We start from the raw sequence: 461,373 nt of genomic DNA, 5'->3' as shown, positions 1-461,373 counted from the left end.
GCGGCAGTCTAGTCACCGCTGCGGCCGGTGTCGGGATCGGTCGCGCCCTGTTCCACCCGTCAGGAGCGGTTGGCCAGCCGCGCCACGACGAGGTCCCACACGGTGTCGGCCACCGCCTCCTTGGACTGCTCCGGCAGATGGCTCACCGAGCCGTCCGCGCCGATGACCGTCACCGTGTTGGTGTCGGCGCCGAAGACCCGGTCCGGACCTACCTCGTTGATGACGATGAGGTCGGCCCGCTTCCGGGCCAGCTTCGCCCGGCCGTTGGCCTCCGCGTCGCCGGTCTCGGCGGCGAACACCACCAGCACCTGCTCCGGTCGCTTGCGCTGGCCGAGCTCCGCCGCGATGTCCGGATTCGTGACGAGCTCGATGGTGGGAGCGACACCGTCGTCCGACTTCTTGATTTTGCCAGGCGCGTACGCCGCCGGTCGGAAATCGGCCGGAGCCGCCGCCATCACGACCGCGTCGGCGTCGGCGGCGGCCTTCAGAGTCGCCTCGCGCAGCTCGGCGGTCGTGCCGACCCGGACCAGGTCGACCCCGGCGGGGTCGGCGAGCGCGACGTTGGCCGCGATCAGCGTGACCCGGGCGCCCCGGGCGACCGCCGAACGGGCGAAGGCGTAACCCTGCTTGCCCGAGGAGCGGTTACCGAGGAAGCGGACCGGGTCCAGCGGCTCGCGGGTGCCCCCGGCCGTGACCACCAGCCGGCGACCGGTCAGGTCCGCCGGGGCGGAGGCGCCCCGGGCGAGGACCTGGCGGGCGACCGCGAAGATCTCCGCCGGGTCGGGCAGCCGACCCTTGCCGGTGTCGGCCCCGGTGAGCCGTCCGACGGCGGGCTCGATGACCCGGACGCCCCGAGAACGCAGCGTGGCGACGTTGGCGACGGTGGCCGGGTGTTCCCACATCTCGGTGTGCATGGCCGGGGCCAGGACCACCGGGCAGCGAGCGGTCAGCAACGTGTTGGTCAGCAGGTCGTCGGCGAGCCCCTGGGCGGCCTTGGCGAGCAGGTCGGTCGTGGTCGGCGCGACCACCACCAGGTCGGCCTGCTTGCCGAGGCGGACGTGCGGCACCTCGTGCACGTCGGACCAGACGTCGTCGGCGACCGGCTGGCCGGAGAGCGCCGCCCAGGTCGGCGCGCCGACGAATCTCAGCGCCGACGCGGTCGGCACGACACGGACCCGGTGGCCCGACTCGGTGAAGAGTCGCAGCAGCTCACACGCCTTGTAGGCGGCGATGCCGCCGCCGACCCCCAGAACGATCGAGGCGGACATCGACGGTGACGGGCCTACGGCTGGTCGGTCGGCTCGGCGGTGAGCAGGCCGCCGTTGATCTCGCGCATGGCGATGGAGAGGGGCTTCTCCTGCGGGGTGGTCTCGACGAGCGGGCCGACGTACTCCAGCAGGCCCTCACCGAGCTGGCTGTAGTAGGCGTTGACCTGGCGCGCACGCTTGGCGGCGAAGATGACCAGCGCGTACTTCGACGTCGTCTTCTCGAGGAGCTCGTCGATCGGCGGGTTGGTGATGCCTTCGGGGTTGGCGATGGATCCCACGAATTAACCTCTGCGTCTTTCGAACCGCGCGGACGCGGTGCTGAGTCCCGACGGCGGCCGGCTGTCAGCCGCGCGGGCGCGACCAGGCCGGATCCGGATAAGTTGAACCGAGTAAGCCTACCAGCTCGTCGACCACCCGATCGGTGAGGTCGTGCGTGAGGGTGTCCGCGAAGGCGGCCGCCACGTCGGCGTCGAGGCGACGTCCGGGCGGGAGCAACAGCACGAGACGCGCGTCGGGCAGTCGTGCCCGCACCAGCCGGGCCCCGGTCACGTCGAGCGGAAGCAGGACCTGCTGCCCGGCGTCGAGCCGGGCGCGCAGCGGCGGGTGCAGGGTCCCCCGTAGGTACGCGCCGATCCGGGACCACTCCAGCAGCTCCCCGGCGGCAAGCCGGCGTTCGAACTCGGCCGGGGCGAGAAAGACCCGGCGGTCTCCGTCCTCCTCCGGCTCCCGGCGCGGCCTGGTCGTTGCCGGCACCGGGATCCACACGGACGGGAAACGCGCCCGGACGAGCTCGACGACACTCTCCCTGCCGGAACCCGAAGGTCCAGCCAGGACAGTGAGCCGAGCCGCCGGGCGCGCCTCGTCATCCGTGCTCACTGCTTGTTTCTACACGCTGCCAGGTTCAGTTGGCGGCGAACTCTCCAAGCAGTGCCTTGCGCTGCTGCTCGCCGAGGCCGCGCAGACGACGGCTGTCGGCGATCTTGAGCTTCTCCATGATCTGGGTAGCCCGGATCTTGCCGATGCCCGGCATCGCCTGCAGGACGGCCGAAACCTTGAGCTTGCCGACGACGTCGTCGCTCTCGGCGCGCTCGAGGACGGCACCAAGGGTGGTCTTGCCCTGCTTGAGCTGCTCCTTCAGCTCGGCACGGGCCTTGCGGATCTCCGCAGCCTTCTCGAGCGCGGCAGCGCGCTGTTCGGGGGTCAGTGACGGGAGCGGCACCAGTTCTCCTCAGGTCCCTATCGCGGCGGGCGGGGCGCACCGCCGCATCTGTGAAACGTGGTGTCGCTGTGAACCAAGGGGTCCATGGTTCCCAGCGCGGGGAAAACTAGCGGTCAACGGAGCTTTCGGCAACGTGGGCGCGCGAAGATCATCGCAAAGTGACCGAGCCGTCAGTCAGTCATCGGGCAGCCAGAACAGCCCGGCACTCGTCCCGCACCCGGTCCGCGGCGGCCCGCAGGGCCGCGGCGTCCGGTCCTGCCGACAGGACCTCGCGGGAGTACGACGGGAGCACCGCGGCGAGGCTGGAGCCGAAGACGGTACGCAGATCGGCGGCACCCGCACCCTGCGCGCCGAGCCCCGGAGCGAGCAGCGGACCCCCCACGGTGGAGAGGTCATGACCGGTGTCACCGATGGTGGCGCCGACCACCAGACCGAAGCTGCCGAGAGGGTCCGCACCCCTGTTGAGCTGGGAAATCTCGTCGATCACGGTCTGCGCCACGGTGCGTCCGTCGGACGTACGGGCCCGCTGCACGGCCGCGCCCTCGGGGTTCGAGGTGAGGGCCAGCACGAAGACCCCGCCGCCGTGTTGCGCGGCCAACTCGAACATCGGGGCCAGCGAACCTACTCCCAGGTAGGGACTGGCCGTGAGCGCGTCGACATACAGCGGGCTGGATGGATCCAGGTACGCGGAGGCGTACGCGCTGACCGTTGAGCCGATGTCGCCGCGCTTGACGTCGAGCAGAACGAGCGATCCGGCTTCCCGTAACTGTCGGATAGTTGACTCAAGAATCGCCACACCGCGGGATCCGAACCGCTCGAAAAAGGCCGACTGAGGCTTGACAACCGCAACCCGGTCACCGAGCGCATCCACCACGGTTCGGGCGAACCGGTCCAGACCGTCGAGGTCGTCCGCGAGGCCCCACCGGGCCAGCAGGCCGGGATGCGGGTCGATGCCCACGCAGAGCGGTCCGCGCTCGGTGACGGCCCGGTGCAGCCGGGTGCCGAAGCTCTCCATCGGCGTACTTCCCCTCTTCTCCTCCGGGTGGCGACCGCCGCCCGGGATGCTTGTCGGTTCCCGCTCAGCCCGCCGCCACGGCAGCCGCCACCCCGGCCGCGATCCGGGCCAGGTCGGCGTCGTCGGTGACGTACGGCGGCATCGTGTAGATCAGGTCGCGGAAGGGCCGCAGCCAGACGCCACGGTCGGCGGCGGCCGTCGTTGCCGCGCCGAGGTCGACGTCGTGGTCGAGTTGGACCACGCCGATCGCTCCGAGCACCCGCACGTCGGCCACGCCCGGCGCGGCCCGCAGCGGCTCCAGGCCGGCGCGTAGGCCCGCGCCGATCCGGGACACCTGCGCCGCCCAGTCGCCGGCCCGCAGCAGCCCGATGGAGGCGTTGGCGACCGCGCAGGCCAGCGGATTGCCCATGAACGTCGGACCGTGCGCCAAGACGCCGTCGGCGGAGATCCCGCGCGCGATCTCCGCGGTGCACAGCGCGGCGGCCAGGGTCAGGTAGCCGCCGGTGAGCGCCTTGCCCACGCACATCACGTCCGGGGACACCCCGGCGTGCTCGGCGGCGAACATCGTGCCGGTGCGGCCGAAGCCGGTCGCGATCTCGTCGAAGATCAGCAGCACCCCGTGCGCGCGGGTCACCTCGCGCAGCACCCGCAGGTAACCGGGATGGTGGAAGCGCATCCCACCCGCGCCCTGCACCACCGGTTCCACGATGACCGCGGCGAGTTCGTGGGCGTGCCGCTCGACGGCGTCCACCAACGCCGCCACGTACGCCTCGTCGGGCGGATCGCCGAACCCGCCCGGCGGCACCGGGGCGAAGACCTGCCGGGGCAGCACGTCGCCCCAGAGGTGGTGCATCCCGCCCTCGGGGTCGCAGACGCTCATCGGATGGAACGTGTCGCCGTGGTACCCGCCCCGCCAGGTGGCCAGCCGACGCCGTTCCGGCCGGCCGACCGCCCGCTGGTACTGCAGGCACATCTTCACGGCCACCTCGACGCTGACCGACCCGGAGTCGGCCAGGAACACGTGCTCCAGCCCCTCCGGCGCCAGCTCGACCAGGGTGCGCGCCAGCCGTACGGCGGGCTCGTGGGTGAGTCCGCCGAACATCACGTGGCTCATCCGCCCGAGCTGGTCGGTCACGGCCGCGTCCAGCACCGGGTGCCGGTAGCCGTGCACCGCCGCCCACCAGGACGACATCCCGTCCACCAACTCCCGGCCGTCGGCCAGGCTCAGCCGTACCCCCTCGGCGCTACGGACCACGAACGGCGCGTTCGCCGGCGGCAGCGCGGCGTACGGATGCCAGACGTGCGCCCGGTCGACGGCCAGGATCTCCTCGGGTGTCACGCGTACTCCTCATGTGCCTGAAGCCCGCCGGGCGACGGACGTCGCGCGGCCGGGTGAAACGGCTCCGCCGGCCCCGGCCCGACCCCGCACGGGAGGGCGGGCACCGGGCCGGGGGCGGTCACCGGCCGGCGACCGGATCCGGTGTCACCGCCGTGCCGCTCGCGCGGGCCGCGGCCCGGACCAGGGCCGGACCCCGGTAGATGAAGCCCGAGTAGAGCTGCACCAGGGCGGCGCCGGCGTCGAACATCCGGGTGGCGTCGTCCGGGTCGAGCACACCGCCGACCCCGATGACGGGCAGCCGACCGCCGGTCTCGCGGTGCACGAAGGCCACCACGTCGCGGGCGCGGCCGGTCAGCGGCCGGCCGGACAGACCACCGGCCTCGGCGCCACGCTCGGTGTCCACCGGGGCCAGCCCGTCCCGGGACAGGGTGGTGTTGGTGGCGATCACCCCGGCGGCGCCCCGGGCCAGGCAGACCTCCAACAGTTCGGCGATCGCCGCCTCGGTCAGATCTGGCGCGATCTTGACCAGCACCGGCTTCTCCCCCACCAGCGCGCCGAGCAGCGCATCCAGGTGGGCCCGGTCCTGCAACGACCGCAGACCCGGTGTGTTCGGCGACGACACGTTCACCGCGAAGTAGTCGCCGTGCCCGCGCAGCGCCCGGTACGAGGCGAGGTAGTCCTCGACCGCCTCGTCGAGCGGGGTCACCTTGGACTTGCCCAGCGAGATGCCCAACGGCACCCCGAGCGGACGGGGCAACGTCGCCAGCCGGCCGGCCAACGCGTCGGCGCCGGCGTTGTTGAAGCCCATCCGGTTGACCACCGCCTCGCTGGCCGGCAGCCGGAACAACCGGGGCCGTGGATTGCCCGGCTGGGCGTGCGCGGTGACCGTGCCGACCTCCACGAACCCGAAGCCGAGCGCCGGCCAGGCCGGCAGCGCCGCGCCGTCCTTGTCCATGCCGGCGGCCAGCCCGACCGGGTTGGGAAACCGCACACCGAAGACCGTGCGCGGCGCGTCGACGGCGTACCGGGCCCGCAGCGCGGCCAGGACGGCGGGACGCCGCGACAGGGCGGCCAACCGCCGCAGCGTCCACTCGTGCGCCGTCTCGGCGTCCCCGCCCCCGAGCCGGAACAACCCGGGCCGTACGACCCGCTCGAACAGGGTCACTGGGCCGCCCGCAGGGTGGCGTGCAGATCCTGTAGCGGGCGCACCCGCATGTCGCCCCGGATACGTGCCTCGATCCCCATCACGGCCGCGGCGGCGCCGGGAACCGTGGTGATGCAGGGGATGTCGGCGGTGACGGCGGCGCTGCGGATCTCGTAACCGTCGGAGCGGGCGCTCGCGCCCGAGCCCTGCGGCGTGTTGATCACCAGCGCGACGTCGCCGCCGAGGATCAGCGACACGGCGTCGTCGCCCTCACCGGCCTGGTAGTGCTTGCGGATCTGCTCGCAGGCGATGCCGTGCCGGCGCAGCACCTCGGCGGTACCGGCGGTCGCCACGATCTCGAAGCCCAGGTCGGCCAGCCGCTTGATCGGGAAGATCATGCCGCGCTTGTCCCGGTTCGCCACCGACACGAAGATCTTCCCGGCGGTCGGCAACGACCCGTACGCGGCCGACTGGCTCTTGGCGAAGGCGTGCCCGAAGTTGGTGTCGATGCCCATCACCTCGCCCGTCGACTTCATCTCCGGGCCCAGCAGCGAGTCGATCCCCTTGCCCGCCCGGGTACGGAAGCGCTTGAACGGCAGCACCGCCTCCTTGACCGCGATCGGCGCGTCGGCGGGCATCGTCCCACCGTCCCCCGTCGTCGGGAGCAGACCCTCGGCGCGCAGTTCGGCGATGGTCGCGCCCAACGCGATCCGGGCCGCCGCCTTGGCCAGCGGCACCGCCGTCGCCTTCGAGACGAACGGGACCGTCCGCGACGCGCGCGGGTTGGCCTCCAGCACGTAGAGCACGTCGTCCTTGAGCGCGTACTGCACATTGAGCAGGCCGCGGACGCCGACACCCCGGGCGATGGCCTCGGTGTAGCGGCGAACCTCGGCCAGGTGCGGGCCCGCGAGGGTGATCGGCGGCAACGCGCAGGACGAGTCTCCGGAGTGGATCCCGGCCTCTTCGATGTGCTCCATCACGCCGCCGATGTAGACCTCGCCGTCGGCGTCGCACAGGGCGTCCACGTCGATCTCGATGGCGTCGTCGAGGAACCGGTCCACCAGCACGGGGTGGTCGCCGGAGATGTCGGTGGCCCGGCCGATGTAGTCGCGCAGCGTCGGGTCGTCGTACACGATCTCCATGCCGCGCCCACCGAGCACGTAGGACGGACGGACCAGCACGGGGTAGCCGATCTCGTCGGCGATCGTCTTGGCCTCCTCGAACGAGGTGGCCATGCCGTGCGCCGGCGCGCGCAGTCCGGCGCGGGCCAGGACGGCGCCGAACGCGCCCCGCTCCTCGGCCAGGTGGATCGACTCCGGCGACGTGCCGACCACCGGCACGCCCGCGTCCTTGAGCCGCTGCGCCAGGCCCAGCGGGGTCTGCCCGCCGAGCTGCACGACCACGCCGACCACACCCGGACCGCCGGCCGCCCGGCCCGAGGAGTCCTCCGCGTGCCAGGCCTCCAGGACGTCCTCGAAGGTCAGCGGCTCGAAGTAGAGCCGGTCGGCCGTGTCGTAGTCGGTCGAGACCGTCTCCGGGTTGCAGTTGACCATCACGGTCTCGTAACCGGCCGCCCGCAACGCCTGCACCGCGTGCACGCACGAGTAGTCGAACTCGATGCCCTGCCCGATCCGGTTCGGGCCGGAGCCCAGGATCAGCACCTTCGGCCGGTCCGACGGCACGACCTCGGTCTCGAAGTCGTACGACGAGTAGTGGTACGGCGTGCTGGCCTCGAACTCGGCCGCGCACGTGTCGACGGTCTTGTAGACCGGGCGGATGTCCAGGCGGTGCCGCAGGGCGCGTACGCCGTCCTCGGCCGCCAGCTCCGGACGCAGCGCCGCGAGCTGCCGGTCGGACAGGCCGGCCCGCTTGGCGCGGCGCAGCAGCTCGGCGTCGAGCACCGGCGCGTCGACGATCTCGGTCCGCAGCTCGATCAACGCGGCGATCTGGTCCAGGAACCAGGGGTCGATGCCGCCGGACGCCTCGCTCACCTCGCTGATCGACGCGCCGAGACGCAGCGCCCGCTCCACCGTGTAGAGCCGGCCGTCGTGTGGGATCCGCAGCGCGGCGAGGGTGTCCGCCAGGGTGACGTCCGCCGGGTCGGGGGTGGTCCAGAACCCGACCGCCTTCGTTTCCATCGAGCGCATCGCCTTGTTCAGCGCCTCGGTGAAGTTGCGCCCGAGACTCATCGCCTCGCCCACCGACTTCATGGTGGTGGTCAGCTCCGGGTCCGCGCCGGGGAACTTCTCGAACGCGAACCGGGGGATCTTCACCACCACGTAGTCCAGGGTCGGCTCGAAAGCCGCAGGGGTCTTCAACGTGATGTCGTTGGGGATCTCGTCGAGCGTGTAACCGATGGCCAGCTTCGCGGCGATCTTCGCGATCGGGAAGCCGGTCGCCTTCGAGGCCAGCGCCGAGGAACGCGACACCCGGGGGTTCATCTCGATCACGACGATCCGGCCGTCGACCGGGTTGACCGCGAACTGGATGTTGCAGCCGCCGGTGTCCACGCCGACCTCGCGCAGCACGGCGATGCCCAGGTCACGAAGGTGCTGGTACTCCCGGTCGGTGAGCGTCATGGCCGGGGCCACGGTGACGCTGTCGCCGGTGTGCACGCCCATCGGATCGAGGTTCTCGATGGAGCAGACCACCACGACGTTGTCGTGCCGGTCGCGCATCAGCTCGAGCTCGTACTCCTTCCAGCCGAGCACGCTCTCCTCGATGAGCACCTCGTGCACCGGGCTGGCCGCCAGGCCGTCGCCCGCGATGCGGGCCAGGTCCTCCGGCGTGTGCGCCATGCCCGAGCCCAGGCCGCCCATGGTGAACGACGGGCGGATCACCACCGGCAGGCCCAGCTCGGCGACGGTCGCCTCGACCTCGTCCATCGAGTGGCACACCCGGGAGCGGGGCACCAGCCCGGCCGGGTCCTCGACGCCGAGGCGTACGCCGGCCTTCGCGACGATCTCCTTGAAGAGCTGGCGGTCCTCACCCCGGTTGATGGCGTCGATGTTCGCGCCGATCAGCTCGACGCCGTACTTCTCCAGGACACCGTTGGAGTGCAGGGCGACGGCGGTGTTCAGCGCGGTCTGCCCGCCGAGGGTCGGCAGGATCGCGTCCGGGCGCTCCTTGGCGATGACCAGCTCGACGAACTCCGGGGTGATCGGCTCGACGTAGGTCGCGTCGGCGAACTCGGGGTCCGTCATGATCGTCGCCGGGTTGGAGTTGACCAGGCTGACCCGGATCCCCTCGCTGCGCAGCACCCGGCACGCCTGGGTACCGGAGTAGTCGAACTCGCAGGCCTGCCCGATGACGATCGGCCCGGAGCCGATGACGAGGATGTGCTTGAGATCGGTCCGCTTAGGCATTCTTACCGCCCTCGATGAGCTCGGCGAAACGGTCGAAGAGGTAGTCGGCGTCGTGCGGGCCGGCTGCCGCCTCCGGGTGGTACTGGACGGTGAAGGCGGGCACATCCACGGCCCGCAGCCCCTCGACCACGTTGTCGTTGAGGCAGACGTGCGAGACGCGTACGCCACCGAAGGCGGTGTCGATCACCTGGTCCGGGACCACGGCGCCGGCGCCCGGCACCTCGACGGCGAAGCCATGGTTGTGGCTGGTCACCTCGACCTTGCCGGTGGCCCGGTCGAGCACCGGCTGGTTGATCCCCCGGTGGCCGTAGCCCAGCTTGTACGTGCCGAAGCCGAGCGCCCGACCGAGGATCTGGCTGCCGAAGCAGATGCCGAACAGCGGCACCTGCCGCCGCAGCGCCTCCCGGGCCACCGCCACCGGACCGTCGGCCGTGGCCGGGTCGCCCGGACCGGGCGACAGGAAGATCGCGTCGGCGCCGGTGGCGAGCAGGTCCTCGATGCTCGACGAGGCCGGCAGCACGTGGGTGGTCACCCCGCGCGCGGCGAGCCGGCGCGGCACGTTGCGCTTGATGCCCAGGTCGAGCGCGGCCACCGTAAACCGGTGCTCGCCGACCGCGTCGACGACGTACGGCTCGGAGGTGGTCACCTCGGCGGACAGGTCCGCGCCGACCATCTGCGGCGACTGGCGGACCCGGGCCAGCAAGCTCTGCGGGTCCTTCTCGACGCTGGAGATGCCCACCCGCATGGCGCCCCGCTCGCGCAGGTGCCGGGTCAGCGCCCGGGTGTCCACCCCGCTGATGCCCACCACGCCCTCGGTGGCGAGGCGGTCCTCGAGACCGCCGGTGGCCCGCCAGTTCGAGCCGATCCGGGCCGGGTCGCGGACCACGTACCCGGCCACCCAGATCCGGCCGGACTCGTCGTCCTCGCCGTTGACGCCGGTGTTGCCGATGTGCGGGGCGGTCTGCACGACCACCTGACGGTGGTAGGACGGGTCGGTCAGCGTCTCCTGGTAACCGGTCATGCCGGTGGTGAAGACCGCCTCGCCGAAGGTCTCCCCGACGCTGCCGTACGCCTCGCCGGGGAACGTGCGCCCATCCTCGAGCACGAGGATCGCGGGCCTGCGCTTACTCATTTGATGGCCTTTCCGTCCAGGACCGTCGGCTCGCCGCGCAGGAAGGTCGCCACGATGCGACCCGGCAGCGTCATGCGGGCGTACGGGGTGTTGCGACTGCGGCTGGCCAGCTCCGCCGGCTCGATGGTGCGGCGGGCGGCCGGGTCGACCAGGGTCAGGGTGGCCGGGGCGCCCGGGGCGGGGTCGACGCCGTGCCCGGTCAGCCCCGCGATCCGGGCGGGGACGCGGGACATCCGTTCGGCGATCAGGTCCCACTCGGGACCGAGCACGTCCAGCGCGATGGACAGCGCCGTCTCCAGGCCGAGCATGCCCGGCCGGGCGTACGCCCACTCGCACTCCTTGTCCTCCACGGCGTGCGGGGCGTGGTCGGTGGCGATGATGTCGATCACGCCGTCGGCGAGTGCGGCGCGCAGCGCGGCGACGTCGGTGGCGGTGCGCAGCGGCGGGTTCACCTTGAAGACCGGGTCGTACACTCCGGCGGGGCTCCAGTTGTTCGCGAGTGCGGGGCTCGCAAGCTCACTCCTCCCGCTCACGACCTCGTCGGTGAGCAGCAGGTGGTGCGGGGTGACCTCGGCGGTGACGCGTACCCCGCGGGCCTTGGCCTGGCGCAGCACCTCGACGCTGCCGGCGGTGGAGACGTGGCAGACGTGCAGTCGGCTGCCCACGTGCTCGGCGAGCAGCACGTCCCGGGCGATGATCGCCTCCTCGGCGACCGCCGGCCAGCCGATCAGCCCGAGCCGGGTGGAGACCTCACCCTCGTGCATCTGGGCGCCCTCGGTGAGGCGGGGCTCCTCGGCGTGCTGGGCGATGATCCCGTCGAACGCCTTGACGTACTCCAGGGCCCGACGCATCAGCAGCGGGTCGGCGACGCAGTGCCCGTCGTCGGAGAAGATCCGGACCCGGGCCGCGGAGTCCGCCATCGCCCCCAGCTCGGCGAGGCGCTCGCCGGCCAGCCCGACGGTGACCGCCCCGATCGGCTGCACGTCGACCATCCCGGCCTCCCGGCCGAGCCGCCACACCTGCTCGACCACGCCGGCGGTGTCCGCGACCGGCGACGTGTTGGCCATCGCGCAGACCGCCGTGTAGCCGCCCAGCGCCGCCGCCCGCGACCCGGACTCGACCGTCTCGGCGTCCTCCCGGCCCGGCTCGCGCAGGTGGGTGTGCAGGTCGACCAGGCCGGGCAGGGCCACGAGGCCGGTTCCGTCGATGACGGTGGCGTCCGGCGCGGACAGCCCCGGACCCACCTCGGCGACGACGCCGTCGCGGATCAGCAGGTCGGTCGGCGCGGCCCCGACGATGCTCACGCTGGTGATGAGGTACGCGGTCACCGGTTGTTCCCTCCGAGCAGCAGGTACAGGACGGCCATCCGGACGGAGACCCCGTTGGTGACCTGTTCGACGATGGTGGAGCGGGGTGAGTCGGCGACCTCGGGGGTGATCTCCATCCCCCGGTTCATCGGGCCGGGGTGCATGACGATCGCGTGCTCGGGCAGGCGGCGCATCCGGGGACCGTCCAGCCCGTAGCGGCGGGCGTACTCGCGGGCGGAGGGGAAGTAGGAGTCCCGCATCCGTTCCCGCTGCACGCGCAGCATCATCACCACGTCCACGTTCGGCAGCACCGAGTCGAGGTCGTACGACACATCGGTACCGGGGGCGAGCGCCGCGGCGATGTCGACGGGGATGAGCGTCGGCGGGCCGACCAGGGTGACCTTCGCGCCGAGGGTCGACAGCAGCAGCACGTTCGAGCGGGCCACCCGGGAGTGCAGCACGTCCCCGACCACCGCGACCGACAGGCCGGCGAGCCGGCCCAGCCGGGCCCGCATCGTGTACGCGTCGAGCAGCGCCTGGGTCGGGTGCTCGTGGGTGCCGTCGCCCGCGTTCACGACCGACCCGTCCACCCAGTTGGCCAGCCGGTGCGGGGCGCCGGAGGCGGGATGCCGTACGACGACCGCGTCGGCGCCCATGGCCTGCAGGGTCAGCGCCGTGTCCTTCAGGCTCTCGCCCTTGGCGACGCTGGACCCCTTGGCGGAAAAGTTGATCACATCGGCGCTGAGTCGCTTCGCCGCCGCCTCGAACGAGATCCGGGTCCGGGTGGAGTCCTCGTAGAAGAGGTTCACCACCGTCCGTCCGCGCAACGCGGGCAGCTTCTTGATCTCCCGGCCGGCGACGGTGGCCATCTCGGCGGCGGTGTCCAGGATCTCGGTGGCGGTGTCGGCGTCCAGGTCCGCGCCGGAGAGCAGGTGCCTGATCATGAGTGAGCGCCCCCGTAGAGCTTGACCTCGTCGGTTCCGTCGGTCTCGGCGAGCGTCACCCGGACGCTCTCGGCGAACGCGGTGGGGATGTTCTTGCCGACGTAGTCGGCGCGGATCGGCAACTCACGGTGGCCGCGGTCGACGAGCACGGCGAGTTGCACGGATGCCGGGCGGCCGACGTCGTTGAGCGCGTCGAGCGCGGCCCGCACGGTGCGGCCGGAGAAGAGCACGTCGTCGACGAGGATCACCCTCTTGCCGTCGATGCCGCCGCTGGGCACCTGGGTGGGGCCGATCGCGCGGGTGGCGTGGCGGCGCAGGTCGTCGCGGTAGAGAGTGATGTCGAGCACACCGACCGGGACGACGACGTCCTCGAAGGTGCTGATCCGGGCGGCGAGCCGCCGCGCGAGGGGGGCGCCCCGGGTGGGAATCCCGAGCAGCACGGTGTCGGCCGCGCCCTGGGTCTTCTCCAGGATCTGGTGGGCGATGCGGTCGACCACCCGCTGCACGTCGGCGCTGGCGAGGATCACCTTCACCGAGGGTTGTCGCGGTGGTGACGGACGGGCAGCCGGTGGGGACGCCACGGCGGACCTCCTTCCCCGCCTCACGGGACGGGTCGTTAAAGGATGTCGGGCACCTCCGGCCGGGCAGCGCGAGCCGCCCCGGCCGGGGCTTCACGCCACGTTACCAGTGGTCACCGCACCGACCGACGGCGGCCGCTGACCACCGGATCAGATCCACGAAAGACCGCTGACCCCCTCGACGCTCCCCAACGGTAAGGTCACGACCACTTGACCAGGTGTCCCATTCCCCGTACCGTCACGCTCCGTAGCGATCGACGGGAGAACCCCGAGCAGCACTGGGAGTGTCCGAATGCCCTCTGAATACGCCAAATCTCTGGGCGCCCGCCTGCGCTCCATCCGCCAGCAGCAGGGCCTCTCCCTGCAGGGTGTGGAGGAGAAGTCGAACGGGCGGTGGAAGGCCGTGGTGGTCGGCTCGTACGAGCGTGGCGACCGGGCCGTGACGGTGTCCCGTCTGGCCGAGCTGGCCGAGTTCTACCGTGTCCCCGTCTCGGAGCTGCTGCCTGACGGCAGCGGTGTCCGGCACGAGCCCACCAGCAAGATCGTCCTGGACCTCGAGCGCCTGTACGACGAGGCATCCGAGGACCTGGCCTACGTCGCCCGCTACGCCCGCGCGATCCAACAGCAGCGCGGTGACTACAACGGCCGGGTGCTCTCCATCCGCGCCGACGACCTCCGGGCGCTCGCGATCGTCTACGACGCCTCACCGTCGGGTCTGATCGAGCGGCTCACCGAGCACGGCGTGCTGGTGGCCGACCCCCGGGCGTTCTTCGCCTCCTGAGCTGTCGCTTCACCTGATCTACCGTTCGACGAGAAGGGCCCGTGCCGTCCGGCACGGGCCCTTCTCGTTCGGTGCGCGCGTCGGCTCAGCGGGTGGCGTACTCGGCGATGCGGCCGAGCACACCGTTGAGGAACCGCGGCGAATCGTCGGTCGACATCTGTCGGGCCAGCTCGACCGCCTCACTGATCGCCACCGCGTCGTCGATCTCGTCGACGTAGAGCAGTTCGTACACGGCGATCCGGGACAGGTTGCGGTCGACCACCGGCATCCGGTCGAGGGTCCAGCCCTCGGCGTAGCTGGCGATCAGCTCGTCGATCCGGTCCAGGTGCTCGGCGACCCCCTCGACCAGCCCCACGGTGTAGCCCAGGTGCTCCGGGCGGGGCTGTTCGATGCGCTGGAGGTAACCGGCCAGGACCTCGACGGGCGGCCGATCCCGCAGATCGGCCTCGTACAGGACGTCCAGCGCCCGCTTACGCGCCTTGCGGCGCGCCGGCATCTGCTGCTTGGGACCCTCAGCCATCAGGCGCGGCCGAGGTAACGGCCGTCGCGGGTGTCGACCTTGATCTTCTCACCGGTGGTGATGAACAACGGAACCGGCACGGTGGCCCCGGTCTCGACGGTCGCCGGCTTGGTGCCACCGGTCGAACGGTCACCCTGCAGACCCGGCTCGGTGTAGGTGACCTCGAGCACGACGCTGGTGGGCAGCTCGATGTAGAGCGGCACGTCCTCGTGGGTGGCGACGGTCGCCTCCGCCTCGGGCAGCAGGTAGTTGGCTGCCTCCCCGACGGTGCCGCCGGGCACGGTGATCTGGTCGAAGGTCTCCAGATCCATGAAGACGTAGTCCTCGCCGTCGGCGTACAGGTACTGCATCGTGCGCTTGTCCACGGTCGCGGTCTCGACCTTGGTGCCCGCGTTGAAGGTCTTGTCGACCACCTTCCCGGACAGCACGTTCTTCAGCGTGGTGCGGACGAACGCACCACCCTTACCGGGCTTGACGTGCTGGAACTCGACGACGGACCAGAGCTCGCCGTCCAGGTTGAGTACCAGGCCGTTTTTGAGGTCGTTGGTGGAGGCCATTTCCTGCCTTGATCATCAATTGGCGGACAGACTTCACGAGTCTACTAGCTGCGTCGAATCGCCCGCCCGCCGCTTCCGGCGGCGCTTCAGCGGACCGCCAAATGGTGCAGCGCGAGACGATAGCCGTCGATGCCGAGACCGCAGATCACCCCGGTCGCCACCGCGGAGATCACCGAATGGTGCCGGAATTCCTCACGGCTATGGATGTTGGAGATGTGCACCTCCACCAGCGGTCCGCGCAACATCGCGCAGGCGTCGCGCACCGCGTAGGAGTAATGCGACCAGGCGGCCGGGTTGAGCACCACGGCGGCCTCCTCGTCGGCGGCGTCGTGCAGCCAGCCGAGCAGCTCGTGCTCGGCGTCGGTCTGCCGGACCGTGACGTCGAGCCCCAACTCCCGACCCGTGGTCTCGCACAGCGCCACCAGGTCGGCGTAGGTGGTCGCGCCGTACACGTCGGGCTCCCGGGTGCCCAGCCGACCCAGGTTCGGCCCGTTCAGCACGTACACCCTCATGCGGCGCTTGCTTTCGTTCGCGACTGCGGGGCTCGCAAAACCGGCTCACTCCTCACGCTCACGGGGCCAGCTCACGGTAGGCGGCCTCGAGCAGGGCGTCGTCCGGGCCCTCCAGCATCGCCGGGCGGGCCAGGCCGTCCAGCACCACGAACCGCAACCGGGCCCCCCGGGCCTTCTTGTCGACACGCATCGTGGCCAGCAGCCGCGGCCAGGCCTCGGCGGCGTAGCTCACCGGCAGGCCGAGCGCCGTCAGCGTGCTCCGGTGCCGGTCGGCGGTCGGGGCGTCCAGCCGGCCGGCGAGCCGGGCCAGCGTGGCGGCGTACACCAGGCCGACCGCGACGGCGTGGCCGTGCCGCCAGCGGTAGCCCTCGTTCTGCTCGATGGCGTGCGCCAGCGTGTGGCCGTAGTTGAGCACCTCCCGGACGCCCGACTCGCGCAGGTCGCCGGCGACCACGTCGGCCTTGACCCGGATGGCCCGCTCGATCAGCTCCCGGGTCACCGGCCCGCGCGGGTCGGTGGCCGCCGCCGGGTCACGCTCGACGAGATCCAGGATCACCGGGTCGGCGATGAACCCGCACTTGACCACCTCGGCCAACCCGGCCGCGAGGTCGACGGCGGGCAGGCTGTCGAGGGTGGCCAGATCGGCGAGCACACCGACCGGCGGGTGGAACGCGCCCACCAGGTTCTTGCCGGCGGCGGTGTTGATCCCGGTCTTGCCGCCGACGGCCGCGTCCACCATGCCCAGCAGGGAGGTGGCGACCGGCACCCAGCGCACCCCGCGCAGCCAGCAGGCCGCGACGAAGCCGGCCAGGTCGGTCACCGCGCCGCCGCCGACACCGACCACCGCGTCGGTACGGGTGAAACCGGCCGCGCCGAGGCGGTCCCAGCAGGCGGCCGCCACGTCGATCTGCTTGCCCGACTCCGCGTCGGGCACCTCGATCGGCAGCGGGTCGACGCCCGCCGCGCGCAGCCGCTCACCGATCGCGTCGGCCAGGGCCTTGAGCGGGGGCGTGTGCAGCACCGCCGCCCGGGTCGCGCCGGGCAGCAGCCCCGGCAGCGCGCCCAGCAGGTCGCGTCCGACCAGCACGTCGTACGGTCGTTCGCCGCCGACCGGAATCCGGGTCACCTCGTCCATCGCCGGCAGCCTAGTCGAGCGGACGGCGTGGCGCGGGCGGCTGTCCACCTGCTGGCCGCGCCGCCCAGTCGGCGAGCAGACGGGCGTGCTCGGCCACGGCGGCGCGCAGCGCGTCCGGGTGTCGCACGGTGAACGGGCAGCCCAGGCCGGCGAGCAGCGCGGCCATGCCGGGCAGGCTCTCGGCGCGCGCCCGCAGCAGCACGCCGTCGGCGGTGGCGGTCAGCTCCGCCACGCTGGGCGGGACGCGGCGGCGGGCGGTGACCAGATCGGTCTCCACCACAACCTCGACCTCGTGGGTGTACGGCACACCGGCCAGCGACCGGGTGACCCGGGCCACCGGGTCGAAGCCGTCCGGCACCGTGAACGTCGCCGCGCCGGGGGTGACGGCGCCGACCCGGTCCAGCCGGAAGGTGCGGACCTCGCCGCGCCGGTGGTCGTGGCCTGTGACGTACCAGCGGCCGGCGTGGAAGACCAGGCCGTACGGGTCGAGTTCCCGGTGCGACCGCTCGCCGCGCCAGGAGCGGTAGTCCAGGGCGACCCGTCGCCGATGCCGGGCGGCCTCGGCCAGGGCGAGCAGGGTGCCCGACGCGGGTCGTGGCTCCGGTTCTCCTCGGCGCAGGGTGAAGCCGAGGTGCTCCTGTACGGCGGTCAGCCGGTCGGCGAGCGCCAGCGGCAGCACCCGGCGGATCTTCGCCAGCGCGGTGGCCGTGGCCGGCTGCTCGGTGGCGAGACCGACCCGTTCGGCGACGACCAGACCGAGCAGCACGGCGACCGCCTCGTCGTCGGTGAGCATCAGCGGTGGCAGCTTGAAGCCGGGGTGCAGGCGGTAGCCGCCGTGACGGCCCCGGTCGGCGGTCACCGGGATGCCCAGCTCGACCAGGGTGGCCGCGTACCGGCGCACGGTCCGCTCGTCCACACCGAGCCGGGCGGCGAGGTCGCCGGCCGTGGCCCGGTGCCGGGCCTGGAGCAGTTCGAGCAGGGCGAGCACCCGGCCGGCGGGATGCGACACGGGCCACTCCTTCAAACCGGGCGGATTGTGTCCGGATTCGATCGTACGGTCGGTCGGTAACCGAGAGAAGGAGCGATCAATGGCGACGTTTGTCCTGGTACCGGGATTCTGGTTGGGCGCATGGGCGTGGCGGGACGTGACCGCGACCCTGCGTGCCCAGGGCCACGAGGTGTACCCGATGACGCTCACCGGCGTGGCCGAGCGTGCCCACCTGGCCGGGCCGCAGGTGAGCCTGGAGACGCACACCACCGACATCGTCCGGCTGATCGAGGTCGAAGACCTGCACGACGTCCTGCTGGTGGGGCACTCCGGCGGCGGCATGCCGGTGGCCCAGGCGGCGGACCGGATCCCGGACCGGATCGCCCGGGTGATCTACGTGGAGAGCGGACCGTTGCCGGACGGCACCGCACAGTTCGACACCGTGCCGACGGAGGAACAGCAACGGCTGCGCGCTGTGATCGGCGACGGTGACCTGCTGCCGCCGCCGGCCTGGGATCCGGCGGCCGACCCGACGAACCTGGCCGGCCTGGACGAGCCGACGCTGGCGCTGCTGCGCGCCCGCACCACCGGGCAGCCGCTGCGCACGGCCACCGACCCGGTACGGCGTACCGGCGGCCGGTCGGTGCCCACCGCCCTGGTAGCCAGCACCTTCCCGCTGAGCGTGGTGGAGCAGATGATCGCCCAGCGGCACCCGTTCTTCACCGGCCTGGCCGACGGCCCGTTGTACGAGCTACCCACCGGGCACTGGCCGATGCTCAGCGAGCCGAAGGCGCTGGCCGACGTCCTCGACCTGGTCGCCCGAGCCTGACACCGCGCCGATCTTGCGGTTGTGGTTGTCGAGATACCGGGAATGCCCCGGTACGTCGGCGCAGCAACTGCAAGATCGCGCGGAGGGTGGGGGGTCAGCCTGGGAGGAGGGCGGCTACCTCGGCGACTACCTGTGCCGGGGTGCGGCCGTCGGTGACCACCGTGTCGGTCGCCACCTCGGCGTACAGCGGCTTGCGCTGGTCCATGAGGTGCTTGAGGGTGGCTCGCGGGTTGATCGCCAGCAGCGGCCGGCCCGCGCCGAGCCCCACGCGCTTCACCGCGTCGGGCAGTTCCACCGACAGGTGGACGACCCGGTGTCCCACCAGGGCGGCCCGGGTCTCCTCGGCCAACACGGCGCCGCCGCCGAGGGCGAGCACGCCGGTGCCGGCGGCGAGGGCCGCCGCCACGGCGGCCCGTTCCAGGGCCCGGAAGTGCTCCTCACCCTCGTCGATGAAGATCTCCGGAATGGTCTTGCCGGCCATCTGTTCGATGTCGGCGTCGGTGTCCCGGAACTCCACGCCGAGGGAGTTCGCGAGCGCCTGCCCCACGGTGGTCTTGCCGCATCCGGGCACCCCGACCAGGACGACGACCGGCGCCATCAGCGGATGACCAGCGCGTCGAGGTAGCCGGTCACGTTGCGGCGGATCTCGGCGACCGAGTCGCCGCCGAACTTCTCGGTGGCCGCCTCGGCCAGCACGAGCGCCACCATCGCCTCGGCGACGACCGCGGCGGCGGGCACCGCGCACACGTCGGAGCGCTGGTTGATGGCGGTCGCCGGCTCACCGGTGACGACGTCCACGGTGGCCAGCGCCCGGTTGAGCGACGAGATCGGCTTCATGGCGGCACGGACCCGTAGCGGCTCGCCGGTGGTGATGCCGCCCTCCAGCCCTCCGGCCCGGTCGGTGACGCGCCGGACCCCGGTGGCCGACGGGATGATCTCGTCGTGCGCCTCCGAGCCGCGGGAGCGGGCCTGCTGCCACCCGTCACCGATCTCCACACCCTTGATCGCCTGGATGGACATCAGCGCGGTAGCCAGTCGGGCGTCGAGCTTGCGATCCCACTGCACGTGACTGCCCAGGCCCGGCGGCACCCCGTACGCCAGCACCTCCACCACGCCGCCCAGGGTGTCGGCGGCCTTCTTCGCGGCATCGACCTCGGCGACCATCAGGGCGCTGGCCTCCGGATCGAGGCAGCGCAGCGGGTCGGCGTCGATGCGGTCGGCGTCCTGCGGCGTCGGACGCAGCCCGGGCTTCGCGGCCACCGGACCCAACTCGACCACGTGCGAGACGATCTCGATGCCGAGGGCCTGCCGGATCAGCGCCTTGGCGACCGTGCCGACGGCCACCCGGGCGGCGGTCTCCCGGGCACTGGCGCGTTCCAGGATCGGCCGCGCATCGTGGTGGCCGTACTTCTGCATGCCGGCCAGGTCGGCGTGGCCCGGTCGGGGGCGGGTCAGCGGGGCGTTGCGGGCCTGCCGGGCCAGCTCGTCGGGGTCGACGGGGTCGGCGGCCATCACCGTGCGCCACTTGGGCCACTCGGAGTTGCCGACCCGGATCGCCACCGGGCTGCCCAGCGTCACGCCGTGCCGCAGCCCGCCGATCACCTCGACCTCGTCCTGCTCGAACGACATCCGGGCGCCGCGGCCGTAGCCCAGCCGGCGGCGCGCCAACTCGCCCGCGATCTCGGTGGTGCTCACCTCGATGCCGGCCGGCACCCCCTCCAGCAACGCGACGAGGGCGGGACCGTGCGATTCACCTGCAGTCAACCAGCGCAACACAGCGGTCAGTCTGTCACGGGGCGCGACGGGCGCGTCGCGCTGCCCGCCGCGTCCCGCCCTACGGACAGGCCATCGGTGACCCGGATAGCACCGCTCAGATGCCCCGACCGCGCTTGTGCAGGGTGCGCAGCACCGAGTCGGCCCGGACGACCCGACCGGCCACCGCGAGCGCGAGGTAGGCGCGCGGCTCGCGAGGATTGCGGCGCAGGGTGTGCCGGGCCCAGCGCAGCGCGCCCCGCCGGTCGCCGGAGGCGGCCCGCGCGAACGCGATCTGCCCGGTGACGCGGGCCTCGCCGGCGGGTTGCCCGGCGAACTCCGGGTAGCGGCGCAGCAGCCACTGCAACGCCTCGGAGATGGTGTCCCAGCGCTGCGCGAAGTACGACCGCTTGTGCCAGCGCACCAGCACCGACGGCGTCCGCAGGTTGATCAGCGGCGCGCTGCGGGCGGCGCGCAGCAGGAACTCGTAGTCCTCCGCGTAGCTGCCCGGGATCTCCTCGTCGACCAGGCCGAAGCCGTCGCGCAGCGCGGTCGCCCGGATCAGGAAGGTGGAGGGGTGCAGCTCCGTCAGCCGGTCCCGCAGGAGGTCGTCCAGGGTGATCCGGTCCTTGTCGAGCACCCGGTCGACGGTGTGCCCGTCGTAACTGACCCGGATGCCGCAGCAGACGAACTCGGCCCCCGGGTCGGCGGCCAACGCCTCGACCTGGGCGGCCAGCTTGCCGGGCAACCATTCGTCGTCGTCGTCGCAGAACGCGATCAGGTCACCCTCGGCGGCGAGGGTGCCGCTGTTGCGCGCGCCGGCCAGCCCGGGCGCGCGCCCGTTGGCGATCACCCGGACCGTCCGGTCCGGCCCGCCCAGGGCGGTCAGCGACCCGTCCGGCGTGGACTGGTCGAACACGACGACGGCCTCGATCGTGCCCGGGTACTCCTGGGCGAGGATCGCGGCGAGGGCGGCGCGCAGCAGCTCGGGGCGGTCCCGGGTGGGCACCACGACGCTGACGCTCGGCTGCCGGGTCATCGGGTCTCCTTCGTCGGCTGGCCGGTGCGCGGCCAGGTCCGCCAGCGGGGTCGGCGCCGGTTCGAACGGGCCACCAGGTCGTCCACGATCTGCCCGACCCGGGCGACGGCCGCGCGGCGGGCCTCGTGGGCGGCCGGGTCGGCCTGGACCGCGTACCGGGACGGGTCGGCCTGCCCGGCGGCGAGCGCGTCGTGCAGTTCCTCGCGGGTCTCGCAGAGCACGACCAGCCCGGCCGCGCCGAGGCGACGAGCGAAGAGCTGCTGGTGGTCGTCGACGTGCTCGCCGCGCGACGGGTCCCGGGGCACCACGATGGGCAGGTGACCGTGCCGGCGGGCCTCCAGGATCGTCGCCGGGCCACCGTGGCACACCACCAGGTCGGCGTCGGCCATCGCCTGTTGCAGGGCCTCGTGCCCGAGGAAGGGCACCGCGCCGGGCAGGGCGGGCGCGGCGGTGTGCCCGTGCTGCACGGTCAGCCCGACCGGGCCGGCCTGCGCGTGCCACTGCGCCAGCCAGTCCACGAGCCGGTCGAAGGGATGCTTGTCGGTGCCGACCGCGACGAGCAACCAGGGCCGCTCCACGGATGTCGTGTCGCGCTGACGCGGCAGCCGGGACGCCTCGGCGGCGACGTCGGGCCGGGGCGACTGGGCACGACGGGCGGTGCCCGTCTCCCCGCTCACAGGAGCGTCCCGACGACGGTGGCCTCCGGGTACTGCCGGCGCTGCTCGTCCCACTGCACGAGCATCGCGGACAGGAACGGGCGGCAGAGCCGGGCCGTCAACGTCGCGGTGTCGATCCGGTCGTACACCTCGATGTAGACCGTCGGGATGCGACGCAGGCGGGCCAGCACCACGAACGGCACGGCCACACCGGCGCCGGTGGTGACCACGGCGGCGACCCGCCGACCGCGCAGGACCCGCCAGGCCAGCCGCGCGTTGCGCAGCAGGTTCGGCACGTTCCGGGTGGTCGGGTGGTGCGCCGGCACCAGGTCCTCACCGGTCAGCAGCGACACCGCCTCCGGGGTGTCGAAGGTGACCCAGCAGCGCCGCCACCGTTCGTACCAGGGCCGCAGGGCGAGAAGTTGGGCCAGGTGACCGCCGCTGGATCCCACCAGCAGCAGCACCGGCGATTCGTCGTCGTTGTTCGTGTCCACGCGACTCCCCACAAGTCCGCTTGGAATTCCGATTCACGCAAGGCAGCAGCAGATCACAGGTTTTCCGGTCGTTGAATAGCGCGACCGGACGAGGCGACGATCTCCCCCCGGCGTGCTCAGGCTCACTGTCGAGCCCTCAGCCCATCGACCACCGTCACGACCTGCCATTATTCGGTAACTCTGCGACGCCTCCCCGGCGTCGGGAATTCTCCTGTTCACTCGCTATGTCGTTTCTCGATGACGTCCAACAGTGCGGGATGCAGCGCCGGGTTCCACCCGGCCCCGGCGTCCGCGAGCCGCCACGTCCGCAGCCACATCTCCAACAGGTACGCGTCGGCCACCAGAGCGCACCGCGCCGCGTCGAGGCCGAGCCGCCCACCGTGTCGCCCCAGGCACGCGTCGACGGCGGCGGCGGCCGCCTGGGCCGGCTCGCCGCGCAGCACCAGCGACCGCTGGAACGCGTCGTGGGCCAGGTCGAAGCCGACCGGCACGTCCGGGCCACTGTGCTCCCAGTCCCAGGCGACCAGGCGGCCGTCGTGCGTGCCCAGATTCCACGGCACCCAGTCGCCGTGCCAGTGACCGAACTCGACGGTCGTGTCGCCGTGCCGGCGCACCAGCGCGGCGACCGCCGTCACCGCCCGCGCACCGGCCGGGCCGGTGGCGGTGGCGCGCTCCGCCTGGGCGGACAGTCGTGCCAGGAACGTCGACGAGGCCAGCGCCCGGGGCGCCCCGGGCGCGCCGCCCCGGCGGGCGACCGCGAGCAACGCCGCGATCCGCGGCGGGTCGTCGACCGGCACTCCGCGTACGTCCGGCGGCAGCGGTTCGATCACCGCGACGGCCTGGCCGGCCCACGCCGTCTCGGTGAGCAGCCCGGGCGGCGTCGGATGCTCGGGCACACCGGTCACCGCGCGCAACGCCCGCAGCGCGGCCGCCTCGGCGGTGACCAGGGCACGGGTGGCGTCGTTCCAGCCGATCTTCGCGTAGCCGCGGGGACGACCGTCGACGGTGAACAGTTGCAGCGTGGGCTTGACGTTCGGGTCCGGCGGACGGACGCCGCACGCGGCCAGCAGCGGCGTGCCGCCCAGCGCGGCGGCGAGCCGCTCGGTCAGCACCAGGTCGGCCACGGGCGCCCCCGCCGGCACCGACACGGTCAGCGTCGGAAACGGCGCCAGACCCGCCCCGCCGAACCGGGCCAGCCCGCCGAGCACCGCCCTGAGCGCCCGCACCTTCGGCGGCCGCAGCGCGTTGTAGGCCAGCAGCGATGCCGCGCCGGCCCGGGGCGCGCCCAGCGGCACGAGGAACCGCGCCCGCGCCACCGACGGCACCACGGCGTACCGGGCCACCGCCCGCTGCCCGGCCGGTACCGCGCCGCCCAGCGTCAGGTGGACCCGCTCGTCCGGGAAGACCGCGCGACTCACCCAGCCCAGGCCGTCCACCCGTGAGCGGGGGTCGGTGGCAGGGGTGACCCCCGTCGTCACGCCGCCCGGTCCGCCCAGTCGAGGTCCAACCCGAGCCGCTCACGCAGCGCGTCGTTGTACGGGCGGTAGTACTCGGTCAGCTCCGCGCGGACCGCCGGCTCCAGCGGCGCCGAGCGCCGGTCGTTGTAGACCTTGAAGTTCGGCAGGTCGTACGGGGGCAGCCCGAGAAAGTCGAGGGTGCGACGGTAGGTGGCGCGGGAGTCGCGGTACAGGTCCTCGCTGGGCAGGAAGAGGATCTGGGCGCGGTCGAAGCGGTCCAGCCACGGCTCGAGGTGCTCCAGGTAACGCCCGCGCGCCCGGTACGTGTACCAGTCGTACGCCTCGCTGAACGCCTCCGGCTCGGCGATGAGCCGCTCGCGCTCCCCCGCCGTACGCTCCGGCTCGGCGGCCAGCGCGTCCGCGAAGTCCAGCGGCTCGATGCCGTGCGTACGACGCTCCTTCCAGTGCGAGTACGCCCGCTCGACCGGGTCGCGCAGCAGCACGATCAGCTTCACGGTCGGCATGAGCGCGGCGACCCGCTGCGCGGCGAGCGGATGGAACATGTACAGCGGCGCGGCCTCACCGACGCGGACCGGCCCGCCGTGCCGCTTCGCCAGCGCCTCGCGCTGCCGTTCGGTCGGGAAGTGCGAGCGGTACCACGCCTCGCCGCGGCCCCAGTGCTCCTCGAAGTAGTGGGCCGACTTGGTGTTCCAGGCGGGAAAGAGCCGCGGTACCAGCGGATGCTGGATGAGGTAGTTCCACAGCGAGGTGGTGCCGCCCCGTTTGGTGCCGATGATCAGGAAGTCCGGCAGGGGCCGCCGATCACTGGTGCGCACCCCGTAGTCGACCAGGGACTCCTTCACCCGGGTGGTCACCTGGGTCGGCACCAACTGCTTGACCCGGTCACGGATGGACGCCACGACGGCCCTCACCTACCTTTCGTCGATGCCGGGGCCGGCCCGGCGGCCGCGGCCGCCTCGTCGGACCCACGGATCTGCCTCATGGTCACCCGGATGCCGGCGCGCACCCGGGGCAACGTCAACAAGCCGACGCAGCCGGCCACCAGCACGGCGAGCGCCACCGTCAGGCCGGGTAGGCCGCGCCCCGCGGCCAGCACCCCGACCGCCGCCGCGACGCCCACCCCGCCGACGGTGGTCGCCGCCGCGCGCAGCGTCGCGGTGTCGACGAGCGGTTCGCCGACCACCGACCGGGCGAAGCCGGCGGCGGTGAGGTTCTCGGTGGCGATGCCGGCGGCCCACGCCAGCGCGGCGCCCGTCGCGCCGTGACCGGGGATCAGCCAGAGTCCGAGCGAGACGGTCACGGTGAGCCCGGCCAGGGTGGAGAGCAGGTGCAGGCCGCTGCGTCCGCCCATCAGCAGCAGGCTCTGCACGTTGCCCACGCCGGTGTTGACCAGCATCGCCAGCGCGAGCACCGTCATCGCCGGCACGCCGGCGGTGAACTCCCGGCCGAACAACTGGAGGAACGCGAGCGCGAACACCGCCAGCAGCAGGTACACCGGCCAGGACAGCACCAGCCCCCAGATGGTCAACTGCCGGTGCACGGCCGCCGCGGCGGCCCGTTCACCACGCCCGAGCAGACGGGACAACTGCGGCGACACCGCTACCCGCAGGCCCTGCATGGCGAGCTGACCGGCCAGCACGTAGCGGCCGACCGCGCCGAACACGCCCGCGTCGGCCGGGCCGGCCAGCACCGACGTCAGCAGCACGCCCACCCACATGCTGCCCGCGTCGATGGCCGCCGACGCGGCCCGGGGCAACGCGAAGCGCCAGAACGTCGACCAGTCGGACCGGGCCGGTCGCAGCGCCGCGCCGCGACCCAACCCGAGCGGTCCGGCCACCAGCACCAGGCAGACCAGCAGCGCCAGCGCCGCCGGCACCAGCCAGCCGGTCATGCCGGCGAGCAGCCCACCGCTCGCCAACGCGGCGGCGCCGACCAGCGCCGGGCGGGCCACCGGCAGCAGGAGGAACTGGACGCCGACGTACGCGCGGATCGGTCGTACGCAGCGCAACGCGGCGAGCAGCAGGGTCATCGCCACCACCACCGGCACGGCGGCGAACGTCAACGTCAACAACCCGTGGCCGTCGTCGCCCGAGCCGCGCAGCAGACGGGGGGCGAGGGCGTCGGCGCTCAGCGCTCCCACGCCGGCGACGACGAGCCCGGCCAGCAGCGGTGGGATCAACGCCACCGGGAGCACCCGGGCCGCGTCCCCCCGGACGCCGAGACGTCGCCGGGGCACCGCCCACATGAGGCCGGTCTCCGCGCCGAGCGTGCAGACCGCGGTGGCCACGGTGACCACGCCGATCGCGGCGAAGAACGCGCCCGCGCCGGCCGTTCCGTACCCTCGGGTGATCACCACGGCGAGCACGAACCCGAACAGGCCGCTGACGGCCGCGCCGAGCAGACCGGCCACCCCGCTGCGGGCGCTACGGCGCGTCTCGACCGCGTCGGTGTCCGGGGCCGCGCGCTGCGGGCCGTCCCGGCCGGCGTCGGCCGGCGGTCGGGTGGCGGCGGTCATGCCGGCACCGCCGTGGTGGAGGCGAGCGGCGGATGCCACCGGTACGGGCGGGGCGCGCGTTCGGCTTCGGTGAGTGCCATGGCGAAGCCGACCGCGAAGAACGCGACCGCCAGGTTCTGGTTGGCCATGCCGTAGAACGGGACCTGCACGAGGCACACCACCGGCACCACCGCCAGCCACTGACCGGCCGCCGACGTCGCCCGCGCGCAGACCACCGCGGCGGCCACGAACCACCCCAGGAAGCAGATCAGCGCCGGTACGCCGTGACTGAACAGCACCATCCACAGTTGCCCCTGCGTGCCGATCGGCGCGTCCGCGGAGACCGTGTCCACGTTCACCGGAGCGCCGTACCCCAGCCACGGGGAGTCCTGCACGCGGCGGATCACCTCCGTGTAGAGCGACAACCGGTCGGTGTTGGTGTCGCTGGAGTCGACCCGATTGTTGATCAACTCGGTGATCGGGATGAAGAGCGTGGCCACGCCCCCGGTCACGACCACGCCGACGATGGACGCGGCGACGCGGACGTTGCCCCGCAGGCTGGCTCGCACCCCGAGCACCGCGAGCCCCGCGCCGAGACTCAGGAACATCGCACGGTTCAGGGTGAGGAACGCGGGGGCCAGCGACAGCGGCAACGACGCCAGCAGCGCCCACCGCAGCAGCCCGCGACGGCGCAACATGGTGTACGCCACCACGCAGGGCAGGGTCATCGCGTACGCGCTGCCGTAGTTGTTGGTGTACGCGAACGGCGCCGCGGGCCGGTAGATCGGGTTGAGCGAGCGGGGGCTGTACTCCGCGGTGGTCAGGTGCACCATGTCCTGGATGAACGGGGTCCGGGCGACGCCGGCGGGCAGCAGCACCTCCATCGGGGTGGCCAGCGCGAACCGGGGCACGAGCACCCCGAGCCAGCCCAGCACCACCAACGCGAACCAGAACGCGCAGAGCGGGGTGAGCACCGCCACCAGGTCGGCGCGTTCCCGGGCGGCGGCGTAGACGTAGACGCCGACCACCAGCGCGGTCAGGTAGAAGGCCAGGCGCAGGGCGAACGTCAGCAGCGAGGCCGGTGAGGACAGTTGGGTGGCGCTGACGACCACGATCGCCAGGAACAACAGCCAGATGCCGGCCAGCGGGGGCAGCGGCACCCGACCCCGGGTGAGCAGCACCGCCAGCAGCAGCGCGCCCAGCAACGACCAGCCCAGGTAGAACGCGCCGAGCGCCCACCAGAGCGGCACGAAGCCGAACATCAACGCCAGCGGCCAGAGCGGCAGCCGGGCGGGCGGCGGTGTCGGCGGCGGAGGCGCGATGGCGGCCGGTGTGTGGCCGGGTGGCGGCTCGGTCGCCGGTGCGCGGGTGACCGACACCGGTCAGGCCCGGCCGTTGCGGGTGAGGACGAAGCCCAGCGGGGTGACCCCGGCGGCGCGCAGCCGCTCCACGAGCCGACGCAGGTCGCTCTGGCGGGTGCGGTCCCGTTCGATGACCACCACCGCGCTGCCCTGCCGGGCGACCGCGACGCCGCGCTCGTCGGACTCGGCCGGTGGCGCGTTGAACAGCACCAGGCCGTGGTCGGCGCCCTGCCGCCAGGTGCCGAAGCGGACGCTGCCCACCCCGACGGTCACCTCGTCCGCCGACGCCGGCCGGCCGTTGTCGGTCCGGGCGGACGACACCCGGGGCAGGGTGAGCGTGGCGTCCGGGTCGGTGGACGGGCGGCTGCCGGGCGGGTGCGGCGAGGGTCGTCGAGCCACCGGCGCCTCGGTGGGAGCACCGCCCGCCGCAGGCGTGCCGGCTGGACGCGGCTTGGGCACCAGCGGTCGGGACGGGTCGACGGGTAGCCGCCCACGGTCGGCCAGGACGGCGGCACGCAGGCGCTCGACACGGCCACTGTCGTCGGCGACGAAGACCTCCCGGCCGTCGGCGGCCAGCGCCACGGCCAGCCCGGCGGTGAGTGCCGTGGCGTCCTCGCGGGAGGTGACCAGCGCGACCCGGGCCGGTTGGAGGACCCGCTCGGCGACCGCCATCGCCACGTAGCGGATGTCCGCGTCGACCGCCCGTGGACTACCCCTGAACGGCGGCCGGCGCACCGTGCCGAGCAGCGGCAGGCCGGTGGCTTCCCGGCCGTCGGTGACCGAGCGGACGCGCCGGTCCGCCGACTCCCACGCGTACGCCAGCACCACGCCGATCAGCGCGCCGCCGAGCAGGCCGGCGACCAGGTAGAGCGGCCGGTGCCCGGCGGAGGACACCAGCGCCCGCTCGGCGGTCTGGGTGACCCAGCCCGGGTTGACGTCGACCGCGGCGATCTCGGTACGGGCCGCGTTGAGCTGGGTGAGCTGGTTGTTGATGCCGGACAGCTCGGCCAACGCGGCGTCACCGGCGGCGGTGCCCTTGGCGCTGCTCGCGCGCTTCTGCACCGCTGCCTGCTGGGCGACGACCTTGGCGATGCTCGCGTCGTAGGAGCGCAACATCTCGGCGCGCTGCTGCTCGTACATCGTGCGTCGCACATCGAGGTAGGCCCGCGCGGCGAGGTTGGCGCCCTGCACCGCCCGCTGCGCGTCGTGCGTCTGGTACGTGAAGCGCAGGATCTGCCCGCCGGTGGGCACCTCGACCTCGAGGGCGTTGCGGATGTCGCGCGGTTCGCCACCGACGGCGTCGGCGAGCCGCTGGACCACCTCCGTGCCGGTGGCGAGGCCGCTCTCCACGTTCATGTTGACGGCGCGGTCGGCGCCCGCGCCGCTGGGTGTGAAGGCGTCGGTGACCACGGGTCGGACCGCCACGACCGCGTGGGCGGTCACCGCCGCCGGAACCAGCAACACGTAGCCGAGGGCGGCGAGCAGACCGGCCAGGGCGACCGCGACCACCAGCCGCAGCCGGTGCATCGGCACCCGCAGCAGGTCGGGGAGCGTCACCACGCGGGCGGCGCTCGACGAGTCGGGTGGCCAGGGGGCGGGCGTCGGATCAGTCATGGAACTTCTTCACCGTCTGTTGAGGATTGCCCACGACGACGACGCCCGGTGGCACGTCGGCGCGCACCACCGAGGCCGCGCCCACGACGCTGTCCCGACCGATACGGACCCCCTTGAGCACCAGTGCGTGCGCGCCGACCCAGACGTTCTCCTCGAGGACGATCGGCGCGCGGGTGGCCGGGCCCGGTGGCGCGTGCCGTTGGTCGGGCGGCAGGTTGTGGAAGTCGTTGTCGAGCAGCTCGCAGTCGGACAACAGGCACCTGTCCCCGATCGTCACCGACGTCCAGGTGCCGACCCAGGTGGCGTTGAGCAGACAGTCGGCGCCGACGCGTACCTCGCCGGGACCGGCGAAGCGGACCAGCTTGTTGATGCGGGTGCGGTCGCCGATGGTGACCCGTACGCCCCGACGCAGCCGGATCCGGCCGCGGATCTGCACGCCCCGTCCGAGGGTCAGCCGCCGGTACCGCAATCCGTACCAGGCGCGTTTGAGCGCGAAGACCAGGTGGACCACGCGTTTCGCGCGGAATCCAGCGCCGCCGACCAACGACCCCTCCCCACATCGCGGGGCCGGCGGCGGTGGTACCGCCGCCGACCCGACGTGAACAATCTACCGATCCTCCGTTACGTTTGGTTGACCGTCACTGTACGGAGAAGAACATCGAGGGGATAGACCACGACAACTCGGGCGTCGCCGCAGCGATGAGCGTTGTCGCGGTGCCGTTGACCACCGCGGTCGGCGCGGCCGTCGGATCGAACGGGACACTGCGCAACCCGCCGTCCGTCGCACCGTAGACGATCCGACCGTCCACCCAGGCCATGCCACGCACGCTCGACCAGGTGACACCGCTCGTCGGCAGCGCGAACTCGGTCGCGCCGAGGTAGTTGCCGTCGATCTCGAAGTAGCGGTAGTAGAGGCTGTTGGCGCCGGTACGGGTGTAGTAGAGCCGACCGTCGAGGTAGAAGGCGCCGGTGAGGTTCGCCGGGTTGAACCAGTCGTTGTAGCCGGACGCCTCCCACGACGAGCCGATCGCACCGCCGTTGAACAGCGAGACGTCGATCCGGCTGCCGGTGGGCGTACCCGCCACCGTGTGCGACCAGTAGATCCGGTCGTCCACCCGCCAGGTCGCGCCGGACGCGGTGTAGGCCGGCTGGCTGACGGTGGTGGGCGTACCCAGCGTCACGCCGTCGAACGGCACCTTCGACACCTCACCCGCGCCGGTGCCCAGGTAGAGGTTGCCGCTGCTGCCACTCGGCGGGTTCTTCGCCGTGAAGGTGCGACCGCCGGCGAGCGGGAACATGCCCAGCCGCCCGTGGTACTCCTCGCCCATGCCGTCCGAGTTGTGGCCGAAGTAGAGACCGTCGGAGCCGCGCCAGAGCACCGGCACCGCCGAACCCCAGGCGGTGGTGCCGGACGGCATCGAGGCGCTGCCGCTGCGCCGTGGGTTCCAGTTCACCGGCAGACCCGTGGCCGGGGTGACCGCGCCGATACCGAGCCGGTCGATCGCGCCCGGGCCGGCGTTGTCGCTGGCGTTCGGGTTGTTCAGCCAGCGGAAGTGCCCGCCCAGGTAGATGACGTTGTCGGCCACCTCGACCGAGGTGATGGTGTCGTTGCCGGTGAAGTCGACCCAGGTGCCCAGCTGGCCGGTCCCCCGGGCTGCGGTCTCGAACCGGACCAACGCGTCGCAGTACGCGCTCGGCCAGCCGGCGCCGCCGTTGCTGCCGACCACGAACCAGGTGCCGTCCTCGCCGAACTTGATGTCCTGCACGTAGTGCACGAAGGTCGTCGGGGCGGCGCACGGCGCGACGTACTTCTCGCTGCTCCAGTCCAGGAGGGCCGGAGTGCCGGACACGTCGACGAGCGCGATCTGGTTGCGCGGCAGGTCGTTGAGGAGCGTGAAATTGCCGCCGACGGCCAGGGTGTTGCCGTCCGGAGCGACGTCGATGGTCCACACGTACGAGGTGGTGCTGTGCCGTCCGACGGTGGCGTCGATGGAGAAGGTCGGGTCGATCGCCCCGGTGGTCGCGTTCAGCCGGCCGAGACCCGAGTGCGCGGTGCCGTTGAGCCAGTTGAACGCGCCGGCCACGTAGAGCCAGTTGCCCGACAGCGCCAGATCCCGGACGGTGCCGCCGTCGGAGCGGCCCACCCAGCTGTCGACGATCGCGCCGGTGCTCGGGTTCAACGCGACGAGGTTCTTACGGGAGACCCCGTTGACGTTCTTGAAGGCGCCGCCGACGATCAGCGTGCCGCCCGGCCCCGCCAGCAGCGTGTTGACCGCGCCGTCGAGCACCGGCAGGAAGCTGGTGGACATCACGCCCGTGGTGCGGTCGTACGCGAAGAGGTAGCGCTGCGTGACCCACGCGGACGTCGCGGTCTGCCGGAGCTGGGTGAAGCTGCCACCGACGAAGACGGTGTTGCCGACCTGCGCGAAGGCGCGGGTCTCACCGTCGCGGGCGTGCGGGGTGATGTCGGCGGGATTCGCCGACACCAGGGTCGCGGTTCCGGGGACCGGCACCACCGCCGCCGAGGAGGTCGTGGGTGCGCTGAGCACCGCGGCGAAGACCGCCAGCGCGATCACCCCCGCCCGGGTACGACGTCGTCCTGACAAACGCCATGAGTGCGAGAGTGTGGGCACGCTACGCCTCCAAGATGGATGAGAACCCGAGGTAGCGTGCCTCGCCCAGCCTGGTAGGCGCATCCGCCGATTGGGCGGTGCGTGAATCTGCTAGCCGACAGAACGCCGGAAGATCAGCTGGTAGATCTCCGATGAACGGCGGCTGTGTTCACAGTGTCGTCACACGTGTCAGCGGCTCCCTCCGGTGGGCTGCCGCAGGTACGCGTCCTTGCCGGCCTGGCTGAACCCGGTCACGGCGGAGGCGTCGTGGTTCATCGTCATGTCACAGGTCGCCGTACGGGTCGTCATGCCCGGCGAATTGAAGTAGATCGCGGCCTTGATCTTCGGGTGCGCCTTCAGGGCCGCCGGGAACTCCTGGAACCAGCGCTGCTTCGCGCCCGGGTCCTTCGCGTCGAAGTTCGTGCCGAACTCGGCGAGCATCCGTGGTTTGCCCGCGCCGATGCCGTTCTCGTCGAGCCAGTCGTAGAAGCCGCCGATCGTCGTGCTCGGGCTCTTCCACACGGTGCTGCCGTTGCAGACGTGGAAGTTGTACGGGTCGTAGGCGACCCAGTCGACGTACCGGTCGCCGGGGTAGAGACCGGCGTACCGCGAGTAGTGCCCGGACCAGCCCATCATCGTCCACACCCAGACGGCGTTGTCCGCTCCCGCCTTGGCGAACCGCTCGTACACGTACTTCCAGGCCCGGACGAAGTCGGCGTCGCTGCCCTTGCCCGGCTCGTCCTCGGGCTCGTGGTCGAAGCCCATGAACACCGGCACCTTCGCGGCCCGGATGCGACCGGCGACCGCGTCGATGGTGGCGTCCTGCCGGCCGCTGTACACGTCGGACCACTTCAGCGTCGTACCGGCGGAGAAGTCGCGCGACTCCCAGGCGAAGAACATCAGCCGGCCCTGGCGCATCTGCTCCTGCTCGTACGCGTCGGGGAACGCCCCGTTGCTGCCGGCGTTGGAGAAGTCGTGGTAGCGGTGCACGATGTCGAACTTGCGCCCGACCTGGGCCTCCACGTCAGTGATCGCCTTGCCGTGGTCCCAGCCGCTGCCGGCGTTGGCGGGTGAGTACATCCCCCACCAGGCGCCGCAGGAGGGCACGAGCGTGTCGGACACCTGGCCGCACTTGCCGGACGGGAGGGTCGGGCTCTGGGTCGGGGTCGGGGTACGGGTCGGCGCGACCGTCGGCGTCGGCCGGGGCGCGGTCGTGGTCGGCGCGATCGTGGGCGTCGGCGCCGGTCGGGTGGTCGGCGGCGATGTCGGTCCGCTACCCAGGTCGTATTTGATCACCAGGCTGGGCCGCAGATCCGTGTTGCGGTTCTCGATCGACGCCCAGTAGACGCGTGTCTCCAAGCCGGTCTGGGCCAGCGACACCGTCCAGGTGCCGTTTCCGGTGACCAGCTTGGAGACGTCCCACTCGTTGACGCCCTTGGCCACACCGGCCACGGTGTCCAACACCGTGCCCACCTTCGCCGGGGTCGGTCGCGCCTCGCGGGCGCTCACCGACGAGGCGTGCGCGGTCACCGTCGCGCCCAACTGCTGCCACGCGTGCATGCGCAGCGTCGCCCGGACGTTGACGGCGGCGGCGGGAAGGGTGGTCACCGCGAACTCGACAACCGCCTCCCGGCCGCCGCGCGGGTTGCCGTCGCAGCGCGCCGCGCAGGTCGCCAGGGTCCCCTTGGTGGAGTTGTCGCCGTCCTGCGAGACCATCGTCGCGGTGGTGTCCGCCACCGCGCGGATCGACAGGTCGTCGCTGGCCAACAGGGGCATCATGGTTGCCACGATGCCGGCCACCACCGATCCGCCGACGACGCCGACGGCGATCGCCTTGCGCCGGGGGCCGTTGCGGAACCGGGTGATGCGGTGTAGTCCGTGCCTGGTCAAGGAGAACTCCCTGTGTCTGGTGCGATAACCGTGAGCAGCGTATCGATGACCAGGGCACGTCGTCGGTAGGACAGTTTTCCGTAAGCGCGTCTTAACCGTCAGCTAAGGATCCACGCGAGACGAGGTCTCCGCCGCGCCTCTTCAGCGAATCAGCCCAGGTCACGCCGGGGGTTCGATCATCTCCCGGCCCCGCCCGGCGAGGAGCGCTCCGACGCCCGCGCCGACCGCGATCAGCACGCCTGTCGCGTACGACTGGTCGGTCAGCAGAACGAGGCCGATCGGTAACACCAGCACCAGGATGATGACGATGACGAGCAGCAGGACCCTTCGCGAGATCATCCCGCTCATCTCGCTCAGAGCCGGCCGCGCCGGATGCCGAGCGGGATTCCGATCGCGGCGACGGCGGCGCAGATGGCACCGATGACGATCATCCGAACCCCGTTCCTGCCTCCCGTGGCGGCCTCGAGGATGCCCCACCCGAGGAGAAGCAAGCTGAGCACGGCGGTCGACGCAGCGAGTGCGCGCATCGTTCCCTTGCTGTAGGGACCCTCGCTCTGCCGCATCTCGTGGCGTCTCCTCTGGACTTTGCACGGCGCCTGGCCCGGCGGAGCCTCGGCCAGCCAGTCCTCGTGATCGTAGTTGACCCCGTGTCCACTCGCTCGCCTGCCGTTTCGGCGAACAGCGCGCGAACCCTCCACCCGGGACGTCAGCCGCGGCGTTGCAGGAGGCCGGCGGCCAGGAGACTCACGCACGGGACGAGGAGCAGCGCCAGTGCGTACCGTGGCACCGACAGGTCGAAGGTGCGGTACAGGACCACTCCCACCAGCCACAGCGCGGTGACCAAGCCGCCGAGCAGCAGATGTTGTCTGCCGCCGTCATGCGGCAGCGCCACACCGGAGCGGCCCTTCCTCCACACCTGAACGACCACGACAGCGGCCGACACCGCCATGACGGCCACAAAGGGCCAGCCGAGTGAGCCGTACCCGAGCGCGGCGACCAGCGCCAGGACGCTGAGGGCACCGATGGCGAGAAGCACCAGGACCGACATCAAGACCTCCGGCGGAAGGGAGTCACGAAGAGATTGCCAGCGGAAGCCCCGCGGAACAACCAAAGCCGTCAATCGGGCGCTCGGGCGGCTACGCCTCGTCCGTAAAGGTGCTTCGGCATCCGTGCAGTGCAGCCATGGCGCAGGTTGTCAAACCGCAGCCCGTCAAAGAGCAGCCTGCACCTTGACAAGTGGTAAGCGAATGGTGACGCTCGCTGGGCCCTTTGCGTGCGTAATCAGCTGCGGGCCGCTACCAGCGCGTCCCGCATCGCCGCGATCGGCGCGACGGTCCCGGTGAACTGCTCGAACTGCCCTACCGCCTGCGCGAGCAACAGGTCCAGACCAGACACGACCCGCAGCCCGGCTGCGCCGGCCGAGTCGGCCAGCGGCGTCGGCCACGGGTCGTAGAGCGCGTCGAAGAACACCGCGCCCGCTCGCCAGGTCGCGGCGGCGGCGAACGGGTCGGCGACGCCCTTCGGCACCGTGGAGACGACCACGTCGGCGTCGGCGAGGTGCCGGGGCGCGTCGGCCCAGGCGCCGGCGGTCAGCGCGACGCCCAGCGCCCCCGCCACCGGGCGCAGCTCGTCGACCGCCTCGGCCCGTCGGGCCACCACCGTCACCGTGGCACAGGCGAGCTGCGCGGCGGCGGCGAGCGCGGCACGGGCCGTTCCGCCCGCGCCGAGCACCGTCATCGTCGCGCCGGGCACCACCCCGGCCTCGGTGAGCACGTGGACCATGCCGCCGACGTCGGTGTTGTCCGCGTACCAGGAGCCGTCGTCACGTCGTACCAACGTGTTGGCCGCGCCGACGGCGACGGCGACCGGCGACGCGGCGTCCGCCACGGCGAGCGCCGCCTCCTTGCCCGGCATCGTCACCGACAGCCCGGCCCACTCCGGGCCCAGGCCGGCGACCAGGTCCGGCAGCTCCGCGGCCGCGCACTCGATCCGGGTGTACGACCACCCGGTCAGCCCGGCGGCGACGTAGCCGGCGTTGTGGATCACCGGGGAGAGCGAGTGCGCGATGGGTTTGCCCAGCACCGCGGCCCGACGGGCCGCCCCGGTCCGCGTCATGTCCGCCCCTTCGTACACGTCGTCCCGACCCTACCGACCGCGCCGACCGCCGCACCAGTCGTCACCGGTGGCGGCGATGGTATTCGCTTGACGTTCCATCGACATCGGTGGAAGCATTTTGGAGTAGGACGATCGATCATAAACAGGGGGGAACCATGAACAAACGGATTCTGCGCGTCCTCATCGCGTTCGCCGCGTCCCTCAGCATCACCCTGCTGGCCGGGTCCCCCGCACGGGCGGACAGCGCGGCCGGTAGCTGGTCCGACAACCACCAGCTCTGCAACTCCAGCTCGTGCGTACGGACCGGCAACATCGTGCGACTCTGGCAGGCCATCATCTGGGCCGACGACCTGAGCGGCACCGTCGGCACCAGCTTCATCGACGGGGAGTTCGGCTCCAACACCGCCGCCAAGACCAGAACCTGGCAGGACGTGATGAACATCGGCGTCGACGGGTCGGTCGGGCCGCAGACCTGGGGCAAGGCGTACGGCGCGGTCAACCGGAACACCGGCTACGACACGAGCACCCAGACCGGGTACTTCTACTACGGCTACAACCGCACCTTCGCCCTGCGCAAGCAGAACAGCAACGGCGTGTGGACCTTCCTGAACCCGCGCACCGGTTCCTGGACCGGCACCAGCCACTGACGACGGCACCACCCGCACCGAAAAGGCTCCCTCTCCGCGATCCCGGTCGCGGCAGAGGGAGCCTTTCGTCGACGTGGAGCGCTCAGATGATGCCGGCCTCCCGGGCCCGGGCCTCGTTGCGCTGGTGCTGCTCGTACGTCTCGGCGAAGGCGGAGTGGCCCTGCTTGTCGATCGCCACGAAGTACAGCCACTTGCCCACCGGCGTGTCCATCGCCCCTTCCAGGGCCTGCTTACCGGGGTTGTTGATCGGAGTGGGGATCATGCCCTGCAGCTTGCGGTTGTACGGGTTCTTCGGGTCGTCCAGCTCGGCCGCCGTCATCTGCTTGGACGACTTGGTCGGCTTGCCGATCGACTCCAGGTAGTAGTTGACCGTGACGTCCATCTCCAGGCAGTTGCACGGGAACTCGCCGTACGCCCGGTTGTAGGCCACCCGGGCGACCTTGCCGAGGTCGTCCTTGTTCCCGGCCTCGGCCTGGGCCAGCGACGCCACGATCAGCGCCTCGTACGGGCTGACCTTGCGCTCCTTCTGCACCCGGTCGGCGAACTTCATCTCCCCGGTCACCGAGAGGAAGTTGTCGACCATCAGCTTGAGGATGCTCTCGGCGGTGGCCTTCGGCGGGATCTCGTACGTGTCGGGGTAGAGGAAGCCCTCGACGGACTTGACGATCTTCTTGCCGTCGTCGCGCTTGAACCACCAGTCCGGGACGCCGAGCGCCTCCGGGTCCTTGGCGGCGGCCTCGAACTCCTTGACCGGGATCTTGGTCTTGTCGGAGAGCAGCTTGTAGATGTTCTTGCTGGTGCGACCCTCGGGAATGGTGATCCCGTTGACGATCTTGTTCTTCAGGTCGAGCATGGCCGTCACGGCGCTCGCGCCGCTCATCTGCTTGCGGAGCTTGTACGTGCCCGGCTGGATGTTCTTGCTGCGCGAGTTGGCCTCGGCCGCCTCGATGAACGCCTTCTGACTCTTGACCACATCGGCCGCGACCAGGGCGTCGGCCATGTCGGCCAGCAGAGCGCCATTCTTGATCTCGACGGTGATCTCACCGGACCCGGCGCCGTCGTAGTCGGGCGTGACGAAGTAGTTCTGGATCCGGTCGAACCCGTAGTACGCGCCGCCGCCGATGCCGCCCAGCAGGACCAGGGCCATCAGCAGCGCAAAGAACGTCTTGCCCCGGCCACCGCCCGAGCCCTTCTTGCCCTTGCGGAAGCTGCGCCGGTGCCGCCCCTTCTCACCTCGCTCCGGCTCGTCGAACCCAAGGTCCAGATCGTCGATCATTACGTCCGCCTCCGCTGTGCGTCCAGCCAGCTCTGCAGGATCTCCACCGCGGCCGCCTGGTCGACAACCGCACGTTGACGCTTGCCACGAACGCCACGTTCGGCAAGCCTACGAGAAGCGACCACGGTCGACATCCTCTCGTCAGTGAGCGTTACCGGAACCGGCGCTATCACATTGACCAACCGGTCAACGTACGCCTTCACGCTGACCGCCGCCGGACCATGCTTACCGGCAAGGTTGACCGGCAGTCCGACGACCACCTCGACGGCCTCGTGCTCGGCCACCAACGCCGCGAGCTGGGCAATGTCGCTCGGCACCGCCTCCGGCGCGGCCGTGAGATCGCGGGCGAGGGTCACCAGCGGCGTGGCCAGCACCCCGTGCGGATCCGAGCGGGACACCCCGACGCGCACCTGACCGACGTCCACACCGAGGCGAACTCCCCGTGTGAACCCGGTCACCGTGGGTCACCCGTGGGCTGTCGACGAACCAGGGCGGACCATTCGGTCCGCCCTGGTCGACACTGTCCGTCCATCACGCCTCGGTGATCGCCTTCTCGACGGTGAGCAGCAGGTTCGGTGCCTCGGTCGCGGGCAGGCCGCCACCCTGGGCCAGGTCGGGGCTACCCCCACCCCGCCCGGAGAACGCCGCCTTCACCAGGTCCGAGGCCGCCAGGCCCCGACTGCGGGCCGCCGCGTTGACCGCCACCACCAGCGACACCTTGCCGTTCGACCGGGCCGCCACGGCGACCACCGCCGGCCGCGCCGGGTCGATCTTGCCGCGGATCTCCTGGGCGAGGGTCCGTACGTCGTTGCCGGCCGCGCCCTCCGGCGCCTCCGTCCCGACGTACGCCACCCCGCGCACGTCCTTGGCCTGCGCGGCGAGCGCGCCCGCCCCGCCCAGCACCAGCTGGGCGCGCAGCTTCTCCAGCTCCTTCTCCGCGTCCCGCAGCTGGGTGACCGTCTGCTCGACCCGGTCGGCGACCTGGTCGTTGGGCACCCGGTACAGCTCGGCCAGCCGGGACACCAGCAGGTGCTCACGGGCCAGGAAGCCGAAGGCGTCCATGCCGACCAGCGCCTCGACCCGGCGTACGCCGGAACCGATCGACGACTCGGAGAGGATCTTCACGAGGCCGAGCTGCGCCGAGCGGGCCACATGCGTGCCGCCGCACAGCTCCCGGGCGTAGTCGCCCACCTCGACGACCCGCACCTCCTCGCCGTACTTCTCGCCGAAGAGCGCCATCGCGCCGATCCGCCGCGCCTCGTCCAGCGAGGTGATGAAGGCGTGCACCTCCAGGTCGGCCAGCAACACCTCGTTGACCTGCTGCTCCACGTCCCGCAGAACGGTCGGCGACACACCCGTCGGGGTGTTGAAGTCGAACCGCAGCCGGCCCGGCGCATTCAACGAACCCGCCTGGGTGGCCGACTCACCGAGGAAGTTACGCATGGTCTGGTGCACCAGGTGGGTGGCCGTGTGCGACCGGGAGATCGCCCGCCGCCGGGTCGTGTCGATCTCGGCGTAGCCGGTGTCGCCCGGGTGCACCTCGCCCCGGATGACGCGGGCCCGGTGCACGATCAGGCCCGGCACCGGCTGCTGCACGTCGAGCACCTCAACCTGACCGTCGCCGACGGTGATGATCCCGTGGTCGGGCTGCTGACCGCCGCCCTCGGCGTAGAACGGCGTCGTGTCGAGCACCAACTCGACGGTCTCACCCTCGGTCGCCGCCGCGCGCGGACCGTCCGAGCCCAACAGCGCCCGCACCCGCGACTCGCGCGCCACCTCGCTGTAGCCGGTGAACGTCACCGGACCACCCTCGTCGAGCACCGACCGGTACGCCGACACGTCGGTGTGCCCGGTCTTGCGCGCCTGCGCGTCCGCCTTCGCCCGGGTCCGCTGGTCGGCCATCAACCGGCGGAAACCCTCGTCGTCGACCTTCAGACCCTGCTCGGCCGCGATCTCCAGGGTCAGGTCGATCGGGAAGCCGTACGTGTCGTGCAGCTGGAACGCCTTCGCCCCGGACAGCGACGTGCCACCCGAGGAGCGGGTCTCGGCGATCGCCGTGTCCAGGATCGTCGTCCCGGCACGCAACGTCGACAGGAACGCCTCCTCCTCCGCGTACGCGTACTGCGCGATGCGGTCGAAGTCGGTCGCCAGATCCGGGTACGAGGGCGCCATGCAGTCCCGCGCGACGGGCAGCAGCTCGGGCAGCGCCCGGTCCTGCCAGCCCAGCAGCCGGATCGACCGGATCGCCCGCCGCATGATCCGCCGCAGCACGTACCCACGGCCCTCGTTGCTCGGCGTCACGCCGTCGCCGATCAGCATCAGCGCGGTCCGCACGTGATCCGCGACCACCCGCAGCCGCACGTCGTCCGGGTGCGACTCGCTCGCCACGTGCCCGGAGTGCGCGCCGTAGCGCTTGCCGGTCAACTCGGCCGCCCGCGCCAGGATGGGCCGTACCTCGTCGATCTCGTACAGGTTGTCGACGCCCTGCAGGATCGAGGCCATCCGCTCCAGGCCCATGCCGGTGTCGATGTTCTTCGCCGGCAGCTCACCCAGGATCGGGTAGTCCTCCTTGTTGGTGCCAGGACCCCGCTCGAACTGCATGAACACGAGGTTCCAGTACTCCATGTACCGGTCCTCGTCGACCGCCGGACCGCCCTCGGCGCCGTACTCCGGACCCCGGTCGTAGAACAGCTCCGACGACGGACCGCACGGCCCGGGGATGCCCATGGACCAGAAGTTGTCCGCCTTGCCCCGACGCACGATCCGCTCGGCCGGCACGCCCACCGACCGCCAGATCTCGAACGCCTCGTCGTCGTCGAGGTAGATCGTCGGCCAGATCCGCTCCGGGTCCAGCCCGTAACCGCCCTCGGCGACCGGCTTCGTGGACAGCTCCCAGGCCAGCGGAATCGCGCCGGCCTTGAAGTAGTCGCCGAAGGAGAAGTTGCCGTTCATCTGGAAGAACGTGCCGTGCCGGCTGGTCTTGCCGACCTCGTCGATGTCCGGGGTGCGGATGCACTTCTGCACGCTGACGGCCCGCTGGTAGGGCGGGGTCTGCTGGCCCAGGAAGTAGGGCACGAACTGCACCATGCCGGCGTTGACGAACAGCAGGTTCGGGTCGCTGATGGCGGGCAGCGGAGCGGACGGCACCACGGCATGGCCGTTCGCCTCGAAGTGCGCGAGGTACCGCCGCTTGATCTCCGCCGTCTTCATCGCTGGTGTTCCTCCGGAAAAATCTCTCGATCGCCGATCCGCGGGGACTCCCGCAGCTCGGCGAACTGGTCGTCGAACGCCTCGCCCTGGACGAACGCCTGGTGGATCTCCTGCTCGCGCTCGGCCATCCCGACCCGCACGTCCTCCACGAAGCTACGCACCGACTCCACCAGGCTGCCAGCGGATTCCGACAACGAGCTGGCGATGCCGGCCGGGGTGTACGCCTGGGCGGTCCGGGTCGCCCTGCGGACCACCACCACGCCCACGGCCACGCCGATGCCGAGCCAGAACAGACGCCTCATGTCGTGCTACCTCCTGTGGCGGGGACGGTCAGCGGTTGCCGCGCCGGGCGGCCCGCCGCTGCTGCTTGATGGTGTCGCGCACCTCGCGCTCGGTCTCGGCGTGCCGGCGGCTCGCGGCGGCCCTGCGCACGCTGTAGCCGAAGGCGGCCACCTTGACGAGCGGGTTCGCGGCCGCCGCGGAGACCACCGTCGCCAGGTTCGCGATGTTGGCGGTGACGTTCTGGGCGTGGCTGGTCATCGTGTCGACCTTCGCCAGCTGGAGGTTCACACCGTCGAGCGAGGTCTGCACCTGCTCCAGCGCCACATTGACGTTCTTCACCGTGGTGTTGACGTCGCCGAGCAGCGGTGCCGTCCGGTCGTTGAGGTCGTTGATCATCCGGGTGGTGGCGTCCACCGTGTGCCGCAGCCGCAGGATCGGCAGCGTCAGGATGAGCACCAGCACCGCGAACGCGCTCGCCGCGATCAGCGCCGCGACCGCCAGAATGTCGCCCACGCGTGTCCTCCTCAAGCAGATTTCCGCCGGACCCGACGTCCCCGGAACGCACAACCGTGGCGCCCACCGAACCACCGGGCCGTCGCCGGCCGGCGGGCGCGGTCGGGCCCGCCAGCCCCAGACCCTACCGTCCGTGATGGAGAGCGGCTCAGGACGGTGAGGGTGTCACGTCGCCCAGCGGATCCCCGCTGACCGTCGGGAACGGATCCTCGCCGGTCAGTGACGGATCGGTGCTGGGCTGCGGCCTGGTTCGCTCGTCGTCGATCGCGTTGCGCACCTTCACCGACACCAACGAGCCGGCGCACTCCCCCGCTGCGGCCGACGGCTCGGGGGACGGCACGATCGCCGGCTCCCCGTCGACCGGCGGCGGTACGCAGGCCGGCGCGCGCACCCACAGATCGAGGGTCAACTCGTCCTGACGCCAGCAGGTGTAGCTGCCCTTCGTCTCCTGCTCGGGGCAGCGGCTCACCTTCCACGGCCGCCAACCGTCGTTGCGCAGCGCCTCCTCGTAGACCTTCGCCGTCTCCTCCGGCGACTTCTCGGAGGTGACGGTGCGCTCGCGCAGCCGGCAGTCGAGCAGGCACCAGCGGCTGCCGCTGACGTCGTCGACCGTCTTCGTCGCGGCCCACCCGGGCACGTCGAGCTGGTCCAGGTTGTCGAAGACCGGGTCCCTGCTGAGCGTGCGGAGGCCGAAGAAGAGTGGCACCGCGCCGAGCAGCACGATGCTGACCAGTGCCAGGACGGCGACCCGCAGCCGGCGTCGCTCGCGCGACTGCCGGTGTTGCTCGGAGCGGGCGCCCGGGGCGGCGTCCTCGTCGTCGGGGACATCCTGGCCGGCCGCGCGCAGCGGCGGCTCCTCCATCGGTTCGGCGGGCGGCCGGTCCGCCGGACCCGCCCCGCCCGGTGGCGCGACGGCGGCACGGGCCACCGGTTCGCCGGTACGACCGGGCGGCGGCACGGGGGCGACACCGCTCGGCTCGGGACGGCCGCCCTCGCGGGGCGGCGGCAGCGCCCGACCCGCGGCGCGGTCCGCCGGACGCGGGGCGGCGGCACGCGCGGCCACGGGCGCGGCGGGGCCGACCTGCTCGGCGCCCGTCCGGACGTCGCCGCCGGGTGGCTGGGCGACGCCCGGTGGGCGGACGGCGGCGCGCGCCGGACCGTCCGGACGGGGCGGACCGTCCGGGCCGACGCCCGGTGGGACCGCCGCACGGGCCGGACCGTCCGGGCGGGGCCGGGCCGTACCAGGTCGGGTCGGAGCGTCCGGACCGACGCCAGGTCGTACCACCGCACGAGCCGCAGCCTGCGGATCGACGCCGGGTGGGGCAGCGGCGCGGGCCGTGGCGTCCGGACCGACGCCCGGCGGCGTCGCCGCGCGAGCGGGACCGTCGGCGCCCGGCGGTACCGCCGCCCGGCCCGGACCCTCGGGGCGGGACCGGGGCGGGCCGTCCAGGCGTGTTCCGGGTGGACCGTCGGGGCCGGCGACCGGTGGCACCGCCGCGCGGGCCGGACCGTCGGGGCGGGCGACCCCGGATCGGGGTGGACCGTCGGGCCCACGGCGGCCGGCGCCGGAGACCGGCGCGTCGCCGGGCGCGAGCCGGGCCCGGCCACCGGCCGCGCCAGAGCGGGCGCCCCGCACGGGCGCGCCGGGCGCGGGTCGTCCCCCGCCGGGCGGACCGGCGTACGGGTCGTCACCGCGCTCGCCCCCCGGGCCGGGCCGCCCCTCGGCAGCCGGCTCGGCCGACGGGCGGCGTCGACGGTTGATCGGATCCGGGGCGGTACCCGGAGCACTCCGACGGCCTACCCGGCGCTCCCCCGGAAGCGGCGACTGCGGCACGGAACCGCTCGGGTGCTCGCCGGTGGTCTCCGGGGCATGGGCGGCCCGGCGGCCGGTGGGAGCCTCCGCGCCGGGGTCGGCGGGCGGCCCGGCGGCCCGCCGACCGGTGGGGCGCTCCGCGGCCGGATCGGGTACGGCGAGTGGACCACCGGAGCGATCGTTCAGGTCACCTGCGGGCGGCGGGCCGACACGGCGGGCGGCGGACCGCTCCGCGGGCTGCCCGTCGGGTCCTCGACGGTTGACCACCGGCAGGCCCGGGTCGGTGTGCGGCAGCCGACCGGCCTGACGCAGCCAGTCCGCCGGCCGCTCCGGGCGGTCCCGGCGTTCCGGCTGCGGCTCACCGCCGGTCGCCATGCGTCGGTCCTGCTCGTCGGGGACCGCCCGACGGCGACCGGTGCCGTCGGTGGCCGTCCCGCCGGTGGGGACAGCGCCGCTGGGCGACGCGTCGGGCAGCGGCGGGGCGTTGCCCGAGCGGGGCACCGCCGGCTCGTCCGCTTCGGCGGCACGACGCCGGCCCCCGGCGGGGCGGGGTGGCTCCGGAGCTCCCGGGTCGACCGGCCCGGGACGACGCCGGGCCGTACGCGGGTCCTCGGCGATCGCGGGATCGGGTCGCAGGCCCTCGGCGACCTGCGCGGCGGCACCGGGCACGGGTCCGTCGAAACGCGCGGCGCCACCGGCGGCGGGTCGCGTCGGGTCGGGCGTACGCCGTCCGGGCGGCGGGCCGTCGCCGCTGGGCGGCCGTCCGGCGGCGCCCGGCTCGGACGCGGGTCGCCGGCCCGGCGGCACGGCGTCGGGCCGGCGCAGCGGCGGAGTGGCCTCCGCCCGGCCGGCCGGCGCGGGAGCCTCGAGACGGGGACCGGTCGGAGCGCCCACGGCCGGTGCAGCCGGGGGCGGGCCGGACGGCCCCACTGTCGGACGTGCTCGCGCGGGGCCGGTGGGAACGCCGCCCCGCGGTCGGGGGCCGGCGGGGTCGGCCGGGTCGACGCCGCCCGGACGGACAACCGGCGGCGTGCGGGGTCCTGCGGCGGCGCGCGGGTCGACGCCGGGAACCGGCTGGGTGCCGCGCGGCGGCGGCTGGCCGGGAACGCCGGCCGGCCCGGGCTCACGCGGGCGCTCGACAGGCGCCCGGTCAGCGGGCGGGCGGGCGTCCGGACGACGACCGGGCGGGGGCGCCTCGCCGGGCCAGGGTCCGTCGACACCCCGACGCGCCCCGGCGGCCTCGGTGTCCGGCCGGCGCGGGCCGGGTGGCGCGTCCGGGGGCGTCGGCATGCCGGCACGCGGGGGCACCGGCTCGACCGGAGCCCCGTCCGGGCCCAGCTCGCCCCGTTGCTGCTTGGCCGAGCGCAGGTCGTCGATCCAGCCGAACTCCTCGCCGGCTACCGGCTCCTCCGGCTCGGCCTCGGCTCGGCCTCGACCCCACCGGCGGCCCTTGGCGCGGGGATCACGCCGCTCGTCCGGGCCCTCGTCGGAGCGGTCCGCACCACGCGATCTCACTGTTGACCCTCTCCTGCGGCGTTCGTGCCGCCGTCCTGCGTCGTGCCGGCACCGTCCACACCCGCGACCGCCCGGCCGTTCCGACCAGCAAGCGCCGTCGCGGGCTGCGGCGTTACCGGTTCCCCGACGGCCGACGCGGCTGCCGCGGGCGGTCCGGCGGTCACGGTCGCCGGGGCGGCCGGCGTTTCCGGGCGGACCGGTGGGACCGGCAGCCCGCGTACGATCCGGCGCAGCAGCGGCAGCCGCGTCGCCACGGACCGTTCCGCCCCGTGCGGGCCGGGCTGGTAGTAGTCGACACCGACCAGGTCGTCGGGGACGTACTGCTGGGTGACCACGCCGCGCTGGTCGTCGTGCGGGTAGCGGTACCCGGTGCCGTGGCCCAGCCCGCGGGCGCCGGCATAGTGCGCGTCGCGCAGACCGCGGGGCACCGGCCCACCCCGCCCGGCCCGCACGTCGGCGATGGCGGCCCCGATCGCGGTGGTGGCCGAGTTCGACTTCGGCGCGGTGGCCAGGTGGATCACGGCCTGGGCCAGGTTGAGCTGCGCCTCGGGCAGGCCGACGTACTCCACCGCGTGCGCGGCGGCGGTGGCCACGCTCAGTGCGGTCGGGTCGGCCATGCCGACGTCCTCGCTGGCGAAGATGACCAGCCGACGGGCGATGAACCGGGCGTCCTCCCCGGCGACCAGCATCCGTGCCAGCCAGTGCACCGCGGCGTCGACATCCGAGCCGCGCATGCTCTTGATGAAGGCGCTGACCACGTCGTAGTGGGCGTCGCCGTCGCGGTCGTACCGCACCGCGGCCACGTCGACGGCCTGCTCGGCGGTGGACAGGTCGATGCGCCCGGTGCCGAGGGCCGTGGCGGAGGCGGCCGCCGCCTCCAACGCGGTCAGCGCCTTGCGGACGTCACCGGCGGCGAGCCGGACGAGGTGGTCCTCGGCGTCGCTGGCCAGGGTGAGCGCGCCGCCCAGACCACGCTCGTCGGCTACCGCCCGACGCAGCAGGCCGCGTACGGCGTCGTCGTCGAGCGGTTGCAGGGTGAGCAGCACGCACCGCGAGAGTAGGGGCGAGATGACCGAGAAGTACGGGTTCTCGGTCGTCGCCGCGAGCAACGTGACCGTACGGTCCTCGACGGCGGCGAGCAGCGAATCCTGCTGCGTCTTGCTGAACCGGTGCACCTCGTCGATGAACAGCACCGTCTGCGGGCCGCCCGAACGGCGCTGCCGACGGGCCGTCTCGATCACCGCGCGGACGTCCTTGACGCCGGCGGACAGCGCTGACATGGCGACGAAACGACGGTCGGTCGCGCCGGCCACCAGGTGCGCGATGGTCGTCTTGCCGCTGCCGGGCGGCCCCCAGAGAATGACGGACATCGGGGCGCCGCCGGAGACCAGTTGCCGCAGCGGCGCGCCGGGGGCGAGCAGGTGGTCCTGCCCGATCAGCTCGTCCAGGCTCGCGGGTCGCATGCGGACAGGCAGGGGCGAATCGTCCGCTACCGGAGTGAAGCCGTCTACACCGGCGGGGCCCTCGGGCGCGGCACGCGGCCCGGTGGTGGCACCGAGGGAGAAGAGAGCGTCGGACTCCATCACGAAGACAGTACCGGGCCCGACCCGAGACGCCGGAATCGCGCTACGGGCCGGGCCACCGCTGATCGGTCTCGGTCAGCCACGACCGGGGCGACGACCCCGGTACCAGCGACCGCCGCCGCTGCCACGCGGCCCGCTGCCGACGCCGCCCAGGTAGAGCGCGAGCAGGAAGAGGCCGATGAGCACAAGGGTGTTCCAGTTGAACAGGTCGGGCGCGCCGAAGTTGGTGTCGAACAGGTCGATCAGCAGGGCGAAGCCAAAGACGATGGCCGCGAGAATGGCGAGCATGTCGGTCCTCCGGTGGGGGTTCCCAGTAGGTCGGCGCGTGATGTACCCAATCGGTCGACCCGCCAATCTCCACCGTGGATCGGCTGCGTAGTAAGCCGCCCGCCGGCGGCACAACCCCGGCGGGACCACCCTGCAAGATCGCGCACGATCCTGGATGTAGTGGTGTCGACACGTCGACGAGACCACTACATCCAGGATCGTGCGCGATCTTGCAGGGGCGGAGAGCCCTCGCCCCGGCCGCTGGCCGCCAAGATCCGCGCAACGTCGGCGATATTGCTGTCTCCGGTGCGGATGAAGCAGCAACATCCCCGACGTTGTGACGATCTTGGGCGTGCCGCGGGGCGGCGTGGGGTGTGGGGCGGCGTGGGGTGTGGGGTGTGGGGTGTGGGGCGCATCGCTGGGCCGGCGCGGTCGGCCTCACGTCGGCTCCTAGGCTGGTCCCATGATCATCGAGGACCAGGCGCTGCACGACCGGGCCACGATCCTGGCCGCCGCCGGCGGGCACCCGTTCGTCCGGCACTCGCTCTCGCCGGGCATCCCGGCGCGTGGCTGGCAACACGGCGGTGCCGTGCTGTGGTTGCTGCCGCCCGAGCGCGGCTTCGGCGCCGACGCCGTGGGCCCTGTCGGCCCGGTACTGGACCTCTGCGCCGCCCTGGTCGCCGAGGGACTGCTACGGCCGGAGAACCGGCTGCACCTGCCCCGGTTCGACCCCGCCCTGGCGGTCGGCCGGGTGGCGGTGGCGCAGCACGTCGACTGGGACTTCCACTGGACCACCGCGGCTCCCCCGCCGCAGCCGGACGAGGAGCGGGTCGTCCGGCTGACCGACGCCGACCGCCCGGCGCTGGACGCGCTCGTCGACGAGGCGTTTCCGACCACCACCACCCGGCCGGGCGACCCGACGGTCGTCGACTGGTACGGCATCCGGTCCGGCGACCGGGTGGTGGCCTGCGGCGCGGACCGCAGCCGCGGGGACGTCGGCTTCCTGGCTGGCCTGACCGTCGCCCCCGACCAGCGGGGTCGGGGGCTGGGTGCGGCGCTGACCGCCGGGATGACCCGGGCGCTGCTGTCCCGGCACGACACCGTCGCGCTCGGTGTCTACCCGGACAACGTCGGGGCGGTGCGGCTCTACCGTCGCCTCGGCTTCACCAGCACCCTGTCCCGCACCGGGATCCGCCTCGGTACCGAGCGCTAACGCCGCTCGACCGGCTCGGCGACCGTGGTCGGATCCGCGCCACGGCCCGTCGGGTCCGCACCACGGCCCGTCGGGTCCGCACCACGGCCCGTCGGGTCCGCGCCACGGCCCGTCGGGTCCGCGCCACGGCCCGTCGGGTCCGCACCGGCGCCGGCGGGGCCGTCGAGGCCAGCGGGGCCGTCGGGGTCCGCGCTCCTACCGCGCTGCCGGGGCCGGTCCACGATGGCCCCGGATTCGGCCGGGCCTGCCGCCGCCGCACCGGCCGGATCCCCCGCCACCACCGCACCAGCCGGCCCCGCCACCGCGGCCCGTCGGTCGGCCCGCCAGGCTGGCAGGTACAGCGGGGCGGCGACGGCCAGCACGACCGCACCGACCACCATCGCCGTACCCACACTGGTGGCGGCCGCGAGGGCGGTCAGCACCACCCCGCCGAGCGCGGCGGACGGCTGCCCCATCATCGAGTTCAGCGAGAGCACGCTGGTCCGGTACGGGCCGTCGACCTGGCGGTGCAGCAGTCCGCTGTGCAGCGGGTTCGACGCGCCGTGCACGGCGTAGCAGGCCAGGTACGCGACGAGCACCCCGACCGGGCCGGCGAGCAGCCCCATCCCGACGACGGTCGCCCCTTGCAGGATGCGCAGCAGGGCCGCACCCGGCGCCGCCCCGGGCCAGCGCAGCAGCAGCGGGGTCAGTGCCGCGCCGGCCGCGTTGGCGATCCAGGCGGCGGAGCTGGCCGGTCCGAGCAGCGCGGCGGCGCGTTCCGGGTCGCCGACCACCTCGGCGAGCCGGACCGGCAGCAGCGACTCGAAGGTGATCATGCCGAAGCCCCAGAACAGCTCCACCGCCACCAGGGCGAGCAGCACCCGGGATCGGCGCAGCAGGCCGACCGCCTGGCCGATCATGTGGGGCGCCTGCGTCACCGACGCGCGCACCGCCGCCAGACCGGTGGCCGGGCGCTCCTCGACCAGCAGGACCAGCAACGCGCCGAGCGCCACCGCCTGCGCGACGAGCGCGGCCAGCACGGGCACGGTGAGCGCGCTGACCGGCCCGAGCGGACCGAGCGCGACGAGGCCACCGCTGAGCAGGGCCCCGCCGCCGATGGCGACGCCGACGACGGTGCCGGCGTACCCGAGGCCCTTCTCGTACTCGGCCTGCGGGTCGACGGCCAGCGTGGCGTCGACGTACCAGGACTCCAGGGGGCCGCTGTCCAGGGCCCGGTAGATCCCTTGTAGGGCCCAGACCAGGAAGAACATCCAGAACGAGTCGGCCACCGCAAACAGGGACAGGGAGAGGAGGTTGAGCACGCCGGCGGCGAGCAGGACGGGTCGGCGACCGAGGGCGTCGGCGAACCCACCGGTGGGCAGCTCCAGCGCGAGCACCAGCAGCCCCTGCGCGGTGCCGACCAGGCCGATCTGCGGCAGCGACAGGCCGCGTTCCTGCATCAGGAGGATCATCACCGGGATCATCAGGCCCGTGGGCAGCCAGCGCAGGCCGTACAGCGTGAGGTAGCGACGCCGGACCTGGCGTACGGTCAGCGCGCTCACGACGCCATTTCCATTCGCGACCGCGGGGCTCGCAAACCCGGCTCACTCCTCGCGCTCACGACGCCACCTCACTTCGCGACTGCGGGGCTCGCAAACCCGGCTCACTCCTCGCGCTCATCGGGGACCGTCCAGCAGCGGATAAGCGGCCAGAAAGACCTGCACCGGGCGGGCCTGCGGGTCGGCGGGCTCGGCTGGGTCGACCGACTCGGCCTCCCGGTGGTACCGCTCCAGCACCTGCCACACCTCCGCCTTGAGCGCCTCCAGCCGCTCGGGCGGGACGGTCATGAAGATGTCGCCCATGCCGAAGGCGTCCCGCCAGGCGGCGGACCACTCGTGCTGGGTGGCGAACCAGCGGTCGGCGTGTTCGACGAGAAGACGCACCTGGTCGCCCTGGATCCACTCGATCGCGGCGCGGGCGTCGGGGTCGTCGTCGAAGTCGCTCGGGTCCCAGCTCGTGACGTCGTGCGCGGCCTGCCACCAGCGCTGCCGTCCGCTGCCCCGGTCGGGATCCTCGGTGACCAGCCCGACCTCGGCGAGTTGGCGCAGGTGGTAGCTGGTCGCGCCGGTGTTGGTGCCGAGCAGCTCGGCGAGGGTGGTGGCGGTGGCGGGCCCGTTCACCCGCAGGGCACCGATCAGTCGCATCCGCAGCGGGTGCGCGAGCACGCGGACCTGCCGCTTGTCGATCCGCACCTCCCGCGGCGTCGGCTGCGCTGTCCCTTCGTCATTCACCATGACTGCACACTATCTCTGCACACTTCCTGTGCACAAGTATTGTGCACAGGAAGTGTGCAGGCGTCAGCCCAGGAGTTCCCGCACCCCGCGCAGCCTCGTCCGCAGGAGGCCGGCCGCTTGGGTGGAGTCCAGGCGTACGTCGCCGGGGCGCACCACGCCGACGGCGGCTGCCGTGGTGGTCTTCAGCCCCGTCGCGTCCAGCCCGAACCGCTCGGCGACCAGCAGACCCAGCTCGGCCCGGCTGACGGCGTCCGTGCCGGCCACGTTGAGCAGCCCGGCGTACGACGAGCGGGTCAGCTCCAGCACGGCGTCGGCCAGATCGGTGACGTCGACCGGGCAGCGGACCTCGTCGGTGAACAGGACGGCCCGGCCGGCGAGGGCGTCGCGGCAGAGCTGGATCTGCTTGCTGCCCTCCCCGAGGATCAGCGACGTACGCACCAGCGCCGCGCCCGGGTCGATCGCGCGTACGGCGGTCTCGGCCGCCGCCTTCGCGGCCCCGTACGCGTTCACCGGGCTGGGCGGGTCGTCGTCGGCGTACGGCTGGGGCCGGCCGCCGTGCAGCGCGTCGCTGGACAGGTGCACCAGCCGGGCGCCCACCTCGGCGGCGGCGAGGGCCACGTGGGCGGCGCCGTCGGCGGTGACGGTCCAGTCGTCGTACCGATAGGGGGTGGCGACCACGGCGTCCGGCCGCACCTCGGTGACCAGCGCGCGCACGGCGGCCCGGTCGGTCACGTCCAACCGCCGCCCGGCAACCCCCGGAACACCGACGTCACCGCGGTAAAACGTGCCGACGACCGAAAGCCCCGCGCGTACCCCCCGGCGACAGACCTCCCGCCCGAGAAATCCACTACCCCCGACGACAAGTACCCGCATCCCCATCCACTCCCCCGTTGATCAAGAGGTTCGCGTCATCTCGCGGGGCGATGATGACGCGAACCTCTTGATCAATCAAAGAAGGGGGGTGGGTCAGACCGGGTCGGCTACCGGGGCGGCCGGGCCGGCCGTGCCGGTGTGGGCGGTGGCCGCCGGCTTGGGCTTGGCGTCGATGCCGGCCTCGGCGCGCTGCTGGCCGGTGATCGGCGTCGGCGCCCCGGTCAGCGGATCGAAGCCGCCCCGGGTCTTCGGGAACGCGATGACCTCGCGGATGGAGTCCGCGCCGGCCAGCAGCATGCAGACCCGGTCCCAGCCGAACGCGATACCGCCGTGCGGCGGAGCGCCGTACTTGAACGCCTCCAGCAGGAAGCCGAACTTGTCCTGCGCCTCCTCGGGGGTGATGCCCAGCAGGTCGAAGACCCGCTGCTGCACGTCGCCCCGGTGGATACGGATCGAGCCGCCGCCGATCTCGTTGCCGTTGCAGACGATGTCGTACGCGTACGCCAGGGCGCGGTCCGGCGCCTCCTCGAACCGGTCCACCCACTCGGAGTTCGGGGAGGTGAACGGGTGGTGCACGGCCGTCCAGCCACCCTCGTCGGTCTTCTCGAACATCGGCGCGTCGACCACCCAGCAGAACGCCCAGGCGCTCTCGTCGATCAGGCCGGAGCGCTTGGCGATCTCGATACGCGCCGCGCCGAGCAGCTCCTGCGCCTCGCGGGTGTTGGTGCTCGCCGCGAAGAAGACCGCGTCGCCCGGCTTCGCGCCGACCGCGTCGGCGAGCCCACCGAGGTGCTCGGCGGAGAGGTTCTTCGCCACCGGGCCGCGCGCCTCGCCGGTCTCGGCGTCCAGCACCACGTACGCCAGGCCCCGCGCGCCGCGCGCCTTGGCCCAGTCCTGCCAGCCGTCCAGCTCCTTGCGGGTCTGGGCAGCGCCACCGGGCATCACCACCGCGCCGACGTAGCCACCCGCGTCGATCGCGCCGGCGAACACCCGGAACTCGGTGCCGCGCAGGTAGTCGGTCAGCTCGGTCAGCTCGACGCCGTAGCGCAGGTCCGGCTTGTCCGAGCCGTACCGGGCCATGGCGTCGTGCCAGGTGATCCGCGGGATCGGTCGGGTGATCTCGTGCCCGGCCAGGTCCTTCCACAGCGCCGACACGATCGCCTCACCGAGGTCGATCACGTCGTCCTCGGTGACGAAGGACATCTCGATGTCGAGCTGCGTGAACTCGGGCTGCCGGTCGGCGCGGAAGTCCTCGTCCCGGTAGCAGCGGGCGATCTGGTAGTACCGCTCCATGCCGCCGACCATCAGCAGCTGCTTGAACAGCTGCGGCGACTGCGGCAGCGCGTACCAGCTGCCGGGCTGCAACCGCACCGGCACCAGGAAGTCGCGGGCGCCCTCCGGGGTCGACCGGGTCAGCGTCGGCGTCTCGATCTCCAGGAAGTCCCGCTCGTGCAGCACACCCCGGGCGAGCTGACTGGCGCGCGAGCGCAGCCGCAGCGCGTTCGCCGGGCCACTGCGGCGCAGGTCCAGGTAGCGGTACTTGAGCCGGATGTCGTCACCGGCCTCGACCTGGTCGTCCACCGGGAGCGGCAGCGGCGCGGCCTCGGAGAGCACCTCCAGCGCGGCGGCGGTCACCTCGACCTCGCCGGTCGGCAGGTCGGGGTTCTCGTTGCCCTCGGGGCGGCGGGTCACCTCGCCGGTGACCTTCACGCAGAACTCGTTGCGCAGCGCGTGCGCGTCCTCCTCGCGGAACACCACCTGCACGACGCCGGAGCCGTCGCGCAGGTCGACGAAGATGACACCGCCGTGGTCGCGCCGGCGGGCCACCCACCCGGCGAGCGTCACCGTCGAACCGGCGTCCGCGGCGCGCAGGCTTCCGGCATTGTGGGTACGGATCACGGCTGGCAACTCCTCATCGTGGAACAGTCCTTCACCCGCATTCTGTCAGGGCTGACCCGCTGCGCTCCGGGGCACCCGTCAGGCCGGCACGATTCGCTGGTGGGCGAGCCGGCGAACCCGGCTCTTCGGGCCCCGCACGCCGGTTACCGTGGCCAGATGCGCGCCGTACCGAACTGGGGCGTCGCCACGGCGGTCGCCGCGCCGGTGCTGCTGGTGGGCGGCTGGACGGTCGCCGGCGCCCGGCAACCCGCCGGGTACGACCCGGTTCGGGACACCATCAGCGAACTGGCCGGGCACGACGCCACCGACGCCTGGATCATGATCACTGCCCTGGTGCTGCTCGGCTGCTGTTACCTGGCGATCGCCGCCGTGCTGCACGCCGCTGGGCTGCCCAGCCGCTTCCTGCTCGCCGTCGGCGGCGTGGCGACCATCGCGCTCGTCGCCTTTCCCCGGCCGACGGTCGGCGGCTCACTCAGCCACGGCATCGCGGCGACCGTCGCCGTCCTGGCGCTGGCGCTCTGGCCGGCCGGGACGGCGCTTCGGCTACCGCGCGGCCCGGACACCGCGCACCCACGGGCGTCGCAACCGCCCTGGGCGTTCCGGCGCGGCGTGGCGTTGAGCGCGACGCTCGTGCTGCTCGCCCTGTTCGGCTGGTTCGCGTTCGAGGTGACCAGCGGATCCCGCACCGGCCTGGCCGAACGGGTGACGGCGGTGGGCGTGTCGCTCTGGCCGCTGCTGGCGGTGCTGTCGGCCCGCCGGGCGCACCTCGAGTGGGCCGCCGCCGGGGCCACACCGCTCGGACCGGCCCTGCCGGCGACCGGTGTCGTACCCCCGGATCCCCTGCTGCCGACCGACGGGCCCGACCGGCTCGCGTGAGCGGACCCGTACGCGCGACGCGGGCCGCCGGAGTGCCCCGGCGACCCGCGTGCGGTACGTCGATCAGAAGACGCTGACGCCGTAACGGCTCAGGGCCTCGGTGACCGGCTGGAAGTAGGTCGTCCCGCCGCTGCTGCAGTTGCCGCTGCCGCCGGAGGTGAGGCCGAGCGCGGTGCCGCCGGAGAAGAGCGAGCCGCCACTGTCGCCACCCTCGGCGCAGACGTTGGTGCGGATCAGGCCGGAGACGGAGCCCTCGGCGTAGTTCACCGTGGCGTTGGTCGCGGACACCGTGCCGCTGCGCAGACCGGTGGTGCTGCCGGAGCGCTGCACCGACTGGCCGACAGACGCGTTGCCGGAGCCGGTGATGTCCCGGTAGCTGCCGTTGTAGAGGTAGACGTTACCGGCGGCGTTCGCGGAGTTGCTGTGCCGCACGATGCCGTAGTCGTTGCCCGGGAAGCTGGTGCCGGTACGGGTCCCCAGCAGGGTCGTCTGGCTGGAGTTCGAGTACCAGTTGGTGCCGAGGTTGGTGCAGTGCCCGGCGGTCAGGAAGTAGTAGGTGCTGCCGCTGCGCACGTTGAAGCCGAGCGAGCAGCGGTAGCCGCCGGTGTAGATGGCCTGGCCACCGGAGATCCGGGTGCTGAGCACGCCGGCCTCGGCCTCGACGCGTACCGCGCCGTTGGCGCGCGCGGCGGCGGCCTTGACCCGCTCCAGCTTGGCGCCGGTGACGGTGCTGTCGACGGAGACGACCACCTGGTTGGTGATCGGGTCACTCCACCAGGCGGTGCCCGGGATCTTCGCCGAGCGCTCCAGCTCGGCGGTCGCCCGGTTGAGCTCGGCGGCGCCGCGGGTGACGTACTTGACGCTCGCTCCGGCCTTGCTGACGGCGCTCGCGGCGGCGGCGTCGGTCACCGTGACGACGGTTTTGCCGCTGGCGTCGATGTACGAGCCGGCGGAGCGGTCACCGAGCTGGGCGGCGAGGGCCGCGCCGGCGTCGGGCGAGGCGGCGGGGGCGGCCTGGGCGGGTGCGCCGATGAGCGAGCCGACGACCAGGGTTCCGCTCACGGCAACGGTCGCCGCAACGCGGAAGGAGGACCTCGTGGGTCGCATGTAACAAACCTCCTGGGCGGGGGAGATGGGTCTGGCCGGGGGTGGCTGACCCGAGGGCAACCCGGCCGATCTGCGAAAACCGGCCGAGTGAACTGAAGTATTCACATACTTAAGATCATTAACAAGATCTGGTTTCGCCCGAATTCGTCGACCGCCATCGATGACATCGCCGCAACACCACCGACACAGTCGCGGACATCTGCCGTCACACCCCGACGGCCGCCGGATCTCTTTCGGACAGCGTCGGGCAACGGAGGCGGTTGACGCCACAACGCACGGACGGGTGCGCGCCGGACCACCACGAGCGCTGGGCACCACAGGCGCCGGCAGTTACGAGCGCCGGCCACCACGAGCGGCGGACGCCCGTGGGCGGACGGGCGGAAGGCGGCGTCAGGGGATGCGGCGGCGCGCGCCGGGCCCCGGGCGGGGCAGCACGTCACGCGGGTCCCGCACGGCGTGCCCGTCGGCGCAGCGCAGCTCGGCGCGCACCTCGGCGCCGCAGTCACGGTGCTCCACGCGCAACGGCGCGCCCTCGGCGTCGGCCAGGTACCTGTCGCCCCAGCCGAGCACGGCGACCAGCACCGGCCAGAGGGCGAGGCCCATCTCCGTCAGCCGGTACTCGTGGCGCAGCCGACTGCCGGGCTCCCGGTACGGCTCACGACGCAGGACACCCCTGGAGACCAGCAGGGCCAGCCGGTTGGTGAGAACCTGCCTCGGGATGCCGGTGCGGACCCGCATGTCGTCGAAACGTCGTACGCCGCTGAACACCTCGCGCAGCACCACCATGGTCCACCGCTCGCCGAGGATCTCCATGGCGCGCGCGATGGTGCAGTTCTCCACCGACCAGTCCAGTGCCGCGGGCGTCATCCGACCAGGCTAGGTCTCGTTGACAGACTCAGCAACATCCTGCCACGCTGCGTCCATGACACAGACTCAGGAGCCGGCGCGCAGCCGTACCTTCACCTGGTCGGACCCGGCCGCCAACGCCGCGCAGGTCGGTCAGCGCAGCGGCCTCGACATGCTCCGCGCGATGATCGCGGGGGAACTGGCCGCGCCCCCGGTGATGCACCTGCTCGACATGGCCCGCATGGAGGCCGACGAGGGTCGTGTCGTCGTCGAGCTGACCCCGCAGGAGTTCCACTACAACCCGCTGGGCACCGTGCACGGCGGCGTTCTCTCGACACTGCTGGACACCGCCGCCGCGTGCGCCGTACACACCACGCTGCCCGCCGGGGTCGGCTACACCTCGCTGGACCTGAACGTGAAGTTCCTCCGGCCGGTCACCGTCGCGAGCGGCACGCTGAGCTGCGTGGGCACGGTCCTGCAACGCGGACGCCGCACCGCCCTGGCCGAAGCCCGCCTCACGGACGCGGCAGGTCGCCTGGTAGCCCACGCCACCAGCACCTGCCTCCTCCTCCCCCTTCCCTAACCCCACCCGTCACCGCGTCGATCATGAAGTTATTGCCCGCCGGAGCGGCGTGTTGAAGCAATAACTTCATGATCAACGGGGCCGGCGGGTGGGGTGGGTTTTAGCGGAGGGCTAGGCGGGAGGCTCGGGCTTCGCGCTTCTCCTCGAAGCGGGAGGCCGCACGTTCCAGGTCGTCCAGCTGGATGGCGAGTTGTTCGCGGGCGGCCTCGCCGTCGGCGTTCAGGCCGGTCACGTTGAAGACGTCCCACTGGCGCAGGACCGGCTGCAACACCTCGTCGCGGTGCTGGCGCAGGTCGTAGATGCCGGCGAGGGCGATCGCCACCGACTTGCGGGCGAAGCCCTCGATGCCGTTGCCGGGCATCTGGAAGTCGGCGACCACGTCGGCGACGGCCCGCATGGCCTGGCTCGGGGCCAGCTCGAACGCGGCGGCGAGCAGGTTCCGGTAGAAGACCATGTGCAGGTTCTCGTCGGCGGCGACCCGAGCCAGCAGCGCCTCGCAGACCGGGTCACCGGTGGCCTTGCCGGTGTTGCGGTGCGAGATCCGGGTGGCCAGCTCCTGGAACGAGACGTACGCCAGCGAGTGCAGCACCTCGTCGCCGTGGGCGTTGGCGTAGCCCTCCGACATGTGCGTCATCCGGGCCCGCTCCAACGCCACCGGGTCGACGGCCCGGCTCACGGTCAGGTAGTCGCGAATCGCGACACCGTGCCGGCCCTCCTCGGCGGTCCACCGGTGCACCCAGGTGCCCCAGGCGCCGTCACGGCCGAACAGGGTGGCGATCTCGTGGTGGTACGAGGGCAGGTTGTCCTCGGTCAGCAGGTTCACGATCAGCGCGGTGCGCGCCACATCCGGAATCGTCGAGTCGGTGGGCGACCACGCCTCACCACCGAGCGGCCCGTCGAACGTACGACCCTCGCTCCATGGCACGTACTCGTGCGGGAACCACTCCTTCGCCAGCGAGAGATGGCGGTCCAGGTTGCGCGCGACTACCGGCTCCAACTCGATGAGCAGGGCGGTCTGGCTGAGTGTGGTGCTCACGGTCACGAAGAACTCCCTACGGTGGCGTAACTTACGCTACCGTAGGTCCCCGCGACCGTTCGCGCCAGTGGAAGCCCTCAGTTCACCGCCGGCCGGAGGTCGCCCGCAGGCGGCGTCCATGCCTGCGCGTCGGCCATGACCTGCTCGCCGGACCGGATGTCCTTCACCTCGTCCGCCGCGCCGTCGGCCCCCGGGAACCAGACGTACGGGATGCCCCGCCGCTCGGCGTAACGGATCTGCTTGCCGAACTTGGCCGCGCTCGGCGACACCTCGGTGGCGATCCCCCGCCGACGCAGCGCCGCCGCGATCCCGTCGCTCACCGCGCGGTGCTCCTCGTCGGCGAGCGCCACCAGGACACAGGTGGGCACCGAACGGGAGACGGACAGCTCCCCCGCGCCGAAGAGCAGCCCCAGCAGCCGGGTCACCCCGATCGAGATGCCCACCCCCGGGTACGAGGTGGCGCCCGCGGTGGCCAGGTTGTCGTACCGGCCGCCGGAGCAGATCGACCCGAACCGCTCGTAGCCGCGCAGCTGGGTCTCGTAGACCGTGCCCGTGTAGTAGTCCAGGCCACGCGCGATGCGCAGGTCGGCCACGCAGAGGCCGGGCGAGTGGTCGGCGGCGGTCTGGACCACCCGGACCAGCTCGTCGACGCCCTCGTCCAACAGTGGGTCGGTGACCCCGAGCGCGCGTACCGCGTCGGCGAACGAGGCGTCCGGCGCGGAGATCTCGGCCAACGCGAGGCACGCCTTGGCCTGCGCCTCGCTCGCCCCGGCGGTCTCGGCGAGCAGCTCGGCGACCTTCGCCGGGCCGATCTTGTCGAGCTTGTCGACGGTCCGCAGCGCCGCCTCCGGGTCGGTCACCCCGATGCCCCGGAAGAAGCCCTCCCAGATCTTGCGGTTGTTGACCTGGATGGTCACCGGCGGGATGGGCAGGGCGCGCAGCGCGTCCCCGATGACCAGCGGCATCTCCGCCTCGTGGTGCGGGGCCAGGGTGTCCCGGTCGACGATGTCGATGTCGGCCTGGACGAACTCCCGGTAGCGGCCCTCCTGCGGTCGCTCCCCCCGCCACACCTTCTGGATCTGGTAGCGGCGGAACGGGAAGGCGAGCTTGCCGGCGTTCTCCAGCACGTACCGGGCGAACGGCACGGTCAGGTCGAAGTGCAGGCCGAGCTGGTCGTCACCGCCGGCGCTCTCGGCGTCGGCGTGCAGCCGCCGGATCACGTAGACCTCCTTGGAGGTCTCCCCCTTGCGCAGGAGCTGGTCCAGCGGCTCCACGGCGCGGGTCTCCAGCGGGGCGAACCCGTACAGCTCGAAGGTGCCGCGGATCTTGTCGAGCACGAACTGCTCGATCATCCGCTGGCCGGGGGTCCACTCCGGGAACCCGGAGATGGGCGTGGGCTTGCTCATCGCGTACTCCTTGCGGTTCCGCGCCCGCGGCGCGGTGGTGTCGTGGGTCCGCGCGCGGCGCGGACGGGGAGAGCTAGAGGCCCCGGGTGGGCGCGGCCGGCGACGTGCCGGCAACCTCGACGAGGTACGGGTTGCTGGCGCGCTCGCGGCCGATGGTGGTGCTCGGGCCGTGGCCGGGCAGCACGACGGTGTCGTCGGCCAGCGGAAGGATCTTGTCGCGCAGGCTGGTGAGCATGGCCGGCATGCTGCCGCCCGGCAGGTCGGTACGGCCGATCGAGCCGGCGAACAGGACGTCGCCGGAGAGGCAGATCTCGTCCGCCTCCCAGCTCGACCCGGCGCCGGGCAGCCGGAACAGCACCGACCCGCCGGTATGGCCCGGGGCGTGGTCGACGGCGATCTCCAGGCCGGCGAGCGTGAGGGTGGCGCCGTCGGTCAGCTCGGCCACGTCCTCCGGCTCGCTGTAGCTCAGCCGGCCGCCGAAGAGCGACGTCAGGTCGGCCGAGAGGCCCTTGGCCGGGTCGGCGAGCATCTCCCGGTCGCCGGGGTGCACGTACGCGGTGATCCCGCGAGCGTCGCAGACCGGCGCCACCGAGAACGTGTGGTCCAGGTGGCCGTGGGTGAGCAGCACCGCGGCCGGATGCAGGCGGTGCTCGGCGAGCAGCGCGTCGAGCTGGTCGAGCACCCCGATGCCGGGGTCCACCACCACGCACTGCTCCCCCGGCGCGGTGGCGACCACGTAGCAGTTGGTGCCGAAGGCGTCCGCGGGAAAGCCGACCACGAGCACGGTCGCTGTCCTCTCCGTCGAGCTGTCGTCCTGCCCAGCAGCCTATCGGGCGGGCCGAGCGAGTTTGCCGCGTCGGTCCCACGCGCCCCGGGCGGCACAGTGACAACCCCCGATAAGCGCTGCTCGGAACGGGGTGGACCTCGTACACCACATTCCCAGTCACTAGCCGTACACTCTGGCGGGCGTGTGGCGCGGCACACGCGACGCCCGGACGGGCCGGGAGAGCCGGCCGCCGGTGACGATCAGGCGAAGAAAGGGGAGCACCTGTGGCTTCCAGCAGGGACCGGCAGCGCAAACTGGCGCGGGCCAAGCTCGACCGGCAGATGGCACGCCGGGCGGCCGCCACACGGCGTCGTCGGCAGATCCAGGCCGGTGTCGGCGCCTTCCTGGTCCTCGCGGTGATCGTGGCCGGCTCGGCGTGGGCGCTCGGGGCGTTCGACTCCGACCCGAAGCAGAACACGGCGGCCGAGGACACCTGCCTCTGGACGCCGCAGGACGCCACGGCGAACACCAACCTCAAGGACGTCGGTACGCCGGAGACCAAGGGCCTGCCCACCGAGGGCACCCGACCGATGACCGTCACCACCAACCAGGGCGCGCCGATCACCGCCGAGCTGAACCTGACCAGCTCGCCGTGCGCCGCCGCGAGCATCGCCCACCTGGCGAGTCGGTCGTTCTACGACAACACCAAGTGCCACGAGATCACCGCCGACGGCGCGCTGCGCTGCGGTGACCCCAGCGGCACCGGCCTGGGCGGCCCCACCTACTCGTTCTACGACGAGGACGTGCCGACCGCCCCGTCGCCCTCGGCCAGCCCCGCGCCCGGCACGCCGCCGACGTACCCCAAGGGCACCGTCGCGATGATCTCCAACCCGCCGGGCACCAACGGCAGCCAGTTCCTGATCTTCTTCAAGGACTTCACCACCGCCGACCCGAAGTACCCGGTGATCGGCAAGGTCACCGGCGGGCTGGACGTGGTGGAGAAGATCGGCGCCCAGCCGACCGTGGACAATGGGACCGGGGCGAAGGTCAAGCCCAAGACCGACGTGGTGATCCAGAGCCTCACGGTCGGCGAGCCGGTCACCGGCGCGGCACCGCCGCCGTCCGGCGCCCCGGCCAGCAGCCCGAGCGCCGGCTGACCGGTCGCCCCACCCACCTTAAGCGGCACCCCGCAGCAGACAGCCAGGAGGATCCAGGCGTGACGTCCACCAGAGAGCGGCAGCGCGCGGCGGCACGCGCCCGACTCGAGAAGGAGATGGCCGAGCGCTCGGCCAAGGCCCGCAAGCGCCGCCAGACGCAGGCGATCGTCGGCGCCGCCGCCGCGCTGGTGCTCGTGGTCGCCGGCACCGTCTGGCTGGCCACGACCCTCGGCGGCGACGACGACAAGGACAAGAACGCCGCGTCGGCGCCCGGGGCGTCCGAGTGCGTCTACAACGCCATTCCGGCCGACCAGCGGTCCCCGCAGACCAAGGACGTCGGGGTGCCGAGCAACCAGCAGTCCGCCAACGGTGTGCAGACCATGACGATCGACACCAACCTGGGCCCGATCACGGCCAACGTCGACCGGTCGAAGGTGCCGTGCACCGCGGGCGCGTTCAGCCTCCTCGCCGAGAAGAAGTTCTTCGACAACACCAAGTGCCACCGCCTGGTGACCGAGGGCATCAAGGTGCTCCAGTGCGGTGACCCGAGCGCCACCGGCAAGGGCTGGCGGGACACCGACGGCACGGGTGGCCCGAGCTTCCGGCTGCCCGAGGAGAACCTGCCCACCGACAAGCGCCCGCCGTACCCGGAGGGTGTCATCGCGATGGCCAACTCCGGTCAGCCCGGCAGCACCGGCAGCCAGTTCTTCATCGTGTACGGCGACTCGCCGCTCGACCCGGCGTACACCGTGCTGGGCACCGTCACCGGCGGCATGGACATCGTCAAGGACGTGGCCAAGGCCGGCGACGACGGGGCGTTCGCCCAGCAGGCCGGCGGCGGCCACCCGAAGAAGGAGGTCGTCATCAAGACCCTCACGATGAGCCCGCCCCAGGGCTGACGCCCGCAAGGACGACGAAGCGCCCGCCGGCTGAGCCGGCGGGCGCTCTCGTTTCCGGGGTACGACGCGTCAGGCGCCGGAGGTGACCCGGTACGCGTCGAACACGCCGTCGACCTTGCGGACGGTGGCCAGCAGGTGGCCCAGGTGCTTCGGGTCGGCCATCTCGAAGCTGAACCGGCTCACGGCCACCCGGTCGCGGGTGGTGGTGACGGTCGCGGACAGGATGTTGACCCGCTCGTCGGAGAGCACCCGGGTGACGTCGGCGAGCAGCTTGTGCCGGTCCAACGCCTCGACCTGGATCGCCACCAGGAACGTGGACGCGGACGTCAGCTTCCAGCTCACCTCGACCACGCGCTCGGCCTGCGCCCGCAGGTCCTCCGCGTTGGCGCAGTCGTCCCGGTGCACGCTCACCCCGCCGGAGCGGGTGACGAAGCCGAACACCGAGTCCGGTGGGACCGGGGTGCAGCAGCGCGCCAGCTTGATCCAGACGTCGCTGACGCCCCGGACCACGACACCCGGGTCGGCGCTGCTCTGCCTGCTGCGCGGCGGCCGGGTGGCGACGGCGGTCTCGGCGATGTCCTCCGCCGCGCCCTCCTCGCCGCCGTACGCGGCCATCAGCTTCTGCACCACCGACTGCGCGGAGACCTGGCTGTCGCCGACCGCCGCGTAGAGCGAGGCGACGTCGGCGAGGTGCAGGTCCCGGGCGATCGACATCAGCGCGTCCGAGGTGAGCATCCGCTGCAACGGCATGCCCTGCTTGCGCATCGCCTTGACGATCGCGTCCTTGCCGGCCTCGATCGCCTCCTCGCGCCGCTCCTTGTTGAAGTACTGGCGGATCTTGGTGCGGGCGCGCGGGCTCTTGACGAAACCCAGCCAGTCCTGCGTGGGGCCGGCCGTCTCGGACTTCGACGTGAAGATCTCGATCACGTCGCCGTTGGACAGCGTCGACTCCAGCGGCACCAGCTTGCCGTTGACCCGCGCGCCGATGCACTTGTGCCCGACCTCGGTGTGCACCGCGTACGCGAAGTCCACCGGCGTCGACCCGGTCGGCAGCGGGATGACGTCACCCTTGGGGGTGAAGACGTACACCTCCTGGCTGGACAGGTCGAAGCGCAGCGCGTCCAGGAACTCGCTCGGGTCGGCCGCCTCACGCTGCCAGTCCAGCAGTTGCCGCAGCCAGGTCATCTCGTCGATGTGCGCCGGCGGGCCGACAACCTGGGTGCCCTTGTGCTCCTTGTACTTCCAGTGCGCGGCGATGCCGAACTCGGCGGTGCGGTGCATCGCGTACGTGCGGATCTGCATCTCCACCGGCTTGCCGGTGGGCCCGATGACCGTCGTGTGCAACGACTGGTACATGTTGAACTTGGGCATCGCGATGTAGTCCTTGAACCGCCCCGGCACCGGCTGCCAGTTGGCGTGGATGACCCCCAGCGCCGCGTAGCAGTCCCGCACCGTGTCGACCAGGATCCGCACACCCACCAGGTCGTAGATGTCGTTGAAGTCGCGGCCCCGCACGATCATCTTCTGGTAGATCGAGTAGAGGTGCTTCGGCCGGCCGGTCGTCTCCGCCTTGATCTTGGCGGCCTTCAGGTCGGTGCCGACCTTCTGGGTGACCTGCCGCAGCAGCGACTCACGCTGCGGCTGGTGCTCACCGATGAGCCGGTTGATCTCCTCGAACCGCTTCGGGAACAGGGTGCCGAAGGCCAGGTCCTCGAGCTCCCACTTGATCGTGTTCATACCGAGGCGGTGAGCCAACGGCGCGAGGATCTCCAGGGTCTCCTTGGCCTTCTGCTCGCGCTTGGGCGCCGGCAGGAAGGAGAGCGTACGCATGTTGTGCAGCCGGTCGGCCAGCTTGATCACCAGCACCCGCGGGTCCTTGGCCATCGCCACGACCATCTTGCGGATCGTCTCGGCCTTGGCCGCGTCGCCCAGCTTGACCTTGTCCAGCTTGGTGACGCCGTCGACCAGCAGGGCGACCTCGCCGCCGAAGTCGGCGCGCATCGCGTCGAGGGTGTACTCGGTGTCCTCGATCGTGTCGTGCAGCAGCGCGGCGACCAGCGTGGTGGTGTCCATCCCCAGGTTGCCCAGGATGGTCGCGACGGCGAGGGGGTGCGTGATGTAGGGGTCGCCGGACTTGCGGTACTGCCCGGAGTGCCACCGCGCGGCCGTGTCGAAGGCACGCTGGAGCAGCCGCGCGTCGGCCTTCGGATGGTTCTCCCGGTGGCTGGCGATGAGCGGCTCCAGCACCTCGCTGACCTGCGAGGTCTGCCAGGGCGCGTTGAAGCGGGCCAGGCGGGCGCGCACCCGCCGGCCGGTGGGGGCGCTGGAGAGCCCGAAGCCACCACTCGGCGACGGGTCGACACCGGCGTCGGTGGGGAACGGAACCACGACCCCGTCCGCGCCGGGCGACGCCTCGACGGCGCTCGCCGTGACACCGGTCGGAGCCGTCACACCGTCGGCAGGAGCCCTGCCGGAGCCGTTGTCGGTGCCCGTCACCCGGGCCGGCGCGTCGCCGTTCCGGTCGGTCACCGAGCCGTCAGCGTCGCCTGTGGGGTGCACCGTGCCCTCCGCCGGAGGGACGACATCGTGGGACACCGGCCTCCTCACCGCTCGCCGGAAACACGCCGGCCGTGTGTCGGCCGGCCTGGTCTCGCGTCGCCGGAGGGAGTACCGCCGGCGTCAGCAATGGGCAATGCTACCCGCACGGACGGTCCCCTGCCGCTCCGCCGGACGGTCGACGCCCGGGCGGCCGGCTCGAGGCGGGCCGCGGTCCGGCCCGCCGCCGCGCCCGGCCATCCCGGAACGCGCGCACGCCCCGACGCAGGACGTCACGACCCCGGCGAAAAAGGAATCAAACGGTCAGCAGGGCATGGACCGGACGAGGCGCCAGTCGCTCCCGCGCGCCCAGAAAACCAAGCTCCAACAGTACGGTGAAGCCCGTCACCGTACCGCCGGCACGCTCGACCAGGTCCAACGTCGCCTCGGCCGTACCCCCGGTGGCCAACACGTCGTCGACGACGAGCACCCGGTGGCCGGCGGTGAAGGCGTCCTCGTGCACCTCGAGGGTGGCCTCGCCGTACTCGAGGGCGTACGAGACCGAGTGCGCCGGGCGGGGCAGCTTGCCGGCCTTGCGCACCGGCACGACACCCACCCCGGCCGCGTACGCGACGGCCGCCGCGACGACGAACCCCCGCGCCTCGATGCCGACCACGACGTCGAACGCGTCCCGCCCGTGGTACGCGACGATCCCGTCGACGACCTCACGGAACGCCTTCCCGTCGGCGAACAGCGGCATCAGGTCCTTGAACAGGACACCGGGCTTGGGGAAGTCCGGCACGTCCAGCACCCGGCTGGCAACCAGTCGGGCGGCCTCCGGGCCGCTGTCCCCGCGCGGGGCGATGCTGTGGGTCTCCGTCACGGCTGTTGCGTTCCCTTCCAACGACGACGGCGTCCGGCGTGCTGCTCGCACAGCATGCCGGACGCCGTCCGGGCGTTTCCTCCCGGGTCAGCCCCGGGGCTGGTCAGCGACGCTTGGCTCTCAGCCTCGGGCCCGGTGGACGCCGGGCCGGTCAGCGACCCTTGGCGCTCAGCCTCGGGCCCGGTGAGCGCCGGGCCGGTCAGCGACGCTTGGCGCTCAGCCTCGAGCCCAGTGAGCGCCGGGGCCGGTCAGCGACGCTTGGCGCCACCGGGCCGGTTACCGCCACCGCCGGGCCGACCGCCCCGCGCGCCGGTCGGCCGCTTGCCCGCCGGTCGCGAACCCACCTTGGGGGCCGCGCCGGCAAGCGCCGCGGAGTCCGGGTCGATCACGTCGGCCGCGTCGCCGTCGACCGGGGTCGGGGCGACCTTGCCGGTGGTCTCACCACGGCCCGACGCGCCCCTGCGGGCCTGCACCCGCTTGTTGTGCGCCTGGATGCGCGGGTCGTAGTTCTTCAGCAGCGCCAGCAGCGGCGTCGCCACCAGGATGGAGGTCAGGAACGCCACCGCCATACCGACGAACAGCACCAGGCCGAGGTCCTTCAGGGTGCCAGCGCCGAGCAGGCCGGCGCCGATGAAGAGCAGACCACCGACGGGCAGCAGCGCCACCACGGAGGTGTTCAGCGACCGCATGAGGCTCTGGTTGACGGCCAGGTTGGCCGCCTCGCCGTACGTCATGTTGTTGTTGGCGGTGATGCCCCGCGTGTTCTCCTGCACCTTGTCGAAGACCACCACCACGTCGTAGAGCGCGAAGCCCAGGATCGTGAGGAAGCCGATGATCGTCGACGGGGTGACCTCGAAGCCGACAAGCGAGTAGATGCCGGCGGTCAGGATCAGGTTCATGAACAGCGACGAGACGGCGGCGACCGCCATCCGCCACTCGAAGCGCAGGATCAGGTAGACCATCACCAGCGCGATGAAGATGACCAGGCCGAGCACCGCGCGCTCGGTCACCTGGCTGCCCCACGCCTCGCTGACCTGGTTGCTGCTGATCTCGTTGGCGTTGATGTTGAGGTCTTCGGCGATCTGGGCCTTGACCGCGTTGGCCTGCTCGACGGTGAGCTGCGGCGTCCGCAGCTCGTACGAGTCGCCGCCCGGGCCGCCGACCTTCTGGGTGGTGGCCACCTCGACGCCGGTGTTCTCGGTCGCGAGGGCCGAGTTGACCTCGCGCTCGGCGTCGTCCAGGGTGCCGACACTGGCCGGCACCTGGAACGAGTTACCGCCGGCGAACTCGATGCCGAGGCTGAAACCGCGGAGCGCGAAACTGAGGATCGCGACCAGGATCAGGACACCGGCGACGCCGAACCACAGCTTGCGGCGACCGACGATGTTGAGACCGGCCTCGCCGTTGTAGAGGCGGCTCGCCAAACCGTTTTGAGCCATCTCAGGCCTCCTTGGCGCGCGGGTTGCGGGGCTGAGTCTGCTGGCTGCGGGCCGGAAGCGCCCGGCCCAGGCCGCTGACCCGCGGGGACAGGAACGCCCGGGTCCGGGCGAACATCGTCATGATCGGGTGCCGGAAGAGGAAGACCACGACCAGGTCCAGCACCGTGGCCAGACCGAGCGCGAACGCGAAGCCCTTGACCGTGCCGACCGAGACCACGTAGAGCACCACCGCGGAGAGCAACGTGATCGCGTTGGCCGAGATGATGGTTCGACGGGCCCGGATCCAGGCGCGGGGCACCGCGCTGCGAGGGCTACGGCCCTCCCTGATCTCGTCCTTGAGTCGTTCGAAGTAGATGACGAACGAGTCCGCCGCCACACCGAGCGAGACGATCATGCCGGCGATGCCGGCGAGGGTGAGCGTGAACCCGATCTGCCGGCCGAGCACCACCAGCGCGCCGAAGACCAGCAGCGCGGAGAGGATGAGGCTCAGGAAGATGACCGAGCCGAGCAGCCGGTAGTAGAAGAACGCGTAGATGATGACCAGCAGCATGCCGATGCCGGCCGCGAGCAGACCGGCCCGCAGGTGGCTGGCGCCCAGGGTGGCGGTGACGTTCTGCGCCTCCTGCTGCTCGAAGGTCACCGGCAGCGCGCCGTACCGGAGCTGGCCGGCGAGGGTGCTGGCGTCCTTCTGGGTGAACTGACCGGTGATCTGCGAGTTGCCGGTCAGCACGCCCTGGATCTCCGGCGAGGACACGATCTCGTTGTCCAGCACCACGGCGACCCGGCACTTGCCGTCCTGGCCCAGCGCGGTGGCGTCACAGGCCTGACCCTCGTTGCCGAACGCCTCGCGGGTGAGCGCCGTCCACTTGCCCTGGCCGTCGCCGGTGAAGTCGAGGCTGACCACCCAGGCGTTGGTCTGGTCGAGCACCGCGTCGGCGTCGTCCACGTCGGTGCCCAGCACCTTCGCCTGGTCGAGCAGGTACTTCGACGCGCCGTCCTCGCAGGAGACAACCTGCTGCTTCGGGTCGGAGATCGACGCCGGCGGGCGCTTGTCGAGCTGCGCGCAACCGATCGTCGGCACGTTGAACTGCATCTGCGCCGGCAGCACGGCCACCTCTTGCGGGCTCAGCGTGCTGAACGGCTTGAGCTTGTCGCCGAGCGACGGGTCGGCGCTCAGGTCGGCGGGGGCCTGGAGCCCGCTCGCGGCCTGCCAGGCGGCGGCCCCGACCTTCTGCTCGACGGCCTTGCGCTGCTCCTCGATGCTCGCCGGCACCGGCTCTGCGCTGGCGCTCGCCGACGGCGCGGCACTCGCCGAGGCCGACGGGGTCGGCGTGGCGCTGGCGGTCGGCGCGGGCGCCATCCCGCCCTGCCCACCGCTGGCCGACGGGCTCACCTTCGCTTCGCCGCTCGCCGACGGGGTCACCTTCGGCGCGGCGCTGCCCGAGGGGGCGCCGGACGGCGTCGCGGTGCCCGGGGCCGGAGTGGCGGCCGGCGGCGCGGCGGCCGTCCCGCTGCCGTCAGCGGCCTTGAGCACCTTACGGAAGCGCAGCTCGGCGGCGCTGCCCACGTCGGTGAGGTCCCGGTTCTCGCCGGGCAGGGAGATGACGATGTTCCGGTTGCCCTCGGTGACCACCTCGGCCTCGGCCACGCCGAACGCGTTGACCCGGCTCTCGATGATCTGGCGGGCCTCCTCGAGGTTCTCCGCCGTCGGGGGCTTGCCGTCGACGGAGTTGGTCGCCTCCAGCGTGACCCGGGTGCCGCCGATCAGGTCCAGGCCGAGCCGTGGCTCCAGCCGGTCCTTGAAGCTGCCGCTGGCACCGCCCGCGAAGAACACCAGAAGGTAGAGGACGACGAAGATGAGCCCGAGCACGGCGAGTTGCCGGCCGGGGCGCATCTGTCCCTGAGGTGGTGCCACGGTTGTCCTGTCTCCCTGTACGGTCGCGCCGCTGCGCGCGGCGGCGGCGAGTGTCGGGCCGGGGGTCCCGGCCAACGGTTTGACCTGTGCCGACGGGGTGCCGACACAGTGGCCGGACACGCCGGCACGGGGACGCCGACGGCCACGGGAACGTGCCGACGCCCGGCGTCGACCCAACTATCCAGTTTTCACGTCACGTCCGCTGCCCCGTCGGGCGCGGCGTCCCGGGGAGCCGGCCGGCCGGTCGTACCGCCGGAACCGTCGATCCCCTGCGGGACGGTCACTCCTTGACGGTGTCCGCGTCTTCGGTGACCGGCTCGCTCGGCAGCTCCGCGCGGGTCACCACGCGGGCGATGGCCGGCCGGGCGTAGCGGGTCTGGACGCCCGGGGCGATCTCGAGCAGGACGGCGTCGTCCTCGACGCCGGTGACCGTGCCGTAGAGCCCGCCGATGGTGACGACCTCGTCGCCCGGGCCGAGCGCGGACTGCATGGCCTCGGCATCGCGGCGACGCTTCTGCTGGGGACGGATCATCATGAAGTACATGACGCCGAAGAGCAGGACGATCATCAGGATCGGCGTGAAGCCACCGGCTCCACCACCCGCTGCAAGGTATTGCACGGTTACTGCCTTCCCATTGGCCTCCTGGCGGCACGGGGAGTGCCGGAGCGGAGGCGGATTCTCACATCCTGTACAGACCGCGGCGAAGTCTAATCCCTGCACCTGAGAACACCGAATGCGGCACAGATCACGTTCACATTACGGCTGATCGGTATCCACGGAGAACAGATCGGGTGCTGGCGGGACATCCGCCCCAAATGTACCATTCGGTGGAGTACGCCCCAGATGCAGCCAGGCGGCCTCGGTGGCCACCCGCCCCCGGGGCGTACGCGCCAGCAGGCCGGCACGCACCAGGAACGGCTCACAGACCTCCTCGACCGTGTCCGGCTGCTCCCCCACCGCGACGGCGAGGGTGGACAGCCCGACCGGACCACCCCGGAACGAGTCCACCAGGGCGGTCAGCACCGCGCGGTCCAGCCGGTCCAGGCCCAGCGCGTCGACGTCGTACACCGTCAAAGCCTTGCGGGCGGTGCCGAGGGTGACCACACCGTCGGCGCGGACCTCCGCGTAGTCGCGGACCCGGCGCAACAGCCGGTTGGCGATCCGGGGCGTGCCCCGGGAGCGGCCGGCGATCTCGGCCGCGCCGTCCGCGGTGATCGGCACCCCGAGGATGCGCGCCGACCGGTGCAGCAGCGTCTCCAGGTCCGCCGGGGCGTAGAAGTCGAGGTGCGCGACGAAGCCGAACCGGTCCCGCATGGGCCCGGTCAGCAGACCCGAGCGGGTGGTCGCGCCGACCAGGGTGAACGGCTCGACGTCCAGCGGGATCGCGGTCGCACCCGGCCCCTTGCCGACCACCACGTCGACCCGGAAGTCCTCCATCGCGCTGTAGAGCAGTTCCTCGGCCGGCCGGGCGATCCGGTGGATCTCGTCGATGAAGAGGACGTCGCCCTCGGCGAGGCTGGTCAGGATCGCCGCCAGGTCACCCGAGCGTTCGATCGCCGGGCCGCTGGTCACCCGGATGCCCGCGCCCAGCTCGGCGGCGACGATGTTGGCGAGGCTCGTCTTGCCCAGCCCGGGTGGCCCGGAGAGCAGGATGTGGTCCGGCGGCGACCCCCGCCGCATCGCGCCCTGCAACAGCAGGTCGAGCTGGTCGCGCACCCGGTCCTGGGCGATGAACTCCGCCAGCCGTCGGGGCCGTACGGTCGCCTCCGCGTCCCGCTCGGCATCGGTGACGTACGCCGAGACGAGCCCGTCGGTCTCGCTCATCGGGTCCGGCCCAGCAGCCGGATGGCCTGCTTGAGCAGGACCGGCACGGGCGGAGTGGGCCCGTCGATGGTCTCCGCCACCGCGGCCACCGCCTGGTCCGCCTGCCCGGCCGTCCAGCCCAGACCGACAAGCGCCTGCCGGACCTGGTCGGGCCACGCGCCACCGGTCACGCCACCGGCGCCGTCGGCGCCGATCGACACCGGCCCGATACGGTCGCGCAGCTCCAACACCAGGCGCTCGGCGCCCTTCTTGCCGATCCCGGGCACCCGGGTCAACGCGGCGGTGTCGGCGTTGGCGATGGCCTTGCGCACCGCGTCCGGCGTGTGCACGGCCAGCACGGCCTGGGCCAGCCGCGGGCCGACGCCGCTGGCGGTCTGCAACAACTCGAACAGCGCCCTGGCGTCATCGTCGGCGAACCCGTACAGCGTCAGCGAGTCCTCCCGGACCACCAGGCTGGTCGCCAGCCGCGCCGGTTGCCCCACCCGCAGCTCGGCGAGCGTCCCGGGAGCGCAGTGCACGGCAAGGCCGACGCCGCCGACCTCGATCACGGCCAGATCCGGACCCGTCGCGGTCACCGTGCCGCGCACGCTGGCGATCATCGTGCTCCTCCTCGTCGTGCCCGGTCGGCCGCGGCGGCCAGCTTGGAGCGGGTGCCCCCGCGCCACACGTGGCAGATGGCCAGGGCGAGCGCGTCGGCGGCGTCCGCCGGTTTCGGCGGCTCGGCCAACCGCAACAGCCGGGTCACCATGGCGGTCATCTGCGCCTTGTCAGCCTGACCGGAACCGGTCACCGCCGCCTTCACCTCGCTCGGCGTGTACGTCTGCACCGGCAACCCGGCCCGCGCCCCGGCCAGCACCGCGATGCCGCTGGCCTGGGCGGTGCCCATCACCGTACGGACGTTGTGCTGACTGAACACCCGCTCGACGGCGACACTCTCCGGCTCGTGTTTGGCCACCAACTCGGTCAGCGACCGGTCCAGGTGCAACAGCCGCAACGCGAGGTCGTCGGCCGGATCGGTGTAAACCACGTAGTAGGCGACCAGCGTGCACGGCCGGCCGGGCACGCCCTCGACGACGCCCACCCCACAGCGCGTCAACCCCGGGTCGACCCCCAGCACCCGCACGCGGCCCCCTCCCCCAGTACGTGTGTTCGACACCCTAACCCCCGCCCTTCCCACCACCCCCACGGGACACGCCTTACACCGCACACCCCAGGCCCCCAGGCCCCCAGGCCCCCACGCGCCACGCGCCACGCCCCACGCCCCACGCCCCACGCCCCACGCCCCACGCCCCACGCCCCACGCCCCACGCCCCACGCCCCACGCCCCACGCCCCACGCCCCACGCCCCACGCCCCACGCCCCACGCCCCACGCCCCACGCCCCGGCGATCTTGCACTTTCGGACGGCGAAATGTGCGGCTCGAGATAGTAAGTCCCCACAGAAAGTGCAAGATCGACGCAACCCGGTGGGGGCTCTGCTCAAGATCCTCACAACTTCGGGGATGTTGCTGCCTCCAGCGGGCGGCAAGCAGCACCATCGGTGAAGTTGTGACGATCTTGGACGCGAGACGCCAGACGCGAGACGCCAGACGCGAGACGCGAGACGCCAGACGGCAGAGGCGAGACGCGAGACGCCGACCCGGGCGATGGGCGGAGGCGGGACGCGAGGTGGGCGGGAAGGCGCTGCGGGACGGGGCCGGAGACGCGGTGGGGCGGGACGCGGGCGCTGGACGCCTCGCGCAACTCAAGATCACGCTCGATCCTGGATGTTGTGGCCTCCCCGATGGGCGAGACCACTACATCCAGGAAGTAGCACGATCTTGCAGGCTTATGGGGGGAGGGGCAGCGACGCCACGTGAGCAGCAAGCAGCCGAGTGACGAAGTGGCGCGGGATGGCCGGCGGCTGCCGGCGGGCACGGCAGCCAGAGCGGGCACGGCAGCCAGAGCGGACACGGCAGCCAGAGCGGACACGGCAGCCAGAGCGGGCAGCGTGGGCAGGATGGGCGGCGTGGGCACACAGCTTTGGCCGGGAGTATGTGGCTCCGGCCCATGTGCCGGGGGAGACACAGCTCGTAACTTCATGCGCCATGACGGCAGAACCCGTGGCGGTCCCCCACGTCGTACAGGTCGACCTCGCCGGTCGGACCGCCCTGGTCACGGGCGGCGGCAGCGGCATCGGGCGGGCGTGCGCCCTGCGCCTCGGCGCGGCCGGCGCGAAGGTGCTCGTGGTGGACCGCAACCTGGAGGCGGCCAAGGCCGTGGCCGCCCAGGCCGGCGGACGCGCCGAGGGCGTGGACCTGGCCGACTCGGCGGCCGTGGACTCGCTCGACGTGGATGTCGACATCGTGGTCAACAACGCGGGTCTCCAGCATGTGGCGCCGGTGCAGGACTTCCCCGTCGAGCGTTTCGAGTACATCCAGCGGGTGATGGTGGAGGCGCCGTTCCTGCTGATCCGCCGGGCGCTGCCGCACATGTACGCCCGGGGATGGGGTCGGATCGTCAACATCTCGTCGGTGCACGGCCTGCGCGCCTCGCCGTACAAGGCGGCGTACGTCTCGGCGAAGCACGCCCTTGAGGGGCTCTCGAAGGTGGTGGCGCTGGAGGGCGCCGCGCACGGGGTGACAGCCAACTGCATCAACCCCGCGTACGTGCGGACCGCCCTGGTGGAGAGCCAGATCGCCGACCAGGCGGCCAGTCACGGCATCGAGGAGACCGAGGTCGTCGAGAAGATCATGCTGGCGCGGGCGGCCGTCAAACGGCTGATCGAACCGGAGGAGGTGGCCGAGTTGCTGGCGTACCTCTGCTCGCCGCCGGCGGCCTTCATCACGGGCGCGTCGATCGCGCTCGACGGGGGCTGGACGGCCAACTAGTGGGTCCGCGCACAATGTCGACCATGTCGTCGCCGGTGGAGTTCCTCGAACTGCTCGCCCGCGAGGCCGCCGCGGTGGAGTTCGAGGGCCCGCTGGTGGCCGCGCGCGCCGCGGGTGTGCCGCCGGAGCGCCTGGCCGAGTTGGAGCAGGCCAAGACGGTGGCGTTGCGGGTCCGCGCGCTGCTGGAGCGCCGTCGTCGCCGGGAGACCGAGCTGTCCGGCCTGTACGACACGGTCAGCGACCTGGCCGGGCTGCGTGACCTCGACGACGTGCTGCGCGCGATCGTGCACCGGGCGCGCAACCTGCTCGGCGCCGACGTGGCGTACATGACGCTCAACGACGACGAGCGTGGCGACACGTACATGCGGGTGACCGACGGGTCGGTCTCGGCCCGCTTCCAGCGGTTGCGGCTGCCGATGGGGGCCGGCCTCGGTGGTCTGGTGGCCCAGTCCGGCGCGCCGTACGTCACCGCGAACTACGGCGAGGACGCGCGCTTCCACCACACCGGTGAGATCGACGCCGGCGTGGGCGAGGAGGGTCTGGTGGCGATCCTCGGGGTGCCGCTGCGGCTCGGCTCCACCTCGATCGGCGTGCTCTACGCCGCCAACCGCTCGGCCCGGCCGTTCGCCCGGGAGGAGGTGGCGTTGCTGGTCTCCCTGGCGGCGCACGCCGCGGTGGCGATCGACACGGCCCGGCTGCTGGCCGAGACCCGTTCCGCGCTGGCCGAGTTGTCGGCGGCGAACACCACCATCCGGGCGCACAGCAGCTCGGTGGAGCGGGCGGCGGCGGCGCACGACCGGATGACGGCGCTGGTGCTGCGCGGCGGTGGCGTCGAGGACGTGGCGGCGGCGGTGACCGACGTGCTGGGCGGGGCACTGCTGGCGTTGGACGCCGAGGGTCGCCTGCTCGCCCGGGTCGGCGAGATCGACGAGCCGGAGCGGTCGGACATCGTCGAGGCGGTGGCCGCGTCCCGGACCGAGGGGCGCAGCGTCCGTCGAGGTCCACTGTGGTACGCGGCGGTGGTCGCCGGCGCGGAGAACCTGGGCGCCCTGGTGCTGCGTCCCAACGACGAGTTGGTCGACGCGGACCAGCGCATTCTGGAGCGGGCGGCGCTGGTGACAGCCCTGCTGCTGCTGTTCCGCCGGACGGTGGCCGAGGCGGAGGGTCGTGTCCGGGGCGAGTTGCTGGACGACCTGATCGCCCGGCCGCTGCGCGACACGGACGCGCTGCGCAGCCGGGCCCGTCGCCTCGGGGTGGACCTGGACGCGCCGCACGTGCTGGTGGCGGTGGGCGACGACGCGATAGCGGCGACCGGCTCGGCGCGGCAGCGGGTGCTCTCCTGGGCCACCACGTACGCATCGGCCCGGGGCGGCCTGGCGGCGGCGCGCGACGGTCGGGTGGTTCTGATGCTGCCGGGCCAGGACGCCGGCGGCAGCGCACGCGCGGTGGCGCGGGACCTGTCGCGGGTGACCGGCCGGCCGGTGACCGCCGGGGCGAGCGGTCCGTCGACCGGGCCGTCGGCGTTGGCGGGGACGTTCCACGAGGCGGACCGCTGCCTCACCGCCCTCGGCGCGCTGGGCCGTGCCGGTCAGGGGGCGAGCACCGCCGAGCTGGGCTTCGTCGGGCTGCTGCTGGGCACGGTGGGCGACCGGGGCGACAAGGACGTGGCGGGGTTCCTGACCGCCACGGTCGGTCCGGTCGTCGACTACGACGCCCGGCGCGGGACGGCGCTGGTGAAGACGCTGGAGGCGTACTTCGGGGTGGGTGGCAGCCTGGCCCGGGCCGCCGAGCAACTGCACGTGCACGTCAACACGGTGACGCAGCGGCTGGAGCGGGTCGGGCAGTTGCTCGGCGCGGACTGGCAGCGCCCCGAGCGGGCGCTGGAGGTGCAGTTGGCGCTGCGCCTGCACCGGCTGCGCGCCCCGGCGGGCTGACCCGACGATCGGTCGGCTCGGTCCACCGGGGCACGGTCGGCTCAGCGGGCGCGGATGCCCTCCAGAACGGCGTCGACGACCTGCGCGGGCAGCTCGCGGTCATCCAGCTCCGGATTCCACTGGAGTACGCGTTGGATCAGCATCGGCCCGGTGAGCAGCGCCATGGTGACCTCGACGTCGATGTCGGGCCGAAGCAGCCCCTCGTCGATGCCGCGCCGCAGCACCTCGCGCATGAGCTGCCGCCGGGGCTCGATGATGTTCTGGTAGAGCTGGAACTGGTCCGGACTGCGGTTCACCGCCGGCACCAGGCACGGCATGATCTTCGCCGCCCGGGCGTCGACGTTCTGCCCGACCGCGCCGACCAGCACGAGCAGGTCGTCGCGGACGGAGTGGCCGGCCGGCTGCGGCATGATGCCCTTGAGCCGGCGCAGCGCGTCGATCAGCAGCGCGTCCTTGCCGGCCCAGCGGCGGTAGATGGTGGCCTTGCCGACGCCGGCGCGGGTGGCGATCGCCTCGATCGAGAGCGCTTCGATGGTGCTGCCCTCGGCGAGCAGGTCGAGGGTGGCCTCGACGATCGCCTCGTCGGCGCGGAGGCTCCGCGGTCGCCCGGGCGACCGCGGGGCATCGGCGGTGGAGGTCATGTCGGACATTGTCCTCGAACCTAAGCCGTCCCGGCCAACTCGGGCTCGGTGGCGGGCGCCGCCGACGCCGGCGGCAGGGCGTCGCGGCCCGGCATCCACCGCAGCACCACCACCATGCCGAGCGCCGCGACGATCGCGGACAGCGCCGCCGCCCAGTGCATGGCGGTGACGAAGGCGTCGTTGGCGGCCGAGATCAGCGTCGGGGCCGCCGGGCCGAGTCGCCCGGCCGCGGCGTACGCACCGGAGATGGACTCGTTGGCCGCGTCCTGGGCCTGCGCGGGCAGGCCGGTCAGCGCGTCGCCCACATCGCTGCGGTAGACCGCGCTGAGCACCGAACCGAGGACCGCCACGCCGAGCGCGCCGGCCACCTGGCGGACGGTGTTGCTGACCGCGGAGCCCACGCCGGCCTTCTCGCGGGGCAGTGCCGACATGATGGACTCGGTGGCCGGCGGCATGATGTTGGCCATCCCGACGCCCTGGATGAAGAACACGACGAGCACGATCCAGATCGGGGTGGACGCGCCGATGAAGGCGAACGCGGCGAGCGCCACCACGGTCAGTCCCAGCCCGACGGCGGCGACCGCCCGGCCGCCGTAGCGGCGGACCATCGCTGCGCTGCGCGGCGCGAAGATCAGCTGGGCGCCGGCGAAGGGCAGGAAGAGCAGGCCGGTCTGCAGCGGGCTGTAGTCGCGGACCAGCTGCAGGTAGAACGAGCTGAAGAACATCACGCCCATCGCGGCGAAGAACACCAGGCCGACGATGGCCACCGGCGCCGCGAAGCGCGGCACCTTGAACAGCCGGACGTCGAGCGACGGGTGGTCGGAGCGGAGTTCGTGCCGCACGAACCAGGCCAGCACGGCCAGGCCCACCACGATCGAGCCCCAGGCGACCGGACGGTCGAAGCCGTGCTCGCCACCGTCGATGATGCCGTACGAGAGGGCGACCAGGCCGACCACGGAGAGCAGGACGCCGAGCAGGTCGACGCGGCCGGGGCGGGGGTCACGCGACTCGGGGACGAGCAGCGCCACCAGGATCACGCCGGCGGCGACCACCGGGACGTTGATCAGGAAGACCGAACCCCACCAGAAGTGCTCCAGCAGCGTGCCGCCGAGGATCGGGCCGATCGCCACGGCGAGGCCGACCGCGCCGGCCCAGACGCCGATGGCCCGGCCGCGCTCGCGCGGGTCGAAGACGTTCGAGATGATCGAGAGCGTCACCGGCATGATGGCCGCGCCGCCGACCCCCATCAGGGCGCGGGCCGCGATGAGCTGCGCGGGGCTGTCCGCGTACGCGGAGAGCAGCGACGCCAGGCCGAACAGCGCCAGCCCGATCATGAGGAAGCGCTTGCGGCCGGCGCGGTCGCCGAGCACCCCGAAGGTGAACAGCAGGCCGGCGAAGACCAGCGTGTAGGAGTTGATGGCCCATTCCAGCTCGCCCTGGCTGGCGCCGAGGCCGTGCACCGGGTCGGCCAGGGTGCGTAGGGCGACGTTGAGGATCGTGTTGTCGAGGACGACGACGAGGAGGCTGATCACCAGCACCCCCAGGATCGCCCACCTCCTCGGGTGTCCTGTGTTGTCGTGCAGCTCCATGCCCGGTTCTCCCCCCGGTTGCACCCGTTCCGCAATACGATACGGGCCAGACTCGTAACGGCGACCAGACTACGGGCCGCCATTAACGATACGGAACTGTTTCGTATCGCAAGTGGTGCGCGTCACGTCTCGCAGCGCCGCCACTCCCCCGGCTCCGGCGCGGCCAGACAGGTGGCCACGGCGGCCGGCAGCGCGCCCAGGTGGAGCGCGGGCGCGGCGAGCGGCTCGATCCACCCCGGTCCGGCGCCGTAGACCCGCAGGCGGGGAAATTCGCGGGCGAAACGCACCAGACGGTACGCGCGGCCGGTGACCGGCGTCTGCGACCAGACCACGACGGTGTACGGACGCGCGCGGTACACGGCGCTGGTCAGCGCGGACCACGGCAGCGCGGGCCCCAGGTGCAGGCAGCCCTGCCCCCGCTCCCGCAGGGCCGCGGCGAGGGCGTGCAGGCCGAGCGAGTGCGTCTCCTGCTCGGCGCCGGCCAGCAACACCCCGCCGGTGGGCAGGGACCGCCCGGGTTCCCGGCGGTACACGTCCAGCCCCACACGTACGCCCTCGGACAGGGCGTGTTCCACGGCGATCTCGGCGGCGTCGCGCCCCGAGAGGCCGGCCAGCAGCGGCTGGCAGACCTGCTCCCAGAGCGCCGGGACGCCCCACTCGGCCGCCAGCTCCAGCATCAGCGCGGCGACACGGTTACCGTCCAGGTCCTCGGCTGCCAGCGAGACCCGCTTGAGCGCGGTCTGGACGGCGTCGGCCGGCATCGGATCGGTCAGCACAGACGTACCCCCGGGTAGGTGTTCTCTACCCAGGGTTCGCCGCGACCGGGCGCGGCGGATGCGCCCGGCGCGAATTTACCGGCGAGGATCCGCAGCCGGCCCACGCTGACCGACTTGACCGGACCTCCTAGGTTGAAGATCCACACAGCTCAGCGGAAGGCTCCCACCCCATGCCCGTCGGCTTCACCATGGCGATCGTCCTCGCCGTCGCCCTGGTCGTCAGCGCCGTCGCCGCGCTCGTCGCCCCCGCCCGCTCGCTGAAGCGGGTTGCCGCCCTCGCCGCGGTCGGGTTCCTCACCCTCAGCGCGGTGGTCGGCCTCGCCTCCAGCGCCCACTCGGTGCCGATCCGCTCGGTCGGCATCGTCACCAGCTTCGGCAAGCCCACCGGCGAGGTGACCGGCTCGGGCCTGAAGTGGGTGGCCCCCTGGCAGAAGGTCGGCGAGTGGGACGCGGGCCGGCAGAAGTACGACCACATCGGCGGAAACAACTGCGTCCGCGTCCGCACCGGCACGCTCGCCGACGCCTGCGTCGAGGTGCTCGTCGAGTGGCAGGTCAAACCGGAGAACGCCCCCAAGCAGTTCATGGACTACAAGGGGGACTTCGACAGCTTCCGGGGGCAGCGGGTCGGCGTGCAGCTCGACAGCGCCGTCAACGACGCGTTCGCCGCCTACAACCCGCTGGAGAAGATCGACGCGCGGACCGGCGACCTGAACGTCGACCTCAAGCCGTTCGCGGCGAACATCAAGACCAGCGCGGAGAGCCGCCTCGCCACGGACGTCGACATCCTGTCGGTGACCATCACCCGGGTCAACCACGACGACAAGACCGAGGGCAACATCAAGGCGTTCCAGGACAAGCTGGCGCAGACCCGCAACCTGGAGCAGGACCGCAAGAACGCCGAGATCTCGAAGCAGATCACCGAGACCAACGCGAAGGTCGACAAGGTGACCCGGTGCCTGGAGATCGCCGAGAAGAACGGCGCCAACCCGGGCCTGTGCATCAACCCCGGCATCGTCACCGGCAAGTGACCCCGTCGCCGGCCCACACCGAGGCGGGTGGGCCGGCGACCGCGTCTAGGGCGTGTGTCAAAGCCCCTGGCCGGCCTGCGGCGGGCCCAGCCGACGGCCGGCGGCGTTGGAGATGGGTCCGGATACAACACCGGTATCCGAACCCATCTCCGCCTTGCCGGACCGCCGCCTGGACTCCGCCTCGGCTCGACCGAGGACTTCGACACACGCCCTAGGTGTTCTGTCCACGGACGTTGGTGACACGTCTGGGATCTTGAAAAGGTGAGGACCTCCCGAGTAGGTGTGGAGCTACCAGACAGCCGCACCCATTCAGGGAGGTCCTCGTGCCCCACCGTAATGCCCCGCTCTCGGAGACCGGCAGGCTGCGTCTGGCTCGCTGTGTCGTGGACGACGGATGGCCGCTGCGTCGTGCCGCCGACCGGTTCCAGGTCAGTCCGAACACAGCGAAGCGGTGGGCCGATCGCTACCGGTGTGAAGGGCCCGCGGGAATGGCCGACCGGTCCAGTCGCCCGCACCGCTCACCGCGACGCACGCCGGCGCCGATCGAACGCAAAGTGCTGCACCTGCGGGCGACACGGCGGTGGGGTCCCGCGCGGATCGCCGGCCGGCTCGGATTGGCGGCCTCGACGTGCCACGCCGTGCTGCGCCGGGCCGCAGTGGCCCGGCTGGCGCACCTGGACCGGTCCACCGGCCGGCCGATCCGCCGCTACGAGCACGCCGCGCCCGGGGACCTGGTCCACGTCGATGTGAAAAAGCTCGGCAACATCCCCGACGGCGGTGGCTGGCGCACCCGAGGACGCCAGCAGGGCAAACGCAACCGCGCCGCCACCGCCGGCATCACCCGCAACCACCGGTGGGCACCCGTCATCGGCTATAGCTACCTCCACACCGCCATCGACGACCACTCCCGACTGGCCTACACCGAGATCCTTACCGACGAAACCCGCGAGACCGCAGTCGCGTTCTGGCACCGCGCCCACGCCTGGTTCTCCAGCTGCGGCATCACCGTCCGACGCGTGCTCACCGACAACGGCTCCGCCTACAAATCCCACCTCTGGCGCGACACCCTCACCACCGCAGGCATCACGGTCAAAAAGACCCGCCCCTACCGGCCACAGACCAACGGCAAGGTCGAACGCTTCCACCGCACCCTGACCGAGGAATGGGCCTACGCCAAGCCCTACTCCTCAGAAGCCGCGCGACGCGCCGCCTTGCCCAGCTGGCTACACGCCTACAACAATCACCGCAGCCACACCGCACTCGGCGGCCATCCACCCGCCAGCCGCGTCCCCAACCTCTCCGGACAGAACACCTAGGCGTAGCTGAACAGCGGCGGGAAGACGAGGACCACGATCCACGCCCAGGCCGCGTACACGGGCAGGTACCCGGTCTGCCAGCGTTCGAGGGCCGCGAATGGCGTACGCCGGCGGACGAAGCTCAGCAGGAGCCAGGCCGACCACGCGAGGTTGACCAGCAGGACCACGTTCTCGCCGAGCGCCGCCGCCCGGTTGGGCGTACCGCCGTAGTCGTCGGTGATGCGACCGGTGATCTCGAACAGCACCAGCACGTCGATGGCCAGCGCGCTGAGCACGAGCGCGAGCTGGAGCTTGTCGAACGCGCCGGGCGGCGCCAGCGGGTCGCGGGCCGACAGCGAGTAGAGCAGCAGCCCGAGCACCACGACCAGCAGCAGGTCGAACAGGATCAGCGCCTCGCGCTCGACGTCGATGCCGTGGCTGGTCCAGACGACGGCCACCAGGAAAGCGAGCAGCGCGGCCGTGAACAGCGGGGTGAACAGTCGCGTGAGGACCGGCGCGATGTTCTCGACGACACTCTGCTTGGCCTCGACCAGCCAGCCGGCCACCACCACCGCAGCCGCGGCGCCACAGGGCAGGAGCCACTGCGAGACGAACGCCTCCGGCACGATCCCGATGGCCTGGAAGGTGTTGAACAGGAACGCGGCGAGCACCCCGCCACCGAGAGCCATCAGCACGAGGTAGATGAACCACTCGCCGGTGAACCGGATGAAGTCCATCCGTCGACGGGTGGCTCGCCAGTCGTCGGCGACGTAGGCCAGACCGACCACGAGCCAGAGCGCGATCGGCAGGTGGACGCTGCTGACGACGAGGGACTGCGAGTCGCCGGCCAGAGGGTAGACGTTGGCGGCCACCGCGCCCAGCGCGAACAACGCGACCAGCGCCACGACCACCGCCGGTCGGGCTCTGCGCCGCCAGGCGAGGAACGCCGCCAGCCAGGGCAGCGCGAACAGGGTGAAGTTGCGGGTGTAGAACGAGCCGTCGTCGTCGAAGGTCAACCCGAACAGCGCCGGCGCCTTGACCGACGCCACCGCGCCGGCCGCCGCGCCGAGCATCACCCACAGCTCCCGCCGGGACCGCGCGCCGGCGGCCGACGCGCCGGAGTCGCCGGTCAGCACGAGCTGCTTCCAGAGCCGTTCCGAGTGCTCCCGGGCGAACTCCCGGGACAGCTCGTCGAGGCTCCCCATCCGTTTGACCGCGACCAGGAACGCCTCGTCCGGGCTCAGGCCCGCCGCGCCGAGCGCGTCGACGGAGCCGCGTAGGTGGTCCTCCAGCTCGTCGGCGTCGGCCGGGCTCAGCGTCCCGCGGCGCAGCACGTACTGACGCCACTGCGTGACCTGCGCCTCCAACTCCTGTGGGCCTTCGTGCGCCGTCACGCGAGACCCTCCAGCGGACGTGACGTCAGCGGCGCCCGATCGTGCCAGACCGCCTTGAGCGCGCCCACGACCGTGTCCCACTGCCGGCGTTGCTCGGCAAGCTCGGCCCGGCCCCGGTCGGTGATGCGGTAGTACTTGCGTCGGCGCTCGCCAGCGACCGCCTGCCAGCTCGACTCCACGAAGGCGAGACGTTCGAGGCGGTGCAGCAACGGATAGAGCAGCCCTTCGGTCCAGTCCAGCTCACCGCCGGACAACTCGTTGATCCGCCGCAGGATGGCGTAGCCGTAGCTCTCGCCCTCGGCCAGGATGCCGAGCACCATCGGCGTCGCCGACGCGGCGACCAGGTCCTTGGCGACCTTCACGGGACCTCCCGTCCAACCCTAGAAGTACGATGCATAGTACTGCTAGGTATACCGCCCGACGCAACGGCCGGAACGAAAAAACCTGTCGAGCGTCGGCGGTGATCACGCGACAATGGCCGGCGTGCACGAGGTGGAGGTCGTCGTCGCCCACTCCGAGCGCGCGACCGTACGCGCCGGGAACGTGTTCCTCAAGATTGACTCCGATCAGGAGCGTGCCGACGTCGAGGTCGAAGCGATGGCGCTGACGCCCCTCCCGACCCCACGGATCCTCTGGCGCAACCCGCCCGTGCTCGCGCTCGCCGCCCTGCCCGGGCGGGCACTCGGCCGCCTCGGCGCGCCGTCGACCGCGTCGCCGAGGGCATGGGCAGCGGCCGGCGCTGCCGTACGGACGCTGCACGACGCGCCGCTGCCGCCCTGGCCCGGTCGGAGCCTCGACGAGCTGGCCACCCGGCTCGACCGCGAGTGCGCGTGGCTCGTCGCGAACGGCGCTCTCCCCACCGACCTGGTCACCCACAACCGTCGCGTCGCCGAGGCGGCGCTCCGGCCGTGGACGCCTGTGTTCACGCACGGCGACCTACAGGTGGACCACGTGTTCGTCGACGGTGACGCGGTCACCGGCGTGCTCGACTGGTCCGAGGCGAGCCGGGGCGACGCCCTGTTCGACCTCGCCATCCTGACTCTCGGGCACGAGGAGCATCTCGGTGACGTCGTCGCCGGCTACGGCGCCGACGTCGACCTCGACGTGATCCGCGCCTGGTGGTCGTGGCGCAGCCTGGTGGTCATCCGTTGGCTGACCGAGCACGGCTTCGACCCCTCGGCGCCCGGCTGCGAGGTCGACGTGCTGCGGGCGCGGATGTGACGAGCGTCAGGGGATGAGTCGGTCCAGCAACTCGAACCGCTCGTACGGCTGGTCGTAGTCGCCGAAATGCCCGTCGTCACGCACGATCTGGGTGCCGCCGAGCCGCTCGAACATCGCGCGCCCCTGCCGGTCGTCGCAGCCGTACGGATCCTCGCGGGAGTTGACGAAGTAGATGTCCCGCACGTGCGACCGGATCGCGGCCCAGTCGTAGCGCTCCCGCAGGACCGGTTCCTCGCTCGTGTTCGGCCGCGTGCAGTAGCCGGCGACCAGGATCGCCTGGGCGACCGTGACGTCGACGTGTTCGAGGAGCGCCAGGAGCAGGGCCGCGCCGCCGGAGTGGCCCACCAGGACCGTGTCCTCGTCGAAGCGGTGCCCGGCGAGCACCGTCGGCAGGAACGTCGCGATCGGCTCGACGTTGATGCCCGGCAGGTGCGGCACCTCCACGGCGTACCCCCGTGTCTCCAACCGCCGCGCCAACCAGCGGTACCAGACGACGTCCGGGTTACCACCGGTGCCGTGGAAGATGATCGCGCTCCGTCCCACCGTGCCCCTCCTTGGCCTCGAGATCGTCAGCACACCACGACTCAGTCCAGCGTGACGACCCAGCGGGCGCCCTCTCCCCGCGCCAACTTCTCGAACGCGACCGGCGCCTCGTCCAGCGACATCGTGCCGCTCACCAGGACCCCCAGGTCGAGGGTGCCGTCGGCCAGTTCGGCGGCCAGCACCGGCACCTCGCGGTCCGGGTCGGACGAGCCGTACACCGAGGAGCGCAGCGTACGGGCGGAGTGGAAGATGTCGAGCGCGCCGAGGCTGACCATGTCGTCCTTCGCCCCCATCCCGACCACGGTGACCGCGCCACCGCGCCGGGTCAGCCGCCAGGCAGCACGGATGGTGGCGGCACGGCCCACGCACTCGAAGGCGTGGTCGACGCCCCGACCCTCGGTGCGGGCCCGTACCTCCTTGGAGAGCCGGTCGTCGGAGAGCAGGAAGTCGGTGGCCCCGGCGGCCAGGGCCAGGTCACGCTTCGCCTCGGCCACGTCCACGGCGAGGATCGTCGTGGCACCGGCCCGGCGGGCCGCGCTGAGCACGGCGAGCCCGACCCCGCCCAGCCCGACGACGGCGACCGACTCGCCGGACGCGACCCGGGCGGTGTTCCGGACCGCCCCGAGGCCGGTGAGCACCGCGCAGCCGAGCAGCGCGGCCTGCTCGACCGGCAGGCCGGTGGGGATCGGTACGACGGCGCTCTCCGGCACCACCACCGCCTCGGCGAGCGCGCCGAGGCCGAGCGTCAGGTGCAGCGGTATCCCGTCCTCGGTCTCGCCTCGCGGCACGGTCGGGGCCGTCGTGTCGGCGCAGAGCCACGGCTCGTCGCGTCGGCACCACCAGCAGGACCGGCAGGCGGGTGCCCAGTTGAGCACCACCGGGGTGCCGGCCGTCAGCCCGCTGCCCGGCCCGACCTCGGCCACCACCCCGGTCGCCTCGTGCCCGAGGACCAGCGGAAACCGTGCGGCGATGGTGCCGTTGACCATGGACAGGTCGGAGTGGCAGACGCCGGCCGCCCGGATCGTCACCCGCACCTCGCCGGGGCCGGGCGCGGGCAGTCGTACCCGCTCGACCCGCAGCTCGGCCCCCCGACCGCGCGCGACCAGCGCGCGGACCACGACCGGCGCGGACGCCGGCTCGGCGGCGCCGCCCGGCGGGGCCGCAGACAGCTCGGCGTCGGTCATCGCTGGATCGCCTTTACCTCGCAGAACTCGGCGAGCCCGTGCGTGCCCAGCTCCCGGCCGACGCCGGACTGCTTGTAGCCGCCGAAGGGAGCGAGGGGGTTGAACGGCGCGCCGTTGATGTCGACGGCCCCGGTGCGCAGCCGCCGCGCCACCGCGAGCGCCGCCTCGGTGTCGGCGGACCAGACCGCGCCGGCCAGCCCGTAGCGGGAGTTGTTGGCGATGGCGACGGCCTCGTCGGTGTCGTCGAAGGGGATGACCGCGAGGACGGGGCCGAAGACCTCCTCCTGGGCGAGCGCGCTGTCCGGGTGCACGTCGGCGAAGACGGTCGGGGCGACGAAGTGCCCGCGGGCCGGGATCGGGGCGTCCGGGCCGCCGACGACCAGCCGCGCGCCGTCGGCGAGCGCCCGGTCGACGTGGCCGCGTACCCGCTGCGCCTGCGCGGCCGAGACCAGCGGGCCGAGCCGGGTGGCCGGGTCGAACGGGTCGCCGAGGCGGTAGCCGGCCACCGCCGTCGCGACCAGGTCGAGAGCCTCGTCGTACCGGTCGCGGTGCACCAGCATCCTGGTCCACGCCGTGCAGGTCTGCCCGGAGTTGAGCAGGGCGTTGCCCACGCCCACCTTGACCGCGGTCGCCAGGTCGGCGTCGCCCAAGATCACGTTGGCGGACTTGCCGCCGAGTTCCAGCGCGACGCGGGCGATCCGGTCGGCGGCGAGGCGCATGATCCGGGCGCCGGTGGCGGTGCTGCCGGTGAACGACACCAGGTCGACGTCGGGGTGCCCGGCGAGCGCCTCGCCCACCACCGCGCCGGTGCCGGGGACCAGGTTGAGCACACCGGCCGGCAGGCCGGCCTCGGTGACCGCGTCGAAGAGCAGGTACGCGGTGAGCGGGGTCAGTTCGCTCGGCTTGAGCACGACCGTGCAGCCGGCGGCGAGCGCGGACGCCACCTTGGCCATCACCTGGTGCAGGGGGTAGTTCCACGGGGTGATGGCGCCGACCACGCCGATCGGCTCGCGGACGACGAGGGAGTTGCCGATGCTCTCCTCGACGGGTGGACGGGCGGCGAGCGCGACGTGGTCGCGCAGCACCGTCAGCGGGAGTCCGACCTGCACGCGGCTGGCGAGCTTGAGCGGCGAGCCCTGCTCCACGGCGATGGTGCGGGCGAGGTCGTCGGCGCGGGCGGCGAGCGCGGCGTGCAGCCGGTCGAGGTGCGCGGAGCGTTCGGCGGGCGCGGTGGCCGCCCAGCCTCCGAAGGCGGCGCGGGCGGCGGCGACGGCGGCGTCCACATCGGCGGGCGTGCCGGCGGGCACCTGGCCGATGGCGTCGCCGGTGCTCGGGTTCTCCACGTCGATCACGTCGGTGCCGGCGGGAGGCGTCCACTCGCCGCCGATGTGCAGGTGACGCCGGCGGCGCAGGATGTCGGGAATGGGCGACGGCGGTGCGGCGAGATCCATGGCGTCCCTTCGGGGGTGGGCGACGGGCGGCTCGGCGGCGGACGGACGATGAAACTAGCGCTGGGAGTTTGGACGCTACCCGCTGGACCGGCCGGACTCCACCGCGCCGAGGGGGCGGACGGCGTGGTCGTACTCGGCGGCCAGGCCGTGCAGCAGCGCGTCCAGGCCGAGGGCGAAGGCGCCCTCGTCGACGCTCTGCTGGTGTTCGGCGAGCCGGTGCGCCTGGCGCAGGTGCGGGTAGTGGGCGGCGTACAGCTCGGGGTCCTCGACGAAACCGCGGGCGAACGAGCCGAGCGCCGACCCGGCGACGAAGTAGCGCAGCGCCGCGCCGATGTGGGTGGCGCGGGCCGGCGGCCAGCCGGCGCGGACGAGTCCGCCGTAGACGGCGTCCGCCATCGCGAGGGCCGCCGGACGTCGCCCGGGGCCCTGCGCCAGGTACGGCACGATGTTCGGGTGCGCGGTGAGCGCCCGCCGGTACGACCAGGCCCACTCGCGCAGGGCGGTCGTCCAGTCCCGGCTGGCGAATCCGCTGGTGTCCACGGCGCCGGTGACCCCGTCGGCGACCGCGTCGAGAATCTCGTCCTTGGTGGCGAAGTGGTTGTAGAGCGAGGGCCCCTGGACGCCCAACGCGGCGGCGAGCCGGCGGGTGGAGAAGGCGGGCAGGCCCTCGGCGTCGATCAGCGCGGTGGCTGTCTCGACGATCAGCTGCCGGGTGAGCCGGGGCTGGCGGGGTCGGGGCACTGCGCTCCTCGTTCGCTCTGGGTGGTGGGGTCTGGACGCAACAAAACTTACACCGCTAGTTTAGTGGTGACCGGCCGCGCCGACGCCAGGAGGACCATCGTGGACTTTTCGCTCACCGACGAGGAGCGGGCGGTGCGGGACACCGCCCGGTCGTTCATCCAACGCGAGGTGATGCCGCTGGAGGCGGAGGTGCTTCGCCGGGAGCGGGCGCACCAGCCGAGTCTGGACCACTCCGAGGTCCGCGAGCTGCAACTCAAGGCGCGCAAGTTCGGCTTCTGGGGCCTCGCGACCCCCGAGGAGTACGGCGGGATGAACCTGCCGGCCGTACTCCAGTCACTAATCTGGACCGAGCTGGGGCACACGTTCGTGCCGTTCCGCTTCGGCGGCGAGGCCGACAACATCCTGTTCCACGCCACCGAGGAGCAGAAGCGGGAGTTCCTCATCCCGACGATCGAGGGCGAACGCCGGTCCTGCTTCGCGATCACCGAACCGGGCGCCGGCTCGGACGCCGCCAACATCCGGCTCTCCGCCCGCCGCGACGGCGACGACTGGATCCTCGACGGCGAGAAGACCTTCATCACCGGCGGTCACGACGCCGACTTCGCCATCGTCGTCGCCGTGACCGACCGGGAGAAGGGCGCCCGCAACGGCGGAGCGACCGCCTTCCTGGTGGACCGGGCCATGGGCTGGCGCTCGGAGTTCATCCAGACCATGGGCGAGGGCGGGCCCGCGTCACTGATCTTCGACGGCGTACGCGTGCCGCACCGCAACATCCTCGGCGAGATCGGGCAGGGCTTCGCCCTCGGCATGGAGTGGATCGGCAAGGGCCGCTACACCATCCCGTCGCACGCCGTCGGCATCGCCGAACGGGTCCTGCAGATGGCCATCGAGTACGCCAACACCCGGGAGACGTTCGGGGCGAAGATCGGCACCAACCAGGCCATCCAGTGGATGATCGCCGACTCGGAGACCGAACTGGAGGCGGCCCGCTGGCTGATCCTGCGCTCGGCGTGGACCGTGGATCAGGGCCTCGATCCCCGACACGCCTCATCCATGGGCAAGCTCTACGGCGCGCAGATGGTCAACCGGGTCGTCGACCGGGTGCTCCAGATCCACGGCGGCATGGGCTACACCCGGGAGCTGCCCATCGAGCGCTGGTACCGGCAGGTACGGCTCTACCGCATCTTCGAGGGCACCGACGAGATGCAGCGGCTCATCATCTCCCGGGACCTGCTGCGCGGGTACACGAAGATCGGCGGTCACCTGGCCTGAGCCGCGTCACCCCGCCAGCGCCTCCAGCGCGGCGTCCACGTCCGCCTCGGTCGAGTAGAGGTGGAACGATGCGCGGACCCGGCCGGCCCGGACCGCCGCGCGGATGCCGGCCGCCGCGAGGCGCTGCTGGGCGTCCGGCACGTCGACGGCGACGATGGCGCTGTCCCCCGGCTGCCGGCCCAGGCCGGTGAGGAACCGGTTGGCCAGCGCCACGTCGTGCGCCTGGATCGCCGGCACGCCGATCTCGGCGACCAGTTCCATGGCGGGGGCCGCGCCCACCCAGCTGAACCAGGCCGGCGAGATGTCGAACCGGCGGGCGTCGTCGGCCAGCCGCAACGGCAGGCCGTAGTAGGAGGCGTGCGGGTCCTGGCCGGCGAACCAGCCGGCCGCGTCCGGACGCAGCCGCTCCCGCAGCGCGGGGGCCAGATAGGCGTACGCGGTGCCGCGCGGGTTCATCAGCCACTTGTAGCCGCCCACGGCCACCACGTCGGCCCGGCTGCCGTCGAACGGCAGCCACCCGCACGCCTGGGTCGCGTCCACCACCACCAGCGCGCCGTGCGCGCGGGCGGCGGCCACGATCTCGTCGTACGCGGCGACGGCGCCGTCGGACGACTGCACCAGGCTGAACGCGACCACGTCCGTGTCGGCGTCGACCGCGTCGGCCAGCCGGTCCGCCGGCACGGTGCGGACGGTCACGCCCCTCTCCTCCTGCACCAGCCAGGGGAACAGGTTCGAGGTGAACTCGATCTCCGGAACGACCACGGTGGCGCCGGCCGGCAGGGACGCCGCCACCGGCGCGAGCATCTGGGAGACCGTCGCCCCGACGGCCACGTCGGTGTCGGGCACCCCGATCAGGCCGGCGAACGCGGTACGGGCCCGCTGCACCGACTCGCCCCAACCCTCCCAGGAGGTGCTGCCGACACGCCACTGGGCCAGGGAGTCCTGCAAGGCCGTCCAGGCCGGCTCGGGAGGCAGCCCGTAGGAGGCCGTGTTCAACCAGCCGTGCTCGGGCTTCCACAACTGCTGCGCCTGCTCGATCTCCATGCCACCGACGCTATGCCTGGTCACCGGCGGCGAGCCACGACCAATCGGCGATCGGCGGCCTGTAGGCAGGCGGCTGCTGACTGCTGACCCGAGCTGGGGCCACGGACGCGGCTGCCGGGGCGGGTGCGGAGCGGAGCGGCACGCCGGCAGATGGGCTTGGTCGCGGGGTTCACGGACGCCGTGCGTCGCCGGGGTGGATCCGGGTGAGGCTGTCGGCGAGCCCGGCGAGCCACCTGTCGACCTCCACCAGGTGGCGCACCGCCGCGGCGTCGACGTCGCCGAGCAGCGGACGAAGCCGGTTCAGCTCGTCGACGCAGTCGGTCGGTACGGGCATCGGTCCGGCCGTCCGACCGTGCGTCACCTCGCCGGCCAGGTCGTCGTACGCCGACCGCAGGTGCCCGGCCGTGTCCCGCAGGAGGGTCGTCGCCGCCGGCCAGCCGGCCAGGCAGCCGGGCGGATTGCGGCGCAGTAGCGACTCCCCGCCGGGCACCACGTGGTGTCCGGCGCTCAGGGCGGCGTCCCAGTTCACCTGTCCGGGCCGCCGGTCGTGGCGCTCGACGTGGTACTGACAGTAGGACGAGTCGACCAGGACCATCCTCCGGCGGACCTCGTCGAAGTCCTCCTCAGGGGGCGGCGTGTCGCCGAGCACCGCCTCGACGGTCCGCTCGACCGCCATCCCGCTGACAGTCAGGTAGCGGGCGGCGTTGTGCCGCAGGTCGTGGCCGGCGCCGCGCGGCCACATGGCCACCCCGGCGAGGACCCCGATCACCGCGCCGAGCCCGACGTCGACCAGCCGCGCCTCGGCGAGCCGCCAACCCTCCGGGCTGAGCTGACTGAAGACGACGGTCAGCAGCAGGGTGAACAGGGCCTGCTGCCAGACCGGGCCGAGCAGACGACCGACACCGAACGCCAGGATCAGCGTGACCGGCAGGGCGACGGCATACACGACCGGTTCCTCGACGAGGAGCACCAGCAGGCCGCTGGCGACGACGCCGGCGACGGTGCCCAGCACGGCGGGTCGCAGCGCGGTGCGGGTGTCGGCGGCCGAGGTACGCAGGACGGTGAGTGTCGCCAGGAGCACCCAGAAACCGTGGTTGAGGTGCAGCAGCCCGGCTGCCACCCGGGCGACGGCCAGCGCCACGGCCAGGCGCAGCGCGCTGTGCAGGTGCGCGGAGCGGGGTGCCAGGTGGGCGCGGAACTGTCGCCAGTACAGCGTCCACGCGCCGTGTCGCGCGTACTCGAAGAGCCGGGGGTATGCCTCGACGCCGACGGGCGGCGCCCCGGCGGCGATGCGGACGCCGACGATGAAGATCCGCACCTGGTCCGCGATGGCCAGCGCGGTCGCGTCCCGGCACATCCGGGGTACGTCAGGCGGACCCGATCCCACCGCGGCCTCGGCCGTGCCGATGGCGGCGTCCAGGTTCCGCGGATCCACGTCCGGGCCGCCGGAGACCAGGGTGCGACCGGCCGCCCGGGTCGCGTCGGCGCACGGGCGCAGCAGCCGCGCCGCCGCCAGGTCCGGGATCGGCGACGACGGGACGTCCGCCGCGAGCCGGTCCGCCGTGGCGAGCGCCTCCCGCAGCGCCGCAGCGGAGATCCGCAACGCCCGGTCCCGCGCCCCGGCCGCCGTGGGTGACGACTCCGGCGGGTTGCGGCCCAACCCGAGTACGGCCACCAGGTCGTACGCCCGCTCGCGCCGCCCGTCCGGAGCCTCGTGGCCGGGGGCGGTCAGCGCGTCGGCGGTGGCGTCGAGGAACGCCGCGACGCCGTCCGCCGCCCGGGCGAGCAGGTGCCGGTAGGGGACGGGTACCGGATCGGGCCAGAGCACCACCTCGGCCGCGGCGAGCAGTGTGATCGCGAGGGTGACTCCGCCGAGGCGCTGCGGGAGGCTGTCCGGCTGGTACGGCGGGAAGGACGCCAGGATGTAGAAGAGTTGGAACGCGCTGGCCAGACCCACCAGGCGCGGATTGCCGACCCCGGCGAACGCCACGACGAACCCGATGACCAGCATCCCGCCGGCCGCCGCCCACGTGCTCCAGGCCAGCAGCGTGCCGGCGGCGATCAGCGCCCAGACCGCCGGCAGAGCGGTGACGAGGATCCGCGCCCGCTGTGGGGCCGGGCCGGGTAGTTGCGCGAACGCCCCGGCGGCGATCGTGCCGAACAGCGCGTATGTGGCGAGCACGGGGCTGCCCGCGCCGTAACGGCACGCGTAGAACAGGACGGACGCGACGAGGGTCAGCCGGGCCGCGCGCCGCAGCACGGCGCCGTTCGGGTCACGGTGGCGCAGTCGGCCCAGGAGGCTGGATCCGCGCACGCCTGCTCCCCCGGGATCGTCGCGGCGCCCCTCCCCGGTATCCCATTCTCCACGCCGCCTCCGCGCCGCGGCGAGTTTCGCGCCGAAGTGATCGACACGAGTGCGGCGATGTGGGGGTATCGATCACGATGGACACCCCCACATCGCCGATCCAGGGTGGATCAAGGTCAGGCGGGTACCCTGGCCGGCTCGTCGGGGCGCTCGGCCGCCTCGTCGTCGTGCTCGTCGAGCATGGTCGCCTCGTCGAACGGGTCGTCGCCGCGCAGGACCCCGGCCGCCCGCTCCCGGTCGAACTCGCCGGTCCAGGTGCCCACCAGCACCGTCGCCACCGCGTTGCCGGCGAAGTTGGTCAGCGCCCGCGCCTCGGACATGAACCGGTCGATGCCGACGATCAGGCCGACCCCGTCGACCAGGTCCGGCCGGTGCGACTGGAGTCCACCGGCCAGCGTGGCCAGCCCGGCGCCGGTGACGCCGGCCGCGCCCTTGGACGCGATGATCATGAACAGCAGCAGCGAGATCTGCTCGCCGATCGACAGCGGCTTGCCCAGCGCGTCGGCGATGAACAGCGACGCCATGGTCAGGTAGATGGCGGTGCCGTCGAGGTTGAACGAGTACCCGGTCGGCACGGTGATGCCGACGACCGGCTTGCTGACGCCGAAGTGCTCCATCTTCGCGATCAGCCGGGGCAGCGCCGACTCCGACGACGACGTCGACAGGATCAGCAGGAACTCCCGGCCCAGGTAGCGCAGCAGCGAGAAGATCGAGATCCGGGCGATGAACCAGAGCAGCGCGCCCAGGACCACCAGCACGAAGATCAGACAGGTGGCGTAGAAGCCCAGCATGATCTGGGCGAGGCTCTTGAGGGCGTCCACGCCGGTCGCGCCGACCACGGCGGCCATCGCGCCGAACGCGCCGACCGGCGCCAGCCACATGATCATGGCGAGGACCTTGAAGACCACCCGTTGGATGACGGCGATCGCGCCGAGCACGGGCTCACCCCGGCGGCCCAGCGCCTGCACGGCGAAGCCGACGAGCAGCGCGACCAGCAGTGTCTGGAGCACCTCACCCTCGGTCAGCGCGGAGAACAGGGTCGTCGGGATGATCCCGAGGAGGAAATCCGTCGTACCGCCGGTCTCGTCTCCGGCGGCGGCCTTGCCGGCGCCCGCGAGGTCCTGACCCAGGTCCAGCCCGGAGCCGGGGTGGATGAGGTTGCCGACGACCAGGCCGATGGCGAGCGCCACGGTCGACATGGTCAGGAAGTAGCCGAGAGCCAGGCCGCCGACCTTGCCGACCTTCGCGGCCTGCCGGACCGAGCCGACGCCGAGCACGATCGTGCAGAAGATGACCGGGCTGATCATCATCTTGATGAGGTTGACGAAGCCCGTGCCGATGGGCTTGAGTTCCTTGCCGAAATCGGGGGCGACCAGGCCGACCACGATGCCGGCGAGCACGGCCACGATGACGGCCAGGTACAGGTAACGGGTACGGTCCCGGCGGGCCGACGGTTCCGCCGTGGTGGTGGTTGCGGTGGTGTCCATGTCGACAATGTGAAGCGCGTCTCACCGGTTGACAGCCTTGCGGTCATTCTGGTCACCGCTCACCGCGAGAAATCCGAGGAGGTGCCGGAGGTGACCCGACGGCAGTGGAGCATCGCGGGACAGCTCTTCGCCCTCCAGGCGGTGGTGGTGACGCTGCTCGTGCTGGCCGGCGCGGCGGGCGCCGTCTGGCTGGCCCGCGCCGACTCCCGCCAGGCCGCCGAGGAGGAGGTGCTCGCGGTGGCGCAGACCGTGGCCAACTCCCCCGACGTCCGCGCGGCCCTCACGACCGCCGACCCCGCCCGCACCCTCCAGCCGTACGCCGAGTCGACGCGCAAGGCCACGGGCACGGACTTCGTGGTCGTGATGGCCCCCGACCGCACCCGCTTCTCCCACCCCACATCGGAGCTGATCGGCGAGCCGTTCGTCGGCGAGATCGGGCCCGCCCTGGCGGGCCGCGCGTTCACCACCACCAACGTCGGGACGCTCGGCGAGTCGGTGCGCGCGGTCGTCCCGGTGTACGACCGGCAGCACCGCATCGTCGGCCTGGTCTCGGTGGGCATCACCACCCGGGAGATCAACCGCAAGCTGCTGCGCCAGTTCCCCGTGCTGCTCGGCGTGGCGGCGCCGGCGCTCGCGCTCGCCGCGACCGGTTCGTGGCTGCTCAGCCGCCGGTTGCGGCGCCAGACCCACGGCCTGGGACCGGCGCAGATGACCCGGATGTACGAGTACTACGACGCCGTCCTGCACTCGGTGCGCGAGGGTCTCGTCGTGCTGACCACCGACCGGCGGCTGGCGTTGATCAACGACGAGGGCCGGCGACTGCTGGACATCGACTCCGACAAGCCGGTCATCGACCAGCCGGTGGCCCACGTCGACCTGCCACCGGCGGTGGCCGAACTGCTCGCCGACGGCCGCGACGCCCTCGACGAGCCCCTGTTGGCCGGTGACCGCGTGTTGGTGGCCAACCAGCGGACCGCCCGCTTCGAGGGGGCGGCGCTCGGCACCGTGCTGACCCTGCGCGACCAGACCGAGCTACGGACCCTGGCCAGCGAGCTGGACTCGGTCCGCGCGCTCACCCAGGCGTTGCAGGCGCAGACGCACGAGTCGGCCAACCGGCTGCACACCGTCCTCACCCTTGTGGAGCTGGGCCGCGCCGACGAGGCCGTCCGACTCGGCACCCGGGACCTGGCCCTCGCCCAGCAGCTGACCGACCGGGTGGTCGACGCGGTCACCGAGCCGGCCCTGGCCGCGCTGCTGCTGGGCAAGTCCGCACAGGCCGGCGAGCGCGGCGTGGACCTGGTGATCGAGCCGGACTGCCGCCTCGACGACAGCCCGCTGCCGACCAGCGACCTGCTCACCGTCGTCGGCAACCTCGTCGACAACGCCCTGGAGGCGGTCGCCGGTACGCCCCCGCCGCGCTCCGTGCGGGTCTTCGTCGGCACCGTCGACGACGAACTGGTGGTCCGGGTCGCCGACAGCGGACCCGGGCTGGCGAAGGAGCGGGTGGCGGACGCCTTCCGGCGCGGCTGGTCCACCAAGAGCACCGGAAGGGGTCTCGGGTTGGCGCTGATCGGGCAGGTGGTCCGCCGCCACGGCGGGAGCGCCGAGGTGACCCGCTCGGACGCGGGCGGCAGCCTGTTCACCGTCCGACTACCGGAGATCCGGTCATGAACGACATCCGGGTGCTCGTGGTCGAGGACGAACCGCTGCTGGCCGAGGCGCACGCCGCGTACACCGAGCGGGTGCCCGGGTTCACGACGGTCGGGGTGGCGCACACGGCACGGGCGGCGATGGCGGCCCTGCGCGCCAACGACGGCGGCGACGTGGACCTCGTACTCCTGGATTTTCGGCTGCCCGACCTGCACGGCCTGGACGTCTGCCGGGCGCTGCGCGCGGCCGGCAGCAGCGTCGACGTGCTCGCGGTGACGTCGGCGCGGGACCTCGCGGTGGTGCGCACGGCCGTGTCCCTCGGGGTGACCCACTACCTGCTCAAGCCGTTCACGTTCGCGGCGTTCCGCGACAAGCTGGAACGCTACGCCGACTACCGCGCCCAGGCGCTCGCCGACGGCGAGGTGGCCGCCCAGCACGACGTGGACCGGATGTTCGCCACGCTGCGCGGCGCGACGGGGCACAGCCTGCCCAAGGGGCTCGACGCGCAGACCCTCACCCGGGTACGCGCCGCGCTGGCCGACGGGTCCGGTCCGGGGGTGGGGCTGTCGGCGACCGAGGTGAGCGCGGCGACCGGGATCTCCCGGGTGACCGCCCGCCGCTACCTGGAGTACCTGGTGACGATCGACCGGGCTGTCCGCACCCCCCGTTACGGCACCCCCGGCCGCCCCGAGGTCGAGTACCGCCCCCGCTGAGCGGGCCGGGGTCCACCGGTGGATGTCCGTGTGCCCCCCGCCGACGTGTCGGCGGGGGGCACAACGGTTCAGTTGCCGAGCGTGACGTGCAGGATGCGTTCGTTGCTGTTGTTCGGAATGCTGTCCTTGTCGCCGGTGGTCGTGGTGGTCAGCCACAACCCGCCGTCCGGGGCGGGCTCCACCGTGCGGAGCCGACCGTAGGTGCCGCTGAAGTACGTCTGCACGTTGGTCAGGCTGCTGCCGCTGATCACACCCCGGTACATTCGCGTACCACGGGCGCAGGCGACGTAGAGGGCGTCACGCACGATCGCGATACCCGAGCAGGAACCCTCGGCCGTCGGGTACGTGCGCACCGGCGCGATGTAACCCGCCGTGCCACACGTGCCACTGGTGCCCTCACACGCCGGCCAGCCGTAGTTCCCGCCCTTGGTGATCAGGTTCGTCTCATCCATGACCGAGTTGCCGAACTCCTGCTCCCACAGCCGACCCTGCGAGTCGAACGCCAACCCCTGCGGATTGCGGTGACCGTAACTCCACACGTAGTTGCCGAACGGGTTGTCCGACGGCACCGTCCCATCCGGGTTCAACCGCAGGACCTTGCCCTCCAGAGCGGCACGATCCTGCGCGTACGCCCCGTTCTGCGCATCCCCCGTGCTGGCGTACAACTTGCCGTCCGGACCGAACCGCAACCGGCCACCGTTGTGGTACTTGTTCCGCCGGATCCCACTGACCAGGACCTGCTCACCGGACGTGGTCAACCGACCGTTCTCCAGCTTGATCCGCACGATCCGGTTGTCACTCGGCGACGTGTGCATGATGTACAGCCACCGGTCACTGGCGAAGCTCGACGAGATCGCCAGGCCCAGCAGGCCACCCTCACCGTCGGTGCTCTGCACGTTCGGCACCGTGCCCACCGACGTCTTCACGCCGGTCGTGGGGTTGAGCTGCACGATGTCCTGCGCGTCACGGCGGCTGTAGAGCACGCTGCCGTCGGGCAACGTCACCAACCCCCAGGGGATGTCGGTGTCGGTGGTCACCTGTCGTACACCGCAGACCGGGTTGGCGCACGCGGCGCCGGTGGTCACCGTCGTCGTGCCGCTGCGCGACGAGATGTTGCCCTGCGCGTCCCGAGCCACCACGTAGTACTGGTAGGCCGTGCTCGCCGCCAGGCCGCTGTCGATGAAGGTGGTCACCGGCGGGGTGCCCGTGACCGTCCCGACCAGCACGCCACCGCGGTAGACGTCGTAGGCCCGAACACCGACGTTGTCCGTGGACGCGACCCAGCTCAGTGTCACCGTCGTACCCGAGGCGGTGCCGGTGAGCTGCTGCGGCGCGGTCGGCGCCTGGGTGTCCGCCTGACAGGGCGGCGGGGTGATCGAGACGGTGGAACTGGCCTGCGACACGTTTCCGGCGGCGTCGCGGGCGTTGACGTACAGGCCCCACGTCGCCCCGCCGACCACCGCCAGGCTGGTCGACAACGTCGAGCCGCTCACCGAGGTGATCAGCTGACCGTCGTGGTAGACGTCGTAGAAGGCCACCGCGACGTTGTCGGTCGAGGCGTTCCAGGCGAACGTCACCGCGCTACAGGTCAGACCGCTCACCCGCGGACTGCCCGGCGTGCTGGGCGGCTGGGTGTCCGTGCTGCCCAGCGCCGTCGTCCACCGCTGGTTGGCCTGCCCGGTGCAGGTCAACAGGCTCACGGTGGAGCTGTTGGCCGTACCGGCGGCATCCAGGCACAGACCGGACTGGGTACCGACGATGGTCCCATCGGCGTTGATCCGCCACCGCTGGTTCGCGCCACCGGTGCAGCCGTAGATCTGCACCGCCGCCGGTGATGACGTGTCCTGGGCGACGACGTCCAGGCACATCGTCGCGTTGTAGACCCGCAACTCACCGGTGGAGGTGAGCGTCCACGCCTGGTTCGCCGAGCCCTTGCAGTCGTAGATGTTGATGCCGGTGCCGGCGGTTTGGAGGTTGCCGACCACGTCCAGACAGCGGCCACTTGCCACACCGACCACTGTCGACGGGCCGGCCGCCGCTGCCGGTACGGCGACAGCCACGGCGAGCAGCGCCGCCGTGACCATGGCCGCCCCCAGGCGACGCGGGTTGATCCGAGTGCGCATTCGTATCCGTTCTTCTGTCGAGAGGCATCGACCGGTGTGGTCCGATGCCGCCGTGCCGCCCGCGGCCGACTCGACCACGGGCAGCACGACGAGAGTGGCGATCAGGCGAAGATGGAGAAGGAGACCGCCGGGTTGTTGGGGAAGACCTTCTTGACCGCCGAGTCCGTGAGGCCGAAGACGCCCTGGGCGACCTTGCCGTAGAGGCCGAACATGTTGTTCGTCGCCGGCACATCGCCGTTGTCGAGTTCGGTCAGCCCCTTCCACCCGCCAATGACCTTGCCGGCGAGCTTGCGACCGGAGACCACGATCGCGACGCCTCCGTGCCCGTGGTCGGTCCCGTCGTTGTTCTGCGCGACCCGGCGACCGAACTCGGTCGTGACGATGACGGTGGTGTTCTGTGCCTTCGTGCCCAGGTCGGTGAAGAAGGCGGCCAGCCCCTTGGCGAGGTCGGAGAGCAGGTTGTACAGGTGACCGCCGGAGTTGACTCCCTCGGCGGCGTGGGTGTCGTATCCGCCGAAGGCCATGTTGATCACCTCCACCGGGACGTCACCACGCAGCAACTGGGCGACGGACTGCAGGCCCGTACCGACCGTGCCGCCGTACACCGCTCCGTTGGCGGGCTTGTACGCGGTCGAGGTCAGCTTCTCGGCGGTCCGAATGGCCTGCATTCCGTTGGCGATCACGTCACCGGCCGGGTGGGCGAGCCCGTGGAAGAGCCCTTCGATGGCCTTCAACGTCCGCTCGTGGTAGCGGGCGTCACCGCGTACTCCGAGGGCCTTGAGACTGGCGATGGAGAGGGGGACGTGGTTGCCGACGAGCGTCCGGGACGTCTGCGCCCCGATGTTGACGGCCTGGAACGTGGTGGTCGGTCCGAGGTTGTCCAGCAGCCGATCCAGCCAACCGGTGCCCTTCGTCTCCGAGGGCAGCCCACCCAGACTGCAGATGTCGATGCTCTGGAAGTGGCTGCGCGGCAGCTTGTTGTCCGACACGGCCGGGACGAAGGCCACCCGACCGGCGTCGATCAGCGGCTTCAGCGGGCTGAACGCGCTGTTGAGCACGAACCCCCGTTCGAGGGGGATGGCGGTGCGGTCCAGCAGCAGGTTGGGTCGGACGGACTTGAGGATCGGGTCGTCGCCTGGCGCGAGGAGCCCCAACCCGTCGCACGCTCCGACGAGGAAGATGTTGATCAGGGTCTTGCCTGATCCGGTCGGTGCTGCGGCGTACGCCGCCTTCGTGACCGCGAACTCGGCGGTCGCCAGGGCAGCTGCCGCCCCGACGGCACCGCCGACCACCGCGCGTCGGGTCACGCCACGCCCGTCCTGCTGGGCCTCCTCCACATCCGACAGGCGGAGGAAGTCGTCGCGGATCGCGGCATTGTTCGAGGCGGTGACCTCGTACGCGGCACGCAGCGCCGCCTCTGCGGGGTCGGGCAGCTTCGCCTGCCCACGGCCGTTGGAGTACACGTTGCTTCCCGTCATCGAAGGAGACTCTGCGGCGAGGCGAGCAGGGCTTTGGCGATATCGACGAGCGCGCCCTGGAAGACCGTGGCGCTGGCCGGACTGTCGGCACTGACGTCCGGGATGGACAACAGGAGGGCGCGCTGGGCGCTCGTCGGCTTCTGGGCGACCAGTCGTTGCGCCAGGGCGTCGACGCAGGCGCCCGCGGTGGTGGGTTGCGGGCTCGGCAACAGGTTTGCCGCAGTGGGGAAACGCAGTGCCGGGCGGCCTCCGCGCAACACGAAGTCGATCTCGGTCCACGCCGTGGACATCCAGGAGATGCCGAGGTAGGCGGTGGCGACATCGGACCAGCCGTCCGGTGTGCCGCGGTGCACGGGCACCTGACCCATGTTGTTCAGCACGGTGCCCATCCCCCGCAGCCCGTCGGCGAACGGCGTCCGCGCGGGGGCGCTCGGCGGCTTGTAGCCGGGCGCCGTCTGCGGCTGCACCCCCAGCTTCCGGTAGATCGAGACGAGATACTCGCTCGGTCGGTGCATCTTCGCGAACGGTGAGGCCCAGAACTCCACCGAGCTGAACATCGCCCGGACGACGGGGACGATCGCGGTGTCGTTGTCCAGGTAAACCTTGGCCAGCTTGTCGACGAGGGCGTCCGACGGCTTGTCCGAGACGAACTTCGTGGCAAGCTCACGGGCGAAGCTCTTGGCGGCGGCCGGCAGGCGCACGACGTGGTTCACGTAGGCCTTGATCACCTCCAGGCCCTTGTCGGCCGACGCGTTCGGGTGGCTGAAGCCCATGATCTTGATGGGCCCGGTGTAGTGGTTGTTGGGGCGGAAGGCGAAGGTGTAGTGCCCGGCGTCCGTGACCACCTTTCCACCGATGACGCCCAGGCCGGTCTGCAACAGAGCTGCCTGGCGGACGTCCTCCTCCGTGTAGCCACCGCCGGCCCCCACGGTGTGCAGTTCGAGGAGTTCCCGAGCCAGGTTCTCGTTGGGTCGGGCCTTCTGCGACTGGGACTGGTTGAGGTAGATGACCAGGCCGGCGTGCTGCACCGCGGCGACGAGCATGTCGGCGTACTTGCCGAACGCGTGCTTGCGGATGACGTCCCGTCCGAAGTACGGCGCGCTCACCGACCCGAAGTCGAAGTGCATGGGGACGTTGATCCGGTCCGTGCAGAAGTCGACGACCCGCTCGAACAACTGCCGGTCGGACCAGATCATGCGCGCCGTCGTCGCCCACAGGTACTCGTCGGCGAGGCTGTCCATCACTTTGTTCGTGTGGATCGTGGCGGCGGCCTGGGCCAGGGTGAGATGGATCCCGGGCAGTTCCTTGATCTTCACCTCGGCCGTCGTGTACGGGATCGAGTCCGGCTTCAACTGCTGGTCGATCCAGGCGTCGATGCCCATGGACCTGATCCGGGCGAGTAAGGCGGGCGTCGCGCCGAACGTGGCCCGGTTCGCCAGGTGCAGGATCGGATCGTTGGGGAAGCCCTCGGGCACCGACGCCTTCGCCTGTGCGGCGGCGGCGGAGGGCCGGGACAGGATGATGTCCGAGGCGCTCGCCTCCGCGGCCTTGCGCAGCTCGGTCGCCGACTCGGCGTCCATGTAGCTCTGCTCGACGGACGTGTTGGCGGAGGTGTTCAGGCTCACCGCCTCGGTCCGTGGCCCCGCGTCGCTGGGCGGTGGACCGTCCGCACCGAAGAACGGTAGTCGGTCCGAGTTGGATGCGATCACGGCCCCGCCCGCCGCGACCGAGGCGAGGCCGATGAGGGAGGCGAAGGAACGACGACCGAGACGCGATGTCGTGGACCGGTGAACGGGTCGATGATGGGGGGTCATGGAACCTTCCGAAGCTGCTCAAACCCTGGGGGAAAGGTTGCTGGAAACGTGCCTTCTCCGGAGAGGCGGCAATGACGTGGATTGTCATGTCTCACCTGCGGCGAGCACTGTGACAACGGCCAATGGATCGCCACTGGACACCGTCTTGATTTCGCACGGGTCGCCGGTGCGCGCAGGCTGACCCCACCCGCCTCTGACGCCCGAGAACGGTCCGGGCGTCGAGGAGGCGAACCGCCCGCAGACGCAGGCCACCGTCGGTGCGCCGCCACGCCCGGGGCGCCACTGAGGCGGCACACCGAAGGCCACCGACACGCGGCGCGCGGCTGACAAACTTAACGCTCTCCTCAACTTCGGCGGCCGTTCCGGACGGCTCAGCGCGGGTCCGTCACCGACGCCGAGAGCCGGGCTTGGTCCGGGACAGCGGGGACAGCGGGGACAGTGCGGGGGCCACCCGGGAAGCCGGTGGCGGGCCGAAGATTCGTTGTTAGACTCGGTCCGTTGGGTCAGCGGTACGACCAGGGAGACCAGACATGGCGGGTGACGACGACATCTCCGGGTGAGACCGGACGTGTTCGGCCATCGGTTCGGCGCGCGTGTGCGCGACCCGTAGATGGCCATGTCGTCGTTCCACCGGTCCCGTTCGTCGTCGGGCGGCTTACGCACGCCCAGCCCACCCTCTGAGGTCACTCGTCATGTCTGACGCTTTCATCGTCTGCTCGAACCTGTCCTTCTCCTGGCCGGACGACACCCCGGTCTTCTCGGATCTGTCCTTCAGCGTCCCCGGCGGTCGCACCGGGCTGGTCGCGCCCAACGGCGCCGGCAAGAGCACCCTGCTGCGGCTGATCGCCGGGGAGCTGCGGCCCAGCGGCGGAAGCGTCACCGTCGACGGTCTGCTCGGGTACCTGCCGCAGACCCTGCCGCTGGCCGGTGACCTGGTCGTGTCCCAGGTGCTCGGCGTCGCCGAACGGATCGCGGCGCTGCACGCCATCGAGGCCGGCGACGCCAGCGAGGCGCACTTCGCCACCATCGGCGACGACTGGGACATCGAGGAGCGCACCCGCTCCGAGCTGGACCGGCTGGGCCTCGGCGAGCTGTCGCTCGACCGGCCGCTGCACACGCTCAGCGGCGGCCAGGTGGTCTCCCTCGGTCTGGCCGCCCAGCTCCTGCGCCGCCCGGACGTGCTCCTGCTCGACGAGCCGACCAACAACCTGGACCTGGCGGCCCGGCACAAGCTGTACGACGTGCTCACCGACTTCACCGGGTGCCTGCTGCTGGTCAGCCACGACCGGGAGCTGCTGGACCGGATGGACCGCATCGCCGAGTTGGAACGCGGCGAGATCCGCTGGTACGGGGGCAACTTCACCGCCTACACCGAGGCGGTGCGGGCGGCGCGCGAGGTGGCCGAGAGCAACCTGCGCAACGCCGAGCAGGAGGTCAAGCGCGAGAAGCGGGAGATGCAGCAGGCCCGCGAGCGGGCCGACCGGCGGGCCAGCAACGCCTCCAGGAACCTGAAGAACGCCGGCCTGGCCCGGATCGTCGCCGGTGGGCTCAAGCGCAGCGCGCAGGAGTCGGCGGGCAAGGCCCAGGAGACGCACTCCGCACGCCTCGGTCAGGCCAAGGCCCGGCTCGACGAGGCCGGCCGGGCCGTCCGCGAGGAGGACCGGATCGTCGTGGACCTGCCGGACACGACCGTCCCGGCCGGACGCACCGTCTTCACGGGTACGGGGATGCGGGCCCGCTTCGACGACCGGGACCTGTTCGGCGGCGACGGCGCGGACCTGGTGATCCGGGGACCGGAGCGGATCGCGCTCACCGGGGCGAACGGCGTCGGCAAGTCCACCCTGCTGCGCCTCGTCAACGGTGACCTCGAACCGGCCGGCGGCGACATCAAGCGGGCCGACGGGCGGATCGCGTACCTGTCGCAGCGGCTCGACCTGCTGGACCTCGACCGTACGGTGGCGGAGAACTTCGCCGCGTACGCGCCGAACCTGCCGGACGCACGGCGGATGAATCTGCTGGCCCGGTTCCTGTTCCGGGGTAACCGGGTCAACCTGCCCGTCGGGGTGCTCTCCGGCGGTGAGCGGCTGCGCGCCACCCTGGCGTGTGTGCTGTGCGCGGAACCGGCGCCGCAACTGCTGCTGCTCGACGAGCCGACCAACAACCTGGACCTGGTCAGCGTCGGCCAACTGGAGAGCGCGCTGTCCGCGTACCAGGGCGCTTTTGTGGTGGTGAGCCACGACGAGCGGTTCCTGGCCGAGATCGGCGTGCAGCGGTGGCTGCGGCTGGCCGACGGCCAGCTTCGCGAGATCGCGGCCCCCGACCAGGGCTGACCCTGATCGCCCCCGACCGGGGCTGAGCCCGACGGTCCGGCCGGCGCGTGCCGGCCGGACCGGGGCCCCGCTCAGCTCACGTTGGCCGGACCGAGGACGCTCTTGAGGTCACCCATCAGCGCGGTCGTCGCCGCCACCCGGAACGGGCCGAGCCGCAGGGTGGTGGTGCGCCCGCCGTTGAGCAGCTTGACGTGCACCTCCGTGTCGCCGGGGTGCAGCACCAGGGTCTCCTTGAGCCGTTCCACGAGCGGCGGCGTGCACCGGTGCACCGGGATGGTGAGGGTGACCGGCTTGTTGGTGGCGCTGGTGCTGACGTCCGGCATGGACATGTCCATCGCCATGATCCGCGGGGTGTCGTCGCGGCGGTCCACCCGGCCCTTGACCACCACGATGGCGTCCTCGGCGATGTACTGGCCGATCACCTCGTAGGTGTTCGGGAAGAACAGCGTCTCCACACCACCGGCCAGGTCCTCCAGGGTGGCCGAGGCCCAGGCCCGGCCCTGCTTGGTGACCCGCCGCTGCACGCCGGAGAGGATGCCGGCGAGGGTGACGACCGCCCCGTCGGGCACCGCGCCGTCCTCGGCCAGGGAGGCGATGGTGGTGTCGGCCGCCGCGCCCAGGATGTGTTCCAGGCCGAACAGCGGGTGGTCGGAGACGTACAGGCCGAGCATCTCCCGCTCGAAGGCCAGCTTGTCGCGCTTCTCCCACTCGCTGTCGCCGATGACCGGCATGACCGTCGTGCTGCCGGTGTCGGCGTCGCCGAAGCCGGCGCCGAACAGGTCGTACTGGCCGACGGCCTCCTTGCGCTTGACGTCGGCGTACGCGTCGATGGCGTCGGCGTGCACCGCGAGCAGGCCCTTGCGGGGATGGTCCAGGGAGTCGAACGCGCCCGCCTTGATCAGCGATTCGATGGTCTTCTTGTTGCAGACCACCGCGTCCACCTTGGACAGGAAGTCGTAGAAGTCGGCGTACTCGCCCTTCTCCTCGCGGCACCGCATGATCGAGGCGACCACGTTCGCGCCGACGTTGCGGACCGCCGCCAGGCCGAAGCGGATGTCCTTGCCGACCGGGGTGAACGGGCCCGCCGAGGTGTTCACGTCCGGCGGCAGCACCTGGATGCGCATCCGGCGGCACTCGGACAGGTACAGCGCCATCTTGTCCTTGTCGTCGCCGACGGACGTGAGCAGCCCGGCCATGTACTCGGCCGGGTAGTGCGCCTTGAGGTACGCCGTCCAGTAGGAGACCAGGCCGTACGCGGCGGAGTGCGCCTTGTTGAAGGCGTATCCGGCGAACGGCACCAGGACGTCCCACACGGCCTGGATCGCCTCGTCGGAGTAGCCGCGCTCGCGGCAGCCGTCCCGGAACGGGATGAACTCCTTGTCGAGGATCTCCTTCTTCTTCTTACCCATCGCCCGGCGCAGCAGGTCCGCCTGGCCGAGGGTGTAGCCGGCGAGGATCTGCGCGGCGCGCTGCACCTGCTCCTGGTAGACGATCAGGCCGTGCGTGGGCGCGAGGATCTCCCGCAGCGGCTCCTCCAGCTCCGGGTGGATCGGCGTGATCTCCTGGAGGCCGTTCTTGCGCAGCGCGTAGTTGGTGTGCGAGTCGACGCCCATCGGACCCGGCCGGTACAGGGCCAGGACGGCGGAGATGTCCTCGAAGTTGTCCGGCTTCATCAGCCGCAGCAGCGACCGCATCGGCCCGCCGTCGAGCTGGAACACGCCCAGGGTGTCACCGCGGGCCAGCAGCTCGTACGCGGCCTTGTCGTCCAGCGGAAGGCCCAGCAGGTCGAGCTTGAGGCCGTGGTTCAGCTCGATGTTCTTGACCGCGTCGTCGATGATCGTCAGGTTGCGCAGGCCGAGGAAGTCCATCTTCAGCAGCCCGAGCGACTCGCAGGTCGGGTAGTCGAACTGCGTGATGATCGCGCCGTCGGCGTCGCGGCGCATCAACGGGATGTGCTCGATGATCGGCTCGGCGGACATGATGACGCCGGCGGCGTGCACACCGGTCTGGCGGATCAGCCCCTCGATGCCCTTGGCCGTGTCGATCACCTTGCGCACGTCCGGGTCGGAGTCGTACAGGCCGCGGATCTCGCCCGCCTCGGCGTAGCGGGGGTGCTTCGGATCGAAGATGCCGGTGAGCGGGATGTCCTTGCCCATCACGGCCGGCGGCATGGCCTTGGTGATGCGGTCACCGACCGCGTACGGGAAGCCGAGGACCCGCGCGGAGTCCTTGATCGCCGCCTTCGCCTTGATCGTGCCGAAGGTGGCGATCTGGGCGACCTTGTCCTCACCCCACTTGTCGGTGACGTACTTGATCACCTCGCCGCGCCGGCGCTCGTCGAAGTCGATGTCGACATCCGGCATCGAGACACGCTCGGGGTTGAGGAACCGCTCGAAGATCAGGCCGTGCGGGATCGGGTCCAGGTCGGTGATGCCCAGCGCGTACGCGACGAGCGAGCCGGCGGCCGAACCACGGCCCGGGCCCACCGCGATGCCCTGGTTCTTCGCCCACTGGATGAAGTCGGCGACCACGAGGAAGTACGACGGGAAGCCCATCTGGTTGATGACGCCCAGCTCGTACTCGGCCTGGACGACGTGCCCCTCCGGGATGCCGTTCGGGTAACGGCGGGCCAACCCGGCGAAGGTCTCCTTACGGAACCAGGACTCCTCGGTCTCCCCCTCGGGCACCGGGAATCGTGGCATCAGGTTGTGGAACTCGAACATGCCCTTCGGGTCGACCTTCTCGGCGACCAGCAGGGTGTTGCGGCAGCCCTGCTGCCACAACTCGGACGAGTCGACCGCGCGCATCTGGTCGGCGCTCTTGACGAAGTAGCCGCCGCCTTCGAACCGGAACCGGTTGGGGTCGTCGATGTTGCTGCCGGTCTGTACGCACAGCAGCACGTCGTGAGCGGTGGCCTGCGCCTCGTGCGTGTAGTGCGAGTCGTTGGTGACCACCGGCGGGATGTCCAGCTTGCGGGCGATCTCGGTGAGGCCGTCACGGACCCGGCTCTCGATGGAGAGGCCGTGATCCATGATCTCCAGGAAGTAGTTCTCCTTGCCGAAGATGTCCTGGTAGCTCGCGGCGACCTTGAGCGCCTCGTCGAACTGCCCCAGCCGCAGCCGGGTCTGCACCGCGCCCGACGGGCAGCCCGTCGTGGCCATGATCCCCTCGGCGTGCTCGGCGATCAGCTCCATGTCCATCCGGGGCCACTTGACGTAGTGCCCCTCCATGGACGCCCTCGAGTTGAGGGTGAACAGGTTCTTCAGGCCCTGCGCGTTCTTCGCCCACATGGTCTTGTGGGTGATCGCGCCGTTACCCGAGACGTCGTCGCTCTTCTGCTCCGGCCGACCCCACTTGACCCGTGCCTTGTGATAGCGCGACTCCGGCGCCACGTACGCCTCGACGCCCAGGATCGGGGTGATCCCGGCGGCCATCGCCTGGTTGTAGAAGTCGTTCGCGCCGTGCATGTTGCCGTGGTCGGTGATCGCCACCGCCGGCATGCCCAGCCGGTTGGCCTCGGCGAACAGGTCCTTCAACCGGGCCGCTCCGTCGAGCATCGAGTACTCGGTGTGCACGTGCAGATGCGCGAACGAATCAGCCATGCGTGGCGCCCCCCGGCGGTGTGGATCTAGGTGGTCGGAGCCGACCGGCACCTACCCTACCGAGGTGATCTCGGTGGCTCCACCGTCCGCGCCGAGGGTCGTGGCCCGCGTCTCCTGTTCGCACCGGACAGGCCTAGGCTCGGCAGATGGCCCGGTACTACGACGTACACCCGGAGAATCCGCAGCCGCGCGTGATCCGGCAGGTTGCCGACCTGGTCCGGGGTGGCGGCCTGGTCGCCTACCCGACGGACTCCTGCTACGCGCTCGGCATCCAGCTCGGTAACCAGGACGGGTTGGACCGGATCCGGCAGATCCGGCACCTCGACGACCGGCACCACTTCACCCTGGTCTGCCGGGACTTCGCGCAGCTCGGCCAGTTCGTCCAGATCAGCAACGCGGTGTTCCGGCTGGTGAAGGCGTCCACGCCGGGCAGCTACACGTTCATCCTGCCGGCCACCAGGGAGGTGCCCCGCCGGATGCTGCACCCGAAGAAGCGGACGGTCGGCGTGCGGGTGCCCCGGCACACGGTGACCCAGGCGTTGCTCGCCGAGCTGGGCGAGCCACTGGTGTCCAGCACCCTGACGCTGCCCGGCGAGGACGAGCCGATGACGCAGGGGTGGGAGATCAAGGAACGGCTCGACCACCAGCTCGACGCGGTGCTGGACGCCGGCGAGTGCGGCATGGAGCCGACGACGGTGATCGACCTGTCCGGCCCGGAGCCGGAGATCCTGCGCCGGGGCGCCGGCGACGTCTCCCGCTTCGAGTAGCCCGGGTCGGGCGCCGGACCGGACGAGGACGGACCGTCCCGGTTGCACCTGGCCCGGCGGCAGGTCCGGCAACGGCTGGGCGCCGGATGATCCCGGCGTCGGTCCGCCGGCTCGCCGTCGTCCTCGCGGCCACCGTGGGGGTCGCCGCCTGCGGCGCCGACGCCGTCTCGCCGCTGCCCGTCCAGCCGCCCGGCCCGACCCGTTCGACGCCGACACCCCTCGGCGATCTCCGCGATCTCCGCGACGCCGTCCACCGCCGCCGACCAGCGGGCGCCCGCCCGCACCTCGCACGACAAGGGGTACGCCCCGGACGACTCCCCCGCCGAGCGCCGCGACGCCGGCCGGTCAGGGCGAGCGCCGCGACGCCGGCCGGTCAGGGCGCGGTCCGCCACGACCTGCCGCTCGCCGAGACCGAGATCGAGCTACTGCGATCGCTGTGCTTCGCGACCGGCGCGGTGCTGCGGATCCAGGGCATCGGGCCAGGACCGCGCCGGGCTGCGGCACGGTGGTCAACGCCGGCGTGACCGGCTCCTGGGCCGGTGTCCTCCTGCTGGCCTTCCGCGACGGACGACTGGTGGAGGTCGGTACGGCCACCGCGCCGCCGCAGTCGCCCGCCGGGGCCAGGGTCGGCATGCCCTTCGCCGAGTTGGAGGCGATCCACGGCCCGCGCGGGTCGCTGATCCGTCACGACGCGGGGATGCCGAGGCGTACCTGGTTCACATCGGGTCTCGGGGGGAGCTGTTCACCGGGCACCCGATCCGGCCGGGCGTCCGGTGTCGTCGGGCGTCCCGCCCGTCTGCGCGGCCGGGGCGGGGTTTGGCGGACACGATGATGTCGCGCTAGACAACACCGTGTGGCACACAGTATGGTGTGACACATGGTTAGCGAGGACGTTCTACGGACGCATCTACAGGAGTTGCGTCGAGGCACCGTCGTGGTGGCCAGCCTGGTCGCGCTCCGGCGACCGGACTACGGCTACGCACTGCTGCAACGGCTCACCGACCACGGCTTCCCGGTGGACGCCAACACGCTCTACCCGCTGCTGCGCCGCCTGGAGGACCAGGGCCTGCTGACCAGCGAGTGGAACACCGAGGAGAGCCGGCCGCGCAAGTTCTACCGGACCAGCGACGAGGGCGAGTCGATGCTGAGCCGGCTCCTGGACGACCTCGCCGCCGTACAGACCTCCATCACCGGGCTCATCCAAGGAGTGGACCGATGAACACCCTGACCGATCGCTACCTCGCCGCCACGCTGCGCTCGGTGCCCGCGCCGCGCCGGGACGAGATCGCCTCCGAGTTGCGCGCCTCCATCGAGGACATGATCGAGGACCGGACCGGGAGCGGCGCGGACGCGGCGGTCGCCGAGCGGGAGGTGCTCACCGAGCTGGGCAACCCCGACAGGTTGGCAGCCCGCTACGCCGACCGCCGGCTCCAGCTCCTCGGTCCCACCTACTACCTGGTCTGGCTGCGGCTGTTGAAGCTGCTGCTCAGCTTCATCCCGGCGCTCGCCGGCACGGTCGTCGCAGTCGTCGCGGTCGTCGAGGGCAAGGGCTTCGGCGCCATCGGTCCGGGTCTCGTCGTCGCCCTGCACGTGGCGGTGCACATCTGCTTCTGGCTCACCCTGACCTTCGTCCTCATCGAGCGGTCCCAACCCACCGTCGACCTGCCCGTCTGGACCGTCGACGAGCTGCCCGACGTCCCCACGCACCGCGACGTCTCACTCGTCGACACCGTCGCATCGGTGGTGATGCTGGTGCTGTTCATCGCCTACCTGCCGTTCCAGCACTTCCAGTCCTGGGTACGCGACACCGACGGCGACAACATCCCGATCCTCGATCCGGCCCTCTGGTCGTTCTGGCTGCCGGCGCTGATCGGCGTGCTGGTCCTCGACGTGGTGTTCGAGGTCGTCAAGTACCGGATCGGGCGCTGGAGCTGGCGGCTGTTCGCGACCAAGGCGCTGCTCAACCTGGCGTTCACGGTGCCGGTGGTGTGGCTGGCGCTCTCCGACCGGCTGCTCAACCCGGCCCTCGGCGAACGGCTCGACTGGCTGGCGGTCGCGGACAACCGGGAGATCCTCGCGGTCATCATCGCGCTGAGCGCCGCCGGGGTCGCGGTGTGGGAACTGATCGACACCGCCCTGAAGACCCGTCGCACGCGCTGAGCGCAGGAGACGGCGGCCCGGCGCGGATCTCACCGCGCCGGGCCGCCGCGTGTACGGCACCGGACCGAACGCCCGTTCGGTGGCTCTGAACAGGGCGAACACTCCTACGGTGAGCCGATCCTCGCGGCAACGACCTGGTCGTCGCCCGTCCCGAACCGGAAAGGCTCTCCATGACCCCACCGATCGACCCGCGGCGCCACGGCCCCGCGCGACGGCTCCGACGACTGCTCAGCGTGGTGCTGGCGGTCGCCCTCGCCGGCACGCTCACCGCTGTCGTCCGGTCCGCGCCGGCCTCCGCCGCGGCGGGCAACCTGATCCTCAACGGCACGTTCGACAACGGCAGCATCGCGCCCTGGTGGACCCGGCTCGCCTCGACCAGCACCACGGTCAACGCGGGGCAGTTGCGCATCCGTACGAGCAACACCGTCGGCAAGCCGGTGTGGGAGGACCTGGTCGGACACTTCGAGTTCGGGGTGACGGCGGGCCAGCCGTACCGCGTGCAGTTCGACGCCTCCGCCGACGTCAGCCGTGACGTGCGGGTCTCGGTCTCCCGGGTGGACACGCCCTTCACCTCGGCGTTCGACCAGACTGTGGCGCTCACCTCCACGTCGCGGGGCTTCACCTTCGACTTCACGTCGCCGTTCGGCGACCCGAAGGCGGTGCTGCTGTTCCACTTCGGCGGCCACGCCGCCTCGACGATCCGGCTGGACAACATCTCGCTCACCCCGCTGGCCGTCGACCCGGCCACCGACCCGGTCCTGCACTGGAACGACACGCTGTTGAACGCCTTCAAGGGAATGGATCTGCCACCGACCGTCCTGTCCCGTCACGCGGCCATCCTGCACGCGGCGATGCACGACGCCGCCGTCTCCGTCACCGGCGTCGGCAACCCCTACCGGGTGCGGGTGCCGGTCACCTACCCCGGCACCATGGACGACGTCGTGGCGCCGTCGCTGCACGCGGCGATCGACCGGGCGGCGTTCGACGTGCTGGTCGCCCTGTACCCGTCCCGCCGCACGGCCTTCGACGCCGCCTACGTCGTCGCCGGCTCGCGGCGGCCCTCCGGCCTGAACGCCGCCGAGGTCACGCGCGGCGAGACCGTCGGGGCCGCGGCCGCCGCCGCGAACCTCCAGGCCCGCGCCAACGACGGCTCCACCAACACCGCTGGGTACGCCCCGGAGGGCGTCGACGGCTCGTGGCGGCCGACCGACGGAAAACCGGCGGTCAGCCCGAACTGGGGGCGCGTCACGCCGTTCGCCCTGAGCGCGGGCGACCAGTTCCGGCCCGGCCCACCGGCCGGCGCGGCCAGCTACGCCGACCTGCTCGGGCGGGACGAGTACCGCAGCAACGTCCAGGAGGTACGGGACTACGGAGGCAGGACGTCGTCGCTGCGCACCGCGGAGCAGACGCAGATCGCCTTCTTCTGGGCGAACGACCTGCCCGTGACCTACCGGCCGCCGGGCCAGCTCTTCGCACACACCCGGATCGTGTCTGAGCAGCGCAAGCTGGGCATCCTGGCCAACGCCCGTCTCTTCGGGCTCGTCGCCCTGGCGCTCGCCGACGCGGCCATCGCCGCCTGGGACGCCAAGTACCTGACCGCCATCGACCTGTGGCGGCCGGAGAGCGCCATCGGTAACGGCTGGCAGCCGCTGTCGCAGGACGAGGCCGGCGTCTCGTTCTCACCGCCCTTCCCGGCGTACATCTCCGGGCACGCCACCTTCGCCGGCGCCTGGGCGGCGGTGATGAAGGGCTTCTTCGGCACCAACGCCATCGCCTTCGACGCCACCACCGATGATCCGCACGCCCGGGGAGTCGTCCGACGCATGACCGGCTTCGACGAGGCCGCCCGGGAGAACGCGCTCAGTCGGATCTACCTGGGCGTGCACTACCGGTTCGACGCGGAGGCCGGCATCGCCACCGGCAACTCCGTCGGCGCGTACGTCGTGGCCAACCGGCTCCGGCCGTGAGTCGTACGCCTGCGTGAAGGGTCCTTCCCCGCCCGGTCCACGGACCGGGCGGGGATCGGCGCGCCAGTCGGCGACCAGGGAACGTCACGGTGCCGGTGGGCAGCCCCAGTGACGGAAGTCGCCGGTGCGCGACCAGATGTCGCGCGCCGCCCCGATGTTCCAACCCGGATCCAGGGCGGTCCGGCGGTCGACGCCGAGGCGTGACAGCTCCATGTCGCTGAACTGGAACAGGCCCCAGCGCCGTGACCCGTCGGCGGTCACCTCCACCCGCAGCGGGTCCAGTCCGGACAGACACCGGGCAACCCGCACCGCCTCGGACGGGTCCTCCGGAAACCGTGCCCGGAGGTACTTGCTGATCCGGTTCTCCGTCCACGCGACGGGCGACACCGGGTTGTCCTGGAGGGCGTCGAGCACCTGCCGATCCACCGTGCCGCTGACCTCCAGGCTGTGCAGCGCCTGGAAGGCGATCACCCGACTGGTCGTGTCGGGTCCGAACCACCCGTCGACGGGCACGCGCAGTCCGCCCGCCGCCAGTCGTTCCTGGAGATCCAGCACGCAGGGGCCGTACATGCCCTGGCGCAGGACGAGGGGACACGGGCCGTCCGACTCGACGCCGCTGGACCTGGGGGTCATTGCGTCGTTGGCGGGCAGCAGCGCGCCCACTGTCAACGCGCCCACCAGCGCCAGCGCCCCCAGTGGCAGCCGACGACGCAGCGACCGGCTCACCACTCGCGGTCGGCCGGTGGACCGGCGAGGACCGGTCGCCTCGACGGACACCGGAGCGGGGTACGTCGGCTCGCCCGCCGCCGGTGGGCCGGTGGGGCGCGTCGGCTCGCTGAGGTGGGCCTCGATGTCGCGCCGCAGGTCGAGCCACCGCTCGATCTCCGGCGCGGCCGTACCGCAGGCGGCGAGCAGCGCCACGACGGTCCGCTCCCGGGGCAGGGTGTTCCGCCCCAGCATGGTGGCGAGGGTGCTCGGCGGCAGCCAGTGCCCCGCCGCCGACGCCTGGCGGGAAATCTCCCGGTACGTCAGGCCGGAGCGTCTCCGCACGTCTCGAAGCGACGCCACGTACTCCCCCGCGGTGGCAGCCGGTGGCACCGGATCCCGGACAGCGTCAATCATCGGACCTCCCCCGTGTCGTTGATGTGGTCGGGTTCGGACGGTCCCCGGTCCGCACCCGGCGGCCCGCACGCTGCGAAGCGCCACGGCCATCGACGAAAACGCTAGATAGCCGGGTCGCCGTGGACAATGCCCTGGTCGGGGCGTTGCGGTGTCCGCGCAGCTCAGGGGTGCCTGTCCGGGTTTTGTCCGGCCACCTCGGACAGACGCCGCGACGACTTGCCCGAAGCCGTTGGCGGTCAGCAGAATCAGGCGGTGACCACGGGGGAGCTTCGACCGGATGAGGCGGCCGACCCGGCTGATTTCATCGACCTGCTGCGCCAACTCAAGGACCGATCCCGGTTGACGTTCCGGCAACTGGAACAGCGTGCCGCCGCGGCCGGCGACGTGCTGGCGCGCAGCACCGCCGCCGACGTCCTGCGCCGGTCCACCCTGCCGCGCCCCGAGGTGCTGGCGGCGTTCGTACGCGCCTGCGGCGCGGGTGAGCAGGTCGACGAGTGGCTACGCGCGCGGAACAGGCTGGCCGCCGGCGCGTACGACGTCGCTGGGCCGCCGGTGGACGCGTCATCCGACACGCCGACCGACCGCCCGGCCGAGGCACGACCGCGCTGGTCGGGTCGGCCCGCCCTGCTGGCGCTGCTCGTCGTGGGCACCCTGCTCGTCGGGATCGGCGCCTGGTTCTGGTGGCCGGACGACAACGAACGTCGGACCTCGGAGAAGACCGCCGCCGTCGGCCAGTCACCGACCGGCAGCGCCTCGGCCGGCGGGACGACGTCCGGCGCTGGCCAGCGGTCGCCGGCCAGCGGTCGGATCCAGATCCGTCCCGCCAGTTACCCGAGCCTCTGCATCAGCGAGGGCCACGACCGCAGCGCCCGGTACAAGGCCGAGGTGGCGGTCCAGCGCCCCTGCGTGGGCGCCACCCCGCCGGACACCTACCTGGTGCCGGTGGCCGACGACATGTACTTCGTCAAGTGGAAGCACCCCGTCAACGGGCTCGGCTGCCTCACGGTGCGGCGGGAGAATCCCGGGCAGAACCTCATCGAGCCGTGGGACCAGTGCAACACCGACTCGTGGTACCAGCTGTTCCGCTTCGAGCCGACCGGTTCGGCGCCGGACGCGTACCGGCTGCGACCGGCGGGCAGTGACCTGTGCGTGGGCATCCGCGACGACGCCGCCCAGGTCCCGGCCGAGGCCGCCGCCGAGCCGTGCACGGGCCAGCCCGACCAGGTGTTCCTGGTCGGCCCGGCGCCCGCGAAGTAACGCCAGCGCCGGGGCGTTCGCCGCCCGGCGCCCGGCGCTCGGCGCTCGGCGCTCGGCGCTCGGCGCTCGGCGCTCGGCGCTCGGCGCTTGATCGACTCCGGTTCACGGAAGTGGGGGTGCCCACGCGCATCGGACACCCCCACTTCCACGACCTCGAGTCGATCACGCGTTGGGCGCTACTCGGCAGCCTTGGTGTGCGTCACGAACGCGCCCCAAGCCACCGGGGAGAAGGTGAGGGCCGGCCCTTCGACGTCCTTGCTGTCCCGGACGGCCACGACACCGGGAAGGTTGTCCGCAACCTCCACGCAGTTGCCGGAGTCGCTGCTCCTCGCGCTCTTGCGCCACATCGCCCCAGTCAGGTCAGTCATGGTGCCTCTCCTTGATTTCTCGCATGAGCCTGCACGAATCATCGGCGCTCAACGCGCGGGCCGTGAGCATATTCCACACCTCGCCGTACGCTTTGACTTCCTCAAGTCGGTCGAGATACAACGCGCCCGACAATCCCTCCTTGTAGACAGTTGTCGGTTCGGCTGACCTGGCTCCGCTGGTCGGGAAGTCCAGCATCACGAAGCTGCCAGCGATCGCCGCTCGACTCAGGCCTTCGGCAAGCGGAAGGAGCCGGACGGACACCCCGGACGATTCTCCGGCAGCGATCAGCCGCTCAATCTGCTCGACCATGCCGTACACACGTTTGTGAAGCACCGACTCCTCGATGATTACTTCAAGAGCAGGCGCGGCGGGCCGCTTGCGTGTGAGCAAACGCTGTCGCTCGGTCCTGAGCCCCACAACCTTCGCGACCTCGTCATCGGAGACGCCCGGGCGACAGCGGATCACTTCGGCTGTGTAGGTCGGCGTCTGCAATAGGCCAGGCACCAGAGCGTGTTCGTAAGTCCGGATACGAGAGGCTGCCGACTCCAGTCCGACGTACAGCTCGAACCATCGAGGGATGATCTCGCCATAGGCGTGATACCAGCCCTTGCTCTTGGACTCCCTGGCAAGACTCACCAGGACCTCGGTCATGTCGTCGGAGGCACCGTAGAGCCGGCACATCTGCTCGACGTCCAGCGCTCGCATGGGGGTCTGACCGGACTCGATGCGATACATCTTCGCCCGTGACCATTCAAGATCGGAGGCTGCGGCTTCGAGTCCTATCCCAGCCTGCTCCCTTGTCTGCCGCAGCAGTCGACCAAGCTCCCGTCTCGGAACGGTCGATCCCACCTCGGTCATCAGCCCCGCCTCCTCGTCTCATATCGAGCCGTCATCCGACGTGTCGTGAGACGCCGCGCGCATCGCTGACACAAAGATGCGTCTCGGCATGAGCGTCTCGTTTGGAGTGTTGCACAGGGCTTCGACGATCCTGGATCGTGCCTGCTAGATGCCGTAATCGCAGTGATCTCGGGAGGCAGGCGATGTGCCGTTGGAAGTGGTTTCACCGTCCAGACGAGCCGATCGACGTGGTGGAGCGGAGCAGCTTCCCGGATCGCACAGGGGCCTACCGGCTCACCACGCCGCCCTCGTCGGAGGGGAAGGATGCCGCGTCGCCCCAGAGAGGTGGTCGCCATGATGGGTGAGGAGCCCCGGCCGGAACCGCCGTTTCTCGTGACGATGGCGAGCTACGTGATCGACTTCCACCACCGCAACGTCTGCACCAGGTGCACGCCGGACGGCTCGTGCCCCCGCCTGGTCGAGGCGAGTGATCATCTCAAGGCATGGCGCGATCGGAGGTCAGACGGCCGTGCGGGCGGGTGATCTGTTCCAGGTCACCCGCGCGGCGAGTATCCAGTTCAGCCGGCCGATCCTGTTTCGTGTCATCCGCGTTCTCGACTGGCCCACCTACGACGGGTGGGTCTGGCTCGACGGCTACGAGGTCGGGCCGAAACTGGATGCGGTCGCCCGACGGTCGATCTTCGTACGGCCCGCCGGGCTGCGGCCGGTCGTCAGGTCGCGGGCAAGGGAGCGCTGACACGTCAGGTCGCTCAAGCCCGGGCGGGCATTTGATCGATTCCGGTTCACGGAAAGCGGGGTGTCCGCCGCGTGCGGACACCCCGCTTTTCATGAAGTCGAGTCGATCACGTGCGGGGGTGGGCCTCAGGCGTCGACGGCGGCCATCACGTCGTCGCTGACGTCGGAAGATGCGGTTTCACAACCCACCTTCCGGGGTGCCACCCATACAAACGGCCCCGGCGCGGTCTGCCAACCACCCGGGGCCCTGGCCGGGAGGTAACCCCGACATGCACGACTCTACCCACGCGCCCGCCGGTGGCGCTGCCGCCGTGAAGGTGGCTCTACTGGCGTCCCGTGACCTCCGTCCGAATGAGCGCCTGGTCCTGGTGGCGATTGCCGCTCACACGAACCGCGACGGGGACGCCTGGCCGTCCGTGGCGACGATCGCTGAGTACGCGGGCGTATCCACCCGGACCGTTCAGCGGGTGCTGGCGAAGCTGGTTCAGTTGGGCCGCCTGGTCGTCCGGCAGGTCGCCAACGTCGCCACCCGGGTTTACCGCCTGGTGACGGGACAGCCGTCCGGGGGTGACAGTGAGCGCCAGGGGGTGACGAACCGGGGGCCCGGGGGTGACAGCCCTAGCGTGTCGCCCGAAGTTGGGGAAGATCAAACGAAGTTGAAGGGTCGCGCTGGCGCGCTCCGTCGATTCCTCCCCGGAGCCAAGAACAACAACCCGCAACAGCGGCAGCCGTACGGCTACCCGGAGCGGCGTGGTGCCGCTCTCCCCGTGGCCCGTAGTGAGTCCTGCCCGGTCCACCGGGGCAGCCCTCGGGGCAACTGTGGCCCGTGCCGCTCTGAGGCTTTGGCGGGTGGCCGATGAACGCCCGTCGCGTTGCCTCTCTGGCCGGAACCGTTGCGGTCACTGTGATTGCCGCTGTCGGCTCTTACGATCACATGCGGGAGCTAGCCCACCGGGCCGGACAGGGCCCGCTACTGGCAGCCCTGCTCCCGCTGTCCGTTGACGGCATGATCCTCGTTGCCACTCTGGCCCTCAATGACGGACGGCGTTCCCGTTGGTCCGCGTGGTTGGCGTTCCTAGTTGGGGTGGCCGCTTCCCTTGCGGCCAACGTCTTGGTAGCGGAACCTGACGCCGTGTCCCGGGTTGTGTCCGCGTGGCCGGCTGTTGCGCTGTTGCTCACCGTGGAAGTGCTCGCCCGGTCCGGTCGTGCCGCCGATGTTCCGGCGGACCTTCCCCAACCTGTTGTGACGCCTCAGAAAGCCCCGGAACCTGCCGCCCAACCTGAGGGGCCGGAGGTGACCCCGGAGGGCCCCAGCGACCCGCACAGCGGGCCGGACAACCCGGAACCTTCGACGCCCCGGCGGAAGCGTCGGCCGGTGGCGGAAACCCGCCGCCTAGCCGCCGCCATGTTGGCGGAACCTGATGCAACCCGTGAGAAGGTGGCTGCCGCCCTCGGCATCACCCCCCGTCGCCTCCGCTCTGTTCTGAACGCCGCTTAGGAGACACCCCTTGAAGATCACCGAAGAAACCCCGGGCCAGCTCGTCGCCATCCTTGAGATGCCGGTAACCCCGGCGGACCTCACGGAGCTAGCCGCCCAACTTCCGGCGGAAGCACACATGACCGACGTGGAGCAGGAGGGCGACAGCGTCTACATGACGTGGGAGCGGCACCAGGTCGTGCCAGTCGACTGACCGGAACAGCAGAGGGGCCCCGGATGACCGGGGCCCCTCACTCTGCCAACTCTGGGCGATGCTCTTTGATCCACTTGTCAACGTCGGTACGTCGCCAAATCTGGCCCATCTTGAGCACCTGATATGGGGCGGGGAAGTCTCGCCGGGATGCGATCACGGACGCCCTGGCGCGCGACACGCCACCCAGCATGTCCCGTATCTCACCGATCCCAACGAACTCCACGGGGTTGACGGTAGGTACTGCCGATAGCCCGACGATCGGGAACAGCGATCGGGGTTGACGATCGATAACAGCGGCAGCACGATCGGGGGATGACCGCGCCGAACGCCTCACCCATCCATGACCGCCAGCCGTTGAGCAACCTTCACCCGGTGCACCAACACCTGCCGCGCCGGCCGTCGTGGCTCTGCCGCGTGTGCGCCGCCCCCTGGCCGTGCCCATCTGCCCGGATGCTGCTGCGAGTGGAGTACCGGGCCAACCGGGTAAACCTGTCGGTCTACATGGCGGGGATGCTGTTTGATGCCACCGCGGATCTGATGAAGCTCAATCCCGAGCCAGGCCCGGACCCGGGGGAGTTGTTCGACAGGTTCTTGGCCTGGACATCGCGCGAGGATGCAAGCGAGCGGGGCCCGACTTCATCCGGGCCCCGCTCCGCCGCTACTTGAGAACGAGGGCCAACACGGTGCCTGTGGCGATCACCAGTGCGGCCAACCCTTGCAAGATCGGCGGCACCGCGTGCAAAAGCTCCAACCAGTGCTTTCGCGGGTGATCGCGGTCCGTTGTGTTGACGCTTTCCTCGTCTGGGGCTACGGTCACGTTGGCTCTCCCAAAAAACACGTTTTAGAAGTGAGTAGGACTTACTTGATCCGTGTGAGCCACCAGCAACGCCCGGGGCGCAATCCCGGGCGTTGCTTGCTTCCTGAAGCGGATGCATCAGGGGTCGCTCAGCACTGCGGTTCATTGCACAGGCAACCGGAGCCCGGGTCAAGTCGCGCGCACCCGCCCGGGACTTTCTCGCACCCGCCACCGGGCATTCACCAAGGCGGGCCTGCTCAGTCGCAGTCGGTCGTAGTCCGTCGTAGTCCGTCGTAGTCCGTTGTGGTCAGTGACCCGGTCGTAATACCCCACCCGAATCGCCTTCACCATCTGCACACTCTGGCGTAACGCCTCCCCTCTCCCGGACGGTGACTGTACGCCACCTCGCGGATAACATTAAGCATCTCAAGCGGACAGTTGCAAAGCGCACCTTAGCGCTGTGCCGAAACTACTCTCCGAATTGCTCAGGAATTCCTAAGGACTTTCAATAGGAATCCCTACAGGCTTGGGTAGAGAACCCTATAGAGTCACAGGCGCGGATGGCCGAAAGGATGAGCCGGCCTCCGCCGTTCTCTGTGCAGAGTCTGCACAACCCGACCTGCGTAGCGCTGTACCCCCCGGCGATCCGCTACGCACCGTTACTACTGGTCGTGAGGCTGCTCTTGGCCGTGGGGCAGCGGTTGACGATCTTCAAGGGCCCGCACCTCATCAACGGACAGGAAACCGGCCTCGATGGCCGTCCGGTAAGCCTGGTAACGCTCTGACGTCTTGACCCGCAGGCGGGCGTTAACGTTGAATTGGAGCGACTGCCCGTTAGGCAGCAAAGCCGAGAATGCCTGTTCTATGCGGATAAGCCACGGGGTCAGCGTTTGCTGAACAAACCAACTGTGCTGTTCCTCAACACCGGAACCCCACGAACTAGCGGTAGTCGGATCAAGCATGTACGCGGGCACCCGGAAGATGCCGGCAATAGCAAGCCGGTTGAAACGCTGCGTCTCCAAAAACTGCGCCTGCTCGGGCGTGACGCTAATCGACGTCCACTTGGCACCACCCGTAAGGACACCGATCGCGTGACTGTTCTTCGTGCCCGTGTGACTCTTCTTGAGCAATCGGCCCATCAGGGCCACCTCTGCGGGCTTGGGATTGCCGGGATGCTCAACGACCCCGGACAACGTGGTGCCCTGAGAGAAGAATCGCGCCCCGAATTCCTGCGTAGCCAGCCCGGCACCAATGGTCTGCCGGGCACACTCAAGCGGAGACAGACCGCGCAGGCTGTTTGCCTGAGCAAACCCCTTGACGTGCACAACATCCCGGTCGAACAGGGTTGCGTCACCCACCTTGTAAAGAACGCTGCTCTGATCCTCCGTAAGCTCAACCCGCACGGTGCGAGGGTCTAGCGGCATCAACGCAACCACCTTCCCCTGACTGCTGCGGATCACCCGGACAAAGCTGTTGCCGTCCATCAGCAGGCTTGTCATCACCTTTTGCCAGAAGTCGAACGGCGTATCGAACGGGTTAGGGCTGCTCAGCCAAGCCGGCCCGGTGGCCGTCTTCCGGGTTGCACCAGTAGTCCGCACAACGTCAACGGGAAGACTCGCAACAGCGTCAGCGATCAGGGAAACGCTGGTGTAAACGGCGCTCAGCGTCAGCGCCGAATCCTGAGTAACGCTGGTTCCGGCCCACGTCGGGCCCTGAGTTGCGAACGCCTCAGCGATCCCGCTAGTGGGTGCTGGTGCCGCCCGACGTTCCGTCATTCGATCCCAAAAGCCCATTAGGTCACCTCCATACGAAGAAAGGGCCCGACCCCAAAACGGGGTCGGGCCACTATCGGAATCAATCAGAGAATGCCAGCGATACGAACCACAGCGGCCGGGTTCGGAACCAGCAGATCAGCGCGCATCTTCGCGGTAACAAGCGTCTCGTCCGTCGCGCCGTACACGTACGGGTTGACGTCAAACACCGCATCCTCACGAACCACGGCGTACACCTCGGAAGGCACGTACACGTAAACAGAGGACGCGAGGTTAGAAGTGCCCTGAGTCTCAGTAATGCTCAGGTTGCCCGACAGGAAAACAGGGCGGCCAAAAAGCCGCTTGCTGACACCATCGGACGCGCTACCCGCGCTGTTCTGAATCAGCGACTTAGCGGAACCCGTGCCCTCCTTCAGCTTGAGAATCGCCCGCCAGGTACGGGGAGCCATGACAATTACCGCCGACTCGTCATCGGCGTTAGCCTCAGCCAGCGTGCCGAGAGCGTCCGCAATCGGGTCAAGGTTGGTAAGAGCCGCACCGTTAGCACCCATCGAAACAGCGCCGATACCGGCAACGTTCTTAAGGCCACGAACGTTCGGGGCGGTACCACTACCCTCGAACGCGGAAAGGTCGTACGCCAGACCAACCGAGGTGAGCAGAGACTTAGAAAGCTGCTCAAGCGCCGCCGGCTTGCTATCCGCCAGAACCTCATTCGGAACCCGGGTACCCTGAGCAAACTTCCGAGGAATCGCGGTAAGAGCCTCAGCGGACGGATCGCTCAGCGGAATCGCGCCAGCCTCAGCGATAGCACCCGCCGAACCATCCGCAGTCATGTGCGGAATGACGATGCTGTCACCCGTGGTGCGGATGACGTTAACGCCGGAGCGGAAGATAACCGACCGCTTGCGCAGGAAGTCCAGCGCGAACGTAGCGTTCTCAGCCGGGGTGAAAACAGCACCCATACCCGACGCGCCAGTCAGGGCCCGAACCTCAGCGGCGAGCAGGTCACCCGCGCGCACCTGGCGGTCACCACCGGGCACACCAACCGGGTTAGCGGCAATGGCGGAACGCTGCTCAGCCTGAACGGATGCGCGGGTCTCCACAGCGGCAGGCTCAACCTCGGTGCGCTGCTCGGCCTCAGCCGGGTTGAGAGTTTCGATCGCAGCGTTACGCGACTCAACCGAAAGGGTCGGGTTGTCGGCAATCTCAATCAGGTTGCTAACGAGCGCGGCACGCTTAGCGGTCAGCGCAACATTGTCAAGAGCGGACAAAATAGCTTCTCCTATCAACAAAAATAGCCGCCCCGGGAATCGGGACGGCTAAAGGTCTGCGTGCGTATTCAGTTGTTGTGAAGATGTCTATTCAGTTGTTCGCTCTGCTGCTGGTTGTCCAGCACACCCGCGTATCTCGCTTAAGGTCCTTAATCAGCCGCACCAACGGATGCGGCTTCTGCTCACTTCTCGGATCGGGCATCAATAGCCGCCACCGCGATAAGCCGGTAAACGTTCGCCCACCCGTCCTTACCGTCGACTAGGCAACGGTTCATGCGCCGATAAAACTCAACGGCCATGGCTTCAAGGTCGGGAGCGTCCAGCTCCCGGAATGCCGTAACGAACTGATCCACGCATGTCCTCCCTCCAAACAAAAGAGGGGCCCGGCCGGTTGCCCGGCCGAACCCCTCACCCAATCCGGTTTCTGACTCCACCTATTACGCTTTAAGCGGCGTTCGGGTAACCCTCGTAGTGGTAGCCGTCTGGGAACGCCTGTAGGAACGCCTCAACTTCAGGGGTGGCCCGGAGCACCCCCCGCGTCCGTAAGCCGTTTGTGGACCGTCTGGGACGGCTAGAGATGCCAGCGTGCCGCAGCTTGCGCAACTCGTTGTCTCGCATCTCTTGGCAGGCTGCCGAACACAGCTCTACCGGCCGTCCCCGCTTACGGGTGACCCCGGCATCAAACTTGCGACCGCAAGCAATACAATTCCGGTATCGCTGGCCCCGGTTCCGGGCCCGCTTCCATTCCTGCCGGCGCTGGTTGACTATGGCTTCACGGGTGCGCAAAGCTTCCAACCAATCCGGGCAGAAGTCAGCGTCTAGCGGGTGCCCGACTCGGCACCCGGAACACCATCGGTAATCCTTCATTCCCCTACCCCCGGCTTCTGCTCAGGCCACCGCTCAAACCCCTGCGCCAAGTACTCAGGGAAGAAATACGGACTAGGCGGAGGGGTAGGCCCCGGGGCCCATCCCTCACGCTCAACTAGAAACGTGTAAACGGCGTCAAGCCGGTAACCGTGGTTGCCGATGTGAGGGCCGAACGTCGCATGCCCAAACCCCGTCGATGGCCGGTCCGCCTCCGCTAGCATTTCCTCTAAACTCAGCCCGTCGTCCTGGTCGTCAACCTCAACGGACCCGCCAGGCTTGGAAGCCTTCCGCATCTTCCCGGCACGGCTACGCGCCTTCCGATCCGCAGCGGCCCGCCGCTGACATTCCGTCTTGTCACAGTAGAAACGGTTACCCTTGACAGGGCTGCCGCAACTACGGCACTTCTTAAAGTTGTGCAACCTCAAACCTCCTTACAAGCTGAAACGTGACATGCGGATGTCACGAAGTGTCACGGGGAAAGTCACGGCGGTTTTCGCGTCACCGCAGCTCACACCACGGATGCTGGCTATTCGTGACCTCGGCATGTCACGAAGTCACGCGCACAAAAATCCAGCTAAAGAATGGGTCCGTCGAGAGGGTGGCTGAAAAGTTTCGAGACCCCTACCAGTAGTGGCGGAACCCGTAGATCGTTACCAGTAGGAGGAACACTAAGAACACGGCATGAAATAGGGCGCGAGCGATCTTCTCGCGCGTTGAGGCGGGCTTGCCCTGTCTGTCTAGCGCGAGGCCAACCGTCAGCAGCTCGGCAGCAGTGGATACGGTGATGAGGGCAACGATCACAATGAATACGCGGCTAGCCGTGACGTAACCAGCGGCCACGGCTGCCAGGAACACCACGCCAGCGGCAAGCAAGTTGGCTAGCACATTGATCAGCACGTCACGGGCGAACGCGCGGGGCGTGTCGTTGGGTGTGTCGGTGCGGGCGGCACGCCGCTCCCTGATCTGACGCTGTAGGCGCGTGGTCACTGAGCCAGCGTGCGCCATGTACGCAACCGCTACGTCCGGTTGCCCCGGCCGTAGTTACAGGGCCCGCATGCGGGCCGGAGGTTGGCAAGATCGTTCGTGCCGCCCTTGCTAAGCGGCAGGATGTGATCCGCTGTGTTCGCTGGCCTACGTCGACACAGTGAGCAGACGGGCCCGGCCGCCAGGACTAGGGCCCGGTTCCGCTGATACTCAGCGGTGTAGCCACGCTGGTGCGCTGAGAGCGTGTGCCGCCGCTTTGGCTTGCAGCCGCCGCAGCGACTACCGCTGCCAAGCGGTATGAGCTTGCGGCACCTGGTGCAGGTATTTGAACTGATAACAACCCCTCCCTTCTACGGATCGGCTCTGACGGCCGATCCTTTGTTTCCTTGGTGGTCAATACTGCCGTTGCAGACAGCAACGGCTTAACAGCTATTGACTAGGGCAGGGTTTAGTCAAGGCCGTTCGCCCCCGTGCCTCGTTCCTCGCCACGGGTACTCACTGAGATAGAGAGGAAATCGGACATTGAGCGTGGATCGCTAACCGATCCTGCTGACAGGTTTCAACCAGCCAGGTTGACAAGCTGCACGCTGGCTAGGTCCGAACGATCCGATGCTCTCGGCAGAACCGCGTCCCACGGCCCGCCTGCTGATGATCCGCGTACGGCATCACCAGACATGAAGGCCCCGAAGACGGATCGAGCAAGCCCTTACCGATGGCCTGCGACACGGCACGACTCACGGCCGACACCGTGGCGCGGCAGTACCGATCCTCGTAGCCGAGGATGCCCGCTAGCTGTCCCTTGCTCATCTCCGCGTGCCCGATGCGGTTAGACCAGCCTTCCGCCGCGTACCGCACCCGCAGCCACAACGGGAACTGAGGATCACGCGCCCGTTGCTTGCTCTGCTCATGCGGGCTTGCCCACCAGGACGCGCCACCCCCGAAGTCAATCCGGTTCACCGATTCATGGTCGACAGCCCTGATGTAGGCCGCGTCATCCGGGGACAGCTCCCCGGGGATGTCGGCGCTATCAAAGTCCAGGAACGCGGGCAGCGTCATTCAACCTCCCCAAAGTTGGGCACGGCGGAGCTCCGCCGTTTAAACGGTTTGTGGTTCGTCAAGATTGGCGGGCCCTCAATGGGCCACGCGGTCATCCTATCGGCACCCAACAGGGCCACCAGGGCACGAAAAACCCCGACAGGCTGACGCCTGTCGGGGTTGTCAGCGGCTCTCAGGCCGTCACAAGGGGGCGCTGACGCATGCTCAGCGCAGCGTCAGGGTTGCCGCTCACCCTCGCCGCCAGGTCCGGCGGCAAGTAGAGGCCGAGTTGTACGCCGTCCTCCACAGTCACCGCAACGGCGGTGTAACCCGCCGGGCGATCGAACAGGCCAACGGACACCGGGCCGGCCGCCCTCATCGCTTCCGCCCGGATTCCCGACGCATGGAGCAAAGAACGCCGACCCTCGGTGTCCGACGATGCCCAGACCTGCCGGTATGTCTGCCCGGTGGGCACGTACTCCCACCTTTCCGGGCGGGACGGCTGAGCGGAGAGCTGTTCGCGCTGATTCTCAAGGGCGGAATACATCTCCCGGAAATCCGCCGTACCCTGCTCCCCCTTGTACAGACCGGCAACCCGGTCCGCCCGAAGCTCCCGCATCCGTTCCTCAACGTCCGCCAACTCAGCGGCCGTGTTGTCGCCCGGCACAAACACCTTCCGCAGGACGTCCAGGTCCCCAACCACGGACAGCAACACGTCGCCGGCTAGTCGCTCAAGCTGTTCCGCGCGGGGAGCGCCGGCCCGGCAGTCGTTGCCCTTCCGGGTCCGCCCTGAACAGCGGTAGTAACGATATTCTTGGTTGCGTTCAGCCTTGACTGCCCAATGAAAATGCAACACTTCGCCGCACAGCGGGCAGAAAACAGCGCCAGAGAGCATAGCGTCTGGGGCAGTGCGGGTTTTGGGTCGCTTGTTGCCGTTGATCGCGTCTTGCAGCGCGCCCCACTCCTCTTTAGAAATCAGCGGTTCACCCCGCAGGACAGGCTTACCCTGATCGTCCCTGACAACCCGCCGGTTCTCGTCGGTGAGATAGCCAAGCAATACCGGATTAGTCAGCATCCGCCGTAGAGTCGTATCGGTCCAGAGTTGCGGCGGCAACGGCTCTTTAGTCTCGCGGTCCTTCCGGGGCTGGCCCGTGTCACGCATAGCGGCGTGATCCCTCGGAGACAACACTCCCCGCTTATTGAGGTCCCTAGAAGCGCTGAGGATGCTTACCCCGTCGACAACACGGCGGATCACGTCCCGGATAATCGGCGCACTCACGGGATCATGTTCTAGTTCCACCTCGCCCCGCGCCGCCCGCTGATAGCCGTACGGCGTCAAACCGCCAGTCGAACGCTTTTCTCTGCGCATCCGCCGAACCCGGGCCTGACTGCGCGCCTTCATTCGCGCCAGCTCCGCGCGCGCCAACTCTGCCTTGATGACGAAGTTAAGCCGGAAGCCGTCACCGTCCGCAGAGTCAAGGCGATCGTCGTAACCGATCAGCCGGACCGGGGGACGGACTTCCTTCCCCGTCTCGGGGTCTTTGCCCTCGACAACGTCAAGGATGATGGCGGCGACGTTGAGCCCTTCACGGCTCAGCCGGTCTACGTGCCACGCCACCAGGACGTCAGCACGGCCCTCGACAGCATCCGCCAGCCACGCCCGGAACTCCGGGCGGTTGCGGATGGCACCCGACTTGCCGTCATCGACGTGGAGCGCTACCTCAGCAAAGCCCCGGGCAGCACAAAGCGCCCGAAGATCATCAATCATCCCCTGCTTGGAGAGGTTGCGATCGTCGGACGCTTTGCTCAGTCGCACGTACAGGCTGGCTCGCACGCCGCGCAGCAGGTCAGTCGGGGTCATGGCCCCGCAGCCTACGCGTCGATTTGTGCTAGCGTCTCGTCGGACACGTCGAAGTTCGCGTAGACGTTCTGCACGTCGTCGCAGTCCTCCAGGACGTCGATCAGCTTGAAGATCTTGCGAGCGCCCTCCTCGTCCAGCGGAACGTTCATGCTGGGGATCAGGGAGGACTCGGCCGACTCGTACTCGATGCCGGCGTCCTGCAACGCCGTCCGCACCGGGATCAGGTCGGTCGGCTCGGAGACCACCTCGAACGCCTCACCGAGGTCGTTGACCTCCTCGGCGCCGGCGTCGAGGACGGCCATCATCACGTCGTCCTCGCTGGTGCCCTCCTTGGGCACGATCACCACGCCCTTGCGGGAGAACATGTACGACACCGAGCCGGCGTCGGCCAGCGAGCCGCCGTTGCGGGTCAGCGCGGTGCGCACCTCGGTGGCCGCCCGGTTGCGGTTGTCGGTGAGGCACTCGATGAGCATGGCCACGCCGTTCGGGCCGTACCCCTCATACATGATCGTCTGCCAGTCGGCGCCGCCCGCTTCCAGGCCGGAGCCGCGCTTGACGGCGCGGTCGATGTTGTCGTTCGGCACCGAGCTCTTCTTCGCCTTCTGGATCGCGTCGAAGAGCGTCGGGTTACCGGAGGGGTCGCCACCGCCGGTGCGCGCGGCCACCTCGACGTTCTTGATCAGCTTGGCGAACATCTTGCCGCGCTTGGCGTCGATGACGGCCTTCTTGTGCTTGGTCGTCGCCCACTTTGAGTGGCCGGACATCTTCTACCTCCGTCTGTCATTGCACGCCTGCGTCGACTGCCGCACCGATTCCGCGCCGCATTCGGCGATCCGGCGGCCGGTCTGCCCCGCGGGAAGTGCCGCGCCGGGCGACGGCCCTGCCGAACCGCGGCAATCTTACCGAGGTCACACCCCGCCATGTCACACCCGGGACCCGCCCGGGGCGGCGGCGCGGCGTCGGGGCCCGCTCAGACCAACGGTCCGGAGGCCCGATCCATGCCCGCGCGGCGGCGTGGGTCGCTCAGACGGTACGCGCCAGCTCGACGAAGTACGCGTGCAGGCGCAGGTCGCCCGTCAGCTCGGGGTGGAAGGAGGTGGCCAGCAGGTTGCCCTGCCGGACCGCCACGATCCGCTCGGCGGCCGGCCCACCGGTCACCGTGCCGATCACCTCGACACCCGGGCCGACCCGCTCGACCCACGGCGCGCGGATGAACACCGCGTGGAAAGGGTCGCCCGCCACGCCGGTGATCTCCACGGGCGCCTCGAACGAGTCGACCTGCCGACCGAACGCGTTGCGCCGTACCGTCATGTCGATGCCGGCGAAACCCCGCTGGTCGGCACGGCCGTCCAGCACCTCGGTGGCCAGCATGATCATGCCGGCGCAGGAGCCGTAGACGGGCATGCCGCCGGCGATCCGCTTCTCGATCGGCTCGCGCATCTCGAAGATGTCGACGAGCTTGCTGATCGTGGTGGACTCGCCGCCGGGGAGCACCAGGGCCCCGACCGCGTCCAGCTCGCCCGGACGGCGGACCGGGCGGGCGTCCGCGCCCGCCGCGGTCAGCGCCGCCACATGCTCGCGGACGTCACCCTGCAACGCGAGGACGCCGATGGTGGGCCGACTCATCCGCACCGCCCGCTCACCAGCCGCGCTCGGCCAGGCGGTGCGGCTGGGGGATCTCGTCCACGTTGATGCCGACCATCGCCTCGCCCAGACCGCGGGAGACCTTCGCCAGCACGTCCGGGTCGTCGTGGAAGGTGGTGGCCTTGACGATCGCGGCGGCCCGCTGCGCCGGGTTGCCGGCCTTGAAGATGCCGGAGCCGACGAACACGCCCTCCGCGCCGAGCTGCATCATCATCGCGGCGTCGGCCGGGGTGGCGATCCCACCGGCGGTGAACAGCACGACCGGCAGCTTGCCGCTCTCGGCGACCTCCTTGACCAGCTCGTACGGGGCCTGCAGCTCCTTGGCCGCGACGTACAGCTCGTCGGTCGGCAGCGACGACAGCCGGCGGATCTCCTGCCGGATCTTCCGCATGTGGGTGGTGGCGTTGGAGACGTCGCCGGTGCCCGCCTCGCCCTTGGAGCGGATCATGGCCGCGCCCTCGGTGATCCGGCGCAGCGCCTCGCCCAGGTTGGTCGCGCCGCAGACGAAGGGCACGGTGAACGCCCACTTGTCGATGTGGTTCGCGTAGTCGGCCGGGGTCAGCACCTCGGACTCGTCGACGTAGTCCACGCCCAACGACTGCAGGATCTGCGCCTCGACGAAGTGCCCGATGCGGGCCTTGGCCATCACCGGGATCGAGACCGCCGAGATGATGCCGTCGATCATGTCGGGGTCGCTCATCCGGGAGACCCCGCCCTGCGCGCGGATGTCGGCGGGCACCCGCTCCAACGCCATCACGGCGACGGCGCCGGCGTCCTCGGCGATCTTGGCCTGCTCGGCGTTGACAACGTCCATGATCACGCCGCCCTTGAGCATCTCGGCCATGCCCCGCTTCACGCGGGCCGTGCCGACGACGGGGGCGGTGCCGGTGGTCAAGGCGGTGGTGTCGGACACGGGTCGGCGCTCCTTGGCGTGCGGTGGGAGGTGGCAGCGAAAATGCTACGCACGGCGCCACGCCGCTCCGACAGCCAATCGGAGGGCCGGTGGCCTGCTCTGTGGCCCGGCTCACGGTCCGTCCGGACCGCTTTCGACCTGGTCAGCCGGCCGGCACGTCCGCCGGCACGACGAGCGTCGGATCGTCGATGTCGAAGTAGCGCGGCCACTCGCGGCCCCGCCCCATCCGCAACAGGCGCACCAGCGGACGACTGCGCGCCGACCGGGCGTCACGGACCAGGTCGGTGTGCACCTGCCGGGACAGCGCGAGCCGCCGACTCGCCGCGATGACCGCCGTGCAGTCCGCGTCGGCCGGGTCCAACCGCACCGTGCGTAACTGCCGGGTCAGGTCGTTCTCCGCCGCTTCCCGCTCGTCCGGAGGGGCGTCGAGCGCGATCCGGGCCGCCGCGTACAGCTCGACGCCGAACCGCCGCTCCGCCAGCACCGCGGCGGCCGCCGCCCGGCGCAGCAGGTGGGCGTCGAGGGCCCGCGCCGCCAGCTCCGCGCGGGCCTGGAGCCGCTCGACCCGGCCGGCGGTCCAGATGAGGTACGCCGCAAGCACCCCCACGAGCACGCTCGCGGCCACCACCCACCACATGTGCGGCATCGTAGTGCTGCTCCGTTTCTCCTCCATTGCGCGCGCCGCCGCCGGTCACCAACGTCACCAGGCGCACCATCGGTCACTCCGGCTCAGCCCAGCCCCACCCACTCCTGGTCGATGACCCGTCCGTCGGTCGCCTCGATCGCCGCTGCGTATACCTCCAGAACACGGCGCGCAACCATGGGCCAGTCGAAATTCGCCACCACCTGATCACCGCAGGCGGTCAGGGTGGTCCGTGCCGCCGGATCGTCGAGCAGCTCGGACAGCGCGTCGCGCAGCCCCACCGCGTCACCGGTCGGGAACAACCGCCCCGCCCGCCCACCGTCGAGCACCCGGCGGAACGCGTCCAGGTCGCTCGCCACGACCGTGGTGCCGGCGGCCAGTGCCTCGGTCAGGATCATGCCGAACGACTCGCCGCCGGTGTTCGGCGCCACGTACAGGTGCACGCTGCGCAGCATCCGCGCCTTGTCCGCCTCGGAGACCAGACCGAGGAACGTCACCCGTTCCCGCAACTCGGCGGGGAACTGGTCGTACAGGTCGTCCGGATCACCCGGGCCGGCGACCAGCAGCCGCAGGCCAGGCCGGGTCGCCGCCAACGCCACGAAGGCGTCCCGCAGCACCGGGAAGCCCTTGCGCGCCTCCGTGAACCGGCCCAGGAAACCCAACGTGCCGCCGGTACCCGGCCCGCACTCCCCCGGCCAGTCCGGCAGCGGCTCGGCGTCGGCGAACTTCGCCACCGCCACCCCGTTGGGGATCTCCACCGCGCCGCCGTCCATGTGCTCGACCTGCACCTTGCGGGCCAGCGCGCTCACCGCGATCCGGGCGGTGATCCGCTCCAACACGATCTGCAGGACGCCCTGCGCGGCAGCGAGGACCCGCGAGCGGGTCATCGCCGTGTGGAAGGTGGCCACCACCGGTCCGCGCGCCGACAGCACCGCCAGCAGCGACAGGCTCAGCGTCAGCGGCTCGTGCACGTGCAGCACGTCGAAGTCACCGTTGGTGAGCCAACGCCGCACCCGGGCCGTGGAGACCGGGCCGAACGCGATCCGGGCCACCGACCCGTTGTACGGCAGCGGCACCGCCCGACCGGCGGACACCACGTACTCCGGCAGGTCGGCGTCCTCGTCGGCCGGGGCGAGCACACTGACCTCGTGGCCGAGGCCGATCAGCGTCTCCGCGAGGTCCACGACGTGGTTCTGCACGCCGCCGGGCACATCGAAGGAGTACGGGCAGACGATACCGATCCGCATGCGTCCACCCCCTTCAGGACCGACCCGAGGCCGGCGCCGACAGCTCCGTGCCGCCCGCGCCGCGCTGGTCCAGCCACATCCGCTGCAACATGTGCCAGTCTTGCGGATGCCGGGCGATGCCCGTCGCCAGACCGTCGGCGATCATCTGGGTCAGCGACCGGACCCGCGCGTCCAACGGCCCCGCCTCCGGGCCGGGCACCGGCAGCGGGCCGGAGAGCGAGGCGCACGCCGCGTCCTCCTCGTACCACATCGAGGCCACGTAGAGCGGCGCCCCGGTGTGGATCGCGAGCAGCGCGGGCCCGGCGGGCATGCGTGTCTTCGCGCCGAAGAAGTCCACCTCGACGCCGCGGGCCGACAAGTCCCGGTCGGCCAGCAGCGGCACGACCGCGCCCGAGCGCAGCCGGTCCAGCAGCACGTCGAACGCCGGACGCGGGCCGCCGTGGGTGGGCAGGATCTCCATGCCCAGCTTCCCGCGGAACGCCAGGAACCGCTTGTACACGCCCTCCGGCTTGAGCCGTTCCATGACCGTGCTGATCGGCCAGCCGGTGGCCGCCACCCAGGCGCCCGCCGCGTCCCAGTTGCCGGCGTGCGGGAGCGCCACCACCGCGCCCCGGCCCGCGGCGACGTCGGCGGCCAGCAGCTCCGCGCCGTCGAGCCGGAAGCCGGACAGGATCTGTTCCCGGCTCAACGACGGCAGGCGGAACGCCTCCATCCAGTACCGGGCGTACGAGCGCATGCCCCGCCGCACGAGATCGTCCAGCTCGGCCTCGGGCATTTCCGGGCCGACCACCCGGCGCAGGTTGGCGCGCAGTCGAGCCGTACCCCCGCCGCCGCGGCGGTGCGCGCGGTCCGCGCCCGCCGCGAACGCCGCCGCCGCCAGCGGCCGGGGAAGCGCGCGGACCAGCCGCCAGCCAGCGAGGTAGCCCAGCTCGGTGAGGTTCACGCGGCCCGGCCGCCGGTCGCGCTCACGCCTGGCCGTCCGGCTGGAGCTGCTGGGCCTGGCGGTATACGTGCGCCATGCGCTGCCCCACCGTGAAGATCGAGATGGCGGCCAGCAGCCAGAGCGCGATCTCCAACGCGGGCTTCACGCCCACGCCGGTGAGGATCCCGCCGACGCCGACGATCAGCAGCCGCTCGGTGCGCTCGGCGATGCCCACGTTGCAGGTCATGCCCAGCCCTTCGGCGCGCGCCTTCACGTACGAGACGAGCCCACCGGCGGCGAGGCACAGCAGCGCGGCGGCGACCCCGGAGTGATCATTCCGGGTGGCCAGCCAGTACGCCACCGCGCCGAACACGGCGCTGTCGGCGACCCGGTCCATGCTTGAGTCGAGGAACGCGCCGAACCGGGTGGAGCCGCCGCTCATCCGGGCCATCGTCCCGTCGAGCAGGTCGGTCAACGCGAACACGGTCACGATCAACGCGCCCGCGACCAGATGGCCGCGGGCACCGAAGCCGAGCGCGCCGACGAGCACACCTACGGTGCCCGCGACGGTGACGACATTGGGAGTGACGCCCGCGCGCAGCAGGGCGCGGGCAATCGGCTCGACGACGCGGGTCATCCCCGCGCGGGCCGACACTTGGAAGATCTTCGCCATGGCGGTCCCCACGATAACGGTCCGCGCAGCTCCGGCCATAACGCCGGTCCCGGCGACCCGCCCGGGGCAGGCTTGTGCGTGTCCGGCAACGGGTGTGAGATCGAGCCGGGAGGTGAGCCAGCTCACCCGTCCGCCCGTTGAGTTCCCACATCGCAGCAGACCACCGGAGGATATCGCCGCGCACTCGCCCCGGGCCGCTTTCTCCTCGCGCGGCGGTCGCCACCCACCACCGGCTGAGGGAGGTGCGCCCCATGGCGCAGAAACATCAGGACAAGGGGGCCGCCGGCGGCACGCCGGTGGTGACCGAACCCGCGCGGGTTCGCAACGTGGTACTCGTCGGGCACTCCGGCGCGGGCAAGACCACGCTCGTCGAGGCCCTGCTCGCCGCGACCGGCACGATCAGCCGGGCCGGCAGCGTCGTCGACGGCACGACCGTGGGCGACCACGACCCCGCGGCCGTACGCCAGCAGCGCTCGGTGAGCCTGTCGTGCGCGCCCCTGCTGCACGACGGCATCAAGGTCAACCTGCTGGACACGCCCGGGTACGCCGATTTCGTCGGCGAGCTGCGCGCCGGTCTGCGGGCCGCCGACGCCGCGCTGTTCGTGGTCTCCGCCGCCGGCGGCATGGACGCGGCCACGGTGGCCCTGTGGGAGGAGTGCGCGGCGGTCGACATGCCACGCGCCGTCGCGGTGACCCGCCTCGACGCGCCGCGCGCCGACTTCGACGAGACGGTCGCGCTCTGCCAGCGGGTCTTCGGCGACAACGTGATGCCCCTATACCTGCCGATGCTCGGCGACGACGGCGTCTCCACCGAGGGTCTGCTCGGGCTGATCACCTGCCGGGTGTTCGACTACACCGCCGGACTGCCCGCCGACGTGCGCGACCCGGACCCGGAGCACCAGCGGGCCATCGACGAGTCCCGCAACGAGCTGATCGAGGGGATCATCGCCGAGAGCGAGGACGAGACCCTCATGGACCGCTACCTCGACGGCGAGGAGATCGGCACCGACGTGCTCGTCGACGACCTGGAGAAGGCCGTCGCCCGGGGCCACTTCTATCCGGCGGTGCCGGTCTGCGCCGAGACCGGCGTCGGCCTGGACGCGCTGCTGGAGGTGCTGACCGCGGCGTTCCCGTCACCGCTGGAGCACGAGCTGCCGGCGGTCACCGGCGTGGACGGCTCGCCCCGCCCGCCGCTGAGCTGCGACCCGGACGGCCCGCTGGTGGCCGAGGTCGTCAAGACCACCGTCGACCGACACGTCGGCCGGGTCTCGCTGGTCCGGGTCTTCTCCGGCACGCTGCGTCCCGACGACACGGTGCACATCTGCGGGCACGGTATGGCCGAGCGCGGGCACCCCGACCACGACGCCGACGAGCGGGTGGGACACCTCTACACCCCGCTGGGCGCCACCCTGCGCGAGGTGCCGCACTGCGTCGCCGGCGACATCTGCGCGATCACCAAGTCGCCCAGCGCGGAGACCGGCGACACGGTGTCGGCCAAGGACGACCCGCTGCTGATCGCGCCGTGGGAGATGCCGGAGCCGCTGCTGCCGGTGGCGATCGTCGCCCGCAGTCGCGCCGACGAGGACGCCCTCGCCCGCAACCTCGCCCGGCTGGTCGCCGGCGACCCCACCCTGCGGCTGGACCGCAACCCGGAGACCCACCAACTGGTGCTCTGGTGCATGGGTGAGGCGCACGCCGACGTCCTGCTGGACCGGCTGCGCGCCGGGGGCGTCGAGCTGGACACCGAACCGGTGCGGGTGTCGCTGCGCGAGACGTTGACCGCCCCCGCGCGGGGGCACGGCCGGCACGTCAAGCAGTCCGGCGGCCACGGCCAGTACGCGGTCTGCGACATCGAGGTCGAGCCACTGCCCCGGGGCGCCGGCTTCGAGTTCGTCGACCGGGTCGTCGGCGGCGCCGTCCCGCACAACTACATCCCGTCGGTGGAGAAGGGCGTCCGCGCCCAGATGGAACGCGGACTGGTCGCCGGCCACCCGGTGGTCGACCTGCGGGTCACCCTGGTCGACGGCAAGGCGCACAGCGTCGACTCCTCCGACGCGGCCTTCCAGACCGCGGGAGCGCTGGCGCTGCGCGACGCGGCCGAGCGCGGCCAGCCGGCACTCCTGGAGCCCATCGACGAGGTGACCATCCGGGTGCCGGACGGCTCGGTGGGCGCCGTGCTGGGCGACCTGTCGGGGCGGCGTGGCCGGGTACTGGGCACCGAGCCGGACCCGGACGCCGACGGTCGCACCCTGGTCCGCGCCGAGGTGCCGGCCCTGGAACTGCTGCGCTACGCCGTCGAGCTGCGCTCGATGACCGCCGGCACCGGCACGTTCCGCCGCCACTTCGTCCGCCACGACCCCATGCCGACCCACCTGGCCGACCAAACCCGCAAAGAACAAACCCCCTAACCCCACACCCCTCCCCACCCACCCGCCCCGCCCCCGCCCCGCCCCGCCCGGCCCCGCCTCGTCGATCATGAAGTTGTGGTGGGTGGCAAACCCCTCCATATCCCCACGTTTCGGGCACCATCACTCCATGATCGACGGGCGGTGGGTGAGGGCGGGTTACGAGAAAGGCAGCCCCGGGTCGGGTTAGGGGTGGGTTTGGGGGTGGGTGGGTCGGGGCCAGTGGGGGCGGTCGGCGTCGCGCAGGGCCGCCGCGCGCAATGCGGCCAGTTGGCGTTCCACCTCGACGAACTGGTCCGCCGGCAGCGGGCCCAGGCGCAGCGCCGCCGCGTTCTCCTCGACCTGCGCGACGGTCCGGCAACCCGGGATCGGGATGGCACGTCCGCTGCGGGCCCAGATCCAGCCCAGCGCACCCTGGGCGAGGGTACGACCGTCGGCGGTCAGCGCGGCACGGACCGCGCCGACCCTGCGCAGCCACTCCGGCGCCGGGCGGCCACCCCGGAACCACTCCAGCCAGCCCGGCGCCAACCCGCGTACGTCGTCGCGGGGCAGCGTGGACGCGGCCGTGTACTTGCCGGTGAGCAGCCCCATCCCGAGGGGCCCCTGGTTGATGCTGGCCAGGTCGTACTTGTCGCAGACCGCGAGCACCTCGGGGGCGTCGCGCAGCACCGACAGGGCGTGCTGCACGGCGGCGGCGCCCGGGGCGGCCTGCCCGAGCGCGGCGGCCCGGTCGACGCGGTCGGTGCTCCACCCGTACGCCCGGATCAGGCCCTCGGCGACGAGATCCTCGCAGGCGGCGAACAACGCCTCCGCCCGGTGCACGGGCAGGTCGGCCAGGTGGAGCTGGTAGAGGTCGATCCGGTCGGTGCCCAGCCGGCGCAGCGAGGCGGTGACGGCCCGCCGCAGGTACGCCGGTGACGCGTCCTCGCCGGTGGCCTGCCGGGCCGCCTCGTCGAACGTGTAACCCCACTTGGTGGCGATCACGGCGTCGTCCCGGTGGCCGGCGAGCGCCCGGCCCAGCACCCGCTCGCCGTGCCCCGCGCCGTACGTGTCGGCGGTGTCGAAGAGGGTCACGCCCAGCTCGAACGCACGGCGTACGGCCCGCACCGACTCGTCGTCGTCGACCGCTCCCCAGCCCAGCGGCTGACTGCCCTCCGCCCAGGGACCGGCGATCGCCCAGCACCCCATGCCGAGGGCGCTGACCTCGATGCCGCTGCGCCCCAACATCCGTGTCGTGACTGCCATCGGCCGATCGTGCCACCTCCGGCGGGCCGGGGCGTGGCAACCACCCACGTGGAAACGCGGTACGCGCCGGCCGACGGTGTACGGCATGATCGTCGCCATGCGACGGCTGGGCGTGGACATCGGCGGTGTGCTCATCGAACCGGCCGACGACGACGCCGACACCTCCTTCTTCGGCGCGCACTACCTGCGTACGCCCATGGTCGACGGCGCGTTCGACGCGCTCGCGGCGATCGGGCCGGCGTTCGACGAGGTGCACCTGGTCTCCAAGTGCGGCGAGTCCACCGAGCGGCGGACCCGGGACTGGCTGGCCCACCACGACTTCACGACACGCACCGGGATCCCGGTGGAGCGGGTGCATTTCTGCCGGACCCGTCCGGCCAAGGCGCCGATCGCCCGGCGGCTCGGCCTGACCCACTTCGTGGACGACAAGCTGGAGGTGCTGGGTTACCTCGACTCGGTGCCGCACCGCTTCCTGTTCCGGCCCCGCCCGGCGCAGGTCGCCGCGTACGCCGCGCTGCTGCCGCTCGTACACCGGGTTCAGAGCTGGCCGGAGCTGATCCCGCTGCTGCGCGCCGACTAGCCGGGCCGGCGCGGACGTCGGGCGGGCCGCACGGTCACGACGGCCAGGCGCGGGCGAGCAGGTCGCGGGTGTCGTGCAGGAGCTGCGGCAGCACCTTGGTGCGGCCGATCACCGGCATGAAGTTCGCGTCGCCTCCCCAGCGCGGCACCACGTGCTGGTGCAGGTGGGCGGCGATGCCGGCGCCGGCGACGCCGCCCTGGTTCATGCCCAAGTTGAAGCCGTGCGCGTTGCTCACCTTGCGGATCACCCGCATCGCGGTCTGGGTGTGGGACGCCAGCTCGACGGTCTCCGCCTCGTCGAGGTCGGTGTAGTCGGCGACGTGCCGGTACGGGCAGACCAGCAGGTGCCCGGGGTTGTACGGGTAGAGGTTGAGCACGACGAAGACGTGCTCACCGCGGGCCACCACGAGGCTCTCCTCGGCGGGCAGTCCGGGAGCGAGACAGAACGGGCAGCCGGTCGGCTTCTCGTAGCCCTCGGCGGGGCGGTCCTCACCCGAGATGTAGGTCATCCGGTGCGGCGTCCAGAGCCGATCCAGGCCGTCCGCCATGCCGCCGCTGTCCGTGTGTCGCTCCGCCCCTGTCACGAGCCGATCCTACGGAGCCGGGCCGGCGGGCCGCGACACCCGTGACCGGAAACTCGATTCTGCAACTTCTTGACGGAGTCGAGACTCAGCCATGAAACTTCCATTCATTCATGTTATTAGATCAATGGATGGAGAACTTCATGATCCGTCAGCTCGGCAGGGTTCTGGCGGCGCTCGCGCTGGCCGCCGTCACCACGGTGACCGGGGTCACCCTCACCTCCAGCGCCGCGCACGCCGACGGCTGCTACACCTGGGGCCGCACCCTGTCCCAGGGGATGTCCGGCGAGGACGTCCGGCAACTTCAGATCCGCGTCGCCGGCTACCCCGGCTACGCCGCCGTGCTCACCATCGACGGCGCCTTCGGTCCGGCCACCCGGTCGGCGGTGATCCGCTTCCAGCAGGCGTACGGGCTGGGCGCGGACGGGATCGCCGGCCCGAACACCTTCAACCGGCTCTACGCGCTCCAGGACGACGACTGCACACCTGCCAACTTCAGCTACGCCGAGCTGAACAACTGCAACAGCACCTGGTCCGGCGGCGCGGTGTCGGCGAGCACCGCCCGCGCCAACGCGCTCGTCTCCATGTGGAAGCTCCAGGCGCTGCGGCACGCCCTCGGCGACGTGCCCATCGCGATCAGCAGCAGTTTCCGCAGCTACGCGTGCAACAGCGCGGTCGGCGGGGCGTCGAACAGCCGGCACCTGTACGGCGACGCGGTCGACCTGGTCGGCTCACCGTCGTTCTGCCGGCTCGCCCAGCAGGCCCGCTACCACGGCTTCGCCCAGATCCTCGGACCCGGCTACCCGGACCACAACGACCACACCCACGTGGCGGCGGTCGGCGGCTGGTCGGCGCCGAACTGCGGCATCTGACGACGGGCAGCCCGCCTCGCGACTGAAGATCGCGCTCGAACATGGATGTAGTGGCCTCCCGCGGCGGGGAGGCCACTACATCGTGGATCGAGCGCGATCAAGCGGCGGGCGACGGGCGGCGCGCGGGCGGCGCGCGGCCGTGGGCGGGCGGCGGGCGGGCGGCGACGCACCCGCGCGCAGGCGCTACTCCGCGGCGGCGGAGGGGCCGATGTTGGTGCGGGAGGTCACCACGTCCAGGACGTGGGTCACCGCCTCGGCGACCGGCACACCGTTGCGCTGCGAGCCGTCGCGGTAGCGGAACGAGACCGTGCCGGCGGCCACGTCGTCGTCGCCGGCGATCACCATGAACGGGATCTTCTGCTGCTGCGCCGTACGGATCTTCTTCTGCATCCGGTCGTCGCCCGCGTCCACCTGGGCGCGGATGCCCTCGGCGCGCAGCGCGGCCACGAAACCGTGCAGGTAGTCGGTGTGGTCCTCGCGGATCGGGATGCCGACCACCTGCACGGGCGCCAGCCAGGCCGGGAACGCGCCCGCGTAGTGCTCGGTGAGCACCCCGAAGAACCGCTCGATCGACCCGAACAGCGCCCGGTGGATCATCACGGGACGCTGACGGCTGCCGTCGGCGGCCTGGTACTCCAGCCCGAAGCGCTCCGGCTGGTTGAAGTCGACCTGGATGGTGGACATCTGCCAGGTCCGGCCGATCGCGTCGCGGGCCTGCACGGAGATCTTCGGCCCGTAGAACGCCGCGCCGCCCGGGTCGGGCACCAGCTCGAGGCCCGAGGTCGCGGCGGCGGTGCGCAGCGCCTCGGTGGCCTCCTCCCAGTCCTCGTCCGCGCCGATGAACTTGGGCGAGTCGTCGCGGGTCGACAGCTCCAGGTAGAAGTCGTCCAGGCCGTAGTCACGCAGCAGGTCGAGCACGAAGCTCAGCAGCGTGGACAGCTCACCGGCCATCTGCTCGCGGGTGCAGTAGATGTGCGAGTCGTCCTGGGTGAGGCCCCGGACCCGGGTCAGGCCGTGCACGACACCGGACTTCTCGTACCGGTAGACCGTGCCGAACTCGAACATCCGCAGCGGCAGCTCCCGGTACGACCGCCCGCGCGACCTGAAGATCAGGTTGTGCATCGGGCAGTTCATCGCCTTGAGGTAGTAGTCCGCGCCCTCCAGCTGCATGGGCGGGAACATGGTGTCCGCGTAGTACGGCAGGTGCCCCGAGGTGTGGAACAACTGCGCCTTGGTGATGTGCGGGGTGTTGACGAACTCGTACCCCGCCTCCTCGTGCCGCCGCCGCGAGTAGTGCTCCATCTCCCGGCGGATGATGCCGCCCTTGGGGTGGAAGACCGCGAGGCCCGAGCCGATCTCGTCGGGGAAGCTGAACAGGTCGAGGTCCGCGCCCAGCTTGCGGTGGTCGCGCCGGGCGGCCTCCTCCAAGAGCTTCAGGTACGCCTTCAGCTCGTCCCGGGTCGGCCACGCGGTGCCGTACACCCGCTGGAGCTGGGGGTTCTTCTCCGACCCGCGCCAGTAGGCGGCGGCCGAGCGCATCAGCTTGAACGCGCCGATCAGGCGGGTGGTCGGCAGGTGCGGGCCCCGGCACAGGTCCGACCAGCAGACCTTGTCCTCCTTGGCGTCGAGGTTGTCGTAGATGGTCAGCTCGCCGCCGCCGACCTCCATCACCTCGTCGGTGTCCAGGCCCTCGCCCTTGACCTCGATCAACTCCAGCTTGAACGGCTCGTCGGCCAGCTCGGCGCGCGCCTCGTCCAGGCTGCCGAAGCGGCGGCGACGGAACCGCTGCCCGGACTTGATGATCTCCTGCATGCGCTTCTCGAGCTTGGCGAGATCGTCCGGCTGGAACGGCTTGTCGACGTCGAAGTCGTAGTAGAAACCGTTCTCGATCGGCGGGCCGATGCCCAGCTTCGCCTCGGGGAAGACGTCCTGCACGGCCTGGGCGAGGACGTGCGCGGTGGAGTGCCGCAGCACGTTGAGCCCGTCCGGCGAGTCCAGGCTGACCGGCTCGACCACGGTCTCCTCGGCGGGCGACCAGTCCAGGTCACGGAGCTGACCCTGCGGGTCGCGGACCACGACGATCGCCTTGGGGCCGTTCGCGGGCAGTCCGGCCGCGGCCACCGCGTCGGCCGCCGTCGTCCCGGCGGCGACGACGACGGGGTCGGCCACGGCGGGGGTACGGGGTGCGGACACGGTGACTCCTCCAAGCGGTACGACATGGTGCCGACAGTCGGCCCCTGCCGATGCTATCGGTCGCGCCGTCGGCGCCTTCCGGACGGCTCACGTTGAACCTTTCGCGTCCCGAATCCGAACTAGGTGGTGTGGCCGGAAACCGGTGCCGGTCGCGCCGAGACGGATGGGGGCACGAAATGGCGAGCACGCACGGCGGTGGCCGTCCGCGGCGGATCGCGGCGGTGACCGCGTTGACCGCGGCCGGGCTGCTGCTCTGGCCCGCTGCGGCGGCGCAGGCCGCGGACGTGACGACCACCCCGACCGAGGCACGGCAGGGCGACGCCGTACGGCTGGAGTTCAGCGTGCCCGAGGAGCGGGCCGGCACGAAGACCAGGCAGATCGAGATCCGGTTGCCGGCCGACGCGCCGGTGGCCGAGGTCTACCCGATGTCGGTCGACGGCTGGGCGCCCCGGATCGACTCCAAGACCCTGGACAAGCCGGTGGCCGGCATCCACTCCTCGGGTGTGAGCACCGTGACCACGGCGGTGACGTGGGTCCGCGTCGGCGGGGGCGCGGGCGGCCCGGCCCGGCTGGCGCTGTCCATGGGTCCGCTGCCGCAGGCCGAGCGGCTCACGTTCGAGGTCGTCCAGACGTACGCCGACGGGACCGTCGTGCGGTGGGCGGACGCGAGCGGCGACCACCGCGCGCCGGTGCTGACGCTGCTGCCGGCTGCCCCGGGCGCCGCCGGACCGGCCGTGCACGGCGGCCATGGCGCGCCGGCGGCGGGCGCGGCGAACGGTGCCGCAGACGGCGCTTCCGGCGGCGGTGGCACGGCGGCGCGCGCGTCGGCCGGCTCCGGCGAGGAGTCCGGCAACGCGGACGCGATGCTCGCCGCCGGCCTGCTGGCCGGCCTCGGTGGCGGCGCGGCGATCGGCTGGCTGGTCAGCCGGTGGCGTCGACGCGACCCGGCCGAGGACTCGGCCCTGGCCGAGATCACGGGCGAGCCGGTCGATCCGGCGGCACCCACCGACACGACGACGGTCGACGTGGTCGCACGGGCCGACGAGACGCCGGCGGTCGACGTGGTCGTACGGGCCGACGAGACGGCGGCGGTCGGCGCGGCGGCACAGCCCGACACGACGGCGGAGGCGGTCCCGGTCGGCGCTCCGGCTCGCGCCAGCTGAGCGAACGCTGGCCGAACCCGACCTAGTCCCATGATCGACACGAGATCGCCGATATCGGCCTATCCTGCGCCCGGGTTAGCCCGATATCGGCGATGCGGAGTGGATCAAGCCGGTCTCGGCACGGCGCGCACGGCCGGGCACGGCACGGCGGGCACGGCCGGTCTCGGCACGGCGCGCACGGCCGGGCACGGCACGGCGCGCACGGCCGGGCATGGTCGGCGGTCCGGGCACGCCGGGTCGTCAGGGCAGCCAGGCGGGTAGCGGCTCGCGGGCGGCCAGCCACGCGTCGGGAACACCGCCCGGCGTGCCGACCCCGGTGTACGCCGCCACCACCGCCCCCGCGATGGCGGCCGTGGTGTCCACGTCACCGCCGGCGCGTACGCAGGTCCGGATCGCCGCCGGGTAGTCGTCGAGGTGGGTGGCGGCGACCCAGAGCGTGAACGCGACGGTGTCCTGGGCGGTCACTCGGGCGCCGTTGCCGAGCGCGGCCGCCACGCGGGGCAGCGGGCGGCCGAGCAGGCCGATGCCGCGGTGTACGCCTCGGTGCACCTCGGTGCCCGCGTCGACCGCGGCGGCGACCCCGGCGAGGAGCCGGGCCGGGACCGGTCGGTGGCCGTCCAGACGGGCCCGGGCGGCGAGCGCGGCGGCCACCGCCACGGCGACCGCGCCGGCGATCCCCTCGGGGTGCGCGTGGGTCACCTCGGCCGAGGCGCGGGCCTGCGCCGCCGCGCGGGCGGTGGAGTCGGCGAAGTACGCGCCCAGCGGGCCGACCCGCATGGCCGCCCCGTTGCCGCAGGAACCCTGGCCGTCGAAGGCCAACGCGGCGGCCACCGGCCACGGCGTGCCGGTGCGGATCAGCCGCAGGATCAGCATCGCGCCCGCGCCGTAGCCGCGCCGCGCGTCGCAACGCTCGGCGAACGCCAGCGCCAGCCGATCCCGGTCGATGGCGCCCGACGCGGCCAGCTCGGCGACGACCGAGCAGGCCATCTCGGTGTCGTCGGTCCAGGCCCAGGGCGCCGGTGGCAGGATGCCCGCCCCGGGATCGGTCGCGCCCGACGGGTCCGGCCACGCGCCGGGCACGTCATCGGGAACGACGGCCGTGGCCGCCGGGGCGTACCGCTCGCCGAGCGCGTCGCCGGTGGAGAGGCCGGCGAGGCTGTCCCGGGCGAGCGCCAGGCGAGCGTCGGCGAACAGGGTGAACGACATCGTCGTACCAGCTTGCCCGCTTCCCAGGTACGTCGCAACGCGATCAACTTGCCAGGCCAAGTACCGTCTTGTCGTGGCCTCCGTGCTCCTGGTCGAAGACGATCACGTCGTACGCGGCGCGATGCTGCGGTCCCTCGCTGACCGGGGGCACGCCGTGCACGCCGTGGGTACCGCCCTGGACGCGCTGCGACGGGTCGCCGCGGAGACACCCGACCTCGTGGTGTTGGATCTGGGCCTGCCCGATCTGGACGGCTCGGACGCGCTGCGGATGCTGCGCGGCATCACCGACATCCCGATCATCATCGCCACCGCGCGCGACGACGAGCAGTCGGTGGTCAAGCTGCTGCGCGCCGGCGCCGACGACTACATGGTCAAGCCGTTCACGGGCGCGCACCTGGACGCCCGCATCACCACGGTGCTGCGGCGCGCCGGACGGGCCAGCCGGACGGTGCAGCCGGCGGTGCACACTGTCGGCGGCCTGCGGGTGGACGTCGGTGAGCGCAGCGCCCATCTCGACGGGGAGCCGTTGGCGCTGACCCGCAAGGAATTCGACCTGCTGGCGTATCTCGCCGCACGACCTGGGCGGGTAGTGTCCCGCCGGGAACTCTTGGAGGAGGTATGGCGGCAGCCATCGGTCGGCGAGGATCAGACCATCGACGTACACCTGTACTGGCTCCGCCGAAAGATGGGCGAGTCCGCGGCGAAGCCGCGCTACCTGCGCACCGTGCGGGGGGTCGGGTTCCGGCTGGTGGCACCGGACTGAGGACGGCGCTGGCCCTGCTCACGGCCGGCATGTGCAGCCTCGTCGCGCTCGCCTTCCTGATCCCGCTCGGGTTGAGCCTGCGCGGGCAGACGCGGGAGGAGGCGATCGCCGACGCGGCCCGACGCAGCGCGCTGGTGACCGGCGCGTTGGCGGTGAGCACGGACAAGGCGGTCGTCGAACGGGCCGTCGTGGCGAGCGGCGACGACGCCGCCGTCCGGCCGGTGGTGTACGGGCTGGGGCTGGACGAGTCCACGGGCCGCGCCGGTGGCGCCGACCTGGATCGGGCCCGCGCGGACCGGCGTTCGCTGGTCACCGACGTCGACGGCGGGGTGGTCCGGCTCGATCCGGTGGTCCTCGGTGACCGGACGGCGGTGGTCGAGGTGTTCGTGCCGGACTCGACGTTGGGTGAGGGCGCCGGTGGCACCTGGTTGCTGCTGTTCGCGGTGGGCGCGGCGATGGTCGGCGCGGCGGTGCTGGTGGTCGACCGGGTGGCCGCCCGGGCGGTGGACGCCACCCAGGGGCTGGTCAAGGCGGCCCTGTCCGTCGGTGACGGCGAACTGAGCGTACGCGTGGAGCCGACCGGCCCCCGCGAGCTGGCGGAGGCCGGGTACGCCTTCAACCGGATGGCCGACCGGCTGGACGCGGCCCGCACCGACGAGCGGGAGCTGGTGGCCGACCTGTCGCACCGGCTGCGGACGCCGTTGACCGTGCTCCGGCTCGACGCGGAGGCGCTGGAGTCCGACGACACCAGCGTGGGCTCGTTCAGCCCGGCGGAGCTGGACCGGTTGCGCGGTATCCGGCGTATCCGGCAGGCGATCGTCACCCTTGAGGGCGAGATCGACGTACTGATCAAGACGACCCGCAAGGCGGTGGCGCACGAGGCCGGCCCGGCCATGTGCGACGTCAGCGAGGTGGTCCGGGACCGGATGGTGTTCTGGGCGGCGCTGGCCGGTGACCAGAACCGGCCCCACCGGGTGACCGGCGCACAACTGCGCATCCCCGCGCCGGTGCCGCGGGCCGAGCTGGCCGCCGCGCTGGACGCGGTGATCGGCAACGTCTTCCGCTATACCCCGCAGGGCACGGCGTTCGAGGTGGCCGTGTCGCGCCGCGACGGGTACGTGGCGATCCGGATCGACGACGCCGGCCCGGGGATCGCCAACCCGGACCGGGCGCTGCGACGGGGTGCGAGCGACCAGGGCTCGACGGGGCTCGGCCTGGACATCGCCAAGCGGGTGGCGTTGCAGGCGAACGGCTCGGTCAGTATCGACCGGGCCCGGTTGGGTGGCGCGAGCGTGGTGATGCTGCTCGCCGACCCGGACGCGACGCCCCGGCAGGTCAGCCGGTTCGGCCTGGTGGGCCGGATGGCGCGCGATGCCCGGGAGCAGAAGAGCAGCGGCCGTCGCTGGCCCCGCCAACGTCCCACCGACGACGACTGAGCACGGTCGACGGACGACCGAGCACTGTCGACCGACGGCCGAGGACCCTCGGGCCGATCGGATGCCGGGGGCGCTCCGATCGGCCGGGCGGGCCTGGGCTGTGCGGCGGCACAAGTCTTCCTTAGATCGGAATTAACGACGGCGGTCAGGCGCCCGCGGGCTGACAGGATCAGAGCACGAACCCACCAGTTCCACCGGCCAGCGCCCCGCGCGCCCACCGGCCGGTGGAGCCGTGCGCGCGGCGGGAGTCTCAGGTCCCCCCACACCCACGCTCCCGCCGCGCGCCCCGCTCACCTGGTGTCTCAGCCGGCGCTGGCGACGTACGCGTCGATCTCCTCGATGATCCGCTGCTTGCCGGCCGGGTCGAGGAAGGACGCGGTCACCGCGTTGCGGGCCAGCGCGGCCAGTTCCCCGGGGCCAGCCCCGAGCAGTCGGGCCGCCACCGCGTACTCGTCGTTGAGGGTGGTGCCGAACATCGGCGGATCATCGGAGTTGATGGTGACCAGCAGCCCGGCCTCGACCAGTCGGGGCAGCGGGTGCTCGTCGAGGCTCGCGACGGCCCGGGTCCGCACGTTCGACGTCGGGCAGATCTCCATCCCGATCTGCCGCTCGGCGAGGTAGGTGAGCAGCTCCGGGTCCTGCGCGGCCGAGATGCCGTGCCCGATCCGCTCGGCGCCCAGCTCGCGCAGGGCGTCCCAGACGGTCTGCGGGCCGGTGGTCTCGCCGGCGTGCGGCGCCGAGCGCAGCCCGGCGGCGCGGGCCTGGTCGAAGAAGGGCCGGAACTGCGGCCGGGGTACGCCGATCTCCGGACCGCCGAGACCGAAGCTGATGAGTCCGTCGGGGCGCTCGTCGAGGGCGATGCGCAGCGTCTCCTCGGCGGCCGGCAGGCCGGCCTCGCCCGGGATGTCGAAGCACCAGCGCAGGTCGAGGCCGAAGTCGGCGGCGGCGCGCTTACGGGCGTCCTCGATCGCCTCGCAGAACGCCGGCGCGGGAATTCCCCGTCGGACGTGCGAGTACGGGGTGATGGTCAGCTCCGCGTACCGGACCTGCTGGCGGGCCAGTTCCCGGGCCACCTCGTGGGTGAGGAGCCAGACGTCCTCCGGGTCCCGGATGAGGTCGACGACGCTCAGGTAGACCTCGATGAAGTGCGCGAAGTCGCGGAACTCGAAGTAGCTGGTGAGCGCGTCCGGGTCGCTCGGGACGGGGGTACGCCCCTCGTGGCGGGCGGCCAGCTCGGAGACGATCCGGGGCGAGGCGGAGCCGACGTGGTGCACGTGCAGCTCCACCTTGGGCAGACCGGCGATGAAGGTGGTCAGATCGGTCACGGGTTCTCCTGTGCGGGGGCGCCGCCGGTGCGGGCGACGACGAAGACGCGGCGGAACGGGAAGGACACCTGACCGTGCCGGACCGGGTAGGCGGCGTTGAGGCGTACCCCCAGCTCGGCCCGGAAGGCCGACCAGCCGGCGGCGTCCAGCGCGGCCCGGACTGGCCGCAGCGCGGTGCCCTCCATCCAGGCCAGCACCGGGTGGTCGGCGGCGGGATCGGCCGGCAGCAGGTGCACGTAGGTAGTGTCCCAGGCGTCCACCGCGCAGCCGGCGGCGGTCAGCAGTTCGGCGTAGTCGGCCGGATCGTCGACGGGGTCGGCACGCTGGAGCGGGGCCAGCTCGGCCCGCCAGGCCGGGTGACCGGCGACCTCGCGCAGCGCCCGGTGCGACGGGGCGTCGAAGTTGCCGGGGACCTGCACGGCGAGCCAGGCGCCGGCGGGCAGCTCGACGGCCCAGCGACGCAGCAGCTCCTGGTGGCCGGGCACCCACTGCAACGCCGCGCTGGTCACCACCACGTCCTCGTCGCCGGTCGGACGCCAGTCGCGCAGGTCGGCGACGGCGAACTCGACGGAGGTCGGCAGGGTCCGCGCACGGTCGATCATCTCGGGCGCGGAGTCGAGGCCGATGATCCGGGCGTCCGGCCAGCGTTCGGCCAGGGTGGCGGTGAGGTGGCCGGGACCGCAGCCGAGGTCGACAACCGTCCGCGGCCGGACGGCGGGGACCCGGTTGAGCAGGTCGTGGAAGGGTCGGGAGCGCTCGTCGGAATAGCGTAGGTACGTCGTCGGATCCCACATCGCCGCCTCCAAACCGTACGTCCGTCTTGTTGACGGTACGACTCGCGTGGCAGCCCGGCAACCCGATCACTAGGCTCGGGGCATGGAACAGCGCAGCTTCACGCGGCTCGGCCGCACCGTCGGAGTCGTCGGCCTCGGCGCCTGGCAGCTCGGCGCCGACTGGGGAACGGTCAGCGAGACCGACGCCATGGCGGTGCTCAGCGCGGCCGTGGACGCCGGGGTCACCTTCCTGGACACCGCCGACGTGTACGGCGACGGCCGCAGCGAGCAGCTGATCGGCCGCTTCCTGCGCTCCCGGCCGGACGCCGGCCTGACCGTCGCCACCAAGATGGGCCGGCGCGTCGAGCAGCGGCCGGAGGCGTACACCCTGGCCAACTTCCGGCAGTGGACCGACCGGTCCCGGGCCAACCTCGGGGTGGACACCCTGGACCTGGTCCAGCTGCACTGCCCGCCGAGCGCCGTCTTCGCCGACGACGCCGTCTTCGACGCCCTGGACACGCTCGTCGCCTCCAAGGCCATCGCCGGCTACGGCGTCAGCGTGGAGACCTGCGACCAGGCGCTGACCGCCATCGCGCGGCCCGGCGTGGCCAGCGTCCAGATCATCCTCAACGCCGTCCGGCACAAGCCGCTGGAGCAGGTGCTGCCGGCGGCCGCGCAGGCCGGCGTCGGCATCATCGCCCGGGTGCCGCTGGCCAGCGGGCTGCTGTCCGGCCGCTACGACGAACACACCGAGTTCCCCGCCGACGACCACCGCAACTACAACCGGCACGGCGAGGCGTTCGACGTGGGCGAGACGTTCTCCGGGGTCGACTACACGCAGGGGCTCGCCGCCGTACGCCGGCTCGCGCCCCTGGTCGACGCCGACCGCACCATGGCCCAGTTCGCGCTGCGGTGGGTGCTGGACCAGGCCGGCGTCACCGTCGTCATCCCCGGCGCCCGGGACGCCGAGCAGGCCCGGCGCAACGCCGCCGCGGCCGACCTGCCGCCGCTCACGGCCGCCCAACTGACCGGTGTACGCGAGGTCTACGACGAGCTGATCCGCCCGCAGGTTCACGACCGGTGGTGAGCCGCCGATCCCGGGTGTTCGCGTCGCGCCGTCGGACCGGCGATGCTGGACGCCCGGGGCGGCGTGCCGCCGGAGGAGGCGAGGAGGGCGCGCGATGAGGGGTTGGCTGACACTCAGCCTCGGCCTGCTGGCCGTGGTGATCGGTGCTGTGTGGACGGTCCAGGGCCTCGGTTACGTCAGCGGCAGCGTGATGACCGACGAGACGCTCTGGGTGGTGGTCGGTCCGATCGTGGCCGTCGCCGGGCTGGTGGTGCTCTGGCTGGGGCTGCGTTCGCGACGCCGGCTCTGAGGGCTGGACGCCGGCTCGAAGTGGTGGACGTGGAAAGCCCCGCATCCCGGGTGCGGGATACGGGGCTTCACGTCAACAAGCCCGGACCGGGCCGTCCCACTGACCGGCGGGGGCCGGTCAGATGCGTCAGAGGGGACGGACCTGCTCGGCCTGCGGGCCCTTCTGACCCTGAGCGATCTCGAACTCCACCCGCTGGTTCTCCTCCAGCGTGCGGTAGCCGCTGGTCTGGATGGCCGAGAAGTGGACGAACACGTCAGCACCCCCGCCGTCGACGGTGATGAAGCCGAAGCCCTTGTCAGCGTTGAACCACTTCACGGTTCCCTGCGCCATGTGTATCTCCTTCTAAAACTGGCGGCCGTGCACGCCGTGCGGCCGATTGGCCGTTTTCGAGCAGCGGCGTCTGAGGCGGCCCCCGCGAAGGAGACTTCTCTCAACCCACGCCATCTCGCAACAGCGTGGAACAGCAAATCACGTACGCAAAAAGTCTGCACGACCTGTCCGACGAATTTCTCCGACATGTGACCTGACGGATGCCCGAGATCGCTGGGCGGCGTGTCCGGTCGTGCGAAAGGCCCCCCTCCCGTCGATGGGGAAGGGGGCCTGACATCGATGTCCTGCTCAGTCCGGCCAGTGGCCCGTCATCCGACGGACGCCGACCGCCCCGCCCCGGTCCACGGCGGCACGGACCACCGCGAAGATGGCCCCCTGCAACGCCGCGGCGGCCAGGATCTCGCCCCAACCACGGTCCTCGTCGGTGGCGTTCGGCGCCTCGCCGTCGCCCGCCGTGACCTTCCAGACCTGTCGGAAGATCGCGCCGGCCACCGTGCCCGCGGCGATACCCAACAACACGCCGACCGGCCGGTACGCGACCTTGCCGATGCTCCTGCTCACCTACGCCTCCCCCGCACGATCATCAGCACCACCACGGTGGCCACCGCGCTGGCGGCGATCGCCGCCCACGGCACCGGGTTGCGTCGAACCAGCTCGCTCTTCTCGCGGACCAGGCCGCCCTTGTCGTACGCCTGGGCGCGTGCCATTCCGGCGCCGCGCGCGGCCTGCCCGCGGACCCGGGCCACGGTCTGCGCCGCCTGCTCGCGCATCCGCTCCTTCGCCTGCTCGGCGGACTCCTTCAGGCGGGCCTTGACGTCCGCCTTCGCGGCCAACGCCTCCATGGTCTCGCCCAGCTCCACCCGGGTACGGCGGATCTCCTCGCGCAGGGCCTCGGTGTCACCCGTCCCGTTGCCCGTCATGCCCGTCCCCTGTCCTTCACGGCAGCGGCCACGGTGTCCACGTCGGCCCGAAGGCTGCGGACCGTCGCCGCCGGCACCGGCGGAACCGCACGGCTGACCTGCTTCTTGCCCACCAGCGCGAGGATGCCGGCCACCAGGAAGAGCGCCACCGCCACGATCAACGCGGCGGCCCAGGCGGGCAGCACCAGATCCAGCAGCAGGATGGCCGTGACGACGAGCGCGCCCAGGCCGTAGAACGCCAGCGCCCCGCCGCCGCCGAACAGGCCGATCCCGATACCGGCGTGCTTGCCCTTCTGGGTCAACTCCGCCCGGGCCAGCGCCAGTTCGTCCCGCACCAGACGGGATACCTGTTCGGTGGCCCGCTGCACCAGCTCGGCGGTGGAGGGCTCGCTCCCATTACGGGATGTGCGGGCATTCGCCACGTCAGCCATGCTGTCCTCCTTTCCTCATCACCGCGCTGTATGCCCGGAGTCGTCGCCCGTCAATCCTAAAACTCGAGGTGCGGCGACCTGTCGCCGTTGTCCGGATGCCGCGCCGACAGGCTGGCGTGGATCAACCCCGATCACGGCAGAGACGTCCGGCAGCACATCCCCCGCGCAACCCCAACCAAACCTCCCAGACCCCACCCCCCACCCCTCCCATTTGCGTTGATCATGAAGTTGTCGCCACTCACTCCGGCGTGTCGTGGCAACAACTTCATGATCAACGGGGTGGTCCCCGGGTGGGGGTGGGTGAGGGGGTGGAACTGGGTCAGGCGCGGGACTCTTCGGGGCCTACGAAAGCCTCGCTGCGGGCGTCGCCGTCGTCGCTGCCACCGAAGACGCGGGCGTCGTCCGGCGCCTCCGTGTCGGAGGGGCGGCGCACCGGCCGCCTCGGCTGCACCCACTGCCAGGACAGGTTGCTGTTGGCGTCACCCAGCTCGGTGCGGACCCGGGGCATCGCCGTGGGCCGGTTGTCCCGGATCCAGCCGACCAGGTGCTCGCGGACGAGGGCGCGCAGGTCCCACAGGCTGCCCGCGTCGGCGGCGCTGACCAGCGCGCGCAGCCGCACCATCCCGCCGGTGGCATCGGTGACCTGGAGGACGCAGACCCGGCCGTCCCACAGCTCGGTGCCCTCGACCAGCCGGCGCAGCTCCTCCCGCATGATCTGCACCGGTACGGCCCAGTCGACGTCGAACTCGGCGGTTCCGAGCACGGCCGCCTCCGTGCGGGTCCAGTTCTGGAACGGCTTGCTGGTGAAGTACGAGGTGGGCAGGATCAGCCGCCGGTCGTCCCAGATCTGGACCACCACGTAGCTGAGGGTCAGCTCCTCGATCCGACCCCACTCCCCCTCGACGACCACCACGTCGTCGAGGCGGACCGCGTCGCTGAAGGCGAGTTGCAGCCCGGCGAAGACGTTGCCGAGCAGGCTCTGGGCGGCCAGCGCGGCCACCACGCCGACGACACCGGCGGAGGTCAGCACGCCGGCGCCGATGCCTCGCACGCTCGGGAACGTCATCAGCATCACGCCGACGGTCAGGATGACGATCACCGCGATGGTCAGCCGACGCAGCATCACCACCTGGGTACGCACCCGCCGGGCGTGCCGGTTGTTGGGCACGTCGACCCGGAACCGGGCGAGCGCGGTGTCCTCGACGACGATCAGCAGCGCCGCCACCAGCCAGGCCGTGCTGGCGATCACGCAGAGCACCAGCAGGTGCAGCAGGAGACGCCGCCAGCTCTCGCCGACGGCGTACCCGGTGGTGAAGCGGACGGCGAACTGCACCGCGAGGACCGTGGCGGCGACCTGGAACGGGCGGTGCGCGTGGTCGGTCAGCTCGGTCAACAACAGGGACCGGCGGCCGAACCGCCGGGTGAGCCGGTGGACGACCTCGACGAGGAAGAGGGCGACCGCCGCCGCGGCGAGCGCGGCGACGGTCGTTTCGAGATAACTCTGCACGAGTGGGGCGCTTCCCTTCGACCGAGCGGCGGGACTTCGGGCAAAAGCCCAATAGTGCCCGACGTCCTCGGTATCGACCAGTTCAGACCTTGCGGTACCGGGACTGGAGGAAGCAGTAGACGCCGAAGGCGGCGATGCCGAGGGCGACCAGGGTCAGCAGGAGCGAGCCGTACGACTGCTCGCGCAGCGTGTGCAGGGCGGCGTCCAGACCGCGGGCCTTCTCCGGGTCGTACTTCACCGCGGCGACGATGACCAGCAGGCCGGCGATGCCGTACGCGACACCCTTGGCGACATACCCGGCGATGCCGAGGCGGCGGGCCAACTGGCGGGTCTTCGGGCTCATCTCGCCGGTCTTGAGGTGCTTCTCGAACGTCTTGCGGATGCCGTAGATGACCAGGCCGATGCCGATCGCCGCGACCACCAGCCCGGCCAGGCCGACCAGCCAGCGGCCACCGGTGGAGGTCATCAGCTTGCCGCTCAGCGCCTCCTGGCTGTCGGCGCTGTTCGACCCGGCCTCGGAGAACACCTTGAAGGCGGTCCAGGCGAAGTAGAGGTAGACGACGGTCCGGCCGGCCGAGGCCAGCCGCTCCATGGTCCGCTCCTTGCCGCGCTCGGCGCGGTGCCCGCCCGCCGCTTCGAGGCCCTGCCAGATCGCCATGGCGAGCAGGCCGACCGCGACGGCGATGACGAGGAACTTGCCGAGGGGCTGTGCGGAGAGGGTACGCAGCGCGCCGGACTGGTCGCCGTCGTCGGACGACGTGCCGAACGCGATCTGCAACGCCAACCAGGCGAAGAGGAGGTGGACGATGCCGTAGCCGATGAAGCCGGCCCGGGCGAGAAGTTCCAGCCACCGGTTGTCCGCCGTACGGGAGGCGGTGGCTTCGGCGCTACGGGTGAGTGACATGGCGTCACAATCTCCGAAACGGAGGATTTCCAAACGTCGGCCACCGCCGCCCGGGGCAGGTCAGTTGCCCGGGTTCCGGGAAACGCGGATCTTGACCTGCTGGTCGGTGACGCTGTCGACGGTCACCGCGAAGCCACCCGCTTCGGTGGCCTGCTGACCGGTGGTGAGGGTGAGCTGCTCGCCGGCGACCTCGACGGTCACCTGGTCGCCCTCGGCGCCGACCAGCTTGGCCTCGACGCCCAGGATGGTGGCGCTCGCCTCGACACCCCGCTCGAAGGTGACCGTGCAGGCGTCCAGGCCGCAGTCGGTGGAGGCGCCCTGGGAGCTGCAGCCGGCGAGCACGGCGAGGCCGAGCGCCACGGCGGCGACCAGGCCGGCGGCACGGCGGACGGGGGGCAGTCCGATGGTGGTGCGTCGGTTCGTCACCCCGCCAAGGGTACGAGACGTCCGCGACGACCGGGCGGGGGCGAGCGTGGCAGGCGTCCCGGCTAGGGTCCGGGCATGGCCTTCGACATCGCCCGCACCCGGGCCGCCTATCCCGCCCTGACCGAGGGCTTCGTCCACTTCGACGGCGCCGGAGGCACGCAGACCGCGGCCGGTGTGATCGACGCGGTCACCGACGCCATGCGCGCGGCCGTCGGCAACCGCAGCGCCGCCTTCACGCCGGGTCGTCGCTCGCTGGAGATGGTGGCGCAGGCCCGCGCGGCGGTCGCCGACCTGCTCGGCGCCGAGCCGGACGGGGTGGTGCTCGGGCCGAGCGCGACCGCGCTCACGTACACCCTGGCCCGTACCCTCGGCGCGACCTGGCGGCCCGGCGACGAGGTGGTGGTGTCCCGGCTCGACCACGACGCCAACGTGCGCCCGTGGGTGCAGGCCGCCGAGGCGGCCGGCGCGACGGTGCGCTGGGCCGAGGTGGACCGGCACACCGGTGAGCTGCCCACCGGCCAGTACGCCGACCTGGTGGGCGAGCGCACCCGGCTGGTCGCGGTGACCGCCGGCAGCAACGCCATCGGCACCGTGCCGGACGTCCCGGCAATCGCCAAGATCGCACACGCGGTCGGGGCGCTGGTCTGCGTGGACGGCGTGCACTCGGTGCCGCACGGGCCGACCGACCTGGCGTCGCTCGGCGCGGACGTGCTGGTCACCAGCGCGTACAAGTGGTCCGGACCGCACCTGGCCGCGATGGTCGCCGATCCGAGCCGGTGGGCGGCGCTGCGCCCGGCGAAGCTGGTGCCGTCCTCCGACGCGGTGCCGGACCGTTTCGAGTACGGCACCCCGAGCTTTCCGCTGCTGGCCGGCGTGACGGCCGCCGTGGAGCACCTCGCCGCTCTGGACCCGGCCGCGACCGGTGACCGCCGGGCGGGGTTGCGGGCGGGGCTGGCCGCCGCGCAGGCCCACGAGGAGGCGCTGCTGGAGCGGCTGCTCGCCGGTCTCGCCGAGCGGCCCGCCGTCACCGTCTACGGCTCGCCGGCCCGGCGCTGCCCGACGGTCTCCTTCCGGGTCGCCGGGCTGACGCCGCTGGAGACCCAGCGGGCCCTGGGCGACGCCGGGTTCTGCCTCTCGTCCGGCGACTACTACGCCTACGAGTACTTCCGGACGATGGGTCTGCGCGACAGCGGTGGCGCGGTGCGGGCCAGCATCTACCACTACAACACGGTGGACGAGGTGGACCGTTTGCTCGCCGAACTCGACGTGGTGGCCGCCGGAGCGGGGACAATGGCCCCGTGAACACCCTCGTCGAGGACAATCCCGCCAAGAACCGGTTCGAGATCCTGGTCGACGACGCGTTGGCCGGCTTCACCGCGTACGTGCCGCGTGGCGAGGAGGTGCTGGTCTTCACGCACACCCAGGTGGACCCGAGCTTCCAGGGCAAGGGTGTCGGTGGCGCGTTGATCCGCGCCACCCTCGACCAGGTGCGCGCCCGGGGCGGCCGCGTGGTGCCGCAGTGCCCGTTCGTGGCGGCGTTCATCGACAAGCACCCCGAGTACGCCGACCTGGTGGCCGATCTGCCGTAGCGTCAGCCGGTCCGGCCGGTCAGCACCTCGGCGGCGGCCCGCCCGCTGGCCCGGGTGGCGCCGTGGGTGGCCAGGTGCACCGCGCCGACGACCAGCTCGGGCACGCCCAGTTCGACCACGACCGCGTCCGGCCGGGCGGCGAGCGTCCGCCGTACCGCCGCGCGCATCCAGTCGTGCCGGTGCAGGTCTCGGACAACCAGCACCAGCGGACGCTCACCGGCGTCGGCTCCCGGATCGGCGGGCACGTCGTGCTCGGCGTGGCGGACCGTCGTCGTGCCGGGCAGCAGCTCGTCCAGCGGGCCACCGATGCCCCACGGGGTCTCCGCCCCGATGGCGATGTTGCGCGGCGGCTCGAACTCGACCACGTGGGCGGCGCGGGTCAGGGGCAGTGCGACCGGCGCGTCCGGGCCGGTGGTGACCCGTACGGCCCGTCGGGCGGCGACCAGTCCGACGTCGGTGGCCCGGTGGGCGGCGCTGGGGCGGGCGGCGCGGGCGGCCACCGTCCAGGCGGCGAGCTGACCGACGCGCTTGGCGGCCTCGGCGAGGCGTTCCTCGGGCAGCTCGCCGGAGACGACGGCGGCCACGATGGCGTCACGCAGTTCCCGGGCGGCCTCCTCGTCGGCCCGCTCGCCGCCGACGCAGATGGCGTCGGCCCCGGCGGCGAGCGCCCGCACGGCGGCGCCGGCGAAGCCGTACCGGTCGGCGACCGCGCGCATCTCCACCGCGTCGGTCACGACCACGCCGGAGAAGCCCAGCTCGTCGCGGAGCAGGCCACCCAGGATGCGCTGGCTCAGCGTGGCCGGCAGGTCGGCGTCGAGCGCGGGCACCAGCAGGTGGCCGGTCATGACCGCCTGCGCGCCGGCCGCCACGGCGGCACGGAACGGGGCCAGCTCGCAGGCGTCGAGGCGGGCCCGGTCGGCGGTGATGCGCGGCAGGTCGTGGTGGGAGTCGACGCGGGTGTCGCCGTGCCCGGGGAAGTGTTTCGCGCAGGCGGCCACGCCACCGCCCTGGAGGCCGCGGATCCAGGCGGCGGTGTGCCGCGCGACGAGTTCCGGGTCGGCCCCGAACGAACGGACGCCGATCACCGGGTTGGCCGGGTTGGAGTTGACGTCGGCGTCGGGCGCGTAGTCGAGGGTCACACCGGCGGCCGCCAGCTCCACGCCGAGATCGCGGGCGACGGCCTCGGTCAGCTCCGGGTCGTCGACCGCGCCGAGGGCGTAGTTGCCCGGTCGGGAGCTGCCCCGGGCGGACTCGATCCGGGTGACGTCGCCGGCCTCCTCGTCGATCGCCACGATGACGTCCGGCCGCTCGGCGCGCAGCGTCGCGGTCAGCGCCGCCACCTGGGCGGTGTCGACGACGTTGCGGGCGAACAGCACCACCGAGCCGAGCCCTTCGCCGAGCCAGCGGCACACCCAGGGCGGCGGCGTGGTGCCGACGAATCCGGGTTGCAGGACGGCTGCGGCCAACGTCGGAAGGTGCCCGGCCGGCGCGGTCACGCCGTCGCCTCGGAACGGTCGACGTTCCTCGTCGGCGCGGTGACGCCGACCCGCTGGTTGCGCTCGCTCATGCGGCCCCGTACCCCATCTCTCGCGCGCCCTCGGCGCACCGCCCTGGGCAGGCGGTGCTGCCATGGTCACACCGAGCGATTCAATAGTCAATAAACCTTACAGTTGCCGGGCGGGACCGTTCCCGGGAAGAGTCAGGGCATGGACACCGCCCTGCTGGCCGACGCCACGAGCCCGGCCGACATCCCCGGCGTACGCCTGCTCGGCCTGGTGGTGGGCGCCCTGCTGCTGCTCGCCGCGATCCGGGCGATGTTCGGCCGACGCTGATCGATCGGTCACCGACCCACCGGTGTGGCCCGCCGCGACCGGGGTACGGCTCTGCCCGTCAGCAGGTCCGCGCGCCGAAGGGGAAGCCATGAAGATCGGGTACTTTCTGTCCAGTGAGGAGTACACGCCGGCCGAGCTGCTGGCGCAGGCTCGCGGCGCCGAGGCGGCCGGCTTCGAGGCACTGTGGATCTCCGACCACTACCACCCCTGGGTCGACGCGCAGGGGCAGAGTCCCTTCGTCTGGTCGATGATCGGCGCTCTCAGCCAGGTCTGCTCGCTGCCGGTGACCACGGCGGTGACCTGCCCGACCGTACGGATCCACCCGGCCGTGATCGCCCAGGCGGCGGCGACCAGCGCGGTGCTGCACGGTGGTCGGTTCGTGCTCGGCGTCGGCACCGGCGAGGCGCTCAACGAGCACATCTTCGGCGACGCCTGGCCGTCCGCCGACGTGCGGCTGGAGATGCTCGAGGAGGCCGTCGAGGTCATGCGCGAGCTGTGGCGGGGCGACTTCGTCAACCACCGGGGCACGCACTACACGGTGGAGAACGCCCGGGTCTACACGCTGCCGGACACCCCGCCGTCGGTCTACCTCTCCGGGTTCGGGCCGAAGGCCGTCGACCTGGCCGCCCGCATCGGCGACGGCTACGTGAGCACCATGCCCGACGGCGAGCTGGTCCGGCGCTTCCGGGAGAACGGCGGCGGCGACAAGCCGTGCCAGGCCGGGTTCAAGGCGGCGTTCGCGGCCAGCGAGACCGAGGGCGCGCGGATCGCGTACGAGCGCTGGCCCAACGCGGGCGTGCCGGGCGAGCTGTCGCAGGTGCTGCCTTCGCCCCGCCACTTCGAGCAGGCCTCCGAGCTGGTCACGCAGGACATGGTGCGGGAGGCGTTCGTCTGCGGCAACAGCGCCGACGCGCACCTGGAGATGATCGACAAGTACGCCAAGGCCGGTTTCGACGAGCTGTACGTGGCCAACACCGGCCCGCACTTCCAGGGGCTGTTCGACCTCTACCAGAGCGAGGTCCTGCCCCGCCTACGGTGAGACGGAACGCACCCCGAGCCCATGATTGTCCGAAGGTGTTTCGGTGGTCATGGGCTCGGGTACCTCCGGCCCTCGATGAAACTGTCCACGCACTCGATGACGTTGCGCCGCGCGGCGAAGAGCCTTTTCGGCTGGAAAGCGTTGCGGCCCAACCAGCTCGCCGCCATGCGCGCGGTGATGAAGCGACACGACGCCCTGGTGGTGTTGCCCACCGGCGCCGGCAAGTCGGCGATCTACCAGATCCCGGCCAGCCTGATCCCCGGCCCGACCGTGGTGATCTCCCCGCTGCTGGCGCTCCAGCAGGACCAGATCGCCGCGCTCAACGAGCGGCAACGTCCCGAGCTGCGAGCGGTACGGATCAGCTCGAACGAGTCGGCCACACAGCAGGCCGAGGCGATCGCCGAGATCCGGGCCGGGCGGGCGGAGTTCCTGTTCATCACGCCGGAGCAGTTGAGCAACCCCGACCGGATGGCCGAGGTCGCCGCGCTGAAGCCGGCGCTGGTGGCGATCGACGAGGCGCACTGCATCTCCGCCTGGGGGCACGACTTCCGTCCCGACTACCTGGCGCTGGGCCACCTCATCGAGGGCATCGGCCGACCGCCGGTGGTCGCGCTGACCGCCACCGCCTCCCCGCCCGTACGTGACGACATCATCGCCCGGCTGCGGCTGCGCGAACCGGAGGTGGTGGTCTCCGGGCTGGACCGGCCCAACCTCTTCCTGGAGGTGGCGCACTGCCCCGACGAGGACTACCGGTGGCGGCGGTTGATCGCCCTGCTGCGCGACGACGAGCGGCCCGGAATCATCTACGTGCCGACCCGCCGCTCGGCCGAGGAGTTGGCCGAGAAGTTGACCAAGGCGGGATTCCCGGCGCAGTTCTACCACGGTGGGATGCCGGCCGGCGCGCGCAACGACCTGCACGAGGCGTTCCTCGCCGACCAGGTGCCCATCATGGTGGCCACCTCGGCGTTCGGCATGGGCATCGACAAGCCGAACATCGCCTGGGTGGTGCACACGGCGTTGCCCGACTCGCCGGACAGCTACTTCCAGGAGATCGGCCGTGCCGGGCGGGACGGGCAACCGGCCCGGGTGCTGCTGCTCTGGCGGGCCGAGGACGTGGGCCTGCAACGGTTCTTCAGCGGCGGCCTGCCGGACGAGAACGAGTTGCGGGACCTGGCCGCGCTGCTGCGCCGCAAGCCGGCCACCAAGACCGAGCTGCGGGAGACCACCGGCCTGGGGCCACGCAAGCTGGGCCAGTACCTGTCGCTGCTGGAGCAGGTAGGGGCTGCCGAACCCCGCGCCCGTCAGCGCATCGGAGCCCCGCGCTACTCCCCCGCACCCGCCGACGCGGCGGCGGCGGCCCTGGCCGAGGCGGAACGGCAGCAGACGGTGACGCGTTCGCGTACCGACATGATGCGGGCGTTCGCCGAGACCACCGCCTGCCGCGGACAGACCCTGCTGGCCTACTTCGGCGAGCAGATGACCGAGGTCTGCGCGCACTGCGACAACTGCCACCGGGGCACCAGCGTCGCCGACGAGGGCGCGGTCGGGCCGTTCCCGGTGCACAGTCAGGTGCGTCACGGCGAGTGGGGACGTGGCCTGGTGCTCAGCTACGAGGACGACAAGATGACGGTCCTCTTCGACGAGGTCGGCTACAAGACGCTGTCGGTGCGCGTGGTGTCCGAGCAGGGCCTGCTGACCCTGGACTAGCCTGACCCGGGCACCGCACGGGCCCGGTGGATCGACAAAGCAGCACCGATTGACCACACAGAGCAGGGCGGAAGGGGCATTGCCGTGATCGAGCAGCCGGCGTACACCGGTTTCGGTTTCTCCGACGAGGAGTGGGGGCTGCTGGTCGGCCTGCCGCAGTCGGTGCTGACCGCGGCGAGCGCCGCCGAGTCCGACGGCACCCGCCGGACGATGGCGGAGAACGCGGCCGGTTTGGAATCCATCGGGGCGGGCCGGGAGTCGGCCAACCCGCTGGTCGCCGCCGTGGCCGGTGAGATCGTGACCCGGGTCGGCGACCCCGAGGCCGGCGAGGAACTGCCGGTCATCGCGCCCGCCGACCCGCAGGCGTACATCGACGACGTGCTGGTGCGGGCCCGTGAGGCGGCGGTGCTGCTGGCCGCCCGGGTCGACGAGGGCGAGGCCGGCGCGTACAAGCACTGGCTGGTGACCATCGCCGACCAGGTGGTGGGCGCCGCGTCCAGCGGCGGTCTGCTGGGCCTCGGCGGCGAGTCGGTCAGCGACTCCGAGCGGCGGTTCCGCGACCGACTCGCCCACGTGCTCAACGACTGACCGCAGCGGCGTGCGACGGCGACGGTTCGGTCGGCTCGGCGGCCAGCGCCGCGGGGTCGGCCGGCCGGACGCCGCGCAGCGTCAGCAGCGCGGTCACCGCGCCGAGCGCCATCGCCACCATGGCGGCGATGGCGGCGAGGTGCAGCCCGTCGGTGAAGGCGAACCGGGCCGCGTGCAGCACCGCGTCACCGACCTGGGCCGGTAGTCCCCGGGTCACGGCGAGCGCGCCGCCCAGGGTCTCGCCGGCCGCGTCCCGGGCACCCGTCGGCAGTCCGGCCGGCAGCTCGTCGAGGATCTCGCGGCGGTAGATCCCGGCCCCCACACTGCCCAGGATGGCCATTCCCAGCGCACCGCCCAGCTCGCTGCTGGACTCGGTCAGCGCGGAGGCGACACCGGCCTGCTCCGGGGGCGCCGCGCCCAGCACCAGCTCGGTGACGAGCGACATCACCATCACCAGGCCGCCCGCGTACACGCTCGCTCCGACGAGCAGCACCCAGAGTGACGTGTCGGGCGTGACCCGGGTCAGCACCGCGAAACCGACGACGGCGATCACGAAGCCGGTGCCGATCAGGCACGCCCGCTCGACACGCTGGGCGAGCGCGGCGGCGGCCGGGGCGACGCCGCCGACCGCGAGCGACGGCACCAGGCTCCACAGGGCCGCCCGCAGCGGACTCATCCCGAGCACCAACTGGAGGTGCTGGGTGGTGAAGATGGCGAACCCCACCAGGGCGAACATCGCGAGCAGGTTGACCGCCAGCGACCCCGCGAAGCCGTGGCGGCGGAACAGCGCCAGGTCGATCATCGGGTACGTCCGGGTCCGCTGCCGGTGCAGGAAGAGCGCCCCGACCAGCAGGCCGGCGACGACCGCCAGCACCCGCGCCGCGCTGACGCCGTCGCGGGCCATCTCCTTGATGCCGTAGATCACCGGCAGCAGCGTGCCGAGCGACAGCACCGCGCTGACCAGGTCGAACCGTCCGCGTACGGGGTTGCGGAACTCGGGCACCAGGACCGGGGCGAGCAGGAGCAGGAGCAGCATCGCCGGAATGTTGATCAGGAAGATGGAGCCCCACCAGAAGTGCTCCAGCAGGACGCCGCTGAGCACCGGTCCGATGGCGATGCCGCCGGTGAGCGTGGCGGTCCAGATGCCGATGGCGGCTCCCCGCTGCTTCGCGTCGTGGAACATGTTGCGCACCAGGGCGAGCGTGGACGGCATCAGGGTGGCCCCGCCGACGCCGAGCACGGCGCGCGCGGCGATCAGGGTGGCGGCGCTGTCGGCGTAAGCGGCCAGCAGGGACGCCGCCCCGAACGCGGTGGCGCCCAGCAGCAGGAGCCGACGTCGGCCGATCCGGTCGCCCAGTGCGCCCATGGTGATCAGCAGCCCGGCCAGCACGAAGCCGTAGATGTCGAAGATCCAGAGTTGTTGGGTGGCGCTGGGCCGCAGCTCCTCGCTGATGAACGGGACGGCGAAGTAGAGCACCGACACGTCCATCGAGACGAGGAGCAGCGGCAGCATCAGCACCGCGAATCCGATCCATTCCCGCCGGCCCGCTCGGGGCGCCGGTGCGGTCGTCGCTGTCATGGAGACTCCTTCTGCGTATGTCGTACGCTTTAATGCGTAGACCATACGCAGAACTAGGATGGCGGGGCAAGGAGGAAATGTGGCGGAGACGAAAGACGACAGCGGCCCGGCACTCCCGCCGGCCATCGAGAGCGCCTGGGGGCTGCGGGAGCGGCCACCGAAGGGCCCCCGGCCGGGCCTCACCGTGTCCGGCATCGTCGATGCGGCCGTCCGGGTCGCCGACGCAGACGGGCTGGCCGCCGTCTCGATGGGCCGGGTGGCCAAGGAGCTGGGCGCCGCCACCATGGCCCTCTACCGCCACGTGGGCTCGAAGGACGACCTGCTGACCCTCATGGTGGACGCCGGATACGGCCCCTCCCCCGGCCCGGGAGCGCCGGAGGACGACTGGCGCGCCAAGCTGACCCGCTGGGCCTGGGCCGAACACGACGCGCTGCGACGACGTCCCTGGCTACTGCACATCCCGATCGCCGGGCCGCCGATGACACCCCAGCAGCTCGACTGGATGGAGGACGGGCTGGCTTGCCTCGACGGCACCCCGCTGCCCGAGAGCGCGAAGATGTCCATCCTCCTACTGGTCACCGGCTACGTGCGCAACGAGGCGATGCTCACCAACCAGATCGCCGAGGGCAGCCGCGCCGCAGGCGTCGAGCCCGGCGAGCTGATGCCGGCGTACGGCGCGATGCTGGCGCGACTGATCGACCCGATCCGCTTCCCGGCCCTCACACGGGTGCTCGACGCCGGCGTCCTCGACCAGGACGATGAACCGGACGACGAGTTCACGTTCGGCCTGGACCGGATCCTCGACGGCGTCGAGGCCCTGATCGCCCGCCGGACGGGGTGAGGGGCGCGGATGCTGTTGCGGAACACCATCGACACCACCGTCCTGCCGCCCGCCGAGCGGTTCGGGATGTGGCTGGACCTGGTAGCGCGCACGTCCGTGCCGTTGCGGGTCGAGTCCCCGCACTCCGACGACTTCGCCGCCCGGGCCGAATTCACCGACCTCGGCGCGATCCAGCTGGCCCGATACCAGTACCCCTCACTCGACTGCACCCGCAAGCTGATCCGAGAGTCGGACCCGGAGCTGTACATCCTCGCCTTCACCACCAGCGGGGTCGGCACGTCCAGCCAGGACGGTCGACGCAGCGAGATCCTGGCCGGCGAGTTCACCTTCTACGACGCCTCGCGCCCGCACGACGTCTGCCACCACGCGAGCGAGCCGGGACGGACCCGGGCCACCTCGATCACCACGGTGATCCCGCACTCCGCGCTTCCACTGCCGCCGAAGCGGATGGCCGCCCTCTACGGCGGGCGGATGTCCGGCAGCGAGGGTCTCGGGGCGCTGCTGGCGCAGTTCCTGATCCAGGTGACCGGGCACCCCGAGCAGTACCACGCCGCCGACGCCGGCCGGCTCGGCACGGTGGGGCTCGACCTGGCCACCACCCTGCTCGGCCGGAACCTGGTCGCCGAGGACGCCGTGCCGACCGAGGTCCGCCGTCGGGCGCTGCTCACCCAGGTGCAGGCGTACGTCCACCGCCACCTGGGCGACGCCACGCTGGCCCCGCAGACCGTCGCGGACGCCCACCACATCTCGCTCCGCACGCTGCACCGCCTGTTCGAGGCCGAGAACACCAGCGTCGCGTCGTACATCCGCGACCTCCGGCTGGCCCGGTGCCGGCGTGACCTGTCCGACCCCACGCTGCGGAGCAGACCCGTACAGGTCATCGGAGCGCGCTGGGGGTTCGCGGACAAGGCCCACTTCAGCCGGGCCTTTCGGGCGGCGTACGGGATGAGCCCGCAGGCGTGCCGCGACGGCGGCGAACCGGTTACGGCACGGGACGTCAACGACCTGGCGTCCAGAGTCAACTCGGCGGAGGCAGACTGACTGTCGACGCGGTACAGGCGGCCCCGCGTAACCCGGGCCCGCGCTGACCGCGAACGGGGGCCGTGGCGAGGCGCCCGCCGTGGCGCGCGGCGGGCGGCCGCCCGGTGTCGCCCCCGGCCGAGGCTCCGGCCCCGTCGCTTCCCCCCAGGATCGTCGGCGGGGCCGGTCAGGCCTTCTCCAGCAACTCCAACACGACCCGCTCGACCTCCTCGCGCGGCGCGTTCGGGTCGACCGGCACCACCACCCCGTCGTGGTAGAGGTCGACGACCCTCGGGTCCACGTAGGACGTGCGCGCCACGGTCGGGGTGTTGCCCAGCAGTTCCGCCACCGCGCGCATCACCGCGGCCACCGCCCTGCGCCGGGCGGTGACCGAGCGGGCCGGATCGGCGGCGGCCAACTCGGCCGCCGCGCGCACCGTGGCGTGCCACGTGCGGAAGTCCTTGGCGGTCATCTCACCGCCACTGGCGTCGCGCAGGTAGCCGTTGACCTCGTCGCTGCGGACGTCCCGCCACTCGCGACCGTCCCAGTAGCCGAACAGTCGGTCCGCCCGGCGGCGACGCCGACGCAGGTTCACCAGCACCTCGCACAACTGTGGGTCGTCGATCCGGCGTACCTGCTCGATGCCGCCCTTGGCGGGGAACTCGAAGACCACGCAGTCGCCCCGGCGTCGCGCGTGCTCCGGCCGCAGCGTGGAGACCCCGAACGTCGGGTCGTCACCGGCCGCGTACTGGTCACTGCCGACGCGGAACATGCCCATGTCGAGCAGGCGGGCCACGGTGGCCAGCACCCGGTCCCGACCCAACCCCCGCCCGACGAGGTCCTGCCCGACCCGCTCGCGCAGCGTCGGCAGCCGTCGGGCCACCTCCAGCATGTGGTCGAACTTCGCCGCGTCCTGCTTCTCGCGCCACACCGGGTGGTAGAGGTACTGCCTGCGCCCCGCCGCGTCGATGCCGATCGCCTGGATGTGGCCGTTCTCGTGCGGCGCGATCCACACGTCCTGCCAGGCCGGAGGGATCACCAGCTCCCTCAGCCGCGCCAGGGTGGCCGGATCGCGCACGACACCACCGCTCGGATCGTGGAAGGTCCAGCCCTTGCCGCGCCGGCGTCGCCCGTAACCGGGCCGACCCGGATCGCTACGCCGCAACCGCACCAGACACCCGCACCGCCCTCTCCACCTCGTCCACGGCGGCGAGCACCTCGTCGAGAGGCAGAGCCGTCAATGTCGGGTGGCTTCCTACCCCGTCCCACCTGCGCCAATCCACCTCGCCGACCCAGAGTGCGCGGTGTCGGGGCCGGTCCGGCGGCGGTCCCCACGCCGCCGGGGGCACCGGACCGAAGAGCACCACCGACGGGGTCCCGTACGCGGTGGCCAGGTGTGCCACGCCGGTGTCACCGCTGACCACCAGCCGGGCATCGGCGACCAGCGCGGCGAGCGCGCCGAGGTCGGTCCGGCCCGCCAGCACGGCGGCCGGCGGCAGACCGCCGGCCCCGGCCACCCGCTCGGCCAGGGCGCGTTCGTCGGCGGAGCCGGTGACCAGCACCCGGTGCCCCCGCTCGCGCAACGCCCGGGCGAGCGCCGCGAACCGATCGGCCGGCCACCGCTTGGCGGGGACGTTGCTGCCCGGGTGCAGCAGGGTCGCGCCGACCGGCAGGCCGGCCACCTCGGGCCGGCGCAGGCCCAGGTCACCGCGGTCGGTCGGGATGTCGTACCAGGACAGCAGCCGGCACCAGCGGTCCACCTCGTGTTCGTCGTCGCGCCAGCGCGGGCCGTCGGCGAACCCGGCGTCGGCGTTGGCGAAGGCGACGAGCCGTTCGGGACGGGCCGCGGCCAGCAGGCGGTGTGACTGTGGCCCCCGCCCGTGCAGGTTCACCGCGACCTGCGGGGCGCGGCCCGGCCGCAGCGGCCCGTCCAGCCCGGTGGTGTCCACCAGCTCGTCGACGACGCCGACCAGGTCGACCAGCGGGGCCAGGCCGGCGGGCGCGGCGAGGGCCAGCTTCCGGTCCGGGTACGCGGCCCGCAGCGCCCGCAGCGCGGGCACCGCGGTGACCAGGTCGCCGACGCCGAGGGCGCGCAGCACGAGGATCACGGGTACGACGTCTCCTGCTCGGCGCACACCACCATCTCCCGCACCGCGCAGCCGGGCGGCTGTTGGAGCGCGAACATGATCGCGGCGGCCGTGTCGGCGGGGTCGTTGAGGATGGCGTCCGGGCCCGGCTTGTACTGCGGATCGCGTTCGTCGAAGAACGCGGTGCGCATGCCGCCGGGGATGAGCAGGGTGACCCCGACCTGGCCCGCCAGCTCGGCTGCCAGCGCACGGGTGAAGCCGACGACGCCGAACTTCGCCGCGCAGTAAGCGGTGGCGTCGCTGACCGCCTTGACGCCCAGCGTCGAGGCGACCGTGACGATGCGCCCGGCGGAGGTCTGCAGGAACGGCAGCGCGGCCCGGATCACCGCGGCCGTGGCCAGCAGGTCCACCGCGACGATCCGGTCCCACGTCTCCCCCGGCAGGTCGGCGAGTCGGCCGGGCACGTCCATCCCGGCGGCCGTGACCACGGCGTCCAGGCCACCGGCCTGCTCGGCGAGGTGCCGGGTGGCCGCCTCGGCGGCGCGGGTGTCGGCGAGGTCGCACTCGGTCCAGTCCACCCCGTCGGCCGGCGGCTGCCGGTCCAGCACGAGGGGACGGCCACCGGAGGCGGCCACCGCAGCGACCACCGCCGCGCCGAGGCCGCTGGAACCCCCGGTGACCAGGACGGCGGGTCCGGCGTCGGGCCGCGTGGCGGTCATCGGGTCCGCTCCCTTGTCGTCGTTACCGGCACGGCGACGCCGACCGGCTGTGGTGGCCCGCCGTCCGCGCCGAGGGCCGGCCCGGCGGCGGAACGCGCGATGAGGTCGCTGGTGGAGCGGCCGTCCAGGTACGGCACCACCACCGTGTTCCCGCCCCACCGGCGCAGCACCTCCGCCTCGGGCAGCGTGGTGGCGTCGCCGACGCCGCTCGCGTAGTCGCCGCCCTTGACCCAGACGTCCGGGCGTACCCAGGACAGCACCGCCTCGGGCGTCGGCTCGTCGAAGACGAGAACGGCGTCGACGCAGTTCAGGGCGGCCAGCAACCGGGCGCGGTCGCCCTCGGGCAGCACCGGCCGCTGCGGTCCCTTCAACCCGGCGACGCTGGCGTCGGAGTTCACGCAGACGATCAGACAGTCGCCGAGTTGCCGGGCGGCCTGCAGGGTCGCCAGGTGCCCGGCGTGCAACAGGTCGAAGCAGCCGCCGGTGGCCACCACCGTGCCACCGGCGTCCCGTACCTCGGCAAGGAGCGCGGCGACCGCCGCGACGCCCACCCGCTCGGCGCCGACGCCGGACTGGCGGGCACCGCGCACGCGCACCACGTCGGACGGGGGTGGCAGAGCCGTGGCAACTCCCCCACCCGCCACGTACGCGGAAGCCTCGGCGACGGCCGCCTGCACCGCCTCGGAGACGAGCGCGCCCCGGGCCAGCGCGAGGCTGGCGGCGGCGGCGAACCGGTCGCCCGCCCCGCAGGTGTCGCCCTCGGCGCTGCCCGACGTGGGGACCACCAGCGGCGTCGAACCGGCGTGGCAGAGCAACGCGCCGTCCCCGCCCAACGTCACCGCGACCGCGCCCGCCCGCCACCGGCGACGCAGCCCCTGCGCGCCCTGGGAGGCGGTGGCGATCCGGGACGCGCCGGGCAGCGTCGGGACCAGTTCGCGGACCTCCGACTCGTTCGGGGTGGCCAGGTGCACGCCGGGTACCGCCGCCGGCCCGCGCGGGTGCGGGTCCCAGACGACCGGCGCGCGGGTGGCGGCCAGCGCGGCGCGCAGCGCGGGCTGCCGGGCGACGCCCCGGCCGTAGTCGCTGACCAGCACCGCCGACGCGCCGGCGAGCACCCGCAGCACCTCGTCGGAGGGCTGGCCGGGTGCACCGGAGGGGCCGCCCCGGTCGTGGCGCAGCAGCACCCGCCCCCGGGCCCGCAGCCGGACCTTCTCCGGCGTCGCGCCGGCGAGGTCCAGCGGGTACACCTGCACGCCGGCGGCGGCGAGCAGCACGCTGAGCCGTGCGCCTCCGGCGTCGTCGGCGAGCGCGGTGACCAGCACGACGTCGGCGCCCTGCGCGGCGGCGAAGACGGCCGCGAGGCCGGCGCCGCCGGGCCGGTCGACGGCCGAGGTCTCGTCGAGCACCGGCACCGGCGAGTCCGGGCAGAGGCGGTTCACCACCCCTTCCACGTCCCGGTCGAGCAGGGTGTCCCCGACGACCACCACGGGTCCCCTCACGCTTGCCTCCTCATGCTCACGCGATCTGCGGTGCGGTCGGGCCGTCGAGCACCACCTCGACCCCCGTGCGCACCGGCTCGGACGCGGGTCGACCGGGCGACGCCGGCTCGGTGGCGGCCAGCGCCGTGGGCAGCTCCTTCTCGAGGTATTCGCAGATCAGGTGGCTGGTGACGAGATGCAGCTCCTGGACCACCTGGGTGTCGGCCGACGGCACGGCGAGCACCTCGTCGCAGGCGTCCGCGAGGGGGTTGGGCGCGGGGCCGGTGAGCGCCCAGGTGGTGAGCCCGGCGTCGCGCGCGGCGTGCGCGGCGGCGAGCAGGTTGCCGCTGACGCCGCTGGTGCTGAGCAGCAGCAGCACGTCGCCGGGTCGGCCGTGGGCGCGGACCTGGCGGGCGTAGACGTCGGCGTAGCCGTAGTCGTTGGCGATGGCGGTCACCGCGCTGGTCTCGGCGTGCAGGGCGATCGCCGACAGGGGCTGGCGGTCGTCGTGCAGCTTGCCGACCAGCTCGGCGGTGAGGTGCTGGGCCTCGGCGGCGCTGCCGCCGTTGCCCGCGACGAGCAGTCGTCCGCCGCCGGCCAGCCGGTGCGCCAGGTGCGCGCCCCAGCGCGCCAACTGCGGCTCACACCGGCGGTACGGGTCCAGCGCGGCGGCGAGGTTGGTCAGGTGCGTATCGAGCGGGCTGACCGCCGGCATCAGGCCACCACCCGGGTCGGCCGGCGTACGGCGGCGACCTCGTTGTACAGCTCGGCGAGGCGTTCGGCGGTGGCCTGCCACGAGTAGCGCGACCGGGCCCGCTCGCGGGCCGCCGTGGCGTACCGGAAGCGGCGGATCCGGTCGTCGAGCAGTCCCCGGATCGCGGCGGCGAGGGCGCTGGGGTCGCGGGCCGGCACGAGGTCACCCGTCGTGCCGTCGACGACGGTGTCGCGGATACCGCCCACGGCGGTGCCGACGACGGGCACGCCGCACGCCATCGCCTCCAACGGCGTCAGGCCGAACGGCTCGTACCAGGGGGCGGCGACCAGCAGGTCCGCCGACCGGTACCAGCGGCCCATCTCCTCGCGGGGCACCGCGCCGACCAGGTGCACCCGGTCGGCGACCCCGCACGACTCGGCGAGGGCCCGCAGCCGCCGGGCGTACGGGTCGGTCTCCAGCAGCCCCTCGGGCGGGCCGCCGACCACGACGCACTCCGCGTCGGGCACCAACGCCATCGCGCGGACGACCGTCTGGAAGCCCTTGCGCTCGACCAGCCGGCCCACGGTGAGGATGCGGGCGCGACCCGGCTCCCGGTCGGCGGCGGGCCCGAGCGGGGCGAACGAGGCGAGGTTGACGCCGGAGGGCACGACCGTCATCCGTGACCGGGGTACCCCCATCCGCACCAGCTCGCCGACCTCGTCGCGGCACTGGGCGACCACCCGGTCCACCGAGCGGCCCAACTCCCGCTCGTAGGCGATGCGCCGGGCCGGGCTGGTGTCCTGCACGCCCTGGTGGCGGCGCTTGACCGTGCCCAACGCGTGGTACGTCTGCACCACCGGCACGCCGGTCTGCCGTCCGGCGGTCAACGCGGCCAGGCCGCTCATCCAGAAGTGCGCGTGGATCACCTCGGGCGTCCAGTCCCCGCCCCGCCACCGCTCGACGAGCCACCTGCTGAACTCGCGCATGTGCGGCAGCAGCGCGTCCTTCGCGACCGGTTCGGCCGGACCGGCCGGCACGTGCACCACGTCGTACCCGTCCGGGGCGCGGACGGTCACCGGCAGGTCGAGGGCGTCGCGGCGGGTGTAGACCCGCACGTCGTGCCCGGCGGCGACGAGCGCGGCGGACAACTCGGCCACGTGCGTGTTCTGGCCGCCGGCGTCCTCCCCTCCGAGGATGGCGAGCGGGCTGGCGTGCTCCGAGATCATCGCGATCCGCATACTTCCTCCTCCAGCAGCCGGTCCCAGTCAGCGAGGAAACGGTCGAGGCCGTACCTGTCGCGCGCGGCGGCCTGAGCCGCCACGCCGGCCTGACGTGCGGCCGCCGGCTCGGCGATGAACCGGCGGGCGGCGTCAAGCAGGACGTCCATCCGGGTGGCGAGGGCCCCCGCCTCCGGCGGCACGGCGGTGACCGCCTCGGTGGTGGCCAGCGCGACGACCGGCATGCCGATCGCCATCGCCTCGATGAGGCTGAGCCCCAGGCTGGTCCAGCGGCACAGGTGCAGGTACGCCCGGCGGCGAGCCAGCTCGGCGTGCATCCGGTCCTGAGGGACGTCGTCGTGGCTGGTGAGCCGGTCGGCGGGGAGTCCGAGGTGGTCGGCGAGGCCCGCGACGCCCATGCCGAACACGTCCAGGGGCGCGATCTCGGCGAACTGCGGCAGCAGATCGGTGCCGGTGACCCGTCCCCGCCGCACCGGCTCGTTGATCACGACGGCGAGCCGGTCCAGTTCACCCGTGTACGACACGGCCGGCGCGACGATGCCGTGGTCGACGACGCTGGTGCGGGTCGCGCCGGTGTCCCAGAAGATCTGGTTGAACCCGGTGACATGGGCGACGAGCAGGTCGTCACGGTCGGCCATCGGGTGCCGCGTGTGGGGAACGTCGCCCTTGGGCGTGTTGTGCTCCACGTAGATGGCGGGCACGTCGCGACCCGGACGCCGGCCCAGCCACTGCTCGGCCAGGTCGATCTCCTCGGGGCGTTGCAGGACCACCACGTCGACGTCGGTGTCCGGCAGGTCGTCCGGGGCCACCTCGACGGCGCTGTCCGGCCACGGGTACGTGCGCGCCCGGCCGAGACCGTACGGACCACGGTCGGGCGTGGTGGGGACCAGGTAGCGGTGACTGCCGTGCACGAAGGACGTCGTCCAGGAGCCGTGCACGTGCCAGAGCAGGATGTTCATCGGACGCCACCACCGCTGGCGGTCAGCGTCCGCACCGCGTCGACCACCTCGGCCGGGTCGACGTCGCTCAGGCACGGGTGTCCGGGGACCGGACAGCTCGCCGCCCGGGTATCGCGGCAGGGCGCGCTCGCGTCGCCGAGCCGGACGGTGGGCACGCGGTAGGGACCCCACTGCCCGAAGGGGACGGTCGGCGCGAACAGGCTCACCACCGGTACGCCGGCCGCGGCGGCCAGATGCGCGGGCCCGGTGTTGCCCACCACCACGGCGGCGGCGTCACTGACGAGCGCGGCCAGCCCGGCCAGGTCGGTCGTACCGCCCAGGTCGGTGCCGCCCGCCGCCGCGACCCGGGCGGTGACCGTCCGCTCGTCGGGCCCGCCGGTGACCAGCACACGATGCCCGGCCGCGGTGAGCGCCCCGGCGATGCGGGCGGCCAGCTCGGTCGGGCAGGCCCGGCTCGACGCGGCCGAGCCGGGATGCAGCACCACGTAGCCGGGGTCACCGACAGCGGCCGGGCGGGCCGCCACGGCGTCGTCGCGGAGCCGGAGCACGGGTTCGTCGCCGTCCGGCAACCGGTGGCCGGCCGCAGCGGCGAGGGAGAGCGCCCGCTCGGGTTCGGGGACACCGACCGGCACCCGGTGGCGGATGTCCACCAACGCGCCCGGGTAGTCGTCGCTGATCGCGGCGATCCGGGTGATCCCGGCCATGCGCAGCAGCAACGCCAGCGGCAGGGCGGACTGGTGGAACGAGGTGAACACCACCGCCTCGTCCGCGCCGACGGCGGCGAGGCGGGCGGTCAGCCGTCGCATGTCGTCCGGGTCGACGGGTGTCGGCGCGGGATCGATCCACGGCAGCGGGTGCTCGATGACCTCGTCGACGCCCGGCAGCAGCTCGGCGGCGGCACGTCCACGAGGGCCGCAGAGCAGCACCACCCGTTGCGCGCCGGCCGCGACGGCCCGGATCGCCGGCCCGGTGACCAGCACGTCCCCGGCCGAGTCCGAGCGCACCACCAGCGCGGTGCCCACGGGCCCGGCGGTCCGCGCCGGCCGCACCGCCCGTTGTCGGCGCAGGATCTCGTCCACCGCCGACGGCAGGTCCGCCGCCACCCAGCCGGCGGCGGCGATCTCCTCCGGGCGGGTCACCGGCGTGGGCACCAGCACCCCGGCCGCGCCGGCGGCCAGCGCCGCGCCCACGTCACGGCCGATGTCGCCCACCAGCACACACCGCGACGCGCGCGTCCCCACCTCCCGGGCGGCCGCGTGCACCAGGCCGGGCGCCGGCTTGCGGCAGTCGCAGCCGTCGACGTCGTCGTGCGGGCAGACCAGCCAGGCGTCGAAGCCGCCCAACAGCTCCTCGACGCGGGCGTGCACCGCCCGCATCTGCTCCTCGTCGAAGTAACCCCGGGCCAGGCCGGACTGGTTGGTCACCACCGCGAGGCGCAGCCCGGCGGCACGCAGTCGGTCCAGCGCCGCGCGTACCCCCGGGAGCGGACGCACCTTCTCCGGGTCTCCGTTGTACGGAACGTCCTCGATCAGGGTGCCGTCGCGGTCGAGCAGGACCGCGTCGTACAGGACGCCCCCGCGGGGCCCGGCAGACCCGCGACCAACCCGGCCAGCACCGGCGTACACCCGGGCTGACCTGCGCTGATACGGATCCTCCTGGTCCTGTCGCACAGCCGGCGGGTTCCCGGCGCCCGTAGGAGTAAACGTCGTCGTCGGCGCCGTGGGCCAACGCCGCCGGCGGTGCCCCGGTCGGCCTTACCCGCCGCCCCGAAGAAGCTAACCCGCCGGACCGTTAGCCCCCGTCGCGGCGGGGGTATGGGAGTTCAGTGGCGATAGTGGAGAAAGTGATCGACGCTCCCCCGCAGCAGGTGTTCGACGTGCTGGCCGACGGGTGGACGTACAGCGACTGGGTGGTCGGGACGGCGCACGTGCGCGACGTGGACGACGCCTGGCCGCGGGTGGGCAGCCAACTGCACCACCGGGCCGGCCCGTGGCCGTTCTCGTTGCAGGACGCCTCGACGGTGCTGGTCTGCGAGCCGCCGCACCGGCTGGTGCTGCGCGCCGGCCTGTGGCCGGCCGGGGAGGCGATCGTGGCGTTCACCCTGGAGGCGGTCGACGGGGGCGCCACCCGCGTCCGGATCGGTGAGGACTTCGCGGCCGGTCCGCTGCGCTGGGTCCGGAACAAGGCCAACGACCTCGTGCTGCACCTGCGCAACCGGGAGACGCTGGCCCGCCTCTCCGACATCGCCACCCGACAGAAGGGCCCCCAGTGACGCAGACCGTGGTGGTGACCGGCGCGAGCGCCGGGGTGGGCCGCGCGGTGGCCTGCGCGTACGCGGCCCGGGGCGCCCGGCTGGCGCTGCTGGCGCGGGGCGCGGCGGGACTGGCCGCCGCCGAGCGGGAGTGCCGGTCGCTGGGCGCCGCCGACGTGCGGGTGTACCAGGTCGACGTGGCCGACGCGGGCGCGGTGCAGCAGGCCGCCGACGACGTCGTGCACCACTTCGACGGCATCGACGTCTGGATCAACAACGCCATGGTCTCGGTGTTCGCGCCGGCCTGGGAGATCCCGGCCGACGAGTTCCGTCGGGTCACCGAGGTGACGTACCTGGGCACGGTGCACGGCACCCTCGCGGCGCTGCGGCACATGCGGGCGCACGGCCGGGGCACGATCGTGCAGGTGGGCTCCGCGCTGGCCTACCGGGGGATTCCGTTGCAGTCGGCGTACTGCGCGAGCAAGCACGCCGTGCAGGGTTTCAACGACTCGCTGCGGGCCGAGCTGCTGCACGACTGTCCGGGCGTACGACTGTCGATGGTGCAGCTTCCCGCCGTGAACACGCCGCAGTTCTCCTGGGTGCGTACCCGGCTGCCGCGGCATCCGCAGCCGGTGCCACCGATCTTCGCGCCGGAGGTGGCGGCGCGGGCCATCGTCTGGGCCGCCGATCGTGGCACCCGGGAGCTGAACGTGGGCGGCCCGACGTGGCAGGCCCGGCTCGGCGACATCCTGATCCCCGGCCTGCTGGACCGCAAGCTGGCCCGCGACGGGTACGACAGCCAGCAGACCGGCGAAGAGATCGCCCCCTCCACCTGGCGGGACAACCTGGACCATCCCGGCGACGCGGACCGGGACCGGGGCGCGGCGGGCATCTTCGGCGACCAGGCGCGGCGGCACTCGGCGGCGCTGTGGGTGGGCACCCACAAGCCGGCGCTGTCCGGTCTCGCCCTCGCCGGTGTCGCGGTGGCCCTCACCGCGGTGGCCCGCCGCATGCGCTGAGCGCGCCCTCACCTGCGGGCGACCCGACCCGAGGGGAGCCTTTTCCATCCGGGTCGGGCAACTGGCTACCCTCTGGGGTAGCCGTGTCCGCAAACCGAGGATGTCCGACATGATCGAGCCCGTCCAGCTGCCGTCGCCGTGGCGAGACGTACACCTGACAGTCGTCGTGCCCACCTACAACGAGGCGGGCAACCTGCCGGCGCTTGTCGAGCGGCTGCTCGCGCTGCCGCTGCCGGGACTGCGCATCCTCGTCGCCGACGACAACTCCCCCGACGGCACCGGCGAGGTGGCCGACAAGCTGGCCATCGAGTACCCGGAGCGGATCGAGGTGATGCACCGGGCCGGCAAGGAGGGCCTGGGTCGGGCGTACGTCGACGGGATGACCCGGGCGATCGAGGGCGGGGCCGAGTTCGTGGCGCAGATGGACGCCGACCTGTCGCACCCGCCGGAGGCGCTGCCGGGGATGCTGGGCGCGCTGCTGTCCACCCAGGCGGGCGTCGTGATCGGTTCCCGGTACGTGCCGGGCGGCGAGCTGGACGAGAACTGGCCGCTGTACCGCCGGGCGCTCAGCGGCTGGGCGAACCTGTACGTGCACACGCTGCTGCGGGTGCGCATCCGTGACCTGACCGCCGGCTTCAAGATCTGGCGGGCCGACGCGCTCAAGGACATCGGCCTGCACCGGGTGCAGTCCAACGGCTACAGCTTCCAGGTGGAGATGCACTACCTGGCCACCAAGCTGGGGCACACGATCCTGGAGGTCCCGATCCGCTTCGAGGAGCGGCGTGACGGCGTCTCCAAGATGACCACCGCGACCAAGGTCGAGAGCGCGCTGATGCCGTTCCGCCTGCGCAGCAAGCACCGCAACATCACTTCCTGACCCCCCAACTGGTCGACCAGGAGGTTCGCGGCGCGAACCTCCTGGTCGACGGTTCAGTCCGGGGGGTAGATGGTCTTGTGGGCCGTGGCGATGGCCGCGGCGTAGGCGGCGCCGGTGAGGGCGCGGTCCCGGGCCAGGGCGGCGCGGGCCGCGTTCGCGCCCGGCGCGCCGTGCACCCCACCGCCCGGGTGCGCCGACGAACTCGCCAGGAAGAGCCGGTCCACCGGGGTGTCCGCGCGGCCCAGGCCGGGAATCGGGCGCAGGAACAACTGTTGGTACGCGGCGGCCGTGCCGCCGCCCAGCGCGCCTCCGACCAGGCTCGGGTCGCCCTTCTCCAGGTCGGCGGGCCCGGCCACGTGCCGGCCCACGATGAGCTGCCGGAAGCCCGGGGCTGCCGCTTCGAGCACGTCCTCCATGCGCCGCACGTGTTCGGCGATGTCCTCGGCCCGCCAGTTCCGCCGGAACGGCAGGTGGGTGTACGACCAGAGCGACTCGGTGCCCGGCGGCGAGTGGCTGGGATCGGCCACGGACATCTGCCCGACCAGCAGGAACGGGTCGCGGGGCAGCTCACCCCGGGCCAGCTCGCCGGCGTAGCGGGTCAGCCCGTCGAGGTCCGCGCCCAGGTGCACCGTGCCGGCTCCGGCGATCGCCCGGTTGGTCCACGGGACACCGGCGGAGAGCGCCCAGTCCACCTTCAGCGTCGAGCCGTCCCACCGGAAGTGCGCCAGGTCCTCGACCAGCCGTGGCGGCAGCACCGCCGCACCGACGAGGTCGAGGTAGAGCGCCGGCGCCGGCACGTCGGCGAGGACCGCGCGCCGGGCCCGCCACAGCGTGCCGCCCTCGGTGCGGACGCCCATCGCCCGACCTCGCGCGGTGAGCACGCGGTCGACGCGTGCGCCGTACAGGATGCGGCCACCGCGTTCGGCCAGGCGGTCCACCAGCGCGTCGGTGATCCGCCGCGCCCCGCCGTCGGGCACCGGCCAGCCGACCTGCTGGCCGAGCATGGCCAGCAGCCAGCCGTACACGCCGGAGCCGGCCTCCTCGGGCGACAGGTCGGTGTGCAGGGCGCATCCGGCGAGCAGGACCGGGCCACCCTCTCCGTCGAACAGCTCGTCCCCCAGCTTGCGGACCGGCACCACGAGCCGGCGGGCCAGCCGCAGCGCCCCCGCGACCCGCAGCCGGCGCAGCAGGCCCAGTCCGCCGCGCACGGGCGGGAACGGCGTGGTGATGGTGGTCAGCATCGGCTCGGCCACGTCGAGCCAGTCCGTGTACGCGTTCAGCCAACGCTTCCCGTCCCCGGGGGCGAACTGTTCCAACGAGGCGGCCGTGGCGTCCGGGTCCCGGTTGATCACCGCGGCCCGGCCGTCGGGCAGCAGGTGTGCCAGCACGTCCGGGGCGTGCCGCCAGGACAGTCCGTGGCGGCTCAGGTCGAGTCCGTCGAGCACCGGTGAGGCGTACCCGAGGGGGTAGAACGAGCTGTAGAGGTCGCTCAGGTAGCCGGGCGCGGTCACCTCGGCCGACTGGACGGCGCCGCCGGGCACGGCGGTCGCTTCCAGCACGACCACGTCCCACCCGGCGTCGGCCAACAGGTTCGCCGCGACCAGGCCGTTGTGTCCGGCGCCGATGACGACGGCGTCCGCGCTCTCCGCGCCGGTGGTAGTCACCCGATCCGCCTACCCGGCGCGCAACCGGGCGAAACGCGTTTGCCTCGCCCGGGCTCGGGCATCCAGCGCCGCATGTACACGGTTGCGCAGCTGGTGGGCGGTGTGTGGGGAGCGGGCGGGTCCGGCGGCGAGCTGGTCGTGTGTGATCCGGCGGACGGCGAGCGCGTCACCTCGGCGCCGGTCGCGACTGCCGACGAGGTCGGCAAGGCGGCCCAGGCGGCGCGCGAGGCGGCCGGTGAGTGGGCCGCGACCGCGCCGGCCGAGCGGGCGGCGGCGCTGCACCGGGCCGCGGACGCGGTCGCCGCGGTCACCGACGATTTGGCGGCGGCGGTCACCGCGGAGATGGGCAAACCACTCGCGGACGCCCGTGGCGGCGTCGAGGCGGGTATCGGCACGCTGCGACAGTACGCGGAGCTCGCGCCGCTGCGCGGCGGACGGACGCTGCACGGCGCGACCGACGCGGTGGACTTCATGACCCCGCAGCCGCGCGGTGTGGTCGCCGCGATCACCCCCTGGAACGACCCGGTGGCGGTGTCGTGCGGGCTGCTCGGCGCGGCCCTGGTCACCGGCAACGTGGTGCTCTACAAGCCGAGCGAGCGGACGCCCGCGACGGGCTGGCTGCTGGCCCGGGCCCTGGACGAGGCGCTGCCGGCCGGCGTGCTGTCGCTGCTCACCGGCGGCCCGGAGGTCGGGGCGGCGTTGGCCGCGCAGGACGTGGACGTGATCGCGCACGTCGGCTCCACCGCCACCGGGCGGAAGATCGCCGCCGCCGCTGCCGCCACCGGCGCGAAGGTGCTGCTGGAGAACGGTGGCAGCGACCCGCTCGTCGTCGACGCGGGTGTCGATCCCGAGTGGGCGGCGCACCAGGCCGCGCTCGGCGCGTTCGCCAACGCCGGGCAGATCTGCGTCGCGGTGGAGCGGATCTACGTGCACCGTGACCTCGCAGACGATTTCGTGGCGGCTCTGGTGCGCAGGGCCGAGGCGTTGCGGGTCGGGCCGGGGCGCGACCCGGACACCGAGTTGGGCCCCCTTGTGGACCGGCGGCACCGCGACCACGTGCACGGACAGGTGACGGCGGCCGTGGCGGCCGGCGCGCGGGTACGCACCGGCGGGGAACTGCCGGACGGGCCGGGCGCGTACTACCCGGCCACGGTGGTGGCCGACTGCCGGCACGACATGGCGCTGGTGCGCGAGGAGACGTTCGGGCCGGTCGCCCCGGTGGTGGTGGTGGACTCGTTCGACGAGGCGTTGACCTGCGCGGCGGACTCCCCGTACGGGCTGGCGGCCACGGTGTTGACCGGGTCGATGAGTCACGCGCAACGGGCCTGGCGGGAGTTGCCGGTGGGCACCGTGAAGGTCAACGCGGTGTTCGGCGGGGCGCCGGGCGGGGCCGCGCATCCGCGTCGGGCCAGCGGTCAGGGCTTCGGCTACGGTCCGGAGCTGCTGGACGAGTTCACGGCCACCAAGGCGGTCCACATCGAGGCGCCCGGCGGTGGCCAGTGGTGAGCGGGCCGATGGTGAGCGGCCCGGGGCGGACGCAGGGGTGGCACGTCCGCCCCGTGCCACGCTGCGTGTGGGTCAGTCTCCGCGAGCCTTGCGGGTCGCCCGGTCGTTGGCCTTCTCGATGGCCGTGACCAGCTCCGACTTGGTCATGCTCGACCGGCCCGGTACGTCCAGCTTGCGGGCCACCGACATCAGGTGGTCCTTGCTGGCGTTGGCGTCCACGCCACCGGCGGTGGGAGCTCGCCGCTCCGGACCGCCGCCGGCGGCCTGGCTGTCGCTCGGGCCCTTACGACCCTTGGGCTCCCAGTGGTCGCCCACCTTCTCGAACTGGTGCTTCACCGCGGCGAAGGCGGTGCGGTGCGACCGCTCGCCCTCGCCGTAGGTCTCCACCGCCGAGTCGTGTGTCTTCTCCCAGGTGCGCTGCGCCTTGTCCGAGGAGCGTCGCAGCGTGCTGGGCATGTCCTCGCGCGCGGGCATCTCGTCCTCCTGAAGCATCGACAGAGTCACTGTGTCCGTTCCCTGCGAGCGCGGCGGCAAACCCTGGTGGCGTCGGCGGGCCGCCGAGCGGGTTTGTCGATTTCCCGCCCTGGGTACCGGCCGGTCCAGGCCAGACCGGACGACCGGTCATCCGGCGGCCGGGGCACAGGGAGCGGGCATGACGACCACGGACCCCGGTACGACGTTCGCCGGAACGCGACTCCCCCGCCGGATGCGGCAGTTGAGCTGGCGTACGTGGCGCGGGGTGCTGGTTCGCAGCGTGCAGAACTTCGTGAACGACAACTGCTCGGACTGGGCCGCCGCGCTCACCTACTACGGGGTGCTGGCGCTTTTTCCGTCCGCCATCGTGGTGGTGGCGCTTGTCGGACTGGTCTCGTCGGGCGAGCGGACCCTCGACACGGTTGTCGACCTGGCCAGGCAGGTGGGCGCCGGGTCGGTGGTGGCCGACGACGACGGCGGCGTGGTCGGGGTGATCCGCTCGGTGGTGGTCGAGCAGAGCAATGCCAAGGTGCTGCTGAGCTTCGGTCTGCTCGGTGCGCTGTGGTCCGCGTCGGGCTTCATCGGCGCGTTCACCCGCGCCTCGAACGCCATCTACGGGGTGACCGAGGGCCGGCCGGTCTGGAAGCTGCGGCCGTTGCAGATCGGGCTGGCCGCGGTGACGCTGGTGCTGCTCGCGGTGGTCGCCCTCGCGCTGATCGTCAGCGGCCCGGTCACCGACGCGGTCGGCGACCTGATCAACGCTGGTGGTCTGGCGCGTACGGTGTGGAGCGTCGCGAAGTGGCCGGTGCTCGCCCTGGTGATGATGGTGCTGCTGTCCCTGCTGTTCTGGATCGCCCCGAACGTGCGCCAACCCCGCTTCCGCTGGCTCACCCCCGGTGGCGCGGTGGCCCTGGTCTCCTGGGCGGTGGTGTCCTTCGGCTTCGGCTTCTACGTCGCGAACTTCGCCACCTACAAGACGACGTACGGCAGCCTGGGCGCGGCCATCGCGTTCCTGGTCTGGCTCTACCTGTCCAACTCCGCCCTGATGCTCGGCGTGCAGATCAACGCCGAGGTGCAGCGCGGCCGGCAGTTGCAGGCGGGCGAGGAGGACCCGGGCGACCCGGTGCTCCCGCCGCGTCGGGCGGCCGAGGACTGAAACGGGCCGGATGTCCGGCCCGGGGGCCGGTTCGTGGCCCGGTGCCGGTTTACCTGGCGGGGTGCCGGGTAGCGCAGAAGACATGGAGCGTGGCAACAGCAAGCACGGACCGAGGATCGACGAGCAGATGAGCCAGGAGGTCAGCGGCCTCGTGCAGGGGCCCGGCACCGGCGGCTCACGGGTCGACGAGGCCCGGATTCCGGAGCCGGCCGGCGAGGACCAGCCGGAGACCACCACGGCCCCGGCGGGCGACCTGCGCACCGGCACCCCGCAGGGGATGAGTTCCACCGACGTGGAGCAGCGCAGCCGGCTCGGCCGGTTCATCTCGATGAGCGCGCTGCCCGGCGACCGGCTGGTGCTCATCGCCAGCGCGCGGGAGAACGAGGCGCCCGACGACATCGTGGCGGCGCTGGAACGGCTGCCCGAGGGCACCGAGTACCAGACGGTCTCCGAGGTGTGGGCCGCGCTCGGCCACAAGAACGAGACAACCCGCTGGTAGTGATCGTCCCCCGATCCGACAGACAGCGGCCGAAGGAGGATTGACCGATGAGTGGCGTTACCGAACACGTCGAGGTTTCCGTACCCGTGCGCACCGCGTACGACCAGTGGACGCAGTTCGAGGAGTTCCCCCAGTTCATGGAGGGCGTGCAGGAGGTCCGGCAGCTCTCCGAGACGATGACCCACTGGACCGTGGACATCGCGGGCGTGAAGCGTGAGTTCGACGCCGAGATCACCGAGCAGCTCCCCGACGAGCGGGTCGCGTGGCGTTCGACCGGCGGCACCCAGCAGGCCGGTGTGGTGACCTTCCACCGCCTGGACGAGAGCAAGACCCGGGTCACCCTCCAGCTCGAGTTCGAGCCGCACGGCGTGGTCGAGCAGGCCGGCGACAAGCTCGGCATCGTGGATAGGCGGGCCAAGGGCGACCTGGAGCGGTTCAAGACGTTCATCGAGCGGCGGGGTCAGGAGACCGGCGCCTGGCGTGGCTCGGTGGACCGCCCCCAGCCGTGATCGGGCGTACGCGTTCGTTGATGGCCGCCGGTTCGCCGGCGGCCATCGTCGTGTCCCGGGGGGTCCGGCACCCCGTTTGCGATCATCGGGCCCGGGTACCGCTGATGTCATGACGGACGACAGGGTGTGGCGTGACGAGGAGCGGCTGCCGCTGGAGGAGTTGGAGCGCGCCGTGGCGGGTTCCAGCATCGACGGGCAGGCCGACGACGTGACCGGTAACGACGCCGGCGAGGAGGCCGCCTTCGGGCACGGCCCGGCGGCGGCCGACCGTGGTGGTGAGGCCGGAGGGCGGGAGCCGACCGATCCCGAGCGCGCCTACCGCCCGTCGACGACCGGCCGTACCGGACCGGACAACGGCTGATCCACGCCGGGCGGCCCGGTCCGCCCGGCGTCCCCCGACGGCCGGCGGGCGCCCAGCTCGTAGAGCACGATCAGCGCCAGCGCGAGCACCACCAGGACCGGGCCGAGCACCTCCACCGAGACGTCGCTGATCAGCACGCCCAGGCCCGCCGGGACGAGCGCCGCGCCCAGACCGGCGGCGCCGATCTGCAATCCGATGGCCCGGTCCGCGTGCGCCGCGCCGACCCGTTCGGCCGTGGTGAGCGTGAGCAGCGGGAACACCGGCGCGGCGGCGAAACCGACCACGACCAGGCCGAGTACCGCCAGCAGGGCCGAGCCGGGGACGGCGATCAGCGCCGCGCCGGCGGCCATGCCGGCCAGGCTCACCCGCAACACCAACCGGGGCCCGAGCCGCTCCGCGACCACCCCCTGCACCACCCGGCCGACGAAGAGACTCCCCCAGTACGCCGAGACGCAGCCGCCCGCCACCGCGGCGCGCAGGCCGCGACCCTCGCTGAGCAGCAGGAACGCCCACAGCCCGGTGGAGACCTCGATGGCGACGTACAGCACGAAGGCCAGCGTCCCCGACCAGACCACCGGTAGCCGCAGCGTGGCGAGGATCGGCACCCGGACCGGCGACGCGGTGTCCTGCGTCCCCGCGCCCGGGGCGGAGTCGCGGCGTCGCCACGCGCGTACGGTGAGCGCGAACGCCGTGGCGAGGGCGAGTTGCGCGGCGGCCACGATGCCGTACCCCCACCGCCAGGCCAGTCCGGCGCTCAGCGCGGCCGTCATGATCAGTGGACCGATCGCCACGCCCAGGCCGAAGAAGGCGTGCAGCCAGTTCATGTGCCGCGGACCGAACGCGCCGGCGGCGTACGCGTTGAGCCCGGAGTCGACGGCGCCGGAGCCCAGTCCGAGCAGCAGCGCGCAGCCCACGATCGCGGCCAGCCCGGGGCTCAGGGCGTACCCGGTCAGCGCCAGGCTGGCCAGCAGGGTGCTTCCGGCGAGCAGCGCGCCCACGCCGACGCGGGCCAGCGTGAACCCGGCCAGCACGCTGGAGGTGAGGTAGCCGACGGTGCCCGCGGTGAGCAGCAACCCGACGGCCTCGGTCGGTACGCCGAAGTCCGCGCGGATCGACGGCCAGCCGACGCCGAGCAGGCCGTCCGGCAGGCCGAGGCTGACGAACGCGAGGTAGGCCAGCAGGAGCAGCGCGGCGCGGGGCGGCGGGGGCGAGGTGGACATGGGAGAGCATCCTGCCGCAGCGCACCCTACCGTCGTCGAATGCCGCTTGCCCGCCACGACAAGAAGTGATGTCCGGACGGTCGAGAAAGCGGACAGCTCAGTCAGAATCGGCCGATCGGGGGACGGCAAACGGGCTCGTTCGCGTAAGAATTTCGGGATGCATCAAGGCTCCGGAATCCTCTCCACGCGTCAGCGCCGCCTCGCCTGGCTCGGCTTCCTGCTCGCCGCGCTGCAGGCGCCCGTGTCGGCCCGGCTCGTCTCCGACGACTCGTGGCTGTTCAGCGTCTGCGTCGCGCTGATGGTGGCCACCGTGATCATCGCCGACGACGCCGCCCGTCGCCGGCCCGCCAACGCCACCGGCGAGTAACTAGCCCTCGCCGGCCGGTCGGGCCTCGTGCCCCGGCCGGCCCCGGGTGCGGCGGCGCTCCTTCATCTCGGCCTCGTAGAGGTGCCGCCGCCCGCCCACCAATTCGTCGCGGGCCTGTTTGTCCAGCTCCCGGAACAGCGCGTGGTAGCCGTCGTCGAAGTCCTCGACGATCTGGAACGTCCACCGGCCGGCGATCACGTTACGGCCCAGCAGCTCGGTGTCGATCCGCTCGGCGATCCGGTGGTGCCCGGCGACACGGAACTTCTCGATCGCGTCGTCGAGCATAAGGTCGGCGTGCCCGATGAGCTGGTGCAGCGAGTACAGGTGCCCGCGGGCCCGTTCGACGCACTCCAGCGCCTCGCCGAGCTTGCCCAGCGCGGCCACCGTCTCGTCGCTCACCCCGGCCGGCCGCCGGTGCTGCTCGTCCGGCCCGTCCGCCCGCTGTCCCATCGGTGCTCCCGTGCTCTGTGCCGTCCTGCGTGGTCGGGTACCTGGTGCCCCGTCTGTGCCGGATCAACCCTCGCGGCCAGCCAAGACTCGTCCGGTGGCACAACCCACAAGCGCCGAGCGGCCGAGGCCGGACGATCACCGGTCGGTTAGCCTCGGTCACCATGCGTGTGCCGTTCAACCGGGTCGCCTCTCCGACCGCCGTCGAGTCGGCGCGGTCCACCCTGGCCGCCCTCACCGTCTCCGTGGGCACCGCCGGTCTCGCCGCCGCCGCCGCGCGTCCCGGGCTCCTGGCGCTTGTCGACCAGCACGCTGCCGCCGTACGCGACAGCCTGGACGGGGACCGGCGGCCGTTGACCGCAGCGACGCTCGCCGGCTACGCCGAGGGGGTACGCGCCGCCGCGCTGGAGCACGGGTGGACCCCGCCGCGGGGGCCGGTGGACTGGAGCGCGCCGGAGTGGCCGCTGGCCCGGCTGGTCGCCGTCTGCGCGCTGGCCCGCTCGCTCGACCGTTCCTAGAGCGCGCGAAAGGGCGCCCACACGCTTTGCGTGGACGCCCTTTCCTGACGCGGTCCCGCCGCGTTACGGGCGGTACTGCTGGGTCTGGTCGGACGCACCGGACTGGTACGTGCCACGCCCACCGGACATCGTCGACTGTTCGTCGACCCGGGGCATGGCCTGGGTCCGGTCGCCGCCACGGTCGGCCATCTGCCGCTCCATGTCGCCCCGCCCGGCCGAGGTTGCCCGCCGGTGCTCCTGCACCGCCTGGGCTTCCCGGGCGGCCCGGTCCAGCCAGCCGTCCCAGCGGTTCTGCATCGGCTTGACCAGGCCACCGCCGACGCCGACGATCAGGATGCCGGCGACCGTGGCGAGGACGGCGATCAGCACCGGAGTGGTGACCGTGGTGGCGATGCCCACCTGGTTCAGCGCGGCGATCACGCCGAGCGCGATGATGAAGATCGCCGTCAGGTCCGCCAGGACCTTGCCGTACGAGAGTCCGCCCAGCGCCCCGGTGACCAGATCCCGGACGGCGTTGGCGATGGCGGCCGCGATCACCACGATGACGATCGCGATGAACGCGCGCGGCAGCCAGGACACCACGCCGCTGATCAGGTCACTGATCGCGTTGGGCCCCCAGACGCCGAAGGCGAACTGCAGGGTGAACAGCAGGACGGCGTAGTACGCCAACCTGGCCAGGATGTCGCTGGCGTCGTACTTCGTTCTCTCGAGTGCCCGTTTGATGCCTCCGCGTTCGACGGCCTCGTCGAAGCGCACCCGTTCCAGCACCGCATCCACGATCTTGAGGACCGCTCTGGCGATTAGCCAGCCGACCACGAGGATGACGATGAAGGCCACTGCCTTCGGGATGAAGAGCAGCACCGACCTCCAGGTGTCGGCGATGGCGTCGCCGATGTCGGCCTGCCGCACCGCGAGGGTTTTCAGCATGATGTCCCTCCTGTCGCGTGGACTGCGCCGGGCGCATACCCGGCCACCGGTGCGGCAGTCCGGGCGGCTCGCTGCCATTTTTCCGACAAGTCGACAAACAGGGGCCCTGACCTGCCCGAACGGCAACCACGCGAGGGCTGTCGGCGACCCGCGCACATGATCGGATGCGGCTGAGCCACGGCCGGCTAGGCTGCGAACATGCCAGGAACGGTCGGGCGAGTCCCCACGCCAGCAATTCCGGTACCCGGCGCATCCACCGGGCCCGGCGCGGCGGCCGTGCTCGCCCACGACTGGTCCGCCACCGCGCTCGGCCCGCGCGAGGGGTGGGACGCGGCGGTCCGGGCGGTGGTCGGGCTGATCCTCGCCTCGCCGATGCCGATGGCGCTGGCGTACGGCGACGACCTGGTCCTGCTCTACAACGACGGCTACGCCGAGTTGCTGGGCAGCAGGCACCCGGCCGCTCTTGGTCGACCGGCCGCCGAGGTCCACGCCGAGGTGTGGGAGGTGCCCGGCTTCGGTGACGCGATCGAGCGCGCCTACCGGCAGGGTGTGCCGTTCCTGGAGAAGGAGTCCACGCTTCCCCTGCTCGGGGAGAGTGGCGGTGTCGAGCAGGTGGTCTTCACCCGCAGTCACTCGCCCGTACGCGACAGCGCCGGTCAGATCGTCGGAATCCTGACCGTGGCCGCCGAAACCACTCACGTCACCGAGCAGTTGCAGAGTCTCAGCGAGGTGGCCGCCGCGCTCGCCGGCACCCTCACCCTGGACGACGTGGCCCGGGTCGCGCTGCGCCACACCATCGGAATGTTCGACGCCGACCGGGTGGCGTTCGTGGTCGACGAGGGTGGCGGCGGCTGGCGGATGGTGCGTCGGGTCCGCGGCGAGTTGATGGACGAGGCCGACGAGCGGCTGCCTCCGCTGTGGCGGCGGGCGCCGGCCGACTGGGAGGGCCCGGTCGCGCTGGCGGCCCGGTCGGGCCAGGCCCTGTTCGTCCGCGACGGTCAGCCGCTGCGCGACACCGCCGTGGACCGGCACGACCAGAAGATCCGCTCGATGGCCACGCTCCCGCTGGGCACGTCGGTGGTCCGCGGCGGGCTGACGGTCGGCTACCAGGGCGCGCACACCTGGTCGGCCGCCGAACGGGCGCTGCTGGCCGCCGCGGCGGAGCTGATCGGCCAGGCCGCCGAGCGGGCGCGGCGGTTCGAGACCCAGCACGGCACCGCCCAGTTGCTGCAACGCAGCATGCTGCCCGAGCATCTGCCCGACCTGCCCCGGCTGCGGATCGCGGCCCGCTACGACCCGGGAGTGGACGGCAACGCCGCCGGCGGCGACTTCTACGACGCGTTCCTGCTGCCCACCGGCGCGCTCGGCGTGGTCCTGGGCGACGTCGCCGGGCACGACGTCCAGGCCGCAGCGCGGATGGGGCAGGTGCGGGCGGCCCTGCGCGCCCTGGCCCTGGCCGATCCGGCCCCGGACGCGGTGCTGACCGGTCTGGACCGCTTGGTGACCAGCCTCGGCACGGAGGCCGGCAGTCACGAGCTGTTCGTCACCGTGGCGTTCGGCGTCATCGACGCCGAACGGCGGGAACTGACCCTGGCCAGCGCCGGTCATCCCGCTCCCCTGATCCGCCGGTGCGCACCCGACGGCCGCACCCACGCGGAGTACGTACCGGTGCCGGCCGCTCCCCCGCTCGGGCTGGGCGGGCGACCTGCCACCGTCACCGTCGCGTTCCCGCCCGGCGACACCCTCCTGCTGTTCAGCGACGGGGTGGTGGAGCGGCGCAGGCAGAGCCTGAGCATCGGAATGGACACCCTCGGCGACGCCGTGGCCAAGGCCGGGACCAGCGACCCCCGCGCCCTCTGTGCGGTGGCGACCGCGGCGGTGTCCGGGGGCACCGAGGACGACGTGGCGGTGCTGGCGGTCGAGCACGCCCTCAAGCCGAGCCGGTCGGCGGCGATGGAGGTGCCGGCGGAGCCGACCGCGCCGAGCCGGGTCCGGCACTGGATGACCGGTCAGCTCACCGAGTGGCAGGTGCCCGAGTCGGTGATCGGCGCGGCGGTGCTGTGCACCAGCGAGCTGACGACCAACGCGTTGCTGCACGCCGGTACGGCCGCCCGGGTGGAGATCGACCTCAGCCCGGAGCGCCTGCTGGTCTCGGTCGCCGATTCCGGCACCCGGGGCACCGTGACCCGGGCGCGTACCGACACGTTGAGCAGTCGCGGACGCGGACTGGGTCTCATCGAGGAGCTGAGCGACGCCTGGGGCACCGACCCTTCCGTCCGCGGCTCGACGGTCTGGTTCGAGATCCTCGTCCCACCGACCGAGCCACACTGAGTCGTACCCACCAGGCACCGGGGCGAGTCAGCCGATCGCCGAAGGGGTAGGAGTGCGGCCATGGCCAACGAACAACCCCAAGGGGTGCTCTTCGACGTCGACGGAACCCTTGTCGACACCACGTACCTGCACACGGTGAGCTGGTGGGAGGCGCTGCGCCAGGTCGACCGGCCGGTGCCGATGGCGACCGTGCACCGCTCGATCGGCATGGGCTCGGACAAGCTGCTGGATCACCTGCTCGGTCCAGAGCGGGACCGCGACGACGATCCGAAGCTGCGCGAGGCGCACGACACCCTCTACACCGAGTACTGGGAACGGCTGACGCCCCTGCCCCGGGCGGCGGACCTGCTGCGCGCCTGCGCCGAGCGGGGGCTGCGGGTGGTGCTCGCCACCTCCGCCGCCGAACACGAGGTCGGCGCGCTGCGCCGGGCGCTGAACGCGGACGACGTGGTGGACACCGTCACCTCGTCGGCCGACGCGAAGGAGAGCAAGCCCGCGCCGGACATTCTCGAAGCAGCGCTTGAGCAGTCGGGGCTGGCCGCCGAGCGGGTCGTCTTCGTCGGCGACTCGGTGTGGGATGTCGCGGCGGCCGGCAAGCTCGACATCCCGTGCGTCGGGTTGACCTGCGGCGGCACGAGCCGCGGCGAACTCGCCGGCGCCGGCGCGGTGGCGGTGTACGACGACCCGGCCGCGCTGCTGGCCGAGCTGGAGGACTCCCCCCTGACCCGCCCGAGGTGAAACCCACTCCGGTTCGTCCGGGTCGGCACGCATAGCCACCAGTCTCGCGGGGCATGGTCTGTGGCCACCTGCCCGCACCGTGCGGGTGCGGCGAGAGGGTGGTGTGTTCGTGGAGCCGGTAGACGTGGCGTTCGCGTTGGTGGGCGTGGGCGCACTGCTCGCGGGCATCCTGCCGAGGGTGTTGGAACGCCGCCCGCTGTCCATGCCGATCGCGTTCCTCGCTCTCGGCATGCTGGTCTTCGTCCTCCCGATCGGACTGCCCACACCGGACCCGCTGGCCCATCCCGAGCTGGCCACCCACCTGACCGAGATAGGGGTGATCGTCGCCCTGATGGGCGCCGGGTTGAAGATCGACCGGCCGCTGAGCTGGACCCGGTGGTCCTCCACCTGGCGACTGCTGGCCATCGCGATGCCGGTGTGCATCGCGGCGGTGGCGCTGCTCGGCTGGTGGTGGGCCGGCCTGGTGCCCGCCGCGGCGCTGCTGCTGGCCGCCGCGCTGGCCCCGACCGACCCGGTGCTCGCCGCCGACGTGCAGGTCGGCGAGCCGACCGATGTGGAGGACTCCGAGGACGAGGTCCGCTTCGCCCTGACCTCGGAGGCGGGCCTCAACGACGGGCTGGCGTTCCCGTTCGTCTACGCGGCCATCGCCATCGCCTCGACCAGCCTCGCGCCCCGCGCGTGGCTGGCCGAGTGGTTCACCGTCGACGTGCTGTGGAAGGTCGGCGTCGGGGTGGGCGGCGGTCTGCTCATCGGCTGGCTGCTCGGCAAGCTGTTCTTCCGGGCGCCCAGCGAGTTGCGGCTGGCCCGGCACGCCGAGGGTTTCCTGGCCCTCGCGGCCACGTTCCTGGCGTACGGGCTGGTGGAGGTGGCCGGCGGGTACGGCTTCCTCGCGGTGTTCGTGGCCGCGCGGGCCATCCGGGCCGCCGAGCGGACCCACGAGTTCCACTCGGTGCTGCACGACTTCGCCGAGCAGGTGGAACGGTTGCTCACCCTGGTGTTGTTGCTGCTGCTCGGGGGCGCGATCGTGGGCGGCCTGCTCGCGCCGCTGACCTGGCCGGCGGCGTCTGTCGGGCTGGCGCTGGTCTTCCTGATCCGGCCTGCGGTCGGCTGGTTGTCGCTGCGTGGCGCCCCCGGCCGTCCGGCGGAGCACTGGGTGATCTCGCTGTTCGGCATCCGCGGCGTGGGCTCGTTCTACTACCTGGCGTACGCCACCACGAAGGCGGACTTCCCACAGGCGGAGCTGCTGTGGGCCACGGTGGGGCTGGTGGTGCTCGTGTCCGTGGTGGTGCACGGCGTCGCGGCGACCCCGGTGATGCAGTTGCTGGACCGTGAGGGTGAGCGGACCGCGGACCCGTCCGAGCGGGAGGCCCAGCCGGTGGCCGCCGCCGGGCACTGAAAGGCGCGCCAGGATCCCTCAGCAGCCGAGTCGGGCGGCAAGCGCGCGACCGAGGTCCCGGCCGGAGCGCCAGGCGCTCTGCACGCGGGGTGTGCCGAACGCGTCGCCGGCCAGGCCGATCCCGTCCGCGTCGAGGTGGTGGGTGACGTCGGTGGGTTCGCCGGTCGGCTTGGCGTACGTCCAGCGGTGCACGTGCACGTCGGCGGCCTCGTCCGGCAGCCCGAGCAGGTCCCGTACGGCCTGCTCGATCGCCGGACCGGCGGCGGAGGGTTGGGCCAGGTGCCCGGCGGCGAACTCCGGCACGGTGTGCGCGACCAGCACCGGCGCGTCGTCGCCGCGCCGGTCGCCGTCGTCGCAGACCAGGCTGAGCACCGGATGGTCGTTGACGAACGCGCCCCGGAAGGTCGGCCAGCTCCGGGACGCGAAGCGCAGCACCGCCGAGAGGGTCGGCGACCAGGTCTGCGCCTGGACGACCCGGGTGGCGTCGACCAGCGCCGGATCGAGCAGCAGAGCCGCCTGCGGTCCCGGCATCGCCAGGGCGACAGCCTCGTACGCCTCGCCGTCGACCGTCGGCCCGGGTTCCACGGCGAGCACCAACCGGTCGACGGTCACCGGCACCGGCCGGGCGAGGTGTTCGACGAGCGACCGCAGCCCCCGTGGGGCGGCGTACCGCAGCGGCCCGGGGACCTCGTGCCGCCCGTTGGTGTCGTACGCCCAGAAGGTGTCGGTCCACTCGCGGACCAGACCGGCGGCACGCCACCCGTCGACGACGGCGGCGAAGTCCGGGTCGCTGGCGGTGAAGTACGCGGCGCCGATGTCGGCGGGCCGGCCGTCGAAGCGTTTGCTGGCCATCCGGCCGCCGCTGACGTGCCCCCGTTCGCGGACCTGCACGGGCACTCCGGCGCGGGTCAGCTCCACGGCGCACGCCACCCCGGCGATGCCCGCCCCGATCACCAGTACGCCCGAGGAGTTCACGCTCATCAGGTGATCGTAGGGGCATGAACCGGCGGCGATCGGGGTACTGGCACACCTGTTCGAAGAAAGGGTGATGAGGATGACGGACCGTAGCAACGACCAGGCCGACCCGCGCGGCGCGATCAAGGACCCGGACGAGTGGGTCACCGGCGACGAGCCACCCACGGCGGCCCAGGAGTCGTACCTGGCCACGCTCGCCCGGGAGGCGGACGCGACGCTCCCGGACGACCTGACCAAGGCCGAGGCCTCGAAGGCGATCGACGAGCTCCAGGCCGAGACGGGTCGCGGCCAGTAGGTCCGCGCTCAGCGCCTCGGCAGGGTGTGCAGGCGCACGGACGCGAGGTTACCCCGGGTCGTCTCGGCCTCCAGGTAGGTGGCGTACGGCTGGGATCGACGGTCGGTGGGCGACCCGGGGTTGAGCAGGCGCAGCCCGTTGGGGGCCACGGTGTCCCAGGGGATGTGCGAGTGCCCGAAGACCAGCAGGTCGACGTCGGGGAAGCGGGCCGCGCACCGCTGTTCGCGGCCGGTGCGCGGGCCCGTCTCGTGCACCACGGCGACCCGTAGCCCGTCGAGGTCGACGCGGGCCACCTCGGGTAGCCGGGCGCGCAGCTCCGGCCCGTCGTTGTTGCCGTACACGCCGACGAGCCGCCGCGCGCGGGCGGTCATCGCGTCGAGCAGCGACTCGTCGACCCAGTCGCCGGCGTGCAGCACGACGTCCGCCGCCTCGACAGCCGTCCACAACTGCTCCGGGAGGTCCCGGGCCCGCTTGGGGAGATGCGTGTCCGCCGTGAGCACCAGCCTCATGCCGGCATCATCCCCCGGGCGCGGGCGGCGTGCTCAGCGCGACGCCGGGGTGAAGAAGGCGGGCGGCATGCCGCGGTGACGCAGCGCCGGGTTCTCCTCGACGTCGGAGAGCACACCGACAGCGTTGATCAGGCCGATGTGCGAGAACGCCTGCGGAAAGTTGCCCAACTGCTCCCCGGTCAGCGGATCGATCTGCTCGGCGAACAGTCCCAGGTCGTTGAGCCGCGCGAGCAGCGTCTCGAACAACTCGTGCGCCCGGTCCCGTTCCCCGGCCAGCGCCAGGCAGCAGACCAGCCAGAACGAGCAGATGAGGAAGCCCGCCGGGTCGCCGTCCCAGCGTCGCAGCAGGCCGTCGTGGGACAGCTTGGCCTCGACGGCACGGATCGTCGAGCGCATCCGCTCGTCGTCGGCCGGCAGGAACCCCACCAGGGGCATCACCAGCACCGACGCGTCCAGCTGGTCGGATCCGTAACTACCGGTGTACGCGCCGACGCGCTCGTTCCAGCCCCGTTCCAGCACCTGGGCGCGCACCTCGTCGCGGGCGGCCGCCCAGCGGGCCACGTCCTGCGGTTCCCCCAGCCGGGCGCCGAAGCGGACCGCCCGGTCCAGCGCCGACCAGCAGTGCACCTTCGAGGAGACGTGGTGACGTTCGACTCCGCGTTCCTCCCACATCCCGGCGTCCGGCAGCGCCCAGTCCCGGGCCGCCTTGTCGGCGAGGGACCGCAGCAGGTGGTAGACGTCCGGCTCCAGCGGCTCCAGCCGGTCGCGCATCAGCCAGGCCGCGTCCAGCGCCTCACCGAAGATGTCGGTCTGGCGCTGCCGCCACGCGTCGTTACCGATCATCACGGGCGGGCTGTCGCGGTAGCCGGCGAGCTGGTCGAGGCGGTGTTCGGTGAGGTCCCGCTCCCCCAGCACCCCGTACATGATGGGCACCGGCTCCTCGTCGATCCGGCCCATGGCCCGCCCCATCCAGGTGAACTGCCGCTGCACCTCGTCGAAGCACGCCGTCCGCCACAGGGCCCGCAGGGTCAGGCTGAAGTCGCGCACCCAGACGTAGCGGTAGTCGTAGTTCCGGTCCCCGCCGAGTTGCTCCGGCAGCGACGTCGTCACGGCGGCGACCACCGCGCCGCTGGGCCGGTACGTCATGCCCTGCACGATCAGCGCGCTGCGCCGCACGTGCTCGGCGTAGATCCCGTGGTACTCGTGCTTGCGGACCCAGGAGCGCCACCCCTGGGCGGTGTCGGCGATGGTCCGGTCGGCGTCGGGCACCTGCGGGCGGGGCGAATCGTAGGTCGGGGCGTACCCGAGGGTGAAGTTGTTGGTCGTGCCGGCGCGGACGGTGAACGTCGCCGCGGCCTCGCCCTCACCGCAGGTCAGCGGCACGCTGCCGACGAGGGCGAGTCGGCTGGCCCCACCGACCGCCTCCAGGGCGCCGTCCCGCTCGACGAGGAACGGCGTGGTGCGGCCGTACTCGAATCGGGGTCGGTAGTGCACCCGCATCGGCACCTCGCCGGAGAGGCCCCGCACGCTGCGGACCAGCACCTGCGGCGAGCGGTAACCGATGTCGTGCTCGCGCGCGCCGGGCTCCAGGGCCAGCGCGTCGGTCAACTCCACCTCGCCCTGGGCGGTACGAAACACGGTCCGCAGCACCAGGGTGTCGTCGAGGTAGCGGCGTTCGACGGTGAAGTCGTCGGTCTCCGGCCGTATGGACCAGTGCCCGGCGTCCTCGCCGAGCAGCCGCGCGAATACCGACGGGGCGTCGAACCGACCCGGGCACCACCAGTTCACCGACCCCGTGTGGTCCACCAGAGCCGCGCTGCGGCCGTCCGCGAGGAAGCCGTGGTCGCTGATCTTTGCGGTCTGCACCCGGCTGCCTACCCGGGCCGTCCCCGCGCATGCCTCCCGAAGCCGCGGTACCCACCTGCCGGCCCGGCGTTACCGCTCGGCACTGGCGGGAAACCCGGTGGCTGACGAGGGAGGATACTCATGACCTCAGCCCCGGAGCCGACCGCCGCCTGGCGGCCCGGCGCATCCAGTGGTGACGTGCTTCCGGCCGGCCCGGCAGGCCGCCCGTCGACACCCGGCGCGGACGGGCACGGGCCGGAAGGTGGCCCGCCCACCGTGACGATCGGCTCGTATCCGGACTATCCGTCCGCGCAGAAGGTGGTCGACTATCTGGCGGACAACCGCTTCCCGGTGGAGCACAGCGCCATCGTCGGCACGAACCTGACGCTTGTCGAGACGGTGCTCGGACGGATGACGACGGGCCGCGCGGCCCTGCTCGGCGCCGGCACCGGCGCCTGGTTCGGGCTCTTCATCGGCCTGCTGTTCGGCATCTTCACCGTCGGCAACTGGCTGGCGGTGATCCTGGTCGGGCTGGTCATCGGCGCGATCTGGGGTGCCGTGTTCGGGGCGGTAGCGCACGCCATGACCGGCGGGCAGCGCGACTTCACCTCGGCCAGTTCGCTGCGCGCGGGCCAGTACGCTGTGACGGTCGACGCGCAGCTAGCCGACCAGGCGAGGCAGCTCCTGGGCCGCATGCAGATGCCCGGCTCCCGCCCGACGAACACCCGCTGAGCCCTCGGCACGAGCGGCCGCCCCGGCAGTTGGCCGGGGCGGCCGTCAGTCGTGGTACGCCAGCTCGCCGGCGCGTAACGGGACGTCGACGCGGTTCTCCGGCGGCGCGAGGGGGCAGGCCCAGCGGTCGTCGTACGCGCAGCTCGGGTTGTAGAGGTAGTTGGCGTCCAGCCGGACCCGGTCACCGGGGAGCAGTTCGACGCCCCGGCCGAAGGTGCCCTTCACCGTGTCGGTGAGGTAGCGGCCCCCGCCGTAGGTGTCCCGTCCGCAGGTGCCGTCGCGCAGCGGCACGAACAGTCCGCCCCCGTACGCCTCGATCCACCACAGCGTCAGCGGCCCCCATGACGTCTCGGCCACCGCCACCCGCCGGTAGTTGACCACTCCGTCCGGGCCGCCGGTGTCGGTGCTCAACTCACCGCTGGCCGGCCGTAGCGGCGCTTCGACCACCGCCTCCGGGTTGGGCGGAAAGTAGCGCACGCCCCGGAACGCGGGCCGTTCGTCGGGCGGGATGGGGCTCTGCGGATGGGTGGCGAAGAGGTCGTCGCGGCCGGCGCGGAAGCCGGCCAGGTCGACGTCGGACAGGTACAGCCGGGCCACCCGCTCCCGCCAGTCGGCCAACTCGAGGTCGGTCAGCATGCCGGGGACTCCTTGTCGAGGGACAGCTCGCCGGACTTCAGGGGCCGGCCGCACGCCTGGCAACGGACTTCGGCGACGAACACCTCGCCGCAGACGTCGTGGATGAAGTCGACCTGGGGCACGTCGGCATCGCTGTAGGTGTCGCCCCAGCGCTTGAGCACGAGGATGACCTGACCGAGGTCCCGGCCCTTCTGGGTGAGTTCGTACCCGGCGACCTTGCCGTCCTCGGAGGTACGGGCCCGCAGGATGCCGGTTTCGGCCAGTTTCCGCAGCCGGGCGGCGAGGACGTCCCGTGGTGCGCCGACCGCTCGCAGGATCTCGGTGTACCGCGACGCGCCGAAGGCGAGCGCCCGCACGATGTGCAGCGACCACCTGTCGTTGACCGCGTCGAGCGCCACCGCGAGAGTGTCCCGCGCTGGTTTGGAATTCAAACCAGGGGTGCTACGGTTCATCTGGTTGGACATTCAAACCACACTACCCGAGGAAGCACCCATGACGTCGCCAACCGATCCACCCACCGAGCAGGAAACGCCGGTCGCCACCCAGCGACGAGCCTGGCTGTCGCTGGTGATCACCGGCCTGATCATCGGTACGGCGTTCATCGCCGTCTACGTCGGGCTGCAACGTGATCCCGCGCCGAGCCGCCTGCCGATCGCGGTGGTCGGCGACCAACTCGCCACCGCCGCCCACGCCGGTTTCGGCGATGCCGTCGCCGTCACACCTGTCACCAGCGTCGACGCCGGTGCCGCCCTGGTCCACGACGGCGACGCCGTCGCGGTCCTCAGTGCGGCCTCCCCCGACAGCCTGCGGCTCGACTACGCCGGCGCGAGCGGCTTCAGCGAGAGCGGCGCCGCGCGGCAACTCGTCGCCGGTCTCGGCAGGCACGCGGGCATGACCGTCCAGGAGAACGACATCGTGCCGCTGGCCAGCTACGACAGCCGTGGACTCTCCGCCTTCTACGTGGTCTTCGGGGTCACCCTCTCGTCGTTCGTCCTCGCGCAGGGGCTCACCGCTGCCACCGCGAAGGTGCGCCTGCGCCACCGGCTCTACGCGATGGGCGGCTTCGCGGTCGTGATCGGCGTGGTCGCGGCCACCGTCGCCGGCCCGGTGTACGGCTCACTGACGGCGCCGTTCCCCCTGCTCGCCCTGTCGCTCATCCTGCTGTCGGCGGCCAGCGCCTTCACCACGAAGGCCCTCGGCGCCTGGCTCGGGCCGATCGGCATCGCGCTCGCCGTGCTCACCCTCACCACCATCGGCAACGCGACGAGCGGTGCGACGATCGGCATCGACCTGCTGCCGAGCTGGGCGCAGGCAATCTCGGCGAAGCTCCCGCCGGGCGCGGCCGTTCGCGCGGTGAACAACTTCGGCTACTTCGGCGGCTCGCACACGTTGGTGCCGCTCGCGGTGCTCGCCGCCTGGTTCCTGGCGGGGCTCGGGTTCGTCCTGCTCCGACAGCGGACCGCACAGCGACGGCCGCTCGCCGCCGAGGCCGGCCGATGACCTGACGTGGGCCGGAGCCGCGGTGATTGGCGGCCGGGTGAGCATGCAGCGCCATGCTCGCCCGGCCGTCACCGCTGCGGCCAGTTGCGCAGCAGAGCATCAAGAGCGTCGAGGGTACGGGCCCACGAGTCGTCCGTCGGGCGCGGCGTGTGGCGGAAGCTGCCGGTCCGCTCCAGGCTCACGAAGCCGTGGAACGTGCTGTGCATCATCCGGATGGCGTCGGTCTGGTCGGGCTCGGCGAGCCGGTAGCCGCGCAGGATGGCCCGGGTCATCTCCGAGTGCCGAATTCCGGCGCTCGCGGCGGCCGTCTCCGGGTCGAGGTCGATCTGCATGGCCGCGTACCGGCCCGGGTGCCGTGTCGCGTAGTTCCGGTAGGCGTTGGCGAAGGCGACCAACGCGTCCTTGCCGGCCCGGCCGGCCAGCGCGTCGGCGACCTGGTCGGCCAGCTCGGCGAGCGCCAGGAGGGCGATGCGGACACGCAGGTCGTGGGCGTTCTTGATGTGGAAGTAGAGGCTCGCGTCCTTCACGCCGAAGTGCCGCGCGAGGGCGGCGACGGTCACGTTCTCGATGCCCACCTCGTCGGCCAGGTCGGCCGCCACCCGGGTCAGTCGCTCGACCGTCACTCCGGCACGTGCCACCCGCCACACCCCTCAACCTAGCCTTGTTAATCGCTTGCCTAAGAGAGCTAGGCTACTACCTATGCTAGCCATCACCGAATCCGCCATCCGCGCCTCCTTCGTCAACGTCACGCAGGGCGAGGCGAAGCGGATGGCCGTACCGGGAGATCTGGACACGTACCCCTGGGACGACCTCGACTTCCTCGGCTGGCGGGATCCCGCCGCGCCGCAGCGGGCGTACCTGGTCGCCGAGACCGACGACGGTCCCGTCGGGGTCGCGCTGCGGGTGGCACCGCAGCAGACCGGACGGGTACGGCGCAGCATGTGCTCCCTCTGCCTGACCACCCACACCGGCGACGGCGTCTCGTTGATGACCGCCCGCAAGGCCGGCCGTGAGGGCCGACAGGGCAACTCCGTGGGCGCGTACGTCTGCTCCGACCTGGCCTGCTCGCTCTACGTGCGGGGCAAGAAGGAGGCCGGACGGCGAATCGACGAGACCATCACGCTGGCCGAGAAGATCGACCGCACCACCGGCCACCTGGCCGCGTTCCTGCGCCGGGTCACCGAGTAACTGGCGTCCCGCTATGAGCAGTCGCAGAACGCGGTCGCCTGGACGACGTCCGCGACTTTCACGGTGACCGTCGGCGTCTCCGCGACGAGTCCGACGGCCTCCGCCATGTCGTCGGACCAGACGATGAGGTCGTCGGCTCCGGGCGTCGCCCGTATGACGGAGGTGGTGAGAATCGCCTTGATCTGGAACGTAGCGTTGATGGGCGGCTTTTGCACGTAGGCCAGAGCGACCCAGTCCCCACCGGGGACCTCTTTCGTGGAATCCCACTGGACGTAATACCGCGGCGCGTCCCCGGGGCAGCATTCGCGCGCGATCAGCACATAGGAATGCAGTCCAGTCGCAGCGCGCGTCCTGCCGCGCACCTCGATGGCGCAGGCGTCTTTCACACACTCCACGGTGGCGCCATCTGTTGACGTTGGCGTGAGGATCGTGACAGGCGGCGCAGGGCTGGGCGACGGCGCCTGCGCCGGGGCCGACGGCGGGGACACGGAGGTCGGGGGGCGATCGGACTCGGCGGACTTGTCCGACAGAACACTCGGCAGGCCGACGGCGAGCGCCACGATCACCCCGGCAGCGGCAGAGACTGCGGCCACGGCCTCCCACGGCCGCGACGGAGAGCGGGGTTGCCGGCCTTCGCTGCCTCCTGTGGCCGGGGGCGACGTGACTTCGTCGGGGACATCATCTGAACTGTCAGGTGAAGTACTTTTCTGAGCCTCTTCCTCGTTCACCCCATATCCCCCATACGATCCTCAACGCCCGTCGCCAGAATATCGAGAATTCCACTATCGGCGATGGGGGCAATTTACCGGCCGCGCTGGCGTAAACGATGCTCGTACCGGTGCCCTATGTGGGTATGGGCCCTGTCGAGCTGCCCCAGATCTGGGCCCGCCCGTCGACTCGCACAGCGCGGTGGACGCAGCCTGCCCCATTTCCGGGGCAGCTCGACAGCGCCGAACCAGAGGAGGTCCCACCTGGGCCCGCACCTCCGGACAACCGGCATCGTCACCGCATGGAAGGATGCCTATATGGAGCAGGTGCTGAGCCGGCGGGCGGCCTCGGACGCGATCAGCGACCAGGGATGGCGGTATTTGCTGGGCGCGCTCCGCACGTCGGTTCCCGTCGGCTCGTTGGCCGAGGCGGTCGAGGTGGTGGGGCGCGTGGTCGCGGAGTGCGGTGCCGACGCGGATGGGCACCTGCGCGCTGATCTGCGTCCGGAACGGGTCGTCCTGACCCTCCAGTCGATGGATCAGGCGGCGCTCACCGCCCGCGACATCGACCTCGCGCATCGGATCTCCGCGACCGTGTGCAGCGGCGGGCTCCGGACGGAGCCCGAGATCGGTACGGGGGCGCCGCGGTCGGTCCAGCTCGTGGAGATCGCTGTCGACGCGCTCGACATCGCGGCGGTGCGGCCGTTCTGGAAGGCCGTCCTGGGCTACGCGGACGAGGCGGGAGCCGACGGTCCCGAGGATCCGATCGTCGACCCAGTGGGGCAGGGTCCGGCGATGTGGTTCCAGCAGATGGATCGGCCACGCACGGAACGGAATCGCATCCACTTCGATGTCTGCGTCCCACACGACGAGGCACCCCGGCGGATCGAGGCCGCGCTGGCGGCCGGTGGCCGACTCGTGTCCGCGTCCCGCGCCCCTGCCTTCTGGATTCTCGCCGACATCGAGGGCAACGAGGTCTGCGTGACGACCTGGCAGGGCCGGGACGGGTCGTAGACCGGGCTGGCCGGCAAGTCTCAGCGGTCGGTGGACAGGCGGGCGTGCAGGTGCTCGTCGTAGCGGCGGCCGTCGCCGTACCGGTACGACTCGCGCAACGTCCCCTCGGCGGGGTAGCCGGCGCGGTCGGCGACCCGGCAGGACGCCGGGTTGGCGACGGCGTGGCACAGCTCGATCCGGTGCAGCCGGAGGTCGTCGAACGCCCACGCGGTGAGCCGGGCCACGGCCCGCGTCGCGACACCGCGCCCGCGCGCCGCCGGCATCGTCCAGTAACCGATCGAGGCGTCGCTGTGGCGGATGTGGTGCAGCGACACCGAGCCGAGCAGTTCCCCGTCGCCGGCATCGGCCACCGCCAGCGAGGCGTGGTCACCGGCCGACCAGTCGGCCCGGCGACGCACCCAGAGCAGGGCCACCTGGTCGTCGATCGGGCCGTCGCCCTGCGGGTTCCACTGGGCGATGGCCGGGTCGCGCAGGGCGTCGAGCACCGCCGGGGCGTCCGCGTCCCTCCAGGGGCGCAGCAGCAGGTCGTCGGCGGTGAACTCCACGTGTTCCACGAGGCCGGAGTCTGGCACACGTCGCGTCGGTCCCGCCGCCCGATTACCCACAGTCTTCTTCAAAGCTGTACGAAGCAACCCGGCAACCGGACAGAAGTGACGCAGACAACCCGCAACGCCACTAGTTAAATTTTTAACTAGTGCTATCGTCGTGGTCGTGACAGAGAGCCTGGACAGCACCCGAGCGGCCGCCTGGCGCGCCTACATCGAGGCCAGCCAGCGACTGTTCACCCAGATGGAAGACGACCTGCGGGCCGACAGCGACCTCAGCTTCGCCGACTACCACGTGCTGGTCCTGCTCTCCGAAGCACCGGGGCAACGACTGCGGATGGGCGAGCTGGCCGGCCGCCTGGTCTTCTCCCCCAGCCGCCTCACGTACCAGATCTCCTCGATGCAGCGGCGCGGCCTGGTCAGCAAGGAGCCCTGCCCGGACGATCGGCGCGGCAGCGAAGCCGTGCTCACCGCCGCCGGACTGCTCACCCTGACCGAGGCCGCACCCCACCACCTGGCGTCGGTGCGTACCCATCTGATGGACGACCTCGACGACGCCGAGGTCGCCTGCCTCACCCGGATCTTCGACCGGCTCGGCCGCCGCCTGCGGGCGGCCGGGACCACGTCGAACACCCACGCCTCACGCTAAGGAGCCCCGCGATGCCCGCGATCACCGTTGACAACGTCCTCGTCCTGCCCCGACTGCCCAAGCTCCACAAGGCCACCACGATCCGCAAGGTCCGCAAGGTGACCACCGCGCCCAGCGGCTTCGAGGGTGAGGGTTTCCCGGTCCGCCGGGCCTTCGCCGGGGTGTCGACGACCGACCTGGACCCGTTCATCCACCTCGACCAGATGGGCGAGGTCGATTACGCGCCGGGTGAGCCGAAGGGCACCCCGTGGCATCCGCACCGCGGCTTCGAGACCGTCACGTACATCATCGACGGCGTCTTCGACCACCAGGACTCGCAGGGCGGCGGTGGCACCATCACCGACGGCGACACCCAGTGGATGACGGCCGGCAGCGGCTTGCTGCACATCGAGGCGCCGCCGGAGCACCTGGTGACGAGCGGTGGCCTCTTCCACGGCACGCAGCTCTGGGTCAACCTGCCCCGCAAGGCCAAGATGAACCCGCCCCAGTACCAGGACATCCGGGGCCGGGAGTCGGCGCTGCTCACCACCGAGGACGGCGGCGCGCTCATCCGGGTCATCGCCGGTGAGATCGCCGGGCACAAGGGGCCGGGCTCCACGTTCACGCCGATCACCATCAGCCACGTCACCGTCCAGCCCGGCGCGCAGGTCGACCTGCCCTGGAACCCCAACTTCAACGCCCTGGTGTACGTGCTCGGCGGGCGCGGCACCGTCGGCGCCGAGCGCCGACCGGTCCACACCGGCCAGCTCGCGGTGCACGGTCCCGGCAACGCCCTGCGCTTCAGCGCGAACGCCACCCAGGACAGCAACACCCCGGCGCTCGACCTCTACATCATGGGCGGTCAGCCCATCCGGGAGCCGGTGGCGCAGTACGGCCCGTTCGTCATGAACACCCGCGACGAGCTGCTCCAGGCGTTCGAGGACTTCAAGGCCGGCCGACTCGGCGTCATCCCCACCGAGCGCATCCCGCACACCGACGGCAAGCGCCAGCGTCCCTGACCCTGACCATGCGAAAGGCCCCCGGTTCGTTCCGGGGGCCTTTCGCGTAGGACAGGTCAGGCCGTCTCGTGGGCCTTCGCCATGTCGATGAAGCCCTGCCACTGCGCCGGCCCGAAGGCCAGCGTCCCGCCGTCACGGTCCTTCGTGTCGCGAACAAGGACGACACCGGGGAGATTGTCGGCGACCTCGACGCAGTCGCCGCCGTTGTTGCCGCTCTTGGTGCTCTTGCGCCACCGTGCGCCGCTCATGTCCATGATGCTGCCGCTTCCCTGATGAGGTCCAGGGTTTGCGCTCGCGATAGGGCCTCGCCGCGAACACGCTCCCATCGTCGTTCGAGCGTAACAATGTCCGGAGTCTGATCGACGATCTGCGCGGCCGCCTGGCTGTCCACGTGCGCCACCCGCCCACCGTCCGGCATGTCGGCGATGGTGAACGGGCCGCCGAGGCCCGGATACATGCCGGCCGAGGTCGGCACGGCGTAGAGCTGAACTGCTGGCATTGCCGACCATTCGACAAGTCGGTTCAACTGCTCGGCCATCAAGGCCCGATTGCCACCGGAGGTGCGCCGAAACACGGCCTCGTCGACGACCGCGATGAGCAGTGGTGGCCGATCTCGTCGCAGGATCGCCTGTCGGCCGATGCGAGCCGAGACCAGGTCGTCGACCTCGGCGGGGGTCAGATCTTCTCCCGCCAGCGTGGCGCGGGCGTACGCCTCGGTCTGCAGCAGGCCGGGCACCCATGCGAGCTGGTAGCTGCGCAGCGACAGGGCTTCGCGCTCAAGGTCCGCCCAGAGACGGAACCAGGAAGGTTCGCGACGTTTCAGAACGTCCGGCCAAAGGTCCGCCTCCTCACGCCTGAGCAATGCCGCAACCTTGGCCCGATGCCGAGTCTGCGGAATGCGCCCCGGGTTGGCCCATTTGGCTGCGGTCTTGGGGTCGACACCAATCTGAGCTGCAAGGCTGTCCGCTGTCTCGCCAGCCGCCGACATGGCCTCGATGACTGCGTGGTTCATCCGATAACTCCTCGGTACGTCCCGGGCGTCCACAGGAGATAGTGCAACGCTGTGTATTCGTTAGGCAACAGGCGGCAAGGTGGCACCAGACGGCGCGGCCGGCAGGGACCACCCGAGACCCGGCGGACGCGTTCGTACCGGGGCCGCCCCTGTCCGGCGAGCACTCACGGGGGCGGCCCCTTCCCACGACGACAGCGCGAAGGAGGCACCGTGCGCTTCACGTTCTGGCGCAGCGAGACCGTCCCCATGGTGGGCCACCTGATCCGGGCACAGCGAACGAACGGGAGTCGGGCGTGATCTCCGCGCAGATCTCCGGCCCCGAGCGCGGGCCGGTCGCGGACCGTCCGCGCCGGCACGGCCAGGCCCCACCGCACACACCGCTACGCCCCCACTGGGCCTGCCGCGCCGACGGCCTGCCGTGGCCGTGCGCGACCGCGCGGCTCATGCTGAAGGCCGAGTACGAGCACAAGATGCCGAGCCTGTCGATCTACCTGGCCGGGCTCCTGTACGAGGCGATGCGGGACCTGTACCACCTGAACCCCCACGACGGTCCGAGCCCGCGCGCCCTGTACGACCGTTTCGTGGGATGGGGACCCTTCCGCAAGCCGATCATCGAGCCGGCAGACCTGCACTGCGATACCTAGATCCACGCTGGTCACCGTCTCGGCCAGCCGACCACCGCATCTTTCAGATGCTCGACAACATCACCACAGTCATCACGGAGCACCCTGCACCTGGCGCTTGAGAAGATCCCCGCGCCGAGGGCATTACCCGCCGTTGCGCGCCGGCCTTGCGTTCCTTCGTCGGGCGCCTCAAGCACTACTGATCCCCATAGTCGAACTTATCGGGTCTGCGAACCAGCAGTCTCCTACCAGCGACTGACCGCAATCCTCTACGGAAGGTCGACCTGGCCCACGTCCGGGTCATGGGTTGACGCTCCAAGGAGAATAGGCGCATGGCGCGCCGCCCCCGGTCAAGAAGCATGCCGATCAGTAGAGTCCGTCGACCGACCAGCGCAGAGCCTGATACCCCACCACACGAGTTTCTCGTGCAGGTGCTAGGACCCCTTCTTGCCGGAGTCCCAATCTTGATGGCCGGAGCAAAGGTCTTGCTGGTTGCCAACGGGAACGATGCGACTCTGAGCGCCCTTCTTTCGACACTGAACATTCCCGCCGTGCTGCTCTCCGTGTACCTGTCGATTGTCCCACTATTGCTGGTAGCCCTCCCGGGGACGTACTTGGTTTATCAGTACGGCCTGTCGGACGATCCGGCGACGATCGAGGGCAGGCGGCGGACGGGCTTGACGCTTCTCCCGTTGGTCGGGATCAGCTTCCTACTGACCCCCGCGAATACCTGGGACATCCTCGTACAGATCGGCCTCGCGATCGTATTTTTCGTGATTGCGTTCTCACGCCTTATTCAGGAATTCGCTCAGGTGCCACTTCCCCAGGTGGGGCCATGGCAGTTGAACCTTGTGAGATCCTGGCTCGTACGGCACGTTGGCGCAGTCGCGATTGCCTACGCGATGTGCGCCGTTATAGCCGCTCCACTCATAGGAGACCCGCGTCAGGGTATTTGGCTCCCCGCCGTCAGGGTTCAGATTGAAGGATACGCCGAGGGCGTTGGCTGGATTTTGGAGGAGAATGAACAGACGACCCAACTGCTGTGGCCGGACAGCACGGTTTCCAGATTCCCATCGAGCCAAATTCAGCAGATCGAGTTCTGCAGCCTTCGGCGGAGCGCTGGCGGCTCCGGGAATCGACCTCTAGTACTTCTGGTGTTTGTGAAGGCTCCAGGAAGGCAGCCTGCCTGTCATCCGTAGGCGGTGGTTCCAATGCTTGCGACCGTCACCCCGGTCGACCACCGAGACAGGCGTCGGCGCCCGTTCGCGCCAGCGGGCAGCCGCGGGCGGGGACAGGTCGGGCCGATCGCGTGGGCGACCCACTCCAGGTCGGCGATGTGGGGGCTTCCGCGCGACGGGATGCCCCCACATCGGCGATCTCGAGACGATCAACGCGTCGGGGCCAGCCGTCGCCTTAGGAGACCGCGAAAATCCCCGCGACACCAAGAATCACCATCAGCAACACCGCTACCAGCGCCCCCCGTTCGCTCTCCACCGCCGGCTCGCGGTACTCGTTCACGGGGTTCGTCGTTTCGCGGGGCATGGTGTGGCCTCCTCGGCTGTTGTCGCTGCTCGCGTGGCGTCATCCAGGTCACCGGTCGGGCGGCCTGGCATGCGGACCCGCGTCGGGGGTCCTACCGTGAGGACGTTGTCGACCTCCGGGGGGCTGGACGTGCCGTTACAGGACTGGTTCCTCACTGCGCAGGAACGCGCCAACCCGGTGTCTGGGTTACCCGTTTGGACCAGGGGAAACCTCGCCGAGCCGTTGATTCACGGGGCGGCGTACTTCGACCGGTTGGTCGAGGAGGTGGAGGCGTTGACCGCCGGTGACCACCTCTTCTTCACCGACTGGCGGGGTGATCCGGACCAGCGGCTGCGCCCGGACGGCCCCACCGTGGCCCAGCTCTTCGCGCAGGCCGCCCAGCGTGGTGTGGTGGTCAAGGGCCTGATCTGGCGCTCACACCTGGACGTGCTGGCGTACAGCGAGGCGGAGAACCGCAACCTCAGCGAGACGGTCTCGGCGGCCGGCGGCGAGGTGCTGCTCGACCAGCGGGTGCGCCGGGGCGGCTCGCACCACCAGAAGCTGGTGGTGCTGCGGCACCCGAACGCCCCGGAGCGGGACGTCGCCTTCGCCGGTGGCATCGACCTGTGCCACAGCCGCCGCGACGACGCCGCGCACGGGGGCGACCCCCAGCCGGTGCAGATGTCCTCCCGGTACGGCCCGAACCCGCCCTGGCACGACGTGCAGCTCGCGGTGCGCGGGCCGGTGGTCGGCGCGCTGGACACCCTGTTCCGGGAGCGCTGGACCGACCCGATGCCGCTGGACTCGGAGAACCCGATGGCGTACGCGCGGGACCGGCTGCGTGGCGCGGACCTGCGGCCGGACCCGCTGCCCGAGCAGCCCGCCGACCCGCCCGAGTGTGGGCCGCACCAGATTCAGGTGCTGCGCACCTACCCCGCCGTTCGGCCGCGCTACTCCTTCGCCCCGGACGGCGAGCGGACCGTGGCCCGGGGCTACACCAAGGCGGTACAGCGGGCCCGCCGCCTCATCTACCTGGAGGACCAGTACCTCTGGTCGACGGAGGTCGCGAACCTGTTCGCCCAGGCGCTGCGGGAGAACCCGGAGCTGCACCTGGTGGCCGTGGTGCCCCGGCACCCGGACGTGGACGGCCGGCTCGCCCTGCCACCCAACATGGTCGGCCGCGAGCAGGCGCTGTCGCTGTGCGAACGCGCCGCCCCGGATCGGGTGCACGTGTTCGACGTGGAGAACCACGCCGGCACCCCGGTGTACGTACACGCGAAGGTCTGCGTGGTCGACGACGTCTGGGCCAGCGTCGGCAGCGACAACTTCAACCGCCGCTCCTGGACCCACGACAGCGAGCTGTCGTGTGCCGTACTCGATGAGACGCGCGACGAGCGGACGCCCACCGACCCGGCGGGCCTCGGCGACGGTGCCCGGGCCTACGCCCGGGACCTGCGGCTGCGGCTCTGGCGCGAGCACCTGGACCGTGACCCGGACGGCGCCGACGACGCCGATCTGCTCGACCCGGCCGACGCGGTCGCGGCCATCACGGCCGCGGCCGACAAACTGCAAGAGTGGTACGACGGCGGCCAGGTCGGCGACCGTCCACCCGGCCGGCTGCGCCCACACCGCCCCGAGCGGCTGCCCTGGTTCACGCGTGCCTGGGCGCTGCCGGTGTACCGGCTCGTCTACGACCCCGACGGCAGGCCGCTGCGCGCGAGGCTGGCCGGCACCTGGTGAGCCGGCCGGGCCGGCTCGGGCAGGCCGGCCGCGCCCGGGTGCACGGTCAGCCCTCCCGGGTACGCGAACGACGAGCGCGGTGAGAAGTAGCCGAACCCGATGATCAGCGGGTTGGCGGGACGCAGCGCGTACATCGGATGCCGGGGTTGCAGGAACTCCACCGACTCGATCTCGAACGGCGTCACGGGCTCGGCCACGTACGGGTAGACCGAACTGAGCAGTTGGCCGTCACGGCGGGTGAAGTAGCGGTGGTGCCCGCTGCTGATCACGTGCCCGGTCTGCCCCACCCGGCACCGGGCGCGGATCAGCGGCTCCCCGTCCACCTCGGTCTCGGAGAGCAGCTCGTCGCCGTTCACGCCGATGGTGGTCCGTCCGGCCTGCGCGGGAGCGCCACGCGCGGTGGCGTACTCGCGGACGACCCGGCTGGAGGCCACGTAGTGGGTCCACCAGCCACCGGGGCTCAGGCCGCCGGGCGCGTCCACGCCGACCAGTGAGATGCCGAGGTACGTCAACGAGTACGCACCGAAGCCGGAGGTCTGCGTCTCGTCCTCGACGACGTACTGGTTGAGGAACACCTGTCGGTCGGCACGGGGACGCAGCCCGGTGGGGACCAGGGCGGCGACCGCGTCGGGGTCCGCTGGCAACCAGCTGAAGTACAGGGTTTGGCTGTTCACGACGAGCTGGGGAGCGGTTGGATCGAGCATGGTGCCTCCGAACCGGGTGTCTACTCCGCGACGCTACGGCCGGTCCCGCCGGCGGGACAACGACGGATAGGCGACACACCTGCCCGGTTGTCGGATTTCATGTTGACCGGTCGGTGGAGGCTCCCGGACCGACCGGTCGGCCGCACGGGGATGACCGGGTGCCGCAAGATTCGCCCTCGAAACGGGTAAGAGACCTCACCAGCTGCGCGCTCGCCGCCACTTTTGGGCGTTTTGTTACGTGACACACCTTAAGTACATCAACCTTTCGGCTAGCTTTCCGGGAGCCGATCAGGTTAAGGTGACTCCCGAACGGCCCAACTGAAGCTAAACCTAAGCGCCACTTTCTTTTTGTCCGCGGACGAGGTGCAGGGAGGACCACCATGACCGCGCCAACGATCACCGAGCAGGCGAGCACCACAGCAGTCGAGCAGAAGAGCACCACCAAGCTTGACCCGCGGGCGCTCAGCGACAGCGCCGCCGATGTGCTCAACGCCATGGCAGCGCTGCCCGCCAACCACCCGTCCCGCGCCGCGCTGCGCGACCGCGCGATCGAGGCCTGGCTGCCGCTGGCCAACCACCTCGCCCACCGTTACAGCGGGCGGGGCGAGCCGACCGACGACCTGGCGCAGACCGCCGCCGTCGGCCTGATCAAGGCCATCGACAAGTTCGACCCGTCGCGCGGCGTCGACTTCGCCGGTTACGCGATCCCCACCATCATCGGCGAGCTGAAGCGCCACTTCCGCGACCGCACCTGGGACATCCGCGTACCGCGCCGTCTCCAGGAGCTGCGGCTCGCCATCTCCGACGCCAACAGCTCGCTGCTGCAGACCCTCGGCCGCTCGCCGACGGTCGCCGACATCGCCGCCCACCTCAAGCTCACCGAGGAAGAGGTCCTGGAGGGCCTGGAAGGCGCCCGCGCGTACAACGCGGTGTCGCTGTCCACCCCGACCGGCGACGGCGACCGGGCCACCGAGCTGGGCGACATGCTCGGCGGCGAGGACAACGAGTTCGAGCTGGCCGAGCTGCGGGTCGCCCTCGGCCCGGCGCTCGCCACGCTCGACGAGCGGGAGCAGAAGATCCTGACCCTGCGGTTCTACGGCAACCTGACCCAGTCGCAGATCGCCGACCAGATCGGCGTCTCGCAGATGCACGTCTCCCGGCTGCTCGCTCGGGCCCTGACCAAGCTGCGGGGCCAGCTCGACGGCACCTACTAGGGACTTCACGATCGAGGACGGGTCAGCGTCGCCCCGGTCCTCGATCGTGTGAACACCGGCCGGATCGCTTCCCTTCGGGGCGGCGGTCCGGCCGTTCGCATCCGCTCCATCCCGCCGACGCGACCCGGGGCCGGCACATCGAGCCTGCCGCGGACCGGTGCAAGACTGGGCCGTGCTCTCCGACGTGACCCTGGACCTGCCGGTCCGCCCGACCTTGCCGGCGCTGCTCACCGCGCTCGACGCGGCCGGCGCCGCAGTCCTGGTCGCGCCGCCGGGCACCGGCAAGACGACCCTCGCACCGCTGGCGGTGGCCGACCGGGTCGACGGCCGGGTGGTGATCGCCCAGCCCCGCCGGGTGGCGGCGCGCGCCGCGGCCCGGCGGATGGCAGACCTGCTCGGCGAGCGCGTCGGCGACCGGGTCGGTTACGCCGTACGCGGCGAGCGGCGGGTCTCCCCGGCCACCCGGATCGAGGTGGTCACCACCGGCCTGCTGGTCCGCCGCCTGCACCACGACCCGGAGCTGCCCGGCACCGGCGCGGTGCTGCTCGACGAGTGCCACGAGCGGCAGCTCGACGCCGACCTGGCGTTGGCCTTCACGGTGGAGGCCCGGGCCACGCTCCGGCCCGACCTGCGGCTCCTCGCCATGTCCGCCACGCCGGACACCGACCGCTTCGCCGCGCTGCTCGGCGGGACCGCCCCGGCCCCCGTGGTCCGGGCCGAGTCGGCGCTGCACCCGGTGCGGCGGATCTGGACGCCGCCGCCCCGGCCCGTCGCGCCGCCCGGGGCCGGTCCGGTCGACCGCGCCCTGCTCGACCACGTGGCCGCCACCGTCCGGCGGGCGCTGCACGAGCAGGACGGCGACGTGCTGGTCTTCCTGCCCGGCGCAGGTGAGATCGCGGCGGTCACCGGCCGGCTCGCCGACCTGCGGGACACCGTCGCGCTGTTGCCCCTGCACGGCCGGCAGCGCGGGGCCGAGCAGGATGCGGCCCTGCGCCCCCGGACCGACGACCGTCGTCGCGTGGTGCTCTCCACCGCGCTGGCCGAGACCAGCCTGACCGTGCCGGGCGTACGGACGGTGGTGGACGCCGGGCTGTCCCGGGTGCCCCGCATCGACCTGGCCCGTGGACTGGGCGCGTTGGTCACCGTGGCGGTCTCCCGGGCCGCCGCCACCCAGCGGGCCGGCCGGGCCGGCCGCGAGGCGCCGGGGCACGTCTACCGCTGCTGGTCGGAGGCCACCCACGAGCGGCTGCCCGCCCGGCCGGAGCCGGAGATCGCCACCGCCGACCTGACCGGGTTCGCGTTGGAGCTGGCCGCCTGGGGCAGCCCGGACGGCGTCGGTCTGGCGCTGCCCGACGCCCCACCGGCCGCCGCGATGACCGTCGCCCGGGACACCCTCGAGACGCTGGGCGCGGTCGACGCGACGGGTCGGATCACCGGGCGGGGGCGAGCGATCGCCTCCGCCGGGGCGCACCCACGGCTGGCCCGGGCGCTGCTCGACGCCGCCGACCGGGTCGGCGTCGACCGCGCGGCCGAGGTGGTCGCCCTGCTCGCCGAGGACAGCGCCGCCGGCCCGGGCGACGACCTGGTGGCCGGCTGGCGTCGGCTCCGCGCCGGCGTCGACGCGGGTGCCACCGCCCGCTGGCGTGCCGAGGTACGCCGCCTGCGCGCCGCACTGCCCGCCGCCTCGCCCGACGAGAAGCGCGCCGGTCCCGGGCGTGCCCAGGCAACCGCCGCGCCCGGCACCGCAGCACGGGCCGGCACCGCAGCATGGGCCGGCACCGCAGCATGGGCCGGCACCGCAGCGAAGACCGGCTCCGCAGCACGGGCCGGCACCGCAGGGCCCCCTCAATCCGGCGCGCCCGCTGACCGCGACCGGCTGACCGACGATCTCGCCGCCGGGCTGGTCGTCGGTCTGGCGTACCCCGAGCGGTTGGCCCGGGTGCGGCGGCCGGGCGGGTCGTCGTACCTCATGACGGGCGGGACCGCCGCGGAGCTGGCGGCCGGGTCGGAGCTGGCCGGTGCCGACTGGCTCGCGGTGGCGGTCGCGGACCGCCGCCCCGGCGCGCCCTCGGCGCGGATCCGTCGCGCCACGCCCCTGGACGAGACGACCGCCCGGGAGGCGGCGGGTCCGCTGCTGTCCACGCGCCGGGAGGTGGGCTGGTCCGACGGGGACGTGGTGGCCCGGGAGGTGACCCGGCTCGGCGCGATCGAGCTGGTGGCGCGGCGGCTGGACCGTCCCGACCGGGCGGAGGTGGCGGCGGCGCTGCTGACCGGCCTGCGTCAGGAGGGGTTGGGACTGCTGCCGTGGACCCCGGCGGCGCGGGGGCTGCGCGAGCGGATGGCGTTCTGCCGGCTGCACCTCGACGCCGAGTGGCCGGACGTCGACGACGAGGCGCTGCTCGCCGCCCTGCCGACGTGGCTGGGGCCGGAGCTGGCCGCCGCCCGGCGGCGTGCCGACCTGAACCGGGTCGACGTGACCTCGGCGCTGCGCCGGCTGCTGCCCTGGGCGCAGGCCGCGCGCCTGGACGAGCTGGCACCCGAGCGCATCGAGGTGCCCAGCGGCTCCCGCGTCCGGGTGGACTACGCCGACCCGGCCGCGCCGGTGCTCGCGGTCAAGCTCCAGGAGACGTTCGGCTGGCCGGCGGCCCCGCGCATCGCCGGTGGCCGGGTGCCGGTGCTGCTGCACCTGCTCTCCCCCGCCGGCCGGCCGGTGGCGGTCACCGCGGACCTCGCGTCGTTCTGGCGTACCGGCTACCCGCAGGTCCGCGCCGAGCTGCGCGGTCGCTATCCGCGCCATCCGTGGCCCGAGGACCCGGACACGGCGACGCCGACCCGCCGGGCGGCCCCGCGCCGACGCTGACCAGGGGTCATTCCTCGACGACGTCGGCGACCACGACGGTGACGTTGTCCGGAGCGCCCGCGTGCAGCGCCAGGTCGATCAGCTTGCCGGCGCAGGCGGACTGGTCGGGATAGGCGGCGAGCACCTCGGCCAGGGTGTCCGGGCGGACGACGTTGGAGAGGCCGTCGCTGCACAGCAGCCACCGGTCGCCGGCGCGGGGCACCATCGTCGCGTACGACGGGGAGACGTCCTCGCCCTGCAACGCCTGGGTGACGACGGCCCGGCGCGGGTGGCTGCTGGCCTGGTCCGGGGTGATCACACCCTGGTCGACGAGCATCTGCACGAAGGTGTCGTCCCGGGTGATCTGCTTGAGCACGCCCTCGCGGAACAGGTAGGCCCGCGAGTCGCCGACGTGGGCGAGGGCCAGGCAGCTACCCGTACGGGCGAAGAGCAGGGCGGTCAACGTGGTGCCCATGCCCTGGCGCTCGGGGTCGTCGACGACGGCCTGCCGGATGCGGGCGGTGGCCAGCGCGATGCCGTCCTGGAGGGCGGCCACCAGGGCGTCCTCGGGTGTCTCCACGTCCAGCGGGGCGACCGCGTCGATGGTGAGCGAGCTGGCGAGGTCACCGGCGGCCATTCCGCCCATGCCGTCGGCGACGGCGACGAGCCAGGTGCCGGCGTGCAGGGCGTCCTGGTTTCCGCTGCGGATCAGCCCACGGTCGCTCGTTCCCACGGAACGCAGCTTCAGGGTCATGGGAGGCAGCCTGCCAGGCGAAGGGCGCAGTTGTCTCTAGGAGATCAGGACGACGGCGCGTGGCGCGGCCAATCTCACGTCTCACGTCCCGCCCCCGTCGCGCGCCTCGGCCCTTGTCGGACGGCAGATCCCATCCAGTCGGATCAATTGACAGGACGAACCACCACTGGAAACATCGAGCTTCGACCTGGGAGCGCTCCCAGGTCGCCACCGCCACCTGCCTCACCTCCCGTCCCGGAAGGACTACCCCGTGACGCCATCCAAACGTCGCCTCCTCCTGGCTGCGGCGACCGCCCTGGCCCTCACCGGCGCGGGCGCCGGAGCGGCCCATGCCGCGCCTCCCCCGGACGCCCCCGAGCAGATCGACAACGGGGACTTCAGCGCGGGCGTGAGCCCGTGGTTCTCCTACGGCACCGACTCACTCGGGGTCACCGACGGCCAGCTCTGCGCCGCCGTCCCCGGCGGACTCGCCAACCCGTGGGACGCCGGCATCGGCCAGGACGGCGTGCCGCTGACCGCCGGCGCCGAGTACACGCTCGGCTTCGACATCACCGCCACGCCCGGCACCGCCGTCAAGGCCGTGCTCCAGCTCGGCAGCGCTCCGTACACCACGTACGCGGCCGTGGACGCCGCCGCCACCGGCACCGTCCAGCGCGTCGAGTCGACCTTCACCGTTCCGGACGACAACCAGAACGCCCAGCTCATCTTCCAGGTGGGTGGCAGCGCGCAGGCGCAGACCATCTGCCTCGACGACGTGTCGCTGCGCGGCGGCGAGCCCCCCGCGCCGTACGAGCCGGACACCGGGCCCCGCGTCCGCGTCAACCAGGTCGGTTACCTGCCGGGCGGCCCGAAGAACGCCACGGTGGTCACCGAGGCGACCACGCCGCTGCCCTGGCAGCTCCGCTCGGCGTCCGGCGCGGTCGTGGCCAGCGGCACCACCACGACGCGTGGCGTGGACGACGCCTCCGGGCAGAACGTGCAGACCGTCGACTTCTCCAGCTACCGCACCCCGGGCGCGGGGCTGACGCTCACCGTCGACGGCGAGACCAGCCACCCGTTCGACATCTCCGGCACCCTCTACAAGCAACTGCGCTCCGACTCGCTCCAGTTCTTCTACGCCCAGCGCAGCGGCATCGCCATCGACGGTGACCTGATCGGCGACGAGTACGCCCGCCCGGCCGGTCACCTCGGCGTCGCGCCCAACCAGGGCGACACCAGCGTGCCCTGCCAGCCGGGCGTCTGCGACTACTCGCTGGACGTGCGCGGCGGCTGGTACGACGCCGGCGACCACGGCAAGTACGTGGTCAACGGCGGCATCGCCACCTACCAGCTCCTGAACACCTTCGAGCGGACCAAGACGGCGGCCACCGCCAACGGCGGCGACGGGCTGGCCGACAGCACCCTGCGGGTGCCCGAGCGCGGCAACGGCGTCCCGGACATCCTGGACGAGGCCCGCTGGGAGCTGGAGTTCCTGCTGCGCATGCAGGTGCCGGCCGGCAAGCCGCTCGCCGGCATGGTCCACCACAAGATCCACGACAAGAACTGGACCGGCCTGCCGCTCGCCCCGCAGGACGACCCGCAGCCGCGCGAGCTGCACCCGCCGTCGACCGCGGCCACCCTCAACATGGCCGCGACCGCCGCCCAGTGCGCGCGACTCTTCGCGCCGTACGACGCGGCGTTCGCGACCCGCTGCGGCACGGCCGCGAAGACGGCCTACGCCGCCGCGAAGGCACACCCCGCGGTGTACGCCAGCCCCACCGACGGCACCGGCGGCGGCGCGTACGACGACTCGAACGTCACCGACGAGTTCTACTGGGCGGCGGTCGAGCTGTACCTCACCACCGGGGCGCAGACCTACCTGACCGACCTGACCGCGTCGCCGCACCACACCGGCAACGTGTTCGAGCCGCGCGGCTTCGGCTGGCAGAGCGTCGCCGCGCTGGGCCGCCTCGACCTGGCCACCGTGCCGAACGGGCTGCCCGCCGCCGACCTGACCCGGGTCCGGGCCTCGGTCACCGCCGCCGCCGACGCGTACCTCGCCGAGCTGCGCCGCCAGGCGTACGGGCTGCCGATGCCCGGGGACGCCGACAGCTACTTCTGGGGCGCGAACAGCAGCATCATCAACAACGCGATCGTCCTGGCCACCGCCTTCGACCTGACCCGCGACGCCCGTTACCGCGACGGCGCCGTGCAGGCGATGGACTACATCCTGGGCCGCAACGCACTGAACATCTCCTACGTCACCGGCTGGGGCGAGCACGCCGCGCAGAACCAGCACAGCCGGATCTTCGGTCACCAGCTCGACGCCAACCTGCCCCACCCGCCCGCCGGATCCCTCGCCGGTGGGGCGAACGCGGCGTTGCAGGACCCGTTCGTGGCGCAGTTGCTCGCCGGCTGCAAGCCGATGTTCTGCTACGTCGACGACATCAACTCGTACTCCACGAACGAGGTGGCGATCAACTGGAACTCGGCGCTGGCCTGGATCTCCTCGTTCCTGGCCGACCAGGGTGACTCCGGCGCGGTACCGGCCGTCACCTGCTCGGTGAACTACGCCAACTACGGCGCCTGGCAGGGCGGCACCGGGTTCACCGCGCAGTTGACCATCCGCAACACCGGGTCCACGGCCGTCAACGGCTGGACCGCCCGGTTCGCGTTCACCGGCGACCAGCGCGTCCGGGAAGCCTGGCTGGCGAAGGTCACCCAGTCCGGCGCGACGGTCACGGCGAAGAACGAGTCGTACAACGCCAAGATCGCTCCTGGCGGCACGGTGACGTTCGGCTTCAACGCGACCACCAACGGCGGCGCCAACCCCAGTCCGGGGCTGGTCACCGTCAACGGGAACGCCTGCGCGCTGTCCTGACCGCGACCCCTGGTGGCCGCCCTTCCCCCGTGGGCGGCCACCAGGACCACCCGTCCGCTACGACGAATCCAGCACCAGGCGCAAGGCACGCTCGCCGATGCCACGCATCAGGGGGTTGTCCTCCGAGTGCGTCAGGAACACCAGGGACAGGGCGAGCGCCCACCCGCGTGCCCTCTCCCAGGTCGCGTCGTCCGCCCGGCCGTACGCCCGCCGAAGAGCAGCGCGCTGCTCGGCCGTGAACAGCATCCAGGCCACGGACAGATCGGTCGCGGGATCGCCCGAGGTGATGTCACCAAAGTCGATCACGGCGCTGATCCGACCCCGGTCGACGAGAATGTTGGCGGGATGCAGGTCCCCGTGCAGCCACAGCGGCGGGCCGTTCCACGTGGGTGCGGCGACGGCCACCTCCCAGATCCCGAGTGCGGCGACACGATCGGCCGGATCGAGGTGCGCGAGCCCGTTCAGGACCCCGGCGGCGCGCCCGGGCAGTGCAATCCCGCGCACCGGGTTGACGGGGGCCTCCGCAGGAGCCGGTAGGTGCAGCGCGTCCAGGAAACCGCCGAGCGTCGCCGCTGCCGACGACGGGTCGTCGGGCGCCGACAGCGCCACGATCCGGCCCGGGAAGAACGGCACGACACTCCACGACCAGGGGTACTGGCCCGACGGCTGCCCGAGACGCACCGGCGCTGGCACCGGCAACGGCAGGCCACTGGCCAGCTCCGGCAGCCAACGCTGCTCGTGCGCGATGAGCTCGGCGGCTATGGCGCGCCGCGGCAACCGGACCAGCAACTCCGCACCGAGCCGACACACGAGGTTGTCCCAGCCGTTGGCCAGGATCTCGACCGGCAGGTCCGCCAGATCGGGATGCTGCTGGTCGAGCAGACCGCGCACCAGTTCGACAGAGACGGGAACCTCCGCGGCCGGCATCCTCTGGACGGTCACAGCGAAACCCTACGACCGCGCCCGGAGCTGTCGTTCTCGGCTGATCCGCTCCGCCCTTGCGTTCGGCTCCGCCATTGCCTGCGGCCCCACCCTTGCGTGCGGCTCGGCCCTTGCGTGCGGCTACTCGGCTCGGCTGTTGTGTGCGGCGATCAGGGCCGGCAGCTCGTGCAGCGAGTCGACGCGGAACAGGCACCGGTCGGCCACGCCCGGCATGTCGAGGATGTGCCCCCACGGCGAGCGCCGGATCAGGCACGTCTTCATCCCGGCCTCCTGGGCCGGACGGGCGTCGTTGTCGGGCCGGTCCCCGACGTACAGGATCGACGCCGGGTCGCCGCCGCCCTCGGCCACGACCCGGTCGAAGAAGGCCGGCGCGGGCTTCGCCACGCCCCAGGAGTGCGACGTGCCGATCACGTCCACGTCGAGGTCGAGAGAGCGCAGGGTCGACTCGGCGTGGGCCGGCTGGTTACCGGCCAGGCCCACCAGCAGACCCTGGTTCCGCAGGGCGGTCAGACACCCACGCGCGTCCGGGTAGAGATCCTCCGCGCCGAACGTCTCCGGCTGACCGGCGGCGGCTCGGGCGGCGAGTTCGGCCTCAAGATCGAAGTCGGGCCGGAAGGTGCGGAACGTCTCCCGGTAGTCCAGTCCCCGGGCGACCACCGCGCCGAAGACCGCCGACAACGTGTGCCGTGGCACGCCGAGCCAGTCCGCCCAGGCCGCGAACTCGCGGGACTCGTCGAGGATCACCCCGCCGACATCGAAGAACACCGCATTGATCAACCTGTCCCCCGTCCCATGTGATGCCGCCGATCATAGGAGGCAGCATCGAGGCTCGACCGGCCCGAGATTGTCGTACACCTGTTCTAAGGTCGGTCCATGTTGGAGAGCTTGGTGCGGGCGGACTCGGTGGTTGCCGACTGCCTCGCCGCGCCGGTGTGGGCTCTTCCCGAGCACGATCTTGTCGCGGCCCTCGACGCCGCGCACCGGCTCGCGCAACGCCTGGCGGCCCTGCAGTTGGCGCTGGTGCGTGAGGTGGACGGCCGGGGCACGGCCCGGGCGCAGGGCGCGTCGTCGACGGCGCTCTGGTTGCGGGGCCGGCTGCGGCTCGACGGTTCCGCCGCCCGCCGCCTGGTCGATCTCGCCAGCGCGCTCGACGCCGGAGCGCCCGGTGTGCGCGCCGCGCTGGCGGACGGTGACATCAGTGTCGAGCAGGCGCGGGTCATCGGCGAGACCTCCAGACGGTGCACACGGCCGCCGGCGCCGAGGCAGCCGACAAGGCGGTCGGCGTCCTCGTCGGGTGGGCCGGGCAGTTCGAGCCGAGGCTGCTGCGCAAGCTGGGCACCCGGATCCTCGACCACGTGGCCCCCGAGCTTGCCGAGGCCGCCGCCCGGGCGGCGCTGGAGGCCGAGGCCCGCCGGGCCGACCGCGACCGTCATCTCACGCTCTCCGAGCTACACGACGGTCGACTGCGGCTTTCCGGTCACCTGAACGCCGAGGCGGCCGGTCTGCTGCGGGCCGCCCTCGACCCGCTGACCGCACCGTCCGGTCCGGACGATCCACGCTGCCCCGGCCAACGTCGGCACGACGCGCTCGCCGACCTCTGCCGGCTCGCGCTCCGCACCGGTGAGCTGCCCGACCACGGCGGTGAGCCCGCCCAGATCGTCGTGACCACCAGCTTCGACGCGCTGGCCCGGCAACTCGATACCGGCACCCTCGACACCGGCCCACAGCTCACCCCGGAGACTGTACGTCGGCTGGCCTGCGACGCGGCGATCCTTCCCGCCGTGCTCGGCGGCAACGGTCAGCCGCTCGACGTCGGCCGGCAACGCCGACTCGTCACCGGGCCGCTGCGCCGCGCCCTGGTCCTGCGCGACCGAGGCTGCGCCTTCCCCGGCTGCGACCGCCCACCCCGCTGGTGCGACGCCCACCACATCCGGCACTGGGCCGACGGCGGCCACACCAGCCTGACCAACTCGGTGCTCCTCTGCGGTCACCATCATCGGCACGTGCACCGCGGCGAGTGGACGGTCCGCCTGGGCGGCGACGGCCACCCCGAATTCGTCCCGCCCGCCTGGCTCGACCCCGAGCAACTCCCCCGCCGCAACCACTACCACCGGCGGACGTGACGGGCTCCCAGCCCGCCAGCCGCAACCAGTACCACCGGTGGACGTGCCCGGTTCCCAGCCCGGCAGTCGCAACGAGCCAAAGCCTTCGGGTCGTGGTGTGACCGGCCTCGCGTCATTCGGGACCGCCGACTCCGCCCAGCCTGCATAACGTCGCGACCATGACGGTCAACGGCGACACGTTCGAGCGGACCACCGAGCACAACCACGCCACCACCAGCGAACCGGCCAGTGACAGCAAGTCGGTCACCACGAGCGACCAGGCGACCAACAACAAGCTGGCCAACGCCAACGACTCAGCCAGCGCCAGCGCCAGCGCCAACGCCAATGACTCAGCCAGCGCCAGCGACCGGGGTGCCGCTTCCGCCGCCGCCGCGTTCGTCTCGCGCTGATGCGGGGCGTCTCGCCGCTGCCTCCGCCGGGGCGACTGCGCACCCTCTCCCTCGCCACCCTGGCGAACTCGGTCGGTGCGGGCCTGTGGCTGACCGGGGCGGCTCTCTATCTCACCCGGGACGTGGGGCTGTCCGCCGTTCAGGTGGGTACGGGGCTCAGCGTCGCCGGCCTGGTGGGACTGACCGCCAGCGTGCCGCTCGGCGCCCTGGCCGATCGGCACGATCCGCGTACGTTGCGAGCTGCCCTGCAGGCCCTCCAGGCGGTGGTGGGGGCGGCGTACCTGCTGGTCGACTCGTTTCCGGTCTTCCTGGTCGTCGCGGTGCTCGAACTGCTGTTGGTCTCGGGCAACCTCGCGGTTCGCGCAGCGTTGGTCGCGGCCGTCGCGGGTCCACAGCGGCGGGTGCACGCCTTCGCCACGCTGCGCGCCGTGGCGAACCTGGGCATCGCGACCGGGGCCGGGCTGGCCGGATTCGCGTTGGCCGCGGACACGCACCGGGCGTACCAGCTGTTGGTGGTCGGCAACGCGGCCACCTATCTCGTGTCGGCGGCGCTGCTGCTGCGGCTGCCGGCGTACCCGCCGACGCCGCGTGCCTCGACGGGCGCTGCCCTACGCCGCCGAGGACCGCTGCGCGACGGCCGGTTCCTCGTGGTGAGCGGCTCGTCGGCGGTCCTCGCCCTGCACCAGACCGTCCTCACACTGGTGGTGCCGTTGTGGGCGGTGACCGTGGTCGGAGCGCCACCGCCGGTCGTGTCGGCGGTGCTGCTGACCAACACGCTGCTGACCGTCCTGTTGGCGGTGCGGCTGAGCCGGGGGGCGGACACCGCCGTCCCGGCGGCGGCGGCGATGCGCCGCGCCGGCCTGATACTGGCAACCGCGATGCTGCTCTACGCCATCACGGTTGCCCTGCCGACCACAGCGGCGGTCCTGCTTCTCCTGGTCGCCACCGCCGTCTACACCGCCGGAGACCTGTGGCACGCCGCTGCGGGAGCCGGGCTGGCCTACAACCTCGCTCCGACGGACGACCTCGGCGCGTACCAGGGGGCGGACGGCATGCTTGCCGGGCTGGCCCGGGCGGTCGCCCCGGCCCTGCTGACCCTGCTCATCATCGACGGCGGGGCGCCTGGCTGGCTGGCCGTCGCCGGGCTGTTCGCCGCGGCGGGTCTGGGCACCCCGGCACTGACCCGCCGGGCGCTGACCACCCGTCGGATGTAGCAGGATGCCGGGCATGACCGATCAGTCGAGCATCACCGTCCGCCCCGGCGGTCCCGACGACGCCCCGGAGGTGCTGCGGCTGCTCGACAGCGCCACCGCCTGGCTGGTCGAGCGCGGGCGGACCGGCCAGTGGGGCACCCGGCCGCCGTCCACCGATCCCGGCCAGATCTCGCGCGCCGACGCCTGGGCCGCGAGTGGCGACCTGCATGTGGCGATGCTGGGTGACCGTCCGGTCGGCGCGCTGGTGGTGGGTGCCGCCACCGAGCAGGTGCCCCCGGCCACCGAGCCGGAGCTGTACGTTCGGCTGCTGGTCACCGACCGGGCGTACGCCGGGCTGGGGATCGGGGCCCGGCTGCTGGAGCACGCCGCCGAACTGGCCCGGGCGCGAGGGCTGGGGCTGCTGCGGGTGGACTGCTACGGCGGCGACGACCGGGCGCTCGTCCGGTTCTACGAGGGCTGCGGCTTCACCCCGACCGAACCGTTCACCGTGGTCCGGCCGGGGCGTGAGCCGTGGCCGGGGCAGTTGCTCGTGCGCCGGCTCGGCTGAACGTCAGCCGATCTCCTCGTCGACGTAGCACCAGCGCCACGCCTCGCCCGGCTGCGCCGAGCGGATCACCGGGTGACCGGTGGACGCAAAGTGCTTGCTCGCGTGCTGGTTCGGCGACGAGTCACAGCAGCCGACCTGGCCGCAGCTCAGGCAGGTACGCAGGTGCACCCAGTAGGTGTTGCCGATGGCGACGCAGTCCGCGCACTCGTCGGGGGTACGGGGCTCGGCGGTGCCGGCCTCGGTCAGATGCTGACAGCTCACTGTTCCACCTCCTGCCGCAGCAGCGACTCTTCCAGGTCCAGGTCACGGTAGGCCCGCACCAGCACCTCCTCAGGGATGCGACCGGAGTCCCGGGCAACTCGGAAGACGTCCCGCTCGGCGTCGATCATTTCTTGTCGCAGCCGACCGTACGCCTGTGAAGGGGTTTCCCGCTCGTCGCCGCCGAGCCGTTCCCAGGCCATGTTGGTGCGATCCTCGAGTACCCGGCGCAGCCGGTCCACCACGGGCGCCGGAGCGCTGTCGGCCAGTTCCTCAAGCCGTTCCCGCGCGGCCCTGCTGGCCTGCTGCTGCACACCAGCGGCGGACAACGCGTCCTGCACCGGGTCGTCCTGGGGCAGGTTCAGGCGGCGGGCGACCAGCGGGAGGGTGGCGCCCTGGCCGACCAGCGTGACCACGATCACCGCGAAGGCCAGCCAGATGAACAGGGCCCGCGGGTACGGCTCGTCCTCGGCCAGCGTCAGCGGCAGGGCCAGGGCGGCGGCGAGCGTCACCACGCCCCGCATGCCGGCCCAGCCGATGATGATCGGAAACTTCGGGGAGGGGGCCGCGTCCCGGCGGCGGATCCGGGGAACCAGACGGGCCAGGTAGGTGGCCGGGAAGAGCCAGACGAAGCGGGTCAGGAAGACGGTGGCCAGCACCGCGACGGTGATCAGGACGAGGGAGCCGGCCGGCTCGTCGAGGTCGCCCAGCACCTCGCGCAGTTGCAGCCCGACCAGGAGGAAGACCAGCCCTTCGAGCAGGAACCGCACGAGCCGCCAGAACGCCCCGGTCTGCAACCGGGATGCCGCCGACAGCAACAGCGGCAGCTTGTGGCCGAGGGCCAGCCCGGTGACGACCACGGCGACCACGCCGGAGGCGTGCAGGTGTTCGGCGGTGAACACCACCGCGAACGGGATGATCAACGACAGCGCGTTGTCCAGCAGCGGGTCGCTGATCCGCCGGTGCAGGAAGCCGAAGACCACCGCGCCGAGCGCGCCGATCAGGATGCCGCCGCCGGTCGCGCGCAGCACCTCGACGGCCACGTCCGTCGTACCGACCGTCGAGCCGATGGTGGCCATCGTCGCGACCCGCAGCAGCACCAGCGCGGTGGCGTCGTTGACGAGGCTCTCCCCCTCCAGGATGGTCACCACCCGGCGGGGCAGGCCGACGCGGCGGGCGACCGCGGTGGCGGCCACCGCGTCCGGCGGCGCGACCACCGCGCCGAGGGCCAGGCAGATCGCGAACGGGACCTGCGGCAGCAGCAGGTGCAGCACGACGCCCACCGCGAACGCCGTGAACAGCACCAGACCCACCGCGAGCAGCAGGATAGGCCGGATGTTGTTCTTGAACGCCGGCACCGACGTCTCCAGTGCCGCGACGTACAGCAACGGCGGCAGAATGCCGATCAGCACCAGCTCCGGCTCGAGGTGGATCTGCGGGAAGCCCGGAACGAAGGACAGGGCCAATCCGAGTACGACAAGCAGGATCGGCGCGAGCAGGCCGAGCCGGCGGGCCAGCGCCGCGCCCAGGGTGGCGATCGCCAGGAAGACGACGACCGGAAACAGGCTTTCCATGGGGTACGAGCCTAGGGCCTGCTTCATGAGGGCGGCCGAGCCGAGGCGGACTCCGATCAGCCGGCTGGACGCAGCTTCGGCAGCACCTCCGCGCCGAACGCGTCGATGAAGCCGCGCTGCTCCTGCCCGACGTGGTGCAGGGCGATCTGGTCGAAGCCGAGCGCCACGTACTCCTCCAACCAGCCGACGTGCCGGCCCAGGTCGGCCGAGACGTTCACCACCTGGGCGACCCGCTCGGGCGGCACGTCGGCCGAGACCACGTCGAAGTGCTCCACGGTCTCCAGGTCCCAGCAGACCGGCGGGGCGAAGACGTTGCTGCGCCACTGGTCGTACGCGATCGCCTCGGCCTGCGCCTGCTCGGGCGCCCAGGAGACGTGCACCTGAAGGTGCAGCGGTCCACGGCCACCGGCGTCCCGGTACGCGTCGATCATCGCGCGCAGGTGCTCCACGGGCGCGTTCACGGTGATCAGGCCGTCGGCCCACTCGGCGCACCAGCGGGCGGTGGCTACGCTGACGGTGGCTCCGACCAGCGCGGGCGGCTCCTCGGGGCGGGTCCACAGCCGGGCCCGGTCCACCCGTACCAGGCCGTCGTGGCTGACCTCCTCACCGGCCAGCAGCGCCCGGATCACGTCCACGCACTCCCGCAGCCGGGCGGAGCGGACGTCCTTGCGCGGCCACGCGTCGCCGGTGATGTGCTCGTTGCTGGCCTCGCCCGTGCCCAGGGCGGCCCAGAAACGGCCCGGGTACATCACGCCGAGCGTGCCGATCGCCTGCGCGATGATCGCCGGGTGGTACCGCTGGCCGGGCGCGTTGACGACGCCGAACGGCATGCCGGTGGCCTGTAGCGCGGCGCCCAGCCAGGACCAGGCGAAGCCGGACTCGCCCTGCCGCTCGCTCCACGGGGAGAAGTGGTCGGAGCACATGGCGGCGTCGAAGCCGGCCCGCTCGGCGTGCACCACCGCTTCCAGCAGGGCGCGGGGGTTGATCTGCTCGTGGGAGGCGTGGAACCCGAACGTCGTCATGGGCGCACCTCCTACCCACGACGACGTCCGGTGATGCGTGCTACTCGGCGTGCGCGCCCGCGCCGGCCGACGCCGCCCCCTCGCCCACCCACACCGTCTTGGTGTTGCAGAACTCCCGCATGCCCAGCTCGGACAGTTCCCGCCCGTAGCCGGAGTTCTTCACGCCGCCGAAGGGCAGCTCCGGGTACGAGGTGGTCATGCCGTTGACGAAGACGTTGCCCGCGTCCAGGTCGGTGGCGAAGCGCTCCTGCTCGGCCGCGTCCCTGGTCCAGGCGTTCGACCCGAGCCCGAAGCTCGTGCCGTTGGCCACCTCGATCGCCTCGTCGTAGGACGACACCCGGTACAGGCCGGCGACCGGCCCGAACACCTCCTCGGACCACATCCGCATCTGCGGCGTCAGGTCGGTGACGACGGTCGGCGGATAGAACCATCCGTCGCCGGTGGGCAGCTCACCGCCGCAGAGCACCGTCGCGCCGTTCTCCACCGCGTCGCGCACCTGGGCGTGCACCTCCTCGCGGCCGTGCTCGCTGGCCAACGGCCCCACGTCGGTGTCCGCGTCCATGGGGTCGCCGACGCGCAGCGCGGCCATGTTCGCGGCGAACTTCTCGGCGAACGCGTCGAAGACGTCGGTGTGCACGATGAATCGCTTGGCGGCGATACAGGATTGGCCGTTGTTCTGGCAGCGGGCGGTGGTGGCCACCTCGGCGGCGCGGTCCAGGTCCGCCGAGGGCATCACCACGAACGGGTCGCTGCCGCCCAGCTCCAGCACCGTCTTCTTCAGCTCCCGCCCGGCGATCTGCGCGATCGACCGTCCGGCCGCCTCGCTGCCGGTGAGCGTCGCGGCGCGTACCCGGGGGTCGGCGAGGATGCGCTCGACGGCGTCGGAACCGACCAGCAGGGTGGTGAAGGCGCCCTCCGGGAAGCCGGCGCGGCGGAACACGTCCTCCAGCAGCAGCGCGGTCTGCGGCACGTTCGAGGCGTGCTTGAGCAGGCCGGTGTTGCCGGCCATCAGCGCCGGGGCGGCGAAGCGCATCACCTGCCAGAGCGGGAAGTTCCACGGCATCACCGCGAGCACCACGCCGATCGGCTGGTAGCGGATGAACGCCCGGGTCGCCTTCACGGCGGCGGCGTCCGCCGGCTCGTCGGCGAGGAACGCCGGGGCCTTGTCGGCGTAGAAGCGGGCGGCCGTGGCGCACTTGGTCACCTCGGCCTGGGCGGCGGCGTACGTCTTGCCCATCTCCGTGGTCATGACCCGGGCGATCTCGTCGCGCTCGGCGTCGAGCAGGTCGGCGGCGGCGTTCATCCACCGGGCGCGCTCGTCGACGGTGGTGGCCCGCAGTTGCCGGTACGCGAGGTCGGTGCGCTCGATGGCGGCGTCGAGCTGTTCGGTGGACATCGCCTCGTAGGTCTTGAGCACCTGACCGGTGGCGGGGTTGGTGGTGGCGATGTGCGGCATGTCGCTTCTCCTGTCACTCGAACAGCGAGTGTCGTACGCCCGGCTCCTCGCGGCGGCGGGCGGCGCGGCGGCGTTGGATCACGACCAGATCGACCACGGCGACCACCGCGAGGATCGCGCAGAGCACGCCGAGCCAGGCGATCCCGGCCCAGAACGCCAGCACCGCGAAGATCACCATGATCACCAGCCCGAAGCTGGCGAGGGTGAGCCGGAGGTTGAGGGCGCTGTACGCGTGGCCGACCGTGCCACGGGCGCGCCGGGGCTGCGATCTCGTCATACCCCACGATCTACCCGCGATCGGGGGTGTTAACCGGTGGCGCACGACTCCTCGCGCGGCGGCGCTTATAGCACCTCAACCACAGGTTCGGGGGCCCTTCGCCGCATACCCGACAGCGACTTCCCGCCCGACCAGGTCCAGCGCATAGAGTTACCGCGCTGTCGCTCTGCGCTGCGAGACAGGGGATGTCATGCCTCGACGCTGGATCGCCGCCCTGGCCTGCCTCGCCGCGCTGGTGGCGCTGGCCTGCGAGGGTGGCACGTCGGCGGCACCGCGCCCCACGAAGAGCACGCCGTCGTCCGGAGGTCCCGGCGGCATCGCCGCGCTCGGCGACTCGATCAGCACCGGCTTCGCCTCCTGCCTGGTCCTCACCTCCTGTGAGCGCAACTCCTGGTCCACCGGGGACGGCCTGCGGGTGCACAGCCACTACCGGCGGCTGCTCGACCAGAACTCGGCGATCCGCGGGCGGGCGTACAACCACGCACGACCCGGCGCCCGCGCCGACGCCCTCGAAGGCCAGGCCCAGGCAGCGGTACGCGACCGCGCCGACTACGTGACCGTGCTGATCGGCGCCAACGACATCTGCCGTGGCGGGGTGGACGCGATGACACCGGTGACCGACTTCCGTGCCGACGTCGACCGGGGCCTGCGGGCGCTGCGCAACGGCCGGCCGAAGGCCCGGGTGCTGGTGGTGAGCATCCCCGACCTGTACCGGCTGTGGGAAGTCGGGCACGACGACGGGCGGGCGACGCGCGCGTGGAAGCGGGGCATCTGCCCGGCGCTCCTTGCCAACGCGACGTCGGACGCGCCCGCCGACAAGGCCCGGCGGGCCGCGGTCCGGGAACGGATCGACGCGTACAACGTGCAGTTGGTGGCGGCCTGCCGGGCGTACGGCTCGCGCTGCCGGCACGACGGCGGCGCGGCGCACCGGGTCCGCTTCACCCTGGACCTGCTCAACCCGCTGGACTGGTTCCACCCCAACGCCAGCGGCCAGGAGCGGCTGGCCGAGGTGACCTGGCGCGCTTCCGGGCTGGCCGACTGAACCCACCCCGCGGGGGACGGATCACGGCTGGCGGGGCTCCGGAACTGCGGTGCCCCGGCGACCGTAGAGCGCCCGGGAGCGCTCGGCCAGGTCCTTCGTGGCGGACGAGTTGGCCCAGGTGCCGAGCACGATCGACGCACCCGGGACGATCTTGGCGACGAGTCGCTTGGCCGCCCGCACACCGGCCATCTGGGCCAGCCGGACGCCGAGCTGCAACATCACCCGGCCCAGCGGACGCTGACCACCCAGGCCGAAGAGCGCGTCGGCGCGTTCCCGGCCGGCGGCCACCCCGAGCGCCAGGCGGGCGCTCTCGGCGACCTTGTGCACCCGTTGGAGCACGAGCAGGTCGGTGGCCCGGTCGCTGTGCAGCGGGTCGACGTCGTACGCGGCGGCGACGTGCAGGACCATCCGCGCCTGGGTCCAGGCCAGCACGCCGACGTCGAGGACCGCGCCGGGCAGCCCGGCCGCGCCGGAAACCGCCCCGGACAGGCGGGCCAGGTTGACGAACTTGCGGACCGCCTGGTCGGCGAGGACCTCGGACGAGACGCCGGGGTGGTCGTGGCGGGCCCGAGCGGCCCACTGCGCGGCCTCCGGCCCGAGCCGGCGCACCGCCTCCAGCGCGAGGTGCTCCGGGGCGTACTGCGGATCGTCACGCATCCGGTCCCACAGCCGCGCTGGCGGACCTTCGGGCGTGGCCGCTGGCGCGGTCGACGGCTCGGGGGTGGGCGCGTCGGGTTGACCGCCGGCGGGCGGGGTGTCGGTCACCGGGTCTCCCCAGGGGTGGGTACGGGCAGGACGGCCGGTGGCGCGGTCAGCGACGGCGGTTGGACAGGCGGGTGGCCAACCCCTTGAGCTTCTGCTGGTTCTCCGGCTTGGCCAGCTCGCGCCGACCCCGGTCCACCAGCTGCTGACCCTTGGGCGATCTCAGGAATGTGCTGATCCGCTGCATCAGAGACATAACGTCCTCCTGTCGGTGATCCCTCAGTCATGTGTACCCCGAACCCGCAACGGATGTACCCGGGACGCGACAGGCTCAACCCTCACCGTCCATAGTGGTCGGTAGGCTACCGCCCGCTCGGCGAGAGGGCGTCGACGACCCGGGTGGCCCGCCATTCGTGCTGCTGGTAGTGCTCCGGGTACGCGGAGACCTGCACCGCCTGCGCGGCGTCGGTGAGGCGCATCTGCTGCCAGCCGGGAACCTGTTCGAGCGCCGTGAGGAACTGTCGGGTCGCGAACTCCGGGTCCATCAACCGGCCGATCGGGCCCCAGCCGCTGCTGGAACGCTGCTGGAACAGCCCGACCGAGTCGTGGTCCCACCCGACGCCCTGGTGCGGGTAGTCCTGCGACTCCGGCAGGACGCCGCTGGCGACGTTGTAGAGGTTGCTCTCCTGCATGGCGGTCGCCACCGCGATGACCAGGCCACGGCGCGGGACGCCCATCTTGCGGCCGGTACGGACGATCGCCTCGGCGTTCTTCATCTGGTCCTCGTCCAGGCCGGCGACCGGCGCCGGACGGGTCGGCTTGGCCGGGACGACCTTGCGCGCACGGGGGGTGGCGTCCGGGTCGGCGGGGGTGGCGGACGCCGACGGGGTGGCGGACGGGACCGCCGAGCGGTCGAGCGAGCGGGACGCGGCCTGCTGCTCGACGCGCTCCGCCAGCTCGACACCCGAGGTCTTCTCGCGCGACTGGACGCCGGCGTCGCTCCGAACCTGCACGGCGGCGCCCAGACCGAGACAGCAGACCACGCCGGTGGCGAGCGCCACCTGGGCGCGACGTCGACCGCTCAGATCGCGGGCGTACGCCCGGAGCCGACTCGCGGCGGTTGTCCGTTCGGCTGAGGTGCCTTCCTCCGTTTCGGCAGTGCGGCTGATCGGGGCGTACGGGTCGTCGAGGGTGCCGTCGTCACGCATCAGCCGAGGCTAGGCAGACCGAAACCCCGATCACGCACGGTGATCACGTGGTCATCACCACAGAATCGGGTCCTGCCGGTGGACGAGCGGCACCTGTCGACCCGCCCGAGGAACGAACCTCGCGTACCGGAGAAAAGCGGCGCGGGGCCCAGGCCGACAGGACCCTTGACAGGGAGGGACATCGGTCCGCGAGACCCGACATGATCGACAAACTCGGCCTTTGGGCCGAACCACCCATCGGCCGATTGACGTAATCGGGTGGTTCGTCCGATCGTGCCCACCGGGCGGGCGACGGATCGCCCGACGCAGGAATGCGCCAGGATGGCGGGTACGTTGCCCGAACCGGATGCTGTCCCTCGCGACGGCACCCGAACAAGCACATTCCAGGGAGGTCCGCACCGGTGCTCGACCCACACGAGCTCTACCAGCTCACCGACGATTTGCCCGACCTCGGGCAGCCGGTCCTGATTCAGGCCCTCACCGGGTTCGTGGACGCCGGCAACGCCAGCCGGCTGGCCCGCGAGCAACTGCTCACCTCGCTCGAAGGACGGCCGATCGCCACCTTCGACGTGGACCAGCTCTTCGACTACCGCTCGCGGCGGCCGGTGATGACCTTCAACGAGGACCACTGGGAGAGCTTCGACGCGCCGAAACTGGAGCTGCACCTTCTGCACGACGACGACGAGACGCCGTTCCTGCTGCTCACCGGCCCCGAGCCGGACCTTCAGTGGGAACGGTTCACCGCCGCCGTCGCGGGGCTCGCCGCCCGGCTCGACGTACGACTCACCGTCGGGCTCAACTCGATCCCGATGGCGGTTCCGCACACCCGGCCGACCGGTGTGACCGCCCACGCCACCCGCCCCGAGCTGATCAGCGGGTACGAGCCGTGGCTGCAACGGGTCCAGGTGCCCGGCAGCGTCGGCCACCTGCTGGAGTTCCGCCTCGGCGAGCAGGGCCGCGACGCCCTCGGCTTCGCCGCCCACGTGCCGCACTACGTGGCGCAGACCGAGTACCCGGCCGCCGCCGAGGTGCTGCTGAGCGCCGTCTCCCGCAGCACCGGGCTGCTGCTGCCCGGCGACGGCCTACGCTCGGCCGCCGAGGTGGTCCGCGTGGAGATCGACCGGCAGGTCGCCCAGACCGAGGACGCCGCCGCGCTGGTCCAGGCCCTGGAGGAGCAGTACGACGCGTTCGCCCGAGGTCGCGGCGAGCGGAGCCTGCTCGCCCCGGACGCCGGGCCACTGCCCACCGCCGACGAGCTCGGCGCGGAGCTGGAACGGTTCCTGGCCGAGCAGACCCGTCCCGGCGACACTCCCGGAAGCTGACCGGGCCGCCCTTTCCGGCGGCCAGGTGGCGACACGGCACGTGGCTGAGGCGGCGTCGCGGCGGCGGATACGGCAGGGTGGACGTATGCGCCTGGCGACCTGGAACGTGAACTCGGTGAAGGCCCGGCTCCCCCGGCTGCTGGAGTGGCTGGCCGGCACCGGGCCAGACGTCGTCTGCCTTCAGGAGACGAAGTGCCCGGACGGCGCGTTCCCGGTCGCCGAGGTGGGCGAGCTGGGCTACACGGTCGCCAGCCACAGCGACGGCCGCTGGAACGGGGTCGCGATCCTGTCCCGGGTCGGCCTCGGCGACGTCCGCGTCGGCTTCGCGGACGAGCCGGGCTTTCCCGACCCGGAGGCCCGGGCCATCTCCGCCACCTGCGACGGGGTGCGGGTCTGGTCGGTGTACGTCCCCAACGGGCGCACGCCCGACGACCCGCACTACACGTACAAGCTCGCCTGGTTCGCCGCGCTGCACGACGCGTTGGAGGCGGAGCTGGCCGGCGGCCTGCCGCTGGCCGTCTGCGGTGACTTCAACGTCGCCCCGACCGACGCCGACGTCTGGGACCCGGCGGTGTTCACCCACTCCACGCACGTCACGCCGGCCGAACGGGCCGCCCTCGCCGCGCTGCGCGACCTCGGGCTCAACGACGTGGTGCCGACGCCGATGAAGGGGCCGCACCCCTTCACGTACTGGGACTACCGCGCCGGGATGTTCCACCAGAACAAGGGCATGCGGATCGACCTGGTGTACGCCTCCGCGCCGTTCAGCCGGGCGGTCCGCTCGGCGTACGTCGACCGGGAAGCCCGCAAGGGCAAGGGCCCCTCCGACCACGCGCCGATCGTGGTCGACGCGGACCTGGTCCCCGCGGTCGAGGCGTTCTGACCTCCGGCGCTCGGGCCGCAGGGCGTCGGCGCTGGCTAGGGTGGACAGATGGCAGTCGTGAAGATCAACGCAATCGAGGTCCCGCCCGGGGCCGGCCCCGAGTTGGAGAAGCGGTTCGCGGCGCGGGCGGGCGCGGTGGAAGGCTCCCCCGGCTTCCTCGGCTTCGAACTGCTCCGCCCGGTGGCCGGCGAGACCCGCTACTTCGTCTACACGAGGTGGGAGAGTGAGGAGGCGTACCAGGCGTGGGCATCCGGCCCGTCGCGCCAGGCCCACGCCACCACCGAGGGCGACAAGCCCCGCCCGCCCGTTTCCAGCGGCGCGAGCCTGCTGGAATTCGAGGTGGCCCTGCACGTCCCCCAGCCCTGACCAGCCCTCGCCGGCCTTTCCGACACAGACGAAGCCGCGCCGAAGCACCGGCCAGCACCTTGATCGTGCTCGATCCTGGATGTAGTTCCCTCCCCGCAGCGCGAGGCCACTACATCCTTGTTCGAGCACGGCCTTGACCGGAACCCGCGCGGCTCGCGGGGAGCGCGTCAAGGGCCCGCCCTCCCCGCGGTCCGACAGTCACCGCTTCTGAAACATGACTGAGACGACTTCCGCGGTCAGCTCGATTGCCCAGTCGAGCTGCGGACAGTCGTTGCGACCCTGGCACTCCAGGCACCCGCCCACCCGCCACGGCTGGTCGAGCGCCCGAGTCCAGTGCGCGTCGAGTATCCGCTGCACCGTGAACAACTCGGTCGCCCTGGAGACCGGCTCATCGATCGGCACCATGGCCTCCGTTCGACCTGCCGTTGCTCCAGCACGGTGGTAGGAGACCCGTCCGCATGGCGCCGTCGATGTATGGCTCGTTTTTAGCAATGCCCCTTGGCGTGCGACGTGGTCGTGGGATTTGTCGCTTCGGTCCACGTCTCCTCTGGTCCGCCACGGATCCGACTCCCTTTGGTCGCCTCTGAGTGGACTGCGGGTGCTCTGCGCACCTACCTAGACACCTTAGACGTCCTAGACGCCCAGGGGAACGTTGGCGTTGAGGCTGTTTCGTGATCATGATCGAATGGGGTTGCCCGAACCGAAGGAACCCCGACATGCCGATACCGACCGGCGGCTACCGTCAGATGGCCGAAGACTTGGCCTCCCGCATCAGAAGCGGTGAGTACCCGCCAGGCTCAAAGCTGCCGTCTTATGCGGAGCTTTCGAAGCTCTACAGCATTGCGGTAACGACGGTTCAGAAGGGCATTAGGGTTTTGGAATTTCAGGGCTTGGTGGTGGGCGTACCCGGTCGAGGCGTCTACGTCCGCGAGGACGAAAAGCCCTGACCTCCGCAGGGCTGAACTTCCGACGCTAGTCGGATCAGCCCGCCGAGGTCACCGATCAGAGAGGTCCCGGGTCGTGTGGGCACCGAGAGCAGCTTGACAGTAATCTGCTCCTTTGGTTCAGGCAGCCCAAAAGACGGTGCACTGGCCGCTCTCAGCGGCAGTCTCGAAGAAGGCGACCAGAGCCTCATAGCGGTCCGCAAGGACGAGCTGAATGTCCCGCAACCTCTCGTCCGACACACGCACCTGCTCAACCTCCTCCGGAGATAGCGGCTCCAGGTAGCGAGGCGAATCGGGATCAAGGTCGACCAAACTCCCCGCCTTTGCCTCAAGCACCTGCCGCAGGTGAGGTTTGAGGATGTCGAACGGAGTCTGACTCAGGTGCCGAGCAGCCCGAGCAACCTCTTCGGCCGTCAAGCATCGAGAGTCTCCCTCCGCGCCCCAGGCGGTGCGCTCATCGGGATAGGGCGATCCGGCCGCGATGGGGTTGATCGGGAAGTGCGCAGCGTCCATCAGGGCAGACAGTCGCGTCCACATCGTGCCCAAGTCCAGCCTGCTCGCATCGGGAAAGGCAATGAGCTGGTGGTAGGCCTTGATCGGAGTCCTGCGGAGCCGGGCCAACGTCTCAGGATCGAGCCGCGCAAAGTCACCAAGGATGCCCACCAACCATCACCTTTCGACGACTTCGCCATCGTGCCGCGCCGTCATCTCAGCCAGGATGCTTCGCCCGAGTGAACCCCCGACGGAGGCCGTTGGTCTTGATAGCGTCCGTCATAGCGCGCCGGCCGGATCGCGGCTGTCCGGCCATCCAACACCATTGCCCTGCCCTACACGATCTCGGCATCAGCAGCCCAGGGATTCGGGGGATTCCGGCCATGTTCGACGGGTTCGAAGAGTTCGACATCGTCACCACCGGCGCGACGATCCACGGACGGCGCGGCGGGGACGGGCCTCCCGTCCTACTGCTGCACGGCATCCCCGAGACGCACCTCATGTGGCACAAGGTCGCGCCCCGGCTCGCCGAGCACTTCACCGTCGTCGCCACCGACCTACGGGGCTGGGGAGGCAGCGGCGCACCGCCGAGCAGCCCCGACCACGAGCCGTACGGCATGCGCGCCATCGCCCGCGACCAGATCGAGGTCATGCGGAGCCTCGGGTACGACCGGTTCCACCTGGTCGGCCACGATCGCGGCGCCCGGTGCGCGTACCGTCTCGCGCTCGACGCGCCGGACGTCGTCACCCGGTTGGCCGTCATGGACGTCGTGCCCGTCGGGGACGTGTACGACCGCGCCGACCGGGCCTTCAGCCTGTCCTACTGGGTGTGGTCGTTCCTGGCCGCGCCGGAGCCGGTGCCCGAGCGGTTCATCGCCGCGGCGCCCGAGGTGCTCGTCGACTACATGCTCCAGAGCTGGCCGGAGGTGAAGGACTCATTCCCGCCGGAGGTACGGGCGGCCTACGTCGAGCAGTTCACCCGCCCCGACACCGTGCACGCGATATGCGAGGAGTTCCGGGCGGCGGCGACGCTGGACTACGACCAGGACCAGGCGGACCGTGGAAGCCGCAAGATCGCCTGTCCGCTGCTGTTTCTCTGGAGCCAACACGGCCAGGTCGCCACCCTCTACGACGATCCGGTAGCAATCTGGCGGCAGTGGGCCGACGACGTACGCGGCGCGCCCGTGCCGGCCGGGCACTTCATCCCGGAGGAGGCCCCCGACGAGACGGTGCGCCACCTCCTGGACTTCCTGCGCTGAGTCGGGGCGAGTGATCGACTCGGGTTCGGGGAAGCGGGGGTATCCGGGCCGCCGGGACACCCCGACATCGCCGATCTCGTGTGGATCAACCCCGGGTCAGGGCTTGCGGGACGACTGAAGGGTCGCGAACGCGATCACGTTGTCCTCGTAGCCGGTGCGACCGCCGATGAACTGGCCGCCGCAGGTGATGAGCCGGAGCCCGGCCGGGCCGTCGTGGCCGTAGATGCGTTCGGCGGGCAACTGGTCCTTCGGGAAGCGCTCGACGGTGTCGACCTTGAACACCACCGTCGAGCGGTCCGCCCGGGCGACTTCGATCAGGTCACCGGGCTTCAGCTTGCCCAGGTCGTAGAAGACCGACGGCCCGCTCTTGGTGTCCACGTGCCCCACGATGACGGCTGGGCCGGGCTCGCCGGGCGTCGGCCCGCGGTCGTACCAACCGGTCTCGTTGTGTTTCTCCAACGGCGGTACGGCGATCGTGCCGTCCGACGCCTGCCCGACCGGCGCCACCGGCGCGGAGACCCTGATCGCCGGGACGGTGAGGCGCACCGGTCGGCTCGCCGACAACCCGACCGTCTCGCTGCGCGCCGGACGGTCGCCGCCGGCAGGGGCCAGGTCGAGCGGGCCGATCGAGCGGCCCAGTCCCGCGCCGGTGGCGAAGACGCCCACCAGCACCAGCACCACGGCCAGCGGCACCGACCAGGGGCTGCGCCCCGTCGGACGGCTGCGCCGGGGAGCGACGGCGGTCGGCGGACGGGCGGCCACCGCCGGCCGCTCGGCAGGGACCCGCGACGCGCGGGGCGTCGGCGAGGGCTTCGCGCCGACGGATGGGCGCGAATTGCCGGCCTGCTGGGCAGCAGCGGACTGCCGCGCATCGCCGGACGGTTGTGCGACGGCGGGTCGCTGGGCATCGCCGGGTGGGCGGGCATCACCGGGCAGCCACGCGCCGGCGGGCGGGCGCGAACCCGTGGGCGGACGGGATCCGGCCGGCGGCGGTGTGGGGCGGAAGATCTCCATGGCGGGCTCAGCCGCGCGCGACGGCACGGGGCCGGCGCAGGGCCACCACGGCGAGGACCAGGCCGGCGATCGTGAAGGCGGCGCCGCCGGGCAGCAGCAGCCTGCCGGTCATTCCCCCGGCGGTGCCACCGAAGCCGGTCGCCGGACCTCGGCTGGGGTGCGGGGAGGGCATCTTCTTGACCACCTGCAACATGGTCGACGCCGTCTCGCCGTCGGGGCACTCCAGCTTGACCCGGTAGTTGCCGGGGCGGGTGCGCTCACGCACCATCGGCGCGGCGGTGAGCACGCCGCGCTGCGGTTGTACGCCGACGGCGCCGAACGCGTCCGAGACGACGGTGGCGCCGATCGAGTTGTCGTGGCAACTGGCCCGGATGCCGACCAGGTACCCGGGCTGCACCGTGCTGGGGCTCACCTCGACGAAGACGTCCACCACGGGGGTGGGCTGTGGCGCGCCACCCGGCACGCCTCCGGGCTGCGGCGCGGGCGCGCCGACCGGCAGGGCGTCGAGCACAGCCGGTGCGGCAGCGGCAGCCGGCAGGACGTCGAGCGGCTGGGCGGGTGCGGCGACGGCCGACAGAGGATCGAACGGCCAGTCGGAGGCGGTCGACAGGGCGTCGGACGGCCCGCCGGGCGCAATGGCGAGGGCCGCCGGCAGACCCGCAGGGGCGGCGAGCGCGGGAGCGGCGGCCAGCAGGGGGATGGCGAGCATGGTCGCCATCGACAGGAGCGCGCCGCCGCGGGTCACTCGCACGATGCCCCCTCTCGACGCCGTCGGACCGCGCCGGGCAGCGGACCGCCCGGCCTGCCGTACCAAACGGATCCTCTCATTCCCGGTCGCACATCACATCCGATCCGCCGACGACGTCGCGTACGCTCGGGTCGCTGTGACCATCACCGACCCTGACCCCGCCGCCGTCCCGCCCACGGCCAGGACGATCCGCACCTTCCACCCCCGTCGGGGACGGATGAGCGGTCGGCAGACCGACGCGTTGGACCGGCTGTGGTCCTCCTACGGCCTGGACGTGACGGGCGAGCCCGTCGACCTGGCCGCCGTCTTCGGCCGCCGCGCCCCGGTGGTGCTGGAGATCGGCTCGGGCATGGGTGACAGCACGGCCGTGATGGCTGCCGCCGACCCGGACCGAGATTATCTGGCGGTCGAGGTGCACACGCCGGGAATCGCGAACCTGCTCGACCTGGTGGACCGCGCTGACCTGGGGAATGTGCGGGTGGCGCGGGGTGACGCGTTGGAGCTGGTCAGCGGCCTGCCAGAGGGTGCCCTCGCCGCCGTACACGTGTTCTTTCCCGACCCGTGGCCGAAGGCCCGGCACCACAAGCGGCGGATCATCCAGCCGGCGCACGTGGCGCTGCTGCGGTCCCGGCTGGCCCCCGGCGGCGTGCTGCACTGCGCGACGGACTGGGCCGAGTACGCCGAGGCGATGCGGGAAACCCTGGACGCGGACCCGGAGCTGACCGACACGTACGGCGGATTCGCGCCGCGTCCGGCGCACCGCCCGGTGACGAAGTTCGAGCGGAGGGCGATCACCGCGGGCCGTCCGGTCGCCGACCTGATTTTCCGGCGGCGCTGACTGATCTTCCGCGGGCGCTGAAATGCGAGCCGGTTGGCGCCGGAGGGCATGATCCAGGCACCATGGACACGCTATGACGCTCACCGCCGCGCTGCCGAGAAGCGCCGACCCCGACACCCTCTTCGACGCGTTCGCCGGCTGGGCGAAGGAGCGCGGCCTCGACCTCTACCCCCACCAGGAGGAGGCGGTCATCGAGATCGTCTCCGGCGCCAATCTGATCATGAACACTCCCACCGGTTCGGGTAAGAGCCTGGTGGCGATCGCGGCGCACTTCGCGGCCCTGGCCGACAACCGGACGACGTTCTACACCGCGCCCATCAAGGCGTTGGTGTCGGAGAAGTTCTTCGCTCTCTGCGAGGTCTTCGGCGCCGAGAACGTCGGCATGCTCACCGGCGACGCCAGCGTCAACGCCGACGCCCCGATCATCTGCTGCACCGCGGAGATCCTGGCCAACCTGGCGCTGCGCGAGGGCGACCGGGCCGACGTCGGCCAGGTGATCATGGACGAGTTCCACTTCTACGCCGAACCCGACCGGGGCTGGGCGTGGCAGGTGCCGATCATCGAGCTGCCGCAGGCGCAGTTCGTCCTGATGTCCGCCACCCTGGGGGACACCACCCGCTTCGTCGACGACCTGACCCGGCGTACCGGGCGGCCGACCGCCGTCGTGCGCTCGGCCGAGCGGCCGGTCCCGCTCATCTTCTCGTACGCGATGACGCCGCTGCACGAGACGCTCGAGGAACTGCTGGAGACCAAGCAGGCCCCGGTGTACGTCGTGCACTTCACCCAGGCCGCCGCGCTGGAACGTGCCCAGGCGCTGATGAGCGTCAACGTCTGCACGCGCGCCGAGAAGGACATGATCGCGCAGGCGATCGGCGGCTTCCGGTTCACCTCCGGCTTCGGCAAGACGCTGTCCCGGCTGGTCCGGCACGGCATCGGCGTACACCACGCCGGCATGCTGCCCAAGTACCGCCGCCTGGTCGAGACCCTGGCCCAGGCCGGCCTACTCAAGGTCATCTGCGGCACCGACACCCTCGGCGTCGGCATCAACGTCCCGATCCGCACGGTGCTGTTCACCGGCCTGAGCAAGTACGACGGGGTCCGTACCCGGCTGCTCAAGGCCCGCGAGTTCCACCAGATCGCCGGGCGGGCCGGCCGGGCCGGGTACGACACCATCGGCCGGGTCGTGGTGCAGGCCCCCGAACACGTCATCGACAACGAGAAGGCGCTCGCCAAGGCCGGCGACGACCCGAAGAAGCGGCGCAAGGTCGTCCGCAAGAAGCCGCCGGAGGGTTCGATCGGCTGGGGGCAGCCCACCTTCGACCGCCTCGTGGAGGCCGAGCCGGAGCCGCTGACGTCCAGCTTCCAGGTCAGCCACTCGATGCTGCTCAACGTCATCGGTCGACCCGGTGACGCGTTCACGGCGATGCGGCACCTGCTCACCGACAACCACGAGGAGCCCGCCGCGCAGCGCCGGCACATCCGTCGGGCCATCGCCATCTACCGGGCTCTGCGGGCCGGTGGGGTCGTCGAGGAGCTGCCCGAGCCGGACGAGACCGGCCGGCGGGTGCGCCTCACCGTCGACCTCCAGCTCGACTTCGCGCTCAACCAGCCACTCTCGCCCCTCGCGCTGGCCGCCATCGAGCTGCTCGACGCCGAGTCCCCGTCGTACGCCCTGGACGTGCTGAGCGTCATCGAGTCGATCCTCGACGACCCTCGGCAGATCCTGTCCGCGCAGCAGTTCAAGGCGCGCGGCGAGGCGGTCGCCGCGATGAAGGCCGAGGGCATCGAGTACGAGGCCCGCCTGGAACTGCTCGACGAGGTGACCCACCCGAAGCCGCTCGCCGAGCTGCTGGAGGCCGCGTACGAGATGTACCGGCAGGGCCACCCCTGGGTCGCCGACCACCAGCTCTCCCCCAAGGCCGTCGTCCGCGACATGTACGAGCGGGCCATGACCTTCACCGAGTACGTGCAGTTCTACGGGCTGACCCGCTCGGAGGGCCTGGTCCTGCGCTACCTGGCCGACGCGTACAAGACGCTGCGCCAGACCGTGCCCGAGGACGCCAAGACCGAGGAGCTGATCGACCTCATCGAGTGGCTGGGCGAGCTGGTCCGCCAGGTCGACTCCAGCCTGATCGACGAGTGGGAACGGCTGCGCAACCCGTCCGACGTGGCCGAGGTGGCCCAGGCGCACGCCTCCCTGAGCGACCGGCCGCCGGCGGTGACCCGCAACGCGCGGGCGTTCCGGGTGCTGGTGCGCAACGCGCTGTTCCGCCGGGTCGAGTTGGCCGCGCTACGCCGCTGGGACCTGCTCGCCGAACTGGACGCCGCCGACGGCTGGGACTACGACGCGTGGGCCGATGCGTTGGCGCCGTACTTCGAGGCGTACGACTCGATCGGGGTGGGGCCGGACGCCCGAGGGCCGGCGCTGCTCATGATCGAGCAGGGCCGCGAGCGGTGGACCGTCCGGCAGATCTTCGACGACCCGGACGGCGACCACGACTGGGGCATCAGCGCCGAGGTCGACCTCGTCGCCTCGGACGAGGTCGGCGCGGCGGTCGTACGGGTCACCGACGTCGGTCAACTCTGAGGTGCCGCGCCCGGTGGCGGTATCGTCCGCCACCGGGTGCTCGGGGACCGAGCAGAGTCACGGGACGGCGCGCGGCCACGTCCTCGATCCAGCCGAACAGTAGTACCGCACCGGCGGTCAGGAGGCACACCCCGGCCAGCCGCAGCGCGATCGAGGCGACCGAGGTGTACGGCAGCACGGGCGCGGGCAGCACGAATATCCCGAGGCTGGCGGGAATGTGCCAGAGATAGATGGTGACCGCCCGCGCGTTCACGACCCGCAGCACGCCGCTCAGTGATGTCCGACGGACGAGTCGGGGCCGCACTCTCAGGAGCACGGCGACGAAGGCCATTGACCACAGCGTGGTGCCGCCCGCGACGTGGTTGAGGTCGCCGATCCTGCCAGCCACCATGGCGCTCACGACCCACGTCCCGCCGGCGAGGGCCAGACCCGCGACGAGGCCGCCGTACCAGCGCCACGGGACGCGGCACAGCAGCCGATCGTGGTGGGCGAAGCCCAGCAGCCAACAGGACAGGTAGGCGGCGACGAAGTACGCGGTGTGCACCCCGGCGAGGTGCAAGCCGACCGGCAGGGCGGTGGCGACCCCGATGCTCGGCCACGGCCAGCGACGGAACACCCGCAGCAGGACCGGGGACAACAGCACCAGCCAGAGGTACGTGACGATGTACCAGAGCCCGATGTGGAAGGCCCAGGCCCAGGACGGTCCGCCCGCGGGAGGCACCCGCAGGGGCAGGATCCACCAGACCAGTCCCACCCATTCGCCCACGCCCTGCGGCCGCCACCCGACGGCGAGCACGACCAGCGTGATCACGCCGAACACCCCAGAACGGCAGCAGCAACCGGCGCAGCCGCCGGCCCACGGCCCGGGGGCCGTCGCGATCGAGAGAAGCCGCGATCAACGAGCCGGCGATGCCGAACATCAGACCCATCGCCGGCACCAGCAGGCTCAGCCAGGCCCAACCGGTCACGTGGAAGAGGACGACGCGGACCAGGGCCGCCACCCGCAACAGGTCCAGGTAGTCGTTCCGAGCGGGCGCGACACTGTCGGACGGGACGGTCCGCCTCGTCACCTCGTCGCCCGCAGTGATCAGGCGAGCTGCCCAAGAACCACAAGGCACACTAACGCCACAAGTGTTACAAATCTGGCAATTGTCAACATCCGAGGCTGCGGAAAACTCGGCCGCACAAAGGGGCGTCACACCCCGAACGCGGGTGGGCAATGTCAGACCTGTCGATTAGAATGTATGTACTAATAGAGATCCTGACCTGCAGGATTACGACTGGGAGGACGCCCGTGACCGCGCCCACCTCCACGCCTCTGACGCCCTACGCCACCCTGCTGGGCTTCACCCGCTACGTCGACCGCACCGGCCCCACGAAGGCCACGTTCGTGGGCGGCCTGCGCAAGCAGCGCGCCAGCCGCTCCGGCTTCAACCCGCACGGTCAGTTCGTCAAGGCACTCAAGGCCGACATCGCCTTCCACACCGGCGGCACGCACCTGTCCGGGGTGGTCGACGTCGTCAAGCCGCGCTGGCGCCCGCTCTACCAGGCGCTGGTGCCCGGCGCGACAGCCTGGCTGCACTCCCTCGGCGATCCGGCAACCCTCGACCTGGCCCAGACCCGCGACGCCCTGGCCATGCTCGGCGACCTACCCGTCAAGATCAACCCCCATTTCGGCGTACGCCACGCCGACGGCCGCGCCGACGCGGTCCGACTGCACTTCGACGAGGCGCCGCCGAGCGAGGAGTCGGTGCTCGCCACCCTGCACCTGATGGCCCGCCACATGGACGCGGTCCTCCCGCACGCCGAGCCCGTCCTGGTCGACGTCCGGCGCGGTCAGGCCCACCGCATGCCCGCCGACGCCAAGCCCGAACAGATCGAACGCTGGCTGGCCGGCGAAGCCGCCGCCTTCCGCGCCATCTGGTCCACCGCCGCCTAACCCACTCCCCACCCGCACCCCGCCAACCGCGCTGTCCGCCCGCGCTTGCCCGCCATGATCGCGCTCGATCCAGGATGTAGTGGTCTCCCCGTCCAGGGACGCCACTACATCCATGTTCGAGCGCGATCATGGCCGACGGGGTTCGTCCCGCAGGCGGTGTGACGGCGGCGGTTATCCACAGGGGCAGCGGGCGGTTACCGCGTTCGAGCAGCCTTAGACCATGCCGAAAGCTCCTCGTCGGCCGCCGCAGTTGCGGGGTCGGGTCTTCCGTGGTTCCAATGCCGTGTCACGCGGGCTGCTCACCCGCAACGACCTCCGCAGTTCCGCATGGCGACCGCTCTTCCGCGACGTCTATGCCGATGCCCAGCTCACCGTCACGCACACCATCAGATGCGCCGCCGTCGGACGGTGGCTGGTGCCGCCGGGCGCGGCCATCGCCGGGCGGGCCGCAGCGGGTCTGTACGGCTGCCCGAGCACGAGCGTGAACGACCCAGTCGATGTCCTGGTGCCCGTCGACTCTCGGATCGGCCCGGCCACCGGCATTCGCGTCCACCAGGGACACATCGACTCCGGAGACACGCTGGACCGGGCCGGGATAACGGTGACCAGCCCAGCGCGGACCTGCTGGGACGTGGCCCGTTGGCTCGACATCGTGGAGGCTGTGGTCATCATCGACGCCATGCTGACCCGCCGGCTGACCACCGTGTCCGCCCTACGCGAGTACGCGTTGAACCGGGCCGGTCGCCGTGGCTGGCGGTCCTTGCTGCGCGCGGTCGACCTGGCGGACGCGGGCGCAGAGTCACCGCAGGAGTCCCGTACGCGGGTTCGGCTGGTGCTCGCCGGCCTGCCCCGGCCGGAGACGCAGTGGGTCGTGGCCGAACCGGGAAGGTTCATCGCCCGACTCGACCTCGCCTGGCCACAGTTCAGGGTCGCGGTGGAGTACGACGGACTCTGGCACGACGATCCCGCGCAGTTCCAGAAAGATCGCCAGCGGCTCAACCGCCTGCTCGGCGGCGACTGGATCGTGCTGCACGTGACGGCCAAACGGCTCCGGGACGACTTCGACGGCTTCCTCGCCGAAGTCAAAGCCGCTCTAGGCACCCGCGCCCGCGCCGCCAGCTCCCATGATCGTGCCCGAACATGGAAGTAGTGGCCTCCCTCTAGTCGGGAGACCACTACTTCATGGATCGAGCACGATCATGAGAATCGGCAGCCGCAACCCGGGGGCGGAGCGGGCGGGGTCAGGTGGTGGGGAGGTACTTGGCCAGGTCGTCGAGGATCTTGTTGGCGGCGCCGACGCCGATGCCGGTCATCCAGACCTCGTCGGAGACCGGGTACGCCTTGCCGGCCTTGACCGCGCCGAGGCCCTTCCAGAGGGTGCCGCCGGCCACCTTGGCCTGCTCGGCGGCGGCCTTGTCGCCGTACGCGGTCACGAAGATGACATCGCCGTCGACCTCGTTGATGCGCTCGGCGCTGACCAGGTCGAAGCGCTTGTCCTCCTTGTTGGCGAGCATCTGCCGCTCGGGGCGACCCAGGCCGGTGTCGCCGACGACGATGCCGGAGAAGGAGTCCGGGCCGTAGACCCTGATGTTGCCCGGGATGAACCGCACGATGGACACCTTGCGGGCGGCGGGGTCGCCGAGGGTGGCGCCGAAGTCCTTGGCCCGCTTCTCGTACGCGCCGAGGAGGTCCTTGGCCTGCTGCTCGCGGCCGAGCGCCTTGCCGTCGAGGAGGAAGTTGTCCTTCCAGGTGATGCCCACCTTGTCGGTGAACACGGTCGGCGCGATGGCGGCCAACTCGTCGTAGAACTTCTCCTGGCGGAACTTGCTGCCGAGGATGAGGTCCGGCTTGAGGGCGTTGATCGCCTCCAGGTCGGGCTCGGTGAGCACCCCGACCTCCTTGATGCCGGCGAGCTTGTCCGCGCCGAAGTACGTGGGCCAGCTCTTGGCCTCGCCCGCGGTGGCGGCCCCGACGGGCGTGATGCCCAGCGAGAGCGCCGTGTCGATCTTGTCGGTGTCGAGCACGACCACGCGCTTGGGTTCGGCCGGGACCTTGGTGGTGCCCATGGCGTGGGTGATCTCCCGGGTCTCCCCGGTGGCGGAGCCGGCGACCGGGTCGCTCTCACCGCAGGCGGTGAGGCCGGCCCCGAGGGCGACGGCCGCGGCGAGAGCGGCGACGAGACGACGCATCAGTGTCCTTTCGAGGGGTACGTGCCGGCGACCGGGGTGGCCGCGTCGCCGTCGGCGGATCGGGCGTCCGGTACGGACGCCGTCGACGAATAGGGGTCGCCAGCCGAGCCGGCAGCGGCGGCAGGCCCGCCAGTGGCGGCAGGCCCGGCAACGACAGCAGGCCCGGCAACGACAGCAGGCCCGCCAGTGGCGGCAGGCCCGCCAGTGGCGGCAGGCCCGGCAACGGCAGCAGGCCCGGCAACGGCAGCAGGACCGCCAGCGCCAGCAGACCCGCCAGCGCCAGCAGGCCCGGCAACGGCGGCAGGTCCGGCAACGGCAGCGGACCCGGCGGCGGGAAGCGCCGGGCCGCCGGTGTGCGCCGGGACCACCAGGGGGGCGCCGGTCACCGGGCAGGGCACGACGACGCAGGCCAGTCCGAAGACGTCCCGGACCAGGTCGGCGGTGAGGATCTCCCGGGGCGGACCGGCGGCCACCACCGCGCCGGCGCGCATCGCGACCAGGTGGTCGGCGTAGCGGGCGGCCTGGTTGAGGTCGTGCAGGACGGCGACCACGGTGCGGCCACGCTCGGTGCGGAGCCGGTGCAGCAGGTCCAGCACCTCCACCTGGTGGGCCAGGTCGAGGAAGGTGGTCGGCTCGTCCAGCAGCAGCGCCTCGGTGTCCTGGGCGAGCGTCATGGCGATCCACACCCGTTGCCGCTGGCCACCGGAGAGGCTGTCGACCGGCCGGTCGGCGAGGTCGGCCACGTCGGCCAGGGTCATCGCCTCGTCGACCGCCGCCGCGTCGGACGGCGACCACTGCCGCCACCACCGCTGGTACGGCTGCCGGCCGCGCCCGACCAGGTCGGCCACGGTGACGCCCTCGGGCACCAGCGGGCTCTGCGGCAGTACGCCGAGCCGACGGGCCACGTCGCGGGTGGGCAGGTCGCGGATGGCGGTGCCGTCCAGCAGGACGGCGCCGTGCCGTGGGGTGAGCAGCCGGGCCATCGTGCGCAGCAGGGTGGACTTGCCGCACGCGTTGGGCCCGACGATCACGGTGAACGCGTCGGTGGGCAGGTCCAGGGTGAGACCGTCGAGCACGGTCCGCTCGTCGTAGCCGACGACCAGGTCGCGGGTGGAGAGCATCACACCACTCCTTTGAGGCGTCACGACGACCGTCGCCGTCCACGAAGCAGCAGGAAGATCAGGTACGGGCCGCCGATCGCGGCGGTCAGCACGCCCGCCGGCAGTTGGGTGGGCGCGAACAGTCGGCGTCCGGCCAGGTCGGCGAGGACCAGCAGCAGCGCGCCGAGCAGCGCGGCGCAGACGAGCGGAGGCCGTTCGGCGCGGACCAGCCGGCGGGCCAGTTGCGGTGCGACGAGCGCCACGAAGTCGACGGCGCCGACCTGGGCGGTGACCATCGCGGCGACGAGCACGCCGGTGCCGGCGAGTCCGATCCGGCGGGCCACCGGGCGCAGCCCGACACCGCGCGCGGTGTCGTCGTCGAGGGCGGTGCTGTTCAGGGCCCAGCCGGCCCACGCCAGCACCGGGAGCAGCACCGCGAGTGTGCCGACGATCCAGGCCGCCTCGGTCCATCCCTTGCCGGCGAGGGTGCCGATCAGCCAGATCTGCGCCCGCAGGCCGTCGATCGGGTCGGCGGTGAGCATGACCACCTCGGTCAGCGCCCGGAAGGCGAACGCGACCGCCACGCCGGCGAGGACGAACCGTTGCGCGGCCAGCCCGTGCCGCGCGCCGAGGGCGAACAGCAGCAGCGCCGCCAGCAGACCGCCGACCAGCGCGCTGGGTGCCACCAGCACCGCCGCCGCACCGCTGGTCAACGCCACGGTCGCGGCGAGGCCGGCACCCTGGGTGATGCCGATGACGTCCGGGCTCGCGAGCGGGTTGCGGGCCACGCTCTGGATCAGGGTGCCGGCCACGCCGAAGGCCGCGCCGGCCGCCGCCGCCAGCACGACCCGGGGCAGGCGAAGATCAAGAACCACGAGGTCGTACGGGGTCCCGGCGCCGGAGAGCGCCCGCAGCACGTCCGCCGGGGCGACGTACGGGGTGCCCAGCGACAGGCTGAGCACGACGGCCAGCAGGAGTAGCACGGTCAGCACGACGGCAACCAGCGTCGCGCGGCGGCGGATCAGCAGGCTGACCGGGCCGACCCGCAGCAGCGACCGCCCGGGCAGCCGGGACGTGCCGCCGCCCGGCGCACCGGGCAGCCCGGTCACGGCTGCGAGCCCAGCCGCGCCGGACGCGTCGGCGGCGCGGGCAGAACCAGCGGCGTCGGACGCGTCGGCGGCGCGGGCAGAACCAGCGGCGTCGGACGCATCGGCGGCGCGCGGCGGACCAGCGGCCGGGTCAGCGGGACGGCCGGCGGTCACGCGGTCACCACCCGGGCACGGCGGACCAGGACGGCCAGCAGCGGCGCGCCGATCAGGGCGGTGACGATGCCGGCGGGTATCTCGCCGGGCGGGGCGACGAGTCGACCGACGACGTCGGCCCCGAGCAGCAGCGCGGGCCCGAGCAGGGCGGAGACGGCGAGGGTCCAGCGGTGGTCCGCGCCGACCAGGGCGCGGGCGAGGTGCGGCACGGCCAGCCCGACGAAGGCGACCGGGCCGGCGGCGGCAACCGCGGCGCCGGTGAGCAGCACGGCGGCCACCCCACCGCCGAGGCGGACCAGGCCGATGCGGTGGCCCAGGCCGCGGGCCACGTCGTCGCCGAGGGCCAGCGCGTCCAGGCCCCGGGCCACCAGCGCGGCGAGCAGCAGCCCGACGAGGACGAACGGCAGCACCTGGGCGGTGACGCCGAGGTCCCGCCCGGCGAGTCCGCCCACCACCCAGAACCGGTACTCCTCGAAGGTGCGGGCGTCGATGCTGAGCAGCGCGTACACCCCGGAGGCGAGACTGGCGTCGAGCGCCGCGCCGACCAGCGCGAGGGTGACCGGGCTCGCGCCCTCGCGGGCCCGGCTGGCGATGGCGAAGACCAGCAGGCCGGCGGCGAGCGCGCCGGCGATGCCGAACCAGACGTACCCGGCGAGCGTGCCGATGCCGAAGACGGAGATGGCGAGCACCACGCCGAACGAGGCGCCGGCGCTGATGCCGAGGATGCGCGGCTCGGCGAGCGGGTTGCGGGTGAGCGCCTGGAACAGCACGCCGGCCACGGCGAGCGCGAGCCCGACGGCGAGGCCGAGCGCGGTACGTGGCATGCGCAGTTCCCGGACGATGGTGCTCGCGTCGCTGCCGTCCGGCGCGACGAGGGCGTGCCAGACCGCGCCGACTCCGAGTTGCCGGCTGCCCAACGCGAGGCTGGCCAGGACGGCGAGCACCAGCACCAGCGCGGCCCCGACGGTGACGGCGACCCGTCGGCCGGTACGGGCACCGGACCGGCTGCGGGCCGGCGTCGGCCGGGCGACGAGGGTGGTCACGAGACTCCTGCACGTTCGAGCTTAGGTTCGCCTAACCTTAGCCGACCTGCGGAAAGTGACCTAACTGGCGTCGGTCGATGCTGCCGTGGCGACGTTCGGCACGCCCGCCGAGCTGCCGTCCCCGGCCGCCGCGGAGCCGCGCGGCAGCACGTTCAGGGGCCGCATCATCTCGTTGTCCTCGTGCTCGAGCAGGTGGCAGTGCCAGGAGTAGCGGCCCGGCAGGTCGAAGCGGGCCTTGATCCGGGTCACCTCCCACGGGTACGCGAGCACGGTGTCCATCCATCCCCGCTCCCCCGGGCCCGGCTCCGACCGGCCCGACCGTCCACGGCCCAGCAGTTCGAACTGGGCCTGGTGCAGGTGGACGGGGTGGACGTTGCGGGTGAAGTTGCGCACCTCCCACACCTCGGTCGCACCGACGAGGGGCTGTTCGGTGGCCGGATCGCTCCAGCGCATCGGCAGACCCCGGCCGCGCTCGTCGAGCGTGCCGAGCAGCATCACCATCGACCCGCCGGACATCCGCTCGTTGAGCGACAGCCGCCGGACCCGCTCCGGCGCGCCGAGTCGGGGGTGGGCCGGCAGTTGCAGGTGCTCCGGCGGCACGCTGGCGTCCGCGCCGGTGGCCTCGGTGACGACGAACCGCAACACCTGCCCGGTGGTCCGCGGGTCGGACGGCGGAAAGTCCACCCCGGGTCGGCCGCCCCGGTACGCCCACTCAGGCCCCTCGTTGACGAGGAACAGCTCGGTGCCGGCGGGCACGCCGGTGAAGTCGACGATCACGTCGGCCCGCTGGGCGGGGCCGAGGGTGAGGCGGTCGTGCGGCACCGGCTCGGGCAGGAAGCCGCTGTCGCTGCCGATCTGCCAGACCGGCAGCGCCGGACGGGCCGGCCGCGCGGTGGCGTGGGCGGCGACGCTGAGCATCAGGAAGCGGCTGTTGCACCCGTTGAGCAACCGGAAGCGGTAGCGCCGGCGCTGCACCGTGAGGCTGGGCCAGGTGCGGCCGTTGACCACGATCGTGGTGCCGGAGAACGCCGACGTCCACGCCGAACCGTCGTGGTGGCCCCCGGGATAGACCAGCTCGCCGTCGGCGTCGAAAGTGCGGTCCTGGATGAGCAGCGGGATGTCGTGGTAGTCGGTGTCCGGCGGATCGTCGTGGCCGGGCGTCGGGCCGGGCAGCACCTCGTCGGGCAGGTCGTCGCCGCCCAGCAGGTAGAAGCCCGCCGGGCCGGCGTAGACGTTCTCGCGGGTGAGACCCAGCGTGTGGTCGTGGTACCAGAGGGTGCAGGGCCGCTGGTCGTTGGCGTACTCGAAGGTGGCCGAACCCGCCGCCCAGCGCAGGCCGGACCCCTCGGCGAAGCGGGACCGGAACTCGCGGTAGGCGCTTCCCGTCACGGCGACCTCGGCCGGCAGGTCCCGGGCCACCGGCAGGTACCACGCCTCGGCGTGCCCGTCGCTCTCCTGCGTGCTGTGCCCGCCGTGCAGGTGGACCACCTGGGGCACCGGTCCCCGGTAGCCACGGCGGCTGCCGTCCGAGCGGCCGTGCCCGTCCCGGCCCTTGCGGCCACCGGCCGGGTTGGCCCAGTGCAGAGTCGGGTCGACGGGCAGCAGGTGCGGCAGGTAGTCGCCCCGGTGGTCGACGAGTTCGTTGACCCAGGTCACCCGTACCGGGCGGTTCACCCGCGCGACGATGCTGTGCGCCGGGTAGCCGAAACTGCCGGGGTGGGCGGTGGAGCCGTAACCCCACACCGTCGTACGCGGCCAGGACCGCGGCAGGATCTGCTGGCGGAACTGCCGCACCCCGATGACGTACGTGTCCCGCTCCGGATCGTTCGCCACCCGCGGCATGGCCGGGGGGATCCGCAGCGGCGCGACGTACTTCGGGATGTCGGCGGCGCGCAGCATCGTCGCCGCGGCGAGCGCGCGGCCCGCGGCCGTCGAGCCCGCCGGGACCAGAACCGCGGCGCCCCCGGCGGCACCGGCCACGAGCACCTGTCGTCTGCTGACCATGCCGCACCCCCATTCGATATCCGACCTCGATAAGAGAATGAGTTTCGCGGACGGGTGCAAGTGGTGCGGAAGGCAGATAACACCCGTAAGAGGGACACCGAGCGCCATAGGGTGTGGGACATGCGATTCGACCAGCACACGGTCGTCCTCCTGACCCGACCGTCGGATCCGCCGGACCTGCCACCGGAGGCGATCGACCGCCTACACGCCGCCCATCTGGCACACCAGGCAGGGCTCGTGGAGCAGGGGCTGGTGCTCGCGGCCGGCCCGCTCCTGGATGCCGACGACCACCGGATGCGCGGCTTCGTCGTCTTCTCCATCGCCCCGGACGAGGTACGCGGGCTCTACGCCGACGACCCGGCCGTCCGCGCGGGCCTGCTCGTCGCGCGGGTGGCGAGTTGGATGGTGCCCGAGGGCAACGTGCGGTACGAGAGCGTGCCGATCCCCGCGTCGGTGCTGGAGGCGGCGGCGGGGGACTGACGGGATCAGCCGGGCAGGTCCGCGATCGGCAGCACCCGCAGGTCGTCCGGCTCGCCCACGATGACCCGCAGCGCCGGGAAGTAGGTCGTCAACACCGCCCGGCACCTGTCGCAGGGCCCGACGACCGTACGACCCCGGTCGGCGACCGAGACGATCGTCTCCAGCTCGGTCACGCCCTGCGTGGCGGCGGTGCCGATCACGACCAGCTCCGCGCAGGTGTCGCCGCTGTCATGCCGGACGTCGACGCCGGAGAACACCCGCCCGTCGGCGGTACGGGCGGCCGACGCGCCGGCGTGGTGGCTGCTGCGGCACCGCAGTTTGGCGACCGCCGTGGCGGCCTGCACCAACGCCCGATCGGTGTCCCGCAGCTCCATCCCGGCCCCCCAGCGCTCGACGTCGGGCGCAACTGTAGACCGCCGTCCACGGGCCGAAGCACCCGCGCGCGGTAACCCAGGGGCGGTCCGCCGCCGGGCTGCCTATCCTTGGGCACGACATGCAGAATCCAACCTCCTCCGCCGCGACCGATCCCGTCCGCGACCTGCACCGCCGCCTCAGTCCCCTGATGTTCCGCGACCAGCGCCGGCTCCAGCGACGACTGGACGGCGCCCGCAAGCTGCGCGACCCGCAGCGCCGGGAAGCGGCCCTGAACGAGATCACCGCCGAGCTGGCCCGGGCCGAGCAGCGGCTGGCCGCCCGACGGGCCGCGGTGCCGGTGATCACGTACCCGGCGGGGCTGCCGGTCAGCGAGCGCAAGGACGACATCGCCGCCGCCATCCGCGATCACCAGGTGGTGATCGTGGCCGGCGAGACCGGCTCCGGCAAGACGACCCAGCTACCGAAGATCTGTCTGGAGCTGGGGCGTGGCATCAACGGCCTGATCGGGCACACCCAGCCCCGCCGGCTGGCCGCCCGGACGGTGGCCGACCGGATCGCCGACGAGCTGGGCACCGAGCTGGGCGACGTGGTCGGCTACAAGGTGCGCTTCACCGACCAGGTCAGCGAGCGCAGCCTGGTGAAGCTGATGACCGACGGCATCCTGCTGGCCGAGTTGCAGACCGACCGGATGCTGCGCCAGTACGACACGCTGATCATCGACGAGGCGCACGAGCGCAGCCTGAACATCGACTTCATCCTCGGCTACCTGCGCGAGCTGCTGCCCCGCCGGCCCGACCTCAAGGTGATCATCACCTCGGCGACCATCGAGACCGACCGCTTCGCCGCGCACTTCGCCGACGCCCAGGGCACTCCGGCGCCGGTCGTCGAGGTCTCCGGTCGTACGTACCCGGTCGAGGTCCGCTACCGACCGCTGGTCGAAATCGCCGAGGGCGACGAGGACGGCGACGCCGACGAGGAGAACGTCCGCGACCAGATCCAGGCGATCGGCGACGCCGTCGAGGAGCTGGCCGCCGAGGGTCCGGGCGACATCCTGGTCTTCCTCAGCGGCGAACGGGAGATCCGCGACACCGCCGACGCGCTGGGCAAGCTGGTGCAGAAGAAGCGGTCGCTGCTGGGCACCGAGATCCTGCCGTTGTACGCGCGGCTCTCCGCCGCCGAGCAGCACCGGGTCTTCGCCGCGCACAGCTCGCGGCGGGTGGTGCTCGCCACCAACGTCGCGGAGACCTCGCTGACCGTGCCCGGGATCAAGTACGTGGTGGACCCGGGCACCGCCCGCATCTCCCGCTACTCCAGCCGGCTGAAGGTGCAGCGGCTGCCGATCGAGCCGGTGTCGCAGGCGTCGGCCAACCAGCGCAAGGGCCGCTGCGGTCGTACGTCGGACGGAATCTGCATCCGCCTCTACGACGAGCAGGATTTCCTGTCCCGCCCCGAGTTCACCGACCCGGAGATCCTGCGCACCAACCTGGCGTCGGTCATCCTCCAGATGACCGCGATCGGGCTGGGCGACCTGGCCGCGTTCCCGTTCATCGACCCGCCGGACAAGCGCAACATCACCGACGGCGTCAACCTGCTGCACGAGCTGGGCGCGCTCGACCCGACCGAGGCCGACCCGGCGAAGCGGCTCACCGCGCTGGGCCGCCGGCTGGCCCAGCTACCGGTCGACCCGCGGCTGGCCCGGATGGTGGTCGAGGGCGAACGCAACGGCTGTGCCACCGAGATCCTGGTGATCGCCGCGGCGCTCTCCATCCAGGACCCGCGCGAGCGCCCGGCGGAGAAGCAGGCCCAGGCCGACCAGGCACACGCCCGGTTCGCCGACTCCGAGTCGGACTTCGTCGCGTACCTGAACCTGTGGCGGTACCTGCGTGAGCAGCAGCGCGAGCTGTCCTCCAGCGCGTTCCGCCGGATGTGCAAGGCGGAGTACCTGAACTACCTGCGGATCCGCGAGTGGCAGGACATCGTCAGCCAGTTGCGCCAGGTGCTGCGTACCCCGGCCGAGAACGAGCGGCGCGGCGGGCGGCCGGCGCGGGACGCCTCGGCCGAGGCGGACGCCGGCCGGGGCGCGGGCCGCCGGGGCGGCGCGGACCTGCCGGAGGAGATCGACACCCCGAAGGTGCACCAGTCGCTGCTGCCCGGCCTGCTGTCGCACGTCGGCCTCAAGGACGCCCAGAAACACGAGTACCTGGGGGCGCGGGGCGCCAAGTTCGCGCTGTTCCCCGGCTCGGCGCTGTTCAAGAAGCCGCCGCGCTGGGTGATGGCGGCCGAGCTGGTGGAGACGTCCCGGCTGTGGGGGCGCATCGCCGGGCGGGTCGAGCCGGAGTGGGTCGAGCCCCTCGCCCAGCACCTGGTCAAGCGCAGCTACAGCGAGCCGCACTGGGAGAAGAAACAGGCCGCGGTGATGGCCTACGAGAAGGTCACCCTGTACGGCATGCCGCTGGTCGCGTCGCGGAAGGTCAACTTCGGGCGGATCGACCCGACGTTGAGCCGGGAGCTGTTCATCCGGCACGCCCTCGTCGAGGGCGACTGGCAGACCCACCACCGGTTCTGGGCCGACAACAAGCGGCTGCTGGGCGAGATCGAGGAGCTGGAGAGCCGGGCCCGACGTCGGGACATCCTGGTCGACGACGAGACCATCTTCGGTTTCTACGACCAGCGGATCCCCGCCGACGTGGTCTCCGGCCGGCACTTCGACACCTGGTGGAAGAAGACCCGCCACGAGCGTCCCGACCTGCTGACCTTCACCCGCGACCTGCTCATCAACGACGGCCGGGGAGGTGTCGACGAGAGCGACTACCCGGACGAGTGGCAGACCCAGGGGGTGACGCTGCCGCTGACGTACCGGTTCGAGCCGGGTACGGCGACCGACGGCGTCACGGTGGACATCCCGCTGCCGCTGCTCAACCAGGTGCCGGCGGAGAGCTTCGACTGGCAGGTGCCGGGGCTGCGCGAGGAGACGGTGATCGCGCTGATCCGCTCGCTGCCCAAGGCGATCCGGCGCAACTTCGTGCCGGTGCCGGACTACGCGCGGGCCGCGCTCGCCGCGATCACCCCCGGCGAGACGTCGCTGCTGGACGCGCTCACCCGTGAGCTGCGGCGGATGACCGGGGTGACCGTGCCCCGCGACGCCTGGGAGCCGGCCAAGCTGCCCGCCCACCTGCGGGTGACCTTCCGCATCCTGGGCGACGACGAGAAGCCGGTCGCCGAGGGCAAGGACCTGCCGGCCCTGCAACGTCAACTGCGCCAGGAGGTACGCCAGGTCGTGGCGGCCGCCGCGCCGGAGGTCGCCCGGACCGGCCTGCGCGAGTGGAGCATCGGCACGCTGCCACGGACCATCGAGCAGGTCCGTGCCGGTTACGCGGTGACCGCGTACCCGGCCCTGGTCGACGAGGGCGCGACGGTCGGGGTGAAGGTGTTCGACTCCCCCGCCGAGGCGGAGGCCGCGCACTGGGCCGGCACCCGCCGGCTGCTGCGGCTCACCGTGCCGTCCCCGGCCCGGTTCCTCCAGGGTCGGTTGAGCAACGAGGCGAAGCTGGCGTTGAGCCGCAACCCGCACGGCGGCGTGCAGGAGCTGATCGAGGACGCGGCCGGCGCGGCCATCGACCGGCTGATCGACGCCGCCGGTGGGCCGGCCTGGGACGCCGAGGGCTTCGCCGCGCTGCGCGAGAAGGTCCGCGCCGACCTGGTCGACACCGTCGTCGAGGTGATGGACCGGGCCCGCAAGGTGCTCGCCGCCGCGTACGCGGTCGAGCAGCGGCTCGGCGCGACGCGCAACCTGGCCGTGGTGGCGGCGCTGGCCGACATCCGCAAGCAGCTCGCCGGGCTGGTGCACGCCGGTTTCATCACCGAGACCGGGTACGCGCGCCTGCCCGACCTGCTGCGCTACCTCACCGCCATCGAACGCCGGCTGGACCGGCTCGGCGGCAACCCGCAGCGCGACCGCCAGCAGCAGGACCGGATCGCCGTAGTGCAGAAGGAGTACGACGACCTGCTCGCCACCGTGGCGCCCGCGCGTCGGCAGGAGGCGGCTGTTCGGCAGATCCGCTGGATGATCGAGGAGTTGCGGGTGAACGTCTTCGCCCAGGCGCTGGGCACCCCGTACCCCGTCTCGGAGCAGCGGATCTACCGCGCGATGGACGACGCCGAGGGCCGCTGAGCCCGTCGGTCTGACCGCCGGCGGTCTCTTCGGGGCGGCGGCCCCGGAAGGGTCAGGTCAACGGCTCGACGCCGGGCGGCAGCTCACCGCGCTCGATCGCGGACTGGACGTAGTCGAGCAGGATCCGGCGCAGCTCACGCCCGGCGTGCGTCGGCACCACGTCACGCCGACGGGCCACCGCGATGGTCCGTGTCACCCCGGGGGATGACAGCGGCGTGCTGCGCACCCCGGATCGGCGGGCCAGCACGATCCCCGGCACCAGCGCGATGCCGAGCCCCGCCTCGACGAAGCTGAGGACCGCGTCCATCTCGCCGCCGTCCACCGCGAACGTGGGCTCGAAGCCCGCCTCCCGACATGCCTGGATGGTGGCGTCACGCAGGTCGTAGCCCTCCCGGAACATCACCATCGGTTGGTCGCGCAGGTCGGTGATGCGCAGCTCGCCCGTCGCCGAGGCGGTCGGCACCTCGCCCACCGAGGCCACCACCAGGCTCTCGCGCAGGATCGGGTCGACACGCAGGCCCGGATCGGCGCCCTGCGACGGCATGATGATCAGCGCCAGGTCCAGGTCCCCACGCAGCAGGTCACGGACGAGATCCTGGGACCCACCCTCCTCGACGCGAAGGTCGACGGTGGGGTGCGCGTCGCGGAAGCGGCGCAGCACCGGCGGGGCGAGCGAGGTGGCCAGGCTCGGGGTCGCGCCGAGTCGTACGCGCCCTCGGCGCAGGCCGACCAGCTCCTGCACCTCCCGAGTCGCGGTCTCCACGTCGGCGAGGATCCGGGTCGCCAACGGCAGGAGCACCTCCCCGGCCGCCGTGAGGGCGATGTTGCCCCTTACCCGCTCGAACAGCGGGGCGCCGAGGTCGGTCTCGAGGGCGTGAATTTGCTTACTCAACGAGGGCTGGGTTATGCCGACGATGTCGGCGGCTTGGGTGAAATGTCGTACTTCGGCCACCGCGACGAAGTACCGGAGCTGATGGAGCTGCATCTACATAGCTTATGGCTATCAACGCTGCGAGTTCGATGCATTGGACGACTGATCAAAGTGCTCCTAGCGTCGGTCACGTGGTAATGACGAAAACTCGGTCGCCCATCCGCTCGAACGTCGGCCTCAAGGCCGTCATGGCGGTGACGGGCATCCTGCTGGTGCTGTTCCTGATCGCGCACATGCTCGGGAACCTGAAGGTGTTCACGGGGGAGACCTCGTTCGACCACTACGCGCACTGGTTGCGCGACATCGGCAAGCCACTGCTGCCCGGTGTCTGGTTCCTGTGGATCCTGCGCACCGTCCTCGTGGTGGCCGTCGTCGCCCACATCTGGGCCGCCACCGTGCTGGCGCTGCGCGCCCGCGCCGCCCGTCCGGTGAAGTACGCCCACCGCAAGAAGGTCCGCGGCAGCTACGCGGCCCGCACCATGCGCTGGGGTGGCGTGATCATCCTGCTGTTCGTGATCTACCACCTGCTGGACCTGACCACCGGCACGTTCAACCCGGTCGGCAACGAGAGCAAGCCGTACGGCAACGTCGTCGCCGACTTCGCCCCGGAACGCTGGTACGTCACCCTCTTCTACACCCTGGCGATCGTCACGCTCGGCTTCCACCTGCGCCACGGCGCCTTCAGCGCGTTCCGCAGCCTCGGGCAGCAGACGCCCCGGGGCGAACGCCGGGCGCGCGCCGCCGCTCTGGTCTTCGCCGTCGTGCTGTGCGCCGGATACCTGGTGGTCCCGTTCGCCGTACTCACCGGATTGGTGTCCTGACATGGAACTCTTCACCGAGGGCGACCCGATCGCCGACACGAAGGCGCCCACCGGCCCGATCGACAAGCGCTGGGAGACCCGGCGCTTCGAGGCCAAGCTGGTCAACCCGGCCAACCGCCGCAAGATGACGGTGATCGTGGTCGGTACCGGCCTGGCCGGCGGATCGGCCGCCGCGACGCTGGCCGAGCAGGGCTACCACGTCAAGTCCTACTGCTACCAGGACAGCCCGCGCCGGGCCCACTCGATCGCCGCGCAGGGCGGCATCAACGCCGCGAAGAACTACCGCAACGACGGCGACTCCGTGCACCGGCTGTTCTACGACACCGTCAAGGGCGGCGACTTCCGCTCCCGGGAGTCGAACGTGCACCGCCTGGCCGAGGTGTCGGTCAACATCATCGACCAGTGCGTCGCCCAGGGCGTGCCGTTCGCCCGCGAGTACGGCGGCCTGCTGGACACCCGCTCGTTCGGCGGCGCGCAGGTGCAGCGCACCTTCTACGCCCGGGGCCAGACGGGCCAGCAGCTGCTGCTCGGCGCGTACCAGGCCCTCGAACGGCAGATCGGCCTCGGCAACGTGGAGATGAACGCCCGGCACGAGATGCTGGAGCTGGTTCTCGTCGACGGCAAGGCCCGGGGCATCGTCGTCCGGGACCTGGTCACCGGCGAGATCAGCACCGAGATGGCCGACGCGGTGGTGCTCGCCTCCGGCGGGTACGGCAACGTCTTCTACCTCTCCACGAACGCCAAGGGCTGCAACGTCACCGCCACCTGGCGGGCGCACCGCAAGGGCGCGTACTTCGCCAACCCCTGCTACACGCAGATCCACCCGACCTGCATCCCGGTCTCCGGCGACCACCAGTCGAAGCTGACCCTGATGAGCGAGTCGCTGCGCAACGACGGCCGGGTGTGGGTGCCGAAGAACAAGGGCGACGACCGCAGCCCGAAGGACATTCCGGAGGACGAGCGGGACTACTACCTGGAGCGGATCTACCCGTCCTTCGGCAACCTGGTCCCCCGCGACATCGCCTCCCGTGCCGCGAAGAACGTCTGCGACGAGGGCCGCGGCGTCGGGCCGACCAAGCTCGGCGTCTACCTCGACTTCGCCGACGCCATCGACCGCCTGGGGCGCAAGGCCATCGAGGCCAAGTACGGCAACCTCTTCGAGATGTACGAGCGGATCACCGGCGAGGACCCGTACGAGGTGCCGATGCGGATCTACCCCGCCGTGCACTACACGATGGGCGGGCTCTGGGTCGACTACGACCTCCAGTCCAGCATCCCGGGGCTGTTCGTGATCGGTGAGGCGAACTTCTCCGACCACGGCGCGAACCGGCTCGGCGCCTCGGCGCTGATGCAGGGCCTCGCCGACGGCTACTTCGTGCTGCCCACCACCATCGCCAACTACCTGGCCTCGGGCCCGCTCGAGAAGGTCGACGCCAGCCACCCGGCGGCGGTCGAGGCGCGTACCGACGTCGAGGACCGCATCCAGCGGCTGCTGGCGGTCGACGGCGACCGGACCGTGGACTCGTTCCACCGGGAGCTGGGCCAGATCATGTGGGAGCACTGCGGCATGGAGCGCTCCGAGGCCGGGCTGCGCAAGGCGATCGGTGAGATCCGCGACCTGCGCGAGCAGTTCTGGCAGCGGGTCAAGGTGTCCGGCACGGGCGAGGAGCTGAACCAGTCGCTGGAGAAGGCCGGCCGGGTGGCCGACTTCTTCGAGCTGGCCGAGCTGATGTGCATCGACGCCCTGCACCGCGAGGAGTCCTGCGGCGGTCACTTCCGGGCCGAGCACCAGACCCCGGACGGGGAGGCGCAGCGCGACGACGAGAAGTTCGCGTACGTGGCGGCCTGGGAGTTCACCGCCACCGGTGAACCCTCGGTGCTGCACAAGGAAGACCTGAAGTTCGAATACGTCCACCCCACGCAGCGGAGCTACAAGTGAACCTGACCCTGCGCATCTGGCGCCAGAAGGGCCCTGAGGACAAGGGTCGGATGGTGACCTACCCGGTCGACGACGTGTCCCCGGACATGTCGTTCCTGGAGATGCTCGACGTGCTCAACGAGCGGCTGATCCTCGCCGGCGAGGACCCGGTGGCGTTCGACCACGACTGCCGCGAGGGCATCTGCGGCATGTGCGGCCTGATGATCAACGGCGACGCGCACGGGCCGCAGCGCGGCACCACGGCGTGCCAGCTACACATGCGGCAGTTCTCCGACGGCGAGACGATCGACATCGAGCCGTGGCGGGCCAGCGCCTTCCCGGTCATCAAGGACCTGGTGGTCAACAGAGGCGCCTTCGACAAGATCATCGCCGCCGGTGGCTACATCACCGCGCCGACCGGCAGCGCCCCCGAGGCGCACTCCACCCCGGTCGCCAAGGCCAACGCGGACGCCGCCTTCGAGTCGGCCGCCTGCATCGGCTGCGGCGCCTGCGTGGCGGCCTGCCCGAACGGCTCGGGCATGCTCTTCACCGCCGCCAAGCTCACCCAACTCTCGCTGCTGCCGCAGGGCCAGCCGGAGCGCTACACCCGGGTGATCGGCATGGTCGACGCGCACGACGAGGCCGGCTTCGGCGGCTGCACCAACGCCGGCGAGTGCACGGTGGCCTGCCCGAAGGGCATCCCGCTGAACACCATCGGCCGCCTCAACCGCGACTACCTGTCGGCCACCACGAAGGGCGGCAACACCCCGGGCTCCTGAGCCCGCCGTCCTGACCGCCCAGACGAACCCTGACCGCCGCGCCCCCTTTCGCCGGGCGCGGCGGTCAGGCCGTTGAGGGCGCCCAACGAACGGAACGGCCGTCCCGTCGCGTCCCGGCCTGGGGCTGGGGCGGGGCGCAAGAACGACTCCATATCGCCGATGTGGCGGTGTCCGAGCGCTCGGATACCGCTACATCGGCGGAACTCGGCATACAGGAAATCGGCCTGTCCAGGCGCCCGCCACACCCCGACTTCCTGGAATCCGAGTCGATCAAGGCGGCAGGGCTGAGGGCTGGGGGGCGACCACCGACAAGGCCGGAGCGCCGGTTCAACTCCCCCTGCCCGGGTAGCAGACAGGCAGGACCGAGGGAGGGCAACCGGACATGAAGGCGTTGACCTGGCACGGCAAGCGGGACGTACGGGTCGAGGAGGTGCCCGATCCCCGGATCGAGCAGCCGACCGACGCGATCATCAAGATCACATCGACGGCTATCTGCGGGTCGGATCTGCACCTGTACGAGGTGCTGGGGCCGTACCTGAAGCCCGGGGACGTCCTCGGACACGAGCCGATGGGGATCGTCGAGGAGGTCGGGTCGGAGGTGACCGGCCTGAAGCCCGGCGACCGGGTGGTGGTGCCGTTCAACATCTCCTGCGGCGACTGCTGGATGTGCCGACGTCAGCTCTACGCCCAGTGCGAGACCACCCAGGTGACGAGCGAGGGCAAGGGCGCGGCACTGTTCGGCTACACGTCCCTCTACGGGTCGGTGCCCGGCGGCCAGGCCGAGTACCTGCGCGTTCCGCAGGCCCACTTCGGGCCGATCAAGATCCCGCCGACCGGCGCGGACGAGCGGTACCTCTACCTCTCCGACATTCTGCCCACCGCCTGGCAGGCGGTGAAGTACGCCGACACCCCGCCCGGCGGCACCCTGGCCGTCTTCGGGCTGGGCCCGGTCGGCCAGTTCTGCGCCCGCATCGGCCGCCACCTCGGCGCCGGGCGGGTGATCGGGCTGGACCTGGTGCCCGAACGGCTGGAGCTGGCTCGCCGGCACGGCATCGAGGTGCTCGACGTACGTGAGTTGTCCGACGTGCCGGGCGCGCTGATCGACCTGGTCGACGGGCGCGGTCCGGACGCCGTCATCGACGCCGTCGGCATGGAGGCGCACGGCTCGCCGGTCGGCAAGCTCGCCCACGCGGCCGTCGGACTGCTGCCCGACAAGCTCGCCCAGACGATGACCGACCGGGCCGGCGTCGACCGGTTGAGCGTCCTACACGCCGCCCTCAAGGCGGTCCGGCGCGGCGGCACCGTCTCGCTCTCCGGCGTCTACGGCGGCGAGGCCGACCCGATGCCGATGATGGAGATGTTCGACCGGGGCATCCAACTGCGCATGGGGCAGTGCCACGTGCGCCGCTGGGTCGACGAGATCATGCCGCTGCTCTCCGGCGACGACGACCCGCTGGGCGTGGAGGATCTGCGTACCCACCGGCTGCCGCTGAGCGACGCGCCGCGCGCGTACGACATGTTCCAGAAGAAGGAGGACGGCTGCATCAAGGTGGTCCTCACACCGTGAGCGACGACTCCCCGGGCCGGGTGGTGGTGGTCGCCGGCGCGACCAGCGGGATCGGCCGGGCGACCGCCCGGGCGTTCGCCGAGCGCGGCGACCGCCTGGTCCTCGCGGCCCGCGCGCCGCAGACCCTCGCCGAGGTACGCGAGGAGTGCGCGGACGTCGAGGTCCTGACCGTGGCGACCGACGTGACCGAGGCGGGCGCGCTGGACGCGTTGGCGCGGGCGGCGATCGAGCGGTTCGGTCGCATCGACGTCTGGGTGCACACCGCGGCGGTGATGGCCTACGGACGTTTCGACGAGGTGCCGGAGCGGGTGTTCGACCAGGTGGTGCGCACGGATCTGCTGGCCGCCGCCGGCGCGGCCCGGGTGGCGTTGCGGCACTTCCGGGCCACCGGCGCCGGCACGCTGATCCTCACCGGTTCGGTGCTCGGGCACATCACCGCCCCCTACATGAGCGCGTACGTGGCCAGCAAGTGGGGTTTGCAGGGGCTGGCCCGGACGATCCAGCAGGAGCTGCGGGACAGCCCGGGGATCCGGCTGTGCCTGGTCAACCCGGGCAGTGTCGACACACCCGTCTACCAGCAGGCAGCCAACTATCTGGGTCGCGTCGGCCGCCCTCCGCCGCCGGTCGCCGGGCCGCAGCGGGTGGCCCGGGCCATCGTCGACTGCGTGGACCATCCGCGCCGGGAGGTGTCGGTGGGGCGGCTGAACGTGCTGCTGCGGGCGGGGTTCACGGCGCTGCCCGGCGTCTACGACGTCCTCGTCGGCCCGTTGATGCGGCTCGCGGGCCTCAGTGGGCGGACGGTCGCGGCGCACGACGGCTCGGTCTTCGCGCCGAACCCGGCCGGCGAGGCGGTCCGCGGCGGTCACCTGCCCGACCTGCGGCAGCTCGCCCGGGCGGTGTCCGGGCCGGCCGCGCAGCTCCGCGTCGCGGCGACCGGCGCGATCGGCGCCGCGCTGCGCCGACGGCCCGGGTGACACTGTTCGGGACTGTTCGGAACCTTTTCCGGGGGCAACATGAAGAGATCAACTCGCCTAGCGTGGGCAGCCGGCAGGCGCTCCGGCGCCCCACGACGGGAGAGACGATTGACCATCCGACTGAACCGAAGGACCGCCCTCGGACTGGGTACGGTGGCCACCGCCGGCACGGTGCTCGCCGCGGCCACCCCCGCCAGCGCCGCCGAGGCGACACCGACCACCCCCGCGCAGGCGGCCCGGCGGGTCGCCGCCGTCTTCGGCCGTCACAGCGGCGAAGCCGGCGGCAACTGGCAGGCGTACGTCAGCGTGGCCGACCCGGCGGGCGCGCCGGTGGTCGCGGTGGCGGCCGAGGCCGACCGGCGGATCGAGGCGTACAGCGTCAACAAGATCGCGGTCGCGACGGCCGTGTTGGACAAGGTCGACCGTGGACTGCTGACGCTGGACCAGCGGGTCGAGGTGGCCGCGGCGATCGTGGTGCCGGGTGGTGACGGCATCTTCAGCCTGGACGGCGCGTACCCGAGCAGCGTGACGCTGGGGCACGTGCTGGCGAACCTGCTGACCGTCTCGGACGACACGGCGGTACGGCTGTGCGGGCTGGTCGCCCCGGCCGCCGAGATCAACGCGATCCTGGTCGCCAAGGGCTTCCCGAACACCCAGGTCGAGCCGGTGGCCAACCCGAACCGGTTCTTCCTCGGCACGAGCACCCCGCGGGAAACCCACGACCTGCTGCGGGCCCTGGTCGCCGGCACGCTGCTCTCGCCGGCCTCGACGGCGCACCTGCTCGGGCTGCTGCGCTCCCCCGTGGCCTTCACCGACGGCATCCGTCGCACCATGTCCTCCGACGAGCGGGCCCGCATCGCCACCAAGGCCGGCTGGTTCGCCGACGCCCGCCACGAGGCCGGGGTGATCTTCGACCGGGCCGGCGCGGCGGTGCTCACCTACGCGCTCTTCGCCGACGGGCAGGCCGACCCGGACAACTTCGGCGCGACCCATCCGGCGGTGCGGGCGCGGGCCGCCATGGGTCCGAAGTTCCTCGCCGCGGTGGACCGGCTCGGTGGCGCGGGCACCGCGTACCGGACGACCGCCCAGCGGCCCAGCAACGGCGGCTGACTCCACTGCCGGGCCGGTCGTCGCGGGACGACCGGCCCGGTGCGGGCCACCGCCGGGGCGGGAGCCGCGCGGGGGAACTACCGTGTAGTGCGGGACACGGCGGAGGGACGGCGATGACGCCAGCGGGACGTACGGACGGGCAGGGGTCGCTCGGGCGACGGATGCGGGCGACGGCGGGACTGGCCGCGCTGGCCGGCCTGGCCTGGGTGGCACGGGACGTGCCGGCGGCGCTGGGCGGCCGGCTCGCCGGCGCCCGGGCCGAGCGGGCGGCCCGCTCGCCGCAGTTCCGCGACGGCACGTTCCACAACCAGGCCGACGTCCGCACGATGGTCGCCGCCGAACCGGGTCGTAACCTGGTCCGGGAACTGATCTTCGGCAAGCAGAAGCGCCGCCCCACCGCGCCCGTGCCGCTACTGCGGCCCGACGCGTCGCCGGCCGCCGACACCGCCGACGAGCTGAACATCGTCTGGTACGGCCACGCCTCGGCGCTGATCGAGATCGAGGGCCGGCGCGTCCTGCTGGACCCGGTGTGGAGTGACCGCTGCTCGCCGTCCGGCGTGGTCGGCCCGCGTCGCCTGCACGAGCCGCCGGTACGCCTGGACGAGCTACCGCCGATCGACGCCATCCTGATCTCCCACGACCACTACGACCACCTGGACATGCCGACCGTGCGGGCGCTGGTCGCCGGGCAGTCGGCACCGTTCGTGGTGCCGCTGGGCGTCGGCGCGCACCTGGACCGTTGGGGGGTGCCCGCCGAGCGGATCATCGAGCTGGACTGGTCCGAGTCGCACCGGGTCGACGGGTTGGAGATCACCGCCACCGCCGCGCAGCACTTCTCCGGTCGCGGGTTGCGCCGCGACGGCACGCTGTGGAGCTCCTGGGTGGTCGCCGGGGCACGGCGCAAGGTCTTCTACACCGGTGACTCCGGCTACTTCTCCGGGTACGCGGCGATCGGCGCCGAACACGGTCCGTTCGACGTGACGCTGATGCAGATCGGCGCGTACGACCGGGCCTGGCCGACGATCCACATGTTCCCCGAGGAGGCGGTCGACGCCCACCTCGACCTGCGCGGCGGGCTGTTCATCCCGGTGCACTGGGCGACGTTCAACCTGGCCCTGCACGACTGGTCCGAGCCGGTGAACCGGCTGTGGGCCGAGGCGAAGGCCCGCGACGTGCGACTCGCCGTGCCCCGCCCCGGCGAGCGGGTGGTGGTCGACGACCCGCCCGCCGTCGACGGATGGTGGCAGTCCGTCGCCTGAGCCGCGCCGGACGCCGTACGGGGTCAGAGCACGAAGGCGTCGGTCCAGAGCGCGCCAGAGCGACCGGAGAGCGCGTCCAGCATGGCGACCGCCTGACCGTCGGTGAGCTGCGCGACGAAGTCCACGATGGCGCGTCCCCGGGCGCGCCCGATCCGGTGCGGCGTACGCGGGTGCAACTCCGCCTCGGCCAGCTCGACCAGGTCGTGCAGGCGGCGGGGCAGGCGGGACTCCTCCTCCGGGTCGAGCAGCCACTCCCACAGCGCCTCCACCAGGGTGCCCAGCAGCCGGGCCTGACCACGCTGGTGCAGGGCCAGGTCGGGACGGGCCAGCACGAACCGGTGGTGGACGAACTTGAGCACCTGCACCTCGTGCCACTGCGCGCAGCCGAGCAGCACGTACCCGGAGCGCACCGACGGCTGGTCGGTCACGGTGATGGCCTCGACGAAGCGGGTGGACCAGCGGGCGGAGAACCGCGCCACGTACTGCTCCGCCTCGATCGAGCCGTCGAACGGCATCGCGAGCAGCCCGTCCACCAGCTCCTCGCGGACGTGTTCGACGGCGGCGGCGAACGCGTCGTCGTCGGCGACCCAGGCGTCCTTGCGGTGCAGTTGCCGGCGCAGCCGCTCGATGGCCGCACCGGGTCGTCGGGCCGAGGTGGCCAGCGCCGCGTCGGTGATCGCCCGGAAGTGCCCGCTCTCGCGCTGCCAGGCCATCAGCTCGGCGGACACCGCACCCTGCTGGAGCACCCCGACGCGGTAGAAGTCCTCCACGTCGTGGATGGCGTACGCGATGTCGTCGGCGGTGTCCATGACGGACGCCTCGACGGTCTGCTGCCAGTCCGGGATGCGGCCGACGAAGGGCTCCCGAGCCTGCCGCAGGTCGTCCAGCTCGGTCCGGTACGCCCCGAACTTCAACGAGCCGCTCTCCGGGTCGTCGGGTGGCGGGGTGGCGCCACGCGGCGGCGGGTCCAGCAGGCGCGGGTGGGGGTCGGGGTAGTCCAGCCGCGTCCACGGGTACTTCAGCATCGCCGCGCGGACAGCGGCGGTCAGGTCCAACCCGGTGGTGGCGGCGCCCCGGATCTCGGTGCTCGTGACGATCCGGTACGACTGCGCGTTGCCCTCGAAGCCGTCGGCGAGGCCGAGGCGCTGGCGGGCCAGCCGGTCGAGCACCCGCTCGCCCAGGTGGCCGAACGGCGGGTGGCCGAGGTCGTGGGCGAGCGCGGCGGCCTCCACCACGTCGGGGTCGCAGCCGCCGAGCTTGTCCAGCAGATCCCGCCACCGGTCGTCGGCCGTCAACCGCTCGGCGATGGCCCGGGCCACCTGGGCGACCTTGAGGCTGTGCGTGAGCCGGTTGTGCACCAGCAGTCCGGAGCCGACCGGGCTGATCACCTGGGTGACCCCGCCGAGGCGGGCGAAGAAGGGCGAGCCGACGATCCGGTCCCGATCGGCACGGAACGGGTTGGCCGTGAGGTCGCCGAGGGCGCGGGCGCTGCCGCCGAAGAGCCGCCGGGCGCGCGGCTCCGCAGGTGATTCCATGATCGCCACGCTAGCGCAGGCCCGGAGGGACCGGTCGACGGATCGGGCCGGCGCGGGCGCCGGGCTGGGACGGCGCGACCCGGCCGGGCGCGGCGACGGTGCCCGGGGCGGCCGGGCAGAATGCAGGCGGTAGCCGCTCTGTGAAGGCGGATCGAGTCGAAGGCGGATCGAGATCGTGACCCAGTCTGTTCATCAGCGGATCGCCGACGAGCTCGGCGTGGCCGAGCGTCAGGTGCGGGCGGCCGTGGAGCTGCTCGACGGCGGCGCCACCGTGCCGTTCATCGCCCGTTACCGCAAGGAGGCCACCGGCCTGCTCGACGACACCCAGCTGCGCACCCTGGAGGAGCGGCTGCGGTACCTGCGGGAGCTGGACGAGCGCCGGGCGGCCGTGCTGGAGTCGATCCGCGGCCAGGGCAAGCTGGACGAGGCCCTGGAAGCGCAGATCATGGCCGCCGACTCGAAGTCGCGGCTGGAGGACATCTACCTGCCGTACAAGCCGAAGCGGCGGACCCGGGCGCAGATCGCACGCGAGGCCGGCCTCGCGCCGCTGGCCGAGACGCTGCTGGCCGACCCCGACCAGGATCCCCGGGCCACGGCCGCCGGGTACGTCGACGCGGAGAAGGGCGTCGCCGACGCCGCCGCCGCGCTGGAGGGCGCGCGGGCGATCCTCATCGAGACCTTCGCCGAGGACGCCGACCTGATCGGCACGCTGCGCGAGCAGATGTGGTCGCGGGGCCGCCTGGCCTCCCGGGTACGCGAGGGTCAGGAGACGGCCGGCGCGAAGTTCGCCGACTACTTCGACTTCTCCGAGCCGTACCCGAAGCTTCCCTCGCACCGCATCCTGGCGATGTTCCGGGGCGAGAAGGAGGGCGTGCTCGACCTGACCATGGAGCCGGACGAGGCCGGCGAGTCCGACGCCGTCCCGACCGGTCCCACCCGGTACGAGGCGATGATCGCCGGCCGGTTCGGGGTGTCCGACGCCGGCCGCCCGGCCGACCGCTGGCTGGCCGACACGGTCCGCTGGGCGTGGCGTACCCGGATCCTCATCCACCTCGGCGCGGACCTGCGGATGCGGCTGTGGCAGGCCGCCGAGGAGGAGGCCGTACGGGTCTTCGCCACCAACCTGCGCGACCTGCTGCTCGCGGCACCGGCCGGCACCCGGCCGACGATGGGTCTGGACCCGGGTCTGCGGACCGGGGTGAAGGTGGCCGTGGTGGACGCCACCGGCAAGGTGCTCGCCACCGACACCATCTATCCGCACGAGCCACGCCGGCAGTGGGACGCCTCGGTGGAGACGCTCGCCCGGCTGGCCGGCGCGCACGGGGTGGAGCTGATCGCGATCGGCAACGGCACCGCCTCGCGGGAGACCGACAAGCTGGCCGGCGACCTGATCAAGCGGCACCCGCAGCTCAACCTGACCAAGGTGATGGTCTCCGAGGCGGGCGCGTCGGTCTACTCCGCCTCCGCGTACGCCTCGCAGGAACTGCCGGGCATGGACGTCTCGCTGCGCGGCGCGGTCTCCATCGCCCGCCGCCTCCAGGACCCGCTCGCCGAGCTGGTCAAGATCGACCCGCGGTCGATCGGCGTCGGCCAGTACCAGCACGACCTGTCCGAGGTGAAGCTGTCCCGGTCGCTGGACGCCGTCGTGGAGGACTGCGTCAACGCGGTCGGGGTGGACGTCAACACCGCGTCCGCGCCGCTGCTGACCCGGGTCTCCGGGATCGGCGCCGGGCTGGCCGAGAACATCGTGCTGCACCGGGACGCCAACGGGCCGTTCCGGTCGCGTACCGAGCTGAAGAAGGTGGCCCGCCTCGGGCCCAAGGCGTTCGAGCAGTGCGCCGGCTTCCTGCGCATCCCCGGCGGGGACGACCCGCTGGACTCGTCCAGCGTGCACCCCGAGGCGTACCCGGTGGTGCGGCGCATCCTCGCCAGCACCGGGCAGGACCTGCGCGCGGTGATCGGCAGGAGCGCCATCCTGCGCGGGCTGCGCGCCACCGACTTCGTCGACGACCGGTTCGGCCTGCCCACCGTCACCGACATCCTCGCCGAGCTGGAGAAGCCCGGCCGCGACCCCCGGCCGGAGTTCCGCACCGCCACCTTCGTCGAGGGCGTGGAGAAGATCAGCGACCTGACGCCGGGCATGGTGCTGGAGGGCGTGGTCACCAACGTGGCGGCGTTCGGCGCGTTCGTCGACGTCGGCGTGCACCAGGACGGCCTGGTACACGTGTCGGCCATGTCCCGGACGTTCGTGAAGGACCCCCGCGAGGTGGTGAAATCCGGTGACGTGGTCAAGGTCCGGGTGCTCGACGTGGACGTACCCCGCAAGCGGATCTCGCTGACCCTGCGCCTGGACGACGAGGCTCCGGCCGCCGGTGGTGGTCGGACGAGCCAGGAGGGGCGCGGTGGCCCGGCGCAGCGCGGGCCGCAGGGTGGTCGCGGCAGCGGGCAGGGCGGTCGCGAAGGCCAGGCCGGTCGCGGCGGCGGACAGCAGGGTCGCGGCGGTCAGGACAGCCGTGGTGGCGGGCAGGGTGGCCGCGAAGTCCAGGCCGGTCGTGGCGGCCAGGGTGGTCGTGGCGGCGGCCAGGGTGGTCGCGAAGGCCAGGCCGGTCGCGGCGGCCAGGGTGGTCGTGGCGGCCAGCAGCGGCAGGGCGCACCGGCCAACGACGCGATGGCCGAAGCCCTGCGCCGCGCCGGCCTGGCCTGACCCGCTCAGCACGTCAACCCCGCGCCGCCCCGTCGATCATGGAGTTGTGGTGGGTGACAAACCGCCCGCATAACGCCAAGCCAGGCACCACAACTCCATGATCGACAACCCCGAGCCGGCGGGGTGGGGTGGGGTGGGGTGGGGTGGGTGGGGTGGGGTGGGGCTAGAGCGGCGATCAAGGCGCTGCCTTACTGAACTCCGTCGCGTACCGTCGGCGTCGTGAGTGAGCCGGACGGCCGGACGTGGCGGGAACAGCAGCAGCAGGCGGTGCGCGCGCATGCCGACGCGGACGCGCGGCGGCGGGCCGCCGAGCAGGCCGAGGCGGCGAGGCTGGTGGCGTGGTTCGTGGCCGAGGCGACCCGCCGGGGGCTGCGCACCACCCGGCTGGTCGCCCGGGGTTACGACGGCCGCGGGCGCTACCGGACCAGGCTGACCGGCTGGTACGTCGACCGGGCCGAGACCCGGGCGGTGGACGTGGCCGGCCGGTTCCACCTGCTGACCGTGCCCGGAGGTCTGCGGGCCCGGCTGTTCGGCGCCGACCCGGAACCCAGCCCGGCGCCGTTGGTCGTCGGGGCCGGTGGACGCGACGGCGAGTCGATCCCGTTGCGGACGCTGCTCACCCGGCTGCTGGACGACGGGACCGGCGAGCCAGACCCCACCACCAGGCCTGCTGCACCACGAGGGTGAGCAGGCCGGCCAGGACGATCGCACCCAGGTTGATCACCAGTTGGAGCGCCGAGCCGCCCGCTTCGTCCCATACGCCGTAGGCGGCGGCTACCGCCACGTTCGCTGCGGCCGGGATCGTCGTCACCGAGATCAGCACCCCGACCAGGCTGCCGGACTTCTTCGACGTCAACGAGAGCATCCCGGCCACGCCGGCGAGGAGACCGACCACCCAGGACAGCGCGTCCGGCCGCCAGATGAAGTCGGTGAGCGGGCGTTCGGCGAGCAGCATCTCCCGGCTGACCAGGCCGGCTGCGGTCAGCGCCCAGGTGCTCAGCACGGTCGCCACCATGGCCGCCACGAAGCCGACCACGAGGGCCTGCACCGAGCGGCCGATCACCCCGAGCCGGCGGCGCAGCAACGCCACGCACAGCGCGGCGAGGGGGCCGAACTCCGGACCGACGACCATCGCCCCGACGATGAGAATCGGCTGGTCCAGCAGCACCCCGATGCCGGCGATCATGGTGGCCACCACGATCAGTACGAGGTACGTGCCGGACAGTTCCGTCTGCTCGCCGGTCTTCGCGGCGATCTCGTCCCAGACCACCGCGTCCGCGCCGCTGCCCGGCGCCCGGTCCGCCGCCCGGTCGGCCGCCGCGGAGATGGTCAGCTCGATGTCCTCGGCCGCGATGCCGCCGCTGGTGTCCACGCCGATCCGCCGCAACTCCCGCAGCACGCGGTCCGCGCTCTCCCGCACCACGTCGCAGAGGATGAGATCACCCTGCGGTTGCCGGGCGGCGCCCGGCAGCACGGCGATGTGAGTCACTCCCGCCTCTGCGGAGAGCAGGTCGACGACCTCCGTCGACCTGCTCTCCGGGGTGATCACCCTCAGGTGCAGCACGCGCCATCCCCTCGCCGGTCCGGCCGGTGCTTCCCTCGCCGACCGGCCGGCGCGACTCTACAGCTCGCCCCGTCGAGGCCGGGAGCTGCACAAGGCCGGGGCGACAACGGGAGCCTCGGCCTGGACGAGGACCGCGATCGACTCACCCCACTCGGGCGGTGGCCGCGCGCCACCAGTCTGGACGAGCCGCCCACTCGGAAACGAGCCGCACCGGGTCAGCGCCGTCGGTGGCTCTCCACCGCCTCGCAGAGCGCCTGCTCGACCCGTTCGGCGCCGGCGGCCACGGAGAAGACCCGCTCGTAGTGCGCCCGGCCGGCCTGACCGAGCAGCTCGAGCTTCTCCCGGCCCAGGTCGCAGAGTTCCCGTAGAGCGTCGGCGATCGAGTCGGGGTCACCGGGCCGGGCGGTGATGCCCGCGCCGCTGTCGTGCGCGACCGCGGCGGCGTCCCCCTGCGCGGCGACCAGCAGAGCCCGCCCGGCAGCGAGGGTGGCCTGCACCTTGCTGGGCATCGTGTACGCCGACATGCCGCCGGGTCGCAGGCTCACGTAGTGCGCGTCACCGGTGGCCATCAACGCCGGCATCCGCTCCCGGGGCAGCCGCCCGAGGAACCGCACGTGTGACGCGTTCAGGTCCTCGGCCCGACGGCGCAGCCGCTCCTCCGTGGTGCCGGAGCCGGCGATCAGGCAGACCAGTCGCGGATCGTTGACCCTGGCGCAGGCGTCGACGAGCGAGTCGAGCCCCTGCGCCTCCCCGAGCGTGCCGGCGTACACCAGCACCACCTGGTCGTCCCGGAGCCCGAGCTCGGCGCGCAGGTCCGCGACGCCCGTCCGCGGCGTCTCGTCGGCCCACACCGGAATGTGGACGAGCTTCTCCCGGGGTACGCCTCGGCCGGCGAGCAGGTCGGCGGCGCTGGGCGAGACGTACGCGATCCGGCCGGCGCTGCGGTACATCCCACCGCACCAGCTGCTCATTCCCCGCTCGATCATCCGGGACACCCGGTCGGTGCCGAGAAAGCCGCTGGCCACCGCGCTGTCGGGCCACAGGTCCAGCACGTGCAGCAGCACCGGCACCCGCTGGACGTACCTGGTGAACCACATCGGCAGGGCGACGCTGATCGGCGAGTTACCGACCCAGAGGGCGTCCACGCCGCGCAGCGCCGACGTGCCGGACACCAGCGCCGAGGTGGCGAAGGAACCGTAGTTCGCCAGCCGGCGCAGCGCGGAGCGGTCATGGCTGGGATAGAGGGCCACCCGACGGATCCGCGTCGTCCCGTCGACCTCGTCGAGCCGACGGGTCATCCGGTAGCCGGGCGTCAACTCGCCGGTCGGGTAGTTGGGGAATCCGGTCAGGACCTGGACCTCGTGTCCTCGGCGGACGAGAGCCCGAGCGAGCATCCCGGGGAGCGCGGCGGCGCCCGGCTCCGGGTCGAACCACTGGCTGAGCATGCCGATCCGCATGGGCTTCACCTCGCTGCCGAGCCGGCGACGGGACGGGCAGGCTGGTCGCCGTCGGCCTGCCACAGCGTTGCCAGCGAATCACCGAGGTCGTGTGCGGGCGTCCACCCGAGCACCCGGTTCGCGCGCTCGATGTCGGCGCACATCCACGGCACGGCGGCTGAGCGATCGGCGTCCGGCGCGAAGCTGCCGTCCCGGATGTCACCGGTGAAGCCGGACACCTCCGCCAGCAGCCGGACGACATCGCGCGTCGCCACCGCCCTACCGCTGCCCACGTTGAAGACCCGGGCGGGCCCCGGGCGGCAGCTCGCCGCGGCGAGGACCGCCGAGGCGACGTCCCGGACGTCGACGAAGTCCCGGTACGTGTCGTGCAGGCCCACGGCGATGTCCTGCGTTCCGGTGGCGACCGCCGACCGCACCATCGCGGTCACCCGAGTGAGCACGTTGCCCGCCGGCATCCCGGGCCCGACCGGGTTGAAGATGCGCAGCACCATCGTGTCGAGTCGGCCCGCCCCGCCGGCCAGCTCCGCCAACCGCGTGGCGGCCAGGTGGCTGAGCCCGTACTCGCTGACGGGTGTGCCCTGGTACTCCTCACTGACGGCGAGGCCGTGCGGCACGGTGCCGTACTCGGCGGCCGAACCGATCCGGATCAGGCGGGCTCCGGGGGCGGCGGCGGCCACCGCTTCGATCAGCTTCGCGGTCGCCACCACGTGCGCCTGCACGAAGTCGTGGCCGGAGCCGACGATCCGTCCGGCCGCCGTCACCACCGTGTCCGGTCGCTCCCGGGCGATGAGCGCGGTCAGGTCGCGCAGCTCGACCCGGACCAGGTCACACTCGGCGCGGGTGATCGACCGGACGGTGGCGTGGGCGGCCAGCGCCGTCCGGATGTGCCGGCCGAGGAATCCGCCGGCCCCCAGGAGCAGGACCCGGTTCATCGCCGGTGGGCGGAGTCGTGGTCGACGGTCGCCTGCGCGGGTGGGTTGCCGGTGAACTCGTGCCAGGTGGCCGCGCCCGGCGCGGAGATGCCCTGGCGGCTGAGCACCACCCGGATCGTGGCCAGGACGATCCGCAGGTCCAGCAGGAAGGAGCGGCGGTCGACGTACTCGACGTCGTAGGTGAACTTCGCGTCCCAGTCCAGCGCGTTGCGGCCACGCACCTGGGCCAGCCCGGTGATGCCCGGTCGCACGTCGTGCCGTCGGGCCTGTTCCGCGTTGTAGAGGCTGAGGTAGCGCACGAGGTGCGGGCGGGGACCGACCACACTCATCTCGCCGCGCAGCACGTTCCAGAACTCCGGCAGCTCGTCGAGGCTGCTGGCCCGCAGCCAGCGGCCCACCCGGGTCAGCCGATCCGCGTCGCTCACCAGCCCTCGATCCGGATCGGGGTGGCGCATGGTCCGGAACTTGACCACCTCGAACAGCTCGCCGTGCAGCCCCGGGCGGGTCTGCCGGAACAGCACCGGCCGCCCGTGCGCCACGAGCACCACGAGGGCCACCAGCGCCAGCACGGGAGCGCCGAGAACCAGAACCAGAAGAGCGCCGAGTACGTCGAGAAGGCGCTTCCAACGATCATAGGGTCGCCGTGTCGCAGTGCCTTCCCGACGTGTTTCCCGACCGGTCGTCAGGTCGGAGGCACCGGAGGTCGGGTGCGCCGCGTGGAGAGCAACTTTTGGCATGGAGTACGCATACCACCTTTCCGGAAGGCCAACTCCGTCTTTAGCGCTAACGACTTCGGCGCGCCGACAACGCGGGCCGAACGGATATTTCGGCAACGCCGAGCCTTGTTCGCATATTCGCCGACGGCCGCCGGGGACGGTCGAACGCGACTCCAATTCCGTTTAGCGGAAGAGGTCACGGTGCCACTTATCCGCGCGTAGGGTCGCGTTCGACGAGAATCCGAATCTCGAGGTCGGCCCTCGGGAAACAGGCAGGAGAAGATGTGGTTTCCTCGCTTTCGGACCGGCGATTCCTGATCACCGGTGGCACGGGATCCTTCGGTCAGACGATGGTCTCCCGACTGCTCGACGCCGGGGCCGCCGAGGTGCGCGTGCTCAGCCGTGACGAGTCGAAGCAGGACGCGATGCGGCACCGCCTCGGCGACGACCGGGTCCGGTACTACGTCGGTGACGTCCGCGACTACGACAGTGTGCTCAAGGCCGCGCGGGGAATGGAATTCGTCTTTCACGCCGCAGCTCTGAAGCAGGTCCCCTCGTGCGAGTTCTTCCCACTGGAGGCGGTCCGCACCAATGTGCTCGGCAGCGCGAACGTGGTGGACGCCTGCGAACGCGTCGGCGTCGAGGCGCTGGTGCTGTTGAGCACCGACAAGGCCGTCTATCCGGTAAACGCGATGGGCATGACCAAGGCGCTCATGGAGAAGGTCGCCCAGGCGCACTCCCGCAACAATCCCCAGGCGCGTACCCGGGTTTGCTGCGTGCGCTACGGCAACGTCATGTACTCACGCGGATCGGTGATCCCGCTGTTCATCGACCAGATCCTGCGCGGTGGTCTGCCGACGGTCACCGAGCCGTCGATGACCCGGTTCCTGATGTCCCTGCCGCAGTCGGTCGACCTGGTGGAGCACGCCTTCCGGTACGGCCAGCCCGGCGACGTCTTCATCCGCAAGGCCGACGCCTGCACCATCGGCGATCTGGCCACCGCACTGTGCAACCTGTTCCGCGTCCCGGCGAAGTTCAACGTGCTCGGCATCCGGCACGGGGAGAAGCTGTACGAGACCCTGGCCAGCCGCGAGGAACTCGCCCACGTCGAGGACCTCGGCGAGTTCCTCCGGGTGCCGGTGGACAGTCGTGACCTCAACTACTCCCTCTACTTCGAGGAGGGCGACGTCGAGAGCGGCAACATGGCCGACTTCCACTCGCACAACGCCCGGCGGCTGTCCGTACCGGAGATCGAAGCGCTGCTGCTGACGCTGCCCGAGGTACGGGCGCAGGTCGAGGCCGCGGCGGCGGTCGTAACGGCATGAACACCGGCACCGGTGGCCGGCGACCGGAGTTCGTCCCCCGCCGACGCAGCGGCCCCGGCGAGGACGAGCCGCGCCGGACGCGACGGGTCCTCGTCGTCGGCGTCACCGGCATGCTCGGCCACGCTGTCCTGCGGGAGCTGAGCGACGACGCGGATCTCGACGTGCACGGCGTCGCCCGGAGCATCCAGGACCGCGCGGGATGGTACCCCCCGCGTCTGCTCGACCGGATCACCCCGGCCGTCGACGCGACCCGCTTCGACGAGGTCCGGCGGATCGTCGAGGAGCTGCGGCCGGACGTCGTCGTCAACTGCGTGGGTGTGATCAAGCAACGGCCGGACGTGCAGGACGCGGTGCAGACGGTCACCCTCAACGCGCTCTTTCCCCATCTGCTCGCCGATGCCTGCGGGCGCCTCGGCAGTCGCCTGATCCACGTCAGCACCGACTGTGTCTTCTCCGGCCGGCGGGGCGGCTACGTCGAGGACGACCTGCCGGACCCACCAGACCTGTACGGCCGGTCGAAGCTGCTGGGTGAGGCGCGCGGGGTCTCCGCGCTCACCCTCCGCACCTCGATCATCGGGCACGAGCTGGTCACGAACCGCTCACTCGTGGACTGGTTCCTCTCCCAGCGGGGCCAGGTACGAGGTTTCACGAGGGCCATCTACAGCGGCGTGACGACTGTCGAGTTCGCCCGACTGCTCCGGACGGTGATCCTGCCCCGGACGGAGCTGGCCGGGCTCTACCACGTCGCCGCCGAGCCGATCTCCAAGTACGACCTGCTCCGCTTGATCGCCGAGGTGTACGGGTGGCCCGGTGACCTCGTCCCGGACGACGAGTTCACCTGCGACCGGTCGATGAACGCGGACGCCCTCGCCGAGGCCACCGGGTACCGGCCGCCGCACTGGCCGGACATGATCCGGGCGATGCACGCCGCCAGGGCCCGCTGGGCTGCCGAAACGGCCCAACCGGGCCTACAGGACCTGCCCCGCTGAGAGCGGTCCACCCAACGACCGCGGGCAACGCCTGCGGCCGGACTTCAAAGGACATCACGTGGGAAACCGGATGGGCCAACTGGGCCTGCTCGTCGTCGCGACGTGTCTGGTGGTGGTCACCACCATCGCCGCCGTCACCGCCCCGCTCGTAGCGACCGGGTTGGTCGCGCTGGTGCTGCTGCTCGCCTTCAGCCGGCGGGTCGACGGCTGGCGGTGGATGCTGACCCTGACGATGGGGCTACTGGTGTGCGCCTCGTCCAACGTGCCGGCGCTCGTCGAGGCCAGCTTCTATCCTCGGTACGCGGCGGTCAGCGGCCTGGTCCTCTGGGGCCTCTGCCTCCCGGTCCGGACGCCGGCACGCAGCGATGCCTGGACCGGCGTGTTCGTCGGCGCGCTCTGGGCGATGGCGGGTCTCGCCACGGTGAGCTTCGCCTGGTCGGTGGTGCCGATGGAGACCCTCCAGCGGGGCGTCGCGCTGCTGCTACTGGCCGCTCTGGTGCACGTACTCGTCCGGCGTCGATGGCCCGATCGGGCGGTCATGATGGCCGACCTGCGCGTGGTCTACCTGGTCCTCACCGCGTCCATCGTGGTCAGTCTCGGCATCGGGTTCGTCGACGGCACGCTCGTCGCGGCGACCTCGAGCGTCGCCCGGTTCCAGGGCCTCTACAACAACCCGAACATGCTCGGCATCGTCTGCGCCCTGACGATTCCGCTGGGCTGGGCCGTCCACCGGCAGTCCCGGCGGCCCGTCACGCTCCTCGGCATGGCGCCGGCCGCCATCAGCCTCCTGTTGTCCCAGTCGCGGACCGCGCTGATCGCCGTGCTCGTCGGCGCGCTCTGGATCCTGATGCGCCACGGGCTCGGCCGGGTGGTCCAGCTGGTCGCGGGGGCGACCGCCCTGCTGCTGGTGGCACACCTGCTCAACCTGCTGCCCACCATCTTCGCCGCACCCTGGATGCGCCAGTTCGTCATGCGCTTCACCGACCCGACCGGCGGCGACCTGTCCAACGGGCGGACCCAGATGTGGCAGACGACCATCGACCTGTGGTGGCAGAACCGCCCCACGCTGGGCTTCGGGTACGCGTCGCGGAATCACCTGTTCGAGTTGGCCAGCGCCGACGAGTTCTTCGGGACCGCCGGCGTCAGCGTGGTGCACAACAGCTACCTCCAACTGCTGCTGGAGTTGGGGCTCGCCGCGGTGCCACCGCTGGTGGTGCTGCTGGTGGCCGCCGGACGGGTCGTGGTGCGGGCCCCGGTGCGGCGGGCCGACGCGGGGCTGGTCTGGCTCGTCGTCACCGGCCTGCTGATCCAGGTCACCGAGTCGGCCATGTTCGGCACGGGCCAGACCTATCCGTACGTGTTCTGGACCGTGGTCGCCGCCGCGCTGCTGCACCTGCCGAAGGATCGGGCTCCCGCCGACCGGGCGGCCGCTCGCGCCAACCTGCCCCACGCTGAGGCGCGCCGGCAGCGGTCCGGCATGGTCGACGACGGCACGCCGCGCCGACCCGTCGTCCTGCTGCGCTGAGTGCCGCCGGCCGCGCTGATGGCAGCCCCCGGGATGCCCTGGCGCGTGCGTTCGGCCGGCGGGCGTCGCCTCAGGCGCCCCGGCCCGCCGTCACGAAGGCGCTGACGCGGTCACGCCAGGCACGGTGGTCGAACGACTCTCGGGCCCGGGAACGGGCAGCTCCGCTCATCGCCGCCCACTCCTCGTCGCGCAACCGCAACGCCCGCTCGATGGCCACCCGGACGTCGTCCGGGCCGTTGCCGTCGAGCACCAGACCCTCGATCCCGTCGTGGACGTAGGTGGCCAGGTCACTCGTGTGGTTGAGCAGCACCGGGCACCCGGCGGCGAGGCTCTCGGGAACCTTGGACGGAAAACCGTTGGCCGCGTACCCGCCGGTGGGGCGGACCAGCATCGAGAAGTGCGACTCCGACAGGAGGGTCAGCACGGTCTCGCGCGGAACGCGGCCGAGGAACCGCACATCGGCCGAGACGGCGTCCAGCACCGTCACGTCCAGATCGGAGTGGGCGGCGGCGTCCCGCGCGCTCACCCCGGCGATAGTGAGGCTGACCCGCCGCTGCTGTTCCGGAGTGAGCCGGCTGAGCCCCCGCAGGATCACGTCGAGCATGTCCTTGCGCCCGGGTGTGCCGGCGTAGAGCAGGCGCAGCCCGGCACTGATCGGGGGTGGTTGCGGCGCCCGGAACTCGTCGCAGTCCACCTGCGGCGGCACCACCAGCACGTCCAGGCCGTGGCCCGTCAGGTAGTCGGCCAGCGTGGTGGAGACCGCCGTGGCCCGATCCACGAGCCGGGTCGCCAGGAACGTCGACCAGCGATGCCGGACGAAGTACGGGGTGAGCCACCCGCGGCGGAACTGCCGTCGGTCGTGGCGCTCGCTGGCGTCCACCACCACCGGGCAGCGCAGCACGAGGCGCAGGGTCGCCCAGTTGCCGAGGGTCAGCAGGGCCATCGGCAACAGCACGACGCTCACGTCACCGCGACCCACACGGGCCCGGCGGACGGCCCGCAGGACCCGCAGCGGCCGGGCCAGCCGGGCCGACGCGCGGGTGAGGTGGTGCCGACCCCGGATCCGCAGGGTGACCAGGTCGATGCCGGCCGCGCCGAGCTGCCCGGCCGGAAAGGCCACCTCGCACGGCCAGTCGTTGACAACGAGCGTGCGCGCACCCTCGGGCGCGGCGCAACGGGCGAGTTGCAGCAGACGGTTCGAGGTGGCGTCCCCGTACGGAAACGCGTACGCGCCCACCAGCAGTGGACGCGGCCGGGCAGCCCGGGCGGTCGACCCCGCCTCCGGTTGCGGTTGCCGGCCGAGCACCGTTGTCTGATCGTTCATCTCTCTCCCCGTGTCGAGAAGGCGGGCGGCCCGGGCCGCGCCGGACGGTGCGGACGGCTCGACACCCACCGGCGGTAGATCGCCAGGTGGGTGGTGACCGCCGTGTCGATGGCGAAGACGCTGCGCGCGAATTGTTCCGCTGCCGTCGAGGCCGAGGTCTGCTCGGTGTACGTCGCCGCCACGCACACCGCGCCCGCCCACTGCCTCGGCGTGGCCTCGGTGTCGACGATCGTCACGCCGGACAGATGCTCGTTGATGAAGCGCACCCCCGGCAGGTCGGCGGCGACCGTGCCGATGCCCAGGGCGACAGGCTCCAGCACGCCCCCGGGCAGCCCTTCCAGGCAGGACGGGTGGACGACCACGTCGGCCTGGCTCAACAGCCCGCCCACGTCGTCGCGCGGGCCCAACAGGTGCACCCGCTCGGCGAGACCGACGGCGGCCGCCGCCGCCCGGACGCGCTCGTCGTCGACGTCGTCCCCCGGTCCGATGAGGACCGCGTGGGCCCGCACTCCCCGTGCCTGCAACTCGGCGAGGATCGGCGGCAGGAGCCAGCGCCGCTTCTCCGGCGAAGCCCGGCCGACGCTGACGCAGACCAGGTCGGCCGGGCCCGCGCCGATCAGCTCGCGTAGGTCGTCCTGACTGGGGCGGTGCAGCCGGTCGAGGTCAAGTCCGTTGAGCACCACCCGGCAGCGGAGATCGTGATGCCAGCGCGGGTCGTAGGCGACGGCGAGCGAGCTGGGCGAGACGCCGAGGATGTCGGTGGCGAAGACCCGCAGCAGCCGCCTGAAGGCCCAGCGGTAGACACGTCGGCGCAGATCGCGGTGCTGGTTGTCATCACCCCGGAAGTGGGCGACGCGGACGGGCACACCGCAGAGGGCGGCGAGCGCGAGCAGCACCCCGGAGAAGTTGGCGCAGTCGACGTGCACCACGTCCGGGCGTAGCCGCCGCAGCAGTCCGAGGAACCGGGCGGCGAAGCGGAGATCGAGCGGGATCGGGGTGACCGTGCCGCCGTGCCTGCTGACAACGCCGGCCAGCGGGCCGGGCCCGACGCGGTCGCTGAGCGTCGCGAGGTGCACCTGGACGCCGGCGGCCCAGAGCCGGGGCAGCAGTTCGGCGGTACGCATCTCGGTACCGCCGAAGTTCAGCTCGCCGACGACCCGCAGCACCCGGCACTCCCCGGTCACGTCGACGCTCCCCCGGTGACCGCCCGCCGGTACCCCACGAACACGGCAGGCCACATGGTGAGCACGTACGCGACACAGGCCGCCACCGGCAGGCCGGCGAGCCCGAACCGCCGCAGCGCCCAGACCTTGAGCGCGGTCGCCAGGAGCAGGAACGTGGCCCAGCCGACGAACTGCGGCCGAAGCAACCCGATGCTGTTCTGCACCAGGATCAGCGGCGAGGTGACGGCGATCAGAAGGGACCAGATCGCCAGCCCGACCAGAACCGCGAGCGGGATCTCGGTGCGATCGATGCCGCCCACCCACAGGTCGATCAGCCGGTGGCCGTAGGCGACCAGCAGGACCCCGACCGCCCCCACGATCGCCCCGTAGAGCAGCACCATGCGGCGCGTGTTGCGACGCACCCAGGCCACCTCGCCCCGCGCCAGCGCCGCGCCGTTGACCGGCCAGACAGTCATACCGACCAGCCCGACGAAGATCGAGAGGACACCGAACAGCTTCCCCACCACCGCGTAGTGCGCCGCCGTGGTGGCCCCGAGGACGTTCGCGACGAGCGGGCTGTCCACGTTCAGCGCGATCGCCGACATCGTGGTCAGCGCGAAGAACCGCAGACCCAACCGAAGCAGGCCGACCGCTGTGGCCCGGTGCACGAGCTTCGGGCCCGGCCGCCGTCCGCGATCCTGCAACCAGAAGTACGTCACGCAGTTGAGCAGGTTGGTCACCGGCACGGCCAGCACCGCGCAGGCGATGACCGCCAGTGGTCGCCACCCGGCGGCGATGGCGCCGAGCACGGCAGCCATGCCCGTGAGTGCGCCTGCCGCCTGCCAGATGTTGCTCTGCACCACCTGGCCACGGGCGTACTGGGTCCGCTGGACCAGCGAGAGCGGAATGTTGACCGCGAAGGCGCCGAAGCAGAGCAGGACCAGGGCGGGCGCCTCCGCGGCGACACCTGGGTCAGTGACGTCGAACAGCGCGGCCCAGGGCACCACGGGTACGACAAGCACGAGACCCGCGAGCAGCGCCACCGCGACCACACCGAGGGTGGCGAACGCGCTGGAAACCTCCCGGGCCTGTTGCCGGGGGTCGTCGGCCAGGTGACTGAGCCGGGTGAGCAGCCCGTTGCCCAGTCCCAGATCGGCGAACCAGGCCATCCCGGTGAGGGCGGTGACCGCCATCCAGAGGCCGTACCGTTGGTCGCCGAGGAATCGGAAGCAGGCCGGGGTGATGACCAGCGGGGCGGCCAGGCCGATGCCTTTCGCCACCATCGCGGCGGCGATGCCCACCGTGACGGAGCGGTCCCGGTCCTTCGACGCCGCCGGCGGCCGCGCGCCGGGCGCGAGCGTGATTCCGGTCGGTGGCGCGGCGGCCGGCACACGGGCCAGCGGCTCCGGTACGGCCCGACTCGCTGCCCGGGTCACCGAGGTGCGGCGGCTACGGCGCGCTCGGCGTCCAACCGACCGGCCATCCACTCGACCGTCGCCCGCAGGCCCTCCGCACGGGCGACAGGTGCGACGTTCGGGAAGAGATGACGCAGCGCGGCGTTGTCGGCGAGGGAGTGCGCGACATCGCCGGTGCGTGGCGGCGCGTACTCGCGGACGATCGGTCGGCCGCACAACCACTCGAGCTCGTCGAGAACCTGCAAGAGGCTGGCCCGCGCGCCAAAGGCGAGGTTCACCGGATGCGGGTGGTGTACCCGTCGGCGGACAGCGTCCAGGATGACGTCGCAGACCGTACCCACGTAGGTGAAATCGCGCGACTGCGTTCCGTCGCCGTGCACCACCGCGGGTTCGTCGCGGAGGGCGGCGTGCACGAAGCGGGGGATGACGGCCGCGTACGCGTGGTCGTGCCGCTGCCCCGGGCCGAACACGTTGAAGAAGCGGAAAGCCACTGTCGGCAGCCCGAACGACGCCTGGTGGGCCAGGGCGTACGCCTCGGTGGCGAGCTTGCTGGCCGCGTACGGGCTCATCGGGCGGGTCCAGGTCAGCTCGGTCTTGGGCAGGGCCGGGTTCATGCCGTACACCGACGAGGAGGAGGCGACGACGACGTGCGCGACCCGGTGTCGTCGCGCCGCCTCCAACACCATGAGGGTGCCGGTGGCGTTCGCGTGGTGAGAGGCCAGCGGGTCACTCAGCGAGCGGGGAACGCTGGGCAACGCGGCCAGGTGGACCACCGCGTCGCGGCCCGTCATCGCGGCGTCCAGGGCGGCCGGGTCCAGGATCGAGCCCTCGATCAGCTCGATGTCCAGACCGTCGAGGTTGGTCCGCAGCCCGACCGAGAGGTCGTCGAGGACGGTCACCCTGCCGATGGTGGGCTCGACCATCGCGGCGCGGGCCAGATTTGACCCGATGAAACCGGCTCCGCCGGTGATCAGAATGCGCATGAAAACCCCCGTTTACGGCAAATCACCTGTTCATCGAGTGAACACGGACCGCGTGACGGCGACGGCGGAAAATTCACCCTGTCCGGGTGCTGACCGAAAATGGTCACCCTCGTTTCCGCGGCGCACAGTGAGTTCATCGTCAATGCGTCCGCGGCGGAGGTGCCGACCATGTCCGAGTTGATCGTCTACCGGTCGAACGCCCTGATGTCCGTCAGGTCGCGCTTCGACAGCACGCGGGACCTGGTGATGCCGGCCAACCTGGCGTACGCCGAGGCGATGGTCGGCATGTGGCACTCGGGTCTGCCCCAGGTCACCCTGGTGCCCTCGACCGCGACCGACGCCCAGGTGTGGCCGGTGATGTCCGCCGTCGGTACGAAGATCCACGACACCTCCGACGACAACTGCCCGATCAACACCGGCTGGTCGTACGTCGGCGGCAACCACGGCTACAACGTCGGCAACCAGATCGTTGTCACCAACCACGGCAAGACGACAGTCGACGTGGGCTCGCAGTGGACCGACGGAACCCGCACCTTCACCCTGCTGGCCATCACCAACGCGGACAGTCTGCTGTTCGGCAACCCGTACACGCTCGTCGACGGCATCGCGCAGGGCGCCCGGGTCAAGCCGGCCGCGCCGCTCACCCACCTCTCCGGGGCGACCCACACGGCCACCGTGCCGATCACCGGTCTGACCCCCGACGTGCAGATCCGCCCGGCCACACACTCCCACACGGTGACCGTCGAACTCGACGGACGACCGGTGCCGGACGGCCGGTTCACGGGGCAGGAGCTGACCATCCGGGAGTCCTACGTGATCCCGTCCTACCAGGGGATGATCGACACCGCCCGGGCGAACGTCGGCACACCCATCGCCACGATCATGTCGCGGATTCCCTCCCTGTGCCGCATCTCGAACGTCTACCGCTGGTCCCCGGGTGGCCTGCTGGTCGGGCAGACGGTGGCTGCGCTGGAGCGCTTCACCCTGAACGCCGGGGTGACCCAGTGCGGTCCGCTGACCCCGGTGGCCGGCGGCACCCGCCGGCAGTTCATGCCGAACGTGGGCACGGCCGGCGGCCTGAACTGGTCGGTGTGGGCCAACATCGACACGCTCGCGGCCCTCACCGACTTCACTCCGGCGACCCTCACGGACCGGCTCATGCCGGCGAGCAGCATGACCCAGTGGGTGGTCAACAGCGGCCAGGTCCAGCAGTGGGGCATCGCCGTGGGGCTTTTGCCGGTCGCCGACGGCGTGCCCGAGATCCGGGCCCGGTACACCACGGCCAAGAGTTGGTTCATCACCTCCAGCCTGAAGAAGAACTACCCGCAGTTGGTCTGGGGTCGCACACTGGAGGCTGGCGAATCCGTGACCGGTACCGCCTATCGGCGCTACCTGGCGCCACCCTCGGCGGCCACCGAGATCGTCGTGTCGGACTCCGCCAACGACTTCGTGCTGATCGAACGGGTCGAGGCGGTCGCCCAGGCTCAGATGGCCGCGCCGCAGCTGTTCCACCGACTGCTGGTCCCGGCCGGCCCGACGAACCTCACCGTGCCGGACCGGGTCGCCGTCGCCGGGATCCCGTACAGCATGGCGGTCCCCACCGGGTACGGCATGTGGCGCGCGGAGGCCGGCCCGGCGCAGGTGGGGCCACTGCCGGGGGTGACCTGCCCGCGCGGCAGCTACTTCCTGGCCCTCGCCGGACCGACCCAGGACGTCACCTACGCCGGCACCTATCAGTCGCTCCTGCTGCATCCGGTGTACCTGGCGGAGCCCACCCCGGTCGACCGGGTGTGCGTCGAGGTGACCGCCGCGGGCTCGGGGGTGCTGCGCCACGGCGTGTACGCCCACGATCCGACCACCGGTCGGCCCGCCGCGCTCGGCCCGATCGCCGACTTCGGCAGCGTCGCCGTCACGTCCGTCGGGGTCAGGGAGTCGGTGTTGAGTGTCCCCGTGGTGCTGCCCGCCGGCTGGCACTGGTACGGGCACGTGTGGCAGACCAGCGGCGTCACCCCGCCCACGTTGCGCGCCAGCAGCACCGGTGTCGCCACCGGCCTCAATCTCGGCACCAGTTCGGCGGCGATGACCGGCGACCGGTTCGGTTACGAGGTGACCGGGACGATCGGCGCCCTGGGGGCGATCACGATCGCCGGAGTGCACCAACTGCCGCCACCGCGGGTCGCGTACCGGCGTGCCTGAGCGGGCCGGCGGGACTCAGACCGTGGTCACCCCGTAGATCTTCTTCATCGCCTCGTGCTTCTCCGGGACGGGCAGGTGCCCGATGCCCAGCGACTTGGCCTGCAACCGTTCGAGGTACTCGTCGGTGGTCCGCAGCGGTCGCGCCGGGACACCGGCCGCCACCGTGTTGTCGGGGATGTCGCGCGTGACGATCGAGCCCGCCCCGATGACGCACCGGTTTCCGATGGTGACACCGGCCAGGATCATCGACCGCATACCGATGTAGACGTCGTCGCCGATCGTGATCGGGGCGGTCCAGTCCAGGTCGGGGTGGTCCTTGCGCAGGATCAGCGTGCCGCCGTCGTGGGTGACGAACTGCACCTCGGAGGTGATGTAGACGTTGTCTCCGATGGTGATCAGCCACGGCTCCGAGCCGAACATCGCCCGGCTGATCCCGTAGAACCTGACCCGACCGTTCAGCTTCACACCGAGGGACCGCGCGAAGGCCTCGGGATTGCGGGTGGCGGCCAGGTGGTCCGAGACTCGTCGGACCATCGTGCGAACGCGACTGGGCACCTGCTGTCCTCGCTCATCGGAGCCTGCCGGGGTGGCGGACGACGGACCCGCCCACGCGGACCCCTCACTGCAACGAACCAGCTCCAGCCCGGGTGACGCGGGCGCGGCCGGACGGATCAGCCGCGCGGGGGCGCGCTCGGGCAGATCAGCCGCGCGGGGGCGCCGTCGGGCGGATCAGCCGCAGAACTGTCGGGCGTGGTCCAGCACGTTGGGTTCCCGGAGCTCCTGTCGCCAGAGTCGGTATCGCCGGGCGGCGGTCTCCTTCGCCTCGGCGCGCTCCGCGGCGGACCGGTCGGCGAGCCGATCGATGGTCTCGCTCAGGCCGGCCGCCGACGCCGGCCGGACCACCGCTCCCCCGCCGGCCGCGATCAGGTCGCTGAACGGCGTCGCGTCGGAGCAGACCACCGGGCAGCCGGATGCGAGGCTCTCCAGGATGACGTGCCCGTAATTCTCGCCACGTGTCGGAAAGAGGAACGCGTCGTACCGGCTGAAGGTCGCCATCACCTCGTCCGCCGCCAGTTCCCCGAGGTAACGGACCCGCACATGGTCGGGCATCGCGTCGATGAGTCGTCGGCAGCACGCCCAGTACTGCTCGTCCTCCCGCGGACCGTAGATGTCGAACTCCAGCGGGCGCGTGGCGGCGGCGACCGCCTCCAACGCCCGGGTCAGGTTCTTCATCGGGGAGATCCGGCCGACGAACACCAGCCGCAGCGGCCCGTCGTGGGCGACGGCTCGGGGTGTCGGCTGTTCCGGGATCGGGCACTCGTTGCCGTTCACCATGATCTGCGCCCATGGCATGTTCGCGCGGATCTGGTCCTCCTCCAGCCGGCTGCAGGCCTGCCACCGCACGTCGAGCCGGCGCAGCAGTGGGGTCCAGACCGCGAGGAAGAGCCGCTTCTTGCGTGCCTTGATGGCGAGCGCGCCGGGTGAGAGCTCACCGCGCGGGGCCAGCATGATCGAGCGGACCCGCACCAGTCGCAGCGCCACCGCCAGGATCGGCAGCACCGAGAAGAGCGACCAGAGGCTGTTGACGTAGATCAGGTCGAGTGGGCGGGACCTGACGTGCCGCGCCAGTCGGACCCAGTGCCGCAGCGCGAACGCGCCGAGATAGAAGATGGCGCAGCGGTCGTCGCGGCGCACCAACCGCCCGGACAGGCCCGGGTACGGTGTGGACGAGCAGAGGTCCCGATCCCCGGTGACCAGGGTGACGTCGAGGTCGTCCGGCAGGGTGTCGAGGATGAACCGCAGAGAGCGGATCGGCCCGCCGCCACGAAAGCCCGGCTCGAACACGCGGGCGGTGGCGAGCACCCGGTAGACCGTCGTGGTCGTGGATCGCGCCGCGCCCCTCGGCGTTCCGGTGCTGTCGGGCGGACGCGTCATTGCCAGCTCGTTCACCTTGGACTCACCTTCCGAAATCCTGTCCCGGCGTCGGTGCGGGCACGTCTGCGCACTGGTACGCGCGAGGATCGACCAGGGCGCCGCCGCTCACCCGTCACCATCGGCACCGGTAACCGGTTCAGATGACGGAGAGCGGCAGGCGTTTCTCCGTAGCCGAGGGAGAGCCGCGGTGACGACCGACGTAGTGATCGTAGGCACCGGCGGGATGGGTCGAGAGGTATATGGGGTAATTCGGCTTTTGAATACTTTTGCGGTAGCTACGGCACCCTGGCGGGTGCTGGGCTTCGTCGACGACTACCCCACCGAGAGCAATGTGGAGTCGGTACACCGCCTCGGCGTCGCCTTCCTCGGTCCGACCCGTTGGCTGGCCGCCCAACCGGCCACCACCCACGTGGTGCTCGGCGTCGGGCACCCCCGCCTACGCCGCGAGACGGACCAGACCATCTCCCGGTACGGCCTGCCGGCGGCCACGGTGGTGCATCCGGCCGCGGAGATCGGCCCCGACTGCGTCCACCAGCAGGGGCTGTTCGCCGCCGGTGGCGCCCGGGTCACCACGAACGTGCTGTTGGGGCGGCACGTGCACCTCAACCAGAACTGCACGGTCGGGCACGACACCGTGCTCGGCGACTACGTCTCGGTCAATCCGCTCGCCGCGGTTTCCGGGTACTGCCGGCTGGAGGACGGCGTACTGGTGGGCACCACCGCCGCGATCCTGCCGAAGCTGACCGTGGGCCGGGACGCCACCGTCGGCGCCGGCGCCTGCGTGACCCGCGACGTACCGCCGGGCGTCGTCGTGACGGGTGTGCCGGCCCGACCGGTGCAGCGATCAGCGGCGGATGCCCGCCCAGTCGTGATGGCGGCGCACGGTCGAAAGGATGAAGTCGACGACCCGGCGTGACGTGTCGGGGACCTGGTAGTCGAGCGGGCAGGCGACCGAGCCCTCGGCCACCTGCGCCACCACCACCCGGATGGCCTCGACGACCCCGTCCGGCTCCAGGCCGGTCATCACGATCGCCCCGCTGTCCAGCGCCTCCGGCCGTTCGATGGACTCGCGCAGGGTCACCGCCGGGAATCCGAGAATCGCGGCCTCCTCGCTGACAGTACCGCTGTCCGAGAGGGTGCATCGGGCGTTGCGTTGCAGGGTCACGTAGTCGAAGAAGCCGAACGGCTCGTGGAACGCCACACCGTCGAGGTGCAGACCGTCGCCGGCGAGCGCCTCCAGCCGTTTGCGGGTACGCGGATGTGTCGAGACCAGCAGCGGCAGCCGCCACTCGTCGCGGACCGCCCGCAGGCACTCCAGCAGTCGACGGAGCCGGTCCGGGTGGTCGACGTTCTCCTGCCGGTGCGCGCTGACGACGAAGTAGCCGCCCGGTTCGAGTTCGAGTTGGGCCAGCACGGTGGACCCCTCGATCTGCCGCCGGTAGTGGTCGAGCACCTCACGCATGGGTGAGCCGGTGTGCAGGATGCGACGCGGGTGCAGCCCTTCGGCGAGCAGGTTGCGTCGGGCGTGCTCCGAGTAGACCAGGTTGAAGTCGGCGATGTGGTCGACCATGCACCGGTTGGTCTCCTCCGGCACGTTCAGGTCGAAGCAGCGGTTGCCGGCCTCCATGTGGTACACCGGCACGTTCATCCGCCGGGCCATCAACGCGGAGATCGCACTGTTGGTGTCGCCGAGCACCAGCAGGGCGTCCGGGCGCAGCTCGGTGATCGCTCTCTCCGTACCGACCAGGACGGCACCCAGGAGGCTGCCGAGGGACCGGGTGTCGGCCCGCAGGAAGAGATCCGGCGCGCGGACCCCCAACTCGCTGAAGAAGACGTCGGAGAGGGAGGGATCCCAGTTCTGGCCGGTATGCACCAGGGTGTGGTCCACGGTCCGGTCGAGCGCGTCGATCACCCGGGCCAGCCGGATGATCTCCGGCCTGGTACCGACGACGGTCATCACGCGGGTCACTTCACGCCTCCTGGTGGCAGTTGGACGGATTCGGCCCGCTGGGCGGGCAGTGGACAGGGCTCCCGATGCGCCGGGTCGTGGATCACCCGCCGGGCCTGGTCGAGAACGCTTATCGGCGCCCTGTCCGCCCGCCACCGGCGATAGGCGGCGCCCGCCTCGATCCGGGCCGCGTGCCGCTGCTCCGGGGTGGCGGTCGCCACCCGCGTGACGAGGGCCCCCAGCGCGGCCGCGGTCAGCTCGGTCAGGACCAGTCCGCCGCCGTCGCGCAGCACGTCCGTCCACGGTGTCCGGTCGGAGCAGACCACCGGGCAACATGCGGAGAGGCTTTCGGCGATGGCGTTGCCGTAGTTCTCCCCGCGGGTCGGCATGACGAAGGCGTCGTAGCGGGAGAAGGTCGGGCGGACCTGCTCGGGCGGCAGCTCGCCCCGGTAGCTGACGACGACCGAGTCGGGCAGCTCGGCCAGGCGCTCCCGGCACCGTCGCCAGTAAGCCGGGTCCTCCACCGGGCCGTAGATGTCCAGCCGCACCGGCACCGGCACGAAGGCGAGCGCGGCAAGCACCAGGTCGAGGTTCTTCATGGGCGAGATCCGCCCGATGAAGACCAGCCGCGCGTGGTGGGACGAGAGCATCTCGACCGGCTCCGTCTGCGGCTCGGGGCCTCGACTGACCGCGACGACACCGATCCGCGCCCGGGGCAGCACCCGCTGGATGTCGTTGGCCTCGACCGGCGTGGTGGCGTGCCACAGCACCCGACGGTCGAGAAGCATCCACCGCCAGCCGGCCAGGAAGATCCGCTTACGGAGTCGGTGCACCCGGAGCGCGGCCGCGCCGAACTCACCTCGGGGGGCGACCAGGATGCGGCCCACCCGCAGCAGCCCGAGCCGGGCTGCGGCCATGGGCAGGATGGAGAAGGTCGACCAGACGCTGTTGACGTACAGCAGGTCGAAGCGGTGGGCGCGCAGGGACCGCCAGAGCGACCGCCAGTGCTCCGGCCGACGCACACCGAGATAGAAGACGTTCGTCCGGCCGACCCGGGCCCACCGCCCGGAGAGCCCCGGATAGGGGTCGCGGCATCCGAGGTCGCGGTCGCGGGTCAGCATCGACGTCTCGATGTCGTCGCTGGCCAGAGCGAGCACTTCGCCAATGGACCGGACAGGCCCTCCGGCCCGCCAACCGGGAGCGAAATAGCCGGCGGTGACAAGGACGTGGAATTTGTTTGCGTTGGTCGGCGCCAAGCGTTCCCGGGCGTCCGCCGCGGGGGTGGGGTCGCCGGCCATCCGCACTCCTCGCTCGTGCCACAGGATCGATTCACCCAACGATCGAACGCTCGATACGTGACTGATCCTTCTCTCAATTGAGCTGGGCGGTTGGTCGGGAAGAATAAATTCCGCCAGTTACATGAAACCGGAGAGACGCCGACGCCGAGAGCGATATAAGGAACCGCGGGGGAAATTGGCCCAGCAGGAGAGGGAGTTCATGTCACGAACGGCGCTCATATCCGGCATCACCGGGCAGGACGGCAGTTACCTGTCGGAGTTCCTGCTCAACAAGGGATACACGGTGCACGGCATCAAACGGCGATCGTCCTCTTTCAACACCGAGCGGATCGACCACGTGGACGTTCATCCGCGCAGCGGCGAAGCCCGCCTCTTCCTCCACTACAGCGACCTCTCCGACCCGGCCTCGCTCACGGCGCTGATCCGGGACATCCGCCCCCACGAGATCTACAACCTGGGCGCCCAGAGCCACGTCCGGGTGTCCTTCGACATCCCCACGTACACGGCGGACGTCACCGGCCTCGGGGCGCTGCGCCTGATGGAGGCTGCCCGCTCGGCCGACGTCGGCTGCCGTTTCTACCAGGCGTCCTCGTCGGAGATGTTCGGCTCGACCCCACCCCCGCAACGCGAGGAGACCCCGTTCCACCCGCGCAGCCCGTACGCCTGCGCCAAGGTGTACGCCTACTGGTCGGCGGTGAACTACCGCGAGTCCTGGAACATGTTCTGCGCCAACGGCATCCTGTTCAACCACGAGAGCCCACGCCGGGGTGAGAACTTCGTGACCCGCAAGATCACCCGTGCGGTGGCCAGGATCGAGGCCGGTATCCAGGACAAGCTCTACCTGGGCAACCTGGACGCCGTTCGGGACTGGGGCTACGCACCGGAGTACGTCGAGGCGATGTGGCTCGCGCTCCAGCGGGACACCCCGGACGACTACGTGGTCGCCACCGGTGAGGGCCACACGGTGCGCGAATTCGTGGAGGCCGCGTTCGACCGGGTCGGGTTGGACTGGCAGCGGTACGTGGATTTGGACCCCGCCTACTTCCGCCCGGCGGAGGTCGATGCCCTCGTCGGCGACTACTCGAAGGCCCGACGCACCCTGGGATGGGCCCCGAAGACACTCTTCAGCGACCTGGTCCGGATCATGGTCGACGCCGACCGGCAGCTGCTCGAGGACGAGCGGATGGGGCGACTGATCCGGGTGGACCGGTGAGGGTCGCGGTCGACGCCGCACCCATCCGTCCCGGTCACGCCGCAGGGCTGGAAGCCTTCACCTACGGCCTGTTGACCGGCATGGCCGCCGACGACTCCTGCGAGCTGCGGGTGAACGTCCTGCGGGGCACGCTGGACCAGTGGCGGGAACAGGTGCCCGCCGCGGGCATCGGCTGGACCGAGGTTACCCAGCCGCTGCGCTCCGACAACCCCACCGGCCAACTGCTGCGCAGGTGGACACCGACGGTGGTGCGCAACTCCCGCACGGTCCGCACGGCGGTCAACGCGGTCCGGCAACGGTCCGTCGTACGGCACGCCGACACCGACGTCACCCTGTACCCGTTCCACTCCGCCCCGATGGGATCGGGCCCGTCGGTCGTCGTCCTGCACGACACACGCCACCTGCGGACCGAGTTCCACGCCCCCGGCTTCGCGGCGGTCGTCCGGGAGAACGTGGCCCGCGCGGCGGCGATCGTGGTCACCTGGCCCCATCCGTACCGGGAAACCCTGCGTCTCTTCCCGGAGGCCGCGGAGCGGACCGTGCTCATCCCGACCCCGGCGTTCCAGCCGGCGCCGGAACGCGCACACACGCAGCCCGAACCGGGGCTGCTGGTCTACCCGTCGTCCACCGCGGAGCACAAGAACCACGCCACGCTGCTGGAGGCGATGGCGCTGCTGCCCGACTGCCACCTGATCTGCCCGGGGCCGCTGGTCGAGCCCGAGGCGAGCCGGCTGCTCGCCCGCGCCGCCCAGGCCGACCTGCGCGGCCGGGTCTCCTTCCCCGGCTTCGTCAGCCTCGACGAGCTGAACGCCATCTACGCCAGGGCGGACGCGGTGGTCGTACCCTCGCTCTGGGAGGCGGCCAGCGGCGCGATGCTGGAGGCGTTCACCTGGGGTCTCCCGGTCGCCTGCGCCGACGTCGAGCCGCTGCGCGACCAGTTGGAGTTCAACCGCGCCGAGGCGGCGGTCTTCCGGGCGCGGGATCCGCGGTCCCTGGCCGACGCGGTCCGGCACCTCCTCGACGACCGGGAGCGCTATGCCGCGGCCTCCCGGCGGGCGAACGACCGACTGGCCAGTCGCACGTGGGCGGCCACCGGCCGCGACTACCTGGACGTCCTCGACTGGGCGGCCCGGGGTGGATCGGGCCCGGTGCCACGCTCCCCCTTCGTCACGGCGGCGAACGACGCCGTGCCGAGCGGAGGTGACGGGCCATGAGCATCGGGGACGACACCTATCCGGTGGCCCGACCGAGCCTCTCCACGTTGGAGGAGCGGTACGTCGTGGACGCGCTGCGGAGCGGGTGGATCTCCTCGCAGGGTCCGTACCTGCGTGACTTCGAGGAACGGTTCGCCAGTCGCTGCGCCGCCGGCACCGCGCTGACGACCAGCAACGGCACGGTCGCGTTGCACCTGGTCCTGGCGGCGGCAGGCATCGGGCGGGGGGACGAGGTGGTCGTCCCCGCGCTGACGTACGTGGCGACGGCCAACGCCGTCGCGTACTGCGGTGCGCGTGCCGTCTGTGTGGACGTCCTGCCGGGAAGCTGGTGCGTCGACCCGGCGGCGGTACGCGCCGCGATCGGCCCGCGTACCCGGGCGGTCGTCGCCGTCGACCTGTACGGACATCCGGCCGACTACACCGCCCTGCGGCAACTCTGTGACCAGCACGGTCTGCTCCTGGTCGCCGATGCGGCGGAGTCGTTCGGCGCCACCCTCGACGGGCGGCCCACCGGCTCACTCGCCGACGTCACGACCTTCTCGTTCTTCGGCAACAAGGTGCTCACGTCCGGCGAGGGCGGCTGCGTGACCACCTCCGACGCGGCCCTCGCCGAGCGGATGCGTCTCCTCCGTAACCAGGGCATGGATCCGCAACGTCGGTACTACTTCCCGGTGCTCGGCTACAACTACCGGATGACGAACCTGTGCGCCGCGGTGCTCTGCGCCCAACTGGAGCGCGCGGACGAGATCATCGCTCTGCGGGACCGGGTCATCGCCGGTTACGAGGAGCAGTTGGCCGACGAGCCGATGCTGTCGGCGCAGCCGGTGGCCACCGGAGTCCGTCGCGCGCCCTGGATGGCGGCCTTCCTCGTCGGGGACGAGGGGGACGCCACGTCCCGGGATGCGCTGGCCCGTGCGCTCACCCGGCTCGGCGTGGAGACCCGCCCGTTCTTCGTGCCGATCCCTGACCTGCCGGCGCATCACGATCCGGGCGCGGACTGTCCGGTGACCGAGGACCTGAGTCGGCGCGGCATCAATCTGCCCACGTACGCCGATCTGAGTGAGCCGGCGGTCAAGGCCGTGGTGGAGCGCGTCCGCGCCGCCCTGGCGACCATCGCCTGACCCGCCGCCGGACCCGCGCCGACCGGTTCGGCGCGGGTCCGGCGGTCAGACCGGTCAGACCGGTTGGACCGGTTGGACCGCCGGTGGACGGTCGGTCGTGCGGTCGGCCAGCAGCAGAAGGTAGCTGCCGCCCCAGGCGACCGCGCTGGCCAGGGCCAACAGGACCAGCGCGCCGGCCGCACCGGGCGCGCCGAACAGAACCGCCCCGGCGACGACCGCCGGCACGCGCAGCCCGCCGAGCAGGATGCCGAGGACGATCGCCCGCCGGCTCGCCCGCTCGATCCGCAGCCCGGCGAAGCCGATCGTGGCCGGCACGGCGAGCAGGCTCTCCAGCGCGAGCAACACCAGCAGGCTCCGGGCGACGCTCCAATTGGAGCCGAGCAGCTCCTTGCCGACCGCGTCCGGCAGCAGGGCGACCGCGACTGTCAACGGCCCGATGGCGGCGGCCACCAGCAGTGCCAGCCGGACAGCCGCCCGGGTCCGCACCGTGCGGGACTCGGCGCGGGTGCGGGCCAACTGCGGCAGGACCAGCGTGGCCGCCGTCGACAGCACCAGGTTGACCGGCCCCAGCAGCGTGCGCCCGGCGCTCAACGCACCGACCACCGCCGTGCCGGCGACGAGCGCCACCGCGGTCAGCGCCAGCTGCGCGGACCCGTTGGTCAGCAGGAACTGCGTACCGAACCCCACCGCGACGCGGGTCTCGGCTCGGCCGACGCGCCAGCCGGGCACCAGCGCGTACCGGCGCCGGGCCGCGACGACCAGGCCGATCAGCGCGCCGCCGAGGCCCCACAGGGCGAAGACGTATGGCGGGTCGATCATCCGGAACAGGCCGGCCAGCACGGCACACCCGGTGAGCGCGGCCCACGTGCTCTCCTGGGCCATCGCCGCCGAGGGAGCGCCGATGCCGACGGCGACCGCCTTGGTGTAGTCGTAGAGGACCAGGCCGGGCAGGGCGAGGCCCGCGAACAGCAGGTAGGGCGAGCCGTACGCCACGCCGGCCGCGCAGACGAGGGTGCCACCGACGAGGCCGAGCAGGATCGCCCGCCCGGAGGCCGACGCGACCCCGACGCCGGTGGCCAGCACGGTGTCGGTCACGGTGCTCCGTACCAGCCCGGAGCCGACGATGTAGAACGAGAACGCCAGGGCGAACTGACCCAGCCCTCCGACCGACTCCAGTCGGGTCACGGTGATCGCCAACAGCAGGTTGCCGCCGCTGGAGAGCCCGCCGACGACGAGCGCGAGCAGCGCCCGACGTCCGGTCCGTGGACCCTCTCGGGCGTCGGTGCGGCCGACCGCGTGCCGGCCCACCCGTACGGTCACCGGCGCGCGCCCGGTATCGCGGGTGTTCGACCGGGCTCCGGGCGCTTGCGGGACCCGTGCAGGGATCGGCGGCTGAGCGCCAGGAGGACGAAGACCGGGATCGCCGCCACCACGTGTTGCAGGAAGCTGATCGTGGAGTCCGGGTAGGTGTTGGACCAGAGCAGCGGGTCGAAGAGCACCAGGCAGAAGAGGCTCAGCCGGATCGGGCCGGGTGCGCCCCGCCAGCGCAGCAGCACCGCCGCCACCGCGGCCCAGAAGGCGTGCACGGCGACCACGCCGGCCGGACCGTCGAAGAACCAGATGTTGCCCAGCAGCAGGAAGGTGTAGGCGGACGTCGGGCCACCGCCGATGTACTGGTTGATCCGCTGCCCGGTGGAGATCGCCGGACGGTCCGGATCGAGCACCCGGGGCACCAGCCCGTACCGCAGGTAGTCGGTGGCCCCGGGCTGGCCCAGGTCGACAGGGACGTCGAAGCCCGCCACCGCACTGAGCTGGCTGTCCACCCGCAGCCGGTCCGTCGCGGTGACCTTGGTGTCCACCGCGACGCCGTGTTCCGCCCGGATGCTGTTGCGCTGCTCGTACACCGCCGGCCACGCGAGGAAGAGCACCACCGCGCAGAGCACCAGGTGACGCAGCCGGAAAATGCCGCAGAGCGCCCCGGTGGCCGCCATGAAGAACACCAGCGCGACAAGCGGAGCAGTGACAGCCGTCAGTGCTGCGACGTAGATTTCCGCGCCGATGAGGACGGCCAACCAGCAGTACAGCTTCGTCCGCGACAGCCGACCGCTCAGATGGCTGGCCACCAGTAACGCGAAGCCCAGAGCCGTCCACCCGGAGAAGAGCGTGCTCACCAGGGCGAGCGGTCCGTCGGACAGATCGCCGGAGATCTGGTTGACGATGGTGCCCCGACCGAGGTGCGCCGCGAGCACGTTCGCGGCGACGCTGGTGAGCGTGACCACGACGGCGATCGGATACAGCCACGGATAGCGGGCGTGGGCACGCCGGAAGCCGTCGCGCCAGCGCGGGTCGGGACGGCCGAACAGGCGGGCCATCGTTTCCACGGCGACGCTGCCCAGCAACGCGAGCCCGACCAGCGAGACGATGAAACCGGTCTCCGGATTCCGGTAGAAGACCGCCATCGGCAGGATCAGCAGCGCGTACGGGGCGAGCACGACGACGGTCACCGGATAGCAGCGGAGCAACCGACCAACGAGGTCCCGGTGGGCGCCCGACGCCCCGGCCCCGGTTGGCTGATCCATCCGCGCCTCGGTCGCACCGGTCGCCCCGCCGGGGGAGAGGGCAGCCCCGGGCCAGGTCATTGCGCGCGGGCCCCCTTCGGGATACGGATGGTCGCTCCTGACCCAACGAGCCAACCGACCGGGCGAAACGCCCTTGCGGACGCGGCCTCGCGCGTAGGCCCGTCGGACTTCCCGACCAAAAATCAGACAACCGGTCATAGAAACGTGAAAACAGGATTCCGCGCCGCATATTCCGCTAAGCAGGTAGCGGACGTCTGTGGCCCCCTGACCTGCCCTGGGTCATCTTCGGCCACGGACAGGACAGGGAGTCGTAGATGCCGCCGGATATACAACGGGTTCAGCCAACGGCGTCAACAGCCACCGGCCGCGCCAGGGTGAGCCGCCGTCGGACCGCCATCTTCCTCGCCGCCGACGCCCTCGGCTGGGTCGGCGGGTTCACGGTCGCGGGCTGGGCGAGGTACGAGATGGCCCTCACCGTCGACCAAGCGGTCAATGCGGTACTGCTCGGTGGCGGTGCCGCCGTGCTGCATGTCGGGGTCAGCGCACTGCGTCGTATTCGTTCCGGTCGTCAGCCTCTCGGCACCGTCGAGGAAGTCCGTGGACTCGCCGGCACCACCGCCACCACGGCCGCGATCGTCCTCGTCGCCCTCCTCGCGATGGGCGAACGCCCAGTGCCGGCCAGCACCCCCGTGATCGGTGCCGCACTGGCGCTGCTGCTGATGCTCAGCTGCCGTCTCCTGCACCGCCACCGGCGCGACCGCGCGATGCGACCCGATGCCCGCTCGGCCACCCCGGTGCTCCTCTTCGGTTTCGGCGAGGCCGGGCAGGGGCTGGTACGCGCGATGCTCAGCGACCCGAAGGGCCGCTACCTTCCCGTCGGCGCGCTCGACGACGACCCGGGCAAACACGACCTGCGCATCGCAGGTGTCCCGGTGCTGGGTGGCCGGCAGCACCTCGTTGACGTGATCGACCGCACCGGCGCCACCACCGTCATCTTCGCCGTGGCCAACGCCGACGCCATGCTGATCCGGGAGGTACGGGAGGCGACCCTGCGCACGGGAGCGGCGTTCAAGGTGCTGCCGCCGGTCCGGGAGTTGGTGGATCACCGGATCACCGTCAGCGACGTACGGGACGTCCAGATCAGTGACCTGCTCGGCCGACGCCAGGTGGTCGGCGACCTGGCGCTGGACGACAACGGGCTCACCGGTCGACGTGTTCTGGTCACCGGTGCCGGGGGTTCGATCGGATCGGAACTGTGCCGGCAGATCATGCGCGCCAACCCCGGTGAGCTGATGATGCTGGACCGGGACGAGTCGGCCCTGCACAGCCTCCAGATGTCGCTCACCGGGCGCGCGCTGCTGGACGGCCCCGAACTCATTCTCGCCGACCTACGGGACGACGAAGGTGTACGCCGCATCATGCGTGAGCGCCGCCCCGAGATCGTCTTCCACGCGGCCGCGCTGAAGCATCTGCCCCTGCTGGAACGCCACCCGGGCGAGGCGGTCAAGACCAACGTCTGGGGGACGCTCACCGTCCTGGACGCCTGCCGGGATGTCACCCGCTTCGTCAACATCTCCACCGACAAGGCCGCCGACCCGATAAGCGTGCTCGGCTACTCGAAGCGCATCACCGAGATGCTGACCGCGCACGCCGCAGCCACCTACCCGGGCACCTTCCTGAGCGTCCGGTTCGGCAACGTCCTGAGCAGCCGGGGATCCGTGGTGACCGCCTTCCAGCGGCAGATCGAGGCGAGACAGCCCCTGACCGTCACCGACCCGCACGTGACCCGGTACCTGATGACGGTGCAGGAGGCGGTACACCTGGTCCTCCAGGCGGCGGCCATCGGGCGCGACGGGGAGGCCCTGGTCCTCGACATGGGCGAACCGGTACGGATCGACGATCTCGCCCGGCGCATGGTGGAGCAGGCGGCAAGCCCGGTCCCGATCGTCTACACCGGGCTACGACCCGGGGAGAAGCTGCACGAGGACCTGTTCGGCCAGGGGGAGGCGGACCGCCGGCCGCTGCACCCGCTGATCTCGCACGTGACGGTACCGGTCCTGGACCCCTTCGAGGTGCGTGGACTGGACCCGTTCGACGAGCCCGACAAGGTCACCGCCCAGCTCGCCCGGCTCTGCGGCATCCTGCCCGGTCCGCTCGCCGACCGGCGCACCGGGATTCCGCTGGCACGCTGACGCCGTCACAACCGGGGCCGGCGCACTCTCCGCGTCGGCCCCGGCGCAGGCTGACGGAGCCTCCCCACCTGACCCGCCACCTGTCACCGCTGGCTCCGACATCGACACGGACAGCAACGACCCGCCCATCGACCGATTGACATCGATCACGCCGCACCGAAAGCTCGCGCCTACAGGTCCTTCACCCAAGGAGGCGCGATGAGACCGAGACGACTGGCGATCGCCAGCGTGGTCACCTTGCTCGGCGCACTGGCACTAACCCCGCCGGCAAGCGCGAAGCCACCGTCCGACCCGGGCGCCCGCGACGGCCTGGAGGTCTACGTCGGCACGGTCGACGCGAAACAGCGGGACCAGCTACGCGCGGCGGGGGTCGACCTGGGCCACGACGCGAAGACCGACTCGACCGGCAAGACGACCGTCGAGACGGTGCTCAGTCGCCGGCAGGCGAAGCGGCTGACCGACCAGGGCGTCCCGTTGTCGGTGAAGAAGGTGCGCGGCAAGGACGCGTCACAGGCGCTGCGGGAGCAGGCGGCGGCGGGCTGGACGGCGTTCCGGCCCTATGGGGAGCCGGGCGGTCTGCGCGACGAGTTGAACGCCACAGCGGCCCGTTATCCCAAGCTGACCAAGGTGGAGACGATCGGCCGCACCCAAAAGGGCCAGCCGATCGTCGCCGTGAAGGTCACCAGGAACGCGCGGACCGTCGCGGACGGGAAACGGCCCGCCGTGCTCTACGCCGGTGCGCAGCACGCCCGTGAGTGGATCACGCCGGAGATGACCCGTCGACTGATGCACCATGTTCTCGACAGCTACGGCACCGACCGGGAGATCACCAGACTCCTGGACACGACCGAGCTGTGGTTCCTGCCGGTGGCCAACCCGGACGGCTACGACTTCACCTTCACCCCCGGCAACCGCCTGTGGCGGAAGAACCTGCGGGACAACAACGGCGACGGGCAGATCACCTCCGGCGACGGCGTGGACCTCAACCGCAACTTCAGCTACAAGTGGAGGTACGACAACGAGGGCTCGTCACCGGAGCCGAACAGCGAGACGTACCGGGGCCCGGGCCCCAACTCGGAGCCGGAGACCAAGGCCCTGGACCAGCTCTTCAAGCGGGTCGGGTTCGAGTTCTTCGTCAACTACCACTCCGCGGCCGAGCTGCTGCTCTACGGCATCGGCTGGCAGGTGAGCACCCCCAGCCCGGACGACGAGATCTACAAGGCGATGGTCGGGGACGACGCGCACCCGGCGGTGCCCGGTTACGACCCGGACATCTCCGCCGAGCTGTACACCACCAACGGTGACACCGACAGCCACGCCACCGTCCGGTACGGGACGCTGGGCTTCACCCCCGAGATGTCCACGTGTGAGGCCGCCTCGGCCGTCGACCCCGACGACGAGTGGCGCCCGGAGGACTGCGTCAGTGGCTTCATCTTCCCCGACGACGAGACGTTGATCGCTGGTGAGGTGAGCAAGAACCTGCCCTTCGCGCTTGCCGTCGCCAAGTCGGCGGCGGACCCGGACGAGCCGGTGTCGGTGGTCGGCCGGAGCACCCCGGACTTCGTGGTGGACGCCTTCGACACCTCGTACGGGCGCACCCAGCAGGTCGCCGCCGTCACCAGGCGGGCGCTGAAGAACGTGAAGATGCACTACACGGTCAACGGCGGGCGACCGAAGACCGTCGCGGTCCGCGAGTGGCGCGGCGGCGAGCGGTACGGCGACACTCACGACGACTACTACGCGGAGCTACGCGGGTCGGTCGGCGGCACGAAGCCGGGCGACCGGGTGGAGGTCTGGTTCACCGGCAACAAACCGCGTGTGGGAGTCGTCGCCAGCCAACACTTCACCTACCAGGTGCACCGCGACATCGGCGGCGACGTGCTGGTCCTCGCGATGGAGGACGTCACCGGCCTCAGCCCGGCACAGACCGGCACCTCCGCGAAGTACGCCGACGAGATCGCGGCGTCGTTGCGCGCCGCCGGGCGCAGCAGCGACGTGTACGACTTCGACGCGATGGGACGCAAGGCGCCACACCCGCTGGGTGTGCTGTCGCACTACAAGGCGGTGGTGTGGGAGACCGGCGACGACGTGATCATGCGCTCGCCCGGCCAGGTTGCCGGCACCGCGGCCAAGGCGGCGCTGGACACCGAACTGGCCGTCCGGGACTACCTGAACGAGGGTGGCAAGCTCCTGGTCAGCGGCCAGTACGCGCTGTTCGCCCAGGGCGCCAATGGTTCGTACGTCTACCACCCGGACGCGCCGCCGGAGTGCACCAACGCCGACGACCTCACCTGCCTGCCGCTGCTGAACGACTTCCAGCAGTACTGGTTGGGGGCGCACACGTACGTCAGCGACGGCGGTACCGCGCCGGAGGGAGAGCCGTTCCCGGTCGCCGGCCGCGACGGCGCGTTCGCCGGCTTCAACGGGCAGCTCAACGCGGCCGGTTCGGCGGCGAACCAGGGGCACACCGCGTCGTTCCTGACCACGTCGAGTTTCCTGCCGCCGGACGAGTTCCCGCAGTTCGCCAGCTCCGCGCCGGTGGGCTGGACCCGACCGGGTGGCGCGCCGTTCGACCCGCGTACGGGTGAGTGGTACCTGTACAGCGGGCAGGCCGACGAGTCGTACAAGCGGCTCACCCGCACGGTGGACCTCGGCGGGGCGACCAGCGGAGAGCTGCGCTTCTTCACCTCGTACGAGATCGAGCAGAACTGGGACTTCCTCTTCGTCGAGGCGCACGAGGTGGGCAGCGACAACTGGACGACACTGCCGGACGTCAACGGCAAGACCGGCACGGTCACCGGGGACAGCTGCGCCTCGGGTTGGGGCGAGTTGCACCCGTTCCTCGCCCACTACCAGGGCGCGGGCTGCTCCCCCACCGGGAGCACCGGAAGCTGGAACGCGGCGACCGGGACATCGAGCGGGTGGAAGGAGTTCGTGGTCGACCTGACCGCGTACGCCGGCAAGCAGGTCGAGGTGTCGATCACGTACGCCTCGGACTGGGGCACCCAGGGCCTGGGCGTCTTCCTGGACGACGCCCGGGTGGTTGTCGACTCCGCGACCGTGGCGGAGACCTCGTTCGAGTCGGCCGACCTGGGCGGCTGGACGGTGGCCGGCCCGCCGGCCGGGTCCGGTGGCAACGCCACCGACTGGTCGCGCAGCCAGCAGGCGTTCGAGGAGGGCTCGGTGGTGGTCACCGGGGACACGGTGTACCTGGGCTTCGGGTTGGAGGGCCTCGCCCCAGCGGCCCGCGATGACCTGGTCGCCCGCTCGTTGACCCACCTCACCGGTCGACCCCGCCACTGACGGCGGCGAGGTGCGCCGGCGGTCCACGGGCCGCCGGCGCACCTTCGGCGTACGCCGGGTGCGCCCCGCACCGATGTGATGAGCTGGACGGGTGTCGGGGCTGGGACTTGTGCTGCACCCCACTCGGGATGTCACCGAGGTGGTCGAAATCATCGAACGGTGGGCCACCCGCCACCACAAGACCCTGTTCGTGCGCGAGGAGGACCGGCACCGCGTCCCGTCCGGCGTCGAACCGTTGCCGGAGGGCGAGGTCGCCGTCCGCGCCGACGCGTTGATCAGCATCGGCGGTGACGGCACCATGCTGGGTGCGCTGCGCTCCGCCGTCCGCGACCCGAAGCCGGTGCTCGGCGTACACCTGGGTCGTCTGGGGTTTCTGGTCGAGATCGAACCGCCTGGGTTGCCCGACGCGCTGAGCCGGCTGCTGTCCAAGGACTTCACCGTCGAGTCGCACGCGTGTCTCGCCTGCGACGTGTGCGGTGACGACGTCGTGGCATTCAACGACATCGCGTTGGTCCGCCAGCCGGGCAGGGGTTTCGTCAGCGTCACGCTAGCCATCGACGGCCAGCAGTACGGCTACTACCGCAGCGACGCCGTGGTGGTCAGCACCCCGATCGGCTCGACGGCGTACAGCTACGCGGCCGGCGGTCCGCTGATCTCCCCGGCGGCGGACTCGGTGGTGATCACGCCGGCGGCGCCGATGGCCGGCATCTCCCGTGCCGTGGTGCTCTCCCCGGACGAGAAGATCCGGTTGGAGCTACAGCCCAACTCGTCGCCGGTCGTCGTGGAGATGGACGGTCTGGTGTTCCGCGACGCGGCGACGGAGGGGGCGGTGGACATCTCGTACCGCCGCGACGCCGGCCTGGTGGTCCGCTTCGACCCGCTGCGCTACCAGGAGCGCAACCAGTTGAAGATGACCCTGCTCGACCTGCCGTTCCTCCCCGAGCAACTCCGCGAACTACTCCCCGAAGAACTCCGCCGTCGCAGCCAGGAACTCCCCCCACCCGCCGACCCCCCACCCTGCTGAATCCCCGTCGCACCGGCCCTGCGGTGCGCACCGGCCCTGCTGCTGTGATCAAGAGGTTTGCGTCACGACACGCCGGGCGGCATGACGCAAACCTCTTGATCAACCCGGCCGGAGGGGGTCAGGCCTGGGTCAGGGCCTGGTCCACCAGGGTTTTGGCTTCTTCCTGGATCTTCTTCAGGTGGTCGGGGCCCTGGAAGGACTCGGCGTAGATCTTGTAGACGTCCTCCGTGCCGGAGGGCCTGGCGGCGAACCAGCCGGACTCCGTGCTCACCTTGAGGCCACCGATCGGGGCGTTGTTGCCGGGCGCGGTGGTCAGGGTCGCGGTGATCGGCTCGCCGGCCAACTCGGTGGCGGTCACCTGATCCGGGGAGAGCTTGGCGAGCACCGCCTTCTGCTCACGGGTCGCCGGGGCGTCGACGCGGGCGTACGCGGGGGCGCCGAAGCGCTCGGCCAGCTCCGCCCAGTGCTCGCTCGGGCTACGCCCGGTGGTGGCCAGGATCTCGGAAGCCAGCAGGCACAGCAGGATGCCGTCCTTGTCGGTGGTCCACGTCGAGCCGTCGCGGCGCAGGAACGACGCCCCGGCGCTCTCCTCGCCGCCGAAGCCGACCGCCCCGTCCAGCAGACCGGGCACGAACCACTTGAACCCGACCGGCACCTCCAGCAGCGGCCGACCCAGGTCGGCCGCCACCCGATCGATCATGGACGAGGAGACCAGGGTCTTGCCGACGGCGGCGTCCGGCCCCCAGTCGGCACGCGTACGGAACAGGTGCCCGATCGCCACCGCCAGGAAGTGGTTGGGGTTCATGAGCCCGCCGTCGGGCGTGACGATGCCGTGCCGGTCGGCGTCCGCGTCGTTGCCCGTGGAGATCTGGTAGTCGGCCCGGGCGGCGATCAGCGACGCCATCGCATTCGGCGAAGAGCAGTCCATCCGGATCTTGCCGTCCCCGTCCAGGGTCATGAACCGCCAGGTCGGGTCCACCGTCGGGTTGACCACGGTCAGGTCGAGCCGGTGCCGCTCGGCGATCTCACCCCAGTACGCCACGCTCGCCCCGCCCAGCGGGTCCGCGCCGATCCGGATTCCGGCCTCGCGGATGGCGTCGATGTCGATCGCCGCCGGCAGGTCGTCGACGTAGTGGGCGAGGAAGTCGTACTCCCCGGTGGTGTCGGCGGCCCGGGCCCGCGCGTAGGTGATCCGGCGGACCTCCTTGAGCCCGGCGGCGAGGATCGCGTTGGCCCGGTCCTGGATCCACCGGGTGACGTCGGTGTCGGCCGGCCCGCCGTTGGTCGGGTTGTACTTGAAACCGCCGTCGTCCGGCGGGTTGTGTGACGGGGTGATGACGATGCCGTCGGCGAGCCCGCTGGTGCGCCCCCGGTTGTGGGTGAGGATCGCGTGCGACAACGCCGGCGTGGGGGTGTAGCCGTCGCGGCTGTCCACCAGCACGGTGACGCCGTTGGCGGCGAGGACCTCCAGCGCGTCCACGGCGGCCGGCGCGGAGAGCGCGTGAGTGTCCCGGGCGAGGAACAGCGGGCCGTCGAGGCCCTGCTCCCGCCGGTAGTCGCAGAGCGCCTGGGTGACCGCGAGGATGTGGTCGGAGTTGAACGCGTTGCGCAGGCTGGAGCCCCGGTGACCGGAGGTGCCGAAGGAGACCTGCTGCGCCGGGTCCGCGGGGTCCGGATGCTCGGCGTAGTAGGCGGTCACCAGGCGCGGCACGTCGACGAGGTCGGCGGGCTCGGCGGGCTGGCCGGCACGGGGATGGGTCACTGCGGGATCCTCCTCGAAGAGTGCGGGTCGGTCACGGCTCGACCTTCTGGCCCTTGCCGATGACCACGATGCCGTTGTCGGAGACGGTGTAACGCTGACGGTCCTTCTCCAGGTCGACGCCGATCTCGACGCCCTCGGGGACGAACACGTTCTTGTCCAGGATCGCCCGTCGGACCACCGCGTGCCGGCCGATCTCGACGCCCTCCATCAGCACCGAGCCCTCCACGTGCGCCCAGGAGTGCACCCGCACCTTCGGCGACACGATCGAGTTCTCCACCAGCGAGCCGGAGATCACCACGCCGGGCGAGACCATCGAGCCGACCGCCCGGCCGACCCGCTCACCCCACTGGTGGACGAACTTCGCCGGCGGCCACGGCGGCTGCTCCGTGTAGATCGGCCAGTCGAAGTTGTAGAGGTTGAACACGGGGTGCACGTTGATCAGATCCATGTGCGCGTCGTAGAACGAGTCGAGCGTCCCCACGTCCCGCCAGTAGCCCCGGTCCCGGTCGGTGCTGCCCGGCACCTCGTTGTCACGGAAGTCGTAGACGTTCGCCTCGCCCCGCTCGACGAGCATCGGGATGATGCTGCCGCCCATGTCGTGCTTGCTGCTCTTGTCGGCCGCGTCGCGCTCGACCGCCTCGCACAGGGCCCGCGTCGTGAAGACGTAGTTGCCCATCGAGGCGTAGATCTCGTCCGGCGCGTCCGGCAGGCCGACCGCGTCGGTGGGCTTCTCGCGGAACGCGCGGATCTTCCGACCATCCTCGCCGACCTCGATGACGCCGAACTGGTCGGCCATCGACAGCGGCTGCCGGATGCCGGCCACGGTGACCGCGGCGCCGGAGGCGATGTGGTCCTCCACCATCTGCCGCGGGTCCATCCGGTAGATGTGGTCGGCGCCGAAGACGATCACGTAGTCGGGCTGCTCGTCGTTGATGAGGTTGAAGCTCTGGTAGATGGCGTCGGCCGAGCCGGCGAACCACCACGGGCCGCGGCGCTGCTGCGCCGGCACCGGGGTGACGTAGTTGCCGAGCAGCGTGGACATCCGCCAGGTCTTGGTGATGTGTCGGTCGAGGGAGTGGGACTTGTACTGGGTCAACACGACGATCTTGAGATAGCCGGCGTTGGCCAGGTTGGAGAGGACGAAGTCGACCATGCGGTACATCCCGCCGAACGGGACGGCCGGCTTGGCCCGGTCCGTGGTGAGTGGCATCAGGCGCTTGCCCTCCCCACCCGCCAGGACGATCGCGAGCACCTTGGCAGCCATGCCCCGACGCTATCCATCCGCGTCGGACTTCACCACTCGTACGGGGAGTCTTCTGCACTAGGGTGCGGGGTCATGACGGAACCCACCCCGCTGCGCGTCGACCTGCTCACCCGTGAGTACCCGCCGGAGGTCTACGGCGGCGCGGGCGTGCACGTCGAGTACCTGGCCCGGGAGCTGCGTCGCCTCGCCGACGTCCGCGTGCACTGCTTCGGCCTCCCCCGCGCCGAGCCGGGCGTCACGGCGTACGCCGATCCGCCCGGCCTGACCGGCGCGAACGCCGCGCTGCGGACGATGGGTGTGGACCTGGAGATGGCCGCCGGCACCGCCGGCACCGACGTGGTGCACAGCCACACGTGGTACGCGAACCTGGCCGGGCACACCGCGAAGCTGCTGCACGGGGTGCCGCACGTGGTGACCGCGCACAGCCTGGAGCCGTTGCGGCCGTGGAAGGCCGAGCAGCTCGGCGGCGGATACGCGCTCTCGTCCTGGATCGAGCGCACGGCGTACGAGTCGGCCGACGCGATCATCGCGGTCAGTGGTGGGATGCGCAGCGACGTGCTCACCGCGTACCCGCAGATCGACCCGTCGAAGGTCCGGGTGGTCTACAACGGCATCGACACCGTGCAGTACGCCCCGGACTCCGGCACCGACGTGCTCGACCGGCTCGGCATCGACCCGGCGCTGCCCAGCGTGGTCTATGTGGGAAGGATCACCCGGCAGAAGGGACTGCCGTACCTGCTGCGGGCCGCCCGCGAGCTGCCGGCGGACACCCAGCTCGTGCTGCTGGCCGGCGCGCCGGACACGGCGGAGATCGCCGCCGAGGTCGAGGAGCTGGTCGCCGAGCTGCGGGCCAACCGCTCCGGGGTGGTCTGGGTGGCCGAGATGCTGCCCAAGCCCGAGGTGATCCAGGTGCTCACCCACGCCACCGTCTTCGTCTGCCCCTCGGTGTACGAGCCGATGGGCATCGTCAACCTGGAGGCGATGGCCTGCGAGACGGCGGTGGTGGCGACCGCCACCGGCGGCATCCCGGAGGTGGTGGCCGACGGCGACACCGGGCTGCTGGTGCCGATCGAGCAGGCCACCGACGGGTCGGGGACGCCACTGAAGCCGGAGGCGTTCGTGGCCGACCTGGCGGCGGCGATCAACGCGCTGCTCGCCGATCCGGCGCGTACGGAGCGGTTCGGCCTGGCCGGCCGGCGGCGCGCGGTGGAGCACTTCTCCTGGGACGCCATCGCGCGGCAGACCCTGGACGTCTACCACTCCGTCGGCGCGCGCTGACGTCATGCGGTACGACGAACTCGAAGCCGCGATCCTCCAGCTGGTCGTCGCGGCGGGTGAGGACGACCTGCGCGCCTTCGGTCTCGACACGGTCACCCGGCTGACCCGGGAGGAACTGCTCGGCACCGCCGTCGACGACGAGATGACCGAGGACGCGTGGGCGGCGCTCGCCAGCGCCCGCGAGAACGTCCGGACGGCCGACGCGACGGAGTTGCGCGCGTTGCTGGTACGGATCGACGAGGGCATCCTCGCCGACGGCGATCTGGATCAGGGCCTCCTGACGGCCTTCACCGCGCTGGAGCACTGGACCACCTATCTGGAGGAGAACCAGCGCGGGGAGATCTACGAGCTGGCCATCCGCTCCGTCGAGGAGGTCGACTTCCAGGTCTCGGCCGACCTCGACGACGTCCTCGCCACCCCGGAGATGACCGCCGAGTACGCCCGGATCGAACGCCTGCTCACCGCCGACCTCAGACCGCCGTCCCGGGAGGGGACTTGAGCAACGACGTCGCCCGCCGCAGGCCGAACAGTTAGCTCGAACCGCTCTGAAGACGCCGACCGAGCGTCAGCCAGGACGGTCGCCGCGCCGGCGGTCCCGGCAGAAGTCCCGGAAGGTTCGTGGCGCGCGACCTGTCACCTCCGCGACGGTCGACGTCGTCCGGTCCTCCGCGCCTGCCGCGATGGCCGTGTCCAGGCTCGCGAGGAAGCGGGCGAAGTCCGGCGGTATGCCGTTCGCGGTGTGGCGGGCGGCCAGTTCCACCGGGTCGACCGGACGGTGCTTGACCGGCTGGCCACCGACCTCGCTGAGAACGACGGCGATCTCGTCGTAGCTCAGCGCCTCCGGTCCGGTGATGATGTGGTCGGTGTTGTGCGGCGTCGGGTCCGTGAGAGCCCGCACCGCCACTTCGGCGATGTCGGCAGGATCGACGAAGCCGACCCGGGCGGCGCCGGTGGCGCTGACGATCTCGCCCTGCTCGCGAGCGTTGACGGCGTGCGGCTGCTCACCGACGAAGTTCTCCATGAACCAGGACGGCCGCAGTACCGCCCATTCCGGGAACAGCTCACCCAGCCGCGCGTGCACCAGACCCAGCCCGTGCTCGGCGGGCCCGATGGCCGAGGAACTGAGCAGAACCACCCGGCGGACACCGGCGCTGCGCGCCCGGTCAAGGAAGGTCAGCATGATCGGTGCCGGGTCGACTTCGCCGACCGGTGGGATGGCGTAGATCGCGCGCACGCCGTCCAGCGCGTCCGGGTGAGTGGTCGGGTCGTACCAGTCGAAGCGGAATCCTCCCGGGGAGGGGCGTCGGCTGGCGATCCGGGTGGGGTGACCGCGCTCGGCGAGCGTGGCGGCGACGATGCGGCCGGTGGTTCCGGTGCCACCGATGACCAGGATCATGAGCGCACCAGGCCGCCACCGAGCAGTTCCTGGGCGGCGATCGGATCCCAGTAGTCGCGATAGCGCACGAGCCGCCCGTCCCGGATGGTCAGGACGGCGATGTAGCTCACCTCGTACGGTCGGCCCGTCGCGACGACGAGACCGGAGGCGGTGAACTCGACGACGATGACCTCTGGATCGCTGGTCTCGTGCACGGTCCGGTCGCGGATCTCGCGGACGTCGAGCAGGTCGGGGTAGTTGATCAGGTATTCGTGCAGCTCGGCGCGACCGGCTACGCGGCGTGGCTGGCCGGGCGGTGCGAACGGGAGTTCCAGCACCGCGTCCTCGGCGAACAACGCGATGAACCCGGCCATGTCCTTGGCGAGCAACAGCTCCATGGCGCGATCGAACACCGCGGTGGGGTTGTTCGGCATGATCGTCCTTTCGTCGTCCGGCACGGTCGCGATACGATACGGACCGCCGGTCCGCTTCAACTATACGGACCGCTAGTCCGTTTGGCGAGAGGGGTGTCCGGTGCGGGCCGATGCGCAGCGCAACAGGGAGTCGGTGCTCGCCGCCGCCGGGCGTCTCTTCGACGCCGCAGCCGACCCCGATCAGGTGTCGATGGACGACATCGCCACCGCGGCGGGCGTCGGCAAGGGCACCCTGTTCCGGCGCTTCGGCGACCGCATCGGGCTCATCCGCGCCCTTTACGAGCAACGGGGACTGCGGTTGCGGGACGCGCTCGCGGTGTCACCCACCCGGCCGGCCGCGGAGCAGGCCGTCGAACTACTGCGGGCCATGCTGCGCTTCAAGCTCGACAACCGGGTGCTCACGCTGGCGCTGGAGAGCGCCGGAGGCGGCAGCCCGTACCGCAACGAGGCGTACGACCACTGGCACGCCCTGCTCGCCGGCCTCGTCACGGAGGCGCGCGGCCCGCAGGCGGCGGACTACCTCGCCCACGCACTGCTCGCCGCCGTCCGCAGCGACCTGGTCGAGCACCTGCGCGACTGGCCCGAAGCTCGCTGGCACGAGGGACTGAGCGCACTTGTCGGCTCCGTACTCGGCAACGACGGCGAGACCACGTGACGCCGCACAGCGCTTCGTTCTCATGATCGTTGGCTGCTGGGCGGTAGGACACGCCGAGCGCGGTGCTGCTGAAGCGCCAACGATCATCCGCCGCCCGGATGCACCTCGGCCCGCGCTCCAGAGCCGCCCACCGGCCCGTTCGCGTGACGCCCTGCAGCCTTGATCCACTCGTCTTGCAGGAAACCGCGGCATCGAACGGGCACTGATACCGCGGTTTCACCTAACGCGAGTGGATCAAGGCGAGAGCGGCCGGTCAGCGGATCTTGGGTCGGGTGCCCATCGGACGGGCGCTTGGCCGCGCGCGAGCGGATCTCGCACAGTAGGTTGGCGGGGTGACAGGACGGTTCCCGATCGAAGACGTCTCCCCCGTCGTCTCGTGCGGGCGGTACCCGGCCAAGGCGGTCGTCGACGAGCCGGTTCCGGTGTCGGCGCGCGCCTACCGGGAGGGGCACGACGCGCTGGGCTGCAACGTGGTGTGGGCCGGGCCGGACGGCGAGGAACGGCCGTTCACCCGGATGCGCCCCGGCGAGCCGGGCCAGGACCGTTGGCACGCCACCATCGCGCCGGACGCCGTCGGCGCGTGGACCTTCACCGTCGAGGCTTTCCAGGACCCGTACCTGACGTGGCAGAACGCGGTGACCAAGAAGATCGCCGCCGGGCAGGGCCCGGAAGACCTCGCCAACGACCTGGCCGAGGGCGCGCGGGTGCTGGCCGCTGCCCGGGACCTGGTGCCGGCCGCGGACCGCGCGAGCGTCGCCGACGCGCTCAGCGCCCTCGCCGACACCGACCTCTCCCTGCCGCAGCGCGTCGGGCCGGCGCTCGCCCTGGCCGACCTGCTCTGGGAGCACCCGGTACGGGAGTTGGTCACGGTCGGTGACGCGTACTCCATCTGGGTTGACCGCAAGCGGGCCCTCTTCTCGGCCTGGTACGAGTTCTTCCCGCGCTCCGAAGGAGCCGCGGGTGGCCGCTCCGGCACCTTCGCCACCGCGACCGAGCGGCTGCCGGGCGTCGCCGCGATGGGCTTCGACGTGCTCTACCTGCCGCCGATCCACCCGATCGGCCGGGTCAACCGCAAGGGCCGCAACAACGCGCTCACCGCCGGGCCGACCGACGTCGGCTCGCCGTGGGCGATCGGCGCCGCCGAGGGCGGGCACGACACGATCCACCCCGACCTGGGTACGCCGGCGGACTTCCGGGCCTTCATCGAGGCGGCCGCGGCGCAGGGCCTGGAGGTGGCGATGGACCTGGCGTTGCAGTGCGCGCCGGATCACCCGTGGGTCACCGAGCACCCGGAGTGGTTCACCACCCGGGCCGACGGCAGCATCGCGTACGCGGAGAACCCGCCGAAGAAGTACCAGGACATCTACCCGGTCAACTTCGACAACGACCCCGAGGGCATCCGGGCCGAGGTGCTGCGGGTGGTGCTGCACTGGGTGGGCGAGGGCATCAGGATCTTCCGGGTGGACAACCCGCACACCAAGCCGTTCGACTTCTGGCACTGGCTGATCGCCGAGGTCAAGAAGGTCGACGAGGACGTGCTGTTCCTCGCCGAGGCGTTCACCCGGCCGGCCATCATGCACGGGCTCGGCAAGGTCGGCTTCACGCAGTCGTACACCTATTTCACCTGGCGCACGACGGCCGCGCAGATGCGGGAGTACTGCGAGGAGCTGGTCGCGTCGGCCGACTACATGCGCCCGAACTTCTGGCCGAACACGCCGGACATCCTGCACGAGTCGTTGCAGCACGGCGGTCCGCCGATGTTCAAAATCCGGGCGGTGCTGGCGGCGCTGCTCTCCCCCTCCTGGGGCCTGTACGCGGGCTACGAGCTGTTCGAGCACGTGGCCCGCCCGGGCGCGGAGGAGTACCTGGACAACGAGAAGTACGAGCTGCGCCCGCGCGACTGGGCCACCGCCGAGGCGCAGGGCCGCTCGCTGGCGCCGTTCCTGACCATCCTCAATCGGGTACGCCGCGACAACCCGGCCCTGCACCAGCTCCGCAACCTGCGCTTCCACGAGATCGACAACCCGGCGCTGCTGTGCTGGTCGAAGCACGACCCGGAGACCGGCAACACGGTCATCGTGGTCTGCTCGTTCGACTCGCGCGAGGTGCAGTGGGGCAACACCACCCTCGACATGCCGGCGCTCGGCTTCGACTGGCACGAACGCTTCACCGTGTACGACGAACTGACCGGCGCCAGCTACGACTGGGGACAGCGCAACGCGGTACGGCTCGACCCGTACCTGCAACCGGCGCACGTGCTGACCGTCCGCCGCCCGACGCCGCCCGCCGTGCCCGAGCCGGCCGGCGTCGAACCGGCGCACCTCACCGTCACCGACGTTCCGGACGACCTGTCCGGCGGCACCGCCCCGGTGACCCCGGCCACCGAGCCGTCCCTCCCGGCCAGCGGCGGAGAGCCCTCGGCTACCCAGCCGTCGCCGCCGGCCACCGCGCCCGTGGATCCAGCCGGCACGACGCCGCCCCCGGCCAGCACGTCGGTGCCCCCGGCCACCGCGCCGGTGATCCCAGCCAGCGCGCCGCCTGTCCCAGCCACCGCGGTGACCCCGGCCAGCGGGGCGGTGACGCCGGCCATCCTGGCGTCCCGCGCGGCTGCCCGCGCGGCTGCCGCCCAGTCCTCGGCCGGCCGCCGCCCGGCTGCCACCCGCCCGTCCGCCTCCGCGCCGACCGCTTCCGCACCGAAGGACGACCGATGGACCAGCTGATCACCGGTGTGACGCACGACCCGCACGCGCTGCTCGGGGCGCACCCCGCCGAGGGGTCGACCACGATTCGCACGATGCGCCGGGGCGCGGGTGACGTGACACTGCTCGTCGGCGACGAGCGGCACCCCATGAAGCGGGTGCACGACCACGGCGTCTTCGAGGCGCAGGTCGAGGGCACCGTGCTCGACTACCGGGTGGAGGTCGACGGCACGACGCACGACGACCCCTACCGCTATCCGCCCACCGTCGGCGAGCTGGACCTGCACCTCATCGGCGAGGGTCGGCACGAGCGGCTGTGGGACGCGCTCGGCGCGCGGGTGTTCGACGAGGGCGTGGCGTTCAGCGTGTGGGCGCCCAACGCCCAGGGCGTGCGCGTCGTCGGCGACTTCACCGGCTGGGGCGCGGACGACGGCTGGCCGATGCGGTCGCTCGGCTCCAGCGGCGTCTGGGAGCTGTTCGTCCCCAACGCCCGCGTCGGCGCCCGCTACAAGTACCGGGTACTCGGCGCCGACGGACGGTGGCGGGACAAGGCCGACCCCCTGGCCGCGTACGCGGAGGTGCCGCCGGCCACCGCATCGGTGGTGTACCACTCGACGTACCGCTGGAACGACGCCGACTGGCTGGCCCGGCGGGCCGAGCGGCAGCCGCACCAGCAGCCGATGAGCGTGTACGAGGTGCACCTCGGCTCGTGGCGGCCCGGCCTCGGCTACCGGGAGCTGGCCGACCAGCTCACCGCGTACGTCACCGAGCTGGGCTTCACGCACGTGGAGTTCCTGCCCGTGATGGAGCACCCGTTCGGCGGTTCCTGGGGCTACCAGGTGACCGGCTACTACGCGCCGACGTCCCGCTTCGGCGACCCGGACGAGTTCCGCCACCTCGTCGACGCCCTGCACGCCGCCGGCGTCGGCGTGATCCTCGACTGGGTGCCCGCGCACTTCCCCAAGGACGAGTGGGCCCTCGCGCGGTTCGACGGCACCCCGCTGTACGAGCACCCCGACCCCCGCCGGGGCGAGCACCCCGACTGGGGCACGTACGTCTTCGACTTCGGCCGCCGCGAGGTGCGCAACTTCCTGGTCGCCAACGCGCTCTACTGGTGCGACCAGTTCCACGTGGACGGGCTGCGCGTCGACGCGGTCGCCTCGATGCTCTACCTGGACTACTCCCGCGAGGAGGGCCAGTGGGCCCCCAACCAGTACGGCGGTCGGGAGAACCTGGAGGCCATCGCGCTCATGCAGGAGGTGAACGCGACGGTCTACAAGCACCACGCCGGGGTCGTGATGATCGCCGAGGAGTCCACCGCGTGGCCGGGGGTCACCGGGCCCACCGCCAACGGCGGGCTGGGCTTCGGGTTCAAGTGGAACATGGGCTGGATGCACGACACCCTGCTCTACACCTCCAAGGACCCCATCTACCGCCAGCACCACCACCACCAGCTCACGTTCTCCCTGGCGTACGCCTGGAGTGAGAACTACGTGCTGCCGATCAGCCACGACGAGGTCGTGCACGGCAAGGGCTCGCTGGCCGGCAAGATGCCCGGCGACACCTGGCAACGCTTGGCGAACGTCCGGGCGCTGCTGGCGTACATGTGGGCGCACCCCGGCAAGCAGCTGCTGTTCATGGGCTCCGAGTTGGCCGACGACCGGGAGTGGAGCGAGGAACGCGGCCTCGACTGGTACCTGCTGCACGACCCGGCCCGCGCCGGCGTGCAGCGGCTCGTCGGTGACCTCAACCGCGTCTACCGGGCCACCCCGGCACTCTGGGCGCAGGACACCGAACCGGCCGGGTTCCGCTGGATCGCCGGCGACGACGTCGCCAACAACACTGTCTCGTTCGTCCGGATCGCCCCGGACGGCTCGACGCTGGTGTGCGTGGCGAACTTCTCGGCCCAGCCGCTGCACGACTACCGGATCGGGCTACCGGCCGGCGGTACGTGGACCGAGGTGCTCAACACCGACGCGCACCACTACGGCGGGTCCGGGGTGGGCAACCTGGGCGAGGTGCACGCCGAGGACGTGCCGTGGCACGGACTGGTGGCGTCGGCGGCCCTCCAGGTGCCCCCACTGGGCGTCATCTGGCTCCGCCGCGACTGAGCGTCCCCGTCATTCCCGGCTTGATCGTGCTCGATCCTGGATGTAGTGGCCTCGTTCGCACATGGAGGGGCCTGTTTCCTGGATCGAGCACGATCATGGATAGCGCGTAGCGCCTCCCGCAGAGCCGCGGGCCGTCAGACCAGGCCGGCGTCGCGGAGTAGCTGCCACAGGCCGGCGCCGTCGGGCGCGGACAGCCACTTCTGCCCCACCGGCCCCGACGAGGGCCGCCCGGCAGGCGCGGGCAGGCTACCGGCCAGCACCGACTGCGTCGGGGACAGCCTGCGGATCGCCACGCCGGCGACGTTCTCGGGGTGCGCGGCGGCAAACTCCCGGTAGATCTCCTGGTCGTGCTGGCCGTCGTCGCCGACCAGCAGCCAGCGCACGTCGGGGAACTCCTTGGCGAGCCGCGCGAGGGTGGAACGCTTGTGCTCCATGCCGCTGCGGAACCAGCGGTCGGCGGTCGGACCCCAGTCGGTGAGCAGCAGCGGCCCGGCCGGGTAGAGGTGCCGGGACAGGAACCGCGTCAACGTCGGCGCGACGTTCCACGCGCCGGTGGAGAGGTAGAAGACCGGAGCGCCGGGGTGCGCGGTGACCAGTCGCTCGTAGAGCACCGCCATGCCGGGTACGGCGGCGCGGGCGTGCTCGTCGAGGACGAAGGTGTTCCACGCGGCGAGCAGCGGTCGGGGCAGCGCCGTGACCATCACCGTGTCGTCGATGTCGGAGAGGATGCCGAACTTGACGTCCGGGTCGAGGATGCGCACGGGGGCGTCGACGGGCTCGGCGTCGGGGACGCTGAGCCGTACGGTGCCCCAGCCGGGTGGCAGGTCGGCCTCGACGAGCGTGTCGACGAAGCCGCTGCGGTCGGCCTGAGCCTCGTGGCGCACCCCGCCGGCCTCGATCTGCACGGTGACGTGCTTGGCGGGCAGGGTGGTGAAGCTGCGCCAGCCGCGAACCTTCTCGAGCCGGCCCCGCTGCCGGGTGTCGGGGCGACCGAGCAGCACCCGGCACATGACGCGTACCCAGCCGGGACGACCGTAGCCGGTGTAGGCGACGATGTTCATCCGCCAGCCGGTACGCCGCAGCCGACGCTCCACGAGCTGGTGCACGGCGTCTTCGATCCGCGCGGCCCGGTGCAGATTCGGCACGGCCAGCTCGCCGGCGGGTGTGGGTGGCACCCGCCAACCCTGCCACACCTCGCCGGGGACGGCCACGCGAGCCGGCCCGAACCTCGGGCACGCGAGCCGGCCCGAACCTCGGGCACGCGAGCCGGCCCGAACCCCGGCCACGCGAGCCGCTCGGACTGGGCCGAACCGGCCCGACCGGCCCACGGTCCGTGAAACACTCCGGTCGGGACGACGACGGGGGCGTGGTCGTGTCGCATCCAGAGCAGCACCGCGGGCGGTGGCGTCCGCGACTCGACCGGCCGGCGCTCGTGGCGCTGCTGTTCGGGCTGGTCGGTGTGGGTTACCGGCTGGTCCTGACGCTGTACACCGTGCCGGTGTCGAACAGCGACGAGGCGACCTTCGGGCTGGCCGCCCTGCACATCGGGCAGGGCCGGGAGCACCCGGTCTTCCTCTACGGCCAGCACTACATGGGGATGCTGGAGTCGTACCTGGCGGCGCCGCTGCTCGCCGTGTTCGGGCCGAGCTGGCCGGTGCTGCGGCTGCCGATGCTCGCCCTGTACGCGATCTTCCTCTACCTCGCGTACCGGCTCACCCGTCGGGTCTACACGCCGTGGTTCGCCGTCCTCGTGGTCGGTCTGCTGGCGTTGGGGTCCGAGCGGGTGGTGCGTGACCAGCTCACCGTGGTCGGTGGCCGGCCGGAGGTCAAACCGGCGGTGCTGTTGATGCTGCTGATCGCCGTGGGGTTGGCCGCCGGGTCGGTGCGCCACCGTCGGCTGGCCGTCGCGTTGTTCGGCCTACTGGCCGGGCTGGCCGCCTGGTCGGACTGGCTGATCCTGCCGTACCTGGCGGTCGCCGCGTTGGCGCTGGTCTGGGCGGTGCGCCGGGAACTGCTCGGCTGGTCCGGGCTGCTGCTGGTGGCGGGTTTCGTGGTGGGGATCGCGCCGATGATCGTCGACAACCTGCGTGCCGGGCCGGGTGAGGACTCGCTGACGGTGTTCCGGGAGGTCAGCACCAAGGCCGGTCCGCTGCCGCCGTGGTCGGACCGGATCCGGGGCGGTCTGCTGGAGGGGGTGCCGCTGGCGCACGGGCTCTGCCCGGTCGACGGCTGCGGCCGTTGGCAGCAGTGGTTCGGCCTGCTCTACCCGGCGCTGCTGGTGGCCGCCGCGGTGCTCGCGCTCCTCGCGTACCGCCGGGCCGCGGGCACGACCTCCGGCGGCCGCGCCGCGGGCACGCCACGGGCCGCGCGGGTCGGGCCGGTCGTGCAGCTCGCGCTGGTCGTCGGCGCGGCGTTGACCCTTCTGTCGTACGTCCGCAGCCCGCTCGCCGCGACCAGCCCGCTGGACAACGCCCGCTACCTGTCGGTGCTGCAACTGTCGCTGCCGGCGGTGCTCTGGCCGCTCTGGGCGGCGGGCCTGGCCGGCTGGCGGGGCACGGTGGGCGTGCTCGGCCGGCTGACCGGCGCGCTGGCCACCGCCGTGCTGGCGGCCCTGGCCGCGACGACGCTCGTGGTCACCGTGCTCTTCGCGACCGGCGGCACGATCGCGTCCCGGACCGAGGAGCGCCAGGCCCGGGAGCTGGCCGCCGCGCTGCGCGCCGACGGACCCCGCGAGGTGTACGGGGACTACTGGACCTGCAACCGGCTGATCTTCAACACGGACGAGACGGTGGTCTGCGGGGTGCTCGACGGCAACCTGTCCCCCGGTCAGAACCGCTACCGGCCGTACTGGCGGCAGGTCGGGCGGGCCGCCCGACCGGGTTACGTGGTGGAGGTCGACTCGCCGATGGACCGGCGGCTGCGCCGGCTGCTCGCCGACCGGTCCGACGCCGCGCCGGTACGCGAGGTGGGTGGCTATCGCGTGTACCACCCCGACACCCCGGTGCGGCCCTGGCGCTGAGGACGGGTCGTACGCTGGCCGGGCCGTCGCCGTACCCGTTCGAGGAGACCCGATGCTCATCCTGCTGCCGCCCTCGGAGGGCAAGGCCGACGCCGGCACCGGACGGCGGTGGACGCCGGACAAGCTCTCGCTGCCGGAGCTGAACCCGGCCCGCGAGCGGGTGCTCGACGCGCTCGTGGCGCTCAGCGCGGGGCCCGACGAGGAGGCGGCGTTGGCCGCGCTCGGGCTCAGTGACGGTCAGCGCGGCGAGCTGCGTCGCAACGCCCGGCTGCGGGAGGCCGCGACCGCCCCGGCGGAGCGGCTCTACACCGGGGTGCTGTACGAGGCGTTGGAGCTGGCCACGCTGCCACCGGCGGCGCTGCGGGCGGCCCGCCGGTCGATCCTCATCAGCTCCGGGCTGTGGGGCGCGGTACGCCTCGCCGACCGGATCCCGCCGTACCGCTGCCCGATCGGCGTCCGCCTGCCCGACGTCGGGGCGCTGTCGACGTACTGGCGCGGGGAGTTGACGCCGGTCCTGGCCGGCGCGGCCGGTCGGGGCCCGGTGCTGGACCTGCGCTCCGGCGCGTACGCGGCCACCTGGACGCCGCGCGGTGAGCTGGCCGAACGGACGGTCACCGTGCGGGTGCTGCACGAGCGGGAGGTCGACGGCGTGCCCGTCCGCTCGGTCGTGAGCCACTTCAACAAGGCGACGAAGGGGCGGCTGGTCCGGGATCTGCTCGTCGCCGGCGCCAAGCCGCGCACCGCCCGGGAGTGGGTCGGCATCCTGCGGGAGCTGAAGCACACGGTGGTGGAGGAGCCGGCCGCCGCCGGGCGGGTACGGCAGGTGGATCTGGTGGTCACCGACCTGTGACGGGGCGAGAGCCGCAAGATTTGCTCAAGGCTGGGCGGGACACGTTCCGTAACGGCCGCGCAGGGGCCACGGTAGGGGAACCCAGACTCCGACGAGGGAGCCTCAGTTGGTCCGCGACCCCGCCCTGCTCGACCGGCCCCGCCCGCCGGCGACGCCACCCCCGCTGGACTGGCTGACCCTGGGCGACGCGTTCGAGGCGGCCTGCCTGCTGCGCTGCACCGCGCCTGCGACGGGCGCCCGGTCGACCGCCGCGCTGCCGTCGCACCTGCCCGGGGTCGAGTTCAACCGGGAGGACGCCGCGCAGCGGATGCGCCAGTTGCTCGCCCGCCTCGACATCCCGGTGACCCAGGAGGTGACGGTCGGCGGGCTGCGCCGCCGCTACGAGCTGCACCGGCTCTGGGTGCCACCGGAGCACCGGGGCGCGTACGGACGGATGATGGATGCCGGCTGGTGGCAGGGACGTCGGGAGCTGTTGGGCGGTCCCGTGCCGGGCGCGTCGCCGGCCCGCCGCCGGTGGATGTCCCGGCTCGCGGCGGCGGCGTGGCGGTCGGCGCTGCTGGCCGGCGGGCGGCACGTGCGGCGGCACATCCTCGGTGTGCGGCTCACCGACCGGGAGTTGGCCGCCGTGCTGATCCGCAGCGCCGCCGTGCTCGACGTGCCGGCCGCACTCCGCGCGGGCACCGGCTGTTTCCTGGTGAGCGTGGCCGACGGGCCGGACCGGGAACGCATCCTGCGCAGCGCGTCGATGGAGCCGGCGCGTGACGCGACGCCGGACCGACGCCCGGCCTGCTGACCGGGGGCATCTACCAGCGGTACTGACGGATGCGGGCTTGCGCGGGCCCGCCGGAGCGCGCACAGTGCACCGCGTGAGTCGTACCTCGTCTCCTCGGGCCGGTCGACGTCGCGCGTGGGCGGCGGCGCTGGCGCTGGTCGTGGCCCTGCCCGTCGCCGGCTGCCGCGACGACCCGGGCGCGCCCGTGGAGATCCGGATCGCGACCGGCAGCCCCACCGCCGTCTACTACGCGTTCGGGCAGTCCCTCGCGACGATCCTCAACCGCGAACTGCCCGAGGTACGGGCCAGCGTGGTGGTCACCGCGGCCTCGGCGGAGAACGTCCGCCTGGTCAGCTCGGGCGCGGCCGAGCTGGGCTTCACCCAGGCCGACGTGCTGCCCACGAGCCCGACGCGGAGTCCGTCGGTGGACGCGGTGGCCCGGGTGTACGACGACCAACTGCACCTGGTCACGACCGACGGCGGTCCGGTCCGCACGGTCGGCGACCTACGGGGTCGGCGGGTGTCCGTAGGCGCTGCCGGCTCCGGCACCGAGATCACCGCCACCCGGCTGCTGGACGTGGCCCGGCTCGGCGGCGACGCGGTACGCCGGGAACGCCTCGGCCTGGACGACTCGGTGACCGCCCTGCGCTCGGGACGCATCGACGCGTTCTTCTTCTCCGGTGGTCTGCCGGTGCGGGGCATCGAGGAGTTGGCCGGGCGCAGCGCCACCCGGATCGTCGACCTGGGCGAGTGGACGGAGCCGCTGCGCGCCCGCTACGGGCAGGTCTACGTCTCCCGGGACATCCCCCGCTCGGTGTACGGGATGAACCCGGTGACCACGGTCGCCGACCCGAACTATCTCATCGTGCGGGCCAACCTGCCGGAGCCGCTGGTCCGGGAGGTGACCCGACTGCTGATGGAACGTCGGGCCGAACTGGGGGCGGCCCATCCGGCGGCGGGACGGATGAGCCCGCGCTCGGCGATCGCCACCGCCCCGCTGCCGCTGCACCCGGGCGCCGCCGCCTGGTACCGGGCAGCCAAGCCCTGAGTCGCCGGGCCGTCAGCCCGCCGGGGTGGGCCACAGGTCGGCGGCCGGGTCGCCGTCCACCGAACCTTCCACCGGCTCGGCCGCCGGGAACCACACGCCGGCGACCAGCCCGCGAGGTGTGCCCGCACGCATGGTGAGCCGCCCGTCGGAGGCGTCCACCAGCACGGCGACGATGGTCAGGCCGAGCCCGGCGCCGTCGACGTTCTGCGCGTCCGGGGCCCGCCAGAACCGCTCGGTGGCCTGACGGAGCTGACTCTCGGTCATACCCGGGCCGGTGTCGCGCACCTCCAACAGGACCCCGTCGTCGCGGCGGGCCACGGTCACCGTCACCGCCCCGCCGGCCCCGCTGAACTTCACCGCGTTGTCGATCAGGGCGTCCAGCGCCTGGTCGACGGCGGTCGGCACGGTCCGCGCGTACGCCGGAGCGTCGCTCGTGGCCAGGCGCAGCGCGACCGACCGGTGCCGGGCCAACGGCGCCCACGCGGCCACCCGGGAGGCCGCCACCGCCGCCGCGTCCACGGTGACCCGCTCGTTCTCCTCGCGTTCGGCCCGGGCCAGGGTGAGCAGCGCGTCGAGCACCAGCGCCAACCGGTCGGTCTCCTCCAACGCCAGCCGGTGCTCGGAGCGCCCGTCCGCGTCGGTGAGGCTGGGACCCAGCTCCTCCACCCGCAGCCGCAGCGCCGTGAGCGGATTACGGAGCTGGTGGCTGGCGTGCGCGACGAACGCGCGCTGGCGGTCCATCACGTCGGAGACCACGTCGGCCATGTGGTTGAAGCTGGCCGCGAGGCGGCGTAGCTCCGGCGGACCGAGTCGGTGCTGCACGCGGGCGCCCCGGTCGCCCTCGGCGATCTCGTGGGTGACCGCGTCCAGCTCGGTGACCGGCCGCAGCACCCAGCCGGCCAGCCCGAACGCGGTGAGCACGCAGGCCAGCACGACGAGCAGGCCGGCCAGGGTGAGCAGCAGCCACCAGGTGGTCACCGCGCGGCGGATCTCGCCGGCCGGCGTCACGATCACCACCGCGCCGAGGACCTCACCGCCGTCGTTGATGGGCACCGCCACCACCACCGGACCGGCGGACCACGGCCAGACCGACTCGGGCGCGCTGGACTGCTGCCCGGACAGCGCGAGGTCCAGGACCGTGGCGGTACCCGTGGACCGCCAGCTCGCCGAGTCGACGACGATGCCCCGGTCCCGGTCGACGACCGCCGCGCCGATCCCGTACAGCTCGTCGTAGCTGCGCAGCTCCGCGCCGATCGGGCCGGGCTCCCCACCGCGCAGCGCCGGACCGGCCAGCGACGCGAAGCGGGTGGCGTCGGCGAGCCGGTCCGCGCGTACCCGCTCGGTCTCCCGGCTGGCCAGGGTGACGGCGAGCGGGCTCTCCAGCGCGACGAGGACGAGCACCATCAGCAGCAGGTAACTGATCACCAGTCGGCGGCGCACGGCGTCCCCTCACGCATCGCGCAGCCGGTAGCCGACCCCGCGGACGGTCTCCACCAGCCGTGCGTCACCCAGCTTGCCGCGCAACGACCCGACGTGCACCTCGACGGTGTGCGGGTCGCCCCACGTGGTGCCCCAGGCGTCCAGCAGGATCCGGTCGCGGGGCACCGCCACCCCCGGCTGGCGGGCGAGCGACAGCAGCACGTCGAACTCCTTGCGGGTCAGCGTCACCGCACGCCCTGCCACCGTCACCGTTCGGGCGGCCACGTCGATGCGCACCGCCCCCGCCTCGATCAGGTGCCGCTCGGGGGCGGCGTTCGCGGCCCGGCGCAGCACCGCCTCGATCCGGGCCTGCAACTCCACCATCGAGAACGGTTTGACCACGTAGTCGTCCGCGCCCAGGCGCAACCCGAGGACCCGGTCACGCTCCTCGCCCCGCGCGGTCACCGCGATGATGCCGAGCTGGCTGCTGCGCCGGCGCAGCTCCCGACACACCTCGGTGCCGTCGCCGTCGGGCAGGGTCAGATCGAGCAGCACCAGGTCACAGGGGGCGGCGGAGAGCGCCGCGGCGACGGTGGCGGCGTGCTCGACCTGGTAACCACGACGGGTCAGGGCGGAGGAGAGCGCGGCGGCAACCCGGCGGTCGTCCTCCACCAGCAGGATCCGCACCGTGCCCCCATCCGTCGCAGCCGTCCTGCGAATGGTGGCAGAAGCCCGCCGCGAGCGGGAGAGCCGCCTCCCGGTCGGCTCCCCTAGAGACCGAACGTGTCGTCGGCGACCGCGTCCCGCACGCCGTCGGTGAAGCCCCGGAAACCCGGATCGTCGTGCCGTGCCGGAACGCTTGTGACGTTGACGCCGCTGGCCTGGGTGACGGCGTCGACCAGGGGCGGAAAGTCGATCTCGGCGTCGTCGAAGGCGTCGTCGTCCGCCTCGGCCAGGTTGATCACGTGCTGCACGTCGTCGGACGGGGTGTCCGGGTCCTCGGCCCACTCGCCGCCGGCCCGGTAGCACTCGTCGTACAGCCCGCGCTGGGTGTCGGTCCAGTCGTCGTCGTAGCTCGCCATCGTCCATCCCTTTCCGGCCGGTCCACCTGAGCATGACGGGAGGTGGCCGACGTCGGCGGCGGTACGGCCGAAACGTGGGCGACGTAGTCTGCGGAGGTGATCTACAAGCTGTTGCCGACCGTCGAGTGGGACGACGCCCAAGCCGCCGGTGCCGTCGCCGGCTCGGCCCTGGACCGCCAGGACGGTTTCATCCACCTCTCCGCCGCCGACCAGGTGGTGGAGACGGCTCGCCGGCACTTCTCCGGCGTCACCGGCCTCACCCTGCTGGGCGTGGACCCCGACCGGCTGGCCGACGCCCTGCGCTGGGAACCGTCGCGCGGCGGGCAGCTCTTCCCCCACCTGTACGGGCCGCTGCCGCTGAGCGCGGTGGTGACGGCCCGGGCACTGCCGGCGGACACCCCGGTCGCCGACGCGGTCGCCGCCCTGCTCGACTGAGGCACAGGTCTTCGCCGCTGACACGACCGCGCCCGGTCCGACGGTGTCGGGCCGGGCGCGGGACGTGTCAGGTCAGCGGCAGAGCCGGGTGATCTCCTCGGCGAACCGGTCCATCGGGTTGGCCTCCGCCGGCCCCAACAGGTAGGTCTTCAGCTCGCGGCGCGCCTCGGTCATCGGGTCGTCGCCGGTCCGGGTCACCGCCACGATCTTCTCCAGCTCACCGCAGTCGGCGGAGAGCAGGTACGCGGCCCGCGCGGTCGGGTACTCCCGGCGGAACTCGTCCTCCGGCAGGCCGGCCGGGTTGGCCACCACGTACGGCCGCTGACTCTGCACGAAGTCCGAGACCACACTGGACACGTCGCTGATCAGCAGGTCGGTCTGGTTGAAACAGTCGAACAGCCCGGGCGTACGGCCGGTCACCACGAGGTGCCCGGTGCCGTCCAGGGACGCGGCGTGGGGGTTGCCGCCGGCGGCCCGGATCGCCTCGACGATCCGCTCGTGCACCGCCTTGGCCACCTTGGACCGTGACCCGGTGAGCGGGTGCGGCTTGTAGATCAGACGCACCCCGGGGTTGTTCGCCAGCAGGCCCTTGACGATCCGCTCACCCATCAGCACCAGCGAGGTGTGGTACGGGTCGTCGTCGAGCCAACCCTCCCAGGTGGGCGCGTAGAGGACGGTGAACGGACGGTCCACCGACTCCGCCCCGAAGGTGTGCACGCCGGCCAACTGCGGCCGGCCGATCTCCACGATGTCCGCGTCGAGCACGCCCACCCCGGCACGGGCGTACCGCTCCCGGCCGGCGAGACCGGCGACCCAGACCTCGTCGTACACCTTGCTGTAGGGGTTGACGCTGGCCTGCTTGTCGCTGTCGCCGTGCCCCACGAAGACGTGCTTCATGCCGGGCTCGCGCAGCATGTGGATGTTCGCGCCGACGTTCGCGGCGTAGAGGGCCGCGCGGACGCTGCCGAGTTCGAGGTTCATGAAGTCCACCCCGGCCGGTACGCAGATCACCGGCAGCCGGGTGTCGGCCAGTTCGGCGAACGCCTCCCGGCTACGCATCAGCACCACGGCACGCTGGTTCAGCGCCTCGGCCGGAGCGAGCCACATGTTGGCCTGGTAGACGTCCTTGGCGGGACCGGCGAAGTAGAGCGCCACCTCGGGCCGGTACGTGTCGAGCCAGCGCTGCACGGCCGGCAGCAGCGGACCCTGGCCGGAGCCCCGGCCACGCAGCCACGTGACGGCGATGATCGCGCCCACCACCCCGGTCGCCGCGACCGTCACCGCGGCGGCGACGAAGTACGGCGTCGGCTCGTGCCGTACGGCGGCGACCACCGCGGCCGGGATCAGCAGGAGGTTGAGCAGGGGCATCCGCTCCCCCGCGACCGCCGCGGCCCAGGCCGGCGGGCGAGGGGCCGAGCGCAGGGGGCCCAGCTCGATGTTGCGGACCAGGGCGGACTGCGGGTTACGACGATCGATCATGGTGGAGAGCGCGCCCGCGAAGACCGAGACGACCCACACCGCCGCCGGCAGGATCAGCAGGAGGCTCAGTTCGACGCCGTCGAGCGCGACCTCGGCGGCGACCAGCAGCACGGCCGACAGATCACGGGTCAACTGGCGGTAGGCCCAGGTCAGACCGACCTTCTCCAGCAGCACCTGCGACGGCGGAGACCAGCGGGCGACGGCGAACTCGCCGACCACCGCCGCCAGTCCGGCGACGGCGAACAGGCCGACCCAACCAAAGGCGCCCGCGACGAGCATGACCAGGTAGGCCAGCACCAGCAGCGCGCTCTGCGCCGCAACGCCGATGCGTCCCGTTAACGTGCCGAACAAAGGTACAGCTCCCTATTCGAGTGGTGACCGGCTGGGCGGGTGGGCCCTCGACGGCGACGCCGAGGGGCGGGTGACGGACGACACTGGCGGGCGCGACGACGTGGAGTTCGCTGCCTCGCGCGCCACCGGGTCAGTCCGGCCCACACACGCCACGTTCGATGTCCGAGCTCCTGGATTGCAGTGTGCCACGCGCGTACCGACCCGCATCCACAGCAGCGGGCCGCTCACACGTGACTGCGACCTTAACGTCGCGGGACGGCGAGGTATCACCCGGGTATCGGACGCCATTGCGGACACCACGTCCCACCGACGCCGCGTCCGTCACCGGTTGACCTGGCGGCGCCCCGCCCCCGCACCAGCACGGCACGGCGGCCCGGACGCGGAGAGCGTCCGGGCCGTTACTGACCGTGGGATCAGTTCAGCCGCCGGTGGTCGGCGTCGCGCCGGAGGTGGTGCGGTAGCAGTACATCCCGCCGGGGGACTTGCGTGAGGCGAACCGCTCCAGCCCCAGATAGCGGGCGGCGTCGGCGACGGTGGTGTTGGTCTTCCACACACAGACCACGCTGACTCCGACCCGATGCAGGGCGCCGTCCACCTCGTAGATCGAGACCGGCTCGCCGTCGGCGAACCTCGCCAGCAGCAGTCGGTCCTGGGAGAACTCCGTCTCCGAGCCGTAGTCGGTGAGGTAGAGGTCCCGGGGCAGCACCACGCGGACCTTGGTGGTGACCTGCGGAAGCGCGCGCATGATGGTCGACGGGGCGAGCACCAGCCCCTCGGGCCGGTCCAGCCGCTCGATCCAGAAGGAGACGTTCTTGCGGGTCTCCGGCATCCGCCAGGTCGGCTTCGTCTGCACCAGGTGGTCGGTCCACATCGGCTTGCCCTGCGTCCAGAAGGCGACGACCAGCAGGACCGGCAGCGCGAAGGCCAGCACCCGGTTCACCCGCGCGAGGCCCGGCAGGCGGATGACCGCCAGGACACCGACGAGCGCTGGGACGGGCAGGATCCACGGGACGCGCCACAGCACCGCCGTCAGCCCGCTCAGGTCACCGCCGAGCTTCAACAGGCCGGGCACCATCAGGACGGTCACCGCCAACGCGGCGCCGGCGGCGAGCTGCTGCGGCGCCCCACGACGCAGCAGCAGCGGCGACCACCACACCGCCAGCCCACCGATGACGCCGAGCAGGCCGAGCCACAGCGTCAACTCGTAGATGGTCCGCAGCGGCAGCAACGGGGTGTACGTCGCGATGGTCTCATCGACACCGCCGCGCAGGACCTGGACGAGCACCCCGGACAGCAGTGGATAGAGCGAGGCGGCCGCGAAGCACAGCACGGCGTCGCGGACGCGCCTGGTGGCGACCAGCACCACGCCGGCCGCCGCCGCGAGCAGGGGCAGCAGGATGACCGCGGTGGTGGTGTAGCCGACGCTGGCCACCGAGAGCAGCGTGAGCAGTACCAGCGCACGGCGCGACCGGTGCTCCAGGTAGTCGGTGAGGTACACCCACGCCAGGGGGATCAGGGCGTGCACGAAGACGCTCTTGCCCTGGGTCAGCCGGGGCAGGTGGTACGTGTTCAGGGCGTCGGCGTAGTACGCGACGAGAAGGATGTAGGACACCGCCACGCCGAACACGACAAGCGGTCGCCGTGGCGCCCAGCGGTGCACGAGTCGCCAGAGCGCGAGGACCGCGAAGACGGCCAGTACCGGCAGCAGCAGGTACCAGGTCGCGGACGCCGCGTGGATGTGCAGGAACCGGGCCAGCGCCCCGATGAACACCTCGAAGGACGGCAGCGGCGGGTTCGCCGAGCCGCCCGGCAGGACGCCTTCGGTGAACAGGAAGTCGCGGAACGGGATCTGGTCACGCTCGGCCACCCAGACGGACTTGCCGACGTAGAAGACGTCGTCGAGCGACACCCGACCGATGAGGGTGGCGAAGTACGCGGCGGCCAGTGCGACGGCGAGGACGACGTACGCCTGCGCCGGCGTGGTCCGGGTCTGGCTGGCCGCCGGCACCGGGCCGGCGGTGGCCGGGGCACCACGGCCGCCCAGGGCCAGCCAGGCCGACACGACCGAGACCAGGCCGAGCACGGCGGCCAGCCACCAACTCAGCGTCCCCGTGCCGACGGCGGCGAACAACGCCGCGGCGAGCGCGGTGCCGACCGGCAGGGCGTAGCGACGCAGCAGGGAGGCGCGGTCGACGCTTGGCGCCTCGACCGGGGCGGCCGCCGTCTCGTCGTCGTCGCGCGGCGTCACCGCGTCCCGCCGGCGGAACCGCCACGCCACGTACGCGGCGACCGGCAGCAGCACGATCCAGGCGAGGAAGATGACCGAGGGACGCAGGTCGAGGCCGAGGTTGAGGTGGTAGAGCAGCGTCCAGATGGCGAACCCGACCACCGCGGCGTCGGTGAACACGACGGGTGTGGCGGCCACCGCGGCGTTGAGCCGGCTGATCAGGCCGCGATCGCGTCCGGGCCGGCTGGCGCCCTCCACCCGAGTACCCGTACCACCGGTTGTCTTGCGGTCGGTTGGCGCTGGTGCCACGACAGCGTCTTCGACTTTCGTCACGGGGCTTCCTTGTCGTCCGGCGGCGGATGTGGGGGCGAAAAGTGGACGTCGGCTCGGTGACGGCCGGGTGTCAAGGGGGCAGCCTAGCGGAGGCGGACGGGCGCCCAGGTCCCCGTCGTGGCTGGTGTCGCGGGGCCGGTCAGCCGGACACCGGCGTCGCCCGCGGCAGGGGGACGACGCCCGTCGCGCCGAGTCCGGCGGCCACGGACTCGACCAGGTTGTCCAGGTAGCTGTCGGTGAGCGGCTGCCGGGCGATGGCGAGCCGCCAGTAGAGCGGGCCGACGATCAGGTCCACGGCGGCGTCCGGATCGGTGTCGGCGGGCAGTTCGCCACGCTGCACGGCGCGGGCGATCAGGCGACCGCCGATCTCCTGCTGGCGGGCGCGCAGCACCTGTCGCAGAGTCTCGTCGATGGCCGGGTTGCGGGCCGCCTCGGCCAGCAGGTCGGGGATGATCTGCGACGCCAGGGGGTGGCGCAGCGCGTGCGCGACGGCCTGGAACAGCAGCGCGAGGTCGCCGCGCAGGGTGCCGGTGTCCAGCACCGGCAGCTTGCCGTGCGCGGCGGCGGCGACGATCTCCACCACCAGGTCGAGCTTCGAGTTCCATCGGCGGTAGACGGCCGTCTTGCTGACGCCGGCCCGTCGCGCCACCGCCTCGATGGAGAGCCGGCCGTAGCCGACCGCCGCCAGCTCCTGCATGAGGGCGCGCCGGATGGCCGTGGTGATCTCGTCGCGCAGCACCGCCGCGCCGGCCGGTACGCGCCTCTTCTCGGTCGTCACCGAGGACTCTTCTCGCAGGTCACGCCCGCTAGAGTAGCGCAACGACGGTACGGTTGCGTCCCGACGTGTTTCGGACTACTGTCCACGCAGCGACGAGGCGGCGTCCCGCGCACATCTCCCACTAGGATTCCATCGTCGCGAGCAACCCGTCTGCACGAAAGATCGGAGTGCCATTTCCATGGCCACCACCGCGCTGGTCGACCCTGACACGGGCCTGACCCAGGCGCAGCTGGCCGCTCGGCACGGGCTACGGGTCGCCGGTGAGCGACCCACCCTCGTCGAGTACAGCCGCCGACTCTGGGCCTACCGGCACTTCATCGCCGCGTACGCCAACGCCAAGCTGGTCGCGTCCTACAGCAACGCCAAGCTGGGCCAGCTCTGGCAGGTGCTCACCCCGCTGACCAACGCCGCGGTCTACTACCTGATCTTCGGGGTGGTGCTGGCACAGAACAGCATCCCGAACTTCATCGCGTACCTGACCACCGGGTTGTTCATCTTCAACTTCACCCAGAGCGCGGTCCTGGCCGGCACCCAGTCGATTAGCAGCAACCTCGGGCTGATCCGGGCGCTGCACTTCCCCCGGGCCAGCCTGCCGCTGTCCACCACCGTGACCCAGTTCCAGCAGCTGCTGGCGTCGATGGTGGTGCTGGTCGGCATCGTGCTGGTCACCGGTGAGTCGATCACCTGGGACTGGTTGCTGCTGGTGCCGGCGCTGCTGTTGCAGGCGGTCTTCAACGCGGGCGTGGTGCTGCTGGTCGCCCGGCTGGGTTCCAAGGCGAGCGACCTCAAGCAGGTCATGCCGTTCGTCATGCGTACCTGGATGTACGGCTCCGGCGTCCTCTACAGCGTCAGCCTCTTCGAGCGGCTGCCCGGCTGGGCGACGACGCTGGTCCAGTTCAACCCGCTGCTGGTCTACATCGAGCTGGCCCGGTACGCGCTGCTCGAGCGGCCGCCACTGCTCAACGAGTCGCTGACCCAGCTCTGGCTGGTCGCGGCCGGCTGGGCGCTGGTGGCCGGCATCGGTGGCTACATCTACTTCTGGCGCGGCGAACAGGAGTACGGCCGTGGTTGATTCCCTGCGGGCCGCCGACGAGGCGACCGTCTCCCTGCCGGTGCTGACGCCCGAGCGGATCCCCACCGTGGTGGTGGACGACGCGCACATCATCTACCGGGTCCACCAGGGCGCCACCGGTGGCACCACGCCCGTGGCGGCGCTGCGCCGGCTGGTCAAGCGCACCAACGCGCCGAACGTGCGGGAGGTGCACGCCGTCAAGGGCGTGTCGTTCACCGCGTACCGGGGCGAGGCGATCGGGCTGATCGGCAGCAACGGCTCGGGCAAGTCCACCATCCTGCGGGCCATCGCCGGCCTGCTGCCGGTCAACCGGGGCGCGATCCACACCCAGGGGCAGCCGTCGCTGCTCGGGGTGAACGCGGCGCTGCTCAACGACCTCTCCGGTGAGCGCAACGTCGTGCTGGGGTGCCTCGCGATGGGCATGCATCCCGACGAGGTCGCCAAGCAGGCCGCGGGGATCATCGACTTCTCCGGCATCAACGAGCGGGGCGACTTCGCGAGCCTGCCGATGCGCACGTACTCCTCGGGCATGGCGGCCCGGCTGCGGTTCTCCATCGCCGCCGCCAAGAAGCACGACGTGCTGCTCATCGACGAGGCGCTCGCCACCGGCGACAAGGGCTTCCGCAAGCGCAGCGAGCAGCGCGTCCGCGAACTGCGCGAGGGCGCCGGCACGGTCTTCCTGGTCAGCCACCAGCTCTCCTCCGTGCGCGACACCTGCGAACGGACGATCTGGCTGGAATCGGGCCTCATCCGGATGGACGGCCCCACCGACGAGGTCATCCGCGCGTACGAGGCGTGGGCGAACAGCAAGTAGAGTGCCGGCCAACCCCCGGCATCGACACGGCAACCAGGACCGCGTCGCCCGCGTTGGGGCGGCGCGGTCCGCGCGTTAAGGTTCATTCCGTCGCCGCTCGGGCGGAACTTTCCGTTAACGCAACCCTGAGAGTGAGGATCCGGCAATGACGCAGGACCAGACCACTGGCCCGGACGCCGCAACGGAGACCCCCGCACCGTGGCGGCCCTCGCGGACAGTGGCCGTGGTGCTGGCCGGCGGCACCGGGACCCGGCTGGGCCTCGGCATCCCCAAGCAGCTCCTCAAGATCGCCGGTAAGCCGATCATCGAGCACACGCTGACGGTCTTCGAGGCCGCCCCGGAGATCGACGAGATCATCGTGTTGATGGCGAGCGGTCACGTCGAGGATGCCCGGCAGATCGTCGAGAAGGCCGGCCTGCGCAAGGTCACCAAGGTGATCGAGGGCGGCGACACCCGCAACGCGACCACCCGGATCGCGCTCGACGCCGTCGGCCCGGCCGACTGCAACATCCTCTTCCACGACGCCGTCCGCCCGCTGCTCAGCGGCCGGATCGTCCGCGAGTGCGTGAACGCGCTGTGGACCTACGACGCCGTCGACGTGGCCATCCCCTCCGCCGACACGATCATCCAGGTGGACGAGAACGACTGCATCACCGACATCCCGGTGCGCTCCCGGCTGCGCCGGGGACAGACCCCGCAGGCGTTCCGCTCCCCCACGATCCGCGAGGCGTACCGGATCGCCGAGGACGACCCCGACTTCGCCGCCACCGACGACTGCGGCGTGGTGCTGCGGTACCTGCCGGGCACGCCGATCAAGGTGATCGACGGCTCGGACGAGAACATCAAGGTCACCCACCCGGTCGACGTGCACCTGGCGGACAAGCTCTTCCAGCTCGCGGCGGCGCAGGCGCCCCGGCTGACCGACCACCGCAGCTACACCGAGGAGCTGACCGGCCGGACGATCGTGGTGTTCGGCGGCAGCTACGGGATCGGCCACGAGCTGACCGAGCTGGCACGGCGCTACGGCGCGCAGGTCTTCCCGTTCAGCCGCTCCACCACCGGCACCCACGTCGAGCGCGCCGAGGACGTCGAGGCCGCGCTGACGACCGCCTTCGAGGCCACCGGCCGGATCGACCACGTGGTCGTCACCGCCGGAATCCTGGAGCGGGGCGCCCTGGCCGAGATGGACGAGGAGACGATGGACCGCGTGTTGCAGGTCAACTTCGTCGGCCCGGTGACCATCGCCCGGCAGGCCCTTCCGTACCTGCAGCAGACCAAGGGTCAGCTCCTGCTCTACACCTCCAGCTCGTACACCCGGGGTCGGGCCCGCTACGCCCTCTACTCGTCCACCAAGGCCGCCCTGGTCAACCTGACCCAGGCGCTCGCCGACGAGTGGGCCGACGTCGGCGTACGGGTCAACTGCATCAACCCGGAGCGGACGGCCACCCCGATGCGCACGCGGGCCTTCGGCGAGGAGCCGGAGAACACCCTGCTGGCCGCGGAGGCCGTCGCCCAGTCCTCGCTCGACGTGTTGATCTCCGACCTGACCGGTCAGGTCATCGACGTACGCCGGGCGCCCGGTGACGGCCCGTCCGTGCCGACGCAGGCCGTCCCGGACCGGTCCGAGACGCCGGCCGCGGCAGCCACGAACTGACGCCGACGGCACCGCGACACCGAGGGCGGCGAACGGAGCGACATGCGTGGTGACCTGGTTCGTAAGGTGGCCGCCCGGTGCCTGAGCACCGGGCTCGCCGTGCTGGCCTTCGTCGTGCTGGCCCTCACCGGCGCTACGGGGTGGGGCCTCGCGCTGGCCGTCGCCGCGTTGCTGGCGGCGGCCGCCGAGCAGCGGATCCGACCGGGCGCCGACCTGGTGGCCGAGACCGCCCTGATCGCCGCGGCGGTCCTGGTCGGCTACTCCCGTCGGCTCGACGACGGGTTCGACCCGGCGCTTGCCGCGACGGCGCTGGTCCTGCTGGGGCTGGTGCTGCTGGTGGGGCCGTTGCGGACCGCGGGCAACCTGGAGATCCGGGCGGCCAACCTGCCGGTACGCGCCTGGACCCCGCTGATCGCCGAGCGACTCGGCGTCGCCCTGCTGGGGCTGCTCGCGGTGGTGGCGCTCGCCGCCGCGCTGACCCTGCCGGCCGCCGTGGCACTCGCCGCCAGCCTGCTGGTGGCCGCCGGCGCCGGGGCGGTCGCGCTCGACCTGGCCCGGCGACGGTTCCGTCCGACCGCCGGCGGTGGGCAGGTCGCCCGCGCGCTGCGCCGGCACGAGCCGGAGTTCCTGCTCTACTTCTCCGCGCCGCCCGGCTCCGAGTACCAGGTCACGATGTGGCTGCCGTACCTCGAACGGATCGGCCGGCCCTTCCTGGTGCTGGTCCGTGAGCCGGAGTTCCTCGCGCCGATCGCCGCGGCCACCGACGCGCCGGTGGTCTACTGCCCCACCCTGCGCGCGATGGACGAGGCGCTGGTGCCGAGCCTGCGGGTGGCCTTCTACGTCAACCACGGGGCGAAGAACAGTCACTGCATCCGGTTCACCCAGCTCACCCACGTCCAACTGCACCACGGCGACAGCGACAAGGCGCCCAGCGCCAACCCGGTCTCGGGCATCTTCGACCGGATCTTCGTGGCCGGGCCGGCCGCGATCGACAGGTACGCCCGCGCCGGGGTGCGGATCCCGGCGGAGAAGTTCGTCGTGGTGGGCCGCCCCCAGGTCGAGTCGATCGAGGTACGGCAGGAGCCGACGCGGGGCCTCGCGCACCCGACGGTGCTCTACACCCCGACCTGGACCGGGCACCACGCCGACGCCGACTACTGCTCGCTGCCGGTGGCCGAGCAGCTGCTGCGGCGGCTGCTGGATCGCGGCGCGACGGTGATCCTGCGGGCGCACCCGTACACGACGCAGAACCCCGCGTCGGCGCGCCAGCTGGGCCGGCTCACCGAACTGTTGACCGCCGACCGTGCCCGCACCGGCCGGCAGCACGTGTTCGGCGCGGCGGCCCGGGAGCTGAGCCTGACCGAGTGCGTCAACCGCTCGGACGCGCTGATCTCCGACGTCTCCGGCGTAATCTCCGACTACCTCTACTCCGGGAAGCCGTACGCGCTCACCGACATGGGCGACGAGGGCGACCGGTTCGCCGAACGTTTCCCGCTGGCCGGGTCCGGCTACGTGCTGCGGCGCGACATGTCCAACGTGGACGCCGTACTCACGGCCCTGCTGGACACCGACCCGCTGGCCGACGCGCGCTGGGTCACCCGCCGCCGCTACCTGGGCGACTTCCCCGCCGAGTCGTACGCCGAGGGGTTCCTGGCCGCCGCCCGCCGGGAGCTGACGTCGGCCCGGGAACTACCGGTGCCCGAACCTGCCTGACCGATCAGCGGTACGGGTCCAGCAGCTCCAGCACGGCAGCGGGATCCTCCAGATGCGCGTTGTGCCCGAGGCCGGGCAACGTGGCGACCGGTACGCCGTACTCCTTGAGCTGCGCGTCCGTGACCATCGGGTCGTGCTCACCGCGGGCCAGCACCACCGGCACGTCGGTGGACGCGAGCAGCGCGGCCAGGTCGGGCGCACCGACGGCGAACGCGGCATTGTCCATCGCGAGCCGCCACCGACCGTCTACCTGACGCAGACCGGCGTCGACCATCGGATGGTCCGGGAGGACCAGACCGGTGAGGCCGGCGACCTTCAGGTACCGACGGGCAGCCTCGGTGCGGCTGGTGAACCAGCCCACCGGCCGGGCGGCCAGTTCCGCGGCACGGGCCAGCTCGGCGGGTGACCACACGGCCTTGATGCCCAGCCCCACCACCGCGTCCACCGGCAGCCCGGCGGCGCGGGCCGCCAGCGCCAGGCCGACCACGCCACCGAGCGAGTGGCCGAGCACGACGATGCGGTCGTCGGAGGCCAGGCCCTGCGCGACCCGCTGGGCGAAACCCTCGAAGGAGTACGACGACAGCGGCGCCGACCAGCCGTGACCGGCGAGATCGGGCGCCAGCCACCGACCGGGCCAGTGTTGCTCCAGAAGGGGCGCCCAGGGCAGCCACACGTCACCCGTCGCCCCCATGCCGTGCAGCAGCAACAGGATCGGCTCACGGCCGGCGTGACCACCCGGTTCATCCACCACGGCCGCAGTCTCCCACGGTTCGCGCCCCGGTACGAGAGCCGCTCACCGGCGTCGCGCGTCGACACGGGGAACGCCACGGGCGCCGGCCCCTCGTGGGAGACGGCGCCCGTGGCGTCGTGGGATGTCGCGCCTCGGTCAGGCGGAGTAACCCCGGGTGGCGATCCAGTTGGCCAGGTCGATCGTGGTGACCCAGTAGGCCGGGTCGGCGGCGTTCGCCGAGTCGGCGATCCGCACGGTACGGCCGTTGTCCTTGTAGCCGACGACGGCGATGTAGTGCCCGCCGCCGTAGGAGTGCCAGCCGCCGTTGGTGTCGGTGGCGTCGCCGACGACGTTGGCCACGACGCCGCGACCGTCGGTGATGGCCTTGACGACGTCCGCCTGCAGGCGGTCGATCTGGGCGGAGCTGGGCGTGCCGGCGAACATCCGGGTGCGGTACGGGGAGCCCTTCACCTCGGCGTTGAGCACCCGGGTGGTGTCCTCGGCCGAGTTGGTGCCCATCTCGGTGGTGCCCAGCTCGGCGCCGAGCTCCTCCTGCGTACGGTCGATGCCGGTGGCGCTGAGCGCGTTGCGGGTGGCCGCCGGGCCGCAGTTGTAGTAGGTGTTCTGCGCCTCGTAGTCGTAGTCGAGGACCTTCGTGGCCGGCGGCTTGGGCGGCGTCGGCTTCCGGGTCAGGTCCGGGTTGCTCGTGGCCTTCGCGGCGGGGGACGCGGCGCTGGTGGCCGGGGCGGCGGTGCTCGGCGCGGCGCTCGCCGACGGGGCCGCGGACCGGAGTTCGCCACGGGAGGCGACGGTGTCACTGCGCATCTCGGCGACCGTGGTCGGGGTGCGCTGGCCGGCGGGGGCGTCGTCGGCGCCGGCGACCAGGGCGCCGGTGGCGGTGGCGATCGCGAGAGCCGCGGCGGAAGCGGCGACGATCTGGTACGGACGCTCGGTCGCGAGGCGACGGAGCTGGCGTTGCAGGGTGTGCTTCACGAGGTCCTCCACGGTTCACAGGGAGAGCGGCACACCGGGCTCGACCGGCATTCGGGCAGGCGTCAGCGCGCGGGCGGTGGCCCGCGGATGATGAGCCGCTCAGGGGAGCGCCCGGCGCGGCCGGGCGGGAAGGGCGGTGACCCGGGGGTCAGCTCACCGTCACGAGGTGGGTGAGCGGGGACACCGCGTCGCCGTGGAGGCGAAGGAACAAAGAGGGGGTCGAGGGGTGCTGCACGAGGATGGAACTCCTTCCGTCACCGCCTACCGGGTTAGCTGACGGATTCGGGCGGGAAGATCGCCCTACCGCGGGCCGTGGCTCGCGGATTCACCCCGGACTTTCTGTGGGTCCCCGGTTCGTTGATCACGATTGAGCGGGTCGGCGCGGCGTCGCCTCCTGCGATCGGTTACCGCACCGGACGGGACGACAGTACTGGTCGCCACGCACTCTGCCAAGCCGTGCCGACCTGCGTAAACATGGCTTGGCCCCGCAATTTCTGCGCGTTTTGCCGCTGACGTGACTCGATGGCACAACCGGTTCCGCCGGCACCTGCGGTCCACAACCGGACAGGCCGCCGGTAACGCCGCCACAATCGCGGGCGCAATGGCCGCCGATGATGCCCGTCGCCCGATTTCCCCGGCCGGTGACCCGCCTCACATAACGGATCGGGCTCAACCGGCCCGGGCGGGACGCCAGCGCGCCACGACAGCCGTACGCGACGCCCGGGACGCCGTGCGCCGTGACGGCACCGGGGTCGGCCGCGACCGGAGCGCCGCCGCGTACGCCTCCTCGGCGAGGGCGCGCGCCGACTCCGCGGCCATCTCCGCGTCCCGCCAGGCCGACCGCTCCCGCTCGACGGCCGTCCGGTGCTCGGCCAGCCTCGCGTCACGGATCGCCCGGATGAGCAGCACCTCCTGCTCGACCGGGTGCCGGCGGGGGTTCCAGCCGCGCCGGCGCCCGAACACGTCGCCGAGCTGAGCCATGGTCAACTCCCCCCGCCAGTGTGCCGCCATGGCGGCACGGTGCAGATAGCGCTCCCGGGCCGCGTACTCGGCGGGGGTGTGCGGGGTACGAGGTGTCGGCAGCGCCCCGGCGGTGGCGACCCGGCGGGCCGCGGTGTCCGCCGCGTCGTACGCCGTCCAGGCCCGCTGCGCCTCGTCCTGAGCGGCCAGCCAGTCAGCGCGGCGGCGTCGGGCGGTACGCGCCGCCCGGAGCGCGGCCACGGCCACCTCCTCGGCGTATCGCCGCAGGTCGGCGATCTCGGCGGCGGCCGTCTCGCGGGCGGTGGGTGCCGGCGGCGTGGGGTCGGCCCCGGGCGAGTCCCGCTCCGGGCGGGCCACCAGGACGGCGAGGACCGTCAGCGCCAGCAGGAACAGGGCCGACCAGATGGCGGCGGCCTGGGGCACCTCGGTCAGGAATTCATAGAAGACGACGGTTTCCATGGTCGGCACCTCGGCATGAGCACGTCAGCGATTAAATGCCGCACGGGCGGGTGCGGGCGGTGTGTCGTCAGGTGCGGTGACGGGGGCGCTCGGCCTGGCGACGCTGCCGGTGGTGGAGGGCTCGGCGCGCCATAATCCGGCGCTCGCGGGACGGCGTGCCGCCCCGGGTGACCGACTCGCTAGGCGGGCGGCGCGCGGGAGGCCCGGCTGGCCGAGCCGGCGGCTTGGAGTGGCCGCTCCGATCCCGTGCACGCCGAGGTCACGCCCGCCGGTGGGCGGGGCAGCGCGTCCGGACCACGGTGCAGGGCGGGCTGCGGGTCGACCGACCGCGCCGACGGGGCGTCGGCGCGGACCTTCGCGGCGGGGTCCTCGGCGGCCCTCTCGGGAGCGCCCCGGCCGGTGACGGCGCGGTCGGCGAGGACTGTGGTGAGGGCCGCGGTTGACGGTGCGAGCGGCTCCGCGAGGGCGAACGACCCGATGGTGGACGGCGAGGCCGGAGCAGCCGACGCCGGAGCGGCCGACGCCGGAGCAGCCGACGCCGGAGCCGCGCCGAGGGCGAGAGCGAGCACGGCGAGGCTGGTCAGCACCCGTGTCGCCCAGCGCGCCACCCACCACAGGGGACAGGTGAGCGCGACCGGGTGCACGTCCCCCACGCTACCGTCGTGGCCTGCCGGGACGCATCGGCGAGGGGCGTGTCGACCCGCGCCGCGCCGACCCCGGCCGACCAGGGTGGACAAGGTGGCGGGAGTCAGCGCTGGTAGGTGCCACCGTGCCCGCCAAGATCGTGCTCGATCATTGATGTAGTGGCCTCAGTCGGCTGACGAGACCACTACAACGAGGATCGAGCGCGATCTTGCGCGGCTGGACGGGCGGGGCCGCCCGGCACGTCGGCGTCACCACCGCCGGCCTCCGGAGTGCGCTGGCGGGGAACGAGCGGCGGACGGCCCGGGCGACGTGGCGCGAGCCGGCGCATCATCGGGGTCTCGACCCAGCGGTGCAGCAACCCGGCGAGCACCAGGTTCACGAGCAGGAATCCGAGCACCGCCGCCGGGCCCCTCCACCCCCGGAAGCCGGTCCCCCAGTCGCCGCTGAGCCGGAGCACGCTCGTCATCACCAGAACGTGCACCAGGTAGAAGGCGAAGGAGACCTCACCGAGCCAGACCAGTGGGCGCGAGCGCCACGGTGAGCGCCGGTCCCGCACGTCGGCGTCGGCGGCGGCGGTGATGACCAACAGGTACGCGACGGCGAGCAGGGTGGTCCACAACTCGGCGCGGATCCACTGGGCGGCGGCCACCCAGGTGCCCACGAAGATCGCGGTGGCGGCGGTCAGTCCCGGCCCGCGCCACAGGCCCCGGAGCATCAGCTCGGCCGCCACCGCGCCCAGCCAGAACTCCAGGGACCGCACCGGCGGGAAGATCTGGGTGAACCACCAGCGGCTCGCCTCCGGCACCAGGTGCTGGGCCGGCCAGAGCGCGAGGATCAGCAGCGGCAGCGCGACGACGAGGGCCCAGAGCACGGCGGGTCGCGCCCGGCGCAGCAGGGGCAGCGCCAGCGGCAGGCAGAGGTAGAAGAAGAACTCGCAGGACAGCGACCAGCTCACGGTGTTGACGCTGTAGAACCAGCCGAGCCGGGGGTCCCATGCCTGCAACAGCAGCAGGTTCTCCACGGCGACGGCCGGCAGGACGGGATCGGCGAACCACCAGGCGACCAGCAGCGCGGCGGCCCACAGCACCACGTGGTTCGGGTAGATCTTCGCGACCCGTCGACGCCAGAAGGTCAGCCGCGAGCCTCCCGGGCGGGCCGACCAGACCAGCACGAAGCCGCTGAGGATGAAGAAGAACTGCACCCCGGACAGGCCGAGCGTGAAGAGGGCGTCGACGACGGCCTTGTAGTCGGGCTCGGCGATGATCCGCATCGTCCCGGCGTGGAACCCGAAGACCAGCAGCGCGGCGATCCACCGCAGCCCGGTCAGCGACGGAAGCCGGGCGGGTGCGGGCGGCGCGGCCGGCGCGTCGGTGGTGCTCGTCATGCCGGGGTCCCGACGCTTCGCAGGGTCACCAGCACGTACGCCTCCTCCTCGGCCCGCGGCGTCGGACGGCGCGACGGCGACGCCCGCGACGGCCCGGCAGGACCGCACCGAGGCACCTTACCGGGTCACTCAGGGGTGAACCGGGCGGCCGTTGTTAACCTCCCGCTTCGCGGGTGTTCAGGGATTCCACCATCGGCGGCCACGCGTGGTTCCGGGGCCGGCCATCCGCGTCGTCAAAGGTGGCGACGTGGTCAATGAGCCGACGCACGCGCCGCTGCTGAGCATCGTCGTGCCCGTCTACGGCGTAGAGGCTTACCTGTACCAGTGCCTCGAGTCGATTCGGGCGGACATCCCAGTGGGCGAGTCGGAGGCGGTCGAGCTGATCGCCGTGAACGACGCCTCCCCGGACGGCTGCGGCGCGATGCTGCGGTCCTACGCCGCCGGGCGCGACGGCGTGCGCGTCGTACACCTGGAAAAGAACGTGGGTCTGGGCCTGGCCCGCAACGCGGGCCTCGACGTGGCGACCGGCCGGTACGTCTGGTTCGTCGACAGCGACGACTGGCTGCCGCCGGGCACGCTCGCGGCGGTGCTGGACCGGCTGCGTGAACACCAGCCCGACGTGCTGATGCTGGACCACCTGCGGGTGCACGAGGACGGCCGGCGGGAGGTCGACGCCAGCAGCCACCTGCTGCGCGGGGTGCCGGGCGTGGCCCGCCTGGCCGACCAGCCGCAACTGCTGCGGGTGCAGCACACCGCGTGGAACAAGGTGGTACGCCGGGCCTTCCTGGACGAGTTGGAGCTGCGCTTCTTCCCGGGCTGGTACGAGGACATCCCGTTCAGCCACCCGCTGCTGATCGGCGCGGAGAAGATCTCGGTGCTGGACCGGGTCTGCTACCTGTACCGGCAGGGTCGGCAGGGCGCGATCACCTCCACCCGCAGCGGCCGGCACTTCGACGCGTTCGGGCAGTACGAGCGGCTGATGGACTGGGTCGCCCGCCGGCACCCGGACGAGGGCCTGCGCGCCGAGCTGTTCGAGCTGATGATCAGCCACTACCTGGTGGTGGTCGGCAACGACGACCGGCTGCATCCGCACCTGCGACGCGCCTTCTTCCACCGGGTCGCCGAGCACTACCGCCGGTACCTGCCCGCCGGGGGCTACCCGATGCCGGCGGGCGCCAACGGGCTCAAGCACCGCCTGGTGGGGCGCGGTGACTGGTTGGCGTACTCGGCCCTGCGGCAGGCGCACCGGGTCACGGGCCGGTGGCGACGGCCCCGGCCGGCCGGTGGCGCCGACTCGGCGTCGGCCGACGACCCCTCCCGACCGGCGGTGTCGGCGGACGGGGCGGGCGGCGCGCACACCGCCGGCCGACCGGAACGCTCGGACGCGCTGGCCGGCGGCCGCCTGCCGTGACCCGCCGGGGCGCACCGCACGCCGGGAGCCGGCATCGGGCCATTTCAGGTCGTCCGCCCGTCGGGGGACGACGACAGCACCACCGCACGTCGGTGCGGGCGTAGGGAACAGAGGTCGGAATGACGGCGACAATCAAGATCGGACCGCACGCGGTCGGTGCCGGGGAGCGACCCTTCGTGGTCGCCGAGATGTCCGGTAACCACAACGGCGACCTGGACCGGGCGCTGTCCATCGTGGACGCGGTCGCCGAGAGCGGCGCGCACGCGCTCAAGTTGCAGACGTACCGGCCGGACACGATCACGATCGACGTCGACACCCCGGCGTTCCGCATCTCCGGCGGCCACGAGCTGTGGGGCGGGGAGAACCTGTACCGCCTCTACGAACGGGCACACACCCCGTACGAGTGGCACGCCCCGATCTTCGCCCGGGCCCGCGAGCGTGGGCTGACGGTCTTCTCGTCACCGTTCGACGCGACCGCCGTGGAACTGCTGGAGTCGCTGGACGCGCCGGCGTACAAGATCGCGTCGTCGGAGCTGGTGGACCTGCCGCTGATCCGGTTGGTGGCCAGCACCGGCAAGCCGATGGTGATCTCGACCGGGATGGCGACGGTGGCCGAGATCGACGCCGCCGTGCGGACCGCCCGTGACGGTGGCGCGGCGGGCATCGTCCTGCTGGCCTGCACCGCGTCCTACCCGGCGCCGCCCGCCGACAGCAACCTGCGCCGACTGCCCGTGCTGGCCGGCGCGTTCGACGTGCCGGTGGGGCTCTCCGACCACACGCCCGGCATCGGCGTGGCGGTCGCCTCGGTGGCTCTCGGCGCCTGCTTCATCGAGAAGCACGTGACCCTCGACCGGGCCGACGGCGGCGTGGACTCGGACTTCTCGCTGAACCCGGCCGAGCTGACGGCGCTCGTCGAGGAGTCGGGCCGCGCCTACGCGGCGCTGGGCGGCACCGCGATCGGCCCGACGCCCGCGGAGCGGGAGGGGCTGCGGTTCCGCCGATCGCTGTTCGTGGTCGAGGACGTCCGGGCCGGCGACCCGGTGACGGCGCGGAACGTCCGGTCGATCCGCCCGGCCGGTGGCCTGGCCCCGGTCGAGATCGACAAGGTGCTGGGCCGCGCCTTCACCACCGACGTCCCCCGCGGCACCCCGCTGAGCTGGGACCTGATCTGACCGCCGTGTCGCCGGCCCGGGTCGGCTCATCGCTCTGCGGCTGAGTCGCGCGGGCCGGCGGCACCGGCGAGCCGGTTGGCAGTGCCCGGTGCGCCCCCCTGTCGAGCTGCCCGGAAATGGGGCGGCGTGCCATCGGTGCCGCCCCATTCGTGGGGCGGTTCTACAGGCAACGCCGACACCAAGCGTGCCCCACCCGTCAGGCGCGGCCGATCGGCCCGGGAGCGAAGCCGACGGTGACCACCAGGCCGGCGACCCGCAGGGTGCGCCAGAGGATGGCGCCGCCCGCCGGAGTGGTCAGCCCGTGCCGGCGCCACCAGGTCGCGATCGGCACCTCGACCAACTTGCAGCAACACTCCGCCCGGGTCCACCGGGCCCAGAAGTCACCAGCGCCGAAGCGCCGGGCCAGCGCCGGGGGCACCGGGGCATCGGCACGCTCGGCGTCGACGGCCACTCGCCAACCCGGCACCGGCGGGCCGTACCAGCCGACGCAGCGTCCGTCGTCGAGGTGACTGCGGGTCGTCGCCGCGGCCAACTCGGCGGGCGTTCCGATCCGCAGGTGCCGTTCGGCGGCGGCGAGCAGTCCCGGCACCGGGCGTACCGCGCCGGGCAACGGTGGCGGGGCGTCCGGGCCGGCGTCGACCAGCCCGGACGCCGCCGGCCGGAGATCAGATGGAGGCGGCACCGTCCACCACGATGACCTGGCCGTTGATGTTGGTGTGCTCGCGCAGCAGCATCCGCACCACCGGTACGACCTCTTCCGGCTCGGTCAGGTGGCCGGTCGGGGTACGGCGCACGATCTGGTCCAGCTGCGTCGGGCCGAGCACGGCGGACATCTCCGAGGCGAAGAAGCCGGGCGCGACCGCGTTGACCAGCATCCGGCCGCCAAGCTCCCGGGCGAGCGAGCGGGTGGCGGCGTCCATGCCGCCCTTGGTGGCCGAGTACGCGACCAGGCCGGGGAAGCCGCGCTGCGCGCAGATCGAGGTGATGTTGACGACCCGGCCGCGCAACCCCTTGGCGAGCATCCGACGGATCACCAGCCGGGTCAGTTGCAACGGCGCGGTCAGGTTGGTCTCGATGATCCGGGCGATGTCGTCGGTGGCGGTGTGCACGTGCAGGGAGTCCTGCCCGACGGCGGCGTTGTTGACGATGCCGTCGATCGGGCCGAGACGCTGCTCCACCGCTCGGACGAAGCCCTGCGCGGCACGCAGATCGGTCACGTCGACCGAACCGACGTGCACCCGGTCGGGGTGCTCGGCGGCGAGCTTCTCCAACTCCGGGGTGACGGTACGGGCGAACGCGGCCACCCGTACGCCCGCGTCGAGCAGGTCGGTGACGATGGCCAGGCCCAGCCCTCGGGAACCGCCGGAGACGAGGACCACGGAGCTGGGGGGTACGAGCTTGGTGTCGGCGGGGTCAGACATCGCTCTTCAGGGTCTCCTTGACGGGAATCTCGGTCAGCACACGGATCCGACGGGGCACGGCGTGCTCGGCCAGCCGGTCGGCGCACCAGCGGACCAGCGCGGCCTCGTCGGGCAGCGGGGCGTCGGCGTGCTCGGCGGGTGCGAGGACCACATCGGCGACGACCATCCGGCCGAGCACCGGGGCGCGGCGGCCGGTGACGCGGGCCCACGCCACGCCGGGATGCTGGGTCAGTACGCCCCGGACCACCCCGGCGGAGACCTTGCTCCCACCCACGTTGATCTCGTCGGAGTCCAACCGGCCCGTGATCAGCACCCGCCCGTCGACCACCTGCACCCGGTCCCCGGTGCGGACCGGGCCGGACAGTCCGACCCCGTGGTACGGGGAGGTGACGACCAGCTCGTCGTCGCGTACGGAGAGGGTGGGTCGCCCCGGAGCCGGCCGGTCCAGCCACTCGACGGGGAATCCGGCCCGCCCGTCGTGCACCACGATGGACGCGCCCACCTCCGAGGACGCGTAGATCCAGGAGATGCGCGCGGCGGGAAAGACGTCGCGTAGCTGGTCCAGGATCGCCTGGTCCACCGGCTCACCACCGAGGGTGATCTGCCGCAGCGGCACCCGGGCCAGCGCGGCGGCGTCCCGGTAGAGGGTACGCCGCCAGAACGTCGGCGTGCCGGACGCGGCGTCGACCCCGTGCGCGGCGGCGACCACCGGCCAGTCGTCCAACTCGTCCGGCTCGACCACCACCAGGTGCTGACCCGGCTGGGTCAGCGACAGGGTCACCACCTGCCACCAGGCGTACGTGCCGGGGGCGTAGGGGCACAGCCAGGTCCGCTCCGGCTGGTCGGCCCGCACGGTGGTCAACGTGTCGAGGGTGTGCCCGACCCGCTTGGGACGGCCCGTCGAGCCGGACGTCAGCAGCCACAGCCGGCCGGGTTCGGCGGCGCGCGGTCGGTCGGGCGCGCTGAGGTGCGCGCCGTCGTCGTCGAGGAGCGTCACGGTGAACCCGGCCTCGCCCAGTTCCGCGCGCATCGTCGCGTCCACCCGGCTCGCGGTGCTGAGCAGCAACTCGGTGCCGTGCACGGCGTGCTGCCGCGCGGCGGCGAGCGCGTGCCGGGCGGAGCCCGCCAGCACCACCGCGGGATCGGGCAGCTCCGGCGACGGCAGCGTCCGCCAGGTGAGCGGGGCGCCGCCCACGACGAGCCGGTTGTCGACGCCGGCCGGTTCGGGGCCCGCCGTGGCCGGGTGGGGCGTCGCGACGGTCACTGCTGCTGGAGCTCGACGAGGAAATCGAGGACGTCGCCGACGGTGGCGATGCGACGCAGGCCGGGAGCGTCGAAGTTGAGCTCCTCCCCCGTCTCGTCCTCCACGCGCAGGGCCAGCTCGGAGAAGTCCAGCGAGCGGAAACCGATCTCCCGCAGCTGCGCCGCGTCGTCGGCGGGCAACTCCTTGTCCTGGTTCTTGAGGACCTGCGCCATGAGGTCGCGGATCTGCGCGCGACTCAATTCGTTCATGCGCCGGAGTCTACAACCCAACGAATGGATAACTGCTTGCCCGGTGGGCCCGGGTAAGGTGCCGGGACCGGTTGTTTTCAGACAGGAAAGCGGGAGCACGTGCTACGCGAAGCGACGACGGGCGACGTTCATCTGATGTTGTCCTGGCGTAATCAGGAAACCAACCGTCAGGTCAGCAAGACCAGCCACGAAATCACCGCCGAGGAGCACGCCCGGTGGTGGTCGGCGGTGCGCGACGACCCGACGCGACGGATCCTGACGTACGTCCACGACGACCGGCCCTGCGGCGTCGTCACCTTCTTCGACCTGCGGCTGGACGGTCCGCGTACCGGGGCGTGGGGCTTCTACCTGGACGCGGACGGGCTGGCCGGCCGGGGCGAGACGCTGCCGGCGTGGCTCGGGATCATGCGGGAGGCGGTGGAGTACGCCTTCGACGGACTGCACCTGACGCGGCTCGACGGCGAGGTGCTCGCGCACAACACCGCCGTGCGGCAGATGAACCGGCGTTTTCGATTCGTCGAGGGCACGCCACGACAGGAAGTGTCCGACGGGCGGGAAATCACCGTCATTCCGATTTCCCTGGCGCGCGAGGATCGTCGCCAGCGCTGATTACCGCCACTATTTTGCACGCTGGCCGATAAGCATTAACCCGGTGGACATCCGCCGTTCACGCAATTGCGGCGTCCACCGGGCGGAACGAATATCGGCTCAGGCGCGTCGCCAGGCCGCCCAGTGCTGCCGCTCGTTGCCGCCGAGCCGGACGAAGCCGTACCGCGCGCCGTCCCAGTCGTCCGGTTGACCGGGCGCCCAGCGGGCGAAGACCACCTGCGCGGCGGCGGGTGGCTGCTCGCGGAACCACCGCACGTCGGTCCAGGTCACCTGGTGGCTCAGGTTGAACCGCAGGATGTAGTGCACGCCGGTGGAGGCCCAGACCCGTTCGCCGGGGCGTACGCCGACGTCGGCGACCCGAGGGGTCGGCGCGGTGCTCTCCGCCATCGGCCGCACCAGCCGCTGGTCGATCACCTGCATGGTGAGGAGGTTGGCGACGGCCAGGACGCCGAGCACCGGCAGCCGTAGCCGGGGTACGCGGACCGCGGCCACCAGCAGCACGCACGCGCCGATGCCGACCAGCGACCCGAGCACCGGACGCATCTCGCGCCAACCGTTGGTCAACGCCATCAGGTCCGGCGCGCCGAAGCCGCCGTAGCGCAGCGAGTGCCCCCGGCTGGCCACGTACGCGAGGCGGCCGGCGACCAGCGCGCCGCCGGCGACCAGCAGGCCCACCGCGACCGCCGCCCGGCGCAGCACCACCCGACGCTCCTCGGTGAGCAGCACCCCGAGTCCGACCAGCAGCCAGAACGGGGCGAGCATCTGCACGTAGCGGCCGTAGATCGCGTCCAACGGCTTGCCGGTGATGCCGGCCAGGATCACCGACGCGCCGCTGGCGACCCCGACACTCACGACCAGCGCCACACCCATCGTCCAGCGGGTGGCGTCACCCCGGCGGGGACGCCACAGCTCCTTGACGGCGGCGGCCCAGGCGACCCCGGCCATCCCGAACGTGATCACCACGAGGTACCAGAGCTGGGTCGCGACGGCCGCCCCGACACGGACCACCCCCTGGCCGGAGGCGACCGCCGCGACGACGCCACCGCCGGGGGTGCTGCCCAGCAGGTAGACCTTGTCCCCGAGGAAGCGGATGCCGGCCTCGTTGACCAGGGCCAGGGCCAGCACCGGCAGCAGCGCCGCGAGCACCGCGACGGGGGTGATCCGACGGCGGACGAACAGCAGCAGGACCAGGCCGGCGTGCACGGCCACGATCACCAGGCCGCGCGAGTGCAGCAGGTGGAACGCCCCCACCAGGAGGCCGACGGTGGCCGCGGCGAGCGGGCCGGGGCGCTCGATCCACCGGTGTACGGCCAGCAGCCAGGCGACGACGAGCGGCGCCATCACCGTGTCGATCATGGCGACGCCGGCGTAGAACGCGGTGGCCGGAAGCGTGGCCGCCACCACCGCGGCGAGCAGCGCCGACGCGCGGGGCAGCCGGAGCACCCGCCGGCCGAGGAGGTACGCCAGCGGCAGCAGCGTCGAGTTGACCATCGCGTTGATCAGCTGGACGAGGCGGTAGCTGTCGGCGAAGTCGTGGTGGCCGAGGAACGCGGGCGAGATCAGCACGGGGTATCCGACCCGACGTAGCAGGTCGTTCTCGCTGCTGAACCCGCCCGGACCACCGGCGAGGGCGCGGGCGGTGTTCAGATAGCTGTCCTCGTCGGTGTGGGCGATGGGCAGCGCGATGTGCCGCGACAGCCACATGCGCCAGGCGACGCTCAGCACCCAACCGACGAACAGCAGCAGCGGCACCAGCCACCGGCGTGCGGGTGTCGCGGACGATGTCTCGGCCGGGACCGCCGGCCGTTCGATCACGTCGCTGCCGGTTGCCATCAACGCCTCCTGAACTGCCGGCCGGGACCGGCCGCTGGGCACGCCGGTCCGGCCGGTGACGCTCGGGGATGATCCGCTCCCACCGAGGCGGTGCGGATGTCGGGTGAACGCGAGAACCCACCGGGCGCGGGTGCGCCGGGTCGCTCGCGCGGCCACTGTAGCGGCCGGATGTCCCCTGGTCAGTCCGCTTCGGGGACGGTCGGAAGTGTTCGCCTGCGCGGTGCCCGCCATTCACGACGGCAGGGGAAGCGGTTAACCCGCGAGCGCCGGTGCGTTAACCCGCCGCCGTTAGCGTCTCACCCCGGTCGGCCGGCCGAGGGCCGCCGGTTCATCCACGATCACGGGAGCACCAAATTGAGTGAGTTGAATGGATCGTCCATTCTGATCACCGGGGGAACAGGTTCCTTCGGCAGGACCTTCCTCGGGCACATCCTCACCGAGGCCGACCCCGCCCGGGTGGTGGTCTTCTCCCGCGACGAACTCAAGCAGTACGAGTTGCGCCAGCAGCTCGGCGACGACCCGCGCCTGCGCTGGTTCATCGGCGACATCCGGGACCGGCACCGCCTCACGCGCGCGATGCACGGCGTGGACCACGTGGTGCACGCCGCTGCCCTGAAGCAGGTGGACACCGCGGAGTACAACCCGTCGGAGTTCATCGCCACCAACATCACCGGCTCCCAGCACGTGGTCGACGCCGCGATCGAGGCCGGCGTCAAGAAGGTCATCGCGCTCTCGACCGACAAGGCGTCCAGCCCGATCAACCTGTACGGCGCCACCAAACTGGTCGGCGACAAGCTGTTCGTCTCGGCCAACCACTACGCCGCGCACCACCCGACCCGGTTCGCCGTCGTGCGTTACGGCAATGTGGTCGGCAGCCGTGGTTCGGTCGTGCCGCTGTTCCACCGACTGGCCGCCGAGGGTAAGAGCCTGCCGATCACCGACAAGCGGATGACCCGCTTCTGGATCACCCTTGAGCAGGCCGTGCAGTTCGTCATGGACTCGTTCGACCAGATGCAGGGTGGCGAGCTGTTCGTGCCACGGATTCCCAGCATGCGCATCCTCGACCTGGTCGAGGCCGTCGCCCCCGACGCCACCACCCACGAGATCGGCATCCGGCCCGGCGAGAAGCTGCACGAGGAGATGATCGCCCCGGACGACAGCCGGCGAACGCTGCGCGCCACCGACCGTTACATCGTCCAGCCGACCATCGCCGGCTGGGGCTACCAGCCGCCGGTCGACTGCGAGCCCGTGCCGGACGGCTTCGCCTACCAGTCGGACACCAACGACGAGTGGCTCACCGTCGAGCAGCTACGCGAGATGCTCGGCCTGACCGCATGACAGCGATGCTCCCGTACGGGCGGCAGTCGATCTCCGAGGACGACATCGCGGCCGTCGCCGACGTGCTGCGCGGCGACTGGCTCACCACCGGGCCGCAGGTCGACGCGTTCGAGGCCGACCTCGCGCGGTGGACCGGCGGGGCACAGGTCGCGGCGGTCTCCAACGGCACGGCGGCGCTGCACGTCGCGTACGCGGCAGCCGGGGTCGGGCCGGGCGACGAGGTGGTGGTGCCGCCGATGACGTTCGTGGCGACCGCCAGCAGCGCCGTCGCGCTCGGCGCGACGATCGTGTTCGCCGACGTCGAGGACGAGACGTTCTGCCTGGACCCGGCCGCCGCCGCGGCGGCGGTCACCTCGCGTACCACAGTGGTTTCCGCTGTCGACTACGCCGGCCACCCCGCCGACTACGACGCGTTGCGCGCGTCGCTGGCCGGCAGCGACGCGTTGCTGCTCGCCGACGCGGCACACTCGATCGGGGGGACGTACCGCGGTCGCCCGGTGGGTTCGCTCGCCGACCTGACCACGTTCTCGTTCTTCCCCACGAAGAACATGACCACCGCCGAGGGGGGCGCGGTCGCCGCGCTCGACCCGGAGATCCTGAAGCGGGCCCGGCGGTTCCGTGGCGTCGGCATGGTCCGCGAGCGCGACGACCTGCGCCACCCGGACGAGGGCGGCTGGCACCAGGAGGTGCACGAGTTCGGGCTGAACTACCGCCTCCCGGACGTGCTCTGCGCCCTGGGCCGCAGTCAACTGCGCCGGCTCGCCGCCTTCACCGCCCGCCGGGCCGCGCTTGTGGCCCGCTACGACGAGGCGCTGGCCGACCTGGACGGCGTACGGCTGCCGGTCCGCAAGCCCTGGGCCGACCCGGCCTGGCACCTCTACCCGATCCGGGTGCTCGACGGCCGCCGCCGTGAGGTGTACGACCGGATGCGCGCCGCCGGGATCGGCGTACAGGTCAACTACCTCCCCGTGCACTGGCACCCCGCCTTCGCCGATCTGGGTTACCGGCGCGGGTCGTGCCCGGTGGCCGAGTCGTTCTACGCACAGCAGCTCTCGCTGCCCCTGTACCCCGGACTCAGCGACGCCGACCAGGACCGCGTCATCGACGCGCTGACCGCGATCCTGCGGGGCAGCTCGGTGCGTTCCGCCGCCTGATGGGAAGCTGATGCACCACGCGAACCACTTCTACGGCCACGCCCACGTGCTGGCCCGTTACGCCGGTCTCGGGGACCGGCATCCGCCACGGATCAACGGGTACGTGCAGCACGGCTGGAACATCGGCGACGGCCTGGCGCCGGGTCACCCGTACGCCGACCGGACGCCGAGCCTGCTCTGGTCCGAGCAGACCCGCCGCCGAGCCTGGTCGGTGGGGCGGCGCAACGTCGTCGTGATCGGCGCCCCGTTCATCTACCTGCTGGCCATGCGCCCGGACGACCCGCCGGAGCAGGAGCGGGAGGGCACCATCTGGTACCCGTTCCACGGCTGGGAGGGCCAGCACGTCAAGGGCGACCACCGGGAGCTGATCGCCCGCATCCGCGACACCGAGCCCGGTCCGGTGACGGTCTGCCTCTACTGGCACGAGTACGGCATGCGGCACGTCCGGCGCCTCTACGAGCGCGCCGGGTTCCGGGTGATCTGCCACGGCTACCGGGGGCACTGGTGGAAGGACACCGACCCGGAGTTCCTCGACAAGCAACTGACCGAGCTGCGCCGGCACCGCCGGGTAGCATCCAACCGGCTGACCAGCGCGATCTTCTACGGCATCGCGGCCGGCTGCGAACCGGCGGTCTACGGCGACCCGATGATCCTGTCCAACGAGGACCCGACCTTCGGCGGCACCGCCCGCATCCGTCGGCAGTGGCCGGAGCTGCACGGCACGAAGGTCGACCTGCCCACCGCCGTCTCGATCGCCCGCGCGGAGCTGGGCGTCGACCACCGCTGCACCCCTGCCGAGCTGCGTGAGCTGCTGGGCTGGGCGAACCTTGGGGAAGAAGAGGACGACAGTGACGACTGAGACCGCACCCGCCGGCCGGATCACCCTGCCCGGCGGTGAGATGCTGGCCTGGTCCGACCTGCCGACGGAGCGGTTGGCCGACGGAGGTCCGCTCGCCGCGCTGGCCGCCCGCATCGTGCCGCCCGGCGCCCGCGTCCTGCTGGCCGGCCCGCACGATCCGGCGCTGCTCGACCGGCTCGCCCACGCCGAGGTGACCTGCCTGCTGCGCAGTCACCCGGACGCCGTGGCGCTGGCCCAGCGGGCCGCCCGCGTGATCGTCGGCGGCCCCGCCGGCCTGGCCGGCGACGAGACGTACGACGTGGTGATCGCCGCCGCCGGCCTGGACCCGATCGAGTCGGTGGAGGGCGCCCGGCTGGGCTGGGACGGCGTGCTGGCCCGGCTGGTCGCGGCGGTACGCCCCGGCGGCGCGCTGCTGCTGCGTCTGGACAACCCGCTCGGGCTGCACCGGCTGGTCGCCACCAGCCCCTGGTACGCGGCCCGTGACGACTCCGCCTGGGTCATCGGCGGCGTGCTCGACGCGGCGCACCCCGCCAACCGGGACCAGCTCCGGCAGCGGCTCGCCGAGAGCGGGCTCCGCCCGAGCGCCTGCTGGGCCGCGTACCCCGGTGGCGCGACGGCGACGGCGCTGCTCGACGCCGACCAGCTCGACCGCGGCGCGGACCGGGGGCTGTTCGACGCGGTGCTGCACGGCGCCTGCGCGGGCGCGTTCGCCCCCGCGACGGTTCTCCAGGACCCGGCCCGGCTGGCGGTGGACGCCCTGCACGCCGGGCGCGCGGCCGACTTGGCGCCGGCGTGGCTGATGCTGGCCCACCGGCCGGGCGGGCCCGCGGACTCCCCCACCGACGGGGACCTGCCGGTGGCGCTGGTGCAGACGGGGTCGTCCGGCCAGCCCGGGATCGGTGTGCTGGAGGTGCGCGACGGCCCGTCCGGCTGGCGGTGGGGGCACGTCGCGACCGCCGGGACGGCCGTGCCGAACGGGCCGTTCGCCAGCCGCGAGGCCGCGTACCGGGACCCCGGCGCCCTGAGCGGGCCGGTGCCGTCCGGGCGGCTGCTGCACACCCTGCTGCTCGACGCCGCGCTGCGCCGCGACCTGGCCACGCTCCGCGCGCTGCTGCACGGGTACGCGGGCTGGCTCGCCGACCAGGCCGACGCCGACGGACGGCTCGCCGGCTCCGCCGCGCTGGCCAGCGCCGACAACATGGTTCTCGACGGGGACCGCTTCGCGGTGCTCGACCCGAGCTGGCGGGCCACCGACCGGCTGCCCGGCGACGTGGTGCTGGCCCGCGGGCTGTGGCGCTTCGCGGCGGTCCTGCTCACCGGCGGGTACGCCCACCCGTGGTCGTCCACCCTCGACGTCGCCGGCCTCACCGTCGTCCTCGGCGGATTGGCCGGCCACGACCTGGACCGGGCGACGGTGGCCGAGGCGGTCCAGGCCGAAGCGGCGATCACGGCCAGCCTGCACGGCCTGGCCGCCGAGCACCGCACGGCCCTCGCCACCGAACTCCAGGCGGTCGAACCGACCGACCCACCGGTCGGGGCGCACAGCTACCAGCAGTTGCGCGAGGCGTGGCTGCGCCAACGCGAGGAGATCAGCCGGCTCGCGGCCCTGACCCGGTGGACCGACGAACTGCTCACCTCCCGGGAGCGGGCACTGCGCCGGGCCGAAGCGAAGATCGGCCTGCTCAGCGGGTCCATCAGCTACCGCGTCGGCCGGCTCGCCATCACCCCCGCCCGGCTCGCCAAGCGGGGCGCGCGTGCCGCGAAGCGACGTGCCCGTGCGGCGCTCGCGCCGAAGCAGCTCGTCCAGCAGCAGGAGGAGCAGCAGTGACCGGCGACGGCGACGCTTCCGTGACGGCGGGCCGGCCTGACCCGGGCCCGACCGTCACGCCACGGATCGTGGGGATCGTGCAGGCCCGGATGGGCTCGTCCCGGCTGCCCGGCAAGGTGCTGCGCCCGCTCGCCGGACGGTCCGTGCTCGGCCGCGTCGTCCGCGCCGCCCGCGACAGTGGCGTCCTCGCCGACCTGGTGGTCGCCACGAGCACCGACGCGGTCGACGACGCGGTGGTCGACGAGTGCCGGCGGCTCGACGTGCCGTGCCATCGCGGCCCGGTCGACGACGTGCTGGGCCGGTTCGTGGGCGCGCTCGCCGCACACCCGGGCGACGCGGTCATGCGGTTCACCGCCGACTGCCCGCTGCTCGACCCGGAGATCATCACACTGGTGGCCTCGGTGTACCGGGCCGTACCCGGGTTGGACTACGCGAGCACGTCGATCGCGCGCACCCTGCCCCGAGGGCTGGACGTCGAGATCATCCGCGCCCAGGCCCTGCGTACCCTGGACCGGCTCGCCACCGGCCACCACCGGGTGCACGTGACCTCGTACGCGTACACCCATCCGGAACTGTTCCGGGTGCTCGGGGTGACCCTCACCCCGGACCGTTCGGGGCTGCGGCTGACCCTCGACACCGAGCAGGACTGGGCGCTGGTCAGCGCCGTCACCGACCACTTCGGCGACGTCAGCGTCCCACTGGCCAAGCTCGCCGACTGGCTCGACGGGCAACCCCGGCTGCGCGCACTCAACGCCGACGTACGCCAGAAGCGGCTGGAGGAGTCCTGAGCACGCTACGGGTCGGTCTGCGCTGCGACGCCGGGCCGCTGCGCGGCGTCGGGCACCTCGTCCGCTGCCTGGCCCTCGCCGAGGAGTTCCTGGCCCGGGGCGCCCACGTCGCGGTGTTCGGCACGGTCGAGCGCGTCGGCTGGGCCAGCGCCGAACTGGCGACCCGCGGCATCGAGCTGCACCCCGGTCCGGAGTCACCGGGCGCGCTGGTCGAGGCGGCCCGACGACACAACCTCGACGTGGTGGTCCTCGACTCGTACGAACTGGACCCGGCCGCCGCCGGCGCCCTGCGCGCGGCCGGCATCTTCACCCTCGCCGTGATCGACGGGGACAGCCGGGGCCAGGACGCCGACCTCTACCTCGACCAGAACTTCGGGGCGCAGCATCCGGCGCCGCCCGGCCGGCTGCTCGCCGGCAGCGGGTACGCCCTGCTGCGCGACTCGGTCGTGACCGCCCGTCCGGCCACGCCCCGGCCGGCCACGACGGTCGGCAGGCCCCGGGTGCTGGCCTTCTTCGGCGGCACCGACGCGGTCGGCGCGGCACCGGTGCTGACCCGGGTGCTGCTGGCCACCGGCCACCCGATGGACCTCACGGTCGTCGTCGGGCGACCCGAGATCGAGGCCGAGCTGGAGGCGATCAACCCCGGGCGGGGGCAGGTCGTCCGTCCCGTCCCGCCCACCGGCTCGCTGCCCGCCCTGATCACCGGAGCGGACCTCGTCGTCAGCGCCGCCGGCACCTCCACCTGGGAGCTGTGCTGCCTCGGCGCGCCCTCGGCGCTGGTCTGCGTGGTCGACAACCAGCGCGAGTCGTACCACCGGGTGGTGCGCCACGGCCTGGCCGCCGGCCTCGGCGAACTGCCGGAACTGACCGCCGCCGGCATGCCCGGGCGGGCCGCCCGCGCGACGGCGGCGCGAACCCTGAACGGGCTTCTCAGCTCGCCGCGACGCCGCGCGGCGCTGGCCGCGCGGGCCTGGGCCGCCGTGGACGGCCAGGGCCGCGCCCGAGTCGTCGACGCGGTACTGGAAGCCGCCCATCCAGCCCCCGCCAAACCCTGACCCCCCGCCCTCGCGATCTTGCACTTACTGTGGCGGCGTATCGGGCAGATCCCTTGATGTCGACAACCGAGACTGCAAGATCGACGCGTTCTGGGGTGGGGGCTCCCGACGCCCGGACACGCACTCGCACGGGTGTACGAAAACGCTGCTAGGGTGGGCTGCATGGAGGCCGTTTACCAGCCGTCGATGCTCGACCTGACCGACGCGGAGCCGACCCTGGGGCCACTGCCCGGCCCGATCCAGCGGCACCAGCTGAGTCGGGGCGCCTGGGTCGACCACCTCCCCGGCTGGGTGACCGGCTCGGACGCGGTCCTCGACACCCTGCTCGCCGAGGTGCCCTGGCGCGCGGAGCGCCGCACCATGTACGACAGCGAGGTCGACGTGCCCCGCCTGCTCTGCTGGTACGACGGCGACCGGCGACTGCCGCACCCCGTGCTCACGGCCGCGCGCACGGCGCTGACCCGGCACTACGCGCCCGAGCTGGGCGAACCCTTCGTCACCGCCGGCATGTGCCTCTACCGCTCCGGCCGCGACAGCGTCGCCTGGCACGGCGACACCATCGGCCGCTCCGCGCACAGCGACACCATGGTCGCGATCGTGTCGTTCGGCTCCCCCCGACCGCTGCTGCTGCGCCCTCGCGGCGGCGGCGACAGCCTGCGCTTCCCCGTCGGCCACGGCGACCTGATCGTCATGGGCGGCTCCTGCCAGCGCACCTGGGAACACGCCATCCCCAAGACCACCCGCCCGGTGGGCCCGAGGGTGAGCGTCCAGTTCCGCCCGATCAACGTCGCCTGACCCCCTCCCCCTGCCCGCGTGATCAAGAGGCTTGCGTCACGCCACGCCGGGAGCCATGACGCAAACCTCTTGATCACCGGGGAGAACCGGTCCACCGGGGCCCGGGGTCGGGGTCTAGTCGCGTTCGATCAGGTGGCCGATGACCGTTGGGCCGAGCATCACCGCGAAGCCGCTGCCGTCGCGGCGGGGATCCGCCGCCGGCAGTTCGACCGGCTCGCCGGTCGCGGTCGCGCCGACCGGGCGCGGTCCCACCCAGGCCACGGCGACGTCCGTCTCACCCTTGAGGAAGCGGTGGGCACGCACGCCGCCGGTCGCGCGGCCCTTCGGCGGGTACGCCTGGAACGGCGTGACCTTGACCGTCGCGCCCGTGGAGGTGACCACCATCGGCTCGCCGTGACCGGGATCGTCGGTGCGTACCGCGCCGAAGAAGACCACCCGCGCCCCGGCCGGCAGGTTGATACCGGCCATGCCACCGCCCTTGAGGCCCTGCGGGCGGACCACCGAAGCCGCGAAGCGCAGCAACGACGCCTCCGAGGTCACGAACGTCAGCGTCTCGGTGCCGTCGGTCAGCCAGGTCGCCCCGACCACCTCGTCACCGTCCCGCAGGCCGATCACCTCGAACTCGTCGGAGCGCACCGGCCACTCCGGGGCGCAGATCTTGACCACGCCCTGCCGCGTACCCAGCGCCAACCCGGGCGAGGCGTCGGCCGCGCCGCCCAGCGGAGCCAGACCGACAACGGTCTCCCCCGCCTCCAGCGGCACCAACTCGGCGGCGGACATGCCGCCACGCAACGACACCGTGCCGGCCTGCTCGGGTAGCACCGGCAGCGGCAGTACGTCGATCTTGAAGGCGCGACCCGCGCTGGTGACCAGCAGCACCCGGCCGCGGGCCGTGGAGTGCACGGTCGCGCGTACCGTGTCGTGCTTGACCCGGCCGTTGCGCCGACGCCCCTCGGCGCTCTCCTCCGACTCGGCCGCGGTCCGGGCGACCAGCCCGGTCGCGGAGAGGATCACCTGGCACGGATCGTCGGCGACCTCCAGCGGGCCGGCCGGCGCGGACGCCGCCAACACCTCCTTCAGGTCACCGTCGACGAGCGTCGTACGCCGTTCGGTGCCGAACTGCTTGACCACGGCCGCCAGCTCGTCGGAGACCAGCTTCTTGAGCACCCGCTCGTCGTCGAGGATCGTGGACAGCTCGGCGATCTCGGCGCGCAGCCGCTCCTGCTCGGCCTCCAGCTCGATCCGGTCGTACTTGGTCAGGCGGCGCAGCGGCGTGTCCAGGATGTAGGTGGCCTGGATGTCGGAGAGGCCGAACTGGCTCATCAGCCCGTCCTTGGCCGCCTGCGCGTCGTCGCTGCCCCGGATCAGACGGACCACCCGGTCGATGTCGAGCAGCGCGATCAGCAGACCGTCGACCAGGTGCAGCCGCTCCTCACGCTTGCGGCGACGGTAGGAGCTGCGCCGGGTGACCACCTCGTACCGGTGGGCGAGGAAGACCTCCAGAAGGGCCTTCAACCCGAGGGTACGGGGCTGACCGTCGACCAGCACGAGGTTGTTGACGCCGAAGGACTGCTCCAACGGGGTCAACCGGTACAGGTCGGCGAGCAGCGCCTGCGGGTTGACCCCCACCTTGCACTCGATGACCAGGCGGGTGCCGCTCTCCCGGTCGGTGAGGTCCTTGACGTCGGCGATGCCGGTCAGCCGCTTGGTCTTGGTGACCTCGTTGGTGATCGCCGCGATGACCTTCTCCGCGCCGACGCCGTACGGCAACTCGACGACGGTGATCGCCTGGCGGCCCCGGCTGCCCTCGATCGGGCCGATCTCCACCTTGCCGCGCATCCGCACCACGCCGCGACCCGTCTCGTACGCGCGGCGCACCTCGTCGAGGCCGAGCAGCACGCCGCCGGTGGGCAGGTCGGGCCCGGGGACGAACTCCATGAGCTTGTCCAGCGTGGCGTCCGGGTGGTTGATCAGCCAGCGGGCCGCCGAGACGACCTCGGCGAGGTTGTGCGGGATCATGTTGGTGGCCATCCCGACCGCGATCCCGGACGCGCCGTTGACCAGCAGGTTGGGGAAGGCCGCCGGCAGCACGGTCGGCTGCGTCAACGACCCGTCGTAGTTGGGCTCGACGTCGACCGTGTCCTCGCCCAGCTCACCGACGAGCAGCATGGCCTCGCGGGACATCCGGGCTTCGGTGTAACGCGCGGCGGCCGGGCCGTCGTCCGGGGAGCCGAAGTTGCCGTGCCCGTCGATGAGGGGCACGTTGAGCGAGAAGTCCTGCGCGAGGCGGACCATGGCGTCGTAGATCGCCGTGTCGCCGTGCGGGTGGTACTTACCCATCACGTCGCCGACCACGCGGGCAGACTTCACGTGGCCGCGATCCGGGCGGTAGCCCTGCTCGTACATCGACCAGAGGATGCGCCGGTGCACGGGCTTGAGGCCGTCGCGCGCGTCGGGCAGGGCGCGGGAGTGGATGACCGAGAAGGCGTACTCCAGGTAGGAGTCCGAGACCTCGGTGACCAGCGGATTGTCGAAGACCCGCGCGCCGGCCTGGTCGAACGAGGAGAGGTCGACCTTGTTTTCCTTGCGGCGTGCCATGACTCAGCTCTCCACTCGAATGGGACGTCGGCTCATGCGTCGATCGCCTCACGGTCGACCCGGTCGGCGGAGTCGATCAGCCAGTTGCGGCGCGGCTCGACCTTCTCGCCCATCAGCAGTTCGAGGATGCGTTCGGCGGCGTCCACGTCGTCGAGGGTGATCCGGCGGACGGCGCGGGTGGCCGGGTTCATCGTGGTGTCCCACAACTCGTCGGCGTCCATCTCACCGAGGCCCTTGAAGCGTGGGATGGGCGTGACGATCTGCTTGCCGGCCTTCTCCAGCTTGCGGACCGTCGTCTCCATCTCGGCCTGGGTGTAGGTGTAGACGGTCTGCGGGTTCCGCCCCTTGGTGGTGATCTTGTGGAGGGGCGGCATCGCGGCGTAGAGCCGACCGGCCTCGATCAGCGGTCGCATGTAGCGGGCGAAGAGGGTGATCAGCAGCGTACGGATGTGCGCGCCGTCCACGTCGGCGTCGGCCATGATCAGGACGCGGCCGTAGCGCAGCGCGGAGAGGTCGAACGTCCGCCCCGAGCCCGCCCCGAGCACCTGGACGATGGCCGCGCACTCGGCATTGTCCAGAACCTGCTGGAGGTTGGCCTTCTGCACGTTGAGGATCTTGCCCCGGATCGGCAGCAACGCCTGGTACTCCGAGGAGCGGGCCATGCGGCTCGTGCCGAGGGCGCTGTCGCCCTCCACGATGAACAGCTCACTGCGGTCGATGCCCGTCGCGCGGCAGTCGACCAGCTTCGGCGGCATGGACGCGCCCTCCAGGGCGGTCTTGCGCCGGGCGGCGTCCTTCTGCTGCTTCTGCGTGAGCCGCACCCGTGCCGCATCGACGATCTTCTGGAGGACGACGCGCGCCTCGGCCTTGGTGCGCCGGTCCTCCAGCCAGGACTTGACGTGCGCGTCCACCAGACTCTGGATGACCTTGGTGATGCCGGTGGTGGACAGCTCGTCCTTGGTCTGCGAGGTGAACTGCGGCTCGGGAATCCGCACGTGCACCACGGCGGTCATCCCCTCCAGGACGTCGTCCAGGGTGGGCGGCTCCTCCTTGGCCTTGAGCAGGCCGCGGGTGTTGCGGACGGCGTCGGCGAGGGTGCGCACCAGCGCGCGTTCGAAGCCCTTGCGGTGGGTGCCGCCGTGGGCGTTGCGGATGGTGTTGGTGAAGCACTCGACGGTGCGCTCGTAGCCGGTGCCCCAGCGGAACGCCACCTCGACCTCGGCGCGGCGCTGCACGTTGGACTGCATGACGCCGTTGGCGTCGGCGGCGTTCTCCCGGTACGTCCCCTCGCCGTTGACCAGCAGGATGCCGGAGACGGGCCGGTCGCCGGCCGGCGCGAGGAACTCGACCATGTCGCTGAGCCCGTTGGGATAGTGGAACCGCTCCTCGGCGGGCGCCGCACCGGTCAGGTCACGCAGCAGGTAGGTCACGCCGGGGACCAGGAACGCGGTGTTGCGCAGCTTCATCCGGACGGCGTCGACGTCGAGCGCCGCGCCGGTCTCGAAGTAGCGGGCGTCGTGCCACCAGCGGATGGAGGTGCCGGTGCGCTGGCCGCGCTTCATCGCCCCGGTGACCTGGAGGCCCGGACCGGCGGTGAAGGGCGCGTCCGGCCCGTCGCCGTCGAAGATCCCGGGTACGCCGTGCCGGAAGGACATCGAGTGGACCTTGCCGCCCCGGCGGACGGTGACGTCGAACCGACGCGACAGCGCGTTGACGGCGGAGGCGCCCACGCCGTGCAGGCCGCCGGAGGTCTTGTAGCCGGAGCCGCCGAACTTGCCGCCCGCGTGCAGGCGGGTCAGCACCAGCTCGACGCCGGAGATGCCGGACTTGGCGTGCACGTCGGTGGGGATGCCCCGGCCGTCGTCGTCGACCTGGACCGAGCCGTCGGGGTGCAGGATCACCTCGACGTGGCTGGCGTGGCCGGCGACGCCCTCGTCGGTCGAGTTGTCGAGGATCTCGTTGACGAGGTGACCCACGCCACGGCTGTCGGTGGAACCGATGTACATGCCGGGCCGCTTGCGAACGGCGTCCAGCCCCTCGAGGTGGGTGAGGTCATCGGCCCCGTACAGGGTGTCAGGCTCTGCGGTCAACTGGTCGTACTCCCCGGTCTCGGCGGTGTGGTGCGGCGTCCCAACTGTCGGTCGGCCGGCGCGCGCCGCAGCGAGCCTAGCCCGAGACTGAGACAACTCCCGGAGGACCTACGCGACCCGCCGTGCTCGACTCGGCGAACGTGAGCCACCGAACAGCCGCACGGTGAGCACGGGACCACGCAGAGATACCCACGCCGGTACGATTCCTCACTTGGGGGACGACGGACGCGGGGAGGCGGTCGTGGTGGACGAGACGACGCGCGACTCCCTACGGCGTTCCCTCGGTACGCGTGCCCGGCGCTGGCTGCTCGCGGGCACCCTCCTGGCGGGGCTGCTCAGCGCCGTTGCGCTCGTCGCGGCGGCGCCCGCCGATCGGACGTTCGTCGACCTGTCGGGCGTGGTCCAGAGCCTGATGTCGGTGGCGACGCCCCTGTTCGGCATCCTGCTGGCGCACGATCTGCGCCGGACGCCCGCCGGTGTCGTGCCGACGGTGCTCGGGGTGCTGCTGCCGGCCGTCGTGATCGGGGTGGCCGGTGTGGTGATCTGCGCCGCGACCCTCGCCCTGAGTCCGGCCGACGGGGCGGCCGACCCGTGGCGGCACGTCGGCACGGTCGCGGTGGGCGGGGTGCTGGTGCAGGTGGTCGCCGGCCTGGTCGGCACCGGGCTGGGTCTGCTGCTGCGCTCGCGGGTGGTCGCGTTCCTCGCCACGATCGTTCTTCCGTTGGGCCTGTTCGGGCTGTTGGGGGCCGTGGACGCGCTGCGCCCGGCGCAGCCGTGGCTCACGCCGTTCGGCAGCGTGCGCAACCTGCTCTCCGGGGAGATGAGCGTGCTGCGGTGGGCGCAGTGGCTGTGCGTACTCCTGATCTGGGGCGTCGGTCTGAACGCGCTCGGCGCAACCGTGCGCGGCCGGCGCGAGGGCGACGTCGGGGTGCCGGCCGTCAAGGGCGCGTGACGCCCGGGCGCCCGGCGCCTTCCACAGTGGTGTGACCTCGCGCCGGCGCGTACCGCTGCGCGCCGCAACCCACGTGTCGATCGTCGAAAGATTCCGTTACGGGCCATTGACGCCCGTTGCACAGGGGTGATCTGATCGCGCTCTCAGAGAATCTTTCATCTTTCGATGGATGGGGGCCCCATGCCCAGGTTCCGCCGTACCGCGCTCGCCGCGGCACTCACGATCGTCACGGCAGCGCTGTCGACCGCCGTCGCGCTGCCCGCCCCCGCGACCGCCGCGTTGCCCACCGCCGCCGTGGCGCTCGGCGACAGCTTCATCAGCGGGGAGGGCGCCGGGTCGTACAACCCGGTGGTCGACGTCAACGGGGTCACCCAGGGCTTCCCCGGCTGGACGGCGCCGAACAACAACGCGTTCTTCTGCCACCGGTCGGCGAACGCCTCGCTGAACCAGGCGAACCTGCCGGGCATCCAGAACCGGTTCAACCTGGCCTGCTCCGGCGGTCAGCCGCACGACATCGCCAACGCGTCCCAGGCACGGGCCAACGGCCGCACGGTGGCCGCGCAGCTCGACCAACTGCGTGCCGTCGCGCAGACCCAGGACATCGACCTGGTGCTGATCGGCCTGGGTTCCAACAACAGCTCGTTCACCTTCGGCAGCGTCGCGGAGACGTGCGCCAACCGGTTCATCGCCGACGCCTGGACCGGGTGGTGGGAGTTCTGGGCGTACCTGAACGGGCCGGTGGAGCAGAAGCCGTGCAGCGACGAGGACCTGGCCACCGCCGCGCAGCTCAGCGCCGCGACCGCCGAGACCACCGCCGCCGTACGCCAGATCCTGACCACCCTCGACCAGGTGGACGCGGACGGGCAGCACCGGGTGGTGTTCCAGGACTACACGAACCCGCTGCCGCTGGACCTGAACGCGGCATTCCACGAGGAGGACGGCCGCGACGACACCCGGGACAAGTTCCGTGACCTCGGCGCCGAGCGGTACGCGGCCGGCTGCCCGATCCACCGGGCCAGCCTCGCCCCGGGGCACCGCTTCTCCCAGGGCCTCGGCGGCATCGTGAAGTCCACCCGGGACACCCTGGCCGCCGAGTTCCCCAACGACGACCTGGTCTACCTGAACGTGCAGCGGGCCTTCGACGGCGCACGGCTGTGCGAGACGACGTCCAGCCCGACCGGCGCGCTGGCCACCCCGATCCGGCTCCAGGACGGCGCGACGGGCACCTTCGTGACCAGCCTCGCCGGCAAGGACAAGATCGCTATTCAGCGGATCGCCAACACCTGCGTCAGCTATTTCCAGACGTGCCAGGAGTCGTGGCACCCGAACGCCACCGGGCACCAGGTGCTCGGCCAGTGCCTCGCCGGCGCCGCCGTCACCGCCGCCCGCGCGGTGTCGTGTGTCCGCGCCACCAACGGGACGATCTCGGTCTCCTGACCGGTTTCACCACCGGAGGCCCCGCCACCCGGCGGGGCCTCCGTCGTGTCCGCCCAGGGCCTGTTTCAGAAGAGCCGGCCGGCCTGCGGCGGAGTCCGCCCTTGTGGAACAGGCCCTAGTCCTCCTGGTCCAGCGGCGTCAGGTCGCCGTCGCGCTCCACCTCGATCGGCGCGTGGTCCTTGCGCGGCGGGACCTCGGCGGTGCTGCGGTGCGGGTCGTTGTCCGGGTGCATGAGCACCGCGTCGGTCTTGGGGGTCTTCTCGCGGACCTCGTCCGGCTGCGACATGTCGTTCCCCTCTCGGTCAGCGTCGACGGGATCTACCCGTTGACGCGCGGACGACTCCTGCCGCGGGCGCTTCGCGACCGCGAGGCCCGGATGTCCCCGTCGCGGGGAACGACCGGGCAACGACGGGGTTAGCCGTCCGAGCGGCGGGTAAGCCGCGTCGCCCGACACGGCGGAAGGGGATCACATGTCCGAACGACACACCGCACTGCGCTCGATGCACGATCTGGGTCTGGCGGCCTGGTTCGGCGGCTCCCTCATGGGTGCCTTCGGCGTCAACGGGGCAGCGGCGAAAATCAACGACTCGACCCAGCGACTCCCGGTGGCGTCGGCCGGCTGGTCCAAGTGGACACCGGTCAACGCGGCCGCGATCGGCGCGCACCTCGCCGGCGCGGTCGGCGAACTGGTCACCGAGAGCCCGCGGGTGGCGGCCCAGCGCGGAGTGGGCAGGGCCAGCGCCCTGAAAACCGCGTTGACGATCGGCGCGCTCGCGGTCACCGGCTACAGCCGGCTGGTCGGCATGCGGTTGGAGAAGGCGGGCGGACCGCCGGTGAGCGGCGCCACCGAGCCCAACCACCAGACGCCGGCCAGCGTCGCCTCGTCGCAGCGACAGATGAAGCTGCTCCAGTGGGCGATCCCGGCGCTGACCGGGTCGCTTGTCGTGGTGACCGCGTACATGGGTGAGCAGCAGAAGCCCGGTCAGGTGCTGCGCGGCATCCTCAGCCGTACCGGCGGGATGCGGAGCGCGCCGGCGGGCCTGGCCAAGATGGGCATGGGGATGGGCAAGCGGCAGATGGCGATGGCCGGACGCTGAGCGTCGGGCCGGCCGGCGTCCCGTCGGACCGTCGACGGCGGGACGCCGGCCGGCCCGACGTGCCCACCCGGGCGCTCGCGGCGACGGGTGGGCAGGACCGGGCCCGGGGACGGGCAACCCGTCCGTCAACAGCGGCGGACCGACCGAGCGAGGTGGCCATGACGGCACACGAGGGACGCGGCGGTGACCGCCTCGAACCGGAGGCGACCAAACCGTGGGGAACCGGCGACGACTTCGACGCCGACGCGCCCTGGGGCACCGGTGACGACTCGCCGCTGGACGAGGGCAGCGAGGAGACGGCGGTGCCCGAGGGGCGGCGCGGTGAACGGCGCGCGGGCTCTCCCGCCGGGCGCAGCGGTCCGGCCGGACGGCACGGCTTCGGCTCGGTCGAGCCCACCCGCACCACGATGGCGGGGCCGGGCGCGCCGCCCGATCCGGCGCCCAGCGGGCGGACCTTCCCCGACGACGCGGACATCAACGAGCGGTCCCAGGACGCGTTGCGCAGCCGGGGTCGACGCTCCTGAGCAGGGGCGCTGCCCGCGTGCCCGGACGGGGTGCACGCGGGCGACGGCCGCTCAGCCGGGCGACGCCGCGACGGTCTGACCGTCGGACGGCCGACGCGGCCCGAGGGGTGCCCGCATCTCGCCGAGCATGGTCTCGGCGAGCAGTTGCGCCAGGCGGGTGGCGTCGCGCTGAGCCTGCCCGGCGCAGCAGTTGTTGAACAGCACGTGCAGGTCGTCGACGTCCGCGGCGAGCCCGGACAGCCGTTCCGCCCAGTCGCGCAGTTCCTGCTCGGCGTACGCGTAGCGGAACTTGTCCTGCTTGTCCCCGTCGCGCCACGCGTCGCTGTGACCGTGGAAACGGACGATCGCCGGCTCCGCCGTGCGCGCCAGGATCGGCGGCACCGACGACGGATGTCCCTGCGGCATGTCCACGCAGACCAGTGAGAGGTCGTGCGCGCGCAGCAGGTCCAGGGTCGCGGCGGTGGCGGCGCCGTCGAACCAGGACCCGTGCCGCAGCTCCACCGCCACGCGCCACGGCCGGCACCGCCGCGCCAACTCCACGATGCGTCGCTCGGCGGCGGCCCCACGGGCCAGCCAGGGCGGAAACTGCAGGAGCACGGTGCCCAACTTGCCGGCGGCCGCGATCGGGGCCAGGGCCGCCCGGAAACGGACCCACAGCTCGTCGTACGCCTGCTCGGGCAGGTCGCGACGGCGGACCCGGCCGGGGCCGCCGGCCGGTCGCAGGTCGCGCGGCAGCGCGGCGACCGGCGTGGGATGCCCGGTGAAGAGGCTGAACGCCTTGACGTCGAACGTGAAGTCGTCGGGTGTCGCGTCGACCCAGCCCTGTGTCGTCTCCGGGACCGGGACGGCGTAGTAGGAGGTGTCCACTTCGACGAGCGGAAACCGGCCGGCGTAGAAGGCCAGCCGGCCGGCCGGCGTGTTGGCCGAGCGGGGATACCAGCCGGAACGCAGCAGCGACTGGTCGGCCCAGGACGACGTGCCCACCTTGATGACACCCATGTCATTCAGTGGACAGTCCCGCACCCCGATCGGCAACCGCTGACGCCCGATGCCCTCAGGGCGTGTCCGATCTGGAAGTGTCGGTGTGCGGTCCTAGGCTGCTGGCCGACGGACTTCGAGGAAAGGGCGCCACCATGACCAGCACTGCGCAGCTCACCGGGGAACGGGCCGACCTGTTGCAGACGCTGCGCCGGCACCGGGGCTTCCTCCTGCAGACCGTCGACGGTCTGACCGACGAGCAGGCCGCCACCCGCAGCACCGTGAGCGAGCTCTGCCCTGGTGGGCTGATCAAGCACGTCGCGAGCACCGAGGAGCGGTGGATGTTGTTCGCCGTGGGTGGCGCCGAGGAGATGCAGCGGGCCGAGATCGACTGGGTCGGCCAGTTCCGGATGACCCCGGACGAGACCCTGGCCGGGCTGGTCGAGCGGTTCCAGGCGGTGGCCGCCCGCACCGACGAGTTGATCGCCACCCTCGATCTGGACACGGCCCATCCGCTGCCGCAGGCGCCCTGGTTCGAGCCGGGCGCGAGTTGGACGGTGCGTCGCGTGCTGCTGCACCTGATCGCCGAGACCTCCCAGCACGCCGGGCACGCCGACATCCTGCGGGAGGCGATCGACGGGGCCAAGACCATGGGCTGAGCCCCGGTCCGGCGGCCCGCGGTCCGCGTTCACGTCGTGTTCCTCGTCTCCCCGCGTTGGCGGATGTGACATCGCCCGACGGGGCGGCGCTGAGGGACACGAGATGAACGCGGACCGGATAGACAGTGAGACCGCCGAGCTGCTGCTCGGTGGTCTCCCCGTCGACGAGTCCACCAGAACACGTCCGGTTGTGCTGCTGCTGACGGCGGTCCGCGCCGCCGCCCGGCCCGGCGAACTGGCCGGTCTGGGTCACGCCGTGCGGGGCTTCCGCCACGTCCAGGCGCACGGCCACCGCTCTCCGCCGGCCCAGCGGGAGGCGCCCGTGGGAGAAGACGCGACGGTTGCTGACGTCAGGACCGGAACGGAGACGTCGGGGGCCTGACCGGCCGGGAGGAGCGCTCGCCGGCGTACGCGTCGGTGCGGCCCCAGCGCCCGGGAACGCCGAGCAGGTCGACGCGGCCGAAACCCGCCGGCAGGGCGGGCCTGACCAGCAGGTCCTCACCGGTGGGGCGCAGACCCAGCAGGGTGCCGAGCAACATCAGCAGAGCTCCCGAGGACCACGACTGCGGCCGGCCGGCCGAGGGCAACTGGACCGGATACTTCGTCAGACTCCGCTCGTAGCCGGCGATCACCTCCGGTACCGCCCCGCCGAGCGTCTGGGCCAGGTCGAAGATGCCGTTCGCGATCCGGGCCGCGTGCGTGTCGAACCGGTAGTGCCGTAGCCCGGCGGCGATCAGGGCGTTGTCCGACGGCCACACCGCCCCCAGGTGTGACCCCACCGGGTTGTACGGGCGCTGACCGGCGGCGTACGTCCGTACGCCCCAGCCGTTGAAGAGCCGTGGTCCCACCAGGTGCTCGGCGACCGCCTCGGCCCGATCGTCCGCCACGATCCCGCTCCACAGCAGGTGCCCGATGTTCGAGGACAGGGCGTCGACCGGCTCGCCGTACGGGTCGAGCGCCAGCGCGTAGTACTCCCGGTGCGGGAGCCAGAAGTCCCGGTTGAACCGCTCCTTGAGCGCCGCGGCCTCCTCATCGAGGCGGTCGGCGTATTCCGGGTCGCCCCAGAACTCGCGGGCCAGCCGGGCGCCGCGCCGCTTCGCGTCGTACGCGTAACCCTGCACCTCGCAGGTGGCGCGGGGGAAATCGGGCAGCCGTCCGTCCGCGTCGATGATCGCGTCCGTGGAGTCCTTCCAGGACTGGTTGACCGCGCCGACGCTCTCGTTGCGGCGCTGGTAGCGCACGTAGCCGTCCCCGGTCATGTCGCCGAACTCGTCGATCCAGTCCAGCGCCATCCGGGCCGGTTGGCGTAGCTCGCGGACGAGCTGGGCGTCGCCGGACCAGCGCTCGTACTCGTCGAGCAGCACCACGAACAGCGGGGTGATGTCCGCGGCGGCGTAGTACACCGCGCTCGGTCGCTCGCCGAAGACGCTCGACTCGCCGTAGCGGAGCTCGGCCACGATCTTGCCGGGCTCCTCCTCGCGTTCGTCGTCGAGGTGGCCGCCCTGGAGCAGGGCCAGCATCCGCAGCGTGGCCGGCGTCAACTCCGGGGTGAACGCCAGCGTCTCCAGGCAGGTGATGATGCTGTCCCGTCCCACGAAGGCCATCGACCACGGGAGGCCGGCGACCGGCACGCGCTCGGCGGTCGACAGCGGCCGGTATCGCAGCGCGGCCAGGTCGGCGAGGCTCCCCCGGTACATCTCCTCCAGGCCGTCGCGCTCGGCCACCAACCGCGGCGCCCGGTCCAGCCAGGCCGCCAGATCCTCCCGCATTCCGGTGCGGACGGCCTGCTGGTGCGCCTGAAGGCTCTCCCGCATGTCCTGACCGCCCTCCCCGACGACGGTCAGGACGACGTGCAGGTCGGTCTCCCACTGCCCGTGCGGTGCGACGCGGATCCGGAACGTCATCCCACCCTCGTCGACGTCGACCGCGGCGGTGCTGCTGATCGTCGTCTCGCGGACGAACCGCTGCCGCTCGTAGCGCAGGGTGAGCCGTTGGCGCGCGGAGTCGACGTCGACCCGTACGTCCCGCCGCCGCAGGTTCCCGATCTCCGAGATGTCGGCGAAGTCGCTGCCCATCTCCATGCGGATGGTGAGTTCGGCCGGCTGCGGCGAGTGGTTGAGCACGGTGAGCTTCTCGTGGAAGCACTCGTGGACCGAACGGTGCCGGATGATCGACACGTCGGCGTCGACGTAGTGGCTCGCGGCGCCGGGCACCAGGAAGAAGCGGGTCTCGAAGTACGTCATGTCGTCGCGGGAGAGGGCGTTGATCCGCTCCCCGTCGACGGTGAGCACCCAGTGCGAGAGGAAGCGCGTGTCGAACGCGAAGAGCCCGACGGGCGCCTGCGGATCCACCTCGACGTCACCCTGGGCGTCGCTGATGGCGAACACGTTGCCGGCGAGGACGTGCACGAGTTCCTGCCTCATGGCCGCTCGTCCCGCCCGCTGACCGCCGCCTGCCCGGCCGGCGCGCTCCGCCGGGCCAAGGCGGCCCGCCCCAGCTCGCGCGGGTGTCGGGCGCCCCTCGGGCCCGGTAGGACGCGTCGCAGCACCAGCAGCAGCCGCATGTCGCCCCGCAGAGTCAGCTCGTTGCGCAGCAGCGCCGTACCCGGGGGCAGGTCGCCGCTGGCCAGCTCGTCGAAGACCGCACGCGGCGCGCGGACGACCAGGTCCGCGTCGTCGGACGAGCGGCTGACCCGGATGTGCTGGTCCGCCACGGTCAGGTACCAGTGCTCGGTGTGCCCGTCGTCGCGCAGGTCCAGCCGTAGGGTCCCGGTGGTCGTCTCGGGCAGGTCGAAAGGCCGGTCCGTGTCCAGATGCTCCAGGTAGCTCGTCGCCGTCGTGCCCATCACATCCCCTCCCGCATCCCCGCAGAATTCCTCGCGGCGGGGTGAGAGCGCTTCACCCTGAACGGGTGAACCACCGTGCCACGATCAACGTTTGGTGTGGTGGGCGCTGGGCAGCCACCGGCGCGAGGACACCGGCGAAGGGACCGACATGCGGGCGCTGCGGCTGCGGGAGTGGAAGTCGACACCGGAGCTGGTCGAGGTCGCCGAGCCCACGCCCGGTCCCGGCCAGGTGGTCGTGAAGATCGGCGGCGCGGGCGCCTGTCACTCGGATCTGCACCTGATGGACGAGTTCGAGCCGGGCGCGATGCCCTGGAATCCGCCGTTCACGCTCGGGCACGAGAATGCCGGGTGGGTGCACACGCTCGGCGACGGGGTGTCCGGGTTGACGGTGGGGCAACCCGTGGCCGTGTTCGGCTCGTGGGGATGCGGCACCTGCGCCCGGTGCCGCGTCGGCATCGACCCGTACTGCGAGGACCCGGCCGGCTCGCCCGTGCCGGGCGGCGGCGGCGGGCTGGGCCTGGACGGTGGGATGGCCGAGTACCTGCTGGTCCCGGACGCGCGGCACCTCGTGCCGCTGCCCGACGGGCTCGACCCGGTGCACGCCGCGCCGCTCACCGACGCTGGTCTCACCCCGTACCACGCCATCCGACGGAGCTGGCCGAAACTGTCGCCGGGCAGCACCGCCGTCGTGATCGGCGTTGGTGGGCTGGGACACCTGGGCGTGCAGATCCTCAAGGCGACGACGGCCGCCCGGGTCATCGCCGTGGACACCCGCGCCGAGGCGCTGGACCTGGCGCGGGAGTACGGCGCCGACCAGACGGTGACCCCGGGGCCCGAGGCAACCAAGGAGATCCGGCGGGCCACCGGCGGGCGGGGCGCCGACGTGGTGCTGGACTTCGTCGGCAGCGACGCCACCCTGACGCTCGCCGCGGCGGTGGCCCGCACCGTGGGTGATCTGACGATCGTGGGCATCGGCGGCGGCACCCTGCCGGTCTCGTTCTTCTCCGTGCCGTACGAGGTGAACATCGCGACCACCTACTGGGGAAGCCGGAACGAGCTGGTGGAGGTGCTGGACCTCGGCGCCCGGGGCCTGGTCCGCCCGAGGATCACCACGTTCGCGCTGGAGGGCGCCCTCGACGCGTACCGCCAGATGCGCGACGGGACGCTCGAAGGCCGGGCCGTGATCGTGCCGTGAGCCCGGCGGGCGCAGGGCGTCAGCCGCGCTCGAGCAGGCCGCGGACGTAGGCGGCCTGGCCGGCGTGTTGCGCGTCGTCGTCGGCGATGCTGACCAGCCGCACGCCGAGGCTGACCGGCGGGTCCCACGACTCGTCGACGATGCGGTCCAGGTCCGCCGGGCGCAGGCCGGCGAGGAACGATCGGGTACGCGCCGAAACCGCGCCGTAGTAGTCGATCAGCGCCTGCGCGCTCTCCGGCCGTACGCCCGCGACCTGGGCGGGCGTGTGTCCGTAGCCGGTGTCGTGCGGGTCGGCGACGAGCCCGAACCGCCCCGGCCAGTCGCCGCTGGTCCAGATCTGCTCGGTGTCGAGCAGGTCGGCGACGTGGTGGTCCTGGACGCGGGTCAGGTGCCACACCAGCCAGCCGATCGAGTTGGCGCCCTCGCCGGGCGCCCAGCGCAGCTGCTCCGGCGTGAGGCCCTCGACCGCCGTGCGGACGAGGTCGGGCAGCCGGTCGTACGTCTCGGTCAGCAGGTCACTCACGTCCACGGGTACGCCTCCTGGTGGGTTCTGGATCACCGTACCGCCGCCCACCGACGGCCGGACCCCGGCCGCTACCGTGATCACGTGGTCGCGGCGCTGGAGCTGTATCTGGACCCGGACGCCACCCGGCGCATCCGGGTGCTGTGGGACGCCCTGGAGGCGGAGGGTGTGCAGAGCATGCGCTCCCTGCTGGAGCAACGCCACCGCCCGCACGTGTCGCTCGCGGTGGCGCCCCGCTTCGACCCCGAGCAGGTCGCCGAGGCGCTGCGCGGAACAGTCGTGGCAGCCCCGCTGCGCCTCGACTTCCAGCACGCCGGGCAGTTCGTCGGCCGGGTGCTCTGGCTCGGCCCGACGCCGACGGCGGAGCTGCTGGCGCATCACCGTCTGGTGCACGGCCGGCTCGCCGCCGCCGGCATCGGGCTGGTCGAGCACTACCAGCCGGGACGCTGGGTGCCGCACTGCACGCTGTCGATGCGTGTGCCGAACACGCTGATGGCCGCCGCGGTGCGCCGCTGTCTGGAGGTGCTGCCGCTGGCGGCGACCGTGGTCGGCGCGGCGCTCACCGACCACGCCCGTGGCATCGCCCAGCCGCTGCCCTAGGCACTGTCGGTCCACCGGTCGGTAGGCGTCCGCCGGCCGCTCAGGTGAGGGTGTGGTGGCCCGCCTTGATCACCTGGTCGTACTCGCTGCGTCGGGCGTCGTAGGCGGGCTCCAGAAACGCCTCCGAGTCGGGCCCCACCGGCAGCCGCAGGGGCGGTGAGTCCATCTGCCCGAGCCGCCAGACCACGTCGGCGAAGAGCTCGGGGGAGTTGAACTCCGCCGTCGTGTTCATGCCCTGGAGCGCGCCGAGGATGCCCTCGCTGACCGGCAGGTAGTCCGAGATGCGGTTCGCCGGCATCACCAGATTGGCGCTGTAGTCGGTCGCGAACCCGCCCGGTTGCAGGATGGTCACCTTGACCCCGAGGTGGCCGGCCTCGGCGGCCAGCGACTCGGCCGCCCCCTCCACCGCGAACTTGCTCGCCGTGTACGCGGCGAGCCCCGGGAAGGGCACCGTGCCGGAGACCGAGCTGACGAAGACGGCATGCCCGCCGCCCTGCGCCCGCCACACCGGCAGCACCGCGCGGGTGAGCCGCCACGGCCCGAACACGTTGGTGTCGAACTGCGCGGCGATCTCCGCGTCGGACACCTCCTCGAAGGTGCCGAACTGTCCGTAGGCCGCGTTGTTGACCAGGACGTCGATGCCGCCGAAGGCGTTCACCGCCCGCTCGACCGCTGCCGCGCACTGCTCCGGGTCCCGTACGTCCAGGGCGACGGCCAGCACGTTGTCCGGATGCCGGGCCACCAGACCGTCAAGGGTCTCCGACCGCCGGGCCGTCGCCACCACCTGCTCGCCCTCGGCCGCGAGCCGGGCCGCGAGAGCCTGACCGAGCCCGCTCGAACACCCCGTGATCAACCAACGCTTCGTCATGGTCCTCGATCCACCCCATCCACTGCGTCACCTGGCGATTGCAGAGTGTCAGAGGCGATGGGCCCGATGAAGGGCATCGACCGTCGCCAAACCGATTCGTCAGATACACGCCATCGCGTGGCGGGAGGTTTTGTCCGGTTTGGCGGGCGTCAGTCGGGAAACCGAAAACCGGGGGTGCGGACGCGGCCCGACGTGGGATGGTTCGACGTGGATGCCGTACCGGTGGCGACCCGCACGAGCGGGTCGCCCGGCCGGGCGCGCGGGGCACACCGCGCCGCCCGCGGCGGCTTCGACGAGGAGAGGCAGGGCCCATGCAGGCTCAGCGCAGGCCACCGCGGAGCGAGCGGAGCCAGACCAAGCACGACCGCACCGGAGGTGGCATGACCGGCGCCGCCACCCCGCTGACCATCTGGGCCGCCGCGGTGCTGCTCGGGCGCATCGGCGCCGGCGACGACGACCTCGAGGACGAGCGGCACATCCTGCGCGGCATCGAGTGAGCGTCGTTCACAGCCAGCCGCGGCGCTTGAAGACCAGGAAGAGCGTGCCGCAGACCAGCACCATGAGCAGCAGCGCGAACAGGTAGCCGAAGCGCCAGTTCAGTTCGGGCATGTGCACGAAGTTCATCCCGTACACCGTGCCGATCAAGGTGGGGGCGAACAGGATCGCGGCCCACGAGGAGACCTTCTTCAGCTCCTCGTTCTGCGCGTAGCTGGCCGCCGTGAGGCTGCGCATCTCCTCGTTCTGCTGCTGCGAGACCAGCGTGGCGTTGACGGTGAGGATGTTCTGTAGCAGGTGCCGGAACCCGTCCACCCGCTCCACCACCTGGGTGAGGTGGTCGGTGACGTCCCGCAGGTAGCGGCGCAGCTCCTCGTCGGCGCCGTAGCTGCCGGCGCCGGCAGCCAGGGCGTCGAGCATGCCGAGCAGCGGGCGGGCGGCCCGCTGGAACTCGATGACCTCCCGGCTGAGCCCGTAGATGCGCCGGCTGGCGTTCGGGTCGCCACCGAACACCTGGGTCTCGATCTCGTCGATGTCGTTCTCCAGGCCCGCGACCACCGGCGCGTACCCGTCCACGACCTGGTCCAGGACCGCGTACAGCACCGCCTCGGGGCCCCGGGCGAGCATCGGCGCGTCGGCCTCCATGCGGCGTCGTACGGCGGCCAGGTCGGGCGCCTCCCCGTGCCGGACCGTGACCACGAAGCCGGGCCCGATGAACAGGTGCAGCTCGGAGAACTCCACCTCCTCCCGCAGGTCGTCGTAGCGGGCGGCGCGCAGCACCACGAAAAGGGTGTCCCCGTACCGTTCCAGCTTGGGCCGCTGGTGGGCGTTGATCGCGTCCTCCACGGCCAGGTCGTGCAGACGGAACTCGCGCGCCAGCGAGGAGACCTGGTCGATGTCGGGCCGGTACAGGCCGATCCAGGCCATCGCGTGGTCCTGCGACTGGAGGCAGGCGTACGTCTCGGCGAGACCGGCCGGTGAGGCGAACCGGTGTCCTTGGACATAGACGGCGCTGTCCACCAGGCCGCCCGCGGACGCGCTCCCCGGCTGCTCCGGCGTGACCGCCCCGACCCGCGTCTCGTGTTCGTCGAGCTGTCGGCCGAAGCCGTCCCCCCGGCGGAAGCGGCGGCCACCGACCACGAGCCCGCTCCCCTCCCGGCGCTGCCCGGCCCGGGGTCGGGACGGGGGCGCTGTTTCCCCCGTGCCCTGGGCCCGAAACCCCGACGCGCCGCCGGTCCGGCGCTCCCGGCGGGCGGGTTCGGCACACCGCCGGACGGACGTCCACCGGACGACGGATACTCGCGGTGACCATGGGCGGGACGGGGGTGACGCCGGTGGAGGTGGACAGGCGCGCCGGCCGGCGGACCGACCGGTTCCGCAGGTGGCTGCTCGCCGACGCGTCGCGGCAGCCCGCGCCGCAGGGCCTGCACGTCCGGCCACAGGAGGACCGGCACCACCCGTGGTGGAAGGTGATGTGCCTGACCGGCGTGGACTACTTCTCGACGCTGGGCTACCAGCCGGGTATCGCGGCGCTGGCCGCCGGAGCGCTCTCGCCGGTGGCGACCCTGGTGCTGGTGCTGGTGACCCTGCTGGGCGCGCTACCGGTCTACCGTCGGGTGGCGGTGGAGAGCCCGCACGGCGAGGGCTCGATCGCGATGCTCGTACGCCTGCTCAGCTACTGGCCGGGCAAGCTGTTCGTGCTGGTGCTGCTGGGCTTCGCGGCCACCGACTTCATCATCACCATCACCCTGTCCGCGGCCGACGCCACAGCCCACATCGACGAGAACCCGTTCGTGCCCGGCGGGTTCAAGGGTCACGAGGTCGTCCTCACGCTGCTGCTGGTGGCGCTGCTCGGCGCGGTGTTCCTCAAGGGTTTCGGCGAGGCCATCGGGATCGCCGTCGTGCTGGTGGCGGTCTACCTGTCGCTGAACGCGGTGGTGATCGGCGACGCGCTGTGGCGGGTGGTGAGCGACCCGGACGCGGTCGGGAACTGGGGCACCGCGCTGCGTACCGGGCACGGCGACCCGCTGATGGTCGTCGCGCTGTCCCTGTTGGTGTTCCCGAAGCTGGCGCTGGGCCTGTCCGGTTTCGAGACCGGGGTGGCGGTGATGCCGCACATCCGGGGAGACCGCCAGGACTCGGAGGACCGGCCGCTGGGCCGCATCCGGGGCGCGCGACGGCTGCTCACCACCGCCGCCGCGACGATGAGCGTCTTCCTGATCACCAGCAGCGTCACCACCACCGTGCTGATCCCGCCGGAGGCGTTCCAGCCGGGCGGGGCCGCCAACGGCCGGGCGCTGGCCTACCTGGCGCACCAGCACCTGGGCGGAGTTTTCGGCACCGTCTACGACATCTCCACCATCGCGATCCTGTGGTTCGCGGGCGCGTCCGCGATGGCCGGGCTGCTCAACCTCGTACCCCGGTATCTGCCCCGCTACGGCATGGCGCCGACGTGGGCCCGCGCGGTCCGGCCGCTGGTGCTGGTGTTCACCGGGGTGGCGTTCCTGATCACGGTCGTCTTCTCCGCCAGCGTCGACGCCCAGGGCGGCGCGTACGCGACCGGAGTTCTGGTGTTGATCACCTCGGCGGCGACGGCCGTGACCCTCGCGGCGCGGCGGCGACGGCAACGGGGCCGCACGGTCGCGTTCGGGGCCATCGCGGTGGTGTTCGTCTACACCACCGTGGCGAACGTGGCGGAGCGGCCCGACGGTGTGAAGATCGCGGCCTGCTTCATCGGCGCGATGATCCTGGTGTCGGCGCTGTCGCGGCTGCTGCGGGCGTTCGAGCTGCGGGTCGACCGCGTCGACCTCGACGAGGTCGCGACCGCGTTGATCGACGAGCGCGCCGGACGCCGGATCCGCCTGATTGCGCACGAGCCGGAGCGCCGCGACCTGACGGAGTACCGCGACAAGCTGGCCCAGACCATGGCGGACAATGACTTCCCCGACGACAGCGACGTGATCTTCGTGGAAGTCCGGGTCACCGACCCGTCGGACTTCGAGACGGAGTTGCCGGTACGCGGCAGCGTGGCGCACGACCGCTTCCCGGTGCTCAGCCTGGCCAGCTCCTCGGTGCCCAACGCGCTGGCCGCGCTCTTACTGGAGATCCGCGACCGTAGTGCGCGACGCCCCCACATCTACTTCGAGTGGACCGAGGGCGGCCCGGCCCGCAACGTGCTGCGCTACCTGGCGTTCGGGCAGGGCGAGATCGCCTCGGTGACCCGGGAGATCCTGCGCCGCCAGGAGCCGGACCGGACGCGCCGACCCCACGTGCACGCCGGTTGACCCGCTCGCCGAGCGCCGGTCACCGTCGGTGAGCGTGGTCATATCGGCTGGACGAGGGACCGGTCGCTGCTGCTAGCCTCGGCGCAGGTCATGAGCGCCAGCGCGAAGCCCCGGCTCGCTGGCCGGCAACCCTCCTCCGCGGTGGGGTGCCCCGGGTGAAGACCAGGCACCGGCGGGACGTCGGTGCAAGCGTGGCCTGGCACCCAGGTCAGCAACAAGACCCGGGAGACCGCATGCACATCCTCAGCCCGACGCCACCGGCCAGCCGGCGTACCCCGGCCCTGACCCGGCGTCGCCACGTGGACCTGATGCGAATGCGCAGCGCGGCGTGTACCGCCGCCTGAAGCGCTGACCCTCCCCACCCCGTCCCACCCGCCCCCTGAGGGCACCCACCCACCACGCGACCTCTCGCGTCGATCATGAAGTTGCTGCCCGCCCGGCCGGCGTGTCGCGGCGCCAACTTCATGATCGACGAGGTCGACGCATCCCTTTTGGAGCTGGCTGTGCGAATTTTTTCTGCATTCAAGGTATTTGCGGCTGCCGCCGTTGCTCTTGGCGCGTTGAGCGCTTGCGGTGGCGGGGACGGCGGCGGGTCGGCGGGCGGCGGCGGCAACCCGTACGGCCTGGCGCAGGCCGGCGTGTTGCGGGCCGGCACCCTGACCGACGCACCGCCGAACGTGTACCTCAAGGACGGTAAGTTCACCGGCTTCGACAACGACCTGCTGACCGCCGTGGCCGGCAAGCTCGGTCTGCGGGTGGAGTTCGTCGGCACCGACTTCTCCGCGCTGCTGTCCCAGGTCAACAACCACAAGTTCGACGTCGGCAGCTCCTCGATCACCATCACCGAGGCGCGCAAGAAGACCGTCGACTTCGGCAACGGGTACGACTTCGGCTACTTCGGGCTGGACGTGCCGGCCGGCTCCCCCATCACCGGTTTCGACCAGCTCGCCGGCAAGCGTGTCGTGGTGGTACAGGGCACCGTCCAGGACGACTACGCCACCGGCAAGCAGCTCGGCCCGGTCCGCGTACCGGACTACAACGGCGCGATCAACCAGCTCAAGGCGGGCACGGCCGACGCGTGGATCGCCCCGGCGGAGATCGGCGAGAAGTCCGCCGCCGACAGCAACGGCAAGATCACCGTGGCGGCCAAGCAGCTCAGCCCGGCACCGACCGCGTACGCCGTCGCCAAGGGCAGCGACAAGCTGCGCGAGGCGCTGAACAAGGGCCTCGACGAGGTGATCGCCGACGGCACGTGGAGCCGGTTGCAGGCCCAGTACTACCCGGGCCGCCCGATCCCGGCCGACTTCACCCCGGGCAGCGGCAAGGCGGCGGCACCGGCGGCGTCCGGGTCCACGCTGCCGTCGGCGTCCGCGTCGACGTCGTCCTGAGCGATCCGAGTTGACGAGCGGACGGGGCGGTAGGAGAGGCGAACGATGGATCCGTTGAGCACCCTGTGGGAGACGTTCTTCGACGTCGACGCGATGCGCGAGGCGCTGCCCGAGATGCTGACCGTCGGGCTGCCCAACACGCTGATCCTGGCGGTTTCCGCCGCCCTGCTCGGCACGGTGCTGGGTCTGCTGCTGGCCGTGGCCGGCATCTCCCGTAGTCGGTGGCTGCGGTGGCCGGCGCGCGTCTACACCGACGTGTTCCGGGGACTGCCGGCCGCGGCGACGATCCTGCTGATCGGCGTCGGACTGGCGCCGCTGGGCATGCGGGTGTGGGGGCCGGACCCGTACCCGCTGGGCATCCTCGCGCTGTCGCTGATCGCCGCCGCGTACATCGGGGAGATCTTCCGCGCCGGCATCCAGTCCGTGGAGGCAGCCCAGTTGGAGGGCGCGCGGGCCCTCGGCTTCTCCTGGGCCGACGCGATGCGGCTGGTGATCATCCCGCAGGGCATCCGGCGGGTGCTGCCCGCCTGGGTCAACCAGCTCATCGCGCTGATCAAGGACTCCAGCCTGGTCTACTTCCTCGGCCTGGTGGCCAGCCAGCGGGAGCTGTTCCGCATCGGGCAGGACTACGCGGCCACCACCGGAAACGAGTCCGCGCTGCTGCTGGCTGGCCTGTTCTACCTGGCGTTGACCGTCCCGCTGACACACCTCGTCAACTGGATCGACCGGCGGCTGCGCGACGGCCGGACCACCGTCGCGCCGGACGAGGACGACGAGCCCGCCTTGACCGCGACCACGGAAGGAGACCGGCGATGACCGCCGCCACGACCACCTCGGTCAGCCTGCGGGCACAGGACATCCACCTGGCCTTCGGAGCGAACCGCGTGCTGCGCGGCGTCGACCTGACCGTGCCCCGCGGCGCGACGGCCTGTGTGATCGGACCCTCCGGTTCGGGCAAGTCCACTCTGCTGCGTACGCTCAACCGACTCATCGAGCCCGACCGTGGCGACGTGCTGCTGGACGGACGCAGCGTGCTGCGGGACGACCCGGACGCGCTACGCCAGCGGGTCGGCATGGTGTTCCAGCAGTTCAACCTCTTCCCGCACATGAGCGTGCTGCGCAACGTCACGCTGGCGCTACGCCGACTGCGCAAGCTCGGACAGGACGAGGCGGTCCAGGTCGCGCGGGCGCAGTTGGAGCTGGTGGGGCTGGCCGGCAAGGCCGACGCCCGGCCCTCGCAGCTCTCCGGCGGTCAGCAGCAGCGGGTGGCGATCGCCCGGGCCCTGGCGCTGCGACCCGAGGTGATGCTCTTCGACGAGGCCACCTCGGCGCTCGACCCGGAGCTGGTCAAGGGGGTGCTCGGGGTGATGGCCGACCTGTCCGCCGCCGGGATGACCATGGTCGTGGTCACCCACGAGATGGGCTTCGCCCGGCAGGTCGCCGACACCGTGGCCTTCATGGACCGCGGCGTGGTGCTGGAGGCCGGCCCGCCGGAGCGGATCTTCGAGGGGGCCGAGCATCCCCGGCTGCGTCGTTTCCTCGCCCAGGTGCTCTGAGCCGGCGCGCTCAGCCGGCCTGGTGGCGCAGGTGCGCGGCGAACGCCTTCAGGTCGCCGAGCAGTTCCAGGATGGCGTTGCGGTAGGCGACCGACGCCCACAGGTGCAGCTCCTCGTCGTCCAGCCCGCCGAACGCGAGCGACAGCGCCTTGCGCCGACGCCGGTCGAGCACCTTCTGCGGGCGGGCAAGGAGATCGCCCTCCCGCCGCAACGCCTGGAGGTAGGCGGCCACCGCCTCCTGGTAGTGCCGCCCGGCGACCCGTTCCAACAGGGTGAACTCGAAGACGTGCAACGCCGCCTCGGAATCCCAGTACGCGCTGTCGCGCACCGGCGCGCTCGCCACGTGCCGGCCCATGGCATGCCGGGCCTCGTAGAGCAGCAGCACACCCCGGCCGGTGGTGCTCAGCGGCCGGCGCGGCGTCGGCAACCGCAGCGTCCGTACCGGCGCGGCGACGGTCAGGTCCACCGCGCCGGCGTACGTCGGCATGCGCTGCGTCGTCGATGCCGGCTCGGGCAGCAGGCAGGCCAGCTCCTGGTATGGCACCGGGCCGCCGGAGGGCAGGGCGCGTACCGTCTCGGCGTGCAGCTCGCCGAGCGGCCGATCGTCGGAGGCACGACCCGGCGCCACGGTGAGCACGAGACCGTTGGCGCCGGGCACCGGCACGCCCAACACGCAGGAGTGACGCAGAAAAGCCCAGGTCGCCGCCGCCTCGCGGATGCCGCTCGCCACGGCCTGCGCGTCCGCGCGCCAGTCCTGGGCGATCCGTAGCCGCTGCGCCAGGTCGGCGGTCGCCGCGCCGTCGTGCGGATACAGCTCCCGTACGGCCCGGGGAAGCGACCCGAGGCGCACCGCCAACGGGTCGCCGCTGGGTGGGGGCACGGCGTGCCTCGGGCAGTCGGCGTCGGAGTGCGGGTCACCGTCGACCGCGTGGCAGTCGCCCAGCCAGCTCGCGCCGGCTGGCCCCGCCGGACGGGCGAACGCCAGGTGGGGCAGCCGGCCGGTACGCAGGACCGTCTCGTACTGCGGCCGGGTGCGCCCGGCCCGCAGCACGTCCAGTGGCAGCACGGGCGCGAGCGTCACCACCGCGGCGAGGACGGCGCAGTGCGGGCAGGTGTCGCGGACCCGGTAGCGCCGGAGGTGGTCCACCCCGGGCTGTTCCCACTGGACGCCGACGACGGCATCCTCCTGCGCCATCAGATAGAGGAACTGGGTGGCGACACGCTCGCGGGTGACCGTAGCCACCTCGTCGAGGAACTGCCGCTCGGTGACCACCCGTAGCTCGGCCGCGCTCGCACCGGTGGTCATGGGCACCCCCTCACCGACCGAGCACATCGACGAACGCCGAAACGACCTTCACCGTACCCGCCAGCGACCTGCCCTCATGCCCCGAACCTGGCCGAGCCCATGTCACCAATCCGTCAGGGGGCACCGCCGCCGGTCACTCGTTCGGGCCGCGGCCCAGCAGCCGGATCTCCTCGTTGTCCAGCGCCGACTGGAGCTCCAGGAGCACCAGGTCGTCGATCTCCCGACTGTCGCGCAGCCGCGTCAGCTCCCGTCGCTTGTGGGCGAGGACGCCGAGACGCAGCCGAAGCTCCAGCTTGCGTTCCTGGGCGGTCCGACCGCCGGTCTCGTCGAGGTCGGCCAGGTGTCGCTGGTACTCGGCCCGCAGCCGGCGTACGGCCTCCTCCTCGGCCCCCACCTCCTCGGCGACCCCGGGCAGGGCGTCCAGGCCGGCCTGGGTGGCCCGCCGTCGGGCGTGTCGGGCCTCGTCGACCCGCTCGGGGTCGCCGGACAGCCCCGCCCAGCGCACCACCAGCGGCAGCGTGGTGCCCTGCACCAGCATGATCAGGACGATCACCAGCGCCGTGACGAAGATGATCAGATCTCGCTCGACCACCGGGCGACCGGAGACCGTCATCGTCGGCACGGCCAGCGCGGCGGCGAGCGACACGGCGCCCCGGAAACCGGACCAGCCCGCGACCGTGCCGACCCGCCAAGTCGGCGTGCCGCCCTCCTGCTCCGCCATCCGACGACGCAGTAGCCGCCTCGACTGCGACGTCAGGTAGACGAAGCCCAACCGGGTGAGCACCACGGCGAGCGTCACCGCGAGCACGATCAGCACGGCCCTCGGGGGCGAGGTGCTGACGATGCCGCGCACCGCCCGGGGGATCTGGGTGCCGAGCAGCACGAACAGGCCACCGTTGATGAGGAAGGTGGACAGGTCCCAGAACGCGTACGCCAGCACCCGGGAGCGGGCGCGGATCACCCGTGGGCCGGCGTACGCGAGCACCAGACCCGAGACCACGACGGCCAGCACGCCACTGGCGTGCACCGCGCTGGCGAGCAGGAAGGCGGCGAACGGCGTCAGGACGCTCAGCGCGCCCTCGCGCAGCGGATCGTCGAGCCGCTTGCGGATCAACACCACGATGACGCCCACCAGCAGACCGGCGACCAGGCCGCCGAGGCTGGCCCCGACGAACTCCTCGCCGATGCCCAGCGCCCCCGGCTCCGCGCTCTGGGTGAGCAGGCCCACCGTCACCGCGAAGATCACCAGGGCGGTGCCGTCGTTGATCAGGCTCTCCGCGTGCAGGGTGGTGAGGAGCTTTCGGGGCAGCCGCTTGGCCAGGCCGGTGACCGCGGCGGCGTCGGTCGGCGCGAGGACCGCGCCGAGCACCCAGGCGGCGGCGGGGTTCACGCCGAACGCCTGCGCGGTGAAAGAGACGGTGATCATGGTGAGGACCACGAGCACCACGGCGAGCAGCCCGATCACCGGCAGGTTGGCCCGGATCTCCCGCAGGCTGATGGTCAGGCTCTCCCGGTAGAGGATCGCCGGCAGGAAGATCAGCAGCACCAGGTCCGGTTCCAGGACCACGTCGGACAGTGGCGGCGCGAGCCCGAGCAGCACTCCGAACGCGATGAGCAGCACCGGCGGCGCGACCCGGTAGCGGCCGCCGAGGGTGGTGCCGATCAGGACGGTGACGCCCAGCACGACGATCAGGACGAGCCCCTGCACGGCGTACCCCCTAGATCCCCGATTGGCGGCGCAGGCCGGTGGTTCCATCTGACCGCACGCCGGTGGCCTGTTCCAGGGGAACGGGCAAGTCGCCGGCCGCGCGAGTGCGGCCGCCCCCTGATCGAGCCGAGAGCGCGGCGCGGATCAGGTGAGGTCGGCGGCGCGGACGCGCGCGGTGAGCAGGCGGGCGGTCCGGCGGTGCGCCACGGCCTCCTGGTCCTTACCCAGCGCCGCGGCGAGATCGGCGAGGTGCCCGGCGACCGGCCCGGCGCTGAGCACGCCGCTGCCGGCGGCCAGCTCGGCGGCGGCCGGCCGGAGCGCCGCGGCGGCGCGCTCGATGGTGGGTCGGTCGTCCACGGCGAGCGCCGCCCGGGCGACCAGGCACAGTCGCACCTCCCGCAGCAGGTCGTGTGGCCCGTCCGGCAGGGCACGCAGCGCCGACACGGCGGCGCCGCGATCACCGGCGTGCGCGAGCAGCAGCGGTCGGACCCACGGCTCGTGCGGACCCCAGTCCAGCCCCGCCCAGTCCTCGTCGCCGAGACCGTCGACCGGCCCGACGGGGACCGGCTCGTCGCCGGCCGGGAGCGGCACGGGGTCGCCGACGGCGTCGGCCAGACGCAGCCCGAGCAGGGCGAGCGGCAGCAGCCCCTGGGCCAGGCCCGGCATGCCGTCGATCGGCAGCCGCCCGGCGACGGTCCGGTACGCGGTCGCCGCCGCGCTCCGGTCACCGACCCACCCCTGGCGTAGAGCCGCGTACCAGCCGGTGAAGACACCGACCACCGGCAGTTCGTAGCGCTGCGCGAGACGGTCGGCGGCGCGCGCGTGCTCGTCCGCACCGGTCCGATCGGCCCGCGCGCAGCACGCCTGGAGCAGGATGAGGTGGCCCAGCACCTCGAAGGTCACCAGGTGCCGCCCGGCGGCGAGGTCGACCAGCTCGGCGCCGATCCGGGCCCGGGTGTCGGCCAGCCCGACGCGGTCGAAGGCGTGCATGAAGCGCGCGTTCAGCGCGAAGGCCAGCAGCCCGGGGTCGTCGAGGGTCCGGGCGATCCGCTCGGCCTCGGCGGCGGCCCGGCGGCCACGGTCGTCGGTGACGCCCCGCAGTTCCAGCGCGAGGGTGCTCAGCAACCGACTGCGGTGCGCCGAGCTGGTCGGGCCGAGGCCGGTCAGGGCGTGCTCGGCGGCGCGGACGATCCGCTCGGAGAGCAGGTCGTCGTCGTTGCGGGTCCAGATGGCCGGTACGTCGAAGCCGGCCAGCACCTCGGCGGTCAGCCGGGCGTCGCCGAGCGCCTCGGCGTCCGCGAGCGCCTTCGCACGGTGACCCCGCGCCTCGGCCAGCCGACCCGTCACCGCCAGAGAGCGGCCGAGGCCGAGCAGCGCGGTCAGCCGCGCACGCCGCTCGGTCCCGCCGGCCCGGTCATACGCCTCGATGACCTGGGCCCACAGCCGGGCGGCCTCGTGCGGGTTGCCGCCGCGTTCGGCCCGTTCGGCGGCCGTACGGGCGTAGTCGGCGGCGCGTCGGGCGGCTGTCGCCCCGCCGGCGGACAGCAGGTGGTGGGCGAGCGCGGCGGGGTCGACGGGCTGGTGCCGCTGCAACACCTCGGCCACGGCGGCGTGCCAGGCCGCGCGACGCGACGCGGACAGGTCGGCGTAGAGCGTGTCGCGGACCAGGATGTGGGTGAACCGTAGCCGCCCGTCGGGTGCCTGCTCGGTCAGGAAGCCGGCCTGCAACGCGCGGTCGACGGCGTCCAGCAGCGCGGCCGGGTCGTCGGTCAGCGCGCCGAGCACGGCGGGGTCGACGTCCCGGCCGAGCACCGCCGCCTGCCGCAGCACGGTACGGGTTGGTGGGGGCAGCTGTGCGAGACGGTGCCGGATGACGTCGCGCACCCCGGGCGGCACCGCCTCCAGCGCCGCGCCGCCCGCCTCGGCGTACAACTGGGCCAGCTCCCGTACGAAGAACGGGTTGCCCGCGCTACGGCGGTGGATCAGCGCGACGGCGCTCGGAGCCAGTTCCGTCCCGGCGACGGCGCGGGCCAGTTCGCCGGTGGCCTCCGGGGACAGTCCTGCGAGGTACTCCCGCACGGGTTCGAGCGCAGCAGCGCGAGCCAGGGCGGCGGTCAACCCCCCGGTGATCTCGGTGGCCCGGTACGTGCCCAGGACCAGCACCGGCCCGGTGGCGGGTTGCGGTCCGGCGAGCAGGGCGGTGAGCAGATCCAACGTGTCGCCGTCGGCCCGGTGCAGGTCGTCCAGGACCAGCAGCAGCGGGCCCCGGTCGGCGGCGGCGGAGAGCACCGACGCCACCGCGCGGTGTCGGCGGAACCGGGCCACGGCGGGATCACCGACGCTGTCGGCGTCCGCCGTACCGCCGTCGGGCGGCACGGCGTCCGCAGGGGCGGAACCGCCGCCCGGAGGGACCGATTCACCGCCCGCGGAGAACGGCACGCCCGCGCCGGTGAGCGCTTCGGTGATCTGGGTCCACGGCCAGGCGGCCGGGGCGCCCTCGTACTCGGGGCTGCGGCCCCACGCCGTGGTCCAGCCCTCGGCGGCCAACTGTCGCGTCAGCGCCTCGGCCAGGGCCGTCTTGCCGGCGCCCGGATCGCCGCTGAGCAGAGCGAGGGTGGGCCGTCCGGAACGGGTGGCGGCCTCGGCGGCACGCCGCAGCCGCTCCCGCTCCGCGTCCCGCCCCACGAACGGCCGCCGCGACCCCGGCCCGCCGCCCGGACCGACGCCGGCCCGGTCCGGAACGGCAACCGTGGGGGTGTCGGTGAGGTGTGGGGCCTGCGCGAGGATGTCGGCCTCCAGCCGGCGCAGCTCGGGGCCCGGGTCCACCCCCAGCTCCGCCACCAGGACGTCGCGGGCCTCGCGCAGCGCGGCCAACGCCTCGCCCTGTCGGCCGGCGCGGTAGCGGGCCAGGGCGAGCACTCGCCAGGCGTCCTCCCGCAGCGGATGGGCGGCGAGGTGGCCGGGCAGGTCGGCGGCGGCCTCGTCCGGCCGGCCCAACGCGAGCAGCGCCTCGGCCCGCCGTTCCACGGCGAGCAGCCGCAGCTCGTCCAGCCGGTTGACCTCCGCCACGGCCCAGCCCTCGCCCACGCAGTCCGCGTACGCCGGCCCGCGCCACAGCCCGAGCGCCGCGTCCAGCGCCGCGAGGGCCGGCGCGGGCCGCTCCGCTGTCAGGAGCCGACCGGCCTCGCCGACCGCCGCCTCGAAACGGTCGGCGTCCACCGCGTCCGGGGTGGTCCGCAGCGCGTACCCCGAGGGTTCGGTGACCAGGAGGCCAGACGGCTGCCGGGGCGGCCGGTCGGGCTCCAACGCCCGGCGGAGGTCGGCGACGAAGGTGCGGATCGCGCCCACCGCGCGCTCCGGCGGAACCTCCCACAGATCGTCGACGAGACGTTCCACCGGCACCACCCGGCCACCGGCGATCAGCAACCGGGCCAGCACCAGGCGCTGCCGGTGCCCCCGCAGCGGAACCGGAGCACCTCCGGCGGTGGCGGTCACCGGTCCGAGCACGCCGAACGTCAATGGTGCCGTCGGCTGCCTGGTCATGGCCTCAATCTAGCCCGCACTGATTCGACGCTGACCGTCCGCTGATCACCCCCGCGCAGGCTCGATTACGTACGACGGCGACGGGAACTCCCGCGCCGAACCGCTCACCAGGAAGGCTCACCCGTGCAGCCGAGGATCAACGGATTCGACTACCAGCGCGTCACCGTCGCCGACGGCGTGACGCTCAGCGCCGCCGTGGGCGGCTCCGGGCCGCCGATCGTGCTTCTGCACGGTTTTCCGCAGACCCACCTCATGTGGCGGCACGTCGCGGCCGACCTCGCCGCCGACCACACCGTCATCTGCCCGGACCTGCGCGGCTACGGCGAGAGCGACAAGCCCGTGGACAGCGACGGCACCGCGTACTCGAAGCGGACCATGGCCGCCGACGTCGTGGCGCTGGCCCGCGCGCTCGGCCATGACCGCTTCGCCCTGGCGGGGCACGACCGGGGCGCCCTGGTGGCGTTCCGCGCCGGCCTCGACCACCCGGCGGCGATCAGCCGGCTCACCCTGCTCGACGTGCTACCGACCCTGGACATGTGGGACGTGCTGCACGGCGTCGACGCCGCCGTCGCCTTCCACCTGTACCTGATGGCGCAGCCGCCCGGCCTGCCCGAGAAGATGATCGGCGGGAGTCCGGACGCGTTCTTCGGCCACTTCCTCGACGTCTGGACCCGGGACCCGGACGCGTTGCCGGCCGACGTGCGCGCCGAATACCTGCGCGCGTCGCGCGAGGCGGTGACCTCGATCGTCGCCGACTACCGGGCGTCCGCCGGGATCGACGTCGCCCACGACGAGGCCGACCGGGCGGCCGGTAACCGGCTGCGGATGCCGGTGACCGTGCTTCAGCAGGACTGGGGGGCCGCTCTCGGCTACGACGCGGCGGCCGTGTGGCGGGCCTGGGCGCCGGACCTCGCGCACCAGACGGTCACCTGCGGGCACTTCATGGCCGAGGAGGCCCCGGCGGTCGTGGTACGCGCCCTGCGCGCACAGGAGGAGTTGGATATCCGACACTGAATGTAACGAGCGGTCAAGGGGCGGCCGGGTTGCCGCAGGCCGCCCGGCCGCCCGCCCTCAGTGGCCCTGACCTGCGGAAATGCGACGTTACACCAGGTGGACGCAAACCAGTCATCGGTGATACACAGGCAGTAATCGGCGACCAACGACGGCACGTCGGTCACCTCCTCGACCATCGTCTTTCCACCACCGCCGGTCACGGACCGACCCGTGGCCGGCAGGCGGCAGGGTCTTCGCCAGGGAGTTGCCGTGAGGTATTTGCGTATCCGGTGCCGCCAGCAGCCGTACGAGGTCGCCGTCCTGGCCACGGCGCCCGTCTGCGGCATCCTCATGATGGTCCTCGACGTGCGGCCGGCCTCCGTCCAGACGTCCATGCCCGAGCCCCTGCAGGTCGCCTGGGAGATCGGTCTGATCACGGCGGGCATCTGTGGGCTGCTGGGCCTCTGCTGGCCCGGCCGGCTCTCCACCGGGCTCGGTATGGAACTCGCGTCGACCCTGGTACTCGGCACCATCACCGGGATGTACGCGGTGGCCCTGGTCGCTCTCTGGAGCCAGCAGTCCATGGTCGCCTCGTCGTTCATCGTCGCGGTGACGATCGGATCGCTGTGGCGGGCGGTGCAACTCGCCGTCGATCTACGTCGCCTGGTCCGCGCATGTGAGTGCGTGAGCCACGACCAGCTACAGGGAAGTGCCCCATGAACACCTCCCCCGCACCATCCGCGCCGCACTGGGTGCAGGTGGCGCTCAGCGTGCTCGGCATCCTCGGCGGCTCGACCGGTCTGGCCGCGATCGCCACCGTGCTGGTCCAACGGGGCAAGTTCAAGGCCGATGCCGCCGACACCCTCACCGAGGCCGCCCTCACCCTGGTGCAACCGCTGCAGAGCCGGATCACCGAGTTGGAGGGTCAGGCGCTGCACGCCCGCACCGAGTTGGGCACGCTGCGCGAGCAGGTCAACCAGTTGCAGTTCGTCGTCCGGGTGCTGACCCGCACGTTGGACCGGTGGCGGGCGGCGATCCGGGCGCCGGACGCCACGCTGCGCAGGGTGCGCGCGGTGGTGGCGGAGTCCGACCGGGCTCCCGAGTAACGGGCGCTTCGTTCACGTCACGTCGGAGCCGCGGAGCCGGCCGACGAGGTCGCGTACGGCCGCGCGGAACTCCGGGTCGGACTCGCCCGGGTGGTGCCCGCGCAGTGGCGGAGGGCGGCGGTTGCCCGGTTCCGGCAGCAGGTCGTCCGGGTCCCGCAGTCGGCGGTCGACGCGACCGGCGGGGTCGGCGGGGTCCGGCGCAGGATCGCCGGGTCGGTGCGCGGCGAAGATCCAGCCGCCGACGGGGTCGGTGTCCCGCCACAGGTTGACCCACCGCCACCCGACGCGCTCCCCCACCTCGCGCAGCGTCCCGGCGTCGAGGTACGCGGGAAAGAGCCGGGCGTAGAGGCGGTCCAGCGGGGAGCCGTACGTCAGCAGCGCGACCCGGCCCCGCGTGGCCGGCGGCAACCGCAGCACCGCGAGCGCCAGCAACGCCGAGCCGTGACTGTGCCCGCACAGCAGCACCCCGGCGTGCCGCTGGGCCAGGTGGGCGATCCGGTCGGCCAGCTCCGGCACCGCCCGGTCGGCGTAGCTCGGCGGCGCGAACGGGTGGGCGGCACGGGGCCAGAAGGTGCCCAGGTCCCACAGGATCCCGACGTGTCGGCGGAACCACGACGTGCGGTACGCGAACAGGCCGCCGGACACCAGCGCGAGAGCCACCGCGGCGACGAGGTACGTGCCCCCCGCCAGGCCCATCTCGACCACCCCGGCCGGCAGGCCGAGAACGCCCCGCGCCACCTCGTCCGGTTCGCGCCCGAACTGCCCGAGCAGACTCGTGGACAGCCCGATCAGGGCGAGCACCGCGTAGGTGACGGCCAGCCTGCCCAGCCACTCGGTGAACCGTGCGCGGGCCACGGCCTTCGTGACCTGTCGTGACCGCGCGGTCGCCTCCGGCGGTGGCGCGGGAAAGTCGCGGGTGGTGATCGCCGCCGCGGCGCGGCGACGACGGCGCCGCGACAGGAGGGTCAGCGCGGCGCCCAACAGCGCCGCCACGACCACGTGCAGGAAGAAGGCCAGCACCGTCCAGCGGTAGGCCAGCGGCGGCCCGCCGTCACCGCGATATCCGCCGAGCAGGACCCCGCTCTGGTAGACCAGGCCGGAGGCGAGCGCGCCGGCCAGGCCGACCGCGATGGCCGCGATGACCGCCGCGCCCGCGCCCCCCGGCAGCTCCCAGCGGCCGTCGCCGCGACCCCGGTGCCACAACACCAGCCCGCTGAGCAGCACCAGCAACGACATCTGACCGAGCAGGGTGCCTCCCGCGACCCCGCCGTAGCCGGGGAGTCCGGCCGACCTCGGCCAGCCCTGCTCGGCGGTCGCGACGACGACGAGGGTCGCCAGGGTCAGGCCGGCCGCCGCCACGGCGGTGGCGCGCGCGGCCACGGTCGCCGTCCGCGCGGTAGCCGCCCGGTCGATCAGACCGGGGACGGCGAGCAGACCGACACAGGCCACCAGGACCGCCGCGCTGGACGCCAGCAGCAGGTTCGTCCCGGCCATCGCCCCGCCGGCCCGTCGGGGCGTGAGCAGCAGCAGATCGAGTACGCCGAGCGCGGCGGCGACGTGGATCGCCCGTAACCGCTCGACCAGCGGTTCCACGGCCCACAGCGGGTTGCCGGCCGGTCGGCGACGACGGGTCCCGAGCAGCCGCAGAAGCCCCACGGCGGCTATCGGCAGCAACGCCAGCACGGCCAGCCGCTGCCCGACGTGTCGGTCGTCAAGCCCGAACAGCGTGTTGAAGGGCGCCCGACAGGGTGACGTGCCGAGACACCGCCAGGCGAGCAGGTCGAGGGCCACCCCGGCGATGGACACCACGTACACCAGGGTGAGGTTGAGCGCGAGGAGCCGGCACAGGACGGTGACCCCGGCGGCGCGCCTGCCGGTGGGTCGCATCCACACCGCCGCGTTGCTGAGCATGAACGGCAGCAGCAGGACCATGGACAGCGTCCGGCCCACGGTGCCCGAGGGCAGGTCACCCCAGCGGTACGCCTCGAGCGTCAACCCGTCCGGGCCGTCCCGGCCGGACCCGGTCGGGCGGTAGAAGCCGCCGCGGTCGTCACCCGCGACCTGGCGCGCCGACGCCGAACCCAGGATGACCGAGGGTTCCGCCCCGGACACGCCGTGCACCCGCAACTCGACCACGTCGGCGCGTGGGGGTGGGGCATCCGGTCGCGGTGCTGACATCGGCGGGTTACCCGGGCCGCCGGGAATCGGGCGCGCCGTCCCGCATGGCTCTGTCGGCGTACCGCCGGAGGCCGGGCATCCCGTCGACCAGGACGATCAGCACCAGCACCCCGGCGACGACGGCGCTGTTGGCGACGTGCGGAAGCCTCTGGGTCGCGAACCCGCACCCGATGATGGCCGGCACACCGATCAGACGCGCCCACGGCCGGCTGCCGTCGACCGCCCACGCGAGCAGGATCCGGGCGGTCAGGAACAGCGCCGGACCGACGATGCCGAGGGCCAGTTGTGCCGTCTCCTCGGTACGGGGGTCCTCGATCGTCATCTCCATGGCGACCGACGTGGCCAGGACGCCGGCGATCATGAGCAGGTGCAGGTAACCGGCGAGCAGCGCCAGCCTGCTGCCGGGCGGGCCGGCCGCCATGATGCTCGCGCCCAGCCGCGAGCCGGCCGGCACCAGGTAGAGGCGGGCGAGGGCCACCGCGGTGACGAACGCCAGGGCGAAGGCCAACGTGCTCTCGAGGTGCAGGCCGGAGTCGCTGTAGGCGATGCCGGCGAACAGGATCAGCTCCCCCAACGCGATGATGAAGATCTGCTGGTACCGCTCGGAGAGGTGGTCACCGTTGACCTGGAGGTCCGGCCACGAGCTACGCCCGAGCCACGGAAACGGCCAGCGCAGCCGGGCCAGGGAGTACTCCAGCACCAGGGCGAGGGTCCAGAGCACCTCCCGGGCCGGGGCGACGGCCGCGCCGACCAACCACATCGCACCGGAGATCGCGAACCAGATCGCCACCCGCAGGCTCCGCAGTTGCAGCGGATGCCCGCGCAGCGCCGGGATCAGCAGAGCGCCCCGACCGACGTGGATCGCCACGTAGGCGCCGGCGAACAACCCGGCGTGTGAGTCGAACGCGGTGGGCACGGCCGCGGCCATCAGCAGGCCGCCGAACATCACCCAGAGCAGGAGTACGACGATCAGCGGCGCCCGGGGGTCGAACCAGTCCGCCGACCACGCGGTCACGAACCACACCCACCAGATCGCCGCCAGCATCACCATGACCTCGAAGCCACCGTTGACGCTGGGGTCGTCGACCACCGCCCGGGACAGCCGGGTCAACGCGAAGATGAAGGCCAGGTCGAAGAAGAGCTCCAGGAACGAGGTACGGCGGGGATCCTCCCGCTTCTGGAGCAGCCGCCCGGGAAGCGCGTTCGCCATCGCCCCCCTTCCCGGACGTCACCCGCCGTCCCAGTCGTACCATCCGCGTGGCCCTGCTCGGGCCGGTTCGCCGGGGCGGGTCCCGGAGTCAGCGGGCGATCAGGTCCGCCGCCACGGTCCAGAGCCGCTCGGCGTTGCCCGGGTCGAGGGCGTACGCCGCCACGCCGCTGTAGTCGGCGGGTCGCTCGGTCCGGACCGGGGCCTCGGCGCAGTCCTCGAAGTAGCGACCGCCCACGCCGTCGAGCAGCGGGGACGCGGCGAGCAGCACCGAGGTGGCGGCACCCTGCTGCGGGGTCTTCTGCCGCTCCTTCGGCGTACGCAGCCCGCCGGTGTGCTTCTGGAGCCCGGTGGCGATCGCACCCGGGTTCAGGGCGTTGGCGTGGATGCCCTCGCCGGCCCAGCGACGGTTGGCCTCGACCGCGAGCAGGGCCTCGGCGCTCTTGGACTGCCCGTACGCCAGCAGGGGGTCGTACGGCCGGAACGCGAAGTGCAGGTCGTCGAAGATCACCGGGGAGAAGAGGTTGCCGCTGGAACTGACCGACACGACCCGGGCGCCACCGGCGGCGGCGAGTGCGTCGTGCAGGCCGACGGTCAGCGCGTAGTGCCCCACGAAGTTGGTGGCGAACTGCATCTCCCAGCCCTCGGTCGTGCGCTCCAGCTCGGGCAGAGCCATGATCCCGGCGTTGTTGATCAGAATGTGCAGCGGCCCGTCCCAGCCGGCGACGAACCGGCGTACCGAATCCTGGTTGGCCACATCCAGCTCGCGGACCGTGACCCGGTCCGCGCCGACGCTGGCCGCGATGTCCCTGGCGGCCTCCTCGCCGGCCGTGACGCGACGTACCGCGAGCACCACCTCGGCGCCGGCGGCGGCCAGCGAGCGGGCGGTCTCGATGCCGATGCCGGCGGCGCCGCCGGTGATGACGGCCCGCTTGCCGCTCAGGTCGACTCCGGCGAGCACCTCGTCGGCGGTCGAGGCGAAGCCGAATGGCGTGGTGATTCGCTCGGTCATCTCTGTCCCATCTCTCGATCGCGCTTACGCGACCCACTGTCGCCCAGCCGGCCGGTGATATCCGGGTTACCGGTTTTCCTGGTAGTGGCAGGACCAGGCTGGGCGGCGGCGGCCGCTCCTACGATGGGCTGGTGAGCACGGCGGGCCCGCTGGGCGAGTACCTGCGTGCCCGGCGCGAGCTGATCGTGCCCGGTGACGTCGGTCTGCCGGCACACGGCCGCCGACGGGTGCCGGGCCTGCGACGCGAGGAGGTGGCCCTGCTCGCCGGCATCAGCGCCGACTACTACCTGCGGTTGGAGCAGGGCCGGGACCGCAACCCGTCGGCCCAGGTGCTCGAAGCGCTGGCGCGGGCGCTGCTCCTGGGCACGGAGGCCACCGCGCACCTGCGCCGCCTCGGCGGACACGCCCCGGCCGGCCGCCCGGCGCGACGCCCGGAGCGGGTACCGGCGGGCATCCGGCAGTTGGTGGGTTCGTGGGCGGAAACGCCCGCCTTCGTGCACGGCCGACACCTGGACGTCCTCTTCGCCAACCCGATGGCGACCGCGCTGACACCGATCTACCGGGTCGGGGTGAACCTGCTGCGCGAGGTCTTCCTGGGTCCGCGCGTGCCGGCGCTCTACCCGGCTCCGGAGGCGGTGGCCGCGAGCGCGGTGGCGGGCCTGCGCGCGCAGGCAGGGGTCGAGGTGGACGATCCACGGCTCACCGAGCTGGTCGACGAGCTGACGGCCGGCAGCGAGCTGTTCCGGCGGCTGTGGGCACGCCACGACGTCACCGTCCGCGCGGGCGGCGGGCTACGGGTGTTCCACCATCCGCGGGTGGGCGAGTTGAAGCTGCGCTACGAGAAGTTGACGATCAGCGGCACGACCCAGTCGCTTGTCGTCTACCACGCCGAGCCGGGCAGCCCGTCCGCCCGCTCCCTCGCCCGGCTCGGCGCCACCGTCTCCATGCCGGAGGCGCAGGGCTAGCACCGGACGTCGGGGCTAGCGGTCGGCCGCCCGCTCGGCGACCACCACCGAGATGCCGTCGAGGACGCGTTGCAGGCCGAACTCGAAGGCGTACTCCGGGCCGTACGCGGCACCGTGCTGCTGGCCGGCCGCGGTGCCGACCCGCGCCGCGGTCGGGTAGCTCTCGGGGTTCAGGAACGTCTCCAGCCAGGGCGCGTGCGACTGCCACCACTGGCCGTCGGTCAGCCCGGTCTCCCGTTCCAGGTCGACGACCTCGGAGGCGGCGCGCGCGGAGGACTTCACGTGCCCGAGCACGAGGGTGAGCACCGCGTCCATCTCGACGTCGGTGAGCCCGATGTCGGCGACCGCGCCGAGTTCGTGGTCGTACTTGGCGATCAGGTGCGGCCCGAGCACCGGACGGGTGGTCTCGGCCCGCACCATCCACCGGTGCCGCTGGTAGAGCGCCAGGTTGTCGCGGGCGATCCGTTCCAGCCGGACCCGCCAGTCGCCCTCGACGGGGGAACGCGACATCTCGCCGTACGCGGTGTCGATCATGACGTCGACGAGTTCGGACTTGCCCGGCACGTAGGTGTAGACCGACATGGTGCCCACGCCCAGCGCCTCGGCGACCCGGCGCATGGTCAACGCATCGAGACCCTCGGCGTCGGCGATCTCGATGGCGGCCCGGACGATCCGGTCGACGCTGAGCCCCTGCCCCGCGCTGCGGCTGGTCGGTTCCCGGGTGCGCCAGAGAATTGCCAGGCTGCGGGCCGGGTCCGCGGTCGGCTTGCGCTCAGTCGCCATGGTGCGGCCATCCTAACAACGCGGCCGTACCCGGTACGCCGCCGACCGACGCCGGCGGGGCCCCGGTGACGGGTCCTCGCCGGCGTCGACGCCGTCACGGCTTGAGCACGACCTTCTCGCAGTCGTCCTGCTTGTTCTTGAACAGGTCGAAGCCGCGCGCCGCGTCGTCCAGCGACATCGTGTGGGTGATCACCCGGGCGGGATCCAGCTCGCCGTTCTCGATGTGGCGCAGCAGCGGCGTCATGTACCGCTGGACGTGGCACTGACCGGTGCGCAGGGTCAACGACCGGTTCATCCACGCGCCGGAGGGGAACTTGTCGAGGAAGCCGCCGTACACGCCGATGACCGACACGATGCCGCCGCTGCGGCACGACAGGATCGCCTGGCGTAGCGCGTGCGGCCGCTCGGTCTCCGACCGCACCGCCTGCTTCACCCGGTCGTACGCGTGCAGGTGCGCGCTGCCGTGGCTGGCCTCCATGCCGACGGCGTCGATGCACTTGTCCGGCCCGCGTCCGCCGGTCAGCTCCAACAGCCGGGACCGGACGTCCACCTCCTCGAAGTTGATCGTGGTGTGCCCGGCCTCCTCGGCCATCCGCAGCCGGTACGGCTCCTTGTCGATGGCGATGACCGTGGCCGCGCCGAGCAAGCGGGCGCTGTCCATCGCGAACTGCCCGACCGGGCCGGCGCCCCACACGGCGACGACGTCGCTGGGCTGGATGTCGCACATCTCGGCGCCCATGTAGCCGGTCGGCAGGATGTCGGACAGGAACAGCACCTGCTCGTCGGTCAGGTCCGACTCGATCTTCAACGGTCCGACGTCGGCGAACGGCACCCGCACGTACTCGGACTGACCCCCGGCGAACCCGCCGGTCAGGTGGGAGTAGCCGAAGATGCCGGCCACCGGGTGACCGAACATCTTCTCCGCGATCCCGGCGTTGGGGTTGCTGTTCTCGCAGCACGACCACAGCTCGGCCGCGCACGCCGCGCACGCGCCGCAGGCGATCGGGAACGGCACCACCACCCGGTCGCCGACCCGCAGCCGGCCCGGGTCGACGCCGTCGCCGACCTCCACCACCTCGCCCATGAACTCGTGACCCAGCACGTCGCCGTCCTGCATGGTCGGCACGTACCCGTCGACCAGGTGCAGGTCGGATCCGCAGATCGCGGTCGAGGTGACCTTCACGATCGCATCCCGCCGGTTGAGGATGCTCGGGTCCGGCACGTCGCGGACCTCGACCTTGTTCCGCCCGGCCCAGGTGTTCGCCCTCATGCCGCCTCCCCCTTGGACAGCTCGTCGCTGGACAGCGGCTGCGCCGGCCGCTGCGGAAACTCCCGCCGGGCGCGCTTGCCCCAGGGCGCGCCGTCGGAGCGCACCACCTCGCCGGTCTCCAGCACCTGCTTGAGTCGACGCAGGTCGTCGTCGAGCTGCTGGTGCGGCTCCTCGCCGAAGTACCGGGCCACGGCCTGGCCCAGCTTGCCGCCGGGGATGTCGTACACCAGCAGCACGTGCACCTCGGTGCTCACGCCGTCGGGCGCGGGCACGAACCACACCTTGCCGGTGTTCGGCACGTCGGCGTCGCCGGTGGACCGCCAGCCGATGCGCTCGCCCGGCACCTCCTCGGTGATCTCGGCGTCCCACCCGACGCTGCGGTCGAACGGCGCGCTCGCCGTCCAGTGACTCGTCTTCTCCCCGGTGACCCGCACCTCTTCCAGGTGGGCCATGAACGTCGGCAGGTTCTCCAGGCGGCGCCAGAAGGCGTACACGTCCGACGCCGGTTGACGGATTGTCGTCGTGGCCAGCAGATCCATGATTCCCTCCCCTCTCCTGCGGCATCACCTACCCCGACAGTCACGTCCTGCACATGCGGCGGGCAGAATTCGCCCACGAGCCGGTCGTACGGGGGTCAGAGCCCTTCGCGGTCGTCGGACAGCCGCGGTCCGGCGGCGGCCGGCACGAGGTGGCGGACCTCGGGGACTCCGTCGGTCAACTCCCGGGCCCGCGCCTCGGCCTCGCGGTCCTCGCCGGTCAGCCGGCCGCCGTGCTGGCGCAGGTGCTCGTCCCACGACGGCACCAGGTACACCTCGACGAACCGACCGGTCGTCTCCGCCGGCCGGAACAGACCCCAACGCATCGCGCCGGTACGCTGCCGGGCCCCACGCACCGCGTCCATCGCCGCGAGGAACGGCCCCTCCCGCTCCGGCCGGACGGTGTACCGCACCGTCACCAGCACCGGCCCCACCCAGGGGTCCGGCTCGTGCGCCAGGTGCAGTTCCGGCCAGTAGGCCGCTGGTTCACGGTTCGCCGACCGCAGGTCCGGCAGCGGCCAGATCCGGCTGGTCAGGGTCCCCACGAACATCGACGCGGCCGCCGTGAGGTAGGCGGGGAGCAGCCCGCCCATCTCGGCCACCAGACCCCACAGCAGCGCGCCGACGGCCTGCCCGCCGGCGAAACACACCTGGTAGACGGCCAGGCCCCGGGCACGTACCCAACTCGGCAGAAAGAGCTGCATCTCGGCGTTGATGTTGGCCAGCACCGTCACCCAGGCCATCCCGGCCGGCAGCAGCGCCACGAGCACCAGCGGCACGATCCGCACGGTGCCCACCACCGCGAGCGCGGCGGTGAACAGCACGCCGGAGACGAGCAGGAGCTGGTTGGCCGACAGCCGGGCACGGATCACGGCCAGCAGCACGCCGCCGGCGATGGCGCCCACCCCGAGCGCGCCCAGGAGCAACCCGTAACCACCGGAACCCAACCCGAGCCGGCGGGCCGCCACCAGCGGCAACAGCGCCCACAGCGCGCTGGCCGGGATCACGAAGACCAACGCGCGGCGCAGCAGCCGGCGCACGGTCGGCGAGTGGCGTACGTAGCGACTCCCGGCGCGCAGCGCGGCGGTGAACCGTTCGGGCACCTCGACGGCGCGGGCGTTGCCGGGCCGCCAGCGCCACAGCGCGTACGCGAAGATGGCGAACGCCACCGCGTTGAGCCCGAAGACCGGGGCGACGCCGGTCCGGGAGATCAGTACGCCGGCCAGCGCCGGTCCCACCGCCCGCGCCACGTTCACGCTGATCGAGCCGAGCGCGGACGCCGAGCGCAACTGCTCCTGCGGCACCAGCTCCGGGATCACCGCCGACCAGGCCGGCAGGGTGAGCGCCTGCCCGACGCCGAACGCGAAGGTGAGGGTGAGCAGCAGCGCCGGTGGCATCCGGTCGGTCAGGGTGAGCAGGGCCAGCGCCACCGCCACCGCCACCAGGAAGAGCTGCACGGCGATCAGCAGGTGGCGGCGGTCGAAACTGTCGGCCAGCACACCGGCGGGCAGCGCCAGCAGCAGCACCGGCAGCAGGCTGGCCGTCTGCACGAGGGCGACCAGCGTGGCGGCGTTGGAGTGGTGGATCAGCAGCCACTGCGCGCCGACGGTCTGCATCCAGGTGCCGACGTTGGCGGCGAGCAGGGCCAGCCACAGGTTGCGGTAGACGGCGACGCGCAGCGGCGCCCACGCGGAGGCCGGACGGTCCCCCACGCCGGAACGCGCCGTCACCACCGTCCGTCCGCGCGCAACACGCGCTCGCCGGAGACGTAGAGGTCGTCGGGTTCCAGCAGCAGCAGTCGGACGACCTCGGTGGCCACCTGCTCGGGCAGGGCGTAGATCCGGTCGAGGAACTCGGCGCCGACGCGCTCCTGGAGGCGGGTCGGCATCGGCCCGGGATGCAACTGCATCACCTTGATCCGGTTGCTGTGCTGAGCCTCGGCCAGCGAGTCGACGAGACTGCTGCCGTAGCTCTTGGTCGCCCGGTAGACCGGTATGCCGGGCCGGGGCGCCGCCAGCGCCATCGCGCCGACGTACACGATGTTGCCGTAGCCCTGCCGGTCCAGGTGCGCCAACGCCTCCCGCAGCAGGTACGTCGTGCCCAGCACGTTGATGTCCACGGCCCGCCGGATGTGCTCCACCGGCAGGTCTCCGAGGTCGCCGCCCGCCCACATCGACGCGCACGCCGCGACCCCGTCGACAGTGCCGTAGCGACCCACCACCTCGGCGAACGCGTCCCGGACCTGCTCGTGGGAGGAGACGTCGCAGACCGCGCCGTCGCACCCCAGCTCGTCGGTCGTCGTGGCGACCTCGGCCGGCACGTTGCCGAACACCACGACGCGGTGCTCGTCGACCAGTTGCCGCGCCACCGCGAGGCCCAGCCCGCTGGTCCCGCCGACCACCACGAAGGTCCTGGCACCCATGTCGCTCCCGCCGCCGCCACCACAGGTCACACGTCGGGCGTCCTTCCCGTTTCCGGACTCCGCACACCCCGGCGGTAGTGCTGGGCATACCTCGGAAACGGGATCTGGACGGCTGGGGCGGCCCCCGGACCGGCGATTAGCGTCTGCGGCATGACCTCGGAACACCCCCGTCACCTCGCCGCCGCCCTGCGCGGGCGCGACTGGCTGATCACCGCCTGGCCCTGGCGTGCGGTGGCCTATCTGGTCACCACCGTGCCGATCGCCGGCGTGCTCACCGTCGGGCTGCTCGTCATCGGCGCGCCCCTGCTGGCCGCCGCCAACGCGCTGCGGCAGCACGGCAGGCCGCCGGAGATACCGCTGATGCTGTTCCTGGCGGTCGGCAGCCTCACCCTGGTGGCTCTCGCGCCGCTCGCGAGCGTCCCGGTCGCCGCCGTCGAACGGTGGAGGCTCGGCCTCGTGGACGGTCGTCCGCTGCCCGCGTCGCCGTGGCCGGGCCTGGTCGCCCGCTACCGGAGCGCGGCCGGCTGGCGGGAGGTCGCGTACCTGTTCTGGCTGGGCGGTGCCGTGCCCGTCGCGTACTGGATGTTCCTGGTGCTGGTGCTGCTGGATCTCGGGATGGTCACCAGCCCCTGGCTGGCCGGCGACGGCGATCCGGTGGTGATCTGGCGTCCGATCGAGAGCACCGGGGAAGCGGTCCCGTACGCGATCGTGGGCGTGCTGCTCCTCCCGGTGCTCTGCTACGCGGCGGGACTGCTCGCCGCCGCCCAGGCCGCCGTCGCCCGGTGGGCGTTGGCCAGCCCGGTCGACGCGGCGGCGCTGCGCGAGGTCGCCCGCTCCCGGACGCGACTGGTCGGCGCGTACGAGGCGGAACGGCGGCGCATCGAACGGGACCTGCACGACGGCGCGCAGCCCCGGCTGACCAGCCTCACCCTCCAACTGGGCCTGGCCCGGCTCGACGTGCCCGAGGACTCCCCCGCCGCCCGGCCCCTGGCCGTGGCACACGACCAGGCGCGGGGGCTGATGGTGATGTTGCGGCAGTTGGTGCACGGCATCCGGCCGCAGAGCCTCACCGACCTCGGACTCTCCGGCGCGGTCCGCGAGGTGGCCGACGCGTCTCCGGTGCCGGTCACGGTGCATGCCGACGTCGACGGCGAGCTGCCGGAGATCGTCGAGACCACCGCGTACTTCGTGGTGTCCGAGGCGTTGGGCAACGTGGCCCGGCACGCCGGAGCGACCCGCGCCGACGTACGCCTGACGCGGGCCGGCGGCGACCTGGTCGTCGAGGTGTCCGACGACGGGCGCGGCGGCGCCGACCCCGCCCGGGGCACCGGGCTGACCGGTCTCGCCGACCGGGTCGCCGCCGCCGACGGCCGGTTGCTGCTGGCCAGCCCTCCCGGCGGGCCTACCCTGGTCCGGGTGGAGCTGCCATGTCGCCGGTGACCCGGGTGGTGCTCGCCGAGGACGAGGTGCTGCTGCGCGAGGGTCTGGTCGCGCTGCTGACCCGCTTCGAGTTCGAGGTGTGCGCGGCCGTCGGCTCCGCGCCCGAACTGCTGGAGGCGGCCCGCGCGCACCAACCCGACCTGGTGTTGACCGATATCCGGATGCCACCCGGCCGGCGTGACGACGGGCTGCGCGCCGCCGTCGCGCTCCGCGCCGAGCGGCCCGGCCTGCCGGTGGTGGTGCTCAGCCAGTTCGTACAGACCGGGTACGCGGCGGCGCTGCTGGACAGCGGCGACGGTCAGCGGGTCGGCTACCTGCTCAAGGACCGGGTGGCCGAGGTGACCGAGTTCGTCGACACGCTGCGCCGGGTCACCGGCGGGGGCACCGCCATCGACCCGGACGTGGTGCGGCAACTGCTGCACCGGCCCCGCGACCCGCTCGCCGCGCTCTCCAGCCGCGAACGGGAGGTGCTGGCGCTGCTGGCCGAGGGCCGCTCCAACGCGTCCATCGCCGCCCGGCTGCACGTCACCGAGGCCGCCATCGGCAAACACGTCGGCAACATCCTGCTCAAGCTCGACCTGCCGCCCAGCGACGACACCAACCGGCGGGTGCTCGCCGTGCTCACCTACCTGCGCGCCGACCCGGTGGGCTGACCGGTGCGGGGCGATGATCGGGGCGTAGATTCGATCGGCGGTACCGGCGCCACCAGGGGCGCGGGCCGGCGAGACGGGGGTACGGCATGGCGGAGGCGCTGCGGGTCGGTCTGCTGGGATACGGGCTGGCGGGTCGGGTCTTTCACGCTCCGCTGATCGCGGCGACCCCGGGGCTGCGGCTGGACGCCATCGTGACGCGCGATCCGCAGCGACGCGAGCAGGCCCACCGGCACTTCCCGGACGCCCGCCTGGTCGACGACGCCGACGAGTTGTGGCGTACACCCGGAGCCTTGGACCTGGTGGTGGTCGCGACGCCGAACCGGCTGCACGTGCCGATGGCGCGGGCGGCGCTCGCCGCCGGCCTGCCGGTCGTGGTCGACAAGCCTCTGGCCCCCACCGCCGCCGACGCCCGGGCGCTCGTCGAGGAGGCCGACCGGCGGGGGGTGCCGCTGACGGTGTTCCAGAACCGCCGCTGGGACGGCGACTTCCTGACCGCCCGCGCGCTGGTGGAGAGCGGCGAGCTGGGGCGGGTGCTGCGCTTCGAGTCCCGGTTCGAGCGGTTCCGCCCGACGATCAAGCCCGGTTGGCGGGAGCTGGCCGGGGTCGAGGAGGCCGGTGGGGCCCTGTTCGACCTGGGCGCGCACCTCGTCGACCAGGCCGTGCAGCTCTTCGGCCCGGTCGATCGGGTGTACGCCGAGGTCGACCGCCGCCGTGCGGGCGCCGAGGTCGACGACGACGCGTTCGTGGCGTTGACCCACACCAACGGGGTGCGCTCGCACCTGTGGATGGGAGCGATCACCGCGCAGCTCGGCCCACGACTGCGGGTGCTGGGCGACCGCGCCGGCTACACGACCTACGGGCTGGACGTGCAGGAGGCCGCGCTGCACGACGGCGGCCGACCGGACCAGCCGGGCTGGGGTGAGGTCCCGCCGGAGCGGTACGGCCTGCTCGGCGTCGACGGCGACCTGCGCCCGACGCCGACCGTGCCCGGGGCGTACCAGAGCTTCTACGCGCAGGTGGCGGCGGCGCTGCGCGACGGCACGCCGATGCCGGTGGACCCGCGCGACTCGGCCGCCACGGTCGAGTTGATCGAGCTGGCGCACCGGTCGGCGGCCGAGGGCGTGGTGCTGCCGGTCCCGACCGCCTGAGCCTTACTCCGTCTCCTGCCCGGAGGGGGCCTCTTCCTGCTCGGAGAGGGCAACCTGCTGCTCTGAGAGCGCTTCGTCCTGCTCGGAGAGAGCATCATCCGGTACGCGGGCGTCGTCGTCGGTCAGCGCGTCGTCCGACGGGGCGACGAGGGCGGCGAGGCGGCGTTCGGCCTCCCGTACCTCCTCGTCGAGCCGAGGGTTGTCCTCGTCGGGACCCTGCGACATGAGCGACCTCCATCGCGCGCGGACCGCCCGTGTACCCGGCCTGCGGCGGGGAATGCGCCCACGTGACCTGGCCGCAGCAGGGTTCATCCACTCCACTTCCGCGATATTGCGGCATCACGGCCCCGGGATGCCCCCATATCCGCGATGTCGAGTTGATCGTGCGCTTGTCGGGGCGTGGCGAGCAGGTGGATGCCTGGAATGCAGAGGGCGGGACGACTGCCCTCAGCTTGAGTGGGCATCGGCCCTCGCGGCAGAGGTCGCCTCGGTCATGTTCCAGAAGCGGTGACGTGGGAGCGGCAAGAGAGAGGTGAAGGTCGAGCACCGGGCGGGCCGGGGGGCGCGGGGGGCGTTGCCGGCCCGACCCGGTGCCGAATCAGCGCTGCTTCAGCTCGCGCCAGGATGGGTGCGTACCGCGCCAGGCGTCGGCGAGGATGGTCGCCGAAGCCCGGCTGGGGCACTGCTGCACCCGCTCACGGCCCGACGCCCCACCGATCTGGGCGCGGACCTCCCAACCTTGCCCATCAGTACGGATGTACACGTCCCGGCGCCCGCGCGGGGTCGTGTCACCGTTCCACCAGTGTTCCTCCACCTTCATTCGCCGACCGTATAGCAATTTTCGCGCCGGGGGTACGGCGCAGGTGAGCACGTACAGGGGCAAGGGCCGCAATCCGGGCGCAGTTCCACCTGTGTGGGCGACGGGGAGGAACCGCATCGGCGACTCCTCCCCGTCCTGAGCCATGGATCAGGCCCCCGTCACATACCGCTGAGCACGCCCGCCAGGGTGCTGGCCAACTTGTCCTGCCCAGAGGGGCTGGGATGCGGCGACCCTCCCTCTGCGGTGATCTGAATGTCACTCGGAGTGAACGGTGGCGGGAACGCCACCCGTACGGCCGGGTCGAACGGGACGCCCATCTGGATGGCCCAGTTGAGGTCGCTGATCACGCCCCGCACGGTGCCCACCCAGAGTGGGTCGATCAGCGGCGACAGCATCGACACCGGTTGCGGCGGTATGTAGGACAGCAGGGCCGCCGGCAGGTACGCCTTGAGCTGCATCCAGGCGTACTGCCCGATGTCGATGTTGGCGGGGGTGATGTCGTAGTAGAGCATCCACACCACCTTGTCGGCGCCCGCCGCCAACAGGGAGTTGACGATGAAGGTGGCGTCGGCGGTGACGCCCGCGTACTGGCTCGGACCGTCGTAGCGGGGCACCTGCACGTTGATGTAGTAGTCCTCACCCACCGGCAGGTCGATCCAGAAGTTGCAGCCGCCCCCGTTGGTGATGATGCCGCCCTTGCCACCCACGGCCGCCCACTCGAAGCGGATCAGGCCGTACGGGTCCAGGGTCTCCGCCGCGAACTCGTAGGCCCGGCACTTCGCCAGCCGGGTCAGCACCGTCGTCCAGTTGGTGTTGTTCACGCCGCCGGTCGTGACGTGGTACGCGGCGTGCTTGTCGCTCTTCGCCTTGGCGATGCGGGCGGTGGCGAGACCGAGCGGACTGGCCACCCGGGCCCAGGCGTTGCCGCACGAGTCGGGTCCGGCGCGACCGGCGATGATGTCGCCGGTGCCGTACCCGGTCCGGGCGTAGTTGTCGTAGTCGACGATGCTGCCGTCCATGTCGAAGTAGCGCCGGGCGTAGCTGTAGACGCCGTTGTTGCCGGGCATGCCCCGATCGTCGAACGAGGTGTTCGGGCAGCCGGGTCCCATGATCCCGTAGCCGAACTGGTGGTGCGACGAGCTGATCGAGTCGCCCGTGACGGTGAGGACGGTGTCGTCCTCGACGGTCTGCACCTCACGGCAGCGGATGCGGTCCTTGTTGGCGTCCACCAGGGTGGGGTTGCCGTTGACCTGCGGGCAGCCGGTCGGCGGTGGGGGTGGCGGCGACCCCGGCCCGCCGGTGGGCCAGGGCGGCCCGTCGGTCGGGTCCGTCGGGTTGCTGGGCGACGACGAGCCGCTGGGTGAGGCGCTGCTCGACGGCGAGGAACTGCCGGACGGCGACGCGCTGCCGGACGGGGAGGAACTGCCCGAGGGCGAGGCGCTGCCCGAGGGCGACGAGCTACCCGACGGCGACGCGCTACCCGAGGGAGACGAGCTACCGGACGGAGACGAGCTACCGGACGGAGACGCGCTACCCGACGGCGACGAGCTACCCGACGGCGACGCACTACCCGACGGCGACGAGCTACCCGACGGCGACGCGCTGCCCGACGGCGACGCGCTACCCGAGGGGCAGGGTGAACCGCTCGGCGACGAGGTGGGCGAACCGCTGGGCGAGGTGGGCGAACCGCTGGGCGAGGCCGGCGCTGTCGCGGTCGCGGCGGGGGCACGCTGGGCGACCGCCTCGGCCGTCACCGGCGGCCGGGTCTGGCGGGTCGGTGACGCCGAGGTCGAGGCCGACGCCGAACCGGTCGGCGTCGGGCAGTCGTCGGCCGCCATCCGATTCTGGGTACGGATCTGCGCGAGCCGCGCCTCGACCTCCGCCGGGAGCTTCCCGCCCGGCTTGACGCACGGGTCGAGCAGCCAGGTCGTACCCTCCAACTCGCGGGTGCAGGGCGGCGCGTCGTACGACTCGGCCGCGGGGGTGGCGCCCGCCGGGGCGGGCGACGCGCCCCCGGCGGTCGGGGCGACGACCGCGGTGAGGGTGGCCACCGCCAACGCCATCCCGGCGGCGAAGAGAACATTGTGGAATGACCTGGTGGGTCGCGGTCCTGGTGGTCCGCTTGCATCCAGTTGGCTCATGCCGTCCTCCAGGGACTGAGTGCACCGGTAGGTGTGTTACCGCACGGTAGGGAGGCGCGCGGTAACCCGGTAGATCAGTCGCCCTTACCTACTGTCGAGCGGGGATCGCTCCCGGTGACCTGTCTCCGTACCCCCGGACGCCTGATGACCGAGCACGACGGCCAGCTCCCGGCGGTTGCGGACGCCCAGTTTCGTGAAGACCCGGGCCAGGTTGTTGTTGACGGTGTTGACCGACAACCCGAGCCGGTCGGCGATGCTGCGACTGGACAGGGCGACCGCGAGCAGCGCGACGTCCCGCTCGCGGCGCGTCAACGTCGCCTGCTCGACGCCCACGGCGGTCGCGGCGAGCAGCGGTGTCCGTACGCCCCGGCAGGCCTCGGCCAACGTGGCGGCCCGCTGTGCGACCGCCAGTCGGGGTCGACCCCGTCGGGCGTACGCCCGCGCGGCGACGCCGACCGCCTCGGCGGCGAGCAGGGTGTGCCCGCGGGCGACGAGATCGTCCGCGGCTGCCTCCAGAGCCGGCCCGTCGTCGCGGAGCAGACCGTCGGCCGCGCCCGCGAGGGTCGCCGCCAACCCGCCGAGTTGGTCGGCGAGGACGTTCAGCCGGTCCCGTACCGGCTCCGGGGCGCCGAGGCGCGCGCACTCGTAGAGCGCCACCGCCTCGATGGTGGGCTGCTCGCTGCCGCGGGCCAGGTCGGCGGCGTGCCGGGCGGTACGGATCGCCGCGGTGAGGTCCCCCTCGGCGACCTGCACCCAGGCGCGGTTCAGCTCCACCCAGGCGTGGAAGATCCGGTTGGCGGTCCGCTCGCGGGCGTCCGCCGCGGCCAGCCAGCGCCGTGCTCCGGGCAGGTCGCCGGCCAGGGCACGTACGCCCGCCAGCTCGGCCCAGTACGTCCGTACCAGGTGGTACTGGTCGTTCTCCTCGACCAGGGCGATGGCCTCGCGCAGGTCGGCCTCGGCGGCGTCGAGCTGCCCCTGCGCCTTGCCGATGATCCCCCGGAACCCGGCCCACACCGCGACCATGCCCCGCGCGTCGCTGGCTACCGCCGCGCGGTAGCCCTCGTCGGCCAACTCGACGGCCTCGGCCAGCTCACCGGCGGCGTAGCGGGCGTAGCAGAGCCCCAGCCCGACCTGGGCCTCGTTCCAGGGCAGGTGCTCGGGCGCGGCGGCGAGCACCGCCCGGCCCCGCCGCGCCAGCTCCGCCGCGAGTCCGAGTCGGCCGAGCATGCCCGCCGCCGAGGCCGCGCCCATGGTCGCCCAGCTCGCCGCGCGTACGCCGGTGTCGGGGCGGGCGAGCACGGCCCGGCCGACCTCCAACGCCGCCTCGCACCGGCCGTCGTAGAACAGCACCCACGAGCGGGTGGCCTCGGCCAGGTCGTGGCCGGGCGAGCCCTCCGGCACCATCCGCAGCGTCTCGTGCGCCTCGTCGATCCGGTCCAGGCCCCAGTACAGCAGTCCGGCCCGGGTGATCGCCCAGATGGCGAGCCGCTTGCTTCCCGCGGGCGGAGCCGGCGGGAGCATGTCGAACGCCTCCTGGCTGCGCGCCTGGTACTGCAACACCCGGGCCAGCAGCCACTGCGCCTCCCAGCCCTGCCCGGCGTCGTACGCAGTGCGGGCCAGCCGCTCGGCCAGGTCGATGTCGAACCGGTCGATCGCCTGCCGGGCGGCGGCCAGCGCGATGGCCGGGTGCCGGACGCTGCCGGAGCGCAGTTGCCACACACCGGCGACCAGCGCGTCGTCGCGGCGGCGCAGCGGCATGCTCGCCAGCACGTCGGCGAGCTGTCCGAAGACCGTGCGGGAGCGGCTGGCGGGCATGCTGGCCCGCAGCGCCTCGCCGTAGAGCGGATGGGCCATGCGCAGGGCCGTACGCGCGCCCGACCGTTCCGCGACCACCATGCCGCTGCGCTCGGCGGCCTCGATGGCGGCGGGGTCGACGAACCGTTCCAGCAGGGTCAGGGAGAGTGGTTCGCCGCAGGCGACCACCTCCAACACCTGCCGGGCCGCCGGTTCGAGGGCGCGCAGCCGGGCGCTGACCAGCTCGGCCAGCCGAGGGCTGCCGGAGGCGGTGCCGCGCCAGCGCCAGACGCCCCGCACCTCGTGCAGGCCACCGGTCTCCATCGCGTCGGCCAGCAGTTCCCGCAGCAGCAGCGGGTTGCCGTCGGCGAGCTGCCGCAGCCGACGGCGGCTGAGCGCGTCGAGCGGACCTGGCGCGGCCTCGTCGAGCAGGTGGTCCACGGCGGTGGCCGGCAACGGACGCACCTCCAGTCGCCGGCCGGAACCCGTCCAGAGTGAGGTGAGGGCGTCCGAGAGTGGTTCGCCCGCACGGACCGTCGCCACCGCCACCGCCAGACCGTGCACGGCGAGCTGGTGCAGCAGCCCGGCGGACGGTTCGTCGAGCAGGTGCGCGTCGTCGATGCCGATCATGACCGTGCGTCCGGCGCTGCGCCGGGCGAAGTCGCGCTCCACGGTGACGACCAGCCCCATCGGGTCGGCATGTGGCCGGCTCGGGGCGGGGATGAGGTGCGAGACCGCGCCGAACGGGATCGAGCGGGCCGCGCCGGTCGCGGAGACCCAGTGGCACTCCACGCCGTTGTCGCCGGCGTGCGCCAGCGCCTCCCGTAGCAGCCGTGTCTTGCCCACCCCGGCGTCGCCCACCAGCACCAGGCCGGGCACCCGCGCCGCCACGACGTCCTCGATGGTCTTCAGCTCGACGTCGCGGCCGACGAGTGTCCATTCCCCACGTCCCGGCATGACGACCCTCACCTCGCCCTCGGGGCAGCCCTGCCGTCCACCCTATGGGCAGTCCCGGCACTTCCGCTCGACGGCGGTCGATGCGCCTCAGGCCGAGGTGGTGAGCAGGTAGTCGTCCGCCTCGGGGCTCCACCGCAGGTCGACCGCGCCGCTGGTGGCGGCGGCCTTGCAGAACTGCAGGAAGCTGCGGTAGCCGAGCTTCTTCTCGCTGAAGTCGGGCCGGACCCGGCGGAGCTGGTTCTTCAGGCCGGAGAGCGCCACCGGGTTGCCGGCGCTGCCCAGGTCGCCCACCACAGCGCGGAGCAGGCCGAACGCCACCTCCCGGTCGCCGTGCTCGGGCAGGGACACCTCGGGGTCGCCCTTGGCGGGCCCCTCGGCGAGGTCGACGACGTTGTGCTCGGCGAGGTGGCGCAGCAGCTCACCGAAGGTACGGAAGCCGTAGTCGGACTCGCTGAAGGTCGGGTCCTTGCGCAGCAGGGTGCGCTTGAGTCGGGAGGCGGTCACCTCGCCGCTGGCGCTGCCCTGCAACCCGGCCACCGTCTGGGCGACCTGCACGGCGAGCGTGTCGACGTCCCGGCCGGGTTCCTCCCCCACCGGCTGCTCCTCGACCTCCGGCTCCCGCTGCTGCTCCGGCTCGGTCGGTCGCTGGTCGGGAGTGGTCTGCCGGGCCGGGCGGGCGTGCCGGGCGCGTACGGGCGGGATGTCCACGCCCTCCAGCCGGTCGTAGTACAGGAACTCGTCGCACGCCGGTGGCAGCAACGCCGACGTGGAGCCCTCCACCCCGACGCCGATGACCCGCTTGTTGAGTTCCCGGAGCTTGTGGACGAGCGGGGTGAAGTCGCTGTCGCCACTACAGATGACGAACGTGGAGATGTAGTCCCGTTCGAAGGCCAACTCGATCGCGTCGACGGCCATTTTGATGTCGGCGGCGTTCTTGCGGGACGCGCCCATGCGCTGGGGGATCTCGATCAGCTCGACGTGGGACCGGGTGAGCATCCGGCGATCCTCGTCGAAGTACGACCAGTCGGCGTACGCCCGACGCACCACGACGCGACCGCGCTCGGCCAGGGCGTCGGCGATCGGCCGGAAGTCGAAGGCCGCGCCGCCACGGTGGTCGCGGGCGCCCAACGCCAGGTTCTCGTAGTCGAGGAAGAGGGCGATCCGATCTTCGTGCTCCACGCGGCTCACCCTACGCCGGCCGTACGGGGTCGGGGCGCACGCGACGCGCCGCACCTCAACTCGACATCCGTCCATTTCTTGCGGCTCAACAGTCAGCTCTTTTCATTGTTCGATTGGCGTCTTGCAGTGGGATGTTCGGTGCTGCATCATGGCGGTCAATGTCGGGCGTCCAGGGGAACGCCGGGCGGACCTCCACCACCACCCACCCAGGAGGGTCACCGATGTCTCGCAGCATCCTGCCGGCGCGCGGACGCCCGGGCCGCCGCCCGGCCGCCACCGCCGTCGCGCTCGCGACCGGCCTCGCCGTACTGGTCGCCGGACCCACCGTGGCCGCCGCCGGCCCCGCCGCGTCAACCGGCACACAGCCGGTCGTCACCCGGGCGGCGCTCGACCCGGCGCTCGTCGCCGGGCGCGGGGCCGACGTCGACTTCGTCGAACAGGAGGCCGAGAACGCCCGCACCAACGGCGAGATCATCGGCCCGGACCGGTCCGCCTACACCCTGCCGTCCGAGGCGTCCGGCCGCCGGGCCGTCCGACTCACCCCCGGCGAGTACGTCGAGTTCGTCCTGCCCAGCGCCGCGAACGGCATCACCGTGCGGTACAGCATCCCGGACGCGCCGTCAGGTGGTGGGATCACCGCGCCGCTGACGGTCGCCGTCAACGGCAGACACGTCCGCACCATGACGCTGACCTCACAGTACTCGTGGCTCTACAACCAGTACCCGTTCACCAACGACCCGCAGGCCGGCCTGCTGCACCCGGACTGGTGGATCACCGAGTGCCAGTGCGTGCCGTCGGCCACCACGCCGTACCCGAGCATCACCAAGCCGTTCCGGCCCACCCACTTCTACGACGAGCAGCGACTTCTGCTCGGGCGTACCTACCGGGCCGGCGACAGGGTCCGGCTCACCGCGCCGACCGGCACGGCCGCCGCCTGGACGGTCATCGACCTGCTCGACTCCGAACTGGTCGCGCCGCCGCGCGTACGGCTGCTCGCCGCGAACGTCCTCGCGTTCGGGGCCGACCCGACCGGCCGGCGGGACTCCGCCGACGCGATCGACAAGGCCATCGCCTTCGCGCGCCGAACCCACCTGACGGTGTACATCCCACCGGGCACCTACCAGGTCAACCGGCACATCGTCGTCGACGACGTGACCATCGAGGGCGCCGGCAACTGGCACACCGTCATCAAGGGCCGCGAGGTCGCCCTGCCGACCCCCGCGCCGGACGGCTCGGTGCACACCGGCGTCGGATTCTACGGCCGCGACGCCGCCGACGGCGGCAGCCGCAACGTGCACCTGTCCGACTTCGCCATCGAGGGCGACGTCCGCGAACGCATCGACATGGACCAGGTCAACGCCATCGGTGGCGCGATGAGCGACTCCACCATCGACGGACTGCACCTGCGGCACACCAAGGTGGGCCTGTGGTTCGACGGGCCGATGCGCAACGTCCGCGTCACCAACACCATCGTCGTCGACCAGATCGCCGACGCGCTCAACTTCCACACCGGCGTGACGGACTCCCTCGTCGCGCACACCTTCGTCCGCAACACCGGCGACGACGGCCTGGCGATGTGGTCGGAGAAGACCGCCGACGCGCGCAACACGTTCGACCACAACACCGTGCAGTCGCCGACGCTCGCCAACGGCATCGCCATCTACGGCGGCACCGACACGACCGTCTCGCACAACCTCGTCGCCGACCCCGTCCGCGAGGGAAGCGGCCTGCACGCCGGCGCCCGCTTCGGCGCGGAGCCGTTCGCCGGGTACCTGCGGTTCACCGGCAACACCACGGCCCGCGCCGGCACGTACGACCTGAACTGGAACATCGGGCTCGGCGCGATCTGGATGTTCGCGCTGGACCGCAGCATCGACGCGAACGTCGAGGTGACCGGCGACGCGTACCTGGACAGCACCTACAACGCGATCATGCTGGTCAGCGACTGGCCGGTGAAGGACCTCTACTCGATCACCAACGTGCGCTTCCGGGACGTCCGCGTCGACGGCACGGGCACCTCGGTGGTCAGCGCCCGTACCGCCGGGTCGGCCTCGTTCGCCAACGTGGACGCCCGCAACGTGGGCGCGGTCGGCGTCAACAACTGCGGGTCGTTCCACTTCACGCCGGCCGGCTCGGAGTTCACCCTGACCGACCTGGGTGGCAACGACGGCGGCTGGCTCGCGCCGTGGCTCCTGCCCAACACGATCACCTGCGACGACCGGCCGCCGGTGTCACCGCCGCCGCCTCCGGCACAGTGGTGAACGAGGTGGGCGGCCCGGTCCACCGGGCCGCCCACCTCCGTCAACGCTCCCGGACGTACGCCAGTGGCACGCTCGTCGGCTGCCCGTCCCAGGAGCCGCGCAGGGTGGCGCCCCGCGCCTCGCTCGTCCCGGTGGACGGCCGGCGGACGACGACCAGCTCCACCGCGTCGGTCACGATGACCGCGTCGCCCTCGTCGAGGACCTGCCGGACCGCGCCGACCTCCGGCACGGCCCCGCCGCCGCCATCGACGTCGATCGTCATCGCCGGCGGTCGCACCTCGCGCCGACCGTCGACCTCGAAGTACTGCTCGGCCTGGCCGGCCCCGGTGACGATGGCGTGGGTCAGCGCCGCCGCGTAGACCGGGTCGCCGCAGCCGTCGTACACCCAGCGGCGGCCGAGCACCGAATGCTCGGTCGTGCCGACCAGCCACTCGTCGGCGTCGTCGAGCGGCGCGGCGCGGTAGGTCAGCGGAACCTGATGGACCGGCCCGTCGGCGGCGGCGACCAGCATCGTCTCGATGCCGACCTCGCCGGCCGGGTCGTCGAAGCGGTACGCCGCCCGCCTCACCACCTCGACGCCCGCCGGCCCCTGGTACCAGGGGCGGCCGGACAGCCAGGTCGTCAGCAGTTCGAGCTTCGTGGGGCGCAGTGTCGCCCGGTGCAGCAGTGCCATGCGCAGGGAGCCTAGTCAGAACCCGGCACACGGATTGCCGCCCACCGTGCAGCTCTCCGGCTCCCGGGCCTTGGGTCGGCTGTCACGGACGTCGAAACGGATCGTCCGCGACCCGCCGGCCGGCACGGCCGCACCGGTGAAGGTGAGCGCCTGCCCGTCCCGGGACCAGTCCGCCCCGTCGACGTCGTCGACGCTGCTGCCCTCGGCCAGGGTCACCACCACGACCCACTGCTCGACGGGCGCGGGTCCCGGATTGTCCACCACCACCTCCCCCGTGTAGCCGAACAGGCGGCTGGAGTCGGTGTCGTAGCGCGCGACCAGCGGGGGCGGGGGCGGCGGCCCGGTGGGAGTGGGCGTGGGCGACGGCTTCGCCGACGGGGTACGCGTCGGACGGGCGCTGGTCGGCGAGGCGGTCCGCGACGGGCGCGCGGGCGGAGTGGCCCTGGCTTGCGTGGTCGGCGCCGCCGCCACAGCGCTGGGCTGCGGTGGGGTCGGTGTCGGCGACGAGGTGGGCGCGGCCACCGGGTCCGACTCGTCGGACAGCGCCAGCCACGCCACCGCCCCCGCCGCCAGCAGGACCCCGACGAGCCCGACGACGACCGTCCGCCGACGGCGCCGCGCCGGGCCGGGTGCGCCGATCACCGGCAGTTCGGTGGTCAGTCCGACCTCGCCACGCCGCAGGTCGACCTGCTGGAACGCGAGCCAGTCCAGAATGGCCGGCAGACGCACGGTGAGGGCCTGACGCAACTGTTGTTCACGGGCGTCGCGCTGCTCGTCCGACCAGGCGCCGTGGGTCGGCACCTCCCGTACGGTCAGTCGACTGCCCTCTTTCGTGGCGGTCAGGGCGCAGGTCAGCTCGGTGAGCCGACCGGCCTCGTCGCAGCGCAACGCCAGCAGCTCCGGCACCCGCCGCTCGGTCACCTCGACCTCGACGTCGGCGTCGAAGCCGGGCAGGTCGGCCGTGTGCAGCAGCAGCCGGTCCGGTACACCCTCCACCATGTCCGCCTCGGCGAACCAGCGGCCGAGCAGCTCCCGATCGGTCAGTGCGAGCCAGACCCGGTCGGACGGGTGGGACAGGTCGACGTGCGCGCCGATCTCGATCACGGCGAGACTCTAACGGGTGGTCGGGAGACACCCGGCCCGGCGGTCCGCTCAGCCCCAGCGGCCCGCCCGCTCGACGGCCGTCGCCAGCGCTGTCCGGGCGGCGGCGCTCAGTTCGGCGACCAGCTCGGCGGCCGGCACCTCCCGGGCGAGAGGATGCGCCTGGCCGGCCCACAGGTTCGCCACCGAGGCGTCGCCGTCGCGCCGGGCGGCGGCGAGCAGCGGACGGGTCAGGTGCAGCACCTGCGGATAGCCGACCGGCGCCTGCGCGTCGTGCGTCCGCAGGAAGTCGTTGACCACGCCACGGGCCCGCTTGCCGGTGTACGCCCGGGTCAGCGCGGTTGGCGCGACGCTGGCCACCGCCGCGCGGTGCAACGGCGAGCTGCCCGCCTCCGGACAGCGCAGGAACGCCGTACCGACCTGCGCCGCGACCGCCCCGGCGGCCAGCGCCGCCGCCAGCGCGGGACCGTCGGCGATCCCGCCGGCTGCCACCAACGGCCGGTCACATCCGGCGGCGGCCAGCCGGAGCAGCGGCAGCAGCGCGTAGTCGTCGTCGTCCGGCATCCCGCCGCGGTGCCCACCCGCCTCGGTGCCCTGCACGATCACGGCGTCGACGCCCAGGTCAGCGGCGGCGGTGGCGGCGTCCGGTCGGGTGACCGTGGCCCACACCTCGGTGCCCCGCTCCCGCAGTGCCGTCACGGCTGCCCGATCGGGCAGTCCGAACGCGAAGGACACCACCGGCACCGGGTCCGCCAGAAGGGCGGCCAGCTTCTCGGGGTACGCGTCGTCCCCGCCCACCGGATCGCCGAGCGACACGCCGTACTTCTCGGCCTGCGGGGCGAGCCGTCGCGCGTACGCCGAGACGGCGGCCCCGTCGACCCGGCCGTCACCGGGTAGGAAGACGTTCACCCCGAACGGACGGTCGGTGCGGGCGCGCACCGCGGCGATGTCGGCGACCAGCCGCCCGGTGTCGATCATGCCGGCGGCCAGGAAGCCGAGTCCGCCGGCGGCGGAGACGGCCGACACGAGTTCCGGCGTGGACGGGCCGCCGGCCATCGGGGCGGCGACGATCGGGTGGCGTAGCGCGGACAGCACGGACATCCACCCATCCTCCCGCACCACGCCGGTCCCCCGGCTCACAGTGCGGCACCCGCCCGCCGACGTCGCCACCGGTCAACGCCGGTCAGCGCCCGGGCGCTTGGCGGTCCCGTCGCCCGTCGTGGGTCGCACTCGACCGTTGTACGCGCGTCGCTGACCCTTCAAGATCGTGCTGGATCCTTGTTGTCGTGGTGTCGGGCGGCCGGGATGCCACTACCTCCAGGATCCGGGACGATCTTGGCGGCGCGAGGGTCGAGCGCCGTCCCCGAGCCCGGACGGTGGCGGTAGAACGGCCACGCGCCGACCTCCCGCATCGATCATGGAGTCAGCGTCGGTCGGTGTGCCGCCGCCAGAGCAGTCCGGCCACGGCGAGGAGCGCCAGCAGCGTCCCGCCGCCAGCCGCCAGCGACCACACCTGACCGCCACCGGTGCCGGCCGCCTGCGCCGCCGGGCTGGCCGCGGGGGCCGACGGCGGAGCCGCCGTGGTGGACTCCGCGGGATGACCGGCGAGGGCCGCCGTCGCCGGATACCGCAGGATCGTCGGACGGCTGCCGGCCGGTTGGTCGGCGGACTCGGAGACGGTGAGCAGCGAGCGGCCGTCACGGCTGTAGGTGATCGACTCGCCCTGCGGCTCGTCGGGCAGGGGCGTGATCCGCGGGGTGCCCGAGGTCAGCGCGCCGACCAGGTCGTCGTCGGGCACGTCGTACTCGAACGCGTCGGCGTAGCTGCGCAGCACCACCCGGCGGCCGTCCGGGGCGCTCGCCGCGCCGGTCACGACGCCCCGGCCGAGAAACGAGAACGGGTTGCTGGTCGTGGTGGACGGCAGGACCACCTTGCCCACGGAGGCCAACGGCGTAGTGGCACCCGGCTTCAGCGCGGTGGTCGGGGCGTACAGGACGACGGTGCCGCTGCCACCCTTGGTGATGACCAGCGGCCGGCCGGACGCGTCGATCAGCAGCGCCTCCGCGTCGTGCGGATTGTCCGGGTACCGCATCCGGTACAGCACCGGCCGGTCCGCGTCCGCCGCGAGCCGCCACAGCGCGATCGTCTCGCGGTTGCGGTCGTTGTCACCGATGTCGGCGACCCAGACGGCGCCGTCCCGGCCGACAGCCAGGTCCTCGGTGTCCCGGGGCCGGGAGGGGTAGCTGACCGCCCGCGCCACCGTGCAGCGCTTGTCGAGGAAGAAGATCCGTCGGCGGGCCTCGTCGTCGGCGCCGTCGTTGACCACGACGTACCCGTCGTCGGTGGCGACCATCCCGGACAGCTCGTTCAGCCGCTTGTCGCGGATCTCGCACACCGGGTCGCCCGCCCTCGCGGCACCGGCCGCCGCCGGAGCCGCCGGTACGGCCACGGCCAGTGCCGCCGCGCCCGCCAGGAGAGCCGCCACCGCTGTCGCGCGGACGCGCCGCCCCCGGGTCACCCACCCGCGTACCCGCATCGTCCGCCTCCTCGCCGCGGCCGGTGGCCCGGCCGTCCCGCCCATCCTGGCCGATCGCGGACCGCGACGGCGACCAACCGCGCGGACCCGACGCATCCGAGCCCGAACGCCACGCGGACCGTGCCGGACGGCGGGTGGTGACGCCACGAGTGAGGACGGCGGCGGCGGGTAGGCAGCGGCCCGGCGTCATGTCGACATCCGCCGGGCAGGAGGCTTCGATGAGTACGTACCGGGATGAACAGGGCGACCAGTTCCCTCCCCCGGAGGCGGACGCGGCCGAACAACGGCAGGACGCGTTCGACGTGGGACCGCCGGACCGGGTCTCCGGCGACGTGGACCCGGAGGCGTCCGAGGCCGACCTGGCCGAGCAGGGCGCCCTGCCGGCGGGCGTCCTGGAGGAGGCGACGTCCCTGCCGGCCGACGCCAACCCGGCGGACGCCCTGGAGCAGCGGCAGGAGATCCCCACCCGCGACGAGGGTCGCCGCACCTGATCCGCGCCGGTCGCGCCCCGCTGGGGAACTCCGCCCCGACCGGCCGCACCCGACCCCGCCGGTCGCGCCGCTTCCGCCATCAGGGACTGCCGGCTGGCGGTGCCCGGCCCTACGGGCGGGGTACGTCGCTTAGAACCAGCGGAAGTGACCGGAGTCGCGGGGTCGGTGGGCGGCCGATGCCTGCTTGACCCAGCCCAAGAACCGGCGGTAATGCTCCACCGGGTCGGGTGCGGTCCGGTACAGGCCGGTCAGGTCCCGGCTCGCCTCAGTCAGGCAGTCGGCCATGTCCACCCCGAGCAGCTTTGGCTCGTCCGAGTAGTCGGCCACGAGTTCGACTTTCGCCTGCTCGCACGGCCAGGGATGCACGCAGGACGCGCAGAACCAGAACGGCCGGACCGGGGCGTGCCGTTGGCCACTCACTGCTGACCCCCGTGGTAGCGGACCGGCGACCATCGGCCAGGTCGGCGCAGGGTCGACGACTGGCTGTGAATGATCGAATTGACCATTCCGAAGATGACGCCGGGTGCCCGTTGGACCCGTTCGAGGTCATCGGTCATTCGCGCGATGGCGGCCAGCCGACCCCGGACATCGAACAGCTCTCGCCGGGCGCCCAGGAGTGACGCCTCAAGCTGGCGCACGCGATCGTGTAACCGCTCTACCTCTTGTTCCTGTTCCACTTCAGCCTCCGGGGGGTGGGTTCGAATGGGGCATCCACCGTCGCCGGGCTCCACCCCAGCGACGACGAGGCGTGATCGATCCCACCCCAGGAGTAACGCCCCTGTCAACATTGGCGCGCAAATCCAAGCGCGCTCATATTGACCTGCTACCGGCGGTCTACCTTCGTTCGCATGGCAGATGGACCGGGCGAACTCGTCGCGGCGGGCGAGGTCCTGGCGATGCTCGGGGTGGGCCGCTCACGGTTCCGCCAGATCCAGCAGTCACCCCACTTCCCGGCTCCGTACGCTCGACTGTCGGTCGGTTCGATCTGGCTCAAGGCCGATGTAGAGAAGTACATCGCCGAGCACCGACGCCCCCGCCCAATCGACGAGGACGAGTAGCCCCGTCCGCCCGTTCCCGTGGCCGCCACTTTGAGCTGCCTAGACCCGGCACTCCCGCAGCCTGGACAGAGAAGCCCGGACGAGTGCACGGTCTTTATGGCGTTCGGTCCTGGAAGAACGAGCGGCCTCGCGGATTCGCCCCTGCCCGAGATCGACGCTGTTCGGGCGGGGCCGCCCCGCCCTCCGCAGGTAGGGCCTCATCTCGTCGGTCTAGTCGGCATCCGACCACGGCGTTTCGCCGCGTCGACAACTCCCATCGCTCAGCATGGAGCAGTCGCGCCTGGTGGGCCCGCTACCGGCGGCGACGTCCCCCACCGGCTCAGCCGGTGACGACCTGCCACAGCAGGAAGGCGTTGAGCGCGACGACCAGGGCGGCGACTGCGGACGCGGCGGCTGTGGTCAGCGGGTGGTTGACGAGGTTGCCCATGAGGTCACGGCGACGGGTGAAGGCGACCACCGGGATCAGCGCGAACGGGATGCCGAAGCTGAGGATGACCTGCGACAGCACGAGGGCGCGGGTGGGATCGAGGCCGATGGCCAGCACCGCCACGGCGGGGACCAGGGTGACCAGCCGGCGCAGCAGCAGTGGAACCCGGCGGCGCAGGAAACCCTGCATGATCACCTCACCGGCGTAGGTGCCGACGCTCGTCGACGCCAGCCCGGAGACCAGCAGGGCGACGGCGAACCCGAAGGCGGCGGCCGTGCCGATGCTCTCGCCCAGGCCGGCGTGCACGCCCTCCAGGCTGTCGGCGCCCACCGGGCCGCCGCCCCGGAAGCTGGCCGCCGCGATGAGCAGCATGGCGAGGTTGACCGCGCCCGCCGCCGTCAGGGCGAGCAGCACGTCGGCGCGTTGGCCCCGGAAGAGGGTACGGCGCTCGGCGTCGTCGGTCGCGGGGATGCGGTCGCGGGTCAGCGCGGAGTGCACGTAGATGACGTGTGGCATGACCGTCGCACCGAGGATTCCGGCGGCCAGCAGGACACTGTCGGTGCCCTGGAGCCGGGGCACCAGACCCGCCGCGGCCGAGCCCGGGTCGGAGCCGGCGGCGAGCAGGTTGGCCGCGAAGGCCAGGACGATGACGCCGAGCAGCACGGCGACGGCGATCTCGAAGGCGCGGAACCCGCGCGAGCGCAGGGCGAGCACGACGAACGCGGCAGCGCCGATGATCAGCCCGCCGGGCAGCAGCGGGATGCCGAACAGGAGGTAGAGGGCGACCGCTCCCCCGATCACCTCGGCCAGGTCGGTGGCCATCGCGACCAGCTCGGCCTGCACCCACATGATCCTGTTGACCGGGCGGGGCAGGCGCTCGCGGCACAGCTCGGGGAGGCTGCGGCCGGTGGCCAGGCCCAGCTTGGCGGTGAGTGTCTGCACCAGCATGGCCATCAGGTTGGCCACCACCACGACCCAGACCAGCAGGTACCCGTAGCGGGCGCCGGCCGCCGAGTTCGTGGCGAAGTTGCCCGGGTCGACGTACGCCACGGCGGCGACGAACGCCGGGCCGAGCAGGATCAGCCGTCCGCGTACCCGGCCCCGGGCGCGGGCGATCTGCAACGGTGTCGCCGTCGTCGCCCGGATGTCGTTGGTGACCATCGAGCACCTCCCCCTCGAGTACGGCTCGCGTGCCTGTTCCCTTCCCGGGCCGCTGACCCGTCGGTGCCAGTCGGTGGCCCACGGGTGCCACGGTCGCCTGGCGCTTGACAGGGGCGGCCCACCCGACCAAGCTGTCTCATAGTCCTACTGTCGTAGGACAACAGGAAGGATCATCACGAGTGATCGAGTTCGTGCTCGACAGCCGGTCGAAGGTGAACACCTACATGCAGCTCGTGCAGCAGGTGAAGCAGGCGCTGCGCGTCGGTCTGCTCGCACCCGGCGATCAGCTGCCGAAGGTTCGGGACGTCGCCCAGTCACTGGCGATCAACCCGAACACGGTGCTGAAGGCGTACCGGGAGTTGGAGATCGAGGGTCTGGTCGGTGGCCGACCCGGGGTGGGCACGTTCGTCCAGCGCACCCTGGCCGGCGCGTCCCTGCCCAACCAGGCCGAGCTGCGTGACGACCTCGTGGCGTGGTTGCAGCGGGCGCGGGCCGCCGGCCTCACGGCCGAGGACGTCGTCGCCCTGGTGGAGACCACGCTGCGCGCCACCCTCACCGACGACGCCCCACAGAAGGAACCCGCGTGAGCGGTACGAGAGGACAGAGGATGGAGATGGTCTTGGAGGCCGACCGGCTGGGCAAGCGGTACGGCAGAACGTGGGCGCTACGGGACTGTTCGTTGCAGCTTCCGGCCGGCCGGATCGCCGCGCTGGTCGGGCCCAACGGCGCGGGCAAGAGCACCTTGCTGCACCTGGCGGTCGGGCTGCTCAAGCCCGATGAGGGCGCGGTGCGGGTGTTCGACAGGTCGCCGTACGGCGACACGGAGGGGCTGGCCGACATCGGGTTCGTCGCCCAGGACACGCCGCTGTACCGGGACTTCACCGCCGCCGAGTTGGTCGTCGCCGGCGGCAAGCTGAACCGGCGCTGGGACGCCGCGCTGGCCCGGACCCGGTTGGCGCAGCTCGGGATACCGCCCGACAAGCCGGTCGGCAAACTCTCCGGCGGGCAACGGGCGCAGGTGGCGCTCGCACTCGCACTGGCCAAACAACCCCGGCTGCTGCTGCTCGACGAGCCGGTGGCGAGCCTCGATCCGCTGGCCCGTCGGGAGTTCCTCCAGTCGCTGATGGGCAGCGTGGCGGACTCCGGCACCACCGTTCTGCTCTCCTCGCACCTGCTGGCCGACCTGGAGCGCGTCTGCGACTACCTGATCGTGCTCAACGCGGCCCAGGTGCAGCTCACCGGCTCGGTCGACGACCTGGTTGCCGGGCACCGGCAGCTCGTCGGTCCGCGGCACGACGGCGGACCGATCGGGGGCGTGGCGCACGTGGTCCGGGCCAGCCACACCGACCGGCAGTCCACGCTGCTGGTACGCACCGACGGTCCCGTCACCGATCCCGCCTGGACGGTCCGCGACGTCAGCCTGGAGGACGTCGTCCTGGCCTACCTGGCCGACGGCACCGCCCAGACCAGTCACAGCGAGTGGGGAGTGGCGGCATGATCTGGCTGACCTGGCGGCAACACCGCAAGCTGGCGTTCTACACCCTCCTGGGATTCCTGGTGCTCGCCGCGGTGCTGGTGCCGATCGGCCTGTCGATGCGGAACACCTTCGCCGACCTCGGACTCGCGGAGTGTCTACGCCCGTCCACCCTCAGCGAGACTGCCGCACAGACCTGTGACGTGGGCCTGCGCCGCTTCAGCGACCGGTACGACAGTTTGAACCTGGTGGCGGTGCTGCTGATCACCCTGCCGGTGCTGGTCGGCCTGTTCTGGGGCGCGCCGCTGGTGGCTCGCGAGGTGGAGCAGGGCACCCACCGGTTCGTCTGGACCCAGGGCGTCGGCCGCACCCGCTGGGCGCTGGTGAAGTTCGGGCTGGTCGGCGGCGCCGTCGTGCTCCTCGCGGTCGGCTACGGACTGGGCATGTCGTGGTGGGTCGAACCACTTACCAAGGCAGCGCACGAGGGTCGACTCGGCGTGATCGTCTTCGACCTGCAGGGCATCGTGCCGATCGGGTACACCCTCTTCGCCGTGGCGCTCGGCATCTTCGCCGGCACCGTCTTCAAGCGGATGTTGCCCGCCATGGGCATCACCCTGGCCGGGTACATCGGCGTACGGGCGGCGGTGGAGATCCTGGCCCGACCGCACTACCAGCCGGCCAAAACCCAGACCTTCCCGATCGAGGGGGCCGGGATTCCGGAGGGCGACCGGGGCAACTGGGTTCTCGCCGTGGGAATCCGCGACGCCGACGGGACGATGGTCGCGGAGAACACCCGCATCCAGTGCCCCCCGGGCGGCAAGGGCCCGGACGGCCGAGCCTGCGGCGCCGACCTGGGTCTCGGGCCGGGCGCGTACAACTGGGAGATGTACCAGCCGGCGGACCGGTTCTGGCTGTTCCAGACCATCGAGACCAGCATCTTCGTCGCCCTCGCCGCGCTCCTGCTCTACCTCGCGGTGCGCCGCGTCCGCCGGATCGCGTAGCGGAAACGGGTGATCGCCGGAGCCACGGGGGCTCCGGCGATCACCCGTCAGCGCAGGCTCAGCGGCCCAGCCGCCGGTACCGGGCGACCGAGAGCGGCAGGAAAACGGCCACCAGCACGAGCGGCCAGGCCACCGCCAGCCACGGGTAGTGCTGCGCGGCCCAGGAGTCACCCCCTGAGCCCGGGTTGCCGAACAGCTCCCGGGTGGCGCCGACGGTCGCCGACAACGGGTTCCACGCGGCCACCGCGCCGAGCCAGGCCGGCATGGTCTCCGGCGCGACGAAGGCGTTGGAGAGGAAGCCGAGTGGGAACTCCAGGGTCTGGACGGCGACGACGGCTGTCTGTCCACGTGCGACCAGGCCGAGGAAGATGCCGACCCAGACCAGGGCGAACCGCAACAGCAGGATCAGTCCCACCGCGCCCAGCGCGGCGCCGACTCCGCCGTGTGCCCGCCAACCGACCGCGAGGCCCGTGACCAGCAGCACCGCCAGGGTGACCAGAGCGAACAGCAGGTCGGTCACCGCGCGGGCGACGAGCGGGGCGAGTGGTCCGACCGGCATCGAGCGGAGCCGGTCGATCATTCCGCGCTCCAGATCCTCAGCGACGGCGATCGTGGTGAGGCTGATGCCGAACACCATGGTCATCACGAACATGCCGGGCATCAGGAACTCCCGGTAGCCGCCCCCGTCGGGGACCTGCATCGCTCCGCCGAACAGATAGCCGAAGATCAGCACGATCAGGATGTTGAAGCCGAGTGAGGCGACCAGGGGCCCGGGGTCACGTCGCCACCGGGCCAGGCCCCGCCAGACAAGGGTGCCGGTGTCGGCCAGGGCGGTGGGCCGGCCGGGCGTCAGGTCCACCGTCGAGGGCGGGTACGTCGCGCTCACGCGGTCACCTCCGTCTTGACCCGGTGGCCGGTGACGTGCAGGAACACGTCGTCCAGGGTGGGTCGACGCAGGGCGACGTCGGCGACCGTGACCTGTGCGGCGTCGAGGGCCCGCAGCACCTCGACGAGCGCGCCGGCGCGGTGCCCGACGCCGACGCTGACCGCGCGCCGGTCCACGTCGACGGTGGGTTCGTCGTCGACGACCCGACGCACCTGCGCGACGGCGAGCGCGAGGTCGCTGGACTCCCCCACGACCAGCTCGATCCGGTCGCCGCCGAGCCGCGTCTTCAGCTCGTCCGGAGTGCCCTCGGCGATCACGCGTCCGGCCTCGACCACCGAGATCCGGTCGGCGAGCCGGTCGGCCTCGTCCAGGTGCTGCGTGGTGAGCAGGACCGTGGTGCCCGCACGGACCAACTCGCGAATCGACTCCCACACCTCGTTGCGGCCGCGCGGGTCCAGCCCGGCGGTGGGTTCGTCGAGGAACAGCACGGCGGGGGCCAGGACCATGCCGGCCGCCAGGTCGAGCCGGCGACGCATGCCCCCGGAGTACGCGCTGACCGGTCGCTCGCCGACGTCGGCGAGACCGAACCGTTGCAGCAACTCGACCGCGCGCTGCTGTGCCCGACGGCGTCCGAGGTGGAACAGCCGACCGAAGAGAACGAGGTTCTGCCGGCCGCTGAGCGCCTCGTCGAGCGCGGGGTGCTGCCCCACCAGGCCGATCCGGTAGCGCACCTGGTCGGGCTGGCGGGTCACGTCGAACCCGGCGACCTCGGCGCGACCCCCGTCGAGCCGCAGCAGGGTGGACAGGATCCGCACCGACGTGGTCTTGCCGGCCCCGTTGGGACCGAGCAGGCCGTACACCGTCCCGCTTCGCACCTCCAGGTCGAAGCCGTCCAGGGCGACGTGCTCCCGATATCGCTTCCGCAGCCCCTGGGCGACTATCGCCGTACCGCTCGTCGTCATGCCGATCCCCTTCCCGAGGTCTCACGTCGCGCCCACCGTACACGGTACGGTAGCGCATACGGCAAGGGGTGATCGATTAGCATCGGTGGATGACGATCTCGTTGGACGGCCGGCGGTTCGCCGCCGTGGCCGACGTGGTGGCCGGCGAGATCGGCACCGAGACGGTCTTCAGCTACCACGAGCGGGCGGGCGAGGTGTGGGCCGAGTACGCCGGTGGGTCCATCCGGCGCGGCTGTCTCGTCGGCACCCGCGACGGCGACCGCTTGGACTTCCGCTACGTGCAACTCAACGCCGCGGGCCAGACGTCCTCCGGGCACTGTGTCACCGAGGTGCGGGTGCTGGCCGACCAGCGCCTGGAACTGCACGAGTCCTGGGCCTGGGAGTCCCGGCCGGGCAACGGCACCAGCGTGGTGCGGGAGATCCCCTAGGCCGGCTCGGCGGAAACCGACGGACCGGCGACGCCGACGTTGAGCGGGTCGGCCAGCAGCTTGTCGAAGGCCAGCTCGGCGGCCCCGATGAGGACGGCGTCGCGGCCGAGTGCGGCGGCCCGCAACCGCAGGTGCTCACGGGAGGCGGGCAGCGGCATGGCGTCCAGTCGTCGCCGCACGGTGTCCGCGCCGGCGGTGAAGATGTCGCGCAGCGAACCACCGAACACGACGGCGTCGGGATTGACCACGTTGACCAGGTTGGCGACGCCGAACCCGAGCCAGTCGGCGACCCGCTCGACGGCGGCGCTGGCGGTCGCGTCGCCGTCCGCCGCCGCGCGCAGGACGTCGGCCACGGCGGCGCGGTCGTCGGGGTCGCGGCCGGCGTGCCGCAGCAGCGCGGCCTCCGAGATCTCGGTCTCCCAGCAACCGCGGGAGCCGCAGCCGCAGGGCAGTCCGTTCGGGTTGACCACCATGTGACCGACCTTGCCGCTGTGACCGCGGTGGCCGATCATCAACCGGCCGCCGACCACGATGCCGGCGCTGATGCCCAGGTCACCGTGCAGGTAGATGAGGTCGTCGATGCCGGGGGCCACGCCCCGGATGTGCTCGGCCAGGCCCGCGATGTCGGCCAGGTCTCCGGCCACGAATCCCGGGCAGGCGGTCAGCTCGGCCTCGAGCGCTGCGCTCAGGCCCTCCTCGACGCCGACGATCCGCAGGCCGCCGTCGGCGTCGCGGGTGGTGTCGGTGACGGCGACCGCGCCGCCGACCAGCAGCGCGTCGGGGGCGACGCCGCGCTCCATCCCGCGCACCAGGTCGGCCAGCGGGCGGACGGCGTCGAGGGCCGACATGCCACCGGGACGTGGAGCCTCCCGCAGGTCGAGGATGCGACCGCCGAGGCCGATCCGCGCCGCCCGCAGCCGGTCCGCGTCGATGCTGAGCGCGTGCGCGTAGACCCGGTCGGAGCGGGGGCTCACCACGAGGGAGGGACGGCCGGCGCGGCGGGTGATGGTCGGCGCCTCCTCGGTGACCAGACCACTGGCGGTCAGGTCGGCGGCGAGGGCGCCGATGGTGCTGCGGTTGAGGCCGAGACGGCTGGTCAACTCGGCCCGTGACGTCGGCCCGTGCAGGTGCACGTACCGCAGCACGGCGCCGAGGTTCTGCCGCCGGATCTCCTCCTGGCTCGCGCCGGGGACCGGAGGCAGTGGGGTGTCGGGGTTACGGCCGGCGCCCGCTGGCCTGGACCGCACGGGTGTCGCCACGGTCAGACCTCCTTCACGGATCGGTGCCGGGTGGACGATGGGGCACGGACGACGATGGGTCCCGGAAGAGGAGACCCGGGACCCATCGGCGGTGCTGCCTACCGTGTGGTGCTTACTTGGTGAGCGGCGCGAGCTTCGGGTCGTTGGCGTACGCCTCGGCCGCGTTGGCCTTGGTGACGGCGACCGGCGGGAGCAGGAACGTGTCGACGACCTTGCTGCCGTTGTTGTAGGACTTGGTGTCGTTCACCTGCGGGGTGTTACCGGCCTGGAGAGCCTTGACCATGTTGATGGTCTCCTTCACCAGGTTGCGGGTGTCCTTGTTGATCGTCATGTACTGCTCGCCCTTGACGATCGACTTGACCGACTCGACCTCGGAGTCCTGACCGGTGACCACCGGGATCGGCTTGCCGGCGCCCTTGACCGAGGTCAGGATCGCGCGGGCCAGGGTGTCGTTCGGGGAGAGGACGCCGTCCAGCTCCTTGTTGCCGTAGGTCGAGGTCAGCAGCTGGTCCATGCGGGCCTGCGCACCCTCGGCCTTCCAGCCCTGGATGGCGGTCTGCTTGACGTCCTTCTGACCCGAGGCGACGACGACGTTGCCCTTGTCGATCTCCGGCTTGAGCACGTCCATCGCGCCGTTGAAGAAGACACCGGCGTTGTTGTCGTCCGGCGAGCCGGAGAACAGCTCGATGTTGTACGGGCCGTTCGGCTTCTTGGCCTTCATGCCGTCCAGCAGAGCCTGGCCCTGGAGCTGGCCGACCTTGAAGTTGTCGAACGCGACGTAGTAGTCGAGGTCCGGCGTGTTGGTGATGAGGCGGTCGTACGCGATCACCTTGGCGCCGGCGGCGTGCGCGGCGGCGACCTGGGTCGACAGCTGCGCGGCGTCGGTCGCGCCGATGACGATGACCTTGGCGCCCTTGGTGGTCATGGCGGTGATCTGGGCCTGCTGGTCGGCGACCGTGGTCGACGCGCCGGCGTACTGCACGTCAGCCTGGAAACCGGCCTCCTTGAGACCGTTGGTGAACAGGTCACCGGCGAGGACCCAGTTCTCCGAGGTCTTGGCCGGAAGGGCGACACCGATCAGCGAGTTCGCCGCGAAGCCCTTGGCGTCGCCGCCCTTGGAGCCCGCGTCGTCGCCGTCGCGGCCGGAACCGCAGCCGGCCAGGGCCAGCATGGCGGCGGCGCTGATGGCCACCACCGACGTACCGAAGATCTTACGCATGGTGAGGACTTGCCTTTCTGGATGTGAGACGGGTGGAGAGGTCGGTGGCCGTCAGCCGGACACCGCTGCCTTGGCGGGCTCGCGCTCCGCGTCCGGCGGTGAGGCGGGTGGGGCGGAGTCCTCGCGGCGGAACGGCCGCATCAGGCTCCCGATGATGGAGAAGCGCCCCTGGCTCTTGTTGTAGACGTCGATCGCGACCGCGAGCAGCAGCACGAGGCCCTTGATGATCTGGACCTTGTCGGTGCCCACGCCCTCGAGCTGGAGGCCGTTGTTGAGCACGGCCATCACCAGACCACCGACGATGGAACCGCTGATGGTGCCGATGCCGCCCGCGACGGCGGCGCCACCGATGAAGACGGCGGCGATGGCGTCCAGCTCCCAGCCGTTGCCGTCCTGCGGGCCGGAGGCCGCCGAACGGGCCACGAAGATCATGCCGGCCAGCGCGGCCAGGATGGACATGTTCATCATGACGAGGAAGTTGACCCGCTTGAGCTTCACGCCGGACAGCTCGGCCGCCCGGGAGTTGCCGCCGACCGCGTAGATGTGCCGGCCGCCCGCGGTGTTGCGGGTGTAGAAGGAGTACGCGATGACCAGCGCCACGAGGATGATGCCCGAGATCGGGAAGCTGGTGCCGACGCGACCGCTGGCGAAGCGCAACGACGCGAACGCGATCACGCCGACCATGACGGCCATCCGCAGGATCGAGATCCACACCGGGGCCGGATCGGCGTCCATGGCCCGGCGGGTCTTGCGCGCCTGGAGCTCCCGCCACACCACGGCCACCGCGGCGGCCAGGCCGAGCAGCAACGTCGCGTTGTTGTAGCCGGTGTTCGGCCCGAACTCGGGCAGGAAGCCGGAACCGATCTCCCGGAAGCCCTCCGGCACCGGGATGGTGTTGGCGTTGCCGATGAACTGGTTGCCACCGCGGAAGAGCAACATTCCCGCCAGGGTGACGATGAACGCCGGCACCCCGATGTAGGCCACCCAGAAGCCCTGCCAGGCGCCGATCACCGCGCCGATGGCGAGGCCGAACACGATGGCGAGCGGCCAGGGCAGGTTCCACTCGGCCATCGACTTGGCGACCAGGATGCCGGTGAACGCCGCTACCGAGCCGACCGAGAGGTCGATGTGCCCGGCGACGATCACCATGAGCATGCCGATGGCCAGGATCAGGATGTACGAGTTCTGCTGGAACAGCGCGATCAGGTTGTCCGACCGCAGCGTCAGCCCGTTGGTCCAGATCTGGAAGATCAAGACGATCAACACCAGGGTGAAGATCATCCCGAACTGACGGGCGTTGGAGGTCGTGCCTCCAAACAGGTTCTTCTGAAGGTCCTTGATACGGCTCATCGGGTGGCCAACTTCTTCGTCGAGGTCATCTGCTTCATGAGGGTCTCCGGGTCCGCGTCAGCCCGAGCGATCTCGCCCGTGATGGCGCCTTCGAACACGGTGTAGATGCGGTCGCAGAGCCCGATCAGCTCAGGCAGCTCCGAGGAGATGACGATGACGCCCTTCCCCTGGTCGGCGAGCCGCTGGATGATGCCGTAGATCTCGTACTTCGCGCCCACGTCGATGCCGCGGGTCGGCTCGTCGAGGATCAACAGGTCCGGGTCGGTGAACATCCACTTGGCCAGGACGACCTTCTGCTGGTTGCCACCGGAGAGCTTGGAGACGCCCTCGTCGACCGTCGGGGCCTTGGTCCGCAGCTCCTTGCGGTACGCCTCGGCCGCCTGGTACTCCTCGACCTCGTCGAGCACGCCGCGGTGCGTGATCTTGGACAGCTTGGCGGCCACCGTCGACGTCTTGATGTCGTCGAGCAGGTTGAGGCCGAGCGCCTTGCGGTCCTCGCTGACGTACGCGAGGCCGTGGTCGATGGCGTCCGCCACCGACTTCAGGACGATCTCCTTGCCGTCCTTGATGATCGTGCCCGACTCGTACACCCCGTAGGAGCGGCCGAAGACGCTCATCGCGAGTTCGGTGCGGCCCGCGCCCATCAGGCCGGCGAAGCCGACGATCTCGCCGCGGCGCACCACGAAGCTCTCGTTCTTGCAGACCTGGCGCTCGGCGGAGATCGGGTGCCGGACGTTCCAGTTGCGGACCTCGAAGAAGACGTCGCCGATCTTCGGGGTGTGGTCCGGGAAGCGGCTGCTCAGCTCGCGACCCACCATGCCCCGCACGATCCGGTCCTCGTCGACACCCTCGGCCTTGACGTCCAGGGTCTCCACGGTCTTGCCGTCGCGCAGGATCGTGATCTGGTCGGCGATCGCCTCGATCTCGTTGAGCTTGTGCGAGATCATGATCGAGGTGATGCCGCGGGAGCGGAAGCCGCGCAGCAGGTCGAGCAGGTGCCGGGAGTCCGCCTCGTTCAGGGCGGCGGTCGGCTCGTCCAGGATGAGGAGCTTGACGTCCTTGGCGAACGCCTTGGCGATCTCGACGAGCTGCTGCTTGCCGACGCCGATGTCCTTGACCAGGGTGTCCGGGTTCTCCTCCAGACCGACCCGGGCCATCAGGTCGAGCGCCATCCGGTTCGCGGCCTTCCAGTCGATCGCGCCCCGCTTGCGCGGTTCGTTGCCGAGGAAGATGTTCTCGGCGATCGACATGCCGGGGATGAGCGCGAGCTCCTGGTGGATGATCACGATGCCGGCGCTCTCGCTCGCCCGGATGTCGGAGAACTTGCTCTCCGAACCCTGGTAGACGATCTGGCCGTCGTAACTGCCGTACGGGTAGACCCCGCTGAGCACCTTCATCAGCGTGGACTTGCCCGCACCGTTCTCCCCGCAGATGGCGTGGATCTCACCGGCGCGAACCACCAGGTTGACGTCGGAGAGGGCCTTGACTCCGGGGAACTCCTTGGTGATGGAGCGCATCTCAAGGAGGATCGGCACGTCGCTCATAGCTCGTACCACCTCGCCAACGTCATCGGTTGCCTCCGGAAGGTTGAACCTTCACTTGGTTTTGTTGTTGACGGCAACGTATTGCGGTGAGCAGGCCATCCGCAAGGCGAGGGGGTGTTGAAAATGTAACAATCCGGCAATATAGACGAAGCAGAGTATTCGCCCGTCACGCCGGCCCCACCAGTCGCTGGTGGCACGATGGACCGCTGCTGGCAACGTTGTCAAATGCGAAGCCTACGGCCGGTCCGCACCGATCACCACCAGCAGGCTCGCCACCAGGCACGATCCGCCTCGGCCGGCGCGAAATTCCGTACCCCCGGCCCGGAGCGGCATCGAACGATCATGATCGAGCCACGACGTCGCCTCTCCGCCCAGGACGCCTCGGCCGGTCACGGCCCGCGATGTGACCCACGCCTCCACCGACCGAAGAGATCGACGGCCGCCACCCCGCAGTTCCGTCCGGAGAAGCACCCGACGACCGTTTGGTCCGGCTCGGAGTCGACCGGTCAGCTCGGGCGCAGCACCGCCTTGATCACTCCATCCTCGCGGCGGTCGAAGCGGCGGTACAGATCCGGCGCGTCGTCGAGGGCGCCGTGGTGGGTCACGATCACACCGGGCCGGGCGCGACCGGCGACGACCATGTCCCGCAGCAGCACCGTGTAGCGGCGGTCGTGCGTACGCCCGAACCGTACGGCGACGCCCTTGGTGAACAGCGTCCCCCAGGGCGCGACGAGATCCTCGCGGGCGCTCGCGCCTGGCCGCGGGTGCAGGTCCTTCTCGGGGTAGACGCCGGCAACGGCGATCGAGCCGGCGGGGTTGACCAGCCGGGCGGCGTCGGCGATCACCTGGTCCGGACGCTCCTGGTCGGGGTGGTCGCGGTCGCGCGCCTGGAAACCGACCGCGTCGATGACCCGGTCGATCCCGCCCAACTTCTCCTCGCCCAGCGGCAGACCGGCCCGCGCGCGGTCGGCGCGGATCTGCTCCACCGGGTCACCGAGGCGGAAGTCGACCGGAACCGCGCCGAGTTCACCGGCCTTGTCGAGCCGGGCATCCACCCCGTCGACGCAGTAGACGACCCGTGCGCCCCGCAGCAACGCCGAGTACGCCCCGAGCAGGCCGATGGTGCCCGCGCCGAACACCGCCACGGTGTCACCGGCCCGCACCTCGGCGAGGGTCGCTGCGGCATGCCAGCCGGTCACGAACGCGTCGGCGAGCAGCACGAAGTCGTCCTCGTACGCGTCGCCCGGCTCTCCCGGCACGGGTACGCAGTTCGCGTCGGCCCACGGCACCCGCAGCAGGTCGGCCTGGGCGCCCCGGTACGGCCCCATCCCGGCGTAGCCGTACGCGGCGCCGGGCCCCTCGGCCCGTGCCCGCAGGCAGGCCGCCGAGAGCCCGCGGGAGCACATCACGCAGGTACCGCAGAACAGGTGCGTGGGAATCACCACGCGGGTACCGGGTCGCACGGTCTGCACCGCCGAGCCGATCTCCTGCACCACACCCAGTGGTTCGTGGCCGAACACCAACCCCGGCTCCGCGCCGGTACGTCCGTCGTACATGTGCAGGTCCGTGCCGCAGAGGGCGCTGGACGTGATCCGTACGAGCGCGTCCGTCGGCGCCTCGATCGTCGCGTCGGGCACCTCCCGCACCGCGACGTCCCGGACGCCCACGTAGACGACGGCTCTCATACCGGCTCCTTCTCAGGTGGTGGAGCGTCGGACTTCCCCCGGTCGGCTGATTCATGCCAGGGCGATCATCGGACGGGGCTGTCCGCCGCGCGACGTAGCATCGGCGAAGCACGATGTCAGGCGCACCACGTCACCCAACGGATCGGGCACCTTCGACATGACGACCGAGCAGACCACGTCCCCACCGCGCACCGGCGTCGGCATCGTGGCCCGTGACCTGGGCGCGACCGTCCGAGGTGGACGCCGTGTCCTGGACGACATCTCCCTGACCGTCGCGCCGGGCGAGCTGGTCGCGATCATCGGCGTCAGCGGCGCGGGCAAGACCACACTGCTGGAGACGCTGGCCGGGGTCCGCAGACCGGCGGCCGGCAGCGTGGCGTACGACGATGGTGGCGTCCCGGGCGCGGTCGGTTTCGTCCCGCAGGACGACATCATCCACCGCGAGCTACCGCTGGCCCGCACCCTGCGGTACGCGGCCCGGCTGCGCCTGCCGTCGGGGACCGGCCCGGCCGAGGTGTCCCGCCGGGTTGCCGAGGTGCTCGCCGAGTTGCGGCTCACCGAGCGGGCCGACGTGCCGGTGGGCCGCCTCAGCGGCGGCGAGCGCAAGCGCGCCAGCATCGCCGTCGAGCTGCTGACCCGGCCCGGCGTGTTCTTCCTCGACGAGCCCACCTCCGGGCTGGACCCGGCGATCGCCGTGGACCTCCTGCGGGCGCTGCGGACGCTCGCCGATGCCGGCGCCACCGTCGTGCTCACCACCCACCAGATCACCGACGTGGACCGCTGCGACCGGGTGGTCGTGCTGACCCGCGAGGGCCGGTTGGCGTACGCCGGCACGCCCGCCGCCGCCCGGGAGTTCTTCGGCCTGCGGTCCCTCGCGGAGGTGCACCTGCTGCTCGACGAGGAGTCCGACCAGGGTGTGTGGCCCGAGCGCTTCGCCGCGTCCCGTGCTGTCGAACCGACCGCCGGCACGGCCGACCCGGGCGGCCGGGGTCAGGGACGGCCGGCCGGACGGCTGCGCCAGTGGTGGGTGCTCGCCGCGCGCAACGCCGAGATCGTCGCCCGCAACCGGCTGACGCTGGCGATCCTGCTCGGCTCGCCCCTGATGGTGCTGGGGATGTTCGCGCTGCTGTTCCGCCCCGGCGCGTTCGACCCGGCCAGCCCGAGCCCGACCGTCACCGTGATGATCCTGTTCTGGATCGCGTTCGGCGGCTTCTTCTTTGGCCTGACCTACGGGCTGCTCCAGATCTGCACGGAGCTGCCGATCCTGCGCCGGGAGCGCCTGACGGGTGTCCGGCTGCTGCCGTACCTGATGGCGAAGGTCGCGGTGCTGCTGCCGCTGCTCGCCCTGGTGGACCTGGCCCTGCTCGGGGTGCTGCGCGGCATGGACCGGCTGCCCCCGGTCGGCGGCGGCGACTTCGCGGCCCTGTACGCGACCCTGCTGCTCTCCTCGGCGGCCGCGCTCGCGCTCGGCCTGCTGTGCTCCGCGGCCGTCTCGGACGCAGCCCAGGCGACCCTCATGCTGCCGATGCTGTGCTTCCCGCAGGTGCTGTTCGTCGGGGCGATCCTGCCCGTGCCGGCCATGGCGGGCGGCGGCCGGTGGCTCAGCTACGCGATGTCGAACCGGTGGGCGTTCGAGGGGTTGGGGCACACCGCCGGCGTGGAACGACTGTGGCGCGACGGGAACTCGCCGCTCGGCCCGCCGCTGTTGCAGACGTACGGCGACAGCTTCTCCCGGCCGATCGTCCTCGACTGGCTGGTGCTCGGCGGGTTCGTGCTGCTCTCGCTCGCCGCGACCTGGGCGGTGCTGGTCCGCAGGGAGGCCCGCCGTGCGTCCTGAGCAGGCCGCTCCTCTCTCGCCGACGGCCCTGCCCGGGTACGCCGACACCGCGCGGATCGACGAGCTACGCGCCACCGAATACCCGCACCTCGACCGGGACGGGCAGGTCTACCTGGACTACGCCGGCGCCGGGGTGACCGCGCGGGCCCAGGTGCGGGCGCACCACGACCGGCTGCTGGCGGGCCCGTACGGCAACCCGCACTCGGAGAGCCCCACCAGCGCGGCGGCGGGCGCACTGGTGGAGTCCGCCCGGCAGGCGGTGCTCGACTTCTTCTCCGCCGACCCTGCCGAGTACGCGGTGGTGTTCACCCCCAACGCCAGCGGCGCCTGCCGGCTGGTCGGCGAGGCGTACGCCTTCGGACCGGCCGCACCCTTCGCGCTGACCTGGGACAACCACAACTCGGTCAACGGCATCCGCGAGTACGCCCGGTCGGCCGGCGCGGCGGTGCGGTACGTGCCGTTGGGCGGCCCGGAGTTGCGGGTCGCCGAGGCCGACCTGGTCTCGGTGCTCGATGTCGGCAGCGGGGGTCGCGCCGGTCGTGGGCTGTTCGCGTACCCGGCGCAGAGCAACTTCTCCGGCGTGCAGCATCCCCTGGAGTGGGTCGAGCTGGCCCACCGGCACGGCTACGACGTGCTGCTGGACGCCGCCGCGTTCGCCGCCACGAACCGGTTGGACCTGCGCGCCGTCCGACCCGACTTCGTCTGTCTGAGCTGGTACAAGCTCTTCGGCTATCCCACCGGTGTGGGCGCGCTGCTGGCGCGTCGTGACGCGCTGGCACGGCTGCGCCGTCCGTGGTTCGCCGGTGGCACCATTCGCGCGGTCAGCGTGCAGGGTGACTGGCACCGCTCGATGGACGACGAGTCGGCGTTCGAGGACGGCACCCTCAACTTCCTGAGCATCCCGGACGTGGAGTTCGGGCTGCGGTGGCTCGACGCGATCGGCGTGGACCTGGTGCACACCCGGGTCGGCCTGCTCACCGCGTGGTTGCTGGACCGCCTGAGCGCGCTGCGGCACCGCGACGGCCAACCGCTGGTGCGGGTGTACGGGCCGGCCACGGGCGAGGGCCGGGGCGCGACCGTCACGTTCAACGTTCTGCGGCCGGACGGCGCGCCGGTCGACGAGCGGCTCGTCGCCCGGGAGGCCGCCGCGGCGGGCTTCTCCCTGCGGACGGGGTGCTTCTGCAATCCGGGGGCGGGCGAGGGCGCGTTCGGCATCACCCGGCAGACGCTGCGGGGACGTCTGCTCGCCCAGATCGGCACGATCGACGAGTACCTCGACGCGCTGGCGCTGCCGACCGGCGGCGCGGTCCGGGTGTCGTTCGGGCTGGCGTCGACGGCGGCCGACGCCGAACGCTTCGTCGCCTTCGTGGAGTCGTCCTACCTGGACCGGGACGGCGACTCCGGGCCGCCGCTGCCGCCCCGGCTTCGCTGTTGACTAGCCGACCTGGGCCACCGACGCGGGGCGGTGCTTGATCTCCTCCATGAACGCGAACCGGGCGGTCAGCTCGGCGAGCGTCGTCCCCTCCTGCCACGCCGAGGCCACCTGGGCGACCTGGAGCAGGTCCATGCAGTCGCCGCGTGCCAGCACCTCGCCCGCGGACCGGACGTCGATCATGAAGTATCGGGCCTGCGAGCCCAGCCCGACGCAGACCACGCCCTGATCGGAGTGCAGCTCGGCGCAGGTGAACCGGGCGCGCCCCTGCTCGGGAGCGGTCACGCGACCGATGTCGAGCCGCTGGCGGGCGGCGGTCTCGATGAGCGCGGGGGCCAGGCCACCCCGCTCGACCAGGTCGGGGTAGAGGCGCACACCCAGCGCCGTCGACGCGTCGCTCATGACTGACTCCCACTTCCTTGTGACAGAGACCAGCAGCACGCAGGTTACGGGGAGGTTTCCTGCGGACCTCGTCATCCTGTCCCGCGTGGACGCTCCACGGCAATAGGAAGTGTCGATTCGACCGCTATCGAGGGATGCGATCGGGCGGTAACGGACCGTCGCGGCATTGGAAACACTCTTGACAGAAAGGCCGCTACATAGACATGCTTCGCTTTGGAGAGCGCTCTCCGCACTCCTCCGCCGCGCCGCCTCCGACGCGCCGCCTCCACTACCCACCTCGCCGAGGAGCCTCCCGTGTTCAGAGCCCGACCCACCTCCCGAAGCCGCCCCCTCCTCCTCGCGGCGGTCGCCCTCGTCACCACCCTCGCCTCACTCACCCTCCCGGGTCAGTCCGACCGCGCCGAGGCCGCCATCGGACCGATCACCTGGCAGGACGAGTTCAACGCCCCGGCCGGCACGCCCGTCGACGCGAACAAGTGGCGCTTCGACATCGGCGGCGGCGGCTGGGGCAACAACGAGCGGCAGTACTACACCAACAGCACCAGCAACGCCGTCCACGACGGCCAGGGCAACCTCGTCATCACGGCCCGCCGGGAGAACCCCGCCAACTACCAGTGCCACTACGGCCGCTGCGAGTACACCTCGGCCCGGCTCCTGACGGCGGCGACCTTCACCCAGACGTACGGCCGTTTCGAGGCCCGCATCAAGATCCCCCGCGGCCAGGGCATCTGGCCGGCGTTCTGGATGCTCGGCACCGGCGGCGGATGGCCCGACGCCGGCGAGATCGACGTCATGGAGAACATCGGCCGGGAGCCCAACACCGTCTACGGCACCGTCCACGGTCCCGGATACTCGGGCAGTGGCGGCATCACCGGCAGCCGCACGATCGGCGGTCCGCTCGCCGACGGCTTCCACGACTACCGGGTGGACTGGGAGCCGGGCGCGATCACCTGGTACCTGGACGGGGTGCAGTACCACCGGGTCGACCCGGCCCGCCTCGGCGGCAACCGGTGGGTGTTCGACCACCCGTTCTTCATGATCCTCAACGTGGCGGTCGGCGGAAACTGGCCCGGCTACCCGGACGGCTCCACCCAGTTCCCGCAACAGATGCTCGTCGACTACGTCCGGGTGTCGAGCTACACCTCCGACGGCGGCAACCCGCCGTCCGGCACCACGCGCATCCGGGGAGCGCAGAGCGGGCGCTGCATCGACATCCCGAGCGCCAACCCCGTCGAGGGTGCCAAGCTGCAGATCTGGGACTGCAACACGACCGCTGCGCAGGCGTGGACCTTCGCCTCCGACGGGACCGTCCGGGCCATGGGCAAGTGCATGGACCCGGCCTGGGCCGGCACGGCCAACGGCACCGAGGTCAACCTGGTCAGCTGCAACGGCAACCCGGCCCAGCGCTTCACGCTCAACGGCGCGGGCGACCTGGTCAACCTCAGCGCCAACAAGTGCGTCGACGTACGGGAGGCCAACCCCAACAACGGCGGCAAGCTGCACCTGTGGGACTGCCTCGGCGCGTCCAACCAGAAGTGGTCCCGCTTCTGACGAGATCGGCACGAGCGAACGGGCCGTCCGAGCGCTGCGCTCGGACGGCCCGTTCGCGTGGACCGCGGTATCCCGAACCCGATTCGGTCGGGCGATCAGGCTGCGACCGCTATGTTCGGTTTAGTCCGGAAATAGCCGTCACGGGAGTGAGCCCATGTCGCACCACCTCGACACCCCCCTCGCCGCCCAGGGAGGTCAGCTCTACATCGACGACCTGTACGTCTTCGACGGCGACGGCGCCACGGTGTTCGTCATGGACGTCAACAGCTCGGTGACCAGGGCCGACATCAAGCGCGGCTTTCACGCTGAGGCCCGCTACGAGTTCAAGGTTCACTTCAACGGGGCGGACATCGAGGAGCTGACCTACCGGTTCGCGTTCGGCGAGCCGGACGGCAACGCCACGCAGACCCTCCAGCTGTACGAACTCACCGGCGCCGACGCCCGCGACGACGCCGCCATGGGCACTCCCATCGCCGAGGGCCGGACCGGCGAGATCACGACCGGGCAGCGCGTCCGGGTCTGGGCGGGCCGGATCACCGACCCGTTCTACATCGACCTCGACGAACTCGCCACCATCAACGGCGCCGTCAAGAACGGCGCGAAGGTGGACCGTTCGGCCTGGCGGGCCGACCAGGCCAAGAACAGCTTCGCCGGCACCACCGTCGAGTCGATCGTCCTGGAGGTCTCCCACGACGAACCGCTGCTGCGCCCGGGCACCGAGATCGGCGTCTGGTGCCGGACGCTGCTCGCCACCGACGCGGGCGGATGGCGGCAGATCAACCGCGCCGGCCACCCCATGATGTGGCCCGTGTTCTGGCCCCACGACACCGACTTCTCGGACCCGGCGAACTTCCGGCACCCCCGCCAGGACCTCCCCGAGGACGGGGAGGAGATCGCCAAGGCGATCGCCGGGGTCGTCGCGGCGAACGGCACCGCGCCGGACCCGCAGGCGTACGGCTGGAGCGTCGCCCGGGCGCTCTACCCCGACGTGCTGTCGTACACGGTGGGCACGGCCGCGAACTACGGCTTCGCGGTCCGCAACGGCCGCACCATGGCCGACAACGCGCCCGAGGTGATGTTCTCCCTCGTCCTCAACACGGGGACCACGTCGGGCCTCACCCCCGACGTCACGAAGGCGGCCCGCGCCGACGCGTTCCCGTACGTGGTGCCGGCCTAAGCGACCGAGTGCGTCACGACCGCCACGTAGTTGCCGGCCACCTTCGCGGGCGGGAACGTCACCGACAGCGTCGGGTTCCAGGTGGCGGAGTTCGGGCCGCCGGTCTGCCCGGACCAGCCGGCGGCGGTACGCGGACCGTCCAGCACCGCGCCGGGCTGCGGAAGGAACGTCCCGGTGCCGGTGGTGGCGAGGGCAGGGCCGGAGGCGTACGTGACGTTGCTGTTCGGAATGGTCTCGGCCGGCGTGCCGGAACCCGTGGTGAAACTCGTGGTCGAGACGACGCTGACCCACTGTCCCGAGAGCGGTCCACGGTCGTCGGTCACGGTCACCGGGCCGAGTTGACCCGCGACGCCGGTCGCCTGGGAGGTGACGGTGCCGAGTGCGGAGATCGCCGGGACACTGATGGAGAGCCCTCCGAGCGGGTTGATGACCAGTTCGACACCGCGGGTGTCGGACTGGTCGAACGAGTCGGTCACCCGGACGGTGAAGGAGAACGTCCCAGCTGTCGTGGGGGTGCCGGAGAGCAGGCCGGTGACCGGGTCGAGGCTCAGGCCGGGAGGCAGGGCTCCGGCGCTGACCGACCAGGCGAAGGGGCTCGTGCCGCCCGTCACCGTGAGCTGGTACTGGTACGGCACGTACGCCTTGCCCGGTGGTGGCGGCGCGAAGTTCAGCGTCGGCGGCGGGTTGACGGTCACCGAGGCGGACGGGGCCGACTGCGGGCCGGTCCCGGCGGCGTTGATCGCGGCCACCCGGAAGGTGTAGGTGGCGCCGGCGGTCAGCCCGGTGACGACCTGGGTCGTGGCGGTGTCGGTGAACGTCTGCGGGGTCTGCGCCACCCCGTTGAGGTAGGGAGTCACCGTGTAACCGGTGATCGGCGACCCTCCGTTTGCCGGTGCCGTCCAGCTCAGCCTGGCGGCGGTCGTTCCCCCGGTGACCGAGGTGATGGTCGGGGCGGCCGGCAGGGTGTACGGGACCACCGCCGCCGAGGCGGGGCTGGCCGCGCTGGTGCCGTACGCGTTCACCGCCGCAACCCGGAAGGTGTACGAGGAGCCGGCGGTCAGCCCGGTCAGTGTGCGGCTGGTGGTGGAGGCGTCGAAGGAGAGGGTCGGTTGGGTGACGCCGTCCCGGATCGGGGTGACGAGGTAGGTCGTGATCGGACTGCCGTTGCTCGCCGGGGCGGTCCAGCTCACGGTGGCGCTGGTGACACCCGCGACGGCCGTGGGCGCGGCCGGCGTGGCGGGCGCCGAGGCGTAGACGTAGGTCGCCGACCCCGCGACGCCTCGGGTGACGACGCTGACCGTGACGGTCGCCGCGCTGGACCGGGCGGGCATCGAGGAGATGCCGAGGGTGCCGTCGGGGTTGACGGTGAAGCAGCCGGCCGCCGGGCCGGAGGTGCACGGCAGCAGGAGCACCGACGTGGCGGACTGCTGTTCGGCGGTCGTACCGATGGTGATCGCGGTCGCTCCGGTGAGGTTGCTCCCGCCGACGGTGACGGCGATGCCCCCGGCGATCGAGCTCTGCGCCGGGGTGACGGTCACGGTGGAGGGGGCGGTGGCTGGCGCGATGCCGGTGGCGATGCCGGAGTAGCCCGGGTTCGCGTCGATCGACGACGAGGTCGCCACGGTGGCCGTCTGGATCAGGGCCGGCGTCACCCCGGTCGCGGTGACGGTGGCGACGACCGTGATCGGTGGCAGGAAGGTGCCGCCGGGGAACGGGCCGTTGCTGTTGGTGCAGGTGATGCTCTGGCCCGATGGCGCGCCGCAGACCCAGCCGGTGCCGAACGCGCCGCGCGGCGTGACGCCGGCCGGAACGGTCTGGGTGACGGAGATCGGCGATGTCTCGGTGGCGCCGGCGTCGACCCCCGCGGTGATCGAGTAGGTGACGGGGTCACCGGGCTGCGGGGTGGGGCCGACCGCGCTGGTCTGCGACACGTTGAGGTCCGGCACCTGGTTGAAGCTGACCGCCCGTGCCTCGTCGATCTCGTGGAAGTCGGTGACCGATCCGGTCGAGCCCACCCACCCGAAGGCGAGTTGCCGGGGGTAGCCGTCGGCGTTCAGCCAGGTCGGCGACGGATACAGGCTCGGCGACACGACCGGGAGCGCGCCCTGAAGCGTCTGCGCGGAACCGCCGACCGGGGTGAAGCGGATCCGGTACTGCCCGGCGGGGGTGGTGATCCCGGTGTCCGTGGTGTACGGGGAGGCGGTGGTGTTGATGACGACCTCGACCGGCACCACGGACGCCGCCCGGGTGCTGGCCCGCAGCGCCAGGGCGGGAGCCGAGGTGCTGCCGGCGGTGCTGTTGATCGCGCAGTAGCCGACGCCGTTGCGGCCCGGGCCACGGACCACGACCTGCCCGGGAACGCGTCCCCCGGTGGTGTTGATGTACGGCGGGTTCGTGCAGCCGGTGCCCTGGTAGGTGCTGCTGCTGAAGTTGCCGAAGACGTCCAGCCCGATGCCCAGATATCCGTTGGACAGGCCCGCCGACACGCCATTGAACGCCGCCGAGTAGCCCAGCGACCCACCGGACTGGCCGAGAGTCGCCGGGGATCGCGGGTTGGCGGGGTCGACGGCGGCCAGCGCGAAGGCGAGGCCGTCCGCGCCCGGGTTGGAGCCGCCGTACTGGTAGGTGTTGAACATCAGGTGCAGGCCCTGCGAGGTGGGCACGCTCACCGCGCCGAACACACCACCCTGCCGGTTGGCCGTGGCGGGGGTGAGGCGCAGCTTACCCGCGCCCTGTGGGTCGGTGGAGGTGGTGCAGCTCAGCAGCGGGCCCGTGGTGGAGTTGCCAGCCGCGCTCAAACAGGCGGCGTTGGTCGCGCCGGCCGCGGGCACGCCCGGCAGCACCACCGGGCCGATGCCGTTCGCGGTGTTGTTGTGAAAGGGCTGGTCGAACAGGACGGATCCGGCCGCCGACGCCGGTAGCGGTGCGAGCATCAGGGCTCCCAGGGTCACGACGACCACCAGCGCCACGGTGCTCGTCGGACGAGACCGCCGCCTCCGAAACGCCATTGCTCACCCCCGCCGCCACTCCAGTCCCAAAAGGGACTTTACTTCCCAAATCTCCCATTCGCTCCGGCTACTCGGAATCGGCGGAACCCGCACGAGACGGGCCGGCTCTCTCGGTCACACCGAGAGAGCCGGCCCGAACACAGGTAGGTGATCAGCCCGCGATGTCGCGCGGGTCGCGGCTGCGCGGGTACGTGTTCTTCTCGCCGATCGTGCCGTCCTGCTTCTTGATCACGTGCTCGACGCCCCGGTCGGCCGCCATCTCGCGGCCCTGCGCCTGCGCGTCGGCCTTCGTGTCATGCGTGCTGCTGGCCCGGTCGTTGCCCTCCGGGCGGTTCTTCCACTGCCCGTTCTCCTGGTAGGTGTCGACATCGCCCTTGGTCATCGCCAGCTCCTCCCCTGCGTCTGCGCGGTCACCCTCTTCAGTGCCCAGAGCGGGGGCGGGCAAACCGCCGTCCTCAGGAGACGGTCGGGCAGTTGTTGCTCACCCGGCGCAGGATCTGTTCGCGCTCGTCGGTCGTGATGCCCGACGGCGCGCCGTCGAAGTGGGTCTCCACCTTGTCCCGCCCCCGGCGCTGCTCGTAGTGCAGGTGCGGCGCGCCCGAGTTGCCGGTGCTGCCGAGCCGACCGATCTGCTCACCCTGGGCGACCTTCTGACCGACCGTGACCAGCGGCGGTTCGAGCAGGTGCAGGTACTGCGTCTCCCACCTGCCGCCGTGGTCGATCTTCACCCAGTAGCCACCACCGCGCCCGCGCGGACCCTCCGGGTTCTCCGGGGTCCGCCCACCGAGCGACCCGTTGATGCCGGCCACCGTGACCGTGCCGGCGAAGGAGGCGAGGACGGGACGCCCCCACGCCTCGCCCTCGATGGGGAAGAAGTCGACGTCGTAGTCGTCGTGGCCGGGGTAGGTGCTGAGTTGCCACGTCTCCCCGCAGGTGACGGGCATCTGGAAGAGCGGGCGTGGACCCGCCGGTCGCAGCATCGGGACGACGACCACGGTGACGCCGATGACGGCCGCCGCCGCGACGAGCGCGAGCAGGAGAACGATGGTTCGCCGGCGGGGGCGGCGATGGGTGCGGACTCTGGTGGGGCGGCCGGTCGTCACCGGTCCGAGCATGGCAGACGTCGGCAATCCCCACCACTTTCACATTGCAGTTGCATCGTAAAGGCGCTACGGTCGACGCGATGCACTCGTATTGCAACTGGGGGTCGCCGTGTACGTGCTCGCGTTGTCCGAGGTGACCGCCGACATGGGCGACCTGGTCGGCGGGAAGGCAGCCGGGCTGGGCGCGCTGATCCGGCACGGCGAACGCGTACCCGAGGGCTTCTGCGTCACCACCCAGGCCCACCGGAGCGGCGTCGTGCCGGCGGTGGAGATCATCGCGGCGTACGAGCGGCTCGGTGCCGGTCCGGTGGCCGTACGCTCCAGCGCCACCGCCGAGGACCTGCCGCACGCCAGCTTCGCCGGGCAGCAGGACACCGTCCTGGGCGTCACCGGCACGGCGGAACTGATCGCCGCGGTCGAGAAGTGCTGGAACTCCCTGCACAGTCACCGCGCGACCGTCTACCGCGACGCCCACGGGATCGACCAGCACGAGGTGGCGATGGCCGTCGTCGTGCAACGCATGGTCACGCCTGCGGTGGCGGGGGTGCTCTACACCGCGAACCCGCTGACCGGTCGGCGGAACGAGATGGTGGTCGACGCCGCGCCGGGACTCGGCACCGCCGTCGTCGACGGCGCGACGGCCGTGGACCACTACGTCCTCGACGGCGTCGCGCGGGACGACACCGGTTGCCTGACGTCCGCCCACCTCGACCGGCTGCGGTCCGCCGGCGAACGGCTGGCCGGGCACTTCGGCTGTCCCCAGGACGTCGAGTGGGCGATCGACGCGGACGACGTGCTGTGGCTGCTGCAGTCGCGGCCGATCACCAGCCTGTTCCCGCTGCCGCCGGCCACCGGCAAACCGCTTCCCCGCGTGTTCCTGGAGTTCGGGCACGTCCAGGGCATGCTGCGGCCGGTCACCCCGATGGGCATGGCGACCCTACGGGCGCAGATCACCGGGATGCTCGCGGCGCTCGGCGTCCGGGTGGAGATCGTCGACATCGGCGGTCGCCTCTACGGCGACCTGACCGACCTGGCCCGCAGCAGGTCGTCCCGCAGGCGACTGGTCAAGCTGATGGCCGTCGACTTCGGCCCCCGGGCGCAGGCGGTCATGCGGCACGTCCTGGCCGATCCACGATTCGCCCCGACCAGCGGCGGGCGCGGCGCGGCGCAGCAGGCGGCGTCCCTGCGGACGGCCGGCCGGGCGGTGCTGGGAATCGTGCGCGCCCTGGCCCGACCGGAGGCGGCACGCGTCCGCATGTTCGCGGCGATCGAGCAGCTCCGCGTCCGTTCGTCCGCCCCCGACGACCTGCGGACCGCGGCCGAGCGGCTCCGCTACGTCGAGGCGCGCGACGACGCCGACCACAGCGACGCCATCATGTGGCCGATCGTCGCCGGCATGCTCGCCGCCGCGCTGCCGTCCGCCCTGCTCAAGGGCATCGCCGGTGCGGACGAGATCCACACCGTGCTCGGCGGGATGCCGCACAACGTCACCATCGAGATGGACCTGGCGCTGTGGCGGCTCGCCCAGGGCGTGGGTGAACACCGGCGACTGCTGCTCGACACACCACCGGACGAGCTGGCCGCTCGTCACCTGCGCGGCGAACTGCCCGACATCGGCATGACGGACTTCCTGGACGCGTACGGGCACCGGGGGGTGGCCGAGGTCGACCTCGGGGTGCCGCGCTGGGCCGAGGACCCCACACCGGTCTTCGCCGCGCTCGCCAACTACCTCCGGGTCACCGACCCGGAGCAGGGCCCCGACCAGCGCTTCCGCCGTGCCGCCGCGGCGGCGGAGACGGCGCTGGAGGACCTCACCGCACGGGCCCGTCGGCGGCGGCCGGTGCGCGGCCGGATCGCCGGGTTCCTGCTGGGCCGCGCCCGCTCACTGGCCGGTCTGCGCGAGGCCGGCAAGTTCGCCGGGCTGTACCCGCTGCGGGAGACCCGCCGACAGTTGCTGCTGATCGGCGCCGACCTGACCGACGCCGGGCTGCTGGACCAGCGCGACGACATCATGTTCCTGACCTTCGACGAGGTGCGTGTCGCCGTACACCAGGGAGTCGACAAGCGCGACGTCGTCGCGTCCCGGCGGACCGTGCACCGCCGCGAGCTGCGCCGCCGGTCGGTGCCGGTGGCGCTGCTGTCCGACGGCACCGACGTCGAGACCGTCCTGCCCCGGGCTCGCGGCGGCGACGGGACGCTCGGCGGAGTGGGGGCGTCCGCGGGTCGGGTCACCGGCCCGGCCCGCGTCGTGCACGACCCGGCCACCGCCCACGTCGAGCCCGGCGACGTCCTGGTCGCCGCGACCACGGACCCCGGTTGGACCCCGCTGTTCCTCACCGCCGCCGCCCTGGTCACCGAGACCGGCGCGATCATGGCGCACGGCCCCACGGTGGCGCGGGAGTACGGCATCCCCGCCGTCATCTGCGTGCCGGACGCCACCCGGACCATCACCACCGGCCAGCTCGTCACCGTCGACGGCGGCGCGGGCACCGTGACCCTCCACTGACCAGCACCTTCTGACAGCGAGGACGACGATGACCGACACGAGGACGCCCGCCAGGGCGACCGTGGGGCCGCTGCTGCGCCGGGCGGTCGTGACCGAGGCCGCGATGTGGCGCAGCCTCTACCTGTGGGCTCGTCGCCGTCCCCTGCCGCTCGGACCGGGCGACGAACCGTTCGGCTACCTCGGCGTGGTCAAGCCGATCCTCGGAATCTTCATCGCCCTGTCGGCCGTCGAGATCCCGATCTTCGATCTGATCGTCACCCACGTGGTCCCCTGGCGGCCGGCCCGCTGGATCGTGCTCGGCCTCGGCATCTGGGGTCTGCTCTGGATGGTCGGCCTGTGGGCGAACATGACCATCCACCCGCACATCGTCGCCGACACCGGGCTGCGGGTACGCCACAGCTCCGGCATCGACATCTGGATCCCGTGGGCCGACATCGCCGCGCTGCGCAAGCGGCACCGCTCCCTGCCGTCCAGCAGGTCCGTGCAGTTCGAACAGGAGGGTGACCGTCAGATCCTGCACATCTCGGTCGGCAGCCAGACGAGCATCGACGTCGTGCTGCGCCGGCCGACGGCGTTCGACCTGCCCCGAGGCCGTTCCGCGCCGATGGACGAGCTGCGACTGTACGCCGACGACCCGGACGGTCTGCTGCGCAGCGCTCGGGGCACGCCCGCGCCGGAGGCTGACCGCCGCGCGACGGCGGCTCCCGGCCACCCACTGTGAAACGATCGAGGCCATGCCCAAGAAGGTCGACCACCAGCAGCGACGCACCCTCATCGCGGACGCGTTGATGCGGGTAGCGGCGGATCAGGGCCTGGAAGCCGTCAGCCTCCGCCACGTCGCCACCGAGGCGGGCGTGTCCGCCGGAATGGTCCAGCACTACTTCCGCACCAAGGACGAGATGATGGCGTTCGCGTTGAGCGTGGTCCGCGAACGCAGCCAGATCCGGGTCACCGAGGCGGTGGCGCGACTCGGCGAGACCCCCTCCCCCCGTTTGCTGCTGCGGACGATGATCGCCGCGCTCCTGCCGCTCGACGAACACACCCGCGACGACGGTCGGGTGGCGCTCGCGTTCCTCGCGTACACGGCGGTGCGCCCGTCGGCCGCGACCGGCCTGCGCGAGGGCACCGCGCAGCTCACCGCGTTCGTCACCAGCGTCCTGCCCGTCGGCCGTGGCGAGGCCGACGCGCGGGGTCTGCTGGCGCTCATGGAGGGGTTGGGCGTCCACCTGCTCGGCGGGCAGTACACCGCCGAGCAGGCACTCGCCGCCCTGGACGCCCACCTCGACCTGCTCTTCGCACCACCGGCGACCACCTGAGCGACGGACGTGGTCGGGGCTTCGGCCCGCGCCCTCAACAACGGGGTACGTTCGGGATGTACCCGTCGTAGCCGGTGAGAAGGTACGCGTCCGAGACGTAGCGGTTGGTGCCGATCCGGTCCCAGACGGAGGTGGTGCCGTACGGTCCGGTGACCGTGCTGCCGACGGCCTGGCAGTAGACGGACACGCTGGCACCGTCGGCGACCGAGCCGACGACTGGATAGCTGGCACCCGGGCCGGAGCGTACGTTCAGGGTGCTCGCGCTGGTGGTCACCGTGCCCGAGCCGATGCCGGTGATCCCGTTCACCAGTTGCAGGTAGTAGGTCCAGTTCCAGTTCGGGCCGGGGTCGGTGTGGGTTGCGCCGGGCACCTCGTGGTGGCCGATGATGTGCGCCCGGTCCCTCGGTATGCCGTATTTCGTGGCGAGGCTGCGGGTCAGCGTCGCCGAGGAGCGGTACATCGCGTCGGTGAACCAGGCCGGGTTGTCGACGTACCCCTCGTGCTCGATGCCGATCGACTGGGTGTTGTAGGTCCAGTTGCCGGCGTGCCAGGCGATGTCCTTCTCCCGCACCGACTGGGTGACCGCCCCGTCGGAGGATCGGACGGTGTAGTGCGCGCTCGCCTGGGCGGCCGGGTTCTGGAACCAGCTGACGGTCCCGGCGTAGGAGCCCTGCGCGAAGTGGATGACGACGCGGTCGACGGGGTGGCTGCCCGGCCGACTGGCCACGGTGTAGTTGCTCGTGCTGGCCGGCGCCCACGCGGCCGGCCCGTAGTCGGTGCTGAGGGTGCCGACCCCGCCGAGCACGGCGGCCCGCTCCAGGGCCCCCCGGCGCGGCGCGACCGGCCGGCCGGCGACCCCCTCGCCCCGGGTCGGCACGATCCCGACACGCAGCAGGTCGTAGACGGTGTCCGCGTAGAGCCGCGCGACCGACGGTTCGCTGGCGCCGCCGTACCGGGCGACCGGCCCGTACCACCTGTTCACGTCGTCGCGGGCCACGGCGGTGAGGCCGACCTGATCGGCGTACGAGCGCAGCACGGCGGCCGCCCCGAGGACGTTCGCCGCGGGTTCGGTACGGAGCACGTCCGGACTGAGTCGGGTGAGGGCGGCCGCCTCGTCCAGGGTGCGGTCGGCGGCCAGGTGCATGAGCCCGTACCCGCCTGCCGCGCTCGCCGCGCCGCCGTGCGGGTCCAGCCGCGACTCTGCGTACCCGAGGGCGACCAGCAGGTCGCGGGGAACGTCGTACCGCTCGGCGGCGCTGTCGAACGCGGCGGCGAATGGGGCGACCGACGCCGTGTCGGGGTCGGCGACGGCCGGTGACGCGACCGCGACAACACTGGTCAGGGCGGTCGCCAGGGTGATCAGGCGCCGGCCTCGGTGGGAGGTGCGAACAGACATGGGCACTCCTTGCGGTGACGGAGGTTGGCGACGCGCGGGCCGCCAACCTCCGGAGGTCGGAACCGTCAGCACCAGCCGTTGATCGGGCCGTTCACACCTGTCGACAGGTAGGCGTCGGACACCCAACTGCCGTCGCTCAACCGGTTCCAGAGCGCCGTGGTGCCGTACCGCCCGGTGTGGGAGGTGCCGTTCGCGGAGCAGGAGATGGTGACGGTCGCGCCGTCCGCCACCGAGCCGAGCGAGGCGTAGCCGGTCCCCGGACCGGCGCGGCGGGTGAGCACGCCACCGCCGTTCGCGTCGACCACGCCCTGGTTGAAGCCGAGCGCGCCGTAGTTGTAGAGGCCGCCGCCGACACCGGCGTAGGCGGAGCCGTGCCGCGCTCCGCCCTGGTAAGCGGCGCCGCTGCTGGCCAGCACCCACTTGCCGATGTCGTGCCCGGCGATCGGCACGTACGCGCTGTTCTGCCGCAGCCCGAAGTGGACGTGCCGGCCGTAGGCCGCGCCGCCGCAGGTGACGTCGGTGCCGGTGTTGCCCAACACGGCCCCCTGGCCGACGCCGGCGCCGTTGACGGAGATGCTGTTCCACAGGTGGTAGTAGTCGGTCGAATAGCCCCGGTCGTGGATGACCCGGATCCACCCCTGACACATCGTGTACGCCGTGCCGGCCCGGGCGGCGCGGACGACCTGGTCGCCGCCGGCCAGGTCGACCGAGCTGTACGGCGATTCGGTGCCACCCCAGCCGTGCGGGCCGCTGGTGAGCGTCCACGTCTGGCCCACACCGAACGGCAGGGCCATCCCGGTCCGGTAGTCGCCGCCCGCGTACATCGGGGCCGGCGCGGTGGTGAGCACGTCTCTCTCCTGGCTGCTCACCAGGGGCGATTCGGCGGCCAGTTCGCCGAACGCGGCCTCGCCGTCGAAGGCGACCCGCCAGCCGGTGGCCTCCGACCGGGCGATGAAGATCGAGCCGGTCGGGTGGGCGTCCTCCTGGCGGGGTGCGAGGGCCACGGCGGTGCCGAACGCCCACCGGCCGCTGGTGCGGCTGATGGTGACGCGGGTTTCCGGTTTCGCGACCCTGGACGCCTCGGCCGCGCCGAGCAGCTTGGCGGTCACCACAGCGCTGAGCGCGGGGGCGACGGCCGTGGCGGCGGCACTGGGCGATGCCCCGATCAGGCTGGTGACCAGCAGCAGGGTTGCGGCTGCGCCGCCGACCAGTCGTCGACCGTGTCTCATCGTGGCCTCACTTCCGATGGGGTATCCAGGCCGCAGCGACGGAGCGCCCGCGGCGCTGACGAGGGGAGGTACTGGCGGGGCTGAGCAGGGACCCTGGCGCAATCACAAAGATGTGCGTCTATGTTGAAGCCGATTGTTGTGTAGTAAAGCGTCGAAGTCAACGCAGCCATCGAAGGTTTCCTACAGGTTTCGCGCACGACCCGCGTGATCGGCTCGGTTTTACGGAAAGTCGCGGTGTCCCCGGTAGCGGGACACCGCGACTGCGCCGAACCCGAGTCGATCACGCGAATCGTGACCGCGTCAGGCGCACCGCCTGAATCAGTGGGTCGTGAAGCCCGCCCGCGCCTTGCGCTGACGCAACTCCTCGGCGGTCATCAGCCAGGTGGAGTTCGTCGCCCCGAGCCCGAGGACCACCTGGTCGAAGCCGTTGCCGTCGTTGTCGTCGGTGTAGCAGAGACTCACCTCGCCCCACGGGGACGCGGCGACGGCCAGGTGTTCCTGCCGGCCCGTCGTCGTCTGGCTCAACGCCTGGGCGGCCAGCCGACCCGCGGTGCCGCCGTCCGGGTTGAAGCCGCGCGCCCAGACGTCCGGGTTCGCGCCGGACACCGTCCAGCCCACCACGACGTTGTCCTCGTCGTCGATGCCGACGCCCGGAGCGACCGCCCCGCTCCCGGTGGACGCCTGGACCTCCTCGTGGCGGGCGGCGCCGGCCGCGGTGAACGAACGGACCCAGACGCCAGGCGTACCGGTGTGGTCCGACTCCCAGCCCACGGCGAAGTCACCCGAGTAGGTCGCCGCGACCGACGCCCGCCGCTGCTGTCCGCCGCTCTGCGCGTTGGCCGTACGCCGGGACAGCACCGCTGCTCCGTTCGACCGGGCCAGACGGGTCAGCCCGATGTTGTACGAGCCGTTCGCGTCGGCGTCCTCGTCCCACACCACCAGCGCCTCGCCGGAGGCGGACACCGCCACGTCGGGGCGGTGGTGGGTACCGGTCGTCTGCGAGGCCGTCACCTCGTACCCCTTGGTGGTGGGCGCGGTGAAGCCGGCGGCCTTCACGGTGGCCGGCGCGGTCCCCTGCACGTCCTCCCAGACGACGGTGAAGCCGACGGCGGCGCTGGTGGGCGCGCCGTCCGGGTCGACGCCCACCTTCGGCCAGATCTGCTGGCCGGCGTCGCTGGCGTTGGCCTGCCCGGAGCCGAGGATCGCGCCGGACGGGGACACCACCCGGTACTGGATGTTGTAGACGCCGTTGCCGTCACCGTCGGCGGCCCAGACGACGACGGCGTTGCCCCGGTCGTCGAGCCCGACGTCGGGGCTGATGTGCCGCCAGGCGGCCCCGCTGGTGCCGCCGCCCGAGAGCTTCAGCTCGTAGCCGGGCGTGCCGTCGCGGAACAGGCGCAGGTAGATCTCGCTGTGGGTGTCGTCCTCGGGCGCGGTGCTGTCCCGGTCGTCCTCCCAGGCCACCGCGACCTGCCCGTTGCGGTTCATCGCGATGGCGGGCAGGTCCTGGTCACCGGTGGCCACGCTGTTGGCGGTGGTCCAGGTGATCGCGTCGGCGGTCATGGCCGTCGGAGCGGGCGCCAACGCGGTCGGCGCCAGCAGGGTCACGGCGAGCAGTGTGGTGAGTGCGGTCATCGGTGTGCTCCTTCTACCCGGCCTGGAGGCCGGGCTGGCCGTCGAGGATGACGAACGAGCGCACCGTCGACGCAGCCGCGCCGTGCTCGGTCACCGTGTTCACCGCGCGGAAGTCCGCGCGGACCTGGCTGCGGCTGATCGTCGTACGGACGTAGCCGCGCCGATCGGAGTAGAACTTCAGGTGCGGGTTGGCGGCCGCGTTCGGGATGGTCGTGCTGCCGGTGCCGTTGCCGGTCGAGGTGATCGAGGTGCAGACCAGCTCGGTGCCGATGGTGGCCGACGACGGGTTGGCGTAGTCGGCCTTCAGCTCGTTGGCCCAGGACTTGTGCACGTCGCCGGTGAGGACGAGCGGGTTGCGAACGGCGCGCTGCTGCCAGCCGGTCTGGATGCGGCTGCGCGACGCCCGGTAGCCGTCCCAGGCGTCCATGTTCGCCGCCCCGGTCGCGTCGAGCTGACGGGCGAAGAACACCTGCTGGCCGAGGATGTCCCAGGTGCCGTAGTGCTGGGCCAGCCCGTCGAGCAGCCACGCCTCCTGGGCCGCGCCGGTCAGTGACCGGGAGGCCAGGTCGGCGTCCGCGCAGACCTTCCAGCCGTCACCGCACGCCTGGTCGTCGCGGAACTGCCGGGTGTCGAGCATGTGGAAGGTGGCGAGCTGACCCCACCGTACGCGGCGGTAGAGTCCGATGCTGTTGCCGCTCGGCGCGGAGGCCGGCCGCAGCGGCATGTTCTCGTAGTAGGCCCGGTACGCGGCGGTACGCCGGGCGGTCCACTGGGCGGCGGTCAGCGTGGGGCTGCTGTCGGCGCGGACCATGTTCGCGTAGTTGTTCTCCACCTCGTGGTCGTCGGGGACCACCAGCCAGGGCGCCGCCGCGTGGGCCGCCTGCAGGTCCGGGTCGGACTTGTAGAGGGCGTACCGGCGGCGGTAGTCGGCCAGCGACACGATCTCCGCGCCCACGTGCTGGCGCACCGCCGAGGTGTTGACGCCGCCCTCGTAGATGTAGTCGCCGAGGTGCAGGATCAGCCCGGGGTTCTCCTCGGCCATCCGCCGGTACGCCGTGTAGTAGCCGGCCTCGTAGTGCGCGCAGGAGGCGAAGGCCATGACCAGGTCGCGGCCGAACGTGCCCGGGGCCGGCGCGGTCCGCGTACGCCCCACCGGGGAGATCTGCCCCTGCGCCCGGAAGCGGTAGTAGTAGTCCGAGTCGGCCGCCAGGCCACCCGCGACGACGTGCACCGAGTGGGCGTCGGCGTACCGGGCGGCCACCGAGCCGGAGGCGACGAGCGACGAGAAGCGGTCGGTCGTGGACACCTGCCACTCGACCGTCACGTCGGCGTCGGCCATGCCGCCCTGCCCGTCGGCGTTGAGCGGTGACGGTGCCAGCCGGGTCCACAGGACCACGCTGTCGGGAGCCGGATCACCCGACGCCACACCGAGTTTGAAGGGGTACGGCGCCGCGGCGCGGGCACTCTGCCAGGGGGTTGCCGCGGCGCCGGCGGCGGCCAGTCCACTGAGGACGAAAATGCGACGACTGAGCCTTGTCATGGCCCATACCTTCGGGGCCGTCGATGAACGGCGGAGGCTGCGGCGCGGAAGCCGACATGACGGGACGTTGACCGCGTCAAGGCTGTCAGGTGTCGCACCGGACGGCCGGGTCGTCAGGTCAGCGGCGACGGCGACTCGGCGCCGGGGATCAACAGTTTCGGCGCACCGGAGCCGTCGGCGGGAACGCTGACGACGTCCGGGCGACCGTCGCTCTGGCGCAGCGTGTAGGCCAGCGTCGCGTCGTCGAGCCAGGCCGCCTGGTCGTCCACGCTGGCGGTCTCCGCCGTCGCGGTGATCCGCCCCGAGGCCAGGTCGAGGACCGACAGCCGCCAGCCCTTCGTCGGGTCGGCGTCGACCGCCTGCTTGAAGGCGATCCGGGTCCCGTCCGGCGACAGCGACGGGCACTCGACGTTCTCCCGCAGCGTCTCGACGGTCCGGGCGGCCACGTCGCCGCGTACCAGGTAGCGCTTGCCGCCGGTCGACATCGTCGCGTAGAACCGGTTGTCGTCGGCGGTGAAGGTGACCCCCCAGTAGTTCACGTCCGGGCTGCGGTGCGCGCGGCCGTCAAGCGTGACGGCGAACCCCTCCAGCGACGTGACGGTGGCCCCGGTGACGGTGTCGAGGATGCCGGTGCGGGTGGAGAAGCCGCTCGCCGTGTAGGAGTCACCGCCGACGAACGTCGTCCAGGAGACCATCCGGCCCGACGCCGAGACCCGGGCCCGGTTGGGCAGGCCCGGCACGCTCAGCGTTCGCTTCTGGCGCAGGGCCGCGTCGAGCACCACCACCTGGTACGACCAGGCGGTCTCCGGCTTCAGGCAGACGCCGGTGCCGGCCGCCGCGTACACCCGCAGGCATTCCAGACCCGAGACGGTACGCGGCCCGTCGGGGTCGGCGGTGGCGACGCTGGAGACGTACCGGTCGGTGATGGCCAGCAGGCGCGGACCCGCCGTCAGCGTGACCGCCTGGTCCCCGGCGGCGGCCAGCGGCGGGGTCCGGGGCGGCTCGGCGGCGATGGCCGCGTAGCCCACCGCCCCGCTGGCCAACAGCACCGCCGCGGCGGCCACCACACCGAGCTTCGCCCGGGTCGACATCGCGGTCACGAGGACACCCTCCGAGGGATCAGACGGGACGGGGAAGCCAGCAGGAGCACGGTGACCACCAGGACACCGGCGACGGCCACGGCGGCGGCCCGGACCGCCGCCTGCGGGCCCCACGCCTGCCAGGCGAGACCGAACAGGACCGAGGAAACGAGGTACGCCAGTGCCTGCCCGGTCTGCACCAGCGCGATCCCGGTGGTGCGCAGCCGCGGTGGCAGCACCGGTCCGGCGAGCGCGATGAGCACGCCGTCGGTGGCCGCGTAGAACCCGCCGTAGAGCGTCAGCGTGAGCGCGAGCGCCGGCCAGCCGTGCAACGGTCCGGACAGCAGCAGATAGGTCAGGCCGAGCGCGACGTAGCCACCCACCACCACGGGCAGCCTTCCGATCCGGTCGGCGAGCACACCGAGCGGGGCGGCGAGCAGCAGGTACGCGAGGCTGGTGCCCACCGCCAGCAGAGGAAACCACCGCAGGCCCAGGTCCTCGCGACGTTGCAGCACCAGGTAGACGAAGCCGTCACCGATGGTGGCCAGGCCGAGCATCGTCGCGGCCAGCAGCAGCCGACGGGCCGGTCGGCTGCGCAGCAGGCCCCACGCCTCGCTGACGGAGACCCGGGGTTCGTCCGGCGCGTCGGCGGGCTCGTCGCTCGGTCGCTCCCGGACGAACAGCACGAGCACGACGACCGCCAGGGCGGCGATGCAGAAGCTGGTGACGAAGACCGCGTCGTACGACTGCCCGACGGCGAGCAGGACGGCGAACGCGGCGAGCGGCCCGAGGAACGCGCCGAAGCTGTCCATGGCCCGGTGCACCCCGAACGCCCGACCCAGCGCCTCGGGTGGGGTGGAAAGGGTGATCAACGCGTCCCGGGGTGCGCTGCGGACGCCCTTGCCGAGCCGGTCGACGGCGATGACCGCGCCGATGGCGGGGACCGACCGGCCGGCGAGCAACAGACCGAGCTTGGCGACCGCCGACAGCGCGTAACCGACACCGGCGACGAGTTTGCGCCGCCGGAACCGGTCGGCGACGAAGCCGCCGACGACCCGCAGCAGCGCGGTCGCGCCGGTGTGGACGCCGTCGAGCACACCGAAGGCCACCGGGCTGAGTTGCAGGCCCAGCACCAGGTAGAGCGGCAGGACGGCGGCCACCATCTCGGCCGAGACGTCGGTGATCAGGCTGACCGTGCCGAGCGCGACCACGTTGCCGCTGACCAGGGCGAGCCGGCGGCGGTGGGGCCCGGGTGGGTCGGTGACCGGGCGGGAGACGGTCGACAGGTACACGCGCATCTCCTGGTCATCGGTGGGCGACGGTCAGCCATCGTGACGATCCGGCCCGGCGGACCACAAGGCGCTGCGGGCGGCCAAGGGGCATGCGGCCGGTGAACATCGCGCGAACATCGAGATGTTTCACTGTCTGAGCGTACTGTTCATCTGACGGCAGCGCGCCGGTTCATCGGCCTTCCTACGTTCCTTGCGCTCTCCACCCGCAACGAAGGGGTCCTGGATGGACATTCGAATCGCCCGCCCACCGCTGACGGTCGGGACGGTGGCGGTGCTCGTCGCCGCCACCGCCGCCGTCGTCCTGACCGGCTCGGGCACGGCCTCCGCGGCGAGCGTGACGTTCACGCCGGTCGCCGACACCTACGTCCAGAACGACACGGCGTCCACCAACTACGGCACGTCCACGCAGATCGTGGTCGACAACTCCCCCACGCGGCGCATGTTCCTGCGCTTCACGGTGAGCGGTGTCAGCGGCACGGTGACCAGCGCCAAGCTGCGGCTGCGCACGATCAGCGGCAACAACGGCAGCGACGCCGGTGGCACGTTCCGGGCGATGTCCAGCACGACCTGGTCGGAGACCGGCACCACCTGGAACAACCAGCCGGCCATCGACGGAGCCACCCTCTCCTCGCTCGGCGCGGTCGCCGGCAACACCTGGTACGAGATCGACGTGACCTCCGCGGTCACCGGCAACGGCACGTACAGCTTCGGCGCCACCTCGGCCAGCGGCGACGGCGCCTACTACGACACCCGGGAGAGCGGAGGCGACGCCCCACAGCTGGTCGTCACGACCGGCACCACGACACCGCCGTCCGGTGACCCGGTGCTCGTCGGCGCCGGCGACATCGCCACCTCCGGCTCCGGCGACTCCGCCACCGCGACGCTGCTCGACGGCATCTCCGGCACGGTCTTCACGACCGGTGACAACGTCTACGACAGCGGCACGGCGTCGCAGTTCGCCAGCTACTACGAGCCGACGTGGGGGCGGCACAAGAGCCGCACCCGCCCGTCGCCGGGCAACCACGACTACAACACGTCGGGCGCCACCGGCTACTACAACTACTTCGGTACGAACGCCGGCCCGAGCGGCCGCGGCTACTACTCCTACGACCTCGGCAACTGGCACGTCGTGTCGCTGAACTCGAACGTCAGCATGTCGGCCGGCTCCGCCCAGGAGCAGTGGTTGCGCGCCGACCTCGCGGCCAGCACCAAGCCGTGCACGATCGCGTACTGGCACCACCCGTTGTTCACGTCCAGCTCCGACCACGCGCCGTCCACGTCGACCCGCCCGCTGTACCAGGCGCTCTACGACTACAACGCCGACGTCGTGGTGTGGGGCCACAACCACGTGTACGAGCGGTTCGGCCCGATGAACCCGTCCGGGAGCTACGACGCCAGCCGGGGAATGCGCAGCTTCGTCGCCGGCATGGGCGGCGCGGACCACTACGGCTTCGGCACCATCCAGCCGAACAGCGAGGCGCGCAACAGTTCGGCGTGGGGGGTCCTGAAGTTCACCCTGCACTCCGGCAGCTACGACTGGCAGTTCGTGCCGGTCGCCGGCCAGACCTACTCCGACAGCGGCACCGGTAACTGCCACTGATCCGCTGACGGCGTGTGCCCCTGCCCGTTGGTCGGGCAGGGGCACACGTACGTGCGGTCCGGGGCGTCAGCGGGTGCCGGCCGCCCGGCGCTTGTTGTAGACGTCGAACGCGACGGCGACGAGCAGGACGAGCCCCTTCACCACCGACTGCGTCGACTGGTCGACGCCCATCAGCTGCATACCGTTGCTCATCACCGCCATGATCAGACCACCGACCATCGCGCCGACCACGGTGCCCACGCCGCCGGTGACCGCCGCGCCGCCGATGAAGGCCGCGGCGATCGCGTCCAGCTCGAACATGTTGCCGGCCGCGGGCTGCGCGCCGTTGGACCGCGACGAGTAGATGACGCCCGCCACGGCCGCGAGGAAGCCCATGTTGACGAACATCCAGAAGTTGACGGTGCGCACCTTCACGCCCGACAGCGCCGCCGCCGAGAGGTTGCCGCCGATCGCGTAGACCTGGCGGCCGAAGACCGTCCGCCGGGTGAGCAGACCGTAGACCAGCACCAGCGCGGCCAGGATGATCAGCACGATCGGCAGGCCCCGGGCGTGGGCCAGCTGCCAGGCGAAGTACATGATGACCGCGCCCACCACGACGACCCGGGCCACGAACAGCGGGAAGGACTCGACCGGCTGCTGGTAGCGGATACGCGCCAGGCGGGTGCGGAAACCGCTCACCGCGTACCCGGCCACGGCGATCGCGCCGATCAGCAACGTGAAGGCGTCGAAGCCGTTACCGCCGAGCAGGCCGTTGAGGAAGCCCGCCGCGACCTTCTGGTACTCGGCCGGGAACGGCGACAGCGAGATGTTGTCGAGCACCCGCAGGGTGAGACCCCGGAACAGCAGCATGCCGGCCAGGGTCACGATGAACGCCGGGATGCCGGCGTACGCCACCCAGAAGCCGTGCCACGCACCGACCGCGATGCCGACGGCCAGCGCGGCGAGGACGCCCAGCCACCACGGGTGGCCCTGCTGGATCACCAGGACGGCGGACACCGCGCCGGTCAGCGCGACCACCGACCCCACCGACAGGTCGATGTGCCCGCCGATGATCAGGATGACCATGCCGATCGCGAGGACCAGGATGTACGAGTACTGCAGGACGATGTTGGTGATGTTGCCGGGGCTCAGTGACACCCCGTCGGTCAGGACCGCGAAGAGCGCCACGATGACGACCAGGGCGACGTAGATCCCGCTCTGCCGGAGGTTGTTCAGCACCAGGGCCCGCAGGTCGCTCGTCCCCGTGTGCAGAGCGACGGCCGGCGCGGTGTCCGACGGTGTCGGGTGCTCCGTCGAAGGGGTTTTGATGCTGGTCATCCGACGAACTCCTTGTCCTTTGTCATCAGCTCCATGAGGCTCTCCTGGGTCGCCTCGCTCACCGGCTTCTCACCGGTGATCCGGCCCGCGGCGAGGGTGTAGATGCGGTCACACATTCCGAGCAGCTCCGGCAGCTCGCTGGAGATAACGATCACCGCCTTACCGGCCGCCACCAGCCGGTTGATGATCGTGTAGATCTCGAACTTGGCCCCGACGTCGATCCCGCGCGTCGGCTCGTCCAGGATCAGCACGTCCGGGTCGGTGAAGAGCCACTTCGACAGCACGACCTTCTGCTGGTTGCCGCCGGAGAGCTTGCCGACCACCGCCATCACGCTGGTCGTCTTGATGTTCATGTCGCGCCGGCTCGACTCGGCGACCTTGATCTCCTCGTTGCCGTTCACCCAGCCGTACTTGGCCAGCCGGTCCAGGGCGGCGGCGGAGACGTTGCGCCGGACGTCGTCGATGAGGTTGAGGCCGTACCGCTTGCGGTCCTCGGTGACGTACGCGATGCCGTTGTCGATGGCCTCCGCGACGGAACGGGCGTTGACCTCCCGACCGTGCATGAAGAGTTTGCCCTTGATGTCGCGGCCGTAGGAGCGACCGAACACGCTCATTGCCAGCTCGGTCCGACCGGCGCCCATCAACCCCGCGATGCCGACCACCTCACCGGCGCGCACCGTCAGGTTGACGTCCTCGACGACCATCCGCTCCTGGGTGGGGTGCCGCACCGACCAGTCCTCGATCCGCAGCACCTCCTCGCCGGGCGACGATTCGCGGTCGGGGTAGAAGCTCTCGATGTCGCGGCCGACCATGCCCCGGATGATGCGCTGCTGGTTGACGTCGTCGGCGCGCATGTCCAGGGTCTCCACCGTACGACCGTCCCGGATGACGGTGGTCGAGTCGGCGATCGCGGTGATCTCGTTGAGCTTGTGCGAGATCATGATGCAGGTGATGCCCCGCTCCTTGAGCTGCCGGAGCAGGCCGAGCAGGTGCGCCGAGTCGACGTCGTTGAGAGCGGCGGTCGGCTCGTCCAGGATGAGCAGGCGCACCTTCTTGGACAGCGCCTTGGCGATCTCCACGAGTTGCTGCTTGCCGACGCCGAGCTGGATGACCGGGGTCACCGGGTTCTCGTGCAGGCCGACGGACGCCAGCAGCTCCGCCGCCTCGGCGTTGGCCCGGTTCCAGTCGATCAGGCCGGTACGGCCCCGCCGCTCGTTGCCCAGGAAGAGGTTCTCGGCGATGGACAGGTAGGGCACCAGGGCGAGTTCCTGGTGGATGATGACGATGCCATTGGCCTCGCTGTCCCGGATGCCCCGGAACTGCATCGGCTTGCCGTCGAAGAGGATCTCGCCGTCGTACGAGCCGCTCGGGTGGACGCCGGAGAGCACCTTCATCAGGGTGGACTTGCCGGCGCCGTTCTCGCCACAGATGGCGTGGATCTCTCCCCGGCGCACCGCGAGGTTGACGTCCTCCAGCGCGGTCACTCCGGGGAAGGTCTTCGTGATACGACGCATCTCGAGGATGGTGTCGTCCATGGTCACTGTCCTCTGTCGGTCTGGACGTTGCTCGATCACGGCGTCGGGCTCGGCGGGCGACCGCCGAGCCCGACGAGGTGACCTACTTCTTGGCCTGACCGGCGGCGACCTCTTCCGCCGTCCAGTAGCCGGAGTCGATCAGCGTCGCCTTGATGTCGTCCTTGTAGACGGTCGCGATCGGCAGCAGGTACGACGGGACGACCTTGACGCCGTTGTTGTACGTCTCGGTGTCGTTGGCCTGCGGCGTCTTGTCCTGCAGGAACGCCTCGGCGGCGTTCGCGGCCTGGTCGGCCAGCAGGCGGGTGTCCTTGAAGACGGTCGAGTTCTGCACACCGTCGTTGATCAGCTTGATCGAGGCGATCTCGGCGTCCTGGCCGGTCACGACGGGCAGCTTCTTCTTGCCGGTAGCGCTGTAGCCCGCGTTCTGCAGGGCCGTGATGATGCCCCGGGAGATGCCGTCGTAGGGCGACAGAACCCCGTTGACGACCGAGCCGTCGTTGTAGCTGGAGGTCAGCAGGTCCTCCATGCGCTTCTGCGCGGTCTCCTGCTGCCAACGCAGGGTGGCCACCTGCTCCTTGGTGGTCTGCTTCGACTTCACCGTCAGCGTGCCCGCGTCGATGAACGGCTTGAGGGTGTCCATCGCGCCGCCGAAGAAGTACTGCGTGTTGTTGTCGTCCAGCGAGCCGGCGAACAGCTCGATGTTGAACGGACCCTTGGCCGTGCCCTTCGAGCCGTCCTTGTTCTGCAGGCCGAGCCCGACCAGGAGCGCGGTGGCCTGCGCCACGCCGACCTTGTAGTTGTCGAAGCTGACGTAGAAGTCGACGTTCTTGCTGCCGCGGATGAGCCGGTCGTACGAGATGACCGGGATCTTCGCGTCGGCGGCGGCCTGCAGCTGACCGCTGAGCGCCGTGCCGTCGATGGCCGCGATGATCAGGACGTCCGCGCCCTGGGTGATCATCTGGTCGACCTGCTGCGACTGGGTCGGGATGTCGTCGCCCGCGTACTGCAGGTCGACCTTGTAACCCTTGGACTCCAGCTTCGACTTCACCGCGTTGCCGTCGGCGATCCACCGCTCCGAGGTCTGCGTCGGCATCGCGACGCCGATCGTCAGGTCCCCCGGCTTCTTGTCGCTGGTGTTGTCGCCGCTGCCGGCGCCTCCACCACTGCACGCCGCCAGGCTCAACGCCAACGCCGCGCTACCGAGAGCAACCAGGAATTTCCTGCTCACGGGCGTCTCCTCTCCCGATTCCCCCCGCCGACCGCCGGGGCCACCTGTCATCTTTCGGGTAGTGTTAGCGCTCACATAGGGCACGTCAACACTTGATCCGAAATACCGGTGTCACGGTCTCGTAACGGAGACTTCCCCACGCGCACAACCTCGCGCAACCCCTCCCCACAGTTGATCGGCTGTCGCAGGTCACGAGGCATCGACGCGCTCAGCCGCGCGGCGGGGCGACGCTGTCGCGGGCGACCAGGGTCGGCGCGATGGTCTGCCGCAGGGCGCCCCCGCCGTTGCCCGACTCGATCTGGGTCAGCAACATCTGCAGACTCGCCCGCGCCACCGCGTCGAAATCTGGTCGGACGGTGGTCAGCGGCGGAATGAAGTACGCCGCCTCCGGCACGTCGTCGAAACCCACGACGCTGATCTCGGTCGGCACCTTCCGCCCGAACTCGTGCAACGCCCGCAGCACGCCCAGGGCGAGGTGGTCGTTCGCCGTGAAGATGGCGGTGACCTCCGGCATCCGGGCGAGCATCTGCCCGCACCGGTAGCCCGACGCCGCCGACCAGTCCCCGTGCATCAGGGGCGGCGGTACGACCCCCGCGGCCAGCAGGGCCTCCCGCCAGCCCTCGATACGGCCGGCGCTGTCGAACCAGTCGGACGGCCCCGACACGTGCCAGACGGTGCGGTGGCCGGCGTCGAGGAGATGCTGTGTCACCGCCCGCGCGCCCGCCACCTGGTCGACCGTCACCAACGGCACCGGCCGGTGCGGGTCACCGTCGACCGTCACCAGTGGAACGTCCTTGGGTAACCGCTCCAACGCCTCGCCGGCCGACTCGACCGGCGCGATGACCACGATGCCGGCGACCCGGTGCGCCAGGTGCCGTTCGACGGCGGCCGAAATGGATCGGTGGTCCAGGTCGCGTACGCTGCCGACGCTGACGGCGAAGCCCTCCGCCGCGGCGGTCTGCTCCAGGGCGGCCAGCAGCGACGCCGGACCGTAGAGGGTCGTGTTCTGGGCCACCACGCCGATGACCTGCGACCGACCGGTCACCAGGGCGCGCGCGGCGCCGTTCGGGCGGTAGCCGAGTTCGGCGATCGCCGCCCGCACCCGCAACCGGGTCTGCTCGCGCACGTTGGGGTGCCCGTTGAGCACCCGCGACACCGTCTGGTGGGAGACACCGGCCAGACGAGCGACATCTGTCATCGCGGGACCGTGGACGGCCATTTCACTCCCCCCGCCTTCAACCCGACCCGCGGCCCGTCGACGTTGACTGGAGCGGCCCGGCCCGATCCCCCTCGCTCAGCCACCACGCCGGTGCTGAATCGCAGGTGACCAGCGCTGGATCGCCGACAGTCTACGCCAGCCATGCCGCCGAACACGGCACCGCTGAGCACGAACGACACGAGGTGCGCCAGGTGGCTCCGGCAGCTCTTCCCGCCACCGGGCCCGGCACCCTTTGCGGAGGCGGCCGACAACGGGCCGCCGCCCCGCTCCAAGCTCCTGGGCAGAGCGTGGAACAGGGCGGCGGCGGGTCCGCGCCGGCGGCGCGGGTGGTGCGGTCGCGACGTGGTCAGATAACTCGTTGTGTGACCGTCATCACGGTGTGGTCAGGTCGAAGCGGCGGACGGTGACCGCGCCGCCGAGCGACTGGGTCGCGTGGTTGAAGATGGCGAACCGGTAGCCCATGAAGAACTGCCAGTTGTTCGCCAGCGTCAGGGCGTTGCCGAACGACGTGAAGTTGACGCCGTCGGTGCTGTACGAGAAACGCGCCTGCCGGCCCGAGCCCGGTCTGATGTCGGCGTTGGCGCGCAACCAGATCCGGCCACCGGAGACGGCGGTGCTCGCCACCTCGCTGCCGGTGCTGGTGGTGTTCCAGTTGCCGTCCATCGTGAGACCGTTCTGCATGACCAGGCGGGTGGATCCGTTGTCCCGCTTGATACCGATCCAGGCGGACGAGTTGCGCAACACCGCCAGGCCGGTGCGGTCACCGTCGCGCATCGTGGAGTAGTCCAGCTCGATGGTGGCGGTCGAGGTGGGGCCCTGGATCCGGTGCGTCAGCGTGTTGCGTGCCGCGTACAGGTCGCCGGTCACCGTGGCGGTCTGCAGGTTCAGGCCGTTGTTGACCGACCACCGGTTGTTGTCCGGGTTGTGGTTCCACTCCCACTGCGGGCCGAGGGTGGTGCCGGCGAACGTGTCGGTGCCCGTCAGCGGCTTCACCGCCCGCGGCGGCGTCGGCAGGTTCGGCTTCGGGTACGAGCTGCCCCACGCGCCGTTGACGGTCTGCAGCACCGGCCAGCCGTCGCTGGTCCAGGTGATCGGCGCCAGGGCCGGCATCCGACCACCGGGGTACGCGTCGACGAACGACATGTAGTACCAGTCGCCGTTCTGGGTCTGCACGAGACCGCCCTGGTGGGGCACGCCGCCACCCGAGATGGGACCGGGCAGGTTGAGCAGCACCTGACGCTGCTCGTACGGGCCGAACGGGCCGTTGGTCGACTTCAGCACGTACTGGCCGTTGGCCGGCCGGGTGAGCCAGATGTAGTAGGCCCCGTTGCGCTTGTAGAACCGGGCGCCCTCCAGCGTGCCGATGCTCGACGGGGTCTGGTACACCTGCTGGGCGCGTACCTGGGACTTCCCGTCGGCGGAGAGCTGGGCGACGCTGATCGTGGTGTTGCCGTACGCCACGTACATGGTGTCGTTGTCGTCGATCAGCATGCCCGCGTCGTAGTAGCAGTTGGGGATGGTGGTGTGCTTGGTCCAGGTGCCGTCGACGGCCGACGCGGTGTAGATGTGGGTCTGCGCGAAGTCGATGCACCCGGCCCAGTAGTACGTGCGGTTGCTCGGCCGGTAGTTCAACGTCGAGGCCCAGATCCCGTCGACGTACGCGTTGCCGCCGCTCATGTCGTACTTCGAGCCGAAGTCGAGCCGGGGTACGGCGTGCCCGGCGTACTCCCAGTTCACCAGGTCATACGAGCGCAGGACCGGCGCGCCGGGCGAGTAGTGCATGGTGGACGACGTCAGGTAGTAGACGTTGTCCACCCGGATGATGTCGACGTCGGCGAAGTCCTGCCAGATGGCCGGGTTCGAGAACGTGCCGTTCGACGGTGGCGGCGTGGTGGGGGGCGGCGTGGTGGGCGGCGGCGTGGTGGGGTTGCCCCCGCCGTCGACGCGCACGAGCTGCCACTGCTGGTTGGCGCCGTTCCAGTCGTCGTACTGCACGATGTTGCCACCGTCGGCGGTCGAGGCGCCCTGCACCTCCATGACCTTGTTGCTGTTGCGGTTGATCAACCGCACATAGCCACTGTCCGAGTCGGCCAGGCGGAACTGCTGGTTGGTGCCGTTGTTGTCGGACCACTGCACGATCGCCCCGCCATTGGCGGTCGAACGGCCGGAAACGTCCAACACCTTGCCTGACAACCGCGACTTGACCCGGTAGTAGCCGCCGCCCGAATCCACGAACTGCCACTGCTGCTGGTTGCCGTTGTTACGCGTCCACTGCGTGATGCGCGCACCGTCGTTCGTGGCCAGGTTGTAGACGTCCAGCGCCTTGCCACTGTTGCGGTTCACCAGGACGTACCACGCGCTGGTGTCGACGGTCGCCGCCGACGCGGGCGCCGCGGCCACCGCCGCGGCCGCGCCACCGATCACCAGTACCGTCGCGGCGACGGCCAATCTCGACAGCCAGTTGCGCCGACGTGGCGCACCCCGGGGAACCCGACCGATGGAAAGCATGATCCTCCTCTGCTGGCGCGAACCGTGCGGTCTGAGTCGGCGTCCGCGGCACCGGGCGGGGCACCGAGCTGACCACGCCCGGCCATGTGATCGCTAACAGCACGCCCCGGGCGTCCCGGCAGCACGATGCCGACGACGAGGGGTTAGGACGCGCGCACGGCCGGACCAGGCAACGACATCGACCACTTTGACTATAGACTGTGAGCGATAACATGCTCTTAGTCAAGCCGTAACACAACCGGCTCGTGGGCCTGCTAATGCGCGCGGCAGAGCCTGGGCGCGAACCCGAACGGGTGGCCCACCCCGGCCCGCAGGCAGGGGTGGACCACCCGTTTCGTCAACGGCTTCGGCGCAGGTCAGAAGCCGCGGGCCAGCCGGTAGTAGGCCTGGTTCCAGCGGATCTCGTCGGCGAATCGGCGCGCGTTGGTGTCGGCGTCGATGACGACCAGCTCGGTCCGGCTCATCTCGGCCAGGTCGTGCAGCTCCTCGGCACCGACCGCCTGCGACAGCACGGTGTGGTGCGGGGCACCGGCGGTGATCCAGGACTCGGCGGAGACCGGCAGGTCCGGTCGCGGTCGCCAGACGGCGCGGGCCACCGGCAGCCGGCGCAGTGGCTGCGGCGGCGGCACGACGTCGATCTCGTTGGCCACGAGCCGGAACCGCTCCCCCATGTCCGCCAGCCCCAGCACCACTGCCGGTCCGGGCGCGGCGTCGAACACCAGCCGTACCGGGTCCTCGCGCCCACCGATGCTCAGCGGATGGATCTCGACGTTGGGCACGTCGGACGCGATGGTCGGGCAGACCTCGAGCATGTGGGCGCCCAGCACCACTTCCTGGCCCGGCGTGAGGTCGTAGGTGTAGTCCTCCATGAACGACGTGCCGCCCGGAACGCCCACCGACATCGCCTTCACGGTGTGCACCAGGATCGACGTCTTCCAGTCGCCCTCGCCGCCGAAGCCGTAACCGTCCGCCATCAGCCGCTGCACGGCGATGCCGGGGAGCTGACGCAGGCCGCCGAGGTCCTCGAAGTTCGTGGTGAACGCCCGGAAGCCACCGGCCTCCAGGAAGGCACGCATACCCAACTCCAGGCGGGCGGCGTACCGCAGCGAGTCGTGCCGCTCGCCACCGGGAAGCAGTTCGGCGCCCACGCGGTAGGTGTCGCCGTACTCCTTGACCAGCTCGTCCACGTCGGCGTCGGCGACCTCGCCGACCACCTCGACCAGGTCGTTCACGCCGTAGGTGTTGACCGACACCCCGAAGCGCAGCTCCGCCTCGACCTTGTCGCCCTCGGTCACCGCGACGTCGCGCATGTTGTCGCCGAAGCGGGCGAGGCGCAGCGACCGCATCGCCGACCAACCGGTCGCCGCGCGGGCCCAGGCGCCGACCCGTGCGGTCACCCGCGGGTCGCTGACGTGCCCCGCGACGGTCTTGCGGGCCACGCCGAGGCGGGTCTGGATGTACCCGAACTCACGGTCGCCGTGCGCGGCCTGGTTCAGGTTCATGAAGTCCATGTCGATCTCGTCCCACGGCAGCAGGACGTTCGACTGGGTGTGCAGGTGCAGCAGCGGCGTCTGCAGCGCGTCCAGTCCGGCGATCCACATCTTCGCCGGCGAGAACGTGTGCATCCAGGCGATGACCCCGATCGCGCCCTGGGCGGCGGCCTCCCGGCACACCTGCAGGATCTCACCACTGTTGGTCAGGACGGGCTTCCAGACCACCCGGGCGGGAATCTGCGGCGAGTCGTCGAGCGTGGCCGCGATCTGGCGGGACTGCTCGGCGACCTGCCGGAGCGTCTCCTCGCCGTACATGCCTTGGCTGCCGGTGAGGAACCAGATCTCGGGTTCGGGGTGTGGTGCCATGGGGTTGCCTTCCGCGAGAGGGGCGGTCACTTGTAACGGATTCCGATGAGTCGCTGCAGGAGGATGAACGCGAAGAGCAGGCCGCCAATCACGATCTTGGTCCACCAGGAGTTGAGGCTGCCGTCGAACGTGATGAGGGTCTGGATCACACCCAGGACCAGCACGCCGAGCACGGTGCCGAAAATGTAACCCGAGCCGCCCGTGAGCACCGTGCCGCCGATGACGACGGCGGCGATGACGTCCAACTCCATGCCGACGGCGATCAGCGGCGCGCCGGAGAGGGTGTAGAACGACAGCAGGATCCCGCCGATCGCGGAGCACAGCCCGCTGATCGTGTAGACGGCGATCCGGGTACGCCCCAGCGGCAGGCCCATCAGCAACGCCGACTGCGGGTTGCCGCCGATCGCGTACACGTTGCGTCCCAACCGGGTGTAGGCCAGCACGTACGCGGCGACGAGCACCACGGCGAAGGCGATCAGCACACTGATCGAGACGAAGTTGCCCCGGGGATCACCGATCCGCTCCTGCGACATCCTGGTCCAGAAGCCGTCCGTGATCGGGATGGACGAGTCCGAGATGAACGTGCACATGCCCCGGGCGAAGAACATCCCGGCGAGCGTGACGATGAACGGCTGGATGTCGAAGAAATGGATGACGCAGCCCATCAGCAGGCCGATCGTCGGCCCGATGAGCAGCGCGATGACGAGCACGAGCGCCGCCGGCAGGCCCTTGTTCAGCAGGTCCGCCGACACCATCGCCGTCATGGCGACGACGGACCCGACCGACAGGTCGATGCCGCCGGTGAGGATCACGAATGTCATGCCCACCGCGACGACGAGCAGGAAGCCGTTGTCGATGAAGACGTTGAAGATGACCTGCACGTTCGAGAACGCCGTGTACTGGGACACGCCGATGCCGTACATGACCAGCAGCAGGGCGAGCGTGGCCAGCACCGGCACCTGCCGCCGGGGCAGCCGGAACCGGGTGCGGCGGGGGACGGTGAGCGATCCGGTGGTCATGCCGGCACCTGCTCCTTCGGCTTGTCGGCGACGGGGCGCGGCGGTGGGACGCTCCGCTTGCGCCGGCTGAACCGGGCGCGGAAGGCCGGCGCCTGGATGAGGCACACGGCGATGACCACCACCGCCTTGAACAGCAGCGACGTCTGCGGCGAGATGTTCATGGCGTACACCGTGGTGGTCAGGGTCTGGATGATCAGCGCGCCGAGGATGGTGCCACTGAGGTAGAACCGGCCACCGGCGAGGGACGTGCCGCCGATGACGACCGCGAGGATGGCGTCCAGCTCCACCCAGAGGCCGACGGCGTTGCCGTCGGCGCTGGACACGTTGGCCGTCATCATGAAACCGGCGATCGCCGCGCAGGCGGCGCTGAGCACGTACACGAGGAAGATGACCCGGTTGGACCGGATGCCCGCCAGTCGGCTCGCCTCGGCGTTGCCACCCACCGACTCGACGATCATGCCGAGCGCGGTGCGACGGGTGAACGCGGCGACGAGCAGGGCGGCGGCGAGCGCGATGAAGATGGCCAACGGCAGGGTCAGCAGGTGACCCAACCCGATCGCCCGGAACGGCCCCGAGTTGATGGTGATGATCTGGCCCTGGGTGATCAGCTGGGCGAGGCCGCGACCGGCCACCATCAGGATCAGCGTGGCAATGATCGGTTGGATGCCGATCACGGCCACCAGCACCCCGTTCCAGGCCCCCAGCACCAGCGAGATCCCGAACGCCATCGCGAGCGCGGTGAACACCACGGCGAGGCTGTTCTGGTCGGACTGCTTGCTGATGTACATGCAGGCGACCGCACCGCTGATCGCGCAGATCGAGCCGACCGACAGGTCGATTCCGCCGGTCGAGATGACGAGCGTCATGCCCAGCGCCACGAGGATCAGCGGGGCGCTCAGCCGCAGGATGTCGATCGGCGTGCCGTACAGGTGCCCGTCCTTGAGCTCGATGGACAGGAACCCGGGCCGGTAGATCGTGTTCGCGGCGAGCATGACCACCAGCACGGCGATCGGCCAGAACAGCCGGTGACTGATCATCGTCCGATAGCGGCCCTTGGTGTCGTTCATCGGTCCGCCTCCTCCCGCTGGGATCCACTCGCGATCGTCTGCATGATGCGCTCCGCGTCGAGGTCCTCGTTGTTGGCGAGCTGCGCGACCATCTGCCGGTCCCGCATGACCGCCACCTTGTGGCTGAGGCGCAGCACCTCCTCCAGCTCGGCCGAGATGAACAGCACCGCCATCCCACCGTCGGACAGTTGCGCCACGAGCCGTTGGATCTCGGTCTTCGCGCCGATGTCGATACCGCGGGTCGGCTCGTCCAGGATGAGCAGTCGCGGTTCGGTGATCAGCCAGCGGGCGAGGAGCACCTTCTGCTGGTTGCCGCCGGAGAGGTTGCGGACCGGCACCTCCGGGTCCGCCGGACGGATGTTGAGCGCCTTGACGTACTTGTCGACCAGCTCGTCCTGACGGCGGCGCGGGATGGGCCGCAGCCAGCCCCGCGCGGCCTGCATGGCGAGGATCATGTTCTCGCGTACCGACAGGTCGGGGACGATGCCCTCCGCGCGACGGTTCTCCGAGCAGAAGCCGACGCCCTGGTCGATGGCCTGCGCGGGGGTACGCAGACTGCTCGACGTGCCGTCGATCGCGACCTGACCACCGTCGGCCCGGTCGGCGCCGAAGAACAACCGCGCCACCTCGGTACGCCCGGAGCCCAGCAGGCCGGCGAGGCCCACCACCTCACCGGGGTGGATGGTCAGGCTGAACGGCTCGACCGCGCCCGCCCGGCCCAGCTTCGACACCGCCACCAGGGGGGTGCCCTCCTCGATCGCGGCCAGGTCGCGCCGCGAGTGCTCCTCGATCCCTTCGAGGACGTCGAGTTCCTTGCCGATCATCTTCTCGACGAGGCCGAGTTGGGGCAGTTCGGCGGTCAGGTACTCGCCGACGAGCCCCCCGTTGCGCAGCACCGTGATGCGGTCGGCGATCTCGTAGACCTGGTCGAGGAAGTGCGTCACGAACAGGATCGCGATGCCCTCGTCACGGAGCTGCCGCATGATGCGGAACAACTGCGCGACCTCACCGGCGTCGAGGCTGGACGTCGGCTCGTCCAGGATCAGCACCCGGGCCTGGATGTCGATCGCGCGGGCGATCGCGACCATCTGCTGGATCGCGAGGGAGTACGAGCCCAGCGGCGCGCTGACGTCGAGGTCGAGGTCGAGGCGGCTCAGGAGCGCGCGGGCGCGGCGGCGGACCTCGCCCCAACGGACGGCGCCGAACAGCCGTGGCTCACGCCCGATGAAGATGTTCTCCGCCACCGAGAGGTTGGTGCAGAGGTTGACCTCCTGGTAGACGGTGCTCACCCCGGCGGCCGTCGCCTGCATCGGCCCGCTGAAGGACACCGGCTCGCCGCCGAGGGTGATCGTGCCCTCGTCGGTGTCGTAGACGCCGGTGAGCACCTTGATGAGGGTCGACTTGCCGGCGCCGTTCTCGCCCATCAGGGCGTGCACCTCGCCGGGGAAGAGCCGGAAGTTGACGTCGTGGAGTGCACGCACCCCGGGGAAGGACTTGCTGATCCCGGTCATCGTCAGGACCGGACGGCTATCCGTCATCCCATCAGACCTCTTCTGGGGGTTGTCGACGCGGATGGGCC

At 71.9% G+C, this 461,373-nt stretch carries 407 protein-coding genes, 6 pseudogenes and 2 riboswitches; of the genes and pseudogenes, 166 read left to right on the top strand and 247 right to left on the bottom strand.

All coding sequences use genetic code 11. The features are described from left to right. Nucleotides 1-59: 59 nt before the first annotated feature. The 12 genes from coaBC to pyrR all read right to left on the bottom strand — a co-directional run bounded on the left by coaBC (nt 60) and on the right by pyrR (nt 13,314). Nucleotides 60-1,268 (bottom strand): bifunctional phosphopantothenoylcysteine decarboxylase/phosphopantothenate--cysteine ligase CoaBC, encoded by a 1,209-nt coding sequence (gene coaBC, locus ACTFTM_RS12575; protein WP_449565957.1) that lies wholly within the window; start codon nt 1,266-1,268, stop codon nt 60-62. 14 nt (nt 1,269-1,282) lie between these two features. Then, nucleotides 1,283-1,546, bottom strand: coding sequence for a DNA-directed RNA polymerase subunit omega (gene rpoZ / locus ACTFTM_RS12570; RefSeq protein ID WP_074318577.1), 264 nt, complete (start codon nt 1,544-1,546; stop codon nt 1,283-1,285). A gap of 64 nt (nt 1,547-1,610) precedes the next feature. Beyond that, nucleotides 1,611-2,144, bottom strand: coding sequence for a guanylate kinase (locus tag ACTFTM_RS12565; protein WP_449565956.1), 534 nt, complete (start codon nt 2,142-2,144; stop codon nt 1,611-1,613). 25 nt (nt 2,145-2,169) lie between these two features. Beyond that, nucleotides 2,170-2,487: an integration host factor, actinobacterial type gene (gene mihF / locus ACTFTM_RS12560; protein WP_007458370.1), complete on the bottom strand. Its 318-nt coding sequence runs from the start codon at nt 2,485-2,487 to the stop codon at nt 2,170-2,172. Between the two features lie 178 nt (nt 2,488-2,665). Continuing rightward, nucleotides 2,666-3,502: an orotidine-5'-phosphate decarboxylase gene (pyrF, locus tag ACTFTM_RS12555; protein WP_449565955.1), complete on the bottom strand. Its 837-nt coding sequence runs from the start codon at nt 3,500-3,502 to the stop codon at nt 2,666-2,668. Nucleotides 3,503-3,566: 64 nt separating this feature from the next. Next, nucleotides 3,567-4,841 (bottom strand): adenosylmethionine--8-amino-7-oxononanoate transaminase, encoded by a 1,275-nt coding sequence (locus tag ACTFTM_RS12550; protein ID WP_449565954.1) that lies wholly within the window; start codon nt 4,839-4,841, stop codon nt 3,567-3,569. Nucleotides 4,842-4,959: 118 nt separating this feature from the next. Next, entirely contained in the window at nt 4,960-6,006 is a 1,047-nt protein-coding gene (locus ACTFTM_RS12545; RefSeq protein ID WP_449565953.1) for a quinone-dependent dihydroorotate dehydrogenase, read from the bottom strand. After that, entirely contained in the window at nt 6,003-9,350 is a 3,348-nt protein-coding gene (carB, locus tag ACTFTM_RS12540) for a carbamoyl-phosphate synthase large subunit (RefSeq protein WP_449565952.1), read from the bottom strand. The genes ACTFTM_RS12545 and carB overlap by 4 nt, the downstream gene beginning before the upstream one ends. Beyond that, nucleotides 9,343-10,482 carry a glutamine-hydrolyzing carbamoyl-phosphate synthase small subunit gene (gene carA, locus ACTFTM_RS12535; protein WP_449565951.1) on the bottom strand — a complete coding sequence of 380 codons (1,140 nt, stop codon included), beginning with the start codon at nt 10,480-10,482 and terminating at the stop codon, nt 9,343-9,345. The genes carB and carA overlap by 8 nt, the downstream gene beginning before the upstream one ends. After that, nucleotides 10,479-11,810, bottom strand: a complete 1,332-nt coding sequence (locus ACTFTM_RS12530; protein ID WP_449565950.1) for a dihydroorotase — start codon at nt 11,808-11,810, stop codon at nt 10,479-10,481. Before ACTFTM_RS12530 ends, carA begins: the two co-directional genes overlap by 4 nt. Then, complete coding sequence (locus ACTFTM_RS12525) at nt 11,807-12,733, bottom strand: aspartate carbamoyltransferase catalytic subunit (RefSeq protein ID WP_449565949.1); 927 nt, start codon at nt 12,731-12,733, stop codon at nt 11,807-11,809. The genes ACTFTM_RS12530 and ACTFTM_RS12525 overlap by 4 nt, the downstream gene beginning before the upstream one ends. Next, nucleotides 12,730-13,314 (bottom strand): bifunctional pyr operon transcriptional regulator/uracil phosphoribosyltransferase PyrR, encoded by a 585-nt coding sequence (gene pyrR, locus ACTFTM_RS12520; RefSeq protein WP_449565948.1) that lies wholly within the window; start codon nt 13,312-13,314, stop codon nt 12,730-12,732. The genes ACTFTM_RS12525 and pyrR overlap by 4 nt, the downstream gene beginning before the upstream one ends. Nucleotides 13,315-13,603: 289 nt before the next feature. Here pyrR and bldD point away from each other — a divergent pair, with 289 nt between their 5' ends. Next, entirely contained in the window at nt 13,604-14,092 is a 489-nt protein-coding gene (bldD, locus tag ACTFTM_RS12515) for a transcriptional regulator BldD (protein WP_007458348.1), read from the top strand. 85 nt (nt 14,093-14,177) lie between these two features. On the opposite strand, the gene nusB is transcribed toward bldD, so the two are convergent. From nusB to ACTFTM_RS12490, 5 genes are all read right to left on the bottom strand, one after another. Continuing rightward, nucleotides 14,178-14,588: a transcription antitermination factor NusB gene (gene nusB, locus ACTFTM_RS12510; RefSeq protein WP_449566619.1), complete on the bottom strand. Its 411-nt coding sequence runs from the start codon at nt 14,586-14,588 to the stop codon at nt 14,178-14,180. Between the two features lie 23 nt (nt 14,589-14,611). Further along, nucleotides 14,612-15,169 (bottom strand): elongation factor P, encoded by a 558-nt coding sequence (gene efp, locus ACTFTM_RS12505; protein ID WP_433538268.1) that lies wholly within the window; start codon nt 15,167-15,169, stop codon nt 14,612-14,614. Nucleotides 15,170-15,255: 86 nt separating this feature from the next. Further along, nucleotides 15,256-15,681, bottom strand: a complete 426-nt coding sequence (gene aroQ / locus ACTFTM_RS12500; RefSeq protein WP_449565947.1) for a type II 3-dehydroquinate dehydratase — start codon at nt 15,679-15,681, stop codon at nt 15,256-15,258. 58 nt (nt 15,682-15,739) lie between these two features. Then, nucleotides 15,740-16,816, bottom strand: coding sequence for a 3-dehydroquinate synthase (gene aroB, locus ACTFTM_RS12495; protein WP_449565946.1), 1,077 nt, complete (start codon nt 16,814-16,816; stop codon nt 15,740-15,742). Between the two features lie 10 nt (nt 16,817-16,826). Beyond that, complete coding sequence (locus ACTFTM_RS12490) at nt 16,827-17,825, bottom strand: helix-turn-helix transcriptional regulator (RefSeq protein WP_449565945.1); 999 nt, start codon at nt 17,823-17,825, stop codon at nt 16,827-16,829. A 79-nt stretch (nt 17,826-17,904) separates the two neighbouring features. On the opposite strand from ACTFTM_RS12490, the gene ACTFTM_RS12485 reads away from it, so the two are divergent. Further along, a complete protein-coding gene (locus ACTFTM_RS12485; RefSeq protein WP_449565944.1) occupies nt 17,905-18,633 on the top strand; it encodes an alpha/beta fold hydrolase in 729 nt (242 codons plus the stop codon). Between the two features lie 94 nt (nt 18,634-18,727). On the opposite strand, the gene ACTFTM_RS12480 is transcribed toward ACTFTM_RS12485, so the two are convergent. The 17 genes from ACTFTM_RS12480 to ACTFTM_RS12400 form a co-directional block, all read right to left on the bottom strand. Continuing rightward, nucleotides 18,728-19,231, bottom strand: coding sequence for a shikimate kinase (locus ACTFTM_RS12480; RefSeq protein ID WP_449565943.1), 504 nt, complete (start codon nt 19,229-19,231; stop codon nt 18,728-18,730). Beyond that, a complete protein-coding gene (aroC, locus tag ACTFTM_RS12475; RefSeq protein WP_449565942.1) occupies nt 19,231-20,409 on the bottom strand; it encodes a chorismate synthase in 1,179 nt (392 codons plus the stop codon). Before aroC ends, ACTFTM_RS12480 begins: the two co-directional genes overlap by 1 nt. A 94-nt stretch (nt 20,410-20,503) precedes the next feature. Continuing rightward, on the bottom strand, nt 20,504-21,424 hold the full coding sequence (locus ACTFTM_RS12470; protein WP_449565941.1) for a glycosyltransferase family 2 protein: 921 nt from the start codon (nt 21,422-21,424) through the stop codon (nt 20,504-20,506). Beyond that, on the bottom strand, nt 21,421-22,029 hold the full coding sequence (locus ACTFTM_RS12465) for a glycosyltransferase (protein WP_449566618.1): 609 nt from the start codon (nt 22,027-22,029) through the stop codon (nt 21,421-21,423). Before ACTFTM_RS12465 ends, ACTFTM_RS12470 begins: the two co-directional genes overlap by 4 nt. A gap of 68 nt (nt 22,030-22,097) precedes the next feature. Continuing rightward, complete coding sequence (locus ACTFTM_RS12460) at nt 22,098-22,574, bottom strand: UDP-N-acetylglucosamine--LPS N-acetylglucosamine transferase (protein WP_449565940.1); 477 nt, start codon at nt 22,572-22,574, stop codon at nt 22,098-22,100. A gap of 215 nt (nt 22,575-22,789) precedes the next feature. Beyond that, nucleotides 22,790-24,052: a hypothetical protein gene (locus ACTFTM_RS12455; RefSeq protein WP_449565939.1), complete on the bottom strand. Its 1,263-nt coding sequence runs from the start codon at nt 24,050-24,052 to the stop codon at nt 22,790-22,792. Next, the gene (locus tag ACTFTM_RS12450; protein ID WP_449565938.1) at nt 24,049-24,951 is read right to left on the bottom strand and encodes a sulfotransferase domain-containing protein; all 903 of its coding nucleotides are present in this window, start codon (nt 24,949-24,951) and stop codon (nt 24,049-24,051) included. The genes ACTFTM_RS12455 and ACTFTM_RS12450 overlap by 4 nt, the downstream gene beginning before the upstream one ends. Before the next feature lie 8 nt (nt 24,952-24,959). Beyond that, on the bottom strand, nt 24,960-26,567 hold the full coding sequence (locus tag ACTFTM_RS12445) for a lipopolysaccharide biosynthesis protein (protein WP_449565937.1): 1,608 nt from the start codon (nt 26,565-26,567) through the stop codon (nt 24,960-24,962). Further along, nucleotides 26,564-27,868, bottom strand: coding sequence for an O-antigen ligase family protein (locus tag ACTFTM_RS12440; RefSeq protein WP_449566617.1), 1,305 nt, complete (start codon nt 27,866-27,868; stop codon nt 26,564-26,566). The genes ACTFTM_RS12445 and ACTFTM_RS12440 overlap by 4 nt, the downstream gene beginning before the upstream one ends. A gap of 60 nt (nt 27,869-27,928) precedes the next feature. Next, on the bottom strand, nt 27,929-29,521 hold the full coding sequence (locus tag ACTFTM_RS12435) for a lipopolysaccharide biosynthesis protein (RefSeq protein ID WP_449565936.1): 1,593 nt from the start codon (nt 29,519-29,521) through the stop codon (nt 27,929-27,931). Continuing rightward, entirely contained in the window at nt 29,514-30,065 is a 552-nt protein-coding gene (locus ACTFTM_RS12430; protein ID WP_449565935.1) for an acyltransferase, read from the bottom strand. Before ACTFTM_RS12430 ends, ACTFTM_RS12435 begins: the two co-directional genes overlap by 8 nt. A gap of 94 nt (nt 30,066-30,159) precedes the next feature. Then, nucleotides 30,160-32,097 (bottom strand): hypothetical protein, encoded by a 1,938-nt coding sequence (locus tag ACTFTM_RS12425; RefSeq protein ID WP_449565934.1) that lies wholly within the window; start codon nt 32,095-32,097, stop codon nt 30,160-30,162. Between the two features lie 225 nt (nt 32,098-32,322). Next, nucleotides 32,323-34,023 carry a glycosyl hydrolase gene (locus tag ACTFTM_RS12420; protein WP_449565933.1) on the bottom strand — a complete coding sequence of 567 codons (1,701 nt, stop codon included), beginning with the start codon at nt 34,021-34,023 and terminating at the stop codon, nt 32,323-32,325. Between the two features lie 159 nt (nt 34,024-34,182). Continuing rightward, nucleotides 34,183-34,362, bottom strand: a complete 180-nt coding sequence (locus ACTFTM_RS12415; protein ID WP_449565932.1) for a hypothetical protein — start codon at nt 34,360-34,362, stop codon at nt 34,183-34,185. 14 nt (nt 34,363-34,376) lie between these two features. Beyond that, nucleotides 34,377-34,586, bottom strand: a complete 210-nt coding sequence (locus tag ACTFTM_RS12410) for a hypothetical protein (protein WP_449565931.1) — start codon at nt 34,584-34,586, stop codon at nt 34,377-34,379. A 143-nt stretch (nt 34,587-34,729) separates the two neighbouring features. After that, a complete protein-coding gene (locus ACTFTM_RS12405; protein ID WP_449565930.1) occupies nt 34,730-35,071 on the bottom strand; it encodes a hypothetical protein in 342 nt (113 codons plus the stop codon). A gap of 233 nt (nt 35,072-35,304) precedes the next feature. Next, nucleotides 35,305-36,138, bottom strand: coding sequence for a shikimate dehydrogenase (locus ACTFTM_RS12400; RefSeq protein WP_449565929.1), 834 nt, complete (start codon nt 36,136-36,138; stop codon nt 35,305-35,307). Nucleotides 36,139-36,293: 155 nt separating this feature from the next. Between ACTFTM_RS12400 and ACTFTM_RS12395 the strand changes: the two genes are divergently transcribed. Next, entirely contained in the window at nt 36,294-36,785 is a 492-nt protein-coding gene (locus tag ACTFTM_RS12395; RefSeq protein ID WP_449565928.1) for a peptidoglycan-binding domain-containing protein, read from the top strand. A gap of 82 nt (nt 36,786-36,867) precedes the next feature. Here the strand turns inward: ACTFTM_RS12395 and mltG are convergent, their stop codons facing one another. The 8 genes from mltG to ACTFTM_RS12355 form a co-directional block, all read right to left on the bottom strand. Continuing rightward, nucleotides 36,868-38,061 carry an endolytic transglycosylase MltG gene (mltG, locus tag ACTFTM_RS12390; protein WP_449565927.1) on the bottom strand — a complete coding sequence of 398 codons (1,194 nt, stop codon included), beginning with the start codon at nt 38,059-38,061 and terminating at the stop codon, nt 36,868-36,870. Continuing rightward, a complete protein-coding gene (ruvX, locus tag ACTFTM_RS12385; protein ID WP_449565926.1) occupies nt 38,061-38,519 on the bottom strand; it encodes a Holliday junction resolvase RuvX in 459 nt (152 codons plus the stop codon). The genes mltG and ruvX overlap by 1 nt, the downstream gene beginning before the upstream one ends. A gap of 73 nt (nt 38,520-38,592) precedes the next feature. Further along, nucleotides 38,593-41,271, bottom strand: a complete 2,679-nt coding sequence (gene alaS / locus ACTFTM_RS12380) for an alanine--tRNA ligase (RefSeq protein WP_449565925.1) — start codon at nt 41,269-41,271, stop codon at nt 38,593-38,595. Beyond that, nucleotides 41,268-41,573: a hypothetical protein gene (locus ACTFTM_RS12375; RefSeq protein ID WP_449565924.1), complete on the bottom strand. Its 306-nt coding sequence runs from the start codon at nt 41,571-41,573 to the stop codon at nt 41,268-41,270. Before ACTFTM_RS12375 ends, alaS begins: the two co-directional genes overlap by 4 nt. A 28-nt stretch (nt 41,574-41,601) precedes the next feature. Beyond that, entirely contained in the window at nt 41,602-42,066 is a 465-nt protein-coding gene (locus tag ACTFTM_RS12370; RefSeq protein WP_422739575.1) for a DUF948 domain-containing protein, read from the bottom strand. Nucleotides 42,067-42,214: 148 nt separating this feature from the next. Beyond that, nucleotides 42,215-42,928 (bottom strand): hypothetical protein, encoded by a 714-nt coding sequence (locus ACTFTM_RS12365; RefSeq protein ID WP_449566616.1) that lies wholly within the window; start codon nt 42,926-42,928, stop codon nt 42,215-42,217. 2,462 nt (nt 42,929-45,390) lie between these two features. Continuing rightward, nucleotides 45,391-46,977, bottom strand: a complete 1,587-nt coding sequence (locus ACTFTM_RS12360; RefSeq protein WP_449565923.1) for a replication-associated recombination protein A — start codon at nt 46,975-46,977, stop codon at nt 45,391-45,393. Nucleotides 46,978-47,052: 75 nt separating this feature from the next. Beyond that, entirely contained in the window at nt 47,053-47,265 is a 213-nt protein-coding gene (locus tag ACTFTM_RS12355) for a hypothetical protein (protein ID WP_355053618.1), read from the bottom strand. Nucleotides 47,266-47,707: 442 nt separating this feature from the next. Here ACTFTM_RS12355 and ACTFTM_RS12350 point away from each other — a divergent pair, with 442 nt between their 5' ends. Beyond that, complete coding sequence (locus ACTFTM_RS12350) at nt 47,708-48,457, top strand: GNAT family N-acetyltransferase (RefSeq protein ID WP_449565922.1); 750 nt, start codon at nt 47,708-47,710, stop codon at nt 48,455-48,457. Nucleotides 48,458-48,761: 304 nt separating this feature from the next. Here ACTFTM_RS12350 and ACTFTM_RS12345 read toward each other — a convergent pair. From ACTFTM_RS12345 to aspS, 4 genes and pseudogenes are all read right to left on the bottom strand, one after another. After that, a pseudogene (locus tag ACTFTM_RS12345) lies at nt 48,762-49,998 on the bottom strand (MFS transporter); the annotation flags it as partial. A 114-nt stretch (nt 49,999-50,112) separates the two neighbouring features. Then, on the bottom strand, nt 50,113-50,730 hold the full coding sequence (locus ACTFTM_RS12340) for an ArsR/SmtB family transcription factor (RefSeq protein WP_449565921.1): 618 nt from the start codon (nt 50,728-50,730) through the stop codon (nt 50,113-50,115). Between the two features lie 63 nt (nt 50,731-50,793). Continuing rightward, nucleotides 50,794-51,603, bottom strand: coding sequence for an SDR family oxidoreductase (locus ACTFTM_RS12335; RefSeq protein ID WP_449565920.1), 810 nt, complete (start codon nt 51,601-51,603; stop codon nt 50,794-50,796). Between the two features lie 93 nt (nt 51,604-51,696). Continuing rightward, nucleotides 51,697-53,502 carry an aspartate--tRNA ligase gene (aspS, locus tag ACTFTM_RS12330; protein WP_449565919.1) on the bottom strand — a complete coding sequence of 602 codons (1,806 nt, stop codon included), beginning with the start codon at nt 53,500-53,502 and terminating at the stop codon, nt 51,697-51,699. A 156-nt stretch (nt 53,503-53,658) separates the two neighbouring features. Between aspS and ACTFTM_RS12325 the strand changes: the two genes are divergently transcribed. Further along, the gene (locus ACTFTM_RS12325; protein WP_449565918.1) at nt 53,659-54,378 is read left to right on the top strand and encodes a DUF998 domain-containing protein; all 720 of its coding nucleotides are present in this window, start codon (nt 53,659-53,661) and stop codon (nt 54,376-54,378) included. A gap of 63 nt (nt 54,379-54,441) precedes the next feature. Here ACTFTM_RS12325 and ACTFTM_RS12320 read toward each other — a convergent pair whose 3' ends face one another. Both ACTFTM_RS12320 and ACTFTM_RS12315 read right to left on the bottom strand, forming a co-directional pair. Then, nucleotides 54,442-55,485: a S1 family peptidase gene (locus ACTFTM_RS12320; protein ID WP_449565917.1), complete on the bottom strand. Its 1,044-nt coding sequence runs from the start codon at nt 55,483-55,485 to the stop codon at nt 54,442-54,444. A gap of 390 nt (nt 55,486-55,875) precedes the next feature. After that, nucleotides 55,876-56,352 carry a winged helix-turn-helix transcriptional regulator gene (locus tag ACTFTM_RS12315; RefSeq protein ID WP_449565916.1) on the bottom strand — a complete coding sequence of 159 codons (477 nt, stop codon included), beginning with the start codon at nt 56,350-56,352 and terminating at the stop codon, nt 55,876-55,878. 55 nt (nt 56,353-56,407) lie between these two features. On the opposite strand from ACTFTM_RS12315, the gene ACTFTM_RS12310 reads away from it, so the two are divergent. After that, nucleotides 56,408-56,914 carry a PaaI family thioesterase gene (locus tag ACTFTM_RS12310; RefSeq protein ID WP_449565915.1) on the top strand — a complete coding sequence of 169 codons (507 nt, stop codon included), beginning with the start codon at nt 56,408-56,410 and terminating at the stop codon, nt 56,912-56,914. 100 nt (nt 56,915-57,014) lie between these two features. Here ACTFTM_RS12310 and ACTFTM_RS12305 read toward each other — a convergent pair whose 3' ends face one another. From ACTFTM_RS12305 to ACTFTM_RS12295, 3 genes are all read right to left on the bottom strand, one after another. Continuing rightward, complete coding sequence (locus ACTFTM_RS12305) at nt 57,015-57,956, bottom strand: acyl-ACP desaturase (RefSeq protein ID WP_449565914.1); 942 nt, start codon at nt 57,954-57,956, stop codon at nt 57,015-57,017. 71 nt (nt 57,957-58,027) lie between these two features. Continuing rightward, the gene (gene hisS / locus ACTFTM_RS12300; protein WP_449565913.1) at nt 58,028-59,356 is read right to left on the bottom strand and encodes a histidine--tRNA ligase; all 1,329 of its coding nucleotides are present in this window, start codon (nt 59,354-59,356) and stop codon (nt 58,028-58,030) included. 73 nt (nt 59,357-59,429) lie between these two features. Further along, nucleotides 59,430-60,140 carry an MBL fold metallo-hydrolase gene (locus ACTFTM_RS12295; RefSeq protein WP_449565912.1) on the bottom strand — a complete coding sequence of 237 codons (711 nt, stop codon included), beginning with the start codon at nt 60,138-60,140 and terminating at the stop codon, nt 59,430-59,432. A 266-nt stretch (nt 60,141-60,406) separates the two neighbouring features. Here ACTFTM_RS12295 and ACTFTM_RS12290 point away from each other — a divergent pair, with 266 nt between their 5' ends. Together ACTFTM_RS12290 and ACTFTM_RS12285 are read left to right on the top strand one after the other, a co-directional pair. Further along, entirely contained in the window at nt 60,407-61,279 is an 873-nt protein-coding gene (locus tag ACTFTM_RS12290) for a peptidylprolyl isomerase (protein ID WP_449565911.1), read from the top strand. 59 nt (nt 61,280-61,338) lie between these two features. Beyond that, nucleotides 61,339-62,178 (top strand): peptidylprolyl isomerase, encoded by an 840-nt coding sequence (locus ACTFTM_RS12285; protein ID WP_449565910.1) that lies wholly within the window; start codon nt 61,339-61,341, stop codon nt 62,176-62,178. 69 nt (nt 62,179-62,247) lie between these two features. On the opposite strand, the gene ACTFTM_RS12280 is transcribed toward ACTFTM_RS12285, so the two are convergent. From ACTFTM_RS12280 to ruvC, 8 genes are all read right to left on the bottom strand, one after another. Then, the gene (locus ACTFTM_RS12280; RefSeq protein WP_449565909.1) at nt 62,248-64,773 is read right to left on the bottom strand and encodes a RelA/SpoT family protein; all 2,526 of its coding nucleotides are present in this window, start codon (nt 64,771-64,773) and stop codon (nt 62,248-62,250) included. 256 nt (nt 64,774-65,029) lie between these two features. Beyond that, nucleotides 65,030-65,596: an adenine phosphoribosyltransferase gene (locus ACTFTM_RS12275; RefSeq protein ID WP_449565908.1), complete on the bottom strand. Its 567-nt coding sequence runs from the start codon at nt 65,594-65,596 to the stop codon at nt 65,030-65,032. Nucleotides 65,597-65,844: 248 nt separating this feature from the next. Continuing rightward, nucleotides 65,845-67,035 (bottom strand): protein translocase subunit SecF, encoded by a 1,191-nt coding sequence (gene secF / locus ACTFTM_RS12270; protein WP_449565907.1) that lies wholly within the window; start codon nt 67,033-67,035, stop codon nt 65,845-65,847. Nucleotide 67,036: 1 nt separating this feature from the next. Beyond that, a complete protein-coding gene (gene secD, locus ACTFTM_RS12265; RefSeq protein WP_449565906.1) occupies nt 67,037-68,950 on the bottom strand; it encodes a protein translocase subunit SecD in 1,914 nt (637 codons plus the stop codon). A gap of 280 nt (nt 68,951-69,230) precedes the next feature. Beyond that, nucleotides 69,231-69,569: a preprotein translocase subunit YajC gene (yajC, locus tag ACTFTM_RS12260; RefSeq protein WP_354856026.1), complete on the bottom strand. Its 339-nt coding sequence runs from the start codon at nt 69,567-69,569 to the stop codon at nt 69,231-69,233. 138 nt (nt 69,570-69,707) lie between these two features. Next, nucleotides 69,708-70,775, bottom strand: coding sequence for a Holliday junction branch migration DNA helicase RuvB (gene ruvB, locus ACTFTM_RS12255; protein ID WP_449565905.1), 1,068 nt, complete (start codon nt 70,773-70,775; stop codon nt 69,708-69,710). After that, nucleotides 70,772-71,374 carry a Holliday junction branch migration protein RuvA gene (gene ruvA, locus ACTFTM_RS12250; protein WP_355053641.1) on the bottom strand — a complete coding sequence of 201 codons (603 nt, stop codon included), beginning with the start codon at nt 71,372-71,374 and terminating at the stop codon, nt 70,772-70,774. The genes ruvB and ruvA overlap by 4 nt, the downstream gene beginning before the upstream one ends. After that, entirely contained in the window at nt 71,371-71,898 is a 528-nt protein-coding gene (ruvC, locus tag ACTFTM_RS12245; RefSeq protein ID WP_210821188.1) for a crossover junction endodeoxyribonuclease RuvC, read from the bottom strand. The genes ruvA and ruvC overlap by 4 nt, the downstream gene beginning before the upstream one ends. A gap of 963 nt (nt 71,899-72,861) precedes the next feature. Between ruvC and ACTFTM_RS12240 the strand changes: the two genes are divergently transcribed. Together ACTFTM_RS12240 and ACTFTM_RS12235 are read left to right on the top strand one after the other, a co-directional pair. Beyond that, a complete protein-coding gene (locus tag ACTFTM_RS12240) occupies nt 72,862-73,644 on the top strand; it encodes a 3-hydroxybutyrate dehydrogenase (protein WP_449565904.1) in 783 nt (260 codons plus the stop codon). Nucleotides 73,645-73,658: 14 nt separating this feature from the next. Continuing rightward, on the top strand, nt 73,659-75,578 hold the full coding sequence (locus ACTFTM_RS12235; RefSeq protein ID WP_449565903.1) for a helix-turn-helix domain-containing protein: 1,920 nt from the start codon (nt 73,659-73,661) through the stop codon (nt 75,576-75,578). Between the two features lie 41 nt (nt 75,579-75,619). Here ACTFTM_RS12235 and ACTFTM_RS12230 read toward each other — a convergent pair whose 3' ends face one another. The 3 genes from ACTFTM_RS12230 to ACTFTM_RS12220 form a co-directional block, all read right to left on the bottom strand. After that, the gene (locus ACTFTM_RS12230; RefSeq protein ID WP_449565902.1) at nt 75,620-76,228 is read right to left on the bottom strand and encodes a TetR/AcrR family transcriptional regulator; all 609 of its coding nucleotides are present in this window, start codon (nt 76,226-76,228) and stop codon (nt 75,620-75,622) included. Nucleotides 76,229-76,239: 11 nt separating this feature from the next. Continuing rightward, a complete protein-coding gene (locus ACTFTM_RS12225) occupies nt 76,240-77,808 on the bottom strand; it encodes an MFS transporter (RefSeq protein WP_449565901.1) in 1,569 nt (522 codons plus the stop codon). Between the two features lie 122 nt (nt 77,809-77,930). Next, on the bottom strand, nt 77,931-78,584 hold the full coding sequence (locus tag ACTFTM_RS12220; protein WP_449565900.1) for a transcriptional regulator: 654 nt from the start codon (nt 78,582-78,584) through the stop codon (nt 77,931-77,933). Between the two features lie 170 nt (nt 78,585-78,754). Here ACTFTM_RS12220 and ACTFTM_RS12215 point away from each other — a divergent pair, with 170 nt between their 5' ends. Next, complete coding sequence (locus ACTFTM_RS12215) at nt 78,755-79,612, top strand: SPFH domain-containing protein (protein ID WP_449565899.1); 858 nt, start codon at nt 78,755-78,757, stop codon at nt 79,610-79,612. Nucleotides 79,613-79,935: 323 nt separating this feature from the next. Beyond that, complete coding sequence (locus ACTFTM_RS12210; RefSeq protein WP_449565898.1) at nt 79,936-80,928, top strand: IS481 family transposase; 993 nt, start codon at nt 79,936-79,938, stop codon at nt 80,926-80,928. On the opposite strand, the gene ACTFTM_RS12205 is transcribed toward ACTFTM_RS12210, so the two are convergent. Both ACTFTM_RS12205 and ACTFTM_RS12200 read right to left on the bottom strand, forming a co-directional pair. Next, nucleotides 80,925-82,301, bottom strand: a complete 1,377-nt coding sequence (locus ACTFTM_RS12205; protein ID WP_449565897.1) for a permease prefix domain 1-containing protein — start codon at nt 82,299-82,301, stop codon at nt 80,925-80,927. The genes ACTFTM_RS12210 and ACTFTM_RS12205 overlap by 4 nt on opposite strands. After that, a complete protein-coding gene (locus ACTFTM_RS12200; protein ID WP_449565896.1) occupies nt 82,298-82,663 on the bottom strand; it encodes a PadR family transcriptional regulator in 366 nt (121 codons plus the stop codon). The genes ACTFTM_RS12205 and ACTFTM_RS12200 overlap by 4 nt, the downstream gene beginning before the upstream one ends. A 112-nt stretch (nt 82,664-82,775) precedes the next feature. Here ACTFTM_RS12200 and ACTFTM_RS12195 point away from each other — a divergent pair, with 112 nt between their 5' ends. Continuing rightward, nucleotides 82,776-83,522 carry a phosphotransferase family protein gene (locus ACTFTM_RS12195; RefSeq protein ID WP_449565895.1) on the top strand — a complete coding sequence of 249 codons (747 nt, stop codon included), beginning with the start codon at nt 82,776-82,778 and terminating at the stop codon, nt 83,520-83,522. A 6-nt stretch (nt 83,523-83,528) separates the two neighbouring features. On the opposite strand, the gene ACTFTM_RS12190 is transcribed toward ACTFTM_RS12195, so the two are convergent. From ACTFTM_RS12190 to ACTFTM_RS12175, 4 genes are all read right to left on the bottom strand, one after another. Further along, nucleotides 83,529-84,065 carry an RBBP9/YdeN family alpha/beta hydrolase gene (locus ACTFTM_RS12190; RefSeq protein WP_449565894.1) on the bottom strand — a complete coding sequence of 179 codons (537 nt, stop codon included), beginning with the start codon at nt 84,063-84,065 and terminating at the stop codon, nt 83,529-83,531. Nucleotides 84,066-84,106: 41 nt separating this feature from the next. Beyond that, on the bottom strand, nt 84,107-85,249 hold the full coding sequence (locus ACTFTM_RS12185; RefSeq protein WP_449565893.1) for an alcohol dehydrogenase catalytic domain-containing protein: 1,143 nt from the start codon (nt 85,247-85,249) through the stop codon (nt 84,107-84,109). After that, nucleotides 85,246-86,700 carry an aldehyde dehydrogenase family protein gene (locus ACTFTM_RS12180; RefSeq protein ID WP_449565892.1) on the bottom strand — a complete coding sequence of 485 codons (1,455 nt, stop codon included), beginning with the start codon at nt 86,698-86,700 and terminating at the stop codon, nt 85,246-85,248. The genes ACTFTM_RS12185 and ACTFTM_RS12180 overlap by 4 nt, the downstream gene beginning before the upstream one ends. A 75-nt stretch (nt 86,701-86,775) precedes the next feature. Beyond that, nucleotides 86,776-87,441, bottom strand: a complete 666-nt coding sequence (locus ACTFTM_RS12175; protein ID WP_449565891.1) for a TetR/AcrR family transcriptional regulator — start codon at nt 87,439-87,441, stop codon at nt 86,776-86,778. A 99-nt stretch (nt 87,442-87,540) separates the two neighbouring features. Between ACTFTM_RS12175 and ACTFTM_RS12170 the strand changes: the two genes are divergently transcribed. Further along, entirely contained in the window at nt 87,541-88,713 is a 1,173-nt protein-coding gene (locus tag ACTFTM_RS12170) for an acyl-CoA dehydrogenase family protein (protein WP_433120038.1), read from the top strand. Nucleotides 88,714-88,719: 6 nt separating this feature from the next. Here the strand turns inward: ACTFTM_RS12170 and ACTFTM_RS12165 are convergent, their stop codons facing one another. From ACTFTM_RS12165 to ACTFTM_RS12155, 3 genes are all read right to left on the bottom strand, one after another. Beyond that, nucleotides 88,720-89,757 (bottom strand): aminotransferase class V-fold PLP-dependent enzyme, encoded by a 1,038-nt coding sequence (locus ACTFTM_RS12165; protein ID WP_449565890.1) that lies wholly within the window; start codon nt 89,755-89,757, stop codon nt 88,720-88,722. A 169-nt stretch (nt 89,758-89,926) separates the two neighbouring features. Next, nucleotides 89,927-92,071 (bottom strand): FUSC family protein, encoded by a 2,145-nt coding sequence (locus ACTFTM_RS12160; protein ID WP_449565889.1) that lies wholly within the window; start codon nt 92,069-92,071, stop codon nt 89,927-89,929. Nucleotides 92,072-92,238: 167 nt separating this feature from the next. Next, the gene (locus ACTFTM_RS12155; protein WP_449565888.1) at nt 92,239-93,609 is read right to left on the bottom strand and encodes a cation:dicarboxylate symporter family transporter; all 1,371 of its coding nucleotides are present in this window, start codon (nt 93,607-93,609) and stop codon (nt 92,239-92,241) included. 90 nt (nt 93,610-93,699) lie between these two features. Here ACTFTM_RS12155 and ACTFTM_RS12150 point away from each other — a divergent pair, with 90 nt between their 5' ends. Together ACTFTM_RS12150 and ACTFTM_RS12145 are read left to right on the top strand one after the other, a co-directional pair. Then, complete coding sequence (locus tag ACTFTM_RS12150; RefSeq protein ID WP_449565887.1) at nt 93,700-95,280, top strand: ATP-binding protein; 1,581 nt, start codon at nt 93,700-93,702, stop codon at nt 95,278-95,280. Then, nucleotides 95,277-95,972 carry a response regulator gene (locus ACTFTM_RS12145; RefSeq protein WP_449565886.1) on the top strand — a complete coding sequence of 232 codons (696 nt, stop codon included), beginning with the start codon at nt 95,277-95,279 and terminating at the stop codon, nt 95,970-95,972. The genes ACTFTM_RS12150 and ACTFTM_RS12145 overlap by 4 nt, the downstream gene beginning before the upstream one ends. Before the next feature lie 68 nt (nt 95,973-96,040). Here the strand turns inward: ACTFTM_RS12145 and ACTFTM_RS12140 are convergent, their stop codons facing one another. The 3 genes from ACTFTM_RS12140 to ACTFTM_RS12130 form a co-directional block, all read right to left on the bottom strand. Beyond that, nucleotides 96,041-98,095 (bottom strand): PQQ-dependent sugar dehydrogenase, encoded by a 2,055-nt coding sequence (locus tag ACTFTM_RS12140; RefSeq protein ID WP_449565885.1) that lies wholly within the window; start codon nt 98,093-98,095, stop codon nt 96,041-96,043. Nucleotides 98,096-98,196: 101 nt separating this feature from the next. Then, a complete protein-coding gene (locus tag ACTFTM_RS12135; RefSeq protein WP_449565884.1) occupies nt 98,197-99,573 on the bottom strand; it encodes a DUF1501 domain-containing protein in 1,377 nt (458 codons plus the stop codon). After that, nucleotides 99,570-101,198 (bottom strand): DUF1800 domain-containing protein, encoded by a 1,629-nt coding sequence (locus ACTFTM_RS12130; RefSeq protein WP_449565883.1) that lies wholly within the window; start codon nt 101,196-101,198, stop codon nt 99,570-99,572. Before ACTFTM_RS12130 ends, ACTFTM_RS12135 begins: the two co-directional genes overlap by 4 nt. An 881-nt stretch (nt 101,199-102,079) precedes the next feature. Between ACTFTM_RS12130 and abc-f the strand changes: the two genes are divergently transcribed. Further along, entirely contained in the window at nt 102,080-103,717 is a 1,638-nt protein-coding gene (gene abc-f / locus ACTFTM_RS12125) for a ribosomal protection-like ABC-F family protein (protein WP_449565882.1), read from the top strand. Between the two features lie 71 nt (nt 103,718-103,788). Here abc-f and dnaE read toward each other — a convergent pair whose 3' ends face one another. After that, nucleotides 103,789-107,319 carry a DNA polymerase III subunit alpha gene (gene dnaE / locus ACTFTM_RS12120; protein WP_449565881.1) on the bottom strand — a complete coding sequence of 1,177 codons (3,531 nt, stop codon included), beginning with the start codon at nt 107,317-107,319 and terminating at the stop codon, nt 103,789-103,791. 146 nt (nt 107,320-107,465) lie between these two features. Between dnaE and ACTFTM_RS12115 the strand changes: the two genes are divergently transcribed. From ACTFTM_RS12115 to ACTFTM_RS12095, 5 genes are all read left to right on the top strand, one after another. Continuing rightward, entirely contained in the window at nt 107,466-108,086 is a 621-nt protein-coding gene (locus tag ACTFTM_RS12115; RefSeq protein WP_449565880.1) for an L-threonylcarbamoyladenylate synthase, read from the top strand. An 86-nt stretch (nt 108,087-108,172) separates the two neighbouring features. Continuing rightward, the gene (locus ACTFTM_RS12110; protein ID WP_449565879.1) at nt 108,173-108,610 is read left to right on the top strand and encodes a hypothetical protein; all 438 of its coding nucleotides are present in this window, start codon (nt 108,173-108,175) and stop codon (nt 108,608-108,610) included. Nucleotides 108,611-108,963: 353 nt separating this feature from the next. Beyond that, entirely contained in the window at nt 108,964-109,305 is a 342-nt protein-coding gene (locus tag ACTFTM_RS12105) for a PadR family transcriptional regulator (protein WP_110564981.1), read from the top strand. Then, on the top strand, nt 109,302-110,246 hold the full coding sequence (locus ACTFTM_RS12100) for a permease prefix domain 1-containing protein (protein WP_449565878.1): 945 nt from the start codon (nt 109,302-109,304) through the stop codon (nt 110,244-110,246). Before ACTFTM_RS12105 ends, ACTFTM_RS12100 begins: the two co-directional genes overlap by 4 nt. 170 nt (nt 110,247-110,416) lie before the next feature. Continuing rightward, nucleotides 110,417-112,213: a carbohydrate binding domain-containing protein gene (locus ACTFTM_RS12095; RefSeq protein ID WP_449565877.1), complete on the top strand. Its 1,797-nt coding sequence runs from the start codon at nt 110,417-110,419 to the stop codon at nt 112,211-112,213. An 84-nt stretch (nt 112,214-112,297) separates the two neighbouring features. Here the strand turns inward: ACTFTM_RS12095 and ACTFTM_RS12090 are convergent, their stop codons facing one another. Then, entirely contained in the window at nt 112,298-113,335 is a 1,038-nt protein-coding gene (locus ACTFTM_RS12090; RefSeq protein WP_449565876.1) for a peptidoglycan-binding protein, read from the bottom strand. A 252-nt stretch (nt 113,336-113,587) separates the two neighbouring features. On the opposite strand from ACTFTM_RS12090, the gene ACTFTM_RS12085 reads away from it, so the two are divergent. Beyond that, entirely contained in the window at nt 113,588-114,592 is a 1,005-nt protein-coding gene (locus tag ACTFTM_RS12085) for an RICIN domain-containing protein (protein WP_449565875.1), read from the top strand. A 176-nt stretch (nt 114,593-114,768) separates the two neighbouring features. On the opposite strand, the gene ACTFTM_RS12080 is transcribed toward ACTFTM_RS12085, so the two are convergent. Both ACTFTM_RS12080 and ACTFTM_RS12075 read right to left on the bottom strand, forming a co-directional pair. Then, nucleotides 114,769-114,960 (bottom strand): DUF397 domain-containing protein, encoded by a 192-nt coding sequence (locus ACTFTM_RS12080; RefSeq protein ID WP_449565874.1) that lies wholly within the window; start codon nt 114,958-114,960, stop codon nt 114,769-114,771. Continuing rightward, on the bottom strand, nt 114,953-115,819 hold the full coding sequence (locus ACTFTM_RS12075; protein ID WP_449565873.1) for a helix-turn-helix domain-containing protein: 867 nt from the start codon (nt 115,817-115,819) through the stop codon (nt 114,953-114,955). Before ACTFTM_RS12075 ends, ACTFTM_RS12080 begins: the two co-directional genes overlap by 8 nt. A gap of 508 nt (nt 115,820-116,327) precedes the next feature. On the opposite strand from ACTFTM_RS12075, the gene ACTFTM_RS12070 reads away from it, so the two are divergent. From ACTFTM_RS12070 to ACTFTM_RS12050, 5 genes are all read left to right on the top strand, one after another. Continuing rightward, the gene (locus ACTFTM_RS12070) at nt 116,328-116,555 is read left to right on the top strand and encodes a hypothetical protein (RefSeq protein WP_449565872.1); all 228 of its coding nucleotides are present in this window, start codon (nt 116,328-116,330) and stop codon (nt 116,553-116,555) included. 169 nt (nt 116,556-116,724) lie between these two features. Then, nucleotides 116,725-117,414 (top strand): helix-turn-helix domain-containing protein, encoded by a 690-nt coding sequence (locus tag ACTFTM_RS12065; RefSeq protein WP_449565871.1) that lies wholly within the window; start codon nt 116,725-116,727, stop codon nt 117,412-117,414. Continuing rightward, nucleotides 117,411-118,052, top strand: a complete 642-nt coding sequence (locus ACTFTM_RS12060; protein ID WP_449565870.1) for a DUF2637 domain-containing protein — start codon at nt 117,411-117,413, stop codon at nt 118,050-118,052. Before ACTFTM_RS12065 ends, ACTFTM_RS12060 begins: the two co-directional genes overlap by 4 nt. 10 nt (nt 118,053-118,062) lie before the next feature. Next, on the top strand, nt 118,063-118,245 hold the full coding sequence (locus ACTFTM_RS12055) for a hypothetical protein (RefSeq protein WP_449565869.1): 183 nt from the start codon (nt 118,063-118,065) through the stop codon (nt 118,243-118,245). 312 nt (nt 118,246-118,557) lie between these two features. Next, nucleotides 118,558-118,911: a hypothetical protein gene (locus tag ACTFTM_RS12050; RefSeq protein ID WP_449565868.1), complete on the top strand. Its 354-nt coding sequence runs from the start codon at nt 118,558-118,560 to the stop codon at nt 118,909-118,911. A gap of 792 nt (nt 118,912-119,703) precedes the next feature. Here ACTFTM_RS12050 and ACTFTM_RS12045 read toward each other — a convergent pair. The 14 genes from ACTFTM_RS12045 to pgsA form a co-directional block, all read right to left on the bottom strand. Further along, complete coding sequence (locus tag ACTFTM_RS12045; protein WP_449565867.1) at nt 119,704-120,834, bottom strand: phage portal protein; 1,131 nt, start codon at nt 120,832-120,834, stop codon at nt 119,704-119,706. A 65-nt stretch (nt 120,835-120,899) separates the two neighbouring features. Next, nucleotides 120,900-122,084, bottom strand: coding sequence for a phage major capsid protein (locus ACTFTM_RS12040; protein WP_449565866.1), 1,185 nt, complete (start codon nt 122,082-122,084; stop codon nt 120,900-120,902). A gap of 182 nt (nt 122,085-122,266) precedes the next feature. Beyond that, complete coding sequence (locus tag ACTFTM_RS12035) at nt 122,267-122,437, bottom strand: hypothetical protein (protein ID WP_449565865.1); 171 nt, start codon at nt 122,435-122,437, stop codon at nt 122,267-122,269. 1,135 nt (nt 122,438-123,572) lie between these two features. Further along, nucleotides 123,573-123,938 (bottom strand): hypothetical protein, encoded by a 366-nt coding sequence (locus ACTFTM_RS12030; RefSeq protein WP_449565864.1) that lies wholly within the window; start codon nt 123,936-123,938, stop codon nt 123,573-123,575. 29 nt (nt 123,939-123,967) lie between these two features. Beyond that, nucleotides 123,968-124,096, bottom strand: a complete 129-nt coding sequence (locus ACTFTM_RS12025; RefSeq protein ID WP_449566615.1) for an HNH endonuclease — start codon at nt 124,094-124,096, stop codon at nt 123,968-123,970. A gap of 430 nt (nt 124,097-124,526) precedes the next feature. Beyond that, entirely contained in the window at nt 124,527-124,991 is a 465-nt protein-coding gene (locus tag ACTFTM_RS12020; protein ID WP_449565863.1) for a hypothetical protein, read from the bottom strand. Nucleotides 124,992-125,163: 172 nt separating this feature from the next. After that, nucleotides 125,164-126,831 (bottom strand): recombinase family protein, encoded by a 1,668-nt coding sequence (locus ACTFTM_RS12015; protein WP_449565862.1) that lies wholly within the window; start codon nt 126,829-126,831, stop codon nt 125,164-125,166. Nucleotides 126,832-126,842: 11 nt separating this feature from the next. Continuing rightward, a complete protein-coding gene (locus ACTFTM_RS12010; RefSeq protein WP_449565861.1) occupies nt 126,843-127,595 on the bottom strand; it encodes a YebC/PmpR family DNA-binding transcriptional regulator in 753 nt (250 codons plus the stop codon). A 259-nt stretch (nt 127,596-127,854) separates the two neighbouring features. Continuing rightward, nucleotides 127,855-128,457 carry a pyridoxal 5'-phosphate synthase glutaminase subunit PdxT gene (pdxT, locus tag ACTFTM_RS12005; RefSeq protein WP_449565860.1) on the bottom strand — a complete coding sequence of 201 codons (603 nt, stop codon included), beginning with the start codon at nt 128,455-128,457 and terminating at the stop codon, nt 127,855-127,857. Between the two features lie 13 nt (nt 128,458-128,470). Next, the gene (gene pdxS / locus ACTFTM_RS12000; RefSeq protein WP_449565859.1) at nt 128,471-129,388 is read right to left on the bottom strand and encodes a pyridoxal 5'-phosphate synthase lyase subunit PdxS; all 918 of its coding nucleotides are present in this window, start codon (nt 129,386-129,388) and stop codon (nt 128,471-128,473) included. 142 nt (nt 129,389-129,530) lie between these two features. Beyond that, on the bottom strand, nt 129,531-130,034 hold the full coding sequence (locus tag ACTFTM_RS11995; protein ID WP_449565858.1) for a hypothetical protein: 504 nt from the start codon (nt 130,032-130,034) through the stop codon (nt 129,531-129,533). Between the two features lie 83 nt (nt 130,035-130,117). Then, entirely contained in the window at nt 130,118-131,278 is a 1,161-nt protein-coding gene (locus ACTFTM_RS11990) for a glycosyltransferase family 4 protein (protein ID WP_449565857.1), read from the bottom strand. Nucleotides 131,279-131,291: 13 nt separating this feature from the next. Further along, a complete protein-coding gene (locus ACTFTM_RS11985; RefSeq protein WP_449565856.1) occupies nt 131,292-132,221 on the bottom strand; it encodes a phosphatidylinositol mannoside acyltransferase in 930 nt (309 codons plus the stop codon). Between the two features lie 22 nt (nt 132,222-132,243). Then, nucleotides 132,244-132,873, bottom strand: a complete 630-nt coding sequence (gene pgsA, locus ACTFTM_RS11980) for a phosphatidylinositol phosphate synthase (RefSeq protein WP_449565855.1) — start codon at nt 132,871-132,873, stop codon at nt 132,244-132,246. 251 nt (nt 132,874-133,124) lie between these two features. On the opposite strand from pgsA, the gene ACTFTM_RS11975 reads away from it, so the two are divergent. Further along, nucleotides 133,125-135,281: an elongation factor G-like protein EF-G2 gene (locus ACTFTM_RS11975; RefSeq protein WP_449565854.1), complete on the top strand. Its 2,157-nt coding sequence runs from the start codon at nt 133,125-133,127 to the stop codon at nt 135,279-135,281. Between the two features lie 183 nt (nt 135,282-135,464). On the opposite strand, the gene ACTFTM_RS11970 is transcribed toward ACTFTM_RS11975, so the two are convergent. Further along, nucleotides 135,465-136,523: an aldo/keto reductase gene (locus tag ACTFTM_RS11970; protein ID WP_449565853.1), complete on the bottom strand. Its 1,059-nt coding sequence runs from the start codon at nt 136,521-136,523 to the stop codon at nt 135,465-135,467. 85 nt (nt 136,524-136,608) lie between these two features. On the opposite strand from ACTFTM_RS11970, the gene ACTFTM_RS11965 reads away from it, so the two are divergent. After that, the gene (locus ACTFTM_RS11965) at nt 136,609-137,103 is read left to right on the top strand and encodes a hypothetical protein (RefSeq protein ID WP_449565852.1); all 495 of its coding nucleotides are present in this window, start codon (nt 136,609-136,611) and stop codon (nt 137,101-137,103) included. Nucleotides 137,104-137,137: 34 nt separating this feature from the next. Here the strand turns inward: ACTFTM_RS11965 and ACTFTM_RS11960 are convergent, their stop codons facing one another. After that, the gene (locus tag ACTFTM_RS11960; protein ID WP_449566614.1) at nt 137,138-137,650 is read right to left on the bottom strand and encodes an HIT family protein; all 513 of its coding nucleotides are present in this window, start codon (nt 137,648-137,650) and stop codon (nt 137,138-137,140) included. 176 nt (nt 137,651-137,826) lie between these two features. Here ACTFTM_RS11960 and ACTFTM_RS11955 point away from each other — a divergent pair, with 176 nt between their 5' ends. Then, entirely contained in the window at nt 137,827-138,555 is a 729-nt protein-coding gene (locus ACTFTM_RS11955) for a D-Ala-D-Ala carboxypeptidase family metallohydrolase (protein WP_449565851.1), read from the top strand. Between the two features lie 183 nt (nt 138,556-138,738). On the opposite strand, the gene thrS is transcribed toward ACTFTM_RS11955, so the two are convergent. Beyond that, nucleotides 138,739-140,748, bottom strand: a complete 2,010-nt coding sequence (gene thrS, locus ACTFTM_RS11950) for a threonine--tRNA ligase (protein WP_449565850.1) — start codon at nt 140,746-140,748, stop codon at nt 138,739-138,741. 176 nt (nt 140,749-140,924) lie between these two features. Between thrS and ACTFTM_RS11945 the strand changes: the two genes are divergently transcribed. Further along, entirely contained in the window at nt 140,925-141,911 is a 987-nt protein-coding gene (locus tag ACTFTM_RS11945) for a DUF1775 domain-containing protein (protein WP_449565849.1), read from the top strand. Between the two features lie 240 nt (nt 141,912-142,151). On the opposite strand, the gene ACTFTM_RS11940 is transcribed toward ACTFTM_RS11945, so the two are convergent. Beyond that, on the bottom strand, nt 142,152-143,117 hold the full coding sequence (locus ACTFTM_RS11940) for an ADP-ribosylglycohydrolase family protein (protein ID WP_449565848.1): 966 nt from the start codon (nt 143,115-143,117) through the stop codon (nt 142,152-142,154). Nucleotides 143,118-143,190: 73 nt separating this feature from the next. Between ACTFTM_RS11940 and ACTFTM_RS11935 the strand changes: the two genes are divergently transcribed. Both ACTFTM_RS11935 and ACTFTM_RS11930 read left to right on the top strand, forming a co-directional pair. Beyond that, a complete protein-coding gene (locus ACTFTM_RS11935) occupies nt 143,191-143,880 on the top strand; it encodes a response regulator transcription factor (RefSeq protein WP_074318485.1) in 690 nt (229 codons plus the stop codon). A gap of 29 nt (nt 143,881-143,909) precedes the next feature. Continuing rightward, the gene (locus tag ACTFTM_RS11930) at nt 143,910-145,316 is read left to right on the top strand and encodes a HAMP domain-containing sensor histidine kinase (protein ID WP_449565847.1); all 1,407 of its coding nucleotides are present in this window, start codon (nt 143,910-143,912) and stop codon (nt 145,314-145,316) included. A 302-nt stretch (nt 145,317-145,618) separates the two neighbouring features. Here ACTFTM_RS11930 and ACTFTM_RS11925 read toward each other — a convergent pair whose 3' ends face one another. After that, nucleotides 145,619-146,641 (bottom strand): adenosine deaminase, encoded by a 1,023-nt coding sequence (locus tag ACTFTM_RS11925; RefSeq protein ID WP_449565846.1) that lies wholly within the window; start codon nt 146,639-146,641, stop codon nt 145,619-145,621. Then, nucleotides 146,638-147,435 (bottom strand): trans-aconitate 2-methyltransferase, encoded by a 798-nt coding sequence (locus tag ACTFTM_RS11920; RefSeq protein ID WP_449565845.1) that lies wholly within the window; start codon nt 147,433-147,435, stop codon nt 146,638-146,640. Before ACTFTM_RS11920 ends, ACTFTM_RS11925 begins: the two co-directional genes overlap by 4 nt. An 82-nt stretch (nt 147,436-147,517) precedes the next feature. Between ACTFTM_RS11920 and ACTFTM_RS11915 the strand changes: the two genes are divergently transcribed. Both ACTFTM_RS11915 and ACTFTM_RS11910 read left to right on the top strand, forming a co-directional pair. After that, on the top strand, nt 147,518-148,501 hold the full coding sequence (locus ACTFTM_RS11915) for an aldo/keto reductase (RefSeq protein WP_449565844.1): 984 nt from the start codon (nt 147,518-147,520) through the stop codon (nt 148,499-148,501). A 94-nt stretch (nt 148,502-148,595) separates the two neighbouring features. Further along, nucleotides 148,596-148,790, top strand: coding sequence for a hypothetical protein (locus ACTFTM_RS11910; protein ID WP_449565843.1), 195 nt, complete (start codon nt 148,596-148,598; stop codon nt 148,788-148,790). Between the two features lie 126 nt (nt 148,791-148,916). On the opposite strand, the gene ACTFTM_RS11905 is transcribed toward ACTFTM_RS11910, so the two are convergent. The 7 genes from ACTFTM_RS11905 to ACTFTM_RS11875 form a co-directional block, all read right to left on the bottom strand. Continuing rightward, nucleotides 148,917-149,120: a cold-shock protein gene (locus ACTFTM_RS11905; RefSeq protein WP_011905669.1), complete on the bottom strand. Its 204-nt coding sequence runs from the start codon at nt 149,118-149,120 to the stop codon at nt 148,917-148,919. A 288-nt stretch (nt 149,121-149,408) separates the two neighbouring features. After that, complete coding sequence (locus tag ACTFTM_RS11900) at nt 149,409-149,681, bottom strand: DUF4235 domain-containing protein (protein WP_007458126.1); 273 nt, start codon at nt 149,679-149,681, stop codon at nt 149,409-149,411. Further along, the gene (locus ACTFTM_RS11895; RefSeq protein ID WP_396802475.1) at nt 149,678-150,040 is read right to left on the bottom strand and encodes a DUF3618 domain-containing protein; all 363 of its coding nucleotides are present in this window, start codon (nt 150,038-150,040) and stop codon (nt 149,678-149,680) included. The genes ACTFTM_RS11900 and ACTFTM_RS11895 overlap by 4 nt, the downstream gene beginning before the upstream one ends. After that, nucleotides 150,037-150,471: a phage holin family protein gene (locus ACTFTM_RS11890; protein WP_355053394.1), complete on the bottom strand. Its 435-nt coding sequence runs from the start codon at nt 150,469-150,471 to the stop codon at nt 150,037-150,039. The genes ACTFTM_RS11895 and ACTFTM_RS11890 overlap by 4 nt, the downstream gene beginning before the upstream one ends. Before the next feature lie 319 nt (nt 150,472-150,790). Further along, nucleotides 150,791-151,978: a mechanosensitive ion channel family protein gene (locus tag ACTFTM_RS11885; protein WP_449565842.1), complete on the bottom strand. Its 1,188-nt coding sequence runs from the start codon at nt 151,976-151,978 to the stop codon at nt 150,791-150,793. 82 nt (nt 151,979-152,060) lie between these two features. Beyond that, nucleotides 152,061-152,882, bottom strand: a complete 822-nt coding sequence (locus ACTFTM_RS11880) for a DUF1206 domain-containing protein (protein ID WP_449565841.1) — start codon at nt 152,880-152,882, stop codon at nt 152,061-152,063. 60 nt (nt 152,883-152,942) lie between these two features. Further along, a complete protein-coding gene (locus ACTFTM_RS11875; protein ID WP_449565840.1) occupies nt 152,943-153,308 on the bottom strand; it encodes a hypothetical protein in 366 nt (121 codons plus the stop codon). A 75-nt stretch (nt 153,309-153,383) separates the two neighbouring features. Between ACTFTM_RS11875 and ACTFTM_RS11870 the strand changes: the two genes are divergently transcribed. Further along, entirely contained in the window at nt 153,384-154,610 is a 1,227-nt protein-coding gene (locus ACTFTM_RS11870; protein WP_449565839.1) for a cysteine desulfurase-like protein, read from the top strand. After that, nucleotides 154,607-154,897 (top strand): GNAT family N-acetyltransferase, encoded by a 291-nt coding sequence (locus ACTFTM_RS11865; RefSeq protein ID WP_449565838.1) that lies wholly within the window; start codon nt 154,607-154,609, stop codon nt 154,895-154,897. The genes ACTFTM_RS11870 and ACTFTM_RS11865 overlap by 4 nt, the downstream gene beginning before the upstream one ends. 2 nt (nt 154,898-154,899) lie before the next feature. Here the strand turns inward: ACTFTM_RS11865 and ACTFTM_RS11860 are convergent, their stop codons facing one another. Then, entirely contained in the window at nt 154,900-156,393 is a 1,494-nt protein-coding gene (locus ACTFTM_RS11860; RefSeq protein ID WP_449565837.1) for a glycoside hydrolase family 3 protein, read from the bottom strand. Nucleotides 156,394-156,603: 210 nt separating this feature from the next. On the opposite strand from ACTFTM_RS11860, the gene ACTFTM_RS11855 reads away from it, so the two are divergent. From ACTFTM_RS11855 to ACTFTM_RS11840, 4 genes are all read left to right on the top strand, one after another. Continuing rightward, entirely contained in the window at nt 156,604-156,729 is a 126-nt protein-coding gene (locus ACTFTM_RS11855) for a hypothetical protein (RefSeq protein WP_355237685.1), read from the top strand. An 88-nt stretch (nt 156,730-156,817) separates the two neighbouring features. Then, nucleotides 156,818-157,768 (top strand): TIGR03557 family F420-dependent LLM class oxidoreductase, encoded by a 951-nt coding sequence (locus ACTFTM_RS11850; protein ID WP_449565836.1) that lies wholly within the window; start codon nt 156,818-156,820, stop codon nt 157,766-157,768. A gap of 75 nt (nt 157,769-157,843) precedes the next feature. Continuing rightward, a complete protein-coding gene (locus ACTFTM_RS11845) occupies nt 157,844-159,475 on the top strand; it encodes a RecQ family ATP-dependent DNA helicase (protein ID WP_449565835.1) in 1,632 nt (543 codons plus the stop codon). Between the two features lie 84 nt (nt 159,476-159,559). Further along, a complete protein-coding gene (locus tag ACTFTM_RS11840; RefSeq protein WP_421475758.1) occupies nt 159,560-160,063 on the top strand; it encodes a hypothetical protein in 504 nt (167 codons plus the stop codon). Here ACTFTM_RS11840 and ACTFTM_RS11835 read toward each other — a convergent pair. Next, nucleotides 160,053-161,687, bottom strand: a complete 1,635-nt coding sequence (locus ACTFTM_RS11835) for an MFS transporter (RefSeq protein WP_449565834.1) — start codon at nt 161,685-161,687, stop codon at nt 160,053-160,055. The genes ACTFTM_RS11840 and ACTFTM_RS11835 overlap by 11 nt on opposite strands. Nucleotides 161,688-161,721: 34 nt before the next feature. Between ACTFTM_RS11835 and ACTFTM_RS11830 the strand changes: the two genes are divergently transcribed. Next, a complete protein-coding gene (locus ACTFTM_RS11830) occupies nt 161,722-162,483 on the top strand; it encodes a TetR/AcrR family transcriptional regulator (RefSeq protein WP_449565833.1) in 762 nt (253 codons plus the stop codon). 9 nt (nt 162,484-162,492) lie between these two features. Further along, nucleotides 162,493-163,524 (top strand): AraC-like ligand-binding domain-containing protein, encoded by a 1,032-nt coding sequence (locus tag ACTFTM_RS11825; protein WP_449565832.1) that lies wholly within the window; start codon nt 162,493-162,495, stop codon nt 163,522-163,524. Nucleotides 163,525-163,690: 166 nt separating this feature from the next. Here the strand turns inward: ACTFTM_RS11825 and ACTFTM_RS11820 are convergent, their stop codons facing one another. The 8 genes from ACTFTM_RS11820 to ACTFTM_RS11785 are packed head-to-tail and all read right to left on the bottom strand — an operon-like array spanning nt 163,691 to nt 172,348. Beyond that, a complete protein-coding gene (locus ACTFTM_RS11820; protein ID WP_449565831.1) occupies nt 163,691-164,674 on the bottom strand; it encodes a DNA topoisomerase IB in 984 nt (327 codons plus the stop codon). Next, the gene (locus ACTFTM_RS11815) at nt 164,658-165,611 is read right to left on the bottom strand and encodes a glycosyltransferase family 9 protein (protein WP_449566613.1); all 954 of its coding nucleotides are present in this window, start codon (nt 165,609-165,611) and stop codon (nt 164,658-164,660) included. The genes ACTFTM_RS11820 and ACTFTM_RS11815 overlap by 17 nt, the downstream gene beginning before the upstream one ends. After that, nucleotides 165,608-166,309, bottom strand: coding sequence for an SDR family oxidoreductase (locus ACTFTM_RS11810; protein ID WP_449565830.1), 702 nt, complete (start codon nt 166,307-166,309; stop codon nt 165,608-165,610). Before ACTFTM_RS11810 ends, ACTFTM_RS11815 begins: the two co-directional genes overlap by 4 nt. Next, a complete protein-coding gene (locus ACTFTM_RS11805; protein WP_449565829.1) occupies nt 166,306-167,808 on the bottom strand; it encodes a PfkB family carbohydrate kinase in 1,503 nt (500 codons plus the stop codon). Before ACTFTM_RS11805 ends, ACTFTM_RS11810 begins: the two co-directional genes overlap by 4 nt. 16 nt (nt 167,809-167,824) lie before the next feature. Beyond that, nucleotides 167,825-168,505, bottom strand: a complete 681-nt coding sequence (locus ACTFTM_RS11800) for a D-sedoheptulose-7-phosphate isomerase (RefSeq protein WP_449566612.1) — start codon at nt 168,503-168,505, stop codon at nt 167,825-167,827. After that, a complete protein-coding gene (locus ACTFTM_RS11795; protein ID WP_449565828.1) occupies nt 168,502-169,719 on the bottom strand; it encodes a glycosyltransferase in 1,218 nt (405 codons plus the stop codon). The genes ACTFTM_RS11800 and ACTFTM_RS11795 overlap by 4 nt, the downstream gene beginning before the upstream one ends. Next, nucleotides 169,704-170,678, bottom strand: a complete 975-nt coding sequence (locus tag ACTFTM_RS11790) for a glycosyltransferase (protein WP_449565827.1) — start codon at nt 170,676-170,678, stop codon at nt 169,704-169,706. Before ACTFTM_RS11790 ends, ACTFTM_RS11795 begins: the two co-directional genes overlap by 16 nt. Continuing rightward, a complete protein-coding gene (locus ACTFTM_RS11785; protein ID WP_449565826.1) occupies nt 170,675-172,348 on the bottom strand; it encodes an HAD-IIIA family hydrolase in 1,674 nt (557 codons plus the stop codon). Before ACTFTM_RS11785 ends, ACTFTM_RS11790 begins: the two co-directional genes overlap by 4 nt. A 155-nt stretch (nt 172,349-172,503) precedes the next feature. On the opposite strand from ACTFTM_RS11785, the gene ACTFTM_RS11780 reads away from it, so the two are divergent. The 3 genes from ACTFTM_RS11780 to ACTFTM_RS11770 all read left to right on the top strand — a co-directional run bounded on the left by ACTFTM_RS11780 (nt 172,504) and on the right by ACTFTM_RS11770 (nt 174,825). Continuing rightward, nucleotides 172,504-172,950, top strand: a complete 447-nt coding sequence (locus ACTFTM_RS11780; protein WP_449565825.1) for an SRPBCC family protein — start codon at nt 172,504-172,506, stop codon at nt 172,948-172,950. After that, nucleotides 172,947-173,948 (top strand): SDR family oxidoreductase, encoded by a 1,002-nt coding sequence (locus tag ACTFTM_RS11775; protein ID WP_449565824.1) that lies wholly within the window; start codon nt 172,947-172,949, stop codon nt 173,946-173,948. The genes ACTFTM_RS11780 and ACTFTM_RS11775 overlap by 4 nt, the downstream gene beginning before the upstream one ends. Before the next feature lie 109 nt (nt 173,949-174,057). Then, a complete protein-coding gene (locus ACTFTM_RS11770; protein WP_449565823.1) occupies nt 174,058-174,825 on the top strand; it encodes a polyprenol monophosphomannose synthase in 768 nt (255 codons plus the stop codon). Between the two features lie 53 nt (nt 174,826-174,878). On the opposite strand, the gene ACTFTM_RS11765 is transcribed toward ACTFTM_RS11770, so the two are convergent. Beyond that, complete coding sequence (locus ACTFTM_RS11765) at nt 174,879-176,489, bottom strand: phytoene desaturase family protein (RefSeq protein WP_449565822.1); 1,611 nt, start codon at nt 176,487-176,489, stop codon at nt 174,879-174,881. A gap of 72 nt (nt 176,490-176,561) precedes the next feature. On the opposite strand from ACTFTM_RS11765, the gene ACTFTM_RS11760 reads away from it, so the two are divergent. Further along, nucleotides 176,562-177,995 (top strand): aldehyde dehydrogenase family protein, encoded by a 1,434-nt coding sequence (locus ACTFTM_RS11760; RefSeq protein WP_449565821.1) that lies wholly within the window; start codon nt 176,562-176,564, stop codon nt 177,993-177,995. Between the two features lie 72 nt (nt 177,996-178,067). Here ACTFTM_RS11760 and ACTFTM_RS11755 read toward each other — a convergent pair whose 3' ends face one another. Further along, a complete protein-coding gene (locus ACTFTM_RS11755; protein WP_355237733.1) occupies nt 178,068-178,469 on the bottom strand; it encodes a ChaB family protein in 402 nt (133 codons plus the stop codon). Nucleotides 178,470-178,647: 178 nt separating this feature from the next. Between ACTFTM_RS11755 and ACTFTM_RS11750 the strand changes: the two genes are divergently transcribed. The 4 genes from ACTFTM_RS11750 to ACTFTM_RS11735 all read left to right on the top strand — a co-directional run bounded on the left by ACTFTM_RS11750 (nt 178,648) and on the right by ACTFTM_RS11735 (nt 180,994). After that, nucleotides 178,648-179,625, top strand: a complete 978-nt coding sequence (locus ACTFTM_RS11750) for a YihY/virulence factor BrkB family protein (protein WP_449565820.1) — start codon at nt 178,648-178,650, stop codon at nt 179,623-179,625. 82 nt (nt 179,626-179,707) lie between these two features. Continuing rightward, nucleotides 179,708-180,124 (top strand): DUF2795 domain-containing protein, encoded by a 417-nt coding sequence (locus tag ACTFTM_RS11745; RefSeq protein ID WP_449565819.1) that lies wholly within the window; start codon nt 179,708-179,710, stop codon nt 180,122-180,124. Between the two features lie 47 nt (nt 180,125-180,171). Continuing rightward, nucleotides 180,172-180,633 (top strand): SRPBCC family protein, encoded by a 462-nt coding sequence (locus ACTFTM_RS11740; RefSeq protein ID WP_357119737.1) that lies wholly within the window; start codon nt 180,172-180,174, stop codon nt 180,631-180,633. Nucleotides 180,634-180,742: 109 nt separating this feature from the next. Beyond that, nucleotides 180,743-180,994: a hypothetical protein gene (locus ACTFTM_RS11735; RefSeq protein WP_425891214.1), complete on the top strand. Its 252-nt coding sequence runs from the start codon at nt 180,743-180,745 to the stop codon at nt 180,992-180,994. Here the strand turns inward: ACTFTM_RS11735 and ACTFTM_RS11730 are convergent. Further along, nucleotides 180,949-182,214 carry an MFS transporter gene (locus ACTFTM_RS11730; RefSeq protein ID WP_449565818.1) on the bottom strand — a complete coding sequence of 422 codons (1,266 nt, stop codon included), beginning with the start codon at nt 182,212-182,214 and terminating at the stop codon, nt 180,949-180,951. The two genes, ACTFTM_RS11735 and ACTFTM_RS11730, sit on opposite strands and share 46 nt — an antisense overlap. 157 nt (nt 182,215-182,371) lie before the next feature. On the opposite strand from ACTFTM_RS11730, the gene ACTFTM_RS11725 reads away from it, so the two are divergent. Then, entirely contained in the window at nt 182,372-182,581 is a 210-nt protein-coding gene (locus ACTFTM_RS11725; protein ID WP_449565817.1) for a hypothetical protein, read from the top strand. Here the strand turns inward: ACTFTM_RS11725 and ACTFTM_RS11720 are convergent, their stop codons facing one another. Next, nucleotides 182,582-183,031, bottom strand: a complete 450-nt coding sequence (locus tag ACTFTM_RS11720) for a hypothetical protein (RefSeq protein WP_449565816.1) — start codon at nt 183,029-183,031, stop codon at nt 182,582-182,584. It lies immediately after the preceding gene. A 161-nt stretch (nt 183,032-183,192) separates the two neighbouring features. Here ACTFTM_RS11720 and ACTFTM_RS11715 point away from each other — a divergent pair, with 161 nt between their 5' ends. Continuing rightward, entirely contained in the window at nt 183,193-183,546 is a 354-nt protein-coding gene (locus ACTFTM_RS11715) for a DUF6401 family natural product biosynthesis protein (protein WP_449565815.1), read from the top strand. Between the two features lie 63 nt (nt 183,547-183,609). Here ACTFTM_RS11715 and ACTFTM_RS11710 read toward each other — a convergent pair whose 3' ends face one another. After that, nucleotides 183,610-184,473, bottom strand: coding sequence for a mechanosensitive ion channel family protein (locus ACTFTM_RS11710; RefSeq protein WP_449565814.1), 864 nt, complete (start codon nt 184,471-184,473; stop codon nt 183,610-183,612). A 198-nt stretch (nt 184,474-184,671) separates the two neighbouring features. Between ACTFTM_RS11710 and ACTFTM_RS11705 the strand changes: the two genes are divergently transcribed. From ACTFTM_RS11705 to ACTFTM_RS11695, 3 genes are all read left to right on the top strand, one after another. Next, a complete protein-coding gene (locus tag ACTFTM_RS11705) occupies nt 184,672-186,804 on the top strand; it encodes a SpoIIE family protein phosphatase (protein ID WP_449565813.1) in 2,133 nt (710 codons plus the stop codon). A 60-nt stretch (nt 186,805-186,864) separates the two neighbouring features. After that, nucleotides 186,865-187,542: an HAD family hydrolase gene (locus tag ACTFTM_RS11700; protein ID WP_449565812.1), complete on the top strand. Its 678-nt coding sequence runs from the start codon at nt 186,865-186,867 to the stop codon at nt 187,540-187,542. A gap of 109 nt (nt 187,543-187,651) precedes the next feature. Continuing rightward, complete coding sequence (locus ACTFTM_RS11695; RefSeq protein ID WP_449565811.1) at nt 187,652-188,938, top strand: cation:proton antiporter domain-containing protein; 1,287 nt, start codon at nt 187,652-187,654, stop codon at nt 188,936-188,938. Between the two features lie 18 nt (nt 188,939-188,956). On the opposite strand, the gene ACTFTM_RS11690 is transcribed toward ACTFTM_RS11695, so the two are convergent. Beyond that, entirely contained in the window at nt 188,957-189,919 is a 963-nt protein-coding gene (locus tag ACTFTM_RS11690) for an NAD(P)/FAD-dependent oxidoreductase (RefSeq protein WP_449565810.1), read from the bottom strand. Nucleotides 189,920-189,992: 73 nt separating this feature from the next. On the opposite strand from ACTFTM_RS11690, the gene ACTFTM_RS11685 reads away from it, so the two are divergent. Continuing rightward, nucleotides 189,993-190,208: a DUF3072 domain-containing protein gene (locus ACTFTM_RS11685; RefSeq protein ID WP_449565809.1), complete on the top strand. Its 216-nt coding sequence runs from the start codon at nt 189,993-189,995 to the stop codon at nt 190,206-190,208. Between the two features lie 8 nt (nt 190,209-190,216). Here the strand turns inward: ACTFTM_RS11685 and ACTFTM_RS11680 are convergent, their stop codons facing one another. Both ACTFTM_RS11680 and ACTFTM_RS11675 read right to left on the bottom strand, forming a co-directional pair. Further along, nucleotides 190,217-190,717, bottom strand: coding sequence for a metallophosphoesterase family protein (locus ACTFTM_RS11680; RefSeq protein WP_449565808.1), 501 nt, complete (start codon nt 190,715-190,717; stop codon nt 190,217-190,219). Between the two features lie 33 nt (nt 190,718-190,750). Continuing rightward, nucleotides 190,751-192,583 (bottom strand): glycoside hydrolase family 15 protein, encoded by a 1,833-nt coding sequence (locus ACTFTM_RS11675; RefSeq protein ID WP_449565807.1) that lies wholly within the window; start codon nt 192,581-192,583, stop codon nt 190,751-190,753. Between the two features lie 120 nt (nt 192,584-192,703). On the opposite strand from ACTFTM_RS11675, the gene ACTFTM_RS11670 reads away from it, so the two are divergent. Continuing rightward, nucleotides 192,704-193,294 (top strand): general stress protein, encoded by a 591-nt coding sequence (locus ACTFTM_RS11670; RefSeq protein ID WP_449565806.1) that lies wholly within the window; start codon nt 192,704-192,706, stop codon nt 193,292-193,294. A gap of 45 nt (nt 193,295-193,339) precedes the next feature. Here ACTFTM_RS11670 and ACTFTM_RS11665 read toward each other — a convergent pair whose 3' ends face one another. Together ACTFTM_RS11665 and ACTFTM_RS11660 are read right to left on the bottom strand one after the other, a co-directional pair. Continuing rightward, nucleotides 193,340-193,927, bottom strand: a complete 588-nt coding sequence (locus tag ACTFTM_RS11665; RefSeq protein ID WP_449566611.1) for a DUF1684 domain-containing protein — start codon at nt 193,925-193,927, stop codon at nt 193,340-193,342. After that, nucleotides 193,924-194,328, bottom strand: a complete 405-nt coding sequence (locus ACTFTM_RS11660) for a winged helix-turn-helix transcriptional regulator (protein ID WP_449565805.1) — start codon at nt 194,326-194,328, stop codon at nt 193,924-193,926. The genes ACTFTM_RS11665 and ACTFTM_RS11660 overlap by 4 nt, the downstream gene beginning before the upstream one ends. 94 nt (nt 194,329-194,422) lie before the next feature. Between ACTFTM_RS11660 and ACTFTM_RS11655 the strand changes: the two genes are divergently transcribed. Further along, a complete protein-coding gene (locus ACTFTM_RS11655; RefSeq protein WP_449565804.1) occupies nt 194,423-195,430 on the top strand; it encodes a hypothetical protein in 1,008 nt (335 codons plus the stop codon). Nucleotides 195,431-195,498: 68 nt separating this feature from the next. Here ACTFTM_RS11655 and ACTFTM_RS11650 read toward each other — a convergent pair whose 3' ends face one another. Beyond that, complete coding sequence (locus tag ACTFTM_RS11650) at nt 195,499-196,068, bottom strand: TetR/AcrR family transcriptional regulator (protein WP_449565803.1); 570 nt, start codon at nt 196,066-196,068, stop codon at nt 195,499-195,501. 61 nt (nt 196,069-196,129) lie between these two features. On the opposite strand from ACTFTM_RS11650, the gene ACTFTM_RS11645 reads away from it, so the two are divergent. After that, nucleotides 196,130-196,618, top strand: coding sequence for an FBP domain-containing protein (locus ACTFTM_RS11645; protein ID WP_449565802.1), 489 nt, complete (start codon nt 196,130-196,132; stop codon nt 196,616-196,618). A gap of 11 nt (nt 196,619-196,629) precedes the next feature. Here the strand turns inward: ACTFTM_RS11645 and ACTFTM_RS11640 are convergent, their stop codons facing one another. Further along, nucleotides 196,630-197,346, bottom strand: coding sequence for a hypothetical protein (locus tag ACTFTM_RS11640; RefSeq protein WP_449565801.1), 717 nt, complete (start codon nt 197,344-197,346; stop codon nt 196,630-196,632). A 297-nt stretch (nt 197,347-197,643) separates the two neighbouring features. Here ACTFTM_RS11640 and ACTFTM_RS11635 point away from each other — a divergent pair, with 297 nt between their 5' ends. Next, the gene (locus tag ACTFTM_RS11635) at nt 197,644-198,339 is read left to right on the top strand and encodes a VOC family protein (RefSeq protein WP_449565800.1); all 696 of its coding nucleotides are present in this window, start codon (nt 197,644-197,646) and stop codon (nt 198,337-198,339) included. Nucleotides 198,340-198,359: 20 nt separating this feature from the next. Here the strand turns inward: ACTFTM_RS11635 and ACTFTM_RS11630 are convergent, their stop codons facing one another. Continuing rightward, nucleotides 198,360-198,893 (bottom strand): GNAT family N-acetyltransferase, encoded by a 534-nt coding sequence (locus ACTFTM_RS11630; protein WP_449565799.1) that lies wholly within the window; start codon nt 198,891-198,893, stop codon nt 198,360-198,362. Between the two features lie 157 nt (nt 198,894-199,050). Between ACTFTM_RS11630 and ACTFTM_RS11625 the strand changes: the two genes are divergently transcribed. After that, nucleotides 199,051-199,533 carry a MarR family winged helix-turn-helix transcriptional regulator gene (locus ACTFTM_RS11625; RefSeq protein WP_435207420.1) on the top strand — a complete coding sequence of 161 codons (483 nt, stop codon included), beginning with the start codon at nt 199,051-199,053 and terminating at the stop codon, nt 199,531-199,533. 11 nt (nt 199,534-199,544) lie between these two features. Then, the gene (locus tag ACTFTM_RS11620) at nt 199,545-200,531 is read left to right on the top strand and encodes a pirin family protein (RefSeq protein ID WP_449565798.1); all 987 of its coding nucleotides are present in this window, start codon (nt 199,545-199,547) and stop codon (nt 200,529-200,531) included. A gap of 56 nt (nt 200,532-200,587) precedes the next feature. Here the strand turns inward: ACTFTM_RS11620 and ACTFTM_RS11615 are convergent, their stop codons facing one another. Both ACTFTM_RS11615 and ACTFTM_RS11610 read right to left on the bottom strand, forming a co-directional pair. Then, on the bottom strand, nt 200,588-200,779 hold the full coding sequence (locus ACTFTM_RS11615; protein WP_449565797.1) for a DUF397 domain-containing protein: 192 nt from the start codon (nt 200,777-200,779) through the stop codon (nt 200,588-200,590). Then, nucleotides 200,776-201,543: a DUF5753 domain-containing protein gene (locus tag ACTFTM_RS11610; RefSeq protein ID WP_449565796.1), complete on the bottom strand. Its 768-nt coding sequence runs from the start codon at nt 201,541-201,543 to the stop codon at nt 200,776-200,778. Before ACTFTM_RS11610 ends, ACTFTM_RS11615 begins: the two co-directional genes overlap by 4 nt. Nucleotides 201,544-201,836: 293 nt before the next feature. Between ACTFTM_RS11610 and ACTFTM_RS11605 the strand changes: the two genes are divergently transcribed. The 3 genes from ACTFTM_RS11605 (at nt 201,837) to ACTFTM_RS11595 (ending at nt 205,427) form a co-directional block, all read left to right on the top strand. Next, the gene (locus ACTFTM_RS11605; RefSeq protein ID WP_449565795.1) at nt 201,837-202,187 is read left to right on the top strand and encodes a hypothetical protein; all 351 of its coding nucleotides are present in this window, start codon (nt 201,837-201,839) and stop codon (nt 202,185-202,187) included. A gap of 446 nt (nt 202,188-202,633) precedes the next feature. Beyond that, nucleotides 202,634-203,365, top strand: coding sequence for a hypothetical protein (locus tag ACTFTM_RS11600; protein ID WP_449565794.1), 732 nt, complete (start codon nt 202,634-202,636; stop codon nt 203,363-203,365). A gap of 472 nt (nt 203,366-203,837) precedes the next feature. Beyond that, nucleotides 203,838-205,427 carry a phospholipase D family protein gene (locus ACTFTM_RS11595; protein ID WP_449566610.1) on the top strand — a complete coding sequence of 530 codons (1,590 nt, stop codon included), beginning with the start codon at nt 203,838-203,840 and terminating at the stop codon, nt 205,425-205,427. Here the strand turns inward: ACTFTM_RS11595 and ACTFTM_RS11590 are convergent. Then, nucleotides 205,376-206,131, bottom strand: coding sequence for a hypothetical protein (locus tag ACTFTM_RS11590; RefSeq protein WP_449565793.1), 756 nt, complete (start codon nt 206,129-206,131; stop codon nt 205,376-205,378). The two genes, ACTFTM_RS11595 and ACTFTM_RS11590, sit on opposite strands and share 52 nt — an antisense overlap. 380 nt (nt 206,132-206,511) lie before the next feature. Here ACTFTM_RS11590 and ACTFTM_RS11585 point away from each other — a divergent pair, with 380 nt between their 5' ends. The 3 genes and pseudogenes from ACTFTM_RS11585 to ACTFTM_RS11575 form a co-directional block, all read left to right on the top strand. Further along, nucleotides 206,512-207,345, top strand: a complete 834-nt coding sequence (locus ACTFTM_RS11585) for a SigB/SigF/SigG family RNA polymerase sigma factor (RefSeq protein WP_449565792.1) — start codon at nt 206,512-206,514, stop codon at nt 207,343-207,345. Nucleotides 207,346-207,517: 172 nt separating this feature from the next. Then, nucleotides 207,518-209,062: pseudogene (locus ACTFTM_RS11580) on the top strand (helicase-related protein); the annotation flags it as partial. A gap of 156 nt (nt 209,063-209,218) precedes the next feature. After that, a pseudogene (locus tag ACTFTM_RS11575) lies at nt 209,219-210,205 on the top strand (ATP-dependent helicase C-terminal domain-containing protein); the annotation flags it as partial. A gap of 7 nt (nt 210,206-210,212) precedes the next feature. Here the strand turns inward: ACTFTM_RS11575 and ACTFTM_RS11570 are convergent. Continuing rightward, nucleotides 210,213-210,938, bottom strand: coding sequence for a PP2C family protein-serine/threonine phosphatase (locus ACTFTM_RS11570; RefSeq protein ID WP_449565791.1), 726 nt, complete (start codon nt 210,936-210,938; stop codon nt 210,213-210,215). A gap of 250 nt (nt 210,939-211,188) precedes the next feature. Here ACTFTM_RS11570 and ACTFTM_RS11565 point away from each other — a divergent pair, with 250 nt between their 5' ends. Continuing rightward, complete coding sequence (locus tag ACTFTM_RS11565) at nt 211,189-213,798, top strand: glycoside hydrolase family 9 protein (protein ID WP_449565790.1); 2,610 nt, start codon at nt 211,189-211,191, stop codon at nt 213,796-213,798. Nucleotides 213,799-213,855: 57 nt separating this feature from the next. Here the strand turns inward: ACTFTM_RS11565 and ACTFTM_RS11560 are convergent, their stop codons facing one another. Both ACTFTM_RS11560 and ACTFTM_RS11555 read right to left on the bottom strand, forming a co-directional pair. After that, nucleotides 213,856-214,740: an aminoglycoside phosphotransferase family protein gene (locus ACTFTM_RS11560; RefSeq protein ID WP_449565789.1), complete on the bottom strand. Its 885-nt coding sequence runs from the start codon at nt 214,738-214,740 to the stop codon at nt 213,856-213,858. Between the two features lie 120 nt (nt 214,741-214,860). Continuing rightward, the gene (locus ACTFTM_RS11555; protein WP_449565788.1) at nt 214,861-215,517 is read right to left on the bottom strand and encodes an HAD family hydrolase; all 657 of its coding nucleotides are present in this window, start codon (nt 215,515-215,517) and stop codon (nt 214,861-214,863) included. 96 nt (nt 215,518-215,613) lie between these two features. Here ACTFTM_RS11555 and ACTFTM_RS11550 point away from each other — a divergent pair. The 4 genes and pseudogenes from ACTFTM_RS11550 (at nt 215,614) to ACTFTM_RS11535 (ending at nt 219,013) form a co-directional block, all read left to right on the top strand. Continuing rightward, nucleotides 215,614-216,863, top strand: a pseudogene (locus ACTFTM_RS11550) (HNH endonuclease signature motif containing protein). A gap of 158 nt (nt 216,864-217,021) precedes the next feature. Next, entirely contained in the window at nt 217,022-217,252 is a 231-nt protein-coding gene (locus ACTFTM_RS11545) for a hypothetical protein (RefSeq protein ID WP_449565787.1), read from the top strand. Continuing rightward, the gene (locus ACTFTM_RS11540; protein ID WP_449565786.1) at nt 217,252-218,466 is read left to right on the top strand and encodes an MFS transporter; all 1,215 of its coding nucleotides are present in this window, start codon (nt 217,252-217,254) and stop codon (nt 218,464-218,466) included. The genes ACTFTM_RS11545 and ACTFTM_RS11540 overlap by 1 nt, the downstream gene beginning before the upstream one ends. 13 nt (nt 218,467-218,479) lie before the next feature. Then, nucleotides 218,480-219,013 carry a GNAT family N-acetyltransferase gene (locus tag ACTFTM_RS11535; RefSeq protein ID WP_449565785.1) on the top strand — a complete coding sequence of 178 codons (534 nt, stop codon included), beginning with the start codon at nt 218,480-218,482 and terminating at the stop codon, nt 219,011-219,013. A 3-nt stretch (nt 219,014-219,016) separates the two neighbouring features. On the opposite strand, the gene ACTFTM_RS11530 is transcribed toward ACTFTM_RS11535, so the two are convergent. The 5 genes from ACTFTM_RS11530 to ACTFTM_RS11510 are packed head-to-tail and all read right to left on the bottom strand — an operon-like array spanning nt 219,017 to nt 223,600. Continuing rightward, nucleotides 219,017-219,274 carry a UBP-type zinc finger domain-containing protein gene (locus ACTFTM_RS11530; RefSeq protein WP_422739437.1) on the bottom strand — a complete coding sequence of 86 codons (258 nt, stop codon included), beginning with the start codon at nt 219,272-219,274 and terminating at the stop codon, nt 219,017-219,019. After that, on the bottom strand, nt 219,271-220,845 hold the full coding sequence (locus tag ACTFTM_RS11525) for a Na+/H+ antiporter (protein WP_449565784.1): 1,575 nt from the start codon (nt 220,843-220,845) through the stop codon (nt 219,271-219,273). Before ACTFTM_RS11525 ends, ACTFTM_RS11530 begins: the two co-directional genes overlap by 4 nt. A gap of 56 nt (nt 220,846-220,901) precedes the next feature. Next, nucleotides 220,902-221,867 (bottom strand): TIGR03885 family FMN-dependent LLM class oxidoreductase, encoded by a 966-nt coding sequence (locus ACTFTM_RS11520; RefSeq protein WP_449565783.1) that lies wholly within the window; start codon nt 221,865-221,867, stop codon nt 220,902-220,904. A 40-nt stretch (nt 221,868-221,907) separates the two neighbouring features. Further along, nucleotides 221,908-223,323, bottom strand: coding sequence for an NADP-dependent succinic semialdehyde dehydrogenase (locus ACTFTM_RS11515; protein ID WP_449565782.1), 1,416 nt, complete (start codon nt 223,321-223,323; stop codon nt 221,908-221,910). A 13-nt stretch (nt 223,324-223,336) separates the two neighbouring features. Further along, nucleotides 223,337-223,600: a DUF6343 family protein gene (locus tag ACTFTM_RS11510; protein WP_355050249.1), complete on the bottom strand. Its 264-nt coding sequence runs from the start codon at nt 223,598-223,600 to the stop codon at nt 223,337-223,339. Nucleotides 223,601-223,790: 190 nt separating this feature from the next. Here ACTFTM_RS11510 and ACTFTM_RS11505 point away from each other — a divergent pair, with 190 nt between their 5' ends. Further along, nucleotides 223,791-224,642, top strand: a complete 852-nt coding sequence (locus ACTFTM_RS11505) for a GDSL-type esterase/lipase family protein (RefSeq protein WP_449565781.1) — start codon at nt 223,791-223,793, stop codon at nt 224,640-224,642. Between the two features lie 21 nt (nt 224,643-224,663). Here the strand turns inward: ACTFTM_RS11505 and ACTFTM_RS11500 are convergent, their stop codons facing one another. The 3 genes from ACTFTM_RS11500 to ACTFTM_RS11490 form a co-directional block, all read right to left on the bottom strand. Then, complete coding sequence (locus ACTFTM_RS11500; protein WP_449565780.1) at nt 224,664-225,407, bottom strand: EcsC family protein; 744 nt, start codon at nt 225,405-225,407, stop codon at nt 224,664-224,666. Nucleotides 225,408-225,453: 46 nt separating this feature from the next. Beyond that, the gene (locus ACTFTM_RS11495; protein ID WP_355237852.1) at nt 225,454-225,600 is read right to left on the bottom strand and encodes a hypothetical protein; all 147 of its coding nucleotides are present in this window, start codon (nt 225,598-225,600) and stop codon (nt 225,454-225,456) included. A 106-nt stretch (nt 225,601-225,706) separates the two neighbouring features. Further along, complete coding sequence (locus ACTFTM_RS11490; protein ID WP_449565779.1) at nt 225,707-226,552, bottom strand: peptidase M23; 846 nt, start codon at nt 226,550-226,552, stop codon at nt 225,707-225,709. A gap of 401 nt (nt 226,553-226,953) precedes the next feature. Here ACTFTM_RS11490 and ACTFTM_RS11485 point away from each other — a divergent pair, with 401 nt between their 5' ends. From ACTFTM_RS11485 to ACTFTM_RS11475, 3 genes are all read left to right on the top strand, one after another. After that, the gene (locus ACTFTM_RS11485) at nt 226,954-227,874 is read left to right on the top strand and encodes a proteasome assembly chaperone family protein (RefSeq protein ID WP_449565778.1); all 921 of its coding nucleotides are present in this window, start codon (nt 226,954-226,956) and stop codon (nt 227,872-227,874) included. An 85-nt stretch (nt 227,875-227,959) separates the two neighbouring features. Further along, nucleotides 227,960-228,757: an exodeoxyribonuclease III gene (locus ACTFTM_RS11480; RefSeq protein WP_449565777.1), complete on the top strand. Its 798-nt coding sequence runs from the start codon at nt 227,960-227,962 to the stop codon at nt 228,755-228,757. Between the two features lie 48 nt (nt 228,758-228,805). Continuing rightward, on the top strand, nt 228,806-229,123 hold the full coding sequence (locus tag ACTFTM_RS11475; protein WP_449565776.1) for an antibiotic biosynthesis monooxygenase family protein: 318 nt from the start codon (nt 228,806-228,808) through the stop codon (nt 229,121-229,123). A gap of 198 nt (nt 229,124-229,321) precedes the next feature. Here the strand turns inward: ACTFTM_RS11475 and ACTFTM_RS11470 are convergent, their stop codons facing one another. Further along, complete coding sequence (locus tag ACTFTM_RS11470; protein ID WP_449565775.1) at nt 229,322-229,525, bottom strand: hypothetical protein; 204 nt, start codon at nt 229,523-229,525, stop codon at nt 229,322-229,324. Between the two features lie 314 nt (nt 229,526-229,839). Between ACTFTM_RS11470 and ACTFTM_RS11465 the strand changes: the two genes are divergently transcribed. Beyond that, on the top strand, nt 229,840-230,070 hold the full coding sequence (locus ACTFTM_RS11465; RefSeq protein WP_266250103.1) for a winged helix-turn-helix domain-containing protein: 231 nt from the start codon (nt 229,840-229,842) through the stop codon (nt 230,068-230,070). 117 nt (nt 230,071-230,187) lie between these two features. Here the strand turns inward: ACTFTM_RS11465 and ACTFTM_RS11460 are convergent, their stop codons facing one another. Beyond that, nucleotides 230,188-230,730, bottom strand: a complete 543-nt coding sequence (locus ACTFTM_RS11460) for a DUF1877 family protein (protein ID WP_449565774.1) — start codon at nt 230,728-230,730, stop codon at nt 230,188-230,190. A 212-nt stretch (nt 230,731-230,942) separates the two neighbouring features. Between ACTFTM_RS11460 and ACTFTM_RS11455 the strand changes: the two genes are divergently transcribed. After that, nucleotides 230,943-231,818: an alpha/beta fold hydrolase gene (locus tag ACTFTM_RS11455; protein ID WP_449565773.1), complete on the top strand. Its 876-nt coding sequence runs from the start codon at nt 230,943-230,945 to the stop codon at nt 231,816-231,818. Nucleotides 231,819-231,914: 96 nt separating this feature from the next. Here the strand turns inward: ACTFTM_RS11455 and ACTFTM_RS11450 are convergent, their stop codons facing one another. Continuing rightward, nucleotides 231,915-232,580: a class F sortase gene (locus tag ACTFTM_RS11450; protein WP_449565772.1), complete on the bottom strand. Its 666-nt coding sequence runs from the start codon at nt 232,578-232,580 to the stop codon at nt 231,915-231,917. 259 nt (nt 232,581-232,839) lie between these two features. Then, complete coding sequence (locus tag ACTFTM_RS11445; protein ID WP_449566609.1) at nt 232,840-233,586, bottom strand: hypothetical protein; 747 nt, start codon at nt 233,584-233,586, stop codon at nt 232,840-232,842. A 130-nt stretch (nt 233,587-233,716) separates the two neighbouring features. Here ACTFTM_RS11445 and trmB point away from each other — a divergent pair, with 130 nt between their 5' ends. Continuing rightward, complete coding sequence (trmB, locus tag ACTFTM_RS11440) at nt 233,717-234,418, top strand: tRNA (guanosine(46)-N7)-methyltransferase TrmB (RefSeq protein WP_449565771.1); 702 nt, start codon at nt 233,717-233,719, stop codon at nt 234,416-234,418. Nucleotides 234,419-234,491: 73 nt separating this feature from the next. Further along, the gene (locus ACTFTM_RS11435; protein WP_449565770.1) at nt 234,492-237,005 is read left to right on the top strand and encodes a DEAD/DEAH box helicase; all 2,514 of its coding nucleotides are present in this window, start codon (nt 234,492-234,494) and stop codon (nt 237,003-237,005) included. Here ACTFTM_RS11435 and ACTFTM_RS11430 read toward each other — a convergent pair. After that, complete coding sequence (locus ACTFTM_RS11430) at nt 236,983-237,816, bottom strand: acyltransferase family protein (protein ID WP_449565769.1); 834 nt, start codon at nt 237,814-237,816, stop codon at nt 236,983-236,985. The two genes, ACTFTM_RS11435 and ACTFTM_RS11430, sit on opposite strands and share 23 nt — an antisense overlap. A 483-nt stretch (nt 237,817-238,299) precedes the next feature. On the opposite strand from ACTFTM_RS11430, the gene ACTFTM_RS11425 reads away from it, so the two are divergent. Both ACTFTM_RS11425 and ACTFTM_RS11420 read left to right on the top strand, forming a co-directional pair. Further along, nucleotides 238,300-238,944, top strand: coding sequence for a hypothetical protein (locus ACTFTM_RS11425; protein WP_449565768.1), 645 nt, complete (start codon nt 238,300-238,302; stop codon nt 238,942-238,944). Between the two features lie 220 nt (nt 238,945-239,164). After that, the gene (locus ACTFTM_RS11420) at nt 239,165-240,094 is read left to right on the top strand and encodes an endonuclease domain-containing protein (RefSeq protein ID WP_449565767.1); all 930 of its coding nucleotides are present in this window, start codon (nt 239,165-239,167) and stop codon (nt 240,092-240,094) included. A gap of 91 nt (nt 240,095-240,185) precedes the next feature. On the opposite strand, the gene ACTFTM_RS11415 is transcribed toward ACTFTM_RS11420, so the two are convergent. The 5 genes and pseudogenes from ACTFTM_RS11415 to ACTFTM_RS11395 form a co-directional block, all read right to left on the bottom strand. Then, nucleotides 240,186-241,133 (bottom strand): ABC transporter substrate-binding protein, encoded by a 948-nt coding sequence (locus tag ACTFTM_RS11415; RefSeq protein WP_449565766.1) that lies wholly within the window; start codon nt 241,131-241,133, stop codon nt 240,186-240,188. 329 nt (nt 241,134-241,462) lie between these two features. Further along, nucleotides 241,463-242,254, bottom strand: a pseudogene (locus tag ACTFTM_RS11410) (ABC transporter ATP-binding protein); the annotation flags it as partial. Between the two features lie 20 nt (nt 242,255-242,274). Continuing rightward, nucleotides 242,275-243,342 (bottom strand): FecCD family ABC transporter permease, encoded by a 1,068-nt coding sequence (locus ACTFTM_RS11405; RefSeq protein ID WP_449565765.1) that lies wholly within the window; start codon nt 243,340-243,342, stop codon nt 242,275-242,277. A 149-nt stretch (nt 243,343-243,491) separates the two neighbouring features. Then, nucleotides 243,492-244,538, bottom strand: a complete 1,047-nt coding sequence (locus ACTFTM_RS11400) for a FecCD family ABC transporter permease (protein ID WP_449565764.1) — start codon at nt 244,536-244,538, stop codon at nt 243,492-243,494. Between the two features lie 60 nt (nt 244,539-244,598). Next, nucleotides 244,599-246,542, bottom strand: coding sequence for a multicopper oxidase family protein (locus ACTFTM_RS11395; RefSeq protein ID WP_449565763.1), 1,944 nt, complete (start codon nt 246,540-246,542; stop codon nt 244,599-244,601). A gap of 120 nt (nt 246,543-246,662) precedes the next feature. Between ACTFTM_RS11395 and ACTFTM_RS11390 the strand changes: the two genes are divergently transcribed. After that, nucleotides 246,663-247,022 (top strand): YciI family protein, encoded by a 360-nt coding sequence (locus ACTFTM_RS11390; RefSeq protein ID WP_449565762.1) that lies wholly within the window; start codon nt 246,663-246,665, stop codon nt 247,020-247,022. Between the two features lie 5 nt (nt 247,023-247,027). Here the strand turns inward: ACTFTM_RS11390 and ACTFTM_RS11385 are convergent, their stop codons facing one another. Next, nucleotides 247,028-247,396, bottom strand: a complete 369-nt coding sequence (locus ACTFTM_RS11385) for a cytidine deaminase (protein ID WP_449565761.1) — start codon at nt 247,394-247,396, stop codon at nt 247,028-247,030. 119 nt (nt 247,397-247,515) lie between these two features. Here ACTFTM_RS11385 and hrpA point away from each other — a divergent pair, with 119 nt between their 5' ends. Then, a complete protein-coding gene (gene hrpA, locus ACTFTM_RS11380; RefSeq protein ID WP_449565760.1) occupies nt 247,516-251,568 on the top strand; it encodes an ATP-dependent RNA helicase HrpA in 4,053 nt (1,350 codons plus the stop codon). Nucleotides 251,569-251,620: 52 nt separating this feature from the next. Here the strand turns inward: hrpA and ACTFTM_RS11375 are convergent, their stop codons facing one another. Next, the gene (locus ACTFTM_RS11375; protein WP_449565759.1) at nt 251,621-252,553 is read right to left on the bottom strand and encodes a LysR family transcriptional regulator; all 933 of its coding nucleotides are present in this window, start codon (nt 252,551-252,553) and stop codon (nt 251,621-251,623) included. An 83-nt stretch (nt 252,554-252,636) separates the two neighbouring features. Between ACTFTM_RS11375 and ACTFTM_RS11370 the strand changes: the two genes are divergently transcribed. The 7 genes from ACTFTM_RS11370 (at nt 252,637) to ACTFTM_RS11340 (ending at nt 260,927) form a co-directional block, all read left to right on the top strand. After that, nucleotides 252,637-253,320, top strand: a complete 684-nt coding sequence (locus tag ACTFTM_RS11370; protein ID WP_449565758.1) for a succinate dehydrogenase cytochrome b subunit — start codon at nt 252,637-252,639, stop codon at nt 253,318-253,320. 1 nt (nt 253,321) lies between these two features. Continuing rightward, a complete protein-coding gene (locus ACTFTM_RS11365) occupies nt 253,322-255,259 on the top strand; it encodes a fumarate reductase/succinate dehydrogenase flavoprotein subunit (RefSeq protein WP_449565757.1) in 1,938 nt (645 codons plus the stop codon). After that, a complete protein-coding gene (locus tag ACTFTM_RS11360) occupies nt 255,256-256,017 on the top strand; it encodes a succinate dehydrogenase/fumarate reductase iron-sulfur subunit (protein WP_449565756.1) in 762 nt (253 codons plus the stop codon). Before ACTFTM_RS11365 ends, ACTFTM_RS11360 begins: the two co-directional genes overlap by 4 nt. 382 nt (nt 256,018-256,399) lie before the next feature. Next, on the top strand, nt 256,400-257,584 hold the full coding sequence (locus ACTFTM_RS11355) for a zinc-dependent alcohol dehydrogenase (RefSeq protein WP_449565755.1): 1,185 nt from the start codon (nt 256,400-256,402) through the stop codon (nt 257,582-257,584). After that, the gene (locus ACTFTM_RS11350) at nt 257,581-258,558 is read left to right on the top strand and encodes an SDR family NAD(P)-dependent oxidoreductase (RefSeq protein WP_449565754.1); all 978 of its coding nucleotides are present in this window, start codon (nt 257,581-257,583) and stop codon (nt 258,556-258,558) included. The genes ACTFTM_RS11355 and ACTFTM_RS11350 overlap by 4 nt, the downstream gene beginning before the upstream one ends. Before the next feature lie 108 nt (nt 258,559-258,666). Beyond that, on the top strand, nt 258,667-259,668 hold the full coding sequence (locus ACTFTM_RS11345) for a serine hydrolase (protein ID WP_449565753.1): 1,002 nt from the start codon (nt 258,667-258,669) through the stop codon (nt 259,666-259,668). A gap of 113 nt (nt 259,669-259,781) precedes the next feature. Beyond that, the gene (locus tag ACTFTM_RS11340) at nt 259,782-260,927 is read left to right on the top strand and encodes an MBL fold metallo-hydrolase (protein WP_449565752.1); all 1,146 of its coding nucleotides are present in this window, start codon (nt 259,782-259,784) and stop codon (nt 260,925-260,927) included. Between the two features lie 23 nt (nt 260,928-260,950). On the opposite strand, the gene ACTFTM_RS11335 is transcribed toward ACTFTM_RS11340, so the two are convergent. Then, nucleotides 260,951-262,462 carry a deoxyguanosinetriphosphate triphosphohydrolase family protein gene (locus ACTFTM_RS11335; protein WP_449565751.1) on the bottom strand — a complete coding sequence of 504 codons (1,512 nt, stop codon included), beginning with the start codon at nt 262,460-262,462 and terminating at the stop codon, nt 260,951-260,953. 175 nt (nt 262,463-262,637) lie between these two features. On the opposite strand from ACTFTM_RS11335, the gene ACTFTM_RS11330 reads away from it, so the two are divergent. Together ACTFTM_RS11330 and ACTFTM_RS11325 are read left to right on the top strand one after the other, a co-directional pair. Beyond that, nucleotides 262,638-265,166, top strand: coding sequence for a Tex family protein (locus tag ACTFTM_RS11330; RefSeq protein WP_449565750.1), 2,529 nt, complete (start codon nt 262,638-262,640; stop codon nt 265,164-265,166). A gap of 219 nt (nt 265,167-265,385) precedes the next feature. Next, the gene (locus ACTFTM_RS11325) at nt 265,386-265,853 is read left to right on the top strand and encodes a hypothetical protein (RefSeq protein WP_449565749.1); all 468 of its coding nucleotides are present in this window, start codon (nt 265,386-265,388) and stop codon (nt 265,851-265,853) included. On the opposite strand, the gene ACTFTM_RS11320 is transcribed toward ACTFTM_RS11325, so the two are convergent. The 4 genes from ACTFTM_RS11320 to ACTFTM_RS11305 all read right to left on the bottom strand — a co-directional run bounded on the left by ACTFTM_RS11320 (nt 265,783) and on the right by ACTFTM_RS11305 (nt 269,805). Further along, nucleotides 265,783-266,730: a DUF389 domain-containing protein gene (locus ACTFTM_RS11320; RefSeq protein ID WP_449565748.1), complete on the bottom strand. Its 948-nt coding sequence runs from the start codon at nt 266,728-266,730 to the stop codon at nt 265,783-265,785. The two genes, ACTFTM_RS11325 and ACTFTM_RS11320, sit on opposite strands and share 71 nt — an antisense overlap. A gap of 215 nt (nt 266,731-266,945) precedes the next feature. Next, entirely contained in the window at nt 266,946-268,187 is a 1,242-nt protein-coding gene (locus tag ACTFTM_RS11315; protein WP_449565747.1) for a glycosyltransferase family 4 protein, read from the bottom strand. Nucleotides 268,188-268,192: 5 nt separating this feature from the next. Beyond that, complete coding sequence (locus ACTFTM_RS11310) at nt 268,193-269,119, bottom strand: NAD-dependent epimerase/dehydratase family protein (protein WP_449565746.1); 927 nt, start codon at nt 269,117-269,119, stop codon at nt 268,193-268,195. Further along, complete coding sequence (locus ACTFTM_RS11305) at nt 269,116-269,805, bottom strand: sugar transferase (RefSeq protein WP_449566608.1); 690 nt, start codon at nt 269,803-269,805, stop codon at nt 269,116-269,118. The genes ACTFTM_RS11310 and ACTFTM_RS11305 overlap by 4 nt, the downstream gene beginning before the upstream one ends. Nucleotides 269,806-270,119: 314 nt before the next feature. Between ACTFTM_RS11305 and ACTFTM_RS11300 the strand changes: the two genes are divergently transcribed. From ACTFTM_RS11300 to ACTFTM_RS11290, 3 genes are read left to right on the top strand one after another with little or no spacing between them, the layout of a single operon-like run. Then, complete coding sequence (locus tag ACTFTM_RS11300) at nt 270,120-271,160, top strand: polysaccharide biosynthesis protein (protein WP_396801851.1); 1,041 nt, start codon at nt 270,120-270,122, stop codon at nt 271,158-271,160. Next, complete coding sequence (locus ACTFTM_RS11295) at nt 271,157-272,149, top strand: dTDP-4-dehydrorhamnose reductase family protein (protein ID WP_449565745.1); 993 nt, start codon at nt 271,157-271,159, stop codon at nt 272,147-272,149. Before ACTFTM_RS11300 ends, ACTFTM_RS11295 begins: the two co-directional genes overlap by 4 nt. A gap of 58 nt (nt 272,150-272,207) precedes the next feature. Next, on the top strand, nt 272,208-273,674 hold the full coding sequence (locus tag ACTFTM_RS11290; protein WP_449565744.1) for an O-antigen ligase family protein: 1,467 nt from the start codon (nt 272,208-272,210) through the stop codon (nt 273,672-273,674). Between the two features lie 70 nt (nt 273,675-273,744). Here ACTFTM_RS11290 and ACTFTM_RS11285 read toward each other — a convergent pair whose 3' ends face one another. From ACTFTM_RS11285 to ACTFTM_RS11270, 4 genes are read right to left on the bottom strand one after another with little or no spacing between them, the layout of a single operon-like run. Next, nucleotides 273,745-274,998, bottom strand: coding sequence for a glycosyltransferase (locus ACTFTM_RS11285; protein ID WP_449565743.1), 1,254 nt, complete (start codon nt 274,996-274,998; stop codon nt 273,745-273,747). Further along, the gene (locus ACTFTM_RS11280; protein WP_449565742.1) at nt 274,995-276,182 is read right to left on the bottom strand and encodes a glycosyltransferase; all 1,188 of its coding nucleotides are present in this window, start codon (nt 276,180-276,182) and stop codon (nt 274,995-274,997) included. The genes ACTFTM_RS11285 and ACTFTM_RS11280 overlap by 4 nt, the downstream gene beginning before the upstream one ends. Next, complete coding sequence (locus tag ACTFTM_RS11275) at nt 276,179-277,597, bottom strand: lipopolysaccharide biosynthesis protein (RefSeq protein ID WP_449565741.1); 1,419 nt, start codon at nt 277,595-277,597, stop codon at nt 276,179-276,181. The genes ACTFTM_RS11280 and ACTFTM_RS11275 overlap by 4 nt, the downstream gene beginning before the upstream one ends. Then, a complete protein-coding gene (locus ACTFTM_RS11270; protein WP_449565740.1) occupies nt 277,594-278,559 on the bottom strand; it encodes an NAD-dependent epimerase/dehydratase family protein in 966 nt (321 codons plus the stop codon). Before ACTFTM_RS11270 ends, ACTFTM_RS11275 begins: the two co-directional genes overlap by 4 nt. A 168-nt stretch (nt 278,560-278,727) precedes the next feature. On the opposite strand from ACTFTM_RS11270, the gene ACTFTM_RS11265 reads away from it, so the two are divergent. Then, on the top strand, nt 278,728-280,755 hold the full coding sequence (locus ACTFTM_RS11265) for a hypothetical protein (RefSeq protein WP_449565739.1): 2,028 nt from the start codon (nt 278,728-278,730) through the stop codon (nt 280,753-280,755). Between the two features lie 15 nt (nt 280,756-280,770). Here ACTFTM_RS11265 and ACTFTM_RS11260 read toward each other — a convergent pair whose 3' ends face one another. Then, on the bottom strand, nt 280,771-281,289 hold the full coding sequence (locus tag ACTFTM_RS11260) for an acyltransferase (protein ID WP_396801862.1): 519 nt from the start codon (nt 281,287-281,289) through the stop codon (nt 280,771-280,773). 195 nt (nt 281,290-281,484) lie between these two features. Further along, nucleotides 281,485-282,705 (bottom strand): glycosyltransferase, encoded by a 1,221-nt coding sequence (locus tag ACTFTM_RS11255; protein WP_449565738.1) that lies wholly within the window; start codon nt 282,703-282,705, stop codon nt 281,485-281,487. Nucleotides 282,706-282,877: 172 nt separating this feature from the next. Here ACTFTM_RS11255 and ACTFTM_RS11250 point away from each other — a divergent pair, with 172 nt between their 5' ends. Continuing rightward, nucleotides 282,878-283,606 (top strand): NeuD/PglB/VioB family sugar acetyltransferase, encoded by a 729-nt coding sequence (locus ACTFTM_RS11250; RefSeq protein ID WP_449565737.1) that lies wholly within the window; start codon nt 282,878-282,880, stop codon nt 283,604-283,606. Here ACTFTM_RS11250 and wecB read toward each other — a convergent pair. Next, nucleotides 283,535-284,659: a non-hydrolyzing UDP-N-acetylglucosamine 2-epimerase gene (gene wecB / locus ACTFTM_RS11245; protein ID WP_449565736.1), complete on the bottom strand. Its 1,125-nt coding sequence runs from the start codon at nt 284,657-284,659 to the stop codon at nt 283,535-283,537. The two genes, ACTFTM_RS11250 and wecB, sit on opposite strands and share 72 nt — an antisense overlap. Beyond that, a complete protein-coding gene (locus ACTFTM_RS11240) occupies nt 284,656-285,795 on the bottom strand; it encodes a glycosyltransferase family 4 protein (protein ID WP_449565735.1) in 1,140 nt (379 codons plus the stop codon). The genes wecB and ACTFTM_RS11240 overlap by 4 nt, the downstream gene beginning before the upstream one ends. 340 nt (nt 285,796-286,135) lie before the next feature. On the opposite strand from ACTFTM_RS11240, the gene gmd reads away from it, so the two are divergent. The 3 genes from gmd to ACTFTM_RS11225 are packed head-to-tail and all read left to right on the top strand — an operon-like array spanning nt 286,136 to nt 289,484. Beyond that, a complete protein-coding gene (gene gmd / locus ACTFTM_RS11235) occupies nt 286,136-287,149 on the top strand; it encodes a GDP-mannose 4,6-dehydratase (RefSeq protein ID WP_449565734.1) in 1,014 nt (337 codons plus the stop codon). Continuing rightward, nucleotides 287,146-288,363 (top strand): glycosyltransferase, encoded by a 1,218-nt coding sequence (locus ACTFTM_RS11230; RefSeq protein ID WP_449565733.1) that lies wholly within the window; start codon nt 287,146-287,148, stop codon nt 288,361-288,363. Before gmd ends, ACTFTM_RS11230 begins: the two co-directional genes overlap by 4 nt. Continuing rightward, on the top strand, nt 288,360-289,484 hold the full coding sequence (locus ACTFTM_RS11225) for a DegT/DnrJ/EryC1/StrS family aminotransferase (protein ID WP_449565732.1): 1,125 nt from the start codon (nt 288,360-288,362) through the stop codon (nt 289,482-289,484). Before ACTFTM_RS11230 ends, ACTFTM_RS11225 begins: the two co-directional genes overlap by 4 nt. Nucleotides 289,485-289,538: 54 nt before the next feature. On the opposite strand, the gene ACTFTM_RS11220 is transcribed toward ACTFTM_RS11225, so the two are convergent. Further along, complete coding sequence (locus ACTFTM_RS11220) at nt 289,539-290,804, bottom strand: hypothetical protein (protein ID WP_449565731.1); 1,266 nt, start codon at nt 290,802-290,804, stop codon at nt 289,539-289,541. Next, a complete protein-coding gene (locus ACTFTM_RS11215) occupies nt 290,801-292,063 on the bottom strand; it encodes a hypothetical protein (RefSeq protein ID WP_449565730.1) in 1,263 nt (420 codons plus the stop codon). Before ACTFTM_RS11215 ends, ACTFTM_RS11220 begins: the two co-directional genes overlap by 4 nt. Nucleotides 292,064-292,377: 314 nt before the next feature. Here ACTFTM_RS11215 and ACTFTM_RS11210 point away from each other — a divergent pair, with 314 nt between their 5' ends. The 3 genes from ACTFTM_RS11210 (at nt 292,378) to ACTFTM_RS11200 (ending at nt 298,582) form a co-directional block, all read left to right on the top strand. Next, on the top strand, nt 292,378-294,255 hold the full coding sequence (locus ACTFTM_RS11210; protein WP_449565729.1) for a polysaccharide biosynthesis protein: 1,878 nt from the start codon (nt 292,378-292,380) through the stop codon (nt 294,253-294,255). A 198-nt stretch (nt 294,256-294,453) separates the two neighbouring features. Further along, nucleotides 294,454-297,558 carry a M14 family zinc carboxypeptidase gene (locus ACTFTM_RS11205; protein WP_449565728.1) on the top strand — a complete coding sequence of 1,035 codons (3,105 nt, stop codon included), beginning with the start codon at nt 294,454-294,456 and terminating at the stop codon, nt 297,556-297,558. A 100-nt stretch (nt 297,559-297,658) separates the two neighbouring features. Then, complete coding sequence (locus ACTFTM_RS11200; RefSeq protein WP_449566607.1) at nt 297,659-298,582, top strand: NAD(+)/NADH kinase; 924 nt, start codon at nt 297,659-297,661, stop codon at nt 298,580-298,582. Nucleotides 298,583-298,700: 118 nt separating this feature from the next. Here the strand turns inward: ACTFTM_RS11200 and pgm are convergent, their stop codons facing one another. Then, nucleotides 298,701-300,344, bottom strand: a complete 1,644-nt coding sequence (pgm, locus tag ACTFTM_RS11195) for a phosphoglucomutase (alpha-D-glucose-1,6-bisphosphate-dependent) (RefSeq protein WP_449565727.1) — start codon at nt 300,342-300,344, stop codon at nt 298,701-298,703. Nucleotides 300,345-300,375: 31 nt separating this feature from the next. Then, nucleotides 300,376-301,608, bottom strand: coding sequence for a glucose-1-phosphate adenylyltransferase (glgC, locus tag ACTFTM_RS11190; protein ID WP_278138510.1), 1,233 nt, complete (start codon nt 301,606-301,608; stop codon nt 300,376-300,378). A gap of 72 nt (nt 301,609-301,680) precedes the next feature. Between glgC and glgA the strand changes: the two genes are divergently transcribed. Then, nucleotides 301,681-302,886, top strand: a complete 1,206-nt coding sequence (glgA, locus tag ACTFTM_RS11185; RefSeq protein WP_449565726.1) for a glycogen synthase — start codon at nt 301,681-301,683, stop codon at nt 302,884-302,886. Nucleotides 302,887-302,890: 4 nt separating this feature from the next. Then, nucleotides 302,891-303,385, top strand: a complete 495-nt coding sequence (locus ACTFTM_RS11180) for a hypothetical protein (protein ID WP_449565725.1) — start codon at nt 302,891-302,893, stop codon at nt 303,383-303,385. 66 nt (nt 303,386-303,451) lie between these two features. On the opposite strand, the gene ACTFTM_RS11175 is transcribed toward ACTFTM_RS11180, so the two are convergent. Then, complete coding sequence (locus ACTFTM_RS11175) at nt 303,452-304,282, bottom strand: ergot alkaloid biosynthesis protein (RefSeq protein WP_449565724.1); 831 nt, start codon at nt 304,280-304,282, stop codon at nt 303,452-303,454. After that, the gene (locus ACTFTM_RS11170; RefSeq protein WP_449565723.1) at nt 304,279-304,755 is read right to left on the bottom strand and encodes a nuclear transport factor 2 family protein; all 477 of its coding nucleotides are present in this window, start codon (nt 304,753-304,755) and stop codon (nt 304,279-304,281) included. The genes ACTFTM_RS11175 and ACTFTM_RS11170 overlap by 4 nt, the downstream gene beginning before the upstream one ends. 40 nt (nt 304,756-304,795) lie before the next feature. Between ACTFTM_RS11170 and ACTFTM_RS11165 the strand changes: the two genes are divergently transcribed. The 3 genes and pseudogenes from ACTFTM_RS11165 to glgB all read left to right on the top strand — a co-directional run bounded on the left by ACTFTM_RS11165 (nt 304,796) and on the right by glgB (nt 310,160). Further along, nucleotides 304,796-305,350 (top strand): TetR/AcrR family transcriptional regulator, encoded by a 555-nt coding sequence (locus ACTFTM_RS11165; RefSeq protein ID WP_449565722.1) that lies wholly within the window; start codon nt 304,796-304,798, stop codon nt 305,348-305,350. Between the two features lie 332 nt (nt 305,351-305,682). Further along, a pseudogene (locus ACTFTM_RS11160) lies at nt 305,683-307,731 on the top strand (alpha-1,4-glucan--maltose-1-phosphate maltosyltransferase); the annotation flags it as partial. 326 nt (nt 307,732-308,057) lie between these two features. Continuing rightward, nucleotides 308,058-310,160 (top strand): 1,4-alpha-glucan branching protein GlgB, encoded by a 2,103-nt coding sequence (gene glgB, locus ACTFTM_RS11155; protein WP_449565721.1) that lies wholly within the window; start codon nt 308,058-308,060, stop codon nt 310,158-310,160. Nucleotides 310,161-310,294: 134 nt separating this feature from the next. Here the strand turns inward: glgB and ACTFTM_RS11150 are convergent, their stop codons facing one another. Then, nucleotides 310,295-311,335 (bottom strand): App1 family protein, encoded by a 1,041-nt coding sequence (locus ACTFTM_RS11150; RefSeq protein ID WP_449566606.1) that lies wholly within the window; start codon nt 311,333-311,335, stop codon nt 310,295-310,297. Between the two features lie 197 nt (nt 311,336-311,532). On the opposite strand from ACTFTM_RS11150, the gene ACTFTM_RS11145 reads away from it, so the two are divergent. The 4 genes from ACTFTM_RS11145 to ACTFTM_RS11130 all read left to right on the top strand — a co-directional run bounded on the left by ACTFTM_RS11145 (nt 311,533) and on the right by ACTFTM_RS11130 (nt 315,849). Beyond that, complete coding sequence (locus ACTFTM_RS11145; protein ID WP_449565720.1) at nt 311,533-313,179, top strand: ArnT family glycosyltransferase; 1,647 nt, start codon at nt 311,533-311,535, stop codon at nt 313,177-313,179. A 52-nt stretch (nt 313,180-313,231) separates the two neighbouring features. Further along, on the top strand, nt 313,232-314,029 hold the full coding sequence (gene yaaA / locus ACTFTM_RS11140) for a peroxide stress protein YaaA (RefSeq protein ID WP_449565719.1): 798 nt from the start codon (nt 313,232-313,234) through the stop codon (nt 314,027-314,029). Nucleotides 314,030-314,135: 106 nt separating this feature from the next. Continuing rightward, complete coding sequence (locus tag ACTFTM_RS11135; protein ID WP_449565718.1) at nt 314,136-314,822, top strand: hypothetical protein; 687 nt, start codon at nt 314,136-314,138, stop codon at nt 314,820-314,822. A 73-nt stretch (nt 314,823-314,895) separates the two neighbouring features. Beyond that, entirely contained in the window at nt 314,896-315,849 is a 954-nt protein-coding gene (locus tag ACTFTM_RS11130) for a TAXI family TRAP transporter solute-binding subunit (protein WP_449565717.1), read from the top strand. Nucleotides 315,850-315,861: 12 nt separating this feature from the next. Here the strand turns inward: ACTFTM_RS11130 and ACTFTM_RS11125 are convergent, their stop codons facing one another. The 3 genes from ACTFTM_RS11125 to ACTFTM_RS11115 all read right to left on the bottom strand — a co-directional run bounded on the left by ACTFTM_RS11125 (nt 315,862) and on the right by ACTFTM_RS11115 (nt 318,350). Next, a complete protein-coding gene (locus ACTFTM_RS11125; RefSeq protein WP_449565716.1) occupies nt 315,862-317,289 on the bottom strand; it encodes a sensor histidine kinase in 1,428 nt (475 codons plus the stop codon). 9 nt (nt 317,290-317,298) lie between these two features. Further along, on the bottom strand, nt 317,299-317,955 hold the full coding sequence (locus tag ACTFTM_RS11120; RefSeq protein WP_355050323.1) for a response regulator transcription factor: 657 nt from the start codon (nt 317,953-317,955) through the stop codon (nt 317,299-317,301). A gap of 83 nt (nt 317,956-318,038) precedes the next feature. Continuing rightward, nucleotides 318,039-318,350: a hypothetical protein gene (locus tag ACTFTM_RS11115; protein WP_355050324.1), complete on the bottom strand. Its 312-nt coding sequence runs from the start codon at nt 318,348-318,350 to the stop codon at nt 318,039-318,041. Nucleotides 318,351-318,446: 96 nt separating this feature from the next. On the opposite strand from ACTFTM_RS11115, the gene ACTFTM_RS11110 reads away from it, so the two are divergent. Beyond that, entirely contained in the window at nt 318,447-318,785 is a 339-nt protein-coding gene (locus tag ACTFTM_RS11110) for a DUF952 domain-containing protein (protein ID WP_449565715.1), read from the top strand. A gap of 72 nt (nt 318,786-318,857) precedes the next feature. On the opposite strand, the gene ACTFTM_RS11105 is transcribed toward ACTFTM_RS11110, so the two are convergent. From ACTFTM_RS11105 to ACTFTM_RS11095, 3 genes are all read right to left on the bottom strand, one after another. Continuing rightward, complete coding sequence (locus ACTFTM_RS11105) at nt 318,858-320,615, bottom strand: CDP-glycerol glycerophosphotransferase family protein (protein WP_449565714.1); 1,758 nt, start codon at nt 320,613-320,615, stop codon at nt 318,858-318,860. 418 nt (nt 320,616-321,033) lie between these two features. After that, nucleotides 321,034-323,175 carry a DUF6077 domain-containing protein gene (locus ACTFTM_RS11100; protein WP_449565713.1) on the bottom strand — a complete coding sequence of 714 codons (2,142 nt, stop codon included), beginning with the start codon at nt 323,173-323,175 and terminating at the stop codon, nt 321,034-321,036. Nucleotides 323,176-323,314: 139 nt separating this feature from the next. After that, complete coding sequence (locus ACTFTM_RS11095; protein WP_449566605.1) at nt 323,315-323,914, bottom strand: TetR/AcrR family transcriptional regulator; 600 nt, start codon at nt 323,912-323,914, stop codon at nt 323,315-323,317. A gap of 217 nt (nt 323,915-324,131) precedes the next feature. Here ACTFTM_RS11095 and ACTFTM_RS11090 point away from each other — a divergent pair, with 217 nt between their 5' ends. The 4 genes from ACTFTM_RS11090 (at nt 324,132) to ACTFTM_RS11075 (ending at nt 329,206) form a co-directional block, all read left to right on the top strand. Further along, the gene (locus tag ACTFTM_RS11090; RefSeq protein WP_449565712.1) at nt 324,132-325,025 is read left to right on the top strand and encodes an ABC transporter permease; all 894 of its coding nucleotides are present in this window, start codon (nt 324,132-324,134) and stop codon (nt 325,023-325,025) included. Nucleotides 325,026-325,029: 4 nt separating this feature from the next. Beyond that, on the top strand, nt 325,030-325,839 hold the full coding sequence (locus tag ACTFTM_RS11085; RefSeq protein WP_449566604.1) for an ABC transporter ATP-binding protein: 810 nt from the start codon (nt 325,030-325,032) through the stop codon (nt 325,837-325,839). A gap of 145 nt (nt 325,840-325,984) precedes the next feature. Then, nucleotides 325,985-327,493 carry a D-ribitol-5-phosphate cytidylyltransferase gene (locus ACTFTM_RS11080; RefSeq protein WP_449565711.1) on the top strand — a complete coding sequence of 503 codons (1,509 nt, stop codon included), beginning with the start codon at nt 325,985-325,987 and terminating at the stop codon, nt 327,491-327,493. 42 nt (nt 327,494-327,535) lie between these two features. Beyond that, the gene (locus ACTFTM_RS11075) at nt 327,536-329,206 is read left to right on the top strand and encodes a CDP-glycerol glycerophosphotransferase family protein (RefSeq protein ID WP_449565710.1); all 1,671 of its coding nucleotides are present in this window, start codon (nt 327,536-327,538) and stop codon (nt 329,204-329,206) included. A 4-nt stretch (nt 329,207-329,210) separates the two neighbouring features. Here the strand turns inward: ACTFTM_RS11075 and ACTFTM_RS11070 are convergent, their stop codons facing one another. The 5 genes from ACTFTM_RS11070 to ACTFTM_RS11050 form a co-directional block, all read right to left on the bottom strand. Continuing rightward, nucleotides 329,211-329,957, bottom strand: a complete 747-nt coding sequence (locus tag ACTFTM_RS11070; protein ID WP_449565709.1) for an alpha/beta fold hydrolase — start codon at nt 329,955-329,957, stop codon at nt 329,211-329,213. 135 nt (nt 329,958-330,092) lie between these two features. Continuing rightward, entirely contained in the window at nt 330,093-330,941 is an 849-nt protein-coding gene (locus tag ACTFTM_RS11065) for a C39 family peptidase (RefSeq protein ID WP_449565708.1), read from the bottom strand. A gap of 231 nt (nt 330,942-331,172) precedes the next feature. After that, a riboswitch (cyclic di-AMP (ydaO/yuaA leader) is annotated at nt 331,173-331,313 on the bottom strand. A gap of 285 nt (nt 331,314-331,598) precedes the next feature. Continuing rightward, entirely contained in the window at nt 331,599-332,369 is a 771-nt protein-coding gene (locus ACTFTM_RS11060; RefSeq protein ID WP_449565707.1) for a hypothetical protein, read from the bottom strand. A gap of 179 nt (nt 332,370-332,548) precedes the next feature. Beyond that, complete coding sequence (locus ACTFTM_RS11055) at nt 332,549-333,013, bottom strand: hypothetical protein (RefSeq protein WP_449565706.1); 465 nt, start codon at nt 333,011-333,013, stop codon at nt 332,549-332,551. A 185-nt stretch (nt 333,014-333,198) separates the two neighbouring features. Continuing rightward, the gene (locus tag ACTFTM_RS11050; RefSeq protein WP_449565705.1) at nt 333,199-334,398 is read right to left on the bottom strand and encodes an acyltransferase family protein; all 1,200 of its coding nucleotides are present in this window, start codon (nt 334,396-334,398) and stop codon (nt 333,199-333,201) included. Nucleotides 334,399-334,645: 247 nt separating this feature from the next. Between ACTFTM_RS11050 and ACTFTM_RS11045 the strand changes: the two genes are divergently transcribed. Both ACTFTM_RS11045 and pseI read left to right on the top strand, forming a co-directional pair. Next, entirely contained in the window at nt 334,646-335,809 is a 1,164-nt protein-coding gene (locus ACTFTM_RS11045) for a glycosyltransferase family 2 protein (protein WP_449565704.1), read from the top strand. 119 nt (nt 335,810-335,928) lie between these two features. Next, complete coding sequence (gene pseI, locus ACTFTM_RS11040; protein WP_449565703.1) at nt 335,929-336,981, top strand: pseudaminic acid synthase; 1,053 nt, start codon at nt 335,929-335,931, stop codon at nt 336,979-336,981. Between the two features lie 196 nt (nt 336,982-337,177). On the opposite strand, the gene ACTFTM_RS11035 is transcribed toward pseI, so the two are convergent. From ACTFTM_RS11035 to ACTFTM_RS11020, 4 genes are read right to left on the bottom strand one after another with little or no spacing between them, the layout of a single operon-like run. Next, nucleotides 337,178-337,663, bottom strand: a complete 486-nt coding sequence (locus tag ACTFTM_RS11035) for a hypothetical protein (RefSeq protein ID WP_449565702.1) — start codon at nt 337,661-337,663, stop codon at nt 337,178-337,180. Next, nucleotides 337,647-338,402 carry an SDR family NAD(P)-dependent oxidoreductase gene (locus tag ACTFTM_RS11030; RefSeq protein WP_449565701.1) on the bottom strand — a complete coding sequence of 252 codons (756 nt, stop codon included), beginning with the start codon at nt 338,400-338,402 and terminating at the stop codon, nt 337,647-337,649. Before ACTFTM_RS11030 ends, ACTFTM_RS11035 begins: the two co-directional genes overlap by 17 nt. Next, nucleotides 338,395-339,666, bottom strand: a complete 1,272-nt coding sequence (locus ACTFTM_RS11025; RefSeq protein ID WP_449565700.1) for an AMP-binding protein — start codon at nt 339,664-339,666, stop codon at nt 338,395-338,397. The genes ACTFTM_RS11030 and ACTFTM_RS11025 overlap by 8 nt, the downstream gene beginning before the upstream one ends. Further along, nucleotides 339,663-339,914 (bottom strand): acyl carrier protein, encoded by a 252-nt coding sequence (locus ACTFTM_RS11020; RefSeq protein WP_109818347.1) that lies wholly within the window; start codon nt 339,912-339,914, stop codon nt 339,663-339,665. Before ACTFTM_RS11020 ends, ACTFTM_RS11025 begins: the two co-directional genes overlap by 4 nt. A gap of 99 nt (nt 339,915-340,013) precedes the next feature. Here ACTFTM_RS11020 and ACTFTM_RS11015 point away from each other — a divergent pair, with 99 nt between their 5' ends. Then, a complete protein-coding gene (locus ACTFTM_RS11015; RefSeq protein WP_449565699.1) occupies nt 340,014-340,523 on the top strand; it encodes a GNAT family N-acetyltransferase in 510 nt (169 codons plus the stop codon). 99 nt (nt 340,524-340,622) lie between these two features. On the opposite strand, the gene ACTFTM_RS11010 is transcribed toward ACTFTM_RS11015, so the two are convergent. After that, complete coding sequence (locus ACTFTM_RS11010) at nt 340,623-342,356, bottom strand: hypothetical protein (protein ID WP_449565698.1); 1,734 nt, start codon at nt 342,354-342,356, stop codon at nt 340,623-340,625. 354 nt (nt 342,357-342,710) lie between these two features. On the opposite strand from ACTFTM_RS11010, the gene pseB reads away from it, so the two are divergent. The 7 genes from pseB (at nt 342,711) to ACTFTM_RS10975 (ending at nt 350,173) form a co-directional block, all read left to right on the top strand. Next, nucleotides 342,711-343,694: a UDP-N-acetylglucosamine 4,6-dehydratase (inverting) gene (gene pseB, locus ACTFTM_RS11005; protein WP_449565697.1), complete on the top strand. Its 984-nt coding sequence runs from the start codon at nt 342,711-342,713 to the stop codon at nt 343,692-343,694. Then, nucleotides 343,691-344,848, top strand: a complete 1,158-nt coding sequence (locus ACTFTM_RS11000) for a DegT/DnrJ/EryC1/StrS family aminotransferase (RefSeq protein ID WP_449565696.1) — start codon at nt 343,691-343,693, stop codon at nt 344,846-344,848. Before pseB ends, ACTFTM_RS11000 begins: the two co-directional genes overlap by 4 nt. 10 nt (nt 344,849-344,858) lie before the next feature. Beyond that, a complete protein-coding gene (locus ACTFTM_RS10995; protein WP_449565695.1) occupies nt 344,859-345,707 on the top strand; it encodes a hypothetical protein in 849 nt (282 codons plus the stop codon). Continuing rightward, a complete protein-coding gene (locus tag ACTFTM_RS10990) occupies nt 345,697-347,535 on the top strand; it encodes a class I SAM-dependent methyltransferase (RefSeq protein WP_449565694.1) in 1,839 nt (612 codons plus the stop codon). The genes ACTFTM_RS10995 and ACTFTM_RS10990 overlap by 11 nt, the downstream gene beginning before the upstream one ends. A 65-nt stretch (nt 347,536-347,600) precedes the next feature. Further along, the gene (locus ACTFTM_RS10985) at nt 347,601-348,323 is read left to right on the top strand and encodes a cytidylyltransferase domain-containing protein (protein WP_449566603.1); all 723 of its coding nucleotides are present in this window, start codon (nt 347,601-347,603) and stop codon (nt 348,321-348,323) included. Nucleotides 348,324-348,436: 113 nt separating this feature from the next. Continuing rightward, nucleotides 348,437-349,378, top strand: coding sequence for a spore coat protein (locus tag ACTFTM_RS10980; protein ID WP_449565693.1), 942 nt, complete (start codon nt 348,437-348,439; stop codon nt 349,376-349,378). 162 nt (nt 349,379-349,540) lie between these two features. Next, on the top strand, nt 349,541-350,173 hold the full coding sequence (locus ACTFTM_RS10975; RefSeq protein ID WP_449565692.1) for an alpha-ketoglutarate-dependent dioxygenase AlkB: 633 nt from the start codon (nt 349,541-349,543) through the stop codon (nt 350,171-350,173). A gap of 114 nt (nt 350,174-350,287) precedes the next feature. On the opposite strand, the gene ACTFTM_RS10970 is transcribed toward ACTFTM_RS10975, so the two are convergent. Both ACTFTM_RS10970 and ACTFTM_RS10965 read right to left on the bottom strand, forming a co-directional pair. Further along, entirely contained in the window at nt 350,288-352,771 is a 2,484-nt protein-coding gene (locus ACTFTM_RS10970) for a DNA gyrase/topoisomerase IV subunit A (RefSeq protein ID WP_449565691.1), read from the bottom strand. Between the two features lie 32 nt (nt 352,772-352,803). Then, nucleotides 352,804-354,861: a DNA gyrase/topoisomerase IV subunit B gene (locus tag ACTFTM_RS10965; RefSeq protein ID WP_449565690.1), complete on the bottom strand. Its 2,058-nt coding sequence runs from the start codon at nt 354,859-354,861 to the stop codon at nt 352,804-352,806. A 211-nt stretch (nt 354,862-355,072) separates the two neighbouring features. On the opposite strand from ACTFTM_RS10965, the gene ACTFTM_RS10960 reads away from it, so the two are divergent. Both ACTFTM_RS10960 and ACTFTM_RS10955 read left to right on the top strand, forming a co-directional pair. Continuing rightward, nucleotides 355,073-355,813, top strand: coding sequence for a hypothetical protein (locus ACTFTM_RS10960; protein WP_449565689.1), 741 nt, complete (start codon nt 355,073-355,075; stop codon nt 355,811-355,813). Between the two features lie 180 nt (nt 355,814-355,993). Further along, nucleotides 355,994-357,250, top strand: a complete 1,257-nt coding sequence (locus ACTFTM_RS10955) for a hypothetical protein (protein ID WP_449565688.1) — start codon at nt 355,994-355,996, stop codon at nt 357,248-357,250. A gap of 115 nt (nt 357,251-357,365) precedes the next feature. Here ACTFTM_RS10955 and ACTFTM_RS10950 read toward each other — a convergent pair whose 3' ends face one another. Next, nucleotides 357,366-357,536: a hypothetical protein gene (locus tag ACTFTM_RS10950; protein ID WP_449565687.1), complete on the bottom strand. Its 171-nt coding sequence runs from the start codon at nt 357,534-357,536 to the stop codon at nt 357,366-357,368. A 184-nt stretch (nt 357,537-357,720) separates the two neighbouring features. Between ACTFTM_RS10950 and ACTFTM_RS10945 the strand changes: the two genes are divergently transcribed. After that, entirely contained in the window at nt 357,721-358,347 is a 627-nt protein-coding gene (locus ACTFTM_RS10945) for a hypothetical protein (protein WP_449565686.1), read from the top strand. Nucleotides 358,348-358,505: 158 nt separating this feature from the next. Beyond that, nucleotides 358,506-358,871, top strand: a complete 366-nt coding sequence (locus tag ACTFTM_RS10940) for a hypothetical protein (protein WP_449565685.1) — start codon at nt 358,506-358,508, stop codon at nt 358,869-358,871. A 51-nt stretch (nt 358,872-358,922) separates the two neighbouring features. Here ACTFTM_RS10940 and ACTFTM_RS10935 read toward each other — a convergent pair whose 3' ends face one another. Beyond that, complete coding sequence (locus tag ACTFTM_RS10935) at nt 358,923-359,870, bottom strand: DUF72 domain-containing protein (protein ID WP_449565684.1); 948 nt, start codon at nt 359,868-359,870, stop codon at nt 358,923-358,925. Nucleotides 359,871-360,004: 134 nt separating this feature from the next. On the opposite strand from ACTFTM_RS10935, the gene ACTFTM_RS10930 reads away from it, so the two are divergent. Together ACTFTM_RS10930 and ACTFTM_RS10925 are read left to right on the top strand one after the other, a co-directional pair. Beyond that, nucleotides 360,005-360,508, top strand: a complete 504-nt coding sequence (locus tag ACTFTM_RS10930) for a DinB family protein (RefSeq protein WP_449565683.1) — start codon at nt 360,005-360,007, stop codon at nt 360,506-360,508. Nucleotides 360,509-360,611: 103 nt separating this feature from the next. Further along, a complete protein-coding gene (locus ACTFTM_RS10925; RefSeq protein ID WP_449565682.1) occupies nt 360,612-360,890 on the top strand; it encodes a hypothetical protein in 279 nt (92 codons plus the stop codon). On the opposite strand, the gene ACTFTM_RS10920 is transcribed toward ACTFTM_RS10925, so the two are convergent. After that, on the bottom strand, nt 360,859-362,931 hold the full coding sequence (locus ACTFTM_RS10920) for an amylo-alpha-1,6-glucosidase (protein WP_449565681.1): 2,073 nt from the start codon (nt 362,929-362,931) through the stop codon (nt 360,859-360,861). The two genes, ACTFTM_RS10925 and ACTFTM_RS10920, sit on opposite strands and share 32 nt — an antisense overlap. Further along, nucleotides 362,928-363,353: an SCP2 sterol-binding domain-containing protein gene (locus ACTFTM_RS10915; protein ID WP_449565680.1), complete on the bottom strand. Its 426-nt coding sequence runs from the start codon at nt 363,351-363,353 to the stop codon at nt 362,928-362,930. The genes ACTFTM_RS10920 and ACTFTM_RS10915 overlap by 4 nt, the downstream gene beginning before the upstream one ends. Before the next feature lie 94 nt (nt 363,354-363,447). On the opposite strand from ACTFTM_RS10915, the gene ACTFTM_RS10910 reads away from it, so the two are divergent. Continuing rightward, nucleotides 363,448-364,548 (top strand): NAD(P)-dependent alcohol dehydrogenase, encoded by a 1,101-nt coding sequence (locus ACTFTM_RS10910; protein WP_449566602.1) that lies wholly within the window; start codon nt 363,448-363,450, stop codon nt 364,546-364,548. A gap of 19 nt (nt 364,549-364,567) precedes the next feature. Here the strand turns inward: ACTFTM_RS10910 and ACTFTM_RS10905 are convergent, their stop codons facing one another. Next, nucleotides 364,568-365,077 (bottom strand): mycothiol transferase, encoded by a 510-nt coding sequence (locus ACTFTM_RS10905; RefSeq protein WP_449565679.1) that lies wholly within the window; start codon nt 365,075-365,077, stop codon nt 364,568-364,570. A gap of 78 nt (nt 365,078-365,155) precedes the next feature. On the opposite strand from ACTFTM_RS10905, the gene ACTFTM_RS10900 reads away from it, so the two are divergent. Next, nucleotides 365,156-365,671: a 2'-5' RNA ligase family protein gene (locus ACTFTM_RS10900; protein ID WP_449565678.1), complete on the top strand. Its 516-nt coding sequence runs from the start codon at nt 365,156-365,158 to the stop codon at nt 365,669-365,671. Between the two features lie 40 nt (nt 365,672-365,711). On the opposite strand, the gene ACTFTM_RS10895 is transcribed toward ACTFTM_RS10900, so the two are convergent. Beyond that, nucleotides 365,712-366,539 (bottom strand): SDR family oxidoreductase, encoded by an 828-nt coding sequence (locus tag ACTFTM_RS10895; RefSeq protein WP_449565677.1) that lies wholly within the window; start codon nt 366,537-366,539, stop codon nt 365,712-365,714. Between the two features lie 504 nt (nt 366,540-367,043). After that, complete coding sequence (gene corA, locus ACTFTM_RS10890) at nt 367,044-368,174, bottom strand: magnesium/cobalt transporter CorA (protein ID WP_449565676.1); 1,131 nt, start codon at nt 368,172-368,174, stop codon at nt 367,044-367,046. A 170-nt stretch (nt 368,175-368,344) separates the two neighbouring features. Between corA and ACTFTM_RS10885 the strand changes: the two genes are divergently transcribed. The 4 genes from ACTFTM_RS10885 to ACTFTM_RS10870 all read left to right on the top strand — a co-directional run bounded on the left by ACTFTM_RS10885 (nt 368,345) and on the right by ACTFTM_RS10870 (nt 373,262). Then, on the top strand, nt 368,345-370,318 hold the full coding sequence (locus ACTFTM_RS10885) for an amino acid transporter (protein WP_449566601.1): 1,974 nt from the start codon (nt 368,345-368,347) through the stop codon (nt 370,316-370,318). Nucleotides 370,319-370,404: 86 nt separating this feature from the next. After that, a riboswitch (SAM riboswitch) is annotated at nt 370,405-370,516 on the top strand. 362 nt (nt 370,517-370,878) lie between these two features. Then, entirely contained in the window at nt 370,879-371,706 is an 828-nt protein-coding gene (locus ACTFTM_RS10880) for an ABC transporter substrate-binding protein (RefSeq protein ID WP_449565675.1), read from the top strand. Between the two features lie 45 nt (nt 371,707-371,751). After that, nucleotides 371,752-372,522 (top strand): amino acid ABC transporter permease, encoded by a 771-nt coding sequence (locus ACTFTM_RS10875; protein WP_449565674.1) that lies wholly within the window; start codon nt 371,752-371,754, stop codon nt 372,520-372,522. Beyond that, nucleotides 372,519-373,262, top strand: coding sequence for an amino acid ABC transporter ATP-binding protein (locus ACTFTM_RS10870; RefSeq protein ID WP_449565673.1), 744 nt, complete (start codon nt 372,519-372,521; stop codon nt 373,260-373,262). The genes ACTFTM_RS10875 and ACTFTM_RS10870 overlap by 4 nt, the downstream gene beginning before the upstream one ends. A 10-nt stretch (nt 373,263-373,272) precedes the next feature. On the opposite strand, the gene ACTFTM_RS10865 is transcribed toward ACTFTM_RS10870, so the two are convergent. From ACTFTM_RS10865 to ACTFTM_RS10855, 3 genes are all read right to left on the bottom strand, one after another. After that, on the bottom strand, nt 373,273-374,568 hold the full coding sequence (locus ACTFTM_RS10865) for a hypothetical protein (protein ID WP_449565672.1): 1,296 nt from the start codon (nt 374,566-374,568) through the stop codon (nt 373,273-373,275). 133 nt (nt 374,569-374,701) lie between these two features. Next, the gene (locus ACTFTM_RS10860) at nt 374,702-376,276 is read right to left on the bottom strand and encodes a Na+/H+ antiporter (RefSeq protein ID WP_449565671.1); all 1,575 of its coding nucleotides are present in this window, start codon (nt 376,274-376,276) and stop codon (nt 374,702-374,704) included. A gap of 144 nt (nt 376,277-376,420) precedes the next feature. Next, nucleotides 376,421-379,819 (bottom strand): BTAD domain-containing putative transcriptional regulator, encoded by a 3,399-nt coding sequence (locus tag ACTFTM_RS10855; RefSeq protein WP_449565670.1) that lies wholly within the window; start codon nt 379,817-379,819, stop codon nt 376,421-376,423. 123 nt (nt 379,820-379,942) lie between these two features. Here ACTFTM_RS10855 and ACTFTM_RS10850 point away from each other — a divergent pair, with 123 nt between their 5' ends. From ACTFTM_RS10850 to ACTFTM_RS10840, 3 genes are all read left to right on the top strand, one after another. After that, a complete protein-coding gene (locus ACTFTM_RS10850; RefSeq protein WP_449565669.1) occupies nt 379,943-380,833 on the top strand; it encodes an alpha/beta fold hydrolase in 891 nt (296 codons plus the stop codon). A 249-nt stretch (nt 380,834-381,082) separates the two neighbouring features. Continuing rightward, a complete protein-coding gene (locus ACTFTM_RS10845; protein WP_449565668.1) occupies nt 381,083-381,532 on the top strand; it encodes a hypothetical protein in 450 nt (149 codons plus the stop codon). Continuing rightward, nucleotides 381,529-381,918 carry a hypothetical protein gene (locus ACTFTM_RS10840; RefSeq protein ID WP_449565667.1) on the top strand — a complete coding sequence of 130 codons (390 nt, stop codon included), beginning with the start codon at nt 381,529-381,531 and terminating at the stop codon, nt 381,916-381,918. The genes ACTFTM_RS10845 and ACTFTM_RS10840 overlap by 4 nt, the downstream gene beginning before the upstream one ends. Nucleotides 381,919-381,930: 12 nt before the next feature. On the opposite strand, the gene ACTFTM_RS10835 is transcribed toward ACTFTM_RS10840, so the two are convergent. From ACTFTM_RS10835 to ACTFTM_RS10825, 3 genes are all read right to left on the bottom strand, one after another. Further along, on the bottom strand, nt 381,931-384,096 hold the full coding sequence (locus ACTFTM_RS10835; RefSeq protein ID WP_449565666.1) for a hypothetical protein: 2,166 nt from the start codon (nt 384,094-384,096) through the stop codon (nt 381,931-381,933). A gap of 7 nt (nt 384,097-384,103) precedes the next feature. Further along, nucleotides 384,104-385,306 (bottom strand): low temperature requirement protein A, encoded by a 1,203-nt coding sequence (locus ACTFTM_RS10830; protein WP_449565665.1) that lies wholly within the window; start codon nt 385,304-385,306, stop codon nt 384,104-384,106. 88 nt (nt 385,307-385,394) lie between these two features. Continuing rightward, nucleotides 385,395-386,315 (bottom strand): SDR family NAD(P)-dependent oxidoreductase, encoded by a 921-nt coding sequence (locus ACTFTM_RS10825; protein ID WP_449565664.1) that lies wholly within the window; start codon nt 386,313-386,315, stop codon nt 385,395-385,397. Nucleotides 386,316-386,446: 131 nt separating this feature from the next. Between ACTFTM_RS10825 and ACTFTM_RS10820 the strand changes: the two genes are divergently transcribed. Beyond that, a complete protein-coding gene (locus ACTFTM_RS10820; protein ID WP_449565663.1) occupies nt 386,447-387,280 on the top strand; it encodes a helix-turn-helix domain-containing protein in 834 nt (277 codons plus the stop codon). A gap of 15 nt (nt 387,281-387,295) precedes the next feature. Here ACTFTM_RS10820 and ACTFTM_RS10815 read toward each other — a convergent pair whose 3' ends face one another. From ACTFTM_RS10815 to ACTFTM_RS10795, 5 genes are all read right to left on the bottom strand, one after another. Then, nucleotides 387,296-388,063: a TetR/AcrR family transcriptional regulator gene (locus tag ACTFTM_RS10815; protein WP_449565662.1), complete on the bottom strand. Its 768-nt coding sequence runs from the start codon at nt 388,061-388,063 to the stop codon at nt 387,296-387,298. Between the two features lie 94 nt (nt 388,064-388,157). Next, a complete protein-coding gene (locus tag ACTFTM_RS10810; protein ID WP_449565661.1) occupies nt 388,158-389,333 on the bottom strand; it encodes a zinc-dependent alcohol dehydrogenase in 1,176 nt (391 codons plus the stop codon). After that, nucleotides 389,330-389,872 (bottom strand): SRPBCC family protein, encoded by a 543-nt coding sequence (locus tag ACTFTM_RS10805; RefSeq protein ID WP_449565660.1) that lies wholly within the window; start codon nt 389,870-389,872, stop codon nt 389,330-389,332. Before ACTFTM_RS10805 ends, ACTFTM_RS10810 begins: the two co-directional genes overlap by 4 nt. A 95-nt stretch (nt 389,873-389,967) precedes the next feature. Next, nucleotides 389,968-391,602 carry an MFS transporter gene (locus ACTFTM_RS10800; RefSeq protein WP_449565659.1) on the bottom strand — a complete coding sequence of 545 codons (1,635 nt, stop codon included), beginning with the start codon at nt 391,600-391,602 and terminating at the stop codon, nt 389,968-389,970. Then, the gene (locus ACTFTM_RS10795; protein WP_449565658.1) at nt 391,596-392,291 is read right to left on the bottom strand and encodes an SDR family NAD(P)-dependent oxidoreductase; all 696 of its coding nucleotides are present in this window, start codon (nt 392,289-392,291) and stop codon (nt 391,596-391,598) included. The genes ACTFTM_RS10800 and ACTFTM_RS10795 overlap by 7 nt, the downstream gene beginning before the upstream one ends. Nucleotides 392,292-392,441: 150 nt before the next feature. Here ACTFTM_RS10795 and ACTFTM_RS10790 point away from each other — a divergent pair, with 150 nt between their 5' ends. From ACTFTM_RS10790 to ACTFTM_RS10780, 3 genes are all read left to right on the top strand, one after another. After that, on the top strand, nt 392,442-393,731 hold the full coding sequence (locus ACTFTM_RS10790; protein ID WP_449565657.1) for a histidine kinase: 1,290 nt from the start codon (nt 392,442-392,444) through the stop codon (nt 393,729-393,731). Continuing rightward, complete coding sequence (locus ACTFTM_RS10785) at nt 393,719-394,384, top strand: response regulator transcription factor (RefSeq protein ID WP_449565656.1); 666 nt, start codon at nt 393,719-393,721, stop codon at nt 394,382-394,384. The genes ACTFTM_RS10790 and ACTFTM_RS10785 overlap by 13 nt, the downstream gene beginning before the upstream one ends. Nucleotides 394,385-394,470: 86 nt before the next feature. After that, nucleotides 394,471-395,532, top strand: coding sequence for a Gfo/Idh/MocA family oxidoreductase (locus ACTFTM_RS10780; RefSeq protein WP_449565655.1), 1,062 nt, complete (start codon nt 394,471-394,473; stop codon nt 395,530-395,532). A gap of 3 nt (nt 395,533-395,535) precedes the next feature. Here ACTFTM_RS10780 and ACTFTM_RS10775 read toward each other — a convergent pair whose 3' ends face one another. The 3 genes from ACTFTM_RS10775 to ACTFTM_RS10765 all read right to left on the bottom strand — a co-directional run bounded on the left by ACTFTM_RS10775 (nt 395,536) and on the right by ACTFTM_RS10765 (nt 397,581). Beyond that, entirely contained in the window at nt 395,536-395,757 is a 222-nt protein-coding gene (locus ACTFTM_RS10775) for a hypothetical protein (protein ID WP_449565654.1), read from the bottom strand. Nucleotides 395,758-396,130: 373 nt separating this feature from the next. Beyond that, a complete protein-coding gene (locus ACTFTM_RS10770) occupies nt 396,131-396,352 on the bottom strand; it encodes a hypothetical protein (protein WP_355050387.1) in 222 nt (73 codons plus the stop codon). A 158-nt stretch (nt 396,353-396,510) separates the two neighbouring features. Beyond that, nucleotides 396,511-397,581 (bottom strand): hypothetical protein, encoded by a 1,071-nt coding sequence (locus tag ACTFTM_RS10765; protein ID WP_449565653.1) that lies wholly within the window; start codon nt 397,579-397,581, stop codon nt 396,511-396,513. A 4-nt stretch (nt 397,582-397,585) separates the two neighbouring features. Between ACTFTM_RS10765 and ACTFTM_RS10760 the strand changes: the two genes are divergently transcribed. Beyond that, entirely contained in the window at nt 397,586-398,512 is a 927-nt protein-coding gene (locus ACTFTM_RS10760) for a hypothetical protein (RefSeq protein WP_449565652.1), read from the top strand. Between the two features lie 65 nt (nt 398,513-398,577). On the opposite strand, the gene ACTFTM_RS10755 is transcribed toward ACTFTM_RS10760, so the two are convergent. Both ACTFTM_RS10755 and ACTFTM_RS10750 read right to left on the bottom strand, forming a co-directional pair. Continuing rightward, nucleotides 398,578-401,244 carry an AAA family ATPase gene (locus ACTFTM_RS10755; RefSeq protein WP_449565651.1) on the bottom strand — a complete coding sequence of 889 codons (2,667 nt, stop codon included), beginning with the start codon at nt 401,242-401,244 and terminating at the stop codon, nt 398,578-398,580. Between the two features lie 87 nt (nt 401,245-401,331). After that, complete coding sequence (locus ACTFTM_RS10750) at nt 401,332-402,423, bottom strand: NYN domain-containing protein (RefSeq protein ID WP_449565650.1); 1,092 nt, start codon at nt 402,421-402,423, stop codon at nt 401,332-401,334. Between the two features lie 221 nt (nt 402,424-402,644). On the opposite strand from ACTFTM_RS10750, the gene ACTFTM_RS10745 reads away from it, so the two are divergent. After that, the gene (locus ACTFTM_RS10745; protein ID WP_449565649.1) at nt 402,645-404,684 is read left to right on the top strand and encodes a glycosyl hydrolase family 28-related protein; all 2,040 of its coding nucleotides are present in this window, start codon (nt 402,645-402,647) and stop codon (nt 404,682-404,684) included. A 40-nt stretch (nt 404,685-404,724) separates the two neighbouring features. Here the strand turns inward: ACTFTM_RS10745 and ACTFTM_RS10740 are convergent, their stop codons facing one another. The 4 genes from ACTFTM_RS10740 to ACTFTM_RS10725 form a co-directional block, all read right to left on the bottom strand. Further along, nucleotides 404,725-405,357 carry a CG0192-related protein gene (locus ACTFTM_RS10740; protein WP_449565648.1) on the bottom strand — a complete coding sequence of 211 codons (633 nt, stop codon included), beginning with the start codon at nt 405,355-405,357 and terminating at the stop codon, nt 404,725-404,727. Nucleotides 405,358-405,372: 15 nt separating this feature from the next. Next, the gene (locus tag ACTFTM_RS10735) at nt 405,373-406,461 is read right to left on the bottom strand and encodes a cellulose binding domain-containing protein (protein ID WP_449565647.1); all 1,089 of its coding nucleotides are present in this window, start codon (nt 406,459-406,461) and stop codon (nt 405,373-405,375) included. Nucleotides 406,462-406,509: 48 nt separating this feature from the next. After that, nucleotides 406,510-407,559, bottom strand: coding sequence for an NAD(P)H-dependent flavin oxidoreductase (locus ACTFTM_RS10730; protein WP_449565646.1), 1,050 nt, complete (start codon nt 407,557-407,559; stop codon nt 406,510-406,512). 322 nt (nt 407,560-407,881) lie between these two features. Continuing rightward, nucleotides 407,882-408,994, bottom strand: a complete 1,113-nt coding sequence (locus tag ACTFTM_RS10725; protein ID WP_449565645.1) for a hypothetical protein — start codon at nt 408,992-408,994, stop codon at nt 407,882-407,884. Nucleotides 408,995-409,212: 218 nt separating this feature from the next. On the opposite strand from ACTFTM_RS10725, the gene ACTFTM_RS10720 reads away from it, so the two are divergent. Next, entirely contained in the window at nt 409,213-409,485 is a 273-nt protein-coding gene (locus ACTFTM_RS10720; protein WP_449565644.1) for a hypothetical protein, read from the top strand. A gap of 129 nt (nt 409,486-409,614) precedes the next feature. Here the strand turns inward: ACTFTM_RS10720 and ACTFTM_RS10715 are convergent, their stop codons facing one another. Then, nucleotides 409,615-409,905 (bottom strand): flavin reductase, encoded by a 291-nt coding sequence (locus ACTFTM_RS10715; RefSeq protein ID WP_449565643.1) that lies wholly within the window; start codon nt 409,903-409,905, stop codon nt 409,615-409,617. A gap of 428 nt (nt 409,906-410,333) precedes the next feature. Between ACTFTM_RS10715 and ACTFTM_RS10710 the strand changes: the two genes are divergently transcribed. Continuing rightward, nucleotides 410,334-410,543: a helix-turn-helix transcriptional regulator gene (locus ACTFTM_RS10710; RefSeq protein ID WP_425728022.1), complete on the top strand. Its 210-nt coding sequence runs from the start codon at nt 410,334-410,336 to the stop codon at nt 410,541-410,543. 319 nt (nt 410,544-410,862) lie between these two features. Here ACTFTM_RS10710 and ACTFTM_RS10705 read toward each other — a convergent pair whose 3' ends face one another. Continuing rightward, nucleotides 410,863-412,131, bottom strand: a complete 1,269-nt coding sequence (locus ACTFTM_RS10705; RefSeq protein WP_449565642.1) for an Nramp family divalent metal transporter — start codon at nt 412,129-412,131, stop codon at nt 410,863-410,865. A gap of 179 nt (nt 412,132-412,310) precedes the next feature. Here ACTFTM_RS10705 and ACTFTM_RS10700 point away from each other — a divergent pair, with 179 nt between their 5' ends. From ACTFTM_RS10700 to ACTFTM_RS10690, 3 genes are read left to right on the top strand one after another with little or no spacing between them, the layout of a single operon-like run. After that, the gene (locus ACTFTM_RS10700; RefSeq protein WP_355050404.1) at nt 412,311-412,718 is read left to right on the top strand and encodes a GntR family transcriptional regulator; all 408 of its coding nucleotides are present in this window, start codon (nt 412,311-412,313) and stop codon (nt 412,716-412,718) included. A gap of 20 nt (nt 412,719-412,738) precedes the next feature. Next, nucleotides 412,739-413,629 (top strand): ABC transporter ATP-binding protein, encoded by an 891-nt coding sequence (locus ACTFTM_RS10695; RefSeq protein ID WP_449565641.1) that lies wholly within the window; start codon nt 412,739-412,741, stop codon nt 413,627-413,629. Then, the gene (locus ACTFTM_RS10690; protein WP_449565640.1) at nt 413,626-414,606 is read left to right on the top strand and encodes an ABC transporter permease; all 981 of its coding nucleotides are present in this window, start codon (nt 413,626-413,628) and stop codon (nt 414,604-414,606) included. The genes ACTFTM_RS10695 and ACTFTM_RS10690 overlap by 4 nt, the downstream gene beginning before the upstream one ends. Nucleotides 414,607-414,664: 58 nt before the next feature. Here the strand turns inward: ACTFTM_RS10690 and ACTFTM_RS10685 are convergent, their stop codons facing one another. After that, on the bottom strand, nt 414,665-415,492 hold the full coding sequence (locus tag ACTFTM_RS10685) for an ABC transporter permease (protein ID WP_449565639.1): 828 nt from the start codon (nt 415,490-415,492) through the stop codon (nt 414,665-414,667). Continuing rightward, nucleotides 415,489-416,454, bottom strand: coding sequence for an ATP-binding cassette domain-containing protein (locus ACTFTM_RS10680; RefSeq protein WP_449565638.1), 966 nt, complete (start codon nt 416,452-416,454; stop codon nt 415,489-415,491). The genes ACTFTM_RS10685 and ACTFTM_RS10680 overlap by 4 nt, the downstream gene beginning before the upstream one ends. Before the next feature lie 89 nt (nt 416,455-416,543). Here ACTFTM_RS10680 and ACTFTM_RS10675 point away from each other — a divergent pair, with 89 nt between their 5' ends. Further along, the gene (locus tag ACTFTM_RS10675) at nt 416,544-416,882 is read left to right on the top strand and encodes a hypothetical protein (protein ID WP_449565637.1); all 339 of its coding nucleotides are present in this window, start codon (nt 416,544-416,546) and stop codon (nt 416,880-416,882) included. On the opposite strand, the gene ACTFTM_RS10670 is transcribed toward ACTFTM_RS10675, so the two are convergent. From ACTFTM_RS10670 to ACTFTM_RS10650, 5 genes are all read right to left on the bottom strand, one after another. Continuing rightward, the gene (locus ACTFTM_RS10670; protein ID WP_449565636.1) at nt 416,879-418,141 is read right to left on the bottom strand and encodes an ROK family transcriptional regulator; all 1,263 of its coding nucleotides are present in this window, start codon (nt 418,139-418,141) and stop codon (nt 416,879-416,881) included. The genes ACTFTM_RS10675 and ACTFTM_RS10670 overlap by 4 nt on opposite strands. Nucleotides 418,142-418,253: 112 nt before the next feature. After that, nucleotides 418,254-419,360: a substrate-binding domain-containing protein gene (locus tag ACTFTM_RS10665; protein ID WP_449565635.1), complete on the bottom strand. Its 1,107-nt coding sequence runs from the start codon at nt 419,358-419,360 to the stop codon at nt 418,254-418,256. A gap of 51 nt (nt 419,361-419,411) precedes the next feature. Next, a complete protein-coding gene (mmsB, locus tag ACTFTM_RS10660; protein ID WP_449565634.1) occupies nt 419,412-420,710 on the bottom strand; it encodes a multiple monosaccharide ABC transporter permease in 1,299 nt (432 codons plus the stop codon). Then, nucleotides 420,707-422,254, bottom strand: a complete 1,548-nt coding sequence (gene mmsA, locus ACTFTM_RS10655; RefSeq protein ID WP_449565633.1) for a multiple monosaccharide ABC transporter ATP-binding protein — start codon at nt 422,252-422,254, stop codon at nt 420,707-420,709. The genes mmsB (ACTFTM_RS10660) and mmsA (ACTFTM_RS10655) overlap by 4 nt, the downstream gene beginning before the upstream one ends. 506 nt (nt 422,255-422,760) lie before the next feature. Then, nucleotides 422,761-423,939, bottom strand: coding sequence for a glutathione-independent formaldehyde dehydrogenase (locus ACTFTM_RS10650; RefSeq protein WP_449565632.1), 1,179 nt, complete (start codon nt 423,937-423,939; stop codon nt 422,761-422,763). A gap of 157 nt (nt 423,940-424,096) precedes the next feature. Between ACTFTM_RS10650 and ACTFTM_RS10645 the strand changes: the two genes are divergently transcribed. Then, the gene (locus ACTFTM_RS10645; RefSeq protein ID WP_449565631.1) at nt 424,097-425,776 is read left to right on the top strand and encodes an ATP-binding cassette domain-containing protein; all 1,680 of its coding nucleotides are present in this window, start codon (nt 424,097-424,099) and stop codon (nt 425,774-425,776) included. Further along, nucleotides 425,766-427,211 (top strand): aminotransferase class V-fold PLP-dependent enzyme, encoded by a 1,446-nt coding sequence (locus ACTFTM_RS10640; protein WP_449565630.1) that lies wholly within the window; start codon nt 425,766-425,768, stop codon nt 427,209-427,211. The genes ACTFTM_RS10645 and ACTFTM_RS10640 overlap by 11 nt, the downstream gene beginning before the upstream one ends. On the opposite strand, the gene ACTFTM_RS10635 is transcribed toward ACTFTM_RS10640, so the two are convergent. Beyond that, a complete protein-coding gene (locus tag ACTFTM_RS10635; protein ID WP_449565629.1) occupies nt 427,212-427,610 on the bottom strand; it encodes a hypothetical protein in 399 nt (132 codons plus the stop codon). 294 nt (nt 427,611-427,904) lie between these two features. On the opposite strand from ACTFTM_RS10635, the gene ACTFTM_RS10630 reads away from it, so the two are divergent. Together ACTFTM_RS10630 and ACTFTM_RS10625 are read left to right on the top strand one after the other, a co-directional pair. After that, nucleotides 427,905-429,161 (top strand): family 16 glycosylhydrolase, encoded by a 1,257-nt coding sequence (locus ACTFTM_RS10630; protein ID WP_449565628.1) that lies wholly within the window; start codon nt 427,905-427,907, stop codon nt 429,159-429,161. Between the two features lie 154 nt (nt 429,162-429,315). Next, nucleotides 429,316-430,338 carry a DUF4331 family protein gene (locus tag ACTFTM_RS10625; protein WP_449565627.1) on the top strand — a complete coding sequence of 341 codons (1,023 nt, stop codon included), beginning with the start codon at nt 429,316-429,318 and terminating at the stop codon, nt 430,336-430,338. On the opposite strand, the gene ACTFTM_RS10620 is transcribed toward ACTFTM_RS10625, so the two are convergent. From ACTFTM_RS10620 to ACTFTM_RS10610, 3 genes are all read right to left on the bottom strand, one after another. Further along, complete coding sequence (locus ACTFTM_RS10620; protein ID WP_449565626.1) at nt 430,335-433,298, bottom strand: fibronectin type III domain-containing protein; 2,964 nt, start codon at nt 433,296-433,298, stop codon at nt 430,335-430,337. The genes ACTFTM_RS10625 and ACTFTM_RS10620 overlap by 4 nt on opposite strands. A gap of 199 nt (nt 433,299-433,497) precedes the next feature. Next, nucleotides 433,498-433,728: a DUF2188 domain-containing protein gene (locus ACTFTM_RS10615; protein WP_421475515.1), complete on the bottom strand. Its 231-nt coding sequence runs from the start codon at nt 433,726-433,728 to the stop codon at nt 433,498-433,500. Nucleotides 433,729-433,801: 73 nt separating this feature from the next. After that, complete coding sequence (locus tag ACTFTM_RS10610; protein ID WP_449565625.1) at nt 433,802-434,461, bottom strand: M23 family metallopeptidase; 660 nt, start codon at nt 434,459-434,461, stop codon at nt 433,802-433,804. A gap of 79 nt (nt 434,462-434,540) precedes the next feature. Here ACTFTM_RS10610 and ACTFTM_RS10605 point away from each other — a divergent pair, with 79 nt between their 5' ends. From ACTFTM_RS10605 to ACTFTM_RS10595, 3 genes are read left to right on the top strand one after another with little or no spacing between them, the layout of a single operon-like run. Further along, nucleotides 434,541-436,955 (top strand): PEP/pyruvate-binding domain-containing protein, encoded by a 2,415-nt coding sequence (locus ACTFTM_RS10605; protein ID WP_449565624.1) that lies wholly within the window; start codon nt 434,541-434,543, stop codon nt 436,953-436,955. Between the two features lie 28 nt (nt 436,956-436,983). Further along, nucleotides 436,984-437,676, top strand: a complete 693-nt coding sequence (locus tag ACTFTM_RS10600; RefSeq protein WP_449565623.1) for a PH domain-containing protein — start codon at nt 436,984-436,986, stop codon at nt 437,674-437,676. A 13-nt stretch (nt 437,677-437,689) separates the two neighbouring features. After that, nucleotides 437,690-438,271, top strand: coding sequence for a TetR/AcrR family transcriptional regulator (locus tag ACTFTM_RS10595; protein WP_449565622.1), 582 nt, complete (start codon nt 437,690-437,692; stop codon nt 438,269-438,271). Between the two features lie 34 nt (nt 438,272-438,305). Here the strand turns inward: ACTFTM_RS10595 and ACTFTM_RS10590 are convergent, their stop codons facing one another. The 6 genes from ACTFTM_RS10590 to ACTFTM_RS10565 form a co-directional block, all read right to left on the bottom strand. After that, nucleotides 438,306-439,667 (bottom strand): N-acetylmuramoyl-L-alanine amidase, encoded by a 1,362-nt coding sequence (locus tag ACTFTM_RS10590; protein ID WP_449565621.1) that lies wholly within the window; start codon nt 439,665-439,667, stop codon nt 438,306-438,308. A gap of 65 nt (nt 439,668-439,732) precedes the next feature. After that, the gene (locus ACTFTM_RS10585; protein ID WP_449565620.1) at nt 439,733-440,896 is read right to left on the bottom strand and encodes a peptidoglycan DD-metalloendopeptidase family protein; all 1,164 of its coding nucleotides are present in this window, start codon (nt 440,894-440,896) and stop codon (nt 439,733-439,735) included. A 318-nt stretch (nt 440,897-441,214) separates the two neighbouring features. Continuing rightward, nucleotides 441,215-442,531, bottom strand: a complete 1,317-nt coding sequence (locus ACTFTM_RS10580) for a hypothetical protein (protein WP_449565619.1) — start codon at nt 442,529-442,531, stop codon at nt 441,215-441,217. Nucleotides 442,532-442,544: 13 nt separating this feature from the next. Continuing rightward, on the bottom strand, nt 442,545-444,071 hold the full coding sequence (locus ACTFTM_RS10575; RefSeq protein WP_449565618.1) for an alkaline phosphatase D family protein: 1,527 nt from the start codon (nt 444,069-444,071) through the stop codon (nt 442,545-442,547). Nucleotides 444,072-444,184: 113 nt separating this feature from the next. Further along, nucleotides 444,185-445,162 (bottom strand): TolB family protein, encoded by a 978-nt coding sequence (locus ACTFTM_RS10570; RefSeq protein ID WP_449566600.1) that lies wholly within the window; start codon nt 445,160-445,162, stop codon nt 444,185-444,187. A gap of 5 nt (nt 445,163-445,167) precedes the next feature. After that, nucleotides 445,168-446,442: an MFS transporter gene (locus ACTFTM_RS10565; RefSeq protein WP_449565617.1), complete on the bottom strand. Its 1,275-nt coding sequence runs from the start codon at nt 446,440-446,442 to the stop codon at nt 445,168-445,170. A gap of 223 nt (nt 446,443-446,665) precedes the next feature. On the opposite strand from ACTFTM_RS10565, the gene ACTFTM_RS10560 reads away from it, so the two are divergent. Further along, a complete protein-coding gene (locus ACTFTM_RS10560; protein WP_449565616.1) occupies nt 446,666-448,042 on the top strand; it encodes a CBM96 family carbohydrate-binding protein in 1,377 nt (458 codons plus the stop codon). Between the two features lie 66 nt (nt 448,043-448,108). Here ACTFTM_RS10560 and mmsB (ACTFTM_RS10555) read toward each other — a convergent pair whose 3' ends face one another. The 9 genes from mmsB (ACTFTM_RS10555) to ACTFTM_RS10515 all read right to left on the bottom strand — a co-directional run bounded on the left by mmsB (ACTFTM_RS10555) (nt 448,109) and on the right by ACTFTM_RS10515 (nt 461,332). Further along, nucleotides 448,109-449,359, bottom strand: coding sequence for a multiple monosaccharide ABC transporter permease (gene mmsB, locus ACTFTM_RS10555; protein WP_449565615.1), 1,251 nt, complete (start codon nt 449,357-449,359; stop codon nt 448,109-448,111). Next, nucleotides 449,356-450,894, bottom strand: coding sequence for a multiple monosaccharide ABC transporter ATP-binding protein (gene mmsA, locus ACTFTM_RS10550; RefSeq protein ID WP_449565614.1), 1,539 nt, complete (start codon nt 450,892-450,894; stop codon nt 449,356-449,358). Before mmsA (ACTFTM_RS10550) ends, mmsB (ACTFTM_RS10555) begins: the two co-directional genes overlap by 4 nt. Before the next feature lie 82 nt (nt 450,895-450,976). Then, complete coding sequence (gene chvE, locus ACTFTM_RS10545; RefSeq protein WP_449565613.1) at nt 450,977-452,122, bottom strand: multiple monosaccharide ABC transporter substrate-binding protein; 1,146 nt, start codon at nt 452,120-452,122, stop codon at nt 450,977-450,979. 208 nt (nt 452,123-452,330) lie between these two features. Continuing rightward, nucleotides 452,331-453,320, bottom strand: a complete 990-nt coding sequence (locus tag ACTFTM_RS10540; RefSeq protein ID WP_449565612.1) for a LacI family DNA-binding transcriptional regulator — start codon at nt 453,318-453,320, stop codon at nt 452,331-452,333. 393 nt (nt 453,321-453,713) lie between these two features. Further along, nucleotides 453,714-455,849 carry a family 43 glycosylhydrolase gene (locus tag ACTFTM_RS10535; protein ID WP_449565611.1) on the bottom strand — a complete coding sequence of 712 codons (2,136 nt, stop codon included), beginning with the start codon at nt 455,847-455,849 and terminating at the stop codon, nt 453,714-453,716. Nucleotides 455,850-456,205: 356 nt separating this feature from the next. Beyond that, nucleotides 456,206-457,708, bottom strand: a complete 1,503-nt coding sequence (araA, locus tag ACTFTM_RS10530) for an L-arabinose isomerase (protein ID WP_449565610.1) — start codon at nt 457,706-457,708, stop codon at nt 456,206-456,208. A gap of 26 nt (nt 457,709-457,734) precedes the next feature. Continuing rightward, complete coding sequence (yjfF, locus tag ACTFTM_RS10525; RefSeq protein WP_449565609.1) at nt 457,735-458,727, bottom strand: galactofuranose ABC transporter, permease protein YjfF; 993 nt, start codon at nt 458,725-458,727, stop codon at nt 457,735-457,737. After that, nucleotides 458,724-459,794, bottom strand: a complete 1,071-nt coding sequence (locus ACTFTM_RS10520) for an ABC transporter permease (protein ID WP_449565608.1) — start codon at nt 459,792-459,794, stop codon at nt 458,724-458,726. Before ACTFTM_RS10520 ends, yjfF begins: the two co-directional genes overlap by 4 nt. Next, the gene (locus ACTFTM_RS10515) at nt 459,791-461,332 is read right to left on the bottom strand and encodes a sugar ABC transporter ATP-binding protein (protein ID WP_449565607.1); all 1,542 of its coding nucleotides are present in this window, start codon (nt 461,330-461,332) and stop codon (nt 459,791-459,793) included. The genes ACTFTM_RS10520 and ACTFTM_RS10515 overlap by 4 nt, the downstream gene beginning before the upstream one ends. Nucleotides 461,333-461,373: the final 41 nt, after the last annotated feature.

The sequence above is a fragment of the Micromonospora sp. RB23 genome (assembly GCF_053585025.1).
The sequence above is the reverse complement of the archived record's forward strand: the minus strand, read 5'-3'. Positions and strand labels throughout refer to the sequence as shown.

Coding starts and splice junctions, on each gene's coding strand:
- coaBC (WP_449565957.1), bottom strand. CDS start 1,268: ATGTCCGCCTCGATCGTTCTGGGGGTCGGCGGCGGCATCGCCGCCTAC.
- pyrF (WP_449565955.1), bottom strand. CDS start 3,502: ATGGAGAGCTTCGGCACCCGGCTGCACCGGGCCGTCACCGAGCGCGGA.
- carB (WP_449565952.1), bottom strand. CDS start 9,350: ATGCCTAAGCGGACCGATCTCAAGCACATCCTCGTCATCGGCTCCGGG.
- carA (WP_449565951.1), bottom strand. CDS start 10,482: ATGAGTAAGCGCAGGCCCGCGATCCTCGTGCTCGAGGATGGGCGCACG.
- ACTFTM_RS12525 (WP_449565949.1), bottom strand. CDS start 12,733: ATGATCAGGCACCTGCTCTCCGGCGCGGACCTGGACGCCGACACCGCC.
- bldD (WP_007458348.1), top strand. CDS start 13,604: ATGCCCTCTGAATACGCCAAATCTCTGGGCGCCCGCCTGCGCTCCATC.
- nusB (WP_449566619.1), bottom strand. CDS start 14,588: ATGCCGGCGCGCCGCAAGGCGCGTAAGCGGGCGCTGGACGTCCTGTAC.
- efp (WP_433538268.1), bottom strand. CDS start 15,169: ATGGCCTCCACCAACGACCTCAAAAACGGCCTGGTACTCAACCTGGAC.
- aroQ (WP_449565947.1), bottom strand. CDS start 15,681: ATGAGGGTGTACGTGCTGAACGGGCCGAACCTGGGTCGGCTGGGCACC.
- aroB (WP_449565946.1), bottom strand. CDS start 16,816: ATGGACGAGGTGACCCGGATTCCGGTCGGCGGCGAACGACCGTACGAC.
- ACTFTM_RS12485 (WP_449565944.1), top strand. CDS start 17,905: ATGGCGACGTTTGTCCTGGTACCGGGATTCTGGTTGGGCGCATGGGCG.
- ACTFTM_RS12480 (WP_449565943.1), bottom strand. CDS start 19,231: ATGGCGCCGGTCGTCGTCCTGGTCGGGGTGCCCGGATGCGGCAAGACC.
- ACTFTM_RS12470 (WP_449565941.1), bottom strand. CDS start 21,424: ATGACCCGGCAGCCGAGCGTCAGCGTCGTGGTGCCCACCCGGGACCGC.
- ACTFTM_RS12445 (WP_449565937.1), bottom strand. CDS start 26,567: ATGACCGCCGCCACCCGACCGCCGGCCGACGCCGGCCGGGACGGCCCG.
- ACTFTM_RS12435 (WP_449565936.1), bottom strand. CDS start 29,521: ATGACTGATCCGACGCCCGCCCCCTGGCCACCCGACTCGTCGAGCGCC.
- ACTFTM_RS12415 (WP_449565932.1), bottom strand. CDS start 34,362: ATGATCTCGCGAAGGGTCCTGCTGCTCGTCATCGTCATCATCCTGGTG.
- ACTFTM_RS12410 (WP_449565931.1), bottom strand. CDS start 34,586: ATGCGGCAGAGCGAGGGTCCCTACAGCAAGGGAACGATGCGCGCACTC.
- ACTFTM_RS12405 (WP_449565930.1), bottom strand. CDS start 35,071: ATGTCGGTCCTGGTGCTTCTCGCCATCGGTGCCCTCAGCGTCCTGGCG.
- ACTFTM_RS12400 (WP_449565929.1), bottom strand. CDS start 36,138: ATGACGCGGACCGGGGCGGCCCGTCGGGCCGCGGTGCTGGGCAAACCC.
- ACTFTM_RS12395 (WP_449565928.1), top strand. CDS start 36,294: ATGAACAAACGGATTCTGCGCGTCCTCATCGCGTTCGCCGCGTCCCTC.
- mltG (WP_449565927.1), bottom strand. CDS start 38,061: ATGATCGACGATCTGGACCTTGGGTTCGACGAGCCGGAGCGAGGTGAG.
- alaS (WP_449565925.1), bottom strand. CDS start 41,271: ATGAAGACGGCGGAGATCAAGCGGCGGTACCTCGCGCACTTCGAGGCG.
- ACTFTM_RS12375 (WP_449565924.1), bottom strand. CDS start 41,573: ATGAGGCGTCTGTTCTGGCTCGGCATCGGCGTGGCCGTGGGCGTGGTG.
- ACTFTM_RS12365 (WP_449566616.1), bottom strand. CDS start 42,928: ATGGAGGAGCCGCCGCTGCGCGCGGCCGGCCAGGATGTCCCCGACGAC.
- ACTFTM_RS12360 (WP_449565923.1), bottom strand. CDS start 46,977: ATGGAGTCCGACGCTCTCTTCTCCCTCGGTGCCACCACCGGGCCGCGT.
- ACTFTM_RS12355 (WP_355053618.1), bottom strand. CDS start 47,265: ATGCTCGCCATTCTCGCGGCCATCGTCTTTGGCTTCGCCCTGCTGATC.
- ACTFTM_RS12350 (WP_449565922.1), top strand. CDS start 47,708: ATGATCATCGAGGACCAGGCGCTGCACGACCGGGCCACGATCCTGGCC.
- ACTFTM_RS12340 (WP_449565921.1), bottom strand. CDS start 50,730: ATGGTGAATGACGAAGGGACAGCGCAGCCGACGCCGCGGGAGGTGCGG.
- ACTFTM_RS12335 (WP_449565920.1), bottom strand. CDS start 51,603: ATGCGGGTACTTGTCGTCGGGGGTAGTGGATTTCTCGGGCGGGAGGTC.
- ACTFTM_RS12325 (WP_449565918.1), top strand. CDS start 53,659: ATGCGCGCCGTACCGAACTGGGGCGTCGCCACGGCGGTCGCCGCGCCG.
- ACTFTM_RS12320 (WP_449565917.1), bottom strand. CDS start 55,485: ATGCGACCCACGAGGTCCTCCTTCCGCGTTGCGGCGACCGTTGCCGTG.
- ACTFTM_RS12315 (WP_449565916.1), bottom strand. CDS start 56,352: ATGACGCCCGCGGCACTGGACTGGTCGGTGGAGAACTGCACCATCGCG.
- ACTFTM_RS12310 (WP_449565915.1), top strand. CDS start 56,408: ATGACACAGACTCAGGAGCCGGCGCGCAGCCGTACCTTCACCTGGTCG.
- hisS (WP_449565913.1), bottom strand. CDS start 59,356: ATGAGCAAGCCCACGCCCATCTCCGGGTTCCCGGAGTGGACCCCCGGC.
- secF (WP_449565907.1), bottom strand. CDS start 67,035: ATGGCTCAAAACGGTTTGGCGAGCCGCCTCTACAACGGCGAGGCCGGT.
- ruvB (WP_449565905.1), bottom strand. CDS start 70,775: ATGAGCGAGACCGACGGGCTCGTCTCGGCGTACGTCACCGATGCCGAG.
- ruvA (WP_355053641.1), bottom strand. CDS start 71,374: ATGATCGCCAGCGTGCGCGGCACGGTGACCGCGACGGGTCCGGATCTG.
- ACTFTM_RS12240 (WP_449565904.1), top strand. CDS start 72,862: ATGACGGCAGAACCCGTGGCGGTCCCCCACGTCGTACAGGTCGACCTC.
- ACTFTM_RS12235 (WP_449565903.1), top strand. CDS start 73,659: ATGTCGACCATGTCGTCGCCGGTGGAGTTCCTCGAACTGCTCGCCCGC.
- ACTFTM_RS12230 (WP_449565902.1), bottom strand. CDS start 76,228: ATGTCCGACATGACCTCCACCGCCGATGCCCCGCGGTCGCCCGGGCGA.
- ACTFTM_RS12225 (WP_449565901.1), bottom strand. CDS start 77,808: ATGGAGCTGCACGACAACACAGGACACCCGAGGAGGTGGGCGATCCTG.
- ACTFTM_RS12215 (WP_449565899.1), top strand. CDS start 78,755: ATGCCCGTCGGCTTCACCATGGCGATCGTCCTCGCCGTCGCCCTGGTC.
- ACTFTM_RS12195 (WP_449565895.1), top strand. CDS start 82,776: ATGGCCGGCGTGCACGAGGTGGAGGTCGTCGTCGCCCACTCCGAGCGC.
- ACTFTM_RS12185 (WP_449565893.1), bottom strand. CDS start 85,249: ATGACCGACGCCGAGCTGTCTGCGGCCCCGCCGGGCGGCGCCGCCGAG.
- ACTFTM_RS12180 (WP_449565892.1), bottom strand. CDS start 86,700: ATGGATCTCGCCGCACCGCCGTCGCCCATTCCCGACATCCTGCGCCGC.
- ACTFTM_RS12165 (WP_449565890.1), bottom strand. CDS start 89,757: ATGGAGATCGAGCAGGCGCAGCAGTTGTGGAAGCCCGAGCACGGCTGG.
- ACTFTM_RS12155 (WP_449565888.1), bottom strand. CDS start 93,609: ATGGACACCACCGCAACCACCACCACGGCGGAACCGTCGGCCCGCCGG.
- ACTFTM_RS12145 (WP_449565886.1), top strand. CDS start 95,277: ATGAACGACATCCGGGTGCTCGTGGTCGAGGACGAACCGCTGCTGGCC.
- ACTFTM_RS12140 (WP_449565885.1), bottom strand. CDS start 98,095: ATGCGCACTCGGATCAACCCGCGTCGCCTGGGGGCGGCCATGGTCACG.
- ACTFTM_RS12135 (WP_449565884.1), bottom strand. CDS start 99,573: ATGACGGGAAGCAACGTGTACTCCAACGGCCGTGGGCAGGCGAAGCTG.
- abc-f (WP_449565882.1), top strand. CDS start 102,080: ATGTCTGACGCTTTCATCGTCTGCTCGAACCTGTCCTTCTCCTGGCCG.
- dnaE (WP_449565881.1), bottom strand. CDS start 107,319: ATGGCTGATTCGTTCGCGCATCTGCACGTGCACACCGAGTACTCGATG.
- ACTFTM_RS12115 (WP_449565880.1), top strand. CDS start 107,466: ATGGCCCGGTACTACGACGTACACCCGGAGAATCCGCAGCCGCGCGTG.
- ACTFTM_RS12110 (WP_449565879.1), top strand. CDS start 108,173: ATGATCCCGGCGTCGGTCCGCCGGCTCGCCGTCGTCCTCGCGGCCACC.
- ACTFTM_RS12105 (WP_110564981.1), top strand. CDS start 108,964: ATGGTTAGCGAGGACGTTCTACGGACGCATCTACAGGAGTTGCGTCGA.
- ACTFTM_RS12100 (WP_449565878.1), top strand. CDS start 109,302: ATGAACACCCTGACCGATCGCTACCTCGCCGCCACGCTGCGCTCGGTG.
- ACTFTM_RS12095 (WP_449565877.1), top strand. CDS start 110,417: ATGACCCCACCGATCGACCCGCGGCGCCACGGCCCCGCGCGACGGCTC.
- ACTFTM_RS12090 (WP_449565876.1), bottom strand. CDS start 113,335: ATGATTGACGCTGTCCGGGATCCGGTGCCACCGGCTGCCACCGCGGGG.
- ACTFTM_RS12080 (WP_449565874.1), bottom strand. CDS start 114,960: ATGACTGACCTGACTGGGGCGATGTGGCGCAAGAGCGCGAGGAGCAGC.
- ACTFTM_RS12075 (WP_449565873.1), bottom strand. CDS start 115,819: ATGACCGAGGTGGGATCGACCGTTCCGAGACGGGAGCTTGGTCGACTG.
- ACTFTM_RS12065 (WP_449565871.1), top strand. CDS start 116,725: ATGCGGTTTCACAACCCACCTTCCGGGGTGCCACCCATACAAACGGCC.
- ACTFTM_RS12060 (WP_449565870.1), top strand. CDS start 117,411: ATGAACGCCCGTCGCGTTGCCTCTCTGGCCGGAACCGTTGCGGTCACT.
- ACTFTM_RS12050 (WP_449565868.1), top strand. CDS start 118,558: ATGACCGCGCCGAACGCCTCACCCATCCATGACCGCCAGCCGTTGAGC.
- ACTFTM_RS12045 (WP_449565867.1), bottom strand. CDS start 120,834: ATGGGCTTTTGGGATCGAATGACGGAACGTCGGGCGGCACCAGCACCC.
- ACTFTM_RS12020 (WP_449565863.1), bottom strand. CDS start 124,991: ATGACGCTGCCCGCGTTCCTGGACTTTGATAGCGCCGACATCCCCGGG.
- ACTFTM_RS12015 (WP_449565862.1), bottom strand. CDS start 126,831: ATGACCCCGACTGACCTGCTGCGCGGCGTGCGAGCCAGCCTGTACGTG.
- ACTFTM_RS12010 (WP_449565861.1), bottom strand. CDS start 127,595: ATGTCCGGCCACTCAAAGTGGGCGACGACCAAGCACAAGAAGGCCGTC.
- pdxT (WP_449565860.1), bottom strand. CDS start 128,457: ATGAGTCGGCCCACCATCGGCGTCCTCGCGTTGCAGGGTGACGTCCGC.
- ACTFTM_RS11995 (WP_449565858.1), bottom strand. CDS start 130,034: ATGCCGCACATGTGGTGGGTGGTGGCCGCGAGCGTGCTCGTGGGGGTG.
- ACTFTM_RS11990 (WP_449565857.1), bottom strand. CDS start 131,278: ATGCGGATCGGTATCGTCTGCCCGTACTCCTTCGATGTGCCCGGCGGC.
- pgsA (WP_449565855.1), bottom strand. CDS start 132,873: ATGGCGAAGATCTTCCAAGTGTCGGCCCGCGCGGGGATGACCCGCGTC.
- ACTFTM_RS11975 (WP_449565854.1), top strand. CDS start 133,125: ATGGCGCAGAAACATCAGGACAAGGGGGCCGCCGGCGGCACGCCGGTG.
- ACTFTM_RS11970 (WP_449565853.1), bottom strand. CDS start 136,523: ATGGCAGTCACGACACGGATGTTGGGGCGCAGCGGCATCGAGGTCAGC.
- ACTFTM_RS11965 (WP_449565852.1), top strand. CDS start 136,609: ATGATCGTCGCCATGCGACGGCTGGGCGTGGACATCGGCGGTGTGCTC.
- ACTFTM_RS11960 (WP_449566614.1), bottom strand. CDS start 137,650: ATGGCGGACGGCCTGGATCGGCTCTGGACGCCGCACCGGATGACCTAC.
- ACTFTM_RS11955 (WP_449565851.1), top strand. CDS start 137,827: ATGATCCGTCAGCTCGGCAGGGTTCTGGCGGCGCTCGCGCTGGCCGCC.
- ACTFTM_RS11945 (WP_449565849.1), top strand. CDS start 140,925: ATGGCGAGCACGCACGGCGGTGGCCGTCCGCGGCGGATCGCGGCGGTG.
- ACTFTM_RS11940 (WP_449565848.1), bottom strand. CDS start 143,117: ATGTCGTTCACCCTGTTCGCCGACGCTCGCCTGGCGCTCGCCCGGGAC.
- ACTFTM_RS11930 (WP_449565847.1), top strand. CDS start 143,910: ATGTGCAGCCTCGTCGCGCTCGCCTTCCTGATCCCGCTCGGGTTGAGC.
- ACTFTM_RS11920 (WP_449565845.1), bottom strand. CDS start 147,435: ATGTGGGATCCGACGACGTACCTACGCTATTCCGACGAGCGCTCCCGA.
- ACTFTM_RS11915 (WP_449565844.1), top strand. CDS start 147,518: ATGGAACAGCGCAGCTTCACGCGGCTCGGCCGCACCGTCGGAGTCGTC.
- ACTFTM_RS11910 (WP_449565843.1), top strand. CDS start 148,596: ATGAGGGGTTGGCTGACACTCAGCCTCGGCCTGCTGGCCGTGGTGATC.
- ACTFTM_RS11905 (WP_011905669.1), bottom strand. CDS start 149,120: ATGGCGCAGGGAACCGTGAAGTGGTTCAACGCTGACAAGGGCTTCGGC.
- ACTFTM_RS11895 (WP_396802475.1), bottom strand. CDS start 150,040: ATGACGGGCAACGGGACGGGTGACACCGAGGCCCTGCGCGAGGAGATC.
- ACTFTM_RS11890 (WP_355053394.1), bottom strand. CDS start 150,471: ATGGCTGACGTGGCGAATGCCCGCACATCCCGTAATGGGAGCGAGCCC.
- ACTFTM_RS11880 (WP_449565841.1), bottom strand. CDS start 152,882: ATGTCACTCACCCGTAGCGCCGAAGCCACCGCCTCCCGTACGGCGGAC.
- ACTFTM_RS11870 (WP_449565839.1), top strand. CDS start 153,384: ATGGCCTTCGACATCGCCCGCACCCGGGCCGCCTATCCCGCCCTGACC.
- ACTFTM_RS11855 (WP_355237685.1), top strand. CDS start 156,604: ATGGACACCGCCCTGCTGGCCGACGCCACGAGCCCGGCCGACATCCCC.
- ACTFTM_RS11850 (WP_449565836.1), top strand. CDS start 156,818: ATGAAGATCGGGTACTTTCTGTCCAGTGAGGAGTACACGCCGGCCGAG.
- ACTFTM_RS11845 (WP_449565835.1), top strand. CDS start 157,844: ATGAAACTGTCCACGCACTCGATGACGTTGCGCCGCGCGGCGAAGAGC.
- ACTFTM_RS11835 (WP_449565834.1), bottom strand. CDS start 161,687: ATGGTCTACGCATTAAAGCGTACGACATACGCAGAAGGAGTCTCCATG.
- ACTFTM_RS11825 (WP_449565832.1), top strand. CDS start 162,493: ATGCTGTTGCGGAACACCATCGACACCACCGTCCTGCCGCCCGCCGAG.
- ACTFTM_RS11810 (WP_449565830.1), bottom strand. CDS start 166,309: ATGACCGCCACGCGGCCCGACGCCGGACCCGCCGTCCTGGTCACCGGG.
- ACTFTM_RS11795 (WP_449565828.1), bottom strand. CDS start 169,719: ATGCGGATCGCGATGATCTCGGAGCACGCCAGCCCGCTCGCCATCCTC.
- ACTFTM_RS11790 (WP_449565827.1), bottom strand. CDS start 170,678: ATGAACATCCTGCTCTGGCACGTGCACGGCTCCTGGACGACGTCCTTC.
- ACTFTM_RS11770 (WP_449565823.1), top strand. CDS start 174,058: ATGATCGAGCCCGTCCAGCTGCCGTCGCCGTGGCGAGACGTACACCTG.
- ACTFTM_RS11760 (WP_449565821.1), top strand. CDS start 176,562: ATGTACACGGTTGCGCAGCTGGTGGGCGGTGTGTGGGGAGCGGGCGGG.
- ACTFTM_RS11755 (WP_355237733.1), bottom strand. CDS start 178,469: ATGCCCGCGCGCGAGGACATGCCCAGCACGCTGCGACGCTCCTCGGAC.
- ACTFTM_RS11750 (WP_449565820.1), top strand. CDS start 178,648: ATGACGACCACGGACCCCGGTACGACGTTCGCCGGAACGCGACTCCCC.
- ACTFTM_RS11745 (WP_449565819.1), top strand. CDS start 179,708: ATGGAGCGTGGCAACAGCAAGCACGGACCGAGGATCGACGAGCAGATG.
- ACTFTM_RS11740 (WP_357119737.1), top strand. CDS start 180,172: ATGAGTGGCGTTACCGAACACGTCGAGGTTTCCGTACCCGTGCGCACC.
- ACTFTM_RS11735 (WP_425891214.1), top strand. CDS start 180,743: ATGACGGACGACAGGGTGTGGCGTGACGAGGAGCGGCTGCCGCTGGAG.
- ACTFTM_RS11730 (WP_449565818.1), bottom strand. CDS start 182,214: ATGTCCACCTCGCCCCCGCCGCCCCGCGCCGCGCTGCTCCTGCTGGCC.
- ACTFTM_RS11725 (WP_449565817.1), top strand. CDS start 182,372: ATGCATCAAGGCTCCGGAATCCTCTCCACGCGTCAGCGCCGCCTCGCC.
- ACTFTM_RS11720 (WP_449565816.1), bottom strand. CDS start 183,031: ATGGGACAGCGGGCGGACGGGCCGGACGAGCAGCACCGGCGGCCGGCC.
- ACTFTM_RS11715 (WP_449565815.1), top strand. CDS start 183,193: ATGCGTGTGCCGTTCAACCGGGTCGCCTCTCCGACCGCCGTCGAGTCG.
- ACTFTM_RS11710 (WP_449565814.1), bottom strand. CDS start 184,473: ATGCTGAAAACCCTCGCGGTGCGGCAGGCCGACATCGGCGACGCCATC.
- ACTFTM_RS11705 (WP_449565813.1), top strand. CDS start 184,672: ATGCCAGGAACGGTCGGGCGAGTCCCCACGCCAGCAATTCCGGTACCC.
- ACTFTM_RS11700 (WP_449565812.1), top strand. CDS start 186,865: ATGGCCAACGAACAACCCCAAGGGGTGCTCTTCGACGTCGACGGAACC.
- ACTFTM_RS11690 (WP_449565810.1), bottom strand. CDS start 189,919: ATGAGCGTGAACTCCTCGGGCGTACTGGTGATCGGGGCGGGCATCGCC.
- ACTFTM_RS11685 (WP_449565809.1), top strand. CDS start 189,993: ATGACGGACCGTAGCAACGACCAGGCCGACCCGCGCGGCGCGATCAAG.
- ACTFTM_RS11680 (WP_449565808.1), bottom strand. CDS start 190,717: ATGAGGCTGGTGCTCACGGCGGACACGCATCTCCCCAAGCGGGCCCGG.
- ACTFTM_RS11670 (WP_449565806.1), top strand. CDS start 192,704: ATGACCTCAGCCCCGGAGCCGACCGCCGCCTGGCGGCCCGGCGCATCC.
- ACTFTM_RS11655 (WP_449565804.1), top strand. CDS start 194,423: ATGACGTCGCCAACCGATCCACCCACCGAGCAGGAAACGCCGGTCGCC.
- ACTFTM_RS11645 (WP_449565802.1), top strand. CDS start 196,130: ATGCTAGCCATCACCGAATCCGCCATCCGCGCCTCCTTCGTCAACGTC.
- ACTFTM_RS11635 (WP_449565800.1), top strand. CDS start 197,644: ATGGAGCAGGTGCTGAGCCGGCGGGCGGCCTCGGACGCGATCAGCGAC.
- ACTFTM_RS11620 (WP_449565798.1), top strand. CDS start 199,545: ATGCCCGCGATCACCGTTGACAACGTCCTCGTCCTGCCCCGACTGCCC.
- ACTFTM_RS11615 (WP_449565797.1), bottom strand. CDS start 200,779: ATGAGCGGCGCACGGTGGCGCAAGAGCACCAAGAGCGGCAACAACGGC.
- ACTFTM_RS11610 (WP_449565796.1), bottom strand. CDS start 201,543: ATGAACCACGCAGTCATCGAGGCCATGTCGGCGGCTGGCGAGACAGCG.
- ACTFTM_RS11600 (WP_449565794.1), top strand. CDS start 202,634: ATGGCCGGAGCAAAGGTCTTGCTGGTTGCCAACGGGAACGATGCGACT.
- ACTFTM_RS11590 (WP_449565793.1), bottom strand. CDS start 206,131: ATGCTCGATCCAACCGCTCCCCAGCTCGTCGTGAACAGCCAAACCCTG.
- ACTFTM_RS11585 (WP_449565792.1), top strand. CDS start 206,512: ATGACCGCGCCAACGATCACCGAGCAGGCGAGCACCACAGCAGTCGAG.
- ACTFTM_RS11570 (WP_449565791.1), bottom strand. CDS start 210,938: ATGACCCTGAAGCTGCGTTCCGTGGGAACGAGCGACCGTGGGCTGATC.
- ACTFTM_RS11545 (WP_449565787.1), top strand. CDS start 217,022: ATGACGGTCAACGGCGACACGTTCGAGCGGACCACCGAGCACAACCAC.
- ACTFTM_RS11540 (WP_449565786.1), top strand. CDS start 217,252: ATGCGGGGCGTCTCGCCGCTGCCTCCGCCGGGGCGACTGCGCACCCTC.
- ACTFTM_RS11535 (WP_449565785.1), top strand. CDS start 218,480: ATGACCGATCAGTCGAGCATCACCGTCCGCCCCGGCGGTCCCGACGAC.
- ACTFTM_RS11525 (WP_449565784.1), bottom strand. CDS start 220,845: ATGGAAAGCCTGTTTCCGGTCGTCGTCTTCCTGGCGATCGCCACCCTG.
- ACTFTM_RS11520 (WP_449565783.1), bottom strand. CDS start 221,867: ATGACGACGTTCGGGTTCCACGCCTCCCACGAGCAGATCAACCCCCGC.
- ACTFTM_RS11515 (WP_449565782.1), bottom strand. CDS start 223,323: ATGCCGCACATCGCCACCACCAACCCCGCCACCGGTCAGGTGCTCAAG.
- ACTFTM_RS11510 (WP_355050249.1), bottom strand. CDS start 223,600: ATGACGAGATCGCAGCCCCGGCGCGCCCGTGGCACGGTCGGCCACGCG.
- ACTFTM_RS11505 (WP_449565781.1), top strand. CDS start 223,791: ATGCCTCGACGCTGGATCGCCGCCCTGGCCTGCCTCGCCGCGCTGGTG.
- ACTFTM_RS11495 (WP_355237852.1), bottom strand. CDS start 225,600: ATGTCTCTGATGCAGCGGATCAGCACATTCCTGAGATCGCCCAAGGGT.
- ACTFTM_RS11490 (WP_449565779.1), bottom strand. CDS start 226,552: ATGCGTGACGACGGCACCCTCGACGACCCGTACGCCCCGATCAGCCGC.
- ACTFTM_RS11480 (WP_449565777.1), top strand. CDS start 227,960: ATGCGCCTGGCGACCTGGAACGTGAACTCGGTGAAGGCCCGGCTCCCC.
- ACTFTM_RS11475 (WP_449565776.1), top strand. CDS start 228,806: ATGGCAGTCGTGAAGATCAACGCAATCGAGGTCCCGCCCGGGGCCGGC.
- ACTFTM_RS11465 (WP_266250103.1), top strand. CDS start 229,840: ATGCCGATACCGACCGGCGGCTACCGTCAGATGGCCGAAGACTTGGCC.
- ACTFTM_RS11455 (WP_449565773.1), top strand. CDS start 230,943: ATGTTCGACGGGTTCGAAGAGTTCGACATCGTCACCACCGGCGCGACG.
- ACTFTM_RS11435 (WP_449565770.1), top strand. CDS start 234,492: ATGACGCTCACCGCCGCGCTGCCGAGAAGCGCCGACCCCGACACCCTC.
- ACTFTM_RS11420 (WP_449565767.1), top strand. CDS start 239,165: ATGCCGAAAGCTCCTCGTCGGCCGCCGCAGTTGCGGGGTCGGGTCTTC.
- ACTFTM_RS11415 (WP_449565766.1), bottom strand. CDS start 241,133: ATGCGTCGTCTCGTCGCCGCTCTCGCCGCGGCCGTCGCCCTCGGGGCC.
- ACTFTM_RS11395 (WP_449565763.1), bottom strand. CDS start 246,542: ATGGTCAGCAGACGACAGGTGCTCGTGGCCGGTGCCGCCGGGGGCGCC.
- ACTFTM_RS11390 (WP_449565762.1), top strand. CDS start 246,663: ATGCGATTCGACCAGCACACGGTCGTCCTCCTGACCCGACCGTCGGAT.
- ACTFTM_RS11385 (WP_449565761.1), bottom strand. CDS start 247,396: ATGGAGCTGCGGGACACCGATCGGGCGTTGGTGCAGGCCGCCACGGCG.
- hrpA (WP_449565760.1), top strand. CDS start 247,516: ATGCAGAATCCAACCTCCTCCGCCGCGACCGATCCCGTCCGCGACCTG.
- ACTFTM_RS11375 (WP_449565759.1), bottom strand. CDS start 252,553: ATGCAGCTCCATCAGCTCCGGTACTTCGTCGCGGTGGCCGAAGTACGA.
- ACTFTM_RS11370 (WP_449565758.1), top strand. CDS start 252,637: ATGACGAAAACTCGGTCGCCCATCCGCTCGAACGTCGGCCTCAAGGCC.
- ACTFTM_RS11365 (WP_449565757.1), top strand. CDS start 253,322: ATGGAACTCTTCACCGAGGGCGACCCGATCGCCGACACGAAGGCGCCC.
- ACTFTM_RS11355 (WP_449565755.1), top strand. CDS start 256,400: ATGAAGGCGTTGACCTGGCACGGCAAGCGGGACGTACGGGTCGAGGAG.
- ACTFTM_RS11340 (WP_449565752.1), top strand. CDS start 259,782: ATGACGCCAGCGGGACGTACGGACGGGCAGGGGTCGCTCGGGCGACGG.
- ACTFTM_RS11335 (WP_449565751.1), bottom strand. CDS start 262,462: ATGGAATCACCTGCGGAGCCGCGCGCCCGGCGGCTCTTCGGCGGCAGC.
- ACTFTM_RS11315 (WP_449565747.1), bottom strand. CDS start 268,187: ATGCGGATCGGCATGCTCAGCCAGTGGTTCGACCCGGAGCCGGGCGCC.
- ACTFTM_RS11310 (WP_449565746.1), bottom strand. CDS start 269,119: ATGAACCGGGTCCTGCTCCTGGGGGCCGGCGGATTCCTCGGCCGGCAC.
- ACTFTM_RS11295 (WP_449565745.1), top strand. CDS start 271,157: ATGAACACCGGCACCGGTGGCCGGCGACCGGAGTTCGTCCCCCGCCGA.
- ACTFTM_RS11285 (WP_449565743.1), bottom strand. CDS start 274,998: ATGAACGATCAGACAACGGTGCTCGGCCGGCAACCGCAACCGGAGGCG.
- ACTFTM_RS11270 (WP_449565740.1), bottom strand. CDS start 278,559: ATGCGCATTCTGATCACCGGCGGAGCCGGTTTCATCGGGTCAAATCTG.
- ACTFTM_RS11265 (WP_449565739.1), top strand. CDS start 278,728: ATGTCCGAGTTGATCGTCTACCGGTCGAACGCCCTGATGTCCGTCAGG.
- ACTFTM_RS11260 (WP_396801862.1), bottom strand. CDS start 281,289: ATGGTCCGACGAGTCTCGGACCACCTGGCCGCCACCCGCAATCCCGAG.
- gmd (WP_449565734.1), top strand. CDS start 286,136: ATGTCACGAACGGCGCTCATATCCGGCATCACCGGGCAGGACGGCAGT.
- ACTFTM_RS11225 (WP_449565732.1), top strand. CDS start 288,360: ATGAGCATCGGGGACGACACCTATCCGGTGGCCCGACCGAGCCTCTCC.
- ACTFTM_RS11215 (WP_449565730.1), bottom strand. CDS start 292,063: ATGGATCAGCCAACCGGGGCCGGGGCGTCGGGCGCCCACCGGGACCTC.
- ACTFTM_RS11210 (WP_449565729.1), top strand. CDS start 292,378: ATGCCGCCGGATATACAACGGGTTCAGCCAACGGCGTCAACAGCCACC.
- ACTFTM_RS11205 (WP_449565728.1), top strand. CDS start 294,454: ATGAGACCGAGACGACTGGCGATCGCCAGCGTGGTCACCTTGCTCGGC.
- glgC (WP_278138510.1), bottom strand. CDS start 301,608: ATGGCTGCCAAGGTGCTCGCGATCGTCCTGGCGGGTGGGGAGGGCAAG.
- glgA (WP_449565726.1), top strand. CDS start 301,681: ATGACGGAACCCACCCCGCTGCGCGTCGACCTGCTCACCCGTGAGTAC.
- ACTFTM_RS11180 (WP_449565725.1), top strand. CDS start 302,891: ATGCGGTACGACGAACTCGAAGCCGCGATCCTCCAGCTGGTCGTCGCG.
- ACTFTM_RS11175 (WP_449565724.1), bottom strand. CDS start 304,282: ATGATCCTGGTCATCGGTGGCACCGGAACCACCGGCCGCATCGTCGCC.
- glgB (WP_449565721.1), top strand. CDS start 308,058: ATGGACCAGCTGATCACCGGTGTGACGCACGACCCGCACGCGCTGCTC.
- yaaA (WP_449565719.1), top strand. CDS start 313,232: ATGCTCATCCTGCTGCCGCCCTCGGAGGGCAAGGCCGACGCCGGCACC.
- ACTFTM_RS11115 (WP_355050324.1), bottom strand. CDS start 318,350: ATGGCGAGCTACGACGACGACTGGACCGACACCCAGCGCGGGCTGTAC.
- ACTFTM_RS11090 (WP_449565712.1), top strand. CDS start 324,132: ATGGCCACCACCGCGCTGGTCGACCCTGACACGGGCCTGACCCAGGCG.
- ACTFTM_RS11080 (WP_449565711.1), top strand. CDS start 325,985: ATGACGCAGGACCAGACCACTGGCCCGGACGCCGCAACGGAGACCCCC.
- ACTFTM_RS11075 (WP_449565710.1), top strand. CDS start 327,536: ATGCGTGGTGACCTGGTTCGTAAGGTGGCCGCCCGGTGCCTGAGCACC.
- ACTFTM_RS11060 (WP_449565707.1), bottom strand. CDS start 332,369: ATGGAAACCGTCGTCTTCTATGAATTCCTGACCGAGGTGCCCCAGGCC.
- ACTFTM_RS11050 (WP_449565705.1), bottom strand. CDS start 334,398: ATGACGAGCACCACCGACGCGCCGGCCGCGCCGCCCGCACCCGCCCGG.
- pseI (WP_449565703.1), top strand. CDS start 335,929: ATGACGGCGACAATCAAGATCGGACCGCACGCGGTCGGTGCCGGGGAG.
- ACTFTM_RS11030 (WP_449565701.1), bottom strand. CDS start 338,402: ATGTCTGACCCCGCCGACACCAAGCTCGTACCCCCCAGCTCCGTGGTC.
- ACTFTM_RS11020 (WP_109818347.1), bottom strand. CDS start 339,914: ATGAACGAATTGAGTCGCGCGCAGATCCGCGACCTCATGGCGCAGGTC.
- ACTFTM_RS11010 (WP_449565698.1), bottom strand. CDS start 342,356: ATGGCAACCGGCAGCGACGTGATCGAACGGCCGGCGGTCCCGGCCGAG.
- ACTFTM_RS11000 (WP_449565696.1), top strand. CDS start 343,691: ATGACAGCGATGCTCCCGTACGGGCGGCAGTCGATCTCCGAGGACGAC.
- ACTFTM_RS10995 (WP_449565695.1), top strand. CDS start 344,859: ATGCACCACGCGAACCACTTCTACGGCCACGCCCACGTGCTGGCCCGT.
- ACTFTM_RS10975 (WP_449565692.1), top strand. CDS start 349,541: ATGGAGGCCGTTTACCAGCCGTCGATGCTCGACCTGACCGACGCGGAG.
- ACTFTM_RS10970 (WP_449565691.1), bottom strand. CDS start 352,771: ATGGCACGCCGCAAGGAAAACAAGGTCGACCTCTCCTCGTTCGACCAG.
- ACTFTM_RS10955 (WP_449565688.1), top strand. CDS start 355,994: ATGCCCAGGTTCCGCCGTACCGCGCTCGCCGCGGCACTCACGATCGTC.
- ACTFTM_RS10950 (WP_449565687.1), bottom strand. CDS start 357,536: ATGTCGCAGCCGGACGAGGTCCGCGAGAAGACCCCCAAGACCGACGCG.
- ACTFTM_RS10945 (WP_449565686.1), top strand. CDS start 357,721: ATGTCCGAACGACACACCGCACTGCGCTCGATGCACGATCTGGGTCTG.
- ACTFTM_RS10940 (WP_449565685.1), top strand. CDS start 358,506: ATGACGGCACACGAGGGACGCGGCGGTGACCGCCTCGAACCGGAGGCG.
- ACTFTM_RS10935 (WP_449565684.1), bottom strand. CDS start 359,870: ATGGGTGTCATCAAGGTGGGCACGTCGTCCTGGGCCGACCAGTCGCTG.
- ACTFTM_RS10930 (WP_449565683.1), top strand. CDS start 360,005: ATGACCAGCACTGCGCAGCTCACCGGGGAACGGGCCGACCTGTTGCAG.
- ACTFTM_RS10925 (WP_449565682.1), top strand. CDS start 360,612: ATGAACGCGGACCGGATAGACAGTGAGACCGCCGAGCTGCTGCTCGGT.
- ACTFTM_RS10920 (WP_449565681.1), bottom strand. CDS start 362,931: ATGAGGCAGGAACTCGTGCACGTCCTCGCCGGCAACGTGTTCGCCATC.
- ACTFTM_RS10915 (WP_449565680.1), bottom strand. CDS start 363,353: ATGGGCACGACGGCGACGAGCTACCTGGAGCATCTGGACACGGACCGG.
- ACTFTM_RS10895 (WP_449565677.1), bottom strand. CDS start 366,539: ATGACGAAGCGTTGGTTGATCACGGGGTGTTCGAGCGGGCTCGGTCAG.
- ACTFTM_RS10885 (WP_449566601.1), top strand. CDS start 368,345: ATGGGCGGGACGGGGGTGACGCCGGTGGAGGTGGACAGGCGCGCCGGC.
- ACTFTM_RS10875 (WP_449565674.1), top strand. CDS start 371,752: ATGGATCCGTTGAGCACCCTGTGGGAGACGTTCTTCGACGTCGACGCG.
- ACTFTM_RS10870 (WP_449565673.1), top strand. CDS start 372,519: ATGACCGCCGCCACGACCACCTCGGTCAGCCTGCGGGCACAGGACATC.
- ACTFTM_RS10865 (WP_449565672.1), bottom strand. CDS start 374,568: ATGACCACCGGTGCGAGCGCGGCCGAGCTACGGGTGGTCACCGAGCGG.
- ACTFTM_RS10855 (WP_449565670.1), bottom strand. CDS start 379,819: ATGACCAGGCAGCCGACGGCACCATTGACGTTCGGCGTGCTCGGACCG.
- ACTFTM_RS10840 (WP_449565667.1), top strand. CDS start 381,529: ATGAACACCTCCCCCGCACCATCCGCGCCGCACTGGGTGCAGGTGGCG.
- ACTFTM_RS10835 (WP_449565666.1), bottom strand. CDS start 384,096: ATGTCAGCACCGCGACCGGATGCCCCACCCCCACGCGCCGACGTGGTC.
- ACTFTM_RS10830 (WP_449565665.1), bottom strand. CDS start 385,306: ATGGCGAACGCGCTTCCCGGGCGGCTGCTCCAGAAGCGGGAGGATCCC.
- ACTFTM_RS10825 (WP_449565664.1), bottom strand. CDS start 386,315: ATGACCGAGCGAATCACCACGCCATTCGGCTTCGCCTCGACCGCCGAC.
- ACTFTM_RS10815 (WP_449565662.1), bottom strand. CDS start 388,063: ATGGCGACTGAGCGCAAGCCGACCGCGGACCCGGCCCGCAGCCTGGCA.
- ACTFTM_RS10810 (WP_449565661.1), bottom strand. CDS start 389,333: ATGAGGGCGAACACCTGGGCCGGGCGGAACAAGGTCGAGGTCCGCGAC.
- ACTFTM_RS10805 (WP_449565660.1), bottom strand. CDS start 389,872: ATGGATCTGCTGGCCACGACGACAATCCGTCAACCGGCGTCGGACGTG.
- ACTFTM_RS10795 (WP_449565658.1), bottom strand. CDS start 392,291: ATGGGTGCCAGGACCTTCGTGGTGGTCGGCGGGACCAGCGGGCTGGGC.
- ACTFTM_RS10790 (WP_449565657.1), top strand. CDS start 392,442: ATGACCTCGGAACACCCCCGTCACCTCGCCGCCGCCCTGCGCGGGCGC.
- ACTFTM_RS10785 (WP_449565656.1), top strand. CDS start 393,719: ATGTCGCCGGTGACCCGGGTGGTGCTCGCCGAGGACGAGGTGCTGCTG.
- ACTFTM_RS10780 (WP_449565655.1), top strand. CDS start 394,471: ATGGCGGAGGCGCTGCGGGTCGGTCTGCTGGGATACGGGCTGGCGGGT.
- ACTFTM_RS10775 (WP_449565654.1), bottom strand. CDS start 395,757: ATGTCGCAGGGTCCCGACGAGGACAACCCTCGGCTCGACGAGGAGGTA.
- ACTFTM_RS10770 (WP_355050387.1), bottom strand. CDS start 396,352: ATGAAGGTGGAGGAACACTGGTGGAACGGTGACACGACCCCGCGCGGG.
- ACTFTM_RS10755 (WP_449565651.1), bottom strand. CDS start 401,244: ATGCCGGGACGTGGGGAATGGACACTCGTCGGCCGCGACGTCGAGCTG.
- ACTFTM_RS10745 (WP_449565649.1), top strand. CDS start 402,645: ATGTCTCGCAGCATCCTGCCGGCGCGCGGACGCCCGGGCCGCCGCCCG.
- ACTFTM_RS10740 (WP_449565648.1), bottom strand. CDS start 405,357: ATGGCACTGCTGCACCGGGCGACACTGCGCCCCACGAAGCTCGAACTG.
- ACTFTM_RS10730 (WP_449565646.1), bottom strand. CDS start 407,559: ATGTCCGTGCTGTCCGCGCTACGCCACCCGATCGTCGCCGCCCCGATG.
- ACTFTM_RS10725 (WP_449565645.1), bottom strand. CDS start 408,994: ATGCGGGTACGCGGGTGGGTGACCCGGGGGCGGCGCGTCCGCGCGACA.
- ACTFTM_RS10720 (WP_449565644.1), top strand. CDS start 409,213: ATGAGTACGTACCGGGATGAACAGGGCGACCAGTTCCCTCCCCCGGAG.
- ACTFTM_RS10710 (WP_425728022.1), top strand. CDS start 410,334: ATGGCAGATGGACCGGGCGAACTCGTCGCGGCGGGCGAGGTCCTGGCG.
- ACTFTM_RS10705 (WP_449565642.1), bottom strand. CDS start 412,131: ATGGTCACCAACGACATCCGGGCGACGACGGCGACACCGTTGCAGATC.
- ACTFTM_RS10695 (WP_449565641.1), top strand. CDS start 412,739: ATGGAGATGGTCTTGGAGGCCGACCGGCTGGGCAAGCGGTACGGCAGA.
- ACTFTM_RS10690 (WP_449565640.1), top strand. CDS start 413,626: ATGATCTGGCTGACCTGGCGGCAACACCGCAAGCTGGCGTTCTACACC.
- ACTFTM_RS10680 (WP_449565638.1), bottom strand. CDS start 416,454: ATGACGACGAGCGGTACGGCGATAGTCGCCCAGGGGCTGCGGAAGCGA.
- ACTFTM_RS10675 (WP_449565637.1), top strand. CDS start 416,544: ATGACGATCTCGTTGGACGGCCGGCGGTTCGCCGCCGTGGCCGACGTG.
- ACTFTM_RS10665 (WP_449565635.1), bottom strand. CDS start 419,360: ATGCGTAAGATCTTCGGTACGTCGGTGGTGGCCATCAGCGCCGCCGCC.
- mmsB (WP_449565634.1), bottom strand. CDS start 420,710: ATGAGCCGTATCAAGGACCTTCAGAAGAACCTGTTTGGAGGCACGACC.
- mmsA (WP_449565633.1), bottom strand. CDS start 422,254: ATGAGCGACGTGCCGATCCTCCTTGAGATGCGCTCCATCACCAAGGAG.
- ACTFTM_RS10650 (WP_449565632.1), bottom strand. CDS start 423,939: ATGAGAGCCGTCGTCTACGTGGGCGTCCGGGACGTCGCGGTGCGGGAG.
- ACTFTM_RS10645 (WP_449565631.1), top strand. CDS start 424,097: ATGACGACCGAGCAGACCACGTCCCCACCGCGCACCGGCGTCGGCATC.
- ACTFTM_RS10635 (WP_449565629.1), bottom strand. CDS start 427,610: ATGAGCGACGCGTCGACGGCGCTGGGTGTGCGCCTCTACCCCGACCTG.
- ACTFTM_RS10625 (WP_449565627.1), top strand. CDS start 429,316: ATGTCGCACCACCTCGACACCCCCCTCGCCGCCCAGGGAGGTCAGCTC.
- ACTFTM_RS10615 (WP_421475515.1), bottom strand. CDS start 433,728: ATGACCAAGGGCGATGTCGACACCTACCAGGAGAACGGGCAGTGGAAG.
- ACTFTM_RS10610 (WP_449565625.1), bottom strand. CDS start 434,461: ATGCTCGGACCGGTGACGACCGGCCGCCCCACCAGAGTCCGCACCCAT.
- ACTFTM_RS10600 (WP_449565623.1), top strand. CDS start 436,984: ATGACCGACACGAGGACGCCCGCCAGGGCGACCGTGGGGCCGCTGCTG.
- ACTFTM_RS10595 (WP_449565622.1), top strand. CDS start 437,690: ATGCCCAAGAAGGTCGACCACCAGCAGCGACGCACCCTCATCGCGGAC.
- ACTFTM_RS10590 (WP_449565621.1), bottom strand. CDS start 439,667: ATGTCTGTTCGCACCTCCCACCGAGGCCGGCGCCTGATCACCCTGGCG.
- ACTFTM_RS10585 (WP_449565620.1), bottom strand. CDS start 440,896: ATGAGACACGGTCGACGACTGGTCGGCGGCGCAGCCGCAACCCTGCTG.
- ACTFTM_RS10580 (WP_449565619.1), bottom strand. CDS start 442,531: ATGACCGCACTCACCACACTGCTCGCCGTGACCCTGCTGGCGCCGACC.
- ACTFTM_RS10575 (WP_449565618.1), bottom strand. CDS start 444,071: ATGACAAGGCTCAGTCGTCGCATTTTCGTCCTCAGTGGACTGGCCGCC.
- ACTFTM_RS10570 (WP_449566600.1), bottom strand. CDS start 445,162: ATGTCGACCCGGGCGAAGCTCGGTGTGGTGGCCGCCGCGGCGGTGCTG.
- ACTFTM_RS10560 (WP_449565616.1), top strand. CDS start 446,666: ATGGACATTCGAATCGCCCGCCCACCGCTGACGGTCGGGACGGTGGCG.
- mmsB (WP_449565615.1), bottom strand. CDS start 449,359: ATGACCAGCATCAAAACCCCTTCGACGGAGCACCCGACACCGTCGGAC.
- mmsA (WP_449565614.1), bottom strand. CDS start 450,894: ATGGACGACACCATCCTCGAGATGCGTCGTATCACGAAGACCTTCCCC.
- ACTFTM_RS10540 (WP_449565612.1), bottom strand. CDS start 453,320: ATGACAGATGTCGCTCGTCTGGCCGGTGTCTCCCACCAGACGGTGTCG.
- ACTFTM_RS10535 (WP_449565611.1), bottom strand. CDS start 455,849: ATGCTTTCCATCGGTCGGGTTCCCCGGGGTGCGCCACGTCGGCGCAAC.
- araA (WP_449565610.1), bottom strand. CDS start 457,708: ATGGCACCACACCCCGAACCCGAGATCTGGTTCCTCACCGGCAGCCAA.
- yjfF (WP_449565609.1), bottom strand. CDS start 458,727: ATGACCACCGGATCGCTCACCGTCCCCCGCCGCACCCGGTTCCGGCTG.
- ACTFTM_RS10520 (WP_449565608.1), bottom strand. CDS start 459,794: ATGAACGACACCAAGGGCCGCTATCGGACGATGATCAGTCACCGGCTG.
- ACTFTM_RS10515 (WP_449565607.1), bottom strand. CDS start 461,332: ATGACGGATAGCCGTCCGGTCCTGACGATGACCGGGATCAGCAAGTCC.